This window comes from Brevibacterium sp. 1718 (assembly GCF_051131255.1).
Lineage (GTDB): Bacteria > Actinomycetota > Actinomycetes > Actinomycetales > Brevibacteriaceae > Brevibacterium > Brevibacterium sediminis.
The window spans coordinates 515186-976558 of record NZ_CP186550.1 but is presented as its reverse complement, the minus strand read 5'-3'; the positions used below and the strand labels follow the sequence as shown (position 1 = coordinate 976558).

Sequence of the window (461373 nt, the reverse complement as noted above, 5' to 3'; positions counted from 1 at the left end):
ACGGTCGTTCGGTTCCGATCGACGTCCCCGCGGGGACCTCGGTGGCCCCGCGAATCACGATGTTCGACCTCGCCGAGGCGGTCCTGGGCACCCTCGATCGGGTCCTTCCCGATGTGGCCGCCCCCGGCGCTCCCGTCGACCTCGCCGGAGATTCGATCGGCGGAGCTACGGCCCTGCAGCTGGCGCTCGACCACGGGGATCGCTTCGGTCGCATCGCGGTGTTCTGCACGGGCGCGAAGATCGGTGAGGCTTCGGCCTGGGAGGAACGCGCCCAAACCGTGGCGACCTCGGGCACCCCGACTCAGGTCATCGGTTCGGCCCAGCGCTGGTTCGGGGAAGGGTTCATGGACCGGGAACCGGAGGCCTCGGCCGCGCTTCTTCATTCGCTGCAGGACGCCGACCGCTTCTCCTATGCCGCTCTCTGCTATGCGCTGGCCGACTTCGATGTCCGCGCGCGACTGCCCGAGATCACGCGTCCCCTGCTCGCAGTCGCGGGTTCTCAGGACCAGCCGACTCCGGCGGCGAAGCTCGCCGAGATCGCCAACGGAGTTCCCGGGGCGCTGCTCGAGGTCATCGACGGCGCCGCTCATCTCGTGCCGGCCGAGGCTCCGGTCGTGACCGCGGGTCTGCTCGCTGACTTCCTGCAGGGCAAGGGACTCGGCGCAGGGGCCGGCGGAGCCGCTTCCCCGGATGCCGGTCCCGAGCTGCCGACCGCATCGGGTCCGCGGGAGGCCAGCCGCGACGATGTGCGCGAGGCCGGAATGACCGTGCGGCGGCAGGTGCTCTCCGACGCCCATGTCGACCGCGCAAATGCGAAGGTCGACGACTTCACGAGCGACTTCCAGGACCTCATCACCCGCTACGCCTGGGGAGAGATCTGGACCCGTCCAGGGCTCGAGCGGCGGATGCGCTCGGCGATCACGCTCACTGCGATGATCGCAGGTGGCCACGAGGCGGAGCTGGCGATGCACGTCAAGGCTGCGCTGCGCAACGGGCTCACCCGCGATGAGATCAAGGAGGTCCTCCTCCAGTCGGCCATCTACTGCTCCGTGCCGAGCGCCAACACCGCCTTCTCCGTCGCCTCGCAGGCTCTGGCCGAATACGACGCCGAGGAAGCGAACGTCGACTGAGGCTGTTCGAATCGTCACATTGGGCGCCCGAGGGGTTCCGAGGAACCGCTGCGGGCAATAGGCTGGTGCGGTTGCCTCCCCGATCCCGCGTTTCCTTGAAGGAGCCCCATGAGTGATGCCCCGGTCTCCCGCGGAGTCTACAAGTTCGCCGTCTTCGCCTTGGCGATCGGCGCCTTCGCCATCGGAGTGACCGAATTCGCGACCATGGGCCTGCTGCCGATGATCGCCGAGGAGCTGGGCATCACGGTCCCCCAGGCCGGGCATGCGGTGTCGTTCTATGCGATCGGCGTCGTCGTCGGCGCACCCCTGATCACGACCATCGCCGCGCATATGGATCGCAAGCTGCTGCTCCTGTGCATGATGGGTCTCTTCGCTCTGGGAAATCTCGCCTCGATGCTCGCCCCGACAGCCGGGCTGTTCAACATCGCGCGCTTCGTCTCCGGTCTGCCGCACGGAGCCTACCTGGGCATCGGAGCCGTCGTCGCCGCCTCCCTCGTCCCGGCCAACCGCCGCGGCCGAGCCATGTCACGAGTGATGCTCGGCCTGACGATCGCGAACATCTTCGGCGTTCCCTTCGCTGCGGCACTCGGCAATATGTTCGGATGGCGCAGCGCCTACGCCCTCGTCGCCGCGCTCGGAGTGCTCACCGTCATCATGGTCGCAGTCGGCGTTCCGCGCGTGAAGCTCGGCGCGGTGCCCTCGGCCCGCGGTGAGATCAAGGCGCTCGGACGCGTGCAGATCATCCTCACCCTCGTTGCCGGATCAGTCGGCTTCGGCGGAATGTTCGCCGTCTACACCTACATCACCCCGACGATGACCGATGTCGCCGGCGTCCCCAGCGTCGCGATCCCGTGGGTGCTCGCCGTCTACGGCCTGGGCATGACCGCCGGATCGCTGATTGCAGGACCCCTGGTCGACAAGTCCATCGAGCGCTCAGCCACCGGCGGCATGATCCTCTCGGCTCTCGTGCTCGCCGCATTCGGCGCCTTCACCCACATCGCGGCCATCGCCATCATCGCCCTCTTCCTCATCGGCATCTCCGGGTCGATGATCACCACGGCCCTGCAGATGCGTCTGTTCCGCGAATCCCATGACGCCCCGAGCCTGTCCGCGGCCATGAACCATGCCGCCTTCAACCTCGCCAATGCGCTCGGCGCGTGGCTCGGCGGAATCGTCATCACCGCCGGCCTCGGCTACCGCGCACCGGCCTGGGTGGGCGTCGGCCTGTGCGTGTCCGGGCTCATCGTCATCTCCGTTGCGATCTTCCTTCGCCGAGGCGGCTCCCCCGACCCGAGCACCCGCACCTCCGTCGAGACCTGAGTTCCGCCGAGAAACGGGCTGCGTGTCGAGAAACGGGTGTGCACCCTCTGTGTCAGGCTGTAGTGAGACAGCCTGACACAGTAGGCGGGGAATAGGTGACCACCATGCCCAAGCAACGACGCCCACGCTTAACCATCAATGAGAAACTGGCCATCCTCGACGAATACAACCTTGTTCCACGCGGGCAGCGAGCACTGTTCTGCCGTGAACGAGGACTCTCGATATCTGCAGTCCAGGACTGGCAGAAGAAGCGCCGCGACGGACTCCTGACGCCGACGGACAAGAAGGAGTCGCGAATCGCGCTGACCCGAGCAGAACGCGTCGACTATGAACAACAACGCCAGAAGATCGCTGACTTAGAAGCTCGACTCGAGCAGTCAGAAAACGCGGTCGAGATCCTGGGAAAAGCATCCGCGCTCTTGGAAACATTGACCAAGAGCGCCGCGACCAAACAATCCCGGCCAGCACCAGTCGAGGAACCGGACCCCAACGAGCCGGACCCCGTCTGGGGCAAGCGATTCAACAGGTCCTAGCAGCAAGTATCGACGCACTCGTCGATATCGGGTGGTCGATTCGCACCGGGTGTGAGTGTGTGGGGTATCCGCGTGCCTCGTTTTACCGTCATCACCGCACCACGGCGAAGCCGGCATCTCCACCGATCCCGCAGGCGCTGCGTTTCCAACCGAGTGCGTTGACTGATGACGAACGGGGTCAGATCCTTCACGAGCTGTCCAGGGACGAGTATGCCAATCTCTCCGTCGGACAGGTCTTCTACCGTGCCTGGGACGCTGGGTGTTATATCGCGTCACGCTCATCGTGGTACCGGGTCGCGGCCGACCACGGGCTCGTCGGCGACCGGCGCCGGACGTCGCAGTCACGATCACGGCCGGGCCGGAAGGAGAAACCCGAACTCGTCGCGAATGCTCCCGGCCAGGTCTGGTCGTGGGACATCACGAAACTATCGACCCCGGTCAGGGGTGTGTACTGGCACCTGTATGTCATCGTCGATGTGTATTCCCGATACGTCGTCGCGTGGGAACTCCACGCGTACGAAGACGGTCGGATCGCGACAACGATGATCGAGACGGCGTCGAAGAAGTACGGTCGGCCCGACTATCTGCATTCGGACAACGGGGCCGCGATGGTGTCGAAGCCGGTATCGCGGTTGTCGTCACTGTTGGGCATCGAGTTATCGTTTTCGCGTCCGAGCGTGTCGAATGACAACCCGTATTCGGAAGCACTCTTCAAAACGTGTAAGTACGTGTTGGAGTTTCCCGAGCGGTTCGATGACTTCAGTGATGCTCACACATATTGTGTGTGGTTCTTCGCCATGTATAACACTGAGCACCGTCATTCAGGGATCGGTTACCACACGCCAGTCAATGTTCATTTCCGTCAGACCAGTGCTGTCCTCCGAGGCGGAGGAGACTGTTGGATCAGGCGTATCGGCGTCATCCCGACCGATACGGGCGACGTCCCAGGCCACCGCGTCTGCCGGGACGCGCCCATATCAACCATCCCATCAAGAAACCCACGGAACTGTCTCAAACAAGTTGACACATACCGTGCACCCCCGTTTCTCGACACGCAGCCCGTTTCTCGGTGAAAGTGCCGATACGATGAACGCATGGATCACCCCGCGCCCAGTCGCTCTCATGCCCTGACCCGCCACTCTGATGAACCGACCCGTCGCCCGAAGTCGGCCCTCGTGCTGACCCTCGCGGCCTTTGCCGTCCTCGCCCTTCTGCTGCTGAGCGGATGCGGATCGTCTGATTCCGAAGGGGACTCCGGCGAGTCCTCCGGAAGCTCGGACTCCTCGGCCTCTGCGAGAACCTGCTCCTACCCTGCTGACTCGCAGCCGGGCGCGAAGGAAGTCGACGCTCCTGAAGAGAAGCCGCAGGCAAAAGGCAGCGTCGACGCAACCGTCGCGACGAGCGCCGGGGACCTCGCGGTGACTCTTGATGCCGACCGCGCCCCGTGCACCGTCAACAGCTTCCTGTCGCTGGCCGCGCAGAAGTACTTCGACGACACCGAATGCCACCGCCTGACCACCGAGGGCATCTTCGTCCTCCAGTGCGGCGATCCCACGGGCACCGGGTCGGGCGGCCCAGGCTACTCGTTCGCCGATGAGCTCGACGGCTCCGAGACCTACCCGGCCGGCACTCTGGCCATGGCGAACTCCGGTCCGGATACGAACGGCTCCCAGTTCTTCGTCGTCTACGACGACAGCTCGCTGCCGCCCGACTACACCGTTTTCGGACAGTTGGATGAGAAGAGCACGAAGACTGTCGCGGATCTCGCTGCCAAGGGCACGGACTCCGGCGCCGGCGACGGCGCACCCAAGGAGAAGGTGACGATCACCGAGGTCACCACCGCGGACTGATCGCCCGTCCGAGTTGTCCAGAACACTTCGACCACCCAATAATCCCAATTGGTGAGACTCGGAAATCACGTTTTGTGAGACGAGCGTAATCTCGGTTCGTCGCCGTCGACGCTGTGCCAGACACAGCACCGACGGCCTTTTCCATTGGCACGGACCACCCGCCCGTGCCTGCACTCACGAAACAGCGGAGCACCACCACCATGTCCACCGAAACACAGCCGGAGAATTCCTCCTCGGCGCCCGGGGTCGACGACGCGATCGCAGCGACTCGGAAGAACAACACCCGCGGCAAGGTCCTGACCGCCTCGATGGTCGGCACCACGATCGAATTCTTCGATTTCTACGCCTACGCCACGGCCTCCTCGCTGGTCTTCCCGGCCCTCTTCTTCCCCAACCAGACGTCGACGACTCAGCTGCTGAGCTCGTTCGCGATCTTCGGCGTCGCCTTCGTCGCCCGCCCCCTCGGCTCGATCATCTTCGGCCACTTCGGTGACCGCATCGGCCGGAAGAAGACGCTCATCGCCTCCCTGCTCATCATGGGCATCGGCACCTTCCTCATCGGCCTGCTGCCGACAGCCAGCACGCCGGGCTGGGTCGTCCTCGCCCCGCTGTTCCTCGTTCTTCTGCGCTTCTGCCAGGGCGTCGGCCTCGGCGGCGAATGGTCGGGCGCGGCGCTGCTGGCCACCGAGAATGCCCCGAAGGGCAAACGCGCCATCTGGGGCACTTTCCCACAGCTCGGCGCGCCCGTCGGCTTCATCATCGCGAACCTGCTCTTCGTCGCCCTCGGCACCTGGACCTCCCCCGAGGCGTTCCTCGCCTGGGGCTGGCGCATTCCGTTCCTGCTCTCGGCCCTGCTCGTCGCCGTCGGCCTCTATGTCCGCATGTCGCTCATGGAGACCCCGGCGTTCCAGCTCGTCGCTCAGAAGCAGCAGATCTCGAAAGCCCCGCTCGGGCGGGTCTTCGCCACGAGCTGGAAGCCGCTCATCCTGGGCACGTTCATCATGCTCGCGACCTACGTGATCTTCTACTTCATGACCGCGTTCACCCTCACCTACGGCACGTCCCCGGCCACCCCGGAGCAGGCCCAAACCGCCGCCGGGGCGGCAGGGAAGTCCTTCGATCCCGCAGGCTTCGTCGCGGGGCTGGGGTACACGAAGAACGAATTCCTCACCTACCTCATCATCGGAGTCGTCTTCTTCGGCATCTTCACCGTCGTCTCCGGCCCCCTGGCAGAGAAGCTGGGACGCCGGAAGATGCTGCTGGGCGTGACCGTGCTCATCGCCGCCTACGGACTCGTCGTCAACGCCCTGTTCAACGCCGGCACCCCGGGAGTCATCATCGGCCTCATCGTCGGCTTCATCCTCATGGGGCTGACCTTCGGTCCGATGGCCGCATACCTGCCCGAGCTCTTCCCCGCCAATGTCCGCTACACCGGTTCGGCGATCTCCTACAACATGTCCAGCGTCATCGGGGCCGGTCCCGCACCATTCGCCATGGTCGCTCTGTGGCAGCACGAAGGAGGGTCGATCTTCTACTGCGGTCTCTACATCATCGCCGCGGCCATCGTCACGATCATCGCCCTGTGGCTGGCCAAGGACACCTCTGACCTCGATATGGAGGATCAGCTGAGCTGAGCCTCCGTCCGAACCTGGTCACTCATCCGAGGCCCGATCGCCGTTTTCGGCGGTCGGGCCTCGGCTCTGTGACCACAACTCACCGGCATCGCAGGTCAGCCAACCGCGAAGGCGGCAAGACTACGATTTCGTCACAACCGCCTCGGCGATCATCAAAGCGTCATAGGTGTGACCCAGTTCACGGTAGGATTCCTCTCAGACATTGCCCAGACACGGATGTCCGGGCAATCCGTTTGCGTGACGAGACCGTCACCGATCCCCTGGAGGAACCATGAAACGACGCTCGAGCCTGGCCATTGTGGCAGCCGGCGCCATGCTCGCCCTGTCCGCCTGCGGCGGCGGAGGCGATTCCGAACCTGCAGCGACCGCCGAAGGCGGAGTCCCCCTGGTCAAGGAAGGCAAACTGACCACCTGCACCCATCTGTCCTACCAGCCGTTCCAGTTCGAGAAGGACGGCGAGGTCGTCGGCTTCGACGTCGACATCGTCGATGCCGTGGCGAAGAAGCTCGGCGTCGAGCAGGAGATCATCAACACCTCGTTCGAGACGATCACTTCGGGCGCGGAGTTCAACCAAAGCAAGTGCGATGTCGCGGCAGCGGCAACGACGATCACTCCTGAACGCGAAGAGGCCACGGACTTCTCCGAACCGTACTTCGATGCAAACCAGGCGATCCTGACAAAGGCCGACAAGACCGCGAAGGACGAAAAGGCGCTCAAGGGCTTCAAGATCGCAGCTCAGGCCGGAACCACGGGCCTCGACTACGCGACCGAGCACTTCAAGGACTCCGAGGTCATCACCTATGAGGATCTGCCGCTCTCACTTGAAGCGCTCAAGACCGGTCAGGTCGACGCCGTGATCAATGACAACGGGGTGCTCTACAACTACAACACCGAGAACAAGGGCTTCGCGGTCGGCTTCGACATCAAGACCGACGAGCACTACGGCATCTCGATGAAGAAGGGCAACACCGAGATGAAGAAGGCCGTGGACGACACGATCAAAGAGATCAAGGGCAACGGCGAGTACGACAAGATCTACAAGAAGTGGTTCGGCGACGCACCGAAGTGACCACTTGCGAATGGGCGGCCGGCTGCGATCTGTCATTGCAGCGGGCCGCCCGTTCGGCTGAGTTCTACCAACCTGCCTGAGTCCCAACCGACACTCACGGCACGCACCCCGGCGGACACCCCCGCCACAGCTTTTCGAAGGACAACCATGTCAGTTCCCACAGCGAGCGAGGACGGCCGCCAGACCGGCCCTGCCGTCCCGGCCGCCACCGCCACTCCGAAGGCCAAGATGAGCAAACGCCAGAAGGCGAAGCTCTCCCGTGGCATCCAATACGCCATCCTCGTCGTCATCGCGGTCCTCGTCGCGGTCTTCGCCGACTGGCCGACGCTCATCGATTCCTTCGGCCGCATCGACATCGCCACGGGCATGTTCCCTGACGTCATCACGATGGCCTTGAAGAACACCGTGGTCTACACGTTCCTCGGCTTCGCCCTCGGCCTTGTCATCGCGTTGTTCGTCGCGCTCATGCGCCTGTCCTCCGTTGGTGTCTATCGCTGGCTGGCGACGATCTACATCGAGTTCTTCCGCGGACTGCCGGCCCTCGTCGTCTTCCTCGTTTTGGGATTCGGCATGCCTGTGGCCTTTCCCGGTTTCAATCTGCCGCAGCTCATCATCATCATGATCGCCCTCGGCCTCGTCTCCTCGGCGTATATGGCCGAGACGATCCGCGCCGGCATCCAGGCGGTGCCGAAAGGTCAGATCGAAGCCGCCCGGTCACTCGGCATGTCCTCGTCACGTGCGATGTTCACGATCGTCCTGCCGCAGGCGATGCGCATCATCCTCCCGCCGCTGACGAACGAGCTCATCCTGCTCGCGAAGGACTCGTCCCTGGCCTACATCCTCGGCTCCTCGGTCGACGGCCGTGAGCTCGCGGCACTCGGCCGCGCCGAGATCGTCAACACCGCGAACCTCACCCCGTTCATCGTCATCGCGCTGTGCTACCTCATCATCACGATCCCGCTGTCGTATCTGTCGCGGGTGCTCGAGCGCAAATACGGTTCCGCCGATTCAGGAGTGAAATGATGACCACCACCTCGCACGCGTCGACAATGACGCCGATCATCGCGATCCGCAACCTCCAGAAGAGCTTCGGCACGAACCAGGTCCTCACCGACATCAACCTCGACGTCGACAAAGGTGAGGTCGTCTGCGTCATCGGCCCCTCGGGCTCGGGCAAGTCGACGATGCTCCGATGCATCAACACGCTCGAGACTCCCACCGGAGGGTCCATCGTCGTCGATGGCATGGACATGACCGACCTCGATCTCGACATCGATGCCGCCCGCACCCGCATCGGCATGGTCTTCCAGTCTTTCAACCTCTTCGCCCACCTCACCGTGCGCGAGAACCTCACGATCGCACAGACGAAGGTGCTCAAGCGATCGAAGGCCGAGGCCAACAAGGTCGCCGAGGCGAACCTCGCGAAGGTCGGGCTGTCCGAGAAGATGGAGGCCAAGCCCGGTTCGCTCTCCGGCGGTCAGCAGCAGCGTGTGGCGATCGCCCGTGCACTGAGCATGGACCCCGACGTCATGCTCTTCGACGAGCCGACTTCGGCGCTGGACCCGGAGACCGTCGGTGACGTCCTCCAGGTCATGCGCAACCTCGCCGAGGCCGGAATGACGATGGTCGTCGTCACCCACGAGATGGAGTTCGCCCGGCAGGTCGCTGACCGCGTGGTCTTCATGGACGGCGGAGTCGTCGTGGAGGCTGGACCGGCCAAGGACGTCATCGGCAATCCGCAGGAGCAGCGGACGAAGGACTTCCTCTCCCGCGTCCTCCACCCCGGCCAGCTGGGCTAGGCGCGGGCCGCAGGCTCAGAGCGTCAAGCCGGCGGGGAATGGGTCGCTGGGGTCGAGCATGAACTGCGAGGTCGCGGTCAGCCAGGCGCTGCCGGTGATCGTCGGCACCACAGCCACATGTTCGCCGACTCTCGTCTCCTCGATCAGCCGTCCGGTGAACGAGGTGCCGATGAAGCACTGATTGACGAAATCCGTGTTCAGGCCCAACTGCCCACGGGCATGCCGGACGGCCATGAGCGCGCTCGTGCCTGTGCCGCCGGGCGACCGATCGAGCCAGCCGGGATAATTGATGAGCACATGGCGGGCATCCGGGATTTCGCCGTCGGGCCCGGGCCCCGTCGGCGGCGTCAGGAACACGACGTGCTCGCAGCCGCGGAATCCGGTCACCGGATGCACGGGGTCGAGCTGTTCGTTGACCGCAGCCATGATCTCGCGACCAGCGGAGATGAAGTCCTCAGCCCGGTCGCGCTCGAACGGGATGTCGACGTCGGCGGCGGAGACGAAGGCGTAGAAGTTCCCGCCGAAGCCGATATCGCAGGCGATCGTCCCTCGCCCGGGCACCTCGACGGTCTGGTCGAGGACATGCGCATACGAGGGAACGTTGACGATGGTCACCGACTCGGCGCGACCTTCCCGGACGACCACCTCGGCGGTGATGAGCCCGATCGGGGCGTCGAGACGCACGGTCGTGACGGGTTCGACGACGGGCACCATGCCCGTCTCGACGAGGATGGTCGCCACTGCGATCGTGCCGGCGCCGCACATCGGGAGCACGCCGGTGACCTCGATGAAGAGCACTCCCCAGTCCGCGTCGGCACGAGTCGGCGGCTGCAGGATCGCTCCCGAGAGCCACCCGTGGCCGCGGGGTTCACACATGAGAAAGGTCCGCAGATCGTCGGAGTTCTCGATGAACCACTCCCGGCGTTCGGCCATGGACTCACCGGGGAATGGTCCCACTCCCCCGGTGACGACGCGGACAGGCAGCCCCTCGGTGTGGGCTTCGACGGTCTGGATGAGACGGATGGTCTGCACGGCCGATCTCGCTCAGCTCTCCAGGACCTCTTTGAGGATGACGCGGTAGCCCTGACGGGTGTCATAGCCGTGGATCTCACGGGTGTCGAGCGCGGACATGAAGTCGAGCACCTCGGCGGTGATGACCTGTCCGGGCACGAGCACCGGGAATCCGGGCGGATACGGAGTGACGAATCCGGCCGAGACCGGCTGTTCCCCGTTCTCGACGCGGCGTCGCAGCTCATGCGGCAGCACGTGTTCGATGTTCTGGCGACGCAGACCCGCATAGTAGGCGGTGCGCAGGTCGCCGTCGGGCAGCTGCTTCGACGGGTCGTCGGCGGGCACCTCGGCCGCGTAGTCGGGGGCGAAGGCCGAGAAGTCCGGCAGCGGGGGCATCACCGCGGCGGGTTCGGTCAGCGCATCCTGTTCCTGGAGTTCGTGCGGGTCGTTGAACTTCCCGGCCAGTTTGACCAGCACCTCGATGAGGTAGGCGACGGCCGAGCGTGAGGTGCCGATGTTCGTCATGAACAGCACCGTATTCCGGCTCGTCTTATTCACCTGGATGCCGTAGCGGTCCATGAGGTGTTCGTGCTTGAACGTGTCCCCGTCGACTCCCGTGCCCGAAATCTCGACGGTGATGCGGCTGGGATCGACGACGAATTCGTCGCGGACCCAGGCATCCCACATCGTCGACAGCCCATCGCGCAGCGGCATCGTCCGTTCGGTGACCCGGTACTCCTCGGGGATGAGATCGGCGGCGGTGAGCACCTTGAACGTCTTCTTCAGCAGCGGGTGACGCGCGATCGCCGAGGACAGGCTCATCGCCAGGTCGAGCTGCTTCTGCACGAGTGCGAACCCTTCCATCTCCACCTGCCTGCGACCGAGGTCGAGGGACGCGAGGATCTGGTAGTTCGGCGACGTCGAGGTGTGGGTCATATACGCCTCGTGGAAGGCCTCCTCGGCGCCGGTGGAGAATTCCTGATCGTAGACGTGGATCATCGACCCCTGGCGCAGCGCGGTCAGCGTCTTGTGCGTTGATTGGGTCGCGTACACGCGGATCGTGGCGTCCGGCGGCGGCAGCAGGTCTTCCTCCAGCCACACCGAATCGGGGGCGGGGGCACCGGTCTCGGGATCGAACAGGCGCTTCTGCTGATCCCGGTACGCCGCGGCATGGGCGTTGGTGGCGAGGTTCTCCTCGAGGGTCTCCGCGGCGACCATTGCGGTGCGCTTGCGGGTGACCGGGTGGAACCGGGCGAAGGCGAACCAGGCTTCGTCCCAGAGGAAGACGAGGTCGGGCTTGATCGCCAAGCATTCTGACATGACCTTGTAGGGGTCGTAGACGATTCCGTCGAAGGTGCAGTTGGTCAGGGTGATCATCCGCACCTCGTCGAGGCGGCCGGCGGCCCGGTAGTCGAGCAGCAGCTGCTTGATCCTGTTCAGCGGTACCGCCCCGTAGAAGGCGACGTCGTTGAGCGGGTACGCCTCGAGGTAGGCGGTGCGGGCGCCCGTGAGCATGAGCGCATGATGGTGAGACTTGTGGCAGTTGCGGTCGACCATGACGACCTCGTCGGGTGAGACGACTGCCTGGTGGACGATCTTGTTCGCCGTCGACGTGCCGTTCGTGACGAAGTACGTGCGCTTGGCGCCGTACGCGCGGGCCGCCAGCGACTGCGCCTTCTTCAGCGTGTGCACCGGCGCGAGCAGGGAATCGAGCTCACCGGAGGTGGCGCTGGATTCGGCGAGCAGCAGGTTGAGCCCGTAGAAGTCGACGAAGTCGCCGATCCACTTCGACCCGACGACGGAGCCGCCGCGGGAGACGGGCAGTGCGTGGAAGACACCGGCGGGACGGCGAGCGTGCTCACGGATCGCGTCGAAGAACGGAGTGTCGTAGAGGTGCTGGATGCGGCGCAGCAGGGACAGGTGGAGTTCGAACTGGTCCTCGCGGCGGAAGACGCGACGGAACCGGTGGGTCAGAGCACCTGCGAGGCTTTCGATATGGGCGCCGGCCATGAGGTAGAGGTCGAGCTCGGGGCGCAGATTCGCCAGGGTGTCTGCCAGCCGCAGCACCCGGCGCACCGAATTGAGCGGGCTCATCGGCGCCGTCGGCGACTCCTTCGTCGAGGTGTGCGCGAACTCGATGGAGTCGCGCAGGTCACGACTGAGCACCTCGCGGGTGTTGTCGGTGAAACCGGGGCGGATGACGCAGGCGAGCAGGTTCGGGTTCGTCAGGGCCGCCGCCACCGCATCGTCGGCGGTGGGCACGATCACGTAGTCATAGATGAACTGGTCGGAGGCGTTGCGGAGTTTGAGCAGGTCCGTGTGCAGCTCATCGCGGCCGCCCTCGGTGGTCTCATCGACGATGAGGACCTCGAAGCGAGGACGGGTGTCCTGGCGGTCCTTGAGCTCGGCGCGCTCGTCCTCGGTGAGGTCGTCTTCACCGGTGTCGGGCACGGTGGTGCCCCGGAGCCGATTGACCGCACGCGTGATCATGTCGTGCGCGCGGTCGAATTCGCCGTTCGAGAGCAGGTCGGTGATCTCCTCGACATAGCGCTGACCGAAACCTGCCCAATAGAGCTCGATCGTCTTCAGCGAACGCAGCGAGCGCCACACCTCGCCGTCTTCGGCGATCATCGAGAAGTCCCCGCCGCTGACAGCCAGGCGTTTGATCGCGAACTTCAGGTACTCCCACGCATCCGAACGCAGCCGCCACGTGCTCGCCGGCATTCCCGGATCACGTTCGAGCTGCGCCCGGCGCGGCGTCGAGGGGGCTCCGACGCGACCGTGCCTGCGGCCGCCGCCGAGGTCGGTGGGCTCAAACTCCTGCGCCGTTGCCTGGTCGGAGTCGATTCCGGTCATGCGAGAGCCTCCTGGCTGTCCGTCTCAGTCCCCACCCCGGTCCGGTGTGGAATTCCTGCTCACGGGCTCAGTCGGCGGACCGTACTGATTCCGTTGTTGCACGATCATACGACCTCACAGTTTCGAATGGGCAGGGTGGTGGGCAGTTGAGACAACCACAGGAGGAGAAATGATGATAAGCATGGGGTATGGACACCTCCGCGTCTCTTTCTGCAGGTCATCTCATCGTCGAGGAACTCGAAGCACACGGAGTCACTCGCACTTATCTGGTTCCCGGCGAGTCGTATCTCGACGTCATCGACGGACTCCGCGATTCGGCTATCAGCCCGATCGTCTGCCGCCAAGAGGGCGGGGCCGCATACATGGCCGTCGCCGAGGGGCGGATGACCGGAGTGCCTGGAATCGCCATGGTCACGCGTGGTCCCGGTGCGGCGAACGTCAAGGTCGGCGTCCACACCGCGTACCAGGATGCGACCCCGCTCGTCGTCTTCGTCGGCCTCATCCCCACCGATCATCGCGGCCGCGAATCCTTCCAGGAGTTCGACCTGGACGGCTGGTTCTCTTCGACCGCGAAGAAGGTGCTCACCCTCGATGATCCCGATAAGGCCGCCGAGGTGGTCGTCGACGCCATGCACACCGCCGTGACCGGGCGGCCCGGTCCCGTCATCGTCGGTCTGCCCGAAGAGGTCCTCGTCCGCCCGAGTTCGGGAACGGTGCTGCCCCCACGCGTGCACGGATCGGCCTCACCGTATGCCGGGGACGTCACGGAGCTGCGTGCCCGCATCACCGCCGCCGACCGTCCCGTGCTCATCATCGGCGGCGAGGACTGGTCGCCGTCGACCTCGCGGCGCATCGCCCAATGGTCACGCGACCGCGGCCTCGGGGTGCTCGGCACCTTCCGCGCCTATGACGGCATCGACCACGACAGTCCGAACTTCCTCGGCATCTTGGGCTACGGTGCGTCCCCCGTCGCGAAGAGGGTCCTCGCCGAGGCGGACCTGCACATCTTCTTGGGCTGTGTCCGTACCGATGTGGCCACCGACGGGTTCAGCAACGGCGTCGACCAGCGCACCGTCGTCATCGGCCCCGACGCCGATGCGCACGGCCACTTCGGTCGCCTCGACCAGCACATCGTCACCTCGGTCGGCCGGTTCGCCCAATCCCTGTTCACCGAGGAGGGCACCCGCACGTATTCGGTGTCCTCCGACGGCTCGATCGACGAACCGCCGCTCGGCGATGCCCTGTCCGAAGCGGCGGGGGACGCCGTGCCGCTGCCGGGTTGGGTCGCCGAGGCCAGGACCGAACTCGAGGCGTGGCGGAAACCGCAGGTGGCAGGTTCGGGGTCGGCAGCCTCGGCGGGGTTCGTCGACATGGACGAAGCATTCGTCCACGTGCAGGACCTGCTGCCGGACGACGCGATCATCACCTACGGGGCGGGGAACTTCTCCGGGTGGGCGACCAGGTTCCTGCCCACGCACGGGTTCCCCTCGGCGCTGGGCCCGCGCAACGGATCGATGGGATTCGGTCTGCCTGCCGCGGTCGCCGCCGCCCTCGTCCATCCGAAACGGGCGGTGTTCTGCATCGCCGGCGACGGGGATTTCCTCATGAACGGGCAGGAGATGGCCACGGCCGTACAGTACGGCGCGGACATCACCGTCGTGCTCAACGACAATTCGGTCTACGGCACGATCCGCGGTCATCAGGACCGCGAATATCCGGGCCGGGCCACGGCCACGGCCCTGCAGAACCCGGACTTCGCAGCCATGGCCACGGCATTCGGCGGGCTCGGCATCCGCGTCGAGCGGACCGAGGACTTCCGCGACGCGTTCGAGCGGGCGCTGGCACACAAGGGGCTCTCGCTCGTCCACTGCATCACGGATCCGTCCGTGCGGGGCGCGCGGCTGCCGTGAACTCTCGCGGCGACGGCGGGCGAATCTGGCTAAGGTGACCGTATGAGAATCGACGCGATCTTCACCGACCTCGACGCATTCACCCTTGATCCGACGCGCCCGCGGGCGCAGAGGATCGGGGTGTGGGGCAACCGGATCATCGGCTTCGACGAGGAGCTCGACGGCATCGATGCCGATCGTGTCGAGTCCCTGGGCGGGGCGACGGTGCTGCCGGGCTTCAACGACGTCCACTGCCACACGACCTGGTTCGGTCTCACCCTGGCCTCGGTCGATGTCACGGCGCTGCCCGGCGGTCTGCCCGATGTGTATGCCGCACTCGAGAAAGCCGCGGCGACGACTCCGTCCGGGGAATGGATCGAAGCCACGGGGTATGCCCACCGTGACTACGACGGGCAGTATCCGGACCTGAACCGTCTTGACGAGATCACCGGGGACCGCCCCCTGTTCATGCGGCAGACGTCCGGTCATGCCGCGATCGCCAACACCGAGGCGATGCGTCGGGCGGGGATTCTGGACCCCGGCTTCGAGGAACCGGTCGGCGGCAAGGTCGTGCGTGACGCGGCCGGACATCCGACGGGGCTGATCGAAGAGACCGCGCAGACTCTGGTGCAGGATCTCATCCGCCCGTATTCGCTCGACACCGTCGTCGACGCCCTCGATCTGGCGACGGCGTACTACGCGAAGGAAGGAATCACGTCCTTCGGCGAATGCGGTATCGCCTACGGCTGGATCGGCCACTCCCCCATTGAGATCAGCGGCTATCTGCGGGCTCGGGAGGAGGGGAAGCTGCGGGCGCGAGCGCAGCTCATGCCCCAGGCCGACGGGCTGCACCCGATCGCGGCGAACTCCGCCGACGGGTTCGGCATCGGTCTGGATGCGGGACTGCGGACCGGCCTCGGCGATGATCTCATCTCGATCGGGCCCGTGAAGTTCTTCATGGACGGTGCCCTGTCCGGCGAGACCGCGGCGCTGCGGGAGAACTACGCGGGCAAGGACCACCCCGGCTATCTGCAGGACGACGCCGAGGTGCTGCGTCAGCAGATCCTCGACACCTATGCCTCCGGCTGGTCGTTGGCCGTGCACGCCATCGGTGATGCCGCCGTGGATGCTGCGATCGCCAACATCGTCGAGGCGCAGAAGCGCTATGGCCGTCGGGCGGTGCCGAACCGGATCGAGCATGCCGCATTGGTCCATGACGAGCACCTGGTGACGCTGGCCGAGCACGGTATCGTCGTCACCCCGCAGGCGGCGTTCGCTGACGGCATCGGGGACGGGATGAACGCTTCGCTCGGGCCGGACCGCCGGCACCTGATCTACCGGGCGAAGTCGTTCGTCGATGCGGGTGTGCCGATGGCCGGCAGCTCGGATCGACCGTGTGCCGACGGGAATGTGCTGCGTGGAATCGAAGCCTATGTCACCCGGAAGACCCGCGACGGGGACGTCATGGGTTCGGCGGCCGAAGCCCTAAGCGTCGATGAGGCGATCGCGGCCTACACGGTCGAGGCGGCGAAGGCCTCGGGCCAGGGCGCGGACAAGGGAACGCTGAGCCGAGGCAAGCTCGCCGACTTCGTCGCCCTGGAAACCCACCCGCGGGACGTGGCCCCCGACGAGATCGCAGCAATCCCGGTCCGCGCGACAATCCTCGGCGGCAACTACACCCACCAAACCCTCTAGTTACTACCTGACGGCGGCCCAGCAACCTCGCGCGAGGTTGCTGGGCCGATCCTTCTATGTCTGTCAAGCCGGCGTGGGAATTGTTTCTAGCCCGTTGAGAATCTTGAAAACTCGACGCGCTAGATACCATTTGAGCTTGCGCTTGAGTTCCCTCTTCGACTTCTTCGTCGGGTCCTCACCAAAGCGCTGGGCAACATAATCCCTGGTCCGCTCATCGTGGATCATCCGGTTCGTGATCACCGTGTGCAAGGCCCGGTTCAACTGCCGATCCCCACCCCTGTTCAACCGGTGTCGTTGCGTGTTGCCCGACGAAGCAGGGATCGGATTCGCCCCTGCCAGGGCTGCGAACGCAGCCGCGTTACGGACTCGTCCCGGATGCGACCAGGCGGTGAAGAACACCGCGGCAGTGAACGTACCGATCCCGGGTTCGGCCAGCAAGACTGACGCCGGACTGGCCTCAACAAGTTCAGCGAGCTTGTCATGGTTGTCCTGCAGATCGTCGTCAAGATCGAGGACGCGTTTAGCTAAACGGACCGCTTCGTCCCGGGACGTGGCCAGGCCGATGTCTTCCTTCCTGTCCCGCCATTTCGCGATCTCGACGAACTGGGTATCGGTCAACGAGTTACGGGCATCAATTCCCAGATCGACAGTGCGCACCAACGCGGTCAGGGAGTTGATCATCCGGGTACGTTCGGTGGTCATCGCGTCCCGGGCTGCCAACAGCACGCGCAGGCCCTGGCGGACGCCTTCGCCTTGGCGTGGCCACCGCAGCTGGTCGGCGTGTAGCGCCAGCACGGATTTCGCGATCCGGTAGGAGTCGAGCTCATCGCTCTTACCCACGCCGTACCGGGCTTTGGCATCCATACGTCCAGCTTCGACCACGGGGTATTCGGTAGCGGCGATATGACCGGTCAGCACCGCACCATAGGAGGCTGTTCCTTCCACGACCCACAGGGTGTCGAGGTCACCTTTCGTCCACCGGCCGGCCCATGCCAGGGCCCGTTTGATGCCGGCCCTCGACGTCGGGAAGCTGCCGGTAGCCACGAGGATGCCGGTGTTGGTGATGATCGTGTAGACGTGTTTTCTGGCGTGTGTATCGACGCCGATGAAGAAGTTGTATAAGTGCGCGACAATGGACATAGCGGTTCGAAGCTCCCTGTTTGACCGATAGGTTGTGCGGCCGCTTGCGGCCGGTACCGGTCCGGGATGAGGTCACTTCGGAACAACACTGTGATGAGTCACGCCCCCGGCAAGGGGCGGACAACCTTCTGATCAAGTTACCGAGGTGGGCCGAGTCGGTGCCGGCCGCACCACCCATGTGATCGGACAAATCGGCCCGAAGACACCACCAAAAGGGGGTGGGTCACCGCCAGGTTGAGTCACGACCACGGGATGGAGAGGCCAGCACCTACTCTGCCAGCCGGTCCCAGACCAGCCACTACCAAGACTCACAGCCGTCAGGTAGTAACTAGAGGGGGAAGTCTAAGTCGGAGAGGACCTTCTCGAAGACTCCGAGGCCGCGCTCGAGGTCCTCTTCGCTGATGTTGATCGGCGGGACCACGTGCAGCCGGTGGTAGTTGTTGAACGGGATGACGCCGTGTTCCTTCAGCGCCGCCACCACCGAGGCGACCTCGGGTGAGCCGCCACCGTAAGGGGCCAGCGGCTCCTTGGACTCCTTGTCCCAGACGAGTTCGATCGCCCAGAACGCTCCGGTGCCGCGGACCTCGCCGACGTGCTTCGAGTTCTCCGCGATCTGCCGCAGTCGGGGTCCGATGATCGTCTCTCCGATATGAGAGGCGTGTTCGATCATGCCTTCGTCGGCCATCGCGTTGATCGTCGCGACCGCCGCCGCGCACGCCAGCGGATGCCCGGAGTAGGTCAGCCCGCCGGGGTAGACGCGTTCGGCGAAGGTCTCGAAGATCGCCTCGCTGATGACGACTCCGCCCAACGGCACGTACCCGGAGTTCACGCCCTTGGCGAAGGTGATGAGATCGGGGACGATGTCGAAGTGCTCGAAGGCGAACCACTTGCCCGACCGTCCGAACCCGGCCATCACCTCGTCGGCGATGAGCACGATCCCGTGCTCGTCGCACAGCGCCCGCACACCCTGCATGTACTCCGGACTGGGCACCATGATGCCGGCGGTTCCGGGAATGGATTCGAGGATGATCGCGGCGATCGTCGCCGGTCCCTCCAGCTCAATGGTCCGACGCAGGTGCTGCAGCGCCCGTTCGGTCTCTTCAGCCTCCGTGGTGGCGTGGAACTCCGAACGGTAGAGGAAGGGTCCGAAGAAGTGGACGACGCCCGATTCTCCGGTCTCGTTCTCCCACCGGCGCGGGTCACCGGTGACGTTGACGGCAGTCTGGGTTCCACCATGGTAGGACCGGTAGCGGGAGAGCACCTTCGTCCGGCCGGTGTGCAGACGTGACATGCGGATGGCGTGTTCGTTCGCATCCGCGCCGCCGTTGGTGAAGAACACGTGGTCGAGCCCGGCCGGGGTGCGGTCGGTGATGAGGCGAGCCGCCTCGGAGCGGGCGGCGTTGACGGTGGCCGGGCTGATCGTGCACAGCACATCGGCTTGGTCCTTGATCGCCTGTACGACGGCAGGATGCTGGTGCCCGATGTTCGTGTTCACCAGCTGCGAGGAGAAGTCGAGGAACTCCCGACCCTCACCATCGATGACTGTCGACCCGTGGGCGCGGGCGACGGTCGGCGGGTCGATGAGTCGCTGTGCCGACCACGAGTGGAAGACGTGCGCGCGGTCGAGTTCACGGGCTCGGGCGGATTCGTCCTTGAGCGCTGCGAGGTCGATCTCGCCTGGTTGGTGCACCATTGTCACCCTTTCACTGAAGTACCGAGGATGAGCGCGGAATCCGCGCCCGTGGGCTCATCGTAGAACACATTCGACTACAGTGACGAGCATGTCTTACCGGACCATCGTCAGCCCCGTCGAGGCCGAGATCGAGATCAAGAGATCCCGTTTCCTCGCCCGCCTCTCCCCCGCCGCGGATGAGGCCGAGGCCAGGTCCGTCATCGCCGAGGCGCGCGCCGAGCATCCGAAGGCCCGCCACCATTGTTCGGCGTTCGTCCTCGACACCGATTCGCGCACTCAGCGCTTCAGCGATGACGGGGAACCGGCCGGCACTGCGGGCGCTCCGATCCTCGATGTCGTCACCGGTCATGATCTGACCTTCGTCGTCGCCGTCGTCACCCGGTATTTCGGGGGCACCCTGTTGGGCGCGGGCGGGCTCGTGCGCGCTTACGGTCAGGCCACCTCGGCGGCCGTGGATGAGGCGAGGATCGTCACCCGTCGTGAGCGTGTCCCTGTGTCCGCACACGTCGACTATGCCCAGGCCAACGCCCTGGAGCGGGCGGCCGGGAACCGGGGGTGGACGACGCGGGCCGACTACGGCGGTGAGGTCGGACTCGATGTCCTGGTTCCCCTCGCCGAGGTGGCCGACGCCGTGGCGATGTACGCCGACCTCACCGCCGGTCGGGCAGAGCCCGAGATCGGTGAGGTCGAATGGGTGTGAGGCCGGGGATCGACGTTCCGATCAGCGAGAGCTGATCAGTCGAGCGCGGCGATCTTCGCGACCTGGGCGTTCGTGAGCATGACGAGATCCTCGGGGCGGATCTCGATCTCGAGACCGCGACGGCCGGCCGAGACGAACACTGTCGAATGGTCGAGAGCTGTGCGGTCGACGACGACCGGCACGGCATGGCGCTGTCCGAACGGAGAGACTCCGCCGACGGGGTAGCCGGTACGACGTTCGGTTTCGGCTACGCCGGACAGCTGGGCCTTCTTCGCTCCGCGCGCGGAGGCCAGGGCCTTGAGGTCGAGCTGACCAGAGACGGGGACGAGCGCGGTCACGGGCTGCCCGTCGACCTGGATCATCAGGGTCTTGAACACCTGGTCGGAGCTGACGCCGAGTTTGTCGGCGGCCTCCGAACCGTAACGGCGGGTGGCGGGGTCGTGGTCGAAGCTGCGCAGGCTGTAGTCGATGCCTGCCAGATTGAGTACTCGCACGGCCGGGGTCGCCGCGCTGGAAGTCTTGGATGCAACTGTCATAAGGGGGTAGTGCCTCCTGCCCGCAGGTCAGCGGGGCCAGGAGGCGCAGCTTTCACGGCTCCGTGTCCCCGCATCGATACGGACGGAATGTTGTATCGGTGCTGATAGGTACCCGCCCACAATAGGCGAAGTAGGCTTGCGGACGCCAATTCCCGTGACGTCAAGTGACTCGTCGGTAAGCCCGTCAACCCCTTCGGCCGGAGACGCTCACCCCCACCCGAGTTCGTGGAGCCGATCGTCATCGAGCCCATAGAAATGGGCGATCTCATGAACGATGGTGACGACGATCTCCTCGCGCAGGTGATCGACATCCTCGGCGAAGTCGATGAGGTTGTCACGATAGATGAAGATATTGTCGGGCACCTCGAACCCGGCGACTCCCCGCTCCCCGATCGGCGTGCCCTCATAGAGGCCGAGCAGGTGTCGATCACCGTTCTCCGGCCGATCCTCGACGAACAGGGCGACATTGTCCAGCTGTTCGGTCACCCCGGCGGGCAGCAGATCCAGGGCTTCGCCGAGGATCGCGTCGAACTCCTCATCACTCAGGGCCTCCATGCCTCCCACTCTAGCGACTCCGATCCCCTCGCCAAGGCGGCCCTGCGAAACGTCGACAAGCACCGTTTCCGTCGTGTGACCGAGGACACTCCTTTTCGTTTTGCATTCCTCGAATCGGGTGGGATAAGCTTAACGTCGTTGCCCACGGGGAATCCGAGGACAACCTGGGCCCCCATCGTCTAGAGGCCTAGGACACCGCCCTTTCACGGCGGCGACACGGGTTCGAATCCCGTTGGGGGTACGGTGTAAGATCGTAAGGTCTTCCATCACAACAGCAAGGCCCTGTGGCGCAGTTGGTTAGCGCGCCGCCCTGTCACGGCGGAGGTCGCGGGTTCGAGTCCCGTCAGGGTCGCGGAGCATAAGGCTCTTCTTCGGAAGAGCCTTTGTTTCTCTCGACATACTTCTTCAGTATGTCGGCGACTCGGCTCTGTAGCTCAGTTGGTAGAGCGTTCGACTGAAAATCGAAAGGTCACCGGATCGACGCCGGTCGGAGCCACCACGCGGAAGCCCCGCTTCCCAGTCCTGGACTGGGAAGCGGGGCTTCTTCGCATCTGCGGGCACCTCTTGAAATCCGAATCAACTGGAGTAGGTTGAAGGTGAGTTCGATGACCCGCCCACGTCGTGGTGGTGCGGGGTGAAAGGAGAGCACGATGACGAACGATCCGACGATTCAGGAACTCAGCCACGAGGACAGGGCTTTCCCACCCCCAGCGGACTTCGCCGCCGCAGCCAATGCCCAGGCTGTCGAATACGAGAAGGCGGCCGCCGACCGCATCGGCTATTGGGAGGAGCAGGCACAGCGCATCAGCTGGGAGACTCCCTTCAACACGGTCCTCGACTGGTCGGACAGGCCCTTTGCGAAGTGGTTCGTGGGCGGACGGCTCAATGCCGCATACAACTGCGTCGACCGCCATGTCGAGAACGGCCTCGGCGATCGCGTGGCCTACTACTTCGAAGGCGAATCCGGAGACACCCGCACCATCACGTACTCCGATCTTCTGCGCGAGGTCTCGAAGGCCGCGAATGCCCTCGCCGAACTCGGGGTCAAGACCGGCGACCGCGTCGCCATCTACATGCCGATGATCCCGGAGACGGTGTTCGCCATGCTCGCCTGCGCCCGCCTCGGTGCCCCGCACACCGTCATCTTCGGCGGCTTCTCCGCCTCGGCGATCGCCGACCGCGTCAAGGACTGCGGAGTCGAGTTCGTCATCACCGCAGACGGCGGCTATCGCAAGGGCAAGCCCTCGGGTCTCAAATCCGTCGTCGATGAGGCGATGGAGGACTGCCCCGAGGTGCGCAATGTCCTCGTCGTCCGCCGTACCGGCCAGGACGTGGACTGGAACGGCGACCGTGATCTGTGGTGGCACGAGGTCGTCGATCGGCAGCCGGAGACGCACACTCCAGACGCCTTCGATTCCGAACATCCGCTCTACATCATGTACTCCTCGGGAACGACCGGAAAGCCCAAGGGCATCATGCACACCACCGGCGGCTACCTCGTCGGCGCTTCCTTCACCCATTGGGCGGTCTTCGACATCAAACCCGAGACGGACGTCTACTGGACGGCCGCAGACATCGGCTGGGTGACCGGCCATTCGTACATCGTCTACGGTCCGCTGGCCAATGGGGCCACCTCGGTGCTCTATGAGGGAACACCGGACACCCCGCACCGGGGCCGGTGGTGGGAGGTCGTGCAGAAGTACAAGGTCTCCATCCTCTACTGCGCACCCACGGCGATCCGGTCGTTCATGAAATGGGGCCGCGACATCCCCGCTCAGTACGACCTGTCCAGCCTGCGTCTGCTCGGCAGCGTCGGTGAGCCGATCAATCCCGAAGCGTGGATGTGGTACCGCGAGCACATCGGCGGGAACCGCTGCCCTGTCGTCGACACCTGGTGGCAGACGGAGAACGGCAGCATCCTCATCAGCCCTCTGCCGGGCGTGACCGAGACGAAGCCGGGTTCGGCGATGCGTCCGCTGCCCGGCATCGTCGCCGACGTCTACGACGATGAGGGCAATTCCGTCGAACCCGGAAACGGCGGCTACCTCGTCATCAAGGAGCCGTGGCCGTCGATGCTGCGCACCCTATGGGGCGATGAGGAACGGTTCAAGAAGACCTACTGGTCGCAGTACCCGGAGGTGTACTTCGCCGGGGACGGTGCGAAGATCGACCGCGACGGTGATTTCTGGGTCCTCGGCCGCGTCGACGACGTCCTCAACGTCTCCGGGCACCGGATGTCGACCGCGGAGATCGAGTCCGCCCTCGTCGCTCATCCGAAGGTCGCCGAGGCGGCCGTGGTCGGTGCGAAAGACGAGATGACTGGCCAGGCGATCGAGGCATTCGTCATCCTGAGGGAGAGTGCAGACGACGGCGGGGACGATGTCGTGAACGATCTGCGGTCTCATGTGCGCTCCTCGATCGGTCCGATCGCGACTCCCCGTTCGATCATGATCGTGCCCGATCTGCCGAAGACCCGGTCGGGCAAGATCATGCGGCGGCTGCTCAAGGACGTGGCCGAGAATCGCGAGGTCGGCGATGTCACGACTCTCGCGGACTCCTCGGTGATGGACCTCATCCAGAAGGGCATGAAGGAGAGCTGATCCCCCGGCCGACGGGCGATTTTCGAACCCGCCCTTGCGTGACCCACGGCACACTGATGTACTGTTGAGTAACATCTCGTGAGGTCCGCTTGGGCGGTTTCTGCTCGCGAGGAACAGCACTGAAGCCTAACTGCAAGGACGCATAGACATGACGCGTGGAACGAAGATCGCCGGCAACCGCATCCTCATCACAGGGGCCGGAAGCGGAATCGGCAGACTCATGGCTCTGGACGCGGCGGCCCGCGGCGCAGCCGAGGTCATCATCTGGGACCTCTCGGACGAACGCGGGGACGCGGTGCGCGCCGAGGTGGAGGCCGCTGGAACCAGGGCCCGATCCTTCACCCTCAATGTCGGTGATGCCGACCAGGTTGCCGCCATGGCCGAGCAGACCGGTCAGATCGACATCCTCGTCAACTGCGCCGGCATCGTCTCCGGCAAGAAGCTTCTCGACATGGAGGAAGCGGCGATCCGTCGCCTCTACGACGTCAACACCTTCGCCCTGTACTGGACGACCCAGGCCTTCCTACCCGGAATGATCGAACGCGACCGCGGTTCGGTGGTCACCATCGCCAGCGCTGCCGGCCTGACCGGAGTCGCTCGACAGACCGACTACTCGGCGAGCAAATGGGCGGCGGTGGGCTTCACCGAGTCACTGCGCGGAGAGCTGCGCGCCGACGGCAGCCGGGTCAATACGCTTGCCGTGTGCCCCTTCTATATCAATACGGGCATGTTCAAGGGAGTGCAGACGAAATTCCCCCGCCTGCTCCCGATCCTCGAAGAGAACGATGTGGCCACGCGGGTCCTCGACTCCGTCGAATCCGGTCGTGAGCAGCTGGTCATGCCCTCACTCGTCCGCCTGGTTCCGGGTGCCCGCCTCCTGCCGACCCGCGCTTTCGACAAGGTCATGGACTTCCTCGGCGTCAACCAGACGATGGACCACTTCACCGGTCGCACCGGTCCGAACCGGACGCACCGGTCACCAGAGGGAGACGTGCCGGTCACCGTCGCACGTCACTAGGCGGCACATCCTCGGCGCTGGTCCACAATGGAATCGGGGTGCGAAGGAAAGGAGCCGCCATGACGACGACCGATCTCGTTCTCGAGGGCGGCGGTGCAAAGCTGCCGGGCCTGGTCGGCGCGGTCGAAGCTCTCGCCGACAGCGGCTTCGACTTCCACCGGATCGCCGGCACCTCGGCCGGGGCCATCGTCGGTGCGCTCACCGCGGCGGGCATCGGCCCGCAGACTCTGCGGCAGAAGGTCCTCGAACAGGATTTCACCGAGTTCGAGGACCTTTCTGCTGCCTTCCGCCTCGTCCCCTGGTTGGGGCGGGTGCAGGGACTGCTGCTGCACAAGGGGATGTATGTGGGACAGACGCTCCACGATTTCCTCGCCACGGCTTTGGCTGATCAGGGGGTGCGCACATGGGGTGACCTCAAGCTCGACGATCCCGGAAGCGCAATTCCGCCGGAGCGATCGTATCGTCTCGTCGTCATCGTCTCCGACGTCTCCCGCGGCCGCATGCTCCGCCTCCCCTGGGACTACGAAGAGGCCCTCGGCGTCGATGCGGACAGTCAGTCCGTCGCCGAGGCGGTGTGCGCCTCGGCGGCCAGCCCGTTCTTCTTCCGTCCGCGGGCTCTGCCCGCCCGGCCGAATGTGGCCGGTGGAGACTCCGTGCTCGGTGCCGACGGCGGACTGCTCTCGAACTTCCCCGTCGACGTCTTCGACCGCAAGGATGCGCTGCCAGCACGGTGGCCGACCTTCGGCGTCATGCTCTCGGCCCGGCGGACGGCGGCCGCGGAATGGCGGCCCAACGCGACGACCTTCCAATACGCGAAGTCCCTGTTGTCAACGATGATCAACGCGCACGACCGGCGGCACATCGACGACCCTTCGGTGACCGAAAGGACGGTGTTCGTCGACACGACCGGCCACAGCAGTACGGACTTCGCTTTGACGACGGCCGACAAACTCGATCTCATCTCGTCGGGCCGAATGGCCGGAGAGAAGTTTCTGGCGCACTGGGATTGGCAGGAGTGGAAGGACCGCTTTGACCGGAAATGATTCTGTCCCCCATGGCCTGCGACGGATCGACGTGTAAGAATGAGGGCCCGAACCTGATTGCGAGCGAAGGAGAGATCATGAGCGAGTTCGATTCGGATGCGGCCGACCGGCTGGAAGACGACCCCATCCTCGACGATCCCGAACTCGACGATCCGACGGCCGAAGAGTTGGATGATCCCGAACTCACCGCCGCCGAAGCAGAGGCCGACCAGGTCGACGTCGACTCCGGCATCGACGATGAGCCCGCCGAGCCGACCGTCGAGCCCGGTGCCGAAGGGCCGGAAGGCACGGGCATCGAAGGGGCCGACGATGCTCTCATCGACGACGCCGGCTGGGACGACGAGAACGAGGCTCCCGGTCTCTCCGACGAGTTCAACACCGATCAGTCACCTGCCGCGGAACAGGGCAATCGTGTCGGCGACGAGATGGTCTCCGACGATGATGACGAATTCGAAGTCGCCGAGCTGGATGGCGACGACCTCGATGTCGATGCCCTGGCCGACGACGGAACCGAAGAGGTCTCGGTCATCGACGGGATGCCCGAAGTCATCGACGACTCGTATCAGGAGGACTGAGCTCCACCCCCTCCGCTTGCGGCAGGCTCCCATGTGTTAGGACTGAAGGGGAAAGGAGCCGCCCATGCCACCCGGATCCCCGCGTCGCCGATCGACGTCCACCGCCAGCACGAACTTCGAACTCCCCCACGTCGGCACGGGTCGCCCCGTCCACCGCCTCGGCATCATCGCCACGGTCGCCACCTTCGGCGGGCTGCTCTTCGGCTATGACACCGGAGTCGTCAACGGAGCCCTCGAACCCCTAAGCGAGGACTTCGGCCTGACCGCGCTGAGCGAAGGCCTCGTCGTCGCCTCTCTCATGGTCGGCGCCGCCTTCGGTGCGGTCTTCGGCGGTCGAGTCGCCGATGCCTGGGGCCGTCGCAAGACGATCCTGCTCCTGGCCGGAGTCTTCATCATCGGCACCCTCGGCTGCGTGCTCGCGCCCGGGGCGGAGTTCCTCATCGGCGCCCGCTTCGTCCTCGGACTCGCAGTCGGCGGTGCCTCGGCGACGGTGCCCGTCTATCTCGGTGAGATCGCCCCGTCGGAGAAGCGCGGCAGCTACGTCACCCGCAATGAGCTCATGATCGTCGGCGGTCAGCTTGCGGCGTTCGTCATCAACGCCGTGATCTTCAACTTCTTCGGGCATGTCGACTCGATCTGGCGGTGGATGCTGCTCGTTGCCCTGGTGCCAGCGATCGCCCTCCTCGTGGGCATGATCTTCCAACCCGAGAGCCCGCGCTGGCTGATCTCGCAGGGACGCACCGAGGAAGCTCTGGCCGTGCTCAAGCAGGTCCGCTCCCCCGAACGTGCCGAGGCCGAGATCGACGAGGTCACCCACCTCGCAGCCGAGGATGCGAAGGAGGCCACGGGCGGGCTCTCCGACCTCGGCACCCGGTGGGTGCTGCGACTGGTGATCATCGGTGCCGGACTCGGCTTCTTCCAGCAGCTGACCGGAATCAACTCGGTCATGTACTACGGAACTCAGCTGCTCACGAGCGCGGGCCTGGATTCCGGTGTCGCCATCATCGGCAACATCGCCAACGGCGTGTTCTCCCTGGCCGGCATCTCCTTGGGCATGTATCTGCTGAATAAGCTGCCGCGCCGGGTCATGTTCCTCACCGGCTACGCCCTCATCGCGGTCTTCCACACGCTCATCGCCCTGACCGCGGTCATCGTTCCTCCCGGACCGGCACAGGCGTGGACGGTGCTCGCGTTCCTCGTCCTCTTCGTCTTCTCCATGCAGGGAACGGTCGGCCCGCTGACCTGGCTGATGCTCTCGGAGATCTTCCCGATGAAGATCCGCAGCTTCGCAATGGGCATCTGCGTGTTCGTGCTGTGGATCATGAACGCCATCGTCGCCCAGTTCTTCCCGCCGCTCATCGAGGCTTTGGGCATGACGGCGACCTTCGGCATGTTCGCCGGCCTCGCCGTGATCGCCTTCGTCTTCCTGGCACTGATGCTGCCGGAGACGAAGGACAAGGACCTCGCGGAGTTCGAACGCGAATTCAAAGCCGAGTACGGACGCAGATAAGGAGCCTCCATGTCAGTCGCCGTCGCCGTCACCGACAGTCCCGAGGGTCGGCTTGCCCTCCAATCGGCCGTCGCCGAGGCGCAGAACCTCGGCACCGGGCTGCTGCTCATCAACCTCACCCTCCATGACTTCACCGAGGATGAGATTCCCTCCGGGCTCGAGGTCACCGTCATCAATCGGTCCGGCCGCGGCGATCGCGACCCGGTCACCGCCGTCATCGACGAACTGAGCGATCACGCGGAGGTCGATCGCCTCGTCCTCGGTGTCCGTGCCCGATCGCGCGTGGGCAAGATGATCCTCGGGTCGGTCGCGCAGCGGCTCATCCTCCGCTCCCCCGTGCCCGTGCTCACCGTCCGGCAGGACGGGCGCTGACGCTGACTCAGCCCAGTTCGGTGAAAGCCCGGTACGAGAGCACGTTCTCAGTCTCCGCCGGGGAGTCGTCGGCAAGGACGGCGAGGGAGCGCAGCGCTTCCGACATCGCCGCACGGTAGAGCAGGGACCCGGTGCTGATCCGGGCCACCCCCGCCTCGGCGAGCGTCGTCCGCGAGTATCGCGGACTGGCCAGCACGTTCACCGGAACCCGACTGCGGGCGGTGATCGTCTCGATCGTCGACAGGTCGAGGTCGCCGGGGACGAAGATGCCATCGGCTCCCGCGTCCGCATAGGCGTCGATGCGTTCGAGAACCTCGCCGAGGCTGTCCTGGCCGAGCCAGAATGTGTCGATCCGTGCGTTGACGAACAGATCCGGACACGCTTCCTTGACGGCCGCCATCTTCGCGGCCAAGACCACGGGTTCGCTCATCAGTGCGTGCCGCGAGTCCTGGATGTTGATGCCGTCGATGATGAGTCGGCCGGCGGGGTCGGCGGGGTCGGCAGCGAAAGCCTCGCGCACGCTCGCGAAGACGGATTCGGGACTGTCACCGTACCCGTCTTCGAAGTCGCAGGTCAGCGGCTGTTCCGGCAGCGCCCGACGCAGAGCGGCGACGAGGTCCGCGGTGGCGGTCAGCGTCTCACGGTCCTCATCGGCGGCGCCGATGGCGGCCGCGACGCCCAGACTCGTCGTGCCCACGGCCCGGTGCCCCGCCTCGGCGAAGAACTGGGCACTGGCCACGTCCCAGGCGCAGGGCAGGATGAATGGGTCGCCGGGAACGTGCAGTTCGCGGAAGGCTCGCGTGGTGTCGGTGGGTGAGGTCATCGTCGGTTTCCTTTGTTCGCTGTCGGATTGTTCGTTGGGGGTCAGAGATGATCTCTCTGTGCGCTGAACACCCAGTCGAGGCGGTCGCGCCCGTCCGCGGTGATCGTCAGAGCTCGCGAGTGCGGGCGGCGCAGGATCCACCCGCGGTCGAAGAACGTGCTGCAGATGTCGTCGCCGAGGCGACCGCCGAGGTGGGAACGACGTTCCGTCCAATCGAGGCACCGGCGCACAAGGGGGCGCGACGAGGCGGTCGGTTGACCGACTTCGAGCCCGAATGCCTCTGCGAGCCCGGCCCTCCCGGATTCGGTGATGGTGAGAGACGGATCGATCCATTCTCGCTGCATCAGTGCGGAGAAGAGCTGAGTGCCGAACCGGCCTGCGATGTGCCGGTAGCAGGTGCGGGCTTCGATGAGCTGACGGTCACGGGTCTTCGCAGCCAGCGTCGGTGCTGAGGTCATCGCTCCGCCGGCCAGAGCTCCGGTGTGCTCCAGCCAGTCGGCCACGTCGGTCGAGGCGATCTGAACATAGCGGTGTCGGCCTTCTCGTCGCTCGACGAGGACGCCGTGGTCGATGAGGACGTCGGCGTGTTCGGACATCGACGACATCGGAATCGACAGAGCGCGGGAGAGCTCAGTGAGCGTCCAGGCACGGCCGTCGAGGAGGATGGCACAGATCATCACGCGCCTCGGGTCGGCGATGGCCGACGCCAGGGCGGCGATGTTCGGTGCGGACTCCGGGAATCTCCTCGTCATGCCACCATCGTAGGGCTGTGTTGTTTCGGTGGTGCCCGAAATGTCGCGGCTGCGCGCTGTCGAGGCGAGCCCGGCGCCGCCTCGTAGATGGCCTAAGGTTGAGGGCGGAAGTTTCCGTCCGAGGTGAGGGGGCATGCGTGGCCGATACGACAGAGGGCACCGAGGCGGCCGACCGACTCGAATCCGCACTCACCGGCAGAATCGATCCCGGTACGCTCGATGAGATCGCTGGTCTGGCCCAACAAGTCCCGCGTGCCGAGATCGGACGCCTCGTCCACACCTCGACCCCGCTGCAGTCTGCGATGCTCTTCCGCGTGCTGACGAAGGAGGAGGCTCTCGACGTCTTCGAGGACCTCCCTCCGGCGTACCAGGCCGAGCTCATCGGCAATCTCCGCGAACCCGAGGTCGCCGATATCGTCGAGGGCCTCGACCCCGATGACCGTGCCGAGCTGTTCGGCGAGCTGCCCGCCGGCGTGGCCAGCCGCCTGATGAAGGGGCTGACCCCGGACGAGCGGGAGATGACGTCCGCGGTGCTCGGATACCCGAAGTCCGCGATCGGACGGTACATGTCTCCGGAGGTCCTCGGCATCCACGAGGATTGGACGGCGGCCCAGGCCATGGAGGTCGTGCGCGCCCGCATCGACGGACCCGAGACCGTCTACCTGCTGCCCGTCGTCGGTCCCGGCCGGGTGCTGCGGGGAGTGGTGTCGCTGCGCAATCTGCTTGCGGCCGATGAGGACACGATCATCGAGGACATCGTTCGTGATTCGCTGAGCACTCATGCGCTGACGGACCGTGAGGAAGCCTCGCGTGAGTTCCTCTCCCACCGACTCATCGCGATGCCGGTGACCGATCAGGAGGAGCGGCTTGTCGGCATCCTCACCATGGACGACGTCCTCGATATCGTTGACGAGGAGGACGCGGAGGACCTCGCCCGCGGGTCCGGTACGGAACCGCTGGATCGCTCCTACCTGTCCTCGACGATCATGCGTCTGGTCAAGAGCCGCATCGTCTGGCTGCTCGTCCTCGCCGTATCGGCGATCCTCACCGTCCAGGTCCTCGAAGTCTATGAGGACCGGCTCGATCAGGTCGTCGTCCTCGCGCTTTTCATTCCGCTGCTCACCGGCACCGGCGGAAACACCGGCAACCAGGCGGCCACCACCGTCACCAGAGCCCTGGCCGTCGGTGAGGTGCGCGTCCGCGATCTCGGCCGAGTCATCTGGAGAGAGCTGCGCGTGGGCGCGGTACTCGGTTCCGTGCTCGGCACATTGGGCTTCGTCGTCGCCGGACTCGTCTACGGTTGGGCGATCGGCCTGGTCATCGGACTCACGCTGCTGTCGGTGTGCATCATGGCCGCGACGGTGGGAGGGCTGATGCCGATCATCGCGAAGAAGGTCGGGGCGGATCCGGCAGTGTTCTCCAACCCGTTCATCTCCACGTTCTGCGACGCCACGGGCCTCATCCTCTACTTCACGATCGCCACGACGGTGCTCGGCCTGAGCTGATGCCCCCTGTCCGACGGTCTCAGCCCGACCATGCCTCCCACAGCTCGGCGTAGCGGCCGCCCGCACCGACGAGTTCGGCGTGGGTGCCTTCCTCGATGACCTGCCCGTGCTCCATGACGAGGACCCGGTCGGCTTTCTCCGCTTGGCTGAGCCGGTGGGCGACGATGAGCGCACCACGGCCGGAAAGGGCCGCCGCGGCGGAGGATTCGAGGACATGGGCTCCGGCCGATCCCGCCTCGGCGGTGGCTTCGTCGAGGATCGCGAAGTCCGGGTCGGCGAGGACGAGGCGGGCGAGCGCGATCGTCTGCTCTTGCACCGCGGACAGGCGGACCCCACCCTCCCCGATCTGCGTGTCGAGGCCGTTCGGCAGGGATGCCGCCCACCCGGCGCCGACCATGTCCACGGCATTGCGCACATCGTCGTCGCTTGCGTCCGGACGCGGCAGGGTGATGTTGTCGCGCAGGCTGCCGGAGAAGGTGTGCACCTCCTGCGCGACCATGGCGATATGCCGGCGCAGCGCGGATTCGTCCATCGATCCCACGTCCACCCCGTTCGCCGAGGCGGCCCCGCCATCCGTCAGCCGTGCCCGTCCGTGACCGGGTGCGGACAGTCCCGCGGCGATCTTCGCCAGCGTCGTCTTCCCGGCACCGGTGGTGCCGACGACGGCGATGTGCTCACCCGGCGCGATGCTCAGGTTCACCCCACGCAGCACGTGATTGTCCGTATCCGGGTCGGTGTCGTAGGAGAACCACAGGTCCTCGAGCACGAGGCACGGGGCGGCAGGTGCGGCCCGGGTCGGTCGCTTCGGCGCGGTTCCGGCTTCGTCGATGACTCCGACCATCCGGGTCAGGGAGGCACCGGCCGATTGGATCTGATCGAAGAGTCCGACGAGGGCGCCGATGGGGTTGAAGAGGCGGTGGAAGACCAGGGCCGCCGTGGTCACGGCGCCGGCGGTGGACTCCCCGAACCAGACGAGGACGAAGCCGGCGACCAGGAGCAGGGAGAGCACGACCGCCTCGGCGCGGTTGTTGCGGCCGAAGGCGCGGGTGACGAACCGGAAGACGTCGATCGACAGGTCGCGGGCATGCGCAGAGGCGGAGTCGATGCGTCGCATCTCCCCGGCCTCGGCACGATAGGCGCGCAGGGTCGCGCTGCCTGTGAGTCCGCCGAGCAGGCGCCCGGCACGCCTGCCGAAAGCGGCGCGTTCTTCTTTGTAGATGGGTTCTGATCTGGGCAGATACCAGCGCAGAGTGAGCCAGTACATCGGCAAGGCGACGAGCCCGGTGAGGCCAAGACGCCAATCGATGGCGGCCAGACCGAAGGCAGAGACCACGACGACGAGGAGGGATTCGACGACGAGCGGCAGCACTTGGCCGGCGGCCTCGCCGATCTTGCGGGAGTCGTCGGCGACGCGGGAGACGAGGTCGCCGGTGCCGGTGCGTTCGATCCGCTGGGACTCGAGTGTCAGGGCTGAGTCGACGACTTCGGTACGCAGTTCGGCGACGACGGGCATCGCGATGCGGGCGAGCGCCCAGGCGCCGATCCATGTGCCGGCGGCCATGACGATGCCGGCGATCGCGACGGCGATGGCGCAGACCCACACGAGTTCGGGGTCTGCTCCGGCGGGGAGTTCGTCGACGAGACGGCCGATCGCCCACGGCCCGACGAGGCCTGCCCCGGCATTGGCCAGTCCCGCGATGACGAGGAGGACGATCCAGCCGGCGCGGCGCCGCAGCAGCGGGGCCAGGTGGGCGAAGGAGCGACGCCGCGAGGCGATCGTCAGGGTGGTCTGCGGCGTCATCGGGTCACCGCGTCTCTGTAGGCCTCGGCACTGTCGGTGTCCGTCTCGAGGAGATCGGCATGGCGGCCGATGAGCAGCGGGCCCGACGTGGGGCGATAGACGACGGTGTCGGCGGCGGCGAGGAAGGCCGGGGATGATGTGAGAATGATCGTGGCCTGGTCTCCTCTCCTGCGGCGCAGTCGGCTGAGCCCGTGGGCGATCTTCGCTTCGGTGACCGCGTCGACGGCGGTGGTGGGTTCGGCGAGGACGAGGATCTGCGGGTCGGCGTTCAGGGCTCGAGCCAGGGCGACGCGCTGCCGCTGGCCGCCGGAGAGGTTCCCGCCGAGTTCCTGGATCCGGTAGCCGAGTCCCCCATCGACGAGGTCGAGCAGCTCGTCGACTCCCGAGGCGGCGAGCACCTCGGCCGAGATCGGTGGGTGACCGGCAGCGTCAGTGCGGTCGTCGGTGTCTGTACTGTCGTCGGCGACGACCATCGTGATGTTCGATCCGATGGTGCCTTCGAACAGATCGACGTCGTGGGGTGCGACGAGCATCCGGGCGGGGCCGAGGCTCCTGGCGTGGGAGGTCAGCTCAGCCAGCAGCATGGCTGCATCCTCGGCGTCGTCGGAGACGATGCAGGTCAGCGCTCCCCCGGCGGTGGTGAGTGCCCGGGACTCGGCGGTCGTCGGCCATCCGGTGATGGTGATTCCGGATTCGGTGGTGGTCACTCTCGGGCGGATATCGGCGGCATCACGGGTGGTGGGGGCCGCCTCGGCGCTGGTGTCTGTCGCATCGCCGGTGCCTGATTCAGCATCGATGCTGGTCAGCAGGCGGGCGATCCGTTCGGCGGCGCCGTGGGATTGGGCGAAGAGGCCGACGATGTCGGCGAGTGCGCGCATGGGCTCGGTGAGGAAGGCGGTCATGCCAAGGATGCCGATGAGCGCGCCGACGCTCATCTGGCCGTCGATGAGGCGCAGGCCCGCGACGATGAGGACGATCGCCAGCACCGCGGACATGACGAGTGCCCCGAGCCCGGCCAGGCGTCCGGTTTTCTCACCTGTGGCGACGCCGGCGTCGGCGGCCGCATCGGAGGTGGCGCGGTAGCGACGGACCGCCCACGGCTCTCCTCCCATCGCTTTGATCACGCGCAGTCCGTGCATGAGGTCAGACGCCGAGCGTCCCGCGGAGGCGACGGCTTCGAGCTGCGCGGTCGCGCGCGCGGAGACGGACCGGCCGGGCAGGGCGACGATGATCAGGCCGACGGGTACGGCGATGAGGACAACGAGTCCGGTCACGGGGTCGGCGATGAGGAGGAAGACCGCGGCGGTGATCATGCCCAGCACCGAGGCGATGCCGCGTCCGGCCTGTTGAAATGCGGTGGCCGCGGTGTCGGCATCCGCAGACGCGATCGACAGAACCTCGCCCGAGGTGCGGTCGGCTGGAAGGCTCGGGGCGGTCAGCGCCGCGTGTGTGATCTCGACACGCAGGGCGTGGGCTTCGTGCTCGCGGGCGGAGTTGCACAGACGTGCACCGAAACGGTAGCCGAGGCTGAGCACTGTGAAGAGGAGGCCGAGGCCCATGATGGAGATGATGAGGGCTGGGATCGACAGCGGGATGATCGCCCGGTCGACGATGATGCCGATCGCCACCGGCACGAGCGCTTCGCAGACCTGCCAGATCGACAAGGCCCCTGCTCCACCGAACAGGGGACGGATGCGCCGACGGGCGGCTCGGCGCAGCATCTGCGCACCGGTTTCAGGGGTCTTCGGCACGAAGGCTACCCTAACAAATTCGGTGGTGCGGTGGCGGCTCGGGTGGACAGCTGACTGCCAGGGCGGAAATCTAGGATGGCTTCATGACTTCTCCGATGGACTTCGGCATTCCCGATCTCACAGGGCGCACGGCCCTCATCACCGGCGCGAACAGCGGACTCGGCCGGGTGACTGCCCGGGTTCTCGCGGGCCGCGGTGCCCATGTCATCTTGGCCGTCCGCAACCGCGCGAAGGGTGAAGCCGCCGCGAAGACGATGTCCGGGAGCACGGAGGTGCGCGACCTCGACCTCGCCGATCTGTCCTCGGTGCGCGACTTCGCTGCGGACTTCACCGATCCGGTCGATCTCCTCATCAACAATGCGGGGATCATGATCCCGCCCCTGTACCGGACCGTCGACGGATTCGAATCGCAGTTCGGGACGAATCACCTCGGCCATTTCGCCCTGACGAATCTGCTGCTCCCGCAGGTGCGCGAGCGCATCGTCACCGTCGCCTCCATCGCCCACCGGTTCGGCACGATCGACTTCGACGATCTCCAGTGGACCGGCCGATCGTATCGGCCGATGGCCGCCTATGGTCAGTCGAAGCTGGCGAACCTGCTCTTCACCGATGAACTCCAGCGCCGGCTGTCCGAACGGTCATCCTCGGTGATCGCGACGGCCGCCCATCCGGGGATGGCGGCGACGAATCTCTTCGGCTCCAGCGACGACAACTCTTTGGACGCGCGAGTCAGCCGTGCGTTCACCCGGGTGGTCGCTCAGAGCGAGCAGAACGGGGCACGGCCGATCCTCTGCGCCGCCGTCGCCGATCTGCCCGGTGGCAGTTACATCGGCCCGACCGGCCTGTTCGAGATCCGCGGAAAGCCGGGGTTCGCATCCCGTTCGGCGAAGTCCACCGACACCGAGGTGGCCCGCCGACTGTGGGCGGTGTCCGAAGAGCTGACCGGGGTCGGCTTCCCGGAACTGTGAGGATTGCAGATGCCTGCGGTGACTAAGGTGGATTCATGACGACTCTGCGCAATGTGCACATCATCGATGTCGACACCGCGGCCATCGGCGATGCCGTCGACATCGACTTCGCCGATACGATCACGACGATCAGTCCTGCCGAGGCCCCGTCTGCGGAGTCGAACGGCTTCGTCCTGCCCGGGCTCATCGACACCCATGTGCACCTGAAATCACGGGAGCCGCTCGTCGGTGCTCTTCGCACGGGGCTGACGACGCTCGTCGATCTCGGGACGCATCCGGACTCGCTTGTCGACGATTTCCGGTCCGACCGCGGAATCCCGGGGATCGTCAGCGCCGGATCGGCCGCCTCGGCACCGGGGAGCTCACAGATCGAGCTGATGGGATTCCCCGTCGGATCCGGTGTCACCGGGCCCGACGATGCCGAGCGGTTCCTCGACTGGCGGGAGGCCGGCGGAGCCGATCTCATCAAGATCATCATCGAGGATCCGGACGCCACCGAGGTGCCCGCGCTCGATATTCCGACGCTGCGGGCGCTCGTCGACGGAGCCCGCGGCCGGGGGCTGCTCACCGTCGCCCATGCGGTCACTCCGGGGGCGTTCGATCGCGGCCTCGAGGCTGGTGTCGATGTGCTCACCCATGTCCCTTTCGGGGCACGGCTGAGCGAGGCGACGATCTCTCGGATCGTCGAGACGGGCACCATCGTCTCCCCCACCTTGGTGATGATGCGTGCGATTGCCGACGCCCGCCTCCGCGAGCATGCCGATTCCGCGTTCGCTCTCGCCCTGTCGAATGTGCGCGCCCTGCACGCTGCGGGAGTGCGGATCATTGCGGGCACCGATGCGAACGAGACGCCGTTCGCGCCCGTGCCCCACGGGGCGTCGCTGCACGGTGAGCTCGGCTACCTGATCGACGCCGGGATGACTGCCGCCGAGGCGATCCGGTCGGCCACCTCGGGCGCAGCCGATGCGCTCGGGCTGAGTGACCGGGGGCGGATCGTCGAAGGCGACCGTGCGGATCTGCTGGTCCTCGGGACCGATCCGCTGGCTGATCTGGAAGGTCTGCGCACCCCCGCCGAGGTGTGGGTCGGCGGGGCGCAGGTCAGCAGCTGACCTGGGGTACCGGCCGACTGCGGAACCGATCAGCTCAGCGGAAGGCCTGCTGGCCGGTGATGTGGCGGCCGAGGATGAGGGTGTGGACCTCGTCGGTGCCTTCGTAGGTGCGCACGGATTCGAGGTTGTTCGCGTGCCGCAGCGGTGAGTATTCGAGGGTGATGCCGTTGCCGCCGAGCATCGTCCGGGCCTCCCGGCAGATGGCGATGGCTTCGCGGCAGTTGTTCAGCTTGCCGACGGAGATCTGCACGGGGTCGAGGGTCCCGGTGTCTTTGAGTCGTCCTGTCTGGATGGCCAGGAGCGTGCCCTTCTGGATCTCGAGTGCCATGTTCACCAGCTTCTCCTGAGTGATCTGGTAGGCGGTGAGCGGCTTGTCGAACTGGAGGCGGTTCTGTGCGTAGTCGAGGGCGACTTCGAAGGAGTCGCGGGCGGCCCCCATGGCGCCCCACATGATTCCGTACCGGGCCTCATTGAGGCAGGAGAACGGCCCCTTCAGTCCCGTGACCTCGGGCAGGACCGCCTCGGCGGGCAATTTCACGTCCGCAAGGTTGATATCGCACTGGATGGAGGCCCGCATCGACAGCTTCTGCGTGATCGGGGTGGCGGTGAATCCGGGGGTGTCGGTGGGCACGAGGAAGCCGCGGATGCCGTCGTCGGTGGCGGCCCAGATGACGGCGATATCGGCGATCGAGGCCAGACCGATCCAACGTTTGGCACCGTTGAGCGTCCAGGATCCGTCGGCGCCCTGGGTGGCGGTGGTGGCCATGGACGCCGGGTCGGACCCGGCGGTGGGTTCGGTCAGTCCGAAGCAGCCGATGATCTCACCTTTGGCCATTCCGGGAAGGTAGCGGTTCTTCTGCGCCTCGGAGCCGAACTTGTGGATGGCCGACATCGCCAGCGATCCCTGGACGGAGACGAAGGTGCGCAGTCCGGAGTCGCCGGCTTCGAGTTCGAGGGCGGCGAGACCGTATTCGACGGCGGAACGCCCCGGGCAGCCGTACCCCTGCAGATGCATGCCGAGGAGGCCGAGCTCGCCCATCTCACGCACGATCTCGGTCGGAAAGATCGCGCCTTCGTACCATTCGGCGATGTTCGGGCGGATCCGCTCGTCGACGAAGCTGCGGACCTTTTCGCGCAGCGCCAGCTCGTCGTCGGTGAGGAGTCCGGCGAGGTCGAGCAGGTCGGAGGGGTCGGCGGTGGTGGTGTCTGTGGTTTCGGCAGTCATGGGCGTCTCCTTGGGCATTGAGTTCGTCTTCAACAGTGCCATCGGAATTACTCAGAGTCCAAGAGGTAATATCATGGTGATTAAGCGTATATTCTTATCAATCGGCGCAGTGGGGACATGACATGGAGTTCAGGCAGGTCACTGCGTTTCTCGCCGTCGCCGAGGAGCTGCATTTCGGGCGAGCTGCGGAACGTCTGCACATCGCGCAGCCCGCGCTCAGCCAGATGATCCGCGCGCTCGAACGAGACCTCGACGTCGATCTGTTCGAGCGGACGACGCGGCGGGTCCGACTGACGCCGGCGGGTGAGGCGCTGCTCGAACCCGCTGCGGCAATCGGGACTCAGGTCGACGGTGCCCGGCGCATGGCCCGGGCCGCTCAACAGGGCCTGGCGGGCCGGGTGCGCATCGGATTCGGCGGCACGAGCGGCTACTCCATCCTCTCCAGACTGGCCCGCGAGGTCGGCGAACGGCACCCTGGCATCAGCCTCGACCTGCAGCCGCAGATGTACTGCGGGGAGGCCGCGATCGCGCTGCGCGACGGGGAGACGGATCTCGCGATCATCAGCCCGCCGGTGCCGGCCGGTGTCGAGGTCCACGACATCCGGCAGGAGAGCGTGATGATCGCTATGCCCTCGGGGCATGAGCTGGCGGAGCGTGAGTCGGTGAGCATGGGTGAGCTCGCCGGTCAGCCGTTCATCTCCTATGCCCCGTCGCACGGATCTCAGGTCAGAGAGGTGATGATGCGGCTGGCCGATGACGCCGGTTTCCTGCCGCAGGTCGTCCAGGAGGCACCGGATCCCTACAGTCTTCTGGCGCTCGTCGGCGCGCAGGTCGGCATGGCCGTCGTCGTCGAGTCCTCGGATCACATCCGCATCGACGGAGTGCGCTATGTCCGCCTCGCCGAGGGCGGGGATTCGTTCACTCTCGCCCTCGGCTGGCGCCGGAACAACCCGTCCGAGGCGCTGGCGAGGGTGCTCGACATCGTACGCGAGCTCTTCCCCTCCCCTATTACTACCTGACGGCGGCCCAGCAACCTGGCGCGAGGTTGCTGGGACCCCGTCGGGTGCCCGGGAGTGCGAGGTCTTGGCGGAAACGGTGAGAGACTGTGGACATGGCTGACCCAACCCGAATCGCCGTGATCGGAGACGTCGGCGGACACTTCGCGCCGCTCGTCCACCTTCTCGGGGAGCTCGGAGTGCGGTTCGGCACCGATATCGACTGGCCGGATGACCTTCACGTCGTCCAGGTCGGCGACCTGGTCCATCGTGGTCCGGCATCCGCTGAGGTCGTCGGCCTCGTCGCCGATCTTCTGGACCGTGGCGTGTGGACTCAGATCGTGGGCAATCACGAGCAGCTCTACGTCGATCGACCGGTTTTCGGATGGAGTGAGAGCATCGACGAGACCGCTCAGACGCAGCTGCGGGATTGGTGGGCGCATGGTCGCCTCCGGGCGGCAGCGGCAGTCACCGACAACTCAGGTGAGGAGTGGCTGATCACTCACGCTGGCCTGACCGCAGGATTCTGGCGCCATGGGCTCGAAGCCCCCGACGATGCCGGGGCGACGGTGGAGGCGCTGAAGGAGGCCGCCGACGGCGGGGCACTCTGGCACCCCGGGACGATGCTGCTCGGCATCGACGACGACAATGCCGGCCCGGCATGGGCGGCCGCCGGGACAGAGGTCTACCCGTCCTGGCCGCGCCTCGAGGCCGAGCTGCCGTTCAATCAGATACACGGCCATTCGAGTGCCTTCGATTGGAACCGCAACCGCTGGTCGGCCGAATCCTGGATCCGGCCGCAGATCAGACTCGACCTCAATCGCCGACATGCCGCGTTCGAACACTCGGGACGCCGAATCGTCGGAATCGACCCTTGCCACCTCGCCGAGGCGGCCCCGGTCTTCGAGCCGCTCGTCCTCCGCGGGGCAGTGATCGGCTAAGTTTCCAGGGCTGGAGAAACCCTCCGTGCTACCTGACGGCGGCCCAGCAACCTCGCGCGAGGTTGCTGGGCCGCCGTCAGGTAGTAATTACCAGGAGATGACTTGGGGGATGCTCACGTGCTTGAGGCCCTCGAGACCGAATTCGAGACCGAAGCCGGACTTCTTGACCCCACCGAACGGCACGCGGGGGTCGACCGCGCCGTGTTTGTTGATCCACGTGGTTCCCGCCTCGAGACGGGCCGCGACCTGTCGGCAGGCGTCGAGGTCTGTGCCCCACACCGAGGATCCGAGGCCGACTTCGAGCTCGTTGGCCCATTCGACGGCCTGGTCGAGGTCGGTGTACTTGATGATCGGCAGGACCGGCCCGAACTGCTCCTCGGCCACCAGCGGGTTGTCGTTGTCGATGTCGGCGACGAGGGTCGTCGGGTAGAAGTAGCCGGGCTGCTCGGCGACGGGATCGCCGCCCATGAGCACGCGCGCTCCCCCGTCCTTGGCTGCGTCGACGAGCCGAGCGACGATGTCGTACTGCTGCTTGTTCTGCAACGGCCCCAGCACGTTCTCCTCTTCCAGCCCCACACCCATCGGGGACTGTCCGGCCACCTCGACGAGGGCCTGGCAGACCTGATCGTAGAGCGATTCGGGGACATAGAGCCGCTTCATCGCAGCACACGTCTGTCCGGTATTGATGAACGCGCCCCAAAACAGGTCTCCCGCGATCTGGGCCGGATCGGCGTCTTCGAGGATGATGCCTGCGTCGTTGCCGCCGAGCTCGAGGGTGATGCGGGCGATGTTGTCCGCGGCGGTGCGCATGATCGCCTGTCCGGTCTTCGTCGACCCGGTGAACATGATCTTGTCGACATCCTCGTGGCTGGTCAATGCAGCGCCCACAGAACCATCACCGGGAACGACGGAGAGCACATCGGCCGGCAGCACCTGGTTGACCACAGCCACAAGCGCCTGCACGGACAGCGGCGTGTACTCCGAGGGTTTGAGGACGACGGTGTTTCCCATCTTCAGAGACGGCGCGAACTGCCAGACGGAGATCATCATCGGCCAATTCCAGGGACCGACCGCACCGACGACGCCGACGGGCTTGTAATGGAGTTCAGCATGCGTTTCGCCGTCGTCGACGAGGACCTCGGGTTCGAGTTCGAAGGACGCGTTCGCACGCAGCCAGGCCGCGCAGGCACCGACTTCGAAGCGGGCGTTGGGTCCGTTGAGGGGTTTGCCCTGTTCGCGTGAGAGCAGCTCAGCCAGCGCCTCGGCGGAGGCTTCGATGGCGTCGGCGGCTCGGTTGAGCAGGTCGTTGCGCTCCTGGGAGCTGCGCGCTGCCCAAGCAGGCTGAGCCCGGCGCGCTGCTGTCACCGCAGCGTCGATCTCTGCCGGTGTGCCTTCGTGGGTGCGGCCGACGACCTCACCGGTGGCGGGGTCGTGGATCTCGCGTCCGGAGGGGTCGACGATGGCGGCGAGAATTCCAGCGGTGGTGGTCATTTCGGTGGCGGTTGCCTCGGCGGTCATGGTGCTCCTTTGATCGGCGACCGGGTAGGTCGGCGGCGGTTGGTGTGGTCATTTTCTGGCGGTGTGTACGGCTGTTTCAGGCGGTCGGGACGCCTACGTCATCCCAGGGAACCACCCGAACCGATTCCTGCATAGAGATTCGGTGACGACGAGCGGAGGACGATGGCCCAGATCGTGCCGATGAGCCCGGGGACGAGAACGATGGCCGGCAGCAGCCAGGACAGGACCGTGGTGCCCTCTGCGCCGATGAGAACGTTGAAGTTGATGACGATGGCGACGAAGAGGACGAGGAGTCCGATGGCTGACAGGCCCGGGGCGATCGCGCGGGTCCACAGCGAATACTCCCCCGACTTCGTGCGCAGGAATCCGACGACGGCGAGCGCAGTCAGCGCCATGAGCAGGACGAGTCCGAAGGCCCCCATGTTCGTCAGCCAGGTGAAGAGCGTGACGACAGGGAACAGCGGGTCATCGCTGCCGGAGCCGACCACGGCGAAGACGAGGATGATGACAAGCGCCAGTCCCGACTGGGTGAGGGAGCCGGCCACGGGAGCACCGGTGCGCCGCGAGGTCCTGGCCAGCGACGACGGCAGAACCCGGTCTCGACCGAGCGCGAAGACGTAACGGGCGACGATGTTGTGGAAAGCCACGAGCGCGGCCAGCAGCGAGGTGAGGAACAGCAGGTTGCCGAGGTCGACGAACCACACCGGGGCGTGTTCGCCGAGGAAGACGAACATGAGGTCGGGCCCGAATTCCTGGGACCGGCCGATGACCTTCGAGACCCCTTCGCCGACGACCATCGCCCAAGCTGAAAACGCGTAGAACACCGCGATGATGCTCACGGCGATGACGGTGGCCCGGCCTGCCGTGCGACGAGGATCTTTGACCTCCTCGTTATAGATGGCCCCGGATTCGAAGCCCATGAAAGCCGCGATCGAGAATGCCAGGGCCGCGCCGACTCCAGGGGCGAAGAGCTGATCGAAAGCGAGCCCGTCGCCGGTGATGCCCTCGGGGCTGTGCGCGAGTCCGATGATGTCGAAGACGATGACGACGAGGAACTCCGCGCCGACGATGATGCCGAGCACCTTCGCGGAGAAGTCGACGCGCAGCACTCCCATGATGCCGACGATGACCCAGGCGATGAGGGCGCAGACCCACCAGGACCAGGAGATGCCGAAGAGGGTGTCGAGGAACGAGGAGAAGACGAAGCCGAACATTCCGGCGATGCCGATCTGCATGGCGTTATAGGCGACGAGCGCGGTCATCGCCGCCCCCATCCCGGCGGGCTTGCCCAGACCTTTCGAGATGTAGGCGAAGAAGGCCCCGGCGTTGTGGACGTGGCGGCTCATCGCCGCATAGCCGATGGCGAAGAGGATGAGAATGATCCCGAGGACGACGAATGACAGCGGAATCCCCACCAGACCGGTGACGGCGAAATTGCTGGGGACTCCGCCCGCGACGACGGTCAACGGCGCCGAGGCGGCGATGATCATGAAGACGAGCGCGGGGATTCCGATGCGGCGGGCATCGAGTGAGGCCGTGGCCGCGGGTGCCTGTCCAACGTCCGTGGAGGCCCGATCGGCGGCATTGCCGATCGGGGAACCCAGGCCGCCTTTGGCCGGGTCCGAGCTGAGAGTGCTCATGTGATCCACCTAACAGTCAAAGTGATTACTGCCAGTGTGGGGGCCGCCTGCCGATCGCGTCTTGGCTTTGCAGGCAGAGTTCTTGACGATTCGCGCATCCGCGTCGGGGCGCTTCGGTTCAACCGGTGCGAAGACTGGTTCAGTCGGCGTGGATGCTGCGGCGGTATCCGGCGGGCGGCTGTCCGACTGCACTGCGGAACAGCCGGGAGAAGTGTGCGGGATCGCTCAGTCCCCAACGGGCGCCGATGGCGGCCACCGGGGTCTGGCGCTGCCCGGGGTCGGCGAGGTCGACTCGACATTTCTCGATGCGGCGTCGTCGGATCTCTCCGGCAACGGTCTCCCCGGTGCCTTCGAAGATCTGGTGCAGGGTGCGCACCGAGATGAAATGGGCGGCGGCGATGGTCGATGGGCTGAGCTGCGGGTCGGAGAGGTGGACATCGATGTAGTCGGTAATCTCGGCCCACAGTCGCTGCCGTTCGTCGATCTCGCCGCCCGCGGCAGAGAGCTCGTCGGCCATCACGGTGGTGAGCAGATCGACGACGTTGCCGGCCAGCCGCACACCGGTCGTCCGGCTGAGGGTCGGCAGCATGGCCCCGGCCTGGGAGATGACCTGGGCGACGACCGCGCCGAGTTGGTGGTCGGCTCCGATCGGGGTGGCGGTGAGTTGGCCGACGGTTCCGGCGGGAAGGTTGACCCGTGACTGCGGGAACATCATGACGTAGGACGAGAAGTCCGAATCGAAGCTGAGCGTATACGGTCGGGACGTGTCGTAGATGGCCAGCGATCCGGGCGCCAGAGTCATCTCTCGCCCGTCCTGGATGAGCAGTCCGTGCCCGTCGAGCTGCAGAGAGACCTTGAAGTAGTTCGTTCCGACCGCGCAGCCGTGCGCCTCCGATCGGGCGCGGGCGATCAGCTCGGGGGTGCGCAGGACGGCATGGGGATTGGCGTTGATCTGCGACATCACCACGGAGTCGTAGTCGCGCGCGCTGATGCGACCTTGGAATCCGCCTCGGCGCTGGGGTTCCGTATCGAGCGGGACGAACGAGTCCGAGACCAGGCTCTGCCAGCCATCGAAGTCGTTCGCGGTGTCTTCAAGCAACATCGTCGTCCTCAGTTCACTCGGCCCCGACCGCTTCGCCGAAGGCCCGTTGTCTGGTCACTCTATCCCCAACCGTCGCGCCAGTCACGACCCCGAGCACGATTACCGACCATTTGGTCACCCCGCTCCGACAAGGCTCCCTCCGCCCAAGGTTCGGCCCGGCCTACCGGTTCAGTTCGACCGGTCGAGTCGGGCGATGACGTAGTCGAGCTGGGCCCGAAAGCCGGCGAAGTCGAATCCGCGCCCGCCGATGATCGCCGAGGTCTGCGCCCCGAGCAGATACGTCAGGAGCACTTCGGTCTCGGATTCGATATCGACCTCGGCACGCAGACGACCGTCGGCGTCGGCCTCGCCGAGCCAGGAGACGATCCACGCCCTCCACAGCTCCATGGTCTCAGCGGTCGCGCGGGCGTGTTCGGGGTTCTGGGCCACCTCGGCGAGATAGGACAGGACGACGCGGGCTTCGTCATGCAGCGCCGGGGTCACCGGGAGCACCTCGTGCGCGAAAGCGCGCAGAGCGTCGAGCCCGCGCAGGCCCATCGTCGAGGTCGCGACCCGGGCGTTCGTGGCCTCGAAGACGTAGAGGTAGGTGGCCGCGAGCAGGTCCGCCTTCGAACCGAAGTACGTTTTGACGACCCCATTGGCGAACCCGGCCTCGGTCGCGATATCGCGCATCGTCGCCCCGTTGAGGCCCTGGCGGACGATCAGGCGCAGCGTCGCCTGCACGAGGTCCAGTCGTCGCTGGTCATGGTCGACGATCTTGGGCATGGTTCCTCCACAGCGGTGCAGATCGGGTCTTGACTTTATTTCCTACGAGTGTAGATTTTAGCGTGACTCAGCCCACAGGCCCAGATTGCAAAGGTGCACAATGTCCTGCCATTCCTCCCCCTCCGTCGCCGAGGCGACCACCGCCACCCCCTTCACACTGCCGACCGAGGCCGAGATCTCGACCGTCACCGCGGTGCTGCGCGCGGCCGGGCACTTCCCCGATACCGCGCGCATGGCCTACGTCGGCCTGCTCGATCCCGTGCGCGGTACGGAGCGGGCCATCGCCGAGGTGGATCGCCGTTTCCGTGCCTTCATCCTCGACAAGTCCGCAGGCACTGCCCGCGATATCGTCGTCTCGGCCACCCGTGAGACGGTCGAATCCGTCGCCGAGGTGGACTCCACCGAAGAGGGCGAGTTCCCTGTCATGGAAGAGGAGTTCGAGGTCGTCGAAGAGGTCCTCGCCGCCGATCCGACGTGGCTGGCGAGCCTCGAGAGGCGCGGGCTGTCCGTCGCAGAGGTCCGGGTGGCGCCGCTGTCGGCCGGGGTCTTCGAATACCCGGAGGAGAAGGGACGGAGGATCCTGCGCGGGCTGGCATTCCATCAGCAGCATGAGTCGGACTCGGCGTGGGCGCACCCGATCGACGGACTCGTCGCCTATGTCGATGTCACGAACAAAACCGTCGACCAGGTCCTCGACCTCGAGAACGTTCCGGTGCCGGCCGAGCACGGGAACTACACGGATCCGGAGCTCACCGGACCTGTGCGGACCACGCAGAAGCCGATCTCGATCACGCAGCCGGAGGGGCCGAGCTTCACCGTCACCGAGGGCAACCACATCGAGTGGGAGAAGTGGTCGTTCGATGTCGGCTTCGATATGCGCGAAGGCCTCGTCCTGCACAACATCGCCTTCGACGACGGTGAGCGCCGTCGAACGATCCTCGATCGGGCGGCGATCGCCGAGATGGTCGTTCCCTATGGTGACCCCTCACCGGTGCGGTCGTGGCAGAACTATTTCGACACCGGCGAATACCTCGTCGGGCAATGGGCGAACTCGCTCGAGCTCGGGTGTGACTGCCTCGGCGACATCACCTATCTGTCACCGTGGGTGGCGAACAACCTCGGCGAACCTCGGCAGATCAAGAACGGCATCTGCATGCATGAGGAGGATGCGTCGATTCTGGCCAAGCATTCGGACCTGTGGTCGGGTGTCGCCTATACCCGGCGCAACCGTCGCTTCGTCGTCTCGTTCTTCACCACGGTCGGCAACTACGACTACGGGTTCTACTGGTATCTCTACCTCGACGGCACGATCGAGTTCGAGGCCAAGGCCACCGGTGTCGTCTTCACCTCGGCGCTGCCGAACGGGTCGACGGATTTCGCCTCGGAGATCGCGCCCGGACTCGGTGCCCCGTTCCACCAGCATCTCTTCGGGGCTCGACTCGACTTCGCCCTCGACGGCGGCAAATGCCGGGTCGAGGAGGAGGACGTGGTGCGTCTGCCGGTCTCGCAGGACAACCCGCGCGGCAATGCCTTCAGCCGGTCCCGGACCGTTCTGGCCACCGAACTGACTGCGCAGCGGGATGCGGATCAGTCGAAGGCGCGGACGTGGGTGGTGACGAACCCGGAGTCGACCAACCGCCTCGGCGAACCGGTCGGGTACAAACTGCACCCGACGGGCCTGCCCACGTTGCTCGCGGCCGAGGATTCGTCGATTCATCGCCGTGCCACGTTCGCGTCGAAGTCGCTGTGGGTCTCGCAGTATCAGGAGGACGAGCGGTACCCGACCGGGGATTTCCCGAACCAGCATCCCGGCCATGCAGGGCTGCCGGCGTGGACGGCGGCCGATCGCAGCGTCGACGGGGAGGACATCGTGGTCTGGCACAGCTTCGGCCTCACCCACTTCCCGCGGGTCGAGGACTGGCCGATCATGCCCGTCGACACCGTCGGCTTCAAGCTGCGACCCGAGGGATTCTTCGACCGCTCCCCCGTCCTCGACGTCCCCGCCCCGGAGTCCGGTTCCCCCTGTTGCGACTCCTAACCTCCCCAATTGCTACCCGACGGCGGCCCAGCAACCTGGCGCCAGGTTGCTGGGCCGCCGTCGGGTAGCACGGAGAGGTCGGGTGGGACCGGAATTGACGATGCGCGCACGACCGTCGCCGACGGCTTGCCGAATCGTGCACACCTCGTCCGCAGGCATTCCTCACCGGTGACCGACATCACTAGCCTGAGGCCATGACAACCGAGCATGAATCAGGCACCGTGGCCTCGAACACCTCAGACCACCCGGACACGTTCCCCACAGAGATCCCGAACGAGCGATTCGACTACATCGTCGTCGGTGCGGGATCGGCCGGGTGCGTCCTCACCCGCCGGCTGCTCGATGCCGGAAAGAAAGTCTGCCTCGTCGAAGCCGGCGGAGACGAGACCAATCCGAACATCGACCATCTCAACAACCTCGGCCTGATCTGGCATTCGCAGCAGGACTGGGACTACTACACTCCCCCGCAGCCGGCGGCGATGAACCGCCGCATCCACCTCCCCCGCGGCAAGGTCCTCGGCGGGTCGAATGCCCTCAACGCCGTCATCTGGGTCCGCGGCGATGTCTGGGACTACGAACAGTGGGTCGAATCCGGGTGTCCGGGATGGTCCTGGGACGAGGTCTGGCCGGTCTTCGCCGCAATCGAGAACTTCGACGGCGACATCGCTGAGAATCGAGGCGCCGACGGTCCGATGGATGTGCGCGTCGACTATGCGCGCAATCCGCTGCAGGAGGACATGTTCACGGCCGCCGCACAGACCGGCATACCCGTCAATGACGACTACAACTCCGGATCCGTCGAAGGCATCGGAAAGATCCAGCTCAACGTCCGCGACGGCAAACGACTCAACACATGGCGCGCCTACCTCAAGCCCCGCCTCGGCGATGAGAACCTCACGATTCTCACCTCCGCGCACGCCCGTCGGCTTCTCCTCGACGGGACCGCGATCACCGGTCTCGAGATCGATTTCCGCGGCCGCGTCGGCACCGTGTCCGCCGACGAGGTCGTCCTCTCCGCGGGTGCTCTGGCCTCCCCCGAGCTGCTACTGCGGTCGGGCATCGGTCCCGCCGAGGAGCTTGCCGAGGTCGGCATCGACTCCGTGGTCGATCTGCCGGGCGTCGGCAAGAATCTCCAGGATCATTGGCTCTCACCGGTCATCTTCTCCACCGGAGATCGGGAGGTGCCGATGGGAGAGGTGGCGCCCGCCGAGGTGCACTTCTTTGCGAAGTCCCGACCGGATCTGCCGGTCCCCGACACTCAGCCGTTGTTCTTCTCCGTGCCGATGTATGCCCAGGATGCGGCGCCGGCCGGGCAGACCGGACCAGGACCCGGCGGAGCATTCACTCTGCAGGGCGGCCTGGTTCGCCCCGAAAGTCGCGGAGAGGTGCGGCTCAGCGGGCCGAATCCACAGGATCCGCTCGTCGTCGATCCGCAGGTGCTCTCGGCACAGGCCGATGTCGATGCTCTCGTCGCCTCGGTGAGGCAATGCCGTGAGATCGGGCGAGCCGAGGCCCTGTCATCGTGGCAGCCCACCGAGATTCACCCGGGCCCCGAGGTGGCCGACGAGGACCTCGAGGACTACGTCCGCGGGTCGGTTGTGACTTATCATCACCAAGCCGGGACCTGCCGGATGGGGACGGACGCCGAGGCGGTCGTCGACCCGGCCACGTTCGAGGTCCGGGGCGTGAGCCGGCTGCGGTTGGCCGATGCGTCGATCATGCCGCTCGTGCCGACCGGGAACACGAACGCTCCGACGATCATGATCGCCGAACGCGCCGCGGCCGCTCTCGTCGGCTCCCCCGCCGAAGGAATCACCGCACCCGCCGCCCACTGATTCCCCTTATTGCTACCCGACGGGGGCTCAGCAACCTGGCGCCAGGTTGCTGGGCCCCCGGCAGGTAGTAAGAGGCTGGTATCTTCTACTTCGTCGGCCGATCTGCAGACGAGAGGGATTGGGAGTGCACGAGGCAAGCGAAAAGACCGTCCCCGCACAGGAGCTGCTGGTGACGATCGGGACGGGGCTGCTCGCCGGTGGGATCTCCTCGGTCGATGTCGAAGACGCTCTGACCGGGCTGGCACCTGCGGTCGGCCGGAAGTCCATCAACGTCGCAGCTCTTCCCAAGGGCCTGTTCCTCACCATCGGCCCCGGAAGTCCCACCCGATTCGAACGCATCGGTCCTGACCTGCGGTTCGACCAGACAGCGAAGCTGCTCGACATCGTCGACGCCGTGCGGTCGCGTCGGCTCGGCATCGACGCCGCTCGCCACATGATCGAGGCCGAGGTCTACGGCATTCCCCCGCGCTGGCCCGGATGGGTGACCTGCCTCGGCGCGGTGCCCGTCGGCGTCGGGCTGTGCCTGCTGCTCGAACCGGGACTGGTCAACCTCGCCTTCGCCGCTCTCGGTTCGCTCATCGTCGCGGGTGTCCTCGCCGTCAATGCCCGCCACCCCAGCCTCGGACCGCTGCTGCCGGTCGCCTCGTCGTTCATCGTCGCGGTGCTCATCCTCATCGGCTTCCGCCTCGACTGGCTGGACAGTCCCCTGCGCACGATCGTCGCCACCCTGGCGCTTCTGCTGCCCGGCAGCGCCGTGGTCACCGGACTGACCGAGATCTCCGCCGGTGCCCTCTCGGCAGGCAGTTCCCGGCTCGTCTCGGCCACCGTCCAGTTGGCGATGTTCATCGCCGGAGTCGCCGGTGCCGCCGTCGTCACTGGCACCGGCGCCGAGGCGCTTGCGAACTCCCAGCTCACCTCCTCGACATGGTGGCTCTCCGCCCTGGGCGTGGCCGCCGCGACGCTGGGCCTCATCATCTATCTGCACACCCCTCTCGAGCACACCGTGCCGATCGTCCTCACAATCGCTGCGGCCGCGCTGGCGCAGCTGGGCATCGGTGCCGAATTCGGTGCGGCCATCGGCGGTCTGGCCGGCGCTTTGACCGCATCGGTGGTGGCCGTCGTGCTCTCGCGCCTGCCGAAAGGCCCGATCTGGCGGATCAGCTTCGTGCCCGCGTTCCTCGTCGTCGCTCCCGGGTCGTTCGGGCTCCTCAATGCCTCGCAGATCGAATTCGGTGACGGCGCTGGGGTTGCCGGCAGCATGCTGGCGGCTGCGACCACGTTCTTCACGATCGCCATCGGCACGGTCATCGGCGCCGCCATTGCCCACACCGTCGAGCCCAAGGACGAAATCGTCGCCTGAGACACCCCTAAAATTACCTGACGGCGGCTCAGCTACCTCGCGCGAGGTTGCTGAGCCGCCGTCAGGTAGTAATTGGGAGGGAAGTCAGGACGGTTCTTCTACAGCGAACGGTGTCGAGGCCCGGTCGAGACGGTCGACCTCGTCGGTGCTGAGTTCGAGCCCGGGCGCGGCCATGACCGCCTCGAGCTGCTCAGGTGTGCGGGCCGAGGCGATCGGCGCCGTCACGCCCTTCGCCAACAGCCAGGACAGCGCCACAGTCGTCGGAGCGACATCGTGCGAATCAGCGATCGCGACGAGATCGTCGACGACCTTGAGCCCCTCGGCATTGAAATATCCCTGCACCATGCCACCCCGATCGGCCCCCTCGAGGTCGGCTTCGGTGCGGTATTTGCCGGTGAGGAAGCCGGCGGCAAGGCTGAAGTACGAGAACACCGCAAGATCCCGCCGCTCGGCGATTGGGCGCAGATCGGTCTCGAACTCCCGCCGATAGACGAGGCTGTACTGCGGTTGGATCGCGACCGGCTTGACCAGCCCTTCGTCTTCAGCCGCTGCGAACCACCCGGCCAGACGCGCCGGCGAATAGTTCGACACCGCGATGTGCTTGGCCTTACCGGAACGGACGATCTCATCGAAGACTCGGGCCACCTCGGCGATGGGGGTCACCTCATCGTCACGGTGGGCGTAGTAGAGGTCGACGTGATCGGTTTGCAGGCGCTCCAGGGAGGCGTCGATGGCGGTGCGGATGTATTCGGGGTCCTGCGTCTTGTGCTCGGGATGGTCGCCGACCTTCGTGGCGATGACGACGCCATCGCGGTTGCCCCGCGAGGCCAACCAGGTGCCGATGATGGCCTCGGATTCGCGGCCGGTGTTGCCGGGCACCCACGCAGGGTAGGACTCGGCGGTGTCGAGGAAATTGCCGCCGCCGGCGACGAAGGCGTCGAGGACGGCATGGGACTGCGCCTCATCGGCCGTCCACCCGAAGGTGTTCGTGCCGAGATTGATCGGGAAGACGGACAGGTCGGTGCCGGGGATCTGCTTCCGTGACGTCAAATTTTCCTCCATTCGCAGAATGTCCGGGCCTCAGATGGCCCGCACCTCTGCACAACGGATAGATCTGGAGGACTATTCCGCCGAGGCGGCCCGCCCCTGACCGCGCCCCGCGCGGGAGGTCGTGAACGCCGCGACCTCGTAATCGGCGCGGGCGTCGGCCCTCACCTGCGCGACCTGGTCGGGCACCATGGCCCCGAAGATGCGGTCCCTGACCGGCTGCGGCAGGAGATCGGCCAGGCGGGTCACGGGACCGATGAAGCCGGGTACGGTGATCTCGAAACGGGGCCGGGCGACCGCACGGACGACGGCGGCCGCGACATCGTCGGGACGCAGCAGCGGACCCGCACCGGTGCCGGTCCCCGCGGCCAGGACGGTGTCGACGACGGCGGGCATGACGGCGGTGAAGTGCACCCCGGTACCGCGCATCTCCGTGCGCACAGCCTTGAGGTAGCCGAGCACTCCGTGTTTGGTCGCCGCGTATGTCGCCTCGCCCGGGGTAGGCAGGATCGATGCCGCCGAGGCGACCGTGATGAGGTGACCGTGCCCGGCCTCGCGCATGGCAGGTGCTGCGGTCTTGATTCCGTTGATGACGCCGAGGAGGTTGACCTCGAGCTGAGCGCGAGCCGCTCCGTTCGGTTCCTCATCGAAGGAACCGACCCACATGATGCCGGCATTGTTGACGAGCACATCGACGGGGCCGAGATCGCGGCGGACGAATTCGAGGAAATCGGCGAAGGAGTCCGGATCGGTGACGTCGAGGCCGAAGGCGCGCACCCCCAGTTCCGCGGCGGTATCCTCGGCCGCTTCGAGGTCGCGATCGCCGATGGCGACTCGAGCGCCGGCCGCGGTGAGCTGCGCGGCGATCGCCTTGCCGATTCCGCGTGCCCCTCCGGTGACGGCGACGATCTTCCCGCAGGTTGTGCCGAAGCGTTTCATGCGGCGATAGCTCCCTTCTTCATCTCCCGGTCGATCTCCCACAGATAGTGGTCGAAGTCGACCTCCATCGTGTGCCGGGGCGAATCGTAGAACTGCTTCTTGTTCCGGCGGTCATCGCGAGCCATCTGTCTGACCAAGTCCCGGCGGCTCGGCAGTTCGCAGGATCCCGTGAGGATCTTCGCCACCAGCTTCGACTGGGCTTCGGACAGCGGCATGACCGCACCCACCGGCTGGAGCAGGCCGATGAAGAACAGCCCCGGCAGGTCGGGGTGGACCATCCGCTTCCACAGCGGCAGGTCGTTGTTCGCGACATCGACGACGTCGGAGGACAGGAACGGAAACGACACTCGGTACCCGGTGGCCCAGACGATGAGGTCGGCCGGGGCTGAGGTTCCGTCGGTGAAGACGACGCGGTCGCGCTCGAGGCGTTCGATCCCGGGACGCACCGTCACGGTACCGGCCTTGAGGCGATCCCGGATGGCATCCGACTGCACGGGGTGGGACTGGCCCGGCGTGTGGCCCGGCACCGGCAGTCCGTATTTCTTCAACCCACCGGAGAGGATCGCGCCGAGGCGCAGCCGGGCCGAGGTCATCCACCACGGGGCCCACCCGGGCAGGACGATCTGGTCGGCCGCCATGCCCATGATCGTCTTCTTCATCACCCATTGGCCGCGTCTGATCGAGAGGGTGACGTTGTTCGCCCGGCGCGAGCCTTCGACGGCGATGTCCATGGCCGAGTTGCCGGCACCGACGACGACCACATCACGTCCCTCGAGCTGGTCACCGCTGCGGTAGTCGTGGGCGTGGATCTGTTCGCCGGCGAAGTCCCCCGGGTAGGCAGGGTCGGGCCAGCGGGCATCCCAGTGGTGGCCGTTGGCGACCATCACGGCATCGTAGTGCCGGGTCTCCGACACGGCATCTTGACCTATTCCGGATCTGATGTCGACATCCCAACCGCCACGGCCGCCTCGGCGAACATCGGTGACTTCGGTGTTGAAGGTGATCGTGTGACCGAATCCGAAGTGGTCGACGTAGTCGCGGAAATAGTCGAAGACCTGATCGTGGCTGGCGTAGTGCGGGTAGTGCTCGGGCATCGGGAAGTCGGAGAAGGCCATGCGCGGGCACGAGGTGTTGATCTGCAGGGTCTCGTAGCAGGCGCTCTGACCATTGGGGTTGTCGAAGAGCCATGTGCCGCCGATTTCGCTGCCCTTTTCGAAGCAGTCGAAGGGGATGGCCGAGGTGTAGAGCGTCTTCGCGGCGGCGATGCCGGAGGATCCCGCTCCGATGATGCAGACCTTCGGCAGAGAAGGGTCCGGGGCGACCGGGGCGGTGGGGGCCGGTGCGCGACGACCTTGTCGAATCATGTAAGCCATGTCACAGAGTATGCCAGTGAAAATATGAATTTTCACTATTATGGGAGGATGGATTCTTCTCCGGCCCAGCCTTCGTCCCCACGTCGCTGGCACGGCACCCTGCGGTCGGAACGGGATTCGGCGCGTCGTACGCGCCTGCTCGACGCGGCGCTCGAGCTCTACGGAACGATCGGGTTCCGCAAGACCTCGGTGCAAGCCCTGTGCCAGGAGTCGGGGGTCTCCAGCCGGTCCTTCTACGAGCTCTTCCCGACTCAGGAGAGTCTCCTCGAAGACCTCTACATCGAACTCAACGAGGAGATCACCACGGTCCTCGACGAGGCGCAGATCCCCTCTGACGCCACTTTGGCCGAAGCTGCCAGGCTGATCGTCGGCGCGGCCCTGTCGCCGATGCTCGATGACGAGCGCAAGGCTCGCGTCCTCGAGGTAGAAGCCGTCGGCATCTGCGACTCACTCGAGGAACGGCGTCATCAGACGATGCGACTGCTGGCCGCCTCGGTGCAGGGAGCCTTCGACGAACTCGATCACGCCTACGGCCTGACCGCGCCGGCGGCGTCGAATGACCTCACAAGCATCGTCCTCGTCGGCGGAATCACCGAGACGCTCGTGCAGCGCATCCACACTCCCGCCGATGAGCGATCATCCCGGGATGAGTTCCTCACCGACATCACCGAGGTGGCCCTGCGTGCCCATGGCATCGCCGACCGCCATTTTCGCCTCCGCCCAGCGTGAGAGTGCGGTGAGCGCGGTACAGATCCTGTCGATGGTGCCGTCCATGCCGGTGGTCGGACCTCACTTGAGGAGGCGCATCACTTGAGGAGGCGGTCCATTCGACGGTCGGAGAGCTTCCTTCCGCCGGTCTGACAGCCGGGGCAGTACTGGAGGGATTTGTCGGCAAAGGACACCTCGGCGATGGTCTCCCCGCAGACATGACAGGTCTCACCTGTGCGGCCGTGAACGGAGAATCCGCGTTTCTTCGCGGTTTTGATCTTGCCCGGCGGCAGGCCGACGAGGGCTGTGCGGGCGGCATCGAGCACCTCATGGATGGCGGTGTGCAGCGTCTGCGGGTCGACGGTCTTCGCGGTTGCGAACGGGGAGAGCTTCGCAGCGTGGAGGATCTCATCGGTATAGGCATTGCCGAGGCCCGAGATGATTCTCTGATCTTCGAGGACCGTTTTGATCCGGGAGGTCGACTCGGACAGTGCCGCGGCGAGTTCGTCGACGGTGAGACTCAGGGCGTCGGGACCCAGCGAGGCGAGGGCGGGCACCTCGGAGGGGTCACGGACGAGGGACACGGCGGCGTTCTTCTTCGATCCGGGTTCGATGAGGTCGAAGGCGGCTCCCGAGGCCAGGGTTACGCGCATTCCCAACGGCCCCTTGCCCATCCGGACCGGACCATTCGGTGCGGTGTCGTGCCAGTTCAGCCAGCCCATTCGGGCGAACCGGCAGACCAGGTTAAGTCCGTCGAAACCGATGACGAGGGCTCGCCCACGGCGGGCCACCTCGGTGATTGCAAGTCCGGCGAGCGCATCGATGCTCGGGTCGACGGTCTTGAGCAGGCTGAGCTCGGCGATGTCCGCGCGGGTGACGAAGTCCCCGACCAGCCGAGGACGCAGGAAGTCGACCAGCGCGTCGACCTCGGGCAGCTCCGGCATAGTCCCAGTATCCTCCTCACCTCCCAATCCCAACACCCCCAATTGCTACCTGACGGCGGCTCAGCAACCTCGCGCGAGGTTGCTGAGCCGCCGTCGGGTAGTTCTGAGACGCGCAAACCCGGTCGCAGGAGGTGACCGACCTTGAGAACCCGTCGGTCGAGGACTAGCGTGGATTGACCACCGCAAACCGAGTGGCTTCGGTGGATCGCTGACTGCCGAAGGAGGCGGACAATGGCTGAGAACGTTGCTCAGAAGCTCATCCGGTCACATCTGGAGTCCGGGGAGCTCGCTCCCGGAAACGAACTCGGGATCCGGATCGACCAGACTCTCACCCAGGATGCGACGGGCACCCTGGTCATGCTCGAGCTCGAGGCGCTCGGCCTCGACCGCATCCGCACGGAACTGTCCGTGCAGTACGTCGATCACAACCTGCTGCAGACCGATGAGAAGAACCCGGAGGACCACGAGTTCCTCCGCTCTGCCGCGGCACGGTTCGGTCTGTGGTTCTCCCCTGCCGGCAACGGCGTCTCCCACCCCGTTCACCAGTCGCGATTCGGAAAGCCCGGAGCCACTCTCATCGGTTCCGACTCACACACCTGCGCTGCCGGCGCCCTGGGAATGCTCGCGATCGGCGTCGGCGGGCTCGAGATCGCCATGGCCATGGCCGGTGAACCCCTCTTCATCAGCGCGCCGCAGATCATGGGCGTCGAACTCACGGGCACTTTGCCCGACTGGGTCTCGGCCAAGGACGTCATCCTCGAGATGCTGCGTCGCCACGGCGTCAAAGGCGGAGTCGGAAAGATCATCGAATATCACGGGGACGGACTGAAGAGCCTCACGGCCATGGACCGTCACGTGATTGCGAATATGGGTGCCGAGCTCGGCGCCACCGCCACGGTCTTCCCCGCCGACGATGCCGTCCGCGACTACCTTGAAGCCGTCGACCGCGGTGAGGATTTCACGCGCATCGAGGCCGATGAGGGCGCCGAATACGACCTCACCGACGCCATCGACCTCTCCCAGCTCGAGCCGCTCATCGCCGCACCTTCGTCGCCGGGCAATGTCACTCCGGTGCGCGAGGTCGCCGGCGAAGACGTCTTCCAGGTCGTCGTCGGCTCCTCGGCGAACCCGGGTCTGAGGGATTTCGCCGTCGTCGCCGAAACACTTGCCGACCGCCAGATCCACCAGCAGATCTCACTTGACATCAACCCCACCTCACGAGAGGTCCTTGCCGACCTCATCGCCGGCGGATGGCTGACCTCTCTGGTGGGATCCGGGGCCAGGATCCACCAGTCCGGCTGCATGGGCTGCATCGGCATGGGCCAGGCTCCGGCGGTCGGGCGCAACAGTCTGCGCACCATGCCGAGGAACTTCCCCGGCCGGTCCGGCACCGACGAGGACGCCGTGTGGCTGTGCTCGCCGGAGACCGCAGCCGCTGCCGCGCTGACCGGGAAGATCACCGATCCTCGCGATCTCGACATGGACTATCCCGAGGTGCGGCTACCCGAGAAGTACTCCGCGAACCGCAAGATGCTCGTCCCACCGCTGGGACCGGAGGAAGCCCGGTCGGTCGAGCTCGTGAAGGGAACGAACATCTCGACCCTGCCGGACTTCGAACCGCTGCCCGATGACATCGATCTGGAGATCCTGCTCAAGGTCGGCGACAACGTCTCCACCGACGAGATCATGCCCGCCGGATCCCGCGTTCTGCCGTATCGGTCGAACATCCCGAAGATCTCCGAGTTCGTCTATATCCAGATCGATGACACCTATGCCACCCGCGCCGCCGACCACGACGGAGGGCACGCGATCGTTGGTGGGGACAACTACGGTCAGGGGTCCTCACGCGAGCATGCGGTCATCGCTCCGCGCTATCTCGGACTGCGGGTCGTGGTGGCGAAATCGTTGGCGCGGATCCATTGGCAGAACCTCGCGAACTTCGGCGTCCTCGCTCTCGAGTTCACGAACGAGGCCGACTACGAATCCCTGTCCCAGGGTGATGTGCTTGAGTTCCGTGGTCTGCGCGATGAGCTCGGCGAAGGGACGACGATCACCGCCGAGGCGGCCGGCCGAAAGTTCGAATTCCGCCATGGCCTGTCGCCGCGTCAGGTCGAGATGGTCCTCGCCGGCGGTCGCATCGCCCAACGCGCCGCCCACCTCAATTGACTCCACGAACTACCTGACGGCGGCCCAGCAACCTGGCGCCAGGTTGCTGCGCCGCCGTCAGGTAGTAATTGGAAAAGAGAAAAAGAGAAGGCGGCCCGGACACTCCCGCGGTGGGGAGGTTCCGGGCCGCCGTCTCGTGCCGAATTCCGAGCGGTCAGACGCTCACAGTCTCAGAGCTTGTCAGCCCTTGACTTTGGCCTCGATGGCTGCGCCGACCTCGGCGTCGATGTTCTTCCAGTACTGGATCGCGTTCGACAGCACCGGCTCCTCGACTCCGTCGGAGAGTGCGCCGGCCACAGTCTCGATGAGCCCCTGGCGCTCCTCCTCGGAGTAGACCTCGCGAACCAGGGTGTGTGCCTGGCCGAAGTCGTCGTCCTCGGCGTGCAGGCTGTAGGCGCTGCGGACCAGCTCGCCATCGGCCTCCCAGCCGTTGTCGACCGGTCCCTGCTCGTCCTGGAAGGAACGTCCGTACGAGTTCGGGGCGTAGACCGGTGCATTACCCGAGTGGTGGTACTGCATCTGGCCTTCCTTGTCATACGAATTCGTCTTCGTGACAGGGGCGTTGACCGGCAGCTGGTTGAAGTTCGTGCCGATGCGGTTGCGCTGTGCATCCGGGTAGGAGAACACGCGTCCCAACAGCATCTTGTCCGGCGAGAGCCCGGTTCCCGGCACGGTGTTCGAGGGGCTGAAGGCAGCCTGCTCGATCTGCGCGAAGTGGTTCGAGGGGTTCTCGTTGAGGGTGAACTTGCCGACCTTGATGAGCGGGTAGTCCTTCTTCGACCAGGTCTTGGTCAGGTCGAAGGGGTTGAAGCGGTAGTCCTTGGCTTCTTCGTACGGCATGATCTGCACGCTGAAGGTCCAGGACGGGTAGTCCCCGCGCTCGATGGCATCGAACAGATCGCGACGGTGCATGTCCGCGTCCTCGCCAGCCATCCGACCGGCTTCCTCGTTGCTCATGTTCTCCACGCCCTGGTCGGTGTGGAAGTGGTACTTGACCCAGAACTTCTCACCTTCGGCGTTGATCCACATGTAGGTGTGCGAGGAGTAGCCGTTCATGTTCCGCCAGCTCCTGGGCAGACCGCGCGGTCCCATGAGGTAGGAGACCTGGTGGGCCGACTCGGGCGAGAGCGACCAGAAGTCCCACTGCATGTTGTTGCTGCGCAGACCCGAATCGGGGGTGCGCTTCTGCGAGTGGATGAAGTCGGGGAACTTCATGGGATCGCGGACGAAGAACACGGGGGTGTTGTTGCCCACCATGTCGAAGTTGCCCTCTTCGGTGTAGAACTTCAGCGCGAATCCGCGCACGTCGCGCCATGAGTCGGGCGAGCCGAGTTCACCGGCGACGGTGGAGAAGCGGGCCAGCATCGGGGTCTTCTTGCCCGGCTGCAGGAAGTCGGCCTTCGTGTACTTGGAGACGTCTTCGGTGACTTCGAGCTCACCGAATGCGCCGGATCCCTTGGCGTGGGGGCTGCGCTCGGGAACACGCTCACGGTCGAAGCGAGCAAGCTTCTCAACCAGAGCCACATCGTGGAGCAGCAGCGGCCCGTTCGCGCCCACACTCAGCGAGTGAGCATCGGATTCCCGCGGCGCACCGGACTCGGTCGTCGATGCCTTCGTATTGTCGTGACCGGCATATTCATGATCTGTATGTTGCGTCATAACATCTCCTTCAACCGTTTGATTTCAGGCGTCGTCGCCCAGCCCGCGATCACGGCCACCGGTGAGATGCGGTTCCCGCCGGTGCAGCTGATCGATCGGCTGAGCGCCGTTCGCCCAGTCTCGTTATCCCGACTTCGGCAGAACACTGTCGGAGTTGGTTTCAACCTAGCGATGTTCTCTACTTCATACAACCAAGGGTGGGCTGTCTAAATTCCCGTCCTCGACGTTGTCCGGCTCACCCCTCCGCCGAGGCGGCCGACCCACCACCGGAACCGCCGGTCGAGCCGCCGGTTCCGGATCCGCCCGAACCCGACGAGCCGCTGCCGGAACCGCTGCCCGAACCGTCCGAGCCGGATCCGGAGCCTGTGCTGCTGTTTGTGCCGCCGCTGGTGTCCCCGGTGCTGCCGGTGCCATCGGTCGAGGTGGAACCGCTGCTCGTTTCGGTGCCGTCGGTGCTCGTCGAACCGCCGGTGGAATCGCTCGTGCCCGTCGTCGTGTCCGTACCCTGAGAGTCCTGGCCCTCGGCCGCACCTTCGGTGCCGGTCTCCCCCGCCGAGGTGGACTGACCGTTCTGCGTGTTCGAGCCGCTGTTCGATGAGCTCTGACCGCCGTCGGCGCTCGACCCGGATCCGCTCGACGATTCGTCTCCTGCGCTCCCGGAGTTCGAGGTTCCGTCGTCGGTGACGGATTCGTCGTTCGTCGACTGTCCGGTCACTGATCGTGAGATCTGCGAGGTGCCCGGTGAGATATCGGCTTCGGTGAAGTTCTCGGCCACGACGACCGCGCCGAGTCCGATTCCGAAGGCGGCGACGCCGATCGTCAACGGGTAGAGGACTCGTTTGCGTCGCAGCTTCTGCCACCAGGAGCGGGGCTCGCTCTCGGTTTCACTGCTGTCGCCGTCTTCGGCTGTTCTGTCGTGCGGCACCGAGGCGGCTGACGCAGTCGCATGGCCACTGGTGGGCTCCGGCGGGGCGAAGGCCGAATCCTCGGCAAGTGTCTGATCGACAGCTGCGGTCTTCGCGGTGGGGTTCTTTGCGATCTTCGCCTTGACGGCCGGGGCCAGCTTGGAGCCGACCTCTTGGATCTTCTCCTTGCCTTTGTCGAGGCTGCGGCCGTAGAGGGTGACGGCGAGACCGGTGACGATGCTCGCGATGCCCGCGCCGACGACGGTGCCGGCGACGCCGAGCTGACCGCCGATGACCGAGGAGGTCGCCGCGGCACCGGCACCCGCGATCAGCTGGGTGGCTGAAATTCGCCCTTCGGACTTCTTCTCGTCGGCACCGCCAGCCGCTTCTTCCGCCTGGCTTCCGTCCCTCGACGGCACCGAGGCGGTCCGCTGCCCGCCCTCGGTGCCCACGGTCTCCGTCGACACGCTCTTCGCCGGACTTGCTCCGGTCCGATCGTCACGGCGGATCGGATTGGGCGGCATCACCGGAGTAGTGACATGCTCGGTCGGCGCCGTCTCGGTCCGAGGCCTCTCCGCGATCTCCTCGGTGATGAGCGGCAGAGTCTGAGAGTGCCGCGGCGCGCTCGGCGGAGCCTCACTGCCGGGAGTCGTCCGCTGCTTGTCCGTCTGGTCGGTTTCGCCGTGATTCGATGCCAATGGTCCTCCATAAACACGTACTTCTCACCAGTATCGGACTCGAGTGTGCGGGCATCCTGACCCACCCCCTCGCAGTCTGGGAGATCGCTGACCCAGCCGACCGCGGGTAGGCGTGGTGACCTGCGAGAACGACGACCGGTGTGATGCGGCAGACACGCGCTTCACACCATTTCCCCAGCCGTGTGGACCCCGTCTTCCCTCAGTGCAGGAGGACTCCGCCGAGGCGGTCCGCCGGACCGTCGGAACCGGTGAGTTCGAACAGCTGGAAACGCGGGCGGTCCGGGCTCGACGCGAGGGTGAGGAGGAAGGCGGCGCCGTCGTCCGCTCTCACTGCGTGTTCCTCGTCGGGGCCGATCATCACCAGCCCTCGCCGAGGCGGGTCGACCGAATCCGCCTGAGCGACCATGAGATTGACTGCGAAGCACGGCTCATCCAGTTCAGTGAGCACGACGGCTCGGTCCCCGCGGAAGCGCAGCGGAGTCAGCCGGGGAATGCGGTGTGTTCGACCGTCGACGGACAGCACCACCTCGGCGGTGGGCAGGAAGGTGCGCGCCATCCCGGGCAGGGCGGAGAACTCGGCGGTGCGATCGAGCCGTGCGATGCTCAGTCGCCACGGCCGCGCAAGCGGGGTCAGGTTCTCGGAGTCGGCGAGGGAGACGAGCTCGGTCGTCTCCCCGGCACCGTTGGCCCAGGGAACGGGATCACGATCATCAAAGCTGGTGAGAACGCGCATGGAACCACTTTAGACGGACCTGCGACGGGCTGTTCACAACCTTGAGATCGGGGGTTCCCGCGCAATCGGGGTTGCCATGAGAGCTGAGAGGACTAGCCTTGAGTGGTGTTTTTCGTCGGGGCGACCTGGCTGAGAGCAACGACATCAACCAGAACGATGAGGGGCTCGCGGAGACGACTGCGCGTGATTCTCAGACTCTGTGGATTCGCGCCCGGGTCGCGTTCCCGCAAGCCTCTCACCGGCAATCGGAGGGAGGGACATGTTCGGACCGGATAATGTCCGCCGGCGGTGGCGGCCGGAAGAGATCACAGTGACCAAGCCCGATGTGACGAAGCGGGCCATCGGCGCCGCGGCCATCGGCAACATCACCGAGTGGTACGACTTCGGTGTCTACGGCTACCTCGCCGTCGTGATTGAGGGAATCTTTCTGCCGGAGGACTCAGGACCGATCGGGACCGTCATCGTCGCCGGACTCTTCGCCGTCGCCTTCCTTGTCCGTCCGCTCGGCGGTCTGGTGTTCGGCCCTTTGGCCGACAAGATCGGGCGCAACAAGGTGCTGGCGATGACGATGATCATGATGGCTGCCGGCACCTTCCTCATCGGTGTCATCCCCGACTATGCGACCGTCGGCCTGTGGGCACCGTTCCTGTTGCTGGCCTGCCGTCTGCTCCAGGGGTTCTCCACCGGCGGCGAGTACTCGAATGCGATGACCTTCATCGCCGAATACGCACCCGACCGGCGCCGCGGCTTCCTCGGCAGCCTGCTCGAGGTCGGAACGTTCACCGGCTACGTCCTCGGTGCACTCGTCGCCACGATCATGCAGGCTGTTTCGACTCCCGAGTTCCTCGAGTCGTGGGGCTGGAGGATCCCGTTCTTCGTCGCTCTGCCTCTCGGCTTCATCGGCGTCTACCTGCGCACGAAGCTCGCGGATACTCCTGCCTACAAGGAGATGGAGAAGCTCTCCGAACAGGAGGAGCAGAAGAACCACGCCAAGGGCGAGTTCAAGAAGATCTTCAAGCTGTGGCCGAACCTGCTGGCCTGCTGTGGTCTGGTGCTGGCGTGGAACGTGACGAACTACATGCTCACCTCCTTCATTCCCGTGTACTTCCCGATGGTCGAGGACCTCCAGGGCAGCGGCGGAGTCTCAGAACTGACCTCGCAGGTCCTGCAGATCATCGTCATGGCCTGCTGTCTGGCGCTCATCCCGGTCATCGGCAAGCTCTCGGACAGGCTGGGCCGCAAGGCCGTTGTGCGCGCGGGAGCGCTCTCGCTCATCGTGCTCTCGTTCCCGTCACTGTGGCTCATCCGCGGGCACAACGACTTCGTGGTCTTCCTCGGGCTGCTCATCATGGGGCTCAGCCTCATCTGCTTCAGCGCTACGATGCCCTCGACTCTGCCGTCGCTGTTCCCGACGATGGTCCGCGCCGGTGCACTGGCGATCGCGTTCAACGTCTCGATCTCGCTGTTCGGCGGCACGACGTCGTTCGTCATGACCTCGCTCATCAACGCCACCGGATTCCTCATGTGGCCGGCGATCTACCTCATGGCCGCTGGAGTCATCGGGCTCGTCACGATCCACTTCGTGCCTGAGAGCAATCGTCGTCCGCTGTGGGGTTCGACTCCGTCGGCGGCGTCGAAGGAAGAGGCGAAGGACCTCGCCCAGGAGCTCAACGAGGAGGCCGACCTGGTCTGAGCCGGCGCGTATCAGCGCCGTCGGTCTCTCCGGATCAGCTCTGGGCGGGGCCGGTCATCCCTTGCACAGGCAGAACGGGTGGCCGGCCGGGTCGAGGAACACTCGGAACGTCTCTCCCGGCTGCTCTGGGGCCTTGCCTGCGCCGATCTCGAGCACGGCTTCCTCGGCGACGTCGAGGTCATCGACCATGACGTCGAGGTGCATCTGCTGCGGGTGGGCCTGCCCGGGCCAGCTGGGTGCGTGGTAGTCCTCGACCTGCTGGATGCAGATCGGCGGCCACGAATTGGAGACGACTTCTGCCCAGGTGCCGTCTTCTTCGACGGTGACCGACCAGTCCAGGAGTTTGCCGTAGAACTCTGCGAGTTCACCGGCGTCAGGGGCGTCGAGCACGACAACGGGCTGCTTTGCGATAGCCATGCCCCGAGTCTACGCCGCCGCACTGACACAGCGAAGGGCTGGACACCAGGGCGTAGGATTGTTGAGCAGATCCGCCGATGTTTCCGCGTACTCTCGGCCGCACCGGCTCCACACGATGAAGGTTCGCGATGAGTTCTCATGCCCTGCCCGTCGGCGGCACTCCGACGGTGCACATCATCCACGACAATCCGGAATGGATCGCACCATTCACGGATGCGCTCGACCGCCTCGGCGTCGCACACGTCGAATGGCTGCTGCCCGAGACCACGATCGATCTCGACGCCGAGCCCCCACAGGGGGTGTTCTGGTCGCGGCTGTCGGCGTCGGCGCACACCCGGACCGATCCGCATGTGAAGGAGTACGGGCGTGCGGTCCTCGACTGGCTCGCCGCCGCCGGCCGCCGAGTCATCAACGGACGCGATGTCTACGAGCTCGAGGTGAGCAAGGTCCGTCAGCATCGCGAGCTGGCCGGCCGGGGCTTCGATGTTCCGCGCACCGCCGCCGCGTTCGGACCGGGGGCGCTCGTCGACGCCGCGGCCGGCTTCACTCCCCCATTCATCACGAAGCACAATCAGGGCGGCAAGGGCCTCGGTGTGCGTCGCTTCGACTCCCACGCCGAGCTCGAGGCGGTCGCCGATGAGTTCGCGCCCGGTGGAGCGAATGCGCCGATCGACGGCATCACCCTCATCCAGGAATATGTGCAGCCTGCCCAGCCGTTCATCACCCGTGCCGAAGTCATCGGCGGACGCTTCCACTATGCGGTGCGCGTCGACATCTCAGGTGGGTCGTTCGAGCTGTGCCCGGCCGATGCCTGCACGATTCCGAGTGCCGGGGCCGATCCCGACGTCGAGGCGGTCCCCCAGTTCGCCCGCCGTGAGGAGATCACGGCCGGAACACCGCTCATCGCTCGGCTCGAGACGTTGTTGGCCGACCTCGGCATCGAGATCGCCGGCGTCGAGTTCATCGAGACCGCCGACGGCCGTCAGGTCGTCTACGACATCAACACGAACACGAACTACAACCCGTCCGTCGAGTCCGCCGAACAGTCGGCAGGTCGTCAGCCTGCCGCGGACCGTATCGCCGATTTCATCGCCGACACCCTCGCCGAGGCGGCCCCACCGTCCGTGCCACTCGCCGGGTCCGCATCCAGGTGAGGTCCCGGGACACGGTCCTACGTCACCTGCTCGCCGATCTCCGCGCAGTCCGGCCTAGGCAACGCGCTCTCGTGGCCCTCGATGGGGTCGACGGTGTGGGGAAGACGATGCTCGCTCACGAGCTCGTGAATTTGGCCAAGACCGCTGCGGACGTTCCTGGACAAGATTCCGACCGCCGGGTCACCGCCATCAGCATCGACGGGTTCCACCACCCTCGGGCGATCCGCTACGCCCAAGGCAAGGGGCCAGACACCTTCTATCGCCGTTCCTATGATTACGGAGCCTTCGTCGAATCCGTCGTCGAACCACTTCGACGAGGCGACTCGGTCGTTCCAGCCGTGTGGGACGTCGACAAGGATCGGCCGATAGCGCCCGAACCTCGGAGCCTGCCGAACGACTGCGTCCTCCTGGTCGAGGGAATCTTCCTCCATCGTCCCGAGCTTGTGGATCTCTGGGATGCGAGCATCTGGGTCGATGTTCCGTTTGAAGTCTCGGTCCCACGAGGAAACGAGCGATTTGCCGGAGCCTTCGATGCCGATCCCGAGGATGAGTCGAATCGCCGCTACGTCGGTGGTCAGCGACTCTACTTCGCCGAGGCTGCTCCGTGGGAAAACGCCACATGGGTGCTCGACAATCGCGATCTGGAACGGCCGACCCTGATCCGCCGGTCCGGGCCCGACCGGCCCTGATCTGCCGGCCCTGGCCCGTTCGCTCTGACAGCACACCTTATCCCGATGATAGTGTCGATGTGCTACAGGGGAGCGCCGAAAGGACCGGCGCTGAGAGTGCGCATGCAGACCCTTTGAACCTGATCCGGTGAGCACCGGCGGAGGGAGTGGACAAGCAATGACCACCACAGATTTCGACACATCGATCACCGTGGACGCCGACGGAGCGGTATCAGCACTGGTGAGTTCGACCAGCCGGCAGTGGGCGGGAGCCGTCGAACACAGATTCGTCCAGGATCTCTTCGCCGGCAGCATCGACGACGCAGTGATGCGCGACTATCTGGTGCAGGACTATCAGTTCTTCGAGTCGTTTCTGTCGATGCTCGGCGCGTGCGTGGCCCACGCCGATGAACTCGAGGCGAAGCTGCGGTTCGCCCGACAGCTGGGAATGCTCGTCGCCGATGAGGACACCTATTTCGTCGACTCCTTCGCCGAATTGGGAGTCGATACAGCCGATTATCTCCACCCGGAACTGACCGCCCCGACGGTTGGGTTCCGCAATCTCATGGACTCGTCAGTCGCTTCGGCGTCGTATCCGCAGCTGCTCGTCGTCCTCGTTGTCGCCGAATGGCTCTATCTCGACTGGGCCGAGTCCCGGAAGGACATGCCGCCGCGACATATTCACCGAGGCTGGATCGATCTCCACCGAGGCGAGGCCTTTCACGGGTGGGTGCAGTTCCTCGTCGACGAACTCGAACGCGTCTTCCCCTCCGGCGACGCCGAAGCCGCCGAGTCCCTGACCCGCGTGTGGCGGCACGCCGTCGACCTCGAATGCGCTTTCTTCGACAACGTGTACGACAACTGAGCCGCCAGGGAACGCACACCGCAGCCGTCCATCTCACTGACCTAGACTGGCCCCATGAGCACAGGTGTAGATGCAGTCGTCATCGGATCCGGCCCGAACGGCATGGCCGCCGCCGTCACCATGGCCCGTGCCGGGCTGAGCGTCGAAGTCTACGAGGCTCAGCCGACGATCGGCGGCGGCGCCCGCACCCTCGACCTCGGTCTGGCCCCCGGCGTCACTCATGACATCTGCTCGGCCGTCCACCCACTGGCCATCGCCAGCCCCTTCTTCGTCGACTTCGACCTGCGTGCCCGCGGCCTCGAGTTCACCACCCCCGAGATCTCCTACGCCCAGCCCCTCGACGGCAAACCCGCCGCGCTGGCCTTCCACGATCTCGAAAAGACGGTCGACCACCTCGGCGCGGCAGGACCGGAATGGCGGCGTTTCTTCGCTCCGCTGCTCGACCGGGTCGATGACGCGATCTGGCTCTCCCTCGGTGACAAACGTTCTGTGCCAGAGACCCTGCGCGATCTTCCCGGCATCGCGAACGTCGTGAAGTTCGGCCTGCGGCTCCTGTCCCAGGCCAGTCCCGCGTGGAACATTCCGCTCTCCCACGAATCCTCCCAGGCCCTGTTCACCGGCGTCGCCGCGCACGCCATCGGTGGGCTGCCGGCGATGGGCACCGCGGCCACGGCCACGATGCTCTCTACCGTCGCCCACGCGGGCGGCTGGCCCTCCCCCATCGGCGGATCGCAGTCGATCATCGACTACCTCGTCGCCGACCTCGAAGCCCACGGCGGAACCGTGCACACGGATGCGCGCATCGACCACGTATCGGACATGCCCGCTGCCCGCGCCTACCTGCTCGACACCTCGGCGCTGAACGCCGCGCAGATCTTCTCCGGCCTCATCCCGAGCCACGTCGACAAAGCCCTGCGCAGCTTCAAACACGGCAACGCCGCTGCCAAGGTCGACTTCGTCCTCAATGGACCGGTCCCCTGGTCCGACCCCGAGGTCGGCCGTGCCGGCACTATCCACATCGGCGGATCCCGGACGCAGATGGCCGCCGCCGAGGCACAGGTGATGTCCGGTCGCATGCCCGCCGATCCCGTGTGCCTCGTCTCGGATCCGACCGTCTTCGACCCATCCCGCGAGGTGAACGGCCTGCGACCGCTGTGGACGTATGCGCACGTGCCCTTCGACTGCCCGCTCGACCCGACCGAGTACATCACCCGCCAGCTCGAACGCTTCGCCCCGGGCTTCCGCGACCGCATCGTCGCGCACAACGCGATCCCCGCCTCCGAGATGGCCGGGCACAACCAGAACTACATCGGCGGGGACATCGCCACCGGCATCGTCTCCTTCTACCGGATGATGGCCCGCCCGCGCACCAGCTGGGACAACTACAGCCTCGGCGTCCCCGGTGCCTACCTGTGCTCGGCAGCGACCCCGCCGGCACCGGGCGTGCACGGGATGAACGGCTGGTTCGCCGCCCGCCGGGCTCTCAAGTCCCGGTTCGGGATCACGGAGGCCCCGAGCCTGGCCCCGGGCGACTGATCCCTCCCTGCCGGCCCCGACCGTCTGAGCGCGTCTCCACAGGGACGCGCGGCCGGCTCAGCCCCGCACCCACCGATCAGCGTCGCTGTCATAGTGCCATTCGGCCACCTCGGTGACGGCCTCGATGACGTTGTTCAGCCAGTACGTAGTATCCGGGTGCCAGCCCGCCACGAGACTCGCGGTCCGATCGTCCGTGTTACCTGCCGTGGGGATGGTCTCCGATTCCTCGCCGAGGTGGCCCTCCGCCACATCGATGACCGCACCTGCCGCCCGCAGATAGCCGGCGAGACCGACGTGGACACCGTCGTATTCCTCGGCCACGCGTGTCCAGTCGGGGATGACCCAGCGTCCCCTGCGACCGGTGGTCTCGAACCACACCTGACGGCGCTGGGCGGTGACGTCGAGTGGGTAGCGGCGGCACAGATCCGCCCAGTCCTCCGGACGGCGGATCTCGGCGATGCGGGCGTCCGGGCGCAGGCGCAGACGGCAGGTTCGGGCGCGTTCGAGACCGAGGTCATCCTCAACGAGTTCGAGGCCGATCGGGGTTCCATCCGGCCACGTTCCCGTCGACGACCAGAGGCCATGGGGTGGGGTCGACCACCATTCGCCGGTGAGCTCGTCGTAGGGGTCCTTGGCGAAGTTGTGACGGTAACGGGTTTCCGTGGTGAGGACAGAGGCGAGCCACTCGTCGAATCCCCAGGGGAGCCTCGTTCCGTCTTCGTCAAGAGGCGGGTATAGATCGGTCAGAGTGATTTCTATGCGCTCATCCGTCGGGCCTGTCTCGAGGTCGAAGACCGCGGGCAGTCCTGTGTGGCGTCCATTGACTTCATTGAGTTCTTTGTCGTCCCAGCCCAGCGCCCACTGATCATCGGGATCGAGTGGCTTCGACCAGGCATCTAGCAAGCCCGTGGAAACGAGCATCTCGGCGAAAGGACGCAGAGCCTCGCGCACCTCGCCGATTTCCGCGGTCCCCCAATCGTCATCATCAGGAGGCTGCCAATACACTGCAGCGTCGACTACGTCGGACATGGCTTCCTTAACTGCACTCCAAGTCGGCGCAATCGGGCACAGGCACCTCAGATTGCGCACCACCGCCTCCGCGCCTGGGGCTTCTTCATCGCCAGTCCACGGAAAACTCTCGACCTGCTCGAGGGCCAGCCCGAACACGAGCGAGCGTCCCCGCGGGGACGCGAGCAGATCCTCGGCGGACAGGCGGTCGTCATGAAGGGTCGGAGGCGCATCATCGGCGGTCATGACCTCAGGCTACGCGAACACCTGTCAACTGGCCCTGATGGAATCGCCCGCGTCGAATCCTCCGTTGGCGCGCTCACCGGCACGACCGCCTCAGCGGCGGCGAGAATCCGCGCCCCTTTCGCGGCCTTCAAACCCGCGCCGAGGACCCCGATGATGACAAGGACGGCCCCGCACAGCTCGCCGACGGTGACCCGCTCGCCGAGGAAGACGAACGCCGCGCTCATTCCGACGACGGGCACGAGCATCGAGAAGGGGGCGACGACTCCGGCGGGGTTGCGCGACATCAGCCACGACCACACGCCCGAACCGAGGATCGTCGCGATGACCACTGTATAGATCAGCCCAGCGATGGCAAGAAGTCCGGTTGGGGTGGTCAGTCCCGAAAACGACGCCCCGACCCGGTCGGGTCCTTCGACCGCAAGGGAGAGGGCGAGCATCGGCACGGGCGGGACGAGCGACATCCACATCGTCAGCTTGATCGGCTCAGTGGTGTGAGCCTGCCGGTTGCAGATATTGCCGATCGCCCAGCCGAAGGCGCCGGCGAGGGTGAGGAGGAAGGGCAGGAAGCTCGCGTTCGAGTCGAAGCGCTGCCAGCCGACGACGGCGAGCCCTGCCATCGCGATGAGGAGGAAGGCCATCTGCGAGCCGCGGACCCTCTCGCGCAGGAATGTCATGCCCAGCAGCACCGTGAAGGGGCCCGAGGCTTGGAGGACGAGGGACGCGAGGCCCGCGGGCATGCCGGCGGCCATCGCCCAGTAGAGGAAGAGGAACTGCAGCAGTCCGAAGCCGAGTCCGTAGCCGATGATCCACCGCGCTTTGACGTCGGGCTTCGGTACGAAGAGCAGCGCGGGAACCGCGAGCAGGGCGAAGCGCAGAGCCACGAGGAAGAAGGGTGGGAACTGGGCCAGGGAGAGATCGATGGCGAGGAAATTCAGTCCCCACATGACCGCCACCGAGGCGGCGAGAAGGCAGTGCTTGAATGACATGGCCCCATTCTCAACTTCGAGAACAATGAAGCACAATCGCAGAGTGCTTCATCGACTCTGTAGCATGGCTTCATGGTCATCGATCCGAAGCATCTTGAGCTGCTGCGCCTGTTCGACGAATACGGCAGCGTCACCGCCGTCGCCGATGTCACCCATCGCTCCCCGTCGGCCGTCTCTCAGCAGCTGAGGCAGGCCGGGAGCGAGATCGGCCACGCTCTCGTCGAACCCGCCGGTCGCGGACTCACGCTCACAGCCGCGGGACGACTGCTCGCCGACGGTGGTCGGGACGTGGCCCGCACGCTTGCCCGGGTGCAGGCCCGATGGGAGGGCCACCTCGGCGAAGCTGCCGGAGAGATCGCCCTGGCCGGGCTGCCGAGCGCGCTCACCCACCTCCTCCCCGATGCGCTGCGCAGGCTGCGGGAGGACCACCCGCACATCGATCTGCGCATGGACGATGTCGACCTCGCCGAGCACGAATTCGCGGGGCTGACCCGAGATGTCGATATCGTCGTCGCACACAGCCTCGTCGCCGAACGCCCCCTGGGTACCGACGGACTCACCGTCGTCCCGCTCGCCCGCGAACCGATCGACGTGGCCCTCGCCATCGGCCATCGGCTTGCCGATCGCGCCGAGCTGACCCCGGACGATGTCGTCGATTGTCGCTGGGTGGGAGTGCCCCGCGGATACCCCTTCGACACGATCCTCACCTCGATCGAGCATCTCACCGGTCGCGACCTCGACGTCGTCCAACGCATCCGGGACAACCGGCTCATCGAAGCGATCGTCGCCTCCTCGGACCAGGTCGCGCTCCTCCCCCGGTTCACGACGCCGCGCGATGCGGGACTGTCACTGGTGCCACTGACGGGGGTGACGACGACACGCTGGATCGTAGCCGTGATGCGTCCGGACACGGCCGAACGTGTCGCGGTGCGCGCTGTGATCAGCGCGCTCAGCCGGGTCGACGACGCCGCGGATTAGGCGGTGCCCGTGCTGGTGAAGCGCTTGGGCACGAGCTTCTCCAGGGGCAGGAACGCCGCCCAGCAGATGACGGTCGGCAGGAAGTGGATGCCCAGCGCCAGGTAGGTCATGAGGTGGAAGAGGAAGAAGAAGGCTACGGCCCCGTACAGCCACCCGCGCTTGAGGAACAGCACAACCGGCGAAAGGAACTCGAAGACGAGTGTCGCCCATTGCGCGGCGATGAGGAGGCCGGGCATCTCGAGGAACGGTTTCGACCATTCGGCGCCGCGGCGCATGAGCGCCCAAATGATGACCGCACCGTTGGCCCAGTGGGTGATGTTGCCCGAGGCGATCCACTTCATCACCACCGAGTAGAAGTAGGTGAGGACGACGGAGATCTGCACCATCCGCAGCGCCCAGCCGGCCCGCGCCGAGGCGGTGCCGACGTCCCGGAAGCGCGCCGTTCCGATCGTCGGCAGGACGAAGGCGGCGATGACGAGCGCCATATGATCGTGGGCGACGTAACCGTAGCCCTGGGTGTAGAACATCCACGCGCCGAAGCTGAGCGCCACCGCCCAGCCGCTGAGGCGCTGAAGGATTCCGGCGGCGGCGAGCAGCGAGAAGACGATGATGAGGGTGAGCAGGATCTGCGCACCGAGGACGCTGACAGCAGGGATGTGGAGGAACCGGGCCAGCCACAGCGGCTGGTAGAACTCGGGCGTCCAGCCGTGGGCGATGACATCACCGGAGATCGTGAGCACATCGATGATGATGAACAGGTAGATGAAGACACGGAACACGGCCACCCGAGCGAGGGGGACCTCGGGCATGAACCAGCGGAGGAGCGGAATCGTGGGGGCCGCCTCGGTGGGGGTGGATCTCAAGGTCGGGATGCTGCTCATCGGACCTCCCACTTCGCCAGCGTCGTCTGTTCGGGTTCGCCGACGGCCAGGCCGTTCTTCAGCTGTGTGGTGGTGCGGCAGAGGATCATCGTTTCGGGCTTCGGTTCGTCCGGGTGCAGCCGGATGTACGAGTCGGCCATCGACTGCAGGAGTTCGGGGTGGGCGATGACTCTGTCGAGCTGGGATTCGACGTCACCGCGTTCGATGCCGACGGTCGCGGCATTGAACCCGAGGCGGCGCGGTTCGTCCTCGCCGGGGAACTGAGCTTCGATGCACGTGGAGTTCACGGTTCCGTTGAGGTCTTTGGCGGTGGCGTACTGGGTGAGCGATCCGAGCGGGAAGAAGTCGTTCGTGTTGAGGAACTGTCCGCAGGTGAGGATGACGAAGGCGATGGCGGGAACGACGATGCGCCAGCCGACGGAGACCTTCGACAGCGGTTTCACCCGGGTCGCGGGGTTCGGGGTACCGGTGGACGTGGCAACGTCGGTCGCGGACTCATCGGAGGCGGACTGATCCGAGCCGGGCTCGCCTGTGCGTGAGGCGGACGATGCGGCGGGGTCAGGCCCCTGAGCAGCGGGGTCCTGGCTCGTCAGGAGACGGCGCTTCTTCTCTTCCATACGCTTGCGGGACTCGTCCTCTCGGGTGCGGCTCGTTCGCAGACAATCCTATCCGCCCTTCTTACTACCTGACGGGGGCTGAGCAACCTGGCGCCAGGTTGCTCAGCCCCCGTCAGGTAGTAATTGGGGTCAGGAGCTGCGGGCGTAGAGGTTGAGCTGCTCCCAGCCGGCCGCATACTTCTGGAAGGCGGCGACCGCTGACTCGGAATCGTTGTTGCTCAGCGCCGTGACCCACGAGTCGACGAGTTCCGCGGCTTCGCTCGGCCACAGCACATCGGACATCCCGCCGAGGTCGAGTTCGAGGACCGAGTTCATGTCGAAGGTGTCGATCCACTCGGCCAGAACCGAGGTCTGCTCGACCATATCGACGACCTTCGAGGTGTCCGCGATCGTCTCCGAGGCCCATTCCATGCGCGCCGAGGCGGCCAGGATATCCGTATGGATGAGCACCCGGAGGCCCTCGTCGGTCTCCTCGGTGATGATCTGATCCTCGGTCAGAGAGAAGAACAGCCACCACGACGGGGGCACGTCCCAGGCAGAGACGCGGGTGAAGATCCGCGTGTCCTTGGCGTCCTGCAGCCACTCCGCACGACGGCTGGCGGCACGTCGGCGAGCGGACTTCGGAGCGACGATGTCCAAGGTCGCCTTCGAGGTGTGCTCGGCCAGCGAATCGAGCGCCTCCCATCCACGAATGTCTTCCTGAGCAGGACAGAAACGGTCCACCCCGTCCGCGGTCTGAGACGCTGGAAGGTAGATCGGAGTGCGCCGAAAGGAATCAGCCACGGGCGAAGGCGGCAGGGAGATCAAGCGCTTGTCAGCGTCGTGGGAGATCTGCTCCTCGATGCGTGACCTGTTGTCCTCTACCTGCCTGTCTTGCAATTCGGAATGCACCACAAGGGGTTCGAAGATCCGCAGGGTGACGACATAATCGCGACGGTAGGCCATGGGTTCAGCCTATCCAAGGTCCACTCACAAAATGGAACTTCCCAGTATGAACAGGTAGGATTTAAGCGCATAGCAGAGATCTAGTCCGGGGCCATTCGCCCCATTGACGACGGAGGGGGTCACGCCAGTGGGTCGCGGCCGCGCAAAGGCAAAGCAGATCAAGGTAGCTCGGAAGCTGAAGTACTACAGCCCGGATACCGACCTTAATAGACTCCAGCAGGAGCTGGGCGCCGACGCGAGCAAGTCCGGTCCGTCCGATCCGTACGACGATGAACCCGACTACTCGGCTTACGCCGACAAGTACAATGTCGACGATGACGACGAGTACGAGAACTGAGCTCGGATGAGTCCAGCCGCACACGGCTGATCTGACACGCACTGAGGGCGGGGACTTCGGTCCCCGCCCTCAGTCGTGCGCGCAGACGGTCGTGGGCCCGCCGCTCCCTCCGCTCGTGGGCATTCCCCCGCCGAGGCGGCACTCGCCATGCGCAACCGCGCCGAATGACCGAGAACTCGAGTTCCATCCCCTCGTCGAGGCGGCTGTGACCGAGGAGCATCACGCACCGTTGAGTGCAATTCCTCCACTCCCGCGGCCATCACGCACCGCAAGCAGCACACCCCCGTGCAGGAACACGAGGGTGTGAGACTAACGGTGTGCGAAGCCTCTGCGCCGAGAGGGCGAGACTAACGGTGAGGGATGCCCCGCGACCAGGCCAGCCGGCTGCGCGAGGCACGCGACCCATTACTGCAGGATCGCGGCGCCGCCGTCGACGCCCTTGGCGCCCTGCACATAGTAGGGATCGGTCGCCAGCGAACCGTCATCGGCGGCGACTTCGCCGAGCACCCAGGCTCCGGGGCTCGCCTTGAGCACACCATCGACCGACGCTGCGTCGACGACGAGGACCATGCCGACGCCGAGGTTCCAGGTGCGTTCCCGGTCGTCCTGCGGCACTCCGCCGAGGTCGCCGAGCACGGAGAACACGGCCGGGATCTCCCACGAGGCACGCGACATCTTCGCGACCAGACCCTGCGGAAGCACCCTGGCCACATTGGCCGACAGTCCCCCGCCGGTGACGTGCGAGACCGAATGCACCGCGTCGGGCAGTGCGTCGAAGAGAGCGGCGAGCTCGCCAGTGTAGACATGAGTGGGAACGAGCAGCTCCTCACCGAGGGTGCGCCCGAATTCCGACACATGCGTATCCAGGCCCCATCCCGCCTCGGCGATGATGTGGCGGACCAGCGAGTATCCGTTGGAGTGGATGCCCGAGGACGGCAGACCGATGAGCACGTCCCCGGCACGGACCTTCTCCGGGCCGAGCAGTTTCGAAGCCTCGACGACTCCGGTGGCGGCACCGGCGACATCGTACTCATCGACCCCGAGCAGACCCGGGTGTTCGGCGGTCTCCCCGCCGACCAGTGCGACTCCGGCCGAGGCGCAGGCGTCGGCGATTCCGCGCACGATATCAGCGATGCGTTCGGCCACGACCTTGCCGCAGGCGATGTAGTCGGTCATGAAAAGAGGCCGGGCACCGCAGACGATGATGTCGTCGACGACCATACCGACGAGGTCGTAGCCGATGGTGTCGTGCTTGTCCATGGCCTGAGCGATGGCGACCTTCGTACCCACACCGTCGGTCGACGAGGCGAGCAGCGGACGCTCGAAGTCCTTGAGCACGGAGACGTCGAAGAGTCCGGCGAATCCGCCCATCCCACCGACGACCGAGGAGTTGTGGGTGGCCGAGACCGCGGCCTTCATGAGTTCGACGGCGCGGTCTCCGGCCTCGACGTCGACGCCTGCGGCGGCATAGGTGGTGGACTTCGGGTTCGCGTCGGAACTCAACTCAGCATCCTTTGTCGGCGGGGGTGTTGTTGACGGGAATCGGGTATTCGCCCGAGAAGCAGGCGGTGCACAGCTGGCTGCGCTCCTGCTGGGTGGCGGCGATCATGCCGTCCAGAGAGATATAGCCCAGAGAGTCCGCACCGAGGTTCTCGCAGATCTCGTTCGTCGTCAGCCCGTTGGCGATGAGCTCGGCACGGGTGGCGAAGTCGATTCCGTAGAAGCACGGCCACTTCACCGGCGGGGACGAGATGCGCACATGGACCTCTGCCGCTCCGGCTTCCCGCAGCATGCGCACCAGCGCCCGCTGGGTGTTTCCGCGCACGATCGAATCGTCGACGACGACGAGGCGTCGGCCTTCGATGTTCTCCCGGATCGGGTTGAGCTTGAGGCGGATGCCCAGCTGCCGCAGGGTCTGTGAGGGCTGGATGAACGTGCGTCCGACATAGGCGTTCTTCATCAGCCCCTGGCCGAACGGGATGCCCGAGGCCTCGGCATAGCCGACGGCCGCAGGGGTTCCGGATTCGGGAGTGGCGATGACGAGGTCGGCGTCGACCGGGTATTCCTCGGCGAGCTGCCGGCCCATCTGGGTGCGCGCGGCGTGGACGTTCTTGCCGGCGAGCATGCTGTCGGGACGGGCGAGGTAGACGTATTCGAAGACGCAGCGGGCCTGGTCCGGTTCGGCGAAGCGGTGCGAACGCAGACCGTCCTCGTCGATGGCGATGAGCTCTCCGGGTTCGATGTCGCGGACGAACTTCGCGCCGACGATGTCGAGCGCCGCGGTCTCCGAGGCGACGACCCAGCCGTTCTCCAGCCGTCCCAGCGACAGGGGCCTCACCCCGTGCCGGTCCCGGGCGGCGTAGAGGGTGTGCTCGTCCATGTAGACCAGCGAGAACGCACCTTCGACATGGGGCAGCAGGGTCAGGGCCGCCTCGGTGAGGTTCTCACCCTCTTCGGTCGCGAACAGCTCGGTGACCAGGGAGGTGTCGTTCGACGAATCACGGAAGGGCCGGGTGCGGGACGTCTTCTTCGTGGCCTCCTCGACGACCTTCGTCGCGTGGTCGCGACGGGAATCGGCCATGGCCTCGAGGGCGTCGAAGTTCGTCAGATTGCCGTTGTGCGCCAATGCCACGGTGCCGAACGGAGTCGGCCCCAGGGTGGGCTGAGCGTTCTCGAACGACGGTGATCCGGTCGTCGAATACCGTGTGTGCCCGACGGCGATATGGCCCTGCAGAAGCTCGAGATCGCGCTCATGGAAGACCTGGGAGACCAGGCCCATGTCGCGGTAGATGAGGATCTGCTTGCCGTTGCTGGCAGCGATTCCCGCGGACTCCTGTCCGCGGTGCTGCAGGGCGTAGAGCCCGAAGTATGTGAGTTTGGCGGTTTCCTCGCCGGGGGCCCAGACTCCGAACACACCGCATTCGTCCTGCGGTCCGCGGTCCTGGGGGTCGATTTCGTGCGTCAGCTGCCCGTCTCCTCTTGCCACGAGTGAAATTGTCTCATACCCGCAACGGCGCTCTGACCCGGTGATCAGACTGTGGAACCGGGGGCCGTATCCCGGCCCGTTCCCGCCTCGTCCGCATCGTCGGCAGTGGGCTCAACATCGTCTGCCGCTGGTGCGGAGTCATCCGCCTCAGGTGCGGCGTCCAGGCTCGCCGAGGCGGCTCCGCCCTCGGCGGCGCCGGCATCCGGGTCCTCCCCGCGGGCTTCGGCGATGCGACGGCGCGCGATCTCCTTCGGGTCGTCGACCACGTCGATCTGCGCACCGACCCGGAACTCCTTCGACTTCTTCCGCCCCCGCCAATCGAGGATGAGCGCGACGAGTCCGCCGAGGAACAGTCCGCCGATCCCGAGGACGAGCAGCAGCAGGCCCAGTCCCTTGGCCACCGTGTAGCCCATCGGCATATCGGCCGGGTCGACGAAGACCGCGAGGATTCCAGCAAGCACGATGCCGAGCACCGCGCCGATGCCCATGAACACCGAGTACTTGGGGCTGCGACGGACGGAGACGTCGATCTGGTCCTTCATGATCTCCTTGGACACGTGGCCTTGAGGCCGATGAAACGCCGGGATCGCCCCGGAACAACAGGTCGCGAACAGTCTAGTCGAGTCAGCCTGAGGTTCCTCCCAGGCAGTCTCATGCCAGTTCCCATAAACTGGACACAACTATGCTGGACTCAACCAGATTGACGGTCACTGAAGACAGAGGTTCCGATATGTCCCACACGATCATCGTCGGCATCGACGGTTCCGACAACGCCGAATGCGCCCTGCAGTGGGCGATCACGCATGCGCAGAAGACCTCCTCCGAGATCCGCATCGTCTCCGCCTACACCGTCCCCGGCGTCAATATGAGCCAGGCCGACATCGTCTACCCCGCCGACTTCGACAGCGCCGTGAAGAAGACCGTCGAAGACATCGCCGAGGCGGCCGCCGCCACCGTCACCAAGGCCGGCGTTCCCGTATCGACGACGATCGCGCCCGGTGACGCCTCCGGGGTCATGGTCGAGCATTCGAAGAACGCCGCCCTCGCCGTCGTCGGCGCCCGCGGTCGCGGCGGGTTCGCCGGTCGTCTCCTCGGATCCGTGGCCCTGGCGATGCCCGCGCACTCGCAGTGCCCCACTGTCGTCGTCCCGAGCACGTGGCCGACCCGGGTCATGCCGACGACTCCCCTGCCCGTCGACGATCCCGTCCGCACGACGCATGACCCCACCGCCGAGGCGGACCGACGAACCCGACCCGATTTCTCAGGGGAGGTCGTCGCCGCCGTCGATCCCTTCGAGACCGACACCCCGGTGCTGCGTGCCGCAGCCTCTCAGGCCGCGATCTACGGTGTTCCGCTGCGCCTCGTCGGAGTCACCGCCACGCACATCCTCTCGCCCGAGTGGATGCCCAGCGAGGAGCACCTCATCCGGATGTACGACGAAGCGGCGAAGTCCTTCACCGCCGCTGCCGACTCGCTGAAGGGCGACTTCCCCGATCTCGAGGTGCGGTACTCGGTCTTCGATGCTCCCGCCACCGAGGTCCTCGTATCCGCCACGTACACCGCCGAGCTCATGGTCATCGGCTCCCGCGGCCGTGGCGGGTTCGTCGCCACCGTCCTCGGGTCGACGTCGCAGGGTGTGCTCTCGCACGCCGTGTGCCCGGTGCGGGTGGTGCGGGTCAACCGCCGTCAGCCCGGGCGCCGCCGCTGAATCGCGTCTCTCTCACCCGAGGGCGATGAGCCCGATACCCAAGACCACGATGAGGGCACCGGCGAGTTTGAGCACCACGTTCCTCTCTCCGAAGAACCACCAGGCCAGCAGGGTGCCGACGATGATCGAGGTCTCCCGCACGGGGGCCACGAGCGCCACCGGTGCCTGCTGCATCGCATAGAGGACGAGCACATACGCCAGGGGTGAGAGGATCGCCACGGTCACCAGCGCGCGCTTGTGGCTCGTCAGGATCTCCCGGAAGTCCGCCCGCTTCTCCCGCCCGCCGGGAAGCGCGAAGGCTCCCGCGGTCATGATCAGCCCGACGCAGGCTTCGGAGACGGCGAAGTAGAGCAGCGGAGAGTCGCTGACATGGTTGACGGCGAAGTCGTCCCACAGCGTGTACGAGGCGATGAACGCCCCGATCAGCCCGCCCCAGGCGAGCCCGCGGCGCAAGCCGTCACTGCTGGTGGGGCCGACCCCGCCGCGGGGACGGATCGTGACGACAGCGATCCCGGCGATGACGGTGAAGGCTCCGGCCGCCTCGGCGAGGGTGGGACGCTCACCGAGGAAGGCCACGGCGATGATGATCGTGACCACGGGCCCGGTGCCGCGCGCCGTCGGATAGACGACGCCGAGCGGGGCGTGGTCGTAGCCGGACTGCAGGGCCACGGAGTAGGCGATGTGGAAGACCGCGCTCAGCGCCGCCGCACCGACCAGACCCCAGTTCAGCGACTGGCCTCCGGAGGCGATGATGACGATTGCTATCGGAGCGAGCAGGATCGCCGAGAGCCCGTGGTAGGCGAGCACGAAGGCAAAGCCCTTGCCGGTGACGGACTTCGCGGCGAGGTTCCATACGGCGTGGGCGACGGAAGCGATGAGGACGAGCCCGAGGACTGGAAAGGTCACCTCGGCACCGCCCTCTTCGGCACAGTCACAGTTTGATGGCGACGGTCTTCGTCTGCGTGTATTCGTCGAGAGCTTCGATGGACTTCTCGCGTCCGTAGCCGGACTTCTTGAACCCGCCGAAGGGCAGTTCGACTCCCCCGCCGGCACCGTAGGTGTTGACGAAGATCTGACCGGCGTCGACCTCGGCGGCCAGTCGGTGGGCACGGGAGATGTTCTGCGTCCACAGGGCCGAGACCAGACCGTAGTCGGTGCCGTTGGCCAGCGCCACGGCCTCATCGTCGTCGGCGAACGGCAGGGTCACGACGACGGGACCGAAGACTTCCTCCTGGGCGATCCGGGACGCCGGGTCGACGGAGTCGACGATGGTCGGGGTGATGAACGCCCCTGCCGCAAGGTCGTCGGCCAGCCCGTCGGGCCGTATTCCGCCGGTGACGATCTGCCCGGAGTCGACCTCGGAGAGGAACCCGTCCACCCGCTCATGCTGCTTGGCCGAGATCAGGGGCCCGAGCATCGGGTCGTCGAGACCGTAGCCGATGGTCACCTGCGCCATGGCGGCGGCCATCTTCTCGACGACCTCGGCGTGGATGTCACGGTGGACGATGAGCCGGGACCCGGCCGAGCAGGTCTGCCCGGCGTTCTGGATGATCGAGCGCACCAGCGACGGGATCGCCACATCGATATCGGCGTCGGAGAAGACGATGTTCGCGGACTTCCCACCGAGTTCGAGGACCGTGGGCACGACCCGATCGGCAGCGGCGTGGGCGATGGCCGAACCGGTCTGCGTCGATCCGACGAAGCCAAGATGTGCGACTCCGGGGTGGGCGCTCAGTGCCGCTCCCGCCTCGGCGCCGAGGCCGGTGACGACGTTGAAGGCTCCGGCCGGGAAGCCGACGGAGTGGATGAGTTCGGCCAGCCGTACGGTCGACCGCGGGGTCTCGTCCGCGGGTTTGGCGACGGCGCAGTTGCCGGTGGCCAGCGAGGTGGCGGCGGCACGGCCGATGAGCTGGAGCGGATAGTTCCAGGCCACGATGTGCCCCGTGACGCCGAAGGGTTCTCGGCGCGTGTAGACGTGCATGTCCTCGGCCAGCGGGATCGCGTGACCGTAATAGGACTCGATGGTGTGCCCGTAGAACTCGAAGTAACGGGCGCATACATCGACGTCGGCATAGGCCTGGGTGAGAGGTTTGCCCGTGTCCTCGGATTCGATGCGGGCCAGATCGTCGCGGTTGGCGATGATGACGGCCGCGGTGGCGATGAGCAGACGGGAGCGCTGCTCGGGGCTCGAGCGCTTCCATTCCTGCTGCGCTTTCGCCGCAGCCTGCACCGCCCGGTCGACTTCATCGGCCCCGGCGCGGGCGATATCGCCGAGCTGGCCGCCGGTGGCCGGGTCGATATTGGCGTAGGTGAGCAGTGACGGCACATGCCGCCCGCCGATGAACGACGTCGTCTGCGTGATCTGTGCGCTCATGCTCAGGCCTCGAGTTCTGCAGGAGTGAAGAGTGGCAGGAAATCGCCGAGGTCGGCTCGGGTTCCCGATGCGTCGATGTCCCCGGCGGCGAGCGCGGTCGCGAAGTCGGTGCGTCCGGTGACCAGACCCAGCCACACCTCGGCAGAGGTTTCGACGACGTTCGGCGGGGTACCGCGGGTGTGCCGGGGACCGGCGATGCACTGGGTGACGCCGAACGGCGGAACCCGGACTTCGACGCTGTTGCCTTCGGCGCGGGAGGCGAGCTCCTCGAGGGTGAAGCGCACTGCGGTGGCGGTGGTCGATCGGTCGGCCGGGGCCGCGTCGAGCCTCGCCTGCGTCAGCCACAGCTCGAGTGCGCTGCGTCCCTGATCGGGGTCGATCCTTCTGCGAATCGCCATCAGTCCCTCTTCCTCTCACCGATATCGGCAATATCTTCCCCGAGCTCCAGGCGCCCGACAACGTTCGTCCGCCCCTCGGAATCCGTGCCCCCGGTGACCGGGTCCGTGATCGCTGCGATCACGGCGTCCACCGTGTCGTTCTCCGGCGCCGAGGCGGCTCCCGGCTCGGCGTCGAACGCTCCCGCCCGCTGGAGCAGCGTGAGGGCGACGAGCCCTGAGGCCCGGGAACTTCCGTCGAGGCATTTCACGGCGACGGCGAACCCGGTCCGAGTGGCCATGACGATGACGCCCTCGGCCCCGCCCTTGGCGAAGACGCCGAGTCGGTCGATGACGGTCGAATTCGGTCGGCCGTGCCCCTCGATCGTCCATGGGTCGGCGAAGACCGCCTCGGTGAGGGTGCGGGCCTCACGCTCATAGGCAGTCCATGGTCCGGCCGTCTCCTCAACCGCGCCGTCGGCGCTGCCCATCCGGATGACACGGCCGACCGCGCGGGCCAGGCCGGTGAGGCTGAGCGCGAACACGGGTGCCCCGCAGCCGTCGATGCCGACCGCGGACGGGGACTCACCGGCGAGGGTCTCGACCACCTCGGCGACCTTCTGCTGCACGGGGTGGTCCGGGGACAGATAAGTGGAGGTGTCGGCGCCGATGGCGCGGGCGGCGGCGAGGAACGCCGCGTGCTTGCCGGAGCAGTTGAAATACAGGGGCGAGCGCGGGTCGGTGTTCTCGTCCCCCTGTGCCCGTGCGCGTTCCTGCAGTTCGCGGCGGAAGGCTCCGTCGGCGGGATGGGCGGACGGGCACTGCAGGTCATCAACGCTCAACCCAGCAGCGTCGAGCATCGACGCCACCACCTTGACGTGCCCGGCTTCGGACTTGTGCGAGGCAGCGGCCAGGGCCGCGGACTGTCCGTCGAGCTGCGCCCCAAGGCTCATCGCCGAGATCGCCTGCAGCGGTTTGAGACTCGAGCGTGTGAACACGGCAGCATCGGGGGCGCCCAGACTGATCAGCGGTGATCCGTCCGGGTCGAGGACGACGGCGGACCCGATGTGCCGGGATTCGATGAAGCCGGAGCGCTCGACGACTGCGAGCTCGGCAGCCTGCGCGGGGGTGAAAGTCGAGAAGGTCACGCACTCAAGCCTACGACCCTTTAGGCTGGTGGCGTGAAGGTTCTTGTCATCGGTTCGGGCGCCCGTGAACACGCCCTTGTCCTCGCTCTCTCGCGCGACCCGCAGGTCGACGCCGTCATCGCTGCTCCCGGCAATCCCGGTATCGCGCAGATCGCCCACACCGAGGCGGTCGATGCCTCGGATGCCGCCGCCGTGACCGCGCTGGCTGAGACCCTCGACGTCGATCTCGTCGTCATCGGGCCCGAAGCCCCGCTGGTCGCCGGAGTTGCGGATGCTCTGCGCGAAGCTTCCTTCCCCGTCTTCGGCCCCAGCGCGGAAGCGGCGCACCTCGAAGGCTCGAAGGCGTTCGCAAAGGAGGTCATGGAGTCCGCGAACGTGCCGACTGCACGTACGGTGGTCGCCTATTCGACCGACGAGGCGGCGGCCGCACTGCGCGAATTCGGCGCCCCGCACGTGGTCAAGGCCGACGGCCTGGCCGCCGGCAAGGGAGTCGTCGTCACCGATGACCTCGATGCCGCGCTGACGCATGCGAGCTCCTGCCTCGAGGTCTCCGACCGGGTCGTCATCGAAGACTATCTCGACGGCCCCGAGGTCTCCCTGTTCGTCCTCTGCGACGGCACGACCACCGTTCCCCTGGCCCCGGCTCAGGACTTCAAACGCATCGGAGACGGTGACACCGGCCCGAACACGGGCGGGATGGGCGCGTATTCGCCGCTGCCGTGGCTGCCTGCCGGCACCGTTGACGAGATCATCGACACCGTCGCCCAGCCCGTCGTCGATGAGATGGCCCGCCGCGGCACCCCGTTCACCGGGCTCCTCTACTGCGGCCTCGCGCTGACGTCGAAGGGTCTGCGCGTCATCGAGTTCAACGTCCGCTTCGGCGATCCGGAGACCCAGTCGGTGCTCGCCCGCCTGTCCAGCCCCCTGGGCCAGACGCTGCTCGCCGCTGCCGAAGGACGCCTGAACGAGACCGCGCCCCTCGAATGGGATCCGCGCTCATCGGTGACAGTGGTCATGGCCGCCGAGAACTACCCGGGGACTCCGAGCACCGGAGACATCATCCGCGGACTCGACACCGTCGCGACACTGCCCGACGTCAGCGCCCTTCACGCGGGTACGAAACTCGCGACCGGTCCCAGCGGCGGATTCGCCCCCGAAGATGCCGTGATCACGAAGGACATCGCCGAGACCGGTGACATCGTCACCTCCGGCGGCCGCGTGCTCTCCGTCGTCTCCCTCGGCGACGACCTCGACGATGCGCGGGCGAAGGCCTATGCCGCGGTCGGCCAGATCAAGTGGGACGGTGAGCAGCACCGCACCGATATCGCCGAGGCGGCCGCCGCCGGACGTATCGATCTCGCCTCCGGATACGCCGCCCCCGCACCGGTCGCCCCGGTGCTGCCGGGCTGGAAGCACGTGTATTCGGGGAAGGTCCGCGACCTCTACATTCCCGCCGACGCCGCCGATGCCGCGAGTGCGCAGCAGCTGCTCATGGTCGCCTCGGACCGCATCTCCGCCTATGACTGGGTACTCGACTCGGAGATCCCGGACAAGGGCAAGGTGCTCACCGGACTCAGCCTGTGGTGGTTCGATCAGCTCGCCGATGTCATCGGCAACCATGTCATCAGCTCAGACGTGCCCGAGGCCGTGGCCGGCCGCGGCCTCATCGTGCAGAACCTCTCCATGTTCCCCGTCGAGTGCGTGGCCCGCGGCTACCTCACCGGATCGGGAATGTCGGACTACCGGGCCACCGGGTCCGTGTGCGGCATCCAGCTGCCGGCCGGACTCGTCGAGGCCGATCGCTTCGAGCCTCCGATCTTCACTCCGGCGACGAAGGCCGAGCTCGGCGAACACGATGAGAACGTCAGCTTCGAGGCCGTCGCCGAGACCGTCGGGACCGAGACCGCAGAGAGGCTGCGCGACCTGACCGTGGAGATCTACCAGCGTGCCGAGCAGATCGCCCGGGAACGCGGGATCATCCTCGCCGACACGAAGTTCGAGTTCGGGACCCTGCCCGACGGCACGATTGTCCTCGGCGACGAAGTGCTCACCCCGGACTCCTCCCGCTTCTGGGACGCCGAGGGCTATGAGGCAGGCAAGGCTCAGTCGAGCTTCGACAAGCAGTTCGTCCGCGATTGGCTGACCGAAGAATCCGGCTGGGACAAGGCGTCGGACACTCCTCCCCCGGCCCTGCCCGCCGAGGTGGTCGAGAAGACCCGTGCCCGCTATATCGAGGCTTTCGAGAAGCTCACCGGAGAGACCTTCCCCGGCTGAAGCGCTCAGTTCACAACCCCACAGAAGCCGCGGGGCATCGACGACAAGTCGGTGCCTCGCGGCTTCACCATTGCCGCCAACGGCTCCTGTGCGAATATCGCAGTGTGAGACGCTGAATCAGCGCTACCGGCAATCCGTGTTGCAGTTTCCCTCACTTGACCCATATTTCCGCAACGGAATCAGTGGAATCACGGGGGAAGTTCCGCTAAGGTGACTTCACAGTGATCCACAACACACTCAGAGAGCGGGCTCGGCAATCCGCCTCTGCCACGACACTGCAGTCGGGAGGCAGCATTGGACCTCGATATCCTCGATGTCACGATCTTCGACGGTGAGGCTCTGCGCGCCGAGAATCGTGTGAGCATCCGCGACGGGATCATCACCGAGATCGGCACCGGACCCGCAGCTGTGCCCGCGTCGCGCACGATCAACGCCGCCGGGAAGCTGCTCACTCCCGGCTTCGTCGATGCGCACGTGCACACGACCTTCGGCGGCCAGGAGGCCCTGGCCTGCGACATCAGCGGAGCGGACAGCCTCGAGGCGGCACTGCAGATGATCCGCGACTATGTCGCCGAGACGACCCGTGATGACGGCGCGACCGACCCCGCGAACGATTGGGTCATCGGCGGCGGCTGGTCCATGGCCCACTTCCCCGGAGGAGACCCGACTGCCGACATCCTCGACGAGGCCTGCCCCGATCGGCCGGCGATCCTCCTCAGCGCCGACCACCATTCGGCATGGGTGAACACGCAGGCGATGACCGCAGCCGGACTCGACGAGACGTCCACGGCACCTGCCGGCGGCGTCATCGTCGCCGATTCCGCGGGCCGTCCCACCGGGTGCCTGCACGAATCGGCCATCGACCTCGTCTCAGCCCACGTTCCCTCCGCCTCCGAGGAGGAGGTCCTTGCCGGTCTGCGCGAAGGTCAGCGCTACCTCAACTCCCTCGGCGTGACCGCATGGATGGACGCCATCGTCGGCGACTACGGCGGCCACCGCGACCCGTACGACACCTACGTCGGGGCGGCGGAATCGGGCGCGCTCCGGTCCGAGGTCGTCGGCAGCCTGTGGTGGCCGCGCGGAGTCGAGGACATCGACGCCGAGGTGGCCCGACTGACCGATCTCGCACGTTCCGACGGACGCTTCCGCGCCACCTCGGTGAAGTTCATGCTCGACGGAATCGTCGAGTCCCGGACTGCGGCGATGACGACCGAATACACATGCACCTGCGGCGGCTTCGGAACGAGCTATTTCACTCGCGCCCACCTCGAGGCCTCGTTCGCGGCTCTCGATGCGGCCGGTTTCGACATCCACTGCCATGCGATCGGCGATGCCGCGGTCAAGGCCGCCCTCGACGCCTTCGAGGCCGTCCGCAGCCAGGGCACGGCCGGCACCGGGACGACCGGCTTAACTGACACCGGCGAACGCCGTCACCATATCGCCCATGTCCAGGTCGTCGATCCCGCCGATGTCCCGCGCTTCGCCGAACTCGGAGTCACCGCGAACCTGCAGGCACTATGGGCCTGCTATGACGAGCAGATGATCGACCTCAACCTGCCCTTCCTCGGTGCCGAGCGCAGCGGCTGGCTCTATCCCTTCGGGTCTCTCAACCGTACCGGTGCCCATCTGGCGATGGGTTCGGACTGGCCGGTGTCGACGGCGAACCCGTGGGACGCGATCCATGTCGCGCTCAACCGCTCGCACCCGACCGCCGCGGATGAGTCGCCGCTGCTGCCCGACGAGGCGATCGACCTGATGACGGCGCTGCGTGCCTACACCGCAGGTTCGGCACACCTGCTGCGCTCGGCCGACAACGGCCACATCCGCCCCGGTCGGCCGGCCAACCTCGCCTTGGCCAGCGCCAACCCCTTCACACTGCCGCCGACCGATATCGCGGAGATCACGAACGAACTGACGATCTGTGACGGGCGCATCGTCCACGACGCCCTGCCGCCTCACACACCGGCACCGACCACGCCGTCCGCCCCGACCACCACCGGCTCAGCCAGCTGAAGACGAAAGGCCATCATGACCAGTACAGCCACCTCGGCGCCCTCTGCGGAGACCGGACTCGACCACCTCGAGATCCAGGGTGTGAAGAAGGTCTTCGGCGACAACACCGCCATCGAACGCCTCGATCTGAACGTCCGCAAGGGCGAATTCCTCTCCCTGCTCGGCCCCTCCGGCTGCGGAAAAACCACCCTGCTGCGGATGATCGCCGGCTTCGAGACCCCCACCGACGGTGCGATCCTGCTCGCCGGCAAGGACATCGTGTCCCTGCCGCCGCACCGCCGACCGGTCAACACGGTGTTCCAGTCCTACCTGCTGTTCCCGCATATGAACATCGCCGACAACATCGCCTACGGACTCAAGCAGGCGAAGGTCCCGAAACCGGAGATCGCGCAGCGCGTCCGCGATGCCCTCGCCCTTGTGCAGATGGAGGACTTCGCCGGGCGCAAGCCCGAACAGCTCTCCGGCGGTCAGCAGCAGCGTATCGCCCTGGCCCGGGCGCTGGTCAACCGGCCGCAGGTCCTCCTTCTCGACGAGCCGATGTCGGCGCTCGACAGGAAACTGCGGGAGGAGATGCAGCTCGAGCTCAAACGCCTCCACACGAAGCTCGACACGACCTTCGTCTTCGTCACCCACGATCAGGATGAGGCGCTGGCGATGAGCGATCGCATCGTCGTCATGTACGACGGCGTCATCCAGCAGATCGGCTCCGGTGAGGACATCTACGCGAACCCGCACAACGGCTTCGTCGCCGGCTTCATCGGCAAGCAGAACTTCATCTCCGCCGAGGTGGCGTCCACCGATTCGACGACCGCGACCCTGCGCACGGCCAACGCTGTGCTCACGGCCCCGACGCTGACACTCAAACCGGCCACCGCCGCCGGTGAACCCCGGAATCTCGAGGTCGGCGACCGAGTGCGCGCAGCCATCCGTCCCGAACGGATGCACGTCGCCCCCGCAGGCGAGAGTTCCGGAGAGGCGAACACGGCCCGCGGCTCCGTGATCTCGTATTCGTTCCTCGGCGACGTCATCCAGTACATGATCGTCGTCGGTGACAACGACGAGATCCTCGCCCGCGTGCCTGCCGCCGGGCGGGAGCCGATCAGCGCCGGCACCGAGGTGGAGCTGAGCTGGAATGCCGACGCCGTCGCCGTGTACGACCGTGAGCCGAGCGCGGTCGCGTCCCTCCTCGAAGGCGGTGCCTGAAATGGCCCGGCAGAGACCCGATGTGACGTTCCTGGCCCCGCGGGCCGCCTCGGCGAGGTTGAGCCGGCGAGCGCTGCTGGCCGGATTCAGTGTCGTCGGGCTCGGGGCACTGAGCGCGTGCGGCAAGAACACGAAGATGGCGGCATCGCCGCCGACCGACGGAAAGCTCGAATCGAAGCTCAACCTCTACTCGTGGGGCGACTACGACAACCCCGAACTTCTCGACGCCTTCAAATCCCAGAACGACATCCTCGTCCAGGTCGACGCCTACGGGTCGAACGAGGAGCTCGTGGCGAAGCTCTCGACCTCACGCGGGACGTCCGGCTACGACGTGGTCGTGCCGACGGGGTCGAACATTCCGCAGATGCTCGAACATGACCTGCTGCAGGAGCTCGACCTCAGCCTGATCCCGAACTTCGAGCACATGGATCCGAACTTCACTCATCAGTACTTCGACCCGGACAACACGTACTCGATCTGCAAGGCGTGGGGCACCACCGGTTTCGTCTACAACACGAAGAAGATCGACCGGGAGATGACGAGCTGGCAGGACTTCCTCGATGCCGCACAGAAGGAAGCGGCCGGCACGACCGCCCTGCTCGAGGACCCATGGGAGGTCTCGGCGATCGCCCTGGCTGCACAGGGATTCAGCCTCAACACTCAGGACGAAGGAGAGCTCGACACAGCGCGGAACATCATCGTCGACGATCTGGCTCCGAACGTGAAGGCCTATGTCGGCAATGCCGCCACGAGCATGATTCAGGGCAGCTTCACCCTTCTGCACGCCTTCAACGGCGACGCCCGGCAGGGCCTGACCGAGGTCAAGGACCCGGAGAATTGGAAGTTCGTCTTCCCGACCCCCTCGGCGAATCTGTGGATGGACTGCTGGTCGATCGCCACCGGCGCCCCGCACCCGGATTCCGCGCACGCCTTCATCAACCACATGATCTCGCCGGACACTGCGGTCGACCAGCTCGACTACATCGGCTACCCGATCGGAACGAAGGGCCTGGCCGAGCAGGCGAAGAAGGCCGACCTCGACCAACAGGACCTCATCTTCCCGGCACAGAAGGTCCTCGACCGTCTCGAACCGAGCAAGCAGACTCCGGCCGATCAGATTCGGACGAAGATCCTCACCGACGCCCAGGCCAGGAGCGGAGCATGAGCACTCAGACCCGACCGCAGCAGCCACGACCGAAGAAACCGGCGACGAAGTTCTTCGGCCCGGCGGCCATGTCGTTTCCGACATGGGCCTATGCGCTGTTCTTCTTCATCATTCCCCTCGCCCTCATCGTCTTCTACAGCTTCGGGTACAAACCCGACCAGTTCACGGCCATCGCCACCGATCGCCTGTCGTTCGGTCGGTACCCGGAAGCGATGAGCGCAAGCTTCGTCTCGACGTTCTTCGCGACGCTGCGCATCTCGCTGCTCGGCACCCTGCTGTGCCTGATCATCGCCCTGCCGTTCGCGTACTGGCTGGCGATCAAGGTTGCGCCCGCCCGCAGGTCGCTGGCTCTGGCCCTGGTGATGGTGCCGTTCTGGACGAACTTCCTCGTGCGCACCCTCGGCTGGCAGATCATGCTCTCCCCCGACGGGTTCCTGTCGAACTGGCTGCAGGGGCTCGGGCTGCTCGACGGACCTCTCGACATCCTCTACACGCGGACGGCGGTGCAGATCGGCGTCGTCTACAACTATCTGCCGCTGATGATCCTGCCGCTGTTCGTCGCCATCGACGCCTCGGGCAAGAAGCTGCGCGAGGCCAGCTACGACCTCGGCGCGGGGAAGGTGAAGACCTTCATGCGGGTCACGCTGCCGATGGCGATGCCCGGAGTCGTCTCCGGCTGCCTGCTCGTGTTCATCCCGCTCAACGGCGACTACGTCACCGCGACCGTCCTCGGCGGAGCGAGCGGCTCCATGGTCGGTCAGCTCATCGCCAATCAGTTCAACACCGCACAGAACTGGGCGGTCGGAGCGGCCATGGCGATGATCCTCATCATCTCCACCTTGGCCGTCGTCGGGGTCGGCTTCGCACTGCTCAAGCTCGGGCAGGCGATCACGGCCAAATTGAACAGTGTGCCGCTGCATGACGGGAGGGCCTGAGATGCCGAAGAAGAACACGTTCGCACGTCGGACTCCGACCGATATCGCCCTGCACGTCTGGGGCATCCTCGTCTTCGTCTACCTGTTCGTGCCGATCGCGGTGATCATCGCCTATTCGTTCAACAACGGAAAGGTGCTCGCGAACTTCCGCGGCTTCGGCCTGCACGCCTACATCAGCGGCATCAACAACGACATCATCGTCTCCTCCATCGTCACGAGCCTGCAGGCCGCTGTCGGCACCGCCATCGTCTCGACGATCTTCGGCACCCTCGGCGGAGTCGCTCTGGCCCGGGCCCGAAGGGGCGCTTGGTGGGCACTCGGATTGACCGCGATCCTCGGACTGACCCTGGTCACCCCCGAGATCGTCGACGGCATCTCCTTCCTGCCGTGGTTCGTCACCGTCGGCGTCGATTGGGGAATCACCCCGCTCAACAACGGCCTGGTCAGGCTCATCATCTCGCATGCGATGTTCTCCATGGCGATCGTGACGTTCATCGTCAGGGCCCGGCTCGCCGGAATGGACACCCAGCTCGAAGATGCCGCCGCCGATCTCGGTGCCACCCCGTGGAATCGGTTCAAGGACATCACGCTGCCCATTGCGGCTCCCGGCATCCTCGCCGGTGCTCTGATGTCGTTCACCGTCAGCCTCGACAACACGATCCTCTCGAGCTTCGTCCAACAGCCGGGCTACACCCCGTGGCCGGTCTACATCTTCTCCGCCGTCCGCGTGGCCCTGCGCCCCGAGGTCGCGGCGATGTCGACGGTGATGTTCGTGCTCACCCTCGCCGCGCTCGGTTTCGTCGGCTTCGTCCTGCGCAAGGCCGGCGGGAACGCCACGGAGATCATCAAGACGATGGCCGCATGAAGCACACAACTCGCACCGCGAAGAAAGTGAAGTGACATGGACGTCAATGCCGCATTGGCCGACGCCTCGACCATTCCGTTCTGGCTCGACACCGACCTCCGTCCGAAGCCGCTGCCGCCGCTGCAGGAGAATCGAGAAACCGACCTCCTCGTTGTCGGCGGCGGGTTCACGGGTCTGTGGACCGCACTGCAGGCGAAGGAGCGGGACCCGGACCGTCGGGTCGTGCTCGTCGAGGCGAACTCGATCGGGTGGGCCGCCTCGGGGCGCAATGGCGGATTCTGCGCGGCCAGCCTCACTCACGGCTACGACAACGGGGAAGCTCACCTGCCGGAGGAGAACGATCGGCTCGCGCAGCTGGGCCGGGAGAACCTCGACGCCATCGAAGCAGCGGTGGCGAAGTACGGGATGGACGTCGAGTTCGAACGCACGGGCGAACTCGATGTCGCCACCGAGGACTACCAGGTCGCCGAGCTGCGGGAGGCCCACGATCCCGATTCCGGTTTCATCTTCCTCGACCAGCAGGAGCTCGCGGGGATCGTCAAGTCACCGACGTACAAAGGTGCGCTGTGGGATTCTCGCGAGGTCGCGCTCGTCCATCCGGCGAAGCTGTGCTGGGAGCTGCTGCGGGTCATCCGCGAACTCGGGGTCGAGGTCTATGAGGGCACGAAGGTCACCGATGTCAGCGACGCGAAGACGAGCGTGCGAGTCCAGACCCGCGTGACCGCGGAGACGCTCGAGGACTGCGCGACCGCTCAGTGCAGCCAGATCACGGCGAAGCGGGTGGCGTTAGCGACGAATGTGTTCCCCTCGCTGCTCAAGCGGGTGAGTCTGCATACGGTTCCCGTCTACGACTATGCGCTGATGACCGAGCCGTTGAACAACGAGCAGATGGCTGCGATCGGGTGGGAGGGCCGTCAGGGCATCGGCGACTGTGCGAACAGATTCCACTACTACCGGCTGAGCGCTGACAACCGGATCCTCTTCGGCGGTTGGGACGCCGTCTACCACTTCGGGCGGCAGGTGTCGTGGAGATACGATCAGCGGCCCGAGACCTTCGAGACCCTCGCCGAGCACTTCTTCGAGACCTTCCCGCAGCTGGCCGGGCTGAAGTTCACTCACAAGTGGGGCGGACCGATCGACACCTGTTCACGGTTCTTCTCGTTCTTCACCAGCGCCTATGGGAAGAAGGTCGCCATGGCTGCGGGGTTCACCGGCCTCGGGGTGGGTGCGTCTCGGTTCGCTGGAACAGTCATGCTCGATCTGCTCTCCGGTGAGGACACCGAACTGACCGAGCTCGAGATGGTGCGCAAGCTGCCCCTGCCGTTCCCGCCCGAGCCGATGGCGTGGCTGGGCATCAAGATGACGACGAATGCGCTGATCAAGGCCGATGAGAACGAGGGTCGTCGCGGTCCTCTGCTCAAAGTCCTCGATGCAGTGGGCATGGGCTTCGATTCCTGAGGGCTCCAGCCTGTCCGACGACCGGACCGCGGGCGGGGAATTCGGCCGTGGTTGGTAGACTCTGGGTGAGCGCGGGAGGAACTCCCGAACACTTTCACAAAGGAGCAGTACACGCATGGCACGTGTCGTCGTTGAGGTGATGCCCAAACCCGAGATCCTTGACCCCCAGGGCAAGGCGATCTCCGGCGGACTGACCCGTCTGGGCTTCACCGGGTTCGGTGAGGTTCGTCAGGGCAAGAGGTTCGAACTCGAGGTTGACGGCGAAGCCACCGAGGAGGTCCTCGCCCAGGCACGCGAAGCCGCAGAGAAGCTTCTGTCGAATCCCGTGATCGAAAACGTTGTGGCAGTCCGCGTGGCCGAGGACGCATCGTGACCGCTGTCGCGGCTGATCCCACCGCCGAGGCGACCGCAGAGTCCGGTGTCTCCGTCGGAGTCGTCACGTTCCCCGGAACTCTCGATGACCGTGATGCCGCTCGCGCCGTGCGTCTGGCCGGTGCGAACCCGGTGAACCTGTGGCACGCGGATTCGACCCTGTCCGGAGTCGACGCCGTCATCCTGCCCGGCGGTTTCTCGTATGGTGACTACCTGCGCTGCGGTGCGATCGCCGGATTCGCTCCGATCATGGAGTCCGTCGTGGCCGCGGCGAATGCCGGTATGCCGGTGCTCGGCATCTGCAACGGCTTCCAGATCCTCTGCGAATCCCGTCTGCTGCCCGGTGCGCTCATCCGCAACGATCACCAGCATTTCATCTGCCGCGACCAGGACCTGGTCGTGGAGAACGCGAACACCGCGTGGACGAGCGACTATGAGCAGGGTCAGACGATCCGCATTCCGCTGAAGAACGGTGAGGGCGGGTTCGTCGCCACCGACGAGGTGCTCGACGAGCTCGAGTCCACCGGACGCGTGGTCTTCCGGTACCAGGGCTTCAACCCGAACGGGTCTCTGCGAGACATCGCCGGAATCACGAACGAAGCAGGCAACGTCGTCGGCCTCATGCCGCACCCCGAACACGCCGTCGAGACCGGCTTCGGCCCCGAGTCCGGCGGCGGAATCGACGGTCAAGGGTTCTTCTCCTCGGCCGTGCGCACGCTCGTCGCCAAGGGCTGAGCCGACCGGCTGCCGCGGAGAAACCGACAGACGAACGACGCCGGGTCCTTGACTCAGAACCAGTGTTCTGAGTCAAGGACCCGGCGTCGTTTGCATCCTGTTGGCGGGTGGAGTGATCACGGGCCTCTATTCGTCGATGTACACCCTCAGTGGCGCCGAGTCTTCGAGGTCGCCGCATTCTGCAGTGATGACGTATCTGCCCCACAGGTCCTTGCTTGAATCCGCTATGTATCGGACCGATGCGGACTCATCTTCACCGGCGAGTTGACGCTTTTCCCAGACCTTCGTCTGACCATCCGTGTTCTTCTTGAACACGCGGAACACGGCCTCGTCTTCGGCCGAGCAGTTGACCATTGTGAGATTGACTCCGTCGGTGCCGAGAGCCGTGTCGTTCGTGTCCTCCTCTGGGTTCACCAACAGAGTGCCATCGTCGTATTCACCTCGATCGCCCTCCGAGATGAGGTCGACTCTGGTGAACATCTCTCTCACTGTCTCACCGTCGCGTTCGACATAGACCGTGAATGGAAGGTCTGTCGGGACGTCCGGTTCCTCATCCACGACAACCGAGCCGTCGAATGGCCCGTCCTTCTTCACCACGGACTTCTTGTCGTTGAGGCTCGTGTTGACGACGTCCCCTGCTTTGAGTCCGTCGACGGTGTATTCGATACCCTTGCCGTGCGCGACCTCGTACAGTGTCATCGTCGCGTACCTCAGCGCCAGATCTTCATCGTGAGACTTGGGGTCGTCCTCCGCGGCTTCCTCCCCTGCTGCCGCAGATTCACTCGAGTGATTTCCGTCGGTCGGCACAGAGCCCGAAGGTGCGGCATCGAGACTCGAAGCGGCCGTCGGTCCAGCTGCGAGGGCAGAGATCCCGAGGGCGACGGTTGCGGCGAGTGCGAGCTTCTTCATTGTGATCATCCTTCTTTCGTCCTTGCCAGTGATGCTCTGAAAGCGTTGTCGGGTTGATCTGCCGTATTCGGTTGTGATGCGACCGTAGGCAAGACGAAATGGTTCTGTGGAGTTCTGATCATTGTGGTCATGACAACTTCGAAACAGCGTTCCGAACGGTTTCGAGACGTCAATGTGACCTGCCGATTCGAACGCTGAGCCGACGTTCAGACTCACGCGCCGCCTGCAACGGCACCCTCGCCGAGGCGCCACTGTCGTTCCTGGTCACCCCCCTGGCCCAGCATGGCCGGGTCGGACCGGGTCCTGCCAGAAACGGCGAGGTGAAACGCGCACACAGGTCCTGATCAGCTTGCCGATCACATCGTCATCACTCCGTGGAATTCGGCAGGCTGAATTGTTATTGCCGATTTCGGAGATTTCAGTCCGCGGTCCCCTGCTCGCGACTCCGGAAGCCGGGGACCAGTACCGTCAGCAGCACCCTGGCCGGAATCAGTCTTCGGCCCAGTCGAGTCCGACAGCGGTCTCGAGAGTGCTGTTCGTGGCGTGCAGTGGGACGGCCCATGTCTTGTCCCCGACGATGCCATCGGAGTCGACGCCGCCCCACTTCTGAAAGCCCTCCACAGACTCCTTCGTGCCTGCCCCGAAGTCTCCGTCGGCTTCGCCTGGCGACGGCCAATCACCGCTGTCTGCACCGGAGATGAGTACCTTCTGCAGGTCGCGGACGACATCACCTTTCGACCCGGTCTTCAGCAGAGGCATCGGACCACCGTTCGGAAGTGATTCCCAGGTGTCTTTTCCGACGATGCCATCGACCGTCAGTCCGGCACTCTCCTGAAATCGTCTGACCCCAGCTTCGGTGTCCGGTCCGAAATCACCGTCGACTGCGACGCTGTGATCGGGAGTTCTCCGCAGTGCTCGCTGGGCACGCAGGACCGCGGCGCCCTTGTCACCGCGTTTAGTTTCGGGCTGACCTGGATTGGACATGGTTGTGCTCCTCTGTCATCGGTTTCGTGGAAGCTTCCTTGCCTCCACGACCACCAAGCTAGGCCCGTTGTTCCTGCACCGGCAAGGCGCCGACGAGACTCAACGGGCGTGCACGCGAACTGTTCGGCACTGCCTGTGAAGACAGCACAGATCGGCCCCGGTTCTTCGACTCGAAGTCGAGGAACCGGGGCCGATCGCTTCCGCCAGGACCGCCTCTCGCCGTCGGGCCGGGTGGAGTCACCAACCCGACGGGTCACCGGTCACTGTCAGCTCTTGTTCTTCCTGCGAGCCAGTCCGATGGCTGCTCCACCGCCGAGGATGAGCAGGGCACCTGCGGTCAGTCCGGTGAGTTCAGCACCGGTGCGAGGCATCGACGAACCGCCGCCGGCTTCGCCGGAGTCTCCTCCGTTGCCGCCACCGGACTCACCGCCGGTGACTTCGAACTTTCCTGACCTGCTGACGTCCATGCAATCGGCGAAGACCTGGTAGGTCCCGACGTAGTACGCGGGATCATCCCCGAGTCCGTAGACGTGGATTCCGGCTGCTCCTTCCTCATTGGTCGTCGCGGTCTGTTCATAGAGTTTCTCGCTCTTGTCCCCGGAATAGACCTCGAAGTGGACTTCGGCGTCCGGGACGCATTCGTTGACCATCAGCTGCACACCTTGGTCCCGGTCGATGAAGTCCTCCCCCGAAATCGTTTCGGGATTGATCGAGAGCTTGGGATCGACGACGCTGCCGTCATCGGTGACCGTGAACGTGGTCTCTGCGCTCTTGTCACCGCAGGAGGCCAGGACGTTGAAGTCACCGATCCAGCCCTTGCCGCCGTCACCATCAGGCAGGAACTGGACGGATCCGGCTGCGTCCTCACCGGCTTCCTGGGTCTCGTCCCAGATCACGGTGTCGGGATCTTTCGCGGAGCTCACCTGGAACTTCACCTCGGAGTCGACGTGGCAGTCGACGAGGGTGATGTTGACACCGTTCTCGAGGAAGTCGGCGAGCTTCTGGCTCTGCGGGGTGACGCTGAGATCTGCATCGGAGCTGTCGTCGTCTTCAGTGACGGAATACGTCGTCTCTGCGCTCGTGTCACCGCATTCTGCGCTGACGACGAAGTCACCGATCCATCCGTCACCGCCGGTGCCGGGCATGAATGATGTGGAGACCGAACCGTCATCGCCGGCGGTCTTCGTCTCTTCCCAGATGTTCGTATCTTCGCCCTTGCGGACGATGGTGACGGTCACTTCTTCGCCCACCTCGCAATTGCTCACGGTGATTTCGACACCGTTGTCGAGATACGAGTCGATCCCCTGGCTCTGCGGGTCGACGCTGACGGCCGCATCCGAGTCATTTTGGCTGTCGGTGATCTCCACACTGCCGCTGAACGTCTTCGACTCCTCGCCGTCGCGCGCGACGGTCACGGTGACATCGACGACGTCGCCGACCTTGAGCTCGGTGTTGCCACGGAGCTCTCCGTTGAACGTTCCGTCACTGTCGACGGTGATGGAGCCGTTCTCGCCGGGTCCGGCGGTGACGGTGTCTCCGGCTTTCAGTCCGGTGATGGTGTACGGGATGGCCTCGGCTGCCTCGTCGACGGGCATCGACGACTGGTCGAGGGAGAACGAGGCATCGATCGGGGTCGAGTCCTCGGTCGGTTCGTCCGAACCTTCGCCGGGGTCGGCCGCCTCTTCACCGTCGCCGGGATCTGCTGCGTCCTCGTCGCCTCCCGGATCAGTTGATTCCTCCCCGTCACCGGGTTCGGTGGGTGTGCCGGGATCCGCGGCGTCGTCACCGGGATCCGTGGGCGGGTCCTCTGTTCCCGGGGAATCTGCGTCGCTGTTTCCTGCTTCTCCTGCGGCTTGGACGTCGGCCGCCTGCGCAGTTGTGCGCTCATCTGCTTGTGCGGCTGCCTGGCCCCATCCTCCGATGGAGAGTGCCAGAGCGAACGTTGCCGCCATTGCCAACCGTTTCATGATGGTCCTTCCAGAGTTCTGGTCGGTTGCCGTCTTCAGTTATGGCTTGGACCATACGCAGGCAATGAAGAGCGCACGACTTTAGGTCATTTAGGTCATGACAGAAGTGATAGAGGTGTTTGGCCGAATGTTTATCACTTCGCAATACTGTTCGCGCGACCCAGTCATAGTGCCCCCACGTGTTCGTGCCTCAGGCTGTGCTCTCACCTGCACAACAACTTCTATTTGGGGCTGGTGAGCCGCACGGCAGAGCGGTCAGAGCAGTGTCACATTTGGATCGACTTCGGCATTCATACCCTGAAAAACGTTATGTCGGATTTTCGCACACCATCTGATTTCTGCGGTGAATGCGATGCAGGGTCCCCGAGCTCAAGCTCGGGGACCCTGCCACTGCTCGGAACGATCAGGCTTGCGGAGAGCGGCCTTCCTCTGCTGGCGCCTCGTGGCTTTCACCTTCGGTATCCGGTCCGTCCGTGCTGTCGCTGTCGGAGGCCGCAGCCTCGTCGAGCGGTGCACCTGCGTCGGCATCGGCCTCGGCGAGCACCTCGGCAGTGAACTGCTCCTCGGCGTCCTCCCCGCGGAACTGCGACATGTACAGCCGGTGGTAGGCGCCTTCTGCCGCGAGCAGCTGCTCGTGGTTGCCGTGTTCGACGATCGCTCCGTCCTCCATCACGAGAATGGTGTGAGCGTCACGGATCGTCGACAGCCGGTGGGCGATGACGAACGACGTCCGATCGGTTCGCAACGCTGCCATCGCCTGCTGCACCAGCACCTCGGTGCGGGTGTCGACCGATGAGGTCGCCTCGTCGAGGATGAGCAGTGAGGGGTCGGCGAGGAACGCTCGAGCGATGGTGATGAGCTGCCGTTCGCCGGCCGAGACGCTGCCGCCGTCGGAATCGATGACGGTGTCATAGCCGTCGGGCAGCTGGCGCACGAACCTGTCGACCATCGTCGCCTTGGCGGCTGCGACGACTTCCTCATCGGTGGCGCCCAACCGGCCGTAGCGGATGTTGTCGGCGATGGTGCCTTCGAACAGCCACGCATCCTGGAGCACCATGCCCACATGTGAGCGGAGGTCGGCCCGGCTGAGGTCGCGGGTGTCGATGCCGTCGAGGTAGATGGTTCCGCCCGTGATCTCGTAGAAGCGCATCACGAGGTTGACCAAGGTGGTCTTTCCGGCGCCGGTCGGGCCGACGATCGCCACCGTATGTCCCGGTTCGGCGGTGAAGGACACCTTTTCGATGAGAGGCGTCTCCGGAGCGTAGCGGAAGCTCACTTCGGAGAATTCGACCTTGCCCGGAGTACGCGGGGGCAGCTCCCTTTGCACCTCGTCGGGGTCCTCTTCCTCGGCGTCGAGCAGTTCGAAGGTCCGCTCCGCCGAGGCGACACCGGACTGGAGCATATTTGCCACACCTGCCATTTCGGAGATCGGCTGCGAGAACTCGCGCGAGTATTGGATGAACGCGGTTGCATCACCGAGCGTCATCTGTCCCGTCGCGACCTTGAGGCCGCCAGCGACTGCGATGAGGACATAGCTGAGGTAGGACACGAACTGCATCGAGGGCATGATCATGCCGGAGACGAACTGTGCTCCTGCCGAAGCCTTGTACAGCGATTCGTTGCGACGGTCGAACTCCTCGAGCATGACCTCGTCACGGCCGAAGGCCCTGACGATGTCAAGACCGGAGAATGACTCTTCCACGTGCCCGTTGACCTCACCGGTGTGCTTCCACTGCGCCTTGAACAGCTTCTGCGAACGGGTGCCGATGACGCCGGCGATGATCGCCGACAGCGGCAGAGCGATGAGAGCCAGCAGTGCGAGCTGCCAGGACACGATGAACATCATCACGCCGATGCCGATGATCGTCAGCGCCGACTGCACGAGCTGAGAGAATGCCTGCTGCAGGGCCTGCTGGATGTTGTCGACGTCGTTGGTCACTCGCGACATCACGTCGCCGCGCTGACGGGTGTCGAAGTAGCGCAGCGGCAGTCGGTTGATCTTGCGTTCGATGTCCTCACGCAGACGGTAGACCACGCGCATGACCAGGGCGTTGAGGATATACCCCTGCGCCCACATGAGCATCGAGGCCACGAGGTACATGAGCAGGACGGCGATGATGATCTGACCGAGCGCCGTGAAGTCGATCCCCTGCCCGGGCACCACCTCGGCGGTGGCGAGCATATCGGCGAAGTCGTCTCGGCCCTCGGCGCGGGCCCCGGCGATGATGTCGTCGATGTTCGCACCAGCGGGCAGCTGAGCGCCGATGACTCCGGAGTAGACGACGTCCATCGCCTTGCCGAGGACCTTGGGCGCGATGACGGTGAGCACGACGGAGCCGACGACGAGGGCGACGACGTAGAACATGCCCTTCTTCTCCGTGGCCATGAGTCCGAACAGACGCTTGACCGACGGCCAGAAGTGCTTGGCCTTGCGCGGAGGTGTGCCTCCGCTCATCTCCAGTTCCTCGCCGCTGGGGATGTATTCGTCTTCCCCAGCCACCACAGTTTCGGTTGAGTTGTTGTCGGCCATGTCAGTTCACCTCTTCCGTGGTCAGCTGGGATTCGATGATCTCGCGGTAGGTCGGGTTCGTCTCGGCGAGTTCCTCATGGGTGCCGCGGCCGACGATCTTCCCGGCTTCGAGGACGATGATCTGATCGGCGTCCCGGATCGTCGATACACGCTGGGCAACGACGATGACGGTGGCGTCCCCCGTCGATTCGTCGAGGGCGGCCCGCAGGCGGGCGTCGGTGGCGACGTCGAGGGCGGAGAACGAATCGTCGAAGACGTAGATCTGCGGCTTCACCGTCAGGGCTCTGGCGATGCACAGACGCTGCCGCTGCCCACCGGAATAGTTCGTGCCTCCCTGGGCGACGCGTTCTGAGAGCTTGTCTTCTTTCTCAGCCACGAAGTCGTCGGCCTGAGCGATGCGCAGGGCCTCCCACAGCTCTTCATCGGTGGCGTCTTCATTCCCGAAGCGCAGGTTCGAGGCGATCGTGCCGGAGAACAGGTACGGCTTCTGCGGCACCAGACCGATGAGCTGGGCCAGTTGGTGGCGGTTGAACTCGGTGACGGGGGTGCCGTCGATGAGGATCTCACCGACCTGCGGGTCGATGAGTCTGGGGATGAGGTTGACGATCGTCGACTTGCCGGAACCGGTCGATCCGATGATCGCGGTCGTCGTTCCGGGCTGGGCGGTAAAGTTCAGTCCTTCGAGCACAGGCACCTCGGCGCCGGGATACCCGAAGGTGACATTGCGGAATTCGAGCTCACCGCGACCGGGCAGCTCCCTGACACCGGCAGGGATGGTCATCGTGCTGCGGGTGTCGAGGATCTCGGCGATGCGTTCGGCGCAGACGACGGCGCGCGGAATCATCATCATCATGAATACGCCCATCATCACGGCTACGAGGATCTGCAGCAGGTACTGCAGGAACGCGGTCAGCGATCCCACTTCCATCTGTCCGGCGTCGACGCGGTGGCCACCGAACCACAGGACGGCGGCGGTCGCGAGATGGAGGATCATCATGATGGCGGGGAACATGAGCACGAACAGGTTGCCGACCTTGACCGAAGTTTCGGTCAGGGCACGGTTGGCATCGGCGTAGCGGTCGGTCTCAAAGGGCTCACGGACGAAGGCACGGATGACGCGGATGCCGGTGATCTGTTCGCGCAGAACGCCGTTGATGTCGTCGACCTGGTCCTGCATGCGGCGGAACAGCGGCATGAGGAGGTAGACGAGAATGGCGACGACGATGAACAGGACGGGCACGGACACCCACACCAGCCAGGACAGTCCGGCGTCTTCCCGCAGGGCCATGATGATGCCGCCGATGCACATGATCGGTGTCGAGACCATGAAGTTCAGGGTCATGAGCACGAGCATCTGAACCTGTTGGACGTCGTTGGTGTTGCGGGTGATGAGGGTGGCGGATCCGAATTTTCCGACTTCGAGCATCGACAGGTCGTCGACCTGCCGGTAGATGGCTCTGCGGAGGTCGCGGCCGACGCCCATTCCCGTGCGGGCGCCGAAGTAGATCGCGGTGATCGCGGTGACGACCTGCACGAGGCAGACAAGCAGCATCGTCATGCCCGTCGACCAGATGAAGTCGGTATCGCCCTTGGCGACTCCTTCGTCGATGATCCGGGCATTGAGGCTGGGCAGGTACAGTGCTGCGATGGTCGAGGCCAGTTGCAGGATGACGACCAGAATGATGAACGGCCAGTAGTTTTTGGCGTATTTCAGGGACAGGCGGAGTAATGCCACGTTGAACGTCCTGAGTGAAGAGCGGCTGATGATGGAGTCGTGAGAGTTGCGAAGCGCAACAGACTACCTTACATTGATTCTCCTCTCAGAGATAGACGAGCCGGCGGCAGATCGGGGCGCTCTGCCACGACCTCCACTTCACCATGAGGCACTGACACGGCCTTCGCACCGCGTGCCTCCTCGATTCTCGGGCGCTCCCGCATACGCTTGAAAGCATGAGCTCAACTCTGCAGGACCTGGTCAATCGTGCCGTCTTCTATTCGACGGAGGTGCAGACGCATTTCGGTGCGCTCATCGCCGACGCCGAGTGGGAAGTCGACTTCAGCTCCGACCCGCACCTGACGTTCACGTCGGCCGAGGGCGAGGTCCTACGCACCCGTCCGCATCTGCTTGGTTCGGAGTCGGGCAGGGAGAAGACGTGGCTGTGGGGTTGGGAGAATGTCAATGACTTCCCCGATGCCGTCGTCGGGCTCTCCCACGAGGTGCGCAAGTTCGGGGCCGCCGAGGACGTCAGTGAGCTCACGACGCCTGAGCTCTCCCTCGATGAGGAGCTCGCACTTCGGCTGACCCTGGCGTCGAAGGAGGCCACCGACAAGTGGGCCCACTATCCTGCTGCCGCCGGTGCCGGGACCACTGTCTGGCTCCTCGTCGACGCCGCCGAGATCGCCCTGCCCGCACCGCAGGTCAAGGTCTCTGTGCGGGCGCTCATGCAGGGACTGACGCAGACGACAGTGACCGACCACCGCGCGGCCATCGACGCGTACGTCGCCAAACGCGGCATTCCGACGGCAGAGCTCCCCGAAGGTGGCCTGCGGATGCTGTTCGCCGACGGCTCGGCCAACCTGTCCTTCGACGATCAGCGTCGCATCTCCAACTGCGACCTGAATGCGCCGTTGGAGGGCGAGGCCGCCGAGCAGTACGCCGCCGCGGAACCCACAGGCACCCCCACCGAGGCGGCCGCCGCCTCTCGCGCGACCGATTCGACTTCCGCTCCCGCCGCGAAGGATGGTGCCGCACCACCTGCGTCGACCCCCGCGACACCGACGCCTGCTCAGACAGAGGAAGCTGCGCCCACAGAATCCGCGCCAGACGAGAAGTCGGCAGCGGAAGCGGCCCCGGCGCCCGAGGCTCAGGCCGAGGAAGCTGCCGAGCCTGCGGCGGAGGCCTCGGACGCCGCACGCGGACAGCAGCAGCCGGAAGACGAGCGGCTGCTCGGAGACGGGTCTGTCGAACCCGCCGCGACGGAGACTCCGGTCGAGGAAGAACCGAGCAAGGACGCCAAGCCGAAGAAGAAGGGCCTGTTCTCCAAGCTGTTCGGACGCTGATGCGCCGCTGAGCTGTTGGGTGCCTGAAGGATGTTTGGGGCCCCGCCGATCGGCGGGGCCCCAGATCATTCATCGGCTCTCATCGGTTGACGGGCGTCTCGGGTCCCCAGCGAAAGCCTCGATCGAAGAGGAACCTTCGCTCATCATCATTGCGCAGCGTCAGTTCCGAGTCCGCTGCTTGAAGAGAGAACTCCCCCTCTCCGACCTTCGAGTACCGGGACTCAACCGTGCCGGAGGGATCGCGAATAAGCGTCTGAACGCCTTTGCGGACGGGGTAGAGCTTCGCTGTGATCGACTGGCCATCGACGGTGTAGACACCGTCCTGGAAGTCTCCGTCGGAATACCGCACACTCATTCTCTTGCCCTTGCCCGAGCCTATCTGTCCGAAAGCGATCTGAGTGATGTCTGCGGTTGTATGGTCGGTGCCTTCGATCGGGGCCGATTTGCCTGACGTGGTGACGGTATAGACGCCTGAGATCTCCTCAGGAGTGCCAGGGTGGCCCCAGTTGAGGCTGACTCCGGTTGCCAGGCCGCTGCCGACGATGATGACGACAGCGAGTAGTGGGGAGACCCAGCGGGTGATACGAATGAAGATCCGGTTGTGCCAGATGAGACCGCTGACTGCCGGCTCGACACTGCGCCCGAGTGCGAATCTCGCGACTCGGGGCACGTTGGGGATGAGAAGGATGAGTCCGACCAGAGCCATTGCTCCTGAGAGCTGCTTCACCGGCACGTCGAACGTCAGGTTGAGAAGGAAGACCACGCTCATGTCCAGAGCGGCGATGAGTGCGCCGAGCCAGGCTGTACGACGGAAGAGCAGCAGGATGACGGCGAGAAGCTCGGCCAGACCCGCCAGGAATTGAACGGTCGGGGAGAAGGCCATGAAACGCCACAGCAGCCCCATGGGGCTCATCTCGCCGTACTGGACTATTGCGTCGGCATAGTCGGCATAGCCCATCTGAACGTGGTAGATCTTCGTCCAGGCGTAGGGCAGGAGCGCCATCGCCAATCCGATGCGCAACAGCCAATGCAGGGCCCAGAGGATACCGATCCAGCGCGACCGTGACCGAGCCTGTAGAGCGTCCGGCTCCGCTGATTGTGCATGCAGTGCAGTATCGTTCGTCGTCATAATGTTCACATTACTGACAAAACGACTTGTCCTGCAGTAGGGTTCTCCGGACTATTCCCCAAGACATTCCCCTCCTCCCCTAATTACTACCTGATGGCGGCGCAGCAACCCCGCGCCAGGCAGCAGTACCCCCGTCAGGTAGTAATAAGCACCGGCAGCACACCCGTTCGTGAATACAGTAATGGCCCCGCCCAACACAGTCGGACGAGGCCATCACCACTAAAAAATATTGCGGCAGTCACTTACTCTCCCACAACCACCAAGTTGCAGTACCATCAGCGCGAATGGGCTTAGCTACCGGGATCGGAACGGTTAACCGGGCGTTTCCCCACCACTATCACCACCGCAAAACCAACAAACCACCACCACAACCCCACAAAAACAGAGTTGTCAGCGGTAGTGGTCCAAGAACCGCACAGCGAACGCGAACACCAAAACTTATGCAACATGCACACCCGAGAGTGTGAACTCTTCAAGCCATCCTAGAAAAAACAAAACATCTTTCCGCACACACCAACCCCACTAAAGGGAAAAAGTTGATGAGTGATCGGTGTATTAGTACCAGTCAACTCCACACCTTACAGTGCTTCCATACCCGGCCTATCAACCCCATCATCTATAGGACACCTCCCCTGACAAAAGTCAGTTGGAAATCTCATCTCGGAGCCGGCTTCCCGCTTAGATGCTTTCAGCGGTTATCCATCCCGAACGTAGCCAACCAGCCATGCTCCTGGCGGAACAACTGGCACACCAGAGGTTCGTCCGTCCCGGTCCTCTCGTACTAAGGACAGACCTCCACAAATTTCCTACGCACGCAGCGGATAGGGACCGAACTGTCTCACGACGTTCTAAACCCAGCTCGCGTACCGCTTTAATGGGCGAACAGCCCAACCCTTGGGACCGACTCCAGCCCCAGGATGCGACGAGCCGACATCGAGGTGCCAAACCATGCCGTCGATATGGACTCTTGGGCAAGATCAGCCTGTTATCCCCGAGGTACCTTTTATCCGTTGAGCGACCACGCTTCCACAAGCCATGGCCGGGTCACTAGTCCCAGCTTTCGCTCCTGCTCGACACGTCCGTCTCACAGTCAAGCTCCCTTGTGCACTTACACTCGACACCTGATTGCCAACCAGGCTGAGGGAACCTTTGGGCGCCTCCGTTACTCTTTAGGAGGCAACCGCCCCAGTTAAACTACCCATCAGGCACTGTCCCTGAACCCGATCAGGGTCCGAAGTTAAGGAATCCACTATGGTCAGAGTGGTATTTCACCGATCGACTCCACCCCAACTAGCGTCAGGGCTTCCCAGTCTTCCACCTATCCTACACAAACCACACCGAATCCCAATACCAAACTATAGTGAAGGTCTCGGGGTCTTTCCGTCCTGCTGCGCGTAACGAGCATCTTTACTCGTAATGCAATTTCGCCGAGTTCGTGGTTGAGACAGCAGAGAAGTCGTTACGCCATTCGTGCAGGTCGGAACTTACCCGACAAGGAATTTCGCTACCTTAGGATGGTTATAGTTACCACCGCCGTTTACTGGGGCTTAAATTCTCCGCTTCACCCTTACGGGTTAACAGGTCCTCTTAACCTTCCAGCACCGGGCAGGCGTCAGTCCGTATACATCGACTTACATCTTCGCACGGACCTGTGTTTTTAATAAACAGTCGCTTCTCTCTGGCCTCTGCGACCACCACCAGCACATCCCCACGCATGGTGGGTTCACCGGGATGGTCCCCCTTCTCCCGAAGTTACGGGGGCATTTTGCCGAGTTCCTTAACCACGATTCTCTCGATCACCTTAGTATTCTCTACTCGACCACCTGTGTCGGTTATAGGGTACGGGCAACACACACCCTCACGTCGATGCTTTTCTCGGCAGCAGAGGATCACCAGATCACCCCACCAATGTGGGGCGCCCATCAGCTCTCACACTCTATGCGGGGACGGATTTACCTACCCCCACGTGCTACAACCTTAGACCGTGACTACCATCGCACGGCCTGGCTACCTTTCTGCGTCACACCTCACGCTTACCGACTCCACACTCAGGTCCCACCCGCAACCCCAACATCAAGTCCGAAGACTCAAAGGAGGAATTGGATGGTTAGTATCGTGTGTTTTGGTACTGTCGGTTGTGTGTCGGTACCAGAATATCAACTGGTTGTCCATCGACTACGCCTGTCGGCCTCGCCTTAGGTCCCGACTTACCCAGGGCGGATTAGCCTAGCCCTGGAACCCTTGGTCATCCGGTGGACGGGTTTCTCACCCGTCTTTCGCTACTCATGCCTGCATTCTCACTCGAATCGCCTCCACCACTCGTTCACACGGCAGCTTCTCCGGCAACTCGACGCTCCCCTACCCAACACCACACCATTACGGCGATTGTGGTGCTGCCACAACTTCGGCGGTGTACTTAGCCCCGCTACATTATCGGCGCTCAATCACTTGACCAGTGAGCTATTACGCACTCTTTCAAGGGTGGCTGCTTCTAAGCCAACCTCCTGGTTGTCTTCGCAACTGAACATCCTTTCCCACTGAGCACACGCTTAGGGGCCTTAGTTGATGGTCTGGGCTGTTTCCCTCTCGACAATGAAGCTTATCCCCCACTGTCTCACTGCCACGCTGAACCTTGACTGGCATTCGGAGTTTAGTTGACGTCAGTAACCCGGTAGGGCCCATCAGCCATCCAGTAGCTCTACCTCCAGCAAGAACCACGCAACGCTGCACCTAAATGCATTTCGGGGAGAACCAGCTATCACAGAGTTTGATTGGCCTTTCACCCCTAACCACAGGTCATCCCCTCCATTTTCAACTGAAGTGGGTGCGGGCCTCCACGCGCTCTTACACACGCTTCACCCTGCCCATGGCTAGATCACTCCGCTTCGGGTCTAGGACACGCGACTAGGATCGCCCTATTCGGACTCGCTTTCGCTACGGCTACCCCACACGGGTTAACCTCGCCACGCACCGCTAACTCGCAGGCTCATTCTTCAAAAGGCACGCCATCACAGTCATCTAGATACTGCTCTGACGGATTGTAAGCACATGGTTTCAGGTACTCTTTCACTCCCCTCCCGGGGTACTTTTCACCATTCCCTCACGGTACTTATCCGCTATCGGTCATCAGGAAGTATTTAGCCTTACCAGGTGGTCCTGGCAGATTCACACGAAATTCCACGAGTTCCGTGCTACTCGGGCATGCACACACTGCGAACAGTTGACGTTTCGTCTACGGGACTCTCACCCACTCCGGTCCTGTTTCCCACCAGGTTCGACTACACCAACAACACTCACAGACCGGCCATGCTGGACCGGACCACGTACACCCCACAACACCCCTGCAGCAACACCAGCACGCTTGACACTGCACAGGTTTAGGCTCATCCAGTTTCGCTCGCCACTACTCCCGGAATCATTGTTATTTTCTCTTCCTGCGGGTACTGAGATGTTTCACTTCCCCGCGTTCCCTCCACATGCCCTATATATTCAGACACGGGTCACCACCCTCACGAGTGGCGGGGTTTCCCCATTCGGAGACCCTCGGATCAACGCCTGTTTATCGGCTCCCCGAGGCTTATCGCAGATTTCCACGTCCTTCATCGGCTCCTGATGCCAAGGCATCCACCATGCGCTCTTACACACTCACCCAACCCCCAAAAAGGGACCAGCTTCATGTGCGCGAAAAATAAGTGTTTCATTCACCTTAACTAGATGATGACAAGAAAAATCACATTACATAAACACCACACAAAAATGGTGTTTGATGCTCGCGTCCACTATACGATTCTCAAACCACTACCAAACACCCACCACCACACACCCACACTGTGGCTGCCTGTTGGTCGGGTTGGTCCTGTTGGTTGAAACCACACCCACACAATCGTGTGGGGTTTGTGATTCCAGGACCCAATAACGTGTTCGTTCTAGCCCACCCGATCACTCACCGCACCCGGGGCATTGACCCCAGCCGGGCTGTGTGGGCGAGCGGAAGAAGTGATGTTCCACCCTTGAGCTCTCATGATGACCACATACGGGTCATACCATGAGGATCTTAATGTGTGCTCCTTAGAAAGGAGGTGATCCAGCCGCACCTTCCGGTACGGCTACCTTGTTACGACTTAGTCCCAATCACCAGTCCCACCTTAGACGGCCCCCTCCCACAAGTGGGTTGGGACACCGGCTTCGGGTGTTACCGACTTTCGTGACTTGACGGGCGGTGTGTACAAGGCCCGGGAACGTATTCACCGCAGCGTTGCTGATCTGCGATTACTAGCGACTCCGACTTCACGTAGTCGAATTGCAGACTACGATCCGAACTGAGACTGGCTTTAAGGGATTCGCTTACCCTCACGGGTTCGCCTCTCTCTGTACCAGCCATTGTAGCATGCGTGAAGCCCAAGACATAAAGGGCATGATGATTTGACGTCATCCCCACCTTCCTCCGAGTTGACCCCGGCAGTCTCCTATGAGTTCCCACCATCACGTGCTGGCAACATAGAACGAGGGTTGCGCTCGTTGCGGGACTTAACCCAACATCTCACGACACGAGCTGACGACAACCATGCACCACCTGTACACCAGCTCCAAAGAGAAGAACTGTTTCCAGAACGGTCCAGTGTATGTCAAGCCTTGGTAAGGTTCTTCGCGTTGCATCGAATTAATCCGCATGCTCCGCCGCTTGTGCGGGCCCCCGTCAATTCCTTTGAGTTTTAGCCTTGCGACCGTACTCCCCAGGCGGGGCACTTAATGCGTTAGCTACGGCGCGGAGAACGTGGAATGTCCCCCACACCTAGTGCCCAACGTTTACGGCATGGACTACCAGGGTATCTAATCCTGTTCGCTCCCCATGCTTTCGCTCCTCAGTGTCAGTTACAGCCCAGAGTCCCGCCTTCGCCACCGGTGTTCCTCCTGATATCTGCGCATTTCACCGCTACACCAGGAATTCCAGACTCCCCTACTGCACTCTAGTCAGCCCGTACCCACTGCACGCGCAACGTTAAGCGTTGCGTTTCCACAGCAGACGTGACCAACCACCTACGAGCTCTTTACGCCCAATAATTCCGGACAACGCTCGTACCCTACGTATTACCGCGGCTGCTGGCACGTAGTTAGCCGGTACTTCTTCTGCAGGTACCGTCACTCTCGCTTCTTCCCTGCTGAAAGCGGTTTACAACCCGAAGGCCGTCATCCCGCACGCTGCGTCGCTGCATCAGGGTTTCCCCCATTGTGCAATATTCCCCACTGCTGCCTCCCGTAGGAGTCTGGGCCGTGTCTCAGTCCCAGTGTGGCCGGTCGCCCTCTCAGGCCGGCTACCCGTCGTCGCCTTGGTAGGCCATTACCCCACCAACAAGCTGATAGGCCGCGAGCCCATCCCCGATCGAAAAACTTTCCACCAACCCTCATGCAAGGATTGGTCGTATCCGGTATTAGACCCAGTTTCCCAGGCTTATCCCGAAATCAGGGGCAGGTTACTCACGTGTTACTCACCCGTTCGCCACTCATCCACCAACAGCAAGCTGTCAGCTTCAGCGTTCGACTTGCATGTGTTAAGCACGCAGCCAGCGTTCGTCCTGAGCCAGGATCAAACTCTCCATAAAAAACTTTATGTTACGAATGAATCCCAGCAAGACAGCCAACCCCTCACGGGGTGAGAAGATTGACCAAAAAATACTGACCAAACACACCATCCACCCATGTGATGCGAGAGGTTCGGCGAAGAACCACCCACCACAGGTGAACCAATGTTTGGCCAGGTGATTGTCTTACCAGAAATATTAAATGTTCTGGCATCACAACTTGTTCAAACAAACACGCTATTGGATTCTCAAACCACAAACACACACCCATCACCACACCACACAAATACGCAGCATGTTCACTGGGGGTATCAGTTTCATTTTGTGTCACCCACCCGGTGTCCTGAACCCTTGGACCAAACCGTGTTTGTCCTGGTCAGACCCGGTGGAAACTCTGTCTCAGTGACAGTGTTTCCGGCGGGGCAACGAGATATAACTCTAGACCACCCCAGAGCCACCGTGCAAATCCAAAACCGACTTTCTCCACGTGACACCCACCACACAGCCTCGTTGCCGCATCGACATCCCCGCCAATGCGGGGTGCTAGCGTCCTGAGTATGAGCACGTTACCCACAGACACATCGCTGACAAGCGCCCAGGCCCCGATCGCCGTCGTCGCCGGAGCGTCGGGGTTCATCGGCGGAGAGCTGCTCGATGCGCTCAGCGCTTGGGGGTACGCGACGCGGACGATCGGCCGCTCCCCTGACTCCGCCGACGCCACCTGGGACCGTCCCGACCGAATCGCCGTACTCATCGACGGTGCCGACCTGCTCATCAACCTCGCCGGTCGCAGCGTCGGATGTCGGTACACGGATGCCAATCGACAGGTCATCTGGGATTCCCGAGTCGATACGACCCGCGCCCTCAATACGGCGGTGGCAGCCGCCTCGGTGCCGCCGCGTCTGTGGATCAACTCGAGCACGGCCACCATCTACCGTCACGCAATGGATCGACCGCAGACCGAGGACGACGGCGACATCGGCGAAGGGTTCTCAGTCGACATCGCCAAAGCCTGGGAGAAGGAGTTCTTCGCCGGGGGCCTGCCCGCGACCAGACGAGTCGCGCTGCGGATGGCGATCGTGCTCGGTGACGGAGCGGCGTTGAACATGTTGGCCACCGCGGCGAGATTCGGCGCGGGAGGAGCTCAGCATGACGGGCGCTGGTTCCCGCACCGACGCTATCGCGGGATCGGCCCGGCGGCTTCCGGGCCGACCGTCTGGCGAGGACACCCGCCGACTCACGGACGACAGCGGTTCAGCTGGGTCCATATCGACGACGTGCTCCGGGCAGTCCGGTTCATCGACGAACATGAGGAGCTGAGTGGCCCGATCAACGTCTCGAACCCACAGGTCTCGGACAATCGCTCACTGATGAAAGCGCTGCGCAAGGCAGTGCGTATGCCCGTGGGGATTCCTGCACCCAGGTGGCTGCTCGAGATCGGGATGACCGTCCTGCGGCAGGAGTCAGAACTCGTGCTCAAAAGTCGGTGGGTGCTGCCGGAACGACTCGAAGCGGCCGGATTCGACTTCCGGTGGACCGACATCGAGGCGGCGACGAAGCACCTGCTGCGCTGAAGTGTCGGTACGGCACTCCCCCACCTCGGGGGAACGCCGCCCCCACCTCCGGGGAACGGCAGGATCGCACGCTCAGCCGACTGCCGCCTCGGCGGGGATTCCCTGCTCGACGCAGTCGGCGCAATAGGGCTGCAGACCCTTGTCCGTGCAATCGGCGCACCGAAGGTACTGTCTGCGGCACTCGAGGTTCGCACAGTTGACGAACTCCGGCGTCTTCCTGTCGCAGGACACGCAATGCCCGATGGATTCGACATTGTCACCGAACTCGACGTGCATGCGCTTGTCGAAGACGTACAGCGAACCGTCCCAGTAGCCGGAGCTGCCGAAGGTCTCGCCGTAGCGGACGATGCCGCCGTCGAGCTGGTAGACCTCTTCGAACCCGCGGTTCTTCATGAGCACGGACAGGACCTCGCAGCGGATTCCGCCGGTGCAGTAGGTGACGACGGGTTTGTCTTTGAGGTCGTCGTATTTGCCGGATTCGATCTCGGCGATGAAGTCACGCGTGGTGTCGGTGTCGGGAACGATCGCGTCCCGGAACTTCCCGATCTGCGCCTCCATCGCATTGCGGCCGTCGAAGAAGACGACCTCCTCGCCGCGTTCGTCGAGGAGTTTGTGCAGGGCTCCGGGCTTGAGGTGCTGGCCGCCGCCTTGGACTCCGTCTTCGGTCACCGTGATCTCATCAGGAGTGCCGAAGGTGACGAGTTCGTCGCGGACCTTCACGCTCAGCCGCGGGAAGTCATCGCCTTGACCGTTCGACCATTTGATGTCCGCACCTTTGAAAGGCGCGTACGACTTCGTTGCCCGCACGTACTGCTTCACCTCGAAGATGTCCCCGCCGACAGTGGCGTTGATCCCGTCCTTCGACACGATGATCCGCCCCTTGAGCCCGAGGCTCTCGGCCAAGGTGTGCTGCCACAGCTTGACCGCTTCGGGGTCGGGCAGCGGGGTGAAGACGTAGAACAGGACGATCTTGGGAGTTGCCATGGCTCCCATTCTAAGTGGGGTGCGACAGTCCGATTCCCAGCGGGGCACGGTCCCTACCCGCGCCGAGGTGGTCCGCCCGTGGACGCGCTTCGCCCCCGCGGTGAGGACACGGCTAAGATTGGCCGTGAGTGCCGTGTCGTATGAAAGGGCCCCGAAGAGGACATGACGTCTAACCTCAGCTCTGCGGATTCCACGCAGGTCGATTCCCCGCAGAATGCATCGAAGAAGGTCAAGGAGACGGTCGAGTTCGCAGCGGCGAACCCCGACGTCGAGCAGCCTTTCGCCGATCTCGGTCTCACGGCCGACGAATACGAGAAGATCAAGGCGATCCTCGGACGTCGCCCCACCTCGGCGGAATTGGCCATGTATTCGGTGATGTGGTCCGAGCACTGCTCGTACAAGTCCTCGAAGGTCCACCTGTCGAAGTTCGGCGACAAGGTCACCGAGGACATGAAGAAGCACCTGCTCGTGGGCATCGGCGAGAACGCCGGCGTCGTCGACATCGGGAACGGCTGGGCGGTGACCTTCAAGGTCGAATCGCACAACCACCCCAGCTACGTCGAACCCCACCAGGGTGCGGCCACCGGAGTCGGCGGCATCGTCCGCGACATCATCTCCATGGGTGCGCGCCCGGTCGCTGTGATGGATCAGCTGCGGTTCGGAGCCATCGACCATCCGGACACCGCCCGTGTCGTCCACGGTGTGGTCGCCGGCATCAGCAACTACGGCAATTCCCTGGGCCTGCCGAACATCGGCGGCGAGACCGTCTTCGATTCCGTCTATCAGGGAAATCCGCTGGTCAACGCCCTGGCTGTGGGTGTCATGCGACATGAGGACATCTGTCTGGCCAACGCGTCGGGACTGGGCAACAAGGTCGTGCTCTTCGGTGCGCGCACCGGTGGCGACGGCATCGGCGGTGCTTCGATCCTCGCTTCCGAGTCCTTCGACGATTCGAAGCCCTCGAAGCGCCCCGCCGTGCAGGTCGGCGACCCGTTCGCCGAGAAGGTGCTCATCGAATGCTGCCTCGAGCTCTTCCACGCCGGTGTCGTCGAGGGCATTCAGGACCTCGGCGCTGCAGGCATCTCCTGTGCGACCTCGGAGCTGGCGTCCAACGGTGACGGCGGAATGCACATCGCGCTCGACGATGTGCTGCTGCGCGATGAGACCCTCACCCCTGAGGAGATCCTCATGTCGGAGTCGCAGGAGCGGATGATGGCCGTCGTCCGTCCCGACCGCCTCGACGAATTCTTGCGCATCGTCGGCAAATGGGAGGTCGAGACCTCCGTGCTCGGCGAGGTCACTGATTCCGATCGTCTCGTCATCGAATGGCACGGCGACGTCATCGTCGATGTGCCCCCGCGCTCGGTCGCCCACGACGGACCCGTCTACAACCGTCCGTTCACCGAACCGTCATGGACAGCCGGGGTGGCTGCGAACACCGTTGAGGCCGCTGGTTTGGCGAAGCCCCAGTCCGATGATGAGCTGCGGTCGACGATGCTCGAGCTCGCGGGGTCGCCGAACCTCGCCTCGAAGTCGTGGATCACCTCGCAGTACGACAAGTACGTCCAGGGCAATACCGCACTGGCCTACCCGGATGATGCCGGTGTCGTCCGCGTCGACGAGGAGTCCGGTCTCGGCGTGGCCATCGCCACCGATGCCAACGGCCGCTACAGCTTCCTCGACCCGGCGCGCGGTGCCCAGCTGGCTCTGGCCGAGGCCTACCGCAATGTCTCGACCTCCGGTGCCATTCCGCGTGCGGTCACCGACTGCCTGAACTTCGGATCCCCCGAGGATCCGGAGATCATGTGGCAGTTCGCGCAGGCTGTCGAAGGCCTCGCCGGCGCCTGCCAGGACATGGGAATCCCGGTCACCGGCGGCAACGTGTCCCTGTACAACCAGACCGGCGGAGTGGCCATCCACCCGACTCCGGTCGTCGGTGTGCTCGGTGTCTTCGATGATGTCACCCGCGCCACCCCGAGCGGCTGGCAGGAGCCGGGCCAGACCATCTATCTGCTCGGCACCACCGAGGCGGAGCTCGACGGTTCGGCGTGGGCCGACGTCACGGCGGGCCACCTCGGCGGTGTTCCTCCGCAGTACAAGCCGGCGGCGGAGAAGGAACTCGGCGAGATCCTCATCAACTGCTCGCGCGACGGCATGATCGATGCCGCGCACGATCTGTCCGAGGGTGGACTGTCGCAGGCACTCGTCGAATCGTCGCTGCGCTATGGCACCGGCGCCCGGATCTGGCTCGATGAGGTCTGCGAGCGTGACGGCGTCGACGTGTTCACCGCACTGTTCTCCGAGTCGACGGCGCGCGCGATCGTGGCCGTGCCGCGGTCGGAAGAGGTCCGCTTCAAGGACATGTGCACTGCTCGCCGGTTCCCGTTCGTGCGCATCGGCATGACCGATGCCGGCGACGGAGCTCCTGCGCTCGAGGTCGTCGACCATTTCTCGATCGGTCTCGACGAACTCGGTCAGGCCCACGAGGGTACGCTGGCTGATCGCTTCGGCGGCAGCGTCGCGGCGGTGACCGAAACCGCGGTCTGAGCCACAACCGGCGAAGACTGACGTGAGACGGCCTCTCGGCCTCGACAAAACCAGCTGCGGTTGGTCCTCTCGAGGCCGAGAGGCCGTTTCGTTGTCGTGCTGTGTCCTGTCAGCTGGGACGATGCGACAGCCGGGAGGAACAGTTCCTGGCTGCAACGACCGGATCAGTAGTCAGGCTGTGCTGGCGCCGGGGCCGTCCCACCGTTGGCACGGCCGAGCAGATGGAAGAGCCCGAGACTTGCGAAGATGAGCAGGAGCCACACGGCTTGGACGAGGACTCCGGCCATGATGCCGGTCGCGACGTTCTCGGCCAGCGGTTGTGCAACAGTCGCACTGAGCACGGCGAGGATCGCACCGAGGACGACAGCGATGACGAGGATCCACCACCGACGATTGCGGGCGATGCTCCACCCGCAGAATACTGCGGCCAGGAAGAACGCATTGAGCACGCCTTGGACGATGTTCATGGTGAGCAGTGAGCTGCCGTCTTCCGTCCCGACCGAAGTGAGAAGGATTCCTGTCAGGGGCGTGAGAATCAGCAGGGCTGCGCATCCGAGGAGGAAGATTCCGGCACCGATGAGTCTCCGCGCCCAGCTGGTGTTCTTCACGAGCAGGATCGCTGCAGTGCCGAGGACCAGCCGCAGACATGCACAGAGGACCGATCCGACGCTGAAGAGCACGACTGATGCGGTCGCCTCCCCCGACGTCGCCATCGGGGCGAACACCAACGACGGCAGCACCCCGATGATGAGGGCCGCCCAGAACAGACTGCGGGCGAGCCAGCCCGGATTCTGCGGAACCGACACCAGCGTCGCCGCCTGGCTCCGACCGAGTCCCTGGCTCCACTGCTGACCGGTGCCTGACCGCCCGGCTGGATCCTGACCATAATGTCTGTAGCTCATGCCCCCAGCATATGAGCCAACTCCACTTGTGATTGAGCAAGGCGGACACTTTCTCAGTACTGGACTGAGCTGACAGCACTGCACCGCCGGCCCACCAACCCACTCCGCCCACGTGTCCCAAGATGACGACAACCACACATGCGCCACTGCGAATGTGATTGCCTGAGAGGGAATGCTGCGGCGCGACTGCCGCAGTCGCACTGCACGATCGAACCGAGACAGAGGAGCCACCCATGGCAACGATTCGCACATCCCACGCGGGATCCTTACCCCGCACTCCCGAGCTCATCGAAGCCAACAAGGTCAAGCAGGCGCAGAACACCGCTCGCCTGGCCGGTGAGTCCGTGTCTCAGGAGCAGGAGCAGGAATTCGACGAGCTCCTCGCCGCCAGCGTCACCGACCTCGTCAAGCGGCAGAAGAACCTGGGCATCTCACTGCCCAACGACGGCGAGTACGGTCACGCGATGGCCGCCGACTTCGACTACGGCGCATGGTGGCACTACTCGTTCGCGCGCACCGGCGGGCTCGAGCTCCACGACATCGACCTCTGGGAGATCCCGGCGAACCGTTCGACTCCGGGCAACATCGTGCTCACGAGCATGCCCGACCGTCGCGATCGCAACCTCTTCCCAAACGTCTACGCGGACCCGAAGGCCGGAACCGACACCGGAACCCAGCCGCAGTTCCCGAAGGCCACCGGCCCGATCAGCTACATCGGTCAGGACCAGGTCAACCGCGACGTCGCGAACCTCAAGGCCGGTCTGGCCGCCGCCGGCTATGACGAGCGTGCCGGGTACATCAATGCGCTCTCCCCCGGTTCGGCCTCTCGCATCGCCAACGAGTACTACTCAAGCGATGAGGAGTTCATCTGGGCGTGGGCCGATGTGCTGCGGGAGGAATACCTCGCCATCACCGAGGCGGGTCTGACCGTCCAGATCGACGATCCGTCCCTCGCGGAGAACTTCGACCAGATCAACCCGGAACCGTCCTTCGATGACTACCGCGCGTTCATCCAGGTCCGCATCGATGCACTCAACCATGCGCTGCGCGGAATCGACCCGGCGCAGGTGCGCGTGCACACCTGTTGGGGCTCGTGGCACGGACCGCACGTCACCGACCTGCCGTTCGTCGAGATCGTCGACCAGGTGCTTTCGATCAACGCCGCCGGCATCACTTTCGAAGCCGCGAACGTCCGCCATGAACACGAATGGCGGATCTGGGAAGAGAAGAAGCTGCCCGAGGGCAAGTACATCATTCCCGGAATCGTCTCTCACTCGACCAATGTCGTCGAGCATCCTGAACTCGTCGCCGAACGCATCGGCCGATTCGCCAAGCTCGTCGGACCCGAGAACGTCGTCGCCTCCACCGACTGCGGCCTGGGCGGCCGCGTCCACCCGGACATCGCCGTCGCGAAGCTGCAGTCGCTGACCGAAGGCGCGGAGATCGCCTCGAAGCGCTTCTGACCCCGTACTGCGGAAACAGCAGTAACAGCAGAAACACCAGTCCCCTCCGTTAGGCTCGTCGGCCGAGCGGAGGGGACTTCTGTATTACGCCCCGCCGCCGAGCTCCTCGTCGAAGCAGTCGCTCAAGGTCGGGTGGGCGAACTGGTATCCGGTTTCCTGCAGCTTCTCCGGCACCACGCGCTGGTCCGCCAGAGCCAGCTCCTTCGCCCCATCACGGCCGAGCATGATCTCTGTGATGAAACCGGGCGTCGGGATCCACGCGGGCCTGCGCAGGTGAGCGGCGAGCGCCTCGGCGAATTCCGCCTGCGTGACAAGCTCCGGCGCAACAGCGTTGACCGGCCCGCGCACATAGTCATAGAAGACCGCGTGCACATATGACCGCGCCACATCGTCAAGCGAGATCCACGCCAGTGCCTGCTCCCCGCTGCCCAATCGACCGCCCGCACCGGCGAGGAACAGCGGCGCCTGCAGTTTGAGCAGACCGCCCAGGGAGCTGAGTACGACTCCGGTTCGGATCGACACACGTCTGATCCCGGCGTCCTCGACACCGGCCGCTGTCTCTTCCCACTTCTGGCATACCTCGGCGAGGAATCCGTCGCCGGCCGGTCCGGTTTCGTCGACTGGTTCGTCCGCCTTCGACCCGTAATAGCCGACCGCGGAAGCGCAGACGAAGACCGACGGACGCTTCGCCTCGGGCAGGTCGCGCATCGTCTCGACGAGCAGCCTCGTCGAATCGATGCGGGAGGACCATATCTCGTCCTTCGCATGCTTGGTGAACCGTGTGGCGATGGATCGCCCACCGAGGTGGACCACCGCATCCGCCCACGCGAGGTCGCGTGGATTGAGGATTCCCAGGTCCGGATTCCAGTGCACCTCGTAGGGGAACTTCGGGGTTTCGCGCACAAGCAGTCGCACGAAGTGTCCCGCGGTGGAGAACAGGGCGGCGACCTGGCGTCCGATCATTCCGCTGCCGCCGGCAATGAGGATGTGTTTGCCCTTCTTCCGCGTCAGCAGGGGCGCATTCGTGGATTCGAGGAAGTCGATATCCATGAGCATCCGCTTGCGGCGGGCGTCGAAGGTGGCCTCGAGGTAGTGGGTGAGGCCCCGGTCGATGACGTCGAAGCCCTGCGGAGCCATGGAGAATTCGATGTGGTCGTCGATCTTCGTCCCGCCGGCGACCGAAGTGAACTCGTGCGTGTGCTTCCACTGGCTCAGCGGTCCCTTCTTCAGCTCATCGACGAAGGAGAACCGCGACGGACCCTCCGAATGCACCGAGCTGAACGGCCGCCGCACAAGTCCGTAAGTGCCGGGAACGCTCGTCTTCACCTGAGCCACCGAGCCCGGCGCGATCGGAGGATAACTCTCCTCGACGATCTCCTGCGCCCAGTGGGGTGAGAGGCGGGTCAGCGCTCCTGGCCGAGCATGCCAGTCGAATGTGGTCTCCGCACCGAGCGGAACTTCAGATGTCGACTCAAAGATGGTCATGGCATCCCTCCTACCTCGAATGATGCCACCGATTTCTGAGAATGTGACCCGCAACTCACCTAAGTCCAAGTGAATTGTTCTCGCCGAGGCGGCTCACCCTCCCGGCCGCCCCGCCGGAGCCGTCCGGCGGGGCCCGAAACCTGCTTCCGCGGGCTCGAAGTGTAAGCGCAGTGATCTCGATCAGTGCGCCCACGCTTCGAACCCGCGGGGGCAGCGCGACCGACCGCGAGGGCAACGCGGTCCGTTGGCGCTGCAGCCGGCGACTCAGTCGGCGGCTGGGATCTTGCCGAAACGGAACGCCGACCAGAAGTCACCGCGCACATATCCGTGCGACGGTTCCGGGTCGAAGTCCCAGTGGCGGACTCGACCGACCTTGAGCGCGTCGGCGACGAGTTGGCGGCTGCGCTGCGAGGCGAGCACATGCTCCTCGAGGTGCTCGAGGTCATACCGGGATTCGAGTTCTGCACGCATCGACTCATGCGCCTGGGCGTAGGCCGGATCGGCGGCGCGGTTGACCAGCTCGTCGGGATCCTCCGCCAGGTCGAAGAGCAGCTCCGGATCTCCGGGGCACACAGTGAGCTTGAGATCGCCGCGCACCAGCGTGACCTGCGGCCGGTAGGTGCCCTCGGCGAAGTACTCGATGACGACGTCGCGGTACTCGGACCCGAGTTCGCCGGCGGCTTCCCGCCTGGCAGATTCGAGTATCGAGGTTCCGGTCAGTCCTTCATCGATCGCCGAGGCGGCTCCTGCACCTGCATCCCCCGTGCCCACGGACGGCCCGGGGACACCCTCGGCTGAGATCTCCGCCGAACCCTGCGCGATCTCGAGCAGGGTCGGCGCGAGGTCGACGAGACTGACCGGGGTCGCATACCGGCCCGGGGCGATCACCTCGGCGGGTCCGTTGATGATGAGCGGAACCCGGGAGGACTGCTCATAGGGCGACATCTTGAACCACAGCCCCTTCTCCCCCAACATGTCACCGTGGTCGCTGGTGACGACGATGACGGTGTTGTCCGCGAGGTCGAGCTCTTCGAGCTTGCGCCGGATCGCTCCGACGTGGTCGTCGATGTAGTTCACCGCCGCATAGTAGGCACGACGAGCCCGCCGCACGTCCTCGATTCCAGGCTCGCGTTCGTCGAAGCCGCACATCGTGCGCAGACGGTGGCTGTGCGGGTTCACGGCCGGATCGGGGACCTCGGGGTGGGCCGGGTCCGGGATGGTCACCTCGGCGAATCGGTCCCAGTTGGCCTTCGGCGGCTCGTACGGGTCGTGGGGGTGGATGAACGAGGTGACCATGAGGAACGGCTGATCGCACCCGGCGGCCTGGTTCGCGCGCTTGCGGTCGTTGAGGTGGCGCAGGGTTCTGAAGATCACCTCGTCGTCGAAGTCCTGTTGGACGTTCGCGGTCGCCGCACCGGCGGTGAATACGGGATCCGCCTCGTGGTACCACTGCAGCTTCTGCTCCAGGGGACGGTTCCAGTCGGGCACCATATCGAGATCGGCCGGGTACACGTCCGTGGTCAGGCGCTCTTCGAAACCGTGGTGCTGATCAGGCCCGATGAAGTGCATCCGCCCGATCAGCGCTGTGTGGTAGCCGAGCTTGCGCAGACGGTGGGCGAACGTCGGCACGGAGGCCGCGAAGTCGTCGCCGTTGTCCAGGCAGTCGATCTCCGAGGGCATCCGCCCGGTCATCATCGACGCCCGCGATGGCGAGCACAGCGGAGTATTGCAGTACGCACGGTCGAAGACGGCTCCATCGGCAGCCAGCGCATCCATATTCGGTGTCAGCGCGGCCGCATCGCCATAGGCACCCAGAGCCTGGGCAGCCATCTGGTCGGCTTGGATGACGACGATGTTCGGGGTGGTCATGGGTGGTCCTCTCTGCGGTCGGGGCCGGAGTCGGCTTCGGAATCGGTCACTGAATCCGGGTCGGATTCGCTCGCCGAGGCGGTCCCGGAGTCCGCATCGGTAGTGGAGTCGGCGGCCGCCTCGGCGGCGGTGGAGTCCTCAGCCGCTGTGGAGTCCGCGGTGTTCGCGGAATCGTCGTCCGGGGTCCACCCGTCGGCCCATTCGCCGGTCTCGTAGTCGAAGCCGACGGGTTCGCCGTTCTCGTCCGTGCGCTGGTACCAGTCGGTGTAGTCCCCGTGCTCGGAGTCGATTCCGCCGTTCGCACCGTCACCGGGTTCGGTGGGCACGACCTGCAGGGCGAAGTCGTCACCGTAGGCATCGGCACCGGCGACCACGGCGTTGTCCACCGCGTTGAGCGCGTACTGACGGCGCAGGGCCAGCGGATCCGTGCGCAGCTCCTTGAACCAGGCGACGATGATGAAGAGCATGACGAGAGCGAACGGCACCGCAGTGACGATGACGAGCTGTTGGAGTCCCTCGAGTGCGCTGGCGTCGCCGAGGAGGAGCATCACCACGGCGATTCCGGACATCACGAGACCCCAGAACACGACGACCCACTTCTTCGGCTCCTGATCGCCGCGGCTGGTGAGCATGCCCATGACCACCGACGCGGAGTCCGCGGAGGTGATGAAGAAGATCGCCAGGACGATGATGACGACGAACGGCAGCCATTCGACATAGGGAAGGTTGTCGATGAGGGTGAAGAACACCTCGGGGGCCTCCATGCTGTCGGTGAACCCCGATGCTCCGGACCGGTACATCCAGATCGAGGTTCCGCCCATGATTCCGTAGGCGACGAAGAGCAGCGTCGAGGGGATGAAGATCGTGCCGAGGATGAACTGGCGGATCGAACGGCCGCGGGAGATGCGGGCGATGAAGGTGCCGACGAACGGCGACCAGGAGATCCACCATGCCCAGTAGTAGACGGTCCACAGGGACTGGAATTCCTGGGTCTCGGCGCCCCAGGACAGCGACCGGCCCATCATGTCGAACATCGACCCGAGATATTCCATGAACGCCGAGGGCAGCAGGTTGAGCAGGTAGAGCGTAGGTCCGAGGAACAGTACGAGCGCGACGATGCCGACGGTGAGGACGATGTTGATCGAGGACAGGTAGCGGATTCCGCGCGAGACGCCGGAGACCGCGGAGATGATGAAGCCGAGGGTGAGGACGAGGATGATGACGACGAGCATATTGTTCGTCATCGGTCCCGCACCGGAGACGATGCTGACACCGGTGCCGATCTGCATGGCCGCGATGCCCAGGGCTGCGGCCGTACCGAAGAGAGTGGCGACGATCGCGAAGATATCGACGAGCTTTCCGGCGAATCCCTCCGTCTGTCGCTTGCCGAACAGAGTCTGGAAGATCGAAGACAGCAGCAGCGAACGACCGCGACGATAGGCGGCATAGGCGATGGCACCGCCGACGAGGGCGTACATCGCCCACGCATGGAAGCCCCAGTGGAAGTAGGTCTGGGCCATCGCCCCGTGGAGCGCCTCGGTCGTCTCCGGATCGTTCGTCAGCGGCGGCGGTGAGATGAAGTAGGTCAGCGGCTCGGAGGGTCCGAAGAAGAGGACGCCGATGCCGATGCCCGCCGCGAAGAGCATGGCGACCCAGGAGAAGGTGGAGAACTCGGAGGTCTCTCCGTCCTTGCCCAAGGGAATCTTGCCGTAGGGAGAGAACGCGAGGATGAGCAGGGAGACGAGGATGATGATCGCGACGAGGTTGAACAGCCATCCGACATTGAGCGTCGCCCAGTCATACGCCGACTGAGCGACGCTGGCGACGCTGGACGGACTGGAGATGCCCCAGATGACGAAGGCGACGGTGAGGCCGCCGGCGATCGCGAAGATGATCGTGTCCAGCGAGTACTTGCGCCGCTGTTCGTCGATGGCGATTCCGGGCACGAGGATGGGATGGGTGTCGTGCGGGTAGTGGCCGTGCGTATCTTCGAGATCGGCCTTCACGGGACCGCGCGGTCGACGGTAGTCGAACTGGCCGAGGTTGCGTCCGGTCTCACGACCGACGCGTTTGGCGTCGTCTCTCATTCGGCGGGCATCAGCCATGATCCTCTCGCGTGATGCTCGGCGGGCCGCCTCGGTGGAGGTGTCGGCGTTCAGATCCGGGCCCGGATCGTGTTCGTCGGTACGGGTGGAGTCATCTGTCATGTGTCGGTTCACACTCTTTCGATAGTTGCGGAAGACTGCCGAAATCGATCGGTGCCGGACACGGAGACGAACGCATCATGGCCCGATGGCAAGAACGCACATCGGGTACGAGTGGGAAATCAGGTGATGCGACCGGTCGGCGGCCGTCGATCGGGCAGATGGTCTGCGGATCGGCGATCAGTGACTAGGGCTCTCCGCCCCACCAGCCGACGGCCACGGGCTCCCAGGAATCATTGGCGAAGCCGCAGCTCGGGCGCTCTCGATTCGGGGTCGACCATCCCCAGCGGCGGAGGTCGTCGAATCGAAGAGGGGCCATAACTTCGGACGATAACAGCTTCCTTGCGGCTTCACAATAAATTCCCAGCAAAGACCGGGTCAGCCGATTTCGACGAGAATGACGCCGACGGTGATGAAGCCGATCCCGAGGAGCGCCTTCCGCGTCAGCGGATCCTTCCAGATCACTCGAGAGAGCAGACAGACCAGTGCGACTCCGCACGCCGCCCAGAGGCCGTAGGCGACGCCGAGCGGCATGCCCTCGGCGAGGGTGCGGCTGAGGAAGAAGAAGGCCGCGGTGTAGCTGATCGCCACCGGGACGAACCAGATCTTGCGCTGCAGTCCGGCGCTGGCGCGCAGGCACAAGGTGCCGGCGACTTCGCTGAGGATCGACAGGGCCAACCACATCCAGCTCATTCGGTCACCTCCGCGTCGACGGTCTCGGATTCCTCGGGAGTGCCGGATTCGACGAGGATGACCCCGATGATGATGAGGGCGATGCCGATGATGGCGCCGATGCTCAGGAGCTCACCGAAGAACACGACGCCGAGCACGGCGACGAGGGCGACTCCGCTGGCCGACCAGGTGGCGTAGACGGCTCCGAGCGGCATGCCCAGCCGCTGGGTGAGCCCGAGGATGAAGAAGGCTGTGGCGTAGAGGACGACGACTCCGGGGATCCACCTCGGATCGGCAACCGAGGCGCGCAGCATCAGGGTGGCGGCCACCTCGGCGAGGATGGCCATGACGAGCAGCAGCAGACGTTTCGCATTCATTCGCTCACCTCCGGTTCGGTGTTGTCGCATGCACCCTCGGCGGTATCGGTTGAGGTCTCTGCGGCGTCGATGAGAGCGAGGGCGTGCTCGCGCACGGCGGCGAGGTCCTCGGAGGGGAAGACTCCTGTCGCCTCTGACATCCACGCACCGTCGGCGCAGAATCGAGCCGCGGTCAGCAGAGATACCGCACGATCGTCGAGTCCGGTGGTGCCGAACCACGGACCGAGGTGCTCGCTCCATGCCCGCGACAGCTTCGGGTGGTAGAGCGCATCGGAGAAGATCCAATAGTCGGCGCGGGAGACCTCGGCAGTGGTGGCCACTGTGACATAGGCACGGTGCCGCTCGAAGCTCGACAGCTCCTGACTCGGGCGCCCGGTGTGCTCGCGCAGTCGCCGTGCCCAGTCTTCTGCGGCATGGTCGACGAGCCCGAGCATGAGCGCTTCCTTAGACGGGAAGTGATACATCAGGCCCGGCTTCGTCAGACCCGCCTGCTGCGCGACCGACTCCAGCGAGATCGTCACCCCCTGCACCGAATCATGCGATTCGGCCAGAGCCTTCGCCGCTTCGAGAATCCGCATCCGTCCATCATTCGCCATGCCTCGACTTTACCAACCGGTTGGTAAAGTACGCCAGCGCGGAAGAGAGGGCGGTCCGCACCCTGTCGGTGCGAACCGCCCTCTCATCCGGTCTGCAGACTGTCGGCCTGCCTGCAAGCCATCGCCTGGCTTCTGGCGAAGTCTCGGTTCAGTTCAGCAGTGCCCGGTCGCCCAGGGTCGCTCCCTTGAGTTTCGAGAATTCGCCGAGCAGCGTCTCGACGGTCAGGTCCTTCTTCTCCTCGGCCGAGGCCTGGTAGATGATCCGTCCCTCGTGCATCATGATCAGCCGGTTGCCCAGCGCGATGGCCTGCTCCATATTGTGGGTGACCATGAGCGTGGTCAGCCCGTCGGCCTCGACGATCTTCTTCGTCAGAGCTGATACCAGGGCTGCGCGCTGCGGGTCGAGGGCGGCGGTGTGCTCGTCGAGCAGCAGGATCCGCGGCTGGGTGAATCCGGCCATGAGCAGGCTGAGCGCCTGCCGCTGACCGCCGGAGAGCAGCCCGACCTTCGTCTTCAGCCGGTTCTCCAGTCCGAGTTCGAGAGTGGCGAGCTCCTCCTTGAAGTGCTCGCGTCGCTCCGAGGTGGTCCCCCGCCCCAGCCCACGCGGCTTTCCGCGTCTGAGCGCGAGCGAGAGGTTCTGCTCGATCGTGAGGTCCGGAGCGGTGCCGGCCATCGGATCCTGGAAGACGCGGCCCAGGTATCTCGCCCGTTTGTATTCGGGCATCCGCGACACCTCGGCGCCGTCGATGGTGATCGAACCGGAGTCGATGGGCAGACGGCCGGAGATGGTGTTGAGCAGTGTCGATTTTCCGGCTCCGTTGGAGCCGATGACGGTGACGAAGTCGGATTCGTCGAGTTCGAGCGAGAGTCCTTGCAGCGCCTTGCGTTCGTTGACGGTGCCCGGGAAGAAGGTCTTGGAGATGTTGTCGATCTTGAGCATTGGTCTCAGATCTCCTTCCCGGTTCGGGCGCCGGTCGCACCGGCGGGGATGTCGGCGATCTCTGCGGGGTCCTTCATATCGGTCGTTCCGGCCGGCACCGAGGCGGCCGCCCGGTTTCCGCGTCCGCGCAGTGAGGGGATCCGTTTGAGGAATCCCCATCTGGGCAGCAGCAGTGCGATGACGACGAGCAGCGCGGTCGTCAGCTTCATATCGTTCGTATCCAGGCCCGCGCGCAGGGCGAGGAAGATGATCAGCCGGTAGACGACCGATCCGAGGAGCGCGCCGAGGCTGGCCATGAAGATGTTGCGGCTGCCGAAGACGGCCTGGCCGAGGATCACCGAGGCGAGTCCGACGAGGATGAGGCCGATGCCCATGCTGATGTCGGAGAACCCCTGGTACTGGGCGACGAGTGCACCGCAGAGTGCGACGAAGCCGTTCGACAGTGCCAGGGTGAGCATCGTCGAGTTGTCGGTGTTGACGCCGAGGCTGCGGATCATCTCTTTGTTGTTTCCGGTGGCCTGGATGGCGAGCCCGAGGTCGGTGGTGAGGAACCAGTCGATGGCGAACTTGAGGATGAGGGCGAAGACGAGCAGGATCGCGATCGATGCCCAGGTGCCCATGAGCATGTTCTCCCGCAGCGGGGTGAACACGGTGTCTTCTCGCAGGAGCGGCAGGTTCGCCTTCCCCATGATCCGCAGGTTGATCGACCACAGGCCGATCATCGTGAGGATTCCGGCGAGCAGTCCGTCGATTCCGCCTTTCGTGTGGAGCAGACCGGTGATGTAGCCGGCGATGAGTCCGGCGCCGATCGCCGCGGCAGTGGCCAGGAAGGGGTTGACCCCGGCGATGATGAGGGAGGCTGCGGTGGCACCGCCCGTGGTGAAGCTTCCGTCGACGGTGAGGTCGGGGAAGTTGAGGACCTTGAAGGTCAGATAGACCCCGAGCGCCATCGCGCCGTAGATGAGCCCGAGCTCCAATGCTCCGAACATGGGTTTCCGTTCATTTCTGGTGTGTGGTTCGTGGTGGCCCCGAGGCCGTCGGTTTCAGTGCCGACGGCCTCGGGGCCGGTGACGTCGGTGCCGTCGGGGAGTCGATGACTCCGGGCACCGGGTCACGGGGTGAAGCAGGTTCCGATCACTCGATGACCTTGTCGGCCTCGTCGACGAGCTTCTTCGGAATCTCGACGCCTTGGGCCTTGGCGGCCTTCGGGTTGACGACGAGTTCGAGGTTCGAGCTGGTCTCGACGGGCATCTCGGCGGGCTTCTTTCCGTCCTGGAGGATCTGCAGAGCCATTTCGCCGGTCTGTTCGCCGAGCTTCGTGTAGTCGATGCCGCGGGTGATCGCCGCACCGGATTCGACCTGGCCGGCTTCCGACCCGACGAGCAGAGCCTTGTTCTTCTCTGCTGCCTGGACCATGGTCGACACTGCCGAGACGACGTTGTTGTCGGTGGGCACATAGTAGGCGTCGACCTTGCCGAGCGAATCCACGGCCTGAGCGAGCTCACCCGAGTTCGCGATCGTCGCTTCCTTGATCGTCACGTCGAGGCCCTTGGCGGCCTTCTTCGCGAGATCGACCTGAACCTGCGAGTTGACCTCACCGGAGCTGTAGACGATGCCGACGGTCTTCGCATCGGGCTTGACGTCCTTGACCAGCTTGAGCTGCTCTTCGACCGGGTTGAGGTCGGAGGTGCCGGTGACGTTTCCGCCTGGCTTGTCGTTGCTGTCGACGAGGCCGGCCTCTTCGGCGTCGGTGACGGCGGTGAAGAGCACGGGCTTGTCGGTGATCGCCTGGGCTGCGGCCTGAGCGGCCGGGGTGGCGACGGCGAGCACGAGGTCGAGGCCGTCGTTGGCGAACTGCTGGGCGATCGAGGTCGCGTTGGCCTGTTCGCCCTGGGCGTTCTGCACGTCCCATTCGACGTCGACGCCGGCATCTTCGAACGACTTCTTGAAGCCTTCGGTCGCAGCGTCGAGCGCCGGGTGCTGTACGAGCTGAGAGACGCCGATGGAGTACGAATCGCCCTCGCCGCCACCGCCACCGCCTTCGCCGCCTCCGCAGGCCGAAACCGCAAGAATCGAACCGACTGCCACCATCGCTGTGGCCACTTTCCTGAGACGCATTCTTCTCCCTTTCGGAATTTCGGTCCGCCGGTGCGGATCCGTCACGAATTCTGCATTCGACACCGCCGCTCCTCGCACGCAAGGAGTAGTCACGGCAATGCAGATGAATGATGCGCCGCCGTCACTCAGACCGTTCTGAGATCATGGCGCGCATCACGTCGAATGTGATGATATCCACTGTATGGCCCGGCACTGACGCCGGGTGCCGAATCCGGGTTTTGGAGACAATCGTCCCAGTATCGTTATCTGCGGCGACAGTCGTCCCCTCAGGGCTCTATTTCGACATCCGATCGTCCCAGCACATCGAGGATCCACGCGTACTCGAACGCGATCTCCTTCCACGCGTCATAGCGCCCCGATGCTCCGCCGTGCCCGGCGACCATTTCGGTCTTGAGCAGGGCGTTCGCGCCGACTTCACGGAGTCGGGCGACCCATTTCGCGGGTTCGACGTAGAGGACTCGGGTGTCGTTGAGCGAGGTCACGGCCAAGATCTGCGGGTAGGCCGCCTCGGTGATGTTTTCGTAGGGAGAGTACGAGCGCATGTACTCATACACTTGCGGATCATGGAGCGGGTCTCCCCACTCCTCCCATTCGATGACGGTCAGCGGCAGCTCGGGCATGAGGATCGATGTCAGGGCGTCGACGAACGGCACTTCGGCGCTGATTCCGGCGAAGAGCTCGGGTGCCATGTTCGCGATCGCGCCCATGAGCAGACCGCCGGCCGATCCGCCGCTGGCGACGAGCCGGTCCGGGCTCGTCCACCCGGTGTCGATGAGGTGGCGGGCGACGTCGATGAAATCGGTGAAGGTGTTCTTCTTCGCCGTGGTCTTGCCCTGGTCGTACCAGCGTCGGCCCATTTCGCCGCCGCCGCGCACATGGGCGATGGCGAAGACGACGCCGCGGTCGAGCAGGGACAGCCGGGAGACCGAGAAGTACGGGTCCATGCTCGCTTCGTAGGACCCGTATCCGTAGAGGAGCAGCGGTGTCGGCTCGACTTTCGCCGAGGCGGCTCCGCTCGCTGTGTCCCCACCGTCGCCTGTGCCCGTATTCGCCGAGGCGGGACCGCCGTGGCCGTCGGTACGGTGCAGGTCCTTGCGGAAGACGACCGAGATCGGGATATCGGTGCCGTCTTCAGCTGTCGCCCACAGCAGGGTTTCGGTATAGGCGTTCAGGTCGACGGAACCGAGAACGGGCTGACGCTTGAGAACCGTGTCAGCGCCGTCTGCGACGCTGTGTGAATAGATCACGGCGGGCGTCGACATGGAGGTGAAATGCAGTCGGATGCTCGTCTGCACAAACTCCGGGTTGTTGCCCACGTAGAGTGACCCGGTCTCCCGGCCGAAGGGCAGCTCCTGCAGCGGTCCGAACGGAGAGGAGGAATCGCCCAAGCGGATGATGCCGACGCGCGCAAAGCCGCCGCGACGGTAGCTGAGCACGATGAAGTCGGCGAAGGCGTCGACGTCTTCGATGCGCAGGTCGTCGATGTCATCAAGCACCGGACGGCCCGTGGCGGTCGGATCGGCGGCCGGAACATCGACGAGTTCGAAGTCGGCACGATTGCGGTTGTGGGTGATGAGGAAGCGGTCCTCACCGCCGATGACGGCGTGCTCGACGTTGTATTCGACGCCGTCGACGCGGGGCCAGATCTCCTGCGGTTCGGCTTCGAGGTCGTCGACGCTGATGCTCCAGTATCCGGTAGTCGTCTTCGATCCGGTGACGACGAACATCATTCGGCCCGAACGCGAGAAGCCCGATCCGACGAAGAAGCGCTCATCGGGTTCATGGAAGATGCACACGTCGTCGCTGCTGTCGGTGCCGACGACGTGGCGCCACACCTTCTCCGGTCGCCAGGCGTCGTCGACGGTGGTGTAGAAGACGAAGCGGCCGCTCGGATCGAGGGAGGCTCCTGCGAAGGTGCCGTCGACCGTGTCGGCGAGGTCGTCCCCCGTGGCCAGATCGCGAAGTCGGAGGGTATAGCGTTCGTCGCCAGTGGTGTCGACACCGTAGAGAAGCCGACTGCCGTCGTCGGAGAGTGAGAAGGAGCCGAGGGAGAAGAACTCCTGACCGTCTGCGGCGACGTTCGAGTCGAAGATGACCTCTTCGCCGGGCAGAGGCTCTTCGCCGACCTCCGGCGGGGTCCAGTCGTCGGGGCCCGAGACGGGGATTCGGACGCTGATTCCGTAGTCGAGTCCGGCCTTCGTGCGGGAGAAGTACCAATAGTTCCCGCGCCGGTTGGGCACGGACATATCGGTCTCTTTGATGCGCGTCTTGATCTCGGTGAAGATCGAGTTCTGCAGCCCCTCGAGGTGAGCGGTCTGCGCGCTGGTCCAGGCGTTCTCTGCCTCGAGGTGGGCGATGACCTCGGGCGACTCCTTCTCACGCAACCATTCGTAGTCGTCGACGAAAGTATGGCCGTGGTGCGTGCGCTCGAACGGGACCTTCTTCGCCACCGGTGCCGATGCCGGGGTCGCGGTCGTCGAGGCCGCGGAGTCTGTGCCGGAAGTTTCGCTCATGACGTCAGCCTAGCCGCCGGCCCGGAAACCCCGGGACCCGACCGATGTATCGTCGCCGACTCATTCTGAGCAGAATGCACTCAACGCGCTCAATGAGCAGAACGCGCAGAGTGAGCACAACCTCGCAGTCGACACTCAGGAACCTCTAAGGTGAGTCTCACATCACACCTGCCTTCAAAGGAGAAGTCCGTGCCAAAGGCGCCACCTCCCGGGGATTCCGTGTCGGAATCCTCCCATCCCTCGCGACGAACCTTCGGTCGCATCGCCTACGGGGCTATCGCCTTGGCGGCGATCGGAACGGCGACGACCTACTCGGTCAGGGCCGCCTCGGCGAAGGGTGACCTGTCATCGAATCTCACCCTCATCGCTCCGGCCGGCGCCGGCGGCGGCTGGGACGGATTCGCCCGCGAGACCCAACAGGCCATGCGCGTCGACCGGCTCGCCAACAATGCCCAGGTCGTCAACATCCCGGGCGCCGGCGGCACCATCGGCCTCGGCAAATTCTCGACCATGCACGGCCAGTCGGACACGATCCTGGCCACCGGCACCGCCATGGTCGGCGGAATCGCGCTGAATAAGTCGCCGGTCGGATTCGACAACACAACTCTGCTCGCCCGCGTGGCCGAGGACTATGACGTCCTCATCGCCGCCGCGGATTCCCCGCACAATACGATCGACGACGTCATCGGCGCGTGGAAGAAGGACCCGAAAGGGTTCGTGTGGACGGGCGGTTCGGCCGGCTCGGTCGACCACCTGACCATCGCTCAGTTGGCGCTGCTCGGCAAGATCCCCGCCTCTGACATCACCTACATCCCGAAGTCCGGCGGCGGTGAAGCCATCCAGACTCTGCTCTCGGGCACCACCGACTTTGCCTCCTGCGGCTTCAACGAGGTCTCCGACCAGATCGAGGCCGGACGCGTCAAAGCCATCGGCGTGGCCGCGCCGCAACGCATCGAGGGCTTCGACGACGTGCCGACCATGTCCGAACAGGGATACGAGGTCACGCTGACGAACTGGCGCGGCTGGCTCGGAGCACCGGACATCACCGGCGACGACTCCGCTCAGCTCCTCGAGATCCTGCAGAAGACTCGTGACAGTGCGGCCTGGAAGGACGCCCTCGATCGGAACAAGTGGACCGATGTGTGGCAGACCGGCGAGGAGTTCGCCGAGTTCGTCAGAGAAGACACCTCCCGAGTGGAGAAGCTGCTGAAGGAGTTGGGACTGTGAGCGCACAGACGACAACGCACACGGACAGGACGGGCCACCTCGGCGCGGGAACCTGGTGGCAGGGACGGTCGGGGCTCATCGTCCCCCTCATCATGGGAGCATTCTCCACCTATCTGCTCATCGGCATCCTCACCATGGACATCGCCCCGGACGCGGACAAACCGGGTCCACAGTTCTTCCCGACGATCATCATGCTCGTCGGATACGCGCTGACGATCCTGCTGGTCATCGCCTATATCCGCAATCCGGAACCGGTCGATGTCGAGGACGAGCTGCCGGCCGCGGCCGAAGAGGACAAGGCGTTCTCGACTCCGGTCACCTCGGCTGTTGCGGCCTCTCGCCTCTCCCCTCATGAGGAAGACGAGCCAGAAGAAGACCGTCAGGCTCTCGCCGCTGCACGCAAGGCCGATTCGAAGCACCGCACGCACAGCGACTTCGTGTCTCTGGCTTGGGGTGCGGGCGGTTTCGCGGCCTTCGCGCTCATCCTCGAATTCGCCGGGTGGATCATCGCCGCCGCTCTGCTGTTCTGGTGCGTGGCCCGGTCGATGGGCTCGAAGAAGCCGCTGTTCGACCTGACTCTGGCACTGACGTTCTCGTCCCTGGTCTACATCGCCTTCTCGGTGATGCTGGGACTCAACCTTCCTTCGGGAATTCTGGGAGGTGGCTTCTGATATGGACGCTCTCATGTCCCTCTTCGAAGGGTTCACACACGCTCTGACACCGATGAACCTGCTGTGGGTCCTCGTCGGCTGCTTCCTCGGCACCGCCGTCGGCGTGCTGCCGGGCCTGGGCTCGTCCATGGCCGTGGCCCTGCTGCTGCCGATGACCTTTGCGCTGGACCCCACGGGTGCGTTCATCATGTTCGCCGGCGTCTACTTCGGCGGGCTCTTCGGCGACTCGACGATGGCCATCCTCATGAACACCCCTGGGCAGGCCTCGGCGATCGCCTCGACGTTCGAAGGCCACAAGATGGCCAAGGCCGGGCGGGCCCCGCAGGCTTTGGCGACGGCCGCGATCGGTGCGTTCATCGGCGGGTTCATCTCCTGCTGCCTCGTCGTCTTCGTCGCTCCCGCTCTGGCGGAGCTGTCAACAAGCTTCGGCCCGGCCGAGTTCTTCGCCCTTGCCCTGTTTGCCTTCGTCGCCACCTCCTCGGTGGTGGCCGATTCGGTGCTCAAGGGGCTCACGGCCCTGGTGCTGGGCATCGGCTTCACTGTCATCGGCATCGACTCGGTCTCGGGTACCGAGCGGTTCACCCTCGGCGTGCCCGAGCTCTTCGACGGAGTCTCCCTCGTCACGGTGACCGTGGGTGTGCTGGCGCTGGGCGAAGTGTTCTTCATCGCCTCTCGCATCCGCCGTCAGACCAAGGACAATACGATCAACGCCTCTGGTCGGCCTTTCCTCTCCCGCAAGGAAGTCGGCGAAGCTCTGCCGGCGTGGCTGCGTGGAACCGCGATCGGCCTGCCTTTCGGCGTCATTCCTGTCGGCGGTGCCGATGTTCCGACGTTCATGGCCTACGGCCTGGAGCGCAAGCTCGATTCCCGTCGGAAGGATCCGCAGTTCGGCAAGGGCGCGATCCGTGGTCTTGCCGCCCCCGAGGCGGCCGGATCGGCGACGACGGGCATCGCCATGGGTGCCCTGTTGGCTTTGGGTCTGCCGATCTCGGCAACGGCGGCGATCATGCTCGCGGCCTTCCGCCAGTACGGCATCCAGCCCGGTCCGCTGCTCTTCGACCGCTCCCCCGAGCTCGTGTGGGGTCTGCTGGCGAGCTTCTTCGTCGCGATGATCGTGCTGCTCATCATCAACCTGCCGTTCGCTCCTCTGTGGGCGAAGCTGCTGAAGATCCCGGACCCGTACCTCTACGGCGGCATCGCGGTCTTCTGCGGACTTGGCATCTATGCGACGTCCGCCTCGACGTTCGAGCTGCTCATACTGCTGGGCATCGGGGTGCTGAGCTTCGTGCTCAAACGCTATGGTGTGCCGTTGGCGCCGCTGATGATCGGCATGGTGCTCGGTCCCCTGGCCGAGTCGAACCTGCGCGACTCTCTGCTGGCTTCCGGCGGTGATGCGTCGACTCTGGTGTCCTCGCCGATCACGATCGTCATCTACGTCGTGCTCATCGCCGCTCTTGTCTACACCGGCATCGGCCGAGTGCTGGCTCGCAAGCGGCAGAAGCAGACGGCGCAGGAGGTGCTCTCCCCGGCGAACTCGTCGCAGAGCTGATCCCGGCCGTCGTTCAAGGCCTAGCGCAGCGCCCAGCCGTCGTTCAAGGCGAAGCGCGGTTCGCCAGCCAACTAACCGCCGTTCAAGGCCAAGCGCGGATATCGAGACGTCTACGTCCCGATATCCGCGCTTCTGCTTGATCGAGGGCATTTACGACCGTCGCCGACTGCCCGAATCGCTCAATTGCCCCTCGTCGAACGCAGGTATTCGCTCACGATGCGGTAGGTGAAAGTGCCGGAGTACTCGTAGACACGTCCGATCAGCGGCAGGTCGACGTAGAGCTCGACTCTCTGCCGGTCGAGGGTGTCGTCGAATCGCTCACTCAATTCGATGACCGGTCGCAGCACTAACGGCATGGGCAGCCGCAACCCACCTGCCCGTAGCGCGATTCGGCGGCTGCGCAGTCGCAATCCCCCATTGACCACGTCAACAGCAAACTCCGCCTCGACGACGGACGGCTTCCCCAGCACGTCGACGACTCCGCCCTGAGAGTCGCACGGAACTTCTCCACCTACCTCGGATCGGGATCCGCGCGGGACGAACGACACCGCATCGACCATCGACCAATCGCCGTCGTCGAATTTCATAGTCCGCGTCGCCGTCTGCTCACCGTCTTCCGTTCGGTTCTCTACGCGAAAAGGAACCTCGCGGTGCAGACCCGGCACGATCACACCGCACCGTTTCGCAATGGCGAGGACGGGCCACAGCCACCGCCGTTGGGTGCCGAACGATTCGAAGACACCTTCACCGACACCCACCGCGCCGGGAGGGATCACCGCGAAGTATCGCCTGAGGACTGGGTGGAGTTCGGCGGTCCGGGACCCGAGCGCCCGTTCGTACGGGGATCGGGTCTCAGCGCTCATGCCTGTGAGTGTAGGGCATCCGCTTTGGATCAGCGGTCCGCTTTGGCACCGGTGGCAGCTCCCGGCAGGAGTCGCCCGGCGCCCTTGAGACCGAAGCTCGTGAGCACGGCGGCGATGAGGACGAGGACGACGGCCGCACCGGCGGCCCACTGTACGCCGAAGTCGAAGGCTGACACGGCCGCCTCGGTGATTCGCTCACCGGCTGCACCACTCAGCCCGGAAGCGTATTCGAGTGCGGAGCCGAGCGTGTCGAACTGTGCTCTGTCCGCTTTGTCCCCGATCGCCGACTGCAGCGCGGATCCGTACATGAAGGTCGAGAGTCCGCCGAGGACGGTCGTGCCCATGACGGACCCGAATTCGTACGCGGTTTCCGATATCGCCGAAGCAGCTCCGGCCTTGTGAGCGGGGACCGCGGCGAGGATGAGGTCGTTCGTGATGACCTCGGCGGTGCCGAGTCCGATGCCGAGGATGAGGAAGGCTAGCAGCATTCCCATCACGGAGTGTTCGGAGGTGAAGGCGATGATGCCCATGCCGACCGCGTTGAGCGCGAGCGCGCAGGGCACGACGACGCGCGGTTCGAAGCGGGCGATGAGCGGCACTGCCAGATAGCCGGCCGCAACCGAGGTGATGAGTCCCGGGATAAGCACAAGGGCCGCGTCGATCGGTGAGAGTCCGAGCACGAGCTGGAGCAGCTGGGTGCCGAAGTAGAGGAACCCCGCCAGTCCCATGATGCTCAACAGGTTCGACACCACCGCCGAGGTGAACACGGAGTTCGCGAACAGACGGACGTCGAGCATCGGGTTCGGAGTCGCGAGCTGGCGGAGGACGAAGCTGGCTCCGGCGACGATAGCCACGGACAGGCTGAGCCAGAAGAGGAAGTCGGCGCCAGACTCCATGCTGTGTTTGATGGCAAAGACGAGCGGGGCCAGAGCAAGCATCGACAGAATGATGGAAAACGGGTCGAAGCGGCCGGGGTTCGGGTCGCGCGATTCGGGCAGCAGAATTGCAGCTGCGGGAATGAAGAGCGCGATGAGCGGCAGGTTGATGAAGAAGACGGAGCTCCAGTGGAAGTGCTCGAGCAGGAAGCCGCCGACGATGGGCCCGAGTGCGGCACCACCGGAGAACATCGCGGCCCAGGTGGCGATCGCGATGCGACGGTCTTTGTCATGGGCGAAGATGTTGCGGATGAGCGACAGTGTCGATGGCATGAGGGTAGCGCCGAAAATGCCGAGCAGGGCGCGGGCGAGGATGAGCATCTCGGCGGAGGTGGAGAACGCCGCGAGCAGTGAGGCCGCACCGAAGCCGACGGACCCGATGATGAGCAGCTTGCGACGTCCGACCCGATCACCGAGGCTGCCCATGGCCACCAGCAGACCGGCGAGCATGAGCGCGTAGATATCGACGATCCACAGCAGCTGGGTGCCCGTCGGGTGCAGGCCGGTGCTGATGGCAGGGATCGCGAAGCCGAGGACCGTGTTGTCGATCGAGATCAGCAGCACGGGGATCATGAGCACCGCGAGTCCGGCCCATTCGCGCCGGCCGGCACGCAGCTGTGGAGTCAGTGTCGTCGTCATGGCATCAACTGTACCGTCTGGACGGTACAGCTGAAAAGCGGTTGGCGTGCTGCAACCGAGATGCTCAGGTACTGCACAGATACAGGCCCGGCCGCGCGAGAAATCCGAGCGGTCTCATGCATGCCCAGCTGGCAGAACACCAGGCACACGTCCGTCTCGTAAGTACAGCCATGGACTAGGCTCGTGGCTATGGCACGCAATCCGACCGCAACCAAGGAGAAGCTGCTCGACGCTTTCGATACGCTCCTCGACGAACACGGCACAGCCGGAGCGACTCTGGACGCAGTAGCTGCGAAGGCCGGAGTCTCCAAAGGCGGTCTGCTCTATCATTTCGGGTCGAAGGCCGAGCTCATCAAGGGCAGCCTGGAACGCCTCGACCAGCTGGTCGCCGAAGACGTCGAGGAGATGAAGGCCGCCGGCGCGCGCCTCCACTATTACTACCTCGAGACCTCCGCCGAGGTCGGTACTCCCCTGGACCGCAGCCTCATCGCCGCCGGCTGCCTCGCTCTCGAGAACGAGGACGCCAAGGCGGCTCTGCGTCGCACACGTGAAGCGTGGTTCGACGCTCTCAACAACCACCTCGGCGATGCTGATCTGGCGATGACGATTCAGCTCATCGGCGACGGAATGTATTTCAATCAGAACTTCGGGCTGTCACAGGATGAGGCCCTCGATCATGTGAAGCGAGTGCTCACGCGTTTGGGGCTTTAAGACACCTACGCGCCTGGGCGGCTTGGGCGCCTGGGCCCCTAGAGCAACTTCTCCTACGATCTGCGCGCCTCCCCCGGCAGATGCACTTCCCTACTAGATGCCTTGGGTGGGCGAAATGGTCACGTCCCGAGCAGGCGGTTTCTAAGTTCTAGTGCAACACCCGGTCTGACCAGCACTATCAGACCGGGTGTTTCCACTGAACGAAGGAACACCCCCATGACCACGCACTACAGACGTCCACGATTGCCCTTCGACGTCCTCGACGAACTCTTCTGGCTCCTCCTCGAAGGCAGACCACGATCAGCGATCGCTGACCACCTCGGCATCAACCTCAACACCGTCACCCGGTGGGCGCGGCGACTCGGCCTGCCCAAAGGCAGGACCGGCAGAATACTGTCCATGCCGACCACCATCGTTGCTGCCCCGGCACCACCACGACCACCTGCCTACCGCCACCTGACGATCGCCGACCGAATGACGATCCAGGCTGGCCTGCAATCAACCCCACCCTTGTCGATGAGAACCATCGCGACTCAACTCGGTGTTGCTCCGTCAACCGTGTCCCGAGAGATCCGCCGCAACCGACTCATCCAATACGACAGAATCAGCCCACACCCGGTCTACAGTGCCGCCGGCGCCCACGGCCGCACCTATGCCCGACAGGCACGCAAGAAACACCGTCGCACACGTCTCGAGGATCCGTGGCTGCGGGCTCACGTGATCAACGGGCTCAACGACAAGTGCTCGCCCGAACAGGTCGCCGGTAGGCTTCGGCGTGACTACCCTGACCGGAAGGACCTGCACGTGAGCCACGAAACGGTCTACCAAGCTCTCTACGTCCAAGGACGCGGATCCCTGCGTCACGAGCTGGCCGTGGTCAAAGCCCTCCGATCGGGACAGACGGGAAGGAAGCCACAGTCGAAGCTGCCGCGTCGGTCCAACCGTCCCTGGCTCGATGGTGCCTTGTTGACCGACCGTCCCTCACAAGCTGCCGACCGCACTGTTCCTGGCCACTGGGAGGGTGATCTCGTCGTCGATTCCCACGCCGGTGGCCTGGTGACCGTCTTCGAACGCCGGTCCCGGTTCTCCTTGATCCGGAAACTGCCGAACAACCGCGAATCGGTCACCGTCACCGGACTAGTCCAGGACATGATCGCTTCCCTGCCGGAAGCGTTGTTCTCAACGCTGACGTGGGACCAGGGCCAGGAGATGGCCGAGCATCTGCGGATCACTGTCGCCACCGATTGCCAGGTGTACTTCTGCGACCCGCACTCACCCTGGCAACGACCGACGAATGAGAACTCCAACGGACTCATCCGGGACTACTACCCGAAAGGCACAGTCTTCGATGAGTCGATCACCGACGATCAGATTCAGTCGATGCAGGACCAGCTCAACCGCAGGCCGCGGAAGGTCCTCGGGTTCGCGACCCCGGCCGAGGTCCTGGCTGATCTGTTGCATGAGCAGGTAGCCTGAGACCAGCCCACTGTTGCACTAGAACACTGAGACGGCCGCAACAGAACGTGACCATTTCGCCCACCTATGAGCGTCCACCCGACCTCAAAGAGCCGGGTTCACCCCGAGCTCAGCTCAGGTGATGAACCTCCTGCAGCCCATACACCGGAGTCTCGATGCCTTCGTGCCGGGCCTTGAGCTGCAGCGCCAGGTACAGCGAGTAGTGCCTGGCCTGGTGCAGGTTGCCGCCCATGAACCACAGGTTTTCCTGCTGGGTGGGCTTCCACATATTGCGCTGCTCGCCTTCCCACGGGCCCGGGTCCTTTGTCGTCTCCGACCCCAGTCCCCAGCATTTGCCGACCTTGTCTGCAGTCTCCTGGTCGACGAGGTCCGCGACCCAGCCGTTCATCGAACCGTAGCCGGTGGCGTAGACGACGAGGTCGGCCGGCAGCTCAGTCCCATCGGAGAGGACGACGGCATCCTCGGCGAGGTGGTCGACCTGCCCTTTGGCCAGCTTCACTTTTCCGTCGGCGACGAGCTCGGCGGATCCGACATCGATGTAGTAGCCCGAACCGCGGCGCAGATACTTGAGGAACAGACCAGACTCGTCGTCGCCGAAGTCGAGGTCGAACCCGGCATCCTCCATGCGCTGGTAGAAGTCCTTATCTGCTTCCTTGATCTGGTCGTAGAGCGGGATCTGGAACTCGTGCATGATCCGGTACGGCAGTGACGCGAAGATGAGATCCGCCTTCTCCGTCGTCACGCCGTTCTCCAGCGCGCGTTCGGAGTACAGGTCCCCCATCGCGATCTCCACGAGCGAATCGCTCTTGACGATGTGCGTGCTCGATCGCTGCACCATCGTGACATCGGCGCCGTTCTCGTACAGAGCGCCGCAGATGTCGAAGGCGGAGTTGTTGCTGCCGATGACGACGACCTTCTTGCCCGCATAGGCGTCGGGGCCGGGGTGCTGCGAGGAGTGCTGCTGCTCGCCTTTGAAGATGTCCGAGCCCGGGAACGTGGGGATGCTCGGCTTGCCCGACATGCCGGTGGCCATCACCAGATGGGTTGGCCGCAGGGTGACTTTCTCCCCGTTCCGGTCGACCTCGACCGTCCAGCGGCCTTCCGTTTCGTCGTATTTCGCCGAGGCAGCTGTGGTCGATGACCAGTACGGAATCTCCATCACCTTCGTGTAGAACTCCAGCCAGTCCGCGATCTTGTCCTTCGGTGCGAACACCGGCCAATTGTCTGGGAACTTCAGGTACGGAAGGTGGTCGTACCAGACCGGGTCATGCAAGCACAGCGACTTGTACCTCGACCGCCACTGATCACCCGGCCGCTCCCACCGGTCGATGACGAGGGACGGCACCCCGAGTTGGCGGAGGCGAGCGCCGAGGGCGATCCCGCCCTGTCCGCCACCGACGACGAGGATGTATGGGTCGGCAGTCGCGCCCCAGGCGGCGTCCTCCTCGGCGAGCTTCTCCGACCAGCTCTTCCGCTCGGGATCGACGCCGTGCTCGGCTCCTTTGACCCGGCGGGTGCCGCGCGGCTCTTCGTGTCCGGTGATCTCCTGCAGCGAGGTGAGCACGGTCCAGGCCTTGATGCCGTCTTCATCGATGAGGCGGACGAGTCCCTTGCCGCGCCCCACCGAGGTGGTGAAGGTGAACCATGCTTCCGTCACTCCGTCGGCGGTTGCCGCCGGTTCGCTGAGTTCGAATTCCTCCGGTGAGACCCGGTCGAGATTGTGGGTGAGCAGGTCGGTGACTCCGTCGGGGTTTTCGACCGTTTTGAGATTCCAGGTGAAGGATACGAGGTCTCTCCAATAGCTGTCGGTGGCGAACAGTCCGGCTGCGGCCGGGATGTCCCGGCGGCTGAGCGCCGATTCGAAGTCCTGCAGCCACCGCATCGCGATGTCGTCGGCGGTCAGCTGGGGACGGTCGAGCGTCGTTGTCATGTCACTCCTCCTCATTGAGTTCAGTGACTCCAAACTAGGCCGGGCACTCCCAGCTCGGAAGAGTTGCATCGGATTGCATGGCCCACGCCGTGCCGGGATTCTCACCGACGCCTCAACCCCATGGTCAGGGGTGCGTTCCCGTCTTATACTCAAGGCATGCTTCAGCCGGATCTGGCGCATCTCGCCAGAGATCTGACACGCATTCACGATGCTGTGATCACCGGGGCTTCGCCGCCGGTGCTACCGCGCGCGCTGGTCAGGCGCTCGTGGGATCGGATGCTGCGCTTGGGGCTGGACCCGGATGGCGCGAATGTGCGGATCGTCGCCGATGAGGCTGAACTGGAGACTCGACGCCGGAAGTCCCAGTTGCGACTGGTCGTCGATGAGATGCGCTCAGTGCTGTTGCGGGCTCCCGACGCCGCGCCGTTCATCCTCGTCGTCACGGATGCCGATGGAGTCATTCTGTGGCGAGATGGTGCGGCTTCCGCCAGACGGCAAGCCGATGAGCTCGGATTCGTCGAGGGAGCGCATTGGTCCGAAGCCAAGGTCGGCACGAACGCCATCGGCACGGCTCTGACCGAGGAGGCACCCGTCCAGCTCTTCTCCGCCGAACATTTTGAGGCGTCTCAACACCCTTGGTACTGCAGCGCCGTGCCCGTCCACGACCCGCATGTCGGGACCCTCTTAGGAGTTGTCGACATCAGCGGCCCGGCGATGACTCTTCATCCTGCGGTGCAGTCGTTGGTGACGACGGCGGTGCGTCTGGCCGAGGCCCGGCTGATGATCGCTCAGCAAGAAGCCCTGAACACACTCCGCGATCGGATGTCGGCGATGCTCGCCGGCACGTCCGGTCCGGCCCTCGTCGTCGATGATGCAGGATGGGTGGCGTATCAGCAGGGAGTGCGCAGCCGCGACCGCATCGAGGTGCCGGCCGCCGACCGTTCGATCCTCATCCCCGGTGCCGGTCTGTGCCTGCCGGAGAAGATCACCGGTGGATGGCTGCTGCGGCCCACCGGCGATCGTCGAGCTTCTGTGACTCTGCGGACGAAGCAAGATCCGCCCGTTCTGGATATCCATTCCGGCACCGAGCCTCTGGTCGTTCCGCTCACGCCACGGCGGGCGCAGATTCTCGCGGCGGTCACCTCGGCGGGGGCAGCTGGGATCAGTGCCGCCGACCTCAGCCAGCGCCTCTACGGGGACGGCGACCACGTGGTCACCGTCCGCGCAGAGGTCTCGCGTCTGCGCCGATCGGTCGGCGCCCTGCTCGCCACCCGGCCCTATCGCTGGGCCGAAGGCGTCGACGCGCGGGTGGAGTGAGGGTCAGTTGCCGTGGGGAACGACGACCGCTCGACCGGAGAGCTCACCTGCCTGCAGCTTGCGATAGGCTTCCAGACCGTCGTCGAGGCCGTAGCGTTCAATTTCCGGCTTGATCTGACCTGACCGGTACATGTCGACGACCTCGTGGAGGTCCTCAATCGTTCCCCAGTAGGTGTTCGTCAGCGTTGCCTCGTAGGGATTGGTGAAGAACGACCATTCATACGCACCCCCGGCAATGCCGACGATTGTACAGCGGCCCATGCGGGCCATTGACTGCGCGGCGACCTTGACTGTCGAGGCGGCACCGACGAAGTCGAACGCGGCATCGACGCCCTTGCCGCCGGTGATCTCACGGATTCGTTCGACCTGGTCATCTCCTCCACCCACGGTGATGGCCCCGGCTGCTTGGGCCTTCTCCATCGGCTCAGGCTTCATATCTGTGGCGATGACCGTCGCACCGGTGAGGGCCATCAGGATCTGCACGCCGATTTGGCCCAATCCGCCGAGACCGATGACCAGGGCGTAGCGTCCGCCTCCCGCAAGATTCGGCAGCGAGTGCTTGATTGCGTGATAGGGAGTCAGCCCCGCGTCGGAGAGCGGTGCTGCGGCGACAGGGTCGGCGTCGCCGAGCGGGACGAGATTGCGCGCGGGAACCGTGACGTACTCGGCCATGCCGCCGTCACGCCCCAACCCGACGCCGAGGTAGGGATTGGTCGCGGCGTTCTCACAGTAGGTGTCCTGTCCACGCGAACATGCTCGGCAGCGGCCGCAGCCGATCGGGCCGTAGACGAGGGAGGCGTCACCCTTGTTGAATCCAGATACTCCGGGGCCGAGGTCTTCGACCCAGCCCGAATTCTCGTGTCCGAGGATGAATGGCGGCGGCACTGCGCCGGGGCCGCCCTCTTCGAATTCGTTGTACACGGCAACGTCTGAGTGGCAGGCTCCTGCTCCGGCAACCTTGAGCAGAACTTCACCTGGTCCTGGTGTGGGCTTCTCGACGTCTTTGAGCGTGGGAAAGGTCTTGAAGTCTTCGAATACGATCGCCTTCATGGTGCGAGTTCCTTTCGAATGAGTTGGGGCGGCGATCACCGCTCCGAGGCCCACGTTAGGCTCGCGCAACAGATAATTGAACCCTTATATCACCTGGTGAAACCCTATTTTCCACAACCGCGCGGCCCTGAAGGACTACTCCTACACGACAGTCAGTTCCCTGCCGCATCGAGCCACCAGCGATAGCGCATTCGCAGCGCCCGCTCGGTACTCGCCAGCGCTGTCACGACGCCGATGCCGATTGTGACCCACAGAGGCATCGTGAACAGAGGCTCGACAGGACCGATCCGCTCTGCGATCGGCGGAATTCGCAGCACCGGCACGGCGATCTCCTGCAGCAGCAGCGCAACCCCGACCAGCAGCACCAGAGCTGAAATGACGCCCATGGCGCGACTGAGGCGGGGTCGATGCTCATCGAGCCGTGCCCGGCGGCCCTCTGCGGATCGGTCGTTGGGCCGCAGCTGTTCCTCGGTCCCGTCGGCGGAGACGAAATGACATCGTTTCAACCCGAAATTGCTCGCGGCGACTTCGATATTGCCGCCTTCGACAGGGAAGACGGCGGGCACACGCGAGACCGCATATTGCCGGTCATTGCGATAGAGAAAGACCTTGAGGTAGCCGTTCTCATCGGTTCTCCATTGGCGCACGTCGATCGCGTAGCTGACGCGGCGGCCCTCGGCGTCGACCCGCTCGAGGTGGAACAGCGACCGCCCGAGCAGCTGCCACCATCGGAACGCCGGCAGAATCCTCCCGTCACCGTGCCCGATCCGCTCGATTGCTCGCCGACGCCTCCATTGTCGAAACATCTGGGTGCCCCCTCGGCACTCGACATAGGTCCAACACAGCGTGTTGGAATGGACACGAGTAGACTAACACGGTGTATTGGTCAGTGACAGAGGATCACGGAAGCACAAGAAGTGGAGATGACCGAAGCATGAGTGGTACCGAACGCAAGGACACCCGAGAGCGCATCCTTGCCGCCGCGGCGGACATCATCGCCGAAGAGGGAGTGACGGCCAGGTTGAGCGTGCGGGCGGTCGCTGCCCGAGTGGGCGTGAGCACCGGTTCGCTGCGGCACCACTTCCCCACCCAGCAGCTGCTTCGGGATGAAGTCATGCGACGTGTCTACGACTGGTATCTGCCGAGCACAGACATCCGCGACACTGCGGTTCCGCCCCGTGATCGCTTGGTCGAATGCCTCCGTCAGGTTCTGTCCATGACGGGGATCGGCGCCGAATCACGGGCAGCGATGACCACTGTCACCGAAAGCTTCATCTCCGCCGAACAGACCGACGATGTCCGTGAGACGTACTTGGCCATCCAGCGCGACGGACAGCGCCGGGTCGAAGCCTGGCTCCAGGTCCTCGCCGACGAGGGAGCCCTGACCGATACCGGCAGCATCCCTCGGTCGGCTCGTTTCCTCAACACCGTCCTCGATGGCCTCGCCCTCGAACGTGCTCTGCCGTCTGAGGACTCGCTGGCTCAGCTGGAGTCCGAAACGCTCAATATGGCCGCTGACGCCGTCCTCGGGAGCTGACTACGACCGGACAGCAGGTCCTACGCGGACGCCCCACGGTAGCTCCCGACCGACCACAGCACACCCTCGGGGTCTTGGATGGCGAAGTCGAGCGACCCGTAGTCCTGTTCGGTCAGCCCCATGACCTCGGTGGCACCGGCGGCGAGCGCACGCGCGTGGAGTTCGCGGACGTTGCCGGAGGCCAGATACACCGACCCCGAGGCGACTCCGGTCTTCGTCATGACCCCGCCGTCATCGCGGACGGACCCGAGCATCACTCCCCCGCCCTCTGGCCAGGCCAATTCGGCGTGATCGACGCGGTTCGGATCGTCGGCGTTCGTGTACTCGGCGATGATTTCGAAGCCGAGCGCCTCCTGCAGAAGTGCGATCGCAGCTTTGGCATCGCGGTAGCGGAAGGTGGGCCAGACGTTGGCATGATTCTCGGACATGTTCACTCCTGAGTTCGTCGAAGATGGAACTCCATCGTCGCGGAGCACCTCCCTCCACGTCTTGGACAAATGGGAACAGTTCATCCCATCGCCGAGGCGACCCCCGCCGAATCTGTTCCCACCGTCCGTGACCGGGCCACGTCATCGGCGGCCAGCCACTGGCTCGGGCTGAGACCGACGAAATCCCGGAAGTCCCGGTTGAGGTGCGCTTGATCGGCATAACCGCAGCCCACAGCGATCTCCGACAAACTGCCCCGACCGGCGGGGATGAGTCGCCGCGCTCGATCGAAGCGGACGATTCGTGCGGCATCCTTCGGCCCGATCCCGTATTCGGACCGGAACTGACTGCCCAGATGGCGTCGGCTCCATCCGACGTCGTCGGCGATGAGGGAGACGGGCAGACCGCCATGACTGTCAGTGATCCGATGCCAGGCAGCGGTCACCTCAGCGCGGGGACGATTCGCATCATCGATCGTGCGCATGAGCAGGTCGTCGATGGCGGCGAAACGGGCTGGCCATTCGGTCTCGAGGTTGACCCGCTCGTGCAGTTCCGCGGCCAGCGGCCGGGAGATCCGAGCGACGTCGACGCTGTGATGGGCGAACTCGGCGGCGGGGATACCGAAGAACGCGCGCGGGGCCGACGGATTGAAATTGATCTGGATTCCGGACATCGCGCCGGAGTGAGCGATGAGCGTCGAGCGCAGGTGGAGGCCGGCGAGCAGCACATCGAAATGTTCGCTACTGCCGGTGGCCGCATCGACCTGGCACAATGGTTCGTCGATCGAGACGATGAAGGTCAACGTGCCCGAGGGCAACCCGAGATGCGTCCCCGCGGGGACGCCCGAGATGTCATAGCCGGCGTAATCACCGACATACGGCCGCAGCCGCGGAGACGGGGAACGCACGAGATCATCGGGGCGCACCGCGGACATGCCGCCATTCTAGGCCACGCTTCCGAGTCTGCCGATCCCTTTTCTTCCAGTCGGTGGAAACGCGGTGCAGTAATATCTGTGACACACCCCTTGATTCCGAAGAACGGTTCACCAGAGTTGACTCTTTCCCAACAGGCTTACAGCGTCATCGAGGACATGATCATCAGTGGGTCGATTCCTGCCGGCAGTTACATCACCGAGCCCGAGCTCGTGGACAAGACAGGCTTGGGCAGGACACCCATCAGGGAAGCGTTGCAGCGCCTTTCACGCGAACACATGGTGACTATCCGCCCTCGCCGAGGCATCTACGTTCCGTCCCTGGGGTACGAAACCGAGCTGCGCATCCTCGAGGTCCGCAGGGAGCTCGACGTCGTCGCTGTCCGCCTCTCTGCGAAACGAGCCTCGGACGACCAGCGCAACGAAATGCGAGCACTGGCCGCGCAGCTTGAGCAGATCGGATCCGATTTTACTGCCTATGCGGAAACCGTCCGCGAAACTCATCAGCTGCTGGCGGCCGCCACGAAGAACACCTATCTCATCGAATCTCTGCTTCCGTTGCAGAACTTGTCGCGTCGCTATTGGATCTCCAACATCGTCGATGTCGAGAAGGAGATCGCAGCCAGCTCCGACTGCCATCTGCGCATGCTCAGGGGAGTCGCGAACAACGACGTCGACGCTGCAGAGAAAGCCGCCTACGATCTGAACGACTATCTGGTCGGGTATGCAACGAGAGCGGCGCAGATGTCCTGAGACAGACATCTGCGCCGCAACGAGTTCGAATGCCGACTCCGCCTGCTGAGCCAGTCGGCAGTGTTCGCGTCTCTATCAGGAGGGGTCTCCGCTCAGCCCTGCCTGTGCGTCCCCATCGGCACCCGGCACGCGCATCTCGAAGGTCTCGGCCACGACCGTGTAGTCGAAATAGCCCATCCTGGCGATCGGTTTGGCTTTGAGGATATCGATCTTTCCGTCCTCGGTGACATAGTTATCGTTGAGGTGGATGCGCTCGACCGAGGCGTAGACGATGTCGATCGAGCCCACCTTCGATTTGCCGGGCAAACGGTGGGTGGAGATGTACTTGCACTCGTACTGGAACGGGCTCTCGGCGATCATCGGGGTCGCGGACAGATCAGCCGAGCGACGGGTGACGTCCATCTGGTCGAACTCGGATTCGTGCGCGTCCATCACCTGGGCACTGATGTTCACCTGCTCGCGCAGATCCCACGTAGCCATGTTCCATACGAACCAGCCGGTCTCCTCGGCGTTGAGCACGGTGTCCTTGCGGCGCCCGTCGGGGTACTGGTTGGCCGCGAACATCACCATCGGCGGATCGAACGTGAGGTTCTGCCACTGGCTGTAGGGAGCGATGTTCTCGACTCCATCGGCGCTCACGCTCGAGAGCCAGCCGATCGGGCGCGGCACCGTCAGCGCTTTGAACGGCGAGTGTTCGAGGGGGCGGTTCTTCGACGAGGGATCGTATTTCATCTGGACTTTCCTTTGTTGGGGTTCGAAGTGGAAGAAGTGGTGCCGGCGCCGGAGGCCGGGGCAGGGATCAGGCCGAGATCAGACTGCGGCCCCCTTGATCCGGCGGCGCAGTTCTCCGGTCATGAGGTAGTAGAGGACAGCAGAGACGACGACACCGAGGATCCAGGCGATCTCCGCGCCGTTGAGCAGGTAGGCGATCGGTCCGACGTAGATTGCGCTGTTCATGAACGGGATCTGGACGAAAACGCCCGCGAGGTAGGCGACGTAGGCGATCCAGTTGAACTTCCCGTAGATCCCGTTCGGATCGAACAGGCCCTTGATGTCGTACTTCTTGTTGCGCACCAGGTAGAAGTCGACGAGGTTGACCGCCGACCACGGCGTCATGAAGTAGAGGAGGAAGAGCAGGAAGTTCTGGAAGACGGTGAGGAAGTCTTCGCTGGCGGCCAGGGCGATAGCCAGGGCGATCACGGTGACTCCGAGGATGAACAGCGTGCGCGTGTACGACTTCAGATGGTTCTGCCTGGTGAAGGCCGAGACGATTGTTGTGATCGACATGAACCCGCCGTAGGCGCTGAGCGTGTTCCCGGCGAGCTTGCCGAGGATGACCGCGAGGAGGACAATGACGCCGATCTTCCCTGCCAGGTCGGTGATGTAGCCGACCTCGCTGCCGCTGAATGCGTCACCGCCGAGGAACGCGGCGAAGGCGCCCACGGTCATCGCGAGGCTCGCACCGAGGACGCTGCCGAGGAACGTCCACCCGACGGTGGCGTTCTGCGAGGTGGTCTCGGGCAGGTAGCGGCTGTAATCGGCGATGTACGGGCCGAAGGTCAGCTGCCACGAGGCCGAGAGCGAGACGCCGAGGACGAACGGTGCCATGGCGAATCCGTTGCTCGCCGCGATGGTCTCGCCCATGTCTCCAGTGACCATGACGACGATGAGCCAGACGAAGACGATGGCACTGAGGAATGCAGGCAGGTGCGAGAACTGGTGGATCCAGCGATAGCCGACGATGGCCGAGAGCGCACAGAAGACCGCGAAGAGTATCGCCCCGATCTGCGGCGAGACGTGGAACAGCAGCCCGAGCGCCTGACCGCCGAGGACGAGTCCCGTGGCGTAGAAGCCGATGTAGATGAAGATCGTGAGAACCAGCGGCAGGATCGCACCGTAGAAGCCGAACTGCGCCCGGCTCTGGATCATCTGCGGCACCCCGAGCTGCGGTCCCTGCGCCGAATGCAGAGCGGTGATGTACCCGCCGAGGATGTTGCCGAGCAGGATCGCCGGGATCGACCACAGTGCCGAGTTCCCGAGGATCGTCATGAGCGCACCCGTGACAAGAGCGGTGATGGAGCTGTTCGCGGCGAACCACACGAAGAGCAGAGAGATCGGGCGCCCATGGCGTTCAGACGGCGGGATGTAGTCGATCGACCGTTTCTCGACGAATTTCGGGTGGGGCGCGGGTATTGCAGTCATCATGTCCTCCGTTGCACATCTGCGGTGGGTGCAGTGCCCTGAAATATATCACCGATATATCTAGAGGCACAAGAGCGTCGGCGGGGAGAACGTGGCGCTGATGATGAACTCTCAGGCCCACCAGAACACGGTCAAGAAGCCTCAGCCCGACCCCAGATCGGGTCGCTGAAAGTCCGGTCGAGATTAAGACCGAACTCCTCGCGGAGAACGACGGCGAAATCAGCGGCATCGGTCAGAGTCCGCTCGAGGCGTTCGGGCTCGCCACCGGGTCGCACGCTGCGCAGCTGGCGGCCCTCGAGAGACACCTTGCCGCCGTTGCCGAGCGTCCTGGCCACCACAGGTGCGCCGGTGAAGCGCGTGCCGGGCTTCGTCGCGGTGAACCAGTTCGACACCTCGAGGTCGGCCTGTTCTCGCGGGACGTCCGCGAAAGCATAGACAGTGCGGAAGGACTGGTCAGCACTGGTCCGGGACTGCAGCGCCCATTCGGCTTCCGCTCTCATCGTTGGCTCCAGAACGGTGTCAGCCGGAACCAGCCTGTGCTCTCCGTGCTCGGTCATGCGCGGTTTCGACTCAGCATCGAGGGCGAGCGCAGCCTGCGGCGTTCCACCGCCGAACCCAGGATCGACGAGGAATCGTCGACCACTGAGATCGAGGATCGTCGCTTGGTGTGTCAGCCCTCCCGCCTCCCGGCGCGGTCCTCCCATCGCCGAGGTGGACGCGAGCGAGGACCGGATGCGCACTCAGCCCGAGCTCTCGGAGCACGGCACGGATGAGTGTTGCGTGCTCGTGGCAGTAGCCGCCGCGGCCTGCGTCCAAGAGCTTCGCCCACAGTGAGTCGAGGTCAGTGGGAATGCTCCGCGACTCACCTGCCGCGCGTGCTGCGATGACGTCGAGGTTTTCGAAGCATATCGACCGGACGTGGGCGGCCAGCAGCTCATCGATGAGGTCGATTATTTCGTCGGTCGTCCCGTGCGCCCGGCGTCGCAATCCGTCCTCCGAGCTATCGAGTCCGAGCCGATCAGCATACCGGGCTATGAGAGATGACGGTGCCATTGCGGGCCCTCCGTTCTGGGCGCGTGCTCACGCCGACGGTTGAGGTCGGAGCCCGTGGGCTCCTCGATAGTTCGGCGAAGTCGGTTCGGTCCAATCGCCGAGGAGGTCCTCGGCGATTCGATAGACCGTGACCTTCAAAGGATGGCAGTTCTCCACCGGGTCTGCGGCACCGTCCCCGAACATCGGTGCGGAGAGATCTCCGCCGGGGCAGGTGGACAGGGCCGCAAGCAGGTCCTGCTCGGCGAAGAACTCGAAGTGGTCGCCTTGTCGTGCAGGGCAGGTCTTCATGAAGTATTCGTCGTAGTCGTTCAGTCCTGTGCATTGGAAGACGTTGAGCACATCGTGGACGTCGAATTCGGTGAGGCCGTACGGCAGGATCGCACGGACGAGGTTCGAATGGCAGTGGTAGTCGAAGTCCACGCCGCTCAACATCTGCGAGACGTATGGGTCGCATCGGGTGCCCAAGGTGTCGTGCACCCGACCGCCTTCCGGATCGGTGCCGTAATCGGACAGTGTGTCTCCGACGATTGTGGCCATCGGCCGCAGAAACGGCAGAGACGACCACAGGCGGTCGAAGGTGGAAACGTGGGCGGCCTGCAGCTGACGGGTCCGCGCCGCCCAGAATCGCTCCCTGGGGTCGTGGCGATTCCACAGGTTGAGGTCGCCGACCTGCGGACCGTCGACTGTGGAGATGCGGCAGACATGGCCGGCGGGGACGTCCCACGCCTGCCCGGAACGGATGGGAATGGTGAACTCGTCGACGATGTCCCGAGATTTGGTGTCTTCACCGATCAGTGAATAGCAGCCTCTGTCGATCTCGAGCGCGGGGCCCTGGTAAGCAGCCTCTTGCAGACGGCTCTGAGCCATTGGACGTATCCTCCTCCGTAGCTGTGTTGCCTGCAACGATGCCAGCTTCCGCCCGTCTGCCCAAGGGGTCGTAAGTCAGGTCTATGCTGAAATCACAGAATCGGTGCGGCCGAACGGGCCGCGCCGTCGGATGCACCGGAACGCGCGCACTGAGCAGTGGGAGGCAGGAATGGCTGAAGAGAAGATCGACGTCGAGATGCAGGACACGGGCGAGTTCCTGGCCCGAATCCACACGGCGACGGGAACCGACGAGATCGTTCTGATGTTCGACGATGCCGAAGAGGTCTCGGACGGAGTCTTGGGCAATGACGAAGCCTCTGTCCGCGCGACCGTGGAATTCCTCCTCAGCCATCAGCCCTCCGGGGACTTGCCGGACCGGATCGACCTCGTCGACATCGCCGCCGCCTACGACGGCGCCATCGAGTCCATCAGCAGATTGCGGAAGTAGAACCACTGGGGTTAAACGCTTCAGACATCGACTTTCTTATCAGTACTCTTCTTCCCGGTCATCCGCTTCCACGGCAGCACCGAAACAAGAGCCAACACCGCGATGATGAGGAACACCATGGCCAGCGGGTCAGTGATGATCGCCCAGAAGTCTCCACCGGTCAGTCCCAGAGCCTGTTGCAGGTTGCGCTCGAGCATCTCGCCCAGCACGAGACCGATGACCAGGAGTGCCGGCGCCATTCCGACCAGCCGCATCACATACCCGAGTACGCCGAACGCCAGTGCAATGTACACATCGGTCACCGAATTATGGATGCTGTAACAGGAGATGAGTGCGAGGATGAGAATGACCGGGGCCATGAACGGCATCGGAATGGCCAGGATCTTCGCGAGCAACGGGGACGCGCCGATGTTGATGACGACGCCGAGGATCGCGCTGAATAGCAGTGCCCCGATGATCGTCCACCCGAGTTCTGGGTTCGCATCGAAGAAACCGGGCCCGGGGTTGAGCCCATACATCATCAGATAGGCGAGCAGCACTGCTGTCGTGCCTGATCCCGGGATACCCAAAGTCAGCAGAGGCACCATCGACCCCGACACCGCAGCGTTGTTCGCGGACTCCGGCGCGACCAGTCCACGGACAGCGCCCTTGCCCATGCCTGCCGACGCCGGTGCGAGTCGCTTTTCCAGCCCATAGGAGAAGAATGCGGCGATCGTCGTTCCTGCTCCCGGGAGCACTCCGGCGACGAATCCGATGACCGATCCTCGCAGGCTGGGGAGGGCCCCCTGCTTGAGGTCGGATTTCGTCGGAAGAAAACGTCCCGACAGCTTCGACATCACCTGGGAGTCCTTGCCCATCGTGGTGCTGGCCAAGATCTCACCGACGCCGAAGACGCCGATGATCGCGACGATCGAGTCGACCCCCCTCCAACAGGGTGAAGCTGCCGAAGGTGAAGCGAGGAAGCCCGGACTGAAGTTCGATGCCGACAGTCGAAACAGCCACTCCGATGGCGACTGCTGTGAGCCCCAACATCGGTGCCGATCCGACGAGGGTGGCGCTGAGGACCAGCGCCATGACGACGACTGCGAAATAGGCTCCGGGTCCGAACGCAAGCCCGAGCTCCGACATCGGCCCAGCGATGAAGGCCAGCCCCAGGAACGCAAGAACACTGCCGACGAATGATGCGAGGGCAGAGATGGAAAGCGCGGTGGCCGCCTTGCCTTTCAACGCCATCGGATGGCCGTCGAGGGTGGTCATGATGGCGCCGGGGTCACCTGGGATGTTCAACAGGATCGCTGAGATCCTCCCGCCGTATTCTGCACCGAGATACAAGGAGACCATGAGTGGAAGCGATATCTCGGCCGGAACCGTGATCGCGACCGGAAGGAGGAGAGCGATGGCAGTCGACGGACCGATGCCGGGCAGCAGACCGGCGATGGTTCCGAGGACGACTCCGCCCAAGACGACCAGCAGCAGAGTCGGCGATGCCGCGATACCGCCGAGAGCCGAGAGGAGATCGTTGATGGTGCTCACAGCTGTAGACCTCCGAATACCAGGTACTCCAACCAGCCGACAGGCAGAAGCACGTTGAGCCAGACGTCGAACACGAGGAAGAGAATCATCGCGATCGCAATGTTGATGACGAAGAGCCCGACCGCTCGTGCCGCACTGAGTCGAATTCCGAACACAGTCATCGAGACCAACATCGAGAAGATGGCTGAGGCTTCGACAAATCCGATGAGGAAGATCGAGGCCGCATACAGACCGAAGAGGACGATGCACCACACAACACGCAGAATCTCCCGTCCTTCGACCGGCCTGACGTCGACATGGCCGCGCAGAATCGAGATGATTCCGAGAGCAGTTGTGCAGAACAGGACGATGCCGACAACCAGCGGGAACGTCTTCGGACCGATTCCATCCTCTCCTGCAGCGTCCGGCAGGAGTATGGCGTTGACGAGGTAGAAGACTGCGAGGAAACCGAGCACAATGCTCGACAGCATTGCCGAGGTGGTCCGACTTCCGGGTTCATGGTGTGGTTCGTCGACCGGTCGAGTTGCGGTCGGATCTGTATCCGCGCTCATTTCACCAACCCCACTTTCTCCAGCACTTCCGCCGATTCCTCCTGCTCGGGGCGAATCACCGTGTCGAGCCATTCGTCACCGGCGACATATTCGGGGTTGATCCCCAACGCCTCTGCCTGCTTGCCGAATTCGTTCGTCTCCACTGCCTTCTTCAACGACTCCCGCCACCAGCTGACTGCGTCCTGCGGCATATTCTTCGGACCGAAGACTCCCCTCCAATGGTTGATCGTGATGTCCATTCCGAGGTCGTGCCACGTCGGAACCCCTGGCGCTGAATCGACCGGTTCCGGGGCTGAGACTGCGATGATTTCGACGTCACCGCTGTCGACGAGTTCCATCGCCTCCGACATCCCCGTCGATGCCACATCGATACGTCCGCCCAACAGTTCGTTGTTGAGGTCACCGCCATCGGAGAACGCCACGAGATTGATCTTGGACAGGTCTTCGACTCCGTATTCACTCGCGGGACGAAGGACGTTGAGCTGGTCGTCACTGGGAACGGTGCCGATTCCGAAATTGACTGAACCTGCATCCTTCTTGATGCCATCGAGCACTTTCTCCGCGGAGTCGTACTTCGACCCGGATTTCACGATCCACACTTCATAGTCCGTTGTCAGCTGAGCCAACGGCGTGAAGTCGTCCAGGGACATGTCGGTAGTTCCCGTGATATTTGAGAGGAAGATCCGGTTCGATTCGAACACGACGGATGTTCCGTCGTTCTCCCGCTGGAGAACGGCGGCACGAGCCGGATTGCCTCCGCCGCCTCCCATGTTCTCGATCGACATGAAGGTGTCGATTCCCGCGGCTTCGAAACCGTCGTTTGTGATGCGGGTCGTCAGGTCGAGGCCACCGCCCGGTGATCCTGCGGCGATAGCCGTGACCCGCGGCGGAGGGAAGCCATCGTTCCTGTGAATGTCGGGCATACATGCCGTCGTGGACGCGATGAGCGCCAGACCCGCAGACGCAACTGTCACGCGCAGAAGAGTTCGTCTCTTTGTGGATCTTCTCGCCGTTGGGAATCCGAAGTGGAGCATGACCGGCACGTTACCTCTGAACGACTTCAGCCCTCAACGAATCCTGCGAGAATGAGACAAGCTGCCTGAGCACTTTGGCAAGCGTTCCCACTGAGCGGGCAGACGCCGAAGGGCGGAACCGTCGCACTGTCGGTTCCGCCCTTCGGCCGTTGATTCGATCCGGGACGCTCCCGGGAACCCGCTCAGTCCAGCAGGTCGTGACGCACGATCGACTGTTCGCGATCGGGGCCGACGCCGATGACGGACATCCGGCAGCCCGAGCGCTCCTCGAGTGCGAGCACGTACTTCTGCGCGTTCTCCGGCAGATCGTCGAAGGTCCGAGCCTTCGTGATGTCCTCGGTCCAGCCGTCGAAGTACTCGAAGATCGGCTTCGCATGGTGGAACTCGGTCTGCGACACCGGCATCTCGTCATGACGCTCGCCATCGACTTCGTAGGCCACGCACACGGGGATCCGGTCGATGCCGGTGAGCACGTCGAGCTTGGTCAGCACATAGTCGGTGAAGCCGTTGGTGCGCGCGGCGTAGCGGGCGATGACCGCGTCGTACCAGCCGCAGCGGCGCGGACGACCGGTATTGACACCGAATTCTCCACCGGCCTTCTGCAGGTATTCGCCCATCTCATCGAAGAGCTCGGTCGGGAACGGTCCGGCGCCCACACGAGTGGTGTACGCCTTGACGATGCCGACGACGCGGTTGATTCGGGTCGGGCCGATGCCGGTGCCCACACAGGATCCGCCGGCGGTCGGGTTCGACGAGGTGACGAACGGGTAGGTGCCGTGGTCGACGTCGAGCATGGTCGCCTGACCACCCTCCATGACGACGACCTCGCCACGGTCGAGCGCCTCGTTGAGCATGAGCTCGGTCTCGGCGACATAGGGGCGCAGTCGCTCGATGAAGGGCTCGAAGTATTCGACGATCTCCTCGACCGACACGGCCCGACGGTTGTAGACCTTGACGAGCAGTTCGTTCTTCTGCCGCAGCGATCCTTCGATCTTCTGACGCAGGATGGACTCGTCGAAGACGTCCTGGACGCGGATGCCCAGGCGCCCGATCTTGTCCATATAGGCCGGTCCGATGCCGCGGCCGGTGGTGCCGATGGCCCGCTTGCCGAGGAATCGTTCGGTCACCTTGTCCAGCGTCTGGTGGTACGGAGCCACGAGGTGGGCATTCGCCGAGATCCGCAGTTTCGACGTGTCCGCACCACGGGACTCGAGGGCATCGATCTCCTCGAAGAGCGCCTCGAGGTTGACGACGACGCCGTTGCCGATGACCGGGGTGACATTCGGCGAGAGGATGCCCGCCGGCAGAAGCTTGAGTTCGTACTTCTCCCCTCCGACGACAACCGTGTGGCCGGCGTTGTTCCCACCATTGGGCTTGACCACGTAGTCGACGCTGGTGCCGAGGATGTCGGTGGTCTTACCTTTACCTTCGTCGCCCCACTGAGCGCCGACGACAACGATTGCTGGCATGAGAGTGCTTCACCTCGAAGTGAAAAGGGGATGTCATTACTCCCCAAGTCTACTGGGTCACACCGACACAGCCGCCATCGGGAGCATTCCCTCACCGAGGCGGCCGCGGACAGGAGACCCAAAGCTCCCACCCGCGGCCGCACCGAGACCCGACCCCGGTCTTACTCCATGCTCATCCCCTTGGCCGGGGCGATCCGCGACATCGACCTCGCAGGTATCGCCGAGGCGAGAACGGCGGCGAGCACTGCGGCGACGCCGATCAGCCCGATCTGCACCCACGGCACGGACAGCACTGGATTCGCCGAGGCAGGCATGATCGATGCCGTTCCGACCCAGCCGAAGAACGTCCCGACCCCGGCTCCGACGATGAGTGCGATGACCGTCATGAGCAGCGATTCGATCGTGATCATCCGCGACATCGCAGCTCGGGTGAATCCCAGCGCCCGCAGCAGGGCACCCTCTCGGCGTCGTTCGATGACCGAGAGCGTGAGTGTGTTGCTCACTCCGATCACGGCGATGACCACCGCGGCCGCCAGCAGTCCGAGCACCACGCTCAGAGCGACCTGGAATATCGAGGCGAAATCCGCCCGATACTGTGCCGCAGTCGCATCGGCTGAGGCACCGACGGCGTCGAGTTCGGAGGTCAGGGCCTCGATCTGCGAGCTCGATGCGTCATCGGCGATCTTCGCCCACGTCTGTTCGTCCGCACTGCCGCCAGGCCCCTCGAGGGTCTTCGCATCGGCACCGCTGACCAGAGCCGTCCCCGCGGGGACGTCGTAGGAGGTCTCGATCGTCAGATCGAGATTCTCATCGCCGAGGCGGACGGTCGCGCTCTGGCCGTCGACATCAGAATCCTCCTCGTCGAGTCCCACCGTCGTCGGGTCGAGGAGGATCGTGCCCTCATCGACGTCGTACCCCTCACTGCGCAGGACCGGGGAGTCGGCGGCCGCCTCGGCGCTGGTGATCGCCACATCACCGGAGCCGTCGGTCCCGTCGACGCTCACCGAGGCGGTGGGCGCCGAAACGTTCTCGCGTTCCTCGACGATCGGCGAATCATCGAGCACGGAGGCGATCTTCGCGTCGTCGGCACCGTCCTGCCCTGCCGTGGAGACCACGAGGTCGACCGGGGTGTCCTCGGCAGTGGCGAGTTCGAGGGTTCGCTGCAGGCTCGAGGAACCGACGACCACGGCTGTTACGAGGGTGATTCCGATGAGAAGGGCACCCGTCGTCGAGGCGGTGCGTCCTCCCGCTGTGCTCGCCGACCGTCCGGCCACCTTCACCGCCGGCGAGCGCCGGGTGAGGAGGCCGACTGCGGCGGCGAACAGCGCCACCAATGGCGGCACGAAGACCTTCGCACCGACGAGGAGAGCGACGAAGAGCGCGAAGCAGCCGACGATGCCGAACAGCACGGACTGGCTCGTAGTCCCGAGCAGGCACAGACCGATTCCGCCGATGCCGAGCACAAGCGACAGGCTCAGTCGCACCCACCGGATGCGCGGGGCAGCCGCAGGCACATCGACCGGTCGGAGTGCCTCGATCGGGGACACCCGGGAGGCGCGGATCGCGGGGATCAACCCTGCCGCGAGGGTGACGAGGATGCCGACGACGGGCCCGACGACGAACGCCGGGACGGACGGCGACATCTGGGCGAATTCCGGCATCCAGAACGCTCGGACCACGGTTGAGAGCCCCCATCCGATGAGGAGGCCGAGTCCGACGCCCAGCACGGAGCCGACGATCCCGAGGCTGAGGCTCTCCACCACCGCGGCACCGCGCACCTGCCTGCGTGAGGCACCGATTGCGCGGAAGAGCGCGAGGACTCTTGTGCGGGAGGCGACGAGGACGTTGAACGTATTCGAGATGACGAGTGCCGCGACTCCCGCGGCCAGCAGGCCGAAGGCGATGCCGATGGTCGAGAGCATGTCGGAGGTCTTCGACAGCGACTCGATCTGCTCCTCGACGACCTGGTCAACGGCCCGGACCGACACGTCGGCGCCGGCATCGGCGAGAGCGGATTCGACCGCCTCGGCGAGCCCTGCGCGATCGCTCCCATCGTCGGCGACGACGCGGATGGAGTCGGGCACGAGCTCGCCCGGAGCCGTGGCCAGCCCGTCGTCGGTGAGGTAGAGGTTCATCCCCGCCGAGGAGGAGCCGGGCATGACGCCCGAGACGGTGTAGCTCGGGCCGTCGGCGGCGGAATGTCCCGGCCCGTCGAATTCGCCGAGGGTGATGGTGTCACCGACGCCGACCCCAAGGGTCTTCGCATCGGCTTCGCGGAGCATGAGTTCGTCATCCGAGTCCGGGACGGAGCCGTCCACGGTGTCGACCTGTCCCTGTGGGAGGTTCGTGGCCGACCCCGTCACCGAGGTGGACCCGGCCTCGACAGCGACGAAAGCGGACTGGGTGAGCTGGGCGGACTCGACCCCTTCGACGTCGGCCACCGTCTGACGCATGGTCTCGGTGAGCGGTGAAGCCTCATCGGCTGCAGCGGCCGGGTCCTCGGATGCGGCCGCGGTGATGGCGACGTCGGCACCGGCCCATTCGGCGCGGACCTGATTGCGCAGGGTGTCGCCGAACGCCTGGGAGAACAGGAGCGCCGCGACGATGAAGGCCACGGACACGGCGATCGCGATCATCGCCGCACTCAGACGACCGGAGGCGCTGCGGAGGTTGGACCAGGCGATGCGGATCATCGCGCACCTCCGTCCGTCGGCACTGTTGCGGCTGCAGACCCGGGCCCGGCCGAACCGCCGGCCGACTGGCCGGCAGGTGCTGCTCCCGAAGCTGCCGAGCCTGCCGTGACATTCATGAGCGCTGCGGCCACGGACTCCGGATCCGGTTGGGCGAGCTCACCGGCCAGCCGTCCGTCGGCGAGCAGCACGACACGGTCGGCACGGGCTGCAGCCCGGGGATCGTGGGTGACCATGACGACGGTCTGACCGAGTTCATCGACCGAGGCGCGCAGGATGTTCAGCACCTCTTCACCGGAGTTCGAGTCGAGGTTGCCGGTGGGCTCGTCGGCGACGAGCACATCGGGCTGGGCGACGAGTGCCCGAGCGACGGCGACTCTCTGCTGCTGTCCGCCGGAGAGCTCGTGCGGCCGGTGTCCCAGGCGCTCGCGCAGACCGAGCAGGTCGACCATGCGGTCGAAGATGCGGCGGTCGGTCTTCTGCCCCGACAGCTGGGAGGGCAGCAAGATGTTCTCCTCGGCACTCATCGCGGGCACGAGGTTGAAGGACTGGAAGACGAAGCCGATGCGGTCGCGGCGCAGCGCCGTGAGCTTGCGGTCGTTCAGCCGTGAGATCGCCGTGCGTCCGATGAAGACCTCTCCCGAGTCCGGGATGTCGAGGCCGGCGAGCATGTTGAGCAGCGTCGATTTGCCTGAGCCGGACGGTCCCATGATGGCGGTGAAGCGTTCGGCTTCGATGTCGAGGCTGAGGTCGTCGAGCGGCCTGACCTGCGCGTCCCCTTTTCCGTAGGTCTTGCGCAGTCCGATGGCTTGGATGGCCAGCCTCGGTGCGGAATTCGCACCCTGACCCGGGGTCGGGCCCTGTGCTGGGTTCGGAGGCGGAGTCTGGGACGGATGGGCATCGGTGTATGTCGCTGATGTGTTCATGCCTCCAGCTTCGTCGCCGACCCCACCCGCCCACATCGGACCTGAGGATGGTCTTCGCTGCAGGTCGCCGAGGCGGCCGTGGCCCGACCGTCATACCTGAGGATGATCTCGGATTCCCTAGAGCGACCTTGCTCGCCGACGATGAACCGGTCTCGAGCGGTCAGCCCGGGCGCGTGCGAGATGCTTCCGGCTCAGTCCCCTGCCCCGACGAGACCGGCTTCGTAGGCGAACACGACGGCCTGCACACGGTCGCGGGCCTCGAGCTTCATGAGGATCCGACCGACGTGGGTCTTCACGGTCGGCTGGGCGAGAAAGAGCCGCTCGCCGATCTCGGTGTTGCTCAGCCCGGTGGCAATGAGCACGAGAACCTCGGTCTCGCGCTGAGTCAGTGACTCCAACCGACGCATATCGGCCGCGTCGAGACGGCTCGCACCGGCCCGTCGGGACGCATCCGCGCTACCGTTGCTCTGCATCCCCCGTTCGCTCAGTGCAGAGGCGCTGCCCTCGGATGATGCAGACTCACCGTCCCCGGGCAGGGTGGGCGCAACGCCCCCGGCCGATGTCGCATCGGTTTCCGAGGCCTCCGACTGCGGAGCCGAATGGGGCGGATCCCCCGCGCCGAGGTGGGGCAGGAGTCGTGTCTCGAGCAGTCGCCTGGTGGTGGTGGGAGCGATGACGGCACCGCCGTCGACGACGGTGCGGATCGACTCGAGGAGCACCTCGGGCAGGGTGTCTTTGAGCAGAAAGCCTGACGCACCGGCCCGCAGCGCACGCAGGGCGTAATCGTCATCGTCGAAGGTGGTCAGCACGATGATCTTCGGGGGACGGATCGCCCCATCGTCGGCGAGAGCGAGGATCCGCTGGGTCGCTTCGATGCCGTCGATACGGGGCATCCGAACGTCCATGAGCACGACATCGGGTTGATCTTGCACGACGATGTCGAGACCTGCCGCACCGTCGCCGGCCTGTCCGACGACGGTGAGGTCGGGTTGGGAATCGATGACCATGGCGAAACCCGCCCTCACGAGAGCCTGATCATCGACGAGGACGACGCGCAGCGGCCCGCTCGCCCGAGCACCGGTCCGACCGTGCACGGTCGCCTCGCCATCGGCGCTCATCGGCTGCTCTCCTCGATTTCGGCGATCTGATTCTCTCCCGCCTCGGCGGTCTGCCCTGCTACGGCTGTCTGCCCGGTTCCGGCAGACCCATTCTCCCCATGGTCGGACGAATCATGGGGGCTGGCGCCCGGAGTGACGCTGGGATCGGCTTCGGGTTCGGGACTGGGCACGGGAGCGGACAGCGGCAACCTGGCCTCGACGAGGAATCCCGTCGTCGTTCCGAAGGCGCTTCCTGTGACAGTGCCGGAGGAGAACCCGGGCTTCGCGTCGGTGTGTCCTTCGGACCGGTCCTTCACTCCGGTCGAACGGATCGGCCGGGCCATGAGCGTGCCGCCGTAGAGCGCAGCGCGTTCCTGCATGCCGACGATTCCGTATCCACGGCCGTGGATCGCATTCCGTGCCGGATCGTCGGCTCCGTGGCTGTCGGCTTCTCCGCTCCTGCGGCCTGTCCCGTTTCCGGTTCCGTTGTCGCTGATCCGGGCGACGAGCTCTGCGTCCTCGGTCAGCAGCTCGACATGTGCCCGGGCACCGTCCCCGGCATGTTTGAGCACATTCGTCAGCGCCTCCTGAACGATGCGGTAGACGGCGAGCGACGCTCCTTCGGCCAAGCGGCCGCGGTCGACGTCATCCAGTTCGGTCACCGAGACCGGAAGCCCCGCCGATCGCACATCGGCGATGAGGGAGCCGATGTCCGCGACGCCGGGCAGCGGCGACGAAGAGCGCTCGTCGTCCTCCTCGGCGCGGAGGAAGCCGAGCAGCGACCGCGTCTGTGCCAAGGCTTCCCGTCCGGTCTGTGCGATGGTCTCGAGGGCTCCGACCGCGACGGCCGGATCGGTCTTCGCCGCATAGCGTCCTCCGTCGGCTTGGGCGATGACGACGGACAGGGAATGGGCGATGACATCATGCATTTCGCGGGCGATGCGCATGCGTTCGGCATCGGCGGCCAGCCGGGTCTCGGATTCGCGTTCGCGCTCCAGCAGGCGGTTGCGCTCGCGGATGCCCTCGATCTCGCGGCGGCGACGGAATCCGACTCCGCCCAACAGCCAGGCGATGAGCACGATCGACGCGCACAGTGCCACGAGGACGACCAGCAGCACGTACTCACCGAATGCCAGGGGTCGCGGGTTCGCCCCGATCGTCGCCTGCAGGGACACGAGGTAGAGCCACCCGCCCAGGAAGAGTGCGCCGAGGAGGCCCAGGACGAGCACGATGCGACCGTGGTTGCGCGTCCCCCACGCTGTAGTCGAATACACGGTGATCGGCACGGCGACGATGCCGAAGGTCGGTCCCATCATCGTGAGCACGGTCAGCAGGCAGCCGACGGCGATGAGCGAAGAGCTCAGCAGCGGGGCAGTGCGTCGCAGTCCCAGCGGCAGCGTCTGGAGCAGAACGATGCCGACCTGCACTGCCACGGGCACCAAGGCGATCTCGCTCCGCTCGGCCTGGGAGGAGGTGAAGACGACAGTCAGATAAGTGATCGGCAGAGCCCAGAGCAGTGAGTCGACGATCCAAGGATGAGCGGTGAGGGTGCGACGGATGCGGTCGACGCGGTCGGGGGTGCGCTGCTGCGGCTCCGGGCGGTGGCCCTCGGTCCGGATCGATCGATTGCTCATGTCGGCCATGGTAGTTCTGCGCCGCCGGACTCACATCATACTCAGGGCTGATCCGCGCAGACGATGCCCGCCGCGGCGCTCGCCCACGGGACCGTACTCACTCGGGAGCGTCAGATCGCCGAGGCGGCTCCGCCGTCACGCACCACCCCGACTCGCCGAGGAGGTCCTTCCCTAGCGCGCGATCCCGGACCAGCCGCCGCGTCTCCCCCGTTCAGCGAGAATCTGCTCGCGGAGGATATCCGCGTGACCGCAGTGCTGGGCGAGCTCCCGCAGGACATGGAGAAGCACCCATCGCAGCGGCATCGGCCCGGCCCGATGACCGGTGAGCACGGAATCGAGGTCCATCCCCTCGATCGCCGAATGCGAGCGCTCCACGGCGGCCTGGTAGTCAGCCGAGACGCTGGCGATCGTGTCCGAGGAGTCGAGGAGGAAGGAGTCTTTTGAGTCGTGAGGCAGCCCGTAGTCGACCCGGCTCCGACCGGTGACTGCTTCACCGAACCAGACTGTTTCGACGAACACCGCATGTTTGAGCAGAGACAGCAGGCGGGTTCTGCTCGGTACCAGGGATCGCCTCGCTTCGTCTTCGCTCAGGTCGTCGAGGGTCCCGAGCAGATGCTGTCGGTGTTCGTCGATGAACGCTGTGAACTGTGCGGCCAGGTCGGCCTCTCGCATGGCGAAAGTGCTGTTGGCGTCGACTCCGTTGCCTGTCATGTCCCCACTGTAGAGCCGCCTCGGCGAGGGAGGACCGACCTGATCGACGACTCGCCCGAAATCGCAGGGGATCAGCATCCTTGTCCGCCACGTCCCCCACCCCTATGCTGAAGTGACCCACGTACACCGTCGTTCGGGCAGGAGCCTTGGCATTGTCGCCGGAGCCGTCGACTTCAGGGCATCACCGCTCAGAGGAGGTCGCTCATGTCCACCACGTCAATGCATCCGGCCACGAGTGCTTCGCAGAACCAGCCCGAGAACCAGTCGCAGTCCCCCGCGCTGCCCTACGCCCGCCGCCGCGATCAGCTCGTCGGCTCCGTCATCGATGCCTCCACCACGGTGCTCGCCCAATATCACCATGACATCGTCAAGTTCGGCATGGGTGCGCCGGCACCGGACATGCTCCCGGCCGCGGACTTCGCCCGCATCGCCTCGGACGTCTTCTCTCCGGAGAACTTCACCTACGGGGAGACGAAGGGCGAGCCCATCCTCATCGAAGCCCTCCACGACTACCTCGCCGCCACCGAACAGATCCCGCCCGAACAGCAGGGGAACCGCGACCGTCTCCTCATCACCTCCGGCGGCATGCAGGGACTCGATCTCGGGTTCAAACTCTTCGTCACCCCCGGTGACCTCGTCGCCTGTGAGTCGCCGACCTATACGAACGGTTCGGCGACGGCCATGAGCTATGAGGCGGAGATCCTCGAGATCCCCGTCGACGAAGAAGGCATGCAGATCGACGTCCTCGAGGAGCGCACACAGCGCACCGGGCGCGCCCCGAAGGTCATCTACACCGTCCCGACCTTCCAGAACCCCGCTGGCGTGACCATGTCGCTGCCGCGTCGCGAGCGCCTCCTCGAATTCGCCCACCGCCACCGGTCGGTGATCATCGAGGACAATCCGTACGGGATGCTGCGCTTCGAAGGTCAGTCCCTGCCCGCGCTGAGCGACCTCAGCCCGAACGATCCCCTCATCTTCGGGGTGCGTACGTTCTCGAAATTCGTCGCCCCGGGTCTGCGGGTCGGCTGGATCGACGTCGATCCCGAGGTCCGCGAGCTCGCTGTCAACGCCAAGCAGACGATGGACTCCTGCGCCCCCGTCCCCAACCAGCACCTCATCGCCCGGTGGCTGGCCGAAGGCGGCGCCGACTCGCACGTCGAGGTCCTGCGCACGGCCTACCGCGAGCGGAAGATTGCGATGTCAGAAGGACTGGAGAGGCTCTTCCCCGGAGAGATCCGAGCCACCGATCCCGACGGCGGATTCTTCCTGTGGGTGACCTTCGAGGACGAATCCATCAACACCGAAGACCTCATGACCACCGCGCTCGAGGAAGGTGTGGCCTACATTCCCGGTCCTGCGTTCTCGCCGGCCGGGAACTTCTCGAACGCGTTGCGCCTGTGCTTCGCCTCGGCGGCTCCAGACCGCATCGACGATGGCCTGCAGCGCCTCCGCCGTGCCGTCGACCGCTACCGCGCAGAGCGCTGATCACCAGGACGACACCTTCGCCGAGGCGGCTCCGACCTCGCCCGACCACGACGTCCGAGCGCTCCCGAACCGACGACCCCGCCTCGGCCGAACAGGCGGGCGCGGCCGCCTGTTCGGCGACCGTTTTCAGACCTCGCCGAGGCGGCCGATCCATTGGATGAGGAGCTGAGTCTCCGTTTCGCCCAGGATGTCCGGATTCGCCGCAGCACGTTCGATGACAGCATGACCCAGACGACCGTCGCCCGGTTCGCTCTGTCCGGTTCCGGTGATGGCGGCGAGGACGCCTTCACGGACGCCTGCCGAAAGTTCGGGATCGTTTTTGCCTTGAATGACCAGTCGCAGGGTGACGCCGATATTCGTGGCGAGCACATGAGCGGCCGCCTGCTCGTGGCCAACGACGAGCCGTCCATCCTGTTCCGCTTTGAGCGTCAGACCGCGCAGAATCTCGCTCGGCTTCGACTGCGCCTCAGGTGAATAGCCTGGCCTGACCTTGCCGTACATGAGGGTGTAGAAACCCGGATTCTCCAGGCCGAAGGCGACGTGAGCATCCCAGCCCAGACGCAGATCCTGAATCGGGTCGCCACTGGATTCGGTTGAGGATTTGGCCGAGAGATACATGTCGAAGCCACGCTCCACGACGGCCTCGACCAGTCCCTGCTTGTTGCCGAAGAAATGGTACAGAGTGGGCATCTTGACCCCCGCCGCGTCGCAGACAGCGCGCAGAGAGAAGTCCTCTCCGGGCGTCGCGGCAATGAGGTCGGCGGCCGCTTCGAGCAGGCGGGTCCGTGTATCCGTTCCCTCAACTTCTGTCATATCGCTATATTATAGTGTACCGTCGATATAGTCCGATGTAACAACGATACGGAGGTTGAGACCATGACTGAACAGACTCTGCAAGGCAAGACCATCCTCATCGCAGGAGGCGGGAAGAACCTCGGCGGACTCATCGCTCGACAGGCCGCCGCAGCCGGAGCCGATATCGCCGTCCACTACAACTCGGAACCAACGCGCCCGGAGGCCGAAGAGACACTCGCGGCCGTCGAGGCCAGCGGATCGAAGGGCGTTCTGCTCACCGGAGATCTCACCAAGCCCGCCAACGTCGAGAGGCTCTTCGACGATGCCGTCTCGGCGCTGGGGCCCATCGATATCGCGGTGAACACGACTGGCAAGGTTCTGCGCAAGCCCATTGCGGAGACCACCGAAGACGAGTACGACGCGATGTTCGACATCAACGCGAAGGCCGCGTACTTCTTCATCAAGGAAGCAGGCAAACACCTTGCCGACAATGGGAAGATCGTCACCATCGTCACCGCCCTGCTCGCCGCGTTCACCGACGGCTACTCGACCTACGCCGGCGGCAAGAGTCCGGTCGAGCACTTCACCCGAGCCGCGGCGAAGGAGTATGCCGACCGCGGCATCTCCGTCACCGCCATCGCGCCCGGGCCCATGGACACTCCCTTCTTCTACGGTCAGGAGACCCCGGAACGAGTGGAGTTCCACAAATCGCAGGGCATGGGCAACCGTCTGACCCGAATCGAAGACATCGCACCGATCGTGCGATTCCTCGCCACGGAAGGCAGCTGGATCACCGGCCAGACGATCTTCGCCAACGGCGGCTACACCACTCGCTGAGGCGGACACGACACTTCCGTCCCCTGAGCACCCATCCAACAACCACCTCTCGAAACCACAGGAGCACACGTGTCAGATCTGCAGATTCCCGAACCCGTCGCCGGCTTCATCGACACCGTCAACGCTCACGATGACCAGGGTTTCCTCGACGCATTCACCTCTGACGGAGTCGTGGATGACTGGGGCCGCGAGTTCCAGGGCCGAGAGGCCATCAAGGCGTGGAGCGACAAGGAGTTCATCGGCGCAACCGGCATCCTCACGCCAGAAGAGGTCACCGTCGACGGAAACGACGTCATCGTCGTCGGCGATTGGCGTTCGACGCATGCCAACGGTCGATCATCATTCGCCTTCATCATCGACGGCGACAAACTGAGCCGGATGACGATCCGCGAAGGCTGAGGCTCGGCGAGCGCTGATACCCCAGCGGGGGCCGTCGGATGCCGGCCATCTTCGGATGCCGGCCATCCGACGGCCCTTTCGCTATGGCCCTGTGGCACAATATTGGTGTCGCGACTGCGCGGCACGGCGGTGGGGCTCGCCGTACCCAACCTCGGAGGCGGAACCTCGGTGTTCGCCTTCGACAACAGTCCCTACCTCGACCGGCTTCAGCATGCCCGAAAGGTAGGAGAGACCATGACCGCCAGCCCCGATCCGATATACGACGGGCCGCCACACGCCCGCATCATCCTCGGCGTCGTCCCCGATCAGCCCGCCGAGGTGATCGTCGCCGCTGCGGACTACGCCGCCCATTTCGACGCTGAGCTCGTCTGTGCCCATGTCGACGCCTCCCGCTACACCGTTGAGACTCGTCCCGACGGCTCCGTGCTCTCGATGCCCATCGATCCGGACACCACCGACGAGGCGGCCACCGAGTTCGACCCAGAACTCCAGGACCGCATCGCTGCCGCCCTGGAAGGCACGAATGTCGCCTGGTCGACCCGCGCGCTGGCCGGGTCACCGGCACAGGAACTCGACCGGCTCGCCGAGGCGCTCGATGCCCGCATGATCATCCTCGGCGTCCGTCGCGCAGGTGTTCGCGGCTCACTGCATGAGTTCTTCAACGGCTCGGTCGCAATCCAGTTGTCGAGGCGCCAGCATCGCCCCCTCGTCGTCGTTCCGCTGGCGACAGGCACCGACGACATGGGCAACCCCGAAGCCCCTGCGACGTCGCCGACCCCTGGCGCCTCCCCCGCTGCCGAGACTCAAGCCGGCGAGGGCGAGCAGTGACCCGGCCGGTCCACCTCCGCCTGCCCTATTTGGGGCTCGCGTTCATCGGCGGCGCAGTCGGAACTGCGGCACGCGAGGCGATCAGCCTGAGCCTGCCGCCCCTCGGCGATGTGCCGTGGGCAATCCTCACGGTGAACATCCTTGGGGCGTTCCTGCTCGGCCTGCTGTTGGATTCCCTGGCGCGCAGCGGTCCAGATGAAGGGTGGCGTCGCCGAGCGCGGATCCTGGTCGGCACCGGTTTCATGGGCGGGTTCACCACGTACAGCGCGCTGGCCGCGGATACCGCTGGTCTCCTCGGCGCGGATCCGGGCGGTGCGAGCAACCCCGGCATCGGCCTTGCCTACGTGGTGGGAACGGTACTCATCGGCGGCCTCGCCACGTTCGCCGGCATCGCCACGGCGACGACGCTGCGTCGAGGAGGTGCCCGATGACGCCGCTGGTCTTCGTCGCCCTTGCAGCCGCCGGCGGGCTCGGCGCCTCATCACGAATGCTGATCGACGGTCTCATCAAGTCCCGCATGAGCACGGCTCTGCCGTGGGGAACGATCATCATCAATGTCTCGGGATCGCTCATGCTCGGACTGCTGACCGGGCTGGCCGGGGCGAACCTGCTGCCGCAAGCCTGGCACCTGGTGCTCGGCACGGGATTCCTCGGCGGCTATACGACGTTTTCGACGGCGAGCTTCGAAACGGTCCGACTTCTCCAGGAACGTCGCTGGGCCGCCGGCCTGGTCAACGCGCTCGGCACCCTCGTCTTCGCCACGACGGCCGCGGCGATCGGAATGTGGCTCGGAGGCCTGGCCTAGCTGCAACTGACCGTTCTGAGCTCAGCCACATCTCCACACGCTCACCCTCAGCGAGGCGCTGTCCGCGCAGACGCCGAACGGCCCATTTGAAGGTGAAGAGCCCATATTCAAATCTGAGCTTTTCACCTTCAACTGGGCCGTCAGCGTATAAGCATTGAGCCGCTCCAGCGACTCTGCCTCAACTCACTTATACGCGCGGTGGTACTGAGCCGGGCGGTAGTCGATGTCGAAGCGCAGGGCGTCGGCGGCGCGCCACGCGAAGTTCGGATCGCGGAGGTACTCACGGCCCACGAGGATCACATCGGCCTGGCCGGTGGCCAGAATGTGCTCGCCCTGGAACGGTTCGCTGATGAGGCCGACGGCCGCGGTCGGCAGCCCCGATCCCTGACGCACGCCGGCGGCCAGGTTCGTCTGGTAGCCGGGGCCGACGGGAATCGACGCCATCACATTGCCGCCGGAGGAGACGTCGATGAGGTCGACGCCGTGTTCCTTGAGCCATCCGGCGACCTCCACTGTGTCGTCGAGCGTGAGCCCGCCGTCGGTCCAGTCCGTCGCGGAGAGGCGCACGAACACGGGAACGTCCTCGCCCACCTCGGTGCGGGTGGCATCGACGATGTCGAGCAGCAGTCGGGCCCGGTTCTCCAAGGATCCGCCGTAGGAGTCGGTGCGCGTATTGCTCAGGGGCGACAGGAACTCATGGAAGAGGTAACCGTGTGCGGCGTGGATCTCGACGAAGTCGAACCCGGCCTCGATCGCCCGGCGGGCCGAGGACCGGAAGGCCGCGACCACCTCGGCGATCTCTGTTTCGGTCAGTGCTCGCGGTTCGGCGAGGCCGTCGAAGGCCAGTGCGGACGGAGCCACGGTCTGCCAACCGCCTTCGTCGACGGGCAGGCTGCCGTCGCGGTCGGTTCCCCATTCCGGATACGTCGAGGCCTTGCGGCCGGCGTGGGCGAGCTGGATGCCGGCGGCGGTGCCCTGCGAGTGGAGGAAGTCGACGACGGGAACGAAGGCATCGCGCTGCTCGTCGTTCCACAGCCCCAGATCCTTGGCCGAGATCCGCGCCTCCGGTGTGACTCCGGTGGCTTCGACGACGACGGCGCCGGCCCCTCCCCGGGCCATGGCGCCGTAGTGGACGGTATGCCAAGGAGCGGGGACCCCGTCAAGAGTCTCGACGGAGTACTGGCACATCGGCGGAACCCAGATCCGGTTGCGGAAGGTCAGGCCGCGCAGTGTGAGCGGTTCGAACAGCAGATGAGACATGACACCTCGTGATCTCGTCGAAAGTAGTCGGTTGGAAGTATGAGATTTTTCGTACTTCGAGTTCGCACTTTACTACGATGAATTTCGTACTACCAAATATTTCGTACAATGGAGAGATACGGCGCTACCTGTGATCGGTGGCTGTTCAGACGACATCCACCGACGCCAACCGACACGATGGCGAGATGGGAGGATCCAGATGCGCACACTCGACCACCCCAGCAGGGACGAGATGAGACTCGACACCGTCCTGGCCGCCCTCGCCGACCCGGTCCGCCGGACCGTCGCCTGCAAACTCAACGACGCTTTCGGCGATCATGCGTGTGCGACCTTCGAGCTGCCGGTGTCGAAGTCCACGGCGACCTACCACTTCCGCACACTGCGCGAAGCTGGTGTGATCCGACAGGAGTATGAGGGCACGAAGATCATGAATACCCTGCGCAAGGACGATCTCGACGCCCGTTTCCCCGGCCTCCTCGACGCCGTGTTCGCCGCCCAGGACATCGAACGCGCCGAGGCGACCGCCCCCGAATCTCGCGACTGACCCGGCCGCTCCTCCTCCAAGCCCGAATTCGCCGGTTCGCTTCTGCGCGGACCCTCGTCGAGACGAGCGATCGGGCGCCTCTCCCCGCACGAACAAGCCCCCTCTCCCCCGCTGACGAAAGTTAAGTGTGGCCAGATTGCCCGCTGCTTGCGAGCAGACGAGCAATCTGGCCACACTTAAGTCGCAACCGGGACCACCTCGTCGTTCTGATTGAGCACCTCGACGCGGAAATCGACGATGTCGTCGGACCGGGGCTCAGCTCCTGACCGGCTGCCCCTCCTGCCGGGACTTGGCCCGACCGCGAGCAAGATCGACCAGTCCGATGATTCCGGCGAAGACGATGACGAGCGCAATGAACCCGAAGCCCGCGACGATGGCGGCGCCGTAGCCGGCCATCGGCTGGACGACGAAGAACACGGCGGTGACGATCGCGATGCCGATGGCCGTGCCCACCCGCTGCCCGGTCTGCATCACACCACCGGAGCTGCCCGCATACTCGACGGGCACCTCGGCCAGAGTGAGGGTCTGGTTCGGGCTGATCGCCATGCCCTGCCCGAGGCCGGTGACCCCGAGTGTGAGGAGCAGCCACCAGATGCTGATCCCCCAGGCCTCATGCGCCACCACGAGGAGCGCCGAGGCGACGACCCCGGTCAGACCGATCGCGACCCCGAAGACGACCATCTTCCGGCCGAAGGTGAGCACGACACGGCCGGCCGCCTGTGCTGCGATCGCCGAGAGCAGCGCCGAAGGCAGACCGACGAGGCCCGCGTGGAGGGCGGGGAATCCGAGACCGTTCTGCAGATAGAGCGCCACGATGACCCAGATGCCGGGCATACCGACGAAATACATGGACGTCAGCGACGCCCCGTAGGCGAAGCTGCGTGTCCGGAACAGCTGCATGTCGACCATCGGTGATCCGCCTCGCCGAGAGTATCGGTTCTCCCACCACACCCACAGCCAGACGACGGCGACGCCGACCGGGACGAGGGCATAGATCCAAGCACCTGCGCTGCGCTCGAGGAAGGGCAGCATGACCAGCAACGTGCCCACGCCGAGCAGAACGAGTCCGACGGGGTCGAAGTCGGCGCGGCGTCGGCCGTCCGAATCGGACTCGGTGCCGGTGCCGATCCAGGCGCTCTTCGGCAGCCAGAAACGGCCGAGGATGATTGCGGCCAGGGCGATCGGCACGTTGATGAGGAACGCCGAACGCCATCCCCACTCGTCGCCGAGAACAGCGATGAGTCCACCGCCGAGCACGGGGCCGATGCCCACGGAGACACCGACGATCGTGCCGAACATCCCGAAGGCGCGACCGCGCACCTGGCCATGGAAGTACTGTTGGAGCATCCCCACCCCCTGGGGGCTGAGCAGGCCGGAGCCGAGACCCATGACGACACGGGCGATGTTGAGCACGAGCGGGTCCGGGGACAGTCCCGAGATGAGGGAACCGAGGGCGAAGACACTGACGCCGATGACGAAGAGCCGACCACGGCCGAAGAGGTCACCGGCTCGGCCGGCTGCGACGAGGAGCACGCCGAACGCGAGCGTATACCCCGAGAGCACCCACTGGATCGCCGAATTCGAGGCGCCGATCGAGCGCTGCATGTCGGGGAGGATGACATTGACGATCGAGACGCTCAGCAGCGACATGAACATCGGGACGAGCATCACCGCCAGGATCTTGCGCTGCTCTGCCGTCATGACCGTCTCGGAAACATTACCCATTCATATAGTTCTACGCCGCCCTGCCGACAAGCACAATCGGCCTCCGTGGTGCGTTTGCTCACGCGCCACGCAGGCCGATGTGTCCGAAAAAGCTGCGGCGGGTCTACTCCCCGCGGCCGATGGCTTCCACTGCCTTCGGGTCAGAGGAGTGCAGGAATTCCTCGATTCGCGCGGCCTCTTCGCCTTCGCCGATCGCTCCGGCGGCACGGCCGAGCGCGTAGAGCGCACGGAGGAATCCGCGGTTGACCTCATGCGAATACGGGATCGGTCCAGCGCCGCGCCAACCGGCGGCGCGCAGGGCGTCGAGTCCACGGTGGTAGCCGACGCGGGCGTAGGCATAGGCGTCGACGAGGCGGCCTTCCTGGTGCGCTTCATCGGCGAGTTCTGCCCAGGCCAGGGACGAGGCCGGCAGTGCGGCCGCGACATCGATGGGCTCTTCACCTGCGTCGATGCGCTTGCGAGCGTCGACGTCCGGGTGGTCGTCGGGCAGGTAGGTCGGCTGTGGGCCGAGCTGGCTGGCATCCAGGTTTCCGATGTGCGACGGGTTGCCGATGGGCTGGGTCATTGCGTCTCCTTCGTAGTCGGGGTCATAGTCAACATTTTCTCGCCGAGGCGGCTGTCCGCCCCAGCGTCACGTTCAGTTCGGGGCCGCAGTCAGTTCTTCTTCACTTCGGACGGCAGCACCTTGTACGGGTTCGCACTCAGTGCTCCGGTGACCCCGGCGTCGGCGAGCTTCTCGAGCTGCTGCTTGTCTTTGACATCGGTGGCCCAGACGGCCAGGTCCGTTTCGGCCCAGGTCGACGCATCATCGGCGCGAACCGCCGTTGCCGTGTACCCGCCGGAATCGAGGTCCTCCGCCGAGCTCACCGTGTAGTCCCCGGTGAACATAGCGCCGACTCCCGCATCGGCGGCGGCACGAGCCACCTCGGGGTCATCGGTGCGCACGAGCGTCGAGTCCTCGAGCCCCGCCTCGGTGATGGTCTTCAATGCCGGGGTTGCCACCTCGGCGGAGTCGATGGCGGGCATGAAAACGGTGTCCCCGCCGAACTCGTCGACGATCTGATCCCAAGTGATGGGATCGCCGGGACTCGTGTCCTTGCGGGCCGGTTTGATGGTCTGGTCGAGGAATTCGTGCGCGTCGAGCTCGTCGAGGCCCTTCTTCAGGCCCATGTCCTCGGCGACGGTCTCCGGGTTCGCGGCCACGATCGTGCCGTCGCCCAGAGCGGTGAGTGTGGGCGCGGGCAGGTAACCGAACTTCACGTTCTCGGTGAAGGCGAGCGTCGAGTTCGCCGGGTACACCGACGATCCGCCGTCGAGGGCGCCCACGGCCGGTGGGTTGAGCGAATCGACGGTCAGCTGGTCATCGGAGCCGAAGATGTTCATCGCGAACACACCCGCGACGAGGAGGACGACGATGGCGCCGGCCCACAGGGGTGCGTTGAATTTCTTCGGCTCGGGACGATCGGGCACGGGAATCCGCTCGCGGGATTCGGGATCGACGCTCGGCAGCGGATCATTGGTGCCGCGGCCGTAGCGGTCCCGGTGGGCCCAGCTCGGTTTCTTCTTGCTCATCGGCTGCTGTCCTTCGTCGTTCCGGCTCCGGTGACGAGTCCCCGGAGGAACCCGGCGCCCCAGCACAGGTGCATGGTCGGCAGGACGATACCGAACCAGAATCGCTCGCGTCGTCCGCAGTCCTTCGCCGCCGAGGCGGTGGCCAGGATTCCGGCGATGTAGCCGAAGCTGGGGACGTGGATGAGGGAGGTGAAGCGGCGGAGGAACTTCGGCCACCGCTTCGTCGATCCGGACAGTTGGAGCAGGGTCTCGATCACGGCCGCGCCCATGCCGAGCACGAGCAGCGGCGGGGCGAAGTAGCGGATGGAGTTCTGCGACCCGTAGCGGCGGATGAGTTCGGCCCGCCAGATTCCGGTGGCCCAGAACTGCTGCGCGATCTTCGACCAGGTGCCGCGCGGCCAGTACGTGACTTCCATGTCCGGGTTGAACCAGATGCGGCCGCCGGCGGAGCGGATGCGCAGGTTGAGTTCCCAGTCCTGACCGCGTTTGATGCCTTCGTCGAATCCGCCGAGGTGGTCGAACACTTCCCGACGGTAGACCCCGAGGTAGGCCGATTCGGCTTCCTGCGCCTCGTCGCCAGAGTGGTAGGCGGGACCGCCGAGGCCGACCGGGGACATGTATGCCCGTGCCACGGCCTTCTGGAAGGAGGTCTTGCCGCGGGCGAGCATGAGCCCGCCGCAGTTCGCGGCCTTCGTCTCGCGCAGGGTGTCGATGGCCTGCCTGGTGTAGTCGGCGCCGAGTCCGGAGTGCGCGTCGACGCGGATGATCACCGGGTGTCGGGTCGCAGCGATGGCGAGGTTGAGCCCGATCGGAGTCGCGGCCCGCGGATTGTCGACAGTCTGGATCCGCGGATCACGCGCGGCCATCGACTCGATGATGGCGTTCGTATCGTCGGTCGAGGGGCCGAGGGCGAGGACGATTTCCTTGTCCCCGTCATACTCCTGCGCAAGAATCGTGGTGATCGCCTGCTCGATGTGTTCGGCCTCGTTGAGGACCGGCATGATGAAGGAGACACCGGGCTTTTCGGCCAGCGGCGGAAGGCCCTCCGGGGTCAGGATCTCAAGTACTTTCGACACGCCCTCAATCTTCCCACACGCGCGAATGCTCGGTCTTGAGGGGGCATACAGGTGGGATTTGTCGAGCTGAGACTTCCTCGTCGCATTCGACCGCACATCCCGACTACAGGTCACCATCGGACACCAGCACTCGAGTCTAGGTCAGCATCGGATATTCCTGTTCACCGAATGTGTCCGATAGCGACCTGGATTCTGACCGGAACCGAGCGCTACTCGTTCGATCGGCAGGTCGTGCTCTGCAGCGAAATCCACCCAGTGCGCGGTCGGCTTCTCGGCGAAGGTTCGCTCGAGCACGGCCGCCTCGGTGCCGATGTGCGCGGCCAATGCCTTCGCAAAATGGGGCTCGAGGCAGGCGACGGCGATGTGCCCATCGGACGTCGGGTAGGTCCGATAGAACGGCGATCCCCCGCCGAGGTGGCCCCCGGGTGAACTCAGACCGTGCCGTGCCGGTCCTGCCGCCCATGCGGCAGCATCATCGAGGACGATCCGCTTGACGATGCCGCCGGCGGCACCCAGCTGCTCCTTCTGGCGCAGACCGGCGAGCGCCTCGAGGGCGGCGTGTTCGCCGCCGAGGACGTCGGCGATGGGCACGGTCGGCATCGTGCCAGGTACGAGTGTGGAGTGTGCTGCCTGATAGGTGAGGTCGTGGCCGGGCACATCGGCGCGGTCTCCGGCAAAGCCGACGATCTCGACATGGACAAGTCCATGCTGTTCGACGAGCTCGGGCAGGCCGAGAGCGGCCGCCGCCCGCGGTCTCATCGCCGTCAGCAGCACCTGGGCATCGGCGGCGAGGGCCTCGAGCTCTGCCTTGCCGGCAGGATCCTTGAGGTCGATTCTGCGGATGTCCTGGCCGACGGTCAGTTCTCGGTAGTACTCGGGCACAGCGGCATCGAGAGGGTCGCCGGTGAGCGGTTCGACCTTGATGACCTCGGCTCCCAGTGCGCTCAATCGGGCGGCGGCCAAGGGGCCGGGCAGGTTCACGGCGAGACTGATCACCGTGACTCCGTCAAGTGGTTGCTGGTCGGGCACCGCGTCTCCTCGTATTCGGCCATGGAATCGGCTCACAGCACGACTGCTGCACGTCATCGTCTTTCACCGAATGTATTGGAAACTGAAAGAGTGTTCAATAAGCGGCACCCGAATATCGCTGAGCCGTCGAGGCCCACAGGTCCTCACCTGCGCAGATATCACACCCGCCGTCTGCCGGGTTGTGCCGTGCCGCACATTCCCGTACATTCACAACATAGGACATCATACGTCTTACGTGTTGGTCTTCTATGTCAGATGGGACTTCCGCTCGCACTCACGCCCGCGCCGGTCCCCTACGTTCATCCACGTGAGGAGGGAGCATGGACGCTCCGGGACTCGGCGGCCTCAACTGGGCCGTGATCATCATCTACCTCTTGGCCACCCTCGGCATCGGAGTCTGGTTCACCAAGAGAGCAAGCGGAGGAACAGAGGAGTTCTTCAAGGCCAGCGGGCGGATCCCTGCCTGGGCGGCGGGCTTCTCCATCTACGCGACGACGCTGTCGGCGATCACGTATATGTCCACGCCCGAGCAGGCCTTCCTCGCCGACTGGTCCTATGCAGCCGGCAATATCGCGATCTTCGCGATCGTCCCGCTGCTCGTGCTCTTCTACATCCCGTTCTTCCGCAAGCTCGACGTCACCACGGCGTACGAGTACCTCGAGGAACGCTTCGGCCCGAGCATCCGCGTGCTCGGCTCGGTTCTCTTCGTCCTCTTCCACATCGGCCGCGTCGCCATCGTCATCTACCTGCCGACACTGGCCATCAGTTCGGTCACCGACATCAACCCGGCGCTCGTCGCCGGAGCCGTCGGCGTGCTCTCGGTCGTCTACACCTTCCTCGGCGGCATCGAGGGCGTCATCTGGTCCGATGTCGTCCAGGGCATCATCCTCCTCGTGGGTGCTGCGGTCATCCTCGTCTTCGGCGTCATGGCCATCGACGGAGGTCTCGTCACGGTCGCCGCCGACGCCGCAGCCGATGACAAGTTCACCTCTGCCGACAACTGGAAGTTCGGCGGAGCCGCAGCGGCCATCCCGATCGTCTTCCTCGGTTCGGTCTTCAACAATCTGCACCAGTACACGGCCAGCCAGGACGTCGTCCAGCGCTACCAGACCACGGATTCGCCGAAGTCAACGGCCCGTTCGCTCATCGTCAACGGCTTCCTCGCCCTGCTGACGATCCCGCTGTTCTATGGCATCGGCACTGTGCTCTACAGCTTCTACCAGCACTCGGAGGCCCTGCCGGAAGGCTTCAACACCTCGGCGCTCGTGCCTTACTTCGCGGTCACCGCTCTGCCGGCCGGTGTCTCGGGTCTGCTCATCGCCGCGATCTTCGCTGCCGCGCAGTCGACGATCTCCTCGAGCCTCAACTCGATCTCGGCCTGCGTGACCGTCGACATCCGCGACCGCTTCTTCCCACCCAAGGACGGCCGGCCTCGCACGGGCGTCGGCTTCTCCCGCGCCGTCATCGTCATCGTCGGCGCCCTGTCCGTCGGGGTCGCGCTCTACCTCTCGGCGACCGACCAGGCCCAGACCTGGGACCTGTTCCTCTCGATCACCGGGCTCTTCGGCGTCCCACTGGCCGGCGTCTTCGCCCTCGGTATCTTCACGAAGCGGGCGAACACCTCGGGAGTGCTCGCCGGCCTCCTGCTCGGTGCCGCACTGGCCTGGGTCGTCCAGGAGCAGGCCGGACTCACACCGTTCGCGGTCTCCACCGTCGCGTTCATCGGCGCCATGGTCTTCGGCTACCTCATCTCCCTGTTCACCGGAGCGATGCAGCGCGGCCGCGGCGACCACGATGTGCTGCCGCTGACGATCTACGGAAAGCGCTCGGCCTACACTCGCCGAGTCCCCACCGAACCTGCCCGGGAGCCTGCCGCATCCGTGGCTTCCTCCCCCGCAATCTCCGCCGACTCTGCCCCGACGATCGGATCGGCTCCGGCCGACTCCGGGGCCGCCTCGGCGAGCAATGAGAAGTACGACAAGTAAGGACACGACCATGACTGACTTCCACGGAATCATCCCGCCGCTGCTGACCCCGCGCACCGCGCACGGTGAGGTCGACCGCGCCGGGCTGGCCACCCTCGTCGACCACCTCGTCGCCGGCGGTGTGCACGGAATCTTCGTCCTCGGGTCCTCCGGCGAGGTCCCGTACCTGACGAACGCCGAGCGCGACCTCGTCCTCGCCACCGCGATCGAGGCCGCCGCCGGCCGGGTGCCCGTCCTCGTGGGCATCAGCGAGCAGACGACGACCCGGGTCCTCGAAGAGGCCGACCGTCTGCTGGCCATCGGCGGTGACGCAGCCGTCGTGACCACGCCGTTCTATGCACTGTCCGATGCCGCCGAGGTGGAGCGCCACCTCCGAGCCGTCGCCGCCCATATCAGCGTGCCCCTGTTCGCCTATGACGTGCCGGTGCGCACGCATAGGAAGATGCCGCTCGACGTCCTCGTCCGCCTCGCCGAGGAGGGTGTCATCGCCGGAGTCAAGGACTCCTCCGGCGACGATGTCGGCTTCCGCCGTCTGCTGCTCGCGACGAAGCACCTGCCGGACTTCGCCGTCTTCACCGGCCACGAGGTGGTCACCGACGGTGCGATGCTCGGCGGCGCGGCGGGCATCGTCCCCGGGCTCGGCAACGTCGACCCCGCCGGATATGTGCGCATCTATGATGCCGCGAAGGCCGGCGACTGGCAGGCAGCGGCAGCCGAGCAGGACCGCGTGGCGGAGCTGTTCGACATCACCGGAGCAGCGACCCCGGGACGCGTGTCCGCTGGTGCGGCCGGCCTCGGAGGGTTCAAGACCGCCCTGCAGCTCATGGGCGTCATCGGCTCGAATCGGATGGCCGAGCCGATGGAAGCGCTCAACGCCGACGAGACCGAGCGCGTCCGCGAGATCGTCACCGCCGCAGGACTGCTGTGACCCTGCCCGCCACCGTCGCCGTCGATGTCGGAGGCACGAAGATCCGTGCCGGCTCCGTCATCGACGGCGAACTTGCGCACGTGCGTAGCGTGCCGACGCCCGCGGCAGATGGTGCCCAGGCGGTTCTTAACACCATCGCCGAGGTGGCCGCCGCCGTCATCGCGGAGACGTCGGGTTCGCGTGGCGCCGGGTCCGCTTCGCGTGGTGCTGTGACGGGTTCGCACGGTGTCGGGTCCACGTCGAGTGCCGCCGAATCCGGAGGCGGGGGCGGATCGGATTCCGACTTCGTATGGCGGATCGGCATCGGCGCGGCCGGGGTCATCGACCCTGTGACGGGGACTGTGGTCTCGGCGACGGAGTCGCTGCCCGGATGGGCCGGAACGGACGTGGTCTCCGAACTCTCCGCCCGCACCGACCTACCCGTGCGCGTCGTCAACGATGTGCACGCTCATGCCCTCGGCGAGGCGGCCGCCGGTGCCTCCAGCGGCACTCGGAGTTCGCTGCTTGTCGCGGCGGGCACCGGCATCGGCGGCGGGTTCATCACCGATCATCACCTGCTCACTGGCAGGAATTCTGCCGCCGGTCACATCGGGCATGTGCCCTCGGCAGCCGCGGCTGGCCTGGCCTGCCCGTGCGGCGGCACCGGTCACGTCGAAGCCATCGCTTCGGGCCCGGCTATCCTCGAAACCTACCTGCGCTTGGCCCGTGGATCCGCCGAGCCAGGCTCCCCGCCGGGGAAACTTGCGGCGCATGGGCAGTCCCACGAATCGGCACCGGCGACACCGTCCGACTCCCCCACTCCGACTCCCACACCTGCGACAACGTCAGCCAACACCCGAGAATTGGCGGCAGCCGCCTCGGCGGGGGATGAACTGGCGCTTCGCGCCTTCGACACGGGGGCACGTGCCCTCGGATCGGCACTAGGCGGGATCGTCAACGTGCTCTCCCCCGAGCTCGTCGTCATCGGCGGCGGACTCGCCGAGATGGACGAGACCTGGTGGGCACCTCTGCACGAGGCTTTCACCGCGGAACTCATCCCCGCCGCCTCCGGAACCCCGCTGGTGAAGGCACAATTGGGGCAGGACGCCGCGCTCATCGGCGCTGCCGGCCTCTGGGATGACGAGCTCGGCCAGAAGCACTGAGACGCTTCCCTCCCGTCACACCAACACACTGACGAACGCGCCGAACGGCGAGGAGAACCGCCAGAAGAAGGAGACTCACTGATGCTGTCGAAGACCGAGATCCTCGAGGCGCTGCGGGGACGGCTCATCGTCTCCGCTCAGGCCTATCCGGGCGAGCCGATGCGCGATCCGAGGACGATGGCGCAGGTGGCAGCTTCGGCGGTGATCGGAGGAGCGGCAGCCGTGCGGGTGCAGGGTCTCGGCGACATTCAGGCAACCCGCTCGGCCGTCGACGTCCCGGTCATCGGGCTGTGGAAGGACGGCAAGGACGGAGTCGTCATCACGCCGACGTACCAGCATGCCTATGCGGTCGCTTTGGCCGGATCCCACATCGTCGCACTCGATGGGACGCGGCGGGAGCGGCCCGACGGACTGAGCCTGGCCGAGACGGTCAAACGCCTCCACGAGCAGACAAACGCCCTGGTTATGGCCGATTGCGGCAGCCTTGACGATGCAAAGGCAGCGGCAGATGCGGGAGCGGACATCGTCGGCACGACTTTGGCCGGGTACTCGGGAGAACGACCGGCCACCGAAGGCCCCGACCTCGAGCTCATCAGTGCCATCCGCGCGGCGGAACTGCCTGCGCTGCTCGTCGCCGAAGGCCGCATCCACACCCCGTTGCATGCCACCGCCGCGCGTGAAGCCGGCGCCCACTCCGTGGTCGTGGGCACCGCGATCACGCATCCCGCGACGATCACCTCGTGGTTCACCGAGGCCGTCGAGGGCTGAGTTCACGACTCAGCTGCCCGGGCTGAGTTCGCAGGTAAGCGGCCCGGGATGAGCTGACCGGCTACCCGCCCGGGTTGGTCTCGCTCCGAGGCCCCGCCAGCTGCCTGCCCAGGCCAAATGCGCTCAGAGGCTCTGCCACTCCGGCTTGTTCTCGTACGCGTGGCGGTAATAGTCGCCGAGCTGCAGCCTCGACGCCGCCGCATCATCGAGCATGACAGTGACATGCGGGTGCATCTGCAGCACGGTCGCGGGCCACATCGCCGATATCGGCCCCTCGACCATCTGATGCACTGCCTCGGCCTTGTTGCCTCCGGTCGCGACGAGCACAATATGCTTCGCCTCCATGATCGTGCCCAGCCCCTGGGTCAGGCACAGCTTCGGCACCTGCTCGACGTCGCCGTCGAAGAACCGCGCATTGTCGAGCCTGGTCTGATGCGTCAGGGATTTCACCCGTGTCCGCGAGGCCAGGGATGATCCGGGTTCGTTGAACGCGATGTGACCGTCACTGCCGATCCCGAGGATCTGCAGGTCGATCCCGCCCGCCTCGGCGATCTTCCGTTCATAGTCCGCCGAGGCAGCCGCCAGGTCATCGGCGGATCCCTCGGGACCGTGGACGGCCCCCTCGGCGAAATCGACGCGAGTGGCGATCTCGGCGTCGATGACGTTGCGATAGCGCTGCGGATGGTCGTCGGCGATTCCGACGTATTCGTCGAGCATGAACGCCTGCGCGCGGGCGAAGGACAGACCCTCGTTCTTGTGGCGGGTGGTCAGCTCGTCGTAGATGCGCAGCGGGCTCGAGCCGGTCGCCAGCCCGATGACCGGTGCGGTTTCGGTGCGCAGCAGCGCCTCGATCGTGTCGGCGGCGAGCTCCGCCAGCGTGTATTCGTCGGCGATGACGACTTCCATGTGGTCTCCTTCGGCGTTCTGCGGTCTGAATTCGGCGCTGCCCCAATCGGCGGCGTGGGCGTTGTTCTTCAGTCAATCACTTCTGTTCGAGGGCGCGCATGATCGGCTCATAGTGGGCGGTGATCGCGGCGCGGAAGGCTTCGGCATCGCCGGATTCCGCCGCTTCGAGCATGAGGCCGTGGGCGCGGGCGGTCTGCTCCAGGTCGGCGGCCACGGCCACATTGAGTTTGGGCAGAACGGCAGTGTGCACGTCCCAGAACGCTGCGACGAGTTGGCCGACGAGCGAGTTTCCGAGCTTCGCGAGCAGTCCCGTGTGGAAGGCGCGATCCTGCTGCGGGAAGGTCTTGCCGTCAGCGGCGAGCGCGGTCATCTCGTCGACCAGGTCCTCGAGCTCGGAATTCTCCGTGCCGTTGAGGGCGTGGACGATCTGTTCGGACATTCCGTGGTCGAGGGCCTTGCGCACTTCGACGACATCGCGCAGTGCGTCGAGGTCGTCGCCGGGGCTGAGGACGCCTCGGAAGACGAGGGCTTCGACGAGGGCGTCGAGCGTCATCTCGCCGACGTAGGTGCCATGGCCGTGCCGGACGTCGACGATGTCGAGGGTCGAGAGTTTGCGGATGGCTTCCCGGACATTCGACCGCGAGACGCCGAGGCGGGTGCACAGTTCGCCTTCGGTCGGCAGCAGGTCTCCGGGACGCAGACCATCGGAGAGGATGAGATCCTTGATTCTGTCGGAGGTCGTCACTTTCCGTCCGGTCTCTGTCGGCTCCGCCATGATCACCTTCTGCTGGTCGTTCCACGCTGAGCCACCAGTATACGTCTGACATCAGATGTGTCGGCAGTCGTTCTTCGATGTCGAGACACTTAGGCCGCCGCGCGTCGTCGCTCGTTGCCTCAGGGCTCGCCGTTCGTTGCCCAGGACTTGTCGGTCATCGCTTCAGGGGTTGCCGTTCATCGCCCCAGGGGCTTGCGGTTCATCGTCTCAGGGACTTGCAGTCCAGAGGGGTTTGCAGTCCAGATCTCTCGAATCCGCAGTACCGTCAACCGGCCTTGGCGTATGCGGATGCCGTCCTGGCTACTAGGGTGGTAGTCACAGGCGGTCGCTCGGCGGCCGAAATCTACGACGCATTGGAGCACCCATGACTGGATTGGTGGCCACATTCGCCATAATCATCGTCATCCTCATCATCGCCGTTCTGCTTTTCGGCAAGCTGCGCACCAGCATGTTCTTCACGGTGAAGACGCAGGAGAACGTCATCGTCGAGCGATTCGGCAAGTTCAAGAAAGTGGCGAAGCCGGGATTGAACACGAAGGTGCCGTTCATCGAGACGACGAGCCGGCCGATCTCGCTGCGCGTCCAGCAGCTCGAGGTCAACATCGAGTCGAAGACGAAGGACAACGTCTTCGTCACGGTTCCCGTCGCCGTCCAGTACGTCGTCGAAGAGAACAATGTGGCCGACGCCTACTACAAGCTGGCGAACTCCGAGGAGCAGATCCGCTCCTACGTCTTCGACACCGTTCGTTCGGCGCTGTCGGGTCTGACTCTGGACACGGCGTTCGAGTCGAAGGACGATATCGCGGAGAACGTCGAGGGCCGGCTCTCGGAATCTATGAAGCGCTACGGCTTCAAGATCGTCAGCAGCCTGGTCACGGATATCACCCCGGACCCGAAGGTCCGCGATTCGATGAACTCGATCAATGCCGCACAGCGTGACCGCGTCGCCGCTCAGTCGCTCGCCGAGGCGGACAAGATCAAGCGCGTCACCCAGGCTCAGGCGGAGTCCGAGGCGATGCGCCTCCACGGCGAGGGTGTCGCCGCTCAGCGCAAGGCGATCGCGACGGGTATCGCCGAGCAGTATGCGAAACTGCAGGAGGTGGGCATCGACAAGACGGCCGAGCAGCTGCTGATGATGACCCAGTACTTCGACACCATGCAGAACGTCGCCCAGGAGGGCCGGTCGAACGTGCTGTTCATGCCCTCGAACCCGGGCGGCCTGGGCGAGATGGGCCAGGAGATCCGCAACGCCCTGTTCGCTGCCAACGCCGCCGAGGATGGGGCCACCTTCACGGCGCCCGGGAGCAGGTACACCTCGAGCCACCGCTCCGAGCAGGCCAGCGTTCCGCCGCAGCCGACCAACCCGCCGAACTCGGGCGGCTCCAATGGCTCCGACGGCTCGGGTCATGACGGTCGGTCAGGTGGCCCCGGAGGTTCCGGCCAGTCGCTCGGCCAGTCCGTTCGCTCTGCAGCCCAGTCGGCTCAAGCGGCCGCTCAGCAATGGAAGAACTCCAAGCAGAATCCACAGCAGTAACCGAGGGCCGAGCCGGGCCGCAGCAGTAACCGAGGGCCGAGCCAGGCCGCCGAAGCGTCGCCGAAGCTGACCGAACGCCGACGCACGTCACCGGACGCCGGCGAACGGCTGAGGCACCGCACAGCGGAGGGGCGGGCGAGGAGAGATCTTCGCCCGCCCCTCCGCTGTGTTCACCTCGATCCCCGTTCATCCGCCTTCCGATTAATCAGTTGTGCACAATTGAATTGTGTGCAACCATTTAGTCATGGATGCGCTCGACCTGGACAGACAGCTCTGCTTCGCCCTCTACTCGGCGTCGCGTGCAATGACCGCGTCATACAAGGATCTGCTGGCCGAGCTCGGCATCACCTATCCGCAGTATCTGGTGATGCTTGTGCTGTGGGAGGAGGATTCCGCGCCCGACGGCGTGACCGTCAAGCACCTCGGTGAGCGTCTGCAGCTCGATTCGGGCACGCTGTCTCCGCTGCTGTCGCGGCTGGAATCGCTCGGCTACGTCACCCGTCACCGCTCCGCCGAGGACTCGCGCAGTGTGTTCATCCGCCCCACCGCCGAGGGCGCCGCAACCAAGGAGCGCGCCGAGTGCGTTCCGGCCCGCATCGGTGAGCGCACGCAGCTCGACTCCGCCGCGATGCCCGAGCTGCTCGAGACCCTGCGCACTCTGACGAGGAACCTGCGCGGAGATCCCGCAGCCGTCACCGACTCGACTGCGGCCCGCTGAAGGCCCCGATTCGAGACCGATCAATGCCCCGCCCCAGAGCGCACGTCCAGCCCAGATACCCCTACCAACCCACAAAACCCTACTAACCCACAACGCACCGCCAACGGAAGGAAGAATCATGAAGGCTCTCTACACTGCAGAGGCACTGGCTACCGGCGAAGGCCGCGACGGCCACGGGCGCACGAACGACGGAAAGGTCGACGTCGATCTCGCCACACCCGCGGAGATGGGCGGCAGCGGCAACGGCACGAATCCCGAGCAGCTATTCGCGGTCGGCTACGCGGCCTGCTATCACTCGGCGCTGCGCCTCGTGGCCGGTCAGGCCAAGGCGAACGTCGACGACTCTGCGGTCGGCTCACGAGTGAGCATCGGCAAGAACAATGAGGGCGGGTTCCAGCTCGCTGTCGAACTCGAGGTCACCCTCCCGCACCTCGACAAAGCCGAGGCACAGGCGCTGGCCGACAAGGCCCATCAGGTCTGCCCATACTCGAACGCCACCCGCGGCAACATCGACGTCACCATCACCGTCACCGACGACTGAGTTCCGACCGCGTCTGCCTGGCATGGGCGGCAGTCCTCCGCTGGCCAACCGACGGCCACTGGCGCCCGACCACCTGTGGCACACGGCCTGGAGCGGAACGCAATCAGCAACCGGCACACAGCTGAGGGGCGGGTGAAGAGTGATCTTCACCCGCCCCTCAACTGTGTGCGGACTTGCCGAACCCAAGCGTCAGCGCTTGGCCATGGCCTCGAGCGCGGACTTCTCGACCGCCTCGGCGACGGCCGGAGCGACACGCGAATCGAGCGCACCGGGCACGATGTAACCGGGCTCGAGATCATCGCCGACGAGATCGGCGATCGCACGAGCGGCGACGAGCTTCATATCGTCGGTGATCTCGTTGGCATCGGCGTCGAGCGCGCCGCGGAAGATTCCGGGGAACGCGAGGACGTTGTTGATCTGGTTCGGGAAGTCGCTGCGCCCGGTGGCCACCACGGTGGCGTACTTGGCGGCGACGTCTGGGACCACCTCGGGGTTGGGGTTCGACAGGGCGAAGATGATCGCATCGTCGGCCAGGTTGGCCAGGTGCGCCTCGTCGATGGCGCCGCCGGAGACGCCGATGAAGGCATCGGCACCGTCGAGGGCTTCGCCGATCCCACCGGAGATTCCGCGCGGGTTCGTCGACTCGGCGAGGAACTGCTTGGTCTCGGTCAGGTCGGAGCGGCCGGATTCGACGACTCCCTTGGAATCGAGGACGACGATGTCCTTCACGCCGGCGTCGGCGAGGATCTTCACCACGGCCACACCGGCAGCACCGGCACCGGAGACGACGACGCGGACGGACTCGAAGGACTTCTTCACCACGCGCAGAGCATTCGTCAACGCGGCGAGGACGACGACCGCGGTGCCGTGCTGGTCATCGTGCATGACGGGAATGTCGAGGGCTTCCTTGACCCGGTCTTCGATCTCGAAGCAGCGCGGAGCCGAGATGTCCTCGAGGTTGATCGCACCGAAGGTCGGGGCCATGCGGACGATGGTTTCGACGATCTCGTCCGTGTCATTGGTGTCGAGTACGATCGGAATCGCATTCAGCCCGGAGAAGGACTTGAACAGGGCGCACTTGCCCTCCATCACCGGCAGCGAGGCGGCCGGACCGATGTCACCGAGGCCGAGCACAGCCGACCCGTCGGAGATGACCGCGACGAGTCGGCCGGTCCAAGTGTGCGTACGCGCCAGCTGCGGTTCGTCCTTGATCGCGGTGCAGACCTTGGCCACGCCCGGGGTGTACGCGATCGAGAGGTCGCGCTGGGTCTCGAGCGGTGAGGTGAGCTCGGCGGAGAGCTTGCCGCCTTCGTGTGCCTCGAAGATCTCGGCGTCGGTGATCGGGCCCTTCGAGCCCTGGTCGGAGGCGGCGGAGTTGTGAGCGGTGGTCGTCATGGTTGATCCTCGTGGTTGAAGCGGCGGCGATTCGCGAGCTTACGAAGCTCGTGAGCACTCGGTTGGGCGAGCACTCCGTTCGATGATCGGATCATCGGTGCAGCCGGCAGTGATCGTCTGGACGTCGGCCAGCGCGCTCACGGTCGACCGTGAGCGCAGGCGATGGTCTGGGCGAAGAACTGGTCACCAGTGAAGGATGGTGCGGTGACGTCGACGCGGCCCGCGACATGGCCCTAGGTGAAGGGCGACGCGGTTGCGCGCAGTGCGGATACGGCTCGCATGAGGCGAGTACCGACCTCATGGGTCGCATCCGACAGCTCGATCATCATAACCGATGCTGTGACCCGTTTCACCCGAAAACCCGACCCCCACCGAGGCTGTACCGCCGTTCCGGTGGCATGTTCTCCAGACCTTTGGACCGGCGCAAAACAACCCCTGACCTGGCCGAACGAGGCCGAACGCCCTCATGTCAGCACCGAGTGCAATGATAAGTAGAGAATCAATTCACTATCAATATGACATCGAAACTTATTCGAATCTTTGTTCTTTTTGCTATTGTGAATGCCAGCTTGATCGGCTAAGATCTGATTAACAGCTTTTCAAGTCAGCACCACTTCCCCGACAACGAAGTCCGAGGCAGGTGAAAGAGCAATGAAGGGCACCACCAACCGTTCGACCCCCGACCAGGCAGACGAGCCGGGTGTGACACAGCCGTCGCCCCGATTCGCCATCCGCTTCGAATCAAGCATGTCTCGTTTCGCCGAGAACGCTGTCGCTTCCGACCGTGCCCATTTCTCCCTCCTCGAGTCCGTCTCCTCAGTTGTGTTGGAACAGGTCTTCATCGCTCTCGAACTGCCCATGCCCGAGGGCTCCGAACCGTTTCGCTGCGAGACGATCTCCGCATCCTTTGATCGCCGCGCCAAAGAGTCCGAAGAGAACACCGTCTTCGGCGCTGCGGAGAAGTCGGAGACCTCACCCAAGGGCGCGTCTTCAACCAAGGACGCGCCGTCGCCCAACGGCGCGTCGTCGCCAGCGGACGACAAGACCGGCACCGGCGGCTCACCTTCCGCGACAGTTGTGCTCTATGATGCCGACTTCGCCCGCGAACAGTTGCGCAATGCGGCTGAGTCCGAGGCGAAGGTTCTGCCCGAGTTCCCGGAGCTCGATGAGGGCATCTGCTTCTCGAAATGGGTCTATGACAATGTCGACGCTGAGGACCTCGTCGAGATCTCGACAGTGCTGGGGACCAACACTGCCCGTACCTACCGTCAGCTCACCGGCGCGATGGCGGTCTTCTATGGTCTGCCGCGCTTCGCCGACCGTGTCCGCGCCGGAGAGTTCGCCCAGGCACATGTCGATGTGGTCGCTCGCCAGTGTGCTGATGTCGCGTTCGACTTCCTTCCGAAGCTCGACATCTTCCTGGCCGCGAGGCGCGCCGATATCACCTGCGAGACCCTGCGCCGGGATCTGGCGAAGATGATCGCCCTGCTCGTTCCGCCGGTCGACAACACCGAACTCGCCACTAAGCGTCGCCGCGTCGATGTCGAAGGCTATAAGGACGGCTCCGCCTGCCTGACCGTCAGCGGGCCTTCAGCGGAGATCTTCGCCTGCTACAACCGAATCCAGGGCATGGCGCTGGCCGTGCATGGAAAGAACAAGTCGGCGTTCAATCTGCCTGTGGGCGTTGAGATCAGCGATGACCGCTCCATCTCTCAGCTCGAGTACGATCTGTTCACCCGGCCAGTCCCGGAGCTCAAGGTCAAGGTCATTTCGGTCGACCCGATCACGGGTATCCAAACTGCCGAAGAGAAGTCGCTGCTCGACACCGACGGCGAGCTCATTCCGGATATGGACTCCGACGACGCCGTCGCCGACTTCGCGAAGCACGTCGCTTCGGACTCGGCCGACAGCGCCACAGGGTCGTCCGCCAGGCGCTCGTCCGACAGCAGCACAGAGTCGTCCGACGGATTCTCTGTCGCCAACCGACCGAACGGTTCGGCTTTCCGACCCGACTGCAGCGTCGAAGGTGAGGACCCTGACGGTCCCATTGAATATGTCGTCAAGCTGCGTATGCCCACAAGCGCGTGGTGGCTGTCGCATCAGGCCGCCACCGTGGTGACCGTTCCGTTCCTCTCGCTCACTGGAGACTCGGACCTGCCCGGCACTTTCGCCGACGGCTCACCGGTACCCGTCGAGGTGGCTCGCAACATCGCCGGCCGGTCGAAGAGCATCCAGCGGATCCTCACCGATCCCGCCACCGGCACTCCCATCGACGCCAAAGCGACCACTTACCAGGTCCCCAGGGATCTTCGGAAGACCTTGGTCGAGCAGTGGACAGTGTGCACCGTTCCCGGCTGTGTTCGTCGGGCTGAGAAGTCGGAGATCGACCATGTCGTTCCGTTCTTCTATTTGGATCCGCTCAAGGGCGGTCTCACTCGGTTCGGAAACCTTCATCCTCTGTGCAAGAAGCATCATGCGTTGAAGACCGCCGGCCGCCTTCGGGTCACTATGCCCAAATCCGGTGAGCTCGATTACGAGTTCAAGCACGGAATCTCGACCACTGTGTCGGCGCCGGGCCAGCCGATCAATGTTGCCCAAGCGCTCGAGTTCGATTCCCTGGGACGACTGGGTCTCAAGCGGTGGAAACTGCCCTGGTCGATGGTTCCCGCAGCACCAAGGGTGCTCGAGCTCATGCCTGGCGAGTCGACGATTCGTCAACGCGACGAAGAGAAGCGCCAACGGGAGGAACGCGCGGCCCGACAGCGTCGGCTGTCGGAGGCGTATCGGGAGCAGCAGGCAGAAATCAAGCGGCTGCGGCTGGAGCGTTGCCTCAATTGGGCGAACTCTGACCACCAGCGCAGTCTCCCTACCGGCTCCAACACTCTCACGGTGAAGCAGCTGACGGGGAACGCGAAGTACGCCCGAGTCGTCAGATGGGCGCGTCTTGCCAAGCTCGACATCGACGATATCGACTTCGACCCGAATGAGCCCGACAAGCGCAGCGCCCGTACCGCCGCTGGCCCGAACCTCACCGGTTTCGAAAGCAATTCGCAGTCTGAGGACGCTGCAGACCCCCAGGGCACTGGGGCCGACGATCCCTGGGACTACCGCTTCGTCTCCAAGACAGTGAACTGGGACCACGACCTCGAGGTCGATCCCCCACCGTTCTGATGACGCCCCACGGAGCCTGTGGCATCGCTCTCAACGCAGAGCTGCAGCGACAGCACTGGTGGCAGAGCGCCTCCGCGCCGCAACTGCGGACCGCGATTCGGCGGTAGGGCCGTCGCCTACCCCAGCGGGCTGGTCGTAGTCCACCTCACCGGGCCGGCCGTCGCGTATCGCAGGGTCCCGGCCCTCGCCCATCTCGGGGTCCCGGCCCTTGCCTATTGCAGCGGTTGCCGTTCGTCCACTGCGTCGACTTCAGTCGTGAGGTCGCGACCACGGGTCTCGGGCGCGAAGAGCGCACCGAGCAGGCCGCAGCTGGCGAACAGAATGAGAACGATCGCAACGGGCCACCATGAGTCGGTGATCACGGCGACGAGCGAGGCCGCGATCACCGGCGCCAGACCGCCGGAGACGACCGATCCGACCTCTTTGATAGTGGTCATGAACGTATACCGATGCTTCGATCCGAACAGTTCGACCAACCAGCTCGACTCGACACCGTAGAGATTCGGCAGAGGCCCGCCGACGAAGACCGCAAAGACGGCCGCGATGATGATCGGGTTGCCCGTGTCGATGAGGATCATGGCCGGAATCGCGAAGAGGATCTGGAATAGAGTGAACCCCAAGAACACGGGTCGGCGACCCAGCTTGTCACTGAGCTTGCCGAAGTACGGCACAGTCGCGAAGCCGATGACGGTGCCGATCATGATGCCGGTGGTGACGATGGAGGAGTCGATTCCCGTCGTGGTGACCACCCACCCGACCATGAAGCCTTTGACGAGGTAGACTGCGGAGTTCTCTCCCATTCGGATGCCCAAGGCGAGCAGGAACGACTTCGTCGACCGACGCGCTTCGACGAGGATGCTCGGCTGATTGCTCTTGTCCGCGGCCACCTCGGCGCGGCGCTCCTTCGCCTCTTCGAACACCGGGGACTCCCTGACCTTCGTACGAATTGCCAGAGCCACGAAAGTGGTGACGATGCTGAGCAGGAAGGGCACCCGCCAGCCCCAACTGAGGAAAGCTTCGTCCGGCAGCAGGGTGAGCAACGTCCACAGAACAGTGGCCAGGAAGATTCCGCTGTTGGTCCCCATCGCCACGATCGCCCCGAAGAGCCCACGGCGACGCACAGGCGACGATTCGACCAAGAGCACCGAAGCTCCGGCCAATTCGGCTCCGGCTCCGAACCCCTGCACGAGCCGGAGTACGACGAGCAGCATAGGCGCCCAGATGCCTATCTTCGCATAAGTCGGCAGAAGACCGATGCCCATGGTGGCAATGCCCATCATCGACAGAGTGACGATGAGGACGATCCGACGTCCGTGCTTGTCCCCGACTCGTCCGAAGACGTATCCGCCGATCGGCCGGACTACGAAACCGGACCCGTAGACGCCGAGACTGGAGATCAGCGCCACCGCAGGAGTCTCATTGGGGAAGAAGAGCGGTCCGAAGACCAGAGCCGAGGCGAGCGTATACAAGGTGAAGTCCATGTACTCGAGCGAACTGCCGAGCCACGACGACCACGCGGCACGGCGCAGTTCGGGCCGAGTCACATTCGGATCAGGAGGGGAGGTAACCTGTGCGTTTGTCTTCATTGACATGATTTCAACTTTCTTCGATTCGAATTCTCGCTTGCTCAGCAGGGAGCCATAGTGGGCGACTGTCGCCTACAGCTGCCCGCGGACATCGGTCAGCGGGTGAGGGCTCCGGTTCAGCGCAGGTAGATCCGGGTGGGATCGAGCGTCTCTCGCAGCAGTGCCAGCTCATCCGGAGTCGGCGGCTGCGTCGTCTCGAGGTCGGTCGATACCTGGAGGTTCCATCCGGTCTGCCGCACCGCCTCGGCGGGGTCGACACCGGGGTGAACGGCTGTCAGAGTGAGCTCCTCATCCCGAGCGAAGCGCGTCATGATGCCCAGGTCGGTGATCACGTGGGTCACGCCGGAACCCGCCGGCATGGATCCGACCTCCGCCTCGGCAGCCTTCTTCGACCCTGGGGAGGTGACGAAGTCCAAGGATTCGACGAAGGTGCGCGGGGTGTGCCTGCGCATGACGAGGAAGATCTCTGCTGCGCCCGCCATGGCTTCGATGGCTCCTCCTGAGCCCGGAAGTCGGCTGTCTGGGTGCTCCCAGTCCTCGCCGATGAGGGTGGAGTTCAGGTTCCCGAACTTGTCGACCTGCGCGGCACCGAGGAAGCCGACATCGATTCGCTGGCCTTGCAGAACATAGTTGAACAGGTGCGTCATCGGCATCACCGAGGCGGCCCCCGGAACCAAAATCGAATCCGAGATGCTGCGCGGCATCACCGGCGGCCTGGCTCCGGTTACTCCCGACTCGTAGACGATCTCGATGTCCGGTGCGACAGTGTGCTGAGCCAGAGAGACGGCAAGAGTGGGCAGGCCGTGCCCGGCGAAGACCACGTTGCGTCCGGCCAGCGCCCGCGCCGAATGGACGGTGAGAAGTTCGCTGCTGGTGACCACGTCGCCAGCGACCTCGCTGCTTGTGGTCTCGCTGAGCTCGTCGCGGGACCGGGTCTCAGTGGTGTCGTGAGCACTCAATGTCATGCTCGCCCTCCATAGTTCACAGGCGTCGAATATGCGTCGTGGATGGCCATCCGCTCAAAATGTTCCGATCCGAGGGTGGCAAGGAACTCATCGTGGTCGCTCGTGCCGCGGATATTGGTCTCGAGCCAGTCCTGGACCGCCGCCGCGTCGCGGGCGAGCGCGGACCACTGTCTCGAGAATTCGTCGTCGCGGTCGTAATAGCCCTGGACCGAATGAGGATGCGAGCCGCGTGGCACGGCGACGACGGCATCGACGACGTGCGCGGGAACGATTGTGCGGTTCGGGTCGGAGCGGACGACAGCCTCGTCGACGATCTCCTCAACTGTGACGATGAGTCGGTGACTGGCGAATGCGGCCTCGGTTTGAATCCCGAGCATCCCCCATGCCTGCACGTTTCCATGCATGTCCGCACGTTGGGCGTGGATGATCGTGAGGTCGGGATTGAGTGCGGGGACGACGTGGATGTCCGGTCCACCGTAGGGGTCGGGAACGGACTTGATCCGCGGATTCTTCGCCGCTAGGTCGCTGCCCCGGTAGGAGGCGATGGGCTGGAACGAAAGCTTCGAGGCACCGGCCTGATAGCGGGCGACCATTCCGCCGTGACTGTATTCGTCGAACCACAGCGGTTCCGGGTCCGACTTCTCAATGCGCCGCCGAAGCTCGTGAAGGGAACCGGCCGAACTGTTGGCGATGAACGAGGAGATGAGACCTTTCAGGCAGTTCGCTCCGAGCAGCTGGTCGACGATGACGTCACAGGACATGCGCGCAAGGACTAGATCAGTGAAGCCCTGCCGGATGATCTCGTGCGCGGCAGCGACCGGCACGATGTGGCCGAAGCCCTCCAGGGCGACTGTATCCCCGTTGCGCAGATAGGTGCTGATCGCTTGGGGAAGACTCATCGTCTTGTCCATCGCGTTCCTCCTCGAACCTCGGATGACTGTGACCTGGGTCATCCTTTCAAAATCATTGATACCCGTCCAATACTTATAATGGAGACGATTAATGCAGTCCCTGCACTAATATCGCCCGATCCTCACTGGGCGGCCGCCTTCACGATTGAGACACCGATATGGACACAAAGCACATCCGCGCATTCCTCGTCCTCGCCGAGGAACTTCACTTCGGCAGAGCCGCCGAACGACTGCATATGACCCAACCGCCCCTCAGCCGACTCATCCGGGGCCTGGAGTCCGACATGTCGGCACAGCTGTTCGAACGCAGCACTCGGTCCGTGCGCCTGACTCCGGCAGGACAGGCGCTCGTCGAACCTGCGCGCGACATCCTCATGAGTCATCGCCTCGCCGACTCCGCAGTGCAGGCAGCGGGGAAAGGCGAGGTCGGACATCTGCGCCTGGGATTCACCGGCATCGCGACCCACAAACTCATCGGACGGCTGCTCAAACTGGTCCGCGGGACTCATCCGGGAATCCACCTCAGTCTGCAGAGCGCCTCCTTCGGGATGCCGGCCATCGACAGCGTCGCCGACGGCTCAGTGGACCTCGTCTTCGGCTATTGGCCATTCGTGCCACAGTCGGTCGATACTCGCGTCGTCGCCCAGGAGTCGCTTGTCGTCGCCATGCACAGAGAGCATGCCTTAGCAGGCCGCGAGTCGGTGTCGATGAGCGAGCTCGCGGGAGAGGAGTTCATCACGGTGCCGCCGAATCCGGGGTCGACGACGATCGAACGGCTCTACGAGCTGTCGCAGGCCGCAGGTTTCAACCCCACCGTCATCCAGGTGGCTCCGGACACGTGGACGATACTCTCGCTCGTCGGTGCGGAGATCGGCTGTTCAGTCACAGTGGCGTCGGTGCCGAAGAACGCCTCCTTCCCCAATATCGCCTTCGTCCCCCTCGAAGACCCGAAGGGGCCGTTCCCGCTGCTCATGGCATGGCGCAGAGATGACGTCAGTCCTGCCCTCGCTGAGGTGCTTCGACTGGCCGAGCAGCTGTTCCCCACCGATGTCCCGTAGACTCACATCAGTAAACGATCACTCGAAAAGCAGCGTGGGCTTCACGACGAGGATGTGTGATTCATGAGTGTGCTCTATCTGGTTCGGCACGGGCAGGCGTCGTTCGGCACGGATGACTATGACAGGCTGTCTGATCTCGGCAAAGAGCAGAGCCGCATCACCGGTCGCTTCCTGGCTTCCCAGGGCATCGAGCCAGACCGGCTCGTCCACGGAGAGATGCTGCGGCAGCGTCAGACCGCCGAGGGCCTCCTCGAAGGCATGAGCCGGAGCATGGACGCCCACGTCGACGCCGGCTGGAACGAATATGCCGCTTGGGAGCTCACCGGAGTGCTCACGGATCTCGACCCTCGCGCCCAGCACGATTCCAAGATCTTCCAGGGTGAGCTCGAACGCGGTGCGGCTCGCTGGGCCTCGGGCGAACACGACGAGGACTATACGGAGACCTACAAGCAGTTCACGTCACGGGTCGAACGTGCCCTCGATGAGACGACCAGCGCAATGGGCTCAGGCCAGTCAACGATCGTGGTCTCGAGCGCCGGCGCCATCGCGTCGACCGCCGCCCGCCTGATCGGCGGCGGTTTCGACCAGTGGATGGCCTTCAACCGGGTGACCATCAACACCGGCATCACGAAGATCATCACCGGCCGAGGCGGCACCAGCCTCATCTCGTTCAACGACCACGGTCACCAGGATCCGAAGAACGCCACCTACCGCTGAGGCAACGTAAGCCGAACCTGCGAATCAGCCCGCTGAGGGGCAAAGGTCGAGGCGGCGAAGGTCGGACCCGCGAGTCAGCCGTTCCCGCTCTCTCCCGATCGCCCGTGTTCTGTCCCTGTGGGTATCCCGAACACAACCGGTTCTGCAGGTCCGCAGCATCCGCCTGCGTCTGATGCGTCCGATGCGGCAGCGGTGTCGGGCAAGTCGACAAAACCCGACTTGCCGGTCGGCGCATCACACGAAGATCCGGCGTCGGTCGAACACACGCCGGTCTCCGGCAAGACGAGCTCGACTCGGTCGGCTGCCTCCTGGTCCCCGGCGATCGCTGCGACGACGGAGCGGATTTGCTCATAGCCGGTGTACATGAGGAACGTCGGGGCGCGCCCATAGGACTTCATACCCACGATGTAGAAATTCGGCTCCGGATGCCCGAGCACCCGGGCACCATGCGGAGCGACAGTTCCGCAACTATGATATTCGGGATCGATGAGCGGGCCCAACTGCCGCGGAGCTTCGACAATCGGATCGAGGTCGAGTCGGATCTCACGCAAGAACCCCAGGTCCGGCCGGAAGCCGGCGGCAGGGACGACCCTGTCGGCATGGAGCGTCACCGACTCGCCGCCACTCTCCGCAGCTAAGGTGCCACGACCGTCGGTGGAGAATCCGGTGATCGTCGTCGAGGCATGCACTTCGATGACTCCGGTCTCGACGAGGTGGCGAAGTCGCGTTCCCAAGGCCCCGCGTGCTGGCAGACCGTCCTGGTCCTCTCCGCCGTAGACAGATGCGGGATCTGATCGCCTGAGCACCCAGCCGATTCGCGTGCCCGGGGCTTCCTCACGCAGTTCGGCCAGCGCCAGGAGCGTGTTGGCCGCCGAGTGCCCTCCACCAACGACAAGAGTCCGCTGCCCGACGAACTGCTCTCGATCTCGGCCGACCACATCGGGCAGAGGCGATGTGACGAACCCGCTGCGACGGGCTTCGGCCTCGCCAGTCGCTGCGAGACCGGACTGCCCGAGCGGGTTCGGGCTCTCCCATGTCCCCGAAGCGTCAATAACTGCCCTGACCTGCAAATCCGCCGATGTTCCATCTGAGCTCCGAGTGCGGATAAGGAAAGGAGTCGATTCGCGCTGCGCGGTGCCCGTCCGATCCATTCCGACTCTGCTCACTGCCACAACCCGGGTATCGATGAGGACGGAATCTCGGAGTTCAGCTGTCTCAGCAAGCGGCTTGAGGTAGTCACGGATGAGCTCGGCACCGGTGGGCAGGCGGTCCCCGTCGGGCTCATGCCAGTCGGTGGGCGCCAGCAGGCTGCGCGCCGCCTCGTCGATGTTGTACTTCCACGGAGAGAACAAACCGATATGACCCCACTCGGCCACTGCCGCCGCGACAGTGGTTCCCGCTTCGAGAACGAGCGGTCGAACACCGCGTCGGACGAGCTGGGCCGCGGCCGCGAGGCCGACGGGACCGGAACCGATCACGGCGACCGGGAGCTGTTCGAGCGCATAATCAGTCATTGGGCGCCTCCTCGGCGATGGGGTTCGACGTGGTCGTCGACAGTGTGGATCTCGTCCCTGCATCGGGGGCGAGATCGACGACGAGGGCTTCGACTCTGGTCCTGATCTCATCCCGGATTCGGCGCACAGATTCCAGGCCCTGACCTGCGGGATCATCCAGAACCCAGTCTTCGTAACGTTTGCCGGGGAAGATCGGGCAGGTATCGCCGCAGCCCATCGTGATCACGACATCGGACGCGAGCACGGTGTCGGCGTCGAGGAGCGTGGGACTGTTTCGAGTGATGTCGATGTCGAGTTCCCTCATCGCATCGACTGCGACTGGGTTGATCGTCTCGGCCGGTGCGCTGCCGGCCGACCGCACCTCGATGCGCTCTCCGGCCAGTTCGCGGAGGAATCCAGCCGCCATCTGGGACCTGCCGGCGTTGTGCACGCAGACGAAGAGGACACTCGGCTTGCTCATCTGTGCAGGACTCATACTCGGTTCACTCCTTGATCAGCGGCCGATGGGAAGAATCGGGGTCGCACCCAGAGCGCGACGTAGACGAGGGCGACGAGGATGGGCACCTCGATGAGCGGTCCGACGACTCCGGCGAGCGCCTGCCCCGAGGCGACACCATAGGTTCCGATCGCCACTGCGATGGCGAGTTCGAAGTTGTTGCCGGCAGCGGTGAATGCCAGGGTCGTCGTCTTCTCATAACCCAGGTTCAGTGCCTTGCCGATGACCATCCCGGCAGCGAAGACGACGACAAAGTAGACGAGCAACGGCAAGGCGATGCGGGCGACGTTGCCCGGGTGAGAGGTAATTTCGTCACCCTGGAAGGCGAAGAGCACGACGATGGTGAAGAGCAGTCCGTACAGTGCCCACGGCCCGACTTTGGGGAGGAATCGATCTTCGTACCACTGACGTCCCTTTGTCTTCTCTCCCACCGTGCGTGTGAGGAAGCCGGCAAGAAGCGGGATTCCGAGGAAGACGAGGACGCTGAGGGTGATCGCCCAGAAGGAGAATTCGCTGGACGTCGTCGGCAGACCCAGCAGGCTCGGAAGCCACTGGAGGTAGAACCAACCGAGGAGCCCGAATGCGAGAACCTGGAAAACCGAGTTGATGGCCACGAGCACGACGGCAGCCTCACGGTCTCCGCAGGCCAGATCGTTCCAGATGAGGACCATGGCGATGCACCTGGCCAGACCGACGATGATCAGTCCGGTCCGGTATTCGGGCAGATCAGGAAGGAAGAGCCATGCGAGCACGAACATGAACGCCGGTGCGGCCAACCAGTTGATGGCCAAAGAGGTGATCATGAGCTTCTTGTCTGCCAGCACGTGTCCGGTCTCGTTGTACCGAACCTTGGCGAGCACAGGAAACATCATCACCAGCAGGCCGATGGCGATCGGCAGGGACACGTCGGCGACCTTGACCGCGTCCAGAGTCTCGGCGACGCCGGGCACGAGTCTGCCCAACACCAGGCCCAGGGCCATGGCGCCGATGATCCACAGCGGCAGAAATCGATCCAGTGTCGACATCTTCGCCGCCACAGGCGAATCGGTGCCGGCTGGCGCAGTGGAATGCATTGTCTCCCTCGAGGTCCTGATCGACTCGGCGCCGCGGTCACATGCTGACGCATTGAAGTTTATCGATACGATAGGACCACAATACATCGACAAGTGTCAATGTATGGGCATAATGGAAGAGTGACCACACAACCCGCGCCCCCTCCGACACAAGCGGACGACTGCTGCCCGTCGCTGACCGTCTCGCCGTTGAGCCTCGATGACGCTCAGGATTTCGCGCGCATCTTCAAGGCAGTAGCCGATCCGACTCGGTTGCGCCTGGTCTCCCTCGTCGCCGCGCACGAGCAGCAGGAAGCGTGCGTCTGCGATCTCACCGAACCCGTCGGTCTCGGCCAGCCGACCGTCTCCCACCACCTGAAGATCCTCGTCGATGCCGGAGTCCTTCACCGTGAGAAGCGCGGAGTCTGGTCGTACTACTCGCTCGAGATGGACACACTGAACCGCTTATCAGCGTTTCTCTCTACGAAGTGAGAGCACAACGGCAAAGCAGGGAGCTAGCCCCACCTCACGCGTGCATCCGCGCGCCTTTCACCACCCGATCAACACCATTCTTCGGCCCACGCAGGGCCACCCCGACTAGGTTGAGTTCCTCGGCCGGGACACCGGCCACGGCGGCCCGGTTGGCTGCATCGTGGCCGGTGGAGAACAGCTCTTCGGTGTAGATTGCTGTCGGGATTCCGCGTCCCATCGCCTTCGTCCGGATCGACCGCAGTTTATCCGCATCCGCGGTCATCACCATCACCGGCTGGCGCAGCATCGGCAGGTAGTCGTTGCCGTCGGCGTCCCGGTAGTTCTCCCCGACCAGTCCCACGTCGCTCGTGGCGATTCCGGACATGAGGAAGGCGGTGACGTTGAGTTCCTGCCATGCCTTCAGGTCATCGCGGAGGACGACGACGACCTTCGTATCGAACCGGACGGGCGCACTCGGCTCGACAGCCGGCGCGCTCCCATCGGCAGACGTTGACGGCACGACCGCCTCGGTGACGGCATTGCTCGCAACCGCCTCGGTCGACGTTGTGGTGTCGGTCTGATCTGGGGAATTTGTGTTCTCATGCATGGTCCCAGCTTCACCGACCCCGCACACCGCGGTCTTGTACATTTGTTGCATGGTCGACGTCATCCGCGCCTGGCATCCTCAGGTTCCGCAGGTCCAGGAGGTGCTCCACGCCCGCTTCGACCATCATGCCTATCCCGCGCACACGCATGATTCGTGGACGGTCCTGCTCATCGACGATGGCGCCGTGACCTATGATCTCGATTGCCACGATCACCTTGCCACGCCGACCGCGGTGACGCTGCTGCCGCCCCAGGTGCCCCACGACGGCCGCTCGGCGTCGCCGGAGAAAGGCTTCCGCAAACGAGTGCTCTACCTCGAGCCCGAATGGCTGCCGGAGTCCGCAGTCGATGCCGCGGCGGATTCGCCCACCCTGCTCGGCACGGATGCCCTCACCGAGGTCACCGACATCCACGCCGCCCTGGCGGATCCGGCCGATGCCCTCGCCGCCGAGTGCGGGGTCCTCGCACTCCGCGAGTTCGCGCTCTCACGACTCACCCCGGTCGGTGAGCCCACCTCGGATGCGCCGCTCGCCCGTCGTCTGCGCGATCTGCTCGATGATCGTCTCCTCGAATCGTTCACCATCGCCGAGGCGGCCACCGAGCTCGGCACTCACCGCAGCCATCTGGTGCGGGTCTTCACTCGAAACTTCGGAATCTCGCCCCACCGGTACGTCATCGGCCGCCGCGTCGACCGCGCCCGCAGGCTGCTGCTGTCCGGGAGCTCTCCCGCCGAGGCGGCCGTTGAGTCAGGGTTCCATGATCAGGCGCATCTCACTCGCCGCTTCCGGTCGACCTTGGGAACGACACCTGGCATATTCTCCAGACGGTAGAGGGCGGAGCCGATATCGATTCGGCTCCGCCCTCTGCTCGGATCAGATACGAGACTGCATCACAGCATGTCGGTCTTCCGTCGCCTCGATACGAGGATAGCGGCTATTCCGCCCCCAACGAGGAGTACGCCGAGGAGGCCGAACGTCATCGCTCCAGCGGCGCCAGTCCTCGGCAGATGAGAGCCGTCGCTGCCGGAGTCGGTCCCACCACTGGGGCTCCCTCCTGAGTCGGTCGCGGATCCATCTGCTGAAGTGCTCCCGGCCTTCGACGTGCTCGACCCAGCGCTATCCGCGTTCGAGTTCGTCGCAGCCGAGTCATCAGCCTCTGGATCTGCTGCGGCCGAGTCGTCAGCACTCGGATCAGTTGCCGCGTCAGCACCTGGGTCGGTCGATGCCTTGGCATCGGCGTCCGTCGCTGCCGTATCCTGGCCGTCCGAATCGGCTGCGGCGTCTACGTCAATATCCATTGACCCCTCGTCCTTGCCGTCCGGGTCAGTCGAAGCATCGTCACCACCGTCAGGATCGGTCGAGGCCTCGGCATCTGAATCCTTCGACGCTTCGGACTCGGCGTTCACGTCGGACGAAGTGTCCGGGTCGGATGATGTGTCCGGGTCAGTCGATGCATCCGCATCAGGCGACGCGTTCAGATCAGCGTCTGCATCAGGATCAGTAGAAGCGCCCGGGTCTGACGATGCATCCGCGTCAGGCGACGCGTTCAGATCAGCGTCTGCATCAGGATCAGTAGAAGCGTCCGCGTCTGAGCTCGGGTCTGTAGAAGCTTCGCCCTCCGGATCGGCACCGCCTTCGACATCTTTCTTGTTGACGATGTCTGAGAACTCCATGTCCCGCTTCTCACCAGTGATCGTCACGGTCTGCGTCTCGTCCGTGAGTACATATCCGTCCGGAGCGTTGGTCTCCGTAATGGTGTAGTCGCCCCAGGCTAAGTCGGTCACTTCGAACTGCCCGGCCGCCTCGTCGGCGTCGAGCTCGCCGTTGTCGGCCACGACGAAGTCCTCGCCGTCCGGACCCGTCAGTGTGAATTCAGCACCGGCGAGCGCGTCGCCGTCTTCGTCGACCTTCTTCCAGCTCAGCCCTCCGGGGATCTGTTCGTTGACGAGCCGACAGGTGATGATCGCGTCCGTGTCGACAGATTCGGTCAATTCGAACCCGTCTGCGATGTTTCTGGTGCCGACCTTGCGTCCGTCTGCGGTGCAGAGCGCGTTTGAACCGGACTGCTGCTGCAGTCGGTAGCCTTCCTGCTGCTTCTCGGAAGCCTGTACGCCTTCGGCCGGGGTCTGCAGTTTGAAGCTCACCGTCCCGGCCGCATCGGTGGTCTTCTCCACTCCGTCCACCGAATCCGGGGACGAGATCGTCCAGCCCTCGCCCGGGTGTTTCGCGGTGTTCTTCGCGTGTTTGCCGGACCCAGGGTCGATGAGTTTGGTGACGTTGAGAGTTCCTCGGCAGCTCTTCGTGGCGATCTCACGGAGCTGTTCGGCCAATTCGGAGTAATCAGAGACCACATAGTAGTCGTCGCCTGCGGTCTGGCCCGAGACCAGCTTGATGTTGCCCTCGTTGATCTCGCTGCCCACTCCCAAACCGACCACCTTGGTACCTTGAGATTTCAGAGCATTCGCCGATTCGATGGCTTTGTCGATGTCGATCTGATCGGTTCGCGTACCGCGGTCGGTATTGCCCCGTTCGGACCCCGGCACCCCGTATGCCGTGGGCTTGCCGTCGGTGACGAACAGTACCAAGTCGTGGTTTGTACCGCCCAACTGCCCCAACCCGCGGTCCCAGTTCGTGCCTCCTGAGTTCTGCGGAACCCGCCGAAGCGCGTCGATCTGCTTATTGAGTTCGTCGACTGAGTCCGAGGTTGCGACAGACGCGCTGTTGATCGGCTCGTTGGTGCCGTCGGGTCCGAACGTTGCAAACGAGTTGACAGACACTCTGCTGGGAGTCCCCGAGAGGCCGCTGGCGACAGATTTGACCGCCGACTTCGAATCGTCGACGTCTCGATCGGACAGGGAATTCGAGAGGTCGAGGACGACTCCGATATCGAGGCCGCATTTATCGGCCAGTGAGGGGTTCGGCAGGGGTTCTGCCGCGGCCTGTGCCGGCGCGACGGATGCACCGAGGAATGCGAACGAAGCAAGAACAGACGATGCGAGGATCGCCGCTCCGTGCCTCGTCATAGGAGGTCGCTTCAGGGACAAGGGTCTTCTCCTTCAGAAGAGGCCGTCACCTGCGCATTCGACGAATGCCAGATGATCGGATGCACTGTCTATGGGGTTGTGAGGCGGCCCTGCAGCCACGTGGTTCAGCAGGACCGCCTCGGACGAGTCCGGGACTCGGAGGGGTCCCGAACCGGCTGTTGACTAACTGCCGGCTCAGGCTCGGAGCGATCGTGGATCTTGACCTCCCCATAGGCTGAGACCTCTGCGCAATCGATTTCGTTCGCGAGTTTCAGAAGTTTCTCTCCAATGCATGACGACAGGGGCCACAGCCGCGTTTCCACCCGAAACGAAATGGCTCAGCCGCGCGTGGGTATCCCTGCTCACGCGGCCGAGGATTGGTCGCCTTGTTCCCAACCCTGGGTGATTGGGAAGCTGGGTTCTGCTCCTGTAGAATTTTTACTCCCCTCTGAAATGCCCCGAACTCACAGTTGAGGTCCCCTCATGCAATTTCCCCGTCTGAATCCGCACCTTACTTTCGAGACGATGAGCCGATGACCGAAGAGTGGTCATCGTCGGCCGATAGTTCCCGCTCCCCTTTCGGACTGCCACACCCGAGCAGTGAACTCAGCGACTCCGACCTCTGTGCCTGCATCCGTGATCACCGGCCCGAATCTGCAGCTGCACGGGCCGCCTACGGTGAGCTCTATGCCCGACATCGGCTCCCTGCATTGCATGTCGCACTGCGCCTCAGCCGAAATCGTGCGCAAGCGGAAGATGCCGTCGCCGAGGCTTTCGCCAAGATCTGGCGCGCGTGGGGGCGAGGAAAAGGGCCGGATGAGTCCTTCAAGGCGTATCTCATGGCCGCTGTTCGCTCCGAATCGTACCGGCGCACGGCGATGGTTCGTGCGACGACGATCGTCGAACCCGATGTGCTGACGTTTCTTGCCGACAGCGAACCGAGCGATCTCGCCGCCGAGGTGGCAGAGCGAGATCAGCTGGGCCGCGCCTTCAAAACTCTCCCCGACGCCTGGCAGAGCGCGCTCACACTCATCGATATTGAAGGGATATCGACCGCTGATGCGGCCGCGATGCTGGGGCTGTCGTCGAATTCCATCAGTTCGCTCCTGCGTCGCGCACGAGAGGGGCTGCGGGCCGCCTATCTGCAGGAACACGTCGAACCCAGCGCCCCCGAATGCGCGAAGTACTCCTCTGCGCTTGCGCGGTTCGTGCGGCAACAGCTGGGCCCGAAACGCGCTGAAGCGATCAAGGCTCATCTCAGTCACTGCAGTCATTGCCGCCGTCAGTCCTTTGAGCTCCGCAGCATCAATGCGAAGTTCCAGGTATGGATCACGCCGGCAGCTCTCGCTGCCGCGCTCATCGAATGGGGCCATTTCCCGGAAGAAGCTATGCTGCTGACGGGCGCGGGGACGGCGAGCGTCGGGCCGAGTGAGCAGTCGGGTTCGGTCGTCGCCGAGCCGCACTCAAGTGCGGCAGCCGCAGTATCAAAGAGCAGCACGAGCACTGCGGCAGCGGGCAGCTCTGGAGGCAGCACTGCCGGAATTGCGGCCGGAGCGTCGGTGGTCAAAATTGTAATCGCAGGCATCGCTGCCAGCGCCGCCATTGCCGCCGGTGCCGCCACACTTGTGAATCTTCAGCGCGATCCTGCCCCACAGTCTGCTGCTGCGGAAGAGACCTCTTCGGCGCCATTTGATCCACCAAAAACAACGCCTTCCTCACCGTCTCCACCGCGCACGGCTGAGCCGGACGGTGGCGATGAGAGTGCTGAGGGCTCGGACGGGCACGAGCAAAACGCCACTGAGCGCTCCGCTTCACGCGAGGAAGAGCGGTCGCGGGACTCCCGGAAGAACGCTCAGGCGCCGCACCCGGAGAAGGAGGCGTCGACCCCTTCTTCGTCCGACCGGCAGCAGCCGAGGAACGATCCCGCTGAGGTTCCGCCTGTGGAACCGGATGAGCCCTCATCCGAAGCGGCCCCGGAGACCGCCGCACCCACACCGGCCGAGGAGCCGACGGACTCGAGCGAGCCCAGCCTCGAGCCGAGTAGTACTCCTTCGGCTCCACCAGAACCGAGTTCCGATTCCTCATCGGAATCGTCGGAAGACACTGACGATGCGGCTGCGAACAGCGACACGGGGACCTCGACCGCGTCCAGCGAACCGGATGCGGGGGTCAACTCAGCCTCAGACGCAGACGCTTCTGGCGTCTCAGATGCCGATGGAGAGGACCCTAACGAAGGCCCCCACTGTCATGTCGTCGGCTGGTGGGAGTTCTGCCACTGATCCACCGCCGAAGGCTGAGAGATCGGACTGCTCGTGGTGGATCGATCGCTCCAGCACTGCTGGCAACTGGCCGGCGAGTAGGCCGCCTCTCCGCGGACGATTGCCACGCAGTCAGCTCTGCTGACCGCGGTGGACGTGGGCCACAGCCTCGGCACGGCTGCGCACGCCGAGCTTGCGGTAGAGCGCGGACAGGCGGTTCTTCAGCGTTCCCGACACCACTCCGAATTCGCGGGCGATCTGCGCGATCGACTTCGATGAGTCGATCGCGAACAGCAGCGACTGTTCGGCCGGGGTGAGATCGGTCTGGAAATCCGGGGACACCGGAGAAGTCTCTGGCAGTTCGAGCAGACGCTTCTGCAACACGGCCGCCGTGAGCTCTGCAGAATTGAACGACCGCGCCACGGCCTCCCACTCGGAACAATCGGCCGAAACGGGAATGAGCGCCTCTCGAGCAGACTTCGACAACTGAGTGACGGCAAGCACCGATGCGGTGATCGCGCAGTAGTCGAGCATGTCGACGAAGGCCTCCAGCGCCTCAGCAGAACGGCCCTCGTGGTGGAGCATGTCGGCGCGCAGAGCCATGGCTGAGTTCTTGAGCCTGGGCCCCTCATCGCCGGCCAACAACTGCCCTGTGGCGGTCCACAGCGGATCATGCTGCCCGAAGACGAAGGCCTGACGCGCTTTGACGACCGAGTACCCCGGACTCGGTGGACTCATCCGCTCGGCCAAGCCCTGCAGGGCCTTCCCCTCGCCCGCAGCGGCCAGCACGAAGCTGACGATGTTGACGATGGCCGAGAACCGTGCGCTAAGTACGCCTGTCGTCGGCAGAAGCTGAACCTGCAGACTCTCCACCAGCAGCTTCGCCGCGGCCGAAGCTCGCCCTTCATACACAAAGCACAGACTTCTCAGCACGTGCGGAATGGGCCCCAGGAATTGGGTGGGCTTCGCCTGGTCAAGTGCGATGATGATCAGTCGGGCTGCATCGAGATCGAGCCGGTCCAGGCTGCGCATCAATTCGATGCACAGGGCTGTGTATTCGTCCGGCAGCGCGGCCATTCCGAATCTGCGAGCGTCCTCACGTGCCCGTTCCAGGTTGCGGTCCATGTCAGATCCGTGCCCGTGCCCCATTCCAGCCAGGGCGGCCTCGACGAGCCCCGCGAGCAGCGGGTGCGGCGAGTTCGGGGCATAGATCTCGGCGAAGTGGACGACCCGCTGGAGCACGCACATCGCTTCAGGGAAGCGACCAGCCACGATCAGATTCCGCCCGTGCTCGAGGTTGAGCTCAGCCTGCAACATCAGCGTGGGCCCGGGCTCACCCGCGCCGAGGTGGCGCAGACGTTCCCGTCCCACCTCGATGACGTTCAATGCGGCTTCGTTCTCCCGGTTGAGCCGGTGCATCCTCGCTTCGAGCATGGTCACCACGGACATCTCATCGGCGGTGAGTCGACGTTCGGACTCGGCCGCCAGGAGTCCGCGCATCTCCGGCAGCACGATGCTGGAGAAGTCGGTGGCTGAGAGCAGTGTCGGCATATCGTCGGTGCCCAGTCGCGTACGGGTCGAGTCGATGCGACGGGCGGCACTGCGAGCCAGGATGAGGATCGGATTTTGAGCCAGCACATCCTCTGGGACCCTGAGGTAGGCCTCGACGGCGCTGGGCGCATCGATGAAGACATTGACCGAACGGCGTGCCCATGTGCGTTCAAGCACGTGCCAATCACGTAGCTCGAGGACGAGATCGACGACCTCGGTCAGACCTTCGCGTCTGCCCGAACGCTGTCGGCCGATGGAATCGGAGATCGCAGCTCCGAGAGCCTCACGCGGGCTTCTGGCGGCGGAGTCGGAATCGCACGTGACTATTCGACGCATGAGCATTCGAATCATGGGCGGGACCGTGAACACCTCATCGCCGTCGGTCGGGACTGTCAGGAGTCCCTCATCGAGGAGGAGCGAAGTGAGTCCTTCAGGCGAGGAGCCCGCCGATGCTGCCAACTCTGCGGCGGCGAAGGCAGAGTGGACCAGATCGACCATGGCCGAGGTGATCCGCGGGGCCCACGCGAAGAGGGTCAGCAGGTAGAGCGCTCCGGATTCGCGCTTGGCGCCCTCGATCTTCGGCGTCAACGCTGGTGAAAGCATTGCATCGATGCGGTCGGGGTCATTATCGGTCAGCGGTATGCCGGCTTTGACACGTGCTCGTACGAGCGCGTCGGCTATGCGGGGGCGGCCACCGCTGCAGCTGAAGAGCTGTTCGAGAGCGGTCGGCGACAGCTCATCGCTGTGGCCGACCGCCTCGGCGAATTTTTCGATGGACGATGCGCGAGGACCGAACCGGGAATCGAATCCGGAGTCCTTGAGGGGAGTCGCCTCGTCATTGCTTTTGGGGTCTACAGGGGAGGTACTGGTCACGGCACGGTTCTTCTCTGCTAGTGCGGCGGTTGCCGACGGACAGTGGGGAAATGCCACAAGGAGGGGAAATGCGGCGTTGGGCAGTTGCCAGAGTACCGCATGGCCTTAGTACCGCTGGTGAACCGAGAGCATTTCACGGCTTGCCTGCGGCAAATCTCATCGTTTGCACAGCAGGCCCGTCACACCCACCGATACTCGTATTCCGGCCGCCCGGGCGTTCCGTGCCGGGGCTGCTTGATCGCCTGCTTCGTCGAGACGAGATGTTCGAGGTACCGGCGGACGGTGACGCGGGACAGGTCGAGGCCCTGCCCCACCTCGGTGGCCGAGACCGGGACTGCGGAATCGCGGACGAACGCGGACACTGCGTCCAAGGTCTCGGCGATGAGGCCCTTCGGCAGGGTCGTCGACGAGACCGACCGCAGCGCTGAGAGCGCATTGTCCACCGACGCCTGAGTCGCCAACGACCCCGAGCCCGTGAGCCCGCGCCTGAACTCGCGCTGGTTCTCCAACTTCTCCTTGAACGCCGCGAAGGTGAACGGCTTGATGAGGTACTGGGTGATGCCCGACGAGATCGCCGAACGGATGACCTGCAGGTGCCGCACCGCGGTGATCGCGATGATGTCGACGTCCTGACCGCGGGAGTTCAGCCGCCCGGCGACCTCGAGGCCGTGCGAATCCGTGAGGTTCATATCGAGCAGAACGATATCGACGGGGCTGCCTGCAGCAGCGAGTTCGTCGAAGCGTTCGATCGCCTCATGTCCGCCCAGGCAGGTTCCGGCCACCTCAAATCCCGGCACGCGGTCCACGAAGTCCGCGTGCGCCTGTGCCGTCATCGGATCGTCTTCGACGATGAGCACCCGCAGCGCGGCATCATCGCTCACGTGAGTGCCCAAGCCGTGAAGTGATGCCGTCTTAGGGGACTTGACATCGAAGACATCGACTTCGATCCCACCAACCCCTCCGCCACCGAGTCCTCTGCTGACACCACCACACCGGACCAGCACGCGACGGAGCCCGAAGGCACCGGCCCCCGACGACCAGTCCAGCCTGCCCGGCGTATTGTGGGTCATCCAGCGATCTCGCCCCTCACTTTCGACGAAATCTCCATCGCACACGATGTTCCTCAGTTCGAAGTTGCAGACCCTCCTCCGGGCACTTCAGTCGATGAGAGGTACCCGTTGCGCTTCGCGTGTTCGATCATTTCGGCACGACTGCGCACACCGAACTTCTTATACAGCGCAGACAGTCGATTCTTCAACGTCCCGGCGACGACCCCGAACTCGCGGGCGATCTGCGGGACCGGCTTCTGGGAATCGATGGCGAAAAGCAGCGAAAGCTCTGCAGAAGACAGTTCGACATCACGGTCGACGGACACGCGCAGAGTTTCCGGAAGATCCAGAAGTCGTTGCTGTAGATCCGCGCCCGAACTGTCCGCCTCATCGAATGTCTCAGCCAGATCAGACCAGGCCGAGTGTGAGGCCGTGACCGCGATGAGCGCCGACCTCGAAGACTTCGACATCTGCGCAATCGGCATCAATGTCGACCCGATGATGCAGTAGTCGAGAACGTGGCCGAAACTGTCCACGGCCGCACTTTCCTGACTTTCGTGATGCAGGAAAGCGGCACGAAGTGCCGCAGCACAGCCCTTGAGCCGGGGGCCATCGACGCTGTTGAGGACACGAGCAGTGTGCGACCACAGCTGCTCGCGCTGTCCGAAGACGAAACTCTGGCGCGCTTTGACCAATGAATACGAGGGGTCAGTCGGAGTCATCTGAACCACCAGATCCTGGATCGGCTTCGTCTCTCCCGCAGCCAGGAACACAAAGCTCGCGATATTCACGATCCCGGAGAATCTGGAATTCGACGAACTCGTCATCGGCGAATCCCGAGTGTCGACATTGTCGATGAGCTCTTTGGCTGCGATCGAGGCTCGGCCACGGTAGACACGATAGAGACTCTCGGCGATCGTGGGCAGCGATCCGAGCCCTTTCGCAGTCCCCAGCTTCTTCAGTTTCTCAAGAGCTGTGCCAGCCGCAAGCAGGTCGAGTCGGTCCAGGCTCCTCATCGCATCGAGGCATTGCCATTTATGTTCACCTGGCACGGTCTCCATGCCGAACATCTGCGCCTTGTCCCGAGTAAGGGTGAGATTCCAGCCCATCTCTTTGCCGTGACCGTGGCCGAGATTGGCCAACGCGGTCTCCAAATAGCCAGCGAGCATCGGGTGCCATGAGTTCGGCGCATAGGTTTCGGAGAACTGAATCACTCTCTGAAGGACCCGCAACGCCTCAGCGAAACGACCTGCTGAGACCAAATTCTTGCCATGCTCAAGATAGAGCCCAGCTTGCATCATGGCTGTCGGGCCGGACCCCTCGTCATGGCGCCGGCGCAGCAATTCACGTCCCGAATCGATCGTCTGCAGCGCCGTCCCGTAGTCACCGTTCGAACGGTGAAGGCGTGCCTCTGCAGCGGTGAGCGCAGCGATCTCATCCACACTTAGTTCTGTCTCATGACCTGATGACAGGATGCCGTGGAGGCTCGGTACGACAATGCTGTCGAAATCTGTCACCGGCACCAAGCGCGTGCGGTCCTCGGTTCCGAAACGACTACGCGTCGAATCGATCCTTCGTGCGGCGCTCCTGGCCAATGCGAGAATCGGCCTTTCACTGATGACGGAGGCGGGAACTGAGAGAAAAGCGTCGACCGCGTTGACCACGTCGTCGAAGACATTGATGGACCGTCGCGTCCACATCTGCTCGAGGAGTTCCCAGCCTTCGATTTCGACGACGAGGTCGAGGATCTCGTCGTATCCCGGCACATCGCTCGCCTTCGCCCTCGCATAACTGTTGTCGATGGCCATGCTGAATGCTTCGTGAGGACTTCTGTGGAACTCGGCTGTCCAGGGGCCGGTGATTCGACGCATCAATGAGCGAATGAGACCCGGAACGGTCAGCGTTCCGTCTTCTCTGGATTCGACGACCAGCAGACCCTCGGCGACAAGCTCGGAAACCAACTCCGTGGACGTTGCGGGAACAGTCGTCTTGGACTCGGCCAGATCATAGGCTTCGTGAACGAGACCGATCGTCGGCGCAGTGATCTTCGGAAGCCACGAAAAGAGGGCCAGCAGAAACACAGATTGCGCCTTTGCTCCTCCGACCGAGAGGCGAGGAGTCAGCGAGGGCAGGAGCAGTGCGTCGATCTGGGGCTGGTCGATGTCAGATACCCGGAATCCAGCACGATGTGCGGATTCGATGAGAGACTGCGCAATGTCGATTCGGCCGGCGCTGCAGCGAAAGAGGTTTTCGATTCCGGCAGCGTCGAGATCATCTCGGAGGGTAAGCGCTTCCGCGAAGGAACGTTGGTCTGAGATCACGGGGCCGAAATAAGCGTCGAAAGCGCTCTCTCGGCGAGGAGGGGATGATTCTTCGCTGTTGTCTCGGCTGGGCTCTCTGATTGGCAATGCTGGAATCTTCTCTGTGCTGTCGGCGGGGAGCCGTGGCAGTGGGGCCTGCCAAGGTGAGGGGAAATGTGCGTTGCTACATAAACATGTATAGCACAGCGAGCTTACCGGTCTGTCGAGATGATATCTCGGCAGACCGTTCCTCACCGTATGTCGGTCCTGCTCCGGGAAGCTGCCGGCGCCGCTAGGCGACCGGCGAACTGCTGTCAGCTCAGTTGGGCCCAATTGCGTCGATCAGCGACTGGGGCCACGGTTGTCCGTTTTTCGACAGCCTATCGGCGTCTTAGTTCACCCCCTCTGCCCCTTCGGTCTCCGACGGGGCGGACGTCGATGTCGCGTCACTCGATTGGTCGGACTCCGATGGATTGGGGCTGTCTGGTTCGTCGGACTCCGATGGAGCGGGGTCGCCCGGTTCATCCGGTTCTGACGGTGAAGGCGTATCCGGTTCGTCAGGCTCCGATGGAGCGGGATCGCTCGGTTGGTCAGGTTCCGACGGTGGCGGGTCACTCGGCACGTCCGGTTTTGACGGCGAGGGCGCATCGGGTTCGTCGGGCTCCGACGGTGTGGGCGAGTCAGGCTTCGTCGGGTCCGGATTGCCGGGCCCACCCGGCTTCTTGCCGCTCGAGGACTTTCCAGCGGTGCGATCATCACCGTGCGAGGCAGGTGGCTCTGTTCCATCCCGGCCCACAACTTCTGAAGCCTCGGAATCGTGTGGATCATTCACGCTGGATGACGATGAGCCGCGTCCGTCGGAGGATGAGTTCCCGGACGATGCGCTGCGCTCCCCGGTACGGCCAGCCCGGCTTCCCAGTTCTTTCCCGGTGGAAGCGGACGATGACCCGACATCCGTACGATACCCCGAGGTCTCGCTGGATATCGGCGAGATCGAGAGTCCGACCAGTGAACCAAGAAGTCCGACACACGCCGCCGCCACTGGAATGAGGACGGGCTTCGGGAGGTGGAAGGCTGAGTCGTCTTTCTCGACCTCTGAGTCTTCCACGACAGCCTGCATCGCCCCCGTGGATGGATCTGAATCTTCTACAGACTGCGCCGCCTCCGTTGATGCGGCTGAGGCAGTCTCCCCTTCCGCCTCCAGTGACGGCACAAGGGCAGTTTCCTCTTCGGCCTCTATCGACGGCTCTATGTCTTGCGCAACCTGCGCCGCCTCCGTGGAACGCGCGAGGGCAGTTTCCCCACCCGACTCCGTGGGCGGTAAGGCACTTTCCCATTCCGCCGCCGACGCCGACTCGGAGTTGGTTTCCATCGCGGCCAAGGAGGCCGATGATGTCGGGGCTGTGTGTGATCGATTATTGAGCGTGTCAGCGAATCGCTCGATCAATGTTGGCGACGTCAGCAGAGCAGGAATCAGCGCAGAGCACAGATCCGTCGCGTTCAGGGCCCGCCCGCCCTGCTCCTGCCGCCACCGCCGCTGCAGCTCCTGACGAGCACGCGACGCCAGACGGGCCGCAGTGTGCGCGGTGACATTCAGTCGCTGCGCCACAGATGCCGCCTCGAGGCCCTCGACTTCCCGCAGCCACAGAATTCGCTGCCAGTTGTCGGGAAGACTCGAAAACACGTGTGCCACATTGCTGTGTCGAGCCCAGGCTTCAGAGACGATCCTCGTCTCCTCCGTCATGTCGTGATGGGCTGCTTGCTCGTCAACAGCACGCTCGATGAGTGTCTCAAGTTCTTCTGACGTCTCAGGCGGGGAGTCGAGAACCTGTTTGAGGACCGCTAACAGCGCAGCGTCGTGGACCGCGCGGGGGCCCGCCTTCCCGTTCATGGAATCGTCGATATGGCGGCGATAGATTTCGGAGAAGGCACCGACAGTTCCGGAGCCGATGAGCTTGAGGATCTCATCATTCGTGAAATCGGCAAGATTCTCGTCAGGCTGATGTTCGTTCACGTCTATCCGGTCCTCATCGGTCTCGACAGAAGTAGGTGGAAGGAGCCGCGCTGCCCAGCAACGCCAGAGCCTCCGCTTGGCAGCGTGCTCTTATCCCGGCAGTTTATCGCATGTTTGCAAGCTCCTTTGCACATGCATGACCTTTTCCTGCCGCCACAATGACTATTTCGTGAATATTCTCTGGTTCCTTAAAGGCGATGAGTTGAGCAACGGGAGAAAGTTACTGAATACCGATCGGAAGTAGTGGCGGCCAATGGCGATCAATTCAAGAGCGAATCGCATAAATTGAATGGAGACCCTCCCGGACGCGCGCTCAACACGCCCAGGAGGGGACACGTGACTGCACTGAGGATGCCGCCACGCAAGCGCCGATGTACTCATGAGATTTACCGACAAAGACAGAATAACTTGCCTCAATGAATCATTCAAAGGTCATCTCATAAAACAAGACAAATTGGGTTGGGGTTGTTAATGACTCTTGCATGACTGCTTCATGACCCTAAGATCGGAGCGTGTTCGGTCCTCAGTTGATGGACTCTTGGTTCCACTCGGAGTCGGGTACCCCGTTGACTCCTTCGTGGCCCTTCGGCAGATCGAACCTCTGCGCAGTGAGATCTCTGGGCAGCAAGGTGAAGCCTTGCCAATGCATCTCCATGGGCGACTGCTCCTCGTCCCTAGGCACATGGTGGAATCCGACCGCAACCCATGACACGACATCATCGAGCGTCTGGTCCTTTCCGTCTTCGACGAACTCCGGCACTCCCCTTCCGCAGTCGCCCCTATTCTTCGTTGCATAGAGTTCACAGTCGTTGTGATTCGTGAATCCTACGTCGTAGCCGATGTCATCACCGTGCGTATGGGAATGCTCAGCGTCGTCGACGAACTCGAAGGAGTCAGTTTTGCCGACATCGATCTGATAGGAGATGGGATGGCCATCATCGTTGAGGAGATTTGGGTTGAGGACTCGCCACCACCGGCGATTTTGCCAACGGGCCGTCGTGGGATGATCGAGGTCCGTCAGCTTACCCGTAAGCTTGGGGGACTCCGCGCCTTTCTCGCCTGTCTCATCGGCGTCGAACTGCTGTGCGCTCATGCCTCCAGTACCACCGAGGCCCCACCGTATTCTCCAGACGGCGTTATGTGAGTGGCTGGCCGCGTGCTCGTGGTCACCGACATCCCACCCATGCTCTTCATCCGTGTAATCGACCGGAGACAGGTCTCCCGTTGCTCCGAGCTGAACGTTGATGGAGCCGTCGGCACCGAATGTGTATTGCGAGACGTATTCGTACCAGCCGACTCGAGAGACTGTCGACAGCTGCCATCCGTTCTTGCGGGCGTTTGCTGGAGCCACAAGATCGCTGGAGTGGTAGGCAAGTCCTTCATCAACGACTTCGGAGCACAGAACCTTCCTCGTCTCCGATTTGCCGTATGAACCGTCGCCGATCTTCGGGATGCTTGCCGCCTGAATGTCTCCCCTGCATGCGTCGTCAGTGAGTGTCTTCATTTTTCGTCCGCCGAATCCGGACTCAGTGATATCAGAGGTGAGTCGCTCTCCGGTGTCATAGGGAACCTCAAGCTGAGAAGTCGACATTGTGTCGATCACCCGGATCGGGTCTTCACCTGGCGGAGTGATGTAAATGTCTGAGAGTGTCAGTCCGAAGTCCGGATGAACGCCCCAGCACATCGTCCATGTGGCCCCGCTGGACAGCGACTTTGAGACCTTCTGCTTGGGACTCTTGCAGGAGACGTCGGCAACGGCCTGCTCATTATCGCCCTGCCGTCCAGAGTGCGAACTGTCGCCCTGGGTGCAGGCAGTCACGATGATCAAGAGAGACAAAGCTCCGGCAGCGATCTGAGTCAGTCGTCTTTTCACTTCGGTATCGATCCCCAGAAGAAGCCGCCCCACACGGGCGGGAAGTCGAAAATAGTGGATGGGTGTGGTGATCATGTGAGCGCATGATCACCACACCCGATCTCATCTCATCTCGAAGATGAGGGTCACACGTGAGTCTTGTTTCTGAACGTGTACCGTGCGGCAGCACCGACAGCGATAAGCGCGGCGGCAGCCAGGAAGATCGGCACGATCTCGCCACCGGTTCGTGGCAGATCGCTGCTTACACCTTCGTCGCCAGCTCCTGCGTTCACGTCGCCGCTGCCAGCGTTCGACGAAGCGTTCGCATCGTCACCACCAGCATTGGACGAAGCATTCGCATCGTCACCACCAGCGTTCGACGAAGCATTCGCATCGTCACCACCAGCATTGGACGAAGCATTCGCATCGTCACCACCAGCGTTCGACGAAGCATTCGCATCGTCACCACCAGCGTTCGACGAAGCATTCGCATCGTCACCACCAGCGTTCGACGAGGCATTTGCGTCGTCGTCGGACCCAGCGGAAGTCACCTCGATGGTCGCCGCGGCTTCGGCGCCATTGTCATCGGTGCCAACTACGGCGAAGTCTCCGCCGGCGGTCTCGGCGGGAACGGGCAGCTTCGTGTCCTCTGGCACTGCGCCCTCTTCATCGGTCGTTACAGTGATAGCCTTGCCGAGGTCATCGGAAGAGTCGTCGGGCTTCGCCGACGGCAGTGCCAGACGAATGCTGACCTCGGTTTCAGGCAGCCAGCCGCTGCTCGTCAACGTGGTCTCGTCACCGGCCGGAACCGGAGACGACGCCTCGATCGAGGGAGCATAGACCTCGAAAGTACCTTTGGCTGTCGTCTCATTCGACGCTGTGCCAGTCACCGTGAGATCTCCGGCCTTGGTGTCTTCCGGCACCTGAATCTTCGTGCCATCGGGCAGAGCACCCTCCCCATCCGCAGTTGCGATCACAGGGCTTCCGACGACATCTCCATCAGCGTTTGCAAGCGTGAGTTCGACCGAGGTGTTGGCCTTCCAGCCCGCGCTCTTCAGCGACGCCTCTCCACCAGCTGGAACCGGCGATGAAACGTCGATCGAGGGTTCTGCAACTGTTACAGATGCTTCGACCTCAGCTTCATTGTCATCACTCGCACGCACCGTGAAATCGCCTGGTTCGGCATCTTCGGGAATCGTGAGGACCGGATCGTCAGGTACGTTTCCGTTGCCGTCAGTGGTCACATTCACGGCGTCACCAGCGTCTTTTCCGTCGGCGTCGACAAGCTGCAGCTTGATCTCGCTCGAAGGAAGCCAACCGGTGCTCTTCACTGCCGCGTCCTGGCCGGGAACCACCGGGGACGTCGTCTCGATCGTCGGGGCGTAGACGGACACTGTCGCCTTCGCGGAATTGTCGTCAGGATCGGTCGCCGTCAGTGTGTAATCACCAGCAGCTGCGTCGTCGGGAATCGGAAGAGTCGTTCCCTCCGGCACATTGCCTTCCCCGTCGGCTGTGACCGTGACATTGTCACCCACAGACTTCCCATCGGGGTCTGTCAGTTCGAACGTCACATCGGCATCCGCGGACCATCCCCGCGAAGTCACGTCGATGTCAGTGCCTGCCGGGGCCGGAGTGGTGACCGATACGATCGGGGTTCCTGCCTCGGCGACGGTGAGAGGCGAATCGATGCTCGCTCCGTTGTCATCACTGCCGACGACGGTGAAGTCACCCGGCTCGGTGCCGTCGGGAACGGTCACGCAGGTGTCGTCGGGCAGATCGCCGTTCTTGTCAGCAGTGGCCGTGACCGGGTCACCGACAGGCTTGCCCTCTGCATCGTTCAGCTGGACCGTGATCTCGGAATCAGGAGCCCATCCGCCCGACTTGATTACAGCGCAATCGCCCGGGTAAACAGGGCCCGCAACCGTCAGATCGGGTGCGTAGACCGTCACATCGCCCTCCCCGGTGTTGCCGTCCGGGTCAGTACCGACGATGGTGAAGTCACCGGGAGTGACATCGGCGGGAATCGGAAGAACCGTTCCCTTCGGAAAGTTTCCGTCTCCATCGGTCGTCACCGTGATGGGGTCGCCGACCGGCTCGCCGTCGGGACCGTTGAGCTCGACAGTGACATCCGTATCCGGTGCCCAACCTGTGGAGTCCAGCGTCGTCTCTCCACCTGCAGGTGCAGGCGACGAGGTGTCGATCGACGGTCCGTCAGCGGATTCATCGCATGAGTCGGTGCGAACGCCCGCGTTGCCGATGCCCAGACGTGCCGTGCCATCGCCGACGCCGAGGCTCAGTGCAGAGACTTCCACACCATTGACCGTAGTCGAACCGTCGGCCGCGGTGCATTCCGTCGTCTCTTGATGGTTGATCTGCAGCGAGACGAGGTTATCGGCTATCAGCTTGAGGAATGGGTCAAGTGCCGCACGGATAGGCACTGTCATCATGTCCGTCTTGATAGTGGTGAACGCTTTGTACAACAGTCCCGAAGGATCGGACAGCTCGTCGTAGACCGGGCCCATCACCGTATCCATGGACTTCATGACGGTGTTGATCGTCCCGCAGGTGACTGTTCCGGTGGCGCCCGCCGCGTCGCAGGAGTCGTTGCTGACCTTGCCCGTCAGGTCCATATCCCATCCGGCTTTCGTGCCGTCCGGGGCCGTGATGTCCACGTTCACAGTCGCGCTGCGCAGCGACTCGATGGCCGTGTCGACTGCGACATCAATGACTTTCTCGATGACATCGTGGACGCTGCTGGCGATGAACGGGTAGGTCTCATCATCGATCAGCTCAGTGTTCGGATCCTGGTTGTTCATCCCAACCGGCCGATCGATCACCCCGTCGTCGTTGCCGCCGATCCGTCCGACGTCGACTTCGATCGACCCTTCCCCGAGGTCGATCGTCGCGAGACCGTCATCAGTGGTGATCGGCTCGAGCAGAATCGCATCAAGAACGTCGTCTTTGATGCTGCTCTCGACACTGGCGTCCACAGTCATGCCCGGAAGGAGGTCGGTCAGCCCGAGTGCTTCATTGAGCGCATCATTGACTTCGCCCTCCATCTCGCCGGCAGCGTCCGAGACGCCGTCGCCGGCATCGTCGATCGCCGGAGAGTGCAGCTGCAGCTTGGCATCGCCGACTCTGTACTGCCCGTACTTCCCGACAGAATCGGGATCTTGGAATTCGCCGTCGATCGCCTCGACCCAGGCGCCGCCGAGACCGAGATTCAGATCTGCCTGGTCGATCAGGCCATCGGTGACATCGGATGACCCGCTCGCCGCCACGATGGAGAGCAGGTCGACCTGCGCAGTTCCGAAATCGCTGTCTTTGCCATCAAGGCTGAGCCCGCCATCGGCACCGACGATGCCGGAGACGGCCTTGCCGTTCTTGGCATCAGACGCCGTCGATTCGCTCTCAATGGCTCCGGCCTGGCCGAAGTCGATGAAGTCGTCGACTGGGATCTGGTACCCCGCACCGAAATCGATGACTTCGTCCCCGCCGAGCGCACCGTTGAATGCCTCACGGTTAGGACCGGGATCCGATTTCGATCCGGCTTTCGACTGTGCCGCCGCAACCAGATCCTTCGAATCGAGGCTCATCCCTGCGACGCTCGCCTCGGCTTCTGTAGGATCATCCGGATAGTTGTCGAGCCCCAGCGCCGAGGCGCTGGTCGTGCCGACCATCGCTCCGACAACGCCGAGAGCCAGTCCTGAAAGTGCCCATCGTGGAATTCTTCTTCGCCGACTCCTCTTCGCAGAATCGAAACGGCGTGAATGGACGTGTTGAGACACGTTTAACCTCCAAATTTACGCATTTGAAAGGCTCCGCTCCCTCAGATGTCGGATTTTGATCCAACGAACGTGACCCACAATCCATTCTGTCGAAACATCCAGTTAGTGTCTAGAGTTTTTCAATCCCGGATGAAGCTTACGCACAGGGCCATCGCACTTCGGCACGGCCGCGCCCTCTCGCCCAAACTGCTTCAGATCCCCTAGAACACAGTGAATAGTCGCCTATGAAGACGCTCCACGGGCTTCCACTGAAGACCCCGAATCTCATGGATCTGCCGCAAAATTTCCTGAGCATTGTCCGCATAGCGATACGTGATCGAATTTGCCAAGGCAGAAGTTATCGCACAAGCCATGTTGAGTAATATAACCTCGCGAAAGATTTACCCATAGAAGTCCACAAGAGTTTCCAAATAATCACGCTAGTTTGCCGCGTACTCAGAAATCAAGTGGTACCGGACTGTGCCAGAATTTCGGCTCTTTCGAGCAAGTCGGCTTCTCTGGTCGAAGGTACCGGCCGCGGCGCGGTCGAACGCCACCACCCGCGCAGGCAAACACTGAGGGCGGCGAAGCTGCGGTCACGGATGAAGATCGCGTCGACAGCGATCATCGTCAGCGAAAACCACGGGAGCCCCATCAGCAATGCGATCCCCAGGTGAAACGACAGAATGCCCAGAAGGCCTGCGGTCCTCGTCCATCGATTGAAGAGCATGAATGGGAACGCGCACTGGAACAGCACCGAGGCCCAGGAGATCACCACCACCATCGGACCCCACGCCGTGACGAGATCCGAGAGCACCGGCCATGTCCCGAACTGCTGGGTCTGCAGCGGGTTGTAGACAGCGAAACCGTGCTGCCAGGCAGCACCACCGGCCTTGTACAGACCGCCGGACATGTAGATCGCACACACCTGAAAGGCGAGCACTACGATGGCGAGATTGTTGGCTGTGATCAACACCCACCGCCACTGACTTCCGACAGGCGTGCCACGTGAATCGGAATCGGTGCCGACTCCATCAATTGCCGCATGATCCACGACGTGGGCCCGGCGAGATCGGCGAGTCCGGCGACGCGCGTCTAACGACCACCGGCGAGTGGTGTCGGCGAAGAGCAGGGCGATCATGAACATCCGGTAGGCGTTGTCGCCCTGATCACCGGCGCCGTCGTTGAGTTCGATGAAACTGACCCACAGGACCAGATAGAACGGCAGAACAATCCGCGTGTGCCAGCCCAGAGTGATGACGATGGCGAGGACCGCCAGACCGATCATCATTGCCGTGAACAGCGGAGGAACAGTCACTACCTGATGGAACAGGGAGAACAGCCAGATATTCGGGAAGTCGCTCTTCGGATCCGCGATCTCCCCGCTCCAGGCGTTTCCGACGCCGAAGGCGTAATGACGGGCATTGAAATTCGTGAGGATGAGGCCGAGACCGGTCAACCCGATGAGGATCCGCGTCACGGCCAAGCCATAGGTCGCGTGGTAGCGTCCGGTGAGCAGAGCCTCGAGCCGATCCCAACCTCGTGCGATTGCCGTGCACACCTGGGCCGACAGCGGCACAAACTCCGTGTTCGTCGGACCGATCGGCGCCGAGGTGGTGCTTGCGTCTTCCGGATCCGTCGAATCGATCTTCGCCGAATCGGTCTTCACCGAGGCTGCATCCGCTTCGTCCGTTCTGATCTCAGTTTTCATCGGCGCACCTCACGACGTCGGAGGCACAGAAGTACTTGGCGAACTCCTCATCAGACTGAGCGTCCTCGACCACTGAGGCTCGCCACCCGACCGGCACCGGTTGAAGCTTCGGGCGCGTGGCACTTTCGTCATTGCGCTCGGCGAACGGGACGACATTCTGCCGGGCAACCTGATACTGCACTCGCTCCACGTCGTCACCCCACACGGCTCTCGCGACCTGAGTCGCATACGCCGTGGCCATATGCTCGCTGTCGAGGTAGCCACCGACCGCACCGTCGGGATCCTCATATTCGCGGAGTTTCGTCGACAGACGTTCCACGGAGTCGCCGCCCCTGAAGTAGTCAAGCTTCACTATCGCTTTCTGATCCGCCGGCAACTCGTCCCAAGATCCTTTCAGGTCCGAGGCCAGGCCGATGCCCAACCCCGCTGATCGCGGCGGGAAGGGTCTGTAGGTCGAATGGTCCAGCTCGACATCGGTTGCCCGCACCCACTCGGTGATTTCTTCCCCGCGGCTGGTCTTGACCACCGCACGCACATCGAAGTAGTAGTCCCCGTTGATCGGTTCCGGCGCAAACACACTCCACGACTGACCCCACAGCGGAATCATGTACTTGGAGAGCAGTTCCCCCGGAACCGCCTCGCGCAGGGCGGACGATGGTGCGATCCACAGCAGAGTCGCGAACAGGTGGAATCCCGTAATCGCCATCGCGACGATCACTAGTGTTCGCTTGATCGTCGGACGAGGTCGGGGCACGACCTCAGTCGCATTATCTTCCATCACGAATCCGGATTCTGCTCGGGCATTTCGTCTGTCTTCCCCGGCGCGTCCGGGGGTCTCACGCACGAGGCCAGGCGGCGGGTGCGAAGTGACGACTTCGACCCCACCACCTGACCGGTGCGATCAGCGGCTCAATCTATTTCAGAGGCCGCTGCGGTTGCGGTGACGGCGAGCCGCGTAGACCGCTGCCGCGCCACCGGCGATCAACAGCGCCGCGAGTCCGGCCATGGCCATAGTGCCTTCGGCACCTGTCCTCGGCAGGTCTCCGCCGTCGCTGCTGCCCGAAGCGTCCGCATCTGCGCCGGCTTCGACGTCAGCCGAAGCGCTTGCAGCGGCAGAGGCGTTCTCATCGGACGAGGTGTCTGATTCGTCGCCGTCAGCCGACGCGCTGGTCTCTGCACCATCTGCGTTGTCATCGGACGATGCGGAAGCGTCTGCCTCGTCGGTCGAGTCTGCCTCAGCCGAATCGTCGGCATTGGCCGCGGCCTCAACCGAAGCCTCGTTGGACGAATCGGCAGTCGATGCCACCGATGCTGCTGCAGCCGGATCGGCATCGGCGGCAGCCGAGGAATCAGCGTTCGTCGAATCCGAGTTGTCCGCGTTTGCAGCGGCGTTCGATGCCTGCTGCGACGAGGCGTTCGGATCAGAGGTCGAATCAGCTGAGGTGTTCGATGACGCATCCTCGGTGGCAGCCGATTCGGCAGCCGCTTCCGCGCTCGCGTCGGCCTCCGCCGATGCTGAGTCGTTGGCATCGTCATCGGCGGCTGCCTCTGACGCTGCCTGTGCGGCAGGGTTCGAATCGTCGTCGGCGTCAGCGGAAGCCGAGGCCGAAGCCGCAGCGTTCACGTTGACGTTCGAGTCGGCATCATCAGCAGCCGAGGCGTCCGGGTCAGCAGCTGCGTCGGGATCAGATGAAGAATCGGCATCGGCCGAATCGTCCTGATCGGCGGCAGCGCTGTCGTCCGCGTCTGCATCGTCGTCGCCTGGGGCATCGTCAGCGGTCGCACGGACCGAGGACGAAGCGAGGTTGACATCGATCGCATCGGATTCGGGAAGCAGTTCCAGGCTCACAGCGTTGACGGTGAACCCGGGGCCGTTGTTGCCATCGACTCGGCTCGACTCCAACGAGGACTGAGCAGAGGCTCCTTCGCTCGAGGGGTTGGGCGACTGCTCATTGATCGTGAGGTCGACAACCTCGTTAAGACCGCTGAGGACAGGTTCGAGTCCGTCCAGGACAGGGTCGACGATGCCGGTGACAGCATCGGTTGCCTCTTCGGTCGTCGAGTCGAGGACTCCCCCGATGATCGGCTTCGTGACTCCGAGGACCGCCTGGACCACCGGTCCGGTGATGGCGTTGACCACAGTGCCGACAGGAACGCCGGCCAGCGAGAGGTCGGTGTCGACGACAGGCTCGGAATCGTCCGTGCCAGCCAGCTGACCCAGCGTGGCATCCACGGTGACCTTGCCGTCAGCCGCAGGGATACCCGCAGCTGTGATGTTCGCGGGCAACGCGATGTTGAGATGCACATCGTTGAGTGCATCGGTCAGAGTCTCATTGACCCGACCCGACAGTGCACCGAGGGCGTCTGCGACGGCGTCGGTGATCTTCGAGATCGTATCGCTGGTCAGCACCTGAGTGTTCGGATCCAGACCGTTGAGGTCCTCACCGTCGGCACCCTTCACGACCTTGGCGAGGTCGATCTTGATGTCGCCGTTGGCCAAGTCGATCGAGACGATGCCCGATTCGTCCTCGAGCTTCTTGTTGACGACGTTCTCGACGACGCTGTTGAGCGCATCGCCGGTGTCGACGGAGACCTTCGTGTCTTCTCCGCCGATCTTGACAGAGGCGAGCCCCGCATCGACGTCGAGTCCGAGTCCGGACAGCTCGTCCACGAGTCCCTCTTCGCCGATCGCGTCGTCGAGGGAACCGCCGACTCCGTCGACGGCTTTGGTGAGTTCATCGGAAAGGCCGCCCACAGCAGGGCTGGAGACGGTGAGCGTTCCGTCGGCGACGACATACTCGGAGTCGGTGGTCTTGCCATCGCTCTCGGCGGTCGACCCGACCGCACCCAGTTCGAGGCTGAGCTCGTCGACGATCTGGTCAGTGACACCGTCGAGGTTCAGCTGCCCCAGGAGCGATGTCAGATCGACTTTGGCATTGCCGAAATCGCCGTTGTTGACGTCATCGAGGTTGAGTGCACCGTCCTCGCCCACGGCTCCGGCACTGGCCTTGGCCGCGTTGCCGGAAGCAGCGCGTCCGTAGGAGTTGAGCGCACCGGCCTCGCCGAGTTCGAGAAGACCGTCGCCACCCTCACTGCTGATGAGCGGGAGGTCGATTCCCGGAAGTTCGAGCCCGAGGGACTGCAGCACTTCCAGGTTCAGCGGTGTGCTGTCTTCCGCTTCACTGGAAGGAGAACTGCTGTAGGCCGAGAGCGCATCGACGGCATCTTCGGACAGCAGGTCCGCATCGATCAGCTGCCCGAGAGCCTCTGAATCCTCCTTCGGGTTCTTTTCATCGGCTGCACCTGGTGACGTCGTCAACAGGGTCAGCCCCACTGCGGTCGTGGCAGCCACCGCGCCCACAGCGATCTTGCGGCCGGTCGAGGGTCGACCTCCGAGCATCTTCATAGTCCTCCATATCGGTTCATCGTTCCTGATCAATCGCAGACAGCAGCCTGGACGGAAACATGCAGTTTCCTGGCAGATCGCACACAACGATACGGAATCATCTATGAGTAATCATTCCGTCATTCACAACGTTATCGTTCCGTTATATTGCAAAATCGTCATACTCACGATGCGGACAGATGCCACAAGGAAATATGTTTGATGCAGACGGGAACCAGAGCACACACTGCCCCCTGATCTGGGGCTATATGTAGGCAGTCACCGAGCTCTTGAATAGAGTTCGGTCAGGCATCCACATATTCATTGAAATTTCATGACAAGTCCACTGATGACAGAAATGCAATATTGCGCTTTATGACTTCGTGGAGAAATCCGTCAGCTCCGTTAAGTTCTGTGAACTCACCGACGGGTCAGTCAGCGACAGCTTGAAGTGCCCTCACACCCACCGGTACTCGTACTCCGGTCGCCCCGGAGTCCCGTGCCGAGGCTGCTTGATCGCCTGCTTCGTCGAGACAAGGTGCTCCAAGTACCGGCGCACGGTGACCCTGGACAGATCAAGCCGCCGCCCCACCTCGGTGGCGGAGACCGGAACCGTGGAATCACGAACGAAGGCGGACACGGCCTCCAAGGTCTCGGCGATGAGCCCCTTCGGCAGAGTCGTCGACGATACCGACCGCAGGGCCGAGAGCGCATTGTCCACCGAGGCCTGAGTCGCCAACGACCCCGATCCGCTGAGTCCGCGCCGAAACTCGCGCTGGTTCTCCAACTTCTCCTTGAACGCCGCGAAGGTGAACGGCTTGATGAGGTACTGGGTGATGCCCGACGAGATCGCCGAACGGATGACCTGCAGGTGCCGCACCGCGGTGATCGCGATGATATCGACGTCCTGACCGCGCGAGTTCAGCCGCCCGGCGACCTCGAGGCCGTGCGAATCCGTGAGGTTCATGTCGAGGAGGACGATATCGACTGGCGTCCCGGCCGCGGCGAGTTCGTCGAAGCGTTCGATCGCCTCGTGCCCGCCCAGGCACGTTCCGACGACCTCGAACCCGGGCACCCGGGCCACGAAGTCCGCGTGCGCCTGCGCCGTCATCGGATCGTCTTCGACGATGAGCACCCGCAGCGCGGCATCATCGCTCACGTGAGTCTCCTTCCGCCCGATCCTGACTCGAATCCTCACCATCCGTGGTGTGGTTCTCCGAAGAATCGTAATCGCCGGCCGCGTCGATGTCCCCCAGTGGAAGCGTCACCGTGAAGATCGCACCGCCATCGGAATCGACATCGATATGTCCGCCGAGGCGGCTCACCGCCTGCCGAACCAAGACGAGCCCGAATCCGTGCCGTCCCACTCCCCCGACCTCGGGTTTCGCCGAGGCGCCGAGGTGGAAGAGCGCATCGATGTCCTCCCCCGCAACTCCGGCACCGGAATCGGCGATGGTGATGATGAGCTCCCCGTCAGCGGCGACGAAGTCCGCCCACACGTGCTTCTCATCCGAGTCCGCGACCGCGTCGAAAGCATTGTCGAGAAGATTGCCGGCAACGGTGACGAGGTCGCGAGCATCGAGTCGTTCGGGAGGGAGTTCGCCGGTGGCGGTGACGGTGAGTTCGATGCCGCGCTCATTGGCCTGCGCGGCCTTGCCGATCATGAGCGCGGTGATGAATGGCTCGTCGAGTGAGGCGACGAAGGAATCCGTCAGCCGCTGCGATTCCTGCTCGTCCTTGACCGCGAAGTCCAGCGCCTCCTGCACCCGGCCGAGTTCGATAAGAGTGGAGACCGTGTGCAAACGGTTGGCATGTTCATGAGTCTGCGCACGCAGAGCCTCGGACAGAGTCGTCATCGTTGCCAGCTCACCGGTGAGCTCCTGGATGTCCGTGCGATCGCGCAGGGTCGCGACCGTTCCGCCTTCATCGCGCCCGCCGCGCGGCTGCCGGGCCTGTTTCTGACTGATGACGAGGACTCGGTCCTCGGTGAAGTGGATTTCGTCGACGGCGACCCGACCGGTCGTCAGAAGGTCGCGGACAGATTCTGGCAGGGCCACCTCGGCGAGGGAGATCGGCGTCGATTCCTCCACCTTGGGCAGGCCGAGCAGGGACGCGGCCTCGTCGTTGTAGAGGACGAGCCGACCGGAATCGTCGGCGAGGATGAGGCCCTCGCGCAGGGAATGCAGGGCCGAATCGTAGAACGCGAACAGACGGCGCAGCTCCTCCGGACCATAGCCGAGGGTGACACGGCGCAGGTAGCGGGCGAGTAGCCAGGAGCCGAGTCCGCCGAGGGCGAGCGCGGCGAGGCCGACGAGGATGATCTGCGGCAGGGAGGCCGCCTGCGCCACCGACAGGGTCTCGAGCGTCACGCCCACGGCGACCATGGCGGTGACCTCGCCATCGGCGTCTGTGATCGGCACGATCGCGCGCACCGACGGGCCGAGCGTGCCCACGTATTCCTCGGTCTCGGTCTGCCCTGAGAGGGCTTTGGCCCTGCTGCCGAGGTAGGTCTTGCCCAGCTGTTCGGGATCGGGGTGGGTGTAGCGCGTGCCGTCGCGGTCCATGATCGTCACGAAATCCACCTCGGCGAAATCGATGACGGTCAGTGCGTAGGGCTGCAGCCGGGCGGAGGGATCGTCCCCGGTCACAGCCTCGGTGACGAAGGGATCGTGGGCCAGCGTCTCGGCGATGGACAGGACCCGCTCGCCGGTGGCGTGCCGGATGTTGTTCAGCGTCGTCACGTAGCTCGTCACCGACAGCGCGGTGCAGACGAGGACGATGAGGACGAGCTGGACGAGGAAGAGGCGCCTCGCCAGGGTTCCGCCTCGGCGAACCCGGAATCGCTCCCGGCCCCGCCGTGGTGGGGCCGGGAGGGACGTCATTACTTCTTAACGCTCTTCTTTTGCTTCTTGCTGCCGCCGGAGATGAGGAGGGCCAGACCGATTGCGGCCAGCCAAGTGTCCTTGGCCACGGCGGTGCCGTCCTCGGAGGGGCGGATGCCGTCGTCCTTGGTCATCGCATCGATGGAGAAGTAGTTCGCGACGAGGCCGGCGGCGAAGGTCGTCAGCGCGGCACCGGCGATGCGGGTTGGCACGAACGGCAGCAGCAGGGCGGAGCCGACGGCGATCTCACCGTAGGAGAGGAACTTCCCGAACTGGGCAGGGGTCATGTTCTCGACCATGGGCACACCGTTGGCGGCCATCTGCTGGAGTCCGGCGGCGGATTCTTCGTCGAGGCCGAGCTTGCCGATGCCCGAGTTGAGAATGAAAGCGCCGGGGACTGCGCGCAGAAGTGCGGTGCTGAGTTTCATATCCTGCTCCTTTGTTATCGGATCGTCACTGAGCCAAGACTATCCGTGAGTGCGCAGGCACGCCACAGCAACAGATGCTGTCAACTCCGGTGGCAGTGGTTCTCAGGCCTGTGTGCTGGTGCGGATCCGCTCGATGAGATCGTCGAGGGCATCGTCGAACTCGCGCTGAGCATGGTCTTCCATCAGCAGGCCCTGCAATCGCCGCACCGTAGGATACTCGCCGAGGTCGCCGCCAACGGAGGAGTCCTCCTCGTCTCCGATGACCTCCGGGTTCAGGGAGGCCGCCTGGAGCAGAAGCGCGCCGACGAGGAAACTCGTGAAGGCCTTGTATGCGGCCACCGCCTCGGCGTCGGCGAATCCGAAGCGCTGCAACGAGGACAGGAAGTCCTCGACCCAGCGCACACTGCGCAACGGTGGACGCAGCCAGGGGGCCTGAGGCGGCTGCGTGGCGATGAGCGGGAAGATCCGCGGATGCTCGATAGCCAGATTGCGCGTGGCATTGGCGACACGCTGCAGGTATTCCTCCCACGAATGGGAGTCCTCGGTCATGAGATCGTCATCGAAGAGACCGTCGATGAGCTCATCAACCATGGCCTCGAGAAGGTCCGCGCGCCCGGAGACGTGCCGATACAGTGCCATCGCCTCTACGTCCAAGGCCGTTCCGAGGCGACGCATCGTGAGTTCGCTGAGACCGCAGGCATCGACGAAGGCGATCGCCGACTCGACGACCTGGGTACGGTCGAGTCGCTGCTGAACCACGCGCACTCCCCTTTCCTCGTCGGAGATGTCGCAGACCGGGCGGCTTTCACCGCCAGTCTACTCGCTTGTTCCGACACGTCGAGAGATCCCCTCATAATACGATTACACTGTAAACACCTCATGGATGACTAAGTTATCACTCTCCACAGATCCCTCGCGCAAGGGCCATTCGCCAACCGTCCCGTCCTGCCGAAGCCGCATCGCTGAGCTCCGATGCGCCCGGCTCGCCTGATCTATTGCGCAGCGAAAACCCGATCTGCTAGGTTGATTACACCGTAAACATGAATAGCGCTCGACAGAGCAGTACGTCCACCCCGATCTCTGCGAAAGGACGAATCATGGATTCCGACGACAAGACCGACAAAGTCTCTGACAAGGCTGAAGAGCTCAAGGGCAAAGCGAAGACCGCTGCAGGCAAGGTCACCGACGACAAAGGCCTCGAAGTCGAAGGCAGGACGGACGCGGCCAAGGGCAAGATCAAGCAGGTCGGCGACGACACCAAGGACTCGCTGAAGGGCGTCAAGGACTCACTCAAGGACTCACCGGAGGACTGAGGGACGCGGCTGGAGGGCGGAGGCACTGTCCGCCTCCGCCCTTCGGCAATGCTTTCAGATCTCATGCCCCAGAAGTCAGCGTGCCGGTACGATCCGTCCCGGCGGCACGAGAAGAAGAGAAGATGATGGGAACTGACCGCCATGCTTTCGTCGTGGTGGCCAATCGCCTCCCCGTCGACCGCATCGACGGGGCGTGGGAAGCCTCGCCCGGCGGGCTGGTCTCAGCCGTGGCTCCCGTGGTGCGCGAGCAAGCCGGAGCCTGGGTCGGCTGGGCGAACACACATGACGACAGCCTCGAGCCCTTCGACTTCGACGGGATGAGCCTCGTCCCCGTCTCGCTCAGCCATGACGAACATCAGCAGTACTATGAGGGATTCTGCAACGCTACCCTATGGCCGCTGCACCACGACCTCATCGTCGCACCGCAGTACCACCGCTCATGGTGGCGGGCCTATCGGGAAGTCAACGCGCGATTCGCACAGGCCGCGGTCGAGGCCGCCGAGACTGGGGCGACAGTCTGGGTACACGATTACCACCTCCAGCTCGTACCGGCGATGATCCGCGCTCAACGACCGGACATCCGGATCGGATACTTCTGCCATATTCCGTTCCCTCCCGTCGAGCAGATGGCCCAGCTGCCCTGGCGTGACGAAATCCTCCGCGGCCTGCTCGGGGCCGATGTTATCGGTCTCCAGCGAGAGGCCGATGCCGCTAAGGCCCGCCAGGCTATGCAGAAGCTGCTGGGTATGGATCCCGAGGAACTTCGCGGCCGCGTCGGCTCGTACCCGATCTCGATCGACGTCGATGAGATCCGGGCCGCGGCCGAATCCCCGGCGGTACAAGAGATGGCCCGATGCTTTCGCCGTGACCTGAGCGATCCCGCCACCCTCATGATCGGGGTGGATCGCCTCGACTATTCGAAGGGAATCCTGCACCGGCTGTGGGCCTTCGAGGAGCTGATCGACGACGGAATCCTCGATGCGCAGGGAACCTGTCTCGCACAGATCGCAGTCCCCTCGCGTGAAGGCGTGCGCGCCTACCAGGACCTGCGCGATGAGGTCGAACATACGGTCGGGCGCATCAATGGGAGGTTCTCCACTCTCGGCGGCGATGTCATCCACTACTCCCACCACTCACATTCGACAGAGGAAGCCGTCGCTCTGTACCTGGCCGCCGACATCCTGCTCGTCACCTCCCTGCGGGACGGGATGAACCTCGTGGCCAAGGAATTCGCCACTGCCCGCCGAGGCAGGGGCGGTGCACTCGTCCTCTCCGAATTCGCCGGAGCCGCCGAAGAACTCGACCAGGCCATCATCGTCAATCCCCATGACAGGGCCGGCCTGAAGGCGGCCATCCATCACGCGGCCACGCTCAGTGAAGACGAGGCTCGGAGGCGCATGGATGCGATGGCCGACACCGTCGACGCCTTCGACGTCCGCCGCTGGGCGCAAGCTTTCCTCCACGACCTGCGAAACCCAGCATCTGCGGCGGCTCTGACGCCCAACGACTGGTGACACCGACCATTCTGACCGGCCCACCCCAGGAGACCACTGTGTACACGATGCTCAACAACCAGGAATCCTCGAAGTACGACCTCTACCTTCCCGGCAGGATCGTGGCCGCGCTCCATTACAAACTCGAGCCCGACGCCAATGAGGTCATGTTCATCTACTGCGAAGCTATCGAGCCCATGCAGGCAGATCAGCACCGCTGGGAGCTCATGTGGCGGGCCGTCGAAGACGCCAAGAGCCGACGCCTCAAGCTCACCATCACCTGCCCCATCGGCCTCAAGGCCCTCGAACAGCGAGAACCGCGTGCCGACGCCGATCACCGGCATGCGGAGGAGCCGCAGGCCTGACCCTCGCCGCCCTGACCCTCGCCGGCCTGTCCTCCCTGGCCATACTCCTGCCTCGGCACGTCTCACTCCTCCTGTGAACACTATGAACGCAACCGAGACACCCGTCACATCGGCTGGCACAGTTGTCGGGTACATCACCACCGCGGCCAGTCGTCGCGCGCGTTCGCACCCACCGACGGGTGAGTTCGCGGAAATCATTTGGAGGAATCATGGCAATGTCGCCACAGCAAGAAGGCGGGCCCGCGAATACGGGCAACGCCACCGCAGCGGCCACCGATCAGGGTGCCCCGCAGCGGAAGAAGGATCGCACTCACTGGCTCTACATCATGGTCATCGTGGCAGTGTTCGCCGGTGCCGCCATCGGGCTCATCGCCCCCGAGGCAGGAATCGCCCTCGAGCCGCTCGGCAAGGCGTTCGTCGCTCTCATCAAGATGATCATCGCCCCGGTCATCTTCTGCACCATCGTTCTCGGCGTCGGCTCCGTGGCGAAGGCAGCCACCGTCGGCAAGGTCGGCGGACTCGCGCTCGTCTACTTCCTGGTCATGGCGACCTTTGCCCTGGTCATCGGCCTCGTCGTCGGCAACTTCATCCACCCCGGCGACGGACTCCACCTCCAGCCGTACGAGGAGGCATCCGGCGGCGAGGAAGGCGGCATGGTCGCCTTCCTCATGAGCCTCATCCCCGGTGACATCCCGGTCCTGCCGACACTGGTGCTCGCGCTCCTCGTCGGTTTCGCCCTGCAGTCGATGGGCAAGGCTGGCGAGCCCGTGCTCACCGGAATCAAGCACATCCAGGCCGTCGTCTTCAAGCTCATGATGATGATCATGTGGGCCGCTCCCGTCGGCGCTTTCGGTGCGATCGCCGCGGTCGTCGGCAAGACCGGCTGGGCTGCAATCGGGGCGATGGCGACTCTGATGGGCGCCTTCTACCTCACCTGTGCGCTGTTCATCGTCATCGTCCTCGGCGGTCTGCTCAAGATCGTCACCGGGCTCAACATCTTCCTGCTGCTGAAGTACCTGGCCCGTGAGTTCCTGCTCATCTTCTCCACCTCGTCGTCCGAGTCGGCTCTGCCGCGCCTCATCGCGAAGATGGAGCATGCCGGAGTCTCGAAGCCGGTCGTGGGCATCACGGTGCCCACTGGCTACTCGTTCAACCTCGACGGCACCGCCATCTACCTGACCATGGCTTCGCTGTTCGTGTCCTCGGCCATGGGCATGCCGATGTCGATCCCCGAGCAGATCTCGCTGCTCGTGTTCATGATCATCGCGTCCAAGGGCGCTGCCGGAGTCACCGGTGCAGGCCTGGCCACCCTGGCCGCCGGCCTGCAGTCGCACCGCCCCGAGCTGCTCGACGGAATGGGCGTCATCGTCGGCATCGACAAATTCATGTCCGAGTGCCGTGCACTGACGAACTTCACCGGCAACGCCGTCGCCACCCTGCTCATCGGCAAGTGGACGAACGAGATCGACCTCGACGTCGCCCGCGCCACCCTGTCGGGTCAGAACCCGTTCGACGAGCTCTCGCTCGAACCGGATGCGCATGGTGCGTCGACCAATGCCCCCGAGGCGGCTCGCCCAGCTGAAGGCGAAAAGGTCGCCGTGAGCTGACCGACCGTCGCTCCCGCTCCATAACCACCACGGGTGCCGATGTCCTCATCGTGAGGATGCCGGCACCCGTGGTGTTTCGTCTGCGATCACCGAGGCGGTCGCACCAGTTGCAGCAAGACTAGTTCGTTAGCAGTATCGGCCTTCCGAGTGCGTAATCGATCCCCGAGGCGAATGCCCGAATCCGTTCACTTGCGAACTCCTCGAGGTCAGGCTGAATTTGCAGGCTGGCAACGATTGCATCCGCAGAATCTCCGTCGACCACTCCCCGAATGCGGCTGACGACGTCCGGCGAATATCGCTCAGGAACGCATCTGCCGACGCGAAAGGGCCCGATTCGCTCCGGCAGCCAATCGACCAGATCCCCAACTTCTTTGTCATTCCAAACTTCTTCTTCATGATCTCCCGAGTAAGTCGCCTGCAAGAGCAGGTCGAGGTCTACCGCGTCTTTGGTGGTGTGGTTCCGTCGATAGTCCCAGGCAATGACTTTGAGCACGATGAGCGCAGTGAGGTCAGGGCACCTCACGACAAGCTTATCTCGCAGATCGAACAGCACCGTGTGTTCGTGCGCTTCCTTCATTCCAGTCACGTCAAGTGTCACGCCTTCCTGCGGCTCTATGATGCCCCCGGATTCGACTCCGCCGAATGGGATGAGATCGAGCTGGAAGTCGTCGACATTGAAGCACAGGCCCGTGCCGCGCATCGGTTTGAGTCCCTCGACGAGCTCTGCGAAGTTGTGTTCAGTCGCTACCTCCACAGCGAAGTCAGCATCGAGCGTTCCCCGCCCTCTCTGCAGATCTGCCACTCCGTGCACGTGAAAGTCTCGTGCATAAGAGCCGAGGAGGAATGAGTCAGGGAATCGTCTGACGGCGAAGTCCATGACATTCCACTCACGATCGGTCAATGGAAACTTCGTTAAGTCGTACGTCACCGTGCACCTCCGAATGTATTGCCTCCTGGCCACCCTCTAATCACCGCTGAGCCCCTAGCACGTGTGGCCGGTAATCAAGTTCCTCAGCGACTTCCCGGACTCGAGGATCATCGCTCGCCCTACAATCGGCATAGATGAGCAGTGGCGGAACTGTCGCAGATTCTCCGATAGCTCCCTCGAGCGCTGCCGGGTCCCAGAATCGCTCCCGGAGCATGACCCGACTCCCTGTTCCTGCCGCACTCAGTCGTGCTCGTCTGCGCATATCCTGCCACGCTGGCTCGCCGTAGACGATAGTTGCTTCAGGCACGATTCGATTTGTGAGCGCAGCAAGTGCCGCCTCTCCGCTGACCCGGCCAATCATCTCAGCCGAGTCACCTCCGGGGTTTGTCCACCATGTCGGTTCGGGACCGAACACAGTTTCCTCCTCGAGCCTGGGCAGCAGACGGGACCAATACCCAGAAAGCCAGATTTGGGTGAGCTCCTCCGACTCCCTCAGCCGCGCGTTTCTCCCACGTGTGATCAGTCTGTCTTTTGCCATAGAAGCAAGGGCGGCCTGTGCGCTGCCGGTCGACACCCGAGCCGCTTGTGCAATTACCCGGACCGGCTGATACAGAAGACTCGAGTCAATGAGAATGACGAACGCGACCCGCAGTTCTGCAGCCGAAAGCTCGCCGATCCCAGCGCGACGTTGGTGCGGCTTCTTCATCACTGGCCTGCGGCCCTCGATTTCGATGTAGAACCCGGGTAGGTCGATCCAGGCATTCCCGCTAGCATCGATAAATGGGATCCCTTCAGCACGTAGGCGCCTCGCCGTCGCAGTGCCCACGTAGGGAAGACCCAACACCACAGGCCCGCGTGCTCGGCTCCTAATGTGCCGGTATTTGCGAATCAGCCCCTCCTGCGGGCCCCACCCGATTTCCAGCACAACGCGGCGTGGCCCGTCGAGCGTCGGGACAGCGAGTTCCACATCAGCTTCGAAAGTGTCGTGCACGACATTGGAAGTCGCCACGATTTCCGGGTTCAGCGCCGAGAGTTGCTCGACGATGCGCTTGGTCAGTTCATTGACACCTGAAGCTTCGCCGCGGACGAGATCGTCGCCATGTTCAATGTTCAAATTACTCACATGTTCAGAATACTTGAACATTGCGAACTTTTGAACATTTGTCCTGTGCCTCCAGACTCAGAGGTGAGACTGCTGAAGGCTAGGTTGACGCCATAATGAAGTCTCATTGGGCTCTGGCGAACAATGAGGAAGCTGCACTCCGTCGCGGCACATTCCACCCAGCTGCAATCCCAAAAAGCCTTTGCCGTTATCCCCTGGTCAGCACAAAGACCGTCACCGAGCTTCCAGCCAGGTCAATCCGCAGCTTCCCGTCATCGCCCATGCCGCCGCCCTGCACAGCTTGACCGCCGGACGCATTCGGCGAACTCGATACCGACGGTGACGCCGAAGCCCCACCCGACTCCGTCGGCTCAGACGCCGCCCCACTGAACGGCACCTCATCAGGCAGCGGATTCGCCGGCACCACCTGAGTCGCACTCTTCACATCATTTGACTCCCCAAAAACCTGAGATGCCGATGAAACACTGAACCCCGAAGGCATCGAGACCGTCACCGGATTCCCACCCACCGAAGCCGCATCGTTCGCATTGATCACCGTCGTGACCAACGTGCGGCCGTCGTTCTTCACCACCGTGTAGGCACTCATATTCCCGCCGCCGGAAACTGATGTCCACGTGAAATGACCACCAACACTCGGCACCAACAGCCGCAGCCCCAACAAATTCGGCCTCACCTGAAACTCCTTCGACCGGTCCCCGTGATCGGCCGGATCGCAGATGAGCGACATCGGCGCTCCCCCATTGCACGCCCCGAGCATCGAATGCATGGCCATCCGCTCCACACCGAGCGTCGCCGCATACATCGTGTAGTCAGCAGCCCACAACGCCGACGCGTTCGTCAGTGACGTGTCGTTCGTCCCCGGACAGCTCGTCGGCCCGGTCTCCTCGAGCCACAGCGGCAAATCCGCAGCGTCAGCCTTCGATTTCCCGATGCCGAGGTTCTTCTTCGCCGCCTTCTTCGCCAAGGGATCAATGAGGTTCGCCGCCTGCGGCCCCCGCCCCGGAACCTGAGACGAATCGCATTCGTAGAGCTGATACCAGTGCTGCGAAATCGCCTTCTTATGTTCGACACCGGAGCCGGCGAAAGCCTCCATCCATGCCCCGTCGTAGACATCGGGACCGATGATCGGCGCATCCGGCCGTTTCGCATGGATGGCTTTGGCATACACCTCAAGCTGCTCCACGTATTTGTCCTTGTTCCACCCCTTGCCGCGCACGGCACCACTGGGCACATCCTTGACGGTGTACCCGTTCGGTTCGTTGCCGATCGCCAGACCGACAAGAGAACCGCCGAGGATGTCGACCGCATGCGCGGCCATGTCCGCTCCGCGTTTCGGATCGTAGGTCCCCAGAGGAACGCCGATGGTGACCGACGAACCGGTGGCGTCGACGAGCTTCTTCAGCCGCTTCAAGTCATCAGGAGCGACGGTGACCTTCTCGCCGTGCTTCGGCTTCTCGCCCTTGGACGTCCAGAACGTCCTCCGGTCGAGGGCATTGCCACCGAACCGCAGCGCAGGCGATCCGAGGGACTTCAACTGCTCGTCGAGGTTGGACTGCGCCGGATCGAGCCGAGGGTCGGCGAGGTCGGTGGCTTCGAACGAGACCCCGACATTGTCTGCTGTGAGGCCCGGGCCCGTTTTGTCGGTGGACGCAGTCACCACCGCGTCCTCTCCGGAGACCTCGCCGGCAAACGACTGCTCGAATTCAGTCGGGGTAGGACTCGGCTCCGGGGACTGGCTCGAGGACGACGAATCGTCCGCATCGAACCAAGAACACCCCGACAGAACGAGGGCGAGCGCCACCACGCCGCCCTGGATACTCCTTCTGAGGTTCACTCCGATAACTCTGCCCTGTCGCCTCAGAATCAACAACTTCCACAGTCCAAATCCCCACTCGCCGAGGCGGCCGCCCCACCGCCATGACATCGTAGAGTCAGATCCGACGCCGCCGAAGGAGAGAAACCGCCATGCCCGACAGCATCGCCAGGCCCTCCCTCACCCCCGTTCGCGGGGCGCTGGGTCTGTCGGTGGCGTTGGGCATGGGTCGGTTCTTCTACACCCCGGCCCTGCCGCTCATGGTCGCAGCCCTCCACTGGAGTTCGGCTCCCGGCGCATGGATCGCGACGTTGAACTACGTCGGCTACTTCCTCGGCACCCTCGTCATCGCCCAAGGCTGGGTCGAACCCAACCGCTTCGTCTACCGCCTCAGCCTCATCGTCTCCACCGCGGGCCTGGCCGCGGTCGCTCTGACCCCGAACCTCATCTGGCAGGGCGGCATCCGCACGATCGCCGGCATCGCCGCGGGGCTGATCTTCGTGTGCGTGACCCAACGCATTCCCGCGAACTGCCGCCGGCCCCGCGACGGCGGCATCTCCTACAGCGGGGTCGGCTTCGGCATCCTCGTGTCCGGAGCCATCGTGCTCGCCGCAGGCAGCGTCGCCGATTGGCGGCAGCTGTGGCTCATCTGCGCGGCCGTGTCCGCGGTCTTCTCGATCATCGCCTGGACCTGGCCGATCCCCGCCCGGATCCCACAACGCCCCGCCCCCGCTGAGGCGGCCGACCCGGCCGAGATCACCACCGACCGCTCCCCCGCAGACATCACCAGACCCAACACCGACGATCCCGCCGAGGCGGCCACGCCTTTCGACGCCAACCGTCGGCGAGCCATGGCCGTCCTTTCGGCCGGCTACTTCTTCCAAGGCGGCGGCTACATCATCATCGGCACCTATCTCGTCGTCCTGGCCGGTCCCGTCTTCGGCGCCACCGCGGCCGCCTCGACGTGGCTCATCGCCGGGATCGCCACGGCAGCCTCTCCCCTGACGTGGTCAGCCGTCGCTGCCCGCATCGGCACGGTCAAGGCACTGACGCTCTGCTACTGCCTCCAGGTCTTCGGCGCTCTGCTCGCGGTCTTCGGTTCCTCACCGGTCGTGCTCATCATCGCCGCGGCCCTCTTCGGCTTCACCTTCATCGGGGTGGTGATGATGACGATCGGCGTCGGCACGCAGATGGGGGTCGCGAACGCCTCGGCGAAGCTGACGTCCTGGTACAGCATCGGTCAGATCGTCGGCCCGGCTATCGTCGCGGCGGCACTGAGCGAGCATATCGCCGGCGCCTTCGTCGCCTCGGCGATCGCTCTGGCCATCGCCATGGTCCTGACCCTGGTCGGCGTCCTCGCCGGCAACGTCGGGCGGTGACGCGTGCCGGCCATCTCTGTATCTCGGCGGTCAGCTGCCAACGGCCCTCCGCCGCGGTTGCCGGTGCGAGCGGTCAGAAAGCTATGCGCAAGTCGGGTTCGGCGGTGAGAACCTCTCCGTTGAAGTGCTCACCTGCATCTTCAGCGGACGCTGAACGGTCGTTGCCTGGCCAGAAATGGGTGAGAAGCAGCCGCTTGGCACCGGCTCTCTGAGCCCACTCACCGGCTTCGGAAGCAGTCAATAGGTTGCGGCGGGTGTTTTCGTGCTCGCCGGGTCGGTCGGTGGCATCAACGATGTAGACATCGGCTGCGCGACCGAGATCAGCGAGTCCCGGATGCGGTCCGGTATCTCCCGTGAAGGCGACCGCTGCCGTCGCGGTCTCGAGGCGAACTCCGTAATTGGGCACGAAATGCGGCAAAGACATGGAGCTGAGCCTCAAAGGCCCGACTTCGAAGTGCCCAGGCAGCAGATAGATGTCGAATGCCGAGGTCATGTCGAGGCCTGGTTCCACAGCGCCGAGGCGGTCGATGACTCCGGCGGGGCAGTACAGCGGCAGCTTCTTCGTCGGTGTCTCGGCATACTGACGGAAACGGAACAGCGCGTGAAGATCGATGCAGTGGTCAGGGTGTTCGTGGGTGATGACAATCGCATCAATCTCAGCATCCGGCACATGGCTCAGCAGGCGTGGGAACGTGCCATATCCGAGATCGAGCACAAGTCGGAACCCATCCCAGTCAAGGAAATAGCTGCTGCAGGCCTCCCCTGGGACGGGGTGGGCGGCCGAGGCTCCGAGGACCGTGAGTGTACGCATCACATCAGCCTGTCACGCCTGCCTCGTACCGTCCACATTCTTCGTCATACGGGGTCGGGACCGATCGCCCCTCTCACTCCGCTGTGACCCCGAAGACGGCCCCTCTGTGAAGGAGGAGGTATCGCTCGCGGTGTTTACGCTGTGATCTTCTCGGCGAGTGCTGGTTGAGGTCGGCAGACTCGGAGGATGCAAAGGCACATGGAATCGCACCCTTCCGCCGGCCAAGTGAAAGGCAGCTCTCCGACGTCGCTGCGCTCAGCCTCGGCGTTGATCAGATTCCGCACCGGCTTTCGATCCGGTGGTGCCACGCTCACAGCGAAACCGATAAGGAAGAGAAATTATGGCTATTGTCCTATGGATCCTCGCAGCGCTGCTCGTCGTCTCGGGCGTCTTCGCGATCTTGCGTAAGCAGATTCTTTGGGGCGTCGTCCTCATCGTCGTCGGCTGCCTCGTGGGGCCAGGAGGGGTGAGCATCTTCGCCTGATCTGCTCGCACCGTCACGTGAGGCGTCTCTCTCCGGAGGGGCGCCTCACGTGCAGCTGGAGAACGAGTCAGGACCAGAGCGCTACCGCCCCGTAAGCGCCCCGATCTTCGGGACCCGAAGGCACCACCGCTTCAGCTCAGCTGCCGCAGATAGCTGCTGAATCCGCCGCGCGTGCGACCGGACAGACGAGCAGACGTGAGCACTCTGCAGTCGTCGGTTCTGCGGATAACTCCGCCCTGCCGCAGCACCGCGTCGACGATTGCCTCGTCCTCACCGCACATAAGCGGCGGTACGCCGCCCATGGCTTCGAGCACGCCGGCGCGCAGACCCATGTTCGCTCCGAATATGTACGGGTGGTTCTCGAGCAGTTCGTGGTTGGCATGCCAAGCTGCGATCAGTTCGGTCGATGCTGTCTCCGGGCGTGGGGCCACAGTGCCCACCAGGCAATCGACACCTGTCGCGGCGAGTTCGAGATGTGTGGTGATCCAATGTTCGGGCACTCTGCTGTCGGCGTCTGTGAATGCGATCCACGCCGAGTCGGAGTCTTGCTCTGTCGTCGATTTCTCTGTTCGCATGAAGTGCCTCCATCCGAAGTCGCGTGCTCGACCGACGGACTGAAAAGAGGTCGCGAGGACGAAGACGTCGCGATGTCGGGCGGCAAAATCCTCGACGATGCCCTCCGTGGCATCGGTGCAGGCATCTGCCACGACGAGGACTCGAAACCGACAGTCGATGCCTCTCTCGACAGCGCATGAGCGCGATCGCTGCACCGACTCGAGGCACCCGAGGATGTCTTCCTCCTCATTATGAGCCGGGATGATCACACCCAAACGCGTGATCATGCGTGCCTCTCGACCTCGGATGGGCGGAAATCCTTGTCGATCGTGATGATGTCCAGACGATAATCCCCTTCATACCGGTGTTCGATCCGATGACGAGGCCAGGCGCCCAAGCAGATGCGATGCACTTCATCAGCATCCAGTGGCCAATCGTCGATCTCTCCCCTCCAGTGGCAGAGCACGAGGACGAAACGAACCGTTGTCGAGCCATCGATCTTCTCCAAGGTGTCGAAAAGCTGGGAACGACTGAGGTAGAAGCCGGTCTCCGACAGCACGACGCAGTCGAAAGTGCCCTGGGGCCACTCGAAGGGAATGGTGGCATGGACGAAGTTGATTGCCGATGAAGGCGCAGCCCCTCGGCGTCTGGCGATTCGCAGAGCCTGCGAACTCGCATCGACTGCCGTCACCTGCGCCCCGACAACAGCGAGCTCATGGGTCAGAGCGCCGACCGAGCAGCCGATCTCGAGGACATGAGCGTACGGAACCGCAGGCAGATGGGTGAGGAGATTCCGGCGTTTGGCGATCTCATATTCGGAACTCCACACCTGCCAGGGGTCACACCGTTGAACGTGGACTCCGTCGAAGACCGCAGAGGCCGCACTGGCGTCGTGGAGCGTCTGTGAACTGTCGCCGCCGCAGGAAACCGGAGTCGCAGCGGCGCGGAAGTCCGAGACCGCGAAGGTGTCTCCGCCACGACGGAAATGGTCGAGATGAGCGGGGCTGACGATTGCTTCGTCTCCGGGCTGATCGGATAGCGCTGAGACCTGCGAGGGATAGCAATCGAACACCGCCTGCCTGTCGAAGTTCGCTGGATCGGGCAGAAACGACCAGCTGCGCCACTCCTCGTCGACGAGGTCTGCCCAATGCCAGTACCAGATCGGGTACTCGAGCACCGTCGTGTGGCGGTCACGTCCCAGCTGCAGGGCTGCTGCTCCGATCGCCTCATGATCGCCATGTCCGTCCCGGCTGTAGGGTGAGACGAGCACGAGGTGCCCCTGGTGCTGGTCCACTTCGACCGCGATCTCGTCGACGATCCTCTGGCTGAATGCGTTCAGCTGACCGTCAGGCAACCCCACGAAACGGCGGGACAGACGCTCGTGATCAAACAGATCCAGTGCCGCATCGAACTCGCGCAGACGCATCTCTCTGAGTTCCTTCGTCGAGTGGGTGGGAGACGCCGGATGGGATCTTTCCCCTGCGGTGAAGAGCAGGACGACGACTCGATGAGCGGACCGGCGCAGGCGGGCCAGCAGGCCGGCGGCTCCACGGGCCTCATCGTCCGGATGTGCGGCAAGGATGATGAACGTGGTCTCGGCAGGCATGGCCTCGACCCCGAGCGCGGGAAGCTCCTGCACACCGGCTTCCCTCCAACAGGCTTCGGGCGTGCCGGTGTCACGATGGTCAAAACTCATTGTGGTCGACCTTCGTGCGAAGTTCCGTGCCGAGAGCGGCTTCATCGCGTGGACCGTGGTGCTGACTGATGTAGACGGTGAGGTCAGCGTCGGCTTTGGCGAAGCCGACATCGCCTGTCAGCGCCGCCGGTCCCGCGATTTCGCGACTCAGGTGCTGGATCCGGCGAACTCCTGAGTAGACGATATTGCGCACCGTCAGGGCCACGGTCCAGGCACGTGCACGGGAGTACTCGTCACTCCCGTCGGCTGCGGCCGCTGCCTGCGCGAGGACGCTGCGAATCGAGAAGATCTCAGCCTCGAGCTGACCGATCAGCATCTCACCGACTGTGGATGAGTTGGAGCGCTTGCTGTGCCGTCGCACGGCATTTCTTGCCAGTCCCACGGCTGCGCCGAACCAACATGCTGCCACTCGGATGCCTCCCCACGCGAATGCAGGTCGATCCAGGTACCAGTTCGGCGGACCGAGGACGGTGACGGGCATTTTCGTGAATGCGACACTTCCGCTCGGGATCTCCTGCAGCCCCACGCTCGGCCAGGCAGTCGGCTGGGCCTGCGCTCGGGGGTCCCTGAGGTCCACGGCACAGGCGTACGATCCCCCGTCGCTGCCGGCGATGACGATGGCGTGCGAGAGTTCGGCGGCCAAGGAACACCAGGCTTTTTCTCCATCGATCACGGTCTGTTCGCCCTCTGCGCCCACGGTGAGGACGTGGGCTGGAGACTCGGCGGCGTAGACGCCCCAGGTCGAGCCATCGGGTGCGTCGTGTCCGGCTTCGGCAAGGATGCCCCGCGCATCCACATGGGGTTCGAGCATCCGAGCGACAGCGACATCGATGGCCGCCACCTCGAGCAGCGACTCCCACTGCCGCATGTGAGACGTCGTTCCGGTGAGTCCGAGAAATCGACTCAGGGCGCGAACCTTGTCAGCGGTCTGCGCATTGCTGGTGACCAGCTTTCGCAGATCATCCTGGCTGGCGGGTTCGTCGCGCCAGGAGCCCAGAGGCGCTGAAATCATCCCAGTGACGTCTAACCGATGCTGTGTGTTCATCTCATATCTTTCTGAAATCGCTGGGCAGGTCCTTATCAGCCATCAGGAGTTCTGGCTGACATCATCGGTGTCCGGGTGGTTGTCGGTGTAGACCCGTTGGCGCATGCGCTGTCCGTGAGTCAGTCGTTTCACATCTAAGTCGGAGTCGAAGCTTGCGCCGATACCGCCGGCGACGACGCCCATCGCTGCGCTGAGCCAGGCGATGTCGAGATAGTTGGCGACCGTCGCCTTCTGCTGGATCTGGGTCGTCATGAATTCGGGGTCGATGACAATGAGACCGCCCAGCAGAATGAGGCCGACCAGTCCCGCGTAGAGCGCGAGCACGGTGATCAGCAGGGTCAGGGCGGTCGAGAGGTTGTAGTACATCACCACTGTCGCCAGGTTGTCTCTGCGCGGTTCGTCCCAGAGTTTGTGGTTGATGATCAGCCAGGTGACCATGACCAGGATGGCGGCCGCGCCGATTGACAGCAGCCGCGTGGTGGACAGATAGGTCGACATCTGCCAGATGGAACTGTAGAAGATGCCGAAAGCTCCTGTGGCCGATGCCGCGGCGAGGGCGCCTGAAAGCTTCGGGACAGTGCGCCACGGGTCGTTGGCCATCGTCATTCCCAGCACCAGACGTGGGCCTCCTGTGATGGTGTGGGCATGCAGCGACTGGTGCTGGGCGTCTTCGTTGTCGGACCAGTCGGACCAGCGGAGCAGAAACCGACGGGTCGTATCTTCGGGATCCCACGGCACCAATTTGTTGACCGAGCTCATCAGGACTTTGATGATGCGGCGCTTGGTCGACCATGCGCCCAGAGTGGGACAGGACACGATCGCGAGATTGCTGTCGGAATGCACCTCGGCGATCAGCGGGTCGCCCTGGGTATGGCGCGGGATCTCGGTGAGTATCAGGACGATGTTGACGTCCGGGTAGTCGGCCCGAAGGTCTTCGACAGCGCTGAGGTCGAGTTCGCTCTCCGGTGTCAATCGGATGGTGTCAGTCGCCGTGTGCAAGGTCGTCGTGACCCCATACGCGTCTTGCAGAAGCCTTTCGAGACGTTGATGGATAGCAGCCGCCCGGCGGCTGGGCAGGCCCGGGTCGGCCACGAGGAGGACCTGGAGGGCCTCTGAAGAGGTGTCGAGCATATTGATCCTTCTCAGCTGGGTGAGCTGTTTGAGGTTGCAGCTAATTAGTTGGTGAGAGGCGGATGCGTTCGATGAGTTCGTCGAGAGCATCGTCGAACTGCCGTTGGCGATGATCTTCGCTGAGCAGGTCACTCAGCGCGTTCACGGTGGGATACTCCGATAAGTCGGAGTCGTCACCCGCCCTCTCGTGATCGTCTCCGCCGATGACGTCGAGATTCGTGGAATGGACTTGCAGGAGCAGATCTCCGATGAGGAAGCTGGTGAACGATTTGTAAGCGCCGACCGCGGCCGCATCAGAGAACTCGAATCCCTGCAGAGTGGAGAGGAACTCTTCGACCCATCGCAGACTGCGCAGTGGAGGGCGCAGCCACGGGGCTTGGGACGGCTGCGTGGCGATCAGGGGAAAGATCCCGGGATGATCGCGCGCCAGTTCCTTCGTCGTATTGGCCACCCTCTGGAGATAGTCCTCCCACGATGACGGTGTCTGCCTCATCAGCCGGTTGTCGAACAGACTGTCGATGAGTGCTTCGACCATCGCTTCGAGAAGATCTTCGCGTCCGGAGACATGCCGATACAAGGCCATGGCTTCGACCCCCAGGGACTGCCCGAGACGTCGCATGGTCAGCGCATCGAGTCCGTGTGCGTCGACGAAGGTGATCGCCGCTCGCACGATGTCGTTTCTGGTCAGACGATTCTGGGCCATGGGATCCTCCCTGCCCGAGTTGACAAACGTTGAACCTGCTCGCTCACCTCAGATGTCACACAGCCCAAGACCTCCTTTCACTCCTGAGGCGTGATTAGCGCGTAAACACTTTTACGCTATGCCGTCCAGGCTACATCGGGTCCGCGGCGACGAGAACCCCCTGCAAAATTCGCCGTAGGCTCTTCGCACAGACCCACAGTGTCTGTTAGCGTGATTACGTCGTAAACATGAAAGGAGTCGACATGAAACCCGCAGTCAAAGAATTCCAGGACGATACCGCACTGATGGATGAAGTGAAACGCCAGGCGGCGGCGGGCATCTCCAAGGATGACCTCTTCGTCATCTCCCATGATGATGACCGCACCGACCGCGTCGCAGGCAGCGTGAACGCCAACGAACCCGACGATCTCAGCAATCTCGTGGGCACCCGTTACGACAAGAAGGGCGACGAGCTGCGTGCGATCTTCGAGGAGTTCGGCTTCACGTCGATCGAGTCCGACGACCTCGAAGAGAAGCTCGACCACGGCAAGATCCTGCTCCTGATCAACAGCTGAGGCACAGGCAGCCGGACACTTCTCACACAGAATCTCCCAACGCATCGGATCCCGCCTGCTCGCGCGAGATCCGTCGTGCACGCGAAAGGAAGAAAGATGAACGACAGCTCCCCCGAAGCCGACAAGCTCAAGGGCTCCGCAAAATCTGCCGCAGGCAAAGCCAGCGGTGACAAAGGACTGGAGGCCGAAGGCAAGACCGACAAGATCCAGGCCGAGGGCAGACAAGCCGCGGAAGAGATCAAAGACACGGCTCGTGGAACCGCCGAATCTCTGGGGAACGGTCCGAAGCACTGACACTGCCCGGCGGAAGGGCGAGGACCAAGTGCTCGCCCTTCCGCTGCTCCGGCAGGAGCAGAACTCACCGAGTCTCAGCGGCAGACGTGCCAGAAGAGCGAGAAGAACATGGCAGAGACCAACCCTGAACATTCGTTCATCGTCTTGGCGAACCGCTTACCCGTCGACCGCTGCGAAGACACGTGGCAGGCGGCGCCCGGAGGCCTCGTCTCCGCACTTGCGCCGATGGTCAGAGCCGAACGTGGGGCGTGGCTCGGCTGGGCTGGATGCTTCGACGAAACGATCGTGCCATTCGAATTCGACCAGATGTCACTCGTTCCTGTCCCATTGACTGAGGCAGAACATCGCGCCTATTACGAGGGGTTCTCCAATGGCGTGCTGTGGCCGCTCTACCACGACCTCATCGTCACCCCTCAGTACCATCGCACTTGGTGGCGCGCATACGAGGCGATCAATTCCCGGTTCGCGCAGGCGGCCGTCCGATCGGCCGCCTCTGGAGCCACCATCTGGGTCCACGACTATCATCTGCAACTGGTCCCGCACATGATCAGGCAGCTCCGACCCGACGTGCGAATCGGCTTCTTCAATCACATTCCGTTTCCCCCCGTCGAGCTGTTCGGGCAGCTGCCCTGGCGCAGAGAAGTCGTCGAAGGTCTGCTCGGGGCCGACGTCATCGGATTCCAGCGCAACTCGGACGCGGAGAACTTCCGGTCGGCAGCGCGGAAATTTGCAGTCGATGTCGATGCCCCGTCTCCCTTGATCGATGCTTTTCCCATCTCGGTCGATACCGCTGCAATCCGCGAGGCCGCAGACTCTGCGACCGTCGTTCGGTCGGCGGCCCGGATCCGCCACGATCTCGGCGATCCGGACGTTCTGATGTTGGGCATCGATCGTCTCGACTACACCAAAGGCATCCCCCACCGCCTCCGGGCGTTCGATGAACTCCTCGCCGACGACCTGCTCTCACCGAAGACGACGAACTTCCTGCAGGTGGCTGTGCCCTCTCGCGAAGGAATCGCAGCGTACCAGGACCTCCGCGACGAAGTGGAGCGACTGGTGGGACGGATCAATGGTCGTTTCGCGACGATGGGTCGCGGCATCGTCCAATACTCACACCATTCGTATTCGTTCGAGGACACTGTGGCCCTGTACCTCGCTGCCGATGTCCTCGTGGTATCGTCCCTCCGCGACGGGATGAATCTCGTTGCCAAGGAATTCGTCACCGCCCGTAGAAATCGAGGCGGAGCGCTTGTGCTCTCGGAGTTCGCAGGCGCAGTCGACGAACTCGCCGAAGCCATCGTCGTCAATCCGCATGACATCTCAGAGCTGAAGAACGGGATGCACCAGGCCGCAAGCCTGGACACCGCCCAGGCACGAGAGCGCATTGCAGCGATGGCGGTAACGGTCGAGGACCATGATGTACATCGCTGGGCCCAAAGGTTCCTCGCAGCTTTGCAAACAGCCGCGCCGCTCGGTCCCGCAACGGAAAAGTCAGCGACTGACCATCATGACCGAGCCGCGCAGAAGGTTACATCTTTTGATTGACGACGCAATCGACTCGATCGGCGGCGTCCCACGCACGATCTCATCCCGCGGCGCCCACCTCATATCCGAATACTTCACTGAGAGCGACATGAATTCCTATATCCTGCTCAACAACCGCGAGGCATCGAAATACGACCTCTACCTTCCGGGCCGACTCGTGGCGGCCCTTCACTACAATCTTGTCCCCGCCGAAAACACGATGATGTTCGTCTACTGCGAAGCGATTGAGAAGACAGAGGCGAACAGACACTGCCGGGAGCTGATGCGACAAGCGACTGAGCACGCCAGGAACCGCCGTCTCGAACTCACCATCCCCTGCCCCATCGCGCGCAGAGCCCTGCAAGAGGCTTTGGCAGAGGTCATGAGCACCGATGATCTCGTCCCCGACGAACGGTGAAACGCACGCCATGAGCAATGCCGAAGAATACGAAGACCGCGCCGCCCGTATCGCTTCTGAGTTGGGTGAACTGTGCGATACTCACCAGATAGTCGTGAGTGTTGCCGAGTCACTGACAGGCGGCAAGATCGCCAGCCAGCTGGCCGCTGTGCCGGGTTCTGGCGATTGGTTCGCGGGTGCTGTCGTCGCCTATTTCAGCGATGTCAAACATCGACTGCTGAAAGTCCCCCGGGGGCCAGTCATCTCGCAGACGGCTGCCGAGAGTATGGCAAGATCTGCGTGCACCCTTCTGGGCTCCGATGCCGCCGTAGCCGCCTCCGGAGCCGGGGGCCCTTCGGGCCAGGAGGGGAACGAGCCAGGCACGACTTGGCTTGCTGTCGCTGGCGGCTCGGAAGTGTACTCCGAACGACATATCTTCTCCGGCGAACCAATCGAGATCCTCGCTCAGACTCAGGAACGGGCGCTGGCACTATTGCGGGACGTCCTGCGCGAAGCGATCTGACTCAACAGGGGTGTGGCGGCGCGGTTTGAAGCAACAGGGGAATCGTCCTCTTCACCCGGGTATCAAGGAACCGCAGACGGTGACGACTGCTTCGACTTTCAGGCCAGCCCAGAGGCGATGTAGTCGTCGAGCTTCCCCGCCTCCCGGGCCGCTGCGACAGCCAGTGCCTCGTTGGGGTCTTCGAGATGGATCACCAACGCCGCGTCATCGATTGCTCGACCGGCGCAGATCGTCTCGCCATCGTTCTCACCCGCGCCGGTGATCCAGACTTTCAGATCCTGCTTCTCCAGCGCATCCCAGACATCCGCTGCTTGCTGCTCGTAAGCGGGAGAGAAACGCTCAAAGACCTTTTCGACCTCGTCACCTGTCTGAGCCGGTGCCCGCCCAGGTCGGGGAAAGTCGGGTCGCGTCGTTATCTCTTCTGTGCTCATGGTCACAATCTAGCAGTCCAGCGGTCCCGCGACTGCCCCTCACATCCGACCAGTTAGATAAGAGCAGCCAGGCGACGCGAGGCTCGATGCTCCCAATACTGACGGGGTCCAAGAAAGGAGTCACAGTCGAGGCCCGCCGTCGAGGTACTCAACCAGCTCGTATGTCACCGGGCGCACCGTAGAGTGCGCCCGGTGAACAATCTCAATCGTCCTCAGACCGTGGATGATTGGTCTGTTCGGGCATACCTGGCAATCTCATAGGCTTCCGGTCGGTAGACCACTGCGTGAGGACGACTCGTCGTCAGATAGTCACGAGCCCAGGACGCCACCGCGGCGGCACGTTGCTGCCAGCCTGAGAGGAGAAATGCGTGGACTGCCAGCCAGCCAAGGAACGCCGGCATCCCCTGCACTTGATATCGGCGCGGAGTCAGCTCGGCCACTGACTGCCCTCGACCGATCATTGCCATATACCCCATATCGACGAATTTGAATTCGCGGCGGGGCCGTCCAGTCAGGTCGGCGCGAATGTTCTCTGCCGCCCATCGGCCCGACTGTTTGGCCACCGAGCCGAGCTGCGGCAGCTTCCGATCCTTGGCATCGACGATATTGGCGGCATCGCCTAAGACATAGACTCCCTGGCACTCCGGTGCCGTGAGGTCTGTGGCCACATCGACCCGTCCGCCACGACCGGTCGTGAGTCCGGCGGCCTCCAGTAGGTGCGAGGCTTTCAACCCGGCGGCCCAGACGACGATCTCCGCATCGATCTTCGTCCCATCAGCAAGGGAGATATCTGTATCGGAGACTTCCGAGACCGCACTGCCCAAATGCACCTTGACGCCGAGTTTCTCCAACCGGTCTCTGGTGTACTGCTGCGATGCCTGCGAGAAGGGCGGAAGCACAGTGTCGACCATGTCTACAAGGTGAACCGCGCACGACGAAGCGAAACTGTGCGAATAGTACTTGCCGACTACGTCCCTGATGTTTTCGGCGATGGCCCCGGCAGTTTCCACGCCATTGGGACCCGCGCCAACGACGGCAACCGTGAACTTTCTGTTGGTGGCGTGTTCTTGGTTCGCGGATGCTCGCTCCACAGCTCCGAGCAGTGCTGACGACAATCGGGCGGCGTCGTCGACCGAATACAGGGGGTAGGCGTGTTCTTCCGCTCCGGGAGTATCGAAGAAGTTCGGCTCCGCGCCTGAGGAGATCACTAATATCTCCGCCCGGTAGCGCACACCGTCTGCGGTGGTGACCGTTCTCTTCGCTGCATCGATCGCAGCTACTTGAGCAGTTCGAATCGTGACATGCTTCTGCTCCCTGTGGAGGATGGAGCGCAGCGGGCGAGCCACCGTTGACAGGGCGATCTGGGCGGTTGCCACTTGGTACAACAGGGGCTGGAACTGGTGATAGTTGTTCTGATCGAGCAAGAGCACGTCTACTCCGGCCCGCCCGAGGCGCTTGGCTGCTTCGAGGCCAGCGAAGCCAGCGCCGACGATCACGACTTCGCAGGTTCGCGCCACAGGTTCCTCGCCTGTAGCCCGCTGATCGGTAGAAGTTTCGTTCATGCTGTCTGTCCTCCTAAGACATGCTGTCGAGCAACCGTGTAGCTGCCGCAATCGCTCAGCTAGTGCTCTCTCGGCCAACAGCCCGAGACTGAAACCGCGGGAGATCATTGGGTGGGCTCTTGGCTTCAGTCTGTCAGCGATGACGTGAACGCGATAGCCCCGTCTACTCGACCGAGACCTCAGCTGTGAATCTCCGCGAGCACTGAAACGAACCTCTACCGTTACCGGACCTTGAATTGGAACACACGGTTTGAGGTCAGCCTGCAGCACTGAAGCTCTACTCAGTTCCGTATGCAACCCGGTCGGTCTTGAAAGGGCCAGTCACTGCGACAGGGGCCGTGAAGTTGTTCTCCCCTACACAGACGATAAAGAATCGTCAGTTGCGACGAGGAGATCCCGCGCAGCCTCATACGTTCCCCACCCGAGTTCCCTGGTCAGAAACGCTGTCGCTACCCGTTCTTGCAAACTGCGCTGGTCCCTTCGTGCCGCCACTCAAGTCGAGGTCCGATCGCCACCAGCAATTCGTCTTCTTGGACCAGATGACTTTGCAGACCCACTGGAACATGCGGTGTTTCGATGAACCCCAGCTGAAGATGCCCCCAGTGAGACCTGCTCCGGAAGAAGCATTCGCTGCTGCACAATCGCTCCGTTTCGGGACACTCCCGGGTTCTGCTGGAGTCCCCGATCCGCGGCATTCCCGTTGGCGAGATCTGCATCAGCCGTCTCGGACATCTCCGCTGCCGTCCACGGTCGTCGGCACGCCCGCTATGACCTGAGCTGGCGTTCTCGGTCTCAAAGCCCACAGCATTCCGATGATTCGATTTTCCACGGTGGCGCGACGCGTATGCTGGTGTCGAACCGAGAAGAGGAGAATCGTGGATGCCGACGTTGTAGTCGTGGGAGCAGGTCTGGCAGGCCTGCAGTGTGCCAGACGGTTGCAGCGCAACGGCTTGACTGTCCAGATCTGCGAATCGAGTGGTGGTGTCGGCGGTCGCGTGCGCACCGATCGAATCGACGGCTTCCTCTGTGACCGCGGGTTTCAGCTGCTCAATCCTACGTACCCCGCAGTGCGCGCCTTCATCGACGTCGCCTCACTGGACCTGCAGACCTTCGGCGCAGGAGTCATAGTCCGCAAGGGACAGCGTCTGACCACACTGCGCGCATCCTTGAGTCGGCCTGGCAGCGAGTCATCGGAGTTGAGCTCTGGACTGATCAGACCGAAGGAGATCCGCGGACTTCTGAGGTGGCTCGGTCCGACTCTGCTGCGGCCATCCTCAGCCTCGCGGGCGACGCGGGACTCGACTCTGGCAGACTCCTTGGACGCTGCGGGGGTCACGGGAGCATTGCGCCGAGACGTCATCGACACGTTCCTGGCCGGTGTGCTGGCCGACAGTTCTGGCGCAAGCTCGGCGAACTATGCCCGCCTGCTGATGAGATCGTTCGTGCGCGCGATCCCCGGTCTGCCCAGTGACGGCATGGCGGCTCTGCCCGAGCAGATGGCGGCTTCTCTCGGAGCGCCCGTACGCGTGAACACCGCCGTGCGAGACCTTCGCGACACCGACAATGGTGTGGAAGTCGACACCGACCGGGGACGGATACGGGCGCGTGTCGCTGTCACCGCAGTCGGTGCTGAGGATCTCGAGGAGCTGACCGGCGAGAAGACTCCTCCTACACGAGGACTGACGACCTGGTGGTTCCAAGCTCCGGAACCTCCTCTCGAGGATCCGCTGTTGGTGCTGGATGCCTCGGCTCCCCAGGGAGGCCCAGATGGGCCCGTCTGGCACACTGCAGTCGTCTCAAATGCAGCACCGAGCTACGCGCCTGCGGGATCGGCGCTCATTGAGGCAACGACGCTGCTCGATCGGCCCGACGGTCTGGCCGACGAACGGGAGATCCGGCAGCATCTCGAACGCATCTACGCCACGTCGACGCGCAGGTGGCAGGTTCTGATCAATCATCGGCTTCCGCACGCACTGCCGGCCTCGGCTCCCCCGCTGATCGACCGATCGGTGCAGCGGATCTCCGAGAGAATATTCGTCTGCGGCGACCACCGTGACACCGGCTCGATCCAAGGCGCTTTGGTCTCCGGTGATCGAGCCGGGCAGGGAATCGCCGGAATACTCTCAACTGCCTCCCGCCGTTCCGACAACTAACCTCGTGCGAAACGATGATCGCAACCTGCGGAACTCCCCCATCTGTGTCGGAGGAGTCCGGGTATGCCCCCGGGCCTAGCGTCATGACCACCCCCACTCGACGGGCTGTTGCGGCCCTCCTGACCGGTCTCTTCACTGCGGCCGCCTCCCTGGGCTGTGCCGCCGCAGACACTTCAAGTCCGGATTCCCTGCTCGTGGCCGTGTACCGCGGTGAGGCCGCGTGCGACGGGTGCCCCGAGACGGTCGCACAACGGCTGAGAGCCTCGTTCAACGACGCCGAGGTGGTCTTCATCGGTCGCGGTGAACGTCTGCCGCTGCAGGCCGATTCCCTTGCAGACGTGGACCTCTACGTCCAACCCGGTGGCGGGGATGATATCGACGCTGCCGCCGAAGCGCTGCCCCCGCGATTCGTCGGGGGCCTTGAACAGTATGTTGCTGACGGCGGTCGTTACCTCGGTCTGTGTATGGGCGCCTACCTGGCGGGGCCGGTCGCCTTCGGCCTCGTCGAATCGGACCTCGACGGTGAGGTCGGCCGTCCCGAATTCCCAGTCACCGACAGCAGAGAGACCGTGGTCGACGTCGCATGGAGGGGTGATCATCGCCAGACATTCTTCCAAGAGGGCGCAGTCCTTCCTCCACCCGAGGATCGCGCCGACGTGTTCGCGCGCTATGGCAACGGCGACATCGCCGCAGCACGCTACGACCACGGCGACGGTATGGCAGGTCTGGTCGGCCCGCACCCCGAGGCCGACCAGACCTGGCTGGACAAGGCGGGAATTGCCGATCCGGACGGAGACGATTGGAATTACGCCGTCCCCTTCGTCGCAGCACTATTGGATTGACTTCGATACGAGAGCGAAAATCGAGTGTGCGGCGCGTGATCTCTGAATCGGACGGTCGGCGGTCGACGTCAGCGCCGCCATCGCCTCACCAGCCCGCGCCGAGGTGGCACACACCCGACCGCCCGTGTAAGACTACGTAGGCGATTGCTCATTCAATGATCGCTCGATCAGCGAATGAGCACACCGACTACGACAGCCTCCCCCTACAGGAGCGCGGAGGAACCGAAGGAGCTGCCCCCATGACAGAAAATCCTGGGATCATAGGTCATTGGGACATCGATCCCTCACATTCTCGACTGGGATTCTCCACACGCCACGCCATGGTCTCGCGTGTGCGCGGAGCGTTCAATGATGTGTCCGGATCGGCCGACATCGCCGACGATCTTGCCGACTCGACCGCCGAGGTCATCATCCAGACCGCGAGCATCGACACCCGCAGCGAGGGTCGCGACGAGCACCTGCGTTCGGCAGACTTCTTCGATGTGGAGACCTACCCGGAGATCCGTTTCGTGTCCTCCGCCATCGATGAGGTCGACGAAGACTCCTACATCGTCACTGGTGAACTGACGATCCGCGACATGACGAAGACCGTCTCCGTTCCGCTCGAGCTCATCGGCATCGAGACCGACCCCTTCGGCAACCTGCGCGCCGGCCTCGAGGGCTCGCGTCGCATCGACCGCAAGGATTGGGGCGTGACCTGGAATACGAAGCTCGATTCCGGTGGCGTGCTCGTCAGCGACAAGATCACGCTCGAGTTCGAGCTCTCCCTGATCAAGAACCTCGCCGAGGCGGCCCCCGCCGATTCGTCCGAGACCACCACAGAGGCACCGAAGCCCGTTACCGAGGCGACCCCGGTTCCCCGGGCCGACACGTCGGCCCCGCAGGCTACCGCACCGGCTCCCGAGGCTCCGGAATCGGTGACCCCGACACCGGCAGTCGAAGAAACGGCCCCTCCCACGCCGAAGGCCCCGGAGGGGGCAGCATCTGTGGCCCCGAACGCCGAACCTGCCGCCGAAGAGTTCTCTCCCCCGCGACCGGTCAAGCCCGCCGAAATTCCCACTGACAAGCCGGCAGAGAAGGCGCCAGAGGCTAAGCAGTCGGATGCTCAGTCGTCCGGCGGTGGCCTCGGCAAGCTCTTCGGCCTCCGCTGACCGCCGGCGAAGATGCGGTTAGCAGTGAACACCACTCGCTCTGACCGCTTCGGACGAGGCCTCCCAACGTTTCGCCGGAGACTACGTGGACCCGGGGCACACCGTCGTGAGATGGCCGCTCCGGGCCTCGCCATGTCGGACTGTGGTCAGCATGGCGAGGGTTTCACCGCGCGGATAGAGTCTCCTCATGACATTCCGCAGAAACCCTTCGGTTATTGATGCCATCGCCGATGCCTACTTCGACGAACTGTGCGTCCGCTCCCCGTCGATCTCTCTGTTCCTAGGAACCGAGAACCCTCACGGCTTCGACGACTATTCCCCTGAGGGATTAGAAGCCGCCAACGACCTGCACACTCGCACCCTGGCCAAGGTCGATGCTGCGGAGACCGACGGTCTTGCGACGAACAGCCTCGATGACACCGACCTCGTCACCATCGACGCCATGCGCGAGCGACTGGGCACCGCCACGGACCTTTATGAGGCGGGCCTGAAGCACACTGTCCTCAATGTCATCGAATCGCCCGTGCAGCAGATGCGGGACATCTTCGACCTGTTGCCCACCGACTCCGCGGCAGGATGGGAGACGATCTCAAAGACCATGGCGGCGCTGCCGAACTCGGTCGAGGGATACCGGCAATCACTTCGATATGCACGGGACCAGCTCGACCGGGTGCCCGCGCGCCTTCAGATTGAGCGGGTCGCCGATCAGGCAGATGCGCTCGGTCAGTCAGACAGCCGTTTCACCACGATTGCCAACGAGGCCAGCAGCTCCACCGGCGAAACCCTCGCCCGCGAACTGTCCGTCCACGCCGAAACCGCCAGAGAGGCCTTCAGCGGCCTCGCCCGCTTCCTCCGCACCGAACTGGCCGGCTCCGCTCCGGAGAACGAAGCCTGCGGCCGAGAAGACTATGCACTGCTCTCACGTGAGTTCCTCGGCGCCGAGGTCAATCTGGAAGAGACGTACGATTGGGCCCTCGAAGAACTGGCCGCCATCGATGCCGAACAGAAGCAGACCGCGGTCCGCATCGACCCGAACGTCGAACTCTTCGAGCTCATGGCCCGACTCGACAGCGACCCCCAGCGCGCTCTCCATGGCACGCAGGCTCTGCAGGAGTGGATGCAACGTGTGGCGGACGAAGCGATCACCGAACTCGCCAAGAGCCATTTCGACATCCCGGAACCGCTGCGGACTATCGAGTGCATGATCGCGCCCTCGGGCACCGGAGCGGTCTACTATTCTCAGCCCAGCGAAGACTTCAGCCGTCCGGGCCGGATGTGGTGGTCGGTGCCCGATGGTGTCACCGAATTTGCCACGTGGCAGGAGAAGACCACGGTTTACCACGAAGGCGTTCCGGGCCATCATCTGCAGATGGGGCAGGCGTCCTATCTCGCCGATTCGCTGAACAAGTGGCGGCGGCACGTCTGCTGGGTCTCCGGCCACGGTGAGGGCTGGGCCCTCTACGCCGAACGGCTCATGGCCGAACTCGGATTCCTCGACGAACCCGGCGACTATCTGGGCATGCTCGACTCCCAGCGGCTGCGCACCTCACGGGTGGTCGTCGACATCGGCTTCCACCTCGGCCTCAAAGCCCCGGCCCACCTCGGCGGTGGTGTCTGGGACCGCGCAAAGGCGTGGGAATTCCTCACACAGAACGTTGCCATGGACCGGACCTTCCTTGCCTTCGAGCTCGACCGATACCTCGGTTGGCCCGGGCAGGCTCCGAGTTACAAGATCGGTCAGCGATTGTGGGAGGACATCAGAGACGAATCCCGCGCTGCTGCGGGCACGGGGTTCGACCTCAGAGATTTCCACAGTCGCGCACTGAACCTCGGGTCGATCGGACTCGATCCGCTGCGCAGGGCGCTGCTGCGCTGAGTCCGGTCCACTTCCGGGAGGGGGTGTGTCTCACCAGCGCCCCCTCCCGGCAGGCCTTGCGACCTTATTTGGTCTCCCACTCCCAGAAGTTCCAGAACATCGACGGGTCAAGCGTCGTCGTCGATACATTCGAGACTTTGTCCCCATGGATCGTCAGAGACGGGTGCTGGAAGAGTGGCAGCCCGAATGCATCATCGACGAGTTGCTTCTCGACTTCTTCAGCCAAGGAAGCCTGCTTGTCCGGGTCGATGGTCACCAGCATCTGGTCGAGCGTCTTCGTCAGATCTTTGTTGTCGTACCCGCTGTAGTTGTTCAGCGCGCCCTTGCGGTAGTACGAGTCCGACTCCGTCACCGCCGTCGTGGAAAGCGCCCACCCGAACAGCGAGGCATCGTAGGTTCCATCGCCGAGGCGGGTCCCCCAGTTGACGTCACCGGCGTCTTCGACCTTGAAACCGGCCTTCTCTGCTGATTCCTTGATCAGCGCGAACAGTTGGGATCGTCTGGCATTCGTGTTGTCGTAGAGGAATCGGACACTCGGTGCCTCGGCACCGGCTTCGTTCAGCAGCTTCTTCGCTCCATCGATGTCGACCTCGTCGTATTCCGAGATGCCGGACTCGGCTACGATATCGTCGTACAGCGGCGAGCCAGGAGCCTGGTTGAACGAATCCCGGACCTCTGCCTCCTTGTTGAGAGGCTTGATGAGCCGGTCGATGATCTCCTGGCGTGGCAGTGTTTTGAGAAATGCCTGACGGACCTTAAGTGCAGCGTTTTCGTCCCCACCGTAGCTGGCCGGGTCGAAGGGGCCGTTGTTGTCGAATGTGAGGTCGACGTGTTCGAACGTGGCGTCCTCGCCCGGCAGGATCGACACATCGTCGAGCTTCTCTGCAGCTGAGAGGACATCGGCCGTCGACTGCGGCTGGGTCAGGTCGACCTCGCCGTTCTCGATCGCCTGGACCATGGCCATCGGGTCGCCGTTGTAGCGGATTGTCACAGCGTCGATCTTGGGTTCGACCGGTCCGGTGTAGTCCTCGTCGCGAGACAGTGTGAGGTACTGCCCCTCTTCGAAGTCGGTGATCTCATAGGGCCCGTTGTGGACGAGAAGGTCTTTGTTCTCCGGCATCGAGGTGAAATCGAAACCGGTGTTCCAGAAGTTCGAGATCTTCGACAGGGCAGTCTTGTCGCCGGTTTCGATCGCCTCGAGGATCGCGTCCTTGCCCTCCTGCGGGACTGTGGTGCCCAGAGCATTCTTGGCCACGATGTGTGCAGGCACTCCCGAACCGTAGGCTCCGAGACCGAATTCGGTCTCCCAGTCGGCGAAAGGCTCCGAGTACGTGAACGTCACTGCTTTGCCGTCCTCGCTGATCTCGGGGAAGTCCTCGATCAGTGGAGCGCCAACGGCCGAGGAGTCGAAGAAGACCGTGCCGTCGGGATTGTCCTGCAGGGTGCCGTCATCGTCTCGGTTGTCATCGACGGTGTTGAAGTGCTGTGACCGTGCCGCCCAGGTCAGAGCGAGGTCTGCGGCGTCGACCGGAGTTCCGTCCGACCAGTTCGCATCCTCGCCGAATGTGTACTTGACCTTCAGCGGATCGTCGGAGACCTTCTCCACTTCACCGAGCGCGCCATCGTGGAGTTCGAGGTCGTCGTCGTAGTACTTGAAATTGTCATTGCTCATATAGGCGACGATGGTGTTGGCCACAGCGTTGCCGTCCATCGTCATGTCATTCATCGACCGGAACGCTTCGTTCCATCCGATGTTGAGCACCGACCCCTTACCGCCCGATGAGTCGCCGCCACCAGGCGGCGTACATCCGGTCATGACGATCGCCGTAGCAGCGGCGAGGCTTCCGGCGATGAAATGCTTCTTCACATTGTCCTCTGTTTCCTAGTGATCTTCTGTGGGTGGAGCAGATCTGCTGTGCCGCAGTGTCTGCGGCCGTCCTCACACGGCGTTGGTGCTCTGCAGCCGTTTCACTCCGGCCGGAGCGCTGACTCGCAGGAGGAGCGCGAACGCCTGGTCGACGAGGATGGCGAGCACGGCCACCCAGATGGCGCCGGCAACGACTCCCTCCATCCCGTAGGCGACCTGGTTGAGGATGACATCGCCCAGACCACCGCTGCCGGCGATCGTAGCGATGGTCGCCGAGCTCACCGTCAACACTGCGGATGTACGGATGCCCGCGATGATCATCGGCAGCCCCAAGGGCAGTTCGACCTTGAGGAGCACCTGTCCGGGTGACATGCCCATGCCGCGAGCGGCGCGAGTGAGGTCGCGGTCGATCGAGTCGACGGCCCGGAAGGCGTAGCTGAGGATCGGCGGAAAAGCGAGCAAGAATAGAGCGATCATCGCGTTGAGCATGCCGATGCCCACGAACCCGATGAGGATCGCGATGAGCGCGAGGCTGGGCAGCGCACGACCGATGTTTGTCACACTCACAGCGAGGAACTCGCCGCGGTGGGCATGGCCGAGCCAGACGCCAATGGGCACGCCGAGGACGATGGCCGCAAGCAGCGGGATGAGACTGATGACCAGATGGTCACCGGTCTTGGCCAGCAGCAATTCGACGTTGTCGATCATGAAGGGGAATGCCCCGAAGACGACGTCCATCAGCTCCTCGCTTTCGTCCATGGGGTGAGCCCTCTGCCCAGCAGCACGAGCAGACCATCGAGCGCGAATGCCAGCAGCACGGCAAGGGCTCCGGCTCCGACGAACTGCGTATTGAATGGTGACGACACTGCTTTGATGATCGGCGATCCCAGACCGTCATCGACGACGAAGGCAGCGATCGTGGCGATGCTCACCGTGAGTACGGTGGCGATGCGCACCCCGGAGATGATCGACGGCAGTGCCAGGGGCAACTCGACCTTGAACAGCACTTGGTTGCGGTTAAGCCCCATGCCGGTCGCGGCCCTGCGCACGTCATCGGGGACTCCGGAGAGTCCGACGAGGACTGCCTGGAAGATGATGACGAGGGTGAAGCACACGAGCGCGATCTCGACTGTCAGCAGGCTCAGCCCTGTGAAGGGCACGAGCAGCTGGAACAGGGCCAGCGGCGGCAGGGTGTAAAGGAAGGTCGCGGCCATGCCGATCGGCCCGGCCAGCCACTTTTTCCGGTAGGCCAACAATCCGGCGCAGAAGGCGATGACGAACCCGATCGATACGGCGATGGCGACCATGGCGATATGGCTGACCAGCGGGGGCCAGAATACCGTCGACCATTGGCTTAAGAACCAATCGGTGCAGAAGGCTCCGTTGTTGATCACACAGTCCGAGGCCTGCCCATAGTCGGGGATGACGGGATCGCCGGCGGGGGCGAAATCGCTCATACTCTCACGCCTCCCCGGTCCTCTCCGGGCGCCGGCGGTGCGATGAGATCGTGCAGGCTCACCTCGCCGAGGCGGCTGCCGTCGGAATGGACGATGGCTCCATCTGCACGCGCAGCGGAGACGACTGACAGCGCTTCGCGCAGAGTCATCGTGGCCTCGACGTCGGGCCAACCGGTCGTGCTCGGACGGGCGCCATCCGCCGTTGCATCCTCGATGCCTGTCGTGTCAGCAGTGACGATTTCGCCGACGGTCGTCAGCGCCAGCCGTTTGAGGCCGCGCTCGGCACCGAGAAATTCGGCGACGAAGTCATCGGCCGGGTCGGACAGCACGTTCGCGGGGGTGTCGAACTGGGCGAGTTTGCCGCCGGGTTTGAGGATGGCGATCCGGTCGGCCATCTTGATCGCCTCGTCGATGTCGTGGGTGACGAACATCGTCGTCTTGCCCACCGCACGGTGGATGGCGAGGAATTCGTCTTGGACGGCGACCCGGGTGATCGGGTCGAGTGCACCGAAGGGTTCGTCCATGAGCATGACCGGCGGGTCGGCGGCGAGCGCGCGGGCGATGCCCACACGTTGCTGCTGCCCGCCGGAGAGCTGAGCCGGATACCTCGGCAGCCATGTCTCGACCGGGCTGAGTCCGACCAGTTCGAGCAGTTCGGCCGTGCGGGTGCGGATTCGTGCCTTGTCCCAGCCGAGGATGGCGGGGACGGTGGCGATGTTGTCGGCGACCGTGTAATGCGGGAACAGGCCGGACTGTTGAATCGCGTAACCGATGGTTCGGCGCAGTTCGATGGCTGACTGGGCGGTGATCGAACGATCACCGATGCGGATGTCGCCGCTGGTGAGGTCGACGAGGCGGTTGACCAGCTGCAGAGCGGTGGTCTTGCCGCCGCCGGAGGGACCGACGAGGCAGACGAGTTCGCCGGCTTCGACCTCGAGGTCGAGGGCGTCGAGGGCGGGCACGGCCGCACCGGGGTAGGTCTTCGTGGCTCGGTCGAAGGTGATCGACGTGCCGGTGGAGTGCTGGGTCATTTCACATCAATCCGTTCTCGTCGAGGAATATCTCCGCCACATTCGCCGGGTCGAGCCGGTTGATGGCGGAGGCCTCGTTCATCGCCTGGATCACGTCCAAGGTGAGCAGTGACTGCAGTTGGTCGAGGAACTCCGACGCGTCGTCATCGAGTTCAGCGAAGGCATCATCCCGGATGAGGGGGACGACGTTCTGGAAGCCGAAGAGCAACTTGTCGTCGTCGAGGACGACGAGGTCGCTGCGCAGCAGCTGCGGGTCGGTGGTGAAGACATCGGCGGCATCGATCTCACCGCGTTCGATGGCTTGGTAGTTCAGTCCGATGCTCAGGGTCTTGAGCTTCATGTTCTTCAGACCGTAAGTGTCGACGATTCCTTCGTACCCTTGTGCGCCGGTGACGTTGTCGGGATAGGTCGAATAGGTGAAGTCTCCAATTCCTCTGAGGTCCGACATGGTCTGCAGATTGTGTCTGTCGGCGAAATCCTTGCGCACGGCGACGGCGTTCTTGTTCTCAAAGGGGGTAGCGCGCAACATCGTGACATGGTTGTCCTCGGCCCAGGTCTGGGCGAGGTCGAAGGTCTCCTGTGCGGAGTCCATGAGTTTGTCCTCGCCCATGAAAGTCACCAGCATGACGCCGGTGTATTCCGGGTAGAGGTCGATCTGGCCCGATAGCAGGGCCGTGTTGATGATGTCGCTGGAGCCGACGTTCGTCTTGAGATCGACGGTGTAGCCGAGGTTCCGCAGCCCTTGGGCGTAGAGTTCGCCGGTGATCCAGCTTTCGGCGAAGCCTTTGGAGCCGACGGTGATCGGCCTCTTGCCCTTCTTCTTCGGGCCTGTCAGATCGCTCTGCTGGCTGCTCGTGCAGCCGCTGAGCGGCGCTCCGGCTGCGCCGAGCGCTCCCAGGCCCAGCAGTCCTCTGCCGAGTCCAGTGAGCGCTTGGCGTCTGTTGAGATGTCCTTGTCCGAGTACGGCCATCCCGCCTCAGTTCAGATGGCGAGGAATGCTCGCCGAAGTGGCTCGAGAGTGGAACGGCTTTCCGTCAAGATAGGCGACGAGCTCGTTGGTGACGAGGAAGTTCTCGTCGTCACCGCGCATCGTCGATCGAGTTCGCAGTTCGACGTCCCAACCCGAGTCGGCAGAAGCGGTCGCGGCGGCCCGCGCGTGATTCGCTCCGACTTCCAGAGCAGGGCGTCGGTAGATGATCGTCCTATCACACGTCGCCACAGGAGACAGTGGGTCGTTCTCACTGCGTGAGTAGGAGTCGCGTTCATTGGTGTAGTAGAAGAGTCCGTCGCTGAGGTCGGTCTGCCAATCCTCGGTCACAGTCGTCACCGTGGCGCTGCGCTCAACGAGGTCGCAGCTGAGCTCACGTGTCATCGGTGCGCCGTCGGACTCGATAACCGACACCGGAGGAGTCGGCGCAGTGCCCAGCTGTGCGGTCACCTCGGCGGAGACGCGGGCGTCGCCTTCCTCAGAGGCCACAGTGCGGATGGGCAGTGTCAGCTCGGGAGCTGAGTCGACGGTGATGAGTGTGGTTTCCGGCGAGGGCCAGAGGTTGGGCCAGAAACTCGCGGAGATGCTCAAGCGCAACCGATGCCCGGGAGCGAACCGGTGCGCCGTGGCCAGCAGCGGGAATTCGACGTCGACGGGAGTGCCCGGCGTAAGTGCCTCGGGGTGTTCATGGCTCGAATGATGGGTGAGGTTGAACAGTCCGATCGTGACGAGCCGGGAGCTGCCGTCAGGTGCGACATCGCATAGTCGTGCTGCGATGGCTCCACGGTCGCGGTCGGAGGTGAGCGTTGCCCCCACGGTGGGTGTGCCGACGATCTCCAGCCCGTTCTCGAGCTCCCAGTCGCAGGTGAATGATCGTGCATCGTCGGCGGCTTGGTCTCCAGCCATTCCGGCGGCTTCGCCGAACTGCAGCCAACTTCCTCCTTGGTAGCCCAGCAGCGCAGTGGAATCGAGCGGGGACCGGTCGGCGATGTGTGCTTCGGCGACGGGGAGCACTGTGTCCTCGATTTGCGGACTCGGCCAGGTCGCCTCGGCGATCCATCGACCCGGACGGTGTTCACGGTCCGAGTAGATGGGGGTGCTCTCCGGAACGTAGGCGCGCAACTGCGGCTGTTCGTCAACACCGTTGTCGATCCCGCTCATCCACTTGTCCCACCACCGGACTGCTTCAGATATGAAGTCGATGCCGGGGCCGGGAGCAGCCTGGTGGGGATAGTTGTGAGCCCAGGGGCCGAGCAGCGCATGGACCGTCGGGGAATCGGGGTCGGTGCTCCTGCGACGATTCGCGTTGTCCATGAGGCGGAAGAGGGTGGTCCGGTATTCGTCGAGCAATCCGCCGACTGCCAGCACCGGAACCTCGATGGTGTCCGGTGTCTCGCACACCGAAGCGTGTTTCCAGTAGTCATCACGCCGCTGGTGTCCGAGCCAATCCTCGATGTTCACCGGGGCTTCGTCGATGCGTCTCTTCCAATCGTCTTTCCACCCTTCGCCCATGATCGCGGGGTCCTGCGGGCGGGCGTTATAGGCCCACATCGTCGAGGCCCAGGAAAGCATCTGGTCACCGACGATGGTTCCGCCGTTGTAGTGGACGTCGTCGGCATAGCGGTCATCGGTGGAGCAGATGGTGATGACGGCGGCGAGTTCCGGTGGCTGAAGTGCGGCAAGCTGCAGACCGTTGAATCCGCCCCACGACTTGCCGATGACACCGACTTTGCCGTTGCACCAGTCCTGCGCCGCGATCCACTTAAGTACCTGCAGTCCGTCGTCGAGTTCTGTCGCCGAGTACTCATCGGTCATGACACCGGTCGAATCACCACAGCCGCGCAGATCGACACGGACGCTGGCGTAACCGGCGCGGGCGAACTCGGGGTGGATCGTGTCATCGCGACCGGCGGTCATGTCGTTCTTGCGGTAGGGAATGTACTCAAGAACAGCGGGAACAGCATCATCACCGAGATCTTCGGGCAACCAAACTCGAGCCGCGAGTTCGACCCCATCACTCAGCGCGATGCGTGTGTGTTTGATGATTCGAACCGGTCGAGGATCTTCGCGGTAACGATCGGCCGGGGCGAGCAATTCGGTTTGGGTGTCTTCGGGAAGTGCAGAGTTCTCAGTATTCGATGACATGGCATGCCAGTCTACGGACGCTCCTGCACCGCTGTTCAATACGCCCGAAGGCTGAGATGTGGCTGACAATTTTCTCGTCGACCAGCGTGTTGAATGCCCGCGATGCGGCGCCGGTGCCGATGTGGATAGTGTCAGACCCGCTAGCGAGATCGGTACATGGGCGTTTCCCACCCGCGGCTATTATTGGCACCATTACCGTGTGACCTGACAGAGGAAGTGGGACTGCCATGGCCAAGCTGACGAAGATGGTCTCTGCCATCGGTTCTCTCAAGGACCTCAACGCCGCCCGTGCCGAGTTCGATGACGCGTCGAAGACCATCCCCGCCGAGGCGGCTTTCCCACCCGAAGACATCCGCCCAGCGGCGGACGATTCCCGCACCCTGATGCTTCGGATCGCGAATCCCGGAAACCCCACCGAGGCGGCCGAACAGTCATCGAGCCAAGGTGACACGTTCGCGGTCATCCACGTTCCCGCCGGCAATGACTTCGCCGCAGCTCTCGTTCTCAACCCCTCCACTCAGATCGAGGCCGGTCAGACCTTCGCGACCATTGCAGACGAGGGCGGATGGCCGGTCGTCGTCGCCATGGTTGAGGAGTTCCTCGGCATCCGCATCGATCACATCGCACAGCTGGAAGCAGACGCGCTCGGGCGGGTCATCGACGAGCTCGATGGTCTGCAGGTGTACAGCCGCACCGCGTTCAGCGCGGACAGGACCGACTTCGTCGAGGGGACGAACAACCTCGACGGAGCGACATCATCGATCTTCACTGCTGCTGACCCGGTCGATGATGCCGGCCAGACGCGAACCCGTAACCAGCGTGCGGTCGTGCGGGCTCTCGTTCAGGGACTGAAGTCAGGCGGCTTGGTCAAGGATCCGAACAAGGGTGCGGCCGTGCTCGGACATTTCGCTTCGGGGATTCAGCACAATGCGGAGCTGACTACGGGTGAGCTCGTCAAGATCGCCAATGGCCTCCGCACCTTGCAGACGGACGACATCGCAGTGGTAACCGTGCCCACGAAGTCGCGCCGCGAGGACGACGGCACAGTCATCATCGACTTCGACCCCGAGGCGGTGCCGGCTCTCGAAAACGCATTGACCAGCAACGACTTCGCTGACTTCTTCCGGTACCTCGTCTCGTTGGGATATTAAGAGAGTACGTCGATCTATCCGCGCAGGGACTCCCCTGGTATGGTCGCCGCACTAGTCGTCGCATAACCCAGGTCGAGAGATCCTCGTCGCTCCCAGTAATCAGTTGCGGAATCCAGGATTGTGATGAAGCACCGAGAGGCTCTGGACCACGACTCGGTAGTCACTGTCCGCAGAGAGCGGACGCCCAGACTGACTTGGTCGCCTGACCGAAGCCCGTACACGGCCCAGTAGGTGGTGTCCGAGTCGAATCCGATCTTGTGAGCAACAAGAGTCTGCCCATTCACCTCGACCTCAAAGCGAATATAGTCAGTGCCTCTTGAGTTGACGTAGTTGCTTCGTTGGCTGAAAGTGAGGACGCTGAAGTCCTCGTCCGACCATGTCATTTCTCGTCTGGCGAATGCTCCGACACCGAGCTCTTCTGCTGGAATCCTGATTTCGCCCCGCGGGCAGTCGACTGTGTGGTTGTTAGATTCCATCGACAGTGGCCCGGCCGACAGGGGATGGTCCTGGTTGTCGCCTGCTCGTCCGATCCAGGGTGGAGCCGCGGCTGCTTGTGACTTGGCTTCGGTGAGCGACTTACGGAGAACAGTGTTCTGCTTGTAGAGGTTGTTCCTGTTGTTGATTCCAGGAAAATTCAGCTCGGGCCAGTTGCGGTCGATGAGCTCGGTGAACATGATCCCGGACCGTCGTTCGTCTTCAGATCCCGCGAGCCCGAGTTCGACGATGGCCCGCATGTTCATCGGCGAGATCGAGTCAAATGCAGGGTCGGTCTCGTTGTAAATCTCGGCCAGCCACCGCCCCATCCGAATCTCCCAATAGAACATGTCTGAGGCCACGAAGTCGTGCAGCGCGTTCGGGTAGCCGAACTGTTTCAGTGTGCTGTCGAGCTTCGCTTCGTAGTCCTTGATGTCTGAGTCGTCGAGGTTGACGCTCTTCAGTCGTGAGGACATGAGGCCTTTGACAAGATCGATCGGGTCCCTCTGCTTGGTGGAGCCGTAGTAGGACCGGATCGTCTCTTGAGTGTTGCCTCTGAAATGCAGCCCGGTGCTAGTTCCGAAATTCTCGACATAGCGAGCGACCAGCCAACGCCCGTGTTCGACAAGAGAGTTCTTGTCCGCAATGGCCTTGTCTTCTTCGGTGAATTTCGTACCCTGTCCATGCACGATCGGTACGTGATTGACCTGCGCAAGAGCGAGTACCTCGCGGGAGAGGTCTCGGTCCAACTGCATGGCCTGTGCCCAGTTGCCGGTTCCGTTGTTCGTGAAGTAGGTGAATGCATCGACTTTGTCCTTGTAATCACGCAGTGCGGCTAGAGCGACTCTGGAGTCGAGTCCTCCAGACAGCGAGACGAAGAATCGGTCGGTGGTTTGAGCGAATGCACTCATCTGTCCCAGCCACAGACGATTGATCTCCGAGGCGCGTTCTTCGAAGGTCAGCCCGGTGAACCGATTGCGCTCGCGAGGGAAGTAGCGATAGGTGCGTCTCGACTCGAGCTCAAGCACATGGTTTGGAAGCAGAGCACGAATCGTCGGATACGGCGTTTCATCCCAGGCGAACGATAGAGGCAGCGCCGCCCACGAATGAGCCACTTTCAGTTCGTCAGAATGGCGAGGTTCCGCTCCGACAAGTGAAGCGAGCAGATGCGCGTGCGAAGAGAACGCCGGACGATCCGTGTCGTAGTACATCGTGCGCGTGCCATGCGCATCGTGGAATACACGGTACAGACCGTCGACCTCAACGATGACTGCGAACCGCCCTCCCAAGTAGTCCAGAGCGTCGAGGAAACGCTCCTGACTCTTAGCCAGTGCCGCGTGGAGCGCTTCGGCAATTACCTGAAGATCAGCAGTTGACTCAGCATCCCGAGCGACAGGAGGGACGAATGCCGCTGTACCAACAACCAGCAACGATGTTGATTCCGACCTGGCGATGGCCGGCGTACGCTCGCCGTCGAACCAAATTGAAAGTTCACCAAAACTCAGGTGCTGAAACCGATCTGGTGGACCTTCCCAACCAGAAGTCTCGAGCGATTGATGGTGAGCAATAAACCCTCGTGGGTACAAAGTGGACACTGATGGCATACCAGGATTGTAGATTCCTTATCGGCCACCAGGACTAAAACGACTATTGTTCAAAAACATTTTAGACCCCGTTGGCTTGAAAAGCACAGGGTGCGTCACAGCGAAACCTCGGGCCAACCACTGCTTTGAATGGATACGACTCTCCAAGAGCAACACTGCCGATAAACGCCGAGTTCGTAGCTACGCATAAAGGCCCGTCAGAAGCTCACACACAGACAGTTCCTCTAGCCGACTCCCACTCCTGACTGTCGACAGGGCCAAGGAGCCAAAACCAACGACAGATAACACGAATTACGCGCACCTATAGAAAGCAGAAGCGCAATCTCAACGATCGCCGAGCAGAACAGGCTGCGATACAGCATGTTGGAACAACGCAAATGGCGAGCACCCTAGGAACCTCTAATCGTCCATTCCAACTTAAGAGCAAACTGTAAACTTTAAGACGTCCGGAATTGGTGAGAGGCACTTCGAGAAAGGCTACCGAGACAAACAGATAAGGAGAACTAAACCCAGTACCATAACATCAATAAAGAGGATGCAAATATACGATTCACCGATCCAAACACGCCTCGCGAAAACCCATTTCGACCAACGCACTGGCCCTATCTCATACATGCAGCAACCCCGGTGTGAAACGCGGGGCACCCACTACAACTAAGCGCTCTGGCCTCAACGCAGCAACACAGAACCACAAAGGCCGACTTGGCAAATCGTGATTAATCACGTCGACCAGCAATAAACATTCACAGACAACCAACACACGGAATGCAAACTCATTGGCGCCCAGAGCAATCAATCCCGGGACGGCCGACTCAAAGGCCAAACATTACTCCAAACCGCTCAACGACAGTACACTGACAGAACACAGTAACCAACGTCGAGGAGCAAAACATGAGCGATCCAATGACACCACCACCCCCCAGCAATCTTTCTGAAGAGCACATCCAGCTCCTGAAACAGCAGTCATCACTGCTACAAAGCATCAACAAATCGCTCCAAGAACAAAATCGACTCACGGAAGCGATAGCAAAAATTGCCTTGAAAGATACCCTTGCCGAAGTAGACCGAGAAATACAGTCACGTCAGTTAACAATGCTTGAAACCATGGAGCATATTCAGAGCGGGAGATCTATAGCCCGATGGGGCGACGGTGAAATACGCTTAATGCTCCAGCCCGAGTTTGAGCTTTCGTTTCAAACACCAAACAAGAAGCTGGCAAGCACCTTACGCCAGATTCTGATCAACAAAGACGCGGAAGACGATAGATTGCTATTGGCCTTTCCGACCGTTTACGTATCCCGCCTTTGGTTAGGCATATGGGCGGAAAATTGGCACCACCTCAAACCTCTACTTCAAACGTCAACCACCAAGTGGGCCAACACACACGTATCCCGACCACTTTTCTTTCAAAAACACGGACAAGCAGCAGTGGAATCATGGCGATCGGTCTGGGAAAACAAATCAGTCTGCGTGATCGCGGGAAAAGGTTCGCGATTTGAACTCCTACCTCAACTATTTGACAACACACTAAAAATAACCAGACTCGACGCACCACCGAGAAACGCCTTTGACGATCTACCGAACCTAATCGAGACAATTGACGCAACTGAAGAACACGATTTATACCTGTGTGCTCTCGGCCCTACGGGCACAGTACTTGCGGCGTACTTGTCCTCACCCGAAGGCGGCGCTCGCCATTCAATCGACATTGGCCACCTAGCTGCCAGCTACGCAAACGTGTTCCTAGGCGGCAAGTTTCCAGAGCAACTTACCATAAATAGTGAAAAGAGCACTGAAAAGTGAAGTCACATCAAGCAATACTGGACGCTTTACAGCGCGAAGAAATGATCGCACAACAGATTAATCACGCGCGCGCCAATGAAAAAGAGGCAATTTTCAGCATAATTCGGACCGGACATAGACTAACAGTAAGCATACAGAAACAAGGGTCCAATCAAACAGTTTTAAGCGTATTAGGAAGAGATAGCTCTACACAACAGCTTCTCCGTGGCGCACTTATCGGATCCTCTCGAATGCAGATTGAAGATGGCGACGAGTACCACGCGATAAGCTCCCTTTCAGGGAAAGTAACCGAAAGCCAACTCAAGCATAAACTATTCCTTGCGCTCGATGAAATAGGCCGACGCATCAATGCGTATGAGTCGAAAATTGTCGAGCCCAATAATCAGAACGGCACTGCCGCCATGTACTGGTGGGATTCCGTGTCAAACTTTGGCGATATGTTGGGCCCCTGGCTAATTAATCGACGCTACTCAATTAAGCCCGTGAATCGCTGGCGAAGCACAAGTATAGGACCTGCACTGGCAAGCGCCGGGTCGATCATTCCTCTAATAGACCAGTCCGATACGTACATCTGGGGAAGCGGCATGCTGACCGAACTGAACGATAGTCACATATCTAGACTGGGAAGACTACGAAACATCTCAGTTCTAGCGTCTCGTGGACAAATGTCGGCCGAACAGATGGCTAGCAAACTTAAATGGAATGTGCCGGAGGTGTTCGGTGACCCCGCACTACTCACTAGTCGCTACTTCACTCCAGAATTGCTACGAAAGCAGGACTCTGGTGATCAGAAAATCGCGCTCGTATGCCACTGGGAGCATCAGAAGTACTTCACGGGAACGATGAAGGAGTTCGTCTTCGTGAATGTAAAGGACGGCCTGGAGAACGTCATCGAATCTATCGCCAATTCACAAATATGCATTTCTACATCATTGCATGGCATTATTATCGCCCAGTCATATGGTGTTCCCTGGGTATGGCTCCAGATAGATGAACATCGCCTACATTCGACTGATTTCAAATTCCGCGACTTCATGACTACCGTTGACGAGTCTATGGTCAGCCGTGCGACTCTATCGGTCGAAGAGCTAAACTCGGCAACACTCAAGGCAATCGCTTCCTCATGTTCACTTCCGAGCACGACGACAGACCTAGACAGATTGGACGACTCGTTAGATCACTGGGCCTCCATAATGTGCCTGAGCACGGTCGGTACAGATCCCGAGCCTACTCCTGTAGAAGCGAGCCGCTATAAGCAGTGGTTGCCTCCCGCAGCCAGGTAGAAGGTCTTGGCTGGGCGAGAGCCGTCCTGATCAGTTGATTGTCGTACTCTGAGCCGGAAGGGGCAGACCGCAAGTCATGGCTGTCACCAACGACATGACGACGCGGTGGGTGACCTTCGCGACGTCCGGATGATCGCGGATATCCGGGCTGTTGCAGGTCAGGATGGGAGTACCAGTAGAATCAAAGAACTCTCTAACTTTAGTAAACTGAGGAGAATGCTCCGACGTGACCGCGAATCGCCTCGATGAACTGTCGACTGGCTGGCGTCTAAGTCTAGCAAATACAGATTCTTTACTTTCAAGAAAGACGCCCCCTTCAGTAAAATGGCAGTCCTTCTGTTCCTCAACGTAGTATCTGTCGCTAAGGATCGGGTCTACCGACACAAGCGAAGCACCTAGTTGATGAGCATGATAGGTCGCGCCAGTAGCTCCCTTGGAAGAACCGACGAGGATCATATTCCTAGGCGCTACATTAGCTCGATTTATAATCTCTGTCAGCAGCGAATGTATCCGATCAGCGTTCTGTGGATCGTGGGTCGTCGGCAAGTAGAAGGAACCTAATACACCTCCTACATCCGGAATACGAACAACCCAGTCTTTCCGAGGAATCGCGCTACCGAGATGTCTGTAATTCCGAACAAAATATCGGTTGAGTGAGCTTGTGAACATTTCGTTACCGATCGCGGAAAAGATTACTACTACATGCTCGGGTCCAACATGTTCGTCGCCACGCTCAAGGTTGTAGAATACGCCCTCGTCGCTAATGGATAGGTCTCCCTTAGTGTGTGCCTGCCAAATATGGCGCAACCTATCTTGGTGGCAGAATCTAGCATGACGATCGTCTGACAAGTATACGAAGTATCCATTCCTTGCCATTTCGACAAGCCATGAGCGAATACTCTTATCCTCCACTCCTTCATGAATGAAGGCGCTATTGCGTGTGACACTCTTTATAGATCTATCCAAGTGGATGTACTTCACTCCAGCGCGTGCAAGTTCGTATGCCACATTCGGGCTATCAGTTCCAAGTCGAACGTGTGCAACTCCTGGACTCACTAGTTCCATACCCACACTCCCTAATCTATTGCCAGGATCGAGCCGAACAACTTCAACGATTCCCTATTCACCACGTCAAGATTCACAGATGGAGAACTTCCTCGTGAGCAGACTTCATTTATCGCGGAAACGAAAGATCTGACATTCGGTTCAGTGGTGTCGAGACCAACCAGACGAGTGAGATCGCGTGTCCCTGGGGTTGGTGCAGCGACGAACGGAGTACCCAACGCTAAAGCTTCAAACAAGACCACTGGTTGCCCCTCGTGCAATGACGGGAGCAAGAAGCAATTGGCCGCCTTGATGTAGGGATATGGGTTGGTCACATGTCCCAAGAACTGGACTGAATCAGCCACTCCTAGCTGCCGCGCTGTAGCTTCAAGCTTAGAACGCAATGGCCCATCACCCATGATGACCAATCGCGCTCCAGGCGCGGTCTCCAACAACGTTGGCATCATTTCGATCAGAAGCTCGTGGTTCTTCTCTACTGACAGCCTTCCAGCAGCCACCAGTAACGGCGAGCCCTGAGCCAGCGGTTCCGACGGCAGTGACTCTGCCATTGTCAAGACCCGTTCGACATCGATCACATTGCGTAGCCAAGTGACAGACTTACCGGTAGAGAGGTATCCAGCGTTATGCAAGAACTCTTCGTTGGCTCCTGCGACTGGTTCAGAAACTGACGCGACATGGCTGTAGTCATCAAGCCATTGGAAGACCTCTGCCAAGTACGGATATTTGAGCGAAATCTCCTTCTCCATTTCATTGTGGAGGTAGATGGAATTCTGGGTTTTGGCACTGTCAATCGAGCCGAGCAACGCCGTCCAATAGGTTGAATATCCCTCAAACTGCATTACCGAATCTAATGACGCATCGCCGACAAGCCTGCAGTATTCACGTGCAAAAGCAGTCGTTAGTATTCTGTGATGATGCGGACTCCCAAACTGCCGCCACCTCTGTAGGTCTGTGTAAGCTTGACGTTCCCTCAGGGTAAAGACTGGCAGACCGGACCTAGTAACTACCTGCACTCGCCTTTTGACGCCAGTCAGAAACTCGTCGATAAGGTAGTGGTTGGTGTTAGTAGCGTCAGCAAAGATGACCACGCGAACGCGATCTTCAGGAAGCGTGTTTATCAAATCACGCATCGCACCTGTTATACCGTTCGGGTAAAGTGACGCGAAGAGCCCAATGACTTTCTGCTTAGTAACACTACTCTGAACCTCGATCTCAGAAAACAGGTAGTCAATTGCTCGGTCAGAACTTTGCCCGTCCTCTCTTCCAGCATACATTTCTTTAGAAGCTATATACTTGGGATCGCTGAGCATATCATTGGACTCCAATATGCAGCGTTCAAGTTCCTCATGGTCGGAAGCAACTTGCGACACAATATCGTCGGGAGAAAGATACAGCCCCCTTTCGCTTTTATACTCCTCCAGGTCAGGCACGTAAGCTACAGCTGGTCTTCCTGTAACGAGAAAGTCGAATAGCAGACTGGAGTAGTCTGTAATCAGAATGTCGGTCGCAGCCAGCATGGTATAAGTATCCATCGAACTCGGTACGACCCTGGCATCAATGTCCGATCCGTCCAACTTGTCTTCCGTAAGATGGTGCCCCCGAAAGTAAACTATGAACCCCTCAAGAGTGTTGAGGAAATTCAAATCGGCACGCAGTTGCGAAACATCGAGTTCACGCGAACTGTTACTTCCTCGCCATGTCGGCGCGTAAAGAATGATCTTTCGACCATCGCCAGAATCGATACCAAGTTCGTCGCGCACACGACGGCTATCGGACACGGTAGAGTTCACCAACTGGTCTAGACGTGGTGAACCGATAATCTCAATTGGCGCAGAGCTTATGCCCTCAATGTCGAAATCTCTTAACAGCACGTCTCTAGTATGTTCATTCGGGGCCATTAAGTGGGTAGCCTGAAGTAGGTTTCTTGTAATGTTGAAGTGCTCCGTGACGCTCTCGCTAACACTCCTACCGAGAGTCTTCAGAGGCGTACCGTGCCAGGTGTTCAAGTAATACTGCCCCCGCCTCCGCGTGAAGTAGGGAACGAACGAAGTATTATTGATCAAATATCTTGCAGTTGCCAAGTATTTGAGATACTTGTCCGATCCATACTGGACAAATATTACGTCTTTGTCATCAACTAAGGCATCTGGTATATCCGCCGACTTCTGCACCACCCAGATATGCTTGAACGATTTGTGCTCAGGACGCTCCCTAAGACGCTTGTAAATAGCAAACGGGTGGCAACTGACTGTTTTTCCCCAATATGATTCGTACAGAATCGCGCTGTCGTCTATAGGACACGTTTCCCGATACTCGGCATAAACTGAAGTTCTCCTTGCCTGAGTCGATTTAGTCATCGATCTCACGTCCAAACCATCCGGATCTTTAAATGCTCTGCCGGAGATGAGTGTATCGATGGACTTAGAGCGGTGACCGTTCTGCCACTGTTCAGTTGCAGCCGCGGCAATGAGCTCTCGGTTTCTCGGCTCCTCTCGATCCAAGTACTTGTTGAAGAGAGGCAGAGACTCGCTAACCTTCCCAAGGGAGCGCGCAAGCGTCGCCGATTCTGAATAGATTCCGGGCGTCCGGTGTCCAATCTCTAAGATGCTTGGATCAATCCATCCGTCTAAGGTGGCCTCGCTTTCGGCTGCCTCATGAGACTGTTGACCGTCCACGATGCCGGCTACTGATGCCCCATAAGATGCCATCAGAAGCCCGAAGCCATCCTCTTGGTTACCAAGTCGAATAGCACAAAGACCCGCACGAAACAGCCAATATTTGCCCTTGTCGCTGTCAAGTGCAGCCGCTAGTTTATAGCTGTTGATCGCTTTCAGGTACTCGCCCACGCGCTCGGCTGCTAACGCGAGTTTGTACTGCCTATAAGCAACTCCGGGTTCCAAACTGATTGCGCTTTGAAACCATTCGTAAGCAGCTTTCCAATCGTATGTACGTTCTAGAGCAGATCCGATACGAAATGCTAACTCGGCCGAGCTCCGTCCAGTATGCCAATCTCGTTTATAAGCAGCAATAGCCATCAATGGATCGGACTGGTCTTCATGTAACGCACCCACTCCCAACCGTTTGATCCAGGCCTTCTTACTTTCTGCAATCGCACGACTGTAGAGCTCAGTGGGATCCCCTCCCAATTGCTCTCTAGATTTGGCATATCGATAGAGCGCTTTATAGTCTAGTTCTCCAAGATGAGAAGCGCGACGATAAGCGCTGGCGGCCATTTCGTACTTTCGTAGCCAAAACGCCGTCGTTGCATAATCGAGCATGAGATTGCGCGCATCAGGAACCGCTTGTACTGCATTTGCAAGAACCTCGAATCGGCGCCAAAGGGGTACTGATTGCGATAATGATCTAGTGAGGCGTTTCGCAGCGCGATCATCCTGCGGGTTGAGCTCTATAGCCGCTTCAAAGTTGTAGAAAGCTTCCTCGTGTTTTCCTTTCGCCGCAAAGCACACCCCTAACCTATATCTATACTCGGAAACATTCGGCTTGATGCTACTGGCTTCAGAAAGCAGGGAAATGGCCTCGTCATACCGCTTCAATCGTTCAAAGACGATCGCATGCCGATACTTCCACTCAGCTGTTGCCCCAGATACTCGACTGCAATGTGATAGGACGAAGTTCGCGTCTTCAAGTTTGTTCTCTCGCAGAAGCGCAAGGCCATAGTCATAGGCATGTGACGGATCTGAGCATCGCTCATGAATCTGTTTGAGGATTGAAGAGCGTTTCCCGTTTCCCAAGCGGTTCATCAATTTAGCTTCTTGGATTAGCGCCCAAGTCCTGGGATCATGTCCGCCATTCGCACTACTGTGGCCTGTTCTATTCATTAAAACTTTCAATTCTTCCGTGGCCCCCAAACACCAGTAGCTATTTTGTAAGTCATTGACGATAGCTCTGCTACGTCTCTTTCCAATTTATGCAATATTAACTCATGAGTCGACAATGGATCGGTGTATTCTGTTTCACTGGAAATCACGGCATGAACCGACTCGATCAACTGTTCGGACGTGATCGCAAAGGCTGAGATCGATGTTAATAATGGCTCCTCAGGCGGATAGAGCCCGCGTTCCGACTGGTATTCGCGATTATCTGGTACATACAATATTACCGGCCTACCTGTTAACTGGAAATCGTAGACCACAGAAGAGTAGTCTGTAATGAGCACATCAGTTATTCCTATAATGTCCTCTACATGTTCCCACTTAGAAACGTCGATCGCCTCGAGTCGGCTGGCCTCCGTCGACTGAGTGACGTGATGGGCCCTCAGGAGAATTTGCGCCCGTGTTTCTTTCACGAGTCGATCCGCCGCCATTGCCGACGACCAATCCAGTTTTGTCCCCTCTTTATGCTCATTTCTCCATGTGGGCATAATTGTAATAACTTGTTCTTTGGGGTGAATTCCGAGCCGGTCCCTAATTTTTTCACGATTGGCTATTGCGTCGAACAACCTTATGTTCCTTGGGTATTGAGCCACTCTTATTTCGCCGATGTAGCCGAGTCCAGTGCGGAGAAGCGATGCAGCATAGTCAGACTGGGCAAGCAATAGATCCCAGTCTGCCGACTCCTTCTTCATAATACGCCGGTAAGTCAGCGGCACTTTTCGACGAGGCATATCAAATAGTAGCTTTTTGATTGGCGTACCATGCCATGTCTGTAAGTAATACTGACTATTGGATTTTCTAATGTAATGCGGAAAGTTGTTGTTGTTTACCCAGACTCGACTCGTCGCAAGCGCACGGTGCCATCCAGCCGTGCCCTCGATAATGGGCGTTCCACCGCTCGGGACGTCTATGCTACGGTCACGCACCGACCAGTATAGGGGTATGTCGCTTCCTACGGCGCTAATTGCGTCAAATAATGCTCTTGGATTGTCATTAGCGCTTTTACCGTTGTATGACTCGAATACTATTCCGTCCGTCAACGGTCCCCAGCTTTTCTCGCGGAGCCTGAAGCGTCCGTACTTCGTTCGCTCCTGAGCAGACCAAGGCGGTGAGGCCGCGACAGAGACGGCGCCCGAGGCTCGTCCTTCGACCCGGAGCGTGTTCCACTCGGTGAAGCAGTCCACAGGCCGGATTGCCAGTTTGCCTGCAGCTCTAGCCCAATTGTCGGCTTGGTTTGTAGATTCTCCGTACTTCAGGTGATAGCCGCCTGCAAGTGCTGCGACTTTGCCTCCTTCGGCCCCGGTAGTCGTCAGGTCATACACAGCGGTAAAGCTGCCATCAGCATGTAGCGCAGACTCATCAGGCTCAATCGTCTGCTCGGATGATTTGAGTACGACCTTGAGCTTCTCAGGAGGGTCGATCCGTCCGATGATCAGTAGCCGATCCCGGTCGTTTGTCGCACCCGTTACAGTCACTCGCCGGAACCGCTGCGATAGTCTCACCTTGCCAGCAGAATTCGCAGCAAGACGCACACTTGAGGTGCCGGGAAGAAGATAGTCGACGGATGCGTGGTATACATCGACGTCATTTCCTTCGGTAGACTTGGCCAACAGCTTCCATTGCCGTTCCCCATGGGTTCGGAATCGCTCAGGAAGTTCAGGCAACGTGGTCGAAAAGATAGAAGGTCCGTTTGCTTCCAGCTCGACCTTGTTCCCGGCAGTATGCAACGTTAAGCCACGTACATTCTCAGAACGGTCGAGAGTCACCGTCACATCCCGCCCACGGAAGTCGACATTCTTCACGACGACTGGATCAGTGGGCATGTCTACGGGGCGAATCGACAATTCGCTTCGCTCGTCAGCGACAACTGTCAGGCGTCCCGAATCGCGAATCGGGCTAGGAGCAATCATTCCCACAACCGCAGTTGATACCGCGGGCGCCTGAAGATGCTTCCCTTCTATTTCGAATGAGCCAATAAGGTCAATACCTCGTGGGGAAATGTTCCCCAGACCGGAGACGTCGACTCGAGCCGTGAATCCCCCAGCCTCGTACGTCCTCCAAGGATCACCGACGTCCAAGTCCACTCGATTGTCATTTCGGGTCTCCACAGATACGTCCAGAACAGTCGCCCCATCCATGACTCCCTGCATACGGAACGTGGTCTGCTCTGGATCGACCCCAGGAATGTATTCGCACCCCTGGAGCTCGATCTGCTGTTCATCGATCCACCGCGCATTTCGCACGATGACGACGGGTCTGAAGTCGACATGCTGTGCTTTCAACAGCCGCTGCGGCACATTGGTCTTGAGTCGAGACAGGTACGTCGGTGCGACTGTCCAGGTGCCGTCGACTAGTTCGAGCGGCACGGCTCGGGTCTCTTCCATCCTCGTTCCGAGGACTTCTTCGATATCGTCCAAGTCCCCGGACGCCACAACCCACATGTACAGACGTTCCTGTGCAGGCATGAGCTTCCAGGCGCCTTTCGGCATCGACTTTCTAAGACTCTTGGCTGCATCGCAGAGAGTCTTTCGGAACCGCCTATTAGCCGTATCGAGGTACTCGGCGTGCATAGCGAGGTCGGTTCCCATCCAGATCGCATATGCCTGCTCGACCACGTGATCAGGAGCGTGGTTCAAGGTATCTCTGAGAGCATCGATGACTTCAAGCTTCGACTGCAGATCACTCAGATCGGCTTTGCGCTTGGACCGCGTGTCTCTGCCATCGGCTAGCCTCCACGCATACACGTCATTCGTGAGTACGTCGATCGCCGCGGCACCGACCAGTGCCCTATAGACAGGTTCCTGGTCTTCGTAGTTGGAGAACCCCCACATCTCTCCGACATGCCGGTTCCAGAAGTCGTGCCTGTAGACTTTGTTCCACAGGACAGGCTCTTCCAACAGTTCCGGCATATCGTCCAGCCGAACTGCCAATCGCTGACGAGCATGTACTCGCGCGGTCAGCTTCGGCCTGGACCGGCCAGCCGAGCCAACACGAACATACGCCCCAGTGGCGATATCAGAGCCAGTTCGTTCAAGCGAATCAACCAGCGTCGAGTATGCGTTGGCCAGCACCTCGTCGTCAGCATCAACAAAGGTGATGTACTTGCCTCGGGCTGCGTCGACTCCACGATTACGTGCACGCGCCGGGCCCTCGTTGGGTCCGGTGAGGACCGTTACCGAGTTATCACCGTGAGAATGCTGGCTGGCTTTTTCAACGGTGTCATCGGTCGAACCATCGTCGATGACGATGACTTCCAACGACACACCGCGCTGGCTGAATATGCTCTTCAAACAGCGGTCAATGAACTCACTCGCGTTGAATGCAGGAACGATCACACTCAGCGTCGGAGTGTCCGTGCCATTCTGACTGGGTGATCCGACGATCGCTGTCGTAGTCGAAGCGAGTTCTGATTCGCGCTTACGCCGGAATTCTCTGAACCCTTCGACCCCGCCATGCCGCAGATGCCACAGTGCTTTTCGCCACTGCTGTCCGCTCACATGGCCTCACCACCGTTCCTCTTCACCTGCTGACGGATGCTTTCGACGATCGACTCATAGTCAGCATGTCGGAAGTGGAAAGGCTGCGGGCCCCACTTATGGTCTCTGTCGATTCGAACCTCGCGGCTCTCTCTCACCACTGACGACGCTGCCAGCGATCGTGCCTCTTTACGATACCGGATGTAGTCACTATTGGCTGAAAGAGCGCGGTCGGCATACTCCTCTGCCTCAGTCGGTTTGATGTTGCGCATGCTCTGCCATGCATCGGCGAGGCCACGTCCCCTCGAGAGCTCCCTGCCCGCCTCACGTGAACCGCGCTGGAGGCGCCTCCATCGGCGGCCGAGGCTGGCGAAACCGTCGTTCTGTGGATGCTGTGCGCCGTCGAGGGCGCCCGCCCATTCGATGTCGAGGAGGATCGTCTTCTCCCATAGCCCTGCGGCTCTGAGTTCCTTGATGAGTTTCGTGAAGCCTTTGCTCCACCGTGTGAAGTGCTCATCGGTGCCGAACTCGATCAGTCGAGCCCCTTCACGACGCGCCGCGCGGGCGGCACCGCAGGACTCCACCTCAATCGAGTTCGTCATCGTCGTGCCGTCGGGGAACTTCCAGAATCCTCGTCTTTCATCCACCAGGTCGAGGAGGACGACGTCCAAATCGTCTGCATTCTTGACGATCCTCTCAATGCCGCTCCCCTTGAGGTCACTGGTGACCATGCGCTTCTGGAAAGCGGAGGTCAGATCGCTGAGGTCGATTCCAACTGTCCCGTGCGGAGACTCCAAGCTCGTCACCGAGTGCCTGGCCACGTAAGCCACGACCTCGGCTTCAGGCATGAACTCCGCCGTATCACGGCACACGCAGGAGCCGAAGATTGCGGTCCTCATCGGCCCGAATCCTGGTGAACGACAGGGGCCTCGTCTTCCTGCCGCAAACGCTGTCGCTCCTCGTACCGTTCATCCGCGATCTTGCGCGCGCGGGAAGCGAGCCTCCGGCCGGTGAAGTCATCCGCAGCGGCAACCGACGACGCACGGTCATTCGGGTTCGCTGCCCGCAGAACGACGCGTTTCTTACTGGGATTCAGCCGCAGAGGCGGGGCATCGGTGATTCGTGGGGCGCTCACTGCCTGAGAAGCCGGTTTGGGCAGAGCCGGGAATTTAGCCTTTGGCATTTCGGCGTCGAATGATTTTGGCCAGACCTGCTCCTCGGCAGCGGCCAACATCGGAGTCGGCGTCTCTTCGACTTCGTCGACCGAGTCCTGCCGCTTCACATGACGTGCAGGAGCTGCCTTCGTCTTGGACGGGCGCGCTGCGTGCCGCGGGATGGGATTCTTGATGAGTTCGGGCTCGAGGATGTTGATCTCCTCTTTGACCGCGTTGCTCACCACATCGGCAAGGAGCTTGTCTGCAATGTCTTCTTTGCCCTTGGCAACATTCCACGCCCACCAGCGGTATTTCTCTGCGACAGCCTCGGCAGGGCCGTTCATGAGGATCTCGCCTCGGTGCATCCAGACTGCGCGGGTACACAGCTCCTGAATCACTTTTGCGGCATGGTTGACGAGCAGAACCGTTCCTGCTTCGGCAAGAAGCTCATCCATCGCACGTTCGCTGCGCTCAGCGAACGTCGCGTCGCCGGTCGACAGAGCCTCGTCGATGAGCAGGATCTTCGGTCGCGCAGCCAAAGCGATGGCAAATCTGAGCCGGGCGCCCATACCGGAAGAGTATGTTCCCATCGGCCGATGGATTGCCGAGCCCAACGCCGAAAGCTCAACGACATAGTCGAAGGCTTCGGCCGCCTCTTCGGGGGACAAACCCATCGCCAGACATCCGAGGCGCACGTTCTCACTTCCCGACAGCGCGGGTTGCAAGGCAGCGCTGACACCGAGCAGAAGCGGCTGGTAACGGACGAGAATGCGGCCACGGTCCGGTTGCTCGACCCCGGCGACGTTGCGCAGGAAGGTGGACTTTCCGGAACCGTTGGCCCCGACGATTCCCACCATCTCTCCTTCGCGGGCAACGAAGTTGACCCCACGCAGCGCTCGCACAGTCGTCTGACCTTGCCGTCCGACGATCTTGTTCGTCAGGCGTCGGACACCAGTTGCCCTGCTGCCGGGATCGTTGGTGTTGACGGTGTACCGGACCTGGACGTTCTCCGCGATGATATTGGGTTCCTGGACCTCAGAGTCGGCCATAATTCTCCTCCCCTCTCCAGAAGAACAGGAATCCGACGATGAGAAGGCCGAACGCCCAGACCGTGCCGACGATCCACATCTTCGGATCTGTATCCACTCCGTAGAGCAGTGAGTTGCGCACCAGCGTCAGGTAGGCATGCATCGGGTTGTACTGCATAGCTGCCAAGAGTGCCGGGTGATTGTCCAGTCGGTCTTCGATGGAGAAGAACACTCCCGATCCGTAGAGCCAGAAACGGCTGACAATCGACATGAAGTTCGTGAGGTCCGGGATCTTGTGACCGAGGCGCGCAAGGAAGCAGGCGAGTCCGACGTTGAAGATCGTCTGCAGGATCACCACAGGGATCACCAGAACGATTCTCCACGTGATCTCTTCCAGCGGTGGGGCGATTGCGAGGACGATCACCATGACCAGCAGGGTCGGCATGAAGTCAAGGAAATTGCGGACCACGGTGGAGATCGGGAGCGCTGCGCGTGGGAATTGGAAGCCCTTGATCATGGACGCACCGGAACGGATCGCTCCGGTTCCGCCAGTCATGCACTTACCTGTGTAACCGAAGAAGAATACGCCGACGACGAGGAACCCGAGGAAGTTGTGAATACCTCGCGAGGTCCCCAGGATGTAACCGAAGATGAACCAGAACGCGAGCACCGAAAGCAGTGGATTGAGGAACAGCCACCCGTAGCCGAGTATGTTCTTCCTCGTCGAGCTCGACATCTTGGCTCGGGACTCGGCGATGATGAAGTGGCGGCGGTTCCACAGCGCGGCCAGGTAGCTGCTCAGGCTCGTCCGTCGTCCGACGGGCACGAGACCTTCACTCGACACGGACGGGATCGAGCTCAGCCCGAGGGGATTCTTCGTCTCACTCATCGCACATCACTCCCCACGAGTTGAGAATAGACCTGCCCATATCGTCGTCCGATTTCCTTCCACCTGCGAGTTGCAAGTACGTGTGCTCGTCCATTGTCTCCGAATCTCGCCCGCGCAGTGGCATCGGCGGCGAGTTCGGACAGCAGTTCCGCGAGCTTCTGCGGGTTCTCCGGCGGTGTCGCCAAACCTGCGCTGTCCGGAACCAGTTCACGCAGTGCCGGCAGATCGGAGATGACGACGGGTCTCGCAAGACCCATCGCTTCGATCGGTTTGATCGGAGTGACCAAACGACAGACCGGTTCATCCTTGCGCGGCACGACGATCGCATCGAGCGCCAGTTGGTATTCAATTGCCTGTGTTTGAGAGACCCGACCGGTGAAGACTGCGTTCTCCCCTAGAACCTCGGCGCGTTCCCGCAGTACCGGCAGTGCGACACCATCGCCGGCGATCAGCAGCCGCAGGTCCGTGCCCTGGCTCCGGGCGAGGATGACGGCATCGACGAGGTCGTCGAGGCCCTCGTATCCAACGATCGACGCTGCTGTGCCGACCCAGATTCCGTCTTCGGGCAAACTGAGGCTTTTTCTCACCTCGGCCGGAGTGCGGGTGACATCGGTGTCGACAACTGCTTCGGAGACCGAATTCGGAATGAGAGTGATGGTTTCTGCCGGCACTCCCCCGGCGATCAGGTGCTCACGCATAGTCTCGCCCAGAGTGATGACTGCGTCGGCTGCCGACGCCACTTCAATTTCCTTGGCCCGCATGAGTGCGAAGCGTTGACTGTCCCGTCGCGCAGAACGCTCTTCCGGGCTGCTTCCTGCTGCCGTCCACGTCTCTTCCAAGACTCCGCGGACTTCGTAGACCCATGGCAGGCCCACTGCTTTCGCGGCCGCACCAGTGGCCAAGCCGTTGACGTAGTGCGTTGTCGTGTGGAGGATCTCAGCACCACGTTCGCGGGCTTCAGCAGCGATGTGATTTGCCTGCTCGCTCAGCCGCTCGGATGGCGTGGGTCGTGGCCTCAGAGGCACGTCACGGATGTATTCGACTCCGTCGACGACTTCGACCGGTGCCTGGCTCAGTCGTCCGATGGTCACGGGATACGACGGGCGTGTGATCGCGGCCGTTTGATGGCCAGCGTCCCGCAGAGTGGTGAGGATGGCATGTGACCGGTACGCATATCCGGAGCGGGTATGCGGCAAGGAGTTCGTCAGCACATGCAGCGCCGTCGGATGCTGAACTCGGTCAAGCTCCGCATTGCCGCGTAAACGACGAGCTGTGACATGGCTCGACACCTCCGGCCACCATTGAGGCTGCAGAGACTGTCGCTCATCGAGCAGTCGTGTCCGGCGTGCGCCGTCTGGCAGGACTGCGATGGCTTCGTCGATGTGTCCCTTGGTCCACTCGATACGTGAGCTCAGTGCCTGGGCACCGGGAACGGCAGCCGCGATCGATTCGGCTTCGTCAAGGAGTCCCAAATTGAGAGCGATCTCGCCGAGCAGTCGGGAAGGCGAGGGGGATCCGGCGACCAATGACTCCGCTGTCGTCTCTTCTCCGAGCAGCCACGCGGATGCCGCCCGAGTGGCGTCGCCTGGCAGACGTCCGAGTGCTTGTCCGACGAAGCGCGAGGCAGGGCCCGGCAGTCGACGTGCCAATTGCATACCGAAGAACACCCGGTCGTCGTTGATATGACCAGCCGTGGTCAGAACAACGTTCGTCAGCTGTCGTGCGAGGAAGCGCAGGTTCACGAAACCACCCGCTCAAGGAGCCGTTCGTATGTGCGGCCCATTGCGGCCGCCGAAGCATTCCGAACCACCCAGTCGCGTGGGTTCAGACCTGAGGGCGGATTCGATCCGAATTCCTCACCAGATTCGACTCGTTCTCGCATCCTCTTCATCGCCGCGGCTACGGAAGCGACCTCACCGGGAACCGCAACTTCTCCTGCCGCGGTATGGGTGATGATGTCCGCGGCCTCACCGGCAACGACTCCGAGGACAGGAATTCGACGGGCCATCAGCGAATAGAGCTTCGACGGCACAGTGCACGCATAGGAGTCGAGCGAGCTGAGGCTGACGAGCCCGGCATCTGCCCACTCCCAATGGGCCGCGAGTTCGGCACCTGCGATCTGTGGATGGAATTCGACCGGCACACCGTACGCGGAAGCGACGGTCTTGAGTTCGACAGCATCGACGCCATCGCCCACGATTCGCAGTCGCACGCCCTCGGTGCGAGCCAACGCACGAATCGAGGTGCTGAGATCCTGAGATCGCCCGACCGTGCCCACGTACAGCAAGTTGAGTCCACGGCGATCGCCTTCAGCCCTGCCGATGACTTCGCCGCCGGGAGTGCCCGTCTCGTCTGCCGTGGGGACGAGGGGAATCGCCCCCGTGGCAGTCAGCCCGGACGCACCTTCCAGCTCCGCCGGCGAGACTCCGCTGCGGACGACTTCGGCGGTCACCCCACGCTGTTCCAAGCGACGTTTGAAACCCTCGGTAGTAACGACGACGACCGCTGCACGCCGTTGAGCACGAGTGAGCAGGTCCGGAAGCAGTCGATGTTCGAGTCGCTGCGTCAACGACCCGGGAAGATACTTCCCAACGGCTCCCGTCACCAGGTTCATTTCCGAAATGAGGTCGGGCCAGGCGTCGCGGACTTCAGCAACGTGCGGAACCCGCAGCAGTCGCGACAGGGTGTCGCCGGCCAGCAGAAACGGCAGTGCCGGAGTTGTGGAGACGATGACATCGGGGCGCATTCTGCCTCGCAGCCGATCGATGACCGCCGACATCGCGCCTGTCGCTGACACTGTCTGGTCGAGCAGCTGAAGAGCCATCGACGAGCCGCTGTGCAGGTACGGTACGCGGAGGATCCGCTCACCGTCGATTCCGGTGTCCCAGGTACCGCCGAGGCGCACGTCGACTCGACGGCGCCCCCGCCCGACATTGGAGCCGAAGAATCGGTTCCGGTCGGAATACGGGTAGTGCGGATGCGGTGCCACCGTGATGACGTCGTGTCCGATTGCACGCAGGTGGTCGACGAGGATGCGCCACCGTCGCTGCGGTGCGCCGACCTCGGGGTAGTAGTAATGACTGAGGAGAACGATTCTCATGCGGTGACCGCCTCCGTACGGGCTCGACGGTTCAACCACATGGGCAGAAGCGCGTAGAGGGCGAGCAATCCGACCCAGAACACATGGGCCGGGTACGTCGTCGCCGTATTTCCGCTGATGAGGGTCGGAATGGCCATAATGCAGGCAAGGATGCTCAGCGCGGCGTGGAAGAGTGAAACGGAGCTGTGCGGCCACCCTGCCTGTTGGATCCGCTGGTAGATATGTTCACGGTGAGGCAAGAGAATGTTCTCTCCCCGGAAGAGTCGCATAACCAGAGTGAGTCCGACGTCGAAGAAGACGAAGATCATCGGGGCGATGATGACGACGATCGGTACTCCCTGAACGAAAAGCCATACCGCAAGGGAGAAGACTGCCGCCCCGATTCCGTAGCTGCCCGTGTCTCCGAGGAACGCCTTGGCTCGACCGAGGTTGAACGGGAGGAACCCGACAGCTGCACCGGCCAGCGCCAGAGCGAGCAGAGCGATATCGTTCTCGCCCACCCAGGAGCCGACGAAGGCGAACCATCCGGCCGTGACGATGGTCCATTCGGTGACATAGCCATTGAGTCCGTCGACGAAGTTCACGGCGTTGACCGTGGTCACTCCGATGACGGCGAAGGCGATGACGTGGGCGATTCCCTGAGTGGAGAACATCGCGATGATCGCGCTGAACAGCAGAGCCAGGATGACTTGTCCGATCAGTCGCCCGGCAGGGCGCAGGGAGTCGAGGTCGTCGCTCATCCCGATGGCCGAATAGCACCAGGTCAGCACCAGGAAACCGATCGGCAGGAGGACGCCGCCGAGGCCGAAGACCCCGTCTTCGCTGATGCTCCAGACCATGGCGAGAATCGTGGCCACGGTGATGCCGCAGCCGATGGCGATCCCCCCGCCGCGTACGGTCGACAGTGTATGCGACGAGCGATGAGAGGGGACATCGACGACCCCCGCTCGACGCAGCAAGGGGAAGGCGATGAGGGCGCTGAGAGCCGTGACCACCGCGGCCACAACCAGGATCACCAGCGACTGCAAAGCCATCAGAGGCCGACTCCGGTGTCATGAGGATCTGCTCGCGGCTCGGAGGCTTTTGATGACGTCGATGCCGGTTCGATGGCCGCCGCTGCGTCATCGGTGACCGGGACTGCCTCGGAATCGAGGAGGCTCGTCAAGCGCTCCTCGAGGACCGATCGGTGAGTGAAGACCTGCGGATCACGAGATTCAGCGACCAGGGCACCGAGCTTCTCCAGATCGATCGGAGCGATCGGAACCTGAGTGATCAGCGGATGATTGGGGCGGCTGTCGACCTCGCCCGGCGACAGCAGCGCTTCAGTGAGCTTCTCCCCCGGGCGCAGACCGGTGTACACGATCTGCGCATCGCTGCGACCCGACAGTGCGATCACGCGCTTGGCGAGGTCAGCGATGCGGATCGGTTCGCCCATATCGAGGACCAAGGTCTCTCCGGGGCCGCCGATCGCCGCTGCCTGCAGAACGAGCTCACATGCCTCATCGGCAGTCATGAAGTAGCGAGTGACCTCGGGGTCGGTGACAGTGACAGGGTCGCCGGCCGCCACCTGAGCCACAAAGGTTTCAAGTACGGACCCTCGGGAACCGAGCACATTGCCGAATCGCACCGACATATAACGCCGTCCGGTTGCCGCGGCCACAGAGGCGATCGCCCGCTCGATGGAGAACTTCGTCCGCCCCAGCACCGAGGTCGCGCCGGCGGCCTTGTCGGTGGAGATGTGGACGAAAGCGTCGACGTCGTGAGCCACTGCTGCGTTGAGCAGGTCGAGGCTGGCACCGACGTTCGTGCGTACTGCCTGCTCCGGGAAGCGCTCGAGGAAAGTCAGATGTTTGAGAGCAGCGGCGTGGAAGATGATGTCCGGCTTCGCCTCGGCGACGAGGGCATCGATGAAAGCCGGATCCCGCAGATCTCCGAGGACGAGGTCGTCACTGGTCAGAAGGGCTGAACCTTCGAGACCGAGCTCGGTGGCGTGCAGGCCGGATTCGTCCCGGTCGGTCATGATGAGTCGGGCCGGGTCGAACCGGGCGACCTGGCGGCACAGCTGTGAGCCGATTGAGCCGCCCGCCCCGGTGACGAGGACGACCTTGCCGGTGATCGCCGAGGCGATGTCGTCGATATTCGTCGAGATCGGTTTGCGTCCGATGAGATCTTCGAGGCTGACGTCGCGGAAGCTTCGGTGACGCAGGTCGGCGACGTCATGGGCGTCCGGTTCGGGGCGGGCCAGTGCGGAGTCCGAGAGCTTCGGCATGATCTTGATCTCGACCGGCCGGGATTCGAGATTCGAAGCGATGCGGGAGAGATCTTCAGGTGGCAGGTCAGAGATTGCAATGATGACTGCCCCGGCGCCGGTGCGATCGACATGAGCGGCGATGTCGGCGATCGGTCCGAGCACGCGAATTCCGTTGTATCGCAGATGCCGCTTGGCCGGGTCGTCGTCGAGGATGCCGACAGCGACGAATTCGTTGTGCGAGTCCTGAGCGATCATGTCGAGGGCGAGCATGCCCTGGTCCCCCGCGCCGACGACGATCGTGGGCCGAGAAGCGCCGGACGTGGTGAGGCTGCGTTGCCTCATATTGCGACGAATCCAGTTCTCGAGGCTCTTGACCACCACCATGAGCGCTCCCGCCGTGATGGGGACGCTGGTCGGGATGAGCAGTTGACGGGCAAGGGCGAATTCGGCCACCCACATGATGCCGACGCCCAATGCGACGGTGCCCACGATGGCAGCGAACTGATCGGTCGATCCCCGTCGGTAGCGACCGCGGTAGATCGCCAGAGGCCCGCCGATGAGGAAGACGACCAAAGCGATTGCCGAACAGACGAACATGCCCGGTGCATTGACGAGATGAGTGTGGAAGTCGTACCGCACAAGTGTCATCGCCACGACGAGGAACGCGAAGACGAGACCATCGATGAGTGACAGCGCCATGGCTCTGCCGTGCCGCCTCATTGGGGTCCGTGAGGGAATGGGTCCTGAGCTGCTTCCCACTGTCCTCATTTCATCCTGGTTTCCCCGTCCGGCTTCGCGAAGCCGCTTGCAACTTTCCGATTGTACTATTGGCGTTAACAGGTTTCACACATAAATGACGTTGTGAACTTTGAGCGTCGACCGCCGTCGCCTGACTTCGATTCACTTCCCCGTCACGCACCCTGGCTACCGCCGAGAGGATCCGATCCGTGCCACAAACTCCACTTCGCACGCTGAGAACTGCTGTGTGGCATCTGCGCAACGGCGGAATCAGCCAAGTCGCGAAGTGGCGGCGTCGCCGCTCGTTGGTCCAAGGAGCCGCAGAAGCCTCCGCCGAGGTCGCCACGGGGAGCCTGTCGGCGGAGGTCCTCGCGGACCTGTTCCCTCCCCTGCCGGTGCAGCATCGCCTTCCGGTCTTCGAACAGTTGTCGGTCGGAGTCGTCCTCGACGAGTTCTCGACCGAGAGCTTCGGCTTTGAGTGGTCGCTCCGCCCGCTGTCGCCGACACAGTGGTCAACCGAGCTCGGCGGTCTCGACTTCGTCTTCGTCGAGTCCGCCTGGAGTGGCAATGACGGTCAGTGGAAGTTCAAGCTCACGAGCCCGTCGGGTCCGAGTGCAGAGATCACCGATCTGCTCGGCGAGTGCCGTCGCCGAGGCATTCCGACTGTCTTCTGGAACAAAGAGGATCCCCCGCACTTCGAGGATTTCCTGCCCCTGGCACAGATGTTCGACGTCGTCTTCACCAGCGATGTCAGACTGGTCCCCGAGTATCGCTCCAGACTCGGTCACGACAGGGTCGCCGCCTTGCCCTTCGCCGCACAGCCGGCGATCCACAATCCCTCACGTCCTGCGCGGAATGCCGCTGCCAGGGACATTGCCTTTGCGGGCATGTACTTCGCCCACAAGTATCCGGAGCGCAGGGAGCAGATGGACCTGCTGCTCGGTGCCGCTGACGCCGTATCGCCGAGGATGCAGTACGGGCTGGAGATCTTCTCCCGTTTCCTCGGCAACGATGAGCGGTATCAGTTCCCAGGCAACCTGGCCGGGCGTGTGGTCGGGTCGCTTCCGTACCGCAATCTGCTCACGGCATACAAACATTTCAAGGTCTTCCTCAACGTCAACTCCGTCACCGACTCTCCGAGCATGTGTGCGCGCAGGATCTTCGAGATCAGTGCCGCCGGCACCCCCGTCGTCACCACCCCGAGTGCGGCGACTCGAGAATTCTTCCCCACCACCGAGGTCCCCCAACCCGAAACCCAGGAAGAAGCAGAGTGGACTCTGCGTGCCTACGTGCGCAGTCCTGAGCTGAGAGACCGCACCGTCCATCTTGCCCAACGACGCATCTGGGCGGAGCACACCTACACTCACCGAGCGATGACGGTGATGGATTCGCTCGGCCTGGACTATGCGCAGCCATTCCCCACGTCCGTCTCGGCTGTGGTGTCGACGAATCGGCCGGACCACCTCGGCGAGGTTCTGCGGACCCATGCCGCGCAGCTGCACACGGATAAGGAGCTCGTGCTGGTGGCCCACGGCTTCGCGGCACCTGCCGATCTGCGTGCCCGCGCCGCACAAGCAGGGGTTGAGCATCTGCAGATCGTCGAGGTCGACTCTGCGCAGCCGTTGGGCGTCTGCCTCAATCGCGGAGTTCAGGCTGCCTCCGGCGACGTCATCGCGAAGATGGACGACGACGATGTCTACGGAGCGCACTACCTGGGCGATCAGCTCGCGGCACTGCGCTATTCGAATGCCGATCTCGTCGGCAAGCAGGCACACTATCTGCATATCCGGGGCCGTGACATCGTCATCTGCCGTTTCCCCGAACGCGAGCACCGGTTCACCGACCTCGTCATGGGCCCGACCCTGATGACGCATCGGTCGACGCTGCTGGACAACCCGTTCGCCGAACGCACCCTTGGTGAGGACACTGAGCTCCAGCAGAGACTCGTCGGCTCCGGAGCCCGGATCTACTCGGCAGACAGGTTCAACTTCGTCCAGGTCCGTGGCGACCATGCCCACACGTGGAGCGTCGACGACAGTCACCTGTTGGCCAACGGGAATATCCACGCCTTCGGCTACGCTCCGGGCCACTACTGCTTCTGAGGTTCCGGTCCTCGGCTCTCGCCCGAACACTCGCTCGGCCGTATTGAGCGGCCCGCGGAATTCTTCGTATGCCCCAGGTGAACTGTTGGTGAAATGGGCGGTTTCGGTCTGCTCCGGTCAGTAGCGTGGCGGTCATGCTGTGAAGATTTCGCAGTGGGACGCCACCGCTTCCGGTGGCCAGAAGTTCCATTGCGGACGTTGGACAACTGGAGCCCATTTGAAGACCACCACGACCGGAACCGAGGACCTCGACTCCGTCCGCGAGAACGTCTCTCGTGTCATTGATGAGACTTCGTCCCTCAATGCCGAACTCGCCAAGGAACTCATCAGCGCCTACGACCGGGAGTCGAAGCTGCTGGGAGGCATCAACAAGCGCGAGAAGGAGATCGAGCGGCTGAAGAACGAAGTCGCGAAACGGGATGCGAAGCTCGCCTCGGTCAATGAACGACTCGAACGACTGCTGGGCTCCAAAGCCATGCAGGTTCAGCGCGCCTACTGGCGCCTGCGCCGTCCGCAGCGCGGCACCTCCCAGCAGAAGGGTGGTCAGCAATGAAGGACGCCGATATCAAGAAGCGGCAGGCCGCTCTCGACACCCGCATCAAGGAACTGAAGGCAACCCGCACGCGCCAGAAGTCGCTCGGCGTGCACACGCAGTCGGACTATTTCATCGACGGACTGCTCGGACGGCACCCCTACATCGACCTGGCCGAATCGCGTGAGGAGTACATTGAGCGCCACCGGTCCTTCGCAGCCCCGGTCGAAAGCAAGATCTCAGCCCTCATCAAAGAGTCTCAGCAACTGCCGACAACCTCCGGCCAGCATTGGGATACTCGCCGGAAGCTGCGCATCGGGATCATCGCCGACCGGTTCCTCTTCGACTCGCTCAAGGACGCGGCTCATGTGGTGCCGATCAATCCTGAGACCTACGAGCAGGACATGGCGGATATCGACCTGCTGCTCATCACCTCGGCCTGGCGCGGGCTCGCTGACGAATGGTTCAATGTCGCCCTGTCCGGTTCCCCTGCACGTCAGATCCTCGAGTCGAAGGTCGTTCCCTTCGCCCGCGCGAACGAGATCCCGATCGCCTTCTATTCGAAGGAGGATCCACCGAACTACGAACAGTTCGCTCCCCTGGCGAAATTCGCCGACCACGTGTTCACCAGCGCCGTCGAATGCGTACCTCGCTACCGTGAGTACCTCCACCACCAAGTGCCCGTGACTGTTCTGCCCTTCGCGGTGAACTTCGCCCATCATCATCCGCTCGGCAGCATGCGCCATTCCGGTCGCGAGTTCGTCTTCGCCGGCTCCTGGTTCGAGCACAAGTATCCGGAGCGAAAATCATCCGCCCAGCGGATCTTCGACGGACTGCTGTCGGCCGGAGCGGATCTCACGATCGTCGACCGCAACCTCGAACTCGACACCGAGAAGTTCGCGAAGGCCGAACGCTATCTCTTCCCTGAACGGTATCTGCCGCATCTGCACCGGCCCATCGATCACGAGACTTTGTTCGATCTGCAGCGGCTTCTGCCCGTGGGCATCAATCTCAACTCCGTTGTGAACTCCCAGTCGATGTACGCCAACCGGATCATCGAGCTGCAGGCGATGGGAACGTTCATCGTCTCGAACTACAACGCGGGCGTGAACTCCCTCTATCCGCAGGTGTGCATGCCTGACTCCGCTCTCGACATGGAGCAGACGTACCGGGCGCTGACACAGCACAACATCCGAGAAGCTCAAGTGGCGGGAATCCGCGCCGCTTTCACTGCCAACACCGCGTTCGACCGTATCGACACGATCGCCGAGGAGATGGGACTGGACTCCGGTTCTCCCGATCACACGGTCTACGTCACCGGACTGACGGAATCGGATTTCGACACCTTCCGCCTGGCCCAGTCGTATGCGGGCCCGGTGGAGGTTCTTCCACACGACTCCGACCGGGTCGCCGGCGCTGACGGCGACGTCGTCATCGACCTGACCGGGCATTCCGATTTCGGTCCTCACCTCGTGCAGGACGCGGTGAATGCATTCCGCTTCACCGACGTCGACGAGGTCCGGATTCTGCCGATCGATACGACCGAGCCTCTCTACGAATTTGTCGATCCGGTCGACTCCGACCAGCGCATCACCGTCACGTGGTTCCCGGCCGGAAGCCGCCTCGGTGACGGTGTCGGACCTGAGCGCAGGACGCTGGCGATCGCCTCGGATCTCGCTGTCGAGCGGGTCGAGACGATCGAGGTCACGGCAGAACCCGAAATCAGCGTGATCGTTCCCGTCTACAACAACGGTCCGCATCTGAAGTTCAAATGCTTCGAATCCCTGCGCCGGTCATCGATCTTCGACCGCTGCGAGGTCCTCCTCGTCGACGACGGTTCCACCGACATCGAAACGCCGGCGGTCCTCGACGAACTCGACCGCGCCTATCCCAATGTTCGAGTCCACCGCTTCCCTGCCGGCGGGTCGGGCAGCGCTTCGCGTCCACGCAACAAGGGGCTCGAACTCACCCGCACTCCGTACGTGACGTATCTCGATCCGGACAATGAGCAGACGAACGACGGTTTTGCGCTGCTGCTCGAGATGGTCGAAGAGCACGGATACGACTTCGCCATCGGCAATATGATGCGGTTCAAGCACAACCGGATCATGGTCAAGAACGCGGGCATTCTGCGTCCGGTCGTCGGCGAGGAGGGTGTCCTCGAGGACGATGCGCTCTCTAGAGTGAAGTTCCAGCCGATGAGCATCCAGGCACTCGTGGCCGACGCTCAGTGGCTGAAAAGCCTCGGCATCTATCAGCCGATCGGCGCCGTGGGACAGGACTCCTACTTCTTTCAGCAGATGCTCTTCCACGCCCGCCGGATCGGGCTGACGTCGACTCCGATCCACACCTACTATGCGGCGGTGACGAACTCGACGGTCAATGCCATCGGCCCGCGCTTCTACGAGAAGTATCTGCCCTTGGAGGAGGACCGGTCTGCGTGGCTGCGCGAGGTCGGTCTGCTCGAGGACTACAACGCCAAACGGCTCGAACCCTTCGTCAAAGGATGGTTCGTCCAGAAGCTCGCGTTCGCCGCCGACGAGGATATCGATGAGTGCAAGAGCCTCATCCGTCGACTCACGCGGTTCTACGGCAAGACATCGTGGAAGGACGCCGAGCTCGCCGAACTCCATGCCGTCACACATGTCTGAGGTCGCACTCAGCGAAGAGCCCCCATTCGAGCGACTGGGCACGTTGCTGCCCGGAGACCGCATCGAACGACGCCCCGGTCTCTTCCAACGCTTCGATTTCCACGCCGGAACGGTGACGGTTCCCGCGCTCCTGTGGTCGAGGGACGAGCCGACGGGCCGGCTCGTCATCGCCTTCAACGGAGCAGTCCGGAGGACTCCGGGGAAGGATCCGCAGGAGATCTTCCAACGGCGGACCTGGGTCGACGACTTCGACGCCGATGTCCTCTTCATCTCCGATCCGACGCTGCGCACGGACAATCAGATCAGCATCGGATGGGGGCAAGGAGCTCCCGGCCGCTTTGCGCTGCCCGCAATGGCCCAGACGGCCCGTTTCGTCGCAGAGTGTCTCGAGGTTCCGTCGGCTGCTCGCCTGTATTTCGGGACCAGCGCGGGAGGCTTCCAGGCTCTCCAAGCAGCCGCCCGCGACGAAGGCAGCCGTGCCCTGGTGAACAACCCGCAGATCGACTGGACGAAGTACATCCCGGTCTACGTCACCACGATCGCCCGCCAGTCCTATGAGGGTGCGACTCCGGAGGACACTTCGGAGAACTTCCCGGACAGAACATCGACCGCTCACGCCTTCGCCGAGTTCGGGCATATCCCCCGAACTCGCTGCCTGCTCAATGCCGCCAGCGAGAACGATGCCCTCGCGCAGCTGCCCGCGCTTGTCGACGCTCTGCCCGCTCAGTCCGGTGAACGATCCTGTTTTGATGTATCGCTGTATTCCGACGTCCGCGGCGGTCACAATCCACTGTCCAAAGCCGCCACCGCCGCGGCCGTCAACGCTATCGTCAGCGAGGCCGCGGATGAGTGAACGCATCGAGGTCGACACCCGTGAAACAGCACTTGAACCTGTGTTGGAGTCCGTTCCTGCTGTCGACTCGGCGAGTGAGAGCAGCCGAACCGTCCGCGTTCCCGCTGAGAATCCGATTGTCGACGGCATCGCAGCTGCCGCTCGACTGCTGTCCGAGCATTCCGATGACCTGGAGACGGCCGCGCGGAAGATCAGCTCCGTGCTCAACGGTCTGACGTCTTCGGCAACGGTCTGCCGGATTCTCTTCCACACTGCGGTGGCCGAAGGTTCATCGCTGCGATCGCGGTTCGTGGCTGACCTGTTGGCCAGCAACGGCCGTGCCCAGCTGGCACGTCTGCTGGCCGATCAAGCGGTCGCGACAGGGGCGAAGCCCTGGCAGAGGAGACGGTTGGAGTCCCTCATGCAGGATGCTCCGAACAGCAACTTCGGTGAGGGCGACCGCCGATCATTCGATCTGACCATCGCTGCTGACGGGACGACCACGCTCGAGTCAACAGGGTCGGATGTGCAGCCAGCGGCTCAACACGAGCTGCGTGCCGTCACCCGCTCTCTCGATGCGAATGCAGACTGGCTCGCCGAACTTGTGTGCGCCCTCGATGACACCCCCGTCGGCATTCAGCACGACGTCGTCTGCATCCGCATTGCCTCGACTGAGTTCGCTCGCCAAGCGCTGACACCGGTGCTGGAGACCCTCGCGATCCTGCCCGTCGTACCGATCCTCGTCGCCGAGTCTGTCGCGGCAGCACTGTCGACCTCTGACTCGGTGGGTCGGCCTCTCCTCGATCGGGCTCGCGTCATTCTGCTCACACCGAACCGATCAGGACAGCAGACGATCATCTCGATCCGCGGCTCCGAACTGCTCGACGCCGGACCGAGCTCGGACCTCGTCCTACCGACGGATGTCGATATCCAAGCGCTGGGAGCCGCCCTCGGGCTGACGACCATCGTCGAGTCACCTGTGCTGGCCAAACACGTACGCACGGTCGTCGACTCTCTTCGGATCGAATCATCCCGACTGCTGCCCCTGTCCTCTGCGACCAGAGCGTTCGCCCGGCAGCTGCGGTTCCGGGGAACGCGACGGCAGAACGCTCCGGTTCGCAATATTCTGACCGGACACCTTCTGGCCACCGGCTTCTTTGCTGAGGCCATGGCTCTCGCCGATACCGTGCCGCCCTCCGACCGCGGGAAGGTCTACCGCGCGCGACGCATCCGTGCTCTCTTCGGAACCGGACGCTTCGACGAGGTCGCCGACACTGCCGAGTCCGCGATCGCATCCGCCGCGGACCGGCCTCTCATCAGCGAGTCCGCAGCCGCCTCGGCGATGCTGCGCGAGCTCGAATCCGTGTCCGAGAACACCTCGGTGCCGTTCGAGCCCGTACCCGGGAGGATCCTCACCATCCTCCACGCGAGCGCACCGGACCAGAGCGGCGGCTACGCGGTTCGCGCACACAGCGTCCTCAAGACCGTCGCCGCAGGCGGCTTCGAGGTCATCGCTCTCACCCGTCCGGGCTTTCCCGAGGCCGCGAACTCATTGGAGCCGGGGGCGACCGCCGAGGTGGTCCACGACGGGATCCGCTACCTGCGACTGGGCAGCGAGACTGCCCGCGCCGATGGCGAGTTCGCGTACATGCGCGAAGCCATCGACCATTTCGCCGAGGTGATCCGCCGGGAACGGCCGTCGGCAGTCCATCTGCGTTCGACCTACGTCTCGGCCCTGCCAGGCCTCATCGCGGCTAAGCGCTTCGGTCTTCCCGTCGTCTACGAGGTCTCGGGCATGTGGGAACTCGTCTACGAGGCGGCGAACACCGCCCGGATGGAAGGGCGTCGTGCACGCACCGTGACGCTGGAGAACGCAGTGTTGGAGCATTGCGACGAAGTCCTCACCATCACCGAGGCGATGCGCGACATCATCAACAGCAGAGTGCACACTCGACGCCCGATCGGCATCATGCCCAATGCCGTCGATACGGCCGAGTTCGCGTCTGCGGAGAAGAACCCGCAGGTGCTCTCGAGATTCGGTTGGAGCGCCGACGACCCGGTCATCGGATACATCGGCACGTTCGTCGGCTACGAGGGTCTCGACATCCTCGTTCGCGCCATCGCTCTGGTCCGCAGCCGCGGAGTCCAGGTGCGCGCGCTGCTCGTCGGAGACGGCGCAGAGTCGTCCCGGATTCGGTCGCTGGCAGCCGATCTCGGCCTCGACGAATCGACTATCGCCTTCACCGGGCGCGTCCCTCATGACGAGGTCGCAGACCTCTATTCGGTCATCGATGTCTGCGCCTATCCGCGCCGGCTCACCCCAGCGACCCGTGCAGTCTCGCCGCTCAAACCCTTCGAAGCGATGGCGGCGAAGAAGTCCGTCATAGTCTCCGACGTCCCGGCTCTCGCGGAGATCGCCGGATACGGCGAGCGCGGTCTCGTTGTGCCCAGCGGTGACGTCGAGGCTCTCGCCGAGGCGATCAGCGCAGTCATCGAGGATCCTTCCGCGACGCTGTCACGGGTGGAGGCCGCGGCCGCATGGACGGAATCGGAGCGCAGCTGGTCGGCGGTCGGTGCGGTCATGGGATCGGCGCTCGCTAGGCTGACGTCATGACACGGACGATGCTGTTCTACGGGCATGTCGCCTCGAACTGGGGCGACCTAGCCATCAATGCCGGTGCCCTCGAACTGATGCGCCGGGCCGAGGTCGACATCGAAGGCTCGACGGCTGTTCTCCTCGCGCCTTCGGACCAGTTCCGCAGGCAGGCGGGCTTCACCCTCAAGGGCATGAAGCAGCTGATCGTTCCCTCTGACGGCCGTGCACGCGGTGGCCGTGACGAGGTCGAACTGCTCATCGACTATGTCGCTCATCCGCACCGGTTCGCCGAAGATGTCGGTATGGCCGATGTCGACCTCGTCGTCCTCAACGCCGGCGAGCATCTCTTCGAGTCGGCGACCGGAGAGAACCTCATCGACCTCGTGTGGAGGATCCTCCCCGCACTGGCCGCGCAGTCGCTGAAGAAACCAGTCCTCCTGCTGCCGTCGACCGTCGGCCCGTTCCGCACATCGTTCGGGACCGCGCTCGAGGAGTTCCTCCACCAGGGCGTCGACGCAGCAGCTTACCGTGATCTCGAGTCCCGGAGACTCGAGTCGCCCGACCTCGGTCAGGAGCTTCCGGTTCTCCTGGATCCCGGCTTCTTCGTACCGGGACTTCGGGCTCAAGAGGAAGAGAACCGCGACGAGGATGCCCTCGGCATCGTCTTGCGGCCCGAGGACATGGGGATCCGACCAGGGTCACGCCGTTCGGCATTCGTGCAGAACAAACTCCGAGACTCGCAGTTCCGCAGCTCTCAGGCGTTCCAACTCTTCACCTCGGTGGCCGAAGCCCATCTGGCCGATGGAGGAAAGGTGAAGGTCATCGTCCAGACCCGAGCCGACCGGGAGATCTCCAAGGCGGTCGCCGATCATCTCACCGAGGTCGCCGGTTCGGACAGGGTCGAACTCATCGATCCGACTGGGTTCCGGTCGTTCGTCGACGAGCTCGGCCGCCTTGCTGCTTTGGTGACGTCACGCTTCCATTCGGTCATCCTCGCCTCGTCTCAGGCGGTGCCGACCGTGGGCGTGTATTCGGAGACGCACGGACACAAGATGCCCGGGCTGTTCGAGCTGCTCAAATTTCCCGACTGCGCCGTGCGTCTGGATGACCGCAGCATTTCGGCAGTGCGCGACGAAGTCGACGCGGCGCTGTCCACGGTCCGCGGCTCCATCGACGAGATCCACAATCGGATCCGGGCGAACAGAACCCTGGTCCGTCGCTGGTTCGCCGAGGCGATCGCCTCGCAGGAGACGACGACGTTCGACACGTCTGCGCTGAAGATCGAGGCGTTGGCGCTGCTCTATCGGGCAGGACTCGAACGCGCGCAGAAGGAATCACTGTCCCAAGTGCTGCAGGCAGTGCACGATCTGCGCGACGCCGACAGCCGCTCAGATGACAATGCACCCGGCGCAGAGCTGCGCTGAGAACGACCCGAGGAGCTGAAGAGATGATCGAGCGCACCATCCCCGAGGAGGGGCATCACCACGTCGAATCGGTGGCGGCGTTCACCGGGCCCCAGCCGGGCGCCTCGACGACGTACACGATCATGCTCGATGACGTCCCCATCGATCTGCGTTATGACGATCGCGGGTTCGACACCACCGTCGTCTTCTTCCATGCCGCGATCACGAAAGCTGTGCGTCGGTACCCGGTGTTCTCCGGGGCCACGTTCTCCGAAGATGTCGCTGCGAATCGTTTGTTCATCAGCGACCCGTCGCTCTACGTCGACTCCCGGATCAAGCTCGGCTGGTACGCCGGCAGCAGTCGGCAGCCTAAGCTGCAGGACGCATTGACTGAGATCATCTCCAGATTCGACGGTCCGGAGCGTCGGCTCGTCTTCTTCGGCGCATCAGGAGGCGGCTTCGCCTCCCTCTACTACTCCACGCACTTTTCCGGTTCGATCGCTGTTCCGGTCAACCCGCAGACGACGATCCGCAAATACGTTCCGGTCATCGTCAACCGGTACCTCAACTATGCGTGGGACGGACTGCCCGTCGACGAGCTGCCGGTGTGCACCGATGTCATCGAGCTCTACCGTCGTCCCGTGTCCAATTCGCTGCTCTATGTGCAGAACTCCGGCGACAGCGATCATATGGAGCACCACTATGCGCCGTTCTTCGATGCGCTGCCGGACGGTCACCAGGTGGAGTCCCACCTCGTCGACGCCGGTGAAGGCCACGTTCCACCGAAGCGTGCCCTGTTGGGCAAGATCCTCAAGGACGTCGTCGGCAGCTGAGAACCCTCAGGCGATGGTGAGGCGGAACGGGAGCGTATTGGCCGCGGTGTCTCCGGAGAACTGACGCAGTTCGACCGACCATTTCGATGCTCGGAAGTTCTGGCGGATCGACCAGCTGCCGTCGTCGGCGCATTCTGCCGATCCCATGTGCTTGAAGTCGTTCTTGCCCTTCAGCCAGAGTTCGATGCGGCTGCCGGGTGTGCCGACTCCGATGAATTCGGTGGCGCCTGCTTTCCGAGCTTTGCTGGGCAGGGGCGAACGCAGGTAGAAGAACGGTTCGCTTTGTCCGAAGATGTCGGAGTTGATGCGGATGCACTTCTGCTTGAGTTTGCGCGTCCGACGGTGCAGATCGAGCAGAGCGTATTGCTGCGGCTGGGTGCGACGCCACGTCAGACCCATCGTCTCCGGGATTGCTTCGTGTTCGACGACGCTGGCTCGGAACGCTTCGAAGTCGATGCCGAACGGGTTGAGATCCGTTTGGGTGAGCGGGCGCATGGAGTCGCCGAATTGGGCGATCCGCGAGTCGTAGTTCCCGTCGCCTTGCCGGTGATAGAGGTAGAGCCAGTCATCGGTGTCGGTCTCGACTCTGTGCGCCAGTCCCCCACGCTGAACCGCGGTGGCCAGCCATTTCCGGTGGGAGGAGAGCATGAGGTCACCGACGTCGGTCGCTGAGCCGAAGAAGGTCGAGTTCGGGACGTGGCTGGGGTAGATCAGCTCGCCCCGGTTGCCGCGCGGTGCGTCGATGCCGACGCCTTTCGCCGTCGTGGCTACCTGCGCCCCGGCAACGTCCGGTGCGAAGGCCTCGAGGTGGGCATCGTGCAATCGGGCCGAGATCGCATCGTCGTCATCGAGCAGCTGGGCATGGAGGGGGCGCTTCGGGTGCGTCTCCACCTTGAGTGCCGCGCGCACCGTGTCCCCCAAGCGAGAGTGGTCCGGGACGAAGTGGAAGCGAACCGTATCGGTGAGTCCGTGAGCGTCGATGACGTCGTGGACATCGCCGAGGATGTCCGGCGGCAGGTCCGAGTCGAGCAGGATCGCCCACACCAGGTCTCGTTCGCCCATCGCGGCCACGCTGGCGGCGGTGATGCTGCTGAAGAGTCCGAGTCGGGTTCGCCACCAGACGGGGTCGAAGATGCCCACACCCATGCGGGTCACCAGCACGGTGCGCGTTTGAACTGCCACGATCGTCGCCGTCAGTCGGCGAAGGCGACGTCTGGTGCGAATTCCGCGATGCGGTCGCCGACGCCGAGCAGCGATTCGATGGCTGCGACCGACCGGGCGGCGGCTTGTCCGTCACCGTAAGGGTTGACGGCCTTGGCCATGGCTTCGTAAGCGAACGCGTCGTCGAAGAGGCGGGAGACTTCGGTGACGATCACGGTGGTGTCGGTGCCGACGAGTTTGACCGAACCGGCGGTGACCGCCTCGGGGCGTTCGGTGTTCTCGCGCATGACGAGGACGGGTTTGCCGAGGCTGGGGGCTTCTTCCTGGATGCCGCCGGAGTCGGTGAGGACGACGTCCGAGGCGGCCATGACCGTGGTGAATTCGCCGTAGGACAGCGGTTCGGTGACGAGCACGTTGTCGAACTTCTCGACTCGGGGCAGAACGGCTTCGCGCACGAGCGGGTTGCGGTGGGCCGGGAGCAGGATGAGCAGTTCGGGTCGGGCAGCGGCGAGTTCTGCCAGCGCGTCTCCGATGTTCTCCATGGACGAGCCGAGGTTCTCCCGACGGTGAGTTGTCACGAGAAGTTTCGGGCGATCGGAGGCGACATAGTCGGCGACGACCGGGTCGGCCGGGGCCACGTTCATGTCGACGGCGATGTGGAGGGCGTCGATGACGGTGTTTCCGGTGACGACGACGACGGCCGGATTGATGCACTCGGCCAGCAGGTTGTCACGTGACCGTGCAGTCGGGGCCAGGTGGAGTGCGGAGATCTGGCTCGTCAGCTTCCGATTGGCTTCCTCGGGGAAGGGGCTGAGCAGGTGTCCCGAGCGCAGTCCGGCCTCGAGATGGATGACCGGGATGCCGCGGTTGAAGGCGGCGACGGAGGCGCCCATGACTGTGGTCGTATCACCTTGGACGAGCACGGCATCGGGTGCCTCGTCTTCCAGCACGGCGTCGAGTTCGCCGATGACACGGGAGGCGATCCCGTTGAGTGTCTGCCCCTGGGACATGATGTTGAGGTCCACGTCCGGGACGATTCCGAACAGATCATTGACCTGGTCGAGCATCTCACGATGCTGGGCGGTGACGACGGTGCGGGAGCGCAGCGTCGCGCTCGATTCGATCGCCCGGATAAGAGGGGCCACCTTGATGGCTTCCGGCCTGGTGCCGAAAACGGTGAGGACAGTGGGGGTCACGCACGAACTCCTGGTCGGGAGAACCACGGGGGCCGCCTCGGCGAGGCAGGGTTCTCGCTTCAATGCCGATGTGGGTAATGGTATGCAGTTCTGCAGAACTTGGACATACCGACTTCGTCTATCTCATCATGTCGGGACCACTCCAACGGGCCGGATCGCACGACCGTCACAACTCGTTCACCCAAAGTTGATGATGAAGTCACGTCAGCGGTCACTTCATCAGTCATTGTGGTCAAGTTGCCCCGAGGAGCCCTCAGGTAACATCAGAAGTCGTTCATCTCGAGTTTGGAGCATCGCACACATGCCGCCCACCGCCACCTCTCAACGCCCCTCCGTCGCCGTCATCGGCCTCGGTTATATCGGTCTTCCGACCGCAGCTGTTCTGGCCAGTTCGGGCGCAGAGGTCGTCGGCGTCGACATCAACGCCGATGCCGTAGCCACGATCAACGCCGGCAAAGTTCCCTTCGTCGAGCCGGACATGGCGACAACGGTGGCTGGTGTCGTCTCCCAGGGTTACCTGCGAGCCACGACCGAGACTCCGCACGCGGACAACTACATTGTCGCTGTGCCGACGCCTTTCAAGGACGGGCACGAACCGGATCTGTCCTACATCGAGACCGCGGGCAAGCAGATCGCTCCCCTGCTCGAGGGCAATGAGCTCATCATCCTCGAATCGACCTCGCCTCCCGGAGCAACGGAGTTCCTGGCGGAGACGATCATCAAGGAACGCCCGGATCTCACGCTCAAGCCCGGCAACGCACAGACTGTCTATTTCGCACATTGCCCTGAGCGCGTGCTGCCCGGCCGGATCATGATCGAGCTGCGGACGAACGATCGCATCGTCGGCACCCTCAACGGCAATGCCGGTGAACGTGCCCGCGACCTCTACGAGCTGTTCTGTGAGGGCGAGTTCCTCATGACCGATGCTCGTACCGCGGAGATGGCGAAGCTGACCGAGAACGCCTACCGTGACGTCAACATCGCGTTCGCCAACGAACTGTCGGTGATCTCCGACGGGCTCGACATCAACGTCTGGGAGCTCATCAAGCTCGCGAACCACCACCCTCGCGTCAATATCCTGCAGCCCGGCCCCGGAGTTGGCGGCCACTGCATTGCCGTTGACCCGTGGTTCATCGTCTCCACTGCACCCGAGCAGTCGTCACTGATCCGCACCGCGCGTGAGGTCAACGACTCGAAGCCCGGTTATGTGCTCGACAAGCTCCTCCCCCAGGCTCGTCGCATCCAGGACGTGCAGATCGCGGCGCTTGGCCTGGCGTTCAAGCCGAACATCGACGACCTGCGCGAGAGCCCGGCCCGGCAGATCGTCGGTCGGCTTGCCGACGAACTCCCCGACGCGAACATCATGGCGGTCGAGCCGAACATCGACAGCCTGCCTTCGGAACTCGAGGGGCGCGACAACGTCACTCTCACTGAAGTGAACGAAGCCATTCGCGCTGCCGATATCGTGCTGCTGCTCGTCGACCACAACGAGTTCACCCGCATCGACCGGACTCTGCTCACGCAGAAGATCGTCCACGATACGCGTGGGGTGTGGGGCTGAGCCTAAACCCACCTACGCGCCGACTGCGCCGCTGAGAATTTCTCAGCGGCGCAGTTGCGTTCTGCGTTCTTGTCGAATCTCGGACAGGGCTTCCGCGCTCTCTGCGTCGCTGACGTCCTGGTATTCGTAGGAGCTGTCTGCAATGTAGTCCGATCGCTCGATATGAAGTTGGTCCCGGTAAGCCACAACATCAGCCAATCGCAGTTTCCTCCGAACCGAACCGGGGACATTGGCTTCGAGTTCGCCTGCATCGATGAGTTTGACGACAGTTGGGCGACTCAGCCCCAGCAGATCAGCTGCCTGCTGGGTGGTGATCTCCTGATCGCGGCGGAGAAGGCTGACCGATTGCCCTTGGCGTAGCCCCTCCGCAGCACGCTTCAACACATCGAACAGCTCATCCGTCAGCTCCACTCGGTCGGTGCCATCAGCTGTGGTCAGGAAATAGCGGGCCGAAGGCCCTTCTTCGCGTCGCTGCTTATGCGCAATGAAATCAACAACAGCTGCCAGCTTGCCGGCCTCGGCGCTGCCCTCTGCAGGCGCTGAGACAGCATCCGATTGGACCATGTTCCCTCCCGTCCCCAACCAAGCACCAACATCATATTTACGAAAGTTGCGAAACACAATGGCATGTGGTCGGAAGGTCGCCGCACACGCCACACGATCCGACGGAAGAGTGAAGACGTCAATTCGGCAGAGCACCAAAGCGTAAGGTGGACTCAACGTCTCCCCCGCGGAATGAGTGTGCCTCGTTTCAGCTGGTGGAGACCGCTATCGATGCCGCCCACCGCTGTGCTGAGGAGAAGAATTGACCGCCGAACCGATCTGGCTTCCCGACCCTGACCAGACCCCGCGACCGCAGATCGCCGACTTCATCGACTTCGCGAATCAGCGCACCGGCCAAAGCTTGGCCTCCTATGACGATCTGTGGAACTGGTCGGTGAACGACCTCGACGGGTTCTGGGGCGCGGTCTGGGACTTCTTCGACGTCATCGCCGATGAGTCCTACACCGAAGTGCTCGCCGACCGATCCATGCCTGGCGCCACCTGGTTCCGCGGCACTCGGCTGAACTACGCCGAACACGCTCTGCGAGTCGGCCTTGATGACGAACTCGCCGACGAACCAGCCATTATTACGATCAAAGAATCCGGCGAACATCTTGAGACCACCTGGCGCGAGCTGCGTCGCCAAGTTGGATCCGTCGCCGCCTGGCTGCGTGAGCAAGGAGTCGAACAAGGCGACCGCGTCGTCGGCTACCTCCCGAACACCCACCACACCCTCATCGCGTTCCTCGCGACCGCTTCCGTCGGCGCCATCTGGTCTGCCTGCGCTCAGGACTATGCGGCCGAAGGTGCCGCGACGAAACTCGGCCAACTCGAACCGAAGATTCTCTTCGCCGCCGACGGCTACCTGTGGAACGGCCAGGCCTTCGACCGCCGCGACCAGGTCGCTAGCCTGGCCAACCGGATGCCGAGCCTGCAGGCCGTAGTCGGGGTGGGCAACCTCGGCGAGGAATTCATCGATGAACACGGTCAGATCACGAACCTTACCGCCTGGGACGATATCGCCTCCGGGGATGCCGAACCCGAGTTCACGCGCGTCGATTTCGATACCCCGCTGTGGGTGCTGTACTCCTCGGGCACGACGGGGATTCCCAAGGGGATCGTGCACAGCCACGGCGGGGTCGTCATCGATCACCTGCGTCTGCTGGGTCTCCACCTCGACATCCGGCCGGGTGACCGGTTCTTCTGGTACACGAATACGAACTGGATGATGTGGAACCTCGTCGCCTCGGCGCTGGTGGGCGGTGCGACCACGGTGTGCTTCGACGGCAGTCCCCTCTACCCAGGGCCGGACCGGCTGTGGGAGATCGCCGCGGACACGAAGGCCAACGTGCTCGGGGTCAGTCCCGGGATCTTCCTGGCCGGGATGAAGGCCGGGATCGAACCCGGCAAGGAGTTCGACCTCTCCGCGCTGCGGACGATCGGCGCCACCGGCGCCCCGGTGCCCTCCCACTGCTTCCCATGGGTCCGCGATGCCGTGGGCGAGCGCGTGCAGCTGGCCTCGACGAGCGGCGGCACGGACGTCGTCAGCGGATTCGCCGGATCCGCCCCGAACTGTCCGATCTGGGCCGGTGAACTCTCACGGCCTGTCCTCGGTGTGGCGTTGGAGTCCTGGGACGATAACGGTCAGCCGCTTGTCGACGAAGTCGGCGAGATGGTCATCACCGCACCGATGCCATCGATGCCGGTGAAGTTCTGGAACGATCCCGATGGTGAGCGCTACCGCGACACGTACTTCTCGATGTTCCCCGGAGTCTGGCGCCACGGCGACTGGATCACCATCACCGACCACGGCAGCGTCATCATCTCCGGCCGCTCGGACGCCACCCTCAACCGGCAGGGCGTGCGTCTGGGCAGCGCCGACATCTACGACGTCGTCGACGGCATCCCCGAGGTGGCCGAATCCCTGGTCATCGGTGCCGAGCAGCCCGACGGCGGGTACTGGATGCCGTTGTTTGTTGTGTTGGCTGAGGGGGTTTCGTTGGATTCAGGGTTGCGGTCGCGGATTGTTTCGGAGCTGCGGTCCAAGGCGTCGCCGCGGCACGTGCCCGATGACGTCATCGCGGTCCCTGCCATTCCGCACACGAAGACGGGGAAGAAGCTCGAGGTCCCGGTGAAGCGACTGATTCAGGGGCATGCGCTGGAGAAGGTGGCGAATCCGGATGCGGTGGATTCGTTCGAGGCGCTGGAGTACTTTGTGCAGTTTGCGGAAGGGGCCGGCGGGGCTGGGTGAGCCTAGCAGCTGAGCCTGCGCACTATCCCGCGCTGAACCAACCCAACCCCGTACGCCACTGTCGTGGATGTACGGGGTAGGGCCGCCTCGAGGGAGGTACGGCGAAATCTAAACGTGCACATCCAATAACCGCGATCCCTGAAGTTCGCGTCAGTAGTGCGAGTTAGGCTCCTCACATGAATGCCGCGGATACGCCACAGGAGCCATATTCCTCTGCTCGCGACCTCCCAACGTTCCGGGAGATGGAGCAGAACATTAGAGGAATGCAGGAGCTGATCAATGTTGCTCCGGTCGTCAAGCAAGCTGAGCTCAAAAGAGACTTGAAGGACCTCAGTGCCGAGAGCAATCGCATCGCGCTACTCGTTGACGCGTTCTACGAAAAGCTTGGAAGCCGGAACTGGATCTTCTCCAGCGATCTAAGCCTGGAAACTGTTGAATCGATCGTTGAGAAGGATGACACGGACGACGTAGAAAAGGCGCTGATTACCTACTATCGTTCAGACGACCATGTGAAGTTTTGGTTGAAGCGTCTGGCGAGATTCGAAGCAATGAAGCCGCGTCTGCCACTGCTTCGGTCGGCGTTTGAGGATTACAAGTGCGGAAGACACTACAGTGTTGTATTGGTGCTTATTGCCGTAATGGACGGCTTTGTGAACGACCTCGATAAGCAGACTCGCAAGGGCCTGCACGCGAGAAGCGTGGAGGAGATGTTCGCTTGGAACAGTATCGTCGGACACCATATGGGTCTGACCAATGCGCATAAGACTTTCACCAAATCGTGTAAGAAGACAGTGACTAAAGAGGTCCGCGACCTGTATAGGCACGGCATTATGCATGGCATGGTCACGAACTTCGACAACTCCTTCGCTTCCACTAAAGCGTGGAACCATCTCTTCGCAATTGGCGACTGGGCGGATGCGAAACTCAAAGAAGCCGAGCAGGCGAGCGCACCACCTGAACCGTCAATAGAAGAGGTAGTTCAGCAATACCGCCAAATGCAGGAAGCCAAAGCAAGACGCGACCAGTTCGAGCCGTACGAATGCACCCCGGCCACCTCCGTTTGCGATGTACTTCGAGCGGCGGAAGACTACTTCCTACGCTGGGATAGGAAACAGTGGGGGCTACTCGGCCCACACTTCATGCAACCCTCTAATAGTCACTTGTCAGATGGCAACAATGCGTTGGATGCAAAGAGATTGTACGAAGAGTACTCACTCGATGAATACACGATCCGGAGAATCGAGCACTTCGGATCGATGAGGGCACACGTGCGTGCCTCGCTTACGGTGAATGGCCAAACACAATCGGTCAAACAACGCTGGTTACATGTGGACGACGCATCCAACATGGTCGACGAATGGGCAGATGGCCGCTGGGTGTTGGCACCGTATGGACCGTTGACGTTTATCGAGACGGAACTCTGACTTGCGACGCGGCTGGCGGCCAGGGACGCTAGACTGCCTCAGATCGCGGATCCCTTAACCTGCCACGGTTCCTGCGCTGAACGAACCCGACCCCGTACTCCACTGTCGTGGATATACGGGGTCGGGCCGCCTCGGCGAGGGCATCGTTCTTTGACGTCGAAGGATTCGACGTTCAGCCAGTTCGACGAACTGTCACGGGTTCATTCCCCGTCAATGTGTTCGGCCGCTGCCTCCTTGGTGTTCTCGACGTTGGTGACGACTTCCTCCGACCCCAGGCGGGTCTTGATGCCGACGTAGAAGACGATGGCGGTGAAGATGGTGCAGACCAGCTCGCCCCAGCCGAACGTGAGCACGCCCATAGCGCCCTCACCGTAATTGCTCAGCAGGCTGAGCACGGCCAGGCCGCCGAGCCACAGGATCATCCACCAACCGGATTTGAACTGCAGCGGCGGGATCTTGCTGCGGTCGCTGAACGCATAGTGCAGGCCGAGGACGACGTAGCCCAGAGCCATCGCTAGGAACAGCTTCCAGTTCGTGTCCCACCCAGTCCAGAACACAATGAGGTTCGCAGCGAGGAACCCGAGGAACGGGAGGACGTCTCCACCAGGCAGGCGGAACGGACGCTCCTGATTAGGCAGCTGACGGCGCAATGCCGCCACCGTGATCGGACCGGAGCCGAAGGAGATGACGGTGCCGGAGGTGATGAACCCGACCATCTTCGCCCACGACGGGAACGGGAAGAACAGGAAGCAGGCAACGATGAACGTGATGAGCAGACCGAACCACGGGATGCCCTTCTTGTTCAGCTTCGTCATGGCACTCGGGGCATTGCCCACGCGTGCCTGCGAGTACGACAGACGCGGGGTGAGCGCGGTGAAGATCAGGCCGGTGTCGGCCGGGGAGACGACGGCGTCGATGTAGAGGATGATCGCCAGCCACATGGCGCCGAGCATGATCGCGATCTCCGCCCACGGTCCCGCCGAGTTCGAGAACGACAGTCCGCCCCAACCGTCCTTGAGCAGGTCGGTGGGGATGGCGCCGATGAACGCGACCTGCAGGAGGATGTAGATGATGCCGGTGAGCACGATCGAACCGATGACGGCGAAGGGCACGTTCCTCTGCGGATTCTTCGTCTCACCCGCGAACTCCACACCCTGACGGAATCCGAGGTAGGAGAAGACGATGCCCGCAGCGGGCAGGGCCGCGAAGATCGGGGCGATGCCGTTGGGAGCGAAACCGCCGAACTCGGGCATGTGGAAGTGACCGGGGTTGAAGGCCAGCAGCGCCAGTCCGATGAACACGAGGACGATGACGAGCAGCTTCCACCACACGAGCACGTTGTTGAACTGGGCGAAGAACTTCACGCCGAACATGTTGATGACGCAGAAGACCGCGACCATCGCAATGCTCACGAAGATGCCCGGCACCGTGAGGACGAGCACCCCCTCCTTCGACTCCATCAGCCACGGCATATAGCTCGAGGCGTACTGGACGGCCGCGAGCACCTCGATGCCCACGGTTCCCGCCGCCGACAGCCACGTGATCCACCCGCTGGTGTAGCTGGCGAACGAACCGAAGGCATAGTGCGGGTAGCGCACGACACCGCCGGCGACAGGGAACATGACACCGAGTTCGGAGTAGTTCAGAGCCACGAAGATGATGAGGACCGCACCCAGGGCCCACGACAGGATCGCGGCCGGACCAGCCATGCTCGCGGCATCGAAGGCACCGAAGAGCCAACCGGAGCCGATGATCGACCCGACTCCGGTGAAGAGCAGGCCGGTCTTGCCGATATCACGTTTGAGCCCTTTGTCATGGACGACGGTCACGCTCGTGGGCGAGCCCGACGACAGGGAACTTTGTGAGGGCATCTTTGCCTCCCAGGGTAGACGGCAGTTTATCCGCCGCTAGTTTTCTCCGATCGGCGTGTGACGTCAATTACATAGCCGTGTTATACGGCCAGGTCACAGACTCAAACGACCCCGAACACCTCTTTTCGGTGTTCGGGGTCGAATGGTGGAACGTTGAGGGTCACTATGTGAGGTTTGCGCCTCGAGGTGGGTGCCGACGCGGTGGGCGCGGCTCTCAGCTCCCGGCGTTCGCGTCCGCGGTCAGGTGGGCGCGCGCCTCGGCGAGCATGGCCTCACGGGTCGCGATCTTCACCCGCTCACGTCCCTCGGCCACACCGAGGGCCTTCTCCGCGGCCTCGAGCCGGTGATAGCCCTCCCAATCGGTGAAGTCGACGCCCTTCGACTCGAGCAGCTCGACGATCGAGGACTCCTCCGGGTACAGGGGTTCGGTGAGCGCCCCGGCGGCCTGGTCGTCGAGGATGTGCCCGATCGTCTCGAGCGCATCGCCCTTCGTATGACCGATGAGCCCGACCGGTCCGCGCTTGATCCACCCGGTCGTGTACACGCCGGGGATGACGTCCGCCTCGGCGGCCTGGCCCTGCTCGTCGGCGTCGACGACGCGACCTTCGTGATTCGTGATGACCTTCTTGGCCTCATCGAAGGGCAGCTGCGGCAGCTGCGTTCCCGCATAGCCGACGGCCCGGTACACGGCATCGATGTCCCAGTCGTGGAAGTCCCCGGTGCCGTTGACGCCACCGGTCCCGTCGAGTTCCTGACGTTCCGTGCGTAGACCGGTCACCCGATCCTCGCCGAGGATGGCCACCGGTGCGTGGAGGAAGTGCAGGTGCAGACGGCGCTTCGCCCCGGTCTCCTCCCGCATCGCAAAGTCCGTGAGCGTCTTCGTCACCTGCTTGACCTGGTTGCTCGACTCGATGGCCTCGAGCGACCCCTGATCGAATTCGTAGTCCTCGGGATAGACGATGATGTCGACGTCTTCGACCTGACCGAGCTCACGCAGCTCGAGCGGAGTGAACTTCGCCTGCGCGGGACCACGCCGTCCGAACACATGGACATCGGTGACCTTCGAGGACTTCAGGCCCTCGTAGACGTGATCGGGAATCTCCGTCGTGTGCAGGTCATCGGCCTGCTTCGCGAGCACCCGAGCCACGTCGAGGGCGACGTTGCCGTTGCCGAGCACCGCGACCTTCTCCGCATCCAGCGGCCAGGTCTGGGCCACATCCGGGTGGGCGTCGTACCAGTTGACGAAGTCCGCGGCCCCATAGGAACCGGGCAGGTCGATGCCGGGCAGCGACAGCGGTGCGTCGACGAAGCAGCCGGTGGAGAAGATCACCGCATCGTAGCGGTCGGTGAGCTCGCCGAGGTTGATGTCGACCCCGTATTCGACGTTGCCGAACAGGCGGATGTCACCACGGTCGAGGACCTTGATGAGCGCATTGATGATGCCCTTGATCCGCGGATGGTCGGGGGCGACACCGTAGCGGACGAGCCCGAAGGGAGAGGGCAGGCGTTCGAAGAGGTCGATGCTCAGTTCCAGGTCATGTTCGGCCTTGGTCAGCAGGTCGGCGGCGTAGATGCCGGCGGGACCGGCACCGATGATGGCCACTCTGAAGGGAATAGCAGGCATGGTTTTCCTTGATCAGTCGGAGATGAGCGAAGTGTCGCTCGTCGTCATTGAGAAGTCCGTCGCTGGGTGTTCAGTCGTCCGCGTTCTGCGGCGGCAGAGCTGCGATGAAGGGATGGTCTTTGTCGACCACCCCGTGGGCGGCTGCTCCGCCCGGGGAGCCGATGTCATCGAAGAACTCGACGTTCGCCTTGTAATAGGCCTCCCACTCATCAGGCACATCGTCTTCGTAGAAGATCGCCTCGACGGGGCACACGGGTTCGCAAGCCCCGCAGTCGACGCATTCGTCGGGGTGGATGTAGAGGGAACGGGTGCCTTCGTAGATGCAGTCGACCGGGCATTCCTCGATGCAGGCTCGGTCCTTCAGGTCCACGCACGGTTGGGCGATGATGTAGGTCATGGGTTCCTCACGAGTTCGGATGCGTGCGCTGGCATAGGCTCTGTCGCCGAAGTGAACGCACCATCGGCGTAGGGGCTCAGGGTCACGACATCACCAGCGACGATCACGGCCGGTGAGCGGACGCCTCGGCGAGCCGCGCGGAAGGCGATGTCGCCGAGGGTTCCGATGGTCACTCGTTGGTTCTCACCGAAACCGTCTTCGACGATCGCGACCGGGCAGTCGTCACCGCGCCCGGATCGGGCGAGCACCATCGCCGAATTGATGAGTGTGCCCACTCCCATGAGCACGACGACGGTGTGGTCGCATCCCCCGCCGATCTCGCTGAGCTGGTCGTGACCGGTCACGACCGTGTACGAGGTGGCGACACCTCGGTGGGTGAGCGGGATTCCGGCGACCGCGGGAACGGAGTTCGCGCTGGTCACCCCGGGAACGACGCGGACATCGACTCCGGCGGCCCGGCAGGCGATGACCTCCTCTCCCCCACGTCCGAGGACGAACGGGTCCCCGCCCTTGAGTCGGACGACCCGACGGCCGAGCTTCGCCTGTGTGATGAGGATGTCGTTGATCCCGCTCTGCGGCACCGGATGGTGCCCCGGCAGCTTGCCGACGTCGATGATCTCCGCGTCCAGGGGTGCGCCGCGTTCGGTTTCGAGCTGATCGATGACTGATCTGGCACCGAGGCGGTCGGCCACGATGACATCGGCGCGTTCCAATGCGCGCAGACCGGTGACCGTGAGCAGTCCGAGATCGCCCGGTCCGGCACCGACGAGCAGCACCGTGCCGGGCTGCTGTGGGAGGAAGAGCGTCATGATTGGTCCTCGGTGGATTCGGAGCTGGGGGCCGCCTCGGGGGTGTGGATTCCCGCAGCGAGGGTGTTGCCTGTCTGCGGGTCGATGACGACGAAGGCTCCGGCCGTGCCGTGGTCGCGGAAGTCCGGGACCGGCAGCTCGGCGGACAGCTTCACCCGGGCCAGGCCGATGTCGTTGCCGGCGAGCACCTCGGCGGGTTCGGTCTCGGAGGTCTCGAGGTTGCGTTTGGCCTCGATGGTGACGATCCCCTTCACGGTCGTCGTCCCCGTCTTGATGAGCACCCGATCCCCCGTGCGCAGGCCCTCCGCGGTGAACGGGAACACCTCGGCGCGCAGTTCCCGGCGCGGGGTGGGCAGGGTGCCGGCCGCGGCGATGACGCTGCCACGGGCGGTATCGACGTCATCGGCCAACCGCAGCGCCACCGACAGCGGCGCACTCGCGGTCTCAAGGGGACCGCTGGCGGTATCGATTCCGGTCACCGTCGTCTTCAGCCCGGCAGGATGGATCTCGATCTCATCGCCGAGGCTGACCCGCCCGGCCGTGATCTGTCCGGCCACGGCCCGGTAGTCCCGGAATTCCTCGGGGTCGAGACCCGGTGCCAGGCCCCCTTGCGGACGCAGCACGGTCTGCACGTCGAGGCGGAAGGCCTCGAGGTCGGCGGTGTCCTCGTCCGCACTCGGCAGGGTCTCGAGGAGTTCGAGCAGTGCCGGCCCGGTGTACCAGGGAGTGCTGTCCGAGGTGGTGGCGACATTGTCCCCGGCCAGGGCGGAGATCGGAATGAGGTGCGGGGTCTCGAGGCCGATCTCGTCCGCGAGTGCCTTGATGTCGTTCTCGACCGTCTCGATCGCCGCCTGGTCGTAGTCGATGAGGTCGATCTTGTTGACGGCGATGATGACGTGGCGGATGCCCAGTCGGGAGACGACGGTGAGGTGCCGGCGGGTCTGTTCGGTCGAGCCGGTGCGGGCGTCGATGAGGACGACGACGGCATCGGCGGTCGAGGCTCCCGTGACCATGTTCCGCGTGTACTGCACGTGTCCGGGGCAGTCGGCGAGGATGAACGAGCGACGGTCGGTGGCGAAGTACCGGTAGGCGACGTCGATGGTGATGCCCTGTTCGCGTTCGGCCCGCAGACCGTCGGTGAGCAGCGCGAAATCGAACTCACCGCCCAAGAACCCACGTTCCCGGCTGGTGGCGGTCACGGCGGCGAGCTGGTCGGCGAGGATCGCCTTCGCATCGTGGAGGAGCCGGCCGACGAGCGTGGATTTGCCGTCGTCGACGGATCCGGCGGTGGCGAAGCGCAGCAGCGTCTTCGTTGTCGTGTCCAAGGTCGGCGTCGCCTCGGTGGTAGTTGTTTCGGTGGTGGTTGTGGTCGTCATCAGAAGTACCCGTCCTTCTTGCGGTCTTCCATCGCCGCGGCCGAGATCCGGTCGTCGGCGCGAGTGGCACCGCGCTCGGTCACAGTGGTGGCGGCCACCTCGGCGAGGATGGACTCGAGGTCATCGGCGCTCGATTCGACGGCTCCGGTGCAGCTCATATCCCCGACGGTGCGGTAGCGGACCTTCTTGGTCGTGACGGTCTCGCCGTCGCGCGGGGTGGAGAATTCGCCCGTGGCCCACCACATGCCGTCGCGCTGGAAGACTTCGCGATCGTGGGCGAAGTAGAGCTCGGGCAGTTCGATGCCTTCGCGGGCGATGTAGCTCCACACGTCGAGTTCGGTGAAGTTCGAGATCGGGAACACGCGCACATGTTCGCCGGGCAGGTGGCGACCGTTGAAGAGGTTCCACAGTTCGGGGCGTTGGCTGCTGGGGTTCCAGCCGCCGAATTCGTCGCGCAGGGACAGGATTCGTTCCTTGGCCCGGGCCTTGTCCTCGTCGCGGCGGGCACCGCCGAAGACGGCGTCGAACTTTCCGCCGGTGATGGCGTCGAGCAGCGGCTGGGTCTGCAGGGTGTTGCGGGTTCCGTCGGGGCGTTCGCGCAGGCGACCGTCGTCGATGTAGTCCTGGACCTTCGCCACCGTGAGGTCGAGGCCGTACTTCTCGGCCGTCTCGTCGCGGAAGCGGATGATCTCGTCGAAGTTGTGGCCGGTGTCGACGTGGAGGAGTCCGAACGGGATCTTCGCCGGCCAGAACGCCTTCGACGCGAGGTGGAGGACGGTCACGGAGTCCTTGCCGCCGGAGAACAGCAGCACGGGGCGTTCGAACTCGGCGGCGACCTCACGGATGATGTGGATCGCTTCGGATTCGAGGACGTCGAGGGTGGACAGGCTCGCACCCGGGTTGTGGGCGGGCGCCGCCTCGGGGGTGGTGTAGGTGTCGTGGTTGAACTGGGTGTCGATGCTCATGTGTGGAGTCCGCATTCTGTTTTGGTCGATCCGGCCCAACGGCCGGCGCGGGGGTCTTCCCCTTCGGCGACGGGGCGAGTGCAGGGCTGGCAGCCGATCGACGGGTACCCTTGGCTCAGCAGCGGGTTGACCGGGACGTCGAAGGCGCGCGAGTAGTCGAGGAGGTCATCGAAGGACCATGCGGCCAGGGGGTTGACCTTGACGAGTCCGTTCTTCTCATCGAAGGTGATCAGCGGCGTATTCGTCCTGGTGGGAGACTCGTCACGGCGGACTCCGGTGAACCAGAGTTCGTAGCCGTTCAGCGACTTCTTCAATGGTGCGACCTTGCGGCGGGCGCAGCACAGGCCCGGGTCGCGGGCGAAGAGGTCCTTGCCGAATTCGGCGTTCTGCTCTTCCACGGTCTGCTCCGGGAGGACGTCGACGATGTGGACGTCGACACGGCGGGCCACCTCGTTGCGGGTGTCATAGGTCTCGGAGAAGTGGTAGCCGGTGTCGAGGAAGAGGACATCGACGCCGGGCTGGTACTGGGCGACGTAGTGCGGCAGTGCCGCGTCGGCCATCGAGCAGGCCACGGCGCAGGCCGCGGTGTCGAAGTTCCGGGACACCCAGCGGATGACGTCGGCGGGGTTGGCCTCGGGAACACCGTTCTCCGGGTCACCGGCGAGTTCACGGGCACCCGCCTCGGCGAGGGCCTTGAGTTCCTCGATGGGGCGGGTCATACCAGTTCCTCCTCGTCAACGCGGTGGGCCCATTCGGAGAAAGTCTCGGTCTCCCCACGCCCGGCGAGGAAGCGACGGACGAGTTTCTCGACGTAGTCGCTGAGGTTCTCGGCGGTGACCTTGAGTCCACGGACGGTGCGGCCGAGTCCGGCCTCGTCGCGGTCTTTCGAGGCCAGGCCTCCGCCGACGTGGACCTGGAATCCGGGGACCTGTTCGCCTTCGTCGGTGGTGACGATCTGGCCTTTGAGCCCGATGTCGGCGGTCTGGATGCGGGCGCAGGAGTTCGGGCAGCCGTTGAGGTGGAAGCTGATCGGGTGGGGCAGCTCCTCGATGTCGGCGAGGCGCTCTTCGAGCTTCGTGATGGTGTCGGCTGCGGTCTGCTTGGTCTCGACGATGGCGAGTTTGCAGTATTCGATGCCGGTGCACGCGATCGTCGAGCGGCGGAAGAGGTCCTTGCGGCTGGAGAGGCCCAAGGCGTCAAGCTCGGCGACGACGGCTTCGACGTCCTTCTCCTCGATGTCGAGGAGGAGGAACTTCTGGTGCGGGGTGGTGCGCAGGCGGGTAGAGCCGTACTTGTCGGCAAGGTCGGCGACCTGGCTGAGCAGGGTGCCCGAGACGCGGCCGACGACGGGGCTGACCCCGATGTAGTAGCGGCCGTCGGTCTGCTTGTGCACGCCGACGTGGTCGCCGGCGGTGATCGGCTTGGCCGGCGCCGGACCGTCGGCGAGTTTGAATCCGAGGTATTCGGTCTCGAGGATCTCGCGGAACTTCTCCGGACCCCAATCGGCGAGCAGGAACTTCAGTCGGGCCTTGTTGCGCAGGCGGCGGAAGCCGTAGTCGCGGAAGATCGAGGTCACTCCCAGCCAGGTCTCGACGACCTGGTCGGGGGCGACCCAGGCACCGAGGCGTTCGGCGAAGCGGGGGACGACGGACAGGGCGCCGCCGACCCACAGGTCGTAGCCGATGCCGTGTTCGGGGTGTTCGACGGCGACGAAGGAGCAGTCGTTGATCTCGTGGACGACGTCCTGGCTGGGGTGGCCGGTGATCGCGGTCTTGTATTTGCGGGGCAGGTTCGACAGGCTCTGGTCGCCGATGTAGCGGCGTGAGATCTCTTCGATCGCCGGTGTCGGGTCGATGAGCTCGTCGGCGGCGATGCCGGCGACGGGTGAGCCGAGGATGACGCGGGGGACGTCGCCGCAGGCTTCGGTGGTCTGCAGGCCGACGGCTTCTAGGCGGCGCCAGATCTCGGGGACGTTCTCGATCTCGATCCAGTGCAGCTGGATGTTCTGGCGGTCGGTGAGGTCGGCGCTGTCGCGGGCGAATTCGGTGGAGATGTCGGCGATCGTGCGCAGCTGCTCGGTGGTGAGCTTTCCGCCGTCGATGCGGACACGCAGCATGAAGTACTCGTCCTCGAGCTCATGCGGCTCGAGCTTCGCGGTGCGGCCGCCATCGATTCCGGGTTTGCGCTGCGTGTACAGGCCCCACCAGCGGAAGCGGCCGTGCAGGTCGTCGGAGTCGATCGACGAGAATCCACGTTTGGAGTAGATGGTCTCAATTCGGGCGCGAACGTTGAGGCCGTTGTCTTCGGCCTTGTCGATCTCGTTTTTGTTCAACGGTTCATGGCCGTCAATCTTCCACTGCCCATTGGACTTCTTCGGGCGGGCGGGCCGCTTTGCGGCCTGTTTACCTGCCGTTTCCTTGTTCTCTTCCACCTGAGTGGACATTGCTGTCTCCAAACGCTGAGGGGAACCAGTGATGAATCACGCTACATGAATGCCGAATTGCTCAACCAATTACCGAAGGGTTTGTGTCACGAAGTGACATATGGCGTCACGGCCTGCCGTGTATGCGGTCAGGCATTGAGCATCTGCGGGGTGAAGTTGTGGGGTTGGGTGTGAGGTTGGACGTAGGCAGAACAGCCGCCTTCGACATGGGCGCCACCGGGGCCGCTGTTGCGGCCGGTCGCGAGAACACCGTCGCGAACTTGGCCGCGGATGCCCTCTCGGACTCGGTCGCGGACGATGTCAACGAGTTTCGGCGGGACGGCGGACGTGGTGCCGCCTCCGGTGAGAAGCGGCGGGGCGAGGAGGCCGGTCGAGTCAGTGCCGCCCTCTACGTGCTTGCGGGCGAGGTCGTCGAAGAAACCGGGAGCCAGCAGGTAGTTCGCGAGCACGGGTCGGGCACCGCGACTGCGGTTCTGTCCGACGAGGTCTTTCAACGGTACTCCTCCGCCGGCGAGGAAGCCGACCTCGACGGGGCGCTCGAGTTCTGCGGCCAGCAGCCTGCCCATCTCGCGGCAGGATTCGTTGGCCCGCTCGTCGCTCGAACCGGCAGCGGCGAGGATGACGTCGTCGTTGTCGCTAAGCGCCGGGAGGCGGTCGGCGAGGATCTCTGCAAGCCTCGGGTCGGGCCCGAGCGTGGGCGTTCGTCGAACGTCACGGCCCGATTCAGCGGCACGGTCGACCGCCTCAGCGAGGTCGACATGGACGTGATACCCCGCCGAGAGCAGGAGCGGCACGAGGACGACCGGACGGTCGGCGGGCAGTCGGGCGATCACCTCGTCGACGTCGGGTTTTTGGACGTCCACATGGCCGAGCATGACCTCGTCGGCAATCCCGCGAATACGCAGGTCCGTGGCGATCTCTGTCGCGAGCACTTCGATGAAGACCTGCCCGGTGGGCGATGAGGTTCCATGGGAGATCAGGCCCACCGACGGCAACCCTGTCATTGCGCCCGCTCCTCAGCGCTTCTCTGCGCGAGACTCTGCACCCGTTCCCGCACCTGCCCCGGGGCCGTCGAGGTCACCGGACAGGCTGATTGCTCAACGACTGAGCAACCAGGGCGAGCAGTGATCGTTTGGATTGAATGCATTCGCATAGCGTAACCCATCCGCCTCGGCGTCGCATACAGGCTGCTCATCAGCGAAATATCGACATTCGACGTCATCTTTCGACATACGGCGACCGAGTTCGTAGGATTGCTGCCGATCTTCCTTTCTGCTCAACAGTTTCGCTAGTGTGTGTTGTCAACGCGTCTTTGCGTCGCTGGCACCGTCCGCATCTTCGACGCCTCACCAATCTTCTGCGCCTCCACATCCTCCGCGTCATCCACGAAAGGCAAGCACATGCGTCAGCTCATCATCCTGGGAATAGTCGGGCTCATCGCGCAGCTCATCGACGGTTCCCTGGGCATGGCCTATGGGGTCACCTCAACCACGCTGCTGCTCGCGGCGGGTACGGCACCGGCGGCCGCCTCGGCGGCGGTGCACTTCTCTGAATTGGGGACGACGTTGGTGTCGGGGATCTCGCACCACAAATTCGGCAATGTCGACTGGCGGACCGTCGCGATTCTGGCCGGTCCGGGGTTCGTCGGGGCGATCGCAGGGTCGACGTTCCTCGCCAGTCTGGACGGGGAAGCGGCGACCCCATGGATTTCAGGGATCCTGCTGGCGCTCGGCGTCTACGTCATCTGGCGGTTCCTGGCACTCGGCGGTGCGCGTCCGACGTTCAAGTCACGGCCGAGCGCGAAGATGCTCGTCCCGGTCGGGCTCATCGGCGGCACACTCGACTCGATCGGCGGGGGCGGCTGGGGACCAGTCGGAACGACGACGCTGCTGTCCTCGGGACGCTTGGAGCCGCGCAAGGTCGTCGGCTCGATCGACACGAGCGAGTTCATCGTCGCGGTCGGCGGTTCGCTCGGATTCCTCATTGCACTCGGATCACAGGGCATCGAATGGCAGATCGTGGCGGCGCTGCTCGTCGGCGGCGTCATCGCCGCACCCTTCGCCGCATGGCTGGTGAAGCTGCTGCCGGCCAGGGTGCTTGCGGTCGCCGCAGGTGGAATCATCGTTCTCACGAACGTCCGCACCATCCTGCTCGCCATCGGCCTCGGTTCGTCGGCTGTGTGGCTGACGCTCGGCGGCCTGGCTCTTGTGTGGTTCGCCCTGCTCGCTCACATCGTGCGCATCGAGCGTGCGGCAGCGAAGGTCCGGAAGGCCGAGGAGGCTGGCGTCGAGGTGCCGGTCGGCGGGTGAACCGCCTCGGCGAGGGCGTTCCTTCCCTCTTCCATACCGTCGTTCAAGGCCAAGCTCGCTTATCGCGAGGTACACGCACCTATTTTCGCGGGCCGACTTGAACGAGGCGAGGAAACCCCGTCAAGCACACGATTCCTGCGGGCGAAGACCGATAAGCCGGCAGGAACACGCGAACAGACCCGGCCCCGCACAATCGCGGGGTCGGGTCTGTTCGGGTCTGCGGTGCGGTCAGCGCTGGCTGTAGAGCTTCCGGGCCATGATCACGCCGATGAGGGACAGCAGCGACAGGCCCGCGTAGTAGAAGCCGGGCACGGTCAGCAGACCGGTCGCGCCGAGCAGCGCGGTGAGGATGAGCGGGGCGAAGCCGCCGAAGATCGCGACACCGAAGCTGTAGGCGATGGTCATGCCGGAGCTGCGCACCTTGACGGGGAACAGCTCGGACAGCAGCGCCGGCATCGGACCGAAGTAGAAGACCATGAACAGGCCGACGATCGCCTCGCACAGGGTGAGGACTCCGATCGAGGGGTTCGCGGTCAAGAGGATGAACATCGGCCAGGCGACGATGATGCCGACGATGGTCGTCGGGATCATCACGGTCGTCGGTCCCACCCGGTCGGCCAGGCGGCCGGCGAACGGAGCGCCGATGAGTGTGATGACACCGGCGACGACGGCACCGGGGAATGATGCCCACGCGTCGAGGCCGAGGTTGGTGACGGCGAACTGCGGCAGGAAGGTGATGAGGTAGACCGAGATCGTGGCCATCGCGATGATGAGGAACGCGGAGAACAGGCGACCGAAGTTCTCACTGAGGAGGACGCGAAGCGGGTTGTCGGTCTTCTCGGCGGCCTTGAACTCAGGAGTGTCATCCATCTTCGAGCGGATGTACCAGCCGACGGGTCCGATGAGCAGGCCGAGGGCGAAGGCCACTCGCCAGCCCCAGGAGTGCAGGGCCTCTTCGCTCAGTGCCGAGCTGAGGATCCACGAGATTCCGGCGGCCAGGAACATCGAGATACCCTGGGTAGCGGTCTGGAAAGAGGCGTAGTAGGCCTTGCCGCGCTTGGCGTTCTCGGTGAGGAAGGCTGTGGCCGACCCGAATTCGCCACCGGCGGAGATGCCCTGGATGATGCGGGCGATGATGAGGCCGATCGCGCCCCAGATGCCGATGGTCGCTTCGCCGGGCAGGATGACGATGATGAACACACCGAGGGTCATCAGCCCGATCGTCAGCGACAAGGCCGATTTGCGGCCGTGTTTGTCCGAGTAGCGGCCGATGATGATCGCGCCGAGGGGACGGACGACGAAGGTGATGGCGAAGGTCGCCCAGGTCATCAGCTGCGCGGACAGACCTTCGCCCGGGTAGAAGACCGCGGTGATCGAGGTGGCCATGAACCCGAACAGGATGATGTCATACCATTCGAGGGCGTTGCCCAGTCCGGCCGCGACTACGGCCTTGCGGGCCCGCGACTTGTCTTCGCGGGACTCGACGGGTGTCTCAGTCATCGTGTGCCTCTTCTTGTAGGTGCCGGATGCCGTGGTTGGCGAAGCCGGTGGTGGATCGTGGGCTTGCAGGATGCAGGCACCGTTGCTCGTCACCCGGGGCGGATGTTGCTTATTCACAGACCTAGTTGGAGTCTCTGATCTGACCAGTATGCCCCTGTTCTCGTCAGCGAGACGATTGTAGTCCCGTAGTATCCGGCTGCAAAGGCAGTCTCAGCAGGTGACGAGTCACGTCAGTGTCGGTTGTTACGATCACGATATGTCGACCGAAGCCCGGAACACTGCCCCTGCCACAGCGGTCGAGGTGCGCGGCGCCCGCGTGCACAACCTGCAGAATATCGACGTCGACGTGCCTCTGAATACCCTCGTCGCCATCGCCGGCGTCTCCGGTTCGGGCAAATCCTCGCTGGCTATTGGAGTCCTCTACGCCGAAGGCTCCCGCCGCTATATCGAACCTCTGTCGACGTACACCCGTCGACGCATGGCTCAAGCCGCCCGCGCCGACGTCGACACCGTCCGCCATATCCCCGCCGCCCTTGCTCTGCGGCAACGACCCGGAGTCCCCGGGGTCCGCTCGACTTTCGGCACCTCGACCGAGCTGCTCAACGTCATCCGCCTGATGTTCTCTCGGCTGGCCTCCCACCTCTGCCCGAACGGGCACCGGCAGGAACCGACTCTCAACGTCGCTGCCGAGGAGCCGTTCGACTGCCCCGAATGCGGTGAGACCGTCCACGCGCCCGGCGCCGAGGAGCTGGCCTTCAATTCCGGTGGAGCCTGTCCCCGCTGCGAGGGCATCGGCACCATCAGAGAAGTCGACGATGCCGCCCTCATCCGCGACCTCGACATGTCGATCGACGACGGCACCGTCATCCCCTGGCAGATGTTCGGTTTCAACGTCCAACCGCAGATCGCCCGCGAATTCGGAGTCCGCACCGACGTGCCCTGGCGCGACCTCAAGGACTGGGAACGCGAGATCGTCTTCTCTGGTCCCGAGGAGAAGAAGCACATCACGGTCACCTCGAAGAAGGGACTGCACGACCTCGATTTCACCTTCCGCAACGCCCGCCTGACCGTGACCGAAGAACTCAAACGCGCGGACACCGAGAAGCGCTTCGCCAGGGTCAGCCGGTTCCTCTCCGAACAGGTCTGCCCCGACTGCGAAGGCACCCGCCTCTCCCCCGCCGCTCGAGCACCGCGTATCGGCGAAATCGGCCTCGCCGAGGCGACCGCGATGACCCTCGACGAACTCGTCGACTGGGCCACGGACGTTCCTGCCGGGCTCCCCGCATCGATGCAGTCCATGGCCAGGTCGTTGGTGGATGCCTTGCTCGGCATGGCACGCCGGCTGCTCGACCTGGGGCTCGGCTACCTCGCCCTCGACCGGGCTGGTTCGTCCCTGTCGACGGGTGAACGCCAACGTGTCCAACTCGCTCGCGCCGTGCGCAATGAGACCACCGGCGTCCTCTACGTCCTCGACGAACCCTCGATCGGTCTCCACCCCTCGAACATCACGGGCCTACAGGGCGTCATCACCGACCTCCTCGACGAGGGCAACTCCGTCGTCATGGTCGACCACGACCCACTCGTCCTCCGCGAAGCCGACCACCTCATCGAGATCGGACCCGGATCCGGTCGCGATGGCGGAACGGTCGTGGCCACCGGCACTGTCGCAGACCTCGACAGCCACCCCGCTTCCCGCATCGGCCCCTACCTCACCGGCCGCGCCGAAACACTCGTGCGCGAGCCCGCGGCCGCCTCGGCGACCTTCGATCACGGACGGATCCGGCTGCGCACCGCGCCGATTCACACGGTCCACGCCCTCGAAGCGGAGATACCGCGGCAGCGACTGACCGTCGTCACGGGTGTGTCCGGATCGGGCAAGACCACCCTCGTCCTCGACAGCCTCGTCCCCGCGCTCAATGCCGCCGATAAACGTTCGCGGCCCGTTCATGTGCGTGACATCGACGCCGACGGGATCGATCGAGTCAACGTCGTCGACGCCACCCCGATCGGCATCAACGTCCGCTCGACCGTGGCCACCTATTCCGGAGTCCTCGACGACCTCCGACGGGCGTACGCCCGCCTCGACTCGGCCAAGGACGCCGGGCTCACGGCCGGGGACTTCTCGTACAACACGGGTTCGCTGCGGTGCCCGAAATGCGAAGGCACCGGCGAGATCACCCTCGATGTGCAGTTCCTCCCCGATGTCGACATTCCCTGCCCCGACTGCGGGGGCCGCCGGTACAGTCCGGATGCGGATGAGTATCGCCGTGTCTCGGACGCCGATGGCCAGCCGCTGTCGCTGCCGGAACTGTTGGCGATGACCGTCGCCGAGGCGCTCCCCCACCTCGCCGAGATGCGCAAGGTCCACGCCCGGCTGAGGGCACTGGCCGATGTGGGACTCGGATACCTCACCCTCCACGAGGCAACCCCTGCACTGTCCGGCGGCGAGGCACAGCGGCTCAAGCTCGCCACCGAGCTCGGGAAGTCACAGCAGCACACACTCTTCGTCTTCGACGAACCGACCGTGGGCCTGCACCCCGAGGATGTGCGCGTGCTCGTGCGCGTCTTCCAACAGCTTCTCGACCAGGGCGGAACGGTCCTGGTCATCGAACACGATCTCGACATGATCGTCAACGCCGATTGGATCATCGACCTCGGCCCCGGTGGAGGTCAGGATGGCGGGCAGATCATCGCGACGGGAACCCCGCAGCAGATCGCGGATGCTTCGAACAGCGTGACTGGTGAGTACCTCAAGGGGCATGTGCAGCCGAACTCTGCCGGATAGCGATTGAGCCGACATTCGCTCGAGCACACTGTGCTCCTCGCCTGAGCGGTCTCAGGCTCCGCTTGCGGCAGCGCCCACGCAGAGGACGAGTCCGACGAGCGAGGCAACGGCCATGCCGATCATCGCTGCGGCCATGACCCACAGACGCACTCGGCCCGGTCGAAAGGCGAAGCGGGCGATGAGCAGGATCAGGTAGAGCACTGCCGCTATCACGATCGTGGTGATCGCTGTGGGCACCGCCGTGGTGCCGGAGACGATGATCGCTGTGAGCACACCCGCAATGACGACGAGGAAGATCCCTCCGGCCACGATCCAGATGGTGCCGGACGAGCTGCGCAGCGCAGGCTGGTCACTGATGCGACGTGACTCGATCGGCTCGCGTGAACTGTTGTCCATGCCGTCGAATCTAGCGAGCGAACTGTGACTCGGCTAGGGGATGCGGTGCCTCAGCCCGGCTCTTCCTCGGTTTCCTTCGCCTTCTCGGCCTTGGTGAAGGCCTGGTACTTCCGAATGACTTCAAGCGCCGGGCCGTCGGCGAGCAGTTCGCCCTTCTCGATCCACAGCGCACGGTTGCACGTGTCCTTGATCGTGCGCATCGAGTGCGAGACGAGGAAGACGGTACCGGCGTTCTCACGGATGGAGCGGATACGGCCTTCGGAACGGTCACGGAACTTCTTGTCACCGACGTTGAGCGCCTCGTCGACGATGAGGATCTCGTGCTGCACCGAGGTCGCGATCGCGAACTTCAGACGCTGGGACATACCCGATGAGTACGTGCGCATCGGCAGGTCGATGAAGTCCTCAAGCCCGGTGAACTCGACGATGTCGTCGAACTTCGCATCGATTTCGTCGCGGGTGAGCCCCAGAGCCAGAGAACCGAGGATGATGTTGCGAGCACCGGAGAGGTCCGGGATCAGGGCGGCACCGACGCCGAGGAGGTTCGGCCGTGACGTCGCATAGATCGCACCCTCGGAGGTCGGGGTCAGCCCGGTGATCGACCGCATGAGCGTGGACTTGCCGGAGCCGTTGCTGCCGATGATGCCGATGGATTCGTTCTTGTGGGCGACGAAGCTGATGCCTTTGAGGGCGTGGACCTCCCTCAGTTCCCGCTTTTTCGTCATCACATCTTTGCTTCCCAGCTTGAGCTTCTTGCCCGTGGCCAGGGTCTTGTAGCGGACGTGGACGTTGTCGCAGACGACGACGGGCGGGTTGTTCCGGGTCACCTCGGGGAGGCTGCCGGTGTCGAAGGTATCGTCTTCGTTCGTCTCACTCATCACGACCAAACCTTTCCTCGGCCTGCCAGAAGAACACAAAGCCGATGATGAAGATGCCGAATGCCCAAATAGCCAGGTGCCAGAAGTAGTCGTAGGGAACGACTCCGTCCTTCATGAGGATGCCGCGAGCGATGGACAGGACATTGTTGATCGGCTGCCAATCGGCGAAGGGCTGCAGGGACGGGTCGATCTTGTCGACCATGACCTTGAGGTCGAAGAAAACACCAGAGGTGTAGAAGATCATTCGGGAGATGAACGGAGTCACCTGGGAGAGGTCACGGAAGTGAACAGTTGCGCGGGCGAAGATGAACGCCACACCCTGGTTGAAGACCCAGAACAGGAAGACCAATGGGATGAAGAGGAACCAATCCCAATCAGGACGCGCGCCGAAGATGATGACGATGAGCGCCATGAAGAGGAGGGTGGGGATGAAGTCGAGCAGGTTCTGGAACACCTTGGCGATCGGCAGAACGATGCGCGGAAACGGCAGCGATTGGACGAGCGAGGCATTCGAGATGATCGACTTCGCGCCGCCGTTCATCGAGGTGTTGAAGAATTCGAGGATGAAGACGCCGATGACGACGAAGGGCGCGAAGTCCGGCGGTCGAGCAGTCGCTCCCTGCATGATGACGCCGAAGACCGTGCCGTAGATCAGAGCCGAGAACGATGGGCGCAGGAGCACCCAAGCCATGCCGAGGCGGTTGCGTTCGTTCTCGGACTGCATCCGGTACTTCGCCAATGTGTACGTGAAGTCGCTTCGGTTGAGAAGCTGTTTGACGTACTGGGGCAGAGACGGCCGTCCACCCACTCTCTCGAGTCCGTGCTCGGCAGCAAGCCTGGCCATATCCATGAACAGAAAATTCTCTCGTCGGCGACTGGGGATAGAACAGAATGAGTCTACGGGATGAGACTAGCGCAGACTCACAGTCGGCTGTGAGCCTTGAAGTCGAAGTCGGGGTCCGCGATCTGGGCTCTCGTCGGAATATTGTTACCGCCGAGTACCCGCCGGGCGGCTGCCTGCATCGGGGGCCAGTTGAACGTCTCGACGCCGATGAGCGCCGACTCCGGGTCGGATCCGTCGAAGTGGAAGACCTGGAACTTCGCTCCGCTGGGGTCGTGTCGGGTGATCGTGTCGTCGGCGTCGGGGCTCGTCAGGCCCGCTGTGAACACCTTCTCGGGGCCTTGGAAGCTCCAATGCCAGGGGACGTCGGACCAGACTTTGGGACCGTCTTCCGACCCAGAACCTGAAGCAGATTCCGTGTCGTTCACACCATCGATTAAACCCGTTATCTGCCCTTCGCCGAGGAGCTCAGCGAGGAATTTTCCATGGCTTTCGGCCACCGGTTCACAGGCCCATGGGTGGTCGAGTGCATAGGGTCCGGCGGTGACGATGGCACAGTCGCCGGCGGCGAAGACACCCGGATGGGATGTTGCCAAACTCTCATCCACATCCCATGCATGAGCGGGGCGGTGGCCGTCGATCGGGATCAGCCGGGGGCGGGCTCCGACGCTGGTGATGAACAGATCGTGGACATCGGCCGGGATGTCGTCCGGGCTCGCGGTGTGGGTGACGAATTCGACTCCGGCGGCCTTGTGCTTGTCGAACAGAGCCTGCCGCACCGGAGCAGAGAGCTGCTTGCGCAGGGGCTCGCCCCCGCGCAGATAGACCGTGGCGTGGTGTCCCGCAGCCACCGCTGAGGTGGCCACTTCCATTCCGAGATAACCGGAGCCGAGCACCCCGACGTTGAGGGCTTCGGTTGCGCTATTCACGCGTTCAAGAATCCATTCGGCGTCCGCGAGGTCATAGACCGGCAGGGCGTCCGGGTAGGTGGGGACTTCGGGGCGGTTCGCCTCCATCCCGGTGGCGAGGATGCAGTGGGTGAAGTCGACGGACTCCCCCGAGCCCAGGTGGATGGTGCCGGCGGTGGCGTGGTGGTTCGCCAGCGGGTGGGGGTGTCGCTGGGTCTCGGCGGTGTAGCGGGACTCTGCGGCCGCCTCGGCGAGGGTGATCTCTTCTGCCCGGTCACAGACGAAGGTGATGTGCTCGGTCGATTCGAGGTGGTACGGCAGGTGGTGGCGGGAGCCGTCGAAGAGATGCTTCGACAGCGGCGGCCGCTCACACGTGTCGCCGGCCTGGGGGTCGATGACGGTGACGGCCTGACCGCGCGCGTTCAGCTCCCGCGCCGCGGTCGTGCCGGCCAATCCCGCACCGATGATGACGATCCGCTTGCTCATGTCTCCATGCTAAACCTCGCCGAGGCGGCCCGGCGGGAGGTGCGGGTGTGAAGCCGACCTGGTCAGCCCTCGGTGACGGAATCCTGGATGATTTCGGGTGAGGCATGGATGCACACCATTTTGAGATTCTCGGCACCGATGTTGCGGAAACGATGGACCGTTTCGGCTCCGACGGTAACGACGACGCCGGCCCCGGTAGTGACGGTTTCGTCATCTGCGTCGATGCGCACTTGCCCCGACAGGACGATCCATGTCTCTGTGTAGGGATGCCAGTGCAGATCGAGGCCCTTTCCCGGTCCGGTGTCGACCCAGAAGAACGAGACGTCGGCACCGTGCTCGGCGCCGATAAACTTGGCCGTCGGCGATCCGGCCAGCAGCAGGTCGGAGCGCTGCATGACGGTGATCATGCCGGTCTGCTCGCCTTGCCGTCGAGCCAGAGCATGTCTGATTCATCGTTGTGTGTGCCGCCGGTGCCGACGTGTTTGGCGTCGATCTGCGGGCCCTTCTTGATGATGTGGACGAGGGCCATGCCGTGCCCGCGACCAAGTCCATAGTCGGTTTTGAGCCACTCGAGGATGGCTCCGGCCTTGACCGAGTCGTCGTCGAGCCCCTTGCCCTTGGCCAGGTCGATGAACTGGCGAGGAGTGAGTCCGGTCTTGTCTTCGATGGTGTCGAGGTAGGCCTGGAACGACATGGTGGGTCCCTTCTAGCAGAAGATGATGCCGGGTGATCTTGCGCGACACCGCGCGGCCCCGCACCGGGCCCGCCTGAACCCGCCCATAGTCTCTTCGGCGGGCCCGCTCCACAGTTACGTGAGTGGCTGATCCAATAAACCGTGCAGGCACCTCGGCTGCTCGCCCCATGCGTTCAGATGACTCACCTGCTCAGAGCTCCGTGGTCTGCGTGCCGCCGGACGGGCGGTCTCCGGTGATCTTGGACTTGACCATGCGGAACAGGCCCGATGCCTTGCCGCCGGGCAGGCCCCAGTGCTGTGCGGAGTGTGTGACGACCTTGATGAGTCCGAGGTTCGGGTCCCGGCGGTCATCGAACCACGCCTTGGCGGAGTCCGACCACAGTTCATCGACCTTGGCCTTGTCGTCGACGAACTTCACGCGCCCGGCCACCGACAGCCAGTTGCCCGCCTCAGCGAGGCTGATATTGACCTCGGGGTTCGTCTGCAGCGCCTTCGCCTGGTCGCCGTCGAGGGCGAGGAAGAACCAGACGTCGGCATCCTCGGTGACCTCCTGGGGTGCCATAGGGTGAGCGAGGATCTTGCCGTCGGCGAGCGCGGTCGCGAGCATGACAGAATCACCGCCGCGCAGGATCTTGACGACGTCGGCCTGGTCGAGCTCGTCTGTCGCCGCCTCTCCTGCGGGCTTCTGCCAATCACCCGCGGCGGATACCTGGCCGGCTTCCGTGTCGTCGGTGGCGGAGGTGTGGTCGCGAGCCGAATCGTTGCTGGCAGAGGTGCTGCCGGTGGCGGAAGCGGCGGCGGCCGTGCTCGCGGTTCCGGCTGCGGCCGTGCTGCCGACCGCGTTGCCCATCCCTGGCGCGCTGTAGATGTCGCCGGGCTCGGACGTGGTGCCGACCGAAGCACCCATACCTGGAGCGACGGAGGCGCCGGAGTTCCTGTGCGGGTCATCACCGGCACCGGTCGTGCTTCCGACTGCGGCGCCGGCACCCGGCGCCGTGCTGGAGGGAGCACCGCCGGCAGCTGTGCTGCTTGCGACTCCGGAATCTTTGGAGCCGGAGCTCGGGGTCACCTCGGCGGCCTTCGATTCGTCGATCGCCGTGTGCGAGCCATCGGGATTGCGGTGCAGAGTCACACCTTCTTCCGCTGCGGTGTTCTGGGCACGTTCCTCAACGTTCTTCTCGGTGTATCCGACTTCGGCATGAGATTCCATGTCCGAGGTGCCGCCCAGCGGCTCCGTCGCTTCGTCCAGTGTTGATGCGATGTCACGGGCCTTCTCCTCGGCCGGCGACTCGTCACTCTTGTCTCTGTTGTTCATGACCATTTCCCTTCGCAGACGGTTCCTGGCGCTGCAGTAGCTGACGCGGACCGTGGCTCGTTCTTGCGGGCCGTGATCGGCTGCCGCATCAACGACTACACGGTCATTCTCACACGGCACTCCGGCCGGCAACAGCCCCCCTTGGAACTGGGTGAACACCTGAAACGACGGAGCTGTTCAACCTGCGCACACGGATGCAGGCACGGGCGCCCACCCGATCACCGGCGCGTTCAAGTCAGACTCTGCAGCCGGGTGCGAGCACCCGACGTGCGTGCCTACACTGAAGACATGGATGAAGAAACGACCGTCACCGTCAACGACATCCCCGAAGGGGCAGCCATCATCGACGTCCGCGAGGACGACGAATGGGAGGCCGGGCACATCGAGGGCGCGATCCACGTGGCGCTGGGCGAACTGCCGAGCCGCCTCGACGACCTTCCTCTCGATGACGACATGTACGTCGTCTGCCGCACCGGCGGGCGCTCGAACCGGGCGGTCGCCTGGCTCAACCAGAATGGCTTCGATGCCTTCAATGTCGACGGCGGCATGGGTTCGTGGAACCTCGACAACGGCAAGCCGATCGTCTCCGAGACCGGCGAAGAGCCCTGGGTGAAGTGATTCTCTCCCCTGCCGTTTTCAGCCGCTAGATTCAGGCCGTTGATAAAGTTATCAAGCTGACCCGCCTGGTCTAGTCAGCCTCGGCGGGTTCGGGGATCTCATCAGGCCGGTACTTCGGCAGCCTTGAGGCCGGCACTGCCGCGATCAGGCTGATGCCGGCAAGGATGAGGAAGCCGAGCTTGAGCGTGCGCAGTCGCTGCTGGGAGTTGAGCTCGACGGCATGCTCGACCTGCTCCGGTGTCGCCGTCGTCCCCGCGAGGACGTCGCGCAGTTCGTCGTTGCTCACGAAGTTCGCATTGTCGAGGTCGACCTGTTCGACGAGTTCTGGCGGCAGGTCGGGATGGTCATCAGCGGCCGATGCCAGACCGGCCGAAAGCACCGTGACCAGCAGCGCTCCCATCACCGCGGTGCCGACGGCCGACGCAAGATTCTGCGCGGTGCCGCGGATCGAACCGACATCACCGGCCAGATGCTTCGGCGCGGCCGTGACCAACACATTGAACACCAGAGTGACCAGCGCACCCTGACCGATGCCGAAGACGATGAGGCCGAGAATCGTCGGCAGAGTCTCCCAATTGTTCGTCACAACGAAGGCCAGCCAGACGAGTGCCGCCGTCGTCAGCCCGAAGGAGAACAGGGCGATGGTGCGAGGAGAGTAGCGCTTGTAGAAGCGGACGATGAGGGTGGCGGTGACGAAGACCGTGAGGTTGAACGGCAGCATCGCCAACGAGGTGTCGAAAGGGGTGCGCCCCTGCACGACCTGGATGTAGGTGGGCACGGTGAAGTTCACCGCCGCTTCCATGGCCACGATGACGAACATCGCATAGACCGCTGCCCTCTCACTGGGACGACCGAGCACGCTGATGTCGACGAGCGGAACCTTTCCTGCGGCCTTCCGACGCTTCGTCCAGACGAAGAACAGCTGCCCGAGGACCACGCCGACGACGATGAACACCGGCGCCGGTGACAGCCCCGCGATCGAGAACGGTGCCCCATCCTCGGCGCGGATGATCCCCCACCCGTTGAGGTTGTTGAACCCCAATGTCAGCAGAACGACTGCAGCACCGATGAGCGCCGAGGCGACGAGGTCGATCCGGATCGCAGCGTCCCCCTTGTCCGACTTCAGCGTGAACGTCAGCGCGAAGACGATGACGGCCAGTCCCAGAGTGATGAAGAAGATCGGCCGCCACCCGACGAACGTGCCCAGGGTGCCGCCGATGAGGAAGGCGCTCATCCCGGAGAAGGCACGCGCCGAACCGAGGGAACCGACCGCCGCCGCCTGCTGCGCACCCCGGTAGTTCTCCGCGATGAGCGCAACCAGGGCGGGCACGATGATCGCAGCGGCAGCACCGGCGAGCAGCTGCCCGGTGATGACCCAGGTGACCGTCCGGGAGAAGATCATCAGCAGCGAGGATGCCGCGAAGACGACGAGGACGACGCGGAAGATGAGCACCCACCCGATCCGCTGTCCCAACTTCGCGCCAGTCATCACGAGCGCGGCCACAGCAAGGCCGTAGACAACGATCGTCGACGAGGCGACCGTGGGCGGCACACCGAAGTCCTCGACCATTCCACCGAGCGAGATCGGCAGGGCGGCGACGTTGAACGACATGAGCACCTGGGCGAGGAAGAGCCCGATCATCGGTGCCCAGGACCGGCGCTCCTCGGCGACGTCGTGTGGTGTGGTTTCGGCGCTCATCATTGTCCTTTCCGTGGGCGTTCGACGGCCGCGTTCGATGCGAAGAGATTCATGCCCAGGACTCTGGAGATGTGGAAGCACGCGCGTTGACCGCGCACGCTGTTGCCCGCGGAGTCCAACCTCGGCGAAAAAGTGCCCAGCGCTCCCTTGCCTGGGGCGATGGCGACGATGCCGCCTGCGACCCCGGACTTGGCAGGCAGTCCGATCTCGAAGAGCCATTCGCCGCTGTTTTCGTACATTCCGCACGAGGCGAGCAGCGCGAGCGTGTCGCGGGCCACTTCGGCGGATACGACCTGCCGACCGGTCAGTGGATTGATTCCTCCGTCGGCCAGCGTCGCTCCCATCACCGCGAGATCGTGCGCGGTGACCAGCAGCGAGCACTGCTGGGTGTAGATGTCGACGGTGTCGAGCGGATCCGTGATGATCCGCCCGTAGCTCTCGAGCAGGCGAGCCAGGGCCTTGTTGCGCTGATTCGTCTTCATCTCCGATTCGTACACCCGACCGTCGAGGCGAAGCTGCCGCCCGGCGAAGCGGGAGAGCCCGGAGCGGATGTTCTCCCATTTCTCCGCCGAGGTGGCCCTGGGCATGAGTGCGGTCGTGGTGATGGCGCCGGCGTTGACCATCGAGTTCAACGGTTTGCCGTCGTTGAGTTCGATCGCCATCACGGAGTTGAAGGCGAGCCCGGTGTTGTTGACGCCGACGCGCTCGTGGACGAGTTCGGAGCTGCGGGCCTGACAGACGAGTGCGAAGACGAAGGCCTTGGAGATGGATTGGATGGAGAACTCGATATCGACGCCTCCGGCTTCATGCACGGTCCCGGCCGATTCGATGAGGCTGAGTCCGAACCATCGGGGATCCGCCTCGGCGAGGATCGGGATGTAGTCGGCGACCTCACCGTCGTCGAGTCCGCCGTACCGTGCGTGGATATCTGCCAGGGTCGAATCGATGAAGCGGTCGGAGGGCAGGCCGCCGGTGGAGGCTCGCTGTCTGACCGAATTCTCGTCGGGCCCGACCATAACTGATCCTCGTCCCATTCATGCGGGTTCGCGTCGGGCAAGCTGCTCAGCGCCTGTCCGCAGAGTGATTTCACTCTATCTCCGGCACCTCACCTTGCACAGGGCTCCGACCGTCGGTTTAAACCCCTTGCCCACATACCACGATGGGTCTACCGTCGGCACCACGGATCATTTCCATACCTCTTGTGATCCCCATTCCTCCGTCGAACGGCGAGAGCGTGTTCAACTCCGAAAGGAGCGAAGTCATGAGTGACGAGAAGAAGAACCTGCCGGAGAACTCAGCAGAAGAACAGACCGAAGACGAGCAGAACATCGAGAGCACTGCCGTCGGAGTCGGCGCTGAAACAGACGCCGAAGGCAGTTCCCAGACTCCTGAAGAGAGGCTTGAGCGGATCGCATCTGAGCACGATGTTCCGATCGATCGGGATCCTGAGGAAGCCCAAGCCAAAGCTGAAGGGTCCTCCTCCCCCGAGAAAGACCGAGATATCAGCGGTGGAGACACGAAGGAAGAGGAGGACGACTCCGTGGAGCCGCCTGACTGAGACGGCGGCCCGGAGTTCGAGGCCGCTGGTTCTCGCTCCGAGGAGCCTGCGAAGTCCACGATGCAAGAACTCCGTGGACACAACTGTGCGCAACCGCTGTCATTTGGTTAGGTAGAAGAATGACAACACGCGCCGGCCAGTTGGCCCAGGACAAGGATCTCGTTGACGTCCCTGCCCTTCTCGATTCCTATCACGACTTGGTTCCCGACCCCTCGGTGCCTTCGCAAGCAGTGAGCTTCGGGACCTCCGGCCACCGCGGTTCGAGCTTCAACCGCTCCTTCAACGAGGCGCACATCGCGGCCATCACCGCAGCGATCGTCGACTTCCGCCGAGACAAAGGCATTCGCGGGCCGATCTTCCTCGGCCGTGACACTCACGCACTGAGCGAGCCCGCATTCCTCACCGTCCTCGAGGTGCTCGCCGCAGCTGAGGTTCCGGCGCTCATCGACGAGCGCGACGGTTTCACCCCGACCCCCGCCGTCTCCCACGCGATCCTCGGCTTCAATGCCGGGAAGTCGCGCGAGGATGCGCAGGCCGACGGCATCATCGTCACTCCCAGCCACAACCCGCCTGCCGATGGCGGCATCAAATACAACCCTCCCCACGGCGGGCCCGCCGGAACCGAGACGACGACCTGGATCGCCGAACGCGCGAACCAGTATCTGGCCGAGGGGTGGGAGAAGATCCCGCGCACCCCATTCCAGCGGGCATTCCATCTGGAGAACACCGAGAACTTCGACTACGTCTCGAACTATGTCGACGACCTCGAGTCTGTCATCGACCTCGATGTCATTCGCAGCTCCGGGCTGAAGATCGGCGCCGATCCGCTCGGCGGAGCCAGCGTCGACTACTGGGCGGCGATTGCAGAGGACTACGACCTCAACCTCGACGTCGTCCACCCGGACGTCGACCCCACCTGGTCGTTCATGACCCTGGATTGGGACGAGAACATCCGCATGGACTGCTCCTCCCCCTATGCGATGGCCGGCCTCATCGCCTCGCGCAACGACTTCGACATCGCCACCGGCAACGACGCCGATGCCGACCGTCATGGCATCGTCACCCCCGATGCCGGCCTGATGAATCCCAACCACTATCTGGCAGCGGCCATCGATTACCTGCTCGACTCCCGCACCGACTGGCCGAAGGACGCGGGGATCGGCAAGACTCTGGTCACCTCGTCGATCGTCGACCGCCTCGTCGCCGCGCATAATCGCACCCTCTTCGAGGTGCCCGTCGGCTTCAAATGGTTCGTTCCCGGCCTGCTCGATTCGACGTTGGCCTTCGGAGGCGAGGAATCGGCCGGCGCATCGTTCCTGCGGAGGGACGGCAAGGTGTGGTCGACGGACAAGGACGGCATCATCCTCGCCCTGCTCGCGGCAGAAATGACTGCGAAGACCGGGCAGACTCCCTCGCAGCGCTACGCAGGGCTGGCTGCGAATCACGGCACCAGCTCCTACGCGCGTCAGGATGCTCCGGCGACGCGCGCACAGAAGGAACGGCTGGGCTCCCTGGATGCCTCCCAGGTGAGTGCAAAGACCGTCGGCGGTGAACCCGTCAAGGAGGTGCTCACCTCGGCGTCGGGCAACAATGCGCCCATCGGCGGGCTCAAGGTCACCACGGACAACGCATGGTTCGCCGTGCGGCCGTCGGGTACGGAAGACGTCTACAAGATCTACGCGGAATCCCTGCGCGACGAGGACCACCTGCGCCAGGTCCAGCATGACGCCCGCACTCTCGTCGACGGTGTGCTGGAGTAGGCGCAAGGCTAGTCCGCGTTCAGGTGCGGGCCGGTTCAGTCGTTGATCGCAGGTTCACGACTCTGCGCGGACTTCTGTTCATTTTGTAAGCACTCAACTGATCACGGTCGGATATCGCTGTCCAGTCGGAATTGTCGCAGAACGAATCCTCCGACGCCTCCCGCACAGAACCGGGAGGAAGTGCAGTCAGTCTACTGTTCCGCCAGGTCGCGCGGGCAGGATCTGTTGTCGTTTACCTGGCATTCGCGGCCCTTTGACATCGCCTGTCGCAGGACTGCAATATTTCTGTCTTCGCGCTGTTATCCGCTTTGATTGTGCTTTCAGCCACCGTTGTCTCCCCCTCAGAATCGGTGACAAGACTGATCTGCGACAACGACCTGTCGCCTCGTCACGGCGGCGCAGAAGCAGAAGGGGAAACACCATGAAGTCAACTATTCGCAACCGCGCAGCAGCCATCGGAATCGCCACCGTCGCCGGACTCGCCGGCCTCGGACTCGCAACAGGACCAGCCATGGCCGCCGACTCTGGCGCAGCCAACTCATCGGCTCAGTCGGCCGCCACAGACGTCGACACGCAGTCCATCTACTATCCGATCGAAGCCGGCAAGTATGCAGATGAACTCGTAATTGCCTGGGGCCAGGACAACACCGGACGCGTCGAAGCGTTTGCGAGCGACGACGTCGCGAAGAAACTGGCAGACCACGGCAATGAAGACGGGACTCATTGGAGGAACTCCGGAGCAGAAGGCGCCGCAGGCACAACGTACATCACCTACCGGAATACAGAGACCGGCGAGAAGATGACACTCGGCGTCTCCAACCAGGCCATCGGCGACCAGGACGAGTGGGGTGCAGGACCCCACGCTGTGTACAGGGTCGACTTCGACGGCTGAAGCTGAAGCTCCAGCCCGGCAGAGCACCTGCCGATACGAGCCACCGATGAGAGTAGCTATCACTCCAGATGCACTGAGCCCCGCTCCAGGAATTTCCTGGAGCGGGGCTCGATGTGTGTGACTCAGCGACGCTGGGCCTCGGCGTCTGCGGCTAAGGTGAGCCGCCTCGGCGAGGTTCTACAGGTGGGCCTCCGGGGCGTTCTGCACGTAGTCGGCCACGGTGTCGTTCTTGAACGCGTCGCGGACCTTCTTCAGCTCATCCTCGTCGACGTTGACGATCGACTGACCGTCCGGGGAGGTGCCGACGCCGGCGACGGGCGCGGTGAAGAACTCGATGTCACCGGGGCGGACGTCGCGCATGTTGAACGCGGTCGCGGAGATGTACTTCGCGTCCATGCCCGAGTCGACGTACATGTACGGCGCGAAGTTCTTGACCATGTCCTGGATCTTCTTCGGGTTCGACAGCGTATCGGCCGAGATCATCTCATTCGTCAGACCGCGGATGAACGCCTGCTGATTGCGCGCACGCTGGAAGTCGCCGTCCTTGAACTGCTTGCGCTCGCGCACGAAGGTCAGCGCTTCGTCACCGTTCAGCACGTTCTCGCCCTGGGTGAAGGTGTGGCCGTTCTTCTCGAACGCCTGCTCGGAATTCACAGTCACCCCGCCGAGGCTGTCGGTCAGTGCCTTGAATCCTTCGAAGTCGATGATCGCCACGTGATCGAGTTCGGTGCCGATGAAGTCCGAAACCGTCGATACGGCCAGCGGCAGACCGCCGTATGACAGTGCCGCGTTGATCTTCGACTTGCCGTGGCCCTCGATATCGACGTAGGTGTCGCGCGGGATCGACATGATCTGGACGTTGCCGCCGTCTTCGGGCAGGTGCATGACCATGATCGTGTCCGAACGCAGGCCGCGCGAATCGTTGACGTCGACATCTTTCATCGACTCGTCCGAGCCCAGGAGCAGGATGTTCGTGCCGTCGCCGTCCTTGCCGCCGCCGGACTTGCCGAAGACCTGCTCATCGCTGAGCTGGTTCGCGTTCTTATCGAACGACCGGCCGACGCTCCAGACGTAGAGCCCGATGCCGAGCACGCCGAGGATGACGATGATCAGCAGTGCGACGAGTACTTTGCGCCAGACGCGCTTCTTCTTGCGCGGGCGCTGCTGTTCCTCGTTCTGGTGGTCGAAGAGATCGTCGAAGGTGGTGTTGTCCGTCATCGGCACTCCGGGGTTTGAACGGTCGGCGCCGGGCGCCGGGGTCATTGGGCAATCCCGCTCATTGTATAGCGACCGAGGTGACCCATTTCTCAGCCACGCGACTCACCCCGTACCGCACCGCGGAGGCGAACGCGAGGGCAGGACCGCCTCGGCGAGGTGTTCTGCCTTGTCAGACGCAGTGATCCTCGGTTTCGACCGGGTGGACTAGGACTGATACCGGTTCGTTACCCGCCAATGACCTCCGGCGCCGAGGTGAGGGGACTCACCAGTAATAACGCACAATTCGTCTGGCTGTCGCTGAGGGCGCTCGGTAGACTTTCCTGGTGTTCAATAACTATCGGGAAATTCTGTCGCTTCCCGGTGCTCTCAAGTTCTCCTTGGCCGGTCTCGTCGCCCGAATGCCCATCGCAGTGCTGGGGCTGGGAATCGTCCTCTTCATCCAGGGCGTGACCGGGTCGTACGGCATGGCGGGCATCGTCTCCGCCGTCTACATGATCGTCCAGGCGCTTGCGGGCCCCGGGATCGCTCGCCTCGTCGACCGCCTCGGCCAGGCGAAGGTCATGGTGCCCATCGTCATCACCCACCTCATCGCGTTGGCGCTGCTCATCGTCTCCGTGTACGAGGAATGGTGGACGGGATTCGTCTTCGTCTTCGCCGGCATCGGCGGCGCCACCGTCGGCTCCGTCGGTTCGCTCGTGCGCTCACGTTGGTCGCATATCGTCGACACCCCGAAGAAGCTGCAGACCGCGTTCTCGTGGGAATCGGTCGCCGATGAGCTGATGTTTGTCTCCGGGCCGGTTCTGGCCACGGTGCTCGCCACCGCCGTGTGGCCGCCGGCCGGAATCATCCTCTCGATGATCACCGTCGGCGTCGGCTCGCTGCTGCTCTACATCCAGAAGTCGACCGAACCCACACCGGTGGAGCGGACCACCGAGGCGAAGGGCCACGTGTTCTCGAACCCGGGCATCTTCGCGATCATCATCGTCAACATCTTCCTCGGCGTGAACTTCGGTGCCATCGACGTCATCGCCGTCGCCTTCGCCGACGAACTCGGCGTGAAGTCCTCTGCCGGTGTGCTGCTGTCGTGCCTGGCGCTGGGATCGCTCATCTCCGGCGCGCTGTACGGGGCCCGCAACTGGCAGGCCGCCGTCCATCACCGCTTCGGCGTGGCCGTGTCCGCTCTGGCCGTGGGCGCATGCCTGATGCTGCTGGCCAACTCGATGATCACCTACGGCATCATCCTCATCGTCGTCGGATCCGCGATCGCACCGAGCCTCATCGGCGCGAACTCCGTCATCGAGCAGCTCGCTCCCCCGCGCAGGCTCACCGAGGCATTCGCCTGGTTGGGCACCTCGCTGGGCTTCGGCGTCGCCTTCGGATCGGCCGTCGCCGGCAACATCATCGACGCCTTCGATGCGAAGACCGCGATGCTGCTGCCCGCCGGCTGCGCAGTGCTGGGAGCGATCATCGCGCTGTCGCTGCTCAAGCTGCTCAACCCTTCGCGGTCGAGTCACGAAGCCCGGCTGGAGAAGGACCGTCGGCGCAAGCGAGTTGTGGAGGCGTAAAGCGCGCTGAGGCGAGCGCTTGCGCGATCGCTGTCTCGCGCGCTGGTGTCACGTGCAATGGGCGGCAGTGCCGCCTGCCGGCGACCGCCTCGGCGAGCATCCGTCATCGTCAGTGCCACGCCCTCGCGTGAGTCTCTTTTCGCACCGGCCGGTGCACATCCATCACCCATAGCGCGAAAACACCCCGTTGCCGCGGGGTGTTTTCGCGTTTGCGGGAGGTGATGCGCGGAGGGGATGCCGGCGCGACCGCTCAGCCCGGCACCGGCGGCCCGATCGCGAGTCCACGGGAACACGGAACGGCGGGGCCGCCTCGGCGATGTCAAAGATCATTGACATCTAGATGTCAAACATGCTTTACTTATTGATGTAAAGAGAAGTTGACATCAAGGAACGGTATGGAAGTTCAGACCTCGGACCTCAAGCAGGTTCGCAAGGCTGCGGGACTGACGCAGGCACAGTTGGCCCAGCTCACCGGGGTGTCGCGGCAGACGATCATCGCGACCGAACGCGGCGACTACGCCCCCAGCGTCTATCTGGCGCTGCGCATCGCCCGAGCCTTGGACACGACAGTCGAAGAGATCTTCTCACTTCAGGAGGAATCGTCATGAACAACATCAGCGACAACAAGAACCGCCCCAACGCCTTTGCCGACAGAATCGCCGGCTTCGACGACCCCTCGATGGGAGACGAACGCGAACGCGACGTCATTCTGCGGGCATATACCTTGGGGGCCGTCGTCTCCACCTACGTGTTCTTCGCGCTTGCACTCATCTTTGCCGTCTTCGGCGCGGGAATGTGGAGTGTGCTCATCGTCTTCGGCTCCATGGTGACCAGCATCGTCATCTCTGCATACTGCCAGCGTGAGAATGTGGACTTCTCCATGTCGATGGCTCGCGTCTCACCGAGGCGGCTGATCGTCGGCAATATCGTCGGCGCCCTGTTCGCCATCGTTTGGGTCGGCGCAATCGTCTTTCATATAAGCAACGGCTACCCGCTCCTCGATGTCGGAATGGGCAATCAAACGATGCCAGGTGCTCCCTCCAGCACCTATTCCATCGCGATCGGCGCTGCGTTCGGCTTCATCGTCGCGCTGACCATCATGACGATCTCCCGGGTACGAAAAATCAAGCAGGCCCTCGCCGAGGCGGCCGCCGCCGCTGAGATCGAAGACGAGGACTGATTCCGCTCGACTGTTGAGGTTTGGTGCTAGAGGCTCGGCGCTCAAGCATCAATCACCCTCGGCGCAAAAACACCCCGCTGCAGCGGGGTGTTTTTGCTGTCTGCGGTGCGACATACCACCTAGTTGCCACTGATACGCTTGAGACTCCGTGAAAGAGACCGAGGAGGTGGTACCAGTGAACGCAGTTTCGAAGGTGCTCCCCTACGGAGTCACGGTCGGACGGTAGGTCGTCCGGGAGCGCCGATCATTCATCGCACTCCCGAAAGGCACGACCATGCATTTCACCTCCGAACAGCACTTCGACGGGGATTTCGTCGAACGTCAATTCCGCCTCGGCGATACTCCGGGCATTCTTTGGACTCCGTCCTCCGCATCTGAAACCGAGCCGGTTCCGATCATTCTCATGGGTCAGCCCGGCGGCATCGGCATGGAGCGGATGTACCCGCGACTGATGGCACGCGCCCGCAGCACCGCCGCACTCGGGTTCGCATCCGCTTGCCTAGAGATGCCCGGTTCGGGTGAGCGTCCACGCCTCCCCGGCATGGATCAGGCACGCAATCGGCTGCGTTCTGCCATCCTCGCCGACGAATCACCCTCCACTGATGTCATCAACGAGCTCATCCTGCCGCTCGTCGAGCAGGCAGTTCCCGAATGGCAGTCGCTGCTCGACGAACTCCTGCGCCTTCCCGGTCTTGCCGACCGTGTCGGCTTCTCCGGCGGAGTGATTGCGATCGCTGTCCGGCTGGCTGCGATCGATTCCAGGATCGCGGCAGCCGGGCTCTTCGCCGGCAGCTTCATTCCCCAGTCGACCATGGAAGAAGCCCGGCGCGTGACCATTCCGCTGCACGTCCTCCTGCAGTGGGATGACGAAGGCAACGACCGTGCGGCCGCCCTCGAACTCTTCGATGCTTTCGCTTCAACCGAGAAGACGCTCTACGCCAATATGGGCGGACACACAGGAGTCCCGGAATTCGCCGGCGAGGATGCCGCCCGGTTCTTCGCCCGCCACCTGAAATGAGCTGACCGCTGCGGCGGGGGCCCTGGGGACGAGGAGATACTCCATCGGCCCCGCCGCGTCAGGCCCAGTCCTTCTTCGCCGACGTTTCGCCGACTCCGGCGTTGAAGACGTTGTGCGGGTCGAGGTCCTTGAAGTGCGCTTCCATCTCCGGCGGCACAGGGTAGAGCCGGCCGTAGTTGTGCTCGGCGGGCACGGCCGCACCGCGGGCCTCGAGCAGCTCCGTCATCTGCTGCTTCAGCGCCACCGTGTCGACGCCTTTCTTCGCCACGTGGTCCTGGTGGAAGACGTGGCAGAAGAAGTGCCCGTAGTAGGAGCTGATGTGCAGCTGGTCGGCGATCTCGTCGGGCAGCACCTCGAGCCAGTCCTCATCATCGCGGCGCAGGGCCACGTCGAAGGTGATCATGTCCGAGGAGTCCTCACGGTTGAGGTTGAAGTACCGGGTCGCCGCACTCGCGGCACCGAAACGATGCAGCATCGCGGACTGAGCCTCATCGGCACTGCACACGAAATAGTCACCCTGGTGGGCCGCCTCGGCGAAGAAGTCATCGAGGAACGCACCCATGCGATTCTTCTCCTCGGCGCTGACGACGAGGAGAAGATGATGCTCGAAGCGGTCGCGATACTCGAGCATCCGCTTGGGCAGCTGCTGCGGCAGCAGGCCGAACGCGTTCTGCGCGATCGTGTCGGCGACGGTCTCGCCGAAGAACGGCAGCTTCGCGAACACGCCGTTGGCCCAGTTCTTCAGCGCGAACAGCTTGATCTGCTCGCGGCTGCCAGCGTGCTTGACCGAGACGAACGTGTCTTTGCCGTACTTCTCGGCGAGGTCGAACGAGGGTCGGCCCATGTATTCGCCCGAGATCGGCAGCGGCATCTCCGAGGTCAGTATCGCCCGTCGCAGATCTTCGAGTTCGGCCGGGGAATTCGTGCCGACGTAGAACGTGGTCGCTCCCTCTTCCTTCGGGAAGGTGCGGGTGCGCACGGCGAAGACCATGAGTTTTCCGGCCGAACCGGAGGCCTCGTACAGATAGTCGGAGTTCGAATTGAATCGAGCCGGTGAGTCGACGATCCTGCGGACCTGCTCGCCGTATTCGGTCTCCGTCGTGTCCTCCGGGGCGGGCGTGACCCCGGCGGGGTCCCAATCTCCGCGCTGGAGTTTGTCGAGGATGTGGGCGGGGTCGTCGCCGAGCTCCACGCCGAGGTGGTTGACCAGTTCGAGTCGCCCCGCCTCGTTGACGCGGGCGAAGATCGCGTGTTTCGTGAACGCCGGACCCTTGCGGATCTGGGAGCCGCCGGAGTTGTTGGCGATGCCGCCGATGACGGAGGCGCCGATCGAGGACGAGCCGATGACCGAGTGGGGTTCGCGGTGGAACGGGGCGAGCGCCTCGTCGAGTTCGTACAGTGTGGATCCGGCCAGGCAGATCGCTTCGCGGGCGTCGTTGATGAGGTAGATCTCGTTGATCCGCAGGGTCGAGATGATGACGATCGGACGGTCGTAGTCCTGCACACCGGGGCCGGAACCGCCGGTCAGGCCGGTGTTGGCCGACTGCGGAATGACGATGAGGTCGTTGTCGACGCAGACCTGCAGGGCCCGCCACATGTCGACGAGGCTGCCGGGTCGCAGCACGGCCAGCACATTGCCGCCGCCGAAGCGGTTGCCCTTGGCGTACGGTGCGGTCGCCCGCGCGGAGGTGAGGACGTGGCGCGGCCCCATGATGTCGATGAACGCGTTGACGGCTGGGGACTCCTGCTGACGCTGACGTCCGAACATGTTTCTCGACCTCTCTCACGGGGTTGCGTTCTTCTTGTCATCCTAGATCCTAGTTTGCAGCTGCGACCGGGTCAGATCCTTTAGATACGTCCGAGACGTGACAACCTCAAAGGAATGCCGACCAGGCATAGACAAGACCAAGACCGACGACGCTCCCAACGCTCGTCGTCACGCTGACAGACTTCACCGCACCCTTCGTTGTCTGACCAAGCATCGTCTTGACCATCCAGAAGAAGTTGCTGTGCACGGTCATGAGGAACAGGGAACCTGAGGCTGCCGCCATGGCGATAAGGACCGGATCGACTCCCGTCGATGCGGCGACAGGGGCAAGAAACCCGGCGGCTGTAATCGAGGCGACCGACACAGATCCGATTGCCGTGTGTAGGACGACTGCGAGCAACCAGGCCAAGAGAATAGGCGACGCAGCGTCGGCTTCGAACATGCTTCCAAGGATGTCTCCAAGACCTATCGACTTCACCATTTCTGCCAATGAGCCGCCCAAACCGGTAAGTGCAAGGATCTCACCGCTCGCGGCGAACCCCGATTTAAGCGTCGCAGACACGCATTCTTGATTCCTATGCACGAGCAGCAGGATGTAAGCCATAAACGTTGCGCAGAACATGGCGATCGTCGGAGCCCCGAAGAAGTCCATGATCGGTATGTCGATCGACAAGTTGGTCAGGATTGACTCCGAAGCGATGAGGACCAGAGCAAGGAACACCGGACTGATCGTCAACCACAGGGGGAGTCGGCGGGGCGCATCATCTTCGGGCTCGGAGTCGTCGACCGGTCCGGTGTAGGTCTCCTCATCAGTTGCAGCGTCCCAGAAGCCGAAGCGAAGGAAGAGAGTCTTCATGATGGCGATTGTGATGATAATGCCGAGCACTGCGGTGATGATGCCGAAGGCTAGGAACCGAGGGATTGAGATCTCGAGCAGTGAACTCAGCGCCAAGGATCCAACACTGGGGATCATCATCGTCAGTCCGAAAAGAATGCCTGCGCACATGGCCGCCGATATGATCCCCGTTCCAGCCCGTCCGATACGACGGGCAACTGAACGTCCTACAGGAGCAGTGATTACGAAGATCACGTCGGAGAAGATCGACTGCAACACAGTTCCGCTTGTGATTCCCAGCGCATAGGGAGCGAACCGCTTGCCGGAAACCGCCATCAATGCGGCGACCAGGCCTTCAATCGCGCCAAGTTTCGCAAGCAGCTTACCGAGAAGGACGCCGAAAACGATGAGCAAGCCGATCTCGGCCATAATGTTGCCGAACCCAGTGGCGATGATCTCCGTCGTTGAGCCGAACCCTTGACCAGTTGCGAGGCCGAGATACCCGGCCCCGATGAGCAACGCAAAAAGCGGGTTGATCTTGAGCGCCAGAATCAAGACGATGACCCCGGCGACCGTGATGAGTGTGTGCAGTACTGTAAGCCACTCGGCCATAGTTGAAAACTCCTGATTCTTCATTGAATCCGGACCCTTCAAGTGGGTCCGAGTTTGACGGTGTTGTTTCGCTGTGCCCTGCTCAGGTTCGCGAGTCAAGCCATTGCGCGGAACGCGCGGTTCCCCCAGGGAGAGTGTCGAGGAATTCTCGAGCAAAGGTGTCGTGGCCGTGTCCACTGATTGCCTCGAGTGCCCGTGTCATGTCTCCAGACAGAACAGCAGCACGCAGCTCCCGGTGACGGGCAACATTCTCGCTCGGCGTCTCGACAATGTTGAGACGCCTGAGATTCAGTGACATACAGAGTTTCACCTGCATAGTTATCTGCCGGTAGCTCGCAACGATGCGAGAGTTGCCACATAGTTTGACCAGCTCAGTGTGAAAGGCATAACTGGCTTGGATACGACCGAACTCGTCGTCGCCGTCCTCAAACTCATGAGCCAGGCGACCCAATGCAACGTCCAAGTCCTGAGTGTCTATTTTGGTGATGTCGTCGGAATATCGATACAGATGGGTGACAGCCATCTGCTCGAGGCCCTCACGAAAGGCGAGGATCTCGAATACATCGTTCTGGCTGAGATCCGCGACGCGTACACCAGCACGCGCTCGGCGAATCACCAACCCAGAACCTTCGAGTATCCTCAGTCCCTCACGAACTGGAGCTCGGGAGACACCTAGTCGACTACAGAGATGCTCCTCGACGATGCGGTCGCCTGGTCCAAGTTCCCCGCGGAACACGAGTTCGCTGATTTTGTCCGCTGCCAGCTCGGCCAGGCTTGGACTATCGATGATCGAATCCGTCGCCCGTGATGGTGCCATCATCCGCTTGTCCCTCCATTCTTGAGCGAGTGCCTCAACGATGACGTGCAACTCGCCCACTGATAGCCTATTGTAGACAATCGACAGTGACTTGCAACACAGTGAGGTGGACACAATGACCCAGACGACATATGAATCGATGACCGTCTCGACGGACCCCCCAGGCCCTCTCTCAGGAATCACAGTTCTCGAGGTCGGTGTCTTTATCGCCGGACCGTTCGCAACGATGCAGCTTGCTGATATGGGCGCACGAGTGATCAAGATCGAAACCCCTGGCACAGGAGACTCGACTCGAGCGTCCGGGCCGCACATAGGCGGAGAATCCAGCCCATTCATGCGCCTGAACCGGAACAAGGAGTCCATCGTCCTTGACCTCAAATCAGACGCAGGACGAGCCTCTTTCAGGGCTCTCCTCAATACAGCAGACGTACTGGTGGAGAACCTGCGCCCCGGATCTCTCAAGAAGATGGGCTTCGGGTACGACGATCTCAAAGACGACCACCCGGGACTGGTCTACGCTTCGGCATCCGGCTGGGGACAGGACGGCCCACTTGCCCCACTGGCCGGACTCGACATCATGGCCCAGGCGCGGTCGGGGCTCATGAGCATCACTGGCTTTCCCAACCAGCCTCCGGTCAAGGTCGGAGTCCCGATCTGCGATCTCACCACCGCACTCTATATGGCCCTCGGTATCGTATCGGCACTCTACGAGCGCAGAACTTCCGGGCGGGGCCAACATCTCGATGTATCGCTCTTCGAATCCGCCGTCTCTCTCGCGGTTTGGGAAGCCGGTAGTTACTATGGCGCAGGCAAGGTGGGGCGGCCCAACGGGTCGGCACATCAGGCGCAAGCACCCTACCAAGCGGTGTCGGCCAAGGACGGTTATGTGACTATCGGGGCGAATACACAGGCCACCTGGCTACGTTTCTGCTCGGCCTTCGACCTCGCCTTTCTCGAAGAGAACGAATTGTTCTCCGAACCCACGACGCGCCTGGAAAACCGGGAAGCACTCATCGCGATCATCGAAGAAGAGTTCGCCGAGCGCGAGGTTGAGGAAATCCTCGAAGAGATGAACAGAGTTGGGGTTCCCGCAGCCCCGATCAATGACTTCGAACAGGTATTCAATGACGATCACCTCAAGGCCCGCGACTACTTCTGGGACTCACAGCACCCCACTCTCGGACCGGTCAGACAGCTGGGCAATCCGATGCGCTTCTCCCGCTCGCAACTCACTCGCGGTACAGCGGGCCCCTCTCTGGGAGCCGATACGGACAATGTTCTTGACGAACTAATGGAGCAGGCGGAAGGAGACCGGCGATGACAACAGCAGAAATTCTCACCGAGGTGCGTGATTCCGCTCTCCATGTCACCTTCAATCGGCCCGAAGCTCGGAACGCAATGACCTGGGAGATGTACCAAGGTCTCGCCGAGGCGGCGGCGAGAGTCGATGACAATGAGAGCCTCCGGGTACTCGTCCTCCGTGGAGCCGGTGGGCGGGCATTCGTCGCGGGGACGGACATCGCACAATTCCGAGGCTTCACCGGTGAGAACGGGGTCGCCTATGAGAAGCGAATCGACGAAGTCCTCAGCGCGCTCGCCTCGGTTGCCAAACCTGTCGTCGCTGTCATCGACGGACACTGCGTGGGAGGGGGGCTGGGGATTGCAGCCTGCGCAGACGTCCGGATCGCCTCCCCTGGCGCATCGTTTTCGGTTCCGATTGCGAAGACGCTCGGAAACACCCTTTCGGCAAGTACCTTGCGCAGACTCGTACGAGCCTTCGGCGAACCCCGTGTGGCTTCGATGTTGCTGACTGCCAGGCGAGTCGATGCGAAAGAGGCTCTCGCCAGCGGTTTCCTCACCTCCGTCGAAGAGGATCTCGATACTGCCGCTGGTCGGACCATCGCGAGCATTACCAGCGGAGCACCACTCACGCAGTGGTCCATCAAAGAGAATCTGCGCCGCCTAAATTCTTCAGAACCTGTTGACGATTCCGATGTCGTCGCTGCAGTTTACGGCAGTGAGGATTTCGCTGCGGCCGTAGAATCATTCCTGGCGAAAAAGCCGATGGAGTGGCGTGGGCGATGAGTATGGCGTCCAATTTCGTCTAGGCACGCAAGCTCCCAGAACCACCCGACGGCCCAGATACCTGGCGCCAGGTTGCTGGGCCGCCGTCGGGTAGCAATTAGGGGTGTTTGGTGGATATGGCGACTGCTGTGAGGCAGGTCAGGCAGATGACCGCCACCGCCGCTAAAGACACCGTGTACGACAGCGCGGGCAGCAGGGCGGCGAGCACCGTGGGCAGCAGGAAGCCGGAGTACGCCAGCGAATAGTAGACCCCGGTGATGCCGGCGAGCTCCTGCGGTGAGGCGATGGCCTGGACGATGATGAGCCCGGAGACCACACAGATTCCGTACGCGACGCCGAGCACGATCGCCACGATGAACGCGAGGATCGGGTCCGCCAGGGGTGCGGCCACCGCACCGAGCCCCATCCCCACGGTCATCAGCCCGAGTCCGACGACGAGCGCGCGCCCGCCGGTCAGCCGGTTGATCCACGGCACGATGTTCTGCACCAGCGCACCGGCTCCGAGCGTGACGACGGTGAGCACCGTGGCGTACAGCGTCGTCCACTCCCCCAGCTCGCCCTGCACGATTGCCGGCATCACGGCATAGGCGACCCCAGCGGCACCGAACACCCACGGCGCGGCCGGCACGATCAGGCGCAGGAACGTCCGATGCGCGACGAGCGGGACGCGCAGACCGTGCCACCAATGGCCTGCTGCCTGTTGGTCGCGCGGCATCGATTCCGGCGCGAAGATCACCAGGATCAGTGCGGCGAGGTTGAGGACTCCGTGCACGGCGTAGGGCACGACTTCGGGCACCGGCCCCCATTGGGCCAGGCATCCGGTGACCGCCGCACCCATGGCAAACCCCAAGGTCAGCGTCAGTGAGGGCCGCCGGGCACCGGCAGTGATTCCGGCCGTGTGATCGAACGGCGGGGCCGAGAGCTCCTTGATCCAGCTCGTGCCCACCGACATCGCCACTCCGACGCCGATTCCCGCGAGCACCCGGCCCAGGCAGAGCAGCCAGAACAGATCGAAACCGAGCCCGAGCCCGAGGCTGCCGGCGATCGCGGCGAGCGATCCGGCGATGAGGACCGGTTTGCGTCCGTGCCGATCCGACAGCGCCGAGGCGACCAACAATCCCGGAATGAGTCCGCCCACGTACATCCCCAGCAGCAGGTTCGCCTGCCAGATGGCGTATCCGCCGTCCTCCTCATACATGTGCACGAGCGGGGTGAAATGATTGCCGCCCCATGCGAGCAGGAACATCGCCGGGGCCACCATCAGCCACGCCCGTGCCCGCCGTGGCCGTTCCGGCCCACGATCGGGAGCCACCTCACCGAGGTGGGACCTGGCAGGGTTCGGAACCGGCGCTTCGATGTCCGTGGCGGGGGCCGCCTCGGTGTGGATATTCCTATTCCCGGTGGGCACTGCCTCGGCGGCGGTATCGGTCGTGGAGGTCGAGGGGTAAGCGGTCATGGTCCTCCTCAGCGGGACTGCGGGAAGTGGGAGCCTTCGATGTGGTCGCGGACGAGGCGGGCGAAGCCTTCTGCGTCGCCCGCCTCGGCGCGGTCGGTGAGCGTTTCGTGCTCGGTCAGGAGCGTGTCGAGGGTGTGCGGCGCGTCGATGGCGACCTGGAAGGTCAGGCGGGCCAGGCGCGGGCCCATGGTCGTGAGCATCTCGGTGACGATGGCGTTGTCGCCGCTGCGGATGAGGCGGGCGTGGAAGGCATAGTCGGCGCTGGCGAAGCCGAGCGGATCGCCCCCGTCAAGTGCCTTCCTCTGCTCGCCGAGCAGGGTGCGCAGATCGGCGGCCAGAGCGGTGAGGTCGCCGCCGTCGGCCAGTGTCTCCACGGCGTCGATCTCGAACATCGAGCGCACGGCGAGTAGGTCGCGGCGCTCCTTGCCCGTCACGGTGGTCACGAGCGCGCCCTTCTTGGGGACGAGGCGGACGAGGCGCCAACGCTCGAGCTGGAGCATCGCCTCCCGGGCGGGGGTGCGACTGGCGTTGTGCGCAGCGGCGAGGTCGGTCTCGATGAGGAGGTCGCCGGGTTCGTGTCGGCCTTCGATGATCTCCCGGGCGGTCGCCGCGGCCATCCGAACGGCGATCGGAGCAGAGTCGTCGATGCGCTGCCAGGGCAGTGTCAGCAAATCATTCACGAGCCCACAATAACAGATGCATACATTGATGCATGCATCTGATCTCGCTTATGTAAACAGCTGAAAACTGCTACATTCATTGACGGCCCTTTCCGGCCACTAGCACCGCATCGACGAAACGACACGCGAAGACCCACGTCACAGGGAACTTCTGACACGGCACGATCGAGCATTCAACCGCCGAACGTCAGGAGACTTCATGACCTCATCCGTCAATGCCCGCCCGCGATCTGCCGAAGGGTCCGTCGGCCAAGCCGCCTCGTCGAAGCCCCGCGGCACCGGGTGGATGATCGCCGTCGCTGCGGCCGCGGCTTTCCTCGCCACCTTCAACGAGACCTTCCTCAACGTCGCGTTCACACCGATCATGGCCGACCTCGGCGTCGATGTCGCCACCGTGCAGTGGCTGACCACGGCCTACCTCCTCGTCGCGGCGATCTTCGTGCCGATCGCCAACGTCCTCTACCACCGGATCCCGACCCGGGCGCTGTTCGTGTCCGTCACCGCGATCATGGTCTTAGGGTCCGTCGTCGGTGCCCTGGCCCCGAGCTTTGCGGTCCTCCTCATCGGCCGTCTCCTCCAGGCCATCGGCACCGGACTGCTCACCCCGATCGGCATGAATATCACTCTGGCCGCCTCCCCGCGGGAGAAGCTTGGGATGAACATGGGCATCATGGCCGCGATGACGACTCTCGGGCCGTCGCTGGCCATCGTCGCCTCGGGGATGCTGCTGACCATCGCCCCGTGGACGACTCTGATGTGGGTCTTCGGCGCACTCTGCCTCGTCGTCCTTCTGGCCGGCGGGGTCTTCCTGCGCACTGTCGCCGAGCTCGGGCGCCCGAGGTTCGACGCTCTGTCTTTCCTGCTGGTCGCGGTCGCCCTGGTTGGCATCCTCTACGGAGTCACCGCAGCCTTCGGCGGTTCGGCGCTCGTCGCCGGCAGTGCCGGAGTTGCCGGTCTGCTTGCGCTTTGGGGTTTCATCGCCCGGCAGCGTCGCATTGAGCACCCGCTGCTCGATCTGCGTCCTTTCGCCAGCCGCCCCTTCGTCCTCGGCGTGGTCATGACGATGCTCGGACTCGTGTTCGTCTTCGCCATGAACGTCGTCATTCCCCTGTTCCTGCAATCGGCGAAAGACCTGGCTCCGATGGGCGCCTCTCTGGCGTTGGCCCCGGGCATTCTGCTCACCGTGGTTCTCGGCCCGGTGGCCGGGCGACTCTTCGACCGACACGGCGGACGCTGGTCGATCCCGCTCGGTTTCCTCGTCATGGCTGTCTTCGTCACTCTCGTCGGAGTCGCCGCCGGGTTTGATTCCGTACTCGTCTTCGCGCTGCTGTACATTCCGGCGGTGCTGGCCACGGCGTTCGTCATCGGCCCGGCCCAGACCTTTGCGCTGTCCAGCCTTGATCGTGAGACGAGCCCGCACGGCGTCACCGTGGTCTCGACGAGCTTCCAGATCGCCGGCTGCGTCGGCACCTCTCTGGCAGCCGGCATCTATGGCGCCCTCAGCGGTGCGGGGGCCGCGGCCGGTCGCGGTGAGGCGGACTTCCCTGCTGCTGGGCTTCCACGGTGCTGTCGGACTCGTCGTGGCCACCTCGGTGATCGGCATCATCTTGGCATTCCTCGCCAACCGTTCGGTGCGCACCGCCCGCGCCAGCGCCTGACCCCAATTACTACCTGACGGCGGCCCAGCAACCTCGCGCGAGGTTGCTGGGCCGCCGTCAGGTAGTAATTATCGGGAGGGCACTTGGCCGGTAGTCAGCAGGTGGGTGAGTACGTCGGTGACGGTGGCGACCGCGTGGCTGCCGTCGGCCCTCTCCACCAAGGCCAGCTGCACGCTGTCCTCCCGCATCGCCTCGAACGCCCGCACCACGGTCATCGATCCGTCCACGACGGTGACGGGTCGGGCCGCCTCGGTGATGGGAGCATCCTCGGCGAGTCCGAGGACATCCCTGACATGCACCACATGACTCAGCGGGCCGCCAGCCTCGGTGCGCACGAGGATGCGACGGTGACGGTCGTGGCGCGACGCCTCGCGCACCTCCCCTGCAGTCGCTGCCGGACCGACGGCCGTCGGCTCCGGGCGACCGGCCACGAGCTCGTCAAGTGTGAGCCGGGTGAGGTCGAGGGCTCCGAGCAGAGCCTCCGAGGACTCCTTCTCCAAGGTTCCCGCCTGCGCCGAATGCTGCAGCAGCTGCCTCAGGTCCTCGGGCGTGTGCGCCTGATCGACCTCGTCGACGGGTTCGACCTTGACCAGGCGGAGGCACGCGTTCGCAGCGTTGTTGAGCACATGCAGCAGCGGGCGAGTGAGGAACATGAACGCCCGCATCGGCAATGCGAGCATGATCGCCGAGCGTTCCGGATGCGCCACCGCCCACGACTTCGGCGCCATCTCGCCGACGACGAGGTGGAGAAAGGTGACGATGATGAGGGCGAGGACGAAGCCGACGATGTCGGCGATCCACAGCGGCAGGCCCAGCGCCTCGGCGACCGGGGTGATCCAGTGATGGACGGCCGGTTTCGTGATCGCCCCGAGCGCCAGGGTGCAGGCCGTGATGCCCAGCTGCGACCCCGCCAGCAGCACCGACAGTTCGGTCGAGCTGCGCAGGGCGGCTCGGGCCGATCGGCTGTCCGCGGCCGCGTCTTCGAGACGGTGCCGTTTGGCGGCGATGAGCGCGAATTCGACGGCGACGAAGAACGCGCTGAGGCCGATGATGGCGATCGTGATCGCGGCGATGACCCAGGGATTGCTCATCGTGCCACCTCGATTCCGATCCGCAGCCGCGCGGGCACATGCGTGGCCACCTCGATGACGTGGATGACGAGGCGCTCGGTCTCCGGGGTGTCGTCTCCGCCGAGGTCGGCGGGGTCGATCGGCAGTTCGATCGAGACCCGGTCGCCCACCTCGGGGAATCCGCGGAGGTGTTCGATGACGAGTCCCGACAAGGTCTGAGCCGAGGTGGTCGGCAGTTCTCGTTGGAGGACGCGGGCCACCTCGTCGAGGGGGATGATCCCGGGCGCCGTCCAGGTGCCGTCGCCGGTCTCGATGAGTTCTTCGACGATGTGGTCGTGTTCGTCGGCGATGTCGCCGACGAGTTCCTCGCCGAGGTCCTCCATCGTCACGATTCCGGCGAAGCCGCCGTATTCGTCGACGACGCAGGCCATCTGCTCCCGCCGTTCGAGGAGCGTGGCCACCGCGTCCGGCAACGGGAGGGATTCCGGAACGAAGACCGGGTCGCGCAGGAGGGAACGGACCCCGGTCGCGGTGACGGTGTCGGTGGTGCCCGGTGCCGCCGCGGCGACGTTTTCGGTGGTGCCCGACCCCGCCTCGGCGAGGACGTCGAGGAGGTCGATCGTACCGATCACCTGATCATCGGCGTCGAGCACGGGGTAGCGGGAGTGGCCGCGGCTCATCAGTTCGCGCACCTCGTCCAGGGGCGTGTCGATGTCGATGACGTCGACGCGGGAGCGCGGCACTGTGGCGTGGGCGACGCTCTGCTGCGGGAAGTCGAGGATGCGGTCGAGGATGAGCGAATCGTCGTCGACGATCTCGCCGCCCTCCCGGGATTCGGCGACGATGTGCTTGAGGTCGCGCCGGGTGGCGGAGTGGTCGACGTCGTGGACCGGTTCGATGCCGAGGACGCGCAGCAGGGCGTTCGAGGCTTTGTCGAAGATCGTGATGAGCCAGCCGAAGACGGCGAGATAGATCGAGGTCGAACGGGCGAGCCACGTGGCGAGCGCCTCGGGGCGGGCGATGGCCAGGTTCTTCGGGAACAGTTCGCCGAAGAGCATCTGGATGAGCGTCGAGACGAGCAGGGCGAGGACGGTGCCGATGAGCACGCCTGTGCCGGCAGGGACCGGGGTGCCTCCCAGTGCCTCACCGACGGCGGTGCCGATGAGCGGTTCGGCGACGTAGCCGACGAGCAGTCCTGTGACGGTGATGCCCAGCTGCGCGCCGGAGAGCATGAAGGAGGTGCGGCGGGTGATGGACAGGGCCCGGTCCGCGGCTCGATCACCGGAGGCCGAACGTGCGGCCAGACGAGATCGGTCGACGGCCATGTACGCGAATTCCTGCGCCACGAAGTAGCCGGTGGCCACGGTGATGAGGAGGACGACGAGGAGCCCGATGAGGAGCGAGAGCAGCCAGGTCAACGGCGACCACCTGTTCGCGTGCGCTGTGCCCGATCGATATGGGCGTGCGAAGCGTCTGTGCGCGCAATATGAAGTTGGTCAGAGGTGCTGAAAGTGATGTCCCAGCCGGGACTTCGATAGTCGTCCATGGTCCTTCCGAAAGTGATCAAGTGGGCGGCTGGAATCAATTATCCAGGCATCAGCTGGCAAGAGGCTGTGGACGGCGGCGGCAGGGCCCGGACCTGCCGCGCGCCCTCCATTTCAGCTCACGCAGTCGCGGCCTCATCTCGACGATGGATGGCCAGATCGGTCCGACCGGGGAGGATGGTGTCCTTCAGGGCACGCGTGCCCGCGTACTCGCCGTCACTGAGCCGTCGGTACGGCTTTGTCTGCTCCGAATCGAGCGCGCGAAGTCGACCGGTCAGCCGGTCCTTCTCCTCCTGAACCCGCTCCGGGCTGAGGACGTCGGCGTCGTGGATGACGTGCAGGTCGAACGTGTCGATTCCGACGTACCACAGTGCCCCGTGGGTGAGAGGAAACAGCAGGGATTCGACGTCTCCGCTGATGCCGCGATGCCCGATCGACCGCTCGTCTTCGCCGGCAGTCACGACTACCAGGGCACGACGCCCTGAGAGTCCGCCGTCGCCGTACCGACGCGGAACACCGAGGCGGGGGTCGAGATCGCCGAACGCGAAACCTGCTGTCAGAACTCGGTCCAACCATCCCTTGAGGATCGCCGGTGGCCCGTACCACCACAGCGGAAACTGGACGACCAGCAATTCCGCCGCGGCCAGCTTCTCTTGCTCAGCGGTGACATCGGGCGGCAGCGAACCGGCGCTGAAGGCCTCGGCGTTGAGCTCGACGGTGCTTCCTGATCGACTGTTTCCTGACCCGTCACTCCCCGACAGGCTGCTCCCGCCGAGGTCTCGGTGTGAGAGTCGCGGGTCGAAGTCCTGGGAATACAGGTCCGAGGTCGCGACTCGGTACTGTTCGCCGAGGGCACGCACGCCCTCGGTGAAGAGCTGACCGTTCAATGAATCTGGTCTCGGGTGCGCGTGGACCCACAGTGCGCTGCCCGGCACCGGTGGATGGTTGATCGTCATGTGTCCTTCTCCTTGTCGATGTCTGCGGTCTCTTGTTCAATACCTGCGGTCGGCGCCGCCACAGCCGTCACGACTCGCGTGAGAACCCGGCAGGCGTCGGCGGCTCGGATCTGTCGTTCGGTCACTGCTCGGCCAAGACCATCGCCAGCACCGACGATCGCCCACAGCGAAGCCTCGCCGAGGGTGCCCGCAAAGGGGGTCAGCGCCTCACGGCACCTGATGAGGTACTCCTCCACCGTCCGCCGTCGGATGGCGTCCAGCTCGGGCGAACCGGACAGTGCCGCGATCACGTCTGACAGCTCCCGCCCTTCGATGACGTAGCAGTCGATATAGGCAGCGGCAACGACCTCCGCGACGTCCGAGAGCGTCGGCGATACATCGTCCAGAGCCTCATCGAGAGTCTCCAGGCGACGCTTCTCGAAGGCCAGGTACAGCTCGACGAAGACCCTCGATCTGTCACCGAAGTGGTCATAGGCCACGGGCTTGGTGACTCCGGCCGCCTCAGCCAGACGCGCCAGAGTGAAGCTCTCAGTCCCCTGGGACCGGATCATCTCCCGTGCGACATCAAGCAGCTGCTCATGACGGTTTTCCCTGTTCAGCCGCTTCCGTTCTGGCGCGGCTCGCTCTGCTGCCATGCCCTCCACCTCTAATCTACTATTAGTAGGTTACTCCAAGTAGCTTAGGTTTGTCAGTTCGCTTCTTGGCGGCACCGAGAGTCCGAGGTCGTCACCGCGCTCATCACCGTTCGAACGGGTCGTCCGAGCGCATCCCCCAGCTGAAGCCGCGCTCGTAGAGCACCGCGGCATCATGGTCCAAGCGCGCCGAGGCGGTCTGGTCACCGGCGATCGCCATCCGACTCGACCCGCTCAGGGTATAGGTCACCGACTGCCTCAGAGCCGGTTCGTTCGCATACGCCACCGCTGTCTGTCCCGGCTGCCGCAAGGGTTTGAGCTCGAGGTCGAGCGTGTCGTAGTGGCGTGCATAGGTTCCCGTGAGCAGAGTGCCGTCCGCCTGTCGGACCTGGACCTTGGCACGCCCATCGGTGAGTCGATCACCCAGCGCGATCGTCTGCCACCTCTGGTCGTCGGCGCCTTCCTCTTGCGAGTCCGATGTCTCGATCGTCCAGACTCCCGCCGGTGCGGAAGAATCGGTCGAATGCGTCGGTTGCGTTGCGACAATCGCCGCGCTGAACAGAAGCAGGACGAGCCAACCGGCGATCGGTGCGACGATTCCTGCCATCTTGTTCGCTCTCTCCCCGCGGAAGAGACGAGGGCGACGCGGCGCCTGGAGACCACCGGAGCCGACGATCGCAGACACCGTCCTCAGCCCCCAAGGGGCGATGACGATGAGGGCCAGCACCAGCATGAAAATGGAGAGCTGTTTGCCCGGCATGTCGTAGCCGAGGTTGAGCACGAAGATGAACGACATCGATGCAAAGGTCACCAGTCCCCCGAACAGAGCGGTGCGCCGCCAGATCAGCGCCGCGGCCGCACCTACCTCGGCGACTCCGGCAAGCACCTGAAACAGCGGAGAGAATCCGACCATGCGCGACAGCAGTCCCATCGGGCTCATCTCGCCCAAGGTGATGAGAGATTCTCCGATGTCCGGTGCCCCGAACTGTCCGAGCCCGAGTTTGATCACGCCGTTGTAGATCAGCAGCGCGGCAAGCACGAACCTCACGGCGCCATGCAGCCACCACAGCAGCAGGCGTCTACGCGCTGGCGAGTCTGCCTTTCTGTCCTCACGGCGGGGTGCCGAGGCAATTCCCTTAAACATTGACCGTCTCCTCTTCCTCATTCTCCGGGCAGTCACGAGCAGCTGTGGTCTTGCGCTCGAATCCTGCCGGCAGCGATCATTGAGATGCTAAAGTCGGCCGTAACGGCATAGTCAAGGCCGTTCTTCGAAAAGAGTGGGCAGATGAGTTGGAGCACGCAGGAACTCGCTGATCTGGCAGGGACGACGCTGAGAACAGTTCGGCATTACCACGACATCGGCTTGTTGCCTGTGCCGCCCCGAGGAGCGAACGGCTACAAGTCCTACGGGGTCGCGCATCTGACGCTGCTGCTGCGGATCAGACGCCTCGTCGATCTCGGCGCTCCACTTTCGGAGATCCGCGAGATGGACCTCGCCGGAGGCGGACTCGGCGACGCCGACGCCTATGTTGACAAGCTGCGCGAATTGGCCGACGAGACCTCATCCGCGATCAGACGCCTGCAGACCATCAACGCCCAGATCGCCCAAGAACTCTCGGCGCTCACGAACAAGGACAGCGACTCCTCCGAGCCGCTGTCATCAGCCGACGAAGACTTCCTGACAGTGGCGTCACGACTCGTCTCAGAAGAATCAATGGCAGCCTGGAATCAGGTGCGCACGAAGACAGCGGATCATGCAGCTCTCCAGGAGTTCGGCCAGCTGACAGAGGAGATGGATCTCGCGGACGTCCGCCATCTGCCCGAGCGACTCGCCGCTGCGGTTCGCCATCTGCAAGCCGATATCCCTGAGCTCAGCGCGCCCCGATTCGCCTCCAAGCGGGGCCGGAGCTTCGGCGGGCAGGCGTTTCATGTCGCGCTCGCTGAGCTCTACAACTCGACCCAGCTCGAAGTCCTCGCGCGCACAGGGTCAATCCTGCGCGAGCATCCTGCAGACCACGGGTAGGCAAGGTCGAAGCCTTGGGTCTCCTCGCCCGCCCCCTCACACCACCTCGGGCACCTTCCGCACCGCGCCCCTGTCCGCGGACTGTTCGAACGCGGCGTAGGCGCGCAGCGCGGTCGAGACGCTGCGCTCGCGTTGCCGGGGACGATAGGTGCCGTGCGCCTCGAGACGGTCCCGCCGCCGCGTGAGCTCCTCGTCCGAGACCTCGAGACTGATCGACCTATTCGGGATGCCGATGGCGATGATGTCGCCGGCGCCGACGATCGCAGTCAGGCCGCCCACACCCAGATCGCCTCCGAAAGGTGCCAGCACCTCACGGCACCTGGCGAGGTATTCGTCCACCGTTCGGCGGAGGATGCTGTCGAGCTCTGACGAAGCGGACAGGGCGTGAATGACGTCGGAGAGTTCTCGCCCCTCAACCACGTGGCAGTCGATATATGCCGCAGCAGCGACGGCCGCGACGTCCGCGCGCACGGGCGCCACATCGTCGAGTGCCGCGTCGAGGGTCTCGTGCCGCCAGTGTTCGAAAGCCCGATACAACTCGAAGAAGACTCCAGACCTGTCCCCGAAGTGGTCATAGGCGACGGATTTGGTCACGCCCGCCACTTCGCCCGACCGGCCACGAATCAATCGTGACACCGTTGGTTTGCACCTAAAGTATGCAGAGCACGAGTCCACCCTTCCTGGCCTAGAGGCTGACACGTCGCGGTCACTAATTTGGGATCATGACAACACAGCACAGCGCACACACCGGCGCCCAACAACTCCACACGACACCCTCTCGCCGAAAACTCGTCAACCTGTTTCGGCAACGTCCCTTGACGAGTTTCTTCGTTCTCGCCAATCTGCTCAGTTGGGTGACCTGGACCCCGTACATCCTGTCGCTCAACGGTGTGGGAGCATGGGGCTTCCGGTTCCCGGAGATCTTGGGAACCAGCCAACTGCTGGGCGTGCTGCCCGGAGCCTACATCGGCCCGATCGGATCCGCTTTCCTGCTCACTGCCGTCATTGACGGACGTCAGGGGCTGAAGGCCTGGATGGGGCGCCTGCTTCGATGGAGGGCCGCTCCTATCTGGTACCTCATCGCCGTGCTGGCAGTTCCGGCAGGCATGGTGCTGACAGGCTTGGCATTCTCAGCCGGAAACATCATCGCACCGTCGGTCGCCGTCCTGGCTGCCTACCTGCCCATGCTCGCCTTCCAGTTCATCACCACCGGCCTCGCCGAAGAACCGGGTTGGCGCGATTTCGCCCTTCACCGACTTCAAAAGGTCCACTCCCCACTTAAGTCCGCCTTCATCCTCGGTCCCCTCTGGACCGTGTGGCACCTGCCCCTCTTCCTCACCGAATGGGGCGGCTACCCTGATGCCTCGTGGGTCCGCCTTGCGGCCTTCTCCGTCTTCTGCTGCTCCTTCAATATCGTCATGTCGTGGGTATTCAATCGCACCGGAGAGAGCCTCCCGCTGTCCATGCTCATGCACGTAAGCGCCAACAACTTCGCTTCTGTCATGTGGTCGGAGATCTTCCCCACTCTCGAAGGCGACGGCGATCTGATGTGGACCGCCATGGCGATGGGCTCCACTGTCGCCGCCATACTCATCGTCGTGACAACAAAAGGCCGACTGGGATACCATCCTGTAGAAAACGCCCCTGGTCAGGACCTCAGATGATGTTCGCTGAGCACGGCGGCGCCCGACAGCACGATCGCGATTGAGGCTGCCATGCCCAGAGACAGCATCTCCACAGTGCGAGCGAACCCGACCGTGCCGTTGGCGACTGGTTGCGCGGCTCTGGCGTTTCTGGCGATCACCGCCGGACTCTTCGCCCATGACCCGACAATGCTCGATGAACCGATGACAACGTCATCATGGCTCCTCACCGCAGCAACGCTCCTCCTCCAAGCCGGCGCGCTTGCGGGGAGGGACCGCTGGCCGTTTCGCTCCATGCTCATCGTCTCTGCACTCCCCCTGGCACTGGCAGCGCTCGCACCGAATTCTGCGTTCACTGTCACGATCATTCCGGTCACGGCCTCCGTATTCCTCGCCGGTCTGCACTTCACACTCACTCGAACGATCCGCTGGTCGATCGCCGTCGTCACGTGCGTCGCTCTGGGACAGCTGATCAACCGTCTTGGACTCGGTGACGACGAGGTCCTTCAGACGGTGGTCGCCGCTCTTGCTCAGGCACTGGTGGTCGTGATCGGCCCCCTCCTCCCCGCCTGTGTCCTCTCCTCCCATCGAGCGGCCACCTCGGCCCAGTGTGAGATGCTGAACGCGCTCGCCCGAGAGCGAGAGGCACAGATCAGCGAGGCCATCGCCCACGAGCGATCGACAATGGCACGTGAACTCCACGACATTGCGGCACATCATCTCTCGGGGATCTCACTGATGGCCGCGAGCATTGCCCGGCAGTGCGAGAGTCATCCCGAGGCGGCAAAGGACGGTGCGCTCGAAATCCGACAGCAGAGCCGCGCGGTCCTCCACGATCTGCGCCAACTCGTTGGACTGCTGCGTGAGGATGACGATCAGCAGATCAAGACCTTGGCCAGCATCGAACGCCTCGTCGACACCGCCAACCGGAATGGGAGGCGTGTCGACCTCACCGTCCTTCCCGACGGCGAACGCGATCCCGGACGACTCTTGAGTCCGCTCGCGCAGCTGGCCGGATATCGCATGGTTCAGGAATCCCTGACCAACGTCGGGCGACATGCGCCGGGTGCCGACTCCACAGTCATCGTCGATGCCGGCGATTCCGATGCCCTTCATCTCACCGTCCGCAACACATCACCGACGCAGAGGCACGATTCCGGCGCCGGGGGCAGCGGCCTCGGGATCCTCGGCATGAGCGAACGCGCGGCGCTGGTCGGGGGTTCACTCGATTTCGGCCCCACCGACGACAATGGGTGGGTCACACACATGAGAATCCCCTTCGATCCTGACAGAGGAAACCGATGATCCGCACACTGATCGCCGATGACCAACCGCTCGCCCGCGGCGGGCTGGCCGCACTACTCGGGGCCGAAGATGACATCGAGGTCGTGGGAACGGCTGCCGACGGCGACCAAGCACTCGACCTTGCCCTCGAACTGCGTCCAGATGTCGCCTGCCTCGATATCCGAATGCCGGGTCTGGACGGCATCGAGGTCGCGGCTCGAATATCGGCACCGCAGCTCGATGACCCGATCCCCGTCCTCATACTCACGACATTCGACATCGACGACTATGTCTTCCGTGCTCTCGAGGTCGGCGTCTCCGGATTTCTTCTCAAGGACTCCGAACCCGAGGAGATCCTCAGCGCTCTGCGCAGTGTAGCGGAGGGCTACGGGACAATCGATCGGAAACTGACGCGGAGGATCGTCAGCGAATACACCCAGCGCCGCCAACTGCAGCCTGTCGTTGCCTCTCGCGCCCTTTCGGCCGTCACGACCCGTGAACGTGAGATTCTCATGTTATTGGCGCAGGGAATGACTAACAGTGAGATCGCGGACCAACTGGTGATCGAGGTGGCAACGGTCAAATCTCATCTCGCTCGGATGCTGCCGAAGCTGGGAGTTCGTTCCCGCCTCCAGGCCGTCGTCTGGGCGTACCAGAATCACCTCGTCACCGTGCAGGACGCCTAGCGTCTCGGACGCAGACTGAGACCGCAGAGGAAAGTGGGTCCGAGATGGGACTAGGTGTTGCTGGCCATGAAGTTGTTGCGTGAATCGCAGTTGATCTGTGTATGGGTGAAGGCCTCCGGTTGCGAGAGTGGAGCTGTCTAGAAACCACTCACGCAACACAGGAAGCGGCTCGTTCACGAAGCTCGAGCGGGTATTTCTTTTGGAGCATGACAGGGAAGTCCTTTCCGTGGCTTCACTGTCTCCATTGTTCCCGGGGCGATTCAGTCTAGACCAAGTCGGCCGCTTCCCTGATCAGCTCCGACAGGTTCTCCGGGAAGTACCGGATCGGTGCGTCCTCGAGATCGTCGGCGCTCCACCAGCGCCATGTGGTCATGGCCGTTCGCTCGAGCGCGGTCCAGTTCGAGTCGCTCAGATCCGTCACATCCGTCCGTGCGGCGAAGAAATGCTCGACCTGGTGCTGAGGTTCTCCGTGGTTGAGGAAGTCGAATTCACGACGATGGAACGGGCCGACCAGATCGATGCCGGACAGACCTGTCTCCTCTTCCAGCTCGCGTTCCGCGGTCTCCTGCAGGGTTTCGCTGGCTTCGCTGCCACCGCCGGCGGTGAACCAGAAGCGGATGCTGTCCTGAGCATCGGCGAGGTCGCGCCCTTCGAAGAGCAGGACGCGAGAATCGGAATCGAGCAGGACGATGCGGACGGCGACTCGTGTGGGGTTGGGCATGTCGCCCACACTACGGGGTGAAGCGGTAGCCCATGCCCATCTGCGTGTGCAGGTACTGCGGTCGGGCAGGGTCGGCCTCGAGTTTCTGCCGCAGCTGGGACATATAGACCCGCAGGTAGCCGCGCTCCCCGGCATACTCAGGGCCCCACACCTCGGTGAGCAGGGTCGTCGCATCGACGAGCGCACCCCGATGCTTGGCGAAGACGCCGAGCATGTTCCATTCGATCGGCGTGAGATGCACCTCGGCACCTTCGACCTGAAGGACATGAGCGGCAAGGTCGATGACGACCCGCCCATCACCGGTGCGCACAACACTCGAATCGGCCGCCGTACCCGAGCGCCGCTCGATCGCGCGCAGGCGGGCGAGGACCTCGCCGAGGGAGAACGGCTTCGTCACATAGTCATCGGCCCCGGCGTCGAGGGCGGCGATCTTGCCACGCGCGTCATGGCGGGCCGAGATGACGACGATGGGCACCTGGCTCCACTTGCGCACCTGCGAGATGAGTTCGATGCCGTCGACGTCGGGCAGTCCGAGGTCGAGGAGGATGACATCGACGGTCGCCTCGGCGAGCGCCTCATTCATCTGCCGCCCGCTGCCGGTGATCGTCACCTCATGGCCCTTGCCCCGCAGCCCCACACTCACGGCGCGGGCGATGTCGGTGTCGTCTTCGACGATGAGCACGTGCTTCACAACGCGTCGCCCTTCCTCGTCTCCTCGGGTGCTGCCGGCGCCCCACCTCGGCGCGGAATCGTCAGCACCGCGGTGAATCCGCCGCCCGGGGTCGGCTCGGCGCTCAGCTCGATGTCCATCGCCCGGCACAGACCCAACGCGACCGCCATCCCCAGCCCGAGACCCTTCGTGTTGGACTCATCGAGCCTGGTGAACGGGGTGAAGACGGACTCGAGTGCCTCCTCGGCCACTCCGGGACCGGAGTCTGCGACGCGGAGGTGGACCGCCTCGGCGCCGGTGGAGGCATCGATCGTGATCGGTGCGCCCTCGCCGTACTTCACGGAGTTCTCGATGATGTTGACGAGCACGCGTTCGACGAGCCCCGCATCGACGTCGATCCACGTCTCGGGGTCGACATCGACGGTGATCTTCGGCTGTGAAGAGCGACCGTCATCGCCGGCCGCGATCCCCGCCGAGTCCCCGTCATCGCCGGCCGCGGTCCCCGCCGAGCCCCCGTCATCGCCGGTCGCGATCCCCGCCGAATCCCCGTCGAGTTCATCCAGCGCCGAGGCGACGACATCGGCCACGAGCACCGGTGCCGTCGCGATCGTCACCGCCCCGGACTGGATCCGGCTCATGTCGAGGAGGTTGTCGATGAGCTTCTCGAGGCGCTGGGCTCCGTGCTCGATGGTCTCGAGCATGAGCCGCTGGTCGGCATCCGAGAGCTCGATCTCGTCGAGCAGCAGCGTCGAGGTCGCCGTGGTGATCGCGCCCAGCGGCGTGCGCAGGTCGTGGGAGACCGCGGTGAGCAGGGCGGTGCGCACGGCGTTGCCGGCCGAGAGTTCCCTGGCCTCGGTGCGGCTGCGCTGCAGGGCCGATTCCGTGAGCACCCGCAGCAGCCTGCCGGCATAAGCGTCGAGGATCCGCTGTTCTCCGGCACTGAGCGGCCGCCCTTTCAGCGCCAGTGAGGTGTCCTCGTCGAGGTCGATGACCTCGCTCGCCTCGGCCCGTGACCTGATCGGTTCCCCCGCCGAGGCGGCCGCCACGTCCCCGCCGCCCGCGCGGTTCGTATTGCCCGCCCGGTCGCCGTCACCGGCACGACCGACAGCGTCGGTGCGGTCTTCGCCGCCCGCCCCGTTCCCGCGGACGAAGAGGGTGACCCCGTCGAGGGCGAAGCTCGTGCGGATGCCCGCGACCATCGCCTCGGGGCTGTCACCCTCGGCGATCATCGATCCGGCGAGCTCACTGAGCACTCCCGCCTCGTGTTCGGCCGCCTGAGCCTGCCTCGAGCGGCGGGCGGCTTGGTCGACGACGGTGGCCACGGCCACGGCGACCGCGACGAAGATGACGAGCGCGAGGATGTTCTCAATCTGCCTCACCGACAACGAATTCACCGGATGGGTGAAGAAGAAGTTGATGAGTCCGGCTCCGAACACGGCCGTCATCACCGCCGGCCACAACCCGCCGATGAGGGCGACGAGCACGACGACGGTGATGTAGGCGAGGAAGTTCATGCCCAGCGAGGTCGACCCGGGGCCGAGCGCGACGAACAGGCCGGTGAGCACGAGCGGGGCGAGCGCACCGATGATCCAGCCGAGGATGCGACGAAGACGCGAGAGGGGATTGTCTCGGGTGCGTTCTCGATCCGGCCGCCAGAATCGGGCGGCCTGGGCGTGGGTGACCATGTGCACGTCGATGTCAGCGGCGGCGCTGATGACGCGGTTGGCCACGCCGGGGCCGAACATGCGCCGGTACCACGGGGTGCGCGAGACCCCGAGGACGATCTGTGAGGCATTGAGGGTGCGGGCGAACTCGATGAGGGCCTTGGCGACATCGCCACCGACCACGGTGTGCCATACGGCGTGGTTCGCCTCGGCGAGTTCGCGGGCCGACAGCAGGTGCGGGGCACCGGAGCGGCGGGTGCCGTCGGGTTCGATGACGTGGACGACGTGGAGTTCGCGCCCGGCCACTCGGCCGGCGATGCGCAGTCCGCGGCGGATGAGCGTCGTCGATTCCGGGCCGCCGGTGACGGCGACGAGGATCCGGTCGCGGGCGGCCCAGGTGGCGCGGATACCCTTTTCGTCGCGGTACTTCTCGAGGCCTTCGTCCACCCGGTCGGCCAGCCACAGGAGGGCGAGTTCGCGCAGCGCGGTGAGGTTGCCGAGCCGGAAGTAGTTCGACATCGCGGCAGCGACCTTCTCCGCTGCATAGATCCGCCCGTCGACCAGTCGGGTGCGCAGTGCGGCGGGGCTGATGTCGATGAGTTCGACTTCGTCGGCGGCGCGGAGGAAGGGGTCGGGGACGCGTTCGGCCTGGTTGCGGCCGATGATCGCACCGACGACGTCGCCGAGGGATTCGAGGTGCTGGATGTTCACCGTCGTGAACACGTCGATGCCGGCGGCGAGGATCGCCTCGACGTCCTCCCAACGTTTGGTGCGGGTCGGGGTGGGCGTGGTTCCGCCGCCGAGGTAGGTCTCCGTGCCGTCGCCACCGACCGAATCATCGCTCGGCACATTCGTATGCGCGAGTTCGTCGATGATGACGAGTTCGGGCGCCCGGGTGAGCACCGCCTCGGTGTCGAGTTCGTGAAACGTCCGACCGCGGTAGTCGGCCGGGCGCCGGGCGATGGTCTCGAATCCCTCGGCCAGGGACCGGGTGAAGGCACGTCCGTGGTCCTCGACGATGCCGATGACGACGTCGCGGCCGTTGTCTGCCGCAGTCGCCGCAGCCTCGAGCATCGCGACGGTCTTGCCCACCCCGGGCGCGTAGCCGAGGAAGACCGTGAGCGTGCCCCGCCGAGGTGAGTCCATCAGCGCCCGCCGTTCGCGAGGTCGTTGTTGAGAGTGACGACGTTGACCTGAGGCTCACCGATGAAGCCGAACAGCGGATCCTGCGTGTTCGCCTGAACCATCGCGGTCACGTCCTTCCTGCTCAGTCCCGTCTCCCGCGCGACGCGAGGGATCTGGAGTCGAGCATACTCAGGGCTGATGTCCGGATCGAGACCGGACGCGGACGCGCTCAGCGCATCCGCAGGAATGCTCGCCGGGTCGACGTGCTCTCGCTCAGCGATCTGGAAGCGACGGTCGGCGATCTGTTTGAGCAGTTCGGGACTGTTCGCCGCGAGGTTCGACGCCCCCGAGGCGAGTCCGTCATAGTCACCGGCCGAAGGCCGAGGAAAGAACCATTCGTCCCCGCTCACGGGCTGGGCGAGGCGGGCGTTGCCGACGACCTCGCCGGCACTGTTGCGAATCGACGCGTCTTGGGCGGGTATGAGACGACCGATCGCGACCATCGCCAGCGGGTACGCGAGGCCGACGACGAGGGTGAGCACCAGAAGCATCCGTGCCCCGGTGAGGAGCTGTCGGCCGAAGATGGGGAGCATGATGAGGGTCCTTTCAGAGTAGTCAGTGTGAACGACGAGGTCAGGCGGGCGCTTCAGAGCGGTGCACCACCCGCAGTGGTGAATTGCTCAGAGCAGCGGCGCGATGACGAGGTCGATGAGTTTGATGCCGATGAACGGGACGATGAGTCCGCCGATGCCGAACACGAGCAGGTTCATCCGCAGCAGCGACGAGGCCGTCCGCGCCCGGAACCGCACCCCGCGCAGCGCGACCGGGATGAGGGCGACGATGATGAGGGCATTGAAGATCACCGCGGACAGGATCGCCGAGGCGGGGCTGTGCAGACCCATGATGTTGAGCGCCCCGAGCCCCGGGAACGCGAGCAGGAACATCGCCGGAATGATCGCGAAGTACTTCGCGACATCGTTGGCGATCGAGAACGTCGTCAGCGCCCCACGGGTGATGAGCAGCTGCTTACCGATCGCGACGATGTCGATGAGCTTCGTCGGATCCGAATCGAGGTCGACGAGGTTGCCGGCCTCCTTCGCCGCGGTCGTGCCCGTGTTCATTGCGACCCCGACGTCGGCCTGCGCGAGCGCGGGCGCGTCGTTCGTCCCGTCCCCGGTCATCGCGACCATCCGACCGCCGGCCTGTTCGGTCTTGATGAGGGCGAGTTTGTCCTCGGGCGTGGCCTCGGAGAGGAAGTCATCGACCCCGGCTTCCCGGGCGATCGCGCGGGCCGTGAGCTCGTTGTCGCCGGTGATCATCACCGTCCGGATCCCCATCTCGCGCAGCGTCGCGAAGCGCTCGGCCATGCCCGGTTTGACGATGTCGCGCAGGTCGATGACCCCGAGCACCCGTGCGGAGGACCCGACAGCCTCAGCGACGAGGAGTGCCGTGCCGCCCCCCGTGTTGATGCGTTCGACCTCGGCGGTCGCGGCCTCGGGGACCTCGGCCCCGCGGTCGCGGGCCCACGCGATGACCTCCTTGGCCGCACCCTTGACCACGGTGCGACGCAACGGTGCCACTCCCGCGGCCAACCCCACCGCGGCGGATGACGACGCACCCGCACCAGTCCTTCCGACTACCTCGACGACGGTCGACCGCGTACGCGCGGATCGATGTGCGCCTACCTCGGCGGGGGAAGTCGCCCCATCCTGCTCAGTGACCTGCTCACGAACCGGCAGGACGATCCCCGACAGGCGGGTCGTCGCCGAGAACGAGATGAATTCGGCCTCGGGATAGGCCTCGAGGCCGGCGGCGTCGATGCGGAATTCCGTCTCGGCGAGGGTGACGACGGACCTGCCCTCGGGGGTGTCGTCGGCCAACGAGGACAGCCGGGCCGCCTCGGCGATCCGTTCCGGTGTCGTCGATCCCAAGGGCACGAAGTCGGTGGCCTGCCGGTCGCCCATCGTGATCGTGCCGGTCTTGTCGAGCAGCAGCGTCGACACGTCACCGGCGGCCTCGACGGCGCGGCCGGACTTCGCGAGCACGTTCGCCGCGACCAGCCGGTCCATGCCGGCGATGCCGATTGCCGAGAGCAGCGCGCCGATCGTCGTCGGGATGAGGCAGACGAGGAGGGCGATGAGCACGGTCAGCGACTGCGGGGCGCCGGAGAAGGAGGCGATCGGGGCGAGGCTGAGCACCACCAGGATGAAGATGAGGGTGAGCACGGAGAGGAAGACGCCGAGGGCCACCTCGTTGGGGGTCTTCTGCCGGTTCGCACCCTCGACCATCGTGATCATCCGGTCGAGGAAGCTCTCTCCGGGGCTCGCGGTGACGGTCACGGTGATCGAGTCGGAGAGCACCTTCGTCCCGCCTGTGACGGCGCAGCGGTCGCCGCCGGCCTCACGGATGACGGGCGCGGATTCGCCGGTGATGGCGGACTCGTCGACGGTGGCCGCACCCTCGATGACGTCGCCGTCGCCGGGGATCGTCTCACCTGCGGTCACGAGCACCCGGTCCCCGGCCTGCAGCTGGGAGGCGGGCACGGTTTCGGTGCCCCCGCCCGGCAGCACGCGGGTTGCGTCGACGCTGACCCGGCTGGCCCGAAGGGAGTCGGCCTGGGCCTTGCCGCGGCCCTCGGCGAGCGCCTCGGCGGTGTTGGCGAAGACGACTGTCAGCCACAGCCAGATGCTGATCGCCCAGGTGAAACGGCTGGGATCGGCGATCGCGAGGATGAGGGTGATGGCCGCGCCGATCTCGACGAGGAACATCACGGGGTTGCGCCAGGCGGTGCGGGGGTCGAGCTTTCTGAGCCCGAGCAGGCTTGCCTGGAGGAGGGCGGGAGCGGTGATGGTTCTCATCTCACATGAGTCCTTCGTTGATCGGTCCCAGTGCGAGCACGGGGAGGAAGGTGAGGGCGCTGATGACGAAGCCGCTGCCGACGACGACCCCGACGAACAGGGGTCGGTGGGTGGGCAGGGTGCCCGGGCTCGCCTCGGCGGGGGTCTGTTTGGCCAACGCTCCGGCGAGCGCGAGCACGGCGCCGATCGGCACGAGGCGGCCGAGCAGCATCGCGATCGCCAGGGCGATGTTGAAGAACGGGGTGTTCGCGTCAAGGCCGGCGAACGCGGATCCGTTGTTGTTTGCCGCCGAGGTGAAGGCGTAGAGGATCTCGGACAGGGCGTGAGGGTTGAGTTGGGTCGCGGTTTGTGCGGTCTGCGCGGTTGCGTGGCCGGAGGATTGGATCGCCGAGGTGGTGTTGAGGACCGAGTCGAGCGTGCCCGGGCACAGCGTGGCCACGGCGGTGCCGCTCAGGGTCAGCGCCGGGGAGACGAGGATGAAGGTGCTCGCCAAGGTGATCTCGGTCCGGCCGATGCGCTTGCCGAGGAACTCCGGAGTGCGACCGACCATGAGTCCGCAGACGAAGACGGCAACGATTGCGACGATGAGCATGCCGTAGAGGCCGGAGCCGACGCCGCCGGGGGCGATCTCTCCGATCATCATGTTGATCATGAGCACCGCTCCCCCGAGTCCTGAGTAGCTCGAGTGGGCCGAGTCGATCGCTCCCGTCGAGGTCAGAGTCGTGGCCACGGCGAAGAAAGCCGAGGGGATGACGCCGAAACGGGTTTCGCGGCCTTCCATTGCGGCTCCCGCTGCGTGGGAAGCCGGGGTGGTGGTCGTCGTTTCAAGGGCGATGACGGCGGCGAGTGAGAGGACGAAGAAGGTGGCCATGGCCACAAGGATCGCCCAGCCCTGCTTGCGGCTGCCGACCATGATGCCGAAGGTGCGCGGCAGTGCCGAGGGGATGAGGAGGATGAGGAAGATGTTCGCGAGGTTGACCAGGGCGCTCGGAGCCGAGAGCGGGTGCGCGGAGTTCGCGTTGAAGAAGCCGCCGCCGTTCGTGCCGAGGTGTTTGATGACCTCCTGGCTGGCATCGGGACCACCGGGGATGGTCTGGGTGATGGTGCTGCCGGCTTGGGCTGCGTCGGCGGCGTGGGTGCCGCCGGTGACGGTGTGGACGACCTGGTCAGGGGTGAGATTGTCGATGACGCCGAGTCCCATGTAGATGATCGCGAAGAGCACCGAGAGCGGAAGCAGAATACGCAGTGTCGAGCGGGTGAGGTCGACCCAGAAGTTGCCGATGAACAGGGAGTTCGAGCGCATGAGCCCGCGGATGAGGGCGACGGCTACGGCGATGCCGACGGCCGCGGAGACGAAGTTCTGGACGGCGAGCCCGGCCATCTGGGCGAGGAAGCCCATCGTCGTCTCACCGGAGTAGGACTGCCAGTTCGTGTTCGTGACAAAGGAGACCGCAGTGTTGATCGCCTGGTCGACGGGCACATCCGACTTGCCGTTCGACAGTGGCAGGACGTGTTGGAGGCGGAGCAAGCCGAAGAGGACGACAAGCGAGACGGCCGTGAACCCGAGGACCGAGAGGAAGTAGGTGCGCCACCGCTGCTGCGAGGACGAGTCGACGCCGGTGAGGCGGTAGAGGACGGATTCGGCGCGGGTGTCGGTCTCCGAGAGGAACACGCGGGCCATGTAGTTGCCGAGCGGAACGTGGGCCGCGGCCAGAAGAGCGAGGACAAGCAGGATCTGCGTGATGCCAGCGAACCAGCTCATGACCGGCCCTCCCGGGAGGAGCGGAACTCGGTGCACGGGCAGTGCTCAGAACGCATTGAGCGGACCTGCCCCGTACGGGACGCAGCGTGCGACGGTCCGGTCGGCCGCCTCGGCGATGAAGTGAATGACATGCGTCCATCCCACCGCCGCAGGGGCCGGTCGGCGGGCGATCTTAACGCGATCTTCACACCTCCCAACACAACCCCAACACCCCAATTACTACCCGACGGCGGCCCAGCAACCTTGCGCAAGGTTGCTGGGCCGCCGTCGGGTAGTAATTGGGGGAGTGGGCGGGAGCGATCGGTCCGGCTCGGCTTACGAAGATCGGCGAAATCTGCTACATTCGATCACGGCCCATTGGCCACAGCGCTTCGATGACACGACACGCGAGGTTCACTCGAGCAACTTCTGACACGGCACGGTCAAGCAGCTGACATCCGCCGACTGTCAGGAGATTCCATGACCTCACCTGCCCATTCCCGTCCGCACGCGACCGAACGTGTGGGACCGATGATCGCGGTTGCCGCCGCCGCAGCGTTCCTTGCCACGTTCAACGAAACCTTCCTCAATGTCGCATTCACCCCGATCATGGCCGACTTCGGCGTCGCCGTGACCACGGTCCAGTGGCTGACCACGGCCTACCTTCTTGTCGCCGCGGTCTTCGTCCCGGTCGCCAATGTCCTCTATCACCGGTTCCCCACCCGCAGTCTGTTCGTCAGCGTCGTCGCGGTCATGGTCATCGGGTCGCTCGTCGGAGCCTTCGCGCCGAACTTCGGCGTCCTCCTCATCGGACGACTGCTGCAGGCGATCGGCACTGGCCTGCTCACCCCTATCGGCATGAACACCACCCTGGCTGTCTCCCCGCGCGAGAAGCTCGGGATGAACATGGGCATCATGGCGGCGATGACCACCTTGGGACCGTCGCTGGCCATCGTCCTCTCCGGAGCTCTGCTCACCGTCGCCCCGTGGACGACGCTCATGTGGGTCTTCGGCGGTCTGTGTCTCATCGTGCTCATCGCCGGAACTCTCGTCCTGCGCACCGTCGCCGAGCTCGGCCGACCCCGCCTCGACACCCTCTCGTTCCTGCTCGTTGCCGTGGCGCTCGTCGGCATCCTCTACGGTGTCACCGCGGCATTCGGCGGCTCCGCCGTGTGGGCAGCGACGTCCGGAGTGATCGGACTGCTGGCACTGTGGGCGTTCATCGCCCGCCAGCGGCGGATCGATCATCCGCTTCTCGACCTGCGGCCGTTCTCGAGCACCCCGTTCGTGCTCGGTGTGGTGATGACGATGCTCGGACTTGTGTTCGTCTTCGCGATGAACGTCGTCATCCCCCTGTTTCTGCAGGCAGCACGCGATGTTCCGCCGCTGGGCGCCTCGCTGACATTAGCCCCGGGCATCTTGCTCACAGTGGCTCTGGGTCCCGTAGCCGGACGGTTGTTCGATCGCCACAGTGGTCGGTGGTCGATCCCGATCGGCTTCCTCGTCATGGCCGTCTTCGTCAGCCTGGTCGGACTGGCGGCAGGGCAGACGTCTCTCGTGATCTTCGGCGCGCTCTACGTCCCGGCGGTGTTGGCGACGGCGTTCGTCATCGGGCCCGCGCAGACCTTCGCCTTGTCCCACCTCGATCACGAGACCAGTCCGCATGGTGTCACCGTCGTGTCCACCAGTTTCCAGATCGCCGGCTGCGTCGGTACGTCACTGGCCGCCGGAGTCTACGGTGCCCTGAGCAAGGCACGCCTGAACTCCGGCGGCAGCGAACTCTCGTCGCTGCTCCTGGGTTTCCGCGGTGCCGTTGCATTTGTGGTGGCCACCTCGGTGATCGGCATCGTGCTCGCGTTCCTCGCCTACCGTTCGGTGAGGCATGACCGCGGCGGTCGGGCGGGTCGCAACAGTCAGGGTGACTCGGCGGATGACGCCGACCCGGGCGTACCCGGCCCGGGCGCAGCTTCCATGGGCGACGCGACGGAACTATCGGCCGCCTCGGCGGTTCCGGTCGACCGGTCGGCCACCTCGGCGAACATCACGGTGGGATCGGTCGATCCGACCACCGTCGCGGCGATCATGAAGTCCGAGGTGTTCACTCTGTCGGCGAACCAGAGCGTGCTCGAGGCGCTGCGGACCTTCACCGATCGCGGCATCTCGGGAGCACCGGTGGTCGACGCCGACGGCGACCTGGTCGGCTTCCTCTCCGACGGTGACGTGATGCGCTATCTGTCGGCTGCCCGCCCTTCGTCGACATCGATCTACTCGTTCGCAATCGGCGCCGAGGATGATCTGAGCCAGGCCATGGCCGATCTTGCGAATCTCGAGGTCATGCGCCTGGCGAACCGTGAGGTCGTCACCATCGACGTCGACGCCTCGATCGCTTATGCCGTCGCCGCCCTCTCCGATGCGAAGCTGAAGAAGGTGCCGGTGGTGGACGGCCCCGAGGGACGTATGGTCGGCATCGTCAGCCGCTCGGCGATCAACCGGATGGCCGTCGCGGGGTACCTGCGTGAACGGGTGCCGGTCGGGTCCGTACTCGCGTGACCCTCGCTCTGCTGCCCGTCGGCGGCTCAGGGCCCAGCAGTGGGGTACACCGCTATTTCGATGAGATTCCCGTCGAGGTCGCGGCAGTAGTGCGAGGTCATCGGCCCGAGGGCACCGACCTTCGTCACCGGTCCGTTGACGATCTCGACTCCGCAGTCGGTGAGATGATCGGCGACGGCGGTGGGAGTGGTGGTCGTGATGAAGCAGAGATCCTCTGACCCGGCAGCTTCGGTGCTGCCCGTCACCCAGTCCGGATCATCGTCGGCCGCGCCGATCGGGCGGAGGTTGATCTTCTGATCACCGAAGGCGAGCGCGACTCGCTGTGCGGGGCCGAACCGTTCGGCGCGCATGCCCAGGACTCGTTCGTACCATTCCGCCGTTGCCGTCACATCGCGGCAGTTGAGCACGATGTGGTCGATCCGTTCCACGTTGAGGGCCATAACCGGGAGTGTATGGTGCCGCGATGCCGCCGACAACTCTCAGCCCGCCTGTTGCCTCGGCGCGACACCCCTCAGACACACCTGACGGCGGCCCAGCAACCTCGCGCAAGGTTGCTGGGCCGCCGTCAGGTAGTAATTGGGGATGGGGTTATTCGACGAGCTTGCCCTCCTGGCTGATCTCGCCGGTGTGCATGAGCTCCTCGACCTCGGGGTCGACCGGCGGGATCGATTCGCGGACCACCCCAACGCTCGGCGACCACACGAGGTTGACCTGCAGCGCCGGGTCCATCTCCGGGTAGTCGCTGCGGTTGTGGCAGCCGCGGGTCTCACGGCGCTCCAACGCGCACTCGATGGTCGCGCGGGCCGCGAGCACCGAGGACTTGAGATCGAAGGCGTGCGCGAGATCGGAGAATCCAGCGATATCGGGATGGATCCCGACGAGTTCGAGGCGCGCCTCGATCGCCGCGAGCTTCTCCAGCCCGGCCTGCAGACCCGCCTCGTCGCGGACGACTCCGGCGTGCTCGGTCATGAGGTTGCGGACCTCGCGCTGCAGGGCCCGGACGTTCTCCGTTCCCTCGGATGCCAGCAGACCGGCGATCTCGGCCCGCGCCTCGGCGACGGCATCCCGACTCCGCACCTGCGCCTCCAGCCCCTCGGAGTACGCAACCGCCGACTGGCCGACGATGCGACCGAAGACGAGGAGTTCGATGAGCGAATTTCCGCCCAGCCTGTTCGCCCCGTGCAGCCCGGACGAGGCTTCGCCGATGGCCCAGAGTCCCTCGACGTCGGTGCTGTGATCGACCGGGTCGACCCACACTCCGCCCATCGAGTAGTGCGCGGTCGGCGCGATCTCGATCGGCGATGCCGTGATGTCGAGCATCTGGGTCTCCATGAGCGTCTGGAACACTCGGGGCAGGCGGTTCATGATGGTTTCGCGGGGCAGATGGGACACGTCGAGCCACACGCCGCCGTTCTCGGTGCCGCGCCCCTCGGCGATCTCCGTGTAGGCGGCGAGCGCCACCCGGTCACGGGTGGAGAGTTCCATACGCTGCGGATCGTAGCGTTCCATGAACCGCTCCCCCAGTCCGTTGCGCAGGATCCCGCCTTCACCGCGGGCCGCCTCGGAGACCAGCGTGCCGGCGGCGTTCTCAGGTTCGATGATGCCCGAGGGGTGGAACTGGACGAGTTCGGCATCGCGCAGTCGGGCACCGGCCTCGACGGCCAGACGGAAGGAGTCACCGGTATTCTCGTCCCGACGCGAAGAGGTCCGCCTCCAGATCCGGTTGTGTCCGCCGGCGGCGAGGATGACGGCGTCGGCGTAGATCCGGTAGCCGGTGCCGTCGATGACGTCGAAGCCGAAGGCGCCGAAGATGCGGCCGTCGGCGACGAGCAGCTTCGTGATGTAGACGCGGTCGAGGATCGGGATGTCTAAGGCTTCGGCGCGACGAATGAGGGTGCGCTGGATTTCCAGCCCCGTGTAGTCGCCGGCGAAAGCGGTGCGACGCCAGGTGTGGGCGCCGAAGAAGCGCTGAGAGATCCGACCGTCGTCCTCCTTCGCGAAGTCCATTCCATATCGCTCCAGGTCAGCGATGCCTTCGGCTGCTCCCTGGGTGACGATTTCGACGGTCCGGGGGTTGGCGAGGTCATAGGATTCCTTGATCGTATCGGCAGCATGCTGCTGCCACGTGTCGTCCGGGTCCATCGTCGCCAGGGCCGCGTTGATGCCGCCGGCGGCCAGCGAGGTGTGCGCGTCTTCCTTCGGCCGTTTGCCGACCGCGAGGACATCGGCGCCGGCTTCGGCGACCTCGATCGCGGCCCGCAGGCCCGATCCGCCGGTTCCGATGACCAGCACCGAGGTGGAGATGGAGTGTTCTTTTCGGCGGGGTCCGCCCTGTGTGGTGTGCATGGATTCCACTATGGAACCACCCACTCCATACGTCCAATGCATTGTTTGAGTCAAGTCGATAGCGATAGACTATTGCCATGTCTGACCTGCACGGAGACCCACAGTGAATCTCGAACAGCTGAGAAGCTTCGCCGAGGTGGCCGCCACCGGCCATTTCACGAAAGCCGCCGCGACGCTCCACTTGGCCCAGCCCTCGCTGTCCCGACAGATCTCGACGTTGGAGAAGGAACTCGGGGCCGAGCTCTTCCACCGCGCGCACGGACACATCACACTCACTGACGCCGGCCAGACCCTGCTGCCGACGGCGAAACGCATGCTCGCCGATGCCGAGGCGGTCCGCCGCGACATGGACGAGCTCGCCGGTCTGCGGCGCGGTCGCGTCCGGCTCGGTGCGACCCCGACCCTGTGCGTGAGCCTCGTGGCCGAGGCGATCAGCCGGTTCCACACGGCCCATCCCGGCGTCGAACTCGAGCTCGTCGAAAAAGGCTCTCGTGAGCTCATCGAGTCACTGGCCGGCGGCGAACTCGACCTCGCGCTCATCACCCGCACCTTCGACCTCGCCCCGCAGATGCCGAGGCTCAGCCTGGGCGGGATCCTCGCCGAGGATCTCGTCGTCATCGCCGCAGCCGGTTCCGATCTGCTCAACTCAGACCGTGCGCAGACCGATGGGATCACCCTCGCCGAGGTGGCCGACCGTCCCCAGGTCCTGTTCCATCATGGCTACGACCTCAGGGAGGCGACCTCCACGGCGTTCGAGTCTGCCGGCCTGACTCCCCGAGTCGTCGTCGAAGGGGTGGAGATGGATGCGGCGCTGCGGTTCGTCGAGCGCGGCCTCGGGGTCGCGATCGTCCCGGCAATGGTCCTCGTCGACCGGCCATTGCTTGACTCGGCGCCCCTGGCCGATCCGCAGCTGACGCGGACGGTCAGCCTCGCGACGCGCGCGGACGTGCGGGCGACGAGGGCCGCCTCGGCGATGGAGTCGACGGTCCTGTCCACCGCCCGCACGCTCGCCGACACCGAACCCGGACTGGCGGCGCATGTGCGCCTGGTGGGGTGAGGTCGAGCCTCGGTGAGGACGGAGTGCCTCTATGCTTCAGTCGAAAGCGTGCGGACCATGGTCGAGACCTTCGGACCGTTCGGCACCTGCGTCTCGGCGATGGTACTGAAACCGAATCGGACGTAGAGAGCGACATTGCGCGGATCCGACGTCTCCAGCGACACCAGGGAGCCGATCGTGTCCATCCGGCGCAGACCTTCGGCGAGGATCGCCGACGCGATGCCCGACCCCCAGCTGTCGGGTTCCACACCGATAGTGGCGAGATCCCACGCGGCGTGGGGCCGCGACGGCAGGTGTGTGGCCATCAGCACCTCGAGGCGATCACCGAGCAGCTCGCTCACGCGATTCTGTCGCTCGGAGTTAAGGTCGGGAGCTTCCGGGGGCACGAAGGCCGCCACGCCCCGGTACTTCTCCTCGACGATCACCAGCCCACACTCGACCGCGTGGGCGAGATAAATCGCCTGCAGCTCCTCCAGCCGCGCGCGATAGCGGTCGGCCGGCACCGACCACCGCGTCCAGGAGTATTCATCAAAGGCTCTGGAGAGCACTCCTGCGGCGGCGGGGACATCGGCGGCAGTCGCCTCACGCACGGCAATCATCACGATACCAATCTACCGCGGTTCGACGGGTTCGCCGACACCGTCGATGTCCACAGCCAATGGCCGAACGGCGGCTCGCGCCCCAGCCGGGGGTCCGCTCAGTCGTCGCCTCAGAACCAGGCGTCGGCGAGCAGTTTCAGCGACTGGCGCTGCACCTCTGGATCGTAGGCGTAGGTGACGGTGATGAGTTCGTCGGCGCCGGTGCGTTCGACGAACTCGGCCATCTGCGCGGTCGCAGTATCCGGTGAGCCGACGGCGCTGATGGACAGCATCGGGCTGGTTCCGCCCTGCGCAGAGATCTCGGCCGGGTCGACCGGGGGCTGCAGATTGCGGCGGCGGCCGGTGCGCATGTCGTTGAACATCTGCTGGACTGAGGTGAACTGGCGGGCCGCCTCGGCGTCGGTATCGGCGACCATGACGTTGATCCCGGCCATGACGTAGGGTTCGTCGATCTGCGCGGTCGGCGCATCGGCGGTGAACGAATCGCGGTAGGTCTTGATCGCGATGTCGATCTGGTCGGTTGCGAAGTGCGAGGCCAAGGAGAACGGGAGGCCCAGCTGACCGGCGATCGAGGCGCCGTTCATCGTCGACCCGAGCACCCAGATGGGCACGTTCATCCCCGCCGAGACCGCGGACTTGATCGGCATCGTGTGCGCCTGCCCTGTCTCGGAGAACCAGCCCTGCATGTCATAGATGTTCTGTGCGAAGTCCTGTGGTTCGGCCGAGGATCGGGCGAGCGCCTGCGCGGTCATCCCGTCCGTGCCTGGTGCGCGCCCGAGGCCCAAGTCGATGCGATCACCGTGGATGTTCGCGAGCGTTCCGTACTGTTCGACCACCATGAGTGGCGCGTGGTTGGGCAGCATGACACCGCCGGATCCGACCCGGATCTTCTCCGTCACCGAGGCGGCCTGAGAGATGAGGAGAGCCGTGGCGCTGGCGGCCAGGCCCATCGTGTTGTGGTGCTCGGCGAACCACAGGCGTTTGTATCCCAGTTCGTCGGAGAGCTTCGCGTTCGTCATCGATTCGGCGATGCTCTCGCGCGCGGTGGCTCCTTCCCGAATGGAGACGAGATCGAGGATGTTCAACGGAACGGACAAGGCGGAAGGCTCCTTCGGTGGGCGCACGGTGCGGTTGCGGGATGCAGTCGCAGAATTTCAGTCATCTGAGGCAACAGTCCGAGCAGACGGTTCTATTCCTGGGCAGACGATCCCAGTCCGCGGCAAGCGGTTCAGTTCTCGAGCGGCCGACGGATAGTCTTGTGCCACCGGACTCCCCGATGAAGGCGAGATCATGAGCACCTCAGCACACTTCCGCACCCGGCGGCTCCTCACCGGTGCCGCCATGTCCCTGGCCGTCGTCCTCAGCGCCTGCTCCTCCGATTCGCACTCCGGCGAGACCAACGGTCGGGGCGGGGAGGAGTCGGGGGCCGCCTCGGCGAGCGGTGGTTCCGGAGCATCCGACACCGGGTCCACATCATCAGCACCGGGCGCGGGCTCCCCCGAGGTCGTCGCCACCGGACTCGAATCCCCGTGGTCGATCGCCTTCCACGGGCAGACCATGCTGGTCAGCGAACGCGATTCGGGGCGCATCCTCGAAGTCTCCACAGGTGGAGACGCTCGCGAGGTCGGCCGGATCGATGATGCCTCGGCCTCGGGAGAGGCCGGCCTCCACGGTCTCGCCGTCGACGATGACCGTCTCTATGCCTTCTTCGCCGCTGGGACGGAGAACCGGATCGTGCGGTTCGACCTCCTCGGTGAGGCCGGGGATCTGTCCCTGGGTGAGGAGGAGACGATCCTCGACGGGCTGCCGACCGCGAACTTCCACAACGGCGGGCGGCTCGCGTTCGGGCCCGACGGAATGCTCTATGCCACTCTCGGCGATACGGGCGATCGCGACAGTGCGCAGGACGAGGATGCGCTGTCGGGAAAGATTCTGCGCATGACGCCCGACGGCGACATACCTGCGGACAATCCGTTCGGCGATTCGCTCGTCTTCAGCATGGGGCACCGGAATCCGCAGGGCATCGGGTGGGACGACGAGGGCACGATGTACGCCTCGGAATTCGGGCAGGACACGTGGGACGAACTCAACGTCATCGAAGCCGGCGGGAATTATGGATGGCCCGAGGTCGAAGGCATCGCCGAGGGCAACGGTGCGAGTGACGGCGGCTCCGGTGACGAGGACGGTGATTTCATCGACCCGGTGCAGCAGTGGTCCCCCGACGAAGCGAGCCCCAGCGGGCTGGCCGTCACCGATGACAGCATCCTCATCGCCGGGCTGCGCGGTGAGCGCCTACACCAAGTTCCGCTCGACGACCTGAAGTCGTCGTCAGAGCTGTGGACCGGCGAGCACGGGCGACTGCGCGATGTGGTCGAAGCGCCCGACGGGTCGCTGCTCGTGCTGACGAACAACACCGACGGTCGCGGAGAACCCGGCCCGGACGACGACCGTCTCCTGCGTTTCACACTCTGAGGTGCTGGCCCGACCGCCTCCCTATCCTCTCCTTCAAGGCGAAGCACACTTATCAGCCGGTGTACCTCGCCATAACCGCGCTGACGCTTGAACGAGATCGCCGCCGATTCCACCACGGACCGGATACACCGAGACCCCGAACGCTCTTCGCGTTCGGGGCCTCGTGTCAGACGTGCTGTGTGGGAGTCCTCGCTCAGTTGTCCTTGGTGCCGGGCAGGCCCTGGGACTTGCGACGCATGAGCAGAACGACGATGACGATGATGGCCAGGCCGCCCACAGACAGCAGCACGATCATCGGCGTCGACATTCCGGAGTCGCTGCCGGTGGACTCGCCGATCTCGCCACGATCCTCGGTGTCCTTGCCGGGTTCGTCGACGACTCCGCCGCCGAGTCCGGCCTTCGTCGACTCTCCGGACGATTCCTTGACATCACCGCCGGCGCCTTCGGCATCCTTGATCGCGAACGAGTAGTCACCGGAGATCGGGTGACCGTCCTGCGACACCACGCGCCAGGTGACCTTGTAGTCGCCGGGTTTGAGATCATCGGGCAGAGCGACACTGAGTTTCTTGCCCTCAACGGTCAGCTCACCTGCGGAGACATCCTTGCCATCGACGACGACCTTGACCTCGGAGCCGACTTCCTGGATGTCGCCGGAGAAGTTCATCTCGAGCCATTTGGGCTGCTGATCGAGTTCGGCACCGTCCTCAGGATTCGACGACACCAGCTGATCATGGGCACTGGCGGCGGGGGCGAATGCGAACACGCTCATCGCGGCCACCAGCAGGGCGGCGAAGCCCAGCCTGAGAGCGAACCAGTTCTGTCGTGTCATGAGACGAGTCATGAGAGTTTCTCCTTCGAGGCGTACCTGCGATGTCGGTCGTGTCAGCAAGCTTGTGCCTACTAGTATCACTGAGTTTTCGCGGCCAGCGCGCGCAGACGATCCGTGATTCCCGGCACGGACACTTCAATTGTCTCAAGAGTTTCTTCGAAATCCTTGAATTCGCCGTACCAGGGATCCTCGACATCCGGCGCCGGAACACCGTCGCCCTCGACCCCGGCCACCCGCGGATCGAACTCGCGGAGCATCCGCAGCTCCGGGGCCGCCTCGGCGGGAAGACCTGAGATCATCCGCTCCAGGGCACGATAGTGGCGGGCGGTCATCGCCACCGCCAGATCGCGGTCGGCCAACCAATCGAGGGTGATCTGTCGGGCGACGTGATCGTCGGTGCGGTAGCCGGCCGCGGCGAGCACACGCGCCTGACGTGGGTCGATGGGGTTGCCGGCCTCCTCGTCGCTGATCCCGGCGGAGTCGACGACCGCCTCGGCGCCGGTATCGGCCAGGTGATGTAAGAGCACACGTTCGGCGGTGACGGATCGGCAGATGTTGCCGGTGCACACGAAAACGACGGATGCCAGACTCATATCTCCTCCTCGGGCAGGGCGTGCGGGGCTCTGATCACGATACTGTGGGGCCATGACTTCTGAAACCTCACTGACCTCGATCAGGCCTCAGGACGACCTGTACCAGCACATCAACGGCGAGTGGATCGACTCGTTCACGATCCCCGATGACCGGGCCGGCGACGGAGCCATGCGTGAGCTCTTCGACACCGCAGAGACCAAGGTCCGCGACATCATCACCTCCGTGTCCGACGCCCCGCAGGAGCCGGGCTCGGAAGGGCAGAAGGTCGCCGACCTGTTCACCTCGTTCATGGATGTCGATCGCATCAACGAACTAGGAGTCGCCCCGCTGACCTCGACGTTCGCAGCCATCGACGCCGCCGAGGACAAGTCTGAGCTCGCCGCCCTTCTCGCCCGGTTGGAGACCGAGGGTATCGGCGGTCTGCTCGGTGGGTACGTCACCGCCGATGCGAAGGACTCCGACGTCTACGCCCTCTATCTCGTCCAGGCCGGCATCTCCCTGCCCGACGAGGACTACTACTTCAACGACGACCACGCCGAGGTGCGCGCGAAATTCCTCGCCCACGTACAGAAGATCGCGGCCCTTGCCGGCCTCGGCGAGAAGTCCGGAATCTCCGACGCCGAGGTGGCCGCCAAGGTGATGACGTTCGAGACCGAACTCGCCCGCCACCACTGGGACCGCGTGGCCTGCCGTGATGCGGAGAAGACGTACAACAAGTATTCGATCTCCGAGCTGCGCGACCTCGGACCCGAGTTCGACTTCGACTCCTACCTGGGGATCCTCACCGCCGATGCGTCTGATCTCAAATACCTCGTGGTCTCCCAGCCCTCGTTCGTCACGGGCATGGCGAAGGTGTGGGCGGAGACCGACATCGAGACCATCAAGACGTGGCTGCGCTTCGTCGTCGTCTCCGACACCGCCTCGCTGCTCTCCGATGAGTTCGTCGAGGAGAACTTCGACTTCAACTCCCGCACTCTCTCGGGCACTCCTGCCCTGCGGGAGCGCTGGAAGCGCGGGGTCAGCCTCGTCGAGGGCTACCTCGGTGAGGCCGTGGGCAAACTCTACGTCTCAGCGGAGTTCCCGCCGTCGTCCAAGGACGCGATCGACCACCTCGTGGGCATGCTCATCAAGGCCTACGACAAGTCGATCCGCGAACTCGACTGGATGAGCGAGGAGACGAAGAAACGCGCCCTGGTCAAGCTCTCGAAGTTCACCCCGAAGGTCGGCTATCCGGAGGTGTGGCGGGAGTACCCGGCCGCGATCGACGCCTCCGACCTGGTGGGCAATGTGCGTCGCTGCTCGCAGGCTGAGCATGTGCGGCAGGTGAAGCGGATCGGCGGGCCCATCGACCGCACGGAATGGCTGATGACCCCGCAGACGGTCAACGCCTACTACCACCCGGTGATGAACGAGATCGTCTTCCCGGCAGCGATCCTCCAGCCGCCGTTCTTCGACGCCTCCGGTGAGGTGGCCGCGAACTTCGGAGCGATCGGCGCGGTCATCGGCCACGAGATCGGTCACGGGTTCGACGATCAGGGATCGCGCTACGACGGTGACGGCAACCTCGTCGACTGGTGGACCGAATCGGATCGGACCCTGTTCGAGGAGCGCACGAACGCACTCATCGCCCAGTACGAAGAGCTGGTCCCGACAGGTCTCGAACCGAATCAGCACGTCAACGGGGCGCTGACGGTCGGTGAGAACATCGGCGACCTCGGTGGTCTGTCGATCGGGTGGAAGGCGCTCGAGCTCGAACTCGGCGAACGCGCGGGCACCCCGGGCGTGCCGGTGGCGCCGTCGGCCGAGCAGGCGAAGGCGTTCTTCGAGGCGTGGGCGAAGGCATGGCGGTCGAAGATGCGCACCGAGGAGCGTGTGCGCAGGCTCTCGATCGACCCGCATTCGCCGGAGGAGTTCCGCTGCAACCAGGTCGTGAAGAACATGACCGCCTTCCACGACTCCTACGGCGTGGCAGAGGGCGACGGCATGTACTTAGCCCCCGACCAGCGAGTCACCATCTGGTAATTGCTACCTGACGGCGGCCCAGCAACCTCGCGCGAGGTTGCTGGGCCGCCGTCAGGTAGTTCTGGGAGGAAACGGGCGCTGGGACTGAAGCGGGACGGCCCTCAGCGGTGGTGTCGGATGAGGGCGACCATGCGATAGTCGAATTCCTGCCAGCTCGTGATCGAGGCGCCGGATTCCATCGCCGACTGGAAGTCCTCGACTTCGGTGCGGTCGGACTCGAGCGGAATGTTGAAGGGCATCTCCACGTAGATCAGCCCGCTGGCGTCGGTGTGGACGATGTCGAATCCGGCCTGCTTCGGGTCGAGTTCGTTGTTCATCACGATGAGCAGACGCTCCGCCGACGCCTCGTATTCGGTTTCGATGCCGTCGACGTAGCCCTGCTGCGAACGCAGCTCCCGCTGGGCCTGGATGACGAACGCCGAGTACGCGCCGATGCCGATGACCGGAATCCGTGAGGTCAGCGCTTCGGTGGCGACATCGATGAGCCGCGACCGGGCCTTGCGCCCCAGCGGCGACAGATCCCCGCCTGACATCGCAACCCCGTCGAAGCCGACGAGCGAGATCCGCCCGTCGTCGTGGTTGGGGTTGAGGATGGTGATGTCGAGGCCGAAACGCGAATACCAGGGGCGGGTCACCTCGGCGCTCTCTTCGTCCCACCACACGTAGAAGAGGAACGGCACGTTGATCCCGGCCTCCGAGTAGAAGAACGGGGGGCGCCGCTCACCTGCGGTGACGTCGAAGGGAACGACGTTTCCCTCGATCGGGGCCGGGCAGGTGGCGAATGAGGTGAACGCGAACGGGTAGTTCACCGCACGGTTGAAATCGATGACGAGCGACCCGTCCTGATTCGGCACTCCGAGGTCGATGGTCCGCCACGCGGCGGTGGTGCTCCCGTTCGTCGAATCGTGGAAGTCCAGTTGGAGTCCGGTCTTCGGGCACCCGGTGGCGAGCAGGCTCACCTCACCGTGCGAGGTCTCGAAGGTGACGGTTCCCGCCGCCTGTGTCTGCAGCTGCAGGTCCTCTTGGGCGGTTTCGATGGTGTAGGTCTTGAACGGGTCGAACCTGGTGAACCGGGCGAGGAAGACGAAGTCCGGGTCCGGGTCGAAGACCGGAACCTCGAAGAACTTCCCGAGCAGCGGGGACTTCGAATTGCGCACACGCACGCCGAGGCGGCCGCCCCGATCGATGAGTTCGTAGAGGACGTTGCCGACGGTGAACCAGTTGAGCGAGCCGCCGTTCGGAAGCTTCGCGCTGAACCCGTTCTCTTCCACGCGGACCTGTGGCTTGGCGGGCGCTGCTGCGTGCCCGTCAGATCCCGCACCGGGTCCGGCGTCCGTCCCAGCAGAAGAGTCGGCACCCGCAGCGTCTGCCGCAGCCGCGCCCGCACCGGACTGGTCCATCACCCTCGGCAGAGTCGAGGTGTCGCTGGGCACGGCCGGGCTGGTCGCACGGGTCGGTCCTCCGCCGTTCACGCCAGAAGCAGCAACGGCACCAGCTGACTCACCGTTGTCGACCTTGCTGAGCAGGTCGAATGTCTCGGCTGCGGGGCCGGCCTTGATTCCGGTCTTCAGGGATACGGTCACCCAGCCGTCGTCGACGGTGAACGTGCCGGGGGCGTCGGTCCAGGTCGATTCGGCGTCGAGCCAGTGGAGTCCGACGACGCTGAGCCAGCCGAACGGTTTCGCAAGGGCTGAGTTCCGTGAGTCGCGCCAGGTGTTCCACTCCGTCACGAACTGGTTCACGTCGAACACTCCTTGCCGTCGCTGGTGCGGTCGCAGGGTCGCTGCCCCCGCCTGATTCTCGGACCCGGTGGCAACCCGGCGTCTGAGACCTGATCTTCTTCACCTCCAAACTACCGCAAACGATAGGCTGGGGAAATGAATGAATCACTCCCGAGACCGGATGTGGCCGCGACGACAGCGGCCGACCTCGGCGACTTCGTCAGCGCATCTCCCAGCTCCTACCACGCGGTGGACACCGCGGCGAAACGCCTGGAAAAGGCCGGTTTCTCCCGCCTCGACGAGTCCGTTCCCTGGGCGCTGACGCCCGGAACCGGGCACTACGTCATCCGCGACGGCGCGCTCATCGCGTGGATGAATCCCACCGTCACCGAGGCGGCTCCCCGGTTCCGTGTGTTCGGTTCCCACACCGACTCCCCGGCGTTCAAACTCAAACCCGGCGGCGAGTTCACCGCCGAAGGCACCCGGCAGGTCGGGGTGGAGATCTACGGCGGGCCGCTGTTGAATTCGTGGCTCGATCGTGAGCTCGCCTTCGCGGGTCGACTCAGCCTGGCCGACGGCAGCATCGTGCTCGCCCGAACCGGGCCGATCGCCCGCATCCCGCAGCTCGCGATCCACCTCGACCGGCAGGTCAATGAGGGTCTTGCCCTGGACAAGCAGCGTCACACCACTCCCGTCATCGGCCTGGCCGACCTCGCCGAGGCGGACATCATCGAGCTGCTCGCAGAGTCGTCCGGGGTCGATGCCGAGTCCGTCGTCGGCCACGATGTCTACACCATTCCCGTTCAGGAGCCGGCCCTCTTCGGTGCCGCCGAGGAGTTCTTCGCCTCGCCGAGGCTGGACAACCTTCTTTCCGTCCACGCCGGCGTCACCGCGCTCACCCAGCTCGATGCCGACGGGCTCGACGGCATCCCACTGTTCGCGGCGTTCGATCATGAGGAGATCGGGTCGAATTCGCGCTCGGGCGCGTGCGGTCCGTTCCTCGCCGACGTCACCGAGCGCATCGTCGCCTCCTTGCTGCCGCAGTCGACGCGCAGCGATTATCTCGCGTCGATGTCCACCTCGGTGTGTGTCTCCTCCGATGCCGGGCATGCTGCCCATCCGAACTATCCGGAACGGCACGATCCGCATGTCCGCCCCCGCCTCGGCGGCGGTCCCCTGCTCAAACTCAACGCTCAGCAGCGCTACGCCACGGATGCGGTGGGCACCGCCGTGTGGTCACAGGCGTGCGCGGCCGCAGGAGTCGAGTACCAGGATTTCGTGTCGAACAATGCGATGCCCTGCGGGTCGACGATCGGACCGCTGACCGCAACCCGACTGGGCATGACGACCGTCGATGTGGGTCCGGCCCTGTACTCGATGCACTCGGCCCGCGAAATGGTCGCGGTCTCCGACGTCGTCGCCCTCGGCGCCGTTGCGAAGGCGTTCCTCCAGGGCAGCTGACCCCATTCCCGTCGCTCAAGGAGCCACGGTTGTCCTCACTGCGTCAGTCGTGATACGAATGGCACGACCCCACGGGAGCCCGCTGCAAGGGCTGAGATCGGACTGGATCGTCCGAGACCGTAGAACCTGATCCGGTTGATACCGGCGTAGGAAGTGAGGACTGCAGATGACTGCATTCACCCCTGAAACACCTGCCCCTGCCACGACTTCGTCTGACGCAGATTCGCACGACCAGTTCACCCTCGAGCAGTATCCGACGCATTCGCCGGCGTGGGTCGAGGACGAGGAACACGGTATCCGCGTTCCCGTGACCCGCATCGAGCTCGAGGACGCGAACGGTCGGGCCAACGATCCCGTCGACGTGTACCGCACCGTCGGACCGGGCAGCATTCCGGAAGAGGGACTGCCCGCTCTGCGATTCCCGTGGATCGAGAACCGCCTCGACACTGAGACGTATGACGCCCGCGGCCACCGCATCGCCGATGACGGTCGTGCCGCCGTCCGCCGAGGTGCCCCGTCGCAGCAGTGGAAGGGACGCAAACCGGTCCCCCGTCGGGCCAAGTCCGGCCGCACGGTGACCCAGATGCACTACGCAAAGCAGGGCATCATCACCCCGGAGATGCGGTTCGTGGCGCTTCGCGAGCAGTGCGATGTCGAACTCGTGCGCGCCGAGCTCGCCGCCGGTCGCGCGATCATTCCGAACAACATCAATCACCCCGAATCCGAGCCGATGATCATCGGCAGGGCGTTCCTCGTCAAGATCAATGCGAACATCGGCAATTCCGCGGTCACCAGCTCCATCGCCGAGGAGGTGCAGAAGCTGCGGTGGGCCGCGAAGTGGGGTGCCGACACCCTCATGGATCTGTCGACCGGCAATGACATCCACACCACCAGGGAGTGGATCATCCGCAATTCGCCGATCCCCATCGGCACCGTCCCGATCTATCAGGCGCTGGAGAAGGTCGACGGCGATGCGAACGCGCTGACCTGGGAGATCTATCGCGACACGGTCATCGAGCAGTGCGAGCAGGGTGTCGACTACATGACCGTGCACGCCGGTGTGCTGCTGCGATACGTTCCTCTCACGGCTGACCGGGTCACCGGGATGGTCTCACGCGGCGGGTCCATCATGGCCGGCTGGTGCCTCGCCCACCACGAGGAGAACTTCCTCTACACCCACTTCGATGAACTCTGTGAGATCTTCGCTCGCTACGATGTCGCCTTCTCACTCGGCGACGGACTGCGGCCGGGTTCTATCGCCGATGCCAACGATGCCGCCCAGTTCGCCGAGCTCGACACTCTCGCCGAGCTCACCGAACGGGCTTGGGCCCACGACGTCCAGGTGATGGTCGAAGGGCCCGGGCACATTCCGCTCCACCTCGTGCGGGAGAATGTCGAACGTCAGCAGGAGCTCTGTCACGGTGCGCCGTTCTACACCTTGGGTCCGCTGGTTACGGATATCGCTCCCGGATACGACCACATCACCTCGGCGATCGGGGCGACGGAGATCGCCCGCTACGGTACGGCGATGCTCTGCTACGTCACCCCGAAGGAGCATCTCGGGCTGCCCGACCGTGACGACGTCAAGACCGGGGTGATCACGTACAAGATCGCCGCGCATGCCGCCGATATCGCGAAGGGCCACCCGGGTGCGACGGCCCGCGATGATGCGCTGTCGAAGGCTCGATTCGAATTCCGGTGGCGGGACCAGTTCGCCCTCGGCCTCGATCCGGAGACCGCCGAGGCGTTCCACGACGAGACGCTGCCGGCGGAACCGGCGAAGACCGCGCACTTCTGTTCGATGTGCGGTCCGAAGTTCTGCTCGATGCGCATCTCCCAGGACATCCGCGACACCTACGGCAGCGCCGAGGCGCAGGAGGCCCTGGCGGGAATGCAGCAGAAGAGCCGCGAGTTCCTCGCATCGGGCGGAGAGGTCTACCTGCCCGATCCGACCGTCAGCCTGCGGGAAGGTTGAGTCCGGCTCCCGGCCGGATCCCGCCCGACGGCCCTCAGAACAACTGAGGGCCGACGGCCCCGGCGAAAACTGCCCGAGGGTCGCGCTGCCCGCCATGCGTAGCGGGGAGCACCGCTCCTTGTCAGCGTCGTTCAAGGCGGAGCACGCCTATCGGACTGTACACAGATCGACAGACGCGCCACGCCTTGAACGAGCGGTTGGGCAACTCGCACTTACTTATTCAGCTCGTCCAGTGCTTTCTGCGAGCCCGGGTGCAGCTTGATCGGCTCCGGCGGTTCGGCGGTGTCGAGGTTGATCTCCTTCGCCGCGGCATGCACCTTGACCAGGTCGTCCTTCTTGTCGAAGAGGAGCTTCGTCAGAGCACAGGCCGTGCCTTCGTCCATGTCATTGCGGACCATGAGCACGTTCGGGGTGACGATCGTCTTCACCGTGTCGACGCCCTTGTACGTGTCCCCGGGGATCTCTGCCACCTCGTATACGGGGTTGATCTCCTTCATCTTCCCCTCGAGGTCGGAGATGTCGAGGATCTCGACGTCCTTGCCGTTCGAGGTGAAGAGATCGGTGACGCCTGCCGTGGGCAGTCCGCCGGACCACACCATGCCGTCGATGGTTCCGTCCTTCATCCCGTCGACGGTCTTCGACAGGTCGAGGCGCTGTTTGGTCACGTCCCCGTCCTTGAGTCCGGCCGATTCGATGAGACGGTTCGCGATGACCTCGGTGCCGGACTTCGGCGAACCGGTCGAGATCGTCTTGCCCTTGAAGTCCTCGACCGAGTCGATTTCGGCATCCTTGCGCACGACGACGTGAGTGAAGTTGTCGTAGATGCGCGAGAGCGCGGAGATGTCCTCGGCCTCCTTGAAGTCCGCATCCCCCGACACTGCGTCGGCAGCGGTATCGGCCAGGGAGAACGCGATGTCGAAGTCTCCACTGGACAGCTGTTGGAGGTTCTGCACGGAGGCGCCGGTCTCCGACGCTGTGGCCTTGAGGTCGGAGTTGTCGGAGATCACCTGCGCCAGACCGCCGCCGAGCACGTAGTACACGCCGGTCGAGTTGCCGGTGGCGATGGTGATCTGCCCCGAGGCGGCGGTGCAGCCGTCTCCGCCTTCTGCGGCGGGTTCGGCTTCGCGCTTGCCGCCGCATGAACTCATCGTCAGCACTGCGGCCAGGGCCGCCGCGGCGATCGTGAACGTCCTTGTTCGCTTCATGGACTTCGTCCCTTTCTCAGTTGGTCCCGGCCGGTGTTCCGGACGAGGGTGGTTCGGTGGAAGATCCGTCACCGGATCCGTCCGCTCCGGCTGTACCTGGGTCGACCGCATTCGCCGGTGCCTCATCCTTCGCCGAGGCGGCCGCTCCTGTCGCGGTTCCCGTCACCGAGGCGACAGTTCCACCCGCAGTCCCCCTCGCCGAGGCGGTCGCCGGCTTCCGTCGTAGGACCAGGTGGATGACGACGGCGAGGATGAGGGCAGCGAAGCCGACCATCATCGACAGCGGCTGCAGGTAGAGGAGCGCGCCGGCGGCGAGGAAACACAGGATCCGCTCGGGCCAGCCGGCGCGGCGGATGATCCATCCGCCTGCACCCGCGGCCAAGGCAGCGACTGCGCAGGCCGAGACGAGGAAGGTCCAGACCGCGCCGAAGAACCCACCCTGAGCGACCAATGCGGCACCTTCGGGTGTGAAGGTGAAGGCCAAAGGCACGAGGAATGCGGGGATCGCGTACTTGCAGGCCTGCCACATGGTGGCGATGACGCGGCCGCCGGTGATCGCCGAGGAGGCGACCGCCGCCAGTGCGGTCGGCGGGGAGACCTCGGAGAGGACTGCGTAATAGAAGATGAACATCGCCGCGGCCGCCTCGGGGACTCCGAGGGTGATGAGGGCTGGGCCGACGATGACCCAGCTGATGATGAACGAGGCGGTCACCGGCACCGCCAGTCCGAGCACTGTCACGGCAACGGCGGCGAAGATGCAGGTGAGGATCAGAATGACCGTCGGATCGTTCGAGAACGCTTGGGCTCCCTTGATGAGGATGTCGGAGATGACCTGGCCGAGCCCGGTCTTCGTGATCGTCGAGACGATGATGCCGGCGGCGGCACACACGCTCGTCACCGGCAGAACCGAGCGGATGCCCGTCGACAGGGCACCGTAGAACACGTCCCAGACGGCGCGGAGGATCGTGGCGGGTTCGCCTCGGCGGGCGAGGATGATCTCGATGATGCCGAATCCGATGCCGACGAGCGTCGCGTAGACGACGGCTTTGAACGGTGCCATGCCGAGGGCGAGGAAGACGACGATGATGCCCAGGGAGATGAAGTGGTAGAAGCCCTTTTTGAAGATCGGCCATGACCGCAGCCCCGGTGGCGGGGTGTAGTCGACTTCGATCTTCCGGGAGTCGATTTCGATGGCGAGGAAGATGCCGAGGTAGTACAGGAGAGTGGGCACGACTGCCCACAGAAGGACGAGTCCGTAGGAGACGTTGAGCAGCTCGGCGATGATGAAAGCCGCGGCACCGAGCGTGGGTGGGGACAGGATGGCGCCGATGCCGGAGGCGGCAAGCATGCCGCCGGCGTTCTCCTTCGGATAGCCGGCTCTTTTGAGCACCGGCCAGGTGACCGCGCCGAGCGAGACGGCCGTGGCCGTGCCCGAGCCGGAGACCGTGCCGAGGAGGAATCCGGACAGTGCCACGGTGCGTCCGGGTGCTGCCTTGGATTTCTTGAACAGGGAGAAGCTGAGGTCGATGAAGAAGCTGGCGGCGCCGGTCTTGTCGAGCACGGCTCCGTAGATGGTGAACAGCACGATGTAGGTCGCGGCCACGTCGAGTGGGATTCCGTAGAAACCGGAGGCGTCGTTGTACAGGGCGTTGACGATCTGGTCGAAGTTCTGCCCGGCATGCGAACCCGGCCAGTTCACGGGGATGTAGGAGCCGTAGTAGCTGTAGAGGAAGAAGACGATGCAGAAGATCGGCAGGATGAGTCCGGTGGTCCGGCGGGTCGCTTCGAGGATGAGCAGAAGCAGGACCCCGCCCATGATGACGTCGAGGCCGGTCAGCGATCCCTGCCGGTTGAGGAATTCGTTGAATCCGCCGGAGAAGAACGGCAGCACCGGATAGGCGCAGGTGAGGAAGGTGATGACGACGAGTGCCCAATCGATGATCGACGGGTTGTCGTTCTTCGCCCGTCTCCGCTTCGGCGATGTCGAGGATTTCGCCGAGGCGGCCCCCGCCTCGGCGCCGGCCGTGCCCACGACCCCTGCCCCGTCCGTCGAAACCGCCCCAGCCGCCTCCGCGGCTTTGTCGGCCGCTACGGCTTTGCGACCGAATCCGGGCCGATAGCAGACGAAGACCAGCGGCAGCACGAAGGCGAGGAACCACATGAGGTAGAACTGGTTGCCCTGCCGCAGAGGGAAGAACACCTGGTTGAGCACGAAGAGCGAGACGACGAAGCAGACGATGCCGACGCCGAGGTCGAGTCTGCGCGTCAGCGTCCGCTGCGGCAGCTCTTCGTCGTATTGAGCGATGAGCTCGTCGACGTCGGTCTGCTGCACCGAGTCTGTCGAAGCGGCCTCGGCAGTGCGTCCGGACATCCTCATCCTTCCAAATGTTCGAAAGAGAGCAGCCGCGATCACCGTCGACCAGCGCCACTCGATCACCTCAATGTGAACTCCCTCACAATATACCGGGGCGCTGACATGACCAGGTCGGTCGACCGCGCGTTCGAGACCCTTGATGGGATCGTTATCCGCAGTGCCGAAGAATGAGAATCAGCGAGCCGCTCCTCCGCTCTCCTCTTCAGCGTCGTTCAAGGCGGGACGCGCCCATCGAACGGCACACAGACCGACAGACGCGCCACGCCTTGAATGAGCAGTTCGGAGACGTTGTAGGTTGACGGTATGAGCGAACTCCAACGTGCCTTCGACGCGCACCTGCACATCATCGATCCGAACTATCCGCTGATCGAGAACAACGGTTATCTGCCCGATCCGTTCACGGTCGCCGACTATCGCGCGCGACTGCAGAGCCTCCCCGATGTGGGAGTCGAAGTCGCAGGAGGAGCAGTCGTGTCCGGTTCGTTCCAAGGCTTCGACCAGGGGTACCTCATCGAGGCCCTGCGCCAACTCGGCGACAACTATGTCGGCGTTACCCAGCTGCCGGATGAGACCACCGATGATCAGATCCGACGCCTCGACGAGGCCGGCATCAAGGCTCTGCGATTCAATATCGCCCGCGGCGGTTCGGCCACCCTCGATGCCCTCGACAGCTTTGCCCGACGGGTCCATGACCTCGTCGGATGGCACGCCGAGCTCTATATCGACGCCCGCACCATCGATGAGGATCTCGCCGCACGCATCGCCTCACTGCCAGCGGTGAGCATCGATCATCTTGGCATGCACGAGGACGGACTGTCCACCCTGCTTCGCCTCGTCGAGGCCGGAGTCAAGGTCAAGGCCACCGGTTTCGGCCGTGTGGAGCTCGATCCCGCCGAGGCGGTCCGTCGCATCGTCGACACCGACCCGACCGCGCTGATGGTGGGGACGGACTTGCCGTCGACGCGGGCACGTCGCCCCTTCGCCGATGCCGATTTCACGCTCCTTCGTCAGGTGCTCACCCCCGCCGAGGCGGACGCGGTGTTCTGGTCGAACGCGGCCCGGTTCTACGGCGTCGAGTCCACAACCGCTGAGTAGGCATTCATCTCCGACCACTATCATGAGTGAAATGAGTTCACGTCAGTCGAATCTCGCCTCTACTCTGCATAACCTCGACGGTCGCAACTACGGCAATCTCAAGCAGATCCGCGGCCGTTACAGCTTCGGACCGGTCACCGTGTTCATCGACCGAGTCCAGGCCGATCCGTTCGCCTCACCGTCGAAGGTCAGGGTGCGCGTCGACCGTGCCGATGCGAAGTTCCCGCTCGACCTCACCACCGATCGGGCCGATCGCATCGCCGCCGCCGACTATCTGCTCCGGGCCGGCAACGAGGTGCTTGCGAAGCTCGATCAGCGCGCACTCATCCTCGGCCGTCCCGGGCAGGAGGTCCTCGAGCGAACGAACATCCTCATCGATGACGCCGGGTTCGAGGCACGACTGCTCGTCAATCTGCCTGCGCGCGGCCGTCGCATCCTCGGCCATCAGGCAGCGGACATCCTCACCCGTGATCTGCCGGATTTCGCCGAACGGCTCTTCCTCTTCGACCGTTGGTCGGACGCCCCAGCAGGCAGAGGAGGGAACACTCACGGCCCATCGGCCGAGGGGCTCACCGACCACGTCCGACTGCACCGGGATCAGCTGGAACTGCGCAGCCACCTCGGCGAAGCAGGACTCATCGGTCTCGTCGGAAATGGTGCGATTCTCCCGCGGACGTCCGGGGATTCGGACCTGCCGATGAAGTCGTCCGATGCGGTTGCCTTCACCTCCCCTCCCGAACTCGAGCACACGGTCGAACTCTCCAGCGGGCGCACCGTCACCGGAATGGGCATCCCTCGCGGGGTCACCGTCATCGTCGGCGGCGGCTATCACGGCAAGTCGACGATTCTGCGCGCGCTCGAACGCGGCGTCTACCCGCATATCGCCGGCGACGGGCGCGAATGGGTCATCAGCGACCCGACTGCCACCTCCATTCGAGCCGAGGACGGTCGCGCCGTCACCGGCGACGACATCTCGGCGTTCATCAACAACCTACCCTCGGGCTCTGACACGAGATTCTTCTCCACGACGAACGCCAGCGGGTCGACCTCGCAGGCGGCCAATCTCGTCGAAGCGATCGAGGCGGGCGCGAGCACCCTGCTCATCGACGAGGACACTTCGGCGACGAACTTCATGATCCGCGACGAACGCATGCGTGCGCTCATCCCCGCCGAGCGGGAACCGATCACCCCATTCGTCGACCGCGTGCGTCCGCTGCTGACCGAGCAGGGCGTGTCCACGGTGCTCGTCGCCGGTGGATCGAGTGCGTTCTTCGAAGTCGCCGACCACGTCATCGCGCTCGACGCCTATGTGCCCAAGGAAGTCACGGACCAAGCACATGAGCTCGTCGGCGTCACCGCAGCCGACCTCGAAACGGCTCCAACCGGCAGCGACCCACACACCGGTTCGGACTCCCCCGCCGCCCCCTCTTTCATCGCCGCACCGCGTGTGCCGACGGCGAAGGCGCTGCGACCGGCGTCGAAGACGAAGACAGCTCGGGCGAAGGGCGCCGACCGGATCCAATTCGGCCACGACTTCATCGACCTCCTCGCCATCGCTCAGCTCGTCGACACGCAGCAGGCGGGGGGAGTGGCCGAAGCCCTCGAATACCTGGCCGAGATCTTCGACGGACGCACCTCCCTGACCCAGGCGCTGGGCGAGGTCGAGGACACGCTCGACGCTGAGGGCCTCGACGGAATCACGGGGCACCGCGACCATCCGGGCCACCTGACCCGGCCGCGACGGCAGGAGATCGCCGCCGCGCTCAACCGCTACCGGGAGCTGCAACTGGAACGGTGACCGGGCGACCGGCCGCCTCCGCAGGTCAGTGTTCCTCCGTCTCCTTCGAATTCGTCAGCGTCCGCACGCCGATGAAGCCGAGGACGAGGACGATGCCGGCAAGGACGGTGAACGAGATCTGCTGGGAGTGGATGAAGCCGGCGACCATATCTGAATTCCACATCCCTTGGGGCAGTGTGCCGCCGATGACGCCGGCCATGATGGTGCCGACGATGGCGACGCCGACCGCATTGCCCAGCTCCTGTGCGGTGTCGTTGAGTGCAGAACCGATCGAGGTGTGCGATTCAGGCAGCGCACCGATGAGCGCGACGGCGCCGGTGGTCATCACGGTGCGCATGCCGAAGGTCATGACGAACATGCCGACGGCGCACCAGATGAATCCGTGGGAGAGGGCGAAGATCCAGATGACGAGGCTGATGAGGACGAGCCCGACGCCCCCGACCGATGCGGCACGGTGGCCGAAGCGGGCGACGGCGCGATCGACGAAGGGACTGGCAGCCAGCATTCCGATGACGAACGGCAAGTTCGCCAGCCCGGCCTGCAACGCCGTCCACCCCCATGCGAACTGGTAGAGCTGCGTGGAGACGAACATGACGCCGACCATCGCGATCATCGTCGCGGTCTGAAGGATCGCCGATCCGCTGACGGTCGGCAGCGCAAGCAGCTTGAGGTCGAGCATCGGGTCAGTCGCGGCGCGTTCGCGCCAGATGAATCCAAAGAGTGAGAGGACGCCGGCGGTGAAGACGGCGATGGTCAGCGGCGCGGTCCATCCGTTCTCGACGCCGGCGGTGAATCCGTAGAGGAGGAAGCCGAGCGAGGCGACGGAGAGCACGGCTCCGGGAACATCTGCGCCGCCGGTGCGCCGGTCGGCAGGGTCGTCCTTGCCGATGCCGAAACGCACTCCCAACCAGGCGATGGCGGCCACGGGAGCGTTGAGCACGAGCAGTGCCTGCCACGGCCAGCTGGCAATCGCAATGCCGGCGAGCGTCGGCCCGAGTGCGAATCCGATCATCGACACGACCATGATGATGCCGATGGCCTTCGTCCGCAGTTCGTCGAGGTCGAAGAGGCGGAAGATCAGAGACATCGTCAGCGGGGCGATGAATGCGGCGAAGGCGCCGGAGAGGGCCCTGACGATGATGAGCTGAGCGGGGGTGGTGACGAGCAGAACTGAAAGACCCGCGAGTCCGAAGAGAGCGAGACCGACGAGGAGGGTGCGTCGTCGACCGAGCTTGTCGCCCATTGTGCCGCCGACCATGAGCAGTCCGCCGAATGTCAGCGAGTAGGCACCGACGATCCACTGCAGATCGGTCGGTGAGGCGCCGAGGTCGCGGCCGATCGTCGGCAAGGCGATGTTGAGGATCGAGTTGTCGACCATCTCGACGAGCATGGTGAGGCAGAGCGCGAGGAGCGCGGGCCAGGCCGCGCGGAGGCTCTGCGGCTTGCGCGCCGGAGCCTCGGTAGTGGAGGGGGAGGTCATGAGCAGGTCCTTTCGGGCGGAGTTTCGAAATGAGGAGGGCGAAGAGAACGACGCTCGATGAGTCGACGGGGATCCGGGGACCGGTACAGAGCGACGTTGCGCCTATGCATCGAGGAAAAGCGTCGAACCACGTTCGCTTATGGAACAGTGTTCGATGCATCGAACTGTGTTCGAGAATAGAACGGTGTTTGATCGAATGCAAGTCGCTCGGTAGATTCGTGACATGGCTTCTGACACACCTCGGCGACCGCGCGGCGGACCCGGATCGCATGATCGCGGCGATGATCCTCGGCCGGCGGGACGAAACCCGAGGTCAGGAGGTCATGCTCCGAGGCCGGGCAACCGTGATCAGCTCTCCGCCCGCCGCGATCCACGCGGCACCGGCCGGAATGATCCGCGCAGCGCCGGCCGTGTTCCACGCAGTGACGGTCGGAACGATCCCCGACGCCGAGGTGGTCGTCGGCAACCGCGTGCACGGGCGTCGCTTTCCCTTGACCAGATCATCGAGGCCGCAATCGCCACTCTCGATGCCGTCGGTTCCGAGAAGGTCACCCTGCGCGGGCTCGCCGCACAACTCGACAGCGGTGTGGCCAGCCTCTATTGGTACGCCTCGGGCAAGGACGAACTCATGGCGATCGTCGCCGATGAGCTCCTGGGTCGCGCACTCGATGAAGCCGACGATCTCATCGCCGCGAACGAGTCCGCTCCCACGATGTTCGCCGACTACCCGGACCTCGATACGGACCCGGCTACCAGCTCCGTCACGGTAGAGGCGCTGCGCGACGTCCGCCGCCTCGTCCTGTGTCTGTTCGTGCAGATGATCGAGCATCGTTGGCTCGCCGGTCAGCTCATCAAGGCAGGCCCCGACGAACCGAATTCGCTGACCTACTGGGAGCGCATCGGCCAAGCGCTGCAGCGCACCGAGCTCGATCTCACGACTCAGTTCCACTCGTCACTGGCAGTGGTCAACTACGCCTCGGGCATGGGCGCCGAAGTCTCCCAGGGGGCGATCGACCGGGAGGCCATGGACGATGCCGATGCCGAATTCGCTGAGCAGATAGACCGCTGGGCCAGCGTCGATGAAGAGGACTTCCCGTTCGTCCATTCGGTCCTCGGCGAGTTCTCGAAGTTCGACGAGAAGTCCGAATTCATCGTCGGACTCCATCTCGTGCTCTCGGGCATCGAACGGCTCACCTGGGGCTGAAAGGGTAGAGGCCCACAGTATGCTCGAGCCGCGGAACTCCTCCGTCCGACCTCGCCGGTGCAGCCTTGCCTATCCGTTCAGCAGGGCCATGAGTTCGGCCGGAGCTCCCACTGGCAGCGAGCACGAGGTTCCCCGGCACACGATCGCCGTCCCCGCGGGGACGGCGACCTCCCGACCGTCCGGTCCCGGGACGCCGGTCGAGGCCGTGAGCAGAGTGAGCGACGGATGCCTGGCCGCGATGTTTCGCAGCGCATCGTCGACGGTGGCGACCCGCACGGGAGACAGGGCCCGATCGGCCTGCCACAGCGCGTGTCCGCACCCGCGCGGAGCCTGCCCGGCCAGCGCCCGATAGACCCCAAGCAGCCGATCCCGAACTTCCAACAACCGTCCCGTATCCAGAGCGGCGACCTCACCCGGGAACGCCGCCTCACCCGATGACTCCGATCCATCGGACGTCGCAGCCTCGACACCGAGCTCGGCGAGCAGCAGCACTGCCTCAGCGGCTGCGGATCGTCCCGACGGCACGGTGTTGTCGACGGGATCCGCCGACTTCACGTCGATGATCCCGTCACCGAGCGAATCGACCGCTTCGAGGACCCCGTCGCCCCTTTCGGAGGTGAAGAGGTCAAGCATGGTCGCACCGAGTTCGATCAGATCCTCCACCTTCACCGAGGCGGCGCCGTCCGGCAGCTGTCGGACTGTGATCCCAGCGGTGATGAGTTGAGCCCAATCGGCGAGTCCGCCCCTCCCGGGGCCGGCGACATCGCCGGTGAAGGAGCGCCGCACATCGAGCGCAGCCGAGTCGGACGAGTCCCCCGAAGCGGGTGCACCGCCGGGCTTGAGTCGGTCATGCATCGCCGTCCAGAATCGCACAGCGGTTTCTGCCCACCGCGCCGGGTCCGAGGGCTCGGCGTTCTCTGTGATCGCACCACCGGTCGGCTCCGCACTTCCCGTCGAATCTGCACCCCCCGAATCCTCAGCTCCCGCGCCGGAGTACAGGGCCGCCTCGGCGAGGGCGGTGACGGCCAAGGAATTCCATTCGGTGATGATCTTCTCGTCACGGGCCGGCTGGGATCGGCGAGCGCGCATCTGCTCAAGCGCCTCGCGCTGTCGCTTCGTCGCCTCGATGTCCCACGGCGCGGGGTGCTCCGCATCGAAGGGCACATCCTCCATGCCGAGCCAGTCGATGATCCGCACGGCCGCGACCACCTGGCCGGACAGCTCTTCCCCTGCCGGCGAATCGACGAGTCCGAGAAGACCAGCCTGCCCCGCCTCCGCGAATTCTTCGGGAGTGAACACGTAGGCCGCGCCCTCTTCGGAGACTCCCGCCGAGTTGAGCGAATCCGCATCGAGGGCGGCGATGAATCCGTCATCGGTCGACAGGTCCCTGATCAGGAAGGTCGCGGTATCGGCGATCTCACGTTCGGCCAGGGCGAGCCACTTCGAACCCGAATCCAGGGCGCGTTCGACCTTCGCCCAGGCGACGACGACACGCAGATAGAGGGAGTTGTCGTAGAGCATCTTCTCGAAGTGCGGCACGAACCACTGCCGGTCGACGCTGTAGCGAGCGATCCCGCCGCGCACCTGGTCGCGCATGCCACCGGAAGCGATCCGCGCCAATGTCGAACGCACGGCGATGAGGCAGTCGAGGACGAGTTCACCGGTCAGGTGTCCGTCGGCGCCGAGCCAGCCGAGCCGCCCCTCGGCCCGGACCCGATCCAGCGGGTGCTCCCCGGCCCCTCCCCCGTTCGCCGAGGCGATCCCACCGGTTCCCGGGCGCGCCGAAGCACCGTCGTCCGCCCCCTCACCCGCCGAGGCGGTCCCGCCCAAGCGCACGAACGCCGCGAGGAGCTGCAGGATGTTCATCATCGGTGGGAACTTCGGGGCACCTCCGAACCCACCCCAGGCCGGATCGTACGAATCGAGCAGCGCTGCGGCAGCGGAATCGAGCTCGTCGGGGGTCAGGGACTCCGCGGCCGCCTCGGCGGGGAGCGCACTGGTCACGGCATCGGCCATCTCGGCCAGCCCGCGGTCCATCCGGGCCGTCATCTGATTGACCTCGTCGCGGCGGTCCGTCCACGTCGCCGATACGGCCGAGAGCACCTGCGTGAACGCCGGCAGATTGCCCCGCGGCGCGGGCGGGAAGTAAGTGCCGGCGTAGAAGGGGCTGCCGGCAGGTGTGGCGAAGATCGTCATCGGCCATCCGCCTTGGCCGGTCATCGCCTGCAGGGCGTTCATGTAGTAGGCGTCGATGTCCGGCAGTTCCTCACGGTCGATCTTCACGGGCACGAACCGGTCGTTCATCATCGCCGCGACCGCTTCGTCCTCGAAGGATTCGTGGGCCATGACATGGCACCAATGGCAGGTGGAGTAGCCGATCGAGATGAGGAGGGCGACGTCACGGCGGGCCGCCTCGGCGAGGGTTTCCTTCGTCCACATCCGCCAGTCCACGGGATTGTCGGCGTGCGCGCGCAGGTAAGGGCTGGTCGAGTCGGCGAGTTCGTTCGGCATGCCCCCAGCGTCTCACTTCGAGCGATCGCGTGCGAGGTCATCTTCCGTCGGCCGACCGAGTTCTTCTCACACGAACCGACAAGGAGGCTGGTTTTTATGGGAACATGAGGCCATGACCACCGCACCGAACACGGACGCCCATGACCCGAGAATCGGCCTCGACAGCCGCAGAATGGCCATCACCATCGTTGCCGCCGTCACCTTCCTCGTCACGTGGATCGGCACCGGGCTCCTCGAAGTCAAGGCTCAAGACTCCTACGTGTCGTCACCCGGTCCGAGCCTCCTGCGCCTCGCGCTCATCGCGGTCTCCGGCGCCGCCGCGATCACGATCGCCCGCGGACTTCGCCCGATCCCCCGCAACGTGTTCATTGTCATCACTGTGTTCCTTTGCGCCGTCGAAGCGCTCAAGTCGGTCTTCACCATCGACACGTTCGGCGCCGACACCGGCGTATTGGCCGACAATCCCGCGCTCACCACAGCCCTGGTCACCGTGAGCCTCATCGTGGCGGTGGCTTTCCCGATCGTTGTGGCACTCGCCCTGGCCGCAGTCACGGCCCAACTTGTTCCCGTCGCCGAGGCGGCCGCTCCCGCAGTCCTCTGCCGCCGTTCACGTGCCGCCGCCTTCGGATTGTTCGCTGCGACCGGGATCGTGCTCCTCGTCTGGCTGCTGCGAACCATGTTCGTCGACGCCATGTTCCTGTTCGAGTACGGTGATGCGTTCAATGCTCTGGGCGCAGCGGTCGGGTTCGTCTCCGCCATCGCCGCCCTGCGGGTCGTCGCCGAGTCTCGGTCGCTGCCGGCCGATGAGCCGGCCCTCGGCTCATCTTCTTCCGGCACCACACCGCGATCTGCTCGCACTCTGGCCTTCGTAATCGTCGCCTGCGGACTGCTTCTGTGCCTGGAATCGACCTTGCTCGCCGTCGGTTATCCACCGGTCTCCAGCCTGGGATACACGGGCTGGGTCATCAGCATGTTCGGCCTCGTCCTCGGCAGTCTCGTGCTCGCGGTCCGCACACTCAACTGCGCTCCGACCCATGATGCCCAACCCGGTGACCGTGCCCAGCCCGACGACATCACCCAGTCGGACGACAGCAATGTGGCCAACGACGGTACTGAGGTCGGCAGCAGCGGCAGCGAACGCAGCATGGGGTCATGACCACCGCGGCGCAGCGAGGCGCTGAGGCCATCGCCGACGGAGACTCTGCCGAACGACCTGCACCACTGGGGCCTGGAGACTTCTCACTGACGGTCGTGGCATTTCTCGTGCATTGCCTGTCGTGGACGAGCGCCGCGTTTCTCATCAGCGCCGACGATGTGCACTTCGCGACGAGTCCGGTCCGCGCGTGGGCCCAGTTCGGCATCCTGCTCGTCGCCGGCGCATCGGGGATCGTCCTCCTCCGGACTCTGCCCCTTCATCCGCGCATTGTGCTCAGCGTGATCACCGTACTGCTGTTCGTCCCGTCTGGATTGGCCTCGCTCGTCTCCGCCTCCGCTGGCGACTCGAATGTCGGGCAGGCGATCGCCGTGAATCTCTGGTTACTGCGTCTACTGACGATCGTGGTCTTTCCGCTCATCGTTGCCGTTGTGCTGGCGACGATCCTCGGACGAACCCCAGACTCCGCCAGCCTTGCAAATTCCCACGCCGAGGCGGCCGACCCGACTCCCCAGCTCCCCCGCTACCGCCACGCCTCCTTGGTCTCGGCCACCGTGCTCATCGTCTCTGCTCTCATCATTGCGGTGGGCTTCGCCTTCGAACCGTCCGTGGGCCGTTTCGCCGACGTCCCTGCCTCGATCGCCTTCCTCACCGCCTGCGCGAGTCTCACAGCTTCAACCGCCGGCCTATACAGCTTGTACTCCCTGACGAGAAACTGCATCGCCGACTCAGCAGCGGGATCCCCTCCCCCGCCGAGGATCGCCCAGGTTCTGACTGCAGTCACCGTGGTCTGCGGTATGGCCGCGTTCATGGTCTCCACTTCGAGGATGTTCGGCGACGGAGCTGACCTCTATTTCGGCCCGATCGCCGGACCGGTCGGGATGGGCGGAACGATCATGTCCAGCATTCTGCTCTCTGTCCTCATCATCCGCCAGCCCGCCCATGTCTGAGCCGACGCGGGGCCTATAGAGCCTCCTCTAGAGAGCTTCGACGACCTCGACGAGGCGGTCGGGAGCGTTGGTGATGATGCCGTCGGCGCCGACGTCGATGGCTCGTTCCATCTCGCCGAGGTCGTCGACGGTCCACACCAAGCTGGTCATTCCGAGCTCGTGGATGGCGGTGAGGAAGTCCTCGTCGGCCGCGCAGAATTCGGGGTTGACCTGGTCGACCCAATCCGCGAAGTCCTGGAGCTCGTCCGGGCAGGGTCGGCCGAGCACGCCGACCGGGATCTCCGGGGCGAGCGCGTGGAACTCTTCGACGAATGCCCAGTTCGCGGACTGGACGACGAGCATGCCGGCGGCCAAAGCCCGGTCGAGGTAGTTCGGCACGGTGCGCAGGGCGGACAGGACCGCCTCGGCGATTCCGGGATAGAGCTCGGGGTGCTTGACCTCCAGCAGCAGGCCGGTGCGGGTGTCGTGGGCGAGGGTGAGCACCTCGGCGAGGCGGGGCACGCGGACACCGGCGAATTCCTCGCCCTTCCAGCTTCCGGCGTCGAGTGTGGCGATCTGGGCGGCGTTCATGCCGGCGATGCTGCGGTCTTGACGATTCGGGTACAGGGTGCGGGCGTCGGTGGTGCGATCGACGGTGGTGTCGTGCATGATCACGAGCTCACCGTCGGCGCTCATATGGACGTCGGTTTCGATCATGTCTGCGCCCTGGTCGATGCCGGCGATGAACGCGGGGATCGTGTTCTCCGGCCAATCGGCGGACGCACCTCGGTGTGCGATGACCAGGGGCGGGACCCGAACGCGGGCGGGGTCGATCACGGTGCCGGCCGCGCCGGCGCTGAGGTCGCGGGGCGAGTGATCGGAGGTGGGGGTGGCGAGGGTGATGGGCATTTCAGAACTCCTCCACGGAGACTGCGGGTGGCATTCGGGCGCCGGATCCAACTGCTGCGCGGTGGCCGAACGATGAGTACTAGGCCGCCCAGACTAGGGGGCCCGAGCAAGTTCCGGGTGATGCGCGAGTGGACGGGACATGAATCCTGACGGTGTCGACACTGGCCGTCGCCTGGGCCGATGCTGACTCGGCCGCAGGCCGACGGTGACCTTCAAGCAGGGGCCACTGCCACAGCTGCGGAACCGGAAGTGGCAGACTGGGAGTAACCACGGACGGAGTTCTCGCGTTCCGCACCTCCGATCCTCTCCAGCACAATTGCCGAAGGAGGCGCAGTTCGATGGAGATGCTCCAGAGTGCTTTCGACAGTGTCAGCACCGTATCGTCGTACATCCTCGTGGCTGTTCTCATCCCCACTGGTCTGTATTTCACCATCCGCACGGGAGCGGTGCAGGTCCGCCTGCTGCCCGAGATGTTCCGCACCCTGGTGGAGCCGGGCGGACGGGATTCCGAGGGCAACCGGAACATCTCGCCGTTCCGCGCCTTCTCGATCTCCGCGGCCTCGCGGGTGGGAACGGCGAACATCGCCGGTGTCGCTTTGGCGATCTCGCTCGGTGGACCGGGTGCGATGTTCTGGATGTGGCTGACGGCCATCGTCGGCGGCGCCACGGCCTTCGCCGAATCGGCTCTCGGACAGCTGTACAAGCTCAAGGACGGCCCGAACTTCCGCGGCGGTCCCGCTTATTACATCAAGCACGGGCTGAACATGAAGTGGCTCGGACTGGTCTTCGCCGTCATCGTCGCCATCACCTACGGCATCGTGTTCAACTCGGTGCAGTCGAACTCCATCGTCGACGCCGTCGGGGCATCCTTCGGAGTCGAGAGTTCGGACGGCGTCTTCGCTGCCGTGGCCGGGGCGATCATCGCCGTTGCCGCCTTCGCGATCTTCGCAGGCGGCGCCAAGCGCATCTCGAACATCTCGGCCTATCTGGTGCCGATCATGGCCGGCCTCTACCTCATCGTCGGCATCATCGTCGTGGCGATGAACATCGGTGCTGTGCCGTCGATGATCGCCACGATCGTCACCGACGCGTTCAGCATGGATTCGATCGCCGGTGGAACGCTGGGATCGATCATGCTCATCGGTGTTCAGCGCGGTCTGTTCTCCAATGAGGCCGGTATCGGTTCGGTGCCGAACGCGGCAGCGACCGCATCGGCGTCGCACCCAGCCAAGCAGGGCTTCGTGCAGGCGCTGGGCGTGTACTTCGATACGATCCTCGTCTGCTCGATCACCGCGTTCATCATCCTGCTGTCGAATCCGGAGTACGGCAGCTCTGCCGAGGGCATCCAGCTCACGCAGACGGCGCTGAGCGGTCAGCTCGGACAGTGGGCGATCCACTTCCTCACGCTGGCGATCTTCCTCTTCGCGTTCTCGTCGATCCTCGGCAACTACTACTACGGCGAAGCGAATATCGAGCACCTGACGACGAACCGCGTCGCGCTGCGCGTGTATCAGGTCATCGTCATGGTCTCGGTGTTCATCGGAGCGATCGCGGCCCTCGACCTGGTGTGGACCGCGGCCGATATCTTCATGGCGATCATGGCTCTCATCAACCTCTTCGCCCTGCTGATGCTCTCGCCGTTGGTGTTCTCGCTGCTGAAGAACTACCAGCAACAGCGCAAGGCCGGCTTCGAACCGGTGTTCCGACGCGGCGATCTGCCGACTTATCGGCGCATCAACACCGAAGTCGATGCCTGGGACGGCACCGACGAGGTGACCACAACGAAGTTCTGGCATGACCGCGGCAAGAAGGTTCGCTCCGACAACGAGTGAGGCTGCCGAACAGCAGTCGACAACGCACATCGGGCGCTCCCTTTCGGAGCGCCCGATGTGTATTCATTCCCCAAGATCCGCAGGCAGTCCCCTGACCCTTACGAGGTCCCGATGAGTATCGATCGCGTTGAATTGGCGAAGGCCCTCGCCGAGGCGACCGGATGGTCGGTCTCGGCCGATCCCCACCGTGTGACGTTCACGAATGATGATCCACTACAGGTGGTCATCTGGACCGTTACCGATGCTGAGATCGGGGAACTCCGCTATAACGAGAATCGACGCGCCAAGGGTTACGGTGGCAAGCAGAGCGCTGAGCTCGGAGTCTTGTGGCTTCCGCTCACGGAAGCGTTGGGTCCGCTCGAGGGACCTCGAGGGCATATGAATGGGACAGACTTGACGATTCGCGAGTGACGAAGCAATGAAAGACAGAACGGCTCGAGCAGAGTGCACTGCTCGAGCCGTTCCGAATGGCGGGGTCGTGACTTCTGGTCAGCGCTTGACCGACTTCGATGTCGCCCCGGTGGCCCAGCTGACCTGGCTGAACGTGACACGGTAGTACCGCTTGCTCTTCGACTTCACCTTGTAGACGGCCTTGCCCTTTTTCGCGCTGGCCGTCTTCAGGGTCTTCCACTTGCTGCCGGACTTGACTTGGAACTTCACCTTCGGGTTGTAGTTGACCTTCCCGTAGTGCTCCGGGTGATAGACCTTCGTCGACGAGGTCAGCGTGACCGTGCTTCCCTTGCGCTTTGAGGACAGCGACGCATACGACTTGCCGCGGACGTAGAAGCAGCCCTTTGTGTAGTCCGTGAATGCGTCCCACGAGTGTTCGTTGTCGACGGAAACCTCTGACGGACCGATTCGATATTTGCCGAGCCCGTCGAGACTCGGACAGATCATATTGCGGTCTTTGGTGCTGGGACTCGTGTAGTTTCCGAAGTACGCCTCCGTCGTGTATCCGTATCGGCCTGCAATTTCAGAATCTACCGTCCACGAATCGACGTTCTTCTTGTTGTACTTCAGATAGACGTTGAAGTACTTGCAGTTGTCATTCGAAATGACCATGTTGCTTGCTGAAAGCTTCGTCACGTCGAATGACATAGATGCCGCTTCGGCAGATACGGCAGGACCGATGACGAGAGCAAGAGCGGCAACGGACGCCACGAGGGCGCGCTTGAGGAACTTCATGGAGACTCCAACTGAAGATGGGATGGAAGGGGATGCCTGAGTCGGAGTCAACGAATGTGTAATCGGCAACGAGAAGTCACGAACTTGAAAGTTGTATGACCGAAGATTATCACACCTGCAGTCCGTTCGGCTCCTGTTTAATCGTGCCGTTCAAGCACGCAACTCAACCACGCGCAAAAGACGGCCCGAGCGATAACGCTCGGGCCGCCTCGGCGAGTGAAGCTCAGCCGGTGTCCACCGACTCAGCAATCAGAAGCCGTATCAGTTCGCGGGTGCCGCTTCATCCTCGAGGATGAGAGGGTACACGCCGTTCTCGTCGTGGACCTCTCGGCCGGTGACCGGCGGGTTGAACACGCAGGCCATGCGCAGCTCTTCCTCGGCCACGACGGTGTGCTTCTCGTTTCCGTCGAGCAGGTACATGACGCCATCGTGGAGCGGGTAGACCTTGCCGGTCTCCTCGTCGGTCAGCGTCCCCTTGCCCTGTACGCAGTACACGGCCTCGACGTGGTTCTGGTAGTGGAACGTCGAGGTGGTTCCGGCATAGATCACGGTGTCGTGGAACGAGAATCCGACGCGCTCCTTGCCGAGCACCATGCGGCGTGAGCGCCAGGTCTCGGACTTCACATCGCGGTCGGTGTCGTTGAGGTCATCGCGGTTGACTACGTACATCTGTGGTCCTTTCGCAGAAGGTCGGTGAAAGTGTTCAGGGTGGGCCGCGGACGTCCGTCTCACTTCAACGGCTCCCGTCGGCCCGAGTGGGCGATCGAGCAGGTGAGCTCGAATCCGCCCAAAGCTCGGGCCGGCGCCACAGGTGCGACGCCGGCCCGGCAGAGGTGGGTCAGGCCAGTGCGGCCTTCGCAGCGGCAGGAGCGAACTTGGCCACTCCGGCCTCGATGATGTCCAGGCCCGCCTGCAGATCGCGCGAATCGATCGTCAGCGGCGGCATGATCTTGATGACTTCGTCATCGGCCCCCGAGGTCTCGAGCAGCAGACCGTTCTCGAAGGCATAGGCGGCAACCTTCTCGGCCACCTCGAGGTCTTCGAAGCAGACACCGGCCAGCAGGCCCCGTCCGCGGATCGAAGCGCCTTCGGCCTTTTCGACGATCGTGTCGAGGCGCTGGTGCAGCTCGGCAATGGTGTCGGCGAGCTGGTTCTGGAACTCGTTGTCGGCCCAGAAGGTCTTGATGGCGGCGGTCGCGGTCACGAACGCGGGGTTGTTTCCGCGGAAGGTGCCGTTGTGCTCGCCGGGCTCCCAGACGTCGAGCTCGGGACGGAACAGGGTCAGCGCCAGCGGCAGACCCGAACCGGAGATCGACTTCGACAGGCAGACGATGTCGGGCTCGATACCGGCCTCTTCGAAGCTGAAGAACGAACCGGTACGGCCGCAGCCTGCCTGCACGTCATCGACGATGAGGAGGATGTCATGCTTCTTGCACAGGTCGGACAGTGCGCGCAGCCATTCGGCGCGAGCGGCACGCAGTCCGCCCTCGCCCTGCACGGTCTCGACGATGACAGCGGCGGGCTTGTCGACGCCCGAGCCGGAGTCCTCGAGGACCTTCTCCAGCCACAGGAAATCCGGGACCTCTCCGTCGAAGTAGTCGTCGTACGGGATCTTCGAGCTGTTGGTCAGCGGGATGCCTGCGCCTTCGCGCTTCATCGAGTTGCCAGTCACCGACAGCGATCCCAGCGTCATGCCGTGGAACGCGTTGGTGAACGAGAGCATGTGCTGACGGCCGGTCACCTTGCGAGCAAGCTTGAGAGCCGCCTCGACGGTGTTGGTTCCCGTCGGTCCGGGGAACATGACGGAGTAGTCGAGTCCGCGCGGCTTGAGGATGAGGTCCTGGAAGGTCTGCAGGAACTCACGCTTGGCCGGGGTCTTCATATCCATCGAGTGCAGAACGGCGCCCGACTGCAGGTACTCGATGAGCGGGCCCATCACGACCGGGTTGTTGTGGCCGTAGTTGAGGGCACCGGCACCGGAGAAGAAATCGAGGTACTCGTTGCCGTCCTCGTCCCACTGCTTTGCGCCCTGCGAACGGGCGAAGGTCGCGGGCCAGGAACGGCAGTAGCTGCGCACGGCAGACTCGCGAGTTTCGAAGATGTCGGGCTTGTCAGTGGGTGTGGGCTTAGCGCTTTCAGTCATGACTTGAGTCCTTTCGACTTCTTTAAGTTCTGCGTCTGCATCGGATGCAGTCGCCGAGGCGGTGGCCGCTGCCGCTCACTGCGGGCGATCTCTTCCGCCTCCTGGCACCTGGCGCGTCCACGCCCTTGGAACAGGGGGCCGCGCGGCGCCGGGGTGAGGCTCGTTATAGGGGTGCGATCTCGTAGAGGTACTCGGTGTCGTGGCCGTCCGGGTAGAGGTCCGGGGTGAACAGCGGGCGACGGTCGAATCCGGCGCCGCGCTTCTCAGCGAACGCTTGGAACAGGCGGTTGGACGCCGCATTGTCGTCGGTGATCGTCGTCTCCATGCGGAGAGCGCCGGTCCGGTCGGCCAGTTCATGGAGCATGGTCGATGCGAGTCCGTGTCCACGGAAGTTCTCGTTGACGGCGACCTGCCAGATCATCAGGGTGTCCGGATTCTCCGGACGGGTGTAACCGGTGATGAAGCCGGCGGGTTCTCCGTCGATTCTTGCGATCACCGAGGTGTCCGCGAAGTCGCGGCACCACAGCAGGTACGAGTACGAGGAGTTCAGGTCGAGCACGGCTGTGTCTTTCGCGAGCCGCCATAGATGTTGTCCGTCCTCCAGTTCTGGAGTCCGGACGTCGATTTGCGTCTTCGGTTCAGCGAGTGCGTTAATCACGCCAACAAACCTAACGGGCTGAGATCGAGCGTCAACCTCGAAAGTGCCGATTCCGGGGTACTTCCGCAACGATCGTCCCGAGCTACCTACATGTAACGGACCCGGCTTTCCCCATGGCATCTCTGGGATGTGACGGGGCGCTCCTTCGCGCTCATACCGCGCCAGAGGTTCGTTATCGTTTCGTTACATTTGACTGGAGTTGGAACAAGGGTTCCACGTGTTCCATGTCACTTCGCTTGAATTTGGATAGCAAGGTGTCCTGTTGCCCGAGGTTGCCGTCTGAGGCTCTGCGGGCGGGATCGAGGCGGCTGCGAAGTAGTTCGCGCAGGCGCGAAGGTGTTCGCGCAGCGCCGCCATCAGCCGGATGCTGCGCGCCTGCCACCGCCGACACGAGTTAAGTGTGCGAAGAATGCCGCTTTGAGGCCAATTTTCGGCATTCTTCGCACACTTAACCCTTTCTCCCCGCTGCTTCAGGCCGCTGCAGAGGTACGGAAGTAGATGAGTGCGCAAAGCCGGCTCGAGAGGCCGCGACTCAGGTGAGCGCCGCTTGACTGGCTCCGAACCTCAGACGCACTGACCTCAGCACTCGACGACCCGTCCTGCCTCAGCACTCGACGACGTTGACGGCGAGGCCGCCCATCGCCGTCTCCTTGTACTTCGAGGACATGTCCGCGCCGGTCTGACGCATCGTCTCGATCACTTCGTCGAGGCTGACCCGGTGCTGGCCATCGCCCCACAGCGCCATGCGGGAGGCGTTGATGGCCTTGCCGGCGGCGATCGCATTGCGTTCGATGCAGGGGACCTGCACGAGTCCGGAGATCGGGTCGCAGGTCAGGCCGAGGTTGTGCTCCATCGCGATCTCGGCAGCGTTCTCCACCTGTTCGGGTGTTCCGCCCATCACGGCGGCCAGTCCCCCGGCGGCCATCGACGAGGCGGATCCGACCTCTCCCTGACAGCCCACCTCGGCGCCGGAGATCGACGCCCGCTCCTTGTAGAGGACTCCGATGGCTGCCGCGGTGAGCAGGAAGTCGACGATGGCTCGATGCTTCGCGGACTCGCCGCCTTCCTTGACTGCGGGGACGTAGTTGAGCGCATAGTGCAGCACGGCGGGGATGATGCCGGCCGCCCCATTCGTCGGCGCGGTGACGACGCGGCCTCCCGAGGCGTTCTCCTCGTTCACGGCCATCGCGATGAGGTTGACCCATTCGAGGTAGTAGCCGGGATCCCGGCCGGGGTCCTCGGCCTTGAGTTTGAGGTACCAGTCGTGTGCGCGGCGGCGGACCTTGAGCCCTCCGGGCAGATAACCGGAGCGGTCCAGGGACGCCGAAGCGCATTCCTCCATCACCGAGTAGATGTGGAGCAGTCCGTGCCGGATCTCATCCTCGTCGCGCATCGACAGTTCGTTGGCGTGCATGATCTCGGCGATGGACAGATCGTTCTCGCGGCAGCGCTGAAGCAGCTCGACTCCGGAGTGGAAGGGGTAGGGCAGCTCTTCGTCGTAGGACTCGAGTTCGGCGTCGACGACAGAATCCGCGACCGCGAACTCGACACCCGCGTCTGCACCGCCGCCGTCGGCAGCTGCACCATCCTCGGCGGTCTTCTCTTTCTCCAGGAATTCGGTCTCCGAAGTCACGAATCCGCCGCCGACGGAGTAATAGGTCTCCTCGGCGAGAGTCTCCCCGGCAGCGTCGTAGGCGGTCACGGTCATGGCGTTCGTATGGCGCGGGAGGACGGTCAGCGGTCGTTTGACCATGTCATCCTCGGTGAACTTGAGTTCGACGCCGTTGCCGGTCGAGTCGCCGAGGATGATCGTCCCGGTCTCGGACATCCGTGTTCGCCGGGCGGTCAGTTCGTTGGCTTCGATGAGATCGGGGCGGCAGCCTTCGAGGCCGATGAGGATGGCGTCGAAGGTCCCGTGACCGGCGCCGGTGGCGGCCAGGGAACCGAAAACGTCGACGCGCAGATCCGCCACGGAGCTCAGCGAATCGCTAAGGAGGTCGATGAAGCTCGCGCCGGCACGCATCGGTCCGACGGTGTGGGAGCTCGACGGTCCGATGCCGACCGTGAAGAGGTCGAAGACACTCAATGGCATGGCAATCACTTCGTTTCTGATGAGATGACGACGGGGCCGACCGAACAGCCGTGCACTCACGTGCATGGCAAGCCGATGCCGACGATGTGTCGGCACCGACCTCGACCGACCCCGCTTCAGGGTTTATATCCTCCGCCCGGAGGATGAGGCTCAGAGGGAGTTCGCCTCGGCGTAGCCGGCGGCGTCCATGACTTCGCCGACCTCGGTCACGGCGACCTCGAACAGCCAGCCCTCACCGTAGGGGTCGGAGTTGAGCAGACCGGGTGAGTCCACGGCCGCCTCGTTGATGGTGACGACCTCGCCGGTCACTGGGGTGTAGAGGTCGGACACGGACTTCGTGGATTCGACCTCTCCGCAGGTCTCACCTGCGGTGATGGTGTCACCAACCTCAGGCAGGTCGACGTAGACGACCTCGCCGAGGGCATCGGCGGCGACGGCGGTGATGCCGACCTTGACGGTCTTGCCGACGAGCTCATCGGCAGCGCCGTCGACCCATTCGTGTTCGGCGGAGTAGGTGAAGTTCTGCGGGAGCGGGGGCAGCTGTGCCATATGTCTTCCTTACTGTGACTGCCGCCGGAAGGGGCGGTCACGACGTTGTTGTGCCAGGTGGGACCAGTCTACGAGTCGCCGGTCCCACCAGAATGAATTGTGGGTGAGAGCTTCAGTCGGCCTGGCGCTTGTAGAACGGCAGCTGTGTGACGGTGAAGTCGTGTGCCTTGCCGCGGATGTCCACGGTCACGGCGGTGCCCACCTCGGCGCGGTCCCGATCGATGTAGGCCAGGGCGATCGGGTGGCCGAGCGTCGGCGAGGGCTGACCGGAGGTGACGGTGCCGACCTCAGCGCCGTCGATCGATACGGCGGCTCCGGAGCGGGCGGCGCGGCGTCCTTCCGAACTCAGGCCGACGAGCACGCGCGGCGGTTCGGTCTCTCCGAGCTTCGCCAGCGCCTCACGGGCGAAGAAGTCGTCCTTCGTGTTGAACCCGATCATCCGGCCCATTCCCGCATCGTACGGGGTGGTGTTCTGATCGAGTTCGTTGCCGTAGAGCGGCATTCCGGCTTCGAGGCGCAGCGAATCGCGTGCAGCCAGACCGCAGGGAACGAGTCCGTAGTCCGCACCCGAAGTCACGAGCGTGTTCCACAGGCGGGAGGCGCCGATGTTGGGGACGTAGAGCTCGAACCCGTCCTCACCGGTGTATCCGGTGCGGGCGAGCATGAGGTCGATCCCGGCGATCGTCAGCGGCATCCACGCGTAGTACTTGAGTTCGCGCACCGACTGACCGATGGTGATCTTCGCATCCCCCGCCGAGGTGGCTCCCCCGTTGGCATCGTCGGTGACCTGGGCTTTCGCCTGGTCACCGGCGCCGGTGCGGGGTCCGAATTCGCCTTGGCCGGATTCGTCGAGGGCGCGCAGGATGATCGCCTCCGAGTTCGGTCCCTGCACGGCGATGAGTGCGGTGGCGTCGGATTCGTCTGTCAGGTGCACATCGGAGCCGGGTGCGACGGTCTGCACGAACTGGTGCACGCGTTCCTTGAGCGCGGCGACCACGGTGGGCGTGTTCGAGGCGTTGGGGACGATGAGGAACTCTTCGTCGCCGATGCGGTAGGTGATGAGGTCGTCGAGCAGGCCGCCTGACTCGTTGACGATGACTCCGTACTTGGCCTTGCCGATCTTCATCTTCGAGTACTTCGCGACGAGCGCGTAGTCGAGGAATGCGGCGGCGTCGGTTCCGCTGATACGCACCTCTCCCATGTGGGAGAGGTCGAAGAGGCCTGCGGCCTCACGCACGGCACGGTGTTCGGCGAGTTCCGAACCGTACTTCAGCGGCATGTCCCAGCCGCCGAAGTCGGTGAACGAGGCACCGAGCTCGGCGTGGATGCCGTGCAGCGGGGTCTCTTTCGGTGTGTTCGCGGTCGTATCGGTCATCACTTGTCCTCTTCCTCGAACTCTTCGAAGGCCACTGGCGGCGGGCAGGAGCACACCAGGTTGCGGTCGCCGTAGGCTCCGTCGATGCGGCTGACCGGCGGGAAGTACTTCGTGAGGCGCAGCCCGGGAACGGGGAACACCGCGGTCTCGCGGCTGTACTTGCCGTCCCAGTCGTCCATCACCGCGGTCGCTGGGTGCGGTGCGAGGGCCAGCGGCGACTCTTCGTAGGTATACGACTTGCCGATCTCGTCGATCTCGGCGCGGATGGTGCGCATGGCCTCGACGAAGCGGTCGAGCTCGTCCTTGTCCTCGGACTCGGTGGGTTCGACCATGAGGGTGCCGGGCACCGGGAAGGCCAGGGTCGGGGCGTGGAAGCCGAAGTCGACGAGGCGCTTGCAGACATCCTCGGCGGTGACTCCCGTCGCCGAGGTGATCGCGCGGAGGTCGAGGATTGTTTCGTGGCCGACGAGTCCGTTCTCTCCCGAGTAGAGGATCGGGTAGACGTCGCCGAGCTTCTTCGCCAGGTAGTTCGCACCGAGCAGAGCCGAGCGCGAGGCTTCGCGCAGTCCTTCGGCACCCATGAGTTCGAGGTAGGCGAAGCTGATGGGCAGGACTCCTGCGGAGCCGAACATCGATGCGGAGATCGGCAGCTCCTTGGCATCCGGGTCACCGGCGACGAGCTCCGGCAGCGTGGCATCGCCGGGCAGGTACGGAGCGAGGTGTTCGCGCACCGCCACAGGGCCGACTCCGGGGCCGCCTCCTCCGTGGGGGATGCAGAAGGTCTTGTGCAGGTTGAGGTGGGAGACGTCGCCGCCGAATTCGCCGGGCTTGGCGAGTCCGACCATGGCGTTGAGGTTCGCACCGTCGACGTAGACCTGCCCGCCGGCGGCATGGACCTTGTCGCAGACCTCGCGGATCTGCGGTTCGAAGACACCGTGGGTCGACGGGTAGGTGATCATGATGCCGGCGATCTTGCCTTCGTGCTTGGCGATCTTCGCATCGAGGTCGTCCATGTCCACGGAGCCGTCATCGGCCGTCGCGACGACCTGCACCTGGAGTCCGGCGAGCACCGCGGAGGCGGCGTTCGTGCCGTGCGCGGACTGCGGGATGAGCACGACGGTGCGGGCATCTTCACCATTGGCCACATGGTAGGCGCGGATGGCGAGCAGTCCGGCCAGCTCACCCTGCGAGCCTGCGTTGGGTTGCAGGGACACGCGGTCGTAGCCGGTGACCTCGACGAGGGAGTCCTCGAGGCGGCCGATGAGTGCGCGCCACCCCTGGGTCTGTTCGACGGGGGCGAAGGGGTGGATGGAGGCGAATTCCGGCCAGGTGATGGGTTCCATCTCGGCGGCGGCGTTGAGCTTCATCGTGCACGAGCCCAGCGGAATCATCGTCCGGTCGAGTGCGAGGTCACGGTCGGCCAGGGTGCGCAGGTAGCGCATCATCGAGGTCTCGGAGCCGTGGGCGCTGAAGACGGGGTGGGTGAGGAATTCGGTGTCCCGGTGGAACGACGCCGCGAATGCGGGTTCCGGCACGGCGTTGGCTCCGAAGGTTCCTGCCGAGGCGGCTTCAAAGTCGTCCGCGTCGACCCGGGCAAAGATGCCGAGGGCCTCGAGCAGGCCGTTGGCATCGGCGACGGTGTGGGGTTCGCCGAAGGAGACGCCGACGGTGGTGTTGTCGATGACGCGGATGTTGTATCCGGCCTGGTCGGCGACGTAGCGGGCGGCTTCGGCATCGGCCACGCGCAGGGCCACGGTGTCGAAGAATTCCCAGGTGAGCACCTCGGCGCCGGGGGCGGTGTCCGCGGCACCTGCGAACGCGTGGGCGAGGCGGTGGACGCGGGAGGCGATGCGGGTCAGACCGACCGGGCCGTGGTAGACGGCGTACATGGAGGCGACGTTGGCGAGCAGCGCCTGCGCGGTGCAGATGTTCGATGTCGCCTTCTGGCGGCGGATGTGCTGTTCACGGGTCTGCAGGGCCAGGCGGTAGCCGGGCTTGCCCTGGGCGTCCTTGGACACTCCGACGAGGCGGCCGGGCAGCTGGCGCTGGAGTCCGGACTTCACGGCCATGAAGCCGGCGTGGGGGCCGCCGAAGAACAGGGGCACACCGAAGCGCTGGGCCGAGCCGACCGCGATGTCCGCACCCTGGGAGGCGCAGTCCTTGAGCAGAGTCAGGGCCAGTAGGTCGGCGTCGAAGGTGACGAGCGCACCGCGGTCGTGTGCTCCGTCGACGGCTTCGGTGAAGTCGCGGATGGCTCCGGTGGTGCCGGGCTGGGCGCAGACGATGCCGAAGATGTCTTCGCCGACGAGGCCCTCGGCGAGGTCGGCGACGGTGACGCGGAAGTCCATAGCCTTCGCCCGGGCGCGGACGACGGCGATGGTCTGCGGGTGGAGTTCGGAGTCGAGGACGACGGTTGTCCCCTTCTTCACGGCTCGACGCATGAGCAGGACCGCCTCGGCGACGGCGGTGGCCTCATCGAGGAGGGAGGCATTGGCGATGTCGAGGCCGGTGAGGTCCTGGACGACCTGCTGGAAGTTCAGCAGCGCTTCGAGCCGGCCCTGGGAGATCTCGGGCTGGTACGGGGTGTAGGCGGTGTACCAGGCGGGGTTCTCGACGAGGTTGCGGCGGATGACGGCCGGGGTGATCGTGTCGTAGTAGCCCTGGCCGATGAGCTGGGTGCGCATGACGTTCTGTTCGGCGAGGTCGCGCAGGTCGCCCAGCACATCGAATTCGGAGCGGCCGGCGGGCAGGTTGAGCTCTTCGTTCTGGATGGATTCCGGGACGGCAGCGGAAGAGAGCGCTTCCAGGGAGTCATAGCCGAGTTCGGCGAGCATGGCCTGCACGTCGTCGGCGCGGGGGCCGATGTGGCGGTCGGAGAAGGGGCGCGCGGTGTCCCCTGTTGCCTGCGTCGTATGGGCGAGTGAACTGGTCAATTGCCGTCCTTGGGTCGGTGTCGCGCCCACCGAATTGGAGGACGCAGCGATCGCTGAGTGTCCTCCCCGATCTGTCGGATGTGTGGTCGCACCGCACGTGTGCGGCGAACTCGCGTCCTTCAGATATGCCTGCAATCGGTGGTACTGGGCCTGAGAGTTTCCCGGGGAGGGAATTGCACCTACGGCGCTGCTCGGAAGCCCGGCTCGATTCGGCCCGACTGCGGCAGCTCTCCCACGTCTTGTCTTAGCGGCGTATGAAGTTATGTGCAGAACCAGTTGGGCCTCTGAAGCCCCCGGCTGAGACTGCGCCTCCGATTCTAGTGAATGAAATCACCCCCGACAAACCCCCTGCTGGCCCCCTCGCTGTGGCCACTCTTCCAACCGCCGCGAGGACCAGCTCCCCACGGCAGCTCGTCTGTGACTCCAATGCAGAAATAGGTCGCTATCGGATACTTTCCTTGCTCAGAAGTATCCGATAGCGACCTAGATTCGCCGAGGCGGCGCTGCGGTCCCGCCGCGATGTTCAGATCGCGTTGAGGTCCTTGCCCTTAGTCTCGGGCAGCTTGACCACGGCGACGATCGTTGCCAAGCAGAGCAGGACCACCCAGCCGCTGGAGAGCCAGCTGAGGTCGAGCGAGTTGAACAGTCCATTGAGATATGGTGCCGTTCCGCCGAACACAGCCACAGAGACCGAGTAGGCGAAGCCGATTCCCTGGGTGCGGACCTTCGTCGGGAAGGCCTCGGACAGGACTGCCGACAACAAGGCTCCTGCCATCGAGACCACGAGCAGTGCCAGCGTCGACGCAACGAACAACGTCCAGCCGGTGTCCGTGATCATGCCCATGAGCGGATACTGCAGGATCGCCATGAGCACTCCGAAGCCGATGAGCACCGGCCGACGACCGATCCGGTCGGAGAGGAATCCCCAGAAGGGCAGCGACGCGAGTGCGATGATCTGCGCACCGACGGTCGCCCAGTAAGCGGTCTGCGCATCCATACCGCGCTCGGTGATCGCCAAGGTCGACGCGTACGACGTCCAGGTGTAGTGAGCCGCGGTGATACCGGAGGTCATGAGCACGACGAGGACGATCGCACGGGCCACGCGGCCGCGATCCAGCGGGGTCGGGTCGACAACTTCTTCCGCTTCATCGGCTTCGAAGACATCGCTTTCGACCATTCCGCGCCGCATCCACAGCGCGACGAGCGCGAGCAGACCGCCGAGCGCGAACGGAATCCTCCATGCCCAGTCGGAAACTGCCGCCTCGGAGAAGACGTTCGTGATCACGCCCCCAATCGTGTAAGCGACGACCGAACCGCCGAAGATGGCGACGAAGACGATTGAGCCCCAGAAACCGCGCTTGTGGGCCGGAGCGATCTCAGCGATATAGGAGTTCGCCGTTGCCGACTCCCCTCCGTGGGCGAAGCCCTGTGCCACTCGGATGAGAAGGAGGATGAGTGAGGCGAAGACGCCGATCTGACCATAGGTCGGCAGCACGGCGATGAGGAACGAACCGCCTGCCATGATGAGCATCGTGACGATGAGAACGAACTTGCGCCCCTTCACATCGGCGATCTTCCCGAACACGATGCCGCCCAGGGGTCTCATGAGGAACCCGACGGCGAAGACGCCGAGGGTCGCGAGGACGGAGGAGACTGTGTCCTCGCTGTTGAACATCGCGGCGGCGATGAAGGGCGTGAACACCGCGTAGGCGCTCCACTCGTACCATTCGAGGATATTGCCGATGGTGCTCGCGACGACGGATCGCCGTTTCAGCTGCAGAGGCACCTTTGTCTCTGCGATCGTATCGGTCATGGCTTCCTTTCCACTGCTTCATTGGAGGTGGTGATGCTGTATATCTCTGTGGTGGTGTTCGGTGGTGCGGATACTCCTATCTCGCTCGCCGTCACACGACGGTGGAGGCGACGGCTTCGGCGGCTGCGATGAGTTCGGGGACCCCGGTCTCGAGGCTGCCGGTGAAGTTACCGGCCGACGGCGCCTCTCCGTTGAGCCATCTGGTGTAGATGGCTTCGCTGAAGATCGCGGCCTTCCACAGCGCGAAGGCCTCGTACCAAGGCAATACGGACAGGTCCAGGCCCGTCTTCTGCTGGTAGCGCTCGGCGAGGTCGGAACGGGTGAGGAACCCCTCCCCCGCAGTGACCGGGGTGAGGTCCATGACCGTGCGCGGATTCTCGCGGTCGGTGTAGGTGACGAGGAAGTAGCCGAGGTCGGCGAGCGGATCGCCGAGGGTCGACATCTCCCAGTCGAGGATCGCTGCGACCTCGACCGGCGTCGAGGACGCGATCATCGCGTTGCCGGCACGGTAGTCGCCATGGACGACCGCGTGCCGCTGAGTGGCCGGAATGCTCGCAGCCAACCACTCACCGAGGCGGCTGACCTGGGGCAGCGACCGCTGAGTGTTCTTCCCCCAGAGGGAGGCGAACAACTTCACCTGGCGCTCCAGGTACCCGTCCGGACGACCGAGCGCGGCCACCTCGGGAACTGCGACGTCGACCGAGTGGAGGTCGACGAGGCGGTCGACGAGGGCTTCGCTGAGAGCTCGACGGTCGGCCGCCTCGGCGAGGAAATCGGGCAGTGTGTCGGTGACGACGGTGCCCGGCACGAAATCCATGATGTAGAACGGCACGCCGAGGACCGATTCGTCCTCGCAGACGTGGAGGATCGTGGGCACGGCCACTCCCTGAGCGCCGAGGACCTTCTGGATCTTCGCCTCCCGGACCATGTCGTGAGTCGATTTCGGGATCGGCGGGCGCGGTCCGCGGCGCAGCACCACATCGAGGTCATCACGCCGGATCCGGAAGGTGACGTTCGACTGGCCCTCGCCGATGCGATCCCAGCGGACGGGACCGGACCCGAGGCCATGCGTGTCGAGGTAGTCGGTGAGGACGTCGACGATGAGCAACGGCGGTACGGACAGTGCCTGCGCCTCGGCCGCGGTGTCGACGACGTCGATGAGCTTCTCGGTCAACGCGCCTCCCTCACGATGTCGAGGCGGGGAGCTCCCGCGGCGACTTCCTTGCGCCGCTTCGATGAGGCACGACGGGAGATCGCGAACTTGTGCGTCTCGGTGGCGCCGTCGTAGATGCGGAACGGACGGACGTCGTTGAGGTACTGGACGAGTGGCAGCTGGTCGGAGACGCCGTCTCCGCCGGTGAGCTGGATGGCCCGATCGATGACACGGTAGACGGCTTCGGAGCAGTAGACCTTCGCGATCGAAGATCTGGAGTTCGCTTCCTTCGCATCGGTGGCGAGCACTTCGGAGGTCTTCGTGATCATCGCGTCAGAGGTTTCGATGTCGATGACCGACTGCGCGATGAGCTCCTGCGCGAGGCCCTGACGTGCGAGGACGTCGCCGAATGCCTCGCGATGTTCGGCACGGTCGAGAGCCGTGTCCAGCGCCCGGCGGGCCAGTCCCAGCCACCGCATGCAGTGCGTGAGGCGGGCGGGTGCCAGGCGAACCTGGGCGTAGGCGAATCCCTTGCCGGGTTCGCCGAGGATCGCCGAGGTGGGGACACGAACATCGTCGAAGTGGACGTAGGGATGGCCGCCGGCGATCGTGCGATCGACGGTGTGGATCGGCCGCCCTACGCTGACACCCGGGGTGTCCTTTGGCACGAGGAACATCGTGGCCGCCTGGCCCATCTTCGCCTGCGCGGAACCCGAGCCCTCGGTCGCAGCGGCCGACTCCTCGGCGTCGGTGGCGGCCATGACGACGAAGAAGCTGCACAGCTCAGCTCCGGAGATGAAGCGCTTGTCACCGGTGATGACCCACTCGTCACCGTCCTTGACCGCGCGGGTCGCCAGCGCCGATGGGTCGGAGCCGGTGCCTGGATGTGGTTCGGTCATGGCGAAGGAGGAGCGGACGTCGCCGGCGGCCAGCGGGGCGAGGAACCGCTCCTTCTGCTCCTGCGTGGCGATCTGGGCGAGCATGTGCATATTGCCCTCATCGGGTGCCATGCAATTGAGCACGGCGGGCCCGATCGGCGAGTAGCCTGCCTCCTGGAACACCGGGGACCAGAACTCGATCGGCACGCCCTGGCCGCCCCACTCGGCAGGCACGTGTGGAGCGAAGACTCCGGCCTCCTTGGCTTTGGCCTTGAGGTCGGTCAGAACCCCTTCGTCGAGGTAGTCCCCGGGATGAGGTTCGGCGGGTATGACGACGTCGCGGATGAAGGTGCGGGTGCGCTGGCGCAGCTCTTCGACGTCTGCTGGAATGTGGCTCATGCTGTGCCTCCTGCTGTGATGAGTCCGCCGTCGGCGGTGAGGATCTGGGCGGTGATCCAGTCGGAGTCGGACGACGTGAGGTAGGCCGCAGCTGCGCCGATGTCCTCGGGAGTGCCGAGCCGGCCGGCCGGATAGGCGGCGGTGACTTCGGCTTCTCTGCCTTCGTATAGCGCGGTGGCGAAGCGGGTCTTGACGACGGCAGGGGCAATTCCGTTGACGCGGATATCGGGTCCGAGTTCGACGGCAAGGGTCTTCACGAGGTGGGCCACGGCGGCCTTCGAGACGCCGTAGAGGCCGATGCCCTTGCTCGGATTCTGGCCGGCGACCGAGGAGATGGACAGGATCCGACCCTTGTTCTCCCGGAACTTCAGTCCCTCGTGATGGACGGCCCCCTGGATCCAGGCCAGAGTGCCGAGAACGTTGACCTCGAGGATCTTGCGGGCGGCATCGAGCTCGATGTCGATAGTGTCACCGTAGACCGGGTTGATGCCGACGTTCGTGACGAGGACGTCGAGGCGGCCGAACTTCTCGGCGATCGTGTCGAACACCTCGGCCCGGTGAGCCGAGTCATCGGCCTTTCCCGCGATGCCGATCACGGTGCCGTCGGGGAATTCTGCGACAGTCTCGGCAAGCGGTTCGGGCTTGCGGGCGGTGAGGACGACGGTCGCCCCTTCGACTTGCAGCCGCTTGGCGATGCCGAGTCCGATGCCGCGACTCGATCCCGTCACGAGGGCGACCTGCCCTTCGAAACGGCGTCCGATCGTTGATTCACTCAATGTCTCTCCTGTCTTGAATGGTTGCCGGTCAGTGGTGCCTATCTATCTGACGCTGCTTCTCTTCCGGAGTCTCGCAGCAGCCTGCGTTGGATCTTTCCGGTATGCGTCTTCGGCAGGTCTGACATGACGTGGACGGTGCGCGGGTACTTGTACGCTGCGAGGCGTTCTTTCGCGAAGGCGATGAGCTCCTCGGCGCTGACGTCTTGGCCGGTGCGCAGGGAGACGTAGGCGACGACGGTCTCGCCGCGGTAGTCGTCGGGCTGGCCGACGACGGCGGCTTCGAGCACGGCCGGGTGTTCATAGAGGACGTCTTCGACCTCGCGCGGCCACACCTTGTAGCCGGAGGCGTTGATCTGGTCCTTGATCCGATCGACGAGATAGATCCAGCCGGCTGCGTCCATGACTCCGACATCGCCGGTGCGCAACCAGCCCTCGTCGAAGGCCGCCTCGTTGGCTTCGGGCTTGCCGAGGTAGCCGGGCGTGATCTGAGGCCCGCGCAACTCGAGTTCGCCGGCGCTGGAATCGGTGATGACGGTCCCGTCGGCGATGTCGACGATGCGGGCTTCGAGTCCGGGGAACGGCACGCCGATGGCCAGGGTGTCCGTGGCCGGGTCGACGGGCGCCTCCGTGTTCGGCGGGACTCCGATGACCGCGGAGGCGGTTTCGGTCATCCCGTAGATGTTGTGGATGTAGTGGCCGAACCGGTTCCGGAAACGCTCGACCGTGGCCGGCGGCACGGGGGCTCCACCGGAATAGAGGTAGCGAATGCTCTGCAGGTCCTCGGCTGTGGCGGACTCGTGTTCGAGCAGTGCGTTGTAGACGGTGATCGAGCCGATGGTCACGGTGACCTTGTCATCACGGATGGCGGCGACGATCTTGTCCGCGTTCACGCGGCCGATGAAGTCGAGCGTGATCGGGAAGATCAGCGAGGTCGCCGCGCAGGCGACGGCTCCGGTGATGTGGAAGAGCGGGGCGATGGCGAGCATGACGTCGCCTTCGTCGAGGTTCAGCCAATCTCCGTACGACCGGGCCACGGCGAGAACATTGCGGTGGGTGCCGACGGCGCCTTTGGCCGGCCCGGTCGTGCCCGATGTGTAGGTGAGCAGGGCGGCGTCGTCGAGGCCCGGCAGCAGTTCGGTGCGGTGATCGGGCGCGTCGGTGCGCTTGGAGGCGAGGAAGGGACCCCACGAATAAACGGCGATCCCGGACTCGGCGGGGGTCGCCTCGGCGGGAGTGGTTTCTGACTCACGGACAGCTGCGGTCTGGGCGTCGCCGGTGAGGTCGGAGGGGTCCCGATCGTATTCGTCGTCATCGGTGATGAGCACCCAGGTCAGGGAGCCGCCGGTGAGGGTCTCACGAACCTGGCCGAGGTCTGCTTCGTCGCAGATGAGCGCCGAGGCGGCCGAGTCGTCGATGAGCGCGCGCAGTTCGCGACCGCGGTACATGGGGTTGAGGACGAGGGGGACGACGCCGATCTTCCAGGCCGCAAGCAGTGCCACGGCGAACTGCGGGACGTTCTGGAGGTAGATGCCGACGATATTCGACTTCTGCAGGCCGCGGGAGAGGAACCCGGCGGCGAGCGCCTCGGCTTCACGGTCGATGTCGGCGGCGGTGAACCTGCGGCCACGGTAGGTCACGGCAATCTGACTTGGGGCCGCCTCGACACGGGCGTTCCACGCATGGGCCGTGGATGCGTCGTGGATCTCCGGCGTCTCACCGACTCCGGCAGGGTAGAGCCGCGTCCACACATGCTGCGTGGTGGTGGAAGTTCTGTCGGCTGCCATCTGACTGTCGCCCCTCATCGTGTCGGAACCGGAGCATCTCCGCTTCGGCCGACCGAGCGCTCGCTCGGTTAGTTCTGTATCGTAGGTCACACGATGACCGGGCGCAAGGGCGGCCGGGCCTGACTGTCAACCGTTCGGGCAGAAAAGCGATCGAACTCAGAGATGGAGGAACGCTTCGGGGGTCGAATGAAACCGCGGGGCACGAATGGCCGTAGATTAGGGATGAGAAGACAGTGAGATGGAGCAGGCAGGGACAACTCGTGAGCAATGCACCCATGATCGATTGGCGGGACTACGACGCCCCGCTGCTCTCGCCGATCCTCCAGGCCGCTCTCGACAGCTTCGTCACGGGCGGCTTCCACGGCACGAGCATCCGGCAGCTGGCCGGCGCGGCCGGACTGTCAGTGCCCGGCCTCTATCACCATTTCGCGTCGAAGCATGCGATCCTCGCCGAGATCGACCGTCTGGCGATGGAGGATCTGTGGCAGCGCAGCGTCGCGGCACTCGCCGACGGCGGGCAGGAGCCGACCGCACGCTTCGACCGACTCATCGAATGCCTGCTGCTCTTCCACGCGCACCAGTCCGATCTCGCCTTCATCGCATTCAGCGAGATCCGAGCGCTGAAAGATCAGCACCGGTATGCTCATATCGCCGCTCGTGACCGGCAGCAGAAACTCCTCGACGAGGTGGTCGAGGAGTGCGTTGCCGACGGCAGCTTCACCACGGAGTTCCCGCGGGACGCCTCACGAGCGATCACGACGATCTGCACGGGCGTCTCGCAGTGGTACCGGGCCGGCGGCGAACTCGACCCGGCCGGTGTGGCCGAACGCTACGGCGAGATCTGCGCGCACGCCGCCGGCCTCCCGATGAAGTAACGGTGGTGCCTGGCGACCCGGCGAAGTAACGGTCGCCTGGCCACAAGCTGCCCGCGAAATAGCGGCAGGCTGCTCGCGAAACGTTCCGCGAACCCTGCCCCCATTGGATTGTTGGGTCGATCCACGGTGGTTTCCACGCCTGAAACACCGTGGATCGACCCAACAATGCGCCTCAGTTTCAGGCGCTGCCGCCGGCGGTGACGACTCCCCCATCGGCGGTGAGCACCTGAGCGGTGATCCAGTCGGCGTCGTCCGAGGCCAGATAGGCGACGGCACCGGCAATGTCCTCGGGAGTGCCGAGGCGCTTGACCGGGTACGCGGAGGCGACCTCCTCTTCCCTGCCTTCGTAGAGCGCGGTGGCGAACTTCGTTTTGACTACTGCCGGAGCGACGGCGTTGACGCGGATGTCGGGTCCGAGCTCCACGGCAAGCGTCTTCGTCAGATGTGAGACCGCCGCCTTCGAAATGCCGTAGAAGCCGATGCCTTCGCTCGGGATCTGCCCGGCGACCGACGACAGGGTGACGACGCGGCCCTTGTTCTCACGGAAGTTCAGGCCCTCATGGTGGACGGCGTCCTGCACCCAGGCCAGCGTGCCGAGGACGTTGACGTCGAAGATCTTCCGCGCGGCATCGAGCTCCATATCGACGAGCGGGCCGTAGACCGGGTTGATTCCGGCGTTGGCCACGAGCACATCGAGGCGACCGAACTTCTCAGCAACCGTGTCGAACACCTCTGCCCTGTGAGCCGGGTCGTCGGCCTTGCCGGCAATGGCGAGCGCCGTGCCTTCGGGGAACTCCGCGACCGCCTCACCCAGCGCTTCGGGCTTGCGCGCGGTGAGGACGACGGTGGCGCCCTCCGCGTTCAGCCGCCGAGCGATTCCGAGACCGATGCCACGGCTGGCGCCGGTGATGACAGCGACCTGGCCTTCGAAACGACGACCGGATTTCGGAGCCGCCGAGGCAGCTGCGGGCTGAGCGGATGAGGTGCTGTCTGACATAGATGAACTCCAGTGTTCGTGCTGTGACATGGTCATTCGGCGCTGACCTGGCGAATTGCCCTGAAGCGAGCGTTCGTTCAGCGATCAGTTCTCATCGTAGGCACAGCCGTTCGAAGATGACAAGGACTACGGCCATCGAACGAGAGAACTGAACGAGAATGGAGTCATGAATCATCTCGAGTTCCATCTCGACCTCGGCTCGGGCGACCAGTTCCCGCTCGCCCGAGAAGCGATCTTCTCCTGGACGCTGCAGGAACTCGCCGGCGTGGTGGTCCGTCCGAGCCGTCGCGTATCCGAAGGTCAGATCGTCGACCTGGGACTCAATCCCGCATGGCCCGCCCCGCCGAGGCGGCCGCGCGGTCGCGATCTGCTCGTGCCCGTGGGTTCGTGCGTCGTCACACGGGTGTTCGATGAGAAGGATCGCGCCGGATTCACCTATCGCACCCTGCCGGGCCACCTCGAGAGCGGCGAGGAGACCTTCCTCGTATCCATCGGCGCTGACGGCCGCCTCGGCGTGACCATCAGCGCCGATTCCGTCCCAGCACATCCCCTCCTGCGCCTGGGCGCTCCGGTGACCGTGGCGGCCCAGGAGTTGATGGCCAGGCGCTATGTCGAAGGGCTGAAGAGACAGCTCCGAACGGCCGAGCGAAGCCGCCGATCCCGCGCACTCGCGACAGCTTCGGCCCTGATCGGCCGAGAGCTGAGCTACAAAGAGACCCTTGCCGGCGGTCAGCACGCGCTGACCATGGCGGCCCGCGACGGAAACGCGGAACTCGTCGTCCGCGCATTCCCCGCCGGCCATGATGCGGCGATCAGGGAAGCCGAGGTGCTGGACCGGCTGAGCCCGCTCGGTGATCTCGTCCCCCGCCTCATCGCCCACAATGCCGACACCAACGATCCGGTCATCGTCACGACCCGTGTCCCGGGCTCACCACCGGATCCGGCGACACCGCTGACCACCATCGCTCGAGAAATGGCGGCAGCCCTGATCCGCATCCACGAACTCGACGACACCGGTCTGCCTCCGACTCCGCAGTCCCCGCCGTCAGGAGACTCTGCCATCGCGATTCGCGCCCAGCGGGAGTGGGCGAACCTCGACCGCGACGAAGAAGTCCTCACGCACACGGATTTCTGGGCAGGCAATGCCTTGTGGACGGGCGGGCGCCTGACCGGAGTCGTCGACTGGTCGGGCGCGAGCCGTGGACCTCGCGGAGTCGATCTCGCTTGGTGCCGTCAGGATCTCGTGCTGCTCGGTTCCCCCGAGGCGGCCGCCGACTTTCTCGACGAGTACGAACGACTCCTCGGCCGCCGCATCCATGACATCCGCGCATGGGACGTCCAAGCCGCGGCACGTGCCCAAGATCGTGTCGAGACCTGGCTGCCGAACTACCACGGGATCGGCCTCACCGACATGACCGCCGAGGATCTCCGCCACCGCCTCGACACCTGGAACGAGCAGCTGTGAACCGGCCCGCCACCGCCATCATCCAACGGTCGGCAGGACCTCCTCGGCGAGGGTGAGCACCGCTTCCACGGAGGCCTTGCCGTGGTCGGCGCGGTGGGCGAGGTAGAGCTTCGTGGGCTCCTCGGGGATATCGAGGGGCACGGCCACGGTGCCGACCTCACGGGTGGCGGCGGACACCGAGTCGAAGGTTATCGAGATGCCGAGTCCGGCCGCGACCAGGGCTCCGATCGTCTGCGAATCCGGCGCGCTCTGGACTACGCGCGGTGCGAATCCCGCCTCGTGGCACAGCCGCAGCGTCGCCTCCCGCAACGTCGAGGAAGGATGCTCGGGCAGAGCGATGAAATCCTCGTCGGCAAGCTCGTCCACCCGCACCGAGGCGCGTCCCGCCAGACGATGACCCACCGGCAGGGCTGCCGAGAGACGCTCGACCATCACCGGCCGACCTGTGACCCCGGGTGGCCGCTTCGCCCACCTCACAAGCGCGAGGTCGAGCGAGCCGTCGACGAGGCGGGTGATCCCCTCCTCGGCGTAGACATCGGAGTGGAGCCCGAAGCTGACCCCCGGCCTGTGCGCGGTGGATGCAGTCACGAGCGCCGCGGCCAGTCTGCGCGATGACGAGTGGGCGAATCCGAATTCGATGTGTCCGGTCTGCCCATCGGCGGCCCGGCGCACCGCCTCGGCGGCCAAGGTTCGGTACTCGATCATCTTCCGCGCCGGCTCCACCAGCGCCTCTCCCGCCGCGGTCAGCGCCACATTGCGGGTCGTGCGTCGGAACAGATCGACGCCGAGGTGGTCCTCGAGCGCGCGGATCGTGCGGCTGAGCGGCGGCTGCAGCATTCCGAGCCGTTCAGCCGCACGACCGAAGTGCAGCTCTTCGGCGACTGCGAGGAACGCTTTGACCTGCTGAATCTCCATCGACTGCTCCTTTTCCGAATCCGCGCTGGAGCCTCTGCCGTTGCCCCGACCGACATCCCAGCCAATACCTGTTCCGATAATAATCCATGTACATTATTGCTGATCCTGTTATATAGTGGGACGGACCACGCGCCCGCTGCTCAAGCACGGGCCCAGAATGCCGAGCTCGACAGCACACAGCAGCGCCGCCGGCCCGACGAGAGGAAGACATTCGACGATGAAGCAGTCGACCACTTCTGAGCACCACGACAGCGGCTCCGAGCATGACGACCATCGGTCGCCTGCCCACGACCGCCTCGAGGAGTTCCTCCCCCGCGCCGGCTCGGGTCCCTTGTCGGGACAGATCGTCGTCGACTTCTCCCGCGTGCTGGCCGGACCGTACTCGACGATGATGCTCGCCGACCTCGGCGCCACCGTCATCAAGGTCGAAGGCCCCAAAGGCGATGACACCCGACACTGGGCACCACCGGTGCGCAACGAGGATGCCACCTACTATCTGTCGATCAACCGCAACAAATACGACATCGTCCTCGACTTCACCGACCCCGATGACCTCGCCACCGCACAGAAGCTCGCGGCCGAAGCCGATATCGTCGTCGAGAACTTCAAACCGGGCGGGCTGGCGAAGTACGGACTCGACTACGACAGCGTCTCCGCTGCCAACCCGACGGTCATCTATGCTTCGGTGACCGGGTTCGGGCCGCAGAACCCGCTGCCCGGATACGACCTCCTCATGCAGGCGCTGTCCGGTTTCATGTCGGTCACCGGCAGCCCCGACGGCTCGCCGTACCGCGCCGGTGTCGCCGTCTTCGACGTGATGACCGGTCTGCACACGACGATCGGCGTCCTCGCCGCGATCCAGCACCGCACGCTCACCGGCGAGGGCCAGCTCGTCGAAACCAACCTCATGTCCTCGGCGATGTCCGGCCTGGCCAATCAGTCCGGTGCCTACGCGGCCGCAGGGGTGAATCCGACGCGGATGGGCAACGCCCACCCGAGCCTCTACCCCTACCAGCCGATGGCCGCGAAGTCCGGTGAGATCATCATCGCCGCGGCCAATGACGGCCAATTCCGGATCCTCGCCGAGGTGGTCGGACGCCCCGATTGGTGCGCCGACGAACGATTCGCCCAGGCGAAGAACCGCAACGCCAACCGCGACTCCCTTGAGCCCGAACTTCTCGAGGCCCTCCAGGCTCACACCGCGCAAGTTTGGTTCGACAAACTCTCGGCCGCGGGCCTGCCCTGCGCCCCGATCAACACGATCGCCGAAGGCGTCGAACACGCCAAGAGCCTCGGTTTGGAACCGGTCGTGGACACCGGCAGCGGCGACCGCATCATCCCGACCGTCCGCAACCCGATCACCCTGTCGAAGTCGCAGGTCTCCTACGACCTCGCTCCCCCAGAACTCGGAGCCGACTCCGATCAGGTCCGCGCCTGGCTCGACAGCCTCTGAACCGACCACCACAGACGAAGGAGACACAGCAATGGACAACTCAGAACTCGACGACATCCTCACTGCCGTCCGAGAATTCGTCCGCGAGAAGGTCGTCCCCCTCGAGACCCAGGTCGAGGACGAGGACGCCTTCCCCGAGGCGATCATCAAGGAATCCGCAGAAATGGGACTCTTCGGCTGGGCCCTGCCTGAGGAGTACGGCGGCCTCGGCCTCAATGCCGAACAGGACGCACTGCTCGCCATGGAACTCGGCTACACCACCCCGTCGTTCCGGTCCCTGTTCGGCACGAACAACGGCATCGCCGGACAGGTGCTCGTCAACTACGGCACCGATGAGCAGAAGTCCGAATGGCTGCCCCGTCTGACCTCCGGAGAGGTCGTCGCCTCCTTCGCCCTCACCGAATCCGAGGCCGGTTCCGACCCCTCGGGCCTGCGGACGAAGGCCACCCGCGACGGCGATGACTACATCATCAACGGCTCCAAGCGGTTCATCACCAACGCCGAGTCCTCCGACGTCCTCATGGTCTTCGCCCGCACCGACCCGAATGCCACGGGGTCCAAGGGCATTTCCGTCTTCCTCGTGCCCACGAAGTCCGAAGGCGTGACCGTCGGCCCGCACGATCACAAGATGGGTCAGGCCGGCGCCTGGACCTCGGAGATCTTCTTCGACGACGTGCGCGTGCCTGCCGCCAACCTCATCGGCGGTGAGGAGGAGAAGGGCTTCTACGCCGCGATGGCCTCACTCAACAAGGGTCGCCTGCACATCGCCGCGATCTGCGTCGGTCAGTCGATCCGCATCCTCGACGAATCCGTGCGCTTCGCCGCCGAGGCGAAGCAGGGCGGGGAACCGATCGCCCGATTCCAGCTCGTCCAGGCGATGCTCGCCGATATCTACACCGACGTCGCCGCCGCCAAGGCCCTCGTCCTCTCGGCCGCACAGCGCTGGGACGCCGAGACCGATCGCAAGCTCGGCCCCTCCTCGGCGAAGCTCTTCGCCTCCGAAGCACTCGCCCGCATCGCCGACAAGGGCGTGCAGATCCAGGGTGGAATGGGCTACATGCGCGAGTCAGCGGTCGAACGCTTCTACCGCCACGCCCGCCTCTTCCGCATCTACGAAGGCACCTCCGAGGTCCAGCGCGTCGTCGTCGCCAAGCAGCTGCTCAAGGGTGCACACAAACCGCAGTTCAACCTCTGATCCCGGCGGCAGCATCCTCCACGCATCATCACAACGGCGGGCCGCCTCGGCGAGGTCCGGCCCCATCTGATCATCACCGCACGAAAGGCATCCCATGACTGAATCCACACCCGCGAACTCCGACATCACCATCAACGAACTCGGCGGAGTCACCGCCATCCCCGGCCTTCTGAGCGGCAAGGTCGCCGTCGTCACCGGCGGCGGACAGGGCCTCGGCCTGGCGATGGCGCGCAGCCTCGTCGACTCCGGCGCGAAGGTCGTCCTCGCCGATATGAATGAAGAGAGTCTGCAGGCTGCTGTGGCCGAACTCGGCGGCGACGGCGTCGCCACGGGCGCGGTGTGCAACGTGTCCGACCTCGAGGCCGTCGAAAAGCTCGCCGAGGCGGGCACGACCGCATTCGGCGGCATCGACATCTGGGTCAACAACGCCGGCATCACCCGCGACGCGACGATCCGGAAGATGACCGAGCAGCAGTTCGACGACGTCATCTCCGTGCATCTGCGCGGCACGTGGAACGGCCTCAAGGTCGCCACCGCGCTCATGCGCGAGCAGGACCGCGGCGGATCGATCATCAACGTGTCCTCGATCAGCGGCAAGGTCGGCAACCCCGGTCAGTCGAACTACTCCGCGGCCAAGGCGGGCATCGTCGGCATGACGAAGGCCGTGGCCAAGGAGGTCGCATTCAAGAACATTCGCATCAACGCGATCCAGCCCGGCTTCATCAACACCGCCATGACCGCGGCCATGCCCCAGCACGCGATCGATTCGAAGCTCGCCGAGATCCCGCTCGGCCGTCCCGGCGAACCCGAGGAAGTCGCCTCGGTCGTGCTGTTCCTCGCCTCCGGGCTGTCGAGCTACCTCACCGGCACCGTCACCGAGATCTCCGGCGGCCGCAACATCTGACCAGGCAGAACCTCGCCGAGGCGGCCCGACGTCCCCGTCGCACCTTTGCCGAGGTGGATCACCCGATCACCGTGAGAAACGGCCCGACGTCCCCGCGGGGACGTCGGGCCGTTGTCATTCCGTATCTCCGCGTCCGACGCGGCAACGTTTCAGCGTGACGGTCCGGCCGCCTCGGCGAGGGTCAGCTCTTGGCGGTTCGCCGATCGGGCAGGCGGACGACACCGAAGGCAACCATGCCGATGAGCGGCAGCACCGGCCAGATCCAGGTCACGCCCCTGTCGTTGACCATTCCGGTGTCGGCCATGATGGCCAGGCCCGCGCAGATGGCCACTGAAGCGGCGATCGGCATCCAGATGGGAGGGGCGGGACGGTCGTCGGGGGACGGAGTTTCGAACCGGCCGAAGATCGCCACGAGCACCCCGGTGATCGCCAGCAGAACCAGTGCCCACAGCGGACGGGTGAGCCACCAGATTCCGGTCAGCGGAGTCGGCAGCAGGGCATCGGCCTCGAGGCCGATGAGGACGTTGGCCAGGACAGTCAGTGCGGTCAGATGCCAGAGGAACCAGGTCATGATGCGCTGGTTGACGAGCACCGTGAGGAACCACAGTCCGGGGCTGCGCAGAAGTGTCGCCAGTGGGCGCTGGAGCATGAGCACGATTCCGGCCTGGGCCATGCCGAGGAAGGCCATGGTCACACGGGTCGGGGCGGAATTCGAGATCGTGTCGGTACCTGCGGTGATCATCGACATCGGATAAGGGCCGAAGCCGACGAGGAGCCCGAGCCCGACGGCGCCGATGACGAAGAGCAGCAGGCAGCGTCTGATGCTGGAGAGTCGGCCGTCGAGCCACGCATAGCCGAACTGATGGAAGCTCGCCCAGACGAGCAGGTAGTTCGGATAGCCGGCGAGCGTGCTCTCGGTGACGATGCTGATGAAGTCGATGATGCCGGCCAAGCCAATGCCCGCGATGATCGACCACCAGCCCCATCTCTCCCACAGGATCAGGCACGGCGGCGCGACGATGACGACGAGCAGATAGGCCGCGAGGAACCAGGTCGGCACGAGTGCCATCTGGGAGGCCAGCTGGACGGAGGCGGGTTCGGCGCCGGCGGCCAGGGCGATGACGCAGGCGGCCAGCCAGACGAGCAGCAGCGGGATGAGCGGAAGCCCGAGGCGGCGCAGGCGCGCCCGCAGCCATTCGGCGTAGCCGGTCTGTCGCCGCCTGGCCGAACGCCAGGACAGTGCGTTGGAATAGCCGCCGACGAGGAAGAAGATCGGCATCACCTGGAACACCCAGGTCAGAGGGTGCGTCCATCTGGCCTGGTCGAGCAGTCCGTGTGGTTCGATGCCGCCAGTGGCGCTGACGGCGATGATCGTCCAGTGGCCGAGGACGACGACGGTGATCGCCGCGGCGCGCAGGAAGTCGACCTCGCGGCTGCGGGAGTCCGGGGTCGCCTCATCGACCTTGCGGGCCTGGGCCAGAAACGAGCGGGGCATGCGGGGACGTCCTTGTCGGTTGATCGACGGAGCAGTTGGTCTAGGGAGCAGTTGGTCGAGGGAGCGGGCAGTCCGGGTCCCGCCAATCGCCGAGGTGGTCGTCCGCCTCGGCGATTCAGGCCCGGTATTTCACTTCGCCGCCGACGACGGTGAGCGCGACTCGGGTGTCGCGGATCGCCTCGGCGTGGGCGAACAGGGCTTCTTCGGAATCGTAACCGAGGAGGCCGTCGCGCTCTGCCGCGGCGACACTCGAGTGATCAACGTTGAGCCCTTCGGCCGCGCACGGATCGGTGTCGACGACGATGAAGTCGGCGTCCATGCCCGGCGCCAGATATCCGCGCCGGTCCTCGAGCCCGGCGGCGAAGGCCGGTCCCTGAGTGTGCAGGCGGATGGCCTCGACGGCACTCAGGCGACGGTGCGGCTGGAAGGTCGTCGACGCGTCTCCGGTGATGTCCGCCCTGGTCATCGCGGCATAGATCGCGGCGAAGGGGTTCGCATGCTCGACCGGACCGTCGGAGCCGAAGACCACGTGCGCCCCCGCATCGAGCAGGTCGGGCCAGGCATAGGCGGCCAGCTGCGCGGACTCGTCGATGAGGTGGAGCAGGTGCAGGTCAGAGATGCAGTGGCGCGGCTGCATCGACGCGAGCACCCCGAGCTCGGCGAACCGGGCAACGTCGGCCGGCTGGATGAACTGGGCGTGTTCGACGCGGTGACGCAGGGGTCGGCCGAACTTCTCCTCCGCGGCCTTCGTCGTCTCCCGCAGGCGGTCATAGACAGCGAGCACATGGTGGTTCGCCTGATCGCCGATGGCGTGGATGGCAACGGAGATTCCCGCTTCGGTGGCGATGTGCGCCTGGTCGAAGAGTTCGTCTTCGGTCATCTGCACGACACCGAAGTTCTCGTCCTCACCGTCGATCGCGGGAAATGCTGAGGACATGTGCGAGGTATGCGAGCCGAGCGCCCCGTCCGAGAACAGCTTCAGCCCGCCGCACTGCAACCAATCATCCCCGTCACCGGTGTGCCAGGCGGTTTCGATCGCCCACGGCACTTCGGGCGAGCGCAGGAACAAGGTCACGCGCATGTCCTGGCGACCGGCCGCGTGCAGGTCGTTCCAGCCCAAGGTCGCGGCGATGCCGTCGAAGTCATGGATCCCGGTCAGCCCCTGAGACAGGAAGAGCTCCTGGGTGGTGACGAGGCGTTCGACCTGATCCTCGCGGCTGGGTTCGGGGATGAAGCGGGCGACGAGGTCGGTGGCGTCCTCGCGCACGAGGCCAGTGAGCTGTCCGTCGTCGTCGCGGACGAAACTGCCGCCCGAAGGGTCGGGGGTCGCCTCGTCGATGCCGGCGATCTCGAGGGCGTGGGCGTTGACCCACAGGGTGTGCAGATCAAGCGACCACATCGCCACCGGGTGGTCGGGGACCTCGGCGTCAAGGAGTTCCCGGTCGGGGTAGCTCGGGTCCTCCCACTTGTTGAGGTCCCATCCGGAGCCGACCACCCAGGTGCCCACCGGGAGGGAATCGGCGCGTTCGCGGATGGCGGCGACCGCCTCGGGCAGTGATTTCGTCTGGGACAGATCGAGGTCGGTCAGGGAGTCGGCGTACAGGATCGAGTGGATGTGTCCGTCGACGAATCCGGGCAGAATGACCTGCCCGCTGCAGTCGATCTCATCGATCTCGAGGCCGGGGATGACCGTGGTGGCACCGACCCCACCCACCGAGGCGAGCGCCGCCGTCGTCGACGATTCCGCGGCAGCGATGTCGAGAAGTTCGGCCCGGGTGCCGATGGCCACGATGGTCTCCCCATCGACGAGGATCGCATCCGGGGCCGCCTGTGTGAGGTCGAAGGTCGGCGTGGAGGTCGGGTCGGGGACCTTGTCTGTGTTCGATTCGCTCGGGTCGGATGCGATCGACGCAGGGGTGTTCGAGTCGGGGGCACTCGAGGCGGCTTGGGGTGCGAAAGTGCGCACCACGGCGTTGGAGAACAGACGCATGGACACCAGTCTAGAGCGGGTACGGCGAAGTCGCTGAGTGGGCCGATCACCACCCCTTCTTACTACCCGACGGCGGCCCAGATACCTCGCGCGAGGTTGCTGCGCCGCCGTCAGGTAGTAATTGGTGGGTGAAAGTGAGGGCGCTGCCGGCCTCTTCTACGAAGGGTAGAATCGAAGGCATGACTCACTTCTTCAGCACCGATGATTCGCGGCTGGCGGCGAGCGCTCGGATCATCCTGCCCGCCATCTGGCTCGGGCTCATCATCGGCATCTCGCTCATCGAGGCACCGCTGAAGTTCACTGCCCCCGGCATCACGATCCCGCTGGGGCTGGGCATCGGTCGGCTGGTGTTCGGAGTGATGAACTGGGTCGAGCTCGTCATCGCCGTGATCCTGCTGTGGGCGCTGCTGAAGTCGGGTGTCGATCGCGTCTACCGCAGTGTGGCATGCGGGCTCATCGGAGTGCTCATCATCAAGGTCGTCGTCATTCGGCCGCTGCTCAATCAGCGCACGGATGCCGTGCTCGCAGGTGTCGACGAGGGTGGGTCGTCCCTGCATCTGCTCTATATTGCCGCCGACGGACTGCTCATCGTGGGGCTGGTTGCCGCACTCGTGATGGCAGTGCGCCGTTGGGTATTGATCCGCCCGGCCGTCGCGGCAGACGACAGATAGAGGAGGCCGCTGGGTCGGCTCAGACCGAAACCGCAGCCGCCTTCCGCGCCCTCACCTGATCGAGGAAAGCTGAGAAGAGGATCCGACAGTCACGGACATCGGCGCCGTTCTCCTCCAGGTGCCACTCGAGGCCGCCGCAGCGATTGGTGCTGGGCCGCGCCTTCACCGAGCACCGAGCACCGAGCACCGAGCACCGAGCACCGAGCACCGAGCCATGGCAACTCAGCGGCCTCTTCGGCGAACAATCGCCTTCTGATCAGGTCATCGGGATAAAACTCGATGCGCCACACAAAACTCGATACCCGACTGTACAAAACCCGATGGTTACCGGCACAAAAGTCGATGCGCGAACCTTACATCATTCGTCCGGGCTCCCGACCATCTGCTTCAGCTCCGGCACCTGTGTGAAGATCTTGTCCCGAAAGTCGTTGAGTCTGAGCACGTCGTCGAAACTCAGATGGATGACCTTATAGCCCAAGCTGAGAAGCCGATTGTGCTGTTCGCCTTCCCTCCGGATCAGCGAGGGACCCACCAGAGCGTATTTCTCACTTCCGTCGACCGCGAGGATCGTTCGTGCCTGTTCATTGAGAAAATCGGCTCGAGCAATGAAGCCTCGGCTGTCTCGGACTTCGATCTGCTGTTCGAACCCCGTCAGGTTCAAAGCGATGAGGTTGAGTCGGCATTTGCTCTCGGCGGGGCTCTCAGAGAACGGCCCGATCGCATCAACCATCCGCTGCGCGGTGACCTGGCCCGATCGCATGCGAGCAACCGCAGGATAGAACGCCGTCTTGATGATCCGACGTGCCTCGGACTGAAACTTTTCTGTATACCCGGACCTCGGATTGAAGCCAGGGAAATGATCGGCCGTCGCCTGACGCAGTACCCATTCCAGTGCTGCAAAAGCTTCGTGTTGACCCGAAATCCGAATGAGGTCCAAGGCCGTCCTGATCGCCGAGGTGGCCGCAAGGTGACCGAATCGGACCTGATCCTCTGCGGGTACCTCATCCCGCACACGGATAATCTCCTTAGTGTGCGAATTGCTCCTTGGGTGTCTGACCGTGATCGCTTGCGATGCGTCCTTGTACAAAGGTATTCCGTGGAGGACAGCCGCCGATTTGCCAACGATCACGTCCTCTGGCCGGTACCAGCGGTAACTCTGAATGCGCAGCGCTCGGAGCTGGGTCTGATACCTGAAATCGCGCTTCAGGTCGGCTGGAGTTTTGCCGACGTGGAAACTGATCCAGTCGACGTCTCTGATAAATGCCGCAATCCGACTGTGGTCTTTCACTCCGCACTCACGGATCACCGAGTACACCCCGCGGCAGAGACGAATCAGACAACAATCCAGCGCGCTCTTGATCGTTTTGGAAGAGATGCCGGCGGCGGAGAACTCTTCACGATAGATCGTATTCTTCATCTGGCGAGTATCGGCATCAGCGAACTGCCGTTAGTACCCCTTGCGCTGAGGTTGTGGACAACGTTTCGTCGTCCACAAGTCAACGACGGTCGAGTCGAGATATTCTCCACAGGCCACTGATGAACGTCTCTGCACACGAATCCCTGAGAACTCGCAGATGCTGGGCACCGCTGAGACGGTTTAGCCCATTTGAACCTATGAACGCGCCGACTGTCTGGATTCTCTAAAGGTGCCGAATGAGAAGGTACTCCACAGTGTCTGGTGCGCAAGTGAGCGCTCAGTCCACTGGAGCCCAAGTCTGGTGATCGGCTTTTGCACCATCCGTCATCGACTTACGGGGCATCTGTCATCGCCTTCTGATCGATGCATCTGGTTCGAACTCGATGGTTCGGTCAAAAGGCGATGAGCGCCCGAGAGTCGCCTCAAGTGGCTCCTCACCATCCCCATGCTTCCCGGAACGTACCCTCCGCCGGCCCCGCCGGCGGCATGAAATCAGCGCAAAGGCAAAACTCACGCGCAGACTGAGGCCAGGTGGCCGCAACCGGACTCAGAAGTACACCGCAAGGGGGCCGCGGGGTCCGTCGATGACGTCGACTGGAGTGTCGAAGACACGTGAGAGCACCTCACCGGTCATGATCTCCTCGGGCGCACCGAATTCGATGACGGCGCCGTCTTTGACCGCGCAGATGTGGTCGGCGTAGTGACCGGCGAAGTTGATGTCGTGGAGAACGATGACGATGGTCCTCCCCATCTCGGCGGCGGCCCGGCGCAGGTGCTGCATCATCTGCACCGACCGCTTCATGTCGAGGTTGTTGAGCGGCTCATCGAGCAGCACGTAGTCGGTGTCCTGCGCCAACACCATCGCCACATACGCCCGCTGCCGCTGCCCGCCGGAGAGCTCGTCGATGAACCGGTTCTCCAGCTCCCCGAGCTCGAGGAAGTCGATCGCCTGCGAGATCAGTTCCTCATCGGCGGTCGTCAGTCGCCCCTTCGAATGCGGGAAGCGCCCGAAGCCGACGAGCTGGCGGATCGTCAGCCGGGTGATGAAGTGATTCTCCTGGCGCAGTATGGACACGATCTTCGCGAGATCCTTCGACTTCGTCGAACTGACGTCATAGCCGGCGACCGAGATCGCACCGGAATCCATCCCGAGCAGCCGCCCGATCATCGTCAGCAGAGTCGACTTTCCGGCGCCGTTCGGCCCGACCAGGGCGGTGACTCCCCCGGCTGGGATCTGCAGATCGACGGGCCCGATCGAGACTTCGTCGTCGTAGGATTTGCGGACCGATTCGAGCGTGATCACAGGCGCCCCTTTCTCAGGATGACAAGCAGGAAGGCGCCGCCGCCGACGATCTCGATGATGATCGACACGAACCCCTCGGCGTAGAAGATGTTCTTCATGACGAAGTACGCCCCACCCAGAACCACGAAGCCGAGGAGCGCGGCCATCGGGAAGAGACGTTTGTGGTCATAGGTGTCGGCGAACTGGTAGGCGAGCATCGCGACGAGGAACCCGAGGAAGACCATCGGTCCGATCATCGACACGGACACCGCCATGAGGATGGAGACGAAGAAGAGGACCTTGAGCAGCTCGCCCTTGTAGTTGAGTCCCAGGTTGCTCGTCATATCCCGTCCCAGCGCCATCACATTCAAGCGTGAGGAACAGAGGTAGAGCCCGAGGCAGGCCAGCACGCACAGCGGGATCGATACCGGCAGGTAGCTCGAATCCGAATTCGAGATCGACCCGAACAGGCGGGCGGAGAGGACGTCGAACTCGCTCGGCGTCAGCGTCCGCTGCATGAATGTCGCCACCGATCCGAGTCCGCCGCCGATGACCACGCCGATGAGCAGCATGAGCGCCACTGAGGAATGCCGTCCGGAAAGCAGCCATCCGTAGAGCGCCAGCGACAGCCCGACCATGAGCACCAGCTGGACGACGAAGGGCACGAGCCCCTTGAGTTCGACGATCGCCGTGACCCCGAAGAAGTACATCGCCGAGGTCTGGATCGCCACGTAGAGGGATTCGAATCCCATGATCGAGGGCGTAATGATCCGGTTGTTCGTCACCGTCTGGAAGGCGACCGTGCCGAACGACTGGCACAGCGCAACCATGGCGATGACGACGAGGTTCGTCAGCCGCAGCTCCGCGATCAGCCAGAATCCCGGGTCCGTGATCGGCATCGGATTGTCCCAGGCCAGGATGCCCAGAGCGATCCCCGCCGAGGCGACCGAGAGAACGATGATCATCGTCCAGTAGCGACGCGCCGACTTCGCCGTCGGAAGCGGACCCGACGACCTGCGGACAGAGGCAGACTCGCGCCGAGGCAGCCCACCGTCCCGTACGCCTGCACCGGACCGATCCCCGCTGGCTTCGTTCGCGGAGCTCCGACGATCCCCACCGGGAATGTCGGTGACCGCGGTCGGGTCGGCCGCCTCGGCGCCGGTGTGACCCGGGGATTCGTCCTTCGCACGCATCGGCACTCACCCGACCTTTCGCTGACGCAGCAGCAGGGCGACGAACACGGCCGCCCCGACGACGCCGAGGATGAGGGAGACGGGCACTTCGAAGGGCATGACGATGATCCTGCCGATGAGGTCGCAGATGGTGACGATTGCGATGCCGAGCAGACACACCCAAGGCAGGTTCGAGCGCAGGTCATCGCCGCGGATGAGCGAGACGATGTTCGGCACGATGAGGCCGAGGAACGGCAGGTTGCCGACGACGACGGTGACCACTCCGGTCGCAATCGCCACGAACACGGTTCCCAGCAGCAGGATCTGGTTGTAGTTGAGACCGACGTTGGTGGCGATCTCCTTGCCGAGCCCTGCCACGGTGAAGCGGTCGGCGAGGATGAAGATGGCGACGACGACGGCCGCGACGATCCACAGGGTCTCGTACTGGCCGCGCAGGATCGACGTGAAGCTGCCGGCGAACCAGATGCCCAGCGACTGCAGCATATCCGTCTGCACCGCGATGAATGTCGAAACGGCGCCGACGACGGCGCCGAGCATGATGCCGACGATGGGCACGATGAGCGAGGATTTCAGAGAGACGCGACGCAGAAAGACGAAGAAGACGAGGGTGCCGACGAACGCGGCGATGATCGCGCCGACCATTCGCGCGACGATCGAGGCGTCGGGATAGACGATGACGGTGAGCATGAGGCCGAGCCCGGCCCATTCGGTGGTGCCGGTCGTCGTCGGCTCGACGAAGCGGTTCTGGGTCAGCAGCTGCATGACCAGTCCGCACATCGCCATTGCGGCGCCGGCCAGGACGAGGGCGATCGTGCGCGGGATCCGCGTGATCTGGAACATCTCGGCCCCGCCGTCACCGCCGAAGATGTCGTAGACGCCGGTGAGCAGCGAGAGCGCGAGGAGGATGGCGACCCCGACGATGCCCAACAGCAGGGGCCATCCGAACAGTGGTGCCTTCGCCGAGGCGGCCCCACGTGCGGACGAGACTGCCGACCCGCTGGGGGACGGATCGACCGTTCCCTGCGGGGACTCAGCCGTCCGGTTGCGTCGGGCTTCGTTCCGACGTCGGGCCGCCTCGGCGAGGGTCATCACTTCTGAGCTTCGAGCTTGTCGGCGAAGTCGTTGAAGAACTCGGTGTACGTCTGGATGCCTTCGTTGAGGTAGGTGTCCTCGGGGAAGTAGACGATCTTGTCGTCCTTGATCGCAGGAACATCCTTGAGCGCTTCGGAGTCTTCGAGGACTTCGGCAGCCGGGGCCGAACCTTCGTCGCGTTCTTCAGGGGCGAAGGAGGCGTCGCGGTCGAGGACGATCATGAGGTCGGGGTTCGACTTCGCGATGGCTTCGACGGAGACGTCGTCGCCCTGGTGGTCCTCGCTGCCCTCTTCGACCTCGAGGGCCGGGTCGAGGTCGAGGATGTCGAAGACCGGTCCGACGGTGCGGCCGACCGACGGTGCGGCATAGCCGATGTCGCCGGCCGAGGTGATCAGGCCCATGGCCTTGTCGTTGTCGTCGTAGGCCTTCTGGGCGCGTTCGATCGAGGCGTCGAAGTCGTCGACGAGCTTCTTCGCTTCGTCCTGTTTGCCGAAGACCTCGCCGAGGACCTCGGCCTGGCGGCGCAGCTCGGCGTCGAAGTCCTCGTCGTCGCGGGGATCGAGTTCGAGCACGGTTGCTTCGGGGGCCAGCTTGGCCAGGTCGTCATGGAACTGTGCGAAGCGCTGGCCGTTGACGATGAGATCGGGCTTGGCCTCGACGACCTTCTCGAGGTCGGGTTCGCGGTGGCTGCCGAGGTCGAGGATGGAATCATCCTGCGTGTAGTCGAGGTCGTCGCTCATCAGGGAGACGGCGCCGCCGCTGAGTTCGATGCCCCAGTCGCTGAGCGTCTGGAACGTGCGGTTGTCGGTGGCGACAACGGACTTCGGCGGGGAGGCGACGGTCTGCTTGCCGTTGTTGTCCTCGACCTCGATCGTGGATCCGGAGTCTTCGGCCTGAGCCGAATCGGAGTCTGCCGAGCCGCAGCCGGCCAGAGTCAGAGCGACAACGCCTGCCAGGGCGCTCAATTGAAGGCGAGTCGAAACCATGGGGTCCCACTTTCAGGAATGTACGTATGAGAAAAACGTGTGCGCACACTGAAAGTAAGCTTAGCCTATGCTTTGAAAATAAAGTCAAAAAAGTATGACGTTATCTGTATCACATCTGAAGTGAGATCGGATGGGCGCGCGGCGGGGTGGGTGCGCGGTGGGCCTCAGATCAGATAGCGGCGATGAGGCGGTCGACCTCTTCTTCAGTATCTGCCGCGGCGGTCGGCCCGCCGGATCCTCCGCGACTGACCTTGAGTCCGGCCTCTTCGACGATGACAGCCCCACCGGCGTAGTCGTAGATGCCCAGTCCGCGTTCGGCGTAGCCGTTGACCCGACCTTCGGCGACCATGCACAGGTCGAGTGCCGCCGATCCGCAGCGGCGGATATCGTCGTAGCCGGTCATGAGGTCGTCGAGCTTGGCCAGTTGGGCCCCGCGGTTCCTCAGAGCATAGGCGAATCCGGTGGCCAGGAGCTTGCCGGACAGCCCGGGCGGAGTCCCGTGCAGTCGTCGCGCCGGAATGGCGGAGCCGGCCTCGCGGTGGTCGGCCAAGCGCCCGTCGACCCGAAAGGCACCGCGACCGGCAGCCGCCAGCCATGTGGCATCCAACCCCGGCGAGGCGACGAGTCCGATCTGCCAGTCGCCGAGTCCTAGGCCGGCATCTGCCTCACCTGCGGCCGCGCAGACCCCGACGGAGAACGCGTGGTGTTCGATGTTGCGGACATAGTTGACGGTGCCGTCGATCGGGTCGACATGCCATTCCAGACGCGGACCCTCGTCAGCAGCCTCGTTGAGTGCACCGGTCTCCGGATCGAAAGCGTTGAGTTTGAGCAGGAAGTCCGCCGGGAAGAATTCGACCGGGTCGAGTGCCTCCGAACCCTCTTCGCCGACCATGAGGTCGTGGGGCCTGGCTCGGTTGAGATAGCCGCGCACAAGCGCCTCGATCTGCGCATCGGCGCGAGTGACGAGGTCATTCGGCGAGGTCTTCGTGTCGACGACACTGGCGTCGAGGCTCGCGCCGAGCAGCGGCCTCCAGGCGAGCATCTGCTCCCACGCCATGAGTGAGAGGTCGGAGGCGATGCGGATCAGAGGGTGGTCGACGATCTCAGCGGGCAGCGATTCGAGCTCGGAGTTCATACGGCCACTCTAGACAACCCTCTCAGCATCTCGCCCGGGTGTCCGCCGCCGACCGGAGACCGCCCAGATCTGCGGCATGTGTAACAAGACTGCAATACACCGGCGAATATGTACTTCTTGTATCTAAGCCGTCCAAGGAGGTCGGGAACTCCGATTGCACGGCTTTTCCACCGAGCTGGAAACGCACCTGAGGTTGTCGGCAGGGCACTTCAGCATCTGATATTTCACAAACAGTCGAAGAGTCGAATCGTGAAGCGATTTCCGCACGCAGGGCAGGATTTTCCTGAAGGCTTTCTCAGCCCATCAGCCCCGTTGTCTTCGTTCGGGAAATTCCCGCCTCCGGCTCCGCGAAGATTCGGTCACGGAATCGTCAGAAAACGTCCATGAATCGCACAAGGGCGGTGATCCATATCGAGTATGGATCACCGCCCTGGTCTTTGCGCGGGAAGTACGAACACAGAGGGGACCGGCGAACGCCGTTCTGCCCCTGTGTTCTCTGGGATCAGGCGGGGTCGGCGACTCCGGCCTTCGGCTCACTGCGCTTGACCGGTCCGTGCCTGCGCACGATCTCCTGAACGGCTTGCGAGGAGGTGCCGGCTGCCTCGGCGATCGCACCGAAGGTCGCGCCTTCTTCGCGGGCGCGCAGAATCGCCATCACATAGTCGGTGTTGATTTTCAATCGCTGCCGCGCGACCTTTCGGACCGCCCCGACTAATGCGGCTTGGTCGACTGTCAATTCACGAGCTCGACGAGACATGGTTTCTTCCCTTGCATTCATGTAGTGGCCCGTTGCCACGAATTGGTGTAGTCCCATTAGATACCATGAATATGTCAAGACGCCAAGAATTCCCGGATATAGGAACTCAGGCTACTGACTAGCACCGTTCTGAGCATGTGTCATAACGAATGTATAACTTTCGCTGGTTCGCGACGATGACTCTCGCTCGCCACTCCCCGCCGTGGAAGGTATCGATGTTCCAGCAACCCAAGTGGCACAATGCGGACATGACGACTATGGCCCATCCCAGCGAAGCGAATCGGGCGACCGTCGACGAAGACGAGTCCCAGACAGCGCTTCCCACCGCACTCGCCGAGCAGTTCCGCGCCGCGGGCATCCGTGATTTCAGCATCGACGACACCGACCGCGCCGCGTACTCCTCAGACGCTTCGCTCTTCCGGCTCGTCCCCGCCGCCATCGTCTTCCCTCACGACGAAGACGAAGTGGCGCGGGTCCTCTCCGTTGCCCGCCGCCTCGGCGTGCCGATCACCAGTCGTGGTGCCGGTACATCCATCGCCGGCAATGCCATCGGCCGCGGCATCGTCCTCGACTTCACTCTCCATATGAATGCGGTCCTCGACCTCGACCCGGACGAGCAGTCGGCTTGGGTGCAGTCCGGCTGCGTCCATGCCCATCTGCAGAGACAGGCCAAACCGCACGGTCTGCGGTTCGGCCCGGACCCATCCACGCACACCCGCTGCACGATCGGCGGGATGATCGGCAACAATGCCTGCGGACCGCGAGCTTTGGGCTACGGCCGCACGGGCGACAACATCCTGGCACTGAAGATCATGCTCATCGACGGCACCGTCGTCACCCTCGATGACTCGGACGCCTCGACGACGTTCCCACGGCTGCATGAACTCGTGGCACAGAACCTCGGCACCATCCGCACGAACTTCGGCACGTTCTCCCGCCAGGTCTCCGGGTATGGGCTCGAATCCCTCCTTCCGGAGAACGGCTTCGACGTCCGCCGCGCCTTCGCCGGCACCGAGGGCACCTGGGGTGTCATCCTGGCGGCGAAGATGCGCCTGGTCAAGGATCCGAGCTTCACCTCGGCGGTCGTCCTCGGCTACGCGGACATGGTCGCCGCCGCCCACGATGCGCCGCTGCTGAAGGACTTCCCCGTCGCCGCCTGCGAGGGACTCGATTCGCGCATGCTCGACCGGGTCATCGACACCAAGGGCGCCGAGGCGGTCCCTCCGCTGCCGGAAGGTGGGGGCTGGCTCGTCGTCGAACTCACCGGTGAGGACGAGTCCGAGCTCGAGGCCGAGACTCAGCGCCTCATCTCCGAGTCGAAGTCACTCGACTCCGCGGTCCTGGACGCCCGGGCGGCCGCCGAGGTGTGGGCGATCCGCGCCGATGGCGCCGGCCTGGTCTCACGCACACCCGATGGTCGCGACGCCCACGCGGGATGGGAGGATTCGGCGGTTCCGGTGGACCACCTCGGCGACTATCTGCACGATCTCATGGAGCTGCTCGAGGAGCACGGACTGTGGGCCATTCCCTATGGGCACTTCGGTGACGGCTGCCTGCACATGCGCGTGGACTTCCCGCTCGAGGATCCGAACGGCGGGCAGGTGATGCGCGATTTCATGGTCGCGGCCACGAAGCTCGTCGCCCGCTATGGCGGGTCGGTCTCCGGGGAGCATGGGGACGGTCGGGCGCGCTCCGAACTGCTGCGGCTCATGTACGCCCCGGCAGCGCTCGATCTGTTCGCCCAGGTCAAACGCCTCTTCGATCCTCAGCATCTGCTCAATCCGGGTGTCATCGTCGACCCCGACGCTCTCGACGAATCGATCCGTCTGTCTCAGTTGCCGCTGCGCCAGGAGCTGCCCGGCACTCTGGCGATGGCCTATGAAGGCGAGTCTGCCGGTTTCGCCTCGGCGGTCCACCGGTGCACCGGAGTCGGCAAGTGCCGCGCGGATTCGGCGGCCGGCGGCGGCATCATGTGCCCGTCGTATCAGGCCACCCGGGACGAGCGGCATTCGACGCGGGGGCGGGCACGCGTGCTGCAGGAGATGGTGTCCGGGGATCTGCTCGAGCCTCGCTGGGACTCCCCCGAGGTGCACGAAGCCCTCGACCTGTGCCTGTCGTGCAAGGCCTGCGGGACCGAGTGCCCGACCGGCACGGACATGTCCACGTACAAGGCCGAGGTCCTGCACCAGACCTATCAGGGACGGCTGCGGCCGATGAAGCACTATTCGCTCGGGTTCCTTCCGCAGCTCGCCCGCCTGATCACCCCGCTCGCGCCGGTCGTCAACCGGGTATCGGGGCTGCCAGGGCTGACGACGCTGGCGAAGAAGATGGCCGGCATCGACGTTCGTCGCTCGATCCCGCAGTTCGCGTCCACGACGTTCAGGAAATGGTGGACCACCACCGCCGCCGAGGCGGCACCGGGGTCGCGTACGAACGCCGAGTCTCGCTCGAAGGCTGAGTCCCCGGCCAAGGCGTCGTCGCCGGCCTCGGATTCGTTGCGGCCGAACGCTGGGGTGATCCTGTTCGCCGATTCCTGGTCGAACCATTTCGCTCCGCGCATCCTCGCCGCGGCCGTCGCTGTGCTCGAGCAGGCCGGTGTGCGTGTGCGGGTGATCGATCAGACCGTGTGCTGCGGGCTGCCGCTCATCTCCACCGGTCAGCTCGATGGCGCGAAGGCGAATCTCTCGGAGACGATCACGGCTCTCGATGCCACCGGGGATGTGCCGATCATCGGCGTCGAGCCTTCGTGCCTGGCGACGCTCAAGGATGATTCGCTCAAACTCGTCGCCGATGAGGCCGCGCACCGAGTGGCCGACCGGGTGCAGACTCTCGCCCAGTATCTGCTGAGCATCGGTGCCGAACTGCCGGACCTGTCCGGGATCGAAGCGCTCGTGCAGCCGCATTGTCACCAGTCGGCGATCTTCGGCAACGCGGCAGATAAGGAGCTGTTGGCCAGGGCTGGAGCGAATACCGAGTTCCTCGGCGGGTGCTGCGGTCTGGCCGGGAACTTCGGCGTCGAAGACGGCCATTTCGAAACCTCGGTCGCCGTCGCCGAGGTGGCCCTGCTGCCGGCGCTGCGCAAGCGGGGACGGGCCGCCGGTGTGGGGTCTGGAACTGGTTCAGGAGTCGATGCTTCGCCGACCGGTGCGACAGGGTCCGGTACAGATGTGTCGCCGGAGCGTGCGACGCGTTCAGGTGCAGGCGCCCGGCTGCAGGTCGTTCTTGCCGACGGGTATTCGTGCCGCACTCAGATCACGGATCTCAGTGACGCCGAGGGCGTGTCGTTGGCCGAGCTCCTCGCCTGGGGATGGGGGCTGCAACCGCGGCGATGATCCCGAGGTCAGGGCCGCCTCGGCGAGGTTTCAGGCCTTGGCCGTCAGCACCGGGACCTCGGCTTCGAGGAGGATACGCTGTGCCTGCGAGCCGAGGATGAACTTCCCGATCGCTGAGCGTTTGCGCAGGCCGATGACGATGAGCTGGGCTTCGTACTCCTCGGCGAGGTCGTTGAGTGTGCCGGGCAGATCGTCTTCGTGATCGGGTTGGAGCACCTCGACGTCGACGTCCGATTCCTTGCCGAGGTCGACGATCCGCTTGATCTCGTCTTCCCCGATCTCGGTCGGAGCTCCACTGGCACCTCGTCGCTGTGAGTTGATCACGACGGCAGCGCTCGACCGCAGTTTGGCCTCTGCTAATCCCGCACGCAGAGCAGCCTCACCCTCGGGAGCGGGTAGGTAGCCAATGAGAATCGTCATGGCCCCCAGTATATGGACTCATCCATGATTCGTTCACTTCGGGATCACGCTTCGGTCAGCACCCCGCAACCCCCATTGCCCCAATTACTACCTGACGGCGGCCCAGCAACCTCGCGCGAGGTTGCTGGGCCGCCGTCAGGTAGTCCTGGACGCTTCGACGACCGCTTGCGCCCTCTCTGCGTGGTCGCGTAGGGCGTCGATGAGCTCAGGTGGGTCGAGCACTTCGATCTCGGCGGGGATGGACGCAAGGGTGGCCGCGACCCACCTGAGATCCCAGAATCCGCAGGTGATGCGCACCCCATCGGCCGCCTCGGTGATGGTGGCGCTCCGGGTGGGGAACCATTCCTTCGCTTCCCGCGCCGAGGCGGCAGTGCGCAGAACGACGGTGTGCGGATACGCGGTGGTGGTCACGGCTGCGGACACAGCCGCCTCGGCGTCGGGGTGCTCACGTGGGGTGATGCTCAATGTCGTCGCGTGAACCCGGCTCATCCGGTCGAGGCGGAAGACCCGATGGTCATCGCGGTCGAGGTCGAAGGCGAAGAGGTACCAGTGCGCGCCGAAGACGACGAGACGGATCGGTTCAACGCGGCGGGGCGTCGAGGGGTGGTCGCCGGTCGGGCCGGGGGATGCGTCGGCCGTCAAGGTGCCGGTCGCGTCGGCGGTCAGGGCGCCGGCCGGGCCCGTGACGGTGGGGTCGTCGACGCCATGGCGCTGCATCTTCCGATAGTCGAAAGTCGCGATCGTCGACGCATTGATCGCCGAGGCGAGCGTGATGACCGCGCTGATGTCGACTCCGGGTGCGTGGCCTTCGGACACAGACACAGCCGTCGAGATTTCGGCGACGGTCGCGCGCATCGCGGCCGGGAGCATCGTCTGCAGCTTCGTCGTCGCCGATTCCGCGTGTTCGGTGTCCAGGCCGGCCCCACGCAGGAGTGCCAGGCCGACCGCGGTGGCCAGCGCCTCGCCTGCCTCGAGCTGCAGAGGCGGCAGCATCGTCCGGGATTCGGCGCGATAGCCCCCGGTCAGGCCCGGTGCCGAGGAGATGATGTAGCCGAGATCGCGCAACTCGGCGATATCTCGACGGATGGTACGTGGGGTGACGTCGAAGCGGGCGGCGAGCTCGAGGGCAGTGCAGCTCCTGCCGGATGCGAACAGTCCGAGCAGGCTCAAGAGTCGCGTCTCCGACTGCATTCCACCTCCGAATGAGAAACTTTCGCCCGACTTATTGATGCGGACAGTATATGTCCGCATAGCACCTGACGATAGGATCACCGCTTCAGCCATCCGGCCGCGGCGGACATTGCAAAGGAGAGATCATGCCGTTCTTCACCCCTTCCGTCACGAGCGAAGCCGACGCCGCGTTCACCTACCTCACCCAGCAGTGCACCCAGCTCAAGCTCACGGCGCAGGGCCTGACCGATGAGCAGGCCCGCAGCACGCCGACGGCCAGTGGATTGAGTATCGCGGGCCTCATCGTTCACGGAACACAGGTGGTCAATAACTGGCTCATTCAAGTCAAGGACCCGACGCGAGAGGTCGGCGAGGATGACTACCGGACGGTCAACGAGAAGTTGGGGCTGACAGCGATGTTCGACGGGTCCGCTCTCCCCGACCTCGACATCACCGAGGCGGTCGCAATCTTCGACAAGGTCATCGACGGGATCGAGGACGCGAGGGCCGCAGTCGACGACGCGGGGACCGACCTCGGCACCGAAGTTCCGATGCCGTACAACCCGTGGATGCCCAACGATTTCACGATGACGGTGCGCTGGATCCTGTGGCACCTGGCCACCGAGATCGCCCGCCACGCCGGCCACGCTGACATCATCCGCGAATCGATCGACGGCGCGATCGCCTACCAGCTCAACGCTCAGGCGGACGGCGAACCGTGGCCGCCCGAAGGCATGGACTGGAGCTGAGTCCCCACACGATCCCGCCCAAAACTACCTGACGGCGGCCCAGCAACCTCGCTCGAGGTTGCTGGGCCGCCGTCAGGTAGCAATTGTTAGGCGACGAAGGCTTCGCTGGCCTTGGACACCCGGTCGACCAGGTGGTCGGTGTAGGCCGGCATGGTGAGGAACTCGGCGAACTCCTCGCCCATTGCCGTCTCGCGGAAGATCTCCACGGCCTCATCGAAGTGATCGTCGGCGGTGCGCTCCATCAGAGCCAGCTCCTCGCCGAGGTAGCGCTCCACCAGACGCGAGGTCAGCTGCTGCCCGTTGTCCAGAGTCACCTCGTGGCGGATCCACTGCCAGATCTGCGAGCGACAGATCTCAGCCGTCGACACGTCTTCGAGCTGGTTCTCCAGAGCCACGTGCCCGTTGCCGCCGAGCCATTCGTTCATGTACCCGATGGCCACGCGGATGTTCACCCGCACACCCTCTTCGGTCACGACCGGTTCGAGGCCGGTGATGTCGAGGATGTTCTCGCTGGTCACCTGCACATCGGGGCGCTTGTTCTCCAGCTGGTGCGGCTGCGAACCCAGGGCGGCGTCGAACACGGCCAGAGCCGCCGGAACCAGTGCCGGGTCGGCCACCCAGGTGCCGTCGAAGCCCTGCCAGGCCTCGCGGGCCTTGTCCTCTCGCATGCGCTCGAACTCGGCGGCCACGAATTCCTGGTCCGGGTGATCGGCCATGAGGTTGGACATCGTGCCGATCGCGTGTGCTCCGCGACGGTGGCAGGTGGCCACGAGGCGGTCGGTGAACGCCTTCATCAGCGGCAGGTCCATCGTCAGACGCTCACGGTCGGGCAGAACGTAGTCGGTGGTGTTGCGCAGGTTCTTCACCACGGAGAACAGGTAGTCCCAACCGGCGGCCTCGAGGCCTGCGCAGTGCTCGCGCAGCTCGAAGAGGATCTCTTCCATCTGGAACACCGCGGTGATCGTCTCGATGTGAGCGGTGGCCCGGATGGTGCCGTGCGGGATGCCCAGCATGTTCTGCGCCAGGACGAACACCTTGTTCCACAGGCGTGCTTCCTGCGAGGACTCGAGCTTCGGCAGGTAGAAGTACGGGCCGGAGCCGTTGTCGATGAGGTGGCGGGCGTTGTGGAAGAAGTACAGACCGAAGTCGACGAGAGCACCGGAGGTCGAGAACTCCTGGCCGTTGTCATCGACGTAGATCAGGTGCTTCTCGGGCAGGTGCCAACCGCGGGGGCGCAGTCCGATGGTCGGCTGGTTGTCGTTGTTGACGCCGGGCAGCTGTCCGCGGATGGCGCGGAAGAGGTTGACCTGCCCGCCGATGACATTGGCCCAGGTGGGGCTCGTGGCGTCTTCGAGGTCGGCCAGCCACACCTTCGCCTGCGAGTTCAGTGCCGCCACGACCTCATCCTCGGTGACCGGGCCGGTGAGCTCCACGCGGCGGTCTTCGAGGCCGGGGGCGCCGGCGGATCCGGCGACCGACCAGGAGCGGTCGGCGCGGATGCGTGCGGTCTCGGGCTTGAAACGGGGGAGGGTTCCGCCGTTCATCTCGGCCGCGCGGGCCCGGCGCGTGCGCAGCACGTCGCAGATGGTGCCGGCGAACTCGTCGTGGAGCTTGGCGATGAACGTCAGAGCAGGCTCCGAAAGGACGGTGCCGAAGCCGGTTTCGAGCGGCGCGTTGATCTTGATGTAAGACATGGGCTTCTCCTCACCCGTCGTAGTGTGTGCCTGGAATGTGTGGCTGGTTCTGTGGGTGATCCTCGCCGAGGCGGCTCTGCCGTAAGTCGTGAGCCGTGCGTTGGGATCGTGGCGGGGTTTCGACTCGTCTGTGGTGTGACGGAGCGGATCGACAATGTAAACCCCGTGAAAACACTGCCGATCCGCCCCGGGTTCTGGGTGGGTTCATCCCCGCTGGTCAGCGGGGCGTGAACCCGGTGCGGCTCAGTGGAACTGAGCGGTTTCGGTGGAGCCGGCCAGCGCGGTGGTCGAGGACTCCGGGTTGACCGCGGTCGAAACCAGGTCGAAGTATCCGGTGCCGACCTCGCGCTGGTGGCGGGTCGCGGTGTATCCGCGTTCTTCGGCTGCGAACTCGCGTTCCTGCAGGTCGACGTATGCCTTCATCTGTTCGCGGGCGTAGCCGTGAGCCAGATCGAACATCGAGTAGTTGAGCGCGTGGAAGCCGGCCAGCGTGATGAACTGGAACTTGTAGCCCATGGCTCCGAGCTCGCGCTGGAACTTCGCGATGGTCGCATCGTCGAGGTGCTTGCGCCAGTTGAACGACGGCGAGCAGTTGTAGGACAGCATCTGGTCCGGGTACTCGGCGTGGATCGCCTCGGCGAACTTCTTCGCAGCTTCGAGGTCGGGCGTCGAGGTCTCCATCCACAGCAGATCCGCGTACGGAGCGTAGGACAGTCCGCGAGCGATGCCGGCTTCGAGTCCGTTCGTGATCTTGTAGAAGCCTTCGGCGGTGCGCTCACCGGTGACGAACTGCTGGTCGCGCTCGTCGATGTCCGAGGTCATCAGCGTGGCTGCCTCGGCGTCGGTGCGGGCGATGACGAGGCTGGGCACGTTCTCGACGTCGGCCGCGAGGCGGGCGGCGTTGAGGGTGCGGATGTGCTGCGAGGTCGGAACGAGGACCTTGCCGCCGAGGTGGCCGCACTTCTTCTCGGAGCCGAGCTGATCCTCGAAGTGCACACCGGCTGCGCCGGCAGCGATCATCGAGCGCATGAGCTCGTAGACGTTGATCGTGCCGCCGAAGCCTGCTTCCGCGTCAGCGACGATCGGAGCGAACCAGTCATCGACCTGCTTGTTGCCTTCCGAGGTCTCGATCTGGTCGGCGCGCATCAGAGCGTTGTTGATACGGCGGACGACCTGCGGCACCGAGTTGGCCGGGTAGATCGACTGGTCGGGGTAGGTCTGGCCGGCGGCGTTCGCGTCGGCGGCGACCTGCCAACCGGAGAGGTAGATGGCGTTGAGGCCGGCTTTGACCTGCTCGACTGCCTGGTTGCCGGTCAGCGCACCGAGGGCGTTGACGTAGTCACCGGAGTGGATGTCGCCGGCGGTGATCTGGTTCCAGAGGCGCTCGGCTCCGTGACGGGCCAGCGTGTGCTCCTCGATCAGCGAACCGCGCAGTTTGACGACATCCTCGGGCTCGTAGTCGCGAGCGATTCCCGACCAGCGGGCGTTGGTCGCCCAGTCGCGGCGGATGGCTTCAGCATCGTGCAAGCTGTTCTGCGTGGTGTTCTCAGTCATTGTCCTTCTCTTTCTCGATCTCTCGGGGTTGTTGATGTATCCAGTCTGCGGGGGCTGCAAGGGCTCTCGCACTGAATTTCTGGATGAATAATCTCGATATTTCCGGTTTCAGAAATTTCGCGGTTCTGTCATACTGTTTTTCAACCATGTGAACCAGCACATAGAAACCGAGGGAGGCGCCTTGAACAGCGTTGGCGCGGAAGTCGAGAGCGAAGAGCAGCAGACCGACCCACTCAGCATCGGCAGAAGAATCCGCTTTTTTCGAAAGAAGCGCGGTTTGACCCTCAACGAGCTGGGGCAGGAAGTAGGGCGTGCGGCCTCGCAGATCTCGACGATCGAGAACGGCAAGCGAGAAACTTCTGTCACGCTCCTGGCCGCGATTGCTAAGGCGCTGAAGACGGATGTCTCCGAGCTCATCGACCCCGCTCCGATCGACGAACGACAGGCCCTCGAGTTGGAGGCCGAACGCAATCAGGCCTCCCCCATGTACTCGGCCCTCGGCCTGCCGCAGGTGCGGATCAAGTCGCTGCCGGCCGATGCCCTCGAGGCGATCGTGGGGCTTCAACGCCAGCTCGGCGAGGCCCTGGAACGGCGTGCGGCCACCCCGGAGGAGGCCAGGCGGGCCAACCGGGAGCTGCGGGATCGGATGAAGGAGAAGAACAACTACTTCGCCGACCTCGAGGCCACTGCCGCCGAGCTGCTCGACCTCGTCGGCTACGAATCCGGAACGGTGTCACAGCGGCAGACGGCACTCATCGCCGAGAAGCTCGGCTTCAGCCTCCACTACGTCTCCGACCTGCCCGAATCGACCCGGTCGATCTCGGATACCGCGAACAAGCGGCTGTATCTGCCCAACGCCGACGCCGCCTTCGATCCGCGGTCGCACCTGCTCATGAGCCTGGCTCCGCATGTGCTCGGCTATGACTCCCCGAAGGACTTCCACGAATTCCTTCAGCAGCGCGTCGAGGCGAACTATCTGGCGGCCGCGATCCTGCTTCCGGAGTCCGCGGCCGTGCCGATGCTCGAGGAGGAGAAGAAGAAGCGGGTGCTCTCCGTCGAGCATCTGCGCGATATGTTCGGCGTCGGCTACGAAATGGCCGCCCACCGGTTCACGAACCTCGCCACCGAGCACCTCGGACTGCCCGTGCACTTCATGAAGGTCCACAATTCCGGCACGATCCACAAGGCGTACTCGAATGACGGGCTGCCGTTCCCCACCGATCCGCTCGGCGCGATCGAGGGACAGTTTGCGTGCAAACGCTTCACGTCGCGCACCGTCTTCCGTGTCGCCGACCGATTCAGCCCTTACTACCAGTACACCGATACCCCGCACGGATCGTTCTGGTGCACCGCCCGAGTGCTGCCCGGCGGCGACTACGCCATCAGCGTCGGCGTCCCGTTCTCCCACGTCCGCTGGTTCGAAGGACGGGAGTCACCGATCCGCTCGCAGTCCGGATGCCCGGATCCGTCCTGCTGCCGGCAGGCCCCGGATGACCTGGCCGAGAAATGGGAGGATCAGGCGCTGCCGTCGGCCCGCATGCACGCCTCCCTGCTCGCCGCGGTCCCGCCCGGAGCGGTTCCCGGCGTCGACGACACCGAGGTCTACGAGTTCCTCGAACGCCATTCCGACTGATCGACGGCTCCGATCGACGGTGCAGAAAACCCTCGCCGAGGCGGCTCCCCCACTTCGGGTGTCCCGTGACCAGGCCTGACGAGCGGTGGGGCTATTCCGCCAGGACTTCGGCCAGGCGGATGAGCATGAGTTCACGCCACCACAGATACTCGTGCCCGCCCACGAACGGTCGGGGCACGAAGTCGATGCCGCGAGCAGCGAACTCCTCGGTCGCCTCGGCGACAGAGTCCGCAATGACAGTCTCGAGGATCCCGTGGTCGACACTGAACGTCGGATGTGCGGCGGTCGCCGGCCGGGTTTCCACCGTCCGAGACTCCGGCACCCCTGCGCGTCCGCCCGCCTCACCGTCCGCTCGGCTCGGCGCGAGATCCCAGATCCTGCGCCCCTGATCGTCGGATTCCCAGAACGACGGCGAAAGGCAGATCCCGCGGAATGCTTCCGGGTGCCGCAGGGAGAAGTACGCCGCGGCCAGTCCGCCGTAGGAGGCGCCCGCGACGATCGTGCGGGCCGAGACCTCCGGCGCCGTCTGACGAACGAGTGCGAGCACGTCGTCGCAGAACCGAGAATTCATCACGAGGTCGTCGGCGCGCTGGCCGACGGCCGCGTTCTCGTCGGGGCCGTCGGCCCCGACGGGTGCATGGTCGATGGCGATGACCGTTGACGGAGGAGACACAAGCTCGTCGATCGCTGCGAGCAGTCCCCCGCGGATGAACCTCTCCCCGTCGAAGACGACGAGCACCGGCGCCGAGGCGGGACCTCGCTGCGGTCGGTGGGTCCAGATCCGCCTCGGCGCGGAACCGAGGGTGATGACCTGTTCGTCGACGTCGGGCCGACCTTCGCCTGCCCCGCTGCGGGAGTCGGTCGCCGGCCGGTCCCCACCGGTCCAGATCAGGGGCCGGGCATCGGGTGCGGCGAGCTCGAGGACCTGTTTCCTGCGCATGTCCGTGATCGTGAGCAGATCATGGTCACCGGCGGGGACGAACCCCCGTTCGAGGACATCGAGCCAGGTCGGACGGTCGGCAACTTGGAGCCCTCGTGGCACGGGCAGAAAGCGAAGCGCCCCGCGATACCCTCGCGGAACCGGCAGCTCGATCGAATACCTCGTCGCGTCGGCACCGTCGGCACTGTCGCCGCCCTCGTCCCGGGCAGGGCGCCGGGTCATGATCCCGCCGGGCACATTCCGTCGGTCGGTGACTCCGTTGAGGTCGACGAAGATCTCCTGCTCGTCTCCGGGGACTGCCTCGGCGGGGATGGCTGTGGCCGGAAGTTCCACCTGCAGCCTCCAGCTCTCGTCCGGGCCGATCTCTGTCCAGGTGCACAGGGCAGAGGCCGAACCGGTCTGCTCCGCCGACGAATTGATCGCGCTGGTCCCGGTCATGATCCGACCGCCGCCGTGTCGAGCTTCTCTGCGATGGGGCCGACGATCTCGGGCAGCGCGAGCGCGGAGACGGAGCGCAGCCCGCGCCATTCCTCATCGGTCGGCTGGTAGAAGTGGCCGCCTTCAACGGCTGGCAGGCTCGAGAACGTGGGGACTCCGTCGTACTTCTTCCGCAGCTCCGGATCGGGGAAGTAACCGACGAGGATATCGCTCTGCAGGACGTCGAGCTTCTCCAGGGACAGGCTGTCGGGGACCGACCCGTCGGCCATCTTGTCAGCCACGGGGTCGAGCGTCAGCCCGAGTTCGCTGAAGAATTGGACGGTGGCCGAGTCCCGATCGGTCAGCACTCCCACCTCGTCGGGGCTGTGGAAGAGCGCGACGAGGAAGGACCTGTCGGTGAGGTCCGGGTGGCCCTTTGCCGCATCGTCGATCGCTGTCTGCGCCGCTTCGATCGCTTCCTCCCCTTCGTTTTTCGCATCGAGAACGGTCGAGACCCGCTCGGCCTGTGACTGCCAGCTGTCGGGGGTATTCTCCTCGGCCGTGCCCAGGGTCGGCGCGATTTCGCTGAGCTGGTCGTGGGTATCCTTGCCGATGATGGTCCCGGTCGCCAGGATCAGATCGGGCTTCCACGCCGCGATGTCCTCGAATGGGATCGTGTCTTCGGTCGACCAGTGGAAGAGCTCCGGATCGTCGCCGCCGAGCTCATCGATCGTCTCCTCCGCCCACGGCATCACGGGCTCGACCGGAGCTTCGGTCATCGCCACGGGGACCACACCTACGGAAAGAGCAGCGTCCGCATCGGAGACGGAGAGAGCGACCACGCGTTCGGCCTTCCCGATGTCAACGGAGCCGAAGGCGTCGTCGACGCTGCCTGCACTCGCTCGTTCTGCATCGGTCCCGTCGGCGGAGCCTCCCCCGCACCCGGTGAGCGCGAGGGCGAACGCGAAGGTCAGTGCCGGCAATCGGCGCCGGCGGACCGCCAATGTCGGAGACGTCGAGGTGGAGGCGGGTCGAATCGCGGGCACGGGCATCGTCACTTTCGCTCATAGTTTGGTTAGCCTAAGCTAAATTACCATAGGAGCTGTCTGCGTCCCAGAGCGGCGGTGCAGGTCAGCTGGGAACGTCAGCGCGGCACGGTCCGCGGCGGGGCGATCTCAGCGGGCCGCGTTCTCGAAGGCCCGATCGACGATCGTTTCGGCAATCGCCAGCGCCGAGGTGGCCGCCCACTTCGGCACGGACCTGACCACGGTCAGCCTGCCGCGCCTGGTCATGGTGAGTTCGTCGATGAGTTCGCCTTCGGCGGTCATCGCCTGAGCTCGGACACCGCGGGCCCCGGGCGCCACGTCGTTCTGGTCGAGCTCGGGAACGAAGCGGCGGATTCCGTCGACGAAAGCAGTCTTGCTCACAATAGGCTTCACTCCGCGGGCCGCTGTCTTCGCAGTCTGTGCGGCGAACTTCCAGAACCCCTTGGACCGGGCGGTCGATGTGATGTCGGCCAGGTCGAATCCGTGCCGATCATAGGACTCGCGGCCGAGGGCGACGAAGGTGTTCGGTCCGAGGATGAGTCCGTCGTCGAGTCCTCGGACGATCGAGGTTTCGGCGAACGGGGACTGCGGGTCGGGAACGGACCCGATGATGCCGCGGACCACCTCGGTGTCGGTGGCCGGGCTTCGGTAGAAGTCGCTGGTGAAGGGTACGATCCTCGGTTCGGCGTCGAGTCCCGCAGAGACGGCGAGGCGATCGGCCTGGAGACCAGCGCAGACGATGACGATGTCGAAGGTGCCGAGCACTTCCTCAACTGGCGCTTCGCTGCGCGCGCTGCCGCCGGGCGTTCCACCGGTGCGTGAGCCAGAGTCGCCGAGGCGTGAGCCGTCGCGGTTCGCCCACGCGTCGGAGACCTTCTGCGTCCACTCGCCGAGCGTCGATTCGGCCTGTTTGAACCAGTCCTGTTGTCCGAAGCGATCGCGCAGCTCGTCTGCAATGCCGATGACGGGTTCGCGGCCCTCTTCTCCGCGATAGGTGCGCGGACGGTCATGGACCTGATCGTCGCGCTGGTCGCGGTCGTGGACCTGATCGTCGCGTCGGTCGCGGTCATCGACGGCATCCTTGCCCGACCCGCCCCGTTCGCCGGCCGTGTTCGCACCACGGTCGACCTGATCGGACTCTCCGGCTGGGGCTCCCTCCCCCGCCGGCGATTCTTCTGGCGGAACCGGGCGCCCACGCAGTCGGACTTCGTTGCTCATGGTGTCGAATCCGGTGACCTCGGTTCCGAAGCGGAATGTCCCTCCGGCGGCGCGCACATCGGAGGCGAGCGCTGCGGTGAGCGCCGAGAAGTCGGCGATGGCCGCATGGGGTGAGAAGAGCCCGAGAACTCCTCTGGCGGCCGGTTCGACTGCTCCGATCTCGTGGCGCTCGAGCAGTCTGGCGCCTGGAACCTCGTTGTCTTTGGCGCGGGCGAAGATCTCTTCGAGGCGTTCGGCCTCATCGGTGTTCTGGGCGATGAGCAGCTGCCCGCATTCCCGGTAGGGAACGCCTGCCTCAGCCATATAGGGAATGAGCAGCTCGAGGCCGCGGCGGGTGAGCTTCGCCTCCGCCGAGTCGGGTTTCTGGCCGAGACCGGAGTCGACGATTCCGGAGGTGTGACCGCTCTGATGTGCAGCGACGTTCTCAGCTTTGTCGAAGACGGTGATCTCGGCGTCGGGGAACCGCTTGGTGACTTCGCGGGCGGCGGCGACACCGAGGATACCGGCACCGACCACGGCCACTCGTGAAATACTCATACAGCAATCTTGGCACCGTTCGGGATGAAGGAGAAGGATGACGACCGTCTTGGAGTGGACCGGCAAGGCCGCCGCCTTCGACCTCGGTCGCCGCCTCGTGGACGGTGGCCCTGAACGGGAGGGCCACCTCGGTGATGGTCGTCCACATCTGTGGGACGTCGACGGCACCGCTCACGTTCCCGATCCACACGAGAATCTGCTCGTCGTCGGGGACAATCTGCCCGCGCTGACCGCCCTGCTGGCCACGCACCGCCGGCAGGTCAAGGTCGTCTACATCGATCCGCCGTACAACACGGGCAACGCGCACACCTACAAAGATCACGGGCACGATCACGCCAGTTGGCTGTCATTCATGGCCCCGCGGCTGCTGCTCGCCCGTGAGCTCATGCGTGAGGACGGGGTGCTTTTCCTCCATCTCGACGACAAGGAGAGCGCGTGGGCTCAGCTGCTCGGGCACGAGATCTTCGGTGAAGACAATTCGCTGGGCACGCTCATCCATCAGCGCGCGAAGGGCGGCGGCAACGCCCGCTCCTTCGTGCGCGGGCACGACTATGTGCACGTGTGGGCCCGCGATGCGAATCAGGTCGGGCCGTTCCTCACAGAGAAGAAGTCACCGGCGAAGCTCGAGGTCATCAACGGCAGGCGGATGCTCGTGGAGACCGATGTGCTGCGCGCCGGCTTCGGCCGCTATGCCCGCGGGTCCGAGCGGCGGCTGATGTACGAGGACATCGTCGCCGTCAAGGGTGAGGGTAAACTCGCCGAGGTGGACGCGAAGCTGGAATCGGGCGAGTACATCCTGCGACCCTGGGGCACAGAGGGCAAGCACGCGGTGGTGCGGGTGACCCCGGCGGAGAAGGCGAGTTCGAAGCTGTACTCGATCATCAAGGCGCTCGGCGGGCAGAACGATCTGGAGCCGCTGGGCCTGGCGGGAGTGTTCAGCTACCCGAAGCCGGTCGAGCTGGTGAAGGCGCTCGTAGCCTCGCAGACATTCTTCGACTCCGATGCCATCGTCCTCGACTTCTTCGCCGGGTCCGGGACCACTGCGCAGGCCGTGATGGCCGCGAACGAACGGGATCAGGGGTCGCGGTCGTTCGTGCTCGTGCAGACCCCGGAGCCGCTGCGGTCGAAGACGGCCCGGGCCGTGGTGACGGCAGCTGGTGGCGGAGTCGAATTCCCTACGATCAGCGAACTCACCGCCGAACGCATCCGCCGCGCAGCCGATGTCCACTCCCCCGGACTGACCTTCACCCAGCTCGAGGTCGTCGACGGCGAATAGCGCCCGGCGGCGACGTGCCAGCCGAAGACCGCCCCGCCGTACCTTCCGACTGAATTGCTGGGTCGATCCACGGTGTTTTCGACCTCCAGAACACCGTGGATCGACCCAACAATCGCCTCAACAATCTCCTCCGACGGTACGGCGCCGGACCGTTCCCAGAATGTGACGTCAGTGTGCGACCAGTGGTTCCAGTTCCGCTTCGAGGATTGCCTTCGCCGAGGCGGCGCTGCGCTCATCGAGCATGACTTCCTGAGCCAGCCCCTTGCCCAAGGCGATCATCCGCATCGCCCACGCAGTCGCAACCTCGCCATCGGTGCCACCGGAGTCATCGGTGCCACCGGTGCCTCCGGTGCCATCGGCGTCGTCGGTTTCAGCGTCACCATCGCCCCCACAGACCGCCCGATAGAGGCGGATTCCGAGCTCGAGAGTCGCACGATCGCTGGCGCGGATGATGTCGGCGATCTGCTCGTCCATCACCGCCCGGGCGACGTAGGTGTACCACACGGATGCACCGATGCACATCGTCTCACCAGCGGGAATGAATGCGAAACAGAACTCACGGAGCGCACTCACCGCCTCGGCGGAACCGGGGTCGGACGACGCATCGGCACCTTCCGGACCTGCCGCCTCGGCGCTGTCGACGATCTGTCGGCACCCCTCGAGGATGAGCTCACTGCGCGAGGGGAAGTAATGCTGCACGCGACCGATGGAGATGCCTGCCGCCTCGGCGACGGAACGGAACGACACCCCGTCGATCCCTTTGAGATAGATGACCTGCCACAGGGCATGGACGATCTCGGTGCGGCGCTGGGCATGGTCGACGATCTTCGGCATCCTCCCACTTTACAATACGTTCAACTTGCATCATTATTGCAGTATGAATGTATTGCCATCGGTCGATGAAGGCATCTCGGTCCGCGGTCTGACGAAGAGCTACGGCGGACACCGCGTCGTCGACGAACTCAGCTTCGACGTCGCACCTGGCCAGGTGACGGGGTTCCTCGGCCCCAACGGCGCGGGCAAATCAACGACGCTGCAGATGATCCTCGGCCTCACCTCACCGGGCTCCGGCACCGCAGCCGTCCACGGCCGCCCCCTGCCCGAGCACGCGGAGCCCGCACGCATCGCCGGGGCATTCCTCGGCGCCGAGCACATGCTGCCGGGGCTCACCGCACGAGGACATCTCGACTGGATCGCCGCGGCAACGGGAACCGCACCCGCCCGGATCGACGAGATGCTCGACCTCGTCGACCTCACCCGCGCACGCTCCCGCCGCATCTCACAACTGTCACTGGGCATGCGTCAGCGGCTCGGCATCGCCGCCGCCCTCCTCACCGACCCCGAGGTGATCATCCTCGACGAACCGCTCAACGGGCTCGACCCCGCCGGAATCACGTGGCTGCGATCGCTCCTCACGGATTTCGCGAGCACAGGCAGAACGGTGCTGCTGTCGAGCCATCTGCTGCGGGAGATGGAGCTCATCGCCCATCACGTCATCATCATCCGCGACGGCGCCCTCATTGCAGACCGGCCCCTCGAGGAGCTGCGGCGGGAATCCTCAAGCCGGGTGCAGGTGCAGGGGACGAACCTCGCACCGCTGCTCGATCACCTGCGGGACGAGGGCATCTCGGTCGACCCCGACGGATCGGGCACTCACGCCGCGATCACCGGACTCGAGCCCGTCGAGATCTTCAGGCTCTGTGTTCGTCTCGGGGTCGAACTCACAGGGCTCGCGACCGAGGAGCGCGGCCTCGAAGACACCTTTCTCGGCCTCACGGACACCGGCGACGATCGGCACAGGCACACACTTCGACACCCGATACAGGGAGCGACGGCATGACCTCGACACCACCGACCATCCCGGTCTCTCTGCGAGTATCGGCCGCACCGATCGCCCTCCGACCCAGCTGGATACGTGCCGAATGGGTGAAGTTCCGTGACCTGCGCCGGTCGCGTCAGCTGCTCGTCGTCACGCTCATCGCGGGCGCGGTCTCGGCCGTGCTGCTCGTGCTCACCATTCCCGCCACCCGCGGTGCCCCGCTGTCGGAGACGAGCACCGAGGATGTGCTCTCGGCCAGCGTCCTCAGCGTCGATGCCGCCGCGGCTGTGCTCGTCGTCCTCGCGGCATGGTTCGCCGGGGTCGAGTTCCGCACCGGCGCGATCACCGAGGCCCTGCTGCGCGCCCGCGGGCGATCAGGCATCGTCGCGGCGAAGGCCGTCGTCATCGGCGCGGCCGCCACGGTCGCAGCCGTCGCCACGGCCGTGGCCGTGACGATCAGCGGCAGCCTCCTCGCGGCCACGCTCGCCGGGGCCGACTGGTCGGAGGTCCTTGCCGTGGCCGGCAGCTCCGGCCATCTGCGGCTGGCCTTCGGCAGCACTTTTCTGCCCGTCATCTATTCGCTTCTCGCGGTCTTCGGTGCGGTCGTCTTCCGCTCGGTCACCGGCGGAGTTCTCACCCCGTTGGCCCTGTTGGTCGGGTCTATGCTCGCCGGCTGGCTGCCGGACGCTCTCGCGTCCGTCCTCCGACCGCTCCTCCCTTTGGGCGCCGTGCACAACATCAGCGGGGTCGCCGAGGCGGGAGGGACCGAGTACATCGGTGTCCTCCCGGCCCTCCTCGTCCTCGTCGCCTGGGTGGTCGGCGGAGCAGTTCTGGCGACGTGGCGGCTGCGCAGACAGGACTTCTGAAGCAGATTCCGAGACCAGCCCTGAGATCGGATCTGAGACTCTGCGGGCGAACAATCGGACTCTTCGGACAGCGCTCGGGTCAACGACGTAGGGTCGAGGTGACTCAGCTGCCAACTCGAACAGGAGCAACCATGTCAGTCGTCGCCATCAATGCCCTCACCGTCCCCGAACCCGCTCGGGCGGAACTCGAAAAGCGGTTCGCGCAGCGCAAGCATTCTGTCGATGGGGCGCCCGGTTTCGAAGGCTTCCAGCTGCTGCGTCCGGTGGCCGGCGGGGACCAGTACTTCGTCTACACCCAGTGGGCGACGAAGGAGGACTTCGAGAACTGGAAGGCCAACCGGACGTCCTCCCACGAATCGACCGGCAAGGCTCCGGTCTCCGAGCAGGCGAACCTCCTCGAGTTCGAGGTCGTCGACCTCGGCGAGTGACGGTCGCCGGACCAACCGCGGCAACACGGCCCCCAAGGACGTCGACCTATGCGTCGGCGTCCTTGTCCAATTCACTGAACGCTTCGACCTTCTTCGGGCTGCCGGCCACGAGGATCTCGTCGTCGGCGTAGAGCGTGACGTCCCGATCGGCGATGTCCCAGTGGGTGCCGCCGCGGCGTTTGAACGCGACGATCGTGACGTCGTACCTCGTGCGCAGCCCCAGCGAGGCCAAAGGCACGTCGGTCGTGCGCACCGGCGGAGTGGTGCGCGCCAGAACGAAGTCCTCGTCGATGGGCAGGAAGTCCGAGATATGCCCCCTGATCAGGTGGGCCAGACGCCTACCCATGTCGTTCTCGGGGCTGATGACGTTGCCGATGCCCAGCTGATGGAGGATCTCGGCGTGGGTTTCGCTGATCGCCTTCGCCCAGATGTGCCGATTGCCGAGCTTGAGGATCCGCGAGGCCACGAGGATGCTCGCCTCGAGGTCGCTGCCGATGGCGATGACGACGCGGGAGACCTCGTCGATGCCGAGCTGTCGCAGCACCACCTCGTCGGTGGCGTCGGCGCGAGAGGCATGAGCGAGGACATCGGCGAACTCGGCCACGACGGACTCGTCACGGTCGACGCCGATGACCTCGACTCCATGCTCTGCGAGTTCGCGCGCCAGGGATCCGCCGAAGCGGCCGAGCCCGATCACGGCCACCGCTCCGTCCTTCGCCAGCGGCGAGGGGTCGCCGGTGAAGAACGACGCGGAGCGCGCCATCCAGTTCTTCTTCTCGTTCATGGTCTTTTCCTTTCTGGGCCGCCTCGGCAGGGGTGTCGGCAGTCGTTGATTCGGCTTTCGACGGACCTGCCATCAGCCGATCAGTGGCCGTTCCTTCGGCAGTTCGTAGCGGATGGGGCGCTCGCGCAGGGCCAGACCGGACGCCACGGTCACCGGACCCAGCCTGCCGAGCGCCATGGTGAGGATGAGGACGATCTGACTGGGCGCGGACAGATCTGCGGTGATCCCGGTCGACAGACCGACCGTGCCGAATCCGGAGATGACCTCGAAGAGGACCCGGCTGAGGCCGAATCTCGGGTCGCAGAGGAGGATGACCATCGTCGCCAGCAGCACCCAGCCGAGCGCGAGGACGATGACCGTCGTCGCCTGTCGATGCACGTCACGGGAGATGCGGCGACCGAACAGGGTCACGGATCGTCCGCCGCTGATCTCCGTCCACGTCGTCGCCGCGAGCACCGCCATCGTCGTAATCTTCACGCCGCCGGCCGTGCCGGCCGGTCCGCCGCCGATGAACATGAGGACGTCCATCCCGAACCAGGACACCGTGTGCATCTGGCTGATGTCGATCGAGTTGAACCCGGCCGTGCGCGTGATCGTCGATTGGAAGGTCGCTGCTTGGATCTTCCCCCACGCGTCGAGATGGCCCATCGTCGCCGCATTGTTCCACTCGATGACGGCAATGAAGACAGTGCCGCCGATGAGCAGAACCGGGGTGATGACGACCATGATCCGCGTGGTCAGACCCCACTTCAGCGGAGTTCGGTAGCGCCGGACGAGTTCGATGAGGACGGGATAGCCGAGCCCGCCGAGGATGACCGCCAGTCCGATCGGACCGCAGATGAAGGGATCGGCCACGTAGTCGACGAGGTTGTCCTGACGGAGCCCGAATCCGGCGTTGTTGAACGCGGAGATCGCGTGGAAGATCGCATCCCAGATCGCGGCCGTGACGGGTTCGTCGTAGTGGAGGAAGAATCGGAGGAACAGCGCCGAGGCGACCACGAGTTCCGTGCCGAAGGTCAGTGCCGTGATGCGCAGGACGAGAGGCTTGACGCCGCCGATCGCATCGCTCTTCGTCTCCGAGGCCACGGATTGGCGGAGCCGGAGACCGGCCTTTCCCGCCAGCAGCAGGGCAAGCAGTGCGGTGAGCAGGAGCACGCCGAGACCGCCGGCCTGGATGAGGCAGATGATGACGATCTGACCGAAGAGCGTGAAGTCCTGACCGGTGTCGAGGACGACGAGTCCGGTGACGCTGAGCGCCGAGGTGGCCGTGAAGAGGGCTTTGAGCAGTGAGATGCCGCCGTCGGCGACCGTGGCCGCCGGGGTCATGAGCAGAGTGGTTCCGGTGACCAACGCTGCCAGGTAGCCCGCGATGACGCGGACGATCGCTGAGCGATGTGAGCTGTGCACCAGACGAAATGTAGCACCATCGCAACGGTTCGGCGTCACCCGCAGGCAACTCACCGGTAACGGTCAGAATCCTGCTACTCTGCCTTATCGGAGTTGCCGTGATTCGGCTCATGCCCGGGGCACGGCCCAGCACCTGTTCGTCCATCCACAGAGAAGTGTCGAGGAACCTCATGAGTCAACCTGAAACCCAGACCGTCACCGGAGATCGAGGCCACGGCTTCGTCCGGGCTCTCGGCACGGTCGACGCACTCTTCATCGGATTCGGTGCCATGATCGGCTTCGGCTGGGTCGTCCTCACCGGGGAGTGGCTCAACGGTGCAGGCACGCTCGGCGCCATCATCGCCTTCGCCGTCGGCGGCATCATCATGTGCTTCGTCGGCACCGTGTACTCGGAAATGGTGGCAGCGATGCCGCATGCCGGCGGGGAGCACAACTATCTCATCCGGGCGATGGGTCCCCGCGTCTCCCTGTTCGGATCATGGGCGATCACCGGCGGCTACATCAGCGTCGTCATGTTCGAGGCGGTATCGGTGCCGAAGACCGCCGTCTACCTGTTCCCGAACCTCGAGCAGATCAAGCTCTGGAACGTCGCCGGCTTCGACGTGTACCTCACCTGGGCACTCGTCGGCACGATCACAGCCATCATCATCGCCTGGGTGAACATCCGCGGCGTCAAGCTCGCTTCGATGGTCCAGACCTTCGTCGTGTGGTTCCTCATCATCGTCGGTCTCATGCTGCTCACCGGCGGTTTCGTCGGCGGCAGCCTCGAGAACACCGAGCCGCTGTTCACCGGCGGCGGCGCCGGATTCATCGGCGTCATGGCGGTCGTGCCGTTCCTCTTCGTCGGCTTCGACGTCATCCCGCAGTCCGCCGAGGAGGTCAAGCTGCCACCGGCGAAGATCGGCAAGCTCGTCGTCCTCTCCGTCATCATGGCTATCGTCTTCTACATCATCATCATCGGCACCACCTCGATGGCGATGCCAGCCGACGAGCTGGGCACTCATGACCTCGTCACCGCAGACGCACTGTCGATCATGTTCGATTCGGACATCTGGGGCAAGATCGTCATCGCCGGTGGACTCGCGGGCATCATCACGTCGTGGAACGCCTTCCTCATGGGTTCGTCCCGTCTCATGTGGGCGATGGCCGCGGCCGGAATGATCCCGAAGTGGTTCGGCAAGCTCCACCCGAAATACCGCACTCCGTCGAATGCCATCATCTTCATCGGCATCCTCTCCGCGATCGCTCCCTTCTTCGGCACTGCAGCGCTCGGCTGGATCGTCGACGCGGGCTCGCCCGCCATCGTCATCGCCTACTTCCTCGTCAGCGTCGGCTTCCTCGTCCTGCGCAAGCGCGAACCGAACATGGAACGCCCACTGCGCATCGGCGGAGATCGCAATGGCGGAGTGGTCATCGGCGTGATCTCATCGGTGCTCACGTTCATCCTCTTCATCCTCTACATTCCGATCACCCCGGTGTCTGCGCAGCTGGCATGGCAGTCGTGGGTCGGCTTCGCGGTGTGGCTGCTCGTCGGCATCTGGTTCATGATCAAGCTGCCCACCGGCATCAAGGCCGGCCCCAATGCCGAGAACGAACTCCTCGCGAAGGTCAAGGCCCTCCGCGGAAAGTGATCGCGGGAGCCGCCGTGTGAGGTGCGGCCGGGGCGCCATTATTCGCCGAGGCGAAGCGTCCTGATCCGCTTCGCCGCGGCGCAGCACCTTCCCCCGCCCCTCACCTTGAGTCGCACCCCGCACCACTAGTGGCACACCGCACCGTGAGTCGCAATCCGCACCGGCGGTCGCATCCCTCACCTTCAGCGACCTATCGCCCCTTTGCACCGGGGTGGTTTGTCGCTGTGAGTGAGGGGTGCATTGCTACCTGCAGGAGAAGCCACTCCGGGTGAGGGAGGCCGGCAGTGCCAACGGGAGGATTCGGCACCAACGGTGCGTGATGCCGCTGCTCTGAGCCGACTGTCGCGCCCGAATATCCGAGCGCATCCGGACATGCGAACGCGGCCGCCGGCTGTGCGCAACGGCGACCGCGCTCGGTCTCGGGGAGCGGGAGTCGGCTCAGACTGCGGCGTCGAGACCGCGCATCTTCAGGCGCTCACGCTGGTTGGGGTTCACGCTCGGGCGGAACGGCATCTCGACCACCTCGGCGCGAACCGGGACTCCGGGAGTATCTGCGAACGGCTCCGGCAGATGCACCCAGTATTCGGTGCCGAGCTCGGTTGCCGACACCGGCACGTGGGCCATTGCGATATTCGCTTCGAGTTCCGGCGAATACCACGGCGACGTCACGTACCCGACCGCCTCACCGTCAGCGGCAGCGGAGACGAGCCAGAAGTCCGGCGCATAGTCCGTAATCGGTTTGCCGCCGACCAGCAGGCCCACCAGCTGCGTGCGATACGGCGGGGTACCGGCCTCGATCAGCCCGCGCACCTCCTCGAGTCTGGCCTTGCCGATATAGTCGGCCTCCTTCTTCCGTGGCACCTGGTAGGACAGGTTGACCTGGAACGGGAGCGTCTCGAAGTCCATGTCCTGCCCCCACGAGAGGATGCCCGCCGCGATCCTGCGGTGGTGGCTGGGGGCGACGACCTTGATGTTGTACGGCTCGCCGGCTTCCAGGACGGCGTTCCACATATCCTCGGCGTACTTCGTCGCATCCTTGAGATAGATCTCGTAGCCCTTCTCACCGGTGAATCCGGTCTGGGAGATGATGACGTCACGCCCGCCGACCCGGGCTTCCATGAGTCCGTAGCTCGGCAGCGTGCGTCCTTCCTCCCCGACGAGGTCGGCGATGACGTCGACGGACTTCGGGCCCTGGACCTGCACTGGTGCGACGTCGATCTCGGCGATCGTGACGTCGAACCGGCCGCCGACGTTGACTCCCTGCAACCAGAGCATGAGGTCGGTGTCGGAGAGGCTGAACCAGAATTCGTCGATGCCGACCCGCAGCAGGATCGGATCGTTGAGGATGCCGCCGGCTTCGTTGCACAGGATGACGTAGCGGGCGCGCATCACCGGGATCTTCGTCGCGTCACGGGTGATGACGAAGTTGACGAACGCCTCGGCGTCGGGACCCTTGACCTGGATCTGCCGTTCGACGGCGACGTTCCACAGGGTCACATCGTTGACGAGGGACTGGTACTCGGCCATCATCCCGCCCTCGTCGCGGGGGATGTAGCCGCGTGGGTGGTACATCCGGTTGTAGATCGACGCCCGCCAGCAGCCCTGCTGCATGGATAGCTCCCAATAGGGCGACTTACGGACGCGGGTGTCGATGAGCATTTCGACCGGGGTGGGGCCGGATTGACGAAGGTTGATCGGGACTTCTCTGTCGCTTTGGTCCACTGACGGGACATTGTTGTCCATGGTGTTCCCCCTGCTTGCACAGTTTTATATTATGGAACTTGACTCCCATATCATGGGTACAATGAGTGTAGGATCGGA

The 461373-nt window shown here is 64.0% G+C and carries 371 protein-coding genes, 3 tRNA genes, 3 rRNA genes, 1 pseudogene and 3 riboswitches (1 of these 381 running past the window's edge); of the genes and pseudogenes, 153 read left to right on the top strand and 225 right to left on the bottom strand.

Going from position 1 to position 461373, the window contains the following annotated elements:
- From pcaDC to ACOZ9V_RS04125, 9 genes are all read left to right on the top strand, one after another.
- Positions 1-1130: the 3' portion of a bifunctional 3-oxoadipate enol-lactonase/4-carboxymuconolactone decarboxylase PcaDC gene (gene pcaDC / locus ACOZ9V_RS04165; protein WP_434593914.1), read on the top strand. Its footprint begins 175 nt before the window's first position; the window shows 1130 of its 1305 coding nt (coding positions 176-1305); the start codon falls outside the window, past its left edge; its stop codon occupies positions 1128-1130.
- Between the two features lie 108 nt (positions 1131-1238).
- Positions 1239-2450: an MFS transporter gene (locus ACOZ9V_RS04160; protein WP_101546367.1), complete on the top strand. Its 1212-nt coding sequence runs from the start codon at positions 1239-1241 to the stop codon at positions 2448-2450.
- Between the two features lie 104 nt (positions 2451-2554).
- Positions 2555-2983, top strand: a complete 429-nt coding sequence (locus ACOZ9V_RS04155) for a hypothetical protein (RefSeq protein ID WP_434593194.1) — start codon at positions 2555-2557, stop codon at positions 2981-2983.
- Positions 2878-4056: an IS3 family transposase gene (locus tag ACOZ9V_RS04150; protein ID WP_434595346.1), complete on the top strand. Its 1179-nt coding sequence runs from the start codon at positions 2878-2880 to the stop codon at positions 4054-4056. Before ACOZ9V_RS04155 ends, ACOZ9V_RS04150 begins: the two co-directional genes overlap by 106 nt.
- Positions 4057-4077: 21 nt before the next feature.
- Entirely contained in the window at positions 4078-4833 is a 756-nt protein-coding gene (locus tag ACOZ9V_RS04145) for a peptidylprolyl isomerase (RefSeq protein ID WP_434593910.1), read from the top strand.
- 200 nt (positions 4834-5033) lie between these two features.
- On the top strand, positions 5034-6467 hold the full coding sequence (locus ACOZ9V_RS04140; RefSeq protein ID WP_434593907.1) for an MFS transporter: 1434 nt from the start codon (positions 5034-5036) through the stop codon (positions 6465-6467).
- A gap of 271 nt (positions 6468-6738) precedes the next feature.
- The gene (locus ACOZ9V_RS04135) at positions 6739-7536 is read left to right on the top strand and encodes a transporter substrate-binding domain-containing protein (RefSeq protein WP_180987813.1); all 798 of its coding nucleotides are present in this window, start codon (positions 6739-6741) and stop codon (positions 7534-7536) included.
- A gap of 228 nt (positions 7537-7764) precedes the next feature.
- Complete coding sequence (locus ACOZ9V_RS04130) at positions 7765-8559, top strand: amino acid ABC transporter permease (protein WP_139469379.1); 795 nt, start codon at positions 7765-7767, stop codon at positions 8557-8559.
- Entirely contained in the window at positions 8559-9335 is a 777-nt protein-coding gene (locus tag ACOZ9V_RS04125) for an amino acid ABC transporter ATP-binding protein (RefSeq protein ID WP_434593904.1), read from the top strand. Before ACOZ9V_RS04130 ends, ACOZ9V_RS04125 begins: the two co-directional genes overlap by 1 nt.
- 15 nt (positions 9336-9350) lie before the next feature.
- Here the strand turns inward: ACOZ9V_RS04125 and ACOZ9V_RS04120 are convergent, their stop codons facing one another.
- Positions 9351-10367, bottom strand: coding sequence for a proline racemase family protein (locus ACOZ9V_RS04120; RefSeq protein ID WP_434593901.1), 1017 nt, complete (start codon positions 10365-10367; stop codon positions 9351-9353).
- Between the two features lie 12 nt (positions 10368-10379).
- On the bottom strand, positions 10380-13202 hold the full coding sequence (locus ACOZ9V_RS04115; RefSeq protein ID WP_181271024.1) for an aminotransferase class I/II-fold pyridoxal phosphate-dependent enzyme: 2823 nt from the start codon (positions 13200-13202) through the stop codon (positions 10380-10382).
- A gap of 188 nt (positions 13203-13390) precedes the next feature.
- On the opposite strand from ACOZ9V_RS04115, the gene ACOZ9V_RS04110 reads away from it, so the two are divergent.
- Positions 13391-15112, top strand: a complete 1722-nt coding sequence (locus ACOZ9V_RS04110; RefSeq protein ID WP_434593898.1) for a thiamine pyrophosphate-dependent enzyme — start codon at positions 13391-13393, stop codon at positions 15110-15112.
- Positions 15113-15154: 42 nt separating this feature from the next.
- A complete protein-coding gene (locus ACOZ9V_RS04105) occupies positions 15155-16786 on the top strand; it encodes an amidohydrolase (RefSeq protein ID WP_434593895.1) in 1632 nt (543 codons plus the stop codon).
- Between the two features lie 63 nt (positions 16787-16849).
- On the opposite strand, the gene ACOZ9V_RS04100 is transcribed toward ACOZ9V_RS04105, so the two are convergent.
- Complete coding sequence (locus ACOZ9V_RS04100; protein WP_434593892.1) at positions 16850-17926, bottom strand: IS110 family transposase; 1077 nt, start codon at positions 17924-17926, stop codon at positions 16850-16852.
- Between the two features lie 328 nt (positions 17927-18254).
- Positions 18255-19619: an aspartate aminotransferase family protein gene (locus ACOZ9V_RS04095; RefSeq protein ID WP_434593889.1), complete on the bottom strand. Its 1365-nt coding sequence runs from the start codon at positions 19617-19619 to the stop codon at positions 18255-18257.
- Positions 19620-19707: 88 nt separating this feature from the next.
- Here ACOZ9V_RS04095 and ACOZ9V_RS04090 point away from each other — a divergent pair, with 88 nt between their 5' ends.
- The gene (locus ACOZ9V_RS04090) at positions 19708-20319 is read left to right on the top strand and encodes a YigZ family protein (RefSeq protein WP_434593887.1); all 612 of its coding nucleotides are present in this window, start codon (positions 19708-19710) and stop codon (positions 20317-20319) included.
- A 35-nt stretch (positions 20320-20354) separates the two neighbouring features.
- On the opposite strand, the gene ybaK is transcribed toward ACOZ9V_RS04090, so the two are convergent.
- Positions 20355-20855, bottom strand: a complete 501-nt coding sequence (ybaK, locus tag ACOZ9V_RS04085; protein ID WP_101546357.1) for a Cys-tRNA(Pro) deacylase — start codon at positions 20853-20855, stop codon at positions 20355-20357.
- A 207-nt stretch (positions 20856-21062) separates the two neighbouring features.
- Complete coding sequence (locus tag ACOZ9V_RS04080; RefSeq protein WP_434593883.1) at positions 21063-21410, bottom strand: metallopeptidase family protein; 348 nt, start codon at positions 21408-21410, stop codon at positions 21063-21065.
- Positions 21411-21578: 168 nt separating this feature from the next.
- Here ACOZ9V_RS04080 and ACOZ9V_RS04075 point away from each other — a divergent pair.
- The 9 genes from ACOZ9V_RS04075 (at position 21579) to ACOZ9V_RS04035 (ending at position 28528) form a co-directional block, all read left to right on the top strand.
- Positions 21579-21651, top strand: a tRNA-Glu gene (locus ACOZ9V_RS04075).
- A 37-nt stretch (positions 21652-21688) separates the two neighbouring features.
- A tRNA-Asp gene (locus ACOZ9V_RS04070) sits at positions 21689-21762 on the top strand.
- A gap of 71 nt (positions 21763-21833) precedes the next feature.
- Positions 21834-21909, top strand: a tRNA-Phe gene (locus ACOZ9V_RS04065).
- A 151-nt stretch (positions 21910-22060) separates the two neighbouring features.
- Positions 22061-24010: an acetate--CoA ligase gene (gene acs, locus ACOZ9V_RS04060; protein ID WP_434593880.1), complete on the top strand. Its 1950-nt coding sequence runs from the start codon at positions 22061-22063 to the stop codon at positions 24008-24010.
- Between the two features lie 148 nt (positions 24011-24158).
- On the top strand, positions 24159-25028 hold the full coding sequence (locus ACOZ9V_RS04055; protein ID WP_139907048.1) for an SDR family oxidoreductase: 870 nt from the start codon (positions 24159-24161) through the stop codon (positions 25026-25028).
- Positions 25029-25087: 59 nt separating this feature from the next.
- On the top strand, positions 25088-26071 hold the full coding sequence (locus ACOZ9V_RS04050; protein WP_434593877.1) for a patatin-like phospholipase family protein: 984 nt from the start codon (positions 25088-25090) through the stop codon (positions 26069-26071).
- Between the two features lie 77 nt (positions 26072-26148).
- A complete protein-coding gene (locus tag ACOZ9V_RS04045; RefSeq protein WP_139469186.1) occupies positions 26149-26646 on the top strand; it encodes a hypothetical protein in 498 nt (165 codons plus the stop codon).
- A gap of 64 nt (positions 26647-26710) precedes the next feature.
- Entirely contained in the window at positions 26711-28156 is a 1446-nt protein-coding gene (locus tag ACOZ9V_RS04040) for a sugar porter family MFS transporter (protein WP_139469184.1), read from the top strand.
- 9 nt (positions 28157-28165) lie between these two features.
- Complete coding sequence (locus tag ACOZ9V_RS04035) at positions 28166-28528, top strand: universal stress protein (protein WP_139469183.1); 363 nt, start codon at positions 28166-28168, stop codon at positions 28526-28528.
- Between the two features lie 7 nt (positions 28529-28535).
- Here the strand turns inward: ACOZ9V_RS04035 and ACOZ9V_RS04030 are convergent, their stop codons facing one another.
- Both ACOZ9V_RS04030 and ACOZ9V_RS04025 read right to left on the bottom strand, forming a co-directional pair.
- The gene (locus ACOZ9V_RS04030; protein ID WP_180345641.1) at positions 28536-29351 is read right to left on the bottom strand and encodes an isocitrate lyase/PEP mutase family protein; all 816 of its coding nucleotides are present in this window, start codon (positions 29349-29351) and stop codon (positions 28536-28538) included.
- 41 nt (positions 29352-29392) lie between these two features.
- The gene (locus tag ACOZ9V_RS04025; protein ID WP_259356932.1) at positions 29393-30103 is read right to left on the bottom strand and encodes an ArsR/SmtB family transcription factor; all 711 of its coding nucleotides are present in this window, start codon (positions 30101-30103) and stop codon (positions 29393-29395) included.
- Between the two features lie 137 nt (positions 30104-30240).
- Between ACOZ9V_RS04025 and mgtE the strand changes: the two genes are divergently transcribed.
- A complete protein-coding gene (mgtE, locus tag ACOZ9V_RS04020; protein WP_139907040.1) occupies positions 30241-31608 on the top strand; it encodes a magnesium transporter in 1368 nt (455 codons plus the stop codon).
- A 19-nt stretch (positions 31609-31627) separates the two neighbouring features.
- Here the strand turns inward: mgtE and ACOZ9V_RS04015 are convergent, their stop codons facing one another.
- Both ACOZ9V_RS04015 and ACOZ9V_RS04010 read right to left on the bottom strand, forming a co-directional pair.
- A complete protein-coding gene (locus ACOZ9V_RS04015) occupies positions 31628-33409 on the bottom strand; it encodes an ABC transporter ATP-binding protein (RefSeq protein WP_434593869.1) in 1782 nt (593 codons plus the stop codon).
- On the bottom strand, positions 33406-35160 hold the full coding sequence (locus ACOZ9V_RS04010; protein ID WP_434593866.1) for an ABC transporter transmembrane domain-containing protein: 1755 nt from the start codon (positions 35158-35160) through the stop codon (positions 33406-33408). The genes ACOZ9V_RS04015 and ACOZ9V_RS04010 overlap by 4 nt, the downstream gene beginning before the upstream one ends.
- A gap of 83 nt (positions 35161-35243) precedes the next feature.
- On the opposite strand from ACOZ9V_RS04010, the gene ACOZ9V_RS04005 reads away from it, so the two are divergent.
- Together ACOZ9V_RS04005 and ACOZ9V_RS04000 are read left to right on the top strand one after the other, a co-directional pair.
- The gene (locus ACOZ9V_RS04005; RefSeq protein ID WP_434593863.1) at positions 35244-36128 is read left to right on the top strand and encodes an oxidoreductase; all 885 of its coding nucleotides are present in this window, start codon (positions 35244-35246) and stop codon (positions 36126-36128) included.
- Positions 36129-36163: 35 nt separating this feature from the next.
- Entirely contained in the window at positions 36164-37237 is a 1074-nt protein-coding gene (locus tag ACOZ9V_RS04000; RefSeq protein WP_434593860.1) for an amidohydrolase family protein, read from the top strand.
- Between the two features lie 34 nt (positions 37238-37271).
- On the opposite strand, the gene ACOZ9V_RS03995 is transcribed toward ACOZ9V_RS04000, so the two are convergent.
- Positions 37272-38462: an acyl-CoA dehydrogenase family protein gene (locus ACOZ9V_RS03995; protein ID WP_434593857.1), complete on the bottom strand. Its 1191-nt coding sequence runs from the start codon at positions 38460-38462 to the stop codon at positions 37272-37274.
- Between the two features lie 122 nt (positions 38463-38584).
- Here ACOZ9V_RS03995 and ACOZ9V_RS03990 point away from each other — a divergent pair, with 122 nt between their 5' ends.
- Both ACOZ9V_RS03990 and ACOZ9V_RS03985 read left to right on the top strand, forming a co-directional pair.
- The gene (locus tag ACOZ9V_RS03990) at positions 38585-39481 is read left to right on the top strand and encodes a LysR family transcriptional regulator (RefSeq protein ID WP_434593854.1); all 897 of its coding nucleotides are present in this window, start codon (positions 38585-38587) and stop codon (positions 39479-39481) included.
- A 92-nt stretch (positions 39482-39573) separates the two neighbouring features.
- Positions 39574-40398 (top strand): metallophosphoesterase, encoded by an 825-nt coding sequence (locus tag ACOZ9V_RS03985; protein WP_434593851.1) that lies wholly within the window; start codon positions 39574-39576, stop codon positions 40396-40398.
- Between the two features lie 87 nt (positions 40399-40485).
- Here ACOZ9V_RS03985 and ACOZ9V_RS03980 read toward each other — a convergent pair whose 3' ends face one another.
- The 4 genes from ACOZ9V_RS03980 to ACOZ9V_RS03965 all read right to left on the bottom strand — a co-directional run bounded on the left by ACOZ9V_RS03980 (position 40486) and on the right by ACOZ9V_RS03965 (position 45423).
- On the bottom strand, positions 40486-41889 hold the full coding sequence (locus ACOZ9V_RS03980; RefSeq protein WP_434595343.1) for an aldehyde dehydrogenase family protein: 1404 nt from the start codon (positions 41887-41889) through the stop codon (positions 40486-40488).
- A 125-nt stretch (positions 41890-42014) separates the two neighbouring features.
- A complete protein-coding gene (locus tag ACOZ9V_RS03975; protein ID WP_434595340.1) occupies positions 42015-43406 on the bottom strand; it encodes an APC family permease in 1392 nt (463 codons plus the stop codon).
- A gap of 289 nt (positions 43407-43695) precedes the next feature.
- Complete coding sequence (locus ACOZ9V_RS03970; RefSeq protein ID WP_434593848.1) at positions 43696-44658, bottom strand: helix-turn-helix domain-containing protein; 963 nt, start codon at positions 44656-44658, stop codon at positions 43696-43698.
- Positions 44659-44826: 168 nt separating this feature from the next.
- Positions 44827-45423, bottom strand: coding sequence for a TetR/AcrR family transcriptional regulator (locus tag ACOZ9V_RS03965; RefSeq protein WP_434593845.1), 597 nt, complete (start codon positions 45421-45423; stop codon positions 44827-44829).
- A 100-nt stretch (positions 45424-45523) separates the two neighbouring features.
- Between ACOZ9V_RS03965 and ACOZ9V_RS03960 the strand changes: the two genes are divergently transcribed.
- From ACOZ9V_RS03960 to ACOZ9V_RS03950, 3 genes are all read left to right on the top strand, one after another.
- Positions 45524-47461, top strand: coding sequence for a primary-amine oxidase (locus ACOZ9V_RS03960; RefSeq protein WP_434593842.1), 1938 nt, complete (start codon positions 45524-45526; stop codon positions 47459-47461).
- A 194-nt stretch (positions 47462-47655) separates the two neighbouring features.
- Positions 47656-49296: a GMC family oxidoreductase gene (locus tag ACOZ9V_RS03955; protein ID WP_434593839.1), complete on the top strand. Its 1641-nt coding sequence runs from the start codon at positions 47656-47658 to the stop codon at positions 49294-49296.
- A gap of 124 nt (positions 49297-49420) precedes the next feature.
- Positions 49421-50656 carry a threonine/serine ThrE exporter family protein gene (locus ACOZ9V_RS03950; RefSeq protein WP_434593837.1) on the top strand — a complete coding sequence of 412 codons (1236 nt, stop codon included), beginning with the start codon at positions 49421-49423 and terminating at the stop codon, positions 50654-50656.
- A gap of 84 nt (positions 50657-50740) precedes the next feature.
- Here the strand turns inward: ACOZ9V_RS03950 and ACOZ9V_RS03945 are convergent, their stop codons facing one another.
- The 3 genes from ACOZ9V_RS03945 to ACOZ9V_RS03935 all read right to left on the bottom strand — a co-directional run bounded on the left by ACOZ9V_RS03945 (position 50741) and on the right by ACOZ9V_RS03935 (position 54015).
- Positions 50741-51706: an aldo/keto reductase gene (locus tag ACOZ9V_RS03945; protein ID WP_434593834.1), complete on the bottom strand. Its 966-nt coding sequence runs from the start codon at positions 51704-51706 to the stop codon at positions 50741-50743.
- A 72-nt stretch (positions 51707-51778) separates the two neighbouring features.
- A complete protein-coding gene (locus tag ACOZ9V_RS03940; RefSeq protein ID WP_139469157.1) occupies positions 51779-52642 on the bottom strand; it encodes an SDR family oxidoreductase in 864 nt (287 codons plus the stop codon).
- Complete coding sequence (locus tag ACOZ9V_RS03935; protein WP_139469156.1) at positions 52639-54015, bottom strand: flavin-containing monooxygenase; 1377 nt, start codon at positions 54013-54015, stop codon at positions 52639-52641. The genes ACOZ9V_RS03940 and ACOZ9V_RS03935 overlap by 4 nt, the downstream gene beginning before the upstream one ends.
- A 48-nt stretch (positions 54016-54063) precedes the next feature.
- Here ACOZ9V_RS03935 and ACOZ9V_RS03930 point away from each other — a divergent pair, with 48 nt between their 5' ends.
- Positions 54064-54744 (top strand): TetR/AcrR family transcriptional regulator, encoded by a 681-nt coding sequence (locus ACOZ9V_RS03930; protein WP_180345638.1) that lies wholly within the window; start codon positions 54064-54066, stop codon positions 54742-54744.
- Between the two features lie 77 nt (positions 54745-54821).
- On the opposite strand, the gene ACOZ9V_RS03925 is transcribed toward ACOZ9V_RS03930, so the two are convergent.
- Positions 54822-55667, bottom strand: a complete 846-nt coding sequence (locus ACOZ9V_RS03925) for a DNA-formamidopyrimidine glycosylase family protein (protein ID WP_434593830.1) — start codon at positions 55665-55667, stop codon at positions 54822-54824.
- 231 nt (positions 55668-55898) lie between these two features.
- Here ACOZ9V_RS03925 and ACOZ9V_RS03920 point away from each other — a divergent pair, with 231 nt between their 5' ends.
- Positions 55899-57833 carry an aconitate hydratase gene (locus ACOZ9V_RS03920; RefSeq protein WP_434593827.1) on the top strand — a complete coding sequence of 645 codons (1935 nt, stop codon included), beginning with the start codon at positions 55899-55901 and terminating at the stop codon, positions 57831-57833.
- 180 nt (positions 57834-58013) lie between these two features.
- Here ACOZ9V_RS03920 and ACOZ9V_RS03915 read toward each other — a convergent pair whose 3' ends face one another.
- From ACOZ9V_RS03915 to ACOZ9V_RS03905, 3 genes are all read right to left on the bottom strand, one after another.
- Entirely contained in the window at positions 58014-59492 is a 1479-nt protein-coding gene (locus tag ACOZ9V_RS03915) for a catalase (RefSeq protein WP_434593824.1), read from the bottom strand.
- A gap of 235 nt (positions 59493-59727) precedes the next feature.
- Positions 59728-61095: a hypothetical protein gene (locus ACOZ9V_RS03910; RefSeq protein ID WP_139469151.1), complete on the bottom strand. Its 1368-nt coding sequence runs from the start codon at positions 61093-61095 to the stop codon at positions 59728-59730.
- A 199-nt stretch (positions 61096-61294) separates the two neighbouring features.
- Positions 61295-61828, bottom strand: coding sequence for a HutD family protein (locus ACOZ9V_RS03905; RefSeq protein ID WP_139469150.1), 534 nt, complete (start codon positions 61826-61828; stop codon positions 61295-61297).
- A gap of 310 nt (positions 61829-62138) precedes the next feature.
- Between ACOZ9V_RS03905 and ACOZ9V_RS03900 the strand changes: the two genes are divergently transcribed.
- Entirely contained in the window at positions 62139-63521 is a 1383-nt protein-coding gene (locus ACOZ9V_RS03900; protein ID WP_229664224.1) for an MFS transporter, read from the top strand.
- Positions 63522-63575: 54 nt separating this feature from the next.
- On the opposite strand, the gene ACOZ9V_RS03895 is transcribed toward ACOZ9V_RS03900, so the two are convergent.
- Positions 63576-63938 carry a VOC family protein gene (locus ACOZ9V_RS03895; protein WP_139469148.1) on the bottom strand — a complete coding sequence of 121 codons (363 nt, stop codon included), beginning with the start codon at positions 63936-63938 and terminating at the stop codon, positions 63576-63578.
- A gap of 128 nt (positions 63939-64066) precedes the next feature.
- Between ACOZ9V_RS03895 and ACOZ9V_RS03890 the strand changes: the two genes are divergently transcribed.
- From ACOZ9V_RS03890 to ACOZ9V_RS03875, 4 genes are all read left to right on the top strand, one after another.
- The gene (locus ACOZ9V_RS03890) at positions 64067-65092 is read left to right on the top strand and encodes an ATP-grasp domain-containing protein (RefSeq protein WP_434593820.1); all 1026 of its coding nucleotides are present in this window, start codon (positions 64067-64069) and stop codon (positions 65090-65092) included.
- A gap of 71 nt (positions 65093-65163) precedes the next feature.
- Positions 65164-65781 carry a uridine kinase gene (locus tag ACOZ9V_RS03885; RefSeq protein ID WP_434593817.1) on the top strand — a complete coding sequence of 206 codons (618 nt, stop codon included), beginning with the start codon at positions 65164-65166 and terminating at the stop codon, positions 65779-65781.
- Between the two features lie 56 nt (positions 65782-65837).
- Positions 65838-65944, top strand: a riboswitch (TPP riboswitch).
- A complete protein-coding gene (locus ACOZ9V_RS03880) occupies positions 65939-66625 on the top strand; it encodes a TenA family protein (protein WP_434593815.1) in 687 nt (228 codons plus the stop codon). (Overlaps the previous riboswitch by 6 nt.)
- Before the next feature lie 54 nt (positions 66626-66679).
- Positions 66680-68161 (top strand): phytoene desaturase family protein, encoded by a 1482-nt coding sequence (locus ACOZ9V_RS03875; protein WP_434593812.1) that lies wholly within the window; start codon positions 66680-66682, stop codon positions 68159-68161.
- Positions 68162-68218: 57 nt separating this feature from the next.
- Here ACOZ9V_RS03875 and ACOZ9V_RS03870 read toward each other — a convergent pair whose 3' ends face one another.
- Positions 68219-69415, bottom strand: a complete 1197-nt coding sequence (locus tag ACOZ9V_RS03870) for a hypothetical protein (RefSeq protein ID WP_434593809.1) — start codon at positions 69413-69415, stop codon at positions 68219-68221.
- Positions 69412-70401, bottom strand: a complete 990-nt coding sequence (locus tag ACOZ9V_RS03865; RefSeq protein ID WP_181272269.1) for an EamA family transporter — start codon at positions 70399-70401, stop codon at positions 69412-69414. Before ACOZ9V_RS03865 ends, ACOZ9V_RS03870 begins: the two co-directional genes overlap by 4 nt.
- Positions 70402-70473: 72 nt before the next feature.
- Here ACOZ9V_RS03865 and ACOZ9V_RS03860 point away from each other — a divergent pair, with 72 nt between their 5' ends.
- Positions 70474-71379 (top strand): LysR family transcriptional regulator, encoded by a 906-nt coding sequence (locus tag ACOZ9V_RS03860; protein ID WP_219922503.1) that lies wholly within the window; start codon positions 70474-70476, stop codon positions 71377-71379.
- On the opposite strand, the gene ACOZ9V_RS03855 is transcribed toward ACOZ9V_RS03860, so the two are convergent.
- The 3 genes from ACOZ9V_RS03855 to ACOZ9V_RS03845 form a co-directional block, all read right to left on the bottom strand.
- Positions 71376-72260: a hypothetical protein gene (locus ACOZ9V_RS03855; RefSeq protein ID WP_434593805.1), complete on the bottom strand. Its 885-nt coding sequence runs from the start codon at positions 72258-72260 to the stop codon at positions 71376-71378. The two genes, ACOZ9V_RS03860 and ACOZ9V_RS03855, sit on opposite strands and share 4 nt — an antisense overlap.
- Positions 72257-72877 carry a hypothetical protein gene (locus ACOZ9V_RS03850; RefSeq protein ID WP_181272271.1) on the bottom strand — a complete coding sequence of 207 codons (621 nt, stop codon included), beginning with the start codon at positions 72875-72877 and terminating at the stop codon, positions 72257-72259. Before ACOZ9V_RS03850 ends, ACOZ9V_RS03855 begins: the two co-directional genes overlap by 4 nt.
- A gap of 129 nt (positions 72878-73006) precedes the next feature.
- The gene (locus ACOZ9V_RS03845) at positions 73007-73822 is read right to left on the bottom strand and encodes a hypothetical protein (RefSeq protein ID WP_139470409.1); all 816 of its coding nucleotides are present in this window, start codon (positions 73820-73822) and stop codon (positions 73007-73009) included.
- Between the two features lie 127 nt (positions 73823-73949).
- On the opposite strand from ACOZ9V_RS03845, the gene ACOZ9V_RS03840 reads away from it, so the two are divergent.
- Positions 73950-74159, top strand: coding sequence for a DUF3073 domain-containing protein (locus tag ACOZ9V_RS03840; protein WP_101546328.1), 210 nt, complete (start codon positions 73950-73952; stop codon positions 74157-74159).
- Between the two features lie 405 nt (positions 74160-74564).
- On the opposite strand, the gene purM is transcribed toward ACOZ9V_RS03840, so the two are convergent.
- The 3 genes from purM to ACOZ9V_RS03825 are packed head-to-tail and all read right to left on the bottom strand — an operon-like array spanning position 74565 to position 77687.
- Positions 74565-75662 carry a phosphoribosylformylglycinamidine cyclo-ligase gene (gene purM, locus ACOZ9V_RS03835; RefSeq protein WP_259356891.1) on the bottom strand — a complete coding sequence of 366 codons (1098 nt, stop codon included), beginning with the start codon at positions 75660-75662 and terminating at the stop codon, positions 74565-74567.
- Position 75663: 1 nt separating this feature from the next.
- Positions 75664-77145, bottom strand: coding sequence for an amidophosphoribosyltransferase (gene purF, locus ACOZ9V_RS03830; RefSeq protein WP_181272273.1), 1482 nt, complete (start codon positions 77143-77145; stop codon positions 75664-75666).
- 44 nt (positions 77146-77189) lie between these two features.
- Entirely contained in the window at positions 77190-77687 is a 498-nt protein-coding gene (locus tag ACOZ9V_RS03825; protein WP_434593799.1) for a hypothetical protein, read from the bottom strand.
- A gap of 188 nt (positions 77688-77875) precedes the next feature.
- Here ACOZ9V_RS03825 and ACOZ9V_RS03820 point away from each other — a divergent pair, with 188 nt between their 5' ends.
- A complete protein-coding gene (locus ACOZ9V_RS03820; RefSeq protein ID WP_434593796.1) occupies positions 77876-78853 on the top strand; it encodes a universal stress protein in 978 nt (325 codons plus the stop codon).
- 12 nt (positions 78854-78865) lie between these two features.
- On the opposite strand, the gene ACOZ9V_RS03815 is transcribed toward ACOZ9V_RS03820, so the two are convergent.
- From ACOZ9V_RS03815 to ACOZ9V_RS03800, 4 genes are read right to left on the bottom strand one after another with little or no spacing between them, the layout of a single operon-like run.
- Entirely contained in the window at positions 78866-79759 is an 894-nt protein-coding gene (locus ACOZ9V_RS03815; RefSeq protein ID WP_434593794.1) for an EamA family transporter, read from the bottom strand.
- Positions 79760-79784: 25 nt separating this feature from the next.
- Positions 79785-81227, bottom strand: coding sequence for an aldehyde dehydrogenase family protein (locus ACOZ9V_RS03810; RefSeq protein ID WP_139470415.1), 1443 nt, complete (start codon positions 81225-81227; stop codon positions 79785-79787).
- Between the two features lie 2 nt (positions 81228-81229).
- On the bottom strand, positions 81230-81625 hold the full coding sequence (locus ACOZ9V_RS03805; protein ID WP_139470416.1) for a sterol carrier family protein: 396 nt from the start codon (positions 81623-81625) through the stop codon (positions 81230-81232).
- Entirely contained in the window at positions 81625-82749 is a 1125-nt protein-coding gene (locus ACOZ9V_RS03800; RefSeq protein ID WP_434593790.1) for an asparaginase, read from the bottom strand. The genes ACOZ9V_RS03805 and ACOZ9V_RS03800 overlap by 1 nt, the downstream gene beginning before the upstream one ends.
- Positions 82750-82782: 33 nt before the next feature.
- On the opposite strand from ACOZ9V_RS03800, the gene purD reads away from it, so the two are divergent.
- The 9 genes from purD (at position 82783) to purQ (ending at position 93769) form a co-directional block, all read left to right on the top strand.
- Positions 82783-85023: a phosphoribosylamine--glycine ligase gene (purD, locus tag ACOZ9V_RS03795; protein WP_434593787.1), complete on the top strand. Its 2241-nt coding sequence runs from the start codon at positions 82783-82785 to the stop codon at positions 85021-85023.
- A 294-nt stretch (positions 85024-85317) separates the two neighbouring features.
- Complete coding sequence (locus ACOZ9V_RS03790) at positions 85318-87036, top strand: amidohydrolase (protein WP_139470419.1); 1719 nt, start codon at positions 85318-85320, stop codon at positions 87034-87036.
- A gap of 15 nt (positions 87037-87051) precedes the next feature.
- Complete coding sequence (locus ACOZ9V_RS03785; RefSeq protein WP_139470420.1) at positions 87052-88239, top strand: ABC transporter ATP-binding protein; 1188 nt, start codon at positions 87052-87054, stop codon at positions 88237-88239.
- A gap of 1 nt (position 88240) precedes the next feature.
- Positions 88241-89404: a polyamine ABC transporter substrate-binding protein gene (locus tag ACOZ9V_RS03780; RefSeq protein ID WP_180345702.1), complete on the top strand. Its 1164-nt coding sequence runs from the start codon at positions 88241-88243 to the stop codon at positions 89402-89404.
- Entirely contained in the window at positions 89401-90339 is a 939-nt protein-coding gene (locus ACOZ9V_RS03775) for an ABC transporter permease (RefSeq protein ID WP_139470422.1), read from the top strand. Before ACOZ9V_RS03780 ends, ACOZ9V_RS03775 begins: the two co-directional genes overlap by 4 nt.
- Position 90340: 1 nt before the next feature.
- Positions 90341-91204, top strand: a complete 864-nt coding sequence (locus tag ACOZ9V_RS03770) for an ABC transporter permease (protein ID WP_139470423.1) — start codon at positions 90341-90343, stop codon at positions 91202-91204.
- A gap of 36 nt (positions 91205-91240) precedes the next feature.
- The gene (locus ACOZ9V_RS03765) at positions 91241-92662 is read left to right on the top strand and encodes an NAD(P)/FAD-dependent oxidoreductase (protein WP_139470424.1); all 1422 of its coding nucleotides are present in this window, start codon (positions 91241-91243) and stop codon (positions 92660-92662) included.
- A gap of 115 nt (positions 92663-92777) precedes the next feature.
- Positions 92778-93035 carry a phosphoribosylformylglycinamidine synthase subunit PurS gene (purS, locus tag ACOZ9V_RS03760; RefSeq protein WP_025780534.1) on the top strand — a complete coding sequence of 86 codons (258 nt, stop codon included), beginning with the start codon at positions 92778-92780 and terminating at the stop codon, positions 93033-93035.
- Positions 93032-93769 (top strand): phosphoribosylformylglycinamidine synthase subunit PurQ, encoded by a 738-nt coding sequence (purQ, locus tag ACOZ9V_RS03755; RefSeq protein WP_139470425.1) that lies wholly within the window; start codon positions 93032-93034, stop codon positions 93767-93769. The genes purS and purQ overlap by 4 nt, the downstream gene beginning before the upstream one ends.
- Before the next feature lie 126 nt (positions 93770-93895).
- Here purQ and ACOZ9V_RS03750 read toward each other — a convergent pair whose 3' ends face one another.
- The 5 genes from ACOZ9V_RS03750 to ACOZ9V_RS03730 form a co-directional block, all read right to left on the bottom strand.
- Positions 93896-94678 (bottom strand): hypothetical protein, encoded by a 783-nt coding sequence (locus ACOZ9V_RS03750; protein ID WP_434593779.1) that lies wholly within the window; start codon positions 94676-94678, stop codon positions 93896-93898.
- Positions 94679-95167: 489 nt separating this feature from the next.
- Positions 95168-95662, bottom strand: a complete 495-nt coding sequence (locus ACOZ9V_RS03745) for a peptidoglycan-binding domain-containing protein (protein ID WP_181272285.1) — start codon at positions 95660-95662, stop codon at positions 95168-95170.
- A gap of 266 nt (positions 95663-95928) precedes the next feature.
- Complete coding sequence (locus ACOZ9V_RS03740) at positions 95929-97629, bottom strand: hypothetical protein (protein WP_434593776.1); 1701 nt, start codon at positions 97627-97629, stop codon at positions 95929-95931.
- A 403-nt stretch (positions 97630-98032) separates the two neighbouring features.
- Positions 98033-100159, bottom strand: coding sequence for an ABC transporter ATP-binding protein (locus tag ACOZ9V_RS03735; RefSeq protein WP_181272287.1), 2127 nt, complete (start codon positions 100157-100159; stop codon positions 98033-98035).
- A 1-nt stretch (position 100160) separates the two neighbouring features.
- On the bottom strand, positions 100161-101894 hold the full coding sequence (locus ACOZ9V_RS03730; protein ID WP_139470429.1) for an ABC transporter ATP-binding protein: 1734 nt from the start codon (positions 101892-101894) through the stop codon (positions 100161-100163).
- A gap of 215 nt (positions 101895-102109) precedes the next feature.
- On the opposite strand from ACOZ9V_RS03730, the gene ACOZ9V_RS03725 reads away from it, so the two are divergent.
- Positions 102110-103219, top strand: a complete 1110-nt coding sequence (locus ACOZ9V_RS03725) for a DUF6882 domain-containing protein (RefSeq protein WP_434593771.1) — start codon at positions 102110-102112, stop codon at positions 103217-103219.
- A gap of 79 nt (positions 103220-103298) precedes the next feature.
- Here ACOZ9V_RS03725 and ACOZ9V_RS03720 read toward each other — a convergent pair whose 3' ends face one another.
- The 4 genes from ACOZ9V_RS03720 to ACOZ9V_RS03705 form a co-directional block, all read right to left on the bottom strand.
- Positions 103299-104348 (bottom strand): DoxX family protein, encoded by a 1050-nt coding sequence (locus ACOZ9V_RS03720; protein ID WP_434593770.1) that lies wholly within the window; start codon positions 104346-104348, stop codon positions 103299-103301.
- Positions 104349-104577: 229 nt separating this feature from the next.
- A 5S ribosomal RNA gene (gene rrf / locus ACOZ9V_RS03715) occupies positions 104578-104696 on the bottom strand.
- A gap of 187 nt (positions 104697-104883) precedes the next feature.
- A 23S ribosomal RNA gene (locus ACOZ9V_RS03710) occupies positions 104884-107999 on the bottom strand.
- 421 nt (positions 108000-108420) lie between these two features.
- Positions 108421-109948: ribosomal RNA gene (locus tag ACOZ9V_RS03705) — 16S ribosomal RNA — on the bottom strand.
- The 16S, 23S and 5S rRNA genes sit together here, the layout of an rRNA operon.
- A gap of 536 nt (positions 109949-110484) precedes the next feature.
- Here ACOZ9V_RS03705 and ACOZ9V_RS03700 point away from each other — a divergent pair.
- Entirely contained in the window at positions 110485-111501 is a 1017-nt protein-coding gene (locus tag ACOZ9V_RS03700; RefSeq protein ID WP_434593768.1) for an epimerase, read from the top strand.
- 72 nt (positions 111502-111573) lie between these two features.
- Here the strand turns inward: ACOZ9V_RS03700 and ACOZ9V_RS03695 are convergent, their stop codons facing one another.
- Complete coding sequence (locus tag ACOZ9V_RS03695) at positions 111574-112485, bottom strand: rhodanese-related sulfurtransferase (RefSeq protein ID WP_172175061.1); 912 nt, start codon at positions 112483-112485, stop codon at positions 111574-111576.
- Positions 112486-112647: 162 nt separating this feature from the next.
- Between ACOZ9V_RS03695 and purL the strand changes: the two genes are divergently transcribed.
- Positions 112648-115032, top strand: a complete 2385-nt coding sequence (purL, locus tag ACOZ9V_RS03690; RefSeq protein WP_434593765.1) for a phosphoribosylformylglycinamidine synthase subunit PurL — start codon at positions 112648-112650, stop codon at positions 115030-115032.
- Positions 115033-115196: 164 nt separating this feature from the next.
- Here purL and ACOZ9V_RS03685 read toward each other — a convergent pair whose 3' ends face one another.
- Positions 115197-115934 (bottom strand): hypothetical protein, encoded by a 738-nt coding sequence (locus ACOZ9V_RS03685; protein ID WP_434593762.1) that lies wholly within the window; start codon positions 115932-115934, stop codon positions 115197-115199.
- A 233-nt stretch (positions 115935-116167) separates the two neighbouring features.
- On the opposite strand from ACOZ9V_RS03685, the gene ACOZ9V_RS03680 reads away from it, so the two are divergent.
- Positions 116168-117397, top strand: coding sequence for a cobalamin-independent methionine synthase II family protein (locus tag ACOZ9V_RS03680; RefSeq protein ID WP_434593760.1), 1230 nt, complete (start codon positions 116168-116170; stop codon positions 117395-117397).
- 84 nt (positions 117398-117481) lie between these two features.
- Here ACOZ9V_RS03680 and ACOZ9V_RS03675 read toward each other — a convergent pair whose 3' ends face one another.
- The 11 genes from ACOZ9V_RS03675 to ACOZ9V_RS03625 form a co-directional block, all read right to left on the bottom strand.
- Positions 117482-118882 (bottom strand): TIGR01777 family oxidoreductase, encoded by a 1401-nt coding sequence (locus ACOZ9V_RS03675; protein ID WP_434593757.1) that lies wholly within the window; start codon positions 118880-118882, stop codon positions 117482-117484.
- Between the two features lie 264 nt (positions 118883-119146).
- Complete coding sequence (betC, locus tag ACOZ9V_RS03670) at positions 119147-120751, bottom strand: choline-sulfatase (RefSeq protein ID WP_434593754.1); 1605 nt, start codon at positions 120749-120751, stop codon at positions 119147-119149.
- Positions 120748-122958 carry a BCCT family transporter gene (locus tag ACOZ9V_RS03665; protein WP_434593751.1) on the bottom strand — a complete coding sequence of 737 codons (2211 nt, stop codon included), beginning with the start codon at positions 122956-122958 and terminating at the stop codon, positions 120748-120750. Before ACOZ9V_RS03665 ends, betC begins: the two co-directional genes overlap by 4 nt.
- 184 nt (positions 122959-123142) lie before the next feature.
- Positions 123143-123274, bottom strand: a complete 132-nt coding sequence (locus tag ACOZ9V_RS03660; protein ID WP_434593748.1) for a hypothetical protein — start codon at positions 123272-123274, stop codon at positions 123143-123145.
- A gap of 59 nt (positions 123275-123333) precedes the next feature.
- Positions 123334-123648 carry a DMT family transporter gene (locus ACOZ9V_RS03655; protein ID WP_259358748.1) on the bottom strand — a complete coding sequence of 105 codons (315 nt, stop codon included), beginning with the start codon at positions 123646-123648 and terminating at the stop codon, positions 123334-123336.
- A complete protein-coding gene (locus ACOZ9V_RS03650; RefSeq protein ID WP_172175031.1) occupies positions 123645-124004 on the bottom strand; it encodes a DMT family transporter in 360 nt (119 codons plus the stop codon). The genes ACOZ9V_RS03655 and ACOZ9V_RS03650 overlap by 4 nt, the downstream gene beginning before the upstream one ends.
- The gene (locus ACOZ9V_RS03645) at positions 124001-124600 is read right to left on the bottom strand and encodes a TetR/AcrR family transcriptional regulator (RefSeq protein WP_434593744.1); all 600 of its coding nucleotides are present in this window, start codon (positions 124598-124600) and stop codon (positions 124001-124003) included. The genes ACOZ9V_RS03650 and ACOZ9V_RS03645 overlap by 4 nt, the downstream gene beginning before the upstream one ends.
- A gap of 148 nt (positions 124601-124748) precedes the next feature.
- Positions 124749-125540 carry an ABC transporter ATP-binding protein gene (locus ACOZ9V_RS03640; protein ID WP_172175025.1) on the bottom strand — a complete coding sequence of 264 codons (792 nt, stop codon included), beginning with the start codon at positions 125538-125540 and terminating at the stop codon, positions 124749-124751.
- Positions 125541-125545: 5 nt separating this feature from the next.
- Entirely contained in the window at positions 125546-126529 is a 984-nt protein-coding gene (locus ACOZ9V_RS03635; RefSeq protein ID WP_434593741.1) for an ABC transporter permease, read from the bottom strand.
- Between the two features lie 145 nt (positions 126530-126674).
- A complete protein-coding gene (locus ACOZ9V_RS03630; protein ID WP_434593738.1) occupies positions 126675-127658 on the bottom strand; it encodes an ABC transporter substrate-binding protein in 984 nt (327 codons plus the stop codon).
- 266 nt (positions 127659-127924) lie between these two features.
- Positions 127925-130171: a S9 family peptidase gene (locus tag ACOZ9V_RS03625; protein ID WP_434593735.1), complete on the bottom strand. Its 2247-nt coding sequence runs from the start codon at positions 130169-130171 to the stop codon at positions 127925-127927.
- Positions 130172-130360: 189 nt separating this feature from the next.
- Here ACOZ9V_RS03625 and ACOZ9V_RS03620 point away from each other — a divergent pair, with 189 nt between their 5' ends.
- From ACOZ9V_RS03620 to ACOZ9V_RS03610, 3 genes are read left to right on the top strand one after another with little or no spacing between them, the layout of a single operon-like run.
- Positions 130361-131398: a Bug family tripartite tricarboxylate transporter substrate binding protein gene (locus tag ACOZ9V_RS03620; protein ID WP_434593733.1), complete on the top strand. Its 1038-nt coding sequence runs from the start codon at positions 130361-130363 to the stop codon at positions 131396-131398.
- Positions 131395-132069 carry a tripartite tricarboxylate transporter TctB family protein gene (locus ACOZ9V_RS03615; RefSeq protein ID WP_434593730.1) on the top strand — a complete coding sequence of 225 codons (675 nt, stop codon included), beginning with the start codon at positions 131395-131397 and terminating at the stop codon, positions 132067-132069. Before ACOZ9V_RS03620 ends, ACOZ9V_RS03615 begins: the two co-directional genes overlap by 4 nt.
- A gap of 1 nt (position 132070) precedes the next feature.
- Complete coding sequence (locus tag ACOZ9V_RS03610) at positions 132071-133618, top strand: tripartite tricarboxylate transporter permease (protein ID WP_181272519.1); 1548 nt, start codon at positions 132071-132073, stop codon at positions 133616-133618.
- Between the two features lie 179 nt (positions 133619-133797).
- On the opposite strand, the gene ACOZ9V_RS03605 is transcribed toward ACOZ9V_RS03610, so the two are convergent.
- Positions 133798-134481, bottom strand: a complete 684-nt coding sequence (locus ACOZ9V_RS03605; protein ID WP_181272518.1) for a DUF4166 domain-containing protein — start codon at positions 134479-134481, stop codon at positions 133798-133800.
- Between the two features lie 29 nt (positions 134482-134510).
- A complete protein-coding gene (locus ACOZ9V_RS03600; protein WP_181272517.1) occupies positions 134511-136055 on the bottom strand; it encodes an MFS transporter in 1545 nt (514 codons plus the stop codon).
- A gap of 189 nt (positions 136056-136244) precedes the next feature.
- On the opposite strand from ACOZ9V_RS03600, the gene ACOZ9V_RS03595 reads away from it, so the two are divergent.
- On the top strand, positions 136245-136766 hold the full coding sequence (locus ACOZ9V_RS03595; RefSeq protein WP_139469905.1) for a TetR/AcrR family transcriptional regulator: 522 nt from the start codon (positions 136245-136247) through the stop codon (positions 136764-136766).
- 216 nt (positions 136767-136982) lie between these two features.
- Positions 136983-138242, top strand: a complete 1260-nt coding sequence (locus ACOZ9V_RS03590; protein WP_434593725.1) for an IS30 family transposase — start codon at positions 136983-136985, stop codon at positions 138240-138242.
- A gap of 109 nt (positions 138243-138351) precedes the next feature.
- Here the strand turns inward: ACOZ9V_RS03590 and ACOZ9V_RS03585 are convergent, their stop codons facing one another.
- Entirely contained in the window at positions 138352-140172 is a 1821-nt protein-coding gene (locus ACOZ9V_RS03585) for a flavin-containing monooxygenase (RefSeq protein WP_434593722.1), read from the bottom strand.
- A gap of 156 nt (positions 140173-140328) precedes the next feature.
- Here ACOZ9V_RS03585 and ACOZ9V_RS03580 point away from each other — a divergent pair, with 156 nt between their 5' ends.
- Positions 140329-141489: a GAF domain-containing protein gene (locus tag ACOZ9V_RS03580; protein ID WP_434593719.1), complete on the top strand. Its 1161-nt coding sequence runs from the start codon at positions 140329-140331 to the stop codon at positions 141487-141489.
- A 3-nt stretch (positions 141490-141492) separates the two neighbouring features.
- Here the strand turns inward: ACOZ9V_RS03580 and ACOZ9V_RS03575 are convergent, their stop codons facing one another.
- A complete protein-coding gene (locus tag ACOZ9V_RS03575) occupies positions 141493-142539 on the bottom strand; it encodes an NAD(P)-dependent alcohol dehydrogenase (RefSeq protein WP_434593716.1) in 1047 nt (348 codons plus the stop codon).
- Positions 142540-142691: 152 nt separating this feature from the next.
- Positions 142692-143345, bottom strand: coding sequence for a hypothetical protein (locus ACOZ9V_RS03570; RefSeq protein WP_181271990.1), 654 nt, complete (start codon positions 143343-143345; stop codon positions 142692-142694).
- A 128-nt stretch (positions 143346-143473) separates the two neighbouring features.
- On the opposite strand from ACOZ9V_RS03570, the gene ACOZ9V_RS03565 reads away from it, so the two are divergent.
- On the top strand, positions 143474-144076 hold the full coding sequence (locus ACOZ9V_RS03565) for a TetR/AcrR family transcriptional regulator (RefSeq protein ID WP_181271989.1): 603 nt from the start codon (positions 143474-143476) through the stop codon (positions 144074-144076).
- Between the two features lie 20 nt (positions 144077-144096).
- Here ACOZ9V_RS03565 and ACOZ9V_RS03560 read toward each other — a convergent pair whose 3' ends face one another.
- Together ACOZ9V_RS03560 and ACOZ9V_RS03555 are read right to left on the bottom strand one after the other, a co-directional pair.
- Complete coding sequence (locus ACOZ9V_RS03560; RefSeq protein ID WP_434593713.1) at positions 144097-144504, bottom strand: VOC family protein; 408 nt, start codon at positions 144502-144504, stop codon at positions 144097-144099.
- 80 nt (positions 144505-144584) lie between these two features.
- Entirely contained in the window at positions 144585-145436 is an 852-nt protein-coding gene (locus ACOZ9V_RS03555; protein ID WP_434593711.1) for a helix-turn-helix domain-containing protein, read from the bottom strand.
- A 117-nt stretch (positions 145437-145553) separates the two neighbouring features.
- On the opposite strand from ACOZ9V_RS03555, the gene ACOZ9V_RS03550 reads away from it, so the two are divergent.
- Positions 145554-146186 (top strand): GntR family transcriptional regulator, encoded by a 633-nt coding sequence (locus tag ACOZ9V_RS03550; RefSeq protein WP_434593708.1) that lies wholly within the window; start codon positions 145554-145556, stop codon positions 146184-146186.
- A gap of 75 nt (positions 146187-146261) precedes the next feature.
- Here the strand turns inward: ACOZ9V_RS03550 and ACOZ9V_RS03545 are convergent, their stop codons facing one another.
- The 5 genes and pseudogenes from ACOZ9V_RS03545 to ACOZ9V_RS03525 all read right to left on the bottom strand — a co-directional run bounded on the left by ACOZ9V_RS03545 (position 146262) and on the right by ACOZ9V_RS03525 (position 150308).
- A complete protein-coding gene (locus ACOZ9V_RS03545) occupies positions 146262-146918 on the bottom strand; it encodes a flavin reductase family protein (RefSeq protein ID WP_434593705.1) in 657 nt (218 codons plus the stop codon).
- Positions 146919-146996: 78 nt separating this feature from the next.
- On the bottom strand, positions 146997-148388 hold the full coding sequence (locus tag ACOZ9V_RS03540) for a purine-cytosine permease family protein (RefSeq protein ID WP_434593702.1): 1392 nt from the start codon (positions 148386-148388) through the stop codon (positions 146997-146999).
- A 131-nt stretch (positions 148389-148519) separates the two neighbouring features.
- A complete protein-coding gene (locus ACOZ9V_RS03535; protein WP_434593699.1) occupies positions 148520-149128 on the bottom strand; it encodes an arylamine N-acetyltransferase family protein in 609 nt (202 codons plus the stop codon).
- A 1-nt stretch (position 149129) separates the two neighbouring features.
- A pseudogene (locus ACOZ9V_RS03530) lies at positions 149130-149441 on the bottom strand (arylamine N-acetyltransferase); the annotation flags it as partial.
- A 27-nt stretch (positions 149442-149468) separates the two neighbouring features.
- A complete protein-coding gene (locus ACOZ9V_RS03525) occupies positions 149469-150308 on the bottom strand; it encodes an urea carboxylase-associated family protein (protein ID WP_434593696.1) in 840 nt (279 codons plus the stop codon).
- 169 nt (positions 150309-150477) lie between these two features.
- On the opposite strand from ACOZ9V_RS03525, the gene ACOZ9V_RS03520 reads away from it, so the two are divergent.
- A complete protein-coding gene (locus ACOZ9V_RS03520) occupies positions 150478-150756 on the top strand; it encodes a hypothetical protein (protein ID WP_434593693.1) in 279 nt (92 codons plus the stop codon).
- 20 nt (positions 150757-150776) lie between these two features.
- On the opposite strand, the gene ACOZ9V_RS03515 is transcribed toward ACOZ9V_RS03520, so the two are convergent.
- The 10 genes from ACOZ9V_RS03515 to ACOZ9V_RS03470 form a co-directional block, all read right to left on the bottom strand.
- Positions 150777-151628 (bottom strand): tripartite tricarboxylate transporter permease, encoded by an 852-nt coding sequence (locus tag ACOZ9V_RS03515; RefSeq protein ID WP_434593690.1) that lies wholly within the window; start codon positions 151626-151628, stop codon positions 150777-150779.
- Between the two features lie 4 nt (positions 151629-151632).
- The gene (locus tag ACOZ9V_RS03510; protein WP_434593687.1) at positions 151633-152289 is read right to left on the bottom strand and encodes a tripartite tricarboxylate transporter permease; all 657 of its coding nucleotides are present in this window, start codon (positions 152287-152289) and stop codon (positions 151633-151635) included.
- Positions 152286-152840 carry a tripartite tricarboxylate transporter TctB family protein gene (locus ACOZ9V_RS03505; protein WP_434593684.1) on the bottom strand — a complete coding sequence of 185 codons (555 nt, stop codon included), beginning with the start codon at positions 152838-152840 and terminating at the stop codon, positions 152286-152288. Before ACOZ9V_RS03505 ends, ACOZ9V_RS03510 begins: the two co-directional genes overlap by 4 nt.
- A complete protein-coding gene (locus ACOZ9V_RS03500; protein ID WP_434593681.1) occupies positions 152837-153814 on the bottom strand; it encodes a Bug family tripartite tricarboxylate transporter substrate binding protein in 978 nt (325 codons plus the stop codon). The genes ACOZ9V_RS03505 and ACOZ9V_RS03500 overlap by 4 nt, the downstream gene beginning before the upstream one ends.
- A gap of 242 nt (positions 153815-154056) precedes the next feature.
- Complete coding sequence (locus ACOZ9V_RS03495; RefSeq protein WP_259358772.1) at positions 154057-155343, bottom strand: adenylosuccinate synthase; 1287 nt, start codon at positions 155341-155343, stop codon at positions 154057-154059.
- Between the two features lie 161 nt (positions 155344-155504).
- Positions 155505-158036, bottom strand: coding sequence for an ABC transporter permease (locus ACOZ9V_RS03490; RefSeq protein ID WP_434593677.1), 2532 nt, complete (start codon positions 158034-158036; stop codon positions 155505-155507).
- On the bottom strand, positions 158033-158959 hold the full coding sequence (locus ACOZ9V_RS03485) for an ABC transporter ATP-binding protein (RefSeq protein ID WP_181271981.1): 927 nt from the start codon (positions 158957-158959) through the stop codon (positions 158033-158035). Before ACOZ9V_RS03485 ends, ACOZ9V_RS03490 begins: the two co-directional genes overlap by 4 nt.
- A 191-nt stretch (positions 158960-159150) precedes the next feature.
- Positions 159151-160077: a response regulator gene (locus tag ACOZ9V_RS03480; protein WP_434593673.1), complete on the bottom strand. Its 927-nt coding sequence runs from the start codon at positions 160075-160077 to the stop codon at positions 159151-159153.
- Positions 160074-161690 carry a sensor histidine kinase gene (locus ACOZ9V_RS03475; protein WP_434593670.1) on the bottom strand — a complete coding sequence of 539 codons (1617 nt, stop codon included), beginning with the start codon at positions 161688-161690 and terminating at the stop codon, positions 160074-160076. Before ACOZ9V_RS03475 ends, ACOZ9V_RS03480 begins: the two co-directional genes overlap by 4 nt.
- A gap of 171 nt (positions 161691-161861) precedes the next feature.
- Positions 161862-162401, bottom strand: a complete 540-nt coding sequence (locus ACOZ9V_RS03470) for a DinB family protein (protein ID WP_229664162.1) — start codon at positions 162399-162401, stop codon at positions 161862-161864.
- Positions 162402-162605: 204 nt separating this feature from the next.
- Between ACOZ9V_RS03470 and ACOZ9V_RS03465 the strand changes: the two genes are divergently transcribed.
- Positions 162606-163886 (top strand): PLP-dependent aminotransferase family protein, encoded by a 1281-nt coding sequence (locus ACOZ9V_RS03465; protein WP_229664163.1) that lies wholly within the window; start codon positions 162606-162608, stop codon positions 163884-163886.
- Between the two features lie 126 nt (positions 163887-164012).
- Here the strand turns inward: ACOZ9V_RS03465 and ACOZ9V_RS03460 are convergent, their stop codons facing one another.
- A complete protein-coding gene (locus ACOZ9V_RS03460; RefSeq protein ID WP_181271978.1) occupies positions 164013-164699 on the bottom strand; it encodes a TetR/AcrR family transcriptional regulator in 687 nt (228 codons plus the stop codon).
- A gap of 63 nt (positions 164700-164762) precedes the next feature.
- Between ACOZ9V_RS03460 and ACOZ9V_RS03455 the strand changes: the two genes are divergently transcribed.
- The 5 genes from ACOZ9V_RS03455 to crcB all read left to right on the top strand — a co-directional run bounded on the left by ACOZ9V_RS03455 (position 164763) and on the right by crcB (position 167550).
- Complete coding sequence (locus ACOZ9V_RS03455) at positions 164763-165518, top strand: SDR family oxidoreductase (protein ID WP_434593665.1); 756 nt, start codon at positions 164763-164765, stop codon at positions 165516-165518.
- A 69-nt stretch (positions 165519-165587) separates the two neighbouring features.
- Positions 165588-165917, top strand: coding sequence for a nuclear transport factor 2 family protein (locus tag ACOZ9V_RS03450; protein WP_139469895.1), 330 nt, complete (start codon positions 165588-165590; stop codon positions 165915-165917).
- Positions 165918-166022: 105 nt separating this feature from the next.
- The gene (locus ACOZ9V_RS03445; protein WP_434593661.1) at positions 166023-166745 is read left to right on the top strand and encodes a universal stress protein; all 723 of its coding nucleotides are present in this window, start codon (positions 166023-166025) and stop codon (positions 166743-166745) included.
- Positions 166742-167176 (top strand): fluoride efflux transporter FluC, encoded by a 435-nt coding sequence (locus ACOZ9V_RS03440; protein WP_434593658.1) that lies wholly within the window; start codon positions 166742-166744, stop codon positions 167174-167176. Before ACOZ9V_RS03445 ends, ACOZ9V_RS03440 begins: the two co-directional genes overlap by 4 nt.
- Entirely contained in the window at positions 167173-167550 is a 378-nt protein-coding gene (crcB, locus tag ACOZ9V_RS03435; RefSeq protein WP_181271973.1) for a fluoride efflux transporter CrcB, read from the top strand. The genes ACOZ9V_RS03440 and crcB overlap by 4 nt, the downstream gene beginning before the upstream one ends.
- Positions 167551-167733: 183 nt before the next feature.
- On the opposite strand, the gene ACOZ9V_RS03430 is transcribed toward crcB, so the two are convergent.
- The gene (locus ACOZ9V_RS03430; RefSeq protein WP_434593654.1) at positions 167734-168810 is read right to left on the bottom strand and encodes an NADH:flavin oxidoreductase/NADH oxidase; all 1077 of its coding nucleotides are present in this window, start codon (positions 168808-168810) and stop codon (positions 167734-167736) included.
- A 199-nt stretch (positions 168811-169009) separates the two neighbouring features.
- On the opposite strand from ACOZ9V_RS03430, the gene ACOZ9V_RS03425 reads away from it, so the two are divergent.
- Positions 169010-169354, top strand: coding sequence for an ArsR/SmtB family transcription factor (locus ACOZ9V_RS03425; protein WP_139469891.1), 345 nt, complete (start codon positions 169010-169012; stop codon positions 169352-169354).
- 255 nt (positions 169355-169609) lie between these two features.
- Here the strand turns inward: ACOZ9V_RS03425 and ACOZ9V_RS03420 are convergent, their stop codons facing one another.
- The 5 genes from ACOZ9V_RS03420 to ACOZ9V_RS03400 all read right to left on the bottom strand — a co-directional run bounded on the left by ACOZ9V_RS03420 (position 169610) and on the right by ACOZ9V_RS03400 (position 174756).
- Entirely contained in the window at positions 169610-171079 is a 1470-nt protein-coding gene (locus ACOZ9V_RS03420) for an MFS transporter (RefSeq protein ID WP_181271971.1), read from the bottom strand.
- A gap of 103 nt (positions 171080-171182) precedes the next feature.
- Positions 171183-171644: a DUF3151 domain-containing protein gene (locus ACOZ9V_RS03415; protein WP_139469889.1), complete on the bottom strand. Its 462-nt coding sequence runs from the start codon at positions 171642-171644 to the stop codon at positions 171183-171185.
- A gap of 89 nt (positions 171645-171733) precedes the next feature.
- The gene (locus tag ACOZ9V_RS03410; RefSeq protein WP_434593649.1) at positions 171734-172651 is read right to left on the bottom strand and encodes a hypothetical protein; all 918 of its coding nucleotides are present in this window, start codon (positions 172649-172651) and stop codon (positions 171734-171736) included.
- The gene (locus tag ACOZ9V_RS03405; protein ID WP_229664165.1) at positions 172648-173727 is read right to left on the bottom strand and encodes a glycosyltransferase family 2 protein; all 1080 of its coding nucleotides are present in this window, start codon (positions 173725-173727) and stop codon (positions 172648-172650) included. The genes ACOZ9V_RS03410 and ACOZ9V_RS03405 overlap by 4 nt, the downstream gene beginning before the upstream one ends.
- Positions 173728-173868: 141 nt before the next feature.
- The gene (locus tag ACOZ9V_RS03400; RefSeq protein WP_434593646.1) at positions 173869-174756 is read right to left on the bottom strand and encodes a CoA transferase; all 888 of its coding nucleotides are present in this window, start codon (positions 174754-174756) and stop codon (positions 173869-173871) included.
- 320 nt (positions 174757-175076) lie between these two features.
- On the opposite strand from ACOZ9V_RS03400, the gene ACOZ9V_RS03395 reads away from it, so the two are divergent.
- From ACOZ9V_RS03395 to ACOZ9V_RS03380, 4 genes are all read left to right on the top strand, one after another.
- On the top strand, positions 175077-176741 hold the full coding sequence (locus ACOZ9V_RS03395; RefSeq protein WP_434593643.1) for a sodium:solute symporter: 1665 nt from the start codon (positions 175077-175079) through the stop codon (positions 176739-176741).
- Between the two features lie 10 nt (positions 176742-176751).
- Positions 176752-177669, top strand: coding sequence for a dihydrodipicolinate synthase family protein (locus ACOZ9V_RS03390; protein WP_434593640.1), 918 nt, complete (start codon positions 176752-176754; stop codon positions 177667-177669).
- Positions 177666-178811: an ROK family protein gene (locus tag ACOZ9V_RS03385; RefSeq protein ID WP_434593638.1), complete on the top strand. Its 1146-nt coding sequence runs from the start codon at positions 177666-177668 to the stop codon at positions 178809-178811. The genes ACOZ9V_RS03390 and ACOZ9V_RS03385 overlap by 4 nt, the downstream gene beginning before the upstream one ends.
- A gap of 81 nt (positions 178812-178892) precedes the next feature.
- Positions 178893-179579 carry an N-acetylmannosamine-6-phosphate 2-epimerase gene (locus tag ACOZ9V_RS03380; protein ID WP_434593635.1) on the top strand — a complete coding sequence of 229 codons (687 nt, stop codon included), beginning with the start codon at positions 178893-178895 and terminating at the stop codon, positions 179577-179579.
- A 123-nt stretch (positions 179580-179702) separates the two neighbouring features.
- Here the strand turns inward: ACOZ9V_RS03380 and nagB are convergent, their stop codons facing one another.
- Together nagB and ACOZ9V_RS03370 are read right to left on the bottom strand one after the other, a co-directional pair.
- Complete coding sequence (gene nagB / locus ACOZ9V_RS03375) at positions 179703-180485, bottom strand: glucosamine-6-phosphate deaminase (protein WP_434593632.1); 783 nt, start codon at positions 180483-180485, stop codon at positions 179703-179705.
- A gap of 76 nt (positions 180486-180561) precedes the next feature.
- Positions 180562-181260, bottom strand: a complete 699-nt coding sequence (locus tag ACOZ9V_RS03370) for a FadR/GntR family transcriptional regulator (RefSeq protein WP_434593629.1) — start codon at positions 181258-181260, stop codon at positions 180562-180564.
- Positions 181261-181624: 364 nt separating this feature from the next.
- On the opposite strand from ACOZ9V_RS03370, the gene ACOZ9V_RS03365 reads away from it, so the two are divergent.
- The 3 genes from ACOZ9V_RS03365 (at position 181625) to ACOZ9V_RS03355 (ending at position 184053) form a co-directional block, all read left to right on the top strand.
- Positions 181625-182794, top strand: coding sequence for an SPFH domain-containing protein (locus ACOZ9V_RS03365; RefSeq protein ID WP_434593626.1), 1170 nt, complete (start codon positions 181625-181627; stop codon positions 182792-182794).
- A 244-nt stretch (positions 182795-183038) separates the two neighbouring features.
- Complete coding sequence (locus ACOZ9V_RS03360; protein ID WP_434593623.1) at positions 183039-183512, top strand: MarR family winged helix-turn-helix transcriptional regulator; 474 nt, start codon at positions 183039-183041, stop codon at positions 183510-183512.
- A 118-nt stretch (positions 183513-183630) separates the two neighbouring features.
- Positions 183631-184053, top strand: coding sequence for an organic hydroperoxide resistance protein (locus tag ACOZ9V_RS03355; RefSeq protein ID WP_139469879.1), 423 nt, complete (start codon positions 183631-183633; stop codon positions 184051-184053).
- A gap of 189 nt (positions 184054-184242) precedes the next feature.
- On the opposite strand, the gene ACOZ9V_RS03350 is transcribed toward ACOZ9V_RS03355, so the two are convergent.
- Positions 184243-185448 (bottom strand): NAD(P)-dependent malic enzyme, encoded by a 1206-nt coding sequence (locus ACOZ9V_RS03350; protein ID WP_434593619.1) that lies wholly within the window; start codon positions 185446-185448, stop codon positions 184243-184245.
- 651 nt (positions 185449-186099) lie between these two features.
- Between ACOZ9V_RS03350 and ACOZ9V_RS03345 the strand changes: the two genes are divergently transcribed.
- On the top strand, positions 186100-188619 hold the full coding sequence (locus ACOZ9V_RS03345; protein ID WP_434593616.1) for an HNH endonuclease signature motif containing protein: 2520 nt from the start codon (positions 186100-186102) through the stop codon (positions 188617-188619).
- A 212-nt stretch (positions 188620-188831) separates the two neighbouring features.
- Here the strand turns inward: ACOZ9V_RS03345 and ACOZ9V_RS03340 are convergent, their stop codons facing one another.
- The 3 genes from ACOZ9V_RS03340 to ACOZ9V_RS03330 all read right to left on the bottom strand — a co-directional run bounded on the left by ACOZ9V_RS03340 (position 188832) and on the right by ACOZ9V_RS03330 (position 192081).
- Positions 188832-190163: an MFS transporter gene (locus tag ACOZ9V_RS03340; RefSeq protein WP_434593613.1), complete on the bottom strand. Its 1332-nt coding sequence runs from the start codon at positions 190161-190163 to the stop codon at positions 188832-188834.
- Positions 190164-190321: 158 nt separating this feature from the next.
- On the bottom strand, positions 190322-191170 hold the full coding sequence (locus ACOZ9V_RS03335; RefSeq protein ID WP_259358803.1) for a CoA-transferase subunit beta: 849 nt from the start codon (positions 191168-191170) through the stop codon (positions 190322-190324).
- Complete coding sequence (locus ACOZ9V_RS03330; RefSeq protein ID WP_434593610.1) at positions 191167-192081, bottom strand: CoA transferase subunit A; 915 nt, start codon at positions 192079-192081, stop codon at positions 191167-191169. Before ACOZ9V_RS03330 ends, ACOZ9V_RS03335 begins: the two co-directional genes overlap by 4 nt.
- Positions 192082-192239: 158 nt before the next feature.
- On the opposite strand from ACOZ9V_RS03330, the gene ACOZ9V_RS03325 reads away from it, so the two are divergent.
- The gene (locus ACOZ9V_RS03325; protein ID WP_259358804.1) at positions 192240-193139 is read left to right on the top strand and encodes a LysR substrate-binding domain-containing protein; all 900 of its coding nucleotides are present in this window, start codon (positions 192240-192242) and stop codon (positions 193137-193139) included.
- A gap of 63 nt (positions 193140-193202) precedes the next feature.
- A complete protein-coding gene (locus ACOZ9V_RS03320) occupies positions 193203-193856 on the top strand; it encodes a histidine phosphatase family protein (protein WP_434593606.1) in 654 nt (217 codons plus the stop codon).
- Between the two features lie 74 nt (positions 193857-193930).
- Here ACOZ9V_RS03320 and ACOZ9V_RS03315 read toward each other — a convergent pair whose 3' ends face one another.
- The 3 genes from ACOZ9V_RS03315 to arsB are packed head-to-tail and all read right to left on the bottom strand — an operon-like array spanning position 193931 to position 196939.
- Positions 193931-195370: an NAD(P)-binding domain-containing protein gene (locus ACOZ9V_RS03315; protein WP_434593603.1), complete on the bottom strand. Its 1440-nt coding sequence runs from the start codon at positions 195368-195370 to the stop codon at positions 193931-193933.
- Positions 195363-195830, bottom strand: a complete 468-nt coding sequence (locus ACOZ9V_RS03310) for an arsenate reductase ArsC (RefSeq protein ID WP_139469932.1) — start codon at positions 195828-195830, stop codon at positions 195363-195365. Before ACOZ9V_RS03310 ends, ACOZ9V_RS03315 begins: the two co-directional genes overlap by 8 nt.
- Before the next feature lie 11 nt (positions 195831-195841).
- A complete protein-coding gene (arsB, locus tag ACOZ9V_RS03305) occupies positions 195842-196939 on the bottom strand; it encodes an ACR3 family arsenite efflux transporter (protein WP_181271952.1) in 1098 nt (365 codons plus the stop codon).
- A gap of 99 nt (positions 196940-197038) precedes the next feature.
- On the opposite strand from arsB, the gene ACOZ9V_RS03300 reads away from it, so the two are divergent.
- Complete coding sequence (locus ACOZ9V_RS03300) at positions 197039-197410, top strand: ArsR/SmtB family transcription factor (protein ID WP_181271951.1); 372 nt, start codon at positions 197039-197041, stop codon at positions 197408-197410.
- 34 nt (positions 197411-197444) lie between these two features.
- On the opposite strand, the gene ACOZ9V_RS03295 is transcribed toward ACOZ9V_RS03300, so the two are convergent.
- Positions 197445-197996 carry a DUF2000 family protein gene (locus ACOZ9V_RS03295; protein ID WP_434593599.1) on the bottom strand — a complete coding sequence of 184 codons (552 nt, stop codon included), beginning with the start codon at positions 197994-197996 and terminating at the stop codon, positions 197445-197447.
- Positions 197997-198045: 49 nt separating this feature from the next.
- Here ACOZ9V_RS03295 and ACOZ9V_RS03290 point away from each other — a divergent pair, with 49 nt between their 5' ends.
- Entirely contained in the window at positions 198046-198825 is a 780-nt protein-coding gene (locus tag ACOZ9V_RS03290; RefSeq protein WP_434593596.1) for an AraC family transcriptional regulator, read from the top strand.
- Positions 198826-198884: 59 nt separating this feature from the next.
- Here ACOZ9V_RS03290 and ACOZ9V_RS03285 read toward each other — a convergent pair whose 3' ends face one another.
- Positions 198885-201017: a SpaA isopeptide-forming pilin-related protein gene (locus ACOZ9V_RS03285; RefSeq protein WP_434593593.1), complete on the bottom strand. Its 2133-nt coding sequence runs from the start codon at positions 201015-201017 to the stop codon at positions 198885-198887.
- A 533-nt stretch (positions 201018-201550) separates the two neighbouring features.
- Here ACOZ9V_RS03285 and ACOZ9V_RS03280 point away from each other — a divergent pair.
- On the top strand, positions 201551-203296 hold the full coding sequence (locus ACOZ9V_RS03280; protein WP_181271947.1) for a sigma-70 family RNA polymerase sigma factor: 1746 nt from the start codon (positions 201551-201553) through the stop codon (positions 203294-203296).
- A gap of 111 nt (positions 203297-203407) precedes the next feature.
- Here ACOZ9V_RS03280 and ACOZ9V_RS03275 read toward each other — a convergent pair whose 3' ends face one another.
- The 13 genes from ACOZ9V_RS03275 to ACOZ9V_RS03215 form a co-directional block, all read right to left on the bottom strand.
- Complete coding sequence (locus tag ACOZ9V_RS03275) at positions 203408-205699, bottom strand: helix-turn-helix transcriptional regulator (protein WP_219922446.1); 2292 nt, start codon at positions 205697-205699, stop codon at positions 203408-203410.
- A 179-nt stretch (positions 205700-205878) separates the two neighbouring features.
- Complete coding sequence (locus ACOZ9V_RS03270; RefSeq protein WP_268236681.1) at positions 205879-206580, bottom strand: response regulator; 702 nt, start codon at positions 206578-206580, stop codon at positions 205879-205881.
- A gap of 242 nt (positions 206581-206822) precedes the next feature.
- Positions 206823-209069, bottom strand: coding sequence for a helix-turn-helix transcriptional regulator (locus tag ACOZ9V_RS03265; protein WP_434593588.1), 2247 nt, complete (start codon positions 209067-209069; stop codon positions 206823-206825).
- Between the two features lie 370 nt (positions 209070-209439).
- Positions 209440-211062: a sigma factor-like helix-turn-helix DNA-binding protein gene (locus ACOZ9V_RS03260; RefSeq protein ID WP_434593585.1), complete on the bottom strand. Its 1623-nt coding sequence runs from the start codon at positions 211060-211062 to the stop codon at positions 209440-209442.
- 523 nt (positions 211063-211585) lie between these two features.
- Entirely contained in the window at positions 211586-213010 is a 1425-nt protein-coding gene (locus ACOZ9V_RS03255; protein ID WP_181271943.1) for a copper amine oxidase, read from the bottom strand.
- Between the two features lie 50 nt (positions 213011-213060).
- Positions 213061-216594, bottom strand: coding sequence for a choice-of-anchor G family protein (locus ACOZ9V_RS03250; RefSeq protein WP_434593582.1), 3534 nt, complete (start codon positions 216592-216594; stop codon positions 213061-213063).
- A 550-nt stretch (positions 216595-217144) separates the two neighbouring features.
- Positions 217145-218392, bottom strand: coding sequence for an HTTM domain-containing protein (locus tag ACOZ9V_RS03245; RefSeq protein ID WP_434593579.1), 1248 nt, complete (start codon positions 218390-218392; stop codon positions 217145-217147).
- Positions 218382-219098: a DUF5819 family protein gene (locus ACOZ9V_RS03240; protein WP_434593576.1), complete on the bottom strand. Its 717-nt coding sequence runs from the start codon at positions 219096-219098 to the stop codon at positions 218382-218384. Before ACOZ9V_RS03240 ends, ACOZ9V_RS03245 begins: the two co-directional genes overlap by 11 nt.
- A gap of 213 nt (positions 219099-219311) precedes the next feature.
- Positions 219312-221798, bottom strand: a complete 2487-nt coding sequence (locus ACOZ9V_RS03235; RefSeq protein ID WP_434593573.1) for a choice-of-anchor G family protein — start codon at positions 221796-221798, stop codon at positions 219312-219314.
- Positions 221799-222234: 436 nt separating this feature from the next.
- The gene (locus ACOZ9V_RS03230; RefSeq protein WP_181271940.1) at positions 222235-222978 is read right to left on the bottom strand and encodes a response regulator; all 744 of its coding nucleotides are present in this window, start codon (positions 222976-222978) and stop codon (positions 222235-222237) included.
- Positions 222926-224659: a sensor histidine kinase gene (locus ACOZ9V_RS03225; RefSeq protein ID WP_434593569.1), complete on the bottom strand. Its 1734-nt coding sequence runs from the start codon at positions 224657-224659 to the stop codon at positions 222926-222928. The genes ACOZ9V_RS03230 and ACOZ9V_RS03225 overlap by 53 nt, the downstream gene beginning before the upstream one ends.
- Complete coding sequence (locus ACOZ9V_RS03220) at positions 224659-225087, bottom strand: hypothetical protein (RefSeq protein WP_181271938.1); 429 nt, start codon at positions 225085-225087, stop codon at positions 224659-224661. The genes ACOZ9V_RS03225 and ACOZ9V_RS03220 overlap by 1 nt, the downstream gene beginning before the upstream one ends.
- A gap of 102 nt (positions 225088-225189) precedes the next feature.
- Entirely contained in the window at positions 225190-225846 is a 657-nt protein-coding gene (locus ACOZ9V_RS03215) for a TetR/AcrR family transcriptional regulator (protein WP_181271937.1), read from the bottom strand.
- A gap of 338 nt (positions 225847-226184) precedes the next feature.
- On the opposite strand from ACOZ9V_RS03215, the gene ACOZ9V_RS03210 reads away from it, so the two are divergent.
- The 4 genes from ACOZ9V_RS03210 (at position 226185) to ACOZ9V_RS03195 (ending at position 229865) form a co-directional block, all read left to right on the top strand.
- Positions 226185-226400, top strand: a complete 216-nt coding sequence (locus tag ACOZ9V_RS03210) for a CsbD family protein (protein ID WP_181271936.1) — start codon at positions 226185-226187, stop codon at positions 226398-226400.
- A 125-nt stretch (positions 226401-226525) separates the two neighbouring features.
- Positions 226526-227914 (top strand): alpha,alpha-trehalose-phosphate synthase (UDP-forming), encoded by a 1389-nt coding sequence (locus ACOZ9V_RS03205; RefSeq protein ID WP_434593564.1) that lies wholly within the window; start codon positions 226526-226528, stop codon positions 227912-227914.
- On the top strand, positions 227911-228258 hold the full coding sequence (locus ACOZ9V_RS03200) for a hypothetical protein (RefSeq protein ID WP_434593561.1): 348 nt from the start codon (positions 227911-227913) through the stop codon (positions 228256-228258). Before ACOZ9V_RS03205 ends, ACOZ9V_RS03200 begins: the two co-directional genes overlap by 4 nt.
- A gap of 326 nt (positions 228259-228584) precedes the next feature.
- Positions 228585-229865 (top strand): cation:dicarboxylate symporter family transporter, encoded by a 1281-nt coding sequence (locus ACOZ9V_RS03195; protein ID WP_434595337.1) that lies wholly within the window; start codon positions 228585-228587, stop codon positions 229863-229865.
- A 118-nt stretch (positions 229866-229983) separates the two neighbouring features.
- Here the strand turns inward: ACOZ9V_RS03195 and ACOZ9V_RS03190 are convergent, their stop codons facing one another.
- The 3 genes from ACOZ9V_RS03190 to ACOZ9V_RS03180 all read right to left on the bottom strand — a co-directional run bounded on the left by ACOZ9V_RS03190 (position 229984) and on the right by ACOZ9V_RS03180 (position 233573).
- Positions 229984-230742 (bottom strand): hypothetical protein, encoded by a 759-nt coding sequence (locus ACOZ9V_RS03190; protein WP_434593558.1) that lies wholly within the window; start codon positions 230740-230742, stop codon positions 229984-229986.
- A gap of 91 nt (positions 230743-230833) precedes the next feature.
- Positions 230834-231916, bottom strand: coding sequence for a type IV toxin-antitoxin system AbiEi family antitoxin (locus tag ACOZ9V_RS03185; protein ID WP_434593555.1), 1083 nt, complete (start codon positions 231914-231916; stop codon positions 230834-230836).
- A gap of 187 nt (positions 231917-232103) precedes the next feature.
- On the bottom strand, positions 232104-233573 hold the full coding sequence (locus tag ACOZ9V_RS03180) for a hypothetical protein (RefSeq protein WP_434593552.1): 1470 nt from the start codon (positions 233571-233573) through the stop codon (positions 232104-232106).
- 308 nt (positions 233574-233881) lie between these two features.
- Between ACOZ9V_RS03180 and ACOZ9V_RS03175 the strand changes: the two genes are divergently transcribed.
- Positions 233882-235108 (top strand): YbfB/YjiJ family MFS transporter, encoded by a 1227-nt coding sequence (locus ACOZ9V_RS03175; protein ID WP_434593550.1) that lies wholly within the window; start codon positions 233882-233884, stop codon positions 235106-235108.
- Positions 235109-235181: 73 nt separating this feature from the next.
- Here ACOZ9V_RS03175 and ACOZ9V_RS03170 read toward each other — a convergent pair whose 3' ends face one another.
- The gene (locus ACOZ9V_RS03170; RefSeq protein ID WP_434593547.1) at positions 235182-235919 is read right to left on the bottom strand and encodes an MBL fold metallo-hydrolase; all 738 of its coding nucleotides are present in this window, start codon (positions 235917-235919) and stop codon (positions 235182-235184) included.
- A 340-nt stretch (positions 235920-236259) separates the two neighbouring features.
- Here ACOZ9V_RS03170 and ACOZ9V_RS03165 point away from each other — a divergent pair, with 340 nt between their 5' ends.
- Complete coding sequence (locus ACOZ9V_RS03165; RefSeq protein ID WP_162835624.1) at positions 236260-236403, top strand: GPGG-motif small membrane protein; 144 nt, start codon at positions 236260-236262, stop codon at positions 236401-236403.
- Positions 236404-236534: 131 nt separating this feature from the next.
- On the opposite strand, the gene ACOZ9V_RS03160 is transcribed toward ACOZ9V_RS03165, so the two are convergent.
- The 5 genes from ACOZ9V_RS03160 to ACOZ9V_RS03140 form a co-directional block, all read right to left on the bottom strand.
- Positions 236535-237245 (bottom strand): glycosyltransferase, encoded by a 711-nt coding sequence (locus tag ACOZ9V_RS03160; protein ID WP_434593544.1) that lies wholly within the window; start codon positions 237243-237245, stop codon positions 236535-236537.
- Entirely contained in the window at positions 237242-238654 is a 1413-nt protein-coding gene (locus tag ACOZ9V_RS03155) for a PIG-L family deacetylase (protein ID WP_434593541.1), read from the bottom strand. Before ACOZ9V_RS03155 ends, ACOZ9V_RS03160 begins: the two co-directional genes overlap by 4 nt.
- Entirely contained in the window at positions 238644-239666 is a 1023-nt protein-coding gene (locus tag ACOZ9V_RS03150; RefSeq protein WP_434593537.1) for a hypothetical protein, read from the bottom strand. The genes ACOZ9V_RS03155 and ACOZ9V_RS03150 overlap by 11 nt, the downstream gene beginning before the upstream one ends.
- 75 nt (positions 239667-239741) lie before the next feature.
- Positions 239742-240920, bottom strand: a complete 1179-nt coding sequence (locus tag ACOZ9V_RS03145; protein WP_434593534.1) for a hypothetical protein — start codon at positions 240918-240920, stop codon at positions 239742-239744.
- A complete protein-coding gene (locus tag ACOZ9V_RS03140; protein WP_420097348.1) occupies positions 240871-241533 on the bottom strand; it encodes a TetR/AcrR family transcriptional regulator in 663 nt (220 codons plus the stop codon). Before ACOZ9V_RS03140 ends, ACOZ9V_RS03145 begins: the two co-directional genes overlap by 50 nt.
- Positions 241534-241775: 242 nt before the next feature.
- On the opposite strand from ACOZ9V_RS03140, the gene ACOZ9V_RS03135 reads away from it, so the two are divergent.
- From ACOZ9V_RS03135 to ACOZ9V_RS03115, 5 genes are all read left to right on the top strand, one after another.
- The gene (locus ACOZ9V_RS03135) at positions 241776-242087 is read left to right on the top strand and encodes a general stress protein (RefSeq protein WP_434593531.1); all 312 of its coding nucleotides are present in this window, start codon (positions 241776-241778) and stop codon (positions 242085-242087) included.
- 96 nt (positions 242088-242183) lie between these two features.
- Complete coding sequence (locus ACOZ9V_RS03130) at positions 242184-242381, top strand: CsbD family protein (RefSeq protein WP_434593528.1); 198 nt, start codon at positions 242184-242186, stop codon at positions 242379-242381.
- Between the two features lie 108 nt (positions 242382-242489).
- A complete protein-coding gene (locus tag ACOZ9V_RS03125; RefSeq protein WP_434593525.1) occupies positions 242490-243926 on the top strand; it encodes an alpha,alpha-trehalose-phosphate synthase (UDP-forming) in 1437 nt (478 codons plus the stop codon).
- Positions 243889-244323 (top strand): hypothetical protein, encoded by a 435-nt coding sequence (locus ACOZ9V_RS03120; protein WP_434593523.1) that lies wholly within the window; start codon positions 243889-243891, stop codon positions 244321-244323. The genes ACOZ9V_RS03125 and ACOZ9V_RS03120 overlap by 38 nt, the downstream gene beginning before the upstream one ends.
- A 10-nt stretch (positions 244324-244333) precedes the next feature.
- On the top strand, positions 244334-244825 hold the full coding sequence (locus ACOZ9V_RS03115) for a CinA family protein (RefSeq protein WP_434593520.1): 492 nt from the start codon (positions 244334-244336) through the stop codon (positions 244823-244825).
- 98 nt (positions 244826-244923) lie between these two features.
- Here ACOZ9V_RS03115 and ACOZ9V_RS03110 read toward each other — a convergent pair whose 3' ends face one another.
- Positions 244924-245256, bottom strand: a complete 333-nt coding sequence (locus tag ACOZ9V_RS03110; protein WP_434593517.1) for a hypothetical protein — start codon at positions 245254-245256, stop codon at positions 244924-244926.
- Between the two features lie 212 nt (positions 245257-245468).
- Entirely contained in the window at positions 245469-246818 is a 1350-nt protein-coding gene (locus ACOZ9V_RS03105) for an NAD(P)/FAD-dependent oxidoreductase (RefSeq protein ID WP_434595334.1), read from the bottom strand.
- Between the two features lie 830 nt (positions 246819-247648).
- Between ACOZ9V_RS03105 and ACOZ9V_RS03100 the strand changes: the two genes are divergently transcribed.
- From ACOZ9V_RS03100 to ACOZ9V_RS03085, 4 genes are all read left to right on the top strand, one after another.
- Complete coding sequence (locus tag ACOZ9V_RS03100; protein ID WP_434593514.1) at positions 247649-248971, top strand: NAD(P)/FAD-dependent oxidoreductase; 1323 nt, start codon at positions 247649-247651, stop codon at positions 248969-248971.
- A gap of 83 nt (positions 248972-249054) precedes the next feature.
- Positions 249055-249813 carry a BPL-N domain-containing protein gene (locus tag ACOZ9V_RS03095; RefSeq protein WP_434593511.1) on the top strand — a complete coding sequence of 253 codons (759 nt, stop codon included), beginning with the start codon at positions 249055-249057 and terminating at the stop codon, positions 249811-249813.
- A gap of 239 nt (positions 249814-250052) precedes the next feature.
- Positions 250053-250964, top strand: coding sequence for a YceI family protein (locus ACOZ9V_RS03090; protein WP_181272368.1), 912 nt, complete (start codon positions 250053-250055; stop codon positions 250962-250964).
- A 187-nt stretch (positions 250965-251151) separates the two neighbouring features.
- Positions 251152-252840, top strand: a complete 1689-nt coding sequence (locus ACOZ9V_RS03085) for a DUF885 domain-containing protein (RefSeq protein ID WP_434593508.1) — start codon at positions 251152-251154, stop codon at positions 252838-252840.
- Between the two features lie 64 nt (positions 252841-252904).
- On the opposite strand, the gene ACOZ9V_RS03080 is transcribed toward ACOZ9V_RS03085, so the two are convergent.
- The 6 genes from ACOZ9V_RS03080 to ACOZ9V_RS03055 form a co-directional block, all read right to left on the bottom strand.
- Positions 252905-254707, bottom strand: a complete 1803-nt coding sequence (locus tag ACOZ9V_RS03080; protein ID WP_434593505.1) for an ABC transporter family substrate-binding protein — start codon at positions 254705-254707, stop codon at positions 252905-252907.
- Positions 254708-254779: 72 nt separating this feature from the next.
- Complete coding sequence (locus tag ACOZ9V_RS03075; RefSeq protein ID WP_434593502.1) at positions 254780-255466, bottom strand: ABC transporter permease; 687 nt, start codon at positions 255464-255466, stop codon at positions 254780-254782.
- Positions 255445-256164 (bottom strand): ABC transporter permease, encoded by a 720-nt coding sequence (locus tag ACOZ9V_RS03070; protein ID WP_434593499.1) that lies wholly within the window; start codon positions 256162-256164, stop codon positions 255445-255447. Before ACOZ9V_RS03070 ends, ACOZ9V_RS03075 begins: the two co-directional genes overlap by 22 nt.
- The gene (locus tag ACOZ9V_RS03065) at positions 256161-257195 is read right to left on the bottom strand and encodes an ABC transporter ATP-binding protein (RefSeq protein ID WP_434593496.1); all 1035 of its coding nucleotides are present in this window, start codon (positions 257193-257195) and stop codon (positions 256161-256163) included. Before ACOZ9V_RS03065 ends, ACOZ9V_RS03070 begins: the two co-directional genes overlap by 4 nt.
- Before the next feature lies 1 nt (position 257196).
- Positions 257197-258165: a glycine betaine ABC transporter substrate-binding protein gene (locus tag ACOZ9V_RS03060; RefSeq protein WP_434593493.1), complete on the bottom strand. Its 969-nt coding sequence runs from the start codon at positions 258163-258165 to the stop codon at positions 257197-257199.
- Positions 258166-258171: 6 nt separating this feature from the next.
- Entirely contained in the window at positions 258172-260328 is a 2157-nt protein-coding gene (locus ACOZ9V_RS03055; protein WP_434593490.1) for a CocE/NonD family hydrolase, read from the bottom strand.
- A 227-nt stretch (positions 260329-260555) separates the two neighbouring features.
- On the opposite strand from ACOZ9V_RS03055, the gene ACOZ9V_RS03050 reads away from it, so the two are divergent.
- Positions 260556-261479 (top strand): LCP family protein, encoded by a 924-nt coding sequence (locus tag ACOZ9V_RS03050; protein ID WP_434593487.1) that lies wholly within the window; start codon positions 260556-260558, stop codon positions 261477-261479.
- Positions 261480-261493: 14 nt separating this feature from the next.
- Here the strand turns inward: ACOZ9V_RS03050 and ACOZ9V_RS03045 are convergent, their stop codons facing one another.
- Positions 261494-263557, bottom strand: coding sequence for a hypothetical protein (locus tag ACOZ9V_RS03045; RefSeq protein WP_434593484.1), 2064 nt, complete (start codon positions 263555-263557; stop codon positions 261494-261496).
- Between the two features lie 891 nt (positions 263558-264448).
- Here ACOZ9V_RS03045 and ACOZ9V_RS03040 point away from each other — a divergent pair.
- Positions 264449-265360, top strand: coding sequence for a GT-D fold domain-containing glycosyltransferase (locus ACOZ9V_RS03040; RefSeq protein WP_434593481.1), 912 nt, complete (start codon positions 264449-264451; stop codon positions 265358-265360).
- Positions 265357-266643: a polysaccharide pyruvyl transferase family protein gene (locus tag ACOZ9V_RS03035; RefSeq protein ID WP_434593478.1), complete on the top strand. Its 1287-nt coding sequence runs from the start codon at positions 265357-265359 to the stop codon at positions 266641-266643. Before ACOZ9V_RS03040 ends, ACOZ9V_RS03035 begins: the two co-directional genes overlap by 4 nt.
- Positions 266644-266673: 30 nt before the next feature.
- Here ACOZ9V_RS03035 and ACOZ9V_RS03030 read toward each other — a convergent pair whose 3' ends face one another.
- The 10 genes from ACOZ9V_RS03030 to ACOZ9V_RS02985 all read right to left on the bottom strand — a co-directional run bounded on the left by ACOZ9V_RS03030 (position 266674) and on the right by ACOZ9V_RS02985 (position 284198).
- A complete protein-coding gene (locus ACOZ9V_RS03030) occupies positions 266674-267708 on the bottom strand; it encodes an XcbB/CpsF family capsular polysaccharide biosynthesis protein (protein ID WP_434593475.1) in 1035 nt (344 codons plus the stop codon).
- Between the two features lie 11 nt (positions 267709-267719).
- A complete protein-coding gene (locus tag ACOZ9V_RS03025) occupies positions 267720-271469 on the bottom strand; it encodes a CDP-glycerol glycerophosphotransferase family protein (protein WP_434593472.1) in 3750 nt (1249 codons plus the stop codon).
- A gap of 86 nt (positions 271470-271555) precedes the next feature.
- Positions 271556-275098, bottom strand: coding sequence for a bifunctional glycosyltransferase/CDP-glycerol:glycerophosphate glycerophosphotransferase (locus ACOZ9V_RS03020; protein ID WP_434593469.1), 3543 nt, complete (start codon positions 275096-275098; stop codon positions 271556-271558).
- Positions 275095-275976 carry a DUF6270 domain-containing protein gene (locus ACOZ9V_RS03015; RefSeq protein ID WP_434593467.1) on the bottom strand — a complete coding sequence of 294 codons (882 nt, stop codon included), beginning with the start codon at positions 275974-275976 and terminating at the stop codon, positions 275095-275097. The genes ACOZ9V_RS03020 and ACOZ9V_RS03015 overlap by 4 nt, the downstream gene beginning before the upstream one ends.
- On the bottom strand, positions 275973-277280 hold the full coding sequence (locus ACOZ9V_RS03010) for an ABC transporter ATP-binding protein (protein WP_434593465.1): 1308 nt from the start codon (positions 277278-277280) through the stop codon (positions 275973-275975). Before ACOZ9V_RS03010 ends, ACOZ9V_RS03015 begins: the two co-directional genes overlap by 4 nt.
- Positions 277267-278148: an ABC transporter permease gene (locus tag ACOZ9V_RS03005; protein ID WP_062239295.1), complete on the bottom strand. Its 882-nt coding sequence runs from the start codon at positions 278146-278148 to the stop codon at positions 277267-277269. Before ACOZ9V_RS03005 ends, ACOZ9V_RS03010 begins: the two co-directional genes overlap by 14 nt.
- Entirely contained in the window at positions 278145-279890 is a 1746-nt protein-coding gene (locus ACOZ9V_RS03000) for a glycosyltransferase family 4 protein (protein ID WP_434593461.1), read from the bottom strand. The genes ACOZ9V_RS03005 and ACOZ9V_RS03000 overlap by 4 nt, the downstream gene beginning before the upstream one ends.
- Positions 279887-281248 (bottom strand): glycosyltransferase family 4 protein, encoded by a 1362-nt coding sequence (locus tag ACOZ9V_RS02995; protein WP_434593458.1) that lies wholly within the window; start codon positions 281246-281248, stop codon positions 279887-279889. The genes ACOZ9V_RS03000 and ACOZ9V_RS02995 overlap by 4 nt, the downstream gene beginning before the upstream one ends.
- The gene (locus ACOZ9V_RS02990; protein ID WP_434593455.1) at positions 281245-282282 is read right to left on the bottom strand and encodes an MraY family glycosyltransferase; all 1038 of its coding nucleotides are present in this window, start codon (positions 282280-282282) and stop codon (positions 281245-281247) included. Before ACOZ9V_RS02990 ends, ACOZ9V_RS02995 begins: the two co-directional genes overlap by 4 nt.
- A complete protein-coding gene (locus ACOZ9V_RS02985; RefSeq protein ID WP_434593452.1) occupies positions 282282-284198 on the bottom strand; it encodes a polysaccharide biosynthesis protein in 1917 nt (638 codons plus the stop codon). The genes ACOZ9V_RS02990 and ACOZ9V_RS02985 overlap by 1 nt, the downstream gene beginning before the upstream one ends.
- Before the next feature lie 248 nt (positions 284199-284446).
- On the opposite strand from ACOZ9V_RS02985, the gene ACOZ9V_RS02980 reads away from it, so the two are divergent.
- The 7 genes from ACOZ9V_RS02980 (at position 284447) to ACOZ9V_RS02950 (ending at position 295186) form a co-directional block, all read left to right on the top strand.
- The gene (locus ACOZ9V_RS02980; RefSeq protein WP_434593449.1) at positions 284447-286339 is read left to right on the top strand and encodes a glycosyltransferase family protein; all 1893 of its coding nucleotides are present in this window, start codon (positions 284447-284449) and stop codon (positions 286337-286339) included.
- A gap of 217 nt (positions 286340-286556) precedes the next feature.
- Complete coding sequence (locus ACOZ9V_RS02975; RefSeq protein WP_181272391.1) at positions 286557-286892, top strand: hypothetical protein; 336 nt, start codon at positions 286557-286559, stop codon at positions 286890-286892.
- Complete coding sequence (locus ACOZ9V_RS02970) at positions 286889-289522, top strand: glycosyltransferase (protein WP_434593446.1); 2634 nt, start codon at positions 286889-286891, stop codon at positions 289520-289522. The genes ACOZ9V_RS02975 and ACOZ9V_RS02970 overlap by 4 nt, the downstream gene beginning before the upstream one ends.
- A complete protein-coding gene (locus tag ACOZ9V_RS02965) occupies positions 289515-290375 on the top strand; it encodes a hypothetical protein (RefSeq protein WP_181272393.1) in 861 nt (286 codons plus the stop codon). Before ACOZ9V_RS02970 ends, ACOZ9V_RS02965 begins: the two co-directional genes overlap by 8 nt.
- Positions 290368-292968: a glycosyltransferase gene (locus ACOZ9V_RS02960; RefSeq protein ID WP_434593443.1), complete on the top strand. Its 2601-nt coding sequence runs from the start codon at positions 290368-290370 to the stop codon at positions 292966-292968. Before ACOZ9V_RS02965 ends, ACOZ9V_RS02960 begins: the two co-directional genes overlap by 8 nt.
- Positions 292965-294374, top strand: coding sequence for a polysaccharide pyruvyl transferase family protein (locus ACOZ9V_RS02955; RefSeq protein WP_434593440.1), 1410 nt, complete (start codon positions 292965-292967; stop codon positions 294372-294374). The genes ACOZ9V_RS02960 and ACOZ9V_RS02955 overlap by 4 nt, the downstream gene beginning before the upstream one ends.
- Before the next feature lie 23 nt (positions 294375-294397).
- Complete coding sequence (locus ACOZ9V_RS02950; protein ID WP_434593437.1) at positions 294398-295186, top strand: hypothetical protein; 789 nt, start codon at positions 294398-294400, stop codon at positions 295184-295186.
- A 6-nt stretch (positions 295187-295192) separates the two neighbouring features.
- On the opposite strand, the gene ACOZ9V_RS02945 is transcribed toward ACOZ9V_RS02950, so the two are convergent.
- Both ACOZ9V_RS02945 and wecB read right to left on the bottom strand, forming a co-directional pair.
- On the bottom strand, positions 295193-296368 hold the full coding sequence (locus ACOZ9V_RS02945) for a glycosyltransferase (protein WP_434593434.1): 1176 nt from the start codon (positions 296366-296368) through the stop codon (positions 295193-295195).
- Positions 296369-296379: 11 nt separating this feature from the next.
- Positions 296380-297543: a non-hydrolyzing UDP-N-acetylglucosamine 2-epimerase gene (gene wecB, locus ACOZ9V_RS02940; RefSeq protein ID WP_434593431.1), complete on the bottom strand. Its 1164-nt coding sequence runs from the start codon at positions 297541-297543 to the stop codon at positions 296380-296382.
- A gap of 301 nt (positions 297544-297844) precedes the next feature.
- Between wecB and wecC the strand changes: the two genes are divergently transcribed.
- Positions 297845-299104: a UDP-N-acetyl-D-mannosamine dehydrogenase gene (gene wecC / locus ACOZ9V_RS02935; protein ID WP_434593428.1), complete on the top strand. Its 1260-nt coding sequence runs from the start codon at positions 297845-297847 to the stop codon at positions 299102-299104.
- A gap of 42 nt (positions 299105-299146) precedes the next feature.
- Here the strand turns inward: wecC and ACOZ9V_RS02930 are convergent, their stop codons facing one another.
- A complete protein-coding gene (locus tag ACOZ9V_RS02930) occupies positions 299147-299668 on the bottom strand; it encodes an excisionase family DNA-binding protein (RefSeq protein WP_181272400.1) in 522 nt (173 codons plus the stop codon).
- 241 nt (positions 299669-299909) lie between these two features.
- Here ACOZ9V_RS02930 and ACOZ9V_RS02925 point away from each other — a divergent pair, with 241 nt between their 5' ends.
- Positions 299910-301898 carry an acetoacetate--CoA ligase gene (locus tag ACOZ9V_RS02925; protein ID WP_434593425.1) on the top strand — a complete coding sequence of 663 codons (1989 nt, stop codon included), beginning with the start codon at positions 299910-299912 and terminating at the stop codon, positions 301896-301898.
- A gap of 176 nt (positions 301899-302074) precedes the next feature.
- On the top strand, positions 302075-303322 hold the full coding sequence (locus ACOZ9V_RS02920; protein WP_434593422.1) for a hypothetical protein: 1248 nt from the start codon (positions 302075-302077) through the stop codon (positions 303320-303322).
- Positions 303323-303522: 200 nt separating this feature from the next.
- On the opposite strand, the gene ACOZ9V_RS02915 is transcribed toward ACOZ9V_RS02920, so the two are convergent.
- The 9 genes from ACOZ9V_RS02915 to ACOZ9V_RS02875 all read right to left on the bottom strand — a co-directional run bounded on the left by ACOZ9V_RS02915 (position 303523) and on the right by ACOZ9V_RS02875 (position 313811).
- A complete protein-coding gene (locus ACOZ9V_RS02915) occupies positions 303523-305193 on the bottom strand; it encodes an APC family permease (protein WP_181272325.1) in 1671 nt (556 codons plus the stop codon).
- Positions 305194-305407: 214 nt separating this feature from the next.
- Positions 305408-306817 carry an FAD-dependent oxidoreductase gene (locus ACOZ9V_RS02910; protein ID WP_434593418.1) on the bottom strand — a complete coding sequence of 470 codons (1410 nt, stop codon included), beginning with the start codon at positions 306815-306817 and terminating at the stop codon, positions 305408-305410.
- Between the two features lie 70 nt (positions 306818-306887).
- The gene (gene fdxA / locus ACOZ9V_RS02905; RefSeq protein WP_172172271.1) at positions 306888-307214 is read right to left on the bottom strand and encodes a ferredoxin; all 327 of its coding nucleotides are present in this window, start codon (positions 307212-307214) and stop codon (positions 306888-306890) included.
- The gene (gene cobA / locus ACOZ9V_RS02900) at positions 307211-308023 is read right to left on the bottom strand and encodes a uroporphyrinogen-III C-methyltransferase (protein ID WP_181272323.1); all 813 of its coding nucleotides are present in this window, start codon (positions 308021-308023) and stop codon (positions 307211-307213) included. The genes fdxA and cobA overlap by 4 nt, the downstream gene beginning before the upstream one ends.
- Positions 308020-309399 carry a sulfate adenylyltransferase subunit 1 gene (locus tag ACOZ9V_RS02895; RefSeq protein ID WP_434593413.1) on the bottom strand — a complete coding sequence of 460 codons (1380 nt, stop codon included), beginning with the start codon at positions 309397-309399 and terminating at the stop codon, positions 308020-308022. Before ACOZ9V_RS02895 ends, cobA begins: the two co-directional genes overlap by 4 nt.
- A complete protein-coding gene (gene cysD, locus ACOZ9V_RS02890; RefSeq protein ID WP_434593410.1) occupies positions 309399-310364 on the bottom strand; it encodes a sulfate adenylyltransferase subunit CysD in 966 nt (321 codons plus the stop codon). The genes ACOZ9V_RS02895 and cysD overlap by 1 nt, the downstream gene beginning before the upstream one ends.
- The gene (locus ACOZ9V_RS02885) at positions 310361-311083 is read right to left on the bottom strand and encodes a phosphoadenylyl-sulfate reductase (protein ID WP_181272320.1); all 723 of its coding nucleotides are present in this window, start codon (positions 311081-311083) and stop codon (positions 310361-310363) included. Before ACOZ9V_RS02885 ends, cysD begins: the two co-directional genes overlap by 4 nt.
- Positions 311080-312807: a nitrite/sulfite reductase gene (locus tag ACOZ9V_RS02880; RefSeq protein WP_434593406.1), complete on the bottom strand. Its 1728-nt coding sequence runs from the start codon at positions 312805-312807 to the stop codon at positions 311080-311082. Before ACOZ9V_RS02880 ends, ACOZ9V_RS02885 begins: the two co-directional genes overlap by 4 nt.
- 128 nt (positions 312808-312935) lie before the next feature.
- Positions 312936-313811, bottom strand: a complete 876-nt coding sequence (locus tag ACOZ9V_RS02875; protein WP_181272318.1) for a sirohydrochlorin chelatase — start codon at positions 313809-313811, stop codon at positions 312936-312938.
- A 396-nt stretch (positions 313812-314207) separates the two neighbouring features.
- On the opposite strand from ACOZ9V_RS02875, the gene ACOZ9V_RS02870 reads away from it, so the two are divergent.
- Positions 314208-315116 carry a sulfite exporter TauE/SafE family protein gene (locus tag ACOZ9V_RS02870; RefSeq protein WP_434593403.1) on the top strand — a complete coding sequence of 303 codons (909 nt, stop codon included), beginning with the start codon at positions 314208-314210 and terminating at the stop codon, positions 315114-315116.
- 228 nt (positions 315117-315344) lie between these two features.
- Here ACOZ9V_RS02870 and ACOZ9V_RS02865 read toward each other — a convergent pair whose 3' ends face one another.
- Positions 315345-316616 (bottom strand): MFS transporter, encoded by a 1272-nt coding sequence (locus tag ACOZ9V_RS02865; RefSeq protein WP_139469992.1) that lies wholly within the window; start codon positions 316614-316616, stop codon positions 315345-315347.
- A gap of 256 nt (positions 316617-316872) precedes the next feature.
- Between ACOZ9V_RS02865 and ACOZ9V_RS02860 the strand changes: the two genes are divergently transcribed.
- Positions 316873-319401: an excinuclease ABC subunit UvrA gene (locus ACOZ9V_RS02860; RefSeq protein ID WP_434593400.1), complete on the top strand. Its 2529-nt coding sequence runs from the start codon at positions 316873-316875 to the stop codon at positions 319399-319401.
- Positions 319402-319452: 51 nt separating this feature from the next.
- Here ACOZ9V_RS02860 and ACOZ9V_RS02855 read toward each other — a convergent pair whose 3' ends face one another.
- From ACOZ9V_RS02855 to ACOZ9V_RS02825, 7 genes are all read right to left on the bottom strand, one after another.
- Positions 319453-319797, bottom strand: a complete 345-nt coding sequence (locus tag ACOZ9V_RS02855; protein WP_101546405.1) for a hypothetical protein — start codon at positions 319795-319797, stop codon at positions 319453-319455.
- Between the two features lie 50 nt (positions 319798-319847).
- The gene (locus tag ACOZ9V_RS02850) at positions 319848-320675 is read right to left on the bottom strand and encodes an ABC transporter ATP-binding protein (protein ID WP_181272315.1); all 828 of its coding nucleotides are present in this window, start codon (positions 320673-320675) and stop codon (positions 319848-319850) included.
- Positions 320668-321525, bottom strand: a complete 858-nt coding sequence (locus ACOZ9V_RS02845; RefSeq protein ID WP_092009006.1) for an ABC transporter permease — start codon at positions 321523-321525, stop codon at positions 320668-320670. Before ACOZ9V_RS02845 ends, ACOZ9V_RS02850 begins: the two co-directional genes overlap by 8 nt.
- A gap of 71 nt (positions 321526-321596) precedes the next feature.
- On the bottom strand, positions 321597-322910 hold the full coding sequence (locus ACOZ9V_RS02840) for an FAD-dependent oxidoreductase (protein WP_181272314.1): 1314 nt from the start codon (positions 322908-322910) through the stop codon (positions 321597-321599).
- Between the two features lie 62 nt (positions 322911-322972).
- Positions 322973-323317: a cupin domain-containing protein gene (locus ACOZ9V_RS02835; protein WP_219922511.1), complete on the bottom strand. Its 345-nt coding sequence runs from the start codon at positions 323315-323317 to the stop codon at positions 322973-322975.
- Positions 323314-323604 carry a DUF4287 domain-containing protein gene (locus ACOZ9V_RS02830; protein WP_181272313.1) on the bottom strand — a complete coding sequence of 97 codons (291 nt, stop codon included), beginning with the start codon at positions 323602-323604 and terminating at the stop codon, positions 323314-323316. Before ACOZ9V_RS02830 ends, ACOZ9V_RS02835 begins: the two co-directional genes overlap by 4 nt.
- 190 nt (positions 323605-323794) lie before the next feature.
- Positions 323795-324919: a pyridoxamine 5'-phosphate oxidase family protein gene (locus ACOZ9V_RS02825; protein ID WP_308423790.1), complete on the bottom strand. Its 1125-nt coding sequence runs from the start codon at positions 324917-324919 to the stop codon at positions 323795-323797.
- Between the two features lie 288 nt (positions 324920-325207).
- Here ACOZ9V_RS02825 and ACOZ9V_RS02820 point away from each other — a divergent pair, with 288 nt between their 5' ends.
- Complete coding sequence (locus ACOZ9V_RS02820; protein WP_181272312.1) at positions 325208-325537, top strand: rhodanese-like domain-containing protein; 330 nt, start codon at positions 325208-325210, stop codon at positions 325535-325537.
- Positions 325538-325607: 70 nt separating this feature from the next.
- Here ACOZ9V_RS02820 and ACOZ9V_RS02815 read toward each other — a convergent pair whose 3' ends face one another.
- Positions 325608-327236, bottom strand: a complete 1629-nt coding sequence (locus tag ACOZ9V_RS02815) for an MFS transporter (RefSeq protein WP_434593391.1) — start codon at positions 327234-327236, stop codon at positions 325608-325610.
- Complete coding sequence (gene glsA / locus ACOZ9V_RS02810) at positions 327236-328252, bottom strand: glutaminase A (RefSeq protein ID WP_434593389.1); 1017 nt, start codon at positions 328250-328252, stop codon at positions 327236-327238. Before glsA ends, ACOZ9V_RS02815 begins: the two co-directional genes overlap by 1 nt.
- 245 nt (positions 328253-328497) lie before the next feature.
- Here glsA and ACOZ9V_RS02805 point away from each other — a divergent pair, with 245 nt between their 5' ends.
- The 3 genes from ACOZ9V_RS02805 (at position 328498) to ACOZ9V_RS02795 (ending at position 331446) form a co-directional block, all read left to right on the top strand.
- On the top strand, positions 328498-328794 hold the full coding sequence (locus ACOZ9V_RS02805) for a hypothetical protein (RefSeq protein WP_181272310.1): 297 nt from the start codon (positions 328498-328500) through the stop codon (positions 328792-328794).
- 119 nt (positions 328795-328913) lie between these two features.
- On the top strand, positions 328914-330554 hold the full coding sequence (gene pgm / locus ACOZ9V_RS02800; RefSeq protein ID WP_181272309.1) for a phosphoglucomutase (alpha-D-glucose-1,6-bisphosphate-dependent): 1641 nt from the start codon (positions 328914-328916) through the stop codon (positions 330552-330554).
- Between the two features lie 421 nt (positions 330555-330975).
- The gene (locus ACOZ9V_RS02795) at positions 330976-331446 is read left to right on the top strand and encodes a hypothetical protein (protein WP_181272308.1); all 471 of its coding nucleotides are present in this window, start codon (positions 330976-330978) and stop codon (positions 331444-331446) included.
- A 177-nt stretch (positions 331447-331623) separates the two neighbouring features.
- Here the strand turns inward: ACOZ9V_RS02795 and ACOZ9V_RS02790 are convergent, their stop codons facing one another.
- Positions 331624-332664 carry an LCP family protein gene (locus ACOZ9V_RS02790; protein ID WP_139469966.1) on the bottom strand — a complete coding sequence of 347 codons (1041 nt, stop codon included), beginning with the start codon at positions 332662-332664 and terminating at the stop codon, positions 331624-331626.
- 323 nt (positions 332665-332987) lie between these two features.
- Here ACOZ9V_RS02790 and ACOZ9V_RS02785 point away from each other — a divergent pair, with 323 nt between their 5' ends.
- From ACOZ9V_RS02785 to ACOZ9V_RS02770, 4 genes are all read left to right on the top strand, one after another.
- Positions 332988-334229, top strand: coding sequence for an MFS transporter (locus ACOZ9V_RS02785; RefSeq protein WP_434593384.1), 1242 nt, complete (start codon positions 332988-332990; stop codon positions 334227-334229).
- Between the two features lie 395 nt (positions 334230-334624).
- Complete coding sequence (locus ACOZ9V_RS02780; protein ID WP_262776929.1) at positions 334625-334837, top strand: helix-turn-helix transcriptional regulator; 213 nt, start codon at positions 334625-334627, stop codon at positions 334835-334837.
- Positions 334834-335409, top strand: a complete 576-nt coding sequence (locus ACOZ9V_RS02775; RefSeq protein WP_434593380.1) for a hypothetical protein — start codon at positions 334834-334836, stop codon at positions 335407-335409. The genes ACOZ9V_RS02780 and ACOZ9V_RS02775 overlap by 4 nt, the downstream gene beginning before the upstream one ends.
- Before the next feature lie 274 nt (positions 335410-335683).
- Entirely contained in the window at positions 335684-336427 is a 744-nt protein-coding gene (locus ACOZ9V_RS02770; RefSeq protein ID WP_434593377.1) for an alpha/beta hydrolase, read from the top strand.
- A 58-nt stretch (positions 336428-336485) separates the two neighbouring features.
- On the opposite strand, the gene dld is transcribed toward ACOZ9V_RS02770, so the two are convergent.
- The 3 genes from dld to ACOZ9V_RS02755 form a co-directional block, all read right to left on the bottom strand.
- The gene (gene dld, locus ACOZ9V_RS02765) at positions 336486-338195 is read right to left on the bottom strand and encodes a D-lactate dehydrogenase (protein WP_434593374.1); all 1710 of its coding nucleotides are present in this window, start codon (positions 338193-338195) and stop codon (positions 336486-336488) included.
- 106 nt (positions 338196-338301) lie between these two features.
- Positions 338302-339666: a GntP family permease gene (locus ACOZ9V_RS02760; protein WP_181272302.1), complete on the bottom strand. Its 1365-nt coding sequence runs from the start codon at positions 339664-339666 to the stop codon at positions 338302-338304.
- Positions 339667-339724: 58 nt separating this feature from the next.
- Positions 339725-340519 (bottom strand): GntR family transcriptional regulator, encoded by a 795-nt coding sequence (locus ACOZ9V_RS02755; protein ID WP_181272301.1) that lies wholly within the window; start codon positions 340517-340519, stop codon positions 339725-339727.
- Between the two features lie 55 nt (positions 340520-340574).
- Here ACOZ9V_RS02755 and ACOZ9V_RS02750 point away from each other — a divergent pair, with 55 nt between their 5' ends.
- On the top strand, positions 340575-341780 hold the full coding sequence (locus ACOZ9V_RS02750) for a CaiB/BaiF CoA transferase family protein (protein WP_308423789.1): 1206 nt from the start codon (positions 340575-340577) through the stop codon (positions 341778-341780).
- Entirely contained in the window at positions 341777-342544 is a 768-nt protein-coding gene (locus tag ACOZ9V_RS02745; RefSeq protein WP_181272300.1) for an enoyl-CoA hydratase, read from the top strand. Before ACOZ9V_RS02750 ends, ACOZ9V_RS02745 begins: the two co-directional genes overlap by 4 nt.
- Before the next feature lie 97 nt (positions 342545-342641).
- Here ACOZ9V_RS02745 and ACOZ9V_RS02740 read toward each other — a convergent pair whose 3' ends face one another.
- Positions 342642-344000 carry an MFS transporter gene (locus ACOZ9V_RS02740; RefSeq protein WP_229664239.1) on the bottom strand — a complete coding sequence of 453 codons (1359 nt, stop codon included), beginning with the start codon at positions 343998-344000 and terminating at the stop codon, positions 342642-342644.
- An 8-nt stretch (positions 344001-344008) separates the two neighbouring features.
- A complete protein-coding gene (locus ACOZ9V_RS02735; protein WP_181272299.1) occupies positions 344009-344680 on the bottom strand; it encodes a GntR family transcriptional regulator in 672 nt (223 codons plus the stop codon).
- Positions 344681-344879: 199 nt separating this feature from the next.
- On the opposite strand from ACOZ9V_RS02735, the gene ACOZ9V_RS02730 reads away from it, so the two are divergent.
- Complete coding sequence (locus tag ACOZ9V_RS02730) at positions 344880-346355, top strand: MFS transporter (RefSeq protein WP_219922510.1); 1476 nt, start codon at positions 344880-344882, stop codon at positions 346353-346355.
- Between the two features lie 51 nt (positions 346356-346406).
- Here the strand turns inward: ACOZ9V_RS02730 and ACOZ9V_RS02725 are convergent, their stop codons facing one another.
- The 5 genes from ACOZ9V_RS02725 to ACOZ9V_RS02705 form a co-directional block, all read right to left on the bottom strand.
- Complete coding sequence (locus tag ACOZ9V_RS02725; protein ID WP_139470433.1) at positions 346407-347429, bottom strand: CNNM domain-containing protein; 1023 nt, start codon at positions 347427-347429, stop codon at positions 346407-346409.
- A complete protein-coding gene (locus tag ACOZ9V_RS02720) occupies positions 347426-348826 on the bottom strand; it encodes a hemolysin family protein (protein ID WP_434593365.1) in 1401 nt (466 codons plus the stop codon). The genes ACOZ9V_RS02725 and ACOZ9V_RS02720 overlap by 4 nt, the downstream gene beginning before the upstream one ends.
- Before the next feature lie 245 nt (positions 348827-349071).
- Positions 349072-349908, bottom strand: coding sequence for an NAD(P)H-dependent oxidoreductase (locus tag ACOZ9V_RS02715; RefSeq protein ID WP_139470435.1), 837 nt, complete (start codon positions 349906-349908; stop codon positions 349072-349074).
- The gene (locus ACOZ9V_RS02710; RefSeq protein ID WP_139470436.1) at positions 349905-350543 is read right to left on the bottom strand and encodes a TetR/AcrR family transcriptional regulator; all 639 of its coding nucleotides are present in this window, start codon (positions 350541-350543) and stop codon (positions 349905-349907) included. The genes ACOZ9V_RS02715 and ACOZ9V_RS02710 overlap by 4 nt, the downstream gene beginning before the upstream one ends.
- Before the next feature lie 103 nt (positions 350544-350646).
- Complete coding sequence (locus tag ACOZ9V_RS02705) at positions 350647-351684, bottom strand: hypothetical protein (protein WP_139470437.1); 1038 nt, start codon at positions 351682-351684, stop codon at positions 350647-350649.
- Positions 351685-351825: 141 nt separating this feature from the next.
- On the opposite strand from ACOZ9V_RS02705, the gene ACOZ9V_RS02700 reads away from it, so the two are divergent.
- Entirely contained in the window at positions 351826-352563 is a 738-nt protein-coding gene (locus tag ACOZ9V_RS02700; protein WP_434593360.1) for a MerR family transcriptional regulator, read from the top strand.
- 36 nt (positions 352564-352599) lie between these two features.
- On the opposite strand, the gene ACOZ9V_RS02695 is transcribed toward ACOZ9V_RS02700, so the two are convergent.
- Positions 352600-353157, bottom strand: coding sequence for a dihydroxy-acid dehydratase domain-containing protein (locus tag ACOZ9V_RS02695; protein ID WP_180345704.1), 558 nt, complete (start codon positions 353155-353157; stop codon positions 352600-352602).
- A 128-nt stretch (positions 353158-353285) separates the two neighbouring features.
- Between ACOZ9V_RS02695 and ACOZ9V_RS02690 the strand changes: the two genes are divergently transcribed.
- The 3 genes from ACOZ9V_RS02690 to ACOZ9V_RS02680 are packed head-to-tail and all read left to right on the top strand — an operon-like array spanning position 353286 to position 356176.
- Complete coding sequence (locus ACOZ9V_RS02690; protein ID WP_139470440.1) at positions 353286-354227, top strand: CPBP family intramembrane glutamic endopeptidase; 942 nt, start codon at positions 353286-353288, stop codon at positions 354225-354227.
- Positions 354228-354278: 51 nt separating this feature from the next.
- Positions 354279-355511, top strand: a complete 1233-nt coding sequence (locus tag ACOZ9V_RS02685; protein WP_434593355.1) for a sensor histidine kinase — start codon at positions 354279-354281, stop codon at positions 355509-355511.
- On the top strand, positions 355508-356176 hold the full coding sequence (locus ACOZ9V_RS02680; RefSeq protein ID WP_139470442.1) for a response regulator: 669 nt from the start codon (positions 355508-355510) through the stop codon (positions 356174-356176). Before ACOZ9V_RS02685 ends, ACOZ9V_RS02680 begins: the two co-directional genes overlap by 4 nt.
- A gap of 265 nt (positions 356177-356441) precedes the next feature.
- Here the strand turns inward: ACOZ9V_RS02680 and ACOZ9V_RS02675 are convergent, their stop codons facing one another.
- The 6 genes from ACOZ9V_RS02675 to kdpA all read right to left on the bottom strand — a co-directional run bounded on the left by ACOZ9V_RS02675 (position 356442) and on the right by kdpA (position 364976).
- Positions 356442-356897 (bottom strand): NUDIX hydrolase, encoded by a 456-nt coding sequence (locus ACOZ9V_RS02675; RefSeq protein WP_139470443.1) that lies wholly within the window; start codon positions 356895-356897, stop codon positions 356442-356444.
- Between the two features lie 10 nt (positions 356898-356907).
- Entirely contained in the window at positions 356908-357588 is a 681-nt protein-coding gene (locus tag ACOZ9V_RS02670; RefSeq protein WP_139470444.1) for a response regulator, read from the bottom strand.
- Complete coding sequence (locus ACOZ9V_RS02665; RefSeq protein WP_434593351.1) at positions 357585-360377, bottom strand: DUF4118 domain-containing protein; 2793 nt, start codon at positions 360375-360377, stop codon at positions 357585-357587. The genes ACOZ9V_RS02670 and ACOZ9V_RS02665 overlap by 4 nt, the downstream gene beginning before the upstream one ends.
- On the bottom strand, positions 360377-360949 hold the full coding sequence (locus ACOZ9V_RS02660) for a potassium-transporting ATPase subunit C (protein WP_434593349.1): 573 nt from the start codon (positions 360947-360949) through the stop codon (positions 360377-360379). The genes ACOZ9V_RS02665 and ACOZ9V_RS02660 overlap by 1 nt, the downstream gene beginning before the upstream one ends.
- 87 nt (positions 360950-361036) lie before the next feature.
- On the bottom strand, positions 361037-363214 hold the full coding sequence (kdpB, locus tag ACOZ9V_RS02655) for a potassium-transporting ATPase subunit KdpB (protein ID WP_181272294.1): 2178 nt from the start codon (positions 363212-363214) through the stop codon (positions 361037-361039).
- Between the two features lies 1 nt (position 363215).
- Positions 363216-364976, bottom strand: coding sequence for a potassium-transporting ATPase subunit KdpA (gene kdpA / locus ACOZ9V_RS02650; protein WP_434593345.1), 1761 nt, complete (start codon positions 364974-364976; stop codon positions 363216-363218).
- Positions 364977-365435: 459 nt separating this feature from the next.
- On the opposite strand from kdpA, the gene ACOZ9V_RS02645 reads away from it, so the two are divergent.
- Entirely contained in the window at positions 365436-367505 is a 2070-nt protein-coding gene (locus ACOZ9V_RS02645; protein WP_434593342.1) for an MFS transporter, read from the top strand.
- A gap of 26 nt (positions 367506-367531) precedes the next feature.
- On the opposite strand, the gene ACOZ9V_RS02640 is transcribed toward ACOZ9V_RS02645, so the two are convergent.
- The gene (locus ACOZ9V_RS02640; RefSeq protein ID WP_181272292.1) at positions 367532-367945 is read right to left on the bottom strand and encodes a VOC family protein; all 414 of its coding nucleotides are present in this window, start codon (positions 367943-367945) and stop codon (positions 367532-367534) included.
- Positions 367946-368093: 148 nt separating this feature from the next.
- Positions 368094-369851 (bottom strand): FAD-binding protein, encoded by a 1758-nt coding sequence (locus tag ACOZ9V_RS02635; protein WP_181272474.1) that lies wholly within the window; start codon positions 369849-369851, stop codon positions 368094-368096.
- Between the two features lie 103 nt (positions 369852-369954).
- Here ACOZ9V_RS02635 and ACOZ9V_RS02630 point away from each other — a divergent pair, with 103 nt between their 5' ends.
- The gene (locus ACOZ9V_RS02630) at positions 369955-370908 is read left to right on the top strand and encodes a LysR family transcriptional regulator (RefSeq protein WP_434593339.1); all 954 of its coding nucleotides are present in this window, start codon (positions 369955-369957) and stop codon (positions 370906-370908) included.
- Between the two features lie 29 nt (positions 370909-370937).
- On the opposite strand, the gene ACOZ9V_RS02625 is transcribed toward ACOZ9V_RS02630, so the two are convergent.
- Both ACOZ9V_RS02625 and ACOZ9V_RS02620 read right to left on the bottom strand, forming a co-directional pair.
- Positions 370938-371507, bottom strand: coding sequence for a GNAT family N-acetyltransferase (locus ACOZ9V_RS02625; protein WP_216657127.1), 570 nt, complete (start codon positions 371505-371507; stop codon positions 370938-370940).
- A gap of 110 nt (positions 371508-371617) precedes the next feature.
- Complete coding sequence (locus ACOZ9V_RS02620; protein WP_434593336.1) at positions 371618-372604, bottom strand: LLM class flavin-dependent oxidoreductase; 987 nt, start codon at positions 372602-372604, stop codon at positions 371618-371620.
- Positions 372605-372797: 193 nt separating this feature from the next.
- Between ACOZ9V_RS02620 and ACOZ9V_RS02615 the strand changes: the two genes are divergently transcribed.
- Positions 372798-373979, top strand: a complete 1182-nt coding sequence (locus ACOZ9V_RS02615; RefSeq protein WP_434593333.1) for a PQQ-dependent sugar dehydrogenase — start codon at positions 372798-372800, stop codon at positions 373977-373979.
- A 193-nt stretch (positions 373980-374172) separates the two neighbouring features.
- Here ACOZ9V_RS02615 and ACOZ9V_RS02610 read toward each other — a convergent pair whose 3' ends face one another.
- Complete coding sequence (locus tag ACOZ9V_RS02610; protein WP_258041846.1) at positions 374173-374820, bottom strand: copper resistance protein CopC; 648 nt, start codon at positions 374818-374820, stop codon at positions 374173-374175.
- A 65-nt stretch (positions 374821-374885) separates the two neighbouring features.
- Entirely contained in the window at positions 374886-375401 is a 516-nt protein-coding gene (locus ACOZ9V_RS02605) for a low molecular weight protein-tyrosine-phosphatase (protein ID WP_434593330.1), read from the bottom strand.
- A 52-nt stretch (positions 375402-375453) separates the two neighbouring features.
- Here ACOZ9V_RS02605 and ACOZ9V_RS02600 point away from each other — a divergent pair, with 52 nt between their 5' ends.
- Entirely contained in the window at positions 375454-377424 is a 1971-nt protein-coding gene (locus ACOZ9V_RS02600; RefSeq protein WP_434593328.1) for a M13 family metallopeptidase, read from the top strand.
- Positions 377425-377525: 101 nt separating this feature from the next.
- Here the strand turns inward: ACOZ9V_RS02600 and ACOZ9V_RS02595 are convergent, their stop codons facing one another.
- Entirely contained in the window at positions 377526-379166 is a 1641-nt protein-coding gene (locus ACOZ9V_RS02595) for a DUF1684 domain-containing protein (protein WP_434593326.1), read from the bottom strand.
- A gap of 135 nt (positions 379167-379301) precedes the next feature.
- On the opposite strand from ACOZ9V_RS02595, the gene ACOZ9V_RS02590 reads away from it, so the two are divergent.
- Together ACOZ9V_RS02590 and thiC are read left to right on the top strand one after the other, a co-directional pair.
- The gene (locus ACOZ9V_RS02590; protein WP_434593323.1) at positions 379302-380606 is read left to right on the top strand and encodes a M18 family aminopeptidase; all 1305 of its coding nucleotides are present in this window, start codon (positions 379302-379304) and stop codon (positions 380604-380606) included.
- A gap of 62 nt (positions 380607-380668) precedes the next feature.
- Positions 380669-380777: riboswitch (TPP riboswitch) on the top strand.
- Entirely contained in the window at positions 380773-382581 is a 1809-nt protein-coding gene (gene thiC / locus ACOZ9V_RS02585; protein ID WP_434593320.1) for a phosphomethylpyrimidine synthase ThiC, read from the top strand. (Overlaps the previous riboswitch by 5 nt.)
- Positions 382582-382793: 212 nt before the next feature.
- On the opposite strand, the gene ACOZ9V_RS02580 is transcribed toward thiC, so the two are convergent.
- The gene (locus ACOZ9V_RS02580) at positions 382794-383786 is read right to left on the bottom strand and encodes a TAXI family TRAP transporter solute-binding subunit (protein WP_139470334.1); all 993 of its coding nucleotides are present in this window, start codon (positions 383784-383786) and stop codon (positions 382794-382796) included.
- 16 nt (positions 383787-383802) lie between these two features.
- Complete coding sequence (locus tag ACOZ9V_RS02575; RefSeq protein WP_434593316.1) at positions 383803-386157, bottom strand: TRAP transporter permease; 2355 nt, start codon at positions 386155-386157, stop codon at positions 383803-383805.
- 306 nt (positions 386158-386463) lie between these two features.
- Between ACOZ9V_RS02575 and ACOZ9V_RS02570 the strand changes: the two genes are divergently transcribed.
- Together ACOZ9V_RS02570 and ACOZ9V_RS02565 are read left to right on the top strand one after the other, a co-directional pair.
- On the top strand, positions 386464-387255 hold the full coding sequence (locus ACOZ9V_RS02570; protein WP_181272479.1) for an amidohydrolase family protein: 792 nt from the start codon (positions 386464-386466) through the stop codon (positions 387253-387255).
- 31 nt (positions 387256-387286) lie between these two features.
- Positions 387287-389053, top strand: a complete 1767-nt coding sequence (locus ACOZ9V_RS02565; RefSeq protein ID WP_434593313.1) for an ABC-ATPase domain-containing protein — start codon at positions 387287-387289, stop codon at positions 389051-389053.
- Positions 389054-389078: 25 nt separating this feature from the next.
- Here ACOZ9V_RS02565 and ACOZ9V_RS02560 read toward each other — a convergent pair whose 3' ends face one another.
- Complete coding sequence (locus ACOZ9V_RS02560) at positions 389079-390533, bottom strand: MFS transporter (protein WP_181272481.1); 1455 nt, start codon at positions 390531-390533, stop codon at positions 389079-389081.
- Positions 390534-390756: 223 nt separating this feature from the next.
- Here ACOZ9V_RS02560 and ACOZ9V_RS02555 point away from each other — a divergent pair, with 223 nt between their 5' ends.
- Positions 390757-391737, top strand: a complete 981-nt coding sequence (locus tag ACOZ9V_RS02555; protein ID WP_181272482.1) for a TetR/AcrR family transcriptional regulator — start codon at positions 390757-390759, stop codon at positions 391735-391737.
- 69 nt (positions 391738-391806) lie between these two features.
- Here ACOZ9V_RS02555 and ACOZ9V_RS02550 read toward each other — a convergent pair whose 3' ends face one another.
- Positions 391807-394248 carry a thioredoxin domain-containing protein gene (locus ACOZ9V_RS02550; RefSeq protein ID WP_434593309.1) on the bottom strand — a complete coding sequence of 814 codons (2442 nt, stop codon included), beginning with the start codon at positions 394246-394248 and terminating at the stop codon, positions 391807-391809.
- Between the two features lie 112 nt (positions 394249-394360).
- Between ACOZ9V_RS02550 and ACOZ9V_RS02545 the strand changes: the two genes are divergently transcribed.
- On the top strand, positions 394361-395404 hold the full coding sequence (locus ACOZ9V_RS02545; protein WP_181272484.1) for a hypothetical protein: 1044 nt from the start codon (positions 394361-394363) through the stop codon (positions 395402-395404).
- The gene (locus tag ACOZ9V_RS02540; protein ID WP_181272485.1) at positions 395401-396351 is read left to right on the top strand and encodes a hypothetical protein; all 951 of its coding nucleotides are present in this window, start codon (positions 395401-395403) and stop codon (positions 396349-396351) included. Before ACOZ9V_RS02545 ends, ACOZ9V_RS02540 begins: the two co-directional genes overlap by 4 nt.
- Positions 396352-396378: 27 nt before the next feature.
- Here ACOZ9V_RS02540 and ACOZ9V_RS02535 read toward each other — a convergent pair whose 3' ends face one another.
- Complete coding sequence (locus ACOZ9V_RS02535; RefSeq protein ID WP_181272486.1) at positions 396379-397239, bottom strand: glycerophosphodiester phosphodiesterase; 861 nt, start codon at positions 397237-397239, stop codon at positions 396379-396381.
- 338 nt (positions 397240-397577) lie between these two features.
- Between ACOZ9V_RS02535 and ACOZ9V_RS02530 the strand changes: the two genes are divergently transcribed.
- Both ACOZ9V_RS02530 and ACOZ9V_RS02525 read left to right on the top strand, forming a co-directional pair.
- Positions 397578-399071: an alanine/glycine:cation symporter family protein gene (locus ACOZ9V_RS02530; RefSeq protein ID WP_181272487.1), complete on the top strand. Its 1494-nt coding sequence runs from the start codon at positions 397578-397580 to the stop codon at positions 399069-399071.
- Between the two features lie 111 nt (positions 399072-399182).
- Positions 399183-399482: a hypothetical protein gene (locus ACOZ9V_RS02525; RefSeq protein WP_434593304.1), complete on the top strand. Its 300-nt coding sequence runs from the start codon at positions 399183-399185 to the stop codon at positions 399480-399482.
- 78 nt (positions 399483-399560) lie between these two features.
- Here the strand turns inward: ACOZ9V_RS02525 and ACOZ9V_RS02520 are convergent, their stop codons facing one another.
- The 13 genes from ACOZ9V_RS02520 to ACOZ9V_RS02460 all read right to left on the bottom strand — a co-directional run bounded on the left by ACOZ9V_RS02520 (position 399561) and on the right by ACOZ9V_RS02460 (position 416809).
- Positions 399561-400256 carry a hypothetical protein gene (locus ACOZ9V_RS02520; RefSeq protein ID WP_181272489.1) on the bottom strand — a complete coding sequence of 232 codons (696 nt, stop codon included), beginning with the start codon at positions 400254-400256 and terminating at the stop codon, positions 399561-399563.
- A gap of 261 nt (positions 400257-400517) precedes the next feature.
- On the bottom strand, positions 400518-400925 hold the full coding sequence (locus ACOZ9V_RS02515) for an ectoine synthase (protein ID WP_135810511.1): 408 nt from the start codon (positions 400923-400925) through the stop codon (positions 400518-400520).
- 169 nt (positions 400926-401094) lie between these two features.
- The gene (ectB, locus tag ACOZ9V_RS02510; RefSeq protein WP_181272490.1) at positions 401095-402399 is read right to left on the bottom strand and encodes a diaminobutyrate--2-oxoglutarate transaminase; all 1305 of its coding nucleotides are present in this window, start codon (positions 402397-402399) and stop codon (positions 401095-401097) included.
- 163 nt (positions 402400-402562) lie between these two features.
- Positions 402563-402958, bottom strand: coding sequence for a diaminobutyrate acetyltransferase (ectA, locus tag ACOZ9V_RS02505; protein WP_229664249.1), 396 nt, complete (start codon positions 402956-402958; stop codon positions 402563-402565).
- Between the two features lie 703 nt (positions 402959-403661).
- Positions 403662-405149: an L-serine ammonia-lyase gene (locus tag ACOZ9V_RS02500; RefSeq protein WP_181271241.1), complete on the bottom strand. Its 1488-nt coding sequence runs from the start codon at positions 405147-405149 to the stop codon at positions 403662-403664.
- A 150-nt stretch (positions 405150-405299) separates the two neighbouring features.
- Positions 405300-405698, bottom strand: a complete 399-nt coding sequence (gene gcvH / locus ACOZ9V_RS02495; protein ID WP_167193660.1) for a glycine cleavage system protein GcvH — start codon at positions 405696-405698, stop codon at positions 405300-405302.
- 112 nt (positions 405699-405810) lie between these two features.
- Positions 405811-407073, bottom strand: coding sequence for a glycine cleavage system aminomethyltransferase GcvT (locus ACOZ9V_RS02490; protein WP_434593297.1), 1263 nt, complete (start codon positions 407071-407073; stop codon positions 405811-405813).
- Positions 407073-410006, bottom strand: coding sequence for an aminomethyl-transferring glycine dehydrogenase (gene gcvP, locus ACOZ9V_RS02485; protein ID WP_434593295.1), 2934 nt, complete (start codon positions 410004-410006; stop codon positions 407073-407075). The genes ACOZ9V_RS02490 and gcvP overlap by 1 nt, the downstream gene beginning before the upstream one ends.
- A 129-nt stretch (positions 410007-410135) precedes the next feature.
- A riboswitch (glycine riboswitch) is annotated at positions 410136-410251 on the bottom strand.
- A gap of 278 nt (positions 410252-410529) precedes the next feature.
- Entirely contained in the window at positions 410530-411819 is a 1290-nt protein-coding gene (locus ACOZ9V_RS02480; protein WP_139470402.1) for an MFS transporter, read from the bottom strand.
- Positions 411820-411910: 91 nt separating this feature from the next.
- The gene (locus ACOZ9V_RS02475; RefSeq protein ID WP_172172384.1) at positions 411911-412993 is read right to left on the bottom strand and encodes a phosphotransferase family protein; all 1083 of its coding nucleotides are present in this window, start codon (positions 412991-412993) and stop codon (positions 411911-411913) included.
- On the bottom strand, positions 412990-414249 hold the full coding sequence (locus tag ACOZ9V_RS02470; protein WP_139906777.1) for an acyl-CoA dehydrogenase family protein: 1260 nt from the start codon (positions 414247-414249) through the stop codon (positions 412990-412992). Before ACOZ9V_RS02470 ends, ACOZ9V_RS02475 begins: the two co-directional genes overlap by 4 nt.
- On the bottom strand, positions 414246-415025 hold the full coding sequence (locus ACOZ9V_RS02465; protein ID WP_219729055.1) for an SDR family oxidoreductase: 780 nt from the start codon (positions 415023-415025) through the stop codon (positions 414246-414248). The genes ACOZ9V_RS02470 and ACOZ9V_RS02465 overlap by 4 nt, the downstream gene beginning before the upstream one ends.
- Before the next feature lie 38 nt (positions 415026-415063).
- Positions 415064-416809 (bottom strand): class I adenylate-forming enzyme family protein, encoded by a 1746-nt coding sequence (locus ACOZ9V_RS02460; RefSeq protein WP_181271244.1) that lies wholly within the window; start codon positions 416807-416809, stop codon positions 415064-415066.
- Between the two features lie 260 nt (positions 416810-417069).
- Here ACOZ9V_RS02460 and ACOZ9V_RS02455 point away from each other — a divergent pair, with 260 nt between their 5' ends.
- Complete coding sequence (locus ACOZ9V_RS02455; protein ID WP_229664039.1) at positions 417070-417684, top strand: TetR/AcrR family transcriptional regulator; 615 nt, start codon at positions 417070-417072, stop codon at positions 417682-417684.
- A gap of 178 nt (positions 417685-417862) precedes the next feature.
- On the opposite strand, the gene ACOZ9V_RS02450 is transcribed toward ACOZ9V_RS02455, so the two are convergent.
- Positions 417863-418681: an SDR family oxidoreductase gene (locus ACOZ9V_RS02450; protein ID WP_181271245.1), complete on the bottom strand. Its 819-nt coding sequence runs from the start codon at positions 418679-418681 to the stop codon at positions 417863-417865.
- Positions 418682-418847: 166 nt separating this feature from the next.
- On the opposite strand from ACOZ9V_RS02450, the gene ACOZ9V_RS02445 reads away from it, so the two are divergent.
- On the top strand, positions 418848-420146 hold the full coding sequence (locus tag ACOZ9V_RS02445; protein WP_434593287.1) for a DUF1990 family protein: 1299 nt from the start codon (positions 418848-418850) through the stop codon (positions 420144-420146).
- 18 nt (positions 420147-420164) lie between these two features.
- Here ACOZ9V_RS02445 and ACOZ9V_RS02440 read toward each other — a convergent pair whose 3' ends face one another.
- Positions 420165-421061: a LysR substrate-binding domain-containing protein gene (locus tag ACOZ9V_RS02440; protein WP_434593284.1), complete on the bottom strand. Its 897-nt coding sequence runs from the start codon at positions 421059-421061 to the stop codon at positions 420165-420167.
- 217 nt (positions 421062-421278) lie between these two features.
- Here ACOZ9V_RS02440 and ACOZ9V_RS02435 point away from each other — a divergent pair, with 217 nt between their 5' ends.
- From ACOZ9V_RS02435 to fabG, 3 genes are all read left to right on the top strand, one after another.
- Entirely contained in the window at positions 421279-422514 is a 1236-nt protein-coding gene (locus ACOZ9V_RS02435; RefSeq protein ID WP_434593282.1) for a CaiB/BaiF CoA transferase family protein, read from the top strand.
- Positions 422515-422545: 31 nt separating this feature from the next.
- Complete coding sequence (locus tag ACOZ9V_RS02430) at positions 422546-423709, top strand: acyl-CoA dehydrogenase family protein (RefSeq protein ID WP_434593279.1); 1164 nt, start codon at positions 422546-422548, stop codon at positions 423707-423709.
- A 94-nt stretch (positions 423710-423803) separates the two neighbouring features.
- Entirely contained in the window at positions 423804-424613 is an 810-nt protein-coding gene (gene fabG, locus ACOZ9V_RS02425; RefSeq protein ID WP_434593276.1) for a 3-oxoacyl-ACP reductase FabG, read from the top strand.
- Between the two features lie 181 nt (positions 424614-424794).
- Here fabG and ACOZ9V_RS02420 read toward each other — a convergent pair whose 3' ends face one another.
- Together ACOZ9V_RS02420 and ACOZ9V_RS02415 are read right to left on the bottom strand one after the other, a co-directional pair.
- Positions 424795-426108, bottom strand: a complete 1314-nt coding sequence (locus ACOZ9V_RS02420; RefSeq protein WP_434593273.1) for an acyltransferase family protein — start codon at positions 426106-426108, stop codon at positions 424795-424797.
- A gap of 115 nt (positions 426109-426223) precedes the next feature.
- Positions 426224-428098, bottom strand: a complete 1875-nt coding sequence (locus ACOZ9V_RS02415) for an amidohydrolase (protein WP_434593270.1) — start codon at positions 428096-428098, stop codon at positions 426224-426226.
- Positions 428099-428277: 179 nt separating this feature from the next.
- Here ACOZ9V_RS02415 and ACOZ9V_RS02410 point away from each other — a divergent pair, with 179 nt between their 5' ends.
- A complete protein-coding gene (locus ACOZ9V_RS02410) occupies positions 428278-428769 on the top strand; it encodes a hypothetical protein (protein ID WP_039206203.1) in 492 nt (163 codons plus the stop codon).
- 358 nt (positions 428770-429127) lie between these two features.
- Here the strand turns inward: ACOZ9V_RS02410 and ACOZ9V_RS02405 are convergent, their stop codons facing one another.
- From ACOZ9V_RS02405 to ACOZ9V_RS02375, 7 genes are all read right to left on the bottom strand, one after another.
- The gene (locus ACOZ9V_RS02405; RefSeq protein WP_181271253.1) at positions 429128-430186 is read right to left on the bottom strand and encodes an RAP domain-containing protein; all 1059 of its coding nucleotides are present in this window, start codon (positions 430184-430186) and stop codon (positions 429128-429130) included.
- Between the two features lie 547 nt (positions 430187-430733).
- The gene (locus ACOZ9V_RS02400; protein ID WP_181271254.1) at positions 430734-431489 is read right to left on the bottom strand and encodes an iron ABC transporter ATP-binding protein; all 756 of its coding nucleotides are present in this window, start codon (positions 431487-431489) and stop codon (positions 430734-430736) included.
- Positions 431486-432667: an iron chelate uptake ABC transporter family permease subunit gene (locus tag ACOZ9V_RS02395; RefSeq protein WP_434593265.1), complete on the bottom strand. Its 1182-nt coding sequence runs from the start codon at positions 432665-432667 to the stop codon at positions 431486-431488. Before ACOZ9V_RS02395 ends, ACOZ9V_RS02400 begins: the two co-directional genes overlap by 4 nt.
- Positions 432668-433750 (bottom strand): ABC transporter permease, encoded by a 1083-nt coding sequence (locus ACOZ9V_RS02390; protein ID WP_181271255.1) that lies wholly within the window; start codon positions 433748-433750, stop codon positions 432668-432670.
- Positions 433750-434739: a siderophore ABC transporter substrate-binding protein gene (locus tag ACOZ9V_RS02385; protein ID WP_181271256.1), complete on the bottom strand. Its 990-nt coding sequence runs from the start codon at positions 434737-434739 to the stop codon at positions 433750-433752. The genes ACOZ9V_RS02390 and ACOZ9V_RS02385 overlap by 1 nt, the downstream gene beginning before the upstream one ends.
- 169 nt (positions 434740-434908) lie before the next feature.
- Positions 434909-435874: an inositol monophosphatase family protein gene (locus tag ACOZ9V_RS02380; RefSeq protein ID WP_181271257.1), complete on the bottom strand. Its 966-nt coding sequence runs from the start codon at positions 435872-435874 to the stop codon at positions 434909-434911.
- A gap of 502 nt (positions 435875-436376) precedes the next feature.
- Positions 436377-436553: a hypothetical protein gene (locus tag ACOZ9V_RS02375; protein ID WP_172172182.1), complete on the bottom strand. Its 177-nt coding sequence runs from the start codon at positions 436551-436553 to the stop codon at positions 436377-436379.
- A gap of 326 nt (positions 436554-436879) precedes the next feature.
- On the opposite strand from ACOZ9V_RS02375, the gene ACOZ9V_RS02370 reads away from it, so the two are divergent.
- Positions 436880-439963: an FAD-binding and (Fe-S)-binding domain-containing protein gene (locus tag ACOZ9V_RS02370; RefSeq protein WP_434593260.1), complete on the top strand. Its 3084-nt coding sequence runs from the start codon at positions 436880-436882 to the stop codon at positions 439961-439963.
- 30 nt (positions 439964-439993) lie between these two features.
- Here ACOZ9V_RS02370 and ACOZ9V_RS02365 read toward each other — a convergent pair whose 3' ends face one another.
- Both ACOZ9V_RS02365 and ACOZ9V_RS02360 read right to left on the bottom strand, forming a co-directional pair.
- A complete protein-coding gene (locus ACOZ9V_RS02365; protein WP_139470383.1) occupies positions 439994-440383 on the bottom strand; it encodes a universal stress protein in 390 nt (129 codons plus the stop codon).
- A 135-nt stretch (positions 440384-440518) separates the two neighbouring features.
- Positions 440519-441574, bottom strand: a complete 1056-nt coding sequence (locus tag ACOZ9V_RS02360) for a helix-turn-helix transcriptional regulator (RefSeq protein ID WP_434593256.1) — start codon at positions 441572-441574, stop codon at positions 440519-440521.
- A 125-nt stretch (positions 441575-441699) separates the two neighbouring features.
- On the opposite strand from ACOZ9V_RS02360, the gene ACOZ9V_RS02355 reads away from it, so the two are divergent.
- Positions 441700-442302 (top strand): DUF664 domain-containing protein, encoded by a 603-nt coding sequence (locus tag ACOZ9V_RS02355; protein ID WP_434593253.1) that lies wholly within the window; start codon positions 441700-441702, stop codon positions 442300-442302.
- 86 nt (positions 442303-442388) lie between these two features.
- On the opposite strand, the gene aceB is transcribed toward ACOZ9V_RS02355, so the two are convergent.
- Together aceB and aceA are read right to left on the bottom strand one after the other, a co-directional pair.
- Positions 442389-443996: a malate synthase A gene (aceB, locus tag ACOZ9V_RS02350; RefSeq protein WP_434593250.1), complete on the bottom strand. Its 1608-nt coding sequence runs from the start codon at positions 443994-443996 to the stop codon at positions 442389-442391.
- 243 nt (positions 443997-444239) lie between these two features.
- Positions 444240-445550: an isocitrate lyase gene (gene aceA, locus ACOZ9V_RS02345; protein ID WP_172172442.1), complete on the bottom strand. Its 1311-nt coding sequence runs from the start codon at positions 445548-445550 to the stop codon at positions 444240-444242.
- Positions 445551-445788: 238 nt separating this feature from the next.
- On the opposite strand from aceA, the gene ACOZ9V_RS02340 reads away from it, so the two are divergent.
- Entirely contained in the window at positions 445789-447183 is a 1395-nt protein-coding gene (locus tag ACOZ9V_RS02340) for a helix-turn-helix domain-containing protein (RefSeq protein ID WP_427846185.1), read from the top strand.
- A gap of 91 nt (positions 447184-447274) precedes the next feature.
- Here the strand turns inward: ACOZ9V_RS02340 and ACOZ9V_RS02335 are convergent, their stop codons facing one another.
- From ACOZ9V_RS02335 to ACOZ9V_RS02325, 3 genes are all read right to left on the bottom strand, one after another.
- Positions 447275-448561 (bottom strand): alpha/beta hydrolase, encoded by a 1287-nt coding sequence (locus tag ACOZ9V_RS02335; RefSeq protein WP_434593245.1) that lies wholly within the window; start codon positions 448559-448561, stop codon positions 447275-447277.
- On the bottom strand, positions 448558-449592 hold the full coding sequence (locus ACOZ9V_RS02330) for an ABC transporter substrate-binding protein (RefSeq protein ID WP_229664060.1): 1035 nt from the start codon (positions 449590-449592) through the stop codon (positions 448558-448560). The genes ACOZ9V_RS02335 and ACOZ9V_RS02330 overlap by 4 nt, the downstream gene beginning before the upstream one ends.
- A 123-nt stretch (positions 449593-449715) precedes the next feature.
- Positions 449716-451341: an FAD-dependent oxidoreductase gene (locus ACOZ9V_RS02325; protein ID WP_219922295.1), complete on the bottom strand. Its 1626-nt coding sequence runs from the start codon at positions 451339-451341 to the stop codon at positions 449716-449718.
- Between the two features lie 37 nt (positions 451342-451378).
- On the opposite strand from ACOZ9V_RS02325, the gene ACOZ9V_RS02320 reads away from it, so the two are divergent.
- The gene (locus ACOZ9V_RS02320; RefSeq protein ID WP_181271265.1) at positions 451379-452617 is read left to right on the top strand and encodes a site-specific DNA-methyltransferase; all 1239 of its coding nucleotides are present in this window, start codon (positions 451379-451381) and stop codon (positions 452615-452617) included.
- 168 nt (positions 452618-452785) lie between these two features.
- On the opposite strand, the gene ACOZ9V_RS02315 is transcribed toward ACOZ9V_RS02320, so the two are convergent.
- Positions 452786-453451: a TetR/AcrR family transcriptional regulator gene (locus tag ACOZ9V_RS02315; protein ID WP_181271266.1), complete on the bottom strand. Its 666-nt coding sequence runs from the start codon at positions 453449-453451 to the stop codon at positions 452786-452788.
- A gap of 43 nt (positions 453452-453494) precedes the next feature.
- Here ACOZ9V_RS02315 and ACOZ9V_RS02310 point away from each other — a divergent pair, with 43 nt between their 5' ends.
- The 3 genes from ACOZ9V_RS02310 to ACOZ9V_RS02300 all read left to right on the top strand — a co-directional run bounded on the left by ACOZ9V_RS02310 (position 453495) and on the right by ACOZ9V_RS02300 (position 455730).
- Positions 453495-454457, top strand: a complete 963-nt coding sequence (locus ACOZ9V_RS02310) for an ABC transporter ATP-binding protein (protein WP_181271267.1) — start codon at positions 453495-453497, stop codon at positions 454455-454457.
- Positions 454454-455302 (top strand): hypothetical protein, encoded by an 849-nt coding sequence (locus ACOZ9V_RS02305; RefSeq protein WP_181271268.1) that lies wholly within the window; start codon positions 454454-454456, stop codon positions 455300-455302. Before ACOZ9V_RS02310 ends, ACOZ9V_RS02305 begins: the two co-directional genes overlap by 4 nt.
- A gap of 131 nt (positions 455303-455433) precedes the next feature.
- Positions 455434-455730 (top strand): antibiotic biosynthesis monooxygenase family protein, encoded by a 297-nt coding sequence (locus tag ACOZ9V_RS02300; protein ID WP_181271269.1) that lies wholly within the window; start codon positions 455434-455436, stop codon positions 455728-455730.
- Positions 455731-455776: 46 nt separating this feature from the next.
- On the opposite strand, the gene ACOZ9V_RS02295 is transcribed toward ACOZ9V_RS02300, so the two are convergent.
- Positions 455777-456514: a potassium channel family protein gene (locus ACOZ9V_RS02295; RefSeq protein WP_139469405.1), complete on the bottom strand. Its 738-nt coding sequence runs from the start codon at positions 456512-456514 to the stop codon at positions 455777-455779.
- A 72-nt stretch (positions 456515-456586) separates the two neighbouring features.
- Positions 456587-457921, bottom strand: a complete 1335-nt coding sequence (locus tag ACOZ9V_RS02290) for a TrkH family potassium uptake protein (RefSeq protein ID WP_229664044.1) — start codon at positions 457919-457921, stop codon at positions 456587-456589.
- Between the two features lie 170 nt (positions 457922-458091).
- Here ACOZ9V_RS02290 and ACOZ9V_RS02285 point away from each other — a divergent pair, with 170 nt between their 5' ends.
- Entirely contained in the window at positions 458092-459552 is a 1461-nt protein-coding gene (locus ACOZ9V_RS02285) for an APC family permease (RefSeq protein WP_181271270.1), read from the top strand.
- Between the two features lie 438 nt (positions 459553-459990).
- Here the strand turns inward: ACOZ9V_RS02285 and ACOZ9V_RS02280 are convergent, their stop codons facing one another.
- Positions 459991-461295 (bottom strand): glycine cleavage T C-terminal barrel domain-containing protein, encoded by a 1305-nt coding sequence (locus tag ACOZ9V_RS02280; protein WP_434593236.1) that lies wholly within the window; start codon positions 461293-461295, stop codon positions 459991-459993.
- Positions 461296-461373 lie beyond the last annotated feature (78 nt).

Excerpts from the sequence above, each read along its gene's own strand:
- ACOZ9V_RS02535 (WP_181272486.1), bottom strand. The coding sequence starts at position 397,239 with ATGCCCATCACCCTCGCCACCCCCACCTCCGATCACTCGCCCCGCGAC.
- crcB (WP_181271973.1), top strand. The coding sequence starts at position 167,173 with ATGACGCCGCTGGTCTTCGTCGCCCTTGCAGCCGCCGGCGGGCTCGGC.
- ACOZ9V_RS04040 (WP_139469184.1), top strand. The coding sequence starts at position 26,711 with ATGCCACCCGGATCCCCGCGTCGCCGATCGACGTCCACCGCCAGCACG.
- ACOZ9V_RS02855 (WP_101546405.1), bottom strand. The coding sequence starts at position 319,797 with ATGGACAACAGTTCACGCGAGCCGATCGAGTCACGTCGCATCAGTGAC.
- ACOZ9V_RS03465 (WP_229664163.1), top strand. The coding sequence starts at position 162,606 with ATGTCCACCACGTCAATGCATCCGGCCACGAGTGCTTCGCAGAACCAG.
- ACOZ9V_RS02820 (WP_181272312.1), top strand. The coding sequence starts at position 325,208 with ATGGATGAAGAAACGACCGTCACCGTCAACGACATCCCCGAAGGGGCA.
- ACOZ9V_RS03565 (WP_181271989.1), top strand. The coding sequence starts at position 143,474 with ATGAGTGGTACCGAACGCAAGGACACCCGAGAGCGCATCCTTGCCGCC.
- ACOZ9V_RS02515 (WP_135810511.1), bottom strand. The coding sequence starts at position 400,925 with ATGTACGTAGTCAACCGCGATGACCTCAACGACACCGACCGCGATGTG.
- ACOZ9V_RS03870 (WP_434593809.1), bottom strand. The coding sequence starts at position 69,415 with ATGACCGCCGATGATGCGCCTCCGACCCTTCATGACGACCGCCTGTCC.
- ACOZ9V_RS02470 (WP_139906777.1), bottom strand. The coding sequence starts at position 414,249 with ATGAGCCACATTCCAGCAGACGTCGAAGAGCTGCGCCAGCGCACCCGC.
- ACOZ9V_RS02480 (WP_139470402.1), bottom strand. The coding sequence starts at position 411,819 with ATGACCGATACGATCGCAGAGACAAAGGTGCCTCTGCAGCTGAAACGG.
- ACOZ9V_RS02730 (WP_219922510.1), top strand. The coding sequence starts at position 344,880 with ATGACCTCATCCGTCAATGCCCGCCCGCGATCTGCCGAAGGGTCCGTC.
- ACOZ9V_RS03890 (WP_434593820.1), top strand. The coding sequence starts at position 64,067 with ATGAGTTCTCATGCCCTGCCCGTCGGCGGCACTCCGACGGTGCACATC.
- ACOZ9V_RS02325 (WP_219922295.1), bottom strand. The coding sequence starts at position 451,341 with ATGAGTATTTCACGAGTGGCCGTGGTCGGTGCCGGTATCCTCGGTGTC.
- ACOZ9V_RS02305 (WP_181271268.1), top strand. The coding sequence starts at position 454,454 with ATGACCTCGACACCACCGACCATCCCGGTCTCTCTGCGAGTATCGGCC.
- ACOZ9V_RS02840 (WP_181272314.1), bottom strand. The coding sequence starts at position 322,910 with ATGAGCAAGCGGATCGTCATCATCGGTGCGGGATTGGCCGGCACGACC.
- ACOZ9V_RS02560 (WP_181272481.1), bottom strand. The coding sequence starts at position 390,533 with ATGACCTCCCCCTCCACTACCGAGGCTCCGGCGCGCAAGCCGCAGAGC.
- ACOZ9V_RS02865 (WP_139469992.1), bottom strand. The coding sequence starts at position 316,616 with ATGACTGAGACACCCGTCGAGTCCCGCGAAGACAAGTCGCGGGCCCGC.
- ACOZ9V_RS03135 (WP_434593531.1), top strand. The coding sequence starts at position 241,776 with ATGAAACCCGCAGTCAAAGAATTCCAGGACGATACCGCACTGATGGAT.
- ACOZ9V_RS03575 (WP_434593716.1), bottom strand. The coding sequence starts at position 142,539 with ATGAAGGCGATCGTATTCGAAGACTTCAAGACCTTTCCCACGCTCAAA.
- ACOZ9V_RS03905 (WP_139469150.1), bottom strand. The coding sequence starts at position 61,828 with ATGCGCGTTCTCACCAGCTTTGATGATCGTGATCCCGTTCCCTGGGCC.
- ACOZ9V_RS03675 (WP_434593757.1), bottom strand. The coding sequence starts at position 118,882 with ATGACCATCTTTGAGTCGACATCTGAAGTTCCGCTCGGTGCGGAGACC.
- ACOZ9V_RS03825 (WP_434593799.1), bottom strand. The coding sequence starts at position 77,687 with ATGAAGGACCAGATCGACGTCTCCGTCCGTCGCAGCCCCAAGTACTCG.
- ACOZ9V_RS02815 (WP_434593391.1), bottom strand. The coding sequence starts at position 327,236 with ATGAGCGCCGAAACCACACCACACGACGTCGCCGAGGAGCGCCGGTCC.
- ACOZ9V_RS03030 (WP_434593475.1), bottom strand. The coding sequence starts at position 267,708 with ATGGAACTAGTGAGTCCAGGAGTTGCACACGTTCGACTTGGAACTGAT.
- ACOZ9V_RS03315 (WP_434593603.1), bottom strand. The coding sequence starts at position 195,370 with ATGACTGATTATGCGCTCGAACAGCTCCCGGTCGCCGTGATCGGTTCC.
- gcvH (WP_167193660.1), bottom strand. The coding sequence starts at position 405,698 with ATGGCACAGCTGCCCCCGCTCCCGCAGAACTTCACCTACTCCGCCGAA.
- ACOZ9V_RS03105 (WP_434595334.1), bottom strand. The coding sequence starts at position 246,818 with ATGAACGAAACTTCTACCGATCAGCGGGCTACAGGCGAGGAACCTGTG.
- ACOZ9V_RS02995 (WP_434593458.1), bottom strand. The coding sequence starts at position 281,248 with ATGAGAATCGTTCTCCTCAGTCATTACTACTACCCCGAGGTCGGCGCA.
- ACOZ9V_RS03255 (WP_181271943.1), bottom strand. The coding sequence starts at position 213,010 with ATGATCACCACACCCATCCACTATTTTCGACTTCCCGCCCGTGTGGGG.
- ACOZ9V_RS03195 (WP_434595337.1), top strand. The coding sequence starts at position 228,585 with ATGGTCATCGTGGCAGTGTTCGCCGGTGCCGCCATCGGGCTCATCGCC.
- ACOZ9V_RS03935 (WP_139469156.1), bottom strand. The coding sequence starts at position 54,015 with ATGGCTTACATGATTCGACAAGGTCGTCGCGCACCGGCCCCCACCGCC.
- ACOZ9V_RS03875 (WP_434593812.1), top strand. The coding sequence starts at position 66,680 with ATGAGCACAGGTGTAGATGCAGTCGTCATCGGATCCGGCCCGAACGGC.
- ACOZ9V_RS03365 (WP_434593626.1), top strand. The coding sequence starts at position 181,625 with ATGACTGGATTGGTGGCCACATTCGCCATAATCATCGTCATCCTCATC.
- ACOZ9V_RS03410 (WP_434593649.1), bottom strand. The coding sequence starts at position 172,651 with ATGAGCAAGAAGAAACCGAGCTGGGCCCACCGGGACCGCTACGGCCGC.
- ACOZ9V_RS03995 (WP_434593857.1), bottom strand. The coding sequence starts at position 38,462 with ATGACTGCCGAAACCACAGACACCACCACCGCCGACCCCTCCGACCTG.
- ACOZ9V_RS02360 (WP_434593256.1), bottom strand. The coding sequence starts at position 441,574 with ATGCAGTCGGAGACGCGACTCTTGAGCCTGCTCGGACTGTTCGCATCC.
- ACOZ9V_RS04045 (WP_139469186.1), top strand. The coding sequence starts at position 26,149 with ATGAGCGAGTTCGATTCGGATGCGGCCGACCGGCTGGAAGACGACCCC.
- ACOZ9V_RS03850 (WP_181272271.1), bottom strand. The coding sequence starts at position 72,877 with ATGGAAGAGAAGAAGCGCCGTCTCCTGACGAGCCAGGACCCCGCTGCT.
- ACOZ9V_RS02415 (WP_434593270.1), bottom strand. The coding sequence starts at position 428,098 with ATGCGTCTGTTCTCCAACGCCGTGGTGCGCACTTTCGCACCCCAAGCC.
- ACOZ9V_RS02445 (WP_434593287.1), top strand. The coding sequence starts at position 418,848 with ATGAATCATCTCGAGTTCCATCTCGACCTCGGCTCGGGCGACCAGTTC.
- ACOZ9V_RS03605 (WP_181272518.1), bottom strand. The coding sequence starts at position 134,481 with ATGAGCGCTGAGACCCGATCCCCGTACGAACGGGCGCTCGGGTCCCGG.
- ACOZ9V_RS02825 (WP_308423790.1), bottom strand. The coding sequence starts at position 324,919 with ATGAACAACAGAGACAAGAGTGACGAGTCGCCGGCCGAGGAGAAGGCC.
- ybaK (WP_101546357.1), bottom strand. The coding sequence starts at position 20,855 with ATGACAGTTGCATCCAAGACTTCCAGCGCGGCGACCCCGGCCGTGCGA.
- ACOZ9V_RS04130 (WP_139469379.1), top strand. The coding sequence starts at position 7,765 with ATGAGCAAACGCCAGAAGGCGAAGCTCTCCCGTGGCATCCAATACGCC.
- ACOZ9V_RS03460 (WP_181271978.1), bottom strand. The coding sequence starts at position 164,699 with ATGACAGAAGTTGAGGGAACGGATACACGGACCCGCCTGCTCGAAGCG.
- ACOZ9V_RS03360 (WP_434593623.1), top strand. The coding sequence starts at position 183,039 with ATGGATGCGCTCGACCTGGACAGACAGCTCTGCTTCGCCCTCTACTCG.
- ACOZ9V_RS02725 (WP_139470433.1), bottom strand. The coding sequence starts at position 347,429 with ATGAGCAATCCCTGGGTCATCGCCGCGATCACGATCGCCATCATCGGC.
- ACOZ9V_RS02845 (WP_092009006.1), bottom strand. The coding sequence starts at position 321,525 with ATGGATATGGCCAGGCTTGCTGCCGAGCACGGACTCGAGAGAGTGGGT.
- ACOZ9V_RS04095 (WP_434593889.1), bottom strand. The coding sequence starts at position 19,619 with ATGGTGCACCAACCAGGCGAGATCGACCTCGCAGCGCTCAAGGACGAA.
- ACOZ9V_RS03475 (WP_434593670.1), bottom strand. The coding sequence starts at position 161,690 with ATGAGCAATCGATCGATCCGGACCGAGGGCCACCGCCCGGAGCCGCAG.
- ACOZ9V_RS03250 (WP_434593582.1), bottom strand. The coding sequence starts at position 216,594 with ATGGTCGGCACGACCAGCGCCTCGGCGCTGGGGCTCGACAACTATCCG.
- ACOZ9V_RS03665 (WP_434593751.1), bottom strand. The coding sequence starts at position 122,958 with ATGACAGATGACTCCACCCGTACCGACGAACACGATCCGGGCCCGGAT.
- ACOZ9V_RS02860 (WP_434593400.1), top strand. The coding sequence starts at position 316,873 with ATGTCGACCGAAGCCCGGAACACTGCCCCTGCCACAGCGGTCGAGGTG.
- ACOZ9V_RS03965 (WP_434593845.1), bottom strand. The coding sequence starts at position 45,423 with ATGCCCAAGATCGTCGACCATGACCAGCGACGACTGGACCTCGTGCAG.
- ACOZ9V_RS02910 (WP_434593418.1), bottom strand. The coding sequence starts at position 306,817 with ATGCCTGCTATTCCCTTCAGAGTGGCCATCATCGGTGCCGGTCCCGCC.
- ACOZ9V_RS02410 (WP_039206203.1), top strand. The coding sequence starts at position 428,278 with ATGACTCACTTCTTCAGCACCGATGATTCGCGGCTGGCGGCGAGCGCT.
- nagB (WP_434593632.1), bottom strand. The coding sequence starts at position 180,485 with ATGGAAGTCGTCATCGCCGACGAATACACGCTGGCGGAGCTCGCCGCC.
- ACOZ9V_RS02370 (WP_434593260.1), top strand. The coding sequence starts at position 436,880 with ATGACGACTATGGCCCATCCCAGCGAAGCGAATCGGGCGACCGTCGAC.
- ACOZ9V_RS03880 (WP_434593815.1), top strand. The coding sequence starts at position 65,939 with ATGACCACCACAGATTTCGACACATCGATCACCGTGGACGCCGACGGA.
- ACOZ9V_RS04145 (WP_434593910.1), top strand. The coding sequence starts at position 4,078 with ATGGATCACCCCGCGCCCAGTCGCTCTCATGCCCTGACCCGCCACTCT.
- ACOZ9V_RS03420 (WP_181271971.1), bottom strand. The coding sequence starts at position 171,079 with ATGGGTAATGTTTCCGAGACGGTCATGACGGCAGAGCAGCGCAAGATC.
- ACOZ9V_RS03095 (WP_434593511.1), top strand. The coding sequence starts at position 249,055 with ATGACCACCCCCACTCGACGGGCTGTTGCGGCCCTCCTGACCGGTCTC.
- ACOZ9V_RS02570 (WP_181272479.1), top strand. The coding sequence starts at position 386,464 with ATGAGCGAACTCCAACGTGCCTTCGACGCGCACCTGCACATCATCGAT.
- ACOZ9V_RS03330 (WP_434593610.1), bottom strand. The coding sequence starts at position 192,081 with ATGGACAAGACGATGAGTCTTCCCCAAGCGATCAGCACCTATCTGCGC.
- ACOZ9V_RS03490 (WP_434593677.1), bottom strand. The coding sequence starts at position 158,036 with ATGATCCGCATCGCCTGGTCCAACCTCCGCAGCGCCTCCGGTCGTCTG.
- ACOZ9V_RS03820 (WP_434593796.1), top strand. The coding sequence starts at position 77,876 with ATGTCCCACACGATCATCGTCGGCATCGACGGTTCCGACAACGCCGAA.
- ACOZ9V_RS03210 (WP_181271936.1), top strand. The coding sequence starts at position 226,185 with ATGGATTCCGACGACAAGACCGACAAAGTCTCTGACAAGGCTGAAGAG.
- ACOZ9V_RS03470 (WP_229664162.1), bottom strand. The coding sequence starts at position 162,401 with ATGACAGGCAACGGAGTCGACGCCAACAGCACTTTCGCCATGCGAGAG.
- ACOZ9V_RS03540 (WP_434593702.1), bottom strand. The coding sequence starts at position 148,388 with ATGACTGCAATACCCGCGCCCCACCCGAAATTCGTCGAGAAACGGTCG.
- ACOZ9V_RS04135 (WP_180987813.1), top strand. The coding sequence starts at position 6,739 with ATGAAACGACGCTCGAGCCTGGCCATTGTGGCAGCCGGCGCCATGCTC.
- ACOZ9V_RS02420 (WP_434593273.1), bottom strand. The coding sequence starts at position 426,108 with ATGCCCCGCTCGTTTCTGGCCCAGGCCCGCAAGGTCGATGAGGCGACC.
- ACOZ9V_RS03520 (WP_434593693.1), top strand. The coding sequence starts at position 150,478 with ATGGCTGAAGAGAAGATCGACGTCGAGATGCAGGACACGGGCGAGTTC.
- ACOZ9V_RS02710 (WP_139470436.1), bottom strand. The coding sequence starts at position 350,543 with ATGGCAGCAGAGCGAGCCGCGCCAGAACGGAAGCGGCTGAACAGGGAA.
- betC (WP_434593754.1), bottom strand. The coding sequence starts at position 120,751 with ATGACCACCCCGAACATCGTCGTCATCCAAGCCGACCAGATGGCTGCC.
- ACOZ9V_RS03860 (WP_219922503.1), top strand. The coding sequence starts at position 70,474 with ATGGTCATCGATCCGAAGCATCTTGAGCTGCTGCGCCTGTTCGACGAA.
- ACOZ9V_RS02690 (WP_139470440.1), top strand. The coding sequence starts at position 353,286 with ATGACAACACAGCACAGCGCACACACCGGCGCCCAACAACTCCACACG.
- ACOZ9V_RS03595 (WP_139469905.1), top strand. The coding sequence starts at position 136,245 with ATGGCACGCAATCCGACCGCAACCAAGGAGAAGCTGCTCGACGCTTTC.
- ACOZ9V_RS02775 (WP_434593380.1), top strand. The coding sequence starts at position 334,834 with ATGAACAACATCAGCGACAACAAGAACCGCCCCAACGCCTTTGCCGAC.
- kdpA (WP_434593345.1), bottom strand. The coding sequence starts at position 364,976 with ATGAGCTGGTTCGCTGGCATCACGCAGATCCTGCTTGTCCTCGCTCTT.
- ACOZ9V_RS02280 (WP_434593236.1), bottom strand. The coding sequence starts at position 461,295 with ATGGACAACAATGTCCCGTCAGTGGACCAAAGCGACAGAGAAGTCCCG.
- ACOZ9V_RS03660 (WP_434593748.1), bottom strand. The coding sequence starts at position 123,274 with ATGGCCCCTCTTCGATTCGACGACCTCCGCCGCTGGGGATGGTCGACC.
- ACOZ9V_RS02440 (WP_434593284.1), bottom strand. The coding sequence starts at position 421,061 with ATGGAGATTCAGCAGGTCAAAGCGTTCCTCGCAGTCGCCGAAGAGCTG.
- ACOZ9V_RS03190 (WP_434593558.1), bottom strand. The coding sequence starts at position 230,742 with ATGGACTTCGCCGTCAGACGATTCCCTGACTCATTCCTCCTCGGCTCT.
- acs (WP_434593880.1), top strand. The coding sequence starts at position 22,061 with ATGACGAACGATCCGACGATTCAGGAACTCAGCCACGAGGACAGGGCT.
- ACOZ9V_RS02460 (WP_181271244.1), bottom strand. The coding sequence starts at position 416,809 with ATGGCAGCCGACAGAACTTCCACCACCACGCAGCATGTGTGGACGCGG.
- ACOZ9V_RS03380 (WP_434593635.1), top strand. The coding sequence starts at position 178,893 with ATGCTGTCGAAGACCGAGATCCTCGAGGCGCTGCGGGGACGGCTCATC.
- ACOZ9V_RS02430 (WP_434593279.1), top strand. The coding sequence starts at position 422,546 with ATGGACAACTCAGAACTCGACGACATCCTCACTGCCGTCCGAGAATTC.
- ACOZ9V_RS02530 (WP_181272487.1), top strand. The coding sequence starts at position 397,578 with ATGGAGATGCTCCAGAGTGCTTTCGACAGTGTCAGCACCGTATCGTCG.
- ACOZ9V_RS02660 (WP_434593349.1), bottom strand. The coding sequence starts at position 360,949 with ATGCTCCCCATCTTCGGCCGACAGCTCCTCACCGGGGCACGGATGCTT.
- ACOZ9V_RS03165 (WP_162835624.1), top strand. The coding sequence starts at position 236,260 with ATGGCTATTGTCCTATGGATCCTCGCAGCGCTGCTCGTCGTCTCGGGC.
- ACOZ9V_RS03720 (WP_434593770.1), bottom strand. The coding sequence starts at position 104,348 with ATGACGACGAACGATACTGCACTGCATGCACAATCAGCGGAGCCGGAC.
- ACOZ9V_RS03390 (WP_434593640.1), top strand. The coding sequence starts at position 176,752 with ATGACTGACTTCCACGGAATCATCCCGCCGCTGCTGACCCCGCGCACC.
- ACOZ9V_RS03060 (WP_434593493.1), bottom strand. The coding sequence starts at position 258,165 with ATGGCCGTACTCGGACAAGGACATCTCAACAGACGCCAAGCGCTCACT.
- ACOZ9V_RS02645 (WP_434593342.1), top strand. The coding sequence starts at position 365,436 with ATGACCTCACCTGCCCATTCCCGTCCGCACGCGACCGAACGTGTGGGA.
- ACOZ9V_RS03975 (WP_434595340.1), bottom strand. The coding sequence starts at position 43,406 with ATGATCATCGCCGCCTCGGCGCCGTTGACCGTCGTCGCGGGCGGAGTC.
- ACOZ9V_RS03770 (WP_139470423.1), top strand. The coding sequence starts at position 90,341 with ATGCCGAAGAAGAACACGTTCGCACGTCGGACTCCGACCGATATCGCC.
- ACOZ9V_RS03415 (WP_139469889.1), bottom strand. The coding sequence starts at position 171,644 with ATGACCCAGCCCATCGGCAACCCGTCGCACATCGGAAACCTGGATGCC.
- ACOZ9V_RS03280 (WP_181271947.1), top strand. The coding sequence starts at position 201,551 with ATGACCGAAGAGTGGTCATCGTCGGCCGATAGTTCCCGCTCCCCTTTC.
- ACOZ9V_RS02500 (WP_181271241.1), bottom strand. The coding sequence starts at position 405,149 with ATGCCATTGAGTGTCTTCGACCTCTTCACGGTCGGCATCGGACCGTCG.
- arsB (WP_181271952.1), bottom strand. The coding sequence starts at position 196,939 with ATGCATTCCACTGCGCCAGCCGGCACCGATTCGCCTGTGGCGGCGAAG.
- ACOZ9V_RS02780 (WP_262776929.1), top strand. The coding sequence starts at position 334,625 with ATGGAAGTTCAGACCTCGGACCTCAAGCAGGTTCGCAAGGCTGCGGGA.
- wecC (WP_434593428.1), top strand. The coding sequence starts at position 297,845 with ATGCCGCCCACCGCCACCTCTCAACGCCCCTCCGTCGCCGTCATCGGC.
- cysD (WP_434593410.1), bottom strand. The coding sequence starts at position 310,364 with ATGAGCATCGACACCCAGTTCAACCACGACACCTACACCACCCCCGAG.
- ACOZ9V_RS03600 (WP_181272517.1), bottom strand. The coding sequence starts at position 136,055 with ATGACGACGACACTGACTCCACAGCTGCGTGCCGGCCGGCGCGAATGG.
- ACOZ9V_RS04055 (WP_139907048.1), top strand. The coding sequence starts at position 24,159 with ATGACGCGTGGAACGAAGATCGCCGGCAACCGCATCCTCATCACAGGG.
- ACOZ9V_RS03005 (WP_062239295.1), bottom strand. The coding sequence starts at position 278,148 with ATGAGTGAGACGAAGAATCCCCTCGGGCTGAGCTCGATCCCGTCCGTG.
- ACOZ9V_RS02380 (WP_181271257.1), bottom strand. The coding sequence starts at position 435,874 with ATGAACTCCGAGCTCGAATCGCTGCCCGCTGAGATCGTCGACCACCCT.
- ACOZ9V_RS03735 (WP_181272287.1), bottom strand. The coding sequence starts at position 100,159 with ATGGCCGACAACAACTCAACCGAAACTGTGGTGGCTGGGGAAGACGAA.
- ACOZ9V_RS03240 (WP_434593576.1), bottom strand. The coding sequence starts at position 219,098 with ATGGCGATTACGGGATTCCACCTGTTCGCGACTCTGCTGTGGATCGCA.
- ACOZ9V_RS03725 (WP_434593771.1), top strand. The coding sequence starts at position 102,110 with ATGAGCTCAACTCTGCAGGACCTGGTCAATCGTGCCGTCTTCTATTCG.
- ACOZ9V_RS03570 (WP_181271990.1), bottom strand. The coding sequence starts at position 143,345 with ATGTTTCGACAATGGAGGCGTCGGCGAGCAATCGAGCGGATCGGGCAC.
- ACOZ9V_RS03810 (WP_139470415.1), bottom strand. The coding sequence starts at position 81,227 with ATGAGCGCACAGATCACGCAGACGACGTCGTTCATCGGCGGGCGGCAT.
- ACOZ9V_RS02875 (WP_181272318.1), bottom strand. The coding sequence starts at position 313,811 with ATGACAGGGTTGCCGTCGGTGGGCCTGATCTCCCATGGAACCTCATCG.
- ACOZ9V_RS02970 (WP_434593446.1), top strand. The coding sequence starts at position 286,889 with ATGAAGGACGCCGATATCAAGAAGCGGCAGGCCGCTCTCGACACCCGC.
- ACOZ9V_RS03590 (WP_434593725.1), top strand. The coding sequence starts at position 136,983 with ATGACCACGCACTACAGACGTCCACGATTGCCCTTCGACGTCCTCGAC.
- ACOZ9V_RS02805 (WP_181272310.1), top strand. The coding sequence starts at position 328,498 with ATGAGTGACGAGAAGAAGAACCTGCCGGAGAACTCAGCAGAAGAACAG.
- ACOZ9V_RS03985 (WP_434593851.1), top strand. The coding sequence starts at position 39,574 with ATGGCTGACCCAACCCGAATCGCCGTGATCGGAGACGTCGGCGGACAC.
- ACOZ9V_RS03045 (WP_434593484.1), bottom strand. The coding sequence starts at position 263,557 with ATGCCATCAGTGTCCACTTTGTACCCACGAGGGTTTATTGCTCACCAT.
- ACOZ9V_RS03610 (WP_181272519.1), top strand. The coding sequence starts at position 132,071 with ATGGACGCTCTCATGTCCCTCTTCGAAGGGTTCACACACGCTCTGACA.
- ACOZ9V_RS03655 (WP_259358748.1), bottom strand. The coding sequence starts at position 123,648 with ATGAGCTGGATGTGGTTGGCCCTGTCGATCCTCAGCGAAGTCGCCGGC.
- ACOZ9V_RS02405 (WP_181271253.1), bottom strand. The coding sequence starts at position 430,186 with ATGAAGAATACGATCTATCGTGAAGAGTTCTCCGCCGCCGGCATCTCT.
- ACOZ9V_RS04105 (WP_434593895.1), top strand. The coding sequence starts at position 15,155 with ATGAGAATCGACGCGATCTTCACCGACCTCGACGCATTCACCCTTGAT.
- ACOZ9V_RS03175 (WP_434593550.1), top strand. The coding sequence starts at position 233,882 with ATGCCCGACAGCATCGCCAGGCCCTCCCTCACCCCCGTTCGCGGGGCG.
- ACOZ9V_RS03865 (WP_181272269.1), bottom strand. The coding sequence starts at position 70,401 with ATGTCATTCAAGCACTGCCTTCTCGCCGCCTCGGTGGCGGTCATGTGG.
- ACOZ9V_RS04035 (WP_139469183.1), top strand. The coding sequence starts at position 28,166 with ATGTCAGTCGCCGTCGCCGTCACCGACAGTCCCGAGGGTCGGCTTGCC.
- ACOZ9V_RS02885 (WP_181272320.1), bottom strand. The coding sequence starts at position 311,083 with ATGACCCGCCCCATCGAGGAACTCAAGGCCCTCGCCGAGGCGGGTGCC.
- glsA (WP_434593389.1), bottom strand. The coding sequence starts at position 328,252 with ATGGTCGGGCCCGACGAGAATTCGGTCAGACAGCGAGCCTCCACCGGC.
- ACOZ9V_RS03560 (WP_434593713.1), bottom strand. The coding sequence starts at position 144,504 with ATGTCCGAGAATCATGCCAACGTCTGGCCCACCTTCCGCTACCGCGAT.
- ACOZ9V_RS03225 (WP_434593569.1), bottom strand. The coding sequence starts at position 224,659 with ATGACGTCCCTCCCGGCCCCACCACGGCGGGGCCGGGAGCGATTCCGG.
- ACOZ9V_RS02830 (WP_181272313.1), bottom strand. The coding sequence starts at position 323,604 with ATGTCGTTCCAGGCCTACCTCGACACCATCGAAGACAAGACCGGACTC.
- ACOZ9V_RS02795 (WP_181272308.1), top strand. The coding sequence starts at position 330,976 with ATGAAGTCAACTATTCGCAACCGCGCAGCAGCCATCGGAATCGCCACC.
- ACOZ9V_RS03455 (WP_434593665.1), top strand. The coding sequence starts at position 164,763 with ATGACTGAACAGACTCTGCAAGGCAAGACCATCCTCATCGCAGGAGGC.
- ACOZ9V_RS02990 (WP_434593455.1), bottom strand. The coding sequence starts at position 282,282 with ATGGCTTTGCAGTCGCTGGTGATCCTGGTTGTGGCCGCGGTGGTCACG.
- ACOZ9V_RS02575 (WP_434593316.1), bottom strand. The coding sequence starts at position 386,157 with ATGTCCGGACGCACTGCCGAGGCCGCTTCGACAGACTCGGTGCAGCAG.
- ACOZ9V_RS03070 (WP_434593499.1), bottom strand. The coding sequence starts at position 256,164 with ATGAGCGATTTCGCCCCCGCCGGCGATCCCGTCATCCCCGACTATGGG.
- ACOZ9V_RS03370 (WP_434593629.1), bottom strand. The coding sequence starts at position 181,260 with ATGGCGGAGCCGACAGAGACCGGACGGAAAGTGACGACCTCCGACAGA.
- ACOZ9V_RS03125 (WP_434593525.1), top strand. The coding sequence starts at position 242,490 with ATGGCAGAGACCAACCCTGAACATTCGTTCATCGTCTTGGCGAACCGC.
- ACOZ9V_RS04005 (WP_434593863.1), top strand. The coding sequence starts at position 35,244 with ATGACTTCTCCGATGGACTTCGGCATTCCCGATCTCACAGGGCGCACG.
- ACOZ9V_RS02625 (WP_216657127.1), bottom strand. The coding sequence starts at position 371,507 with ATGATTGCCGTGCGTGAGGCGACTGCCGCCGATGTCCCCGCCGCCGCA.
- ACOZ9V_RS03685 (WP_434593762.1), bottom strand. The coding sequence starts at position 115,934 with ATGAGCTACAGACATTATGGTCAGGATCCAGCCGGGCGGTCAGGCACC.
- ACOZ9V_RS03845 (WP_139470409.1), bottom strand. The coding sequence starts at position 73,822 with ATGGCCTACCGTCGCGATTATGTCGTCACCCTGCGGATCTTCGAACCC.
- ACOZ9V_RS03345 (WP_434593616.1), top strand. The coding sequence starts at position 186,100 with ATGAAGGGCACCACCAACCGTTCGACCCCCGACCAGGCAGACGAGCCG.
- cobA (WP_181272323.1), bottom strand. The coding sequence starts at position 308,023 with ATGACGCTCTTCCTCCCACAGCAGCCCGGCACGGTGCTGCTCGTCGGT.
- ACOZ9V_RS04155 (WP_434593194.1), top strand. The coding sequence starts at position 2,555 with ATGCCCAAGCAACGACGCCCACGCTTAACCATCAATGAGAAACTGGCC.
- ACOZ9V_RS03050 (WP_434593487.1), top strand. The coding sequence starts at position 260,556 with ATGGCCAAGCTGACGAAGATGGTCTCTGCCATCGGTTCTCTCAAGGAC.
- ACOZ9V_RS03580 (WP_434593719.1), top strand. The coding sequence starts at position 140,329 with ATGCTTCAGCCGGATCTGGCGCATCTCGCCAGAGATCTGACACGCATT.
- ACOZ9V_RS02850 (WP_181272315.1), bottom strand. The coding sequence starts at position 320,675 with ATGAGTGAGACGAACGAAGACGATACCTTCGACACCGGCAGCCTCCCC.
- ACOZ9V_RS03645 (WP_434593744.1), bottom strand. The coding sequence starts at position 124,600 with ATGGCGAATGATGGACGGATGCGGATTCTCGAAGCGGCGAAGGCTCTG.
- ACOZ9V_RS03970 (WP_434593848.1), bottom strand. The coding sequence starts at position 44,658 with ATGTTGCTTGAAGACACCGCGAACGACTTCGATGGCTGGCAGAGCCTG.
- ACOZ9V_RS02580 (WP_139470334.1), bottom strand. The coding sequence starts at position 383,786 with ATGAAGCGAACAAGGACGTTCACGATCGCCGCGGCGGCCCTGGCCGCA.
- fabG (WP_434593276.1), top strand. The coding sequence starts at position 423,804 with ATGACTGAATCCACACCCGCGAACTCCGACATCACCATCAACGAACTC.
- ACOZ9V_RS03495 (WP_259358772.1), bottom strand. The coding sequence starts at position 155,343 with ATGCCAGCAATCGTTGTCGTCGGCGCTCAGTGGGGCGACGAAGGTAAA.
- ACOZ9V_RS02335 (WP_434593245.1), bottom strand. The coding sequence starts at position 448,561 with ATGACCGGGACCAGCGCGATCAATTCGTCGGCGGAGCAGACCGGTTCG.
- purS (WP_025780534.1), top strand. The coding sequence starts at position 92,778 with ATGGCACGTGTCGTCGTTGAGGTGATGCCCAAACCCGAGATCCTTGAC.
- ACOZ9V_RS03585 (WP_434593722.1), bottom strand. The coding sequence starts at position 140,172 with ATGACAACGACGCTCGACCGTCCCCAGCTGACCGCCGACGACATCGCG.
- ACOZ9V_RS03290 (WP_434593596.1), top strand. The coding sequence starts at position 198,046 with ATGGTCGACGTCATCCGCGCCTGGCATCCTCAGGTTCCGCAGGTCCAG.
- thiC (WP_434593320.1), top strand. The coding sequence starts at position 380,773 with ATGACTGCATTCACCCCTGAAACACCTGCCCCTGCCACGACTTCGTCT.
- ACOZ9V_RS03425 (WP_139469891.1), top strand. The coding sequence starts at position 169,010 with ATGCGCACACTCGACCACCCCAGCAGGGACGAGATGAGACTCGACACC.
- ACOZ9V_RS02545 (WP_181272484.1), top strand. The coding sequence starts at position 394,361 with ATGACCACCGCACCGAACACGGACGCCCATGACCCGAGAATCGGCCTC.
- ACOZ9V_RS03065 (WP_434593496.1), bottom strand. The coding sequence starts at position 257,195 with ATGACCCAGCACTCCACCGGCACGTCGATCACCTTCGACCGAGCCACG.
- kdpB (WP_181272294.1), bottom strand. The coding sequence starts at position 363,214 with ATGAGAACCATCACCGCTCCCGCCCTCCTCCAGGCAAGCCTGCTCGGG.
- ACOZ9V_RS02320 (WP_181271265.1), top strand. The coding sequence starts at position 451,379 with ATGACGACCGTCTTGGAGTGGACCGGCAAGGCCGCCGCCTTCGACCTC.
- ACOZ9V_RS03960 (WP_434593842.1), top strand. The coding sequence starts at position 45,524 with ATGTCCTGCCATTCCTCCCCCTCCGTCGCCGAGGCGACCACCGCCACC.
- ACOZ9V_RS03395 (WP_434593643.1), top strand. The coding sequence starts at position 175,077 with ATGGACGCTCCGGGACTCGGCGGCCTCAACTGGGCCGTGATCATCATC.
- ACOZ9V_RS04080 (WP_434593883.1), bottom strand. The coding sequence starts at position 21,410 with ATGGAGGCCCTGAGTGATGAGGAGTTCGACGCGATCCTCGGCGAAGCC.
- ACOZ9V_RS03320 (WP_434593606.1), top strand. The coding sequence starts at position 193,203 with ATGAGTGTGCTCTATCTGGTTCGGCACGGGCAGGCGTCGTTCGGCACG.
- ACOZ9V_RS03350 (WP_434593619.1), bottom strand. The coding sequence starts at position 185,448 with ATGACGACCACCGCTCACAACTCCGCCGCCTCCGACCAGGGCTCGAAG.
- ACOZ9V_RS03990 (WP_434593854.1), top strand. The coding sequence starts at position 38,585 with ATGGAGTTCAGGCAGGTCACTGCGTTTCTCGCCGTCGCCGAGGAGCTG.
- ACOZ9V_RS02930 (WP_181272400.1), bottom strand. The coding sequence starts at position 299,668 with ATGGTCCAATCGGATGCTGTCTCAGCGCCTGCAGAGGGCAGCGCCGAG.
- ACOZ9V_RS02955 (WP_434593440.1), top strand. The coding sequence starts at position 292,965 with ATGACACGGACGATGCTGTTCTACGGGCATGTCGCCTCGAACTGGGGC.
- ACOZ9V_RS03895 (WP_139469148.1), bottom strand. The coding sequence starts at position 63,938 with ATGGCTATCGCAAAGCAGCCCGTTGTCGTGCTCGACGCCCCTGACGCC.
- ACOZ9V_RS02605 (WP_434593330.1), bottom strand. The coding sequence starts at position 375,401 with ATGAGTCTGGCATCCGTCGTTTTCGTGTGCACCGGCAACATCTGCCGA.
- ACOZ9V_RS02665 (WP_434593351.1), bottom strand. The coding sequence starts at position 360,377 with ATGGACTCACCTCGGCGGGGCACGCTCACGGTCTTCCTCGGCTACGCG.
- ACOZ9V_RS02745 (WP_181272300.1), top strand. The coding sequence starts at position 341,777 with ATGACAACAGCAGAAATTCTCACCGAGGTGCGTGATTCCGCTCTCCAT.
- ACOZ9V_RS03055 (WP_434593490.1), bottom strand. The coding sequence starts at position 260,328 with ATGTCATCGAATACTGAGAACTCTGCACTTCCCGAAGACACCCAAACC.
- ACOZ9V_RS03855 (WP_434593805.1), bottom strand. The coding sequence starts at position 72,260 with ATGAGCAGCATCCCGACCTTGAGATCCACCCCCACCGAGGCGGCCCCC.
- ACOZ9V_RS03745 (WP_181272285.1), bottom strand. The coding sequence starts at position 95,662 with ATGTCCAATCCAGGTCAGCCCGAAACTAAACGCGGTGACAAGGGCGCC.
- ACOZ9V_RS03090 (WP_181272368.1), top strand. The coding sequence starts at position 250,053 with ATGACAGAAAATCCTGGGATCATAGGTCATTGGGACATCGATCCCTCA.
- ACOZ9V_RS03220 (WP_181271938.1), bottom strand. The coding sequence starts at position 225,087 with ATGAAACTCAGCACCGCACTTCTGCGCGCAGTCCCCGGCGCTTTCATT.
- ACOZ9V_RS03750 (WP_434593779.1), bottom strand. The coding sequence starts at position 94,678 with ATGAAGAAGCTCGCACTCGCCGCAACCGTCGCCCTCGGGATCTCTGCC.
- ACOZ9V_RS04125 (WP_434593904.1), top strand. The coding sequence starts at position 8,559 with ATGACCACCACCTCGCACGCGTCGACAATGACGCCGATCATCGCGATC.
- ACOZ9V_RS02300 (WP_181271269.1), top strand. The coding sequence starts at position 455,434 with ATGTCAGTCGTCGCCATCAATGCCCTCACCGTCCCCGAACCCGCTCGG.
- ACOZ9V_RS04115 (WP_181271024.1), bottom strand. The coding sequence starts at position 13,202 with ATGACCGGAATCGACTCCGACCAGGCAACGGCGCAGGAGTTTGAGCCC.
- ACOZ9V_RS03775 (WP_139470422.1), top strand. The coding sequence starts at position 89,401 with ATGAGCACTCAGACCCGACCGCAGCAGCCACGACCGAAGAAACCGGCG.
- ACOZ9V_RS03635 (WP_434593741.1), bottom strand. The coding sequence starts at position 126,529 with ATGTTCGGAGCATTGGAGCTCGGGCTCATCTACGGCGCGATGGCGCTC.
- purL (WP_434593765.1), top strand. The coding sequence starts at position 112,648 with ATGACGTCTAACCTCAGCTCTGCGGATTCCACGCAGGTCGATTCCCCG.
- ACOZ9V_RS03940 (WP_139469157.1), bottom strand. The coding sequence starts at position 52,642 with ATGAAACGCTTCGGCACAACCTGCGGGAAGATCGTCGCCGTCACCGGA.
- ACOZ9V_RS02960 (WP_434593443.1), top strand. The coding sequence starts at position 290,368 with ATGAGTGAACGCATCGAGGTCGACACCCGTGAAACAGCACTTGAACCT.
- ACOZ9V_RS03040 (WP_434593481.1), top strand. The coding sequence starts at position 264,449 with ATGAGCGATCCAATGACACCACCACCCCCCAGCAATCTTTCTGAAGAG.
- ACOZ9V_RS04015 (WP_434593869.1), bottom strand. The coding sequence starts at position 33,409 with ATGACGCCGCAGACCACCCTGACGATCGCCTCGCGGCGTCGCTCCTTC.
- ACOZ9V_RS03145 (WP_434593534.1), bottom strand. The coding sequence starts at position 240,920 with ATGCTCTCGACGAACTCATCGAACGCATCCGCCTCTCACCAACTAATT.
- ACOZ9V_RS02770 (WP_434593377.1), top strand. The coding sequence starts at position 335,684 with ATGCATTTCACCTCCGAACAGCACTTCGACGGGGATTTCGTCGAACGT.
- ACOZ9V_RS03920 (WP_434593827.1), top strand. The coding sequence starts at position 55,899 with ATGGCTGAGAACGTTGCTCAGAAGCTCATCCGGTCACATCTGGAGTCC.
- ACOZ9V_RS02435 (WP_434593282.1), top strand. The coding sequence starts at position 421,279 with ATGAAGCAGTCGACCACTTCTGAGCACCACGACAGCGGCTCCGAGCAT.
- ACOZ9V_RS03430 (WP_434593654.1), bottom strand. The coding sequence starts at position 168,810 with ATGTCTCATCTGCTGTTCGAACCGCTCACACTGCGCGGCCTGACCTTC.
- ACOZ9V_RS03140 (WP_420097348.1), bottom strand. The coding sequence starts at position 241,533 with ATGGCCCAGAATCGTCTGACCAGAAACGACATCGTGCGAGCGGCGATC.
- ACOZ9V_RS02610 (WP_258041846.1), bottom strand. The coding sequence starts at position 374,820 with ATGACTCGTCTCATGACACGACAGAACTGGTTCGCTCTCAGGCTGGGC.
- ACOZ9V_RS03075 (WP_434593502.1), bottom strand. The coding sequence starts at position 255,466 with ATGGACGAAAGCGAGGAGCTGATGGACGTCGTCTTCGGGGCATTCCCC.
- ACOZ9V_RS02295 (WP_139469405.1), bottom strand. The coding sequence starts at position 456,514 with ATGAACGAGAAGAAGAACTGGATGGCGCGCTCCGCGTCGTTCTTCACC.
- ACOZ9V_RS02640 (WP_181272292.1), bottom strand. The coding sequence starts at position 367,945 with ATGGCCCTCAACGTGGAACGGATCGACCACATCGTGCTCAACTGCCGC.
- ACOZ9V_RS02790 (WP_139469966.1), bottom strand. The coding sequence starts at position 332,664 with ATGACGGACAACACCACCTTCGACGATCTCTTCGACCACCAGAACGAG.
- ACOZ9V_RS02525 (WP_434593304.1), top strand. The coding sequence starts at position 399,183 with ATGAGTATCGATCGCGTTGAATTGGCGAAGGCCCTCGCCGAGGCGACC.
- ACOZ9V_RS03625 (WP_434593735.1), bottom strand. The coding sequence starts at position 130,171 with ATGAGCGAAACTTCCGGCACAGACTCCGCGGCCTCGACGACCGCGACC.
- ACOZ9V_RS03150 (WP_434593537.1), bottom strand. The coding sequence starts at position 239,666 with ATGATTTCAGCGCCTCTGGGCTCCTGGCGCGACGAACCCGCCAGCCAG.
- ACOZ9V_RS03480 (WP_434593673.1), bottom strand. The coding sequence starts at position 160,077 with ATGAGCGCCGATGGCGAGGCGACCGTGCACGGTCGGACCGGTGCTCGG.
- ACOZ9V_RS03695 (WP_172175061.1), bottom strand. The coding sequence starts at position 112,485 with ATGGCAACTCCCAAGATCGTCCTGTTCTACGTCTTCACCCCGCTGCCC.
- ACOZ9V_RS02355 (WP_434593253.1), top strand. The coding sequence starts at position 441,700 with ATGCCGTTCTTCACCCCTTCCGTCACGAGCGAAGCCGACGCCGCGTTC.
- ACOZ9V_RS02680 (WP_139470442.1), top strand. The coding sequence starts at position 355,508 with ATGATCCGCACACTGATCGCCGATGACCAACCGCTCGCCCGCGGCGGG.
- ACOZ9V_RS02450 (WP_181271245.1), bottom strand. The coding sequence starts at position 418,681 with ATGTCAGACAGCACCTCATCCGCTCAGCCCGCAGCTGCCTCGGCGGCT.
- ACOZ9V_RS02870 (WP_434593403.1), top strand. The coding sequence starts at position 314,208 with ATGCGTCAGCTCATCATCCTGGGAATAGTCGGGCTCATCGCGCAGCTC.
- ACOZ9V_RS03160 (WP_434593544.1), bottom strand. The coding sequence starts at position 237,245 with ATGATCACGCGTTTGGGTGTGATCATCCCGGCTCATAATGAGGAGGAA.
- ACOZ9V_RS02835 (WP_219922511.1), bottom strand. The coding sequence starts at position 323,317 with ATGATCACCGTCATGCAGCGCTCCGACCTGCTGCTGGCCGGATCGCCG.
- ACOZ9V_RS03955 (WP_434593839.1), top strand. The coding sequence starts at position 47,656 with ATGACAACCGAGCATGAATCAGGCACCGTGGCCTCGAACACCTCAGAC.
- ACOZ9V_RS03245 (WP_434593579.1), bottom strand. The coding sequence starts at position 218,392 with ATGAAAACTGAGATCAGAACGGACGAAGCGGATGCAGCCTCGGTGAAG.
- ACOZ9V_RS02635 (WP_181272474.1), bottom strand. The coding sequence starts at position 369,851 with ATGCACACCACACAGGGCGGACCCCGCCGAAAAGAACACTCCATCTCC.
- ACOZ9V_RS03555 (WP_434593711.1), bottom strand. The coding sequence starts at position 145,436 with ATGTCCGCGGTGCGCCCCGATGATCTCGTGCGTTCCCCGTCTCCGCGG.
- ACOZ9V_RS03915 (WP_434593824.1), bottom strand. The coding sequence starts at position 59,492 with ATGACGCAACATACAGATCATGAATATGCCGGTCACGACAATACGAAG.
- ACOZ9V_RS03980 (WP_434595343.1), bottom strand. The coding sequence starts at position 41,889 with ATGACCACCACCGCTGGAATTCTCGCCGCCATCGTCGACCCCTCCGGA.
- ACOZ9V_RS03300 (WP_181271951.1), top strand. The coding sequence starts at position 197,039 with ATGTATGGGCATAATGGAAGAGTGACCACACAACCCGCGCCCCCTCCG.
- ACOZ9V_RS02615 (WP_434593333.1), top strand. The coding sequence starts at position 372,798 with ATGAGCACCTCAGCACACTTCCGCACCCGGCGGCTCCTCACCGGTGCC.
- ACOZ9V_RS02330 (WP_229664060.1), bottom strand. The coding sequence starts at position 449,592 with ATGCCCGTGCCCGCGATTCGACCCGCCTCCACCTCGACGTCTCCGACA.
- ACOZ9V_RS03130 (WP_434593528.1), top strand. The coding sequence starts at position 242,184 with ATGAACGACAGCTCCCCCGAAGCCGACAAGCTCAAGGGCTCCGCAAAA.
- ACOZ9V_RS04000 (WP_434593860.1), top strand. The coding sequence starts at position 36,164 with ATGACGACTCTGCGCAATGTGCACATCATCGATGTCGACACCGCGGCC.
- aceA (WP_172172442.1), bottom strand. The coding sequence starts at position 445,550 with ATGACTGAGAACACCACGCAGAACAGCTTGCACGATGCTGAAGCCATC.
- ACOZ9V_RS03805 (WP_139470416.1), bottom strand. The coding sequence starts at position 81,625 with ATGGCGATTCGCAGAAGGATCGACCCCGATCAGGGACGCAGCGCACTC.
- ACOZ9V_RS02520 (WP_181272489.1), bottom strand. The coding sequence starts at position 400,256 with ATGAAGTTCCTCAAGCGCGCCCTCGTGGCGTCCGTTGCCGCTCTTGCT.
- ACOZ9V_RS02365 (WP_139470383.1), bottom strand. The coding sequence starts at position 440,383 with ATGACGATTCTCATTGGCTACCTACCCGCTCCCGAGGGTGAGGCTGCT.
- ACOZ9V_RS03630 (WP_434593738.1), bottom strand. The coding sequence starts at position 127,658 with ATGCGTCTCAGGAAAGTGGCCACAGCGATGGTGGCAGTCGGTTCGATT.
- ACOZ9V_RS03780 (WP_180345702.1), top strand. The coding sequence starts at position 88,241 with ATGGCCCGGCAGAGACCCGATGTGACGTTCCTGGCCCCGCGGGCCGCC.
- ACOZ9V_RS03285 (WP_434593593.1), bottom strand. The coding sequence starts at position 201,017 with ATGACGAGGCACGGAGCGGCGATCCTCGCATCGTCTGTTCTTGCTTCG.
- ACOZ9V_RS03785 (WP_139470420.1), top strand. The coding sequence starts at position 87,052 with ATGACCAGTACAGCCACCTCGGCGCCCTCTGCGGAGACCGGACTCGAC.
- dld (WP_434593374.1), bottom strand. The coding sequence starts at position 338,195 with ATGTTCGGACGTCAGCGTCAGCAGGAGTCCCCAGCCGTCAACGCGTTC.
- ACOZ9V_RS04050 (WP_434593877.1), top strand. The coding sequence starts at position 25,088 with ATGACGACGACCGATCTCGTTCTCGAGGGCGGCGGTGCAAAGCTGCCG.
- fdxA (WP_172172271.1), bottom strand. The coding sequence starts at position 307,214 with ATGACCTACATCATCGCCCAACCGTGCGTGGACCTGAAGGACCGAGCC.
- ACOZ9V_RS03525 (WP_434593696.1), bottom strand. The coding sequence starts at position 150,308 with ATGGCTCAGAGCCGTCTGCAAGAGGCTGCTTACCAGGGCCCCGCGCTC.
- ACOZ9V_RS02685 (WP_434593355.1), top strand. The coding sequence starts at position 354,279 with ATGCCCAGAGACAGCATCTCCACAGTGCGAGCGAACCCGACCGTGCCG.
- ACOZ9V_RS03015 (WP_434593467.1), bottom strand. The coding sequence starts at position 275,976 with ATGAGGACCGCAATCTTCGGCTCCTGCGTGTGCCGTGATACGGCGGAG.
- ACOZ9V_RS03110 (WP_434593517.1), bottom strand. The coding sequence starts at position 245,256 with ATGAGCACAGAAGAGATAACGACGCGACCCGACTTTCCCCGACCTGGG.
- ACOZ9V_RS04160 (WP_101546367.1), top strand. The coding sequence starts at position 1,239 with ATGAGTGATGCCCCGGTCTCCCGCGGAGTCTACAAGTTCGCCGTCTTC.
- ACOZ9V_RS04090 (WP_434593887.1), top strand. The coding sequence starts at position 19,708 with ATGTCTTACCGGACCATCGTCAGCCCCGTCGAGGCCGAGATCGAGATC.
- ACOZ9V_RS04110 (WP_434593898.1), top strand. The coding sequence starts at position 13,391 with ATGGACACCTCCGCGTCTCTTTCTGCAGGTCATCTCATCGTCGAGGAA.
- ACOZ9V_RS02565 (WP_434593313.1), top strand. The coding sequence starts at position 387,287 with ATGAGTTCACGTCAGTCGAATCTCGCCTCTACTCTGCATAACCTCGAC.
- ACOZ9V_RS03680 (WP_434593760.1), top strand. The coding sequence starts at position 116,168 with ATGGCAACGATTCGCACATCCCACGCGGGATCCTTACCCCGCACTCCC.
- ACOZ9V_RS02740 (WP_229664239.1), bottom strand. The coding sequence starts at position 344,000 with ATGACCGCTTACCCCTCGACCTCCACGACCGATACCGCCGCCGAGGCA.
- ACOZ9V_RS02965 (WP_181272393.1), top strand. The coding sequence starts at position 289,515 with ATGTCTGAGGTCGCACTCAGCGAAGAGCCCCCATTCGAGCGACTGGGC.
- ACOZ9V_RS02750 (WP_308423789.1), top strand. The coding sequence starts at position 340,575 with ATGACCCAGACGACATATGAATCGATGACCGTCTCGACGGACCCCCCA.
- ACOZ9V_RS03120 (WP_434593523.1), top strand. The coding sequence starts at position 243,889 with ATGACCGAGCCGCGCAGAAGGTTACATCTTTTGATTGACGACGCAATC.
- ACOZ9V_RS03740 (WP_434593776.1), bottom strand. The coding sequence starts at position 97,629 with ATGAAACGGTTGGCAATGGCGGCAACGTTCGCTCTGGCACTCTCCATC.
- ACOZ9V_RS03010 (WP_434593465.1), bottom strand. The coding sequence starts at position 277,280 with ATGGCCGACTCTGAGGTCCAGGAACCCAATATCATCGCGGAGAACGTC.
- ACOZ9V_RS02920 (WP_434593422.1), top strand. The coding sequence starts at position 302,075 with ATGAATGCCGCGGATACGCCACAGGAGCCATATTCCTCTGCTCGCGAC.
- ACOZ9V_RS02715 (WP_139470435.1), bottom strand. The coding sequence starts at position 349,908 with ATGACGATCAACCATCCACCGGTGCCGGGCAGCGCACTGTGGGTCCAC.
- ACOZ9V_RS03025 (WP_434593472.1), bottom strand. The coding sequence starts at position 271,469 with ATGAACCGCTTGGGAAACGGGAAACGCTCTTCAATCCTCAAACAGATT.
- aceB (WP_434593250.1), bottom strand. The coding sequence starts at position 443,996 with ATGTCTTACATCAAGATCAACGCGCCGCTCGAAACCGGCTTCGGCACC.
- ACOZ9V_RS03085 (WP_434593508.1), top strand. The coding sequence starts at position 251,152 with ATGACATTCCGCAGAAACCCTTCGGTTATTGATGCCATCGCCGATGCC.
- ACOZ9V_RS02390 (WP_181271255.1), bottom strand. The coding sequence starts at position 433,750 with ATGACCCTCGCCGAGGCGGCCCGACGTCGGAACGAAGCCCGACGCAAC.
- ACOZ9V_RS03205 (WP_434593564.1), top strand. The coding sequence starts at position 226,526 with ATGGGAACTGACCGCCATGCTTTCGTCGTGGTGGCCAATCGCCTCCCC.
- ACOZ9V_RS04030 (WP_180345641.1), bottom strand. The coding sequence starts at position 29,351 with ATGACCTCACCCACCGACACCACGCGAGCCTTCCGCGAACTGCACGTT.
- ACOZ9V_RS02895 (WP_434593413.1), bottom strand. The coding sequence starts at position 309,399 with ATGACGACCACAACCACCACCGAAACAACTACCACCGAGGCGACGCCG.
- ACOZ9V_RS03335 (WP_259358803.1), bottom strand. The coding sequence starts at position 191,170 with ATGACATTGAGTGCTCACGACACCACTGAGACCCGGTCCCGCGACGAG.
- ACOZ9V_RS02490 (WP_434593297.1), bottom strand. The coding sequence starts at position 407,073 with ATGACCGATACGACCGCGAACACACCGAAAGAGACCCCGCTGCACGGC.
- ACOZ9V_RS03230 (WP_181271940.1), bottom strand. The coding sequence starts at position 222,978 with ATGGTGAGGATTCGAGTCAGGATCGGGCGGAAGGAGACTCACGTGAGC.
- ACOZ9V_RS04025 (WP_259356932.1), bottom strand. The coding sequence starts at position 30,103 with ATGACGAGGAGATTCCCGGAGTCCGCACCGAACATCGCCGCCCTGGCG.
- ACOZ9V_RS03545 (WP_434593705.1), bottom strand. The coding sequence starts at position 146,918 with ATGAAATACGATCCCTCGTCGAAGAACCGCCCCCTCGAACACTCGCCG.
- ACOZ9V_RS03310 (WP_139469932.1), bottom strand. The coding sequence starts at position 195,830 with ATGAGCAAGCCGAGTGTCCTCTTCGTCTGCGTGCACAACGCCGGCAGG.
- ACOZ9V_RS04140 (WP_434593907.1), top strand. The coding sequence starts at position 5,034 with ATGTCCACCGAAACACAGCCGGAGAATTCCTCCTCGGCGCCCGGGGTC.
- ACOZ9V_RS02700 (WP_434593360.1), top strand. The coding sequence starts at position 351,826 with ATGAGTTGGAGCACGCAGGAACTCGCTGATCTGGCAGGGACGACGCTG.
- ACOZ9V_RS02315 (WP_181271266.1), bottom strand. The coding sequence starts at position 453,451 with ATGCCGAAGATCGTCGACCATGCCCAGCGCCGCACCGAGATCGTCCAT.
- ACOZ9V_RS03325 (WP_259358804.1), top strand. The coding sequence starts at position 192,240 with ATGGACACAAAGCACATCCGCGCATTCCTCGTCCTCGCCGAGGAACTT.
- ACOZ9V_RS03640 (WP_172175025.1), bottom strand. The coding sequence starts at position 125,540 with ATGCTCAAGATCGACAACATCTCCAAGACCTTCTTCCCGGGCACCGTC.
- ACOZ9V_RS03930 (WP_180345638.1), top strand. The coding sequence starts at position 54,064 with ATGGATTCTTCTCCGGCCCAGCCTTCGTCCCCACGTCGCTGGCACGGC.
- ACOZ9V_RS03485 (WP_181271981.1), bottom strand. The coding sequence starts at position 158,959 with ATGAACACATCAGCGACATACACCGATGCCCATCCGTCCCAGACTCCG.
- ACOZ9V_RS02540 (WP_181272485.1), top strand. The coding sequence starts at position 395,401 with ATGACCACCGCGGCGCAGCGAGGCGCTGAGGCCATCGCCGACGGAGAC.
- ACOZ9V_RS03295 (WP_434593599.1), bottom strand. The coding sequence starts at position 197,996 with ATGCATGAGAACACAAATTCCCCAGATCAGACCGACACCACAACGTCG.
- ACOZ9V_RS02555 (WP_181272482.1), top strand. The coding sequence starts at position 390,757 with ATGGCTTCTGACACACCTCGGCGACCGCGCGGCGGACCCGGATCGCAT.
- ACOZ9V_RS02760 (WP_181272302.1), bottom strand. The coding sequence starts at position 339,666 with ATGAAGAATCAGGAGTTTTCAACTATGGCCGAGTGGCTTACAGTACTG.
- ACOZ9V_RS02550 (WP_434593309.1), bottom strand. The coding sequence starts at position 394,248 with ATGCCGAACGAACTCGCCGACTCGACCAGCCCTTACCTGCGCGCGCAC.
- ACOZ9V_RS02985 (WP_434593452.1), bottom strand. The coding sequence starts at position 284,198 with ATGGCGCTGTCACTCATCGATGGTCTCGTCTTCGCGTTCCTCGTCGTG.
- ACOZ9V_RS02705 (WP_139470437.1), bottom strand. The coding sequence starts at position 351,684 with ATGTTTAAGGGAATTGCCTCGGCACCCCGCCGTGAGGACAGAAAGGCA.
- ACOZ9V_RS03700 (WP_434593768.1), top strand. The coding sequence starts at position 110,485 with ATGAGCACGTTACCCACAGACACATCGCTGACAAGCGCCCAGGCCCCG.
- pgm (WP_181272309.1), top strand. The coding sequence starts at position 328,914 with ATGACAACACGCGCCGGCCAGTTGGCCCAGGACAAGGATCTCGTTGAC.
- ACOZ9V_RS02675 (WP_139470443.1), bottom strand. The coding sequence starts at position 356,897 with ATGCCCAACCCCACACGAGTCGCCGTCCGCATCGTCCTGCTCGATTCC.
- ACOZ9V_RS03650 (WP_172175031.1), bottom strand. The coding sequence starts at position 124,004 with ATGAATGCGAAACGTCTGCTGCTGCTCGTCATGGCCATCCTCGCCGAG.
- ACOZ9V_RS03765 (WP_139470424.1), top strand. The coding sequence starts at position 91,241 with ATGGACGTCAATGCCGCATTGGCCGACGCCTCGACCATTCCGTTCTGG.
- ACOZ9V_RS02880 (WP_434593406.1), bottom strand. The coding sequence starts at position 312,807 with ATGTCCACTCAGGTGGAAGAGAACAAGGAAACGGCAGGTAAACAGGCC.
- ACOZ9V_RS02310 (WP_181271267.1), top strand. The coding sequence starts at position 453,495 with ATGAATGTATTGCCATCGGTCGATGAAGGCATCTCGGTCCGCGGTCTG.
- ACOZ9V_RS02915 (WP_181272325.1), bottom strand. The coding sequence starts at position 305,193 with ATGCCCTCACAAAGTTCCCTGTCGTCGGGCTCGCCCACGAGCGTGACC.
- ACOZ9V_RS03155 (WP_434593541.1), bottom strand. The coding sequence starts at position 238,654 with ATGAGTTTTGACCATCGTGACACCGGCACGCCCGAAGCCTGTTGGAGG.
- ACOZ9V_RS02590 (WP_434593323.1), top strand. The coding sequence starts at position 379,302 with ATGAATGAATCACTCCCGAGACCGGATGTGGCCGCGACGACAGCGGCC.
- ACOZ9V_RS03170 (WP_434593547.1), bottom strand. The coding sequence starts at position 235,919 with ATGCGTACACTCACGGTCCTCGGAGCCTCGGCCGCCCACCCCGTCCCA.
- ectB (WP_181272490.1), bottom strand. The coding sequence starts at position 402,399 with ATGACTGAAAGCGCTAAGCCCACACCCACTGACAAGCCCGACATCTTC.
- ACOZ9V_RS02600 (WP_434593328.1), top strand. The coding sequence starts at position 375,454 with ATGACTTCTGAAACCTCACTGACCTCGATCAGGCCTCAGGACGACCTG.
- ACOZ9V_RS02285 (WP_181271270.1), top strand. The coding sequence starts at position 458,092 with ATGAGTCAACCTGAAACCCAGACCGTCACCGGAGATCGAGGCCACGGC.
- ACOZ9V_RS04100 (WP_434593892.1), bottom strand. The coding sequence starts at position 17,926 with ATGTCCATTGTCGCGCACTTATACAACTTCTTCATCGGCGTCGATACA.
- ACOZ9V_RS03115 (WP_434593520.1), top strand. The coding sequence starts at position 244,334 with ATGAGCAATGCCGAAGAATACGAAGACCGCGCCGCCCGTATCGCTTCT.
- ACOZ9V_RS03355 (WP_139469879.1), top strand. The coding sequence starts at position 183,631 with ATGAAGGCTCTCTACACTGCAGAGGCACTGGCTACCGGCGAAGGCCGC.
- ACOZ9V_RS02950 (WP_434593437.1), top strand. The coding sequence starts at position 294,398 with ATGATCGAGCGCACCATCCCCGAGGAGGGGCATCACCACGTCGAATCG.
- ACOZ9V_RS03925 (WP_434593830.1), bottom strand. The coding sequence starts at position 55,667 with ATGCCGGAGCTGCCCGAGGTCGACGCGCTGGTCGACTTCCTGCGTCCT.
- ACOZ9V_RS03235 (WP_434593573.1), bottom strand. The coding sequence starts at position 221,798 with ATGAAGATGCTCGGAGGTCGACCCTCGACCGGCCGCAAGATCGCTGTG.
- ACOZ9V_RS03505 (WP_434593684.1), bottom strand. The coding sequence starts at position 152,840 with ATGAGCGCGGATACAGATCCGACCGCAACTCGACCGGTCGACGAACCA.
- ACOZ9V_RS02385 (WP_181271256.1), bottom strand. The coding sequence starts at position 434,739 with ATGGTTTCGACTCGCCTTCAATTGAGCGCCCTGGCAGGCGTTGTCGCT.